The sequence below is a fragment of the Azospirillum sp. A23 genome, from assembly GCF_042938965.1.
Taxonomy (GTDB): Bacteria; Pseudomonadota; Alphaproteobacteria; order Azospirillales; family Azospirillaceae; genus Azospirillum; species Azospirillum melinis.
The window spans coordinates 1,357,102-1,745,000 of record NZ_CP170666.1; the positions used below are offsets into that span (position 1 = coordinate 1,357,102).

The following is a 387,899-nucleotide window of genomic DNA, read 5'->3' on the forward strand; positions in this document are numbered from 1 at the left end:
CCTATGGCGTCGGCCATCACCGCCACATGCCGGAGATCGAGCAGGAGCTGCGGCTGGCCGCCGGCCGTCCGGTCACCGTCTCCTTCACCCCGCATCTGGTGCCGATGAACCGCGGCATGATGGCGACCATCTATGTCCGCATGGCCGACGGCGTCACCGCCGACGACCTGCGGGCGACGCTGGCCGCCCGCTATGCCGACGAGCCCTTCGTCGGCGTGACCCCGGCCGGCGTGGTGCCGGCGACGCGTCATGTCCGTGCCTCCAACCACAATCTGATCGGCGTGGTCGCCGACCGCGCCCCGCGCAGTGCCATCATCGTGTCGGTGATCGACAATCTGGTGAAGGGCGCGTCGGGTCAGGCGATCCAGAACATGAACGTCATGATGGGGCTGGGCGAGACGACCGGCATCGATCAGGCGCCGCTTTTCCCGTAATCGGCTACCGCGAAAGGATAGGTGGGGGGCTGTGACAGCGTTGTGGCCCCCTGTCCGCACTGTTGCACAGAGGCACCAATCGGGATTTGCTTTGGCCTGTCAATGCGAAATCAGGTGGTGCCTTAAGCCTTACGGTGCTTCAATCCGGCCCGTCATGCACGACTTCGGTACGACCTGATGACTGGCCTTGTCCGCGCCTTCAACGGCATCCTGCCCACCGTCGACCCGACCGCGTTCATCGCGGAAACGGCGGCGGTGATCGGCGATGTCGTGATCGGGGCGAACAGCAGCATCTGGTACGGCTGCACCGTGCGTGGAGACGTCAACGAGATCCGAATCGGCGCTCGCACCAACATTCAGGACGGCACCGTGATCCACGTGGCCTCCGAAGGGCAGGGCACCTACATCGGCGACGACATCACCGTCGGCCACATGGCGTTGCTGCACGCCTGCACGCTGGAAGACGGCTGCTTCATCGGCATGAAGGCCTGCATCCTGGATGGGGCCTATGTCGAGTCGCGGGCGATGGTCGCGGCCGGTGCTCTGGTGACGCCCGGAAAGCGGGTTACGTCCGGATTTTTGTGGGCCGGCAGCCCTGCTAGACCGGTTCGCGAGCTTACGGAAAAGGATCTCGCGGTTTTTCCTGTGCTCAGCCACCGTTATACGGATTTGGCAGAATCATACCGGAAAAGCTGCTATGGAAGTGGAGCATAGGTCAAGGTACAGGTACGGTTCGGCCGAACGGCTGAGGTGTCGGAACATCGCCGCACACCACATGTTGGGAAGGTCGCTGCCGCGCTTGCACGTGGGCCGTTGCTTCGATTGATACGTTCATCCCCCGCAGGCACTCTGATGGGGAAGGGTTCTGGAAGGGAGTGAAGACAATGAAGACTATTGTTCGCGCGGGTCTGGCTGCCATCCCGGCCGCCATCGTCGCTTTCGGTCTGTCGGCGGCCGCCAATGCCCAGGACGCGAGCCTGGTCGGCAAGGGCACCCAGTGGTGCAACCCGGTCATCGGCTGGACCGGTCAGGTGTCGGAAGGCGTCGCCGCCCGCACCGCTGACGGCGGTTACGTCATCCATCAGGGCAGCTATCCGTGCCCGCCGGCCGCTGCCGCTCCGGCTCCGGCCGCCGTTGCCGCGGTCCAGAGCGAATATCTGGTGTTCTTCGACTGGGATAAGTCGAACATCACCCCGGCCGCCGATCGCGTGATCGGTGACGCGGTGTCGGCCATCCTGAAGAACGGTGGCGCCAAGATCCACGTCGTCGGCCACACCGACACCTCGGGTTCGCCGGCCTACAACCAGAAGCTGTCGCTGCGTCGCGCCGACGCGGTCAAGAAGGCCCTGGTCGCCAAGGGCGTCCAGGCTGCCAACATCACGACCGAAGGCAAGGGCGAGAGCCAGCTGCTGGTCCAGACCGGTCCGAACGTCCGCGAGCCGTCCAACCGTCGTGCGCAGATCCTGCCGCGCCTGCTGAACGCTCCGTCGTCCTAAGGACGGTTGGCAGGGGGCCGCTCCGGGGGTTTCGGAACGGCCTTCCCGCCTGCGGGAGAAACCGCAGGAAAAAGGCCGCGCCGGGCTTCCCGGTCGCGGCCTTTTTCTTTTCCAACTGTCAGCGTCGTCCGCGCCTCACCCCGCGGTCTGGGCCGGGTCCTGTTCCGGTTCGCCGGCGGTCAGCCGCAGGGGCACCACGCCGGCCCACACCGGGTGGGCCATATCCTCCGGATCGTCGGCGGGCGGACCGGAGCGCCGCTTGGCCGACGCCTCGGCAATCGGGAAGGCCAGAACCGACGTGGCCTTCAGTTCCTGCACGTTGGGCGCCCGCACCTTGGCGCTGCGGCCCGGCTCGATCTTCTCCATCAGCGCATCGAGGGCGGCGCGCTTCTCCGTCTCCTCCGACACCAGCCGCGGCCGGCCGAACAGCATGACCGAGCGGTAGTTGACGGAGTGATGGAAGGCCGAGCGTGCCAGCACCCAGCCATCGATCAGCGACAGCGTGATGCAGGCCTCACCCCCCTCCTGCAACCGGCGGATCATCCGGCTGGACGATGCGCCATGGATCATCAGCTCATCGCCCACCCGCCAGGGGACCGTCGGGATCACCATCGGGGAGGGGGAGCCATGGCCCTTGATCGCATCGTCGACGAAGCCGACGTGGCAGATCGGTGCCTCGTCGATGATGGCGTGGATCTGGGCGACGTCATGGCTGCCGCGGTCGCCCAGCCGCACCGGACGGGTGCGCGGGGTCTGTGCCAAGGCAGCGGAGGAAACGGAGGCGGCGGAATCGCCGAGGGCGGAATCGGCAGAAAGGCTGGTCATTGTCGTGCTCAGGGCCGGACTGTTGCGGTGATCCAGAATGGCCGGCAGAATGGCCCCTTCAAAAGGTCCGGAATGTCGATTCCATAGGGACCAATTTCACCGACCGCTTTGCTTGACCCTCGCGAGGATCGCCATGGCCCGTTCGGCACGTCCGGTTCTGTCCAGCCTGGGGCCGGTGGCGCTCGACCGGGACGGCGCGGAGCCGCTCCACCGCCAGCTCTACCGCGCCCTGCGTCAGGCGGTGCTGGACGGCCGCCTGCGTCCGGGCGAGCGCCTGCCGCCCAGCCGGGCGCTCGCCACCGAATGGGCGCTGTCGCGCAATACGGTGGTCACCGCCTACGACACGCTGCTGGCGGAGGGGTACGTCACCGGACGGGTCGGTGCCGGCACCTTCGTCGCCGCCTCCCTGCCCGATGCGGCGCCCGGCGGCATCGCCGGCCGCGACGAGGCGCGCCGGGGTGTCGGGCTGTCCGCCCGCGGCCGGGCGCTGGCGGAGGCGCCGTCCATCGCCCGCGACCGGGTGGGGCGGCCCTTCGCGCTCGGCACGCCGGACCTGGGGGCCTTTCCCTTCGCCCTGTGGGCGCAATTGATCGGCCGCTGCTGGCGCCATGGCGGGCGGGCCCTGGCGACGGAGCCGGACCCGCTGGGCTACGGCCCCTTGCGGGCGGAGATTGCCGCCTATCTGCGGGCGGTCCGCGCCGTGCGCTGCGAGCCGGAGCAGGTCGTCATCGTCTCCGGCGCACAGCAGGGATTGGCTCTGATGGCGCAGCTGCTGCTCGACCCCGGCGACGAGGCCTGGGTGGAGGAGCCGGGCTGGCCCGGCAACCGCGCCGCCCTGCTGGGGGCCGGGGCGCGGCTGGTACCGGTGCCGGTGGACGGGGAGGGCATCGACGTCGCCGCCGGCATGGCCCGCGGGGCCGACGCCCGGCTGGCGCTGGTCACCCCGTCCCACCAGTTCCCCCTGGGCGTGACGATGAGCCTCGCCCGCCGCCTGCGCCTGCTGGATTGGGCGGCGGCGCGCGACGCCTGGATCGTCGAGGACGATTACGACAGCGAGTTCCGCTATGCCGGCCCGCCGCTGGCCGCGCTCCAGGGGCTGGACGGTGCGGGCCGTGTCATCTATGTCGGCAGCTTCAGCAAGGTGATGTTCCCGGCGCTGCGGCTCGGCTATGTCGTGGTGCCGCCCGATCTGGTGGAGCCGGTGCGCGCCGCGCGCCGCCATTTCGACGGCGGGACCAGCGTGGTGCCGCAGGCGGCTCTGTACCGCTTCCTGGCCGACGGCCATTTCGCCTCGCACCTGCGGGCCATGCGCTCGCTCTATGCCGTCAAGCGCGCCGCCATCCTGTCGTCGGCCGAGGATGCCTTCGCCGGTCTCGCCACGGCCGAGGCGGGCGAGGCCGGCATGCATGTCCTGCTCCGCCTGCCGCCGGACTGTCCCGACCATGCCCTGGCCGAGCGCGCCGCCCGCATCGGCCTGACCACGCCATGCCTGTCCGGTTATTACCGCACCGCCGATGCCACTGGCGGCAACGGGCTGTTGCTGGGCTTCGCCGCCCACGACCCGGCGGCGCTCGACCGCGCGGTGCGCGATCTGGCGCGGCTGGCGGCCGATAGGCCGAAGGGCTAAACCGCCTCCGCCACCTGCTCCACCGCCGGCACTTCCCAGGCCGGGTAGCGCAGGCTCAGCAGGTGGGGGCGGTCCTGCATGTCCAGCACCGGGCGCAGCACCGCCGGGTCGGCGCGCATGGCGTCCTCGCCGGCCATATGGACGATGCCCAGGCGGCGGTTGGGCAGGAAATACTCCACCAGTTCCCGCCGATCCGGGTCGAAGCGCCAGGGGCCGATGTAGTTGCACCATTCCGGCAGAAGCTCGACCGGCAGCCCGTCCAGATAGATGGCGCCGGCCATCGCCAGCTGGTCGGAGGTGAACAGCCGGCCTTTGCGCAGCACCCGCTTCTGCCAGCGCTGGAACGCCTCCCAATGCGGGGCGTCGGCCTTCAGCGCATAGGCGCCGGCATTCAGGGTCGGGCGGGTCGCCAGCGCCCGGCATTCCGCCGTGTCCAGGCCGGCGCGGCTAGAATTCTTGTACAGGATCGACCGCACCCGCGCGAAGCCGCCGAACAGCCAGTTCAGCCGCAGCTCCGTTTCCGAAAAGCGGCCGAACTGGGCGACGATGGCGAAGCGGTTCAGCGCCGCCCCCCGCCGCAGCATCTCCACCGCCTCCCAATCCTGCACCCAGGCGTCGGCGTCGATCCAGATCACCGTGTCGTAGCCGGGGAAGTAGGTCGGCAGGTGCAGCTTGGCGAGATTGGCCTTCAGGTGGATGCGGTTGCGCAGCTTGTGCGCCGGGATGCCGACCGGCCAGGGCGGCGTCACCACCGCGGCACCCTGCGCCCTCAGTTCCGTGATCTGTTCGGAGGTGAGGCCGGCATCGATCACGCCGATGGGGCACTCCGCCGCCGGCTTCAATGCCCGCAACGAGGCGATGAATTCGCGGATCAGCGGGCAGTAGCGGGAGTCGCCACCGGTCACGACGATGAAGGATCCCAGCATGACATACCTCGCACGACATACGCCTAAAGCGGTACGTACGGCCAAGCTGTCCACATAATCCTTCGGTGTCACTCTATGTCCACTCCGGATTGCCGCGCATTCGAACGGCCCCCCCCGGCACCCTCGCTGAAGGTTGTACGCCTGGGTTTCCGCCGACCCGACTATCCGGAAGTCAGGGTTGCCGGACGGCCATCCGGGTGAAACCTTCGACCCTCTGGCTTGTTTCCGTCCCGTGTTCCCGCGACACGTGTTCCGTCAATCGCTTCTCGAAAGTGCTGGACTCATGATCGATCGGCAGGACCGGCTCTGGTACAAGGACGCCGTCATCTATCAACTGCACATCAAGGCGTTCTTCGACGCCGACAATGATGGCATCGGCGATTTCGCCGGCTTGACCCAGAAGCTGGACTACATCCAGGAGCTGGGGGTGACGGCGGTGTGGCTTCTGCCCTTCTATCCATCGCCGCTGCGCGACGACGGCTATGACATCGCTGACTACACCTCGGTCAACCCGACCTACGGGAACCTGGATGACTTCCGGCGCTTCATGGAGGAGTGCCGAAAGCGCGGCCTGCGGGTGATCACCGAGCTGGTCATCAATCACACGTCCGACCAGCATCCCTGGTTCCAGCGCGCGCGGGAGGCGCCTCCGGGCTCCAACCACCGCGACTATTATGTCTGGTCCGACAGTGACCAGAAGTACCAGGGCACGCGGATCATCTTCTGCGACACGGAGAAGTCCAACTGGACCTGGGATCCGGTCGCCAACGCCTATTACTGGCACCGCTTCTATTCGCACCAGCCCGACCTGAACTTCGACAATCCCGAGGTTCTGGAGGAGGTGCTGAAGGTGATGCGCTTCTGGCTGGACATGGGGGTGGACGGGCTGCGGCTCGACGCCATTCCCTACCTGAAGGAGCGCGAGGGCACCAACAACGAGAACCTGCCCGAGACGCACGACGTCCTGAAGGCGATCCGCGCCGCGCTCGACGCCGAATACCCCGACCGCATGCTGCTGGCCGAGGCCAACCAGTGGCCGGAGGACGTGCTGCCCTATTTCGGCGATCCGGAGAAGGGCGGCGACGAATGCCACATGTCCTTCCACTTCCCGCTGATGCCGCGCATCTACATGGCGGTGGCGATGGAGGACCGGCATCCCATCGCCGACATCATGCGCCAGACCCCGGACATCCCGGCCGACTGCCAGTGGGCGATCTTCCTGCGCAACCACGATGAACTGACGCTGGAGATGGTCACCGACACCGAGCGCGACTATCTCTGGAACTTCTACGCCGCCGACCGGCGCATGCGGATCAACCTCGGCATCCGCCGCCGCCTCGCCCCGCTGCTGGAGAACGACCGCCGCAAGATCGAGCTGCTGAACAGCCTGCTGATGTCGATGCCCGGCACGCCGGTGCTCTATTACGGCGACGAGATCGGCATGGGCGACAACATCTATCTCGGCGACCGCGACGGCGTGCGCACGCCGATGCAGTGGTCGATCGACCGCAACGGCGGCTTCTCGCGCGCCGACCCGGCGCGGCTCTACCTGCCGGCGGTGCTCGACCCGATCTACGGCTTCATGGCCGTCAATGTCGAGGCCCAGTCCCGCAACCCCTCCTCGCTGCTGAACTGGATGAAGCGGCTGGTGGCGGTGCGCAAGCAGCGCCAGAGCTTCGGCCGCGGCAGCTTCTCCCTGCTCTATCCCGGCAACCGCAAGGTCCTGGCCTACATCCGCTCCCTGGAGACGGAAAACGGCTCGGAGATCGCGCTGTGCGTCGCCAATCTGTCACGCTCGGCCCAGGCGGTGGAACTCGACCTGAAGGCCTGGAAGGGCCGCATCCCGGTCGAACTGCTGGGCCGCACCGTCTTCCCGCCCATCGGCGACCTTCCCTATCTGCTGACCCTGCCGGCCTACGGCTTCTATTGGTTCGCCCTGACCGCCGAAGCCGAACTGCCGACCTGGCACGAGACGCCGCCGGAACCGGTGCCCGACCTGCTGACGGTCGTCGTCCGCGACGGCTGGCACAGCCTGACCACCGGCAAGGCGGCGGACGAGCTGGGCCGCGATGTCCTCCAGGGCTTCCTGCCGCAGCAGCGCTGGTTCTCCGCCAAGGACCGCCGCATCACCCGCTCGCACGTCACGCTCGCCGCCCAGCTTCCGGGACCGGGCGAGGGCTTCATGCTGGTCCGGACGCAGGTCGGCCTCAGCAGCGTGGGGCTGGACGGCGATGCCGCCGACCAGAGCTATTTCCTGCCGATGGCGATGAGCTGGGAGGACGGGGCCGGCGGCACCGGCTGGCCGCTGCTGCCCTACACGCTGGCCAAGGTGCGGCGCGGACCACGGACCGGCGCCATCTACGACGCCGTGCAGGCCGATGGTTTCGCCCTGGCGCTGATCGAGGCGCTGCGGCGCGGCGACACGCTGAAGGCCACCGCCGGGGAGGGCGGCATCCGCTTCACCGCGACCGAGGCGCTGACCGCCATCGAGCTGTCGCCGGAGCCCGAGGTGCGGCGTCTGGGCGTGGAGCAGAGCAACACCTCCGTCCTGGTCGACAGCCAGATCGTGCTGAAGGTGCTGCGCCGTCTGGTGGAGGGCGAACATCCCGAGGTCGAGATGGGGCGCTTCCTGACCGAGGTCGGCTTCGCCAACACCCCGGCCCTGCTGGGCACGGTGGAGCAGGTCGCCGCCGACGGCACGCCGACCGCGCTGGCGGTGGCCCAGGCCTTCGTCCGCAACCAGGGCGACGGCTGGGCCAGCACGGTGGAGCAGCTGGAGCGCCAGCTGGAGGACATCCGCCTGGGCGTCGCCAGCACCACCGAGGACGCCGCCGAATCGGGCGAGCCGTTCGGCATGCATCTGGTGATGATGACCACGCTGGGGCAGCGCACCGCTGAACTGCACCGGGCGCTGGCGCAGAGCACCGGCAATCCGGCCTTCGATCCGGAGCCGATTGGCGCCGACGATCTGGCGCGCTGGGCCGATGCCGTCCGCATCCAGGCCGATGCCGCCTTCGCCGCCCTGCCGGGGACGCTCGACCGCCTGTCGGCCGAGGTGCGGACAGATGCCGAACAGCTGCTGGCCCGCCGGGGCGAGGCGATGGAGCGCATTTCGGCGCTGGCGTCGATGCCGGCCGGCGGCGTCAAGACCCGCATCCACGGCGACTATCACCTGGGGCAGGTGGTGCGGGCACAGAACGACTGGTACATCCTCGACTTCGAAGGGGAGCCGGCCAAGACGCTGGAGGAGCGCCGCGCCAAGTCCAGCCCGCTGCGCGACGTGGCCGGCATGCTGCGCTCCTTTAACTATGCGGCCTGGGCGGCGCTGTTCCGGCTGGACAGCGCCGGCGAGGGCGCCAACAGCGGCGACAGCCCGGCGCTGGCCGCCGCCCGCGACTGGGAGCGCCGCAGCGCCCGGTCCTTCCTCGACGGCTACCGCACGGCCATCGAGGGCTGCTCGGCCTGGCCGGAGGCGGAAGAGACCGCGCGCGGCATGCTCACCCTGTTCCTGCTGGAGAAAGCCTTCTACGAGATCGGCTACGAGGCGGCGAACCGGCCGAGCTGGATCGGCATCCCGGTGAAGGGCGTGCTGGGCCTTCTCGACGATGCCAGCGAGGCGGGCGCGAAGGAATAACCGGACAAATCCGCGGCGGGCATGGTGTGACGAAACCGCCGCGGGTATGTTCACGTCCGGAGAAGGCGTTCCGGCGTCGGCCGTCATTCCCGCCCTCGCGGGGATGACGGCGTTGGGACAGGTATGGTCCACGAGACGACAGAGCCTCCACGAAGAAGGGCACTTGGCCAATGGCGAGCGACATGACGACGGACACCCGCAAGGACCAGGCGCAAACCGGCGTCTCTGAAAGCCGCACCCCTGAACAGCGCGCTGCCGACCATCGGGCCGAGACCCTGCGCGCGGCGGCGGACGCCATTGTGCGGGCTGACCATGGCGATCCCTTCGCCGTGCTGGGCATGCAGCAGGAAGCCCCCGGCCGCCCGGTGGAGGTCCGCGCCTTCGTGCCCGGCGCGGAAAAGCTGTGGGTGATCGACAGCGCCACCGGCGAACCGGCCGGCGAGGCCGAGCGCATCCACCAGGATGGCTTCTATCTCGCCGTGATGCCCGACCGGACCGAGCGTTTCCGCTACCGCCTGCGCGCCCAATACCCGCTGGCGACCCAGGAGTTCGAGGACGTCTATCGCTTCGGCAACATGCTGGGCGAGCTGGACGTCCATCTGCTGGCCGAAGGCACCCATCTGCGCAATTACGAGAAGCTGGGAGCCCACCCGCGCGAGGTCGATGGCGTGGCCGGCGTGGCTTTCGCCGTCTGGGCGCCGAGCGCCCGCAGCGTCAGCGTCATCGGCGATTTCAACAACTGGGACGGCCGCCGGATGCCGATGCGCCGGCGGGTCGAGGTCGGCGTCTGGGAGATCTTTGTCCCCGGTGCCCATGCCGGCCAGCGCTACAAGTTCGAGATCCGGGGCCCAGGCGGCAACCTGATGCCGGCCAAGGCCGATCCCTACGCCTTCCAGGCGGAGATGCGCCCGGCGACCGCCTCGGTCGTCCACGGCCTGTCGTCCTACGACTGGCGCGATCAGGACTGGCAGAGCCGCAAGCTGGCCGCCTCCGACCGCACCGCGCCGATCTCGATCTACGAGGTCCATCTCGGATCCTGGGCGCGGGTGCCGGAGGAGGACAACCGCTTCCTGACCTATCAGGAGCTGGCGGAGCGGCTGATCCCCTACGCCAAGGACATGGGCTTCACCCACATCGAGCTTCTGCCGATCACCGAGCATCCGTTCGACGGGTCCTGGGGCTACCAGCCCATCGGCCTCTATGCGCCGACCGCCCGCCACGGCTCGCCGGAGGATTTCAAGGACTTCGTCAACGCCTGCCACCGCGCCGGCCTCGGCGTGCTGCTCGACTGGGTGCCGGGCCATTTCCCGACCGATCCGCACGGGCTGGGCGATTTCGACGGCACGCACCTCTACGAGCATGCCGACCCACGACAGGGCTTCCACCAGGACTGGAACACCCTGATCTACAATTTCGGCCGGACGGAGGTGCAGAACTTCCTGCTGGGCAACGCGCTGTTCTGGCTCGACCAGTACAAGCTGGACGGGCTGCGCGTCGATGCCGTCGCCTCCATGCTCTATCTCGACTACAGCCGCAAGGAGGGGGAGTGGGTCCCCAACAAGTTCGGCGGGCGCGAGAACCTCGAATCCATCGCCTTCCTGAAGCGGATGAACGAGCTGGTCTACGGCCAGCAGCCGGGCGCCATGACGGTGGCGGAGGAATCCACCTCCTGGCCGATGGTGTCGAAGCCGACATATCTCGGCGGTCTCGGCTTCGGCTATAAATGGAACATGGGGTGGATGCACGACACGCTGCACTACATGCAGAGCGACCCGATCCACCGCCGCTACCATCACCACCAGATGACCTTCGGGCTGATCTACCAGTTCTCCGAAAACTTCGTGCTGCCGCTCAGCCATGACGAGGTGGTGCACGGCAAGGGGTCGCTGATCAACAAGATGCCGGGCGACGACTGGCAGAAGTTCGCCAACCTGCGCGCCTATTACGGTTTCATGTTCGCCCATCCCGGCAAGAAGCTGCTGTTCATGGGCGGTGAGTTCGCCCAGTGGCAGGAGTGGAGCGAGGCGCGGAGCCTGGACTGGCACCTGCTGGACCAGCCGATGCACCGCGGCATGCGCGACCTCGTGCGCGACCTGAACGGCCTCTACCGCGAGCTGGAGCCGCTGCACAAGACCGACTGCGACCCGTCCGGTTTCGAGTGGATCGAATCGAACGACAACGAGAACTCGGTCTTCACCTTCCTGCGCAAGGCCGACGAGTCCGGCCACATCGTGATCGCGGTGTGCAACTTCACGCCGGTGCCGCGCCAGGGCTACCGCGTCGGCGTGCCGCTTCCCGGCCGCTATGTCGAGCGGATGAACACCGACGCCGCGATATACGGCGGCAGCGGCGTCGGCAACCCCGGCGGCGGCGTCTATGCCGAGGAGATGCCCTGGCATGGCCGCACCCACTCGCTGGACCTGACCATCCCGCCGCTGTCGACGCTGATTTTGGAGCGGAAGGCGGAGTAGACCCTTCCGCCCAACCCGCAGCCACTCTTCCAACCCGACACCCATTCCTTCTCCCCCCTGGGGAGAAGGTCAGGATGAGGGGGTGCCGAAGGCACGGCCCCGACTTGCACGGGGTGCTGCACTGTCATGACCCCGTTCGGTGCGTTCCCGACCTGACCGGTGCGGCGCATTTCACACCCTCTTCCAAGACGGTAGAGGGCGATCATCGCCAAATGCGACCACCCGCCCATTGTTGCCAACCTCCCTTGACGCCGCCGGGGGGAGGCTTTCTTATTGGATCCCTTGTGTCTTTTCGGGGAACCGGTGAGGCGTGCGCTGGCTGATGGTCGACAGGAACCCCGTTCCCTCCCTTGATGACGCGATGCGGACCCGGCGGGAAAACCGCAAGGTGCGGTGCTGCCGAGGGTGTGGAACAATGGAACAGGCCCCGAAAACCGTTTCATCCTGTTCCAAACGTTCCATCCGCCGGCCAGCGACCCGGCGCCCCGCCGCATCGCTGGTCCTGCCGATCACCTCCACGACCTCCACCACACAGGCCGCCCGCTGATGCCCTCCACCCCCGCCCGCACCCCGGTCTGGCCCGGCAAGCCCAATCCGCTCGGCGCCACCTGGGACGGGTTCGGCGTCAATTTCGCGATCTTCTCCGCCCATGCCGAGCGGGTGGAGCTTTGCCTGTTCGACAAGACCGGCCAGCGCGAGGTGGAGCGGGTCACCCTGCCGGAACACACCGACGAGGTCTGGCACGGCTACCTGCCCGACGCCCGGCCCGGCCTGCTCTACGGCTATCGCGTCCACGGACCGTACGAGCCGGAGGAAGGGCACCGCTTCAACCCGAACAAGCTGCTGATCGACCCCTATGCCCGGGCACTGTTCGGCGGCTTCAAATGGTCGGACGCCCATTACGGCTACCGGGTCGGCTCGACGAAGGAGGACTTATCGTTCGACCGGCGCGACAATGCCCGCGGCATGCCGAAATGCCGGGTGGTGGACGGCGCCTTCACCTGGGGCCATGACCGCCACCGCCGGGTGCCCTGGACCGACACGGTTCTCTATGAGACCCATCTGCGCGGCTTCACCATGCGCCATCCGGATGTGCCCGCCCATCTGCGCGGCACCTTCGCCGGCATGTCGACCCAGAATGTCATCGAGTATCTGCGGGCGCTCGGCATCACCTCGGTGGAGTTCCTGCCGGTCCAGGCCATCGCCGACGAACAGCATCTCGTCACCCGCGGTATGACCAACTACTGGGGCTACAACACCATCGGCTTCTTCGCGCCGGAGCCGCGCTACATGAACACCGGCGTCCTGTCGGAGTTCAAGACGATGGTCGCCCGCCTGCACGAGGCGGGGATCGAGGTCATCCTCGACGTCGTCTACAACCACACCGCGGAAGGCAACCATCTGGGGCCGACCCTGTCCTTCAAGGGCATCGACAATCTCAGCTATTACCGGCTGATGCCGGACAGCCCGCGCTACTACATCAACGACACCGGCACCGGGAACACGCTGGATTTCAGCCACCCGCGCGTGGTCCAGCTGGTGATGGACAGCCTCCGCTACTGGGTGACGGAGATGCATGTCGACGGCTTCCGCTTCGACCTCGCCACCGTGCTGGCGCGGGAGCCCTACGGCTACGATCCGGGTTCGGGATTCCTCGACGCGGTTCGCCAGGACCCGGTGCTGGCCGACGTCAAGCTGATCGCCGAGCCGTGGGACGTCGGTCCCGGCGGCTATCAGGTCGGCAATTTCCCGCCGGGCTGGGCCGAATGGAACGACCGCTACCGTGACACCGTGCGGCGCTACTGGCGCGGCGACGACGGCATGCTGCCGGAACTGGCCGGGCGCATCGCCGGCTCCTCCGACCTGTTCGAGAAGCGCGGGCGCCGCCCCTGGGCCAGCGTGAACTTCATCACCGCCCATGACGGCTTCACCCTGCACGACCTCGTCTCCTACAACGACAAGCACAACTGGGCGAACGGCGAGGAGAACCGCGACGGCCATTCCTCCAACTGCTCCTGGAACCATGGGGTGGAGGGGCCGACCGACGACCCCGCGGTGACCGGACTGCGGGCGCGGCAGAAGCGCAACATGCTGGCGACGCTGATGCTGTCGCAGGGCACGCCGATGATGCTGGCCGGCGACGAGCTGGACCACAGCCAGGACGGCAACAACAACGCCTATTGCCAGGATAACGACATCACCTGGCTCGACTGGAGCCGGCGCGACGGGGCGCTGGTGTCCTTCGTCCGCCGGCTGATCGCGCTCCGGCGTGCCCATCCGGTGCTGCGCCGGCCGCTCTTCCTGCATGGGCGGGAGGTGGCGGAGAACGGGCTGAAGGACATCGTCTGGTACAACGCGCAAGGGGTGGAGAAGACGGCGGAGCATTGGCGCAACACCCAGGCACGCTGCATCGTCCTGCTGCTGAACGGCCGCGCCGGCACCCATGTCGGTCCGGACGGTCAGCCGCTGTCCGACGGCGTCCTGCTGATCGTGCTGAACGCCCATGCCGACACCCTGACCGTGACCCTGCCCGACGTGCCGGGCGGCCGGGGCTGGCGCTGCGTGCTCGACACCCGCATCGACGACGGGGCAGGGGACGAGCGCATCCATCTGGCCGGTCGGTCGGCGTTGGTCGACGGGCGCACGGTCCTTGTCTTCACCCTGGTGGAGCAGCCGGGGATGTGACGGGGCGGGCAGGAGAGATGGGCGAAAGACATGGGCAGGAGACAGGCCATGCGGTGCCCTGCGATCCTTTGCCCACTGTCCCTCTCCCGGGTGGAGATGCTACCGCGACGGGCGGAGACAACGTGTGTTACGCTGTGTGGCGCGTTTCCGTCACAGCCGCAGCGGAGCTTCGGGTAGGACGATGCCGGATTACGATTTCTCGCAGGTCGACGCCGCGATCATCGACAGCCAGCTCAACACCGCGCGCGTGTTCCGCGACGTGCTGATCCGGCTGGGCTTCCGGCGGGTCGAGCTGTTCGATTCGGTGAAGGCCGCCGCCGGCCTGCTGGGGTCGGTCATGCCCGATCTGGTGCTGGTCGATGCCGACGGCGAGGACTCCGACGCCTTCCATTTCATCCGGGCCCTGCGCAACGAACCGACGGTGCCCAACCCGTTCGCCTGCGTCATCGTCACCACCTGGGCGCCGACCCCGGCGCTGCTGACCCGCGTCACCAATGCCGGCGGCGACGATTTGCTGATGAAGCCGGTGTCGCCCAAGCAGGTGCGCGACCGCATCGTCAGCCTGATCGAGGCGCGCAAGGGCTTCGTCGTCACCGCCGACTATATCGGGCCCGACCGCCGCAAATCGCCGCGCGAAGGGGCGCAGGTTCCGGTTCTGGACGCTCCCAACACTTTGAGGCTGAAGGCGACCGGCCAATGGACGCAGTCCGGGGCCCGCATGCTGCTGAACGAGGCGGTCGCCACCGTCACCACCCAGAAGCGGTTGCGCGCCAGCATCCAAGTCGCCTTCCTGGTGGAGTTCGCCCTGGTCGGCCTGGCGCGGCAGGCTCCGGACCGCATGTCCATCGACCATGTCGGCCGCATCGGCGGTTTTCTGGACGATCTGCTGCGCCGGCTGGGCGACGATGGCGACCATGCCCCCGTCGAGGCGGTCGCCCGTGCGATCAAGACGCTGGCCGACAAGGTGCGCGCCGCCGCCGAAACCGGTCCGGTTGCCGCCGACGACCGCGACCAGTTGCAGGCGCTGTCCCGCGCCCTGATGCAGGCCGTCGATCCCGACCGCGCGCTGGAGGCGATGACGCACGAAGTGTCGTCGGCCGTTGCCGGCTACCGCAGCCGGCTGGAGCAGATCGCCCAGGCCAAGGCCGCCGCTGCTGCGGCGCTGACGGCCTCCACCGCCGCCGCGGCCGACGAGGGCGCGAACGAGCCCGTCGCCCTGTCTGCCCCGTTGCCGGCTGCCGCCGGCACGGCCCTGTCCGCCGGCTGATGGGAGCCGGCTGATTGGGGAGCGCCGATGGCATAGGCCGCCGTGCGGCATTGACGCCGGCAGTCGCCGCCCCAATCCCTAAGCCCCACCCTTCCTTCCGTACAACCCGCGGGGACCCTGCATGAGTGATCTCGACCGGCTGGCCGATCTGCTTGGACTTGAACCCCACTATCACGACATCTGGGGCAACCGGCGGGAGACGTCCGCCGCCACCAAGCGGGCGCTGATCGCCGCCATGGGGTTGCAGGCCGCCACGGACGAGGAGGTCGCCGACAGCCTGCGTACGGTCGAACGCCGGTCCTGGAGCCGTCCGCTGCCGCCGGTCCTGATCAGCGGGGAAGGGCAGGGGATCGGTCTGGAGGTCGCCCTGCCGGCCGGGCTGGACGAGGCCGCGCTGGTGTGGGAGCTGACGCCGGAGGGGGGAACCGCCCTGGGCGGCCGTGTCGCGGTCCATGACCTGCCCGTCACCGCCCGCACCGCCCTGGACGGTACGGCCTATGAGCGCCGTGCGCTGGGCGCCCTGCTGCCGGTGTCCCTGCCCATCGGCTATCACCGGCTGGATCTGCATGTCGAGGCTGCCGGCGGGGCGGGGCCGTCGGGCTCCACCACCCTGATCGTGGCGCCCGAGCGCTGCGTGACGGTGGAGGAGATGGTGCCGGCCGGCCGCAGCTGGGGCATCGGCTTGCAGGTCTATTCGCTGCGGTCGGAGCATGACTGGGGCATCGGCGATTTCGCCGACCTCGCCAGCTTCGCCGAAGTCGCCGGGCGGCTGGGCGCCGGGCTGGTCGGGCTGAGCCCGCTGCACGCCCTGTTCCCGTCGGACCCCAACCACATCGGCCCCTATTCGCCGTCCAGCCGCCAGTTCCTCAACATCCTTTACATCGACCCGGCCGCCGTTCCCGAATTCGCCGGCGCCGACGATCTGCAGGCCCGGATCGCGGACCCCGCCTTCCAGACGGCGCTGGCGTCGGCCCGGCAGGCGGAACTGGTCGACTACCCCGCCGTCGCTGCGCTGAAGCTGCCGCTGCTGGAGGCTCTGCACGCCCGCTTCCACAGCCTTCCCGACGACCACCCGCGCAAGGTTGCCTATGCCGCCTTCCGGCAGGACATGGGGGCGGCGCTCGACCGCCATGCCCTGTTCGATGCCCTGCACGAGCATTTCTTCCGCCAGGATTCCGCACAGTGGATGTGGCGGAGCTGGCCGGCCGCCTTCCAGGACCCGCAGAGCGCCGAGGTGGCGGATTTCGCTGCAACGCATGCCGACCGCGTCGATTTCTTCGCCTGGGCGCAGTTCGAAGCCGACCGCCAGCTGGGGGAGGCTGCGGCACGCGGGCGGTCCGCCGGCCTCGCCATGGGCTTCTACCGCGACCTTGCCGTTGCCGCCCACCCCGGCGGCGGCTCCGCCTGGGCCGATCCGGCGATGCTGGTGCAGGGCGCCAATGTCGGAGCTCCGCCCGACCAGTTCAACATGAACGGCCAGAACTGGGGCTTGGCGCCTTTGTCGCCGCTGGGCCTGCGCGAGTCCGCCTATCGCCCCTTCATCGAGCTTCTGCGCGCCAACATGCGCCATGCCGCAGCACTGCGCATCGACCATGTGATGGCATTGCAGCACCTGTTCTGGATTCCGGAGGACGGCAGCCCCGGTGCCTATGTCGCCTATCCCTTCCACGACCTGCTGCGCATCGTGGCGCTGGAGAGCCGGCGCAACCGATGCGTCGTGATCGGCGAGGATTTGGGCACCGTACCGGACGGCTTCCGCCCGGCCCTGGAGCAGGCCGGCATCCTCAGCTACCGCGTGCTCTATTTCGAGCGCACCGCCGATGGTGGCTTCAAGTCCCCCGCTGAATATCCGGCCGGTTCGATGGCGACGGTCAGCACCCATGATCTGGCACCCTTCAAGGGCTTCTGGACCGGTCGGGACCTCGATTGGCGCAAACGGTTGGGCCTTTATCCCGACGACGCCAGTCGCGACAAGGACCGCTGGGACCGCGGCGTCGACCGCTGGCGACTGTTGCAGGCCCTGTCGCGGGAGGGGCTGCGCCCGGACAGCTATCCCACGGAGGACGGCGACCAGCCTTTCCGTGTCGAGTTGTCTGCCGCCGTCCACGCCTATCTGTCGCGCACGCCATCCCGCATCGTGATGGTTCAGATCGAAGATGCGCTGGCCGACGACGAGCAACCCAACCTTCCCGGCACGGTGGACCAGCACCCCAACTGGCGCCGCCGTCTTCCCCGCAAGCTGGAGGAACTGGAGGCTGACGAAGACCTTCGCCATATCGTCGCCCCGATGACCGGCATCGTTCCGCGATGACGACAACCGCCGCCGGCCTGGGGAAAACCGGGCCGGCGGCGGCGGTTGGAAAAAAATGCATCCGGAGCGAAAAAAGCTCTTCACAGCCCGGCACATGGTCGCTATAAACCCGCCCACACCACGGGGCACGGCGAACGAGCCGCCCCGGTGACGGTCTGGGGGATCGTCTAGCGGTAGGACAGCGGACTCTGACTCCGCCAGCCTAGGTTCGAATCCTAGTCCCCCAACCAACCTTTCTCAGCAAAATCAACACGTTAGGCCCGCCGCACGGTGGGCCTTTTGCATTTGAGCGTGTCGCAACATTATCCCATTGATCTGCAGCGATTTCCAACCGCTACGAGGCGTTTCGGCGCAGCACGGATGCAACACGGTCAGGGTGGTGTCGTTCTCCGCCTGTTCTGGACATTCCGTCCTTCATGACGGCCCGCCCAAGAGCCGAGCCTGAAGCTGTGCCATCGCCTCTCGGTCGTCGTCCGGGGAGGGGAACATGTGACCGTAGATGTCGTAGGTCACGGTGATGTTGGAGTGATACCGGCGAGCGGAGGCACGCCGCCGCGACAAGGAGGCCATGCGTTCGGGCGCGGTTACGCGCGGCGAGCTGCAATTCGTGAACGGCGGTTACGAGCTCTTTCGGGCCTCGATCCTCGTGCGCCAGCCGCCAAAAAAGGGGGCCCGTCCCAACGGCTGGCATCGACGTCGTGGATCGCTCCGTCAGGACGTGCGGTTGCAGCGCTAAAGATCGGAAAGCTGGGAAGGAATAGTGCTGACGCTCGGATCGACCGAGGACGTCAACCCATCGCGCGCCTTGCGGGCTTCCGCGAGGATCCAGCCGCGGAAAGCCTGCGTCCGGGGATCGTCCAGCCGGCTTTCGTGGATCAGCAGGTAATATTCGCCGGCGCTGCGCACCTCGGATGGCAGCGGCATCGCCAGTTCGGCGCGGCGGTCGTACTGCGCCAGCAGGATGTCGGGCACGATGGCGATCCCGCGGCCCTGGCGGGCGGCGTCCAGCGACATGAAGAAATGGCCGAATTCCAGCTCGCCGCCGGTTCCGGCCACGGCTTGTCCACCGGTCGCCCTCAGCCAGTCAGGCCAGGCGTGCCGGCGGCTGGAGGTGTGGATCAGCGGCAGGCACACCACCGGCCGCCCGTCCTCCAGCACCGCCTGGCCCGCAAGCTCCGGCGCGCAGGCCGGGCGGAGGATGTCGGGGAACAGCTCGTCGGCCTGCACGCCGTCCCAACTCGTCACCATGTCCAGGTCGATGCGCGGCTGTCCGCGCTCATAACGGCGGCCGGGAATGCGGCCGACCCGGATCGCGATGTCGGCCTCGTGCGCCAGCAGGTTCGACGGCTCGATCGACGAGATGATCCGCACCTCGATGCCGGGGTTGGCCTGCGTGAACAGATGCAGGCGCGGCATCAGCCACAGCGACGCGATGGTCGGCAGGATTGAGATGGTCAGCGTGCGCATCGTCCGCGACCGGCCGATCCGCTGCGCCGCCCGCTCCAGTTCGCTCAAGGTGTCTCGGACGGTGCGGGCGAAGTCCTCCCCCTCCGGCGTCAGTTCGATGCGCCGGGTCATGCGGCGGAACAGCTGGCAGTCCAGCGCTAGTTCCAGATCGCGCACCTGCCGGCTGATCGCGCCCTGGGTCAGGTGAAGCTCGTCGGCCGCCAGCGTGAAGGAGAGGTGCCGCGCGGCGGCGTCGAACCCGCGCAGGGTGTTGAGCGGCGGCAGCGGTCGTTTCGGCATCGGCATGGCCTCCCATGGATGAGCCTAGGTCATGCATAGGGGCCGAACAAGTCGTTTGTGAGGTCCGGTGTCCTCCGGCACGCTTCCTGTCACTGAACCGTCAGAGTTCAAAAGAAACAGGGCAAGCGCGAGGGTTATCGTGACACGAACAGCCATGACACGACAGACAAGGGGCGATCCCGGTAAGATTTGGACGCTCGAAGTCAGCGGCATTGCCAAGAATTACGGGGCGACCTGTGCGCTCCGCAACGCTTCGTTGCGGCTGCGGCCGGGAAAGGTCCATGCGCTTCTTGGCGAGAACGGTGCCGGCAAGAGCACGCTGGTGAAGATCGTTGTCGGCGCGATCCAGCCCGACCGTGGGCGGATTGCGCTGAACGGCGTTCCGACCCGTTTCGCCGGGGTGCGGCAGGCGATTGCCGCCGGGGTGATCCCGATCTACCAGCATCTCAGCCTGTTCCCCCATCTGTCGGTGCTGGAGAACCTGTCGGCCTTCGCCATCGCAGGCGCGGCGGGTCTGCGCGCCCGGCCGGCCCTGGTGCCGCGCGCCACGGCGCGGGCCTGGCTGGACGCGGTCGGCCTCGGCTGCGACCTGGATCTGCCGGTCGAGCGGCTGTCGGTCGGCGAACGCCAGCTGGTGGAGATCGCCCGCGGGCTGGGGCAGCGCTGCACGCTGCTGGTGCTGGACGAGCCGACCGCCGCCCTGACCCATGACGAGACCGACCGGCTGTTCGGCGTGGTCCGCCGCCTGTGCGCGGAGGGCACCGCCGTTCTCTTCATCAGCCACAAGTTCGATGAGATCGAGGCGCTGGCCGACGACGTCACCGTCCTGCGCGACGGGGTCGCGGTGATCGACGCCGAGCCGCTGGCCTCGCTGAGCCGCGCCGAGCTGGTCCGCGCCATGCTGGGCGACATGGTGGAGTCCGGCGACCGCGCGTTGCCGCAGCCGGGCGGCCCGGTGCTGACCGCGACCGGATTGCGGCTGGGGCCGGCGGACGCAGCCGCCGACATCACCGTGCGGGCGGGCGAGATCGTCGGGCTGGCCGGGCTGGTCGGTTCGGGCGCCCTGGAGCTGGCGGCGGCGCTGGCGGGGGCCCGGCCGGTCGCCGCCGGCACGCTCGCAGTGCGGGGGGAGGCACTGCCGCCGGGCGACCGCGCGCGGGCCGTCGCCGCCGGGGTCGGCTATGTCCCGGCCGACCGCCACGCCGAGGGGCTGTTCGGCCCGCTGGCGGCGCTCCAGAACGCCTCCTCCTCGACCGTTGCGCTGTTCTCGCGCGGCGGGCTGCTGCGGCCGGGCGGGGAAGCGGCGGCGCTGATGCCCTGGCTGCGCCGGCTGAACCTGCACCCCTTCCAGCCGGAGCGGCCGGCCGCCGGATTCAGCGGCGGCAACCAGCAGAAGCTGCTGCTGTCGCGCAATCTGGCGGTGCCGGACCTGCGGGTCCTGGTGGTGCTGGAGCCGACGCGCGGCGTCGACATCGCCGCACGGGAAACCATCCACGACGCGCTGGTCGAAGCCGCCGGCCGGGGCGTCGCCATCGTCGTCGCCTCCAGCGACCTCGACGAGGTCATGGCCCTGTCGCACCGCATCCTGGTCGTGCGGCACGGCAGCCTCGACGGCGAGCTGCCGCGCGGCACCGGCCGCACCGCCCTGATGGACCGGCTGGCCGGACGGAGGGCGGCATGATGGCCCTGACCGGCGCCTGGCCGCGCCGCTTCTCCGGCCGTCTCAACCCGCCCGCCGCCGTCTGGGTCGTCCTGCTGCTGTTCTGCGTCTTCGCCCTGGCGGTGCCGCGCTTCGCCAGCGCCGGCAATCTGGAGAATCTGCTGCGGGTCGGTTCCATCCTCGGCATCGCCGCCTGCGGCCAGACCATCGTGCTGATTCTCGGCGGGATCGAGTTCTCCTTCGGCGCGTCGGCGGCGCTGGCCAGCGTGGTGACGGTGCTGGCCCTGCCGTCCGCCGGGGTGGCGGGCGGCTTCGCGGCCGGTGTTACGGCGGTGCTGCTGGTCGGTCTCGTCAACGGCACGCTGGTCGCGCGCTTTTCCCTGCCGCCCTTCCTCGTCACGCTCGGCATGCTGATGGTGGCCGGCGGCGGGGCGGCGGTTCTGGCCGGCGGCCTGCCGATCGACGCGCCGCCGAGCGACGCCTTCTCCTGGCCGGCGCGCGGCCGGGTCGCCGGCATCCCGGTGCCGATCCTGGCGGCGGCGGCAAGCTTCGTCCTGCTGCACCTCCTGCTCGCCCACACCCGCGCCGGCCGGCTCTGGTACCTCGTCGGCGCCAACGGCACAGCGGCGCGGCTGTCCGGCATCACGGTGTGGCGGTCGGTGCTGGCGGGCTATCTGCTGGCCGGTGCCTTCTGCGCGCTTGCCGCCGTCATCCTGACCAGCCGGGTCGCCTCCGGCCAGCCCGGCCTTGCGCCCAACCTGCCGTTCGAGACCATCGCGGCCTGCGCCGTCGGCGGCATCCCGCTTGCCGGCGGGCAGGGGAGGGCGGTGCAGACCCTGTGCGGCGTGCTGGTCATCGCCATGCTGAACAACGCGGTGGTGCTGCTGAACCTGCCCGTCGCCTATCAGCAGCTGATGATCGCCGCCGTGATCCTCGGCGCGGTGATGCTCCAGCAGGCGCCCCGGCTGCTCCTGCTGCTGCCGGTCCGGCCCGCCCGCCAGCCGGAGGAGGACCGGTCATGAGCGCCCGTTTCCTGCGCCGCTCCGCCGATGGCCTGCGCGCCGCCGGCTCCGTCCTTCCCATTCCCTTCCGGGTCGCGCCGCTTTGCCTGATCCTGGCGGTCGCGGTGTTCGCGGCCACCGCGCCGCGCTTCCTCAGCCTGGGCAACGCCGCCAACATCGGGGCGCAGGTCTGGGTTCTCGCCCTGCTCGCCATCGGCCAGATGTTCGTGCTGGCGACCCGGGGCTTCGACATCTCGGTCGGCGCCGTCGCCGCCCTGTCCAGCGTCTGCGCGGCGATGGCCTGCAATGCCTGGGGCCTGCCCGGACTGGCCGCCGGGGCCCTGGCGGGTCTGTTCTGCGGGCTGGTCAACGGTGCGCTGGTCGGCACGCTCGGCCTCCAGCCGGTGGTCGCCACGTTGGGCAGCCTGATCGCGGTGCGCGGCCTGTCGCTGCTGATCACCGGCGATGGGCAGGTGGTGCCGCTCGACGCGGCCGGCGCGGTGACCCGCCTCGGCTTCGAGCCGATGCCGATCCTGCCCCCTGCCAGCTGGGCGGCGCTGGTCCTGGCGGTCGGGGCGGCCCTGCTGGTCGGCCGCAGCCTCGCCGGCCGGCGCATCCTGATGGCCGGATCGAACCCCGAGGCGGTGGCGCTGGTCGGCGTCGACACCCGGCGCGTCCAGCTCTGGGCCTATGGCCTGTGCGGTCTGTTCGCCGGCCTCGCCGGGGTGCTGATGACGGTCCGCGCCGGCTCCGGCCTGCCGACCGAAGGGGCGGGGATGGAGCTTCAGGCCATCGCCGCCGCGGTCATCGGCGGGACCGCGCTCAGTGGCGGCATCGCCAGCGTGGCCGCCGTCGTGATCGGGGCAGCCTTCATCCAGGTGCTGCTGACCGGCCTCAACCTCCAGGGCGTCTCGCCCTTCGTCGCCCAGATCGCCGTGGGGGTGGTCATCATCGCCTCCGGCCTTCTCGAAACGCTTCTGCGCTCTCTGCCGTCCTTCCACTCCCAATCAAGGACACGGACATGACCCGCTCCCCGATCCGCTTCGCCGGAAGCCTCGCCGCCCTCCTTCTGCTCTCCACCGCGCCGGCCCTGGCGCAGGACAAGGCCATCGGCTTCGCCATCCCCAACCTCGCCTCATCCTTCTGGATCTCCGCCGTCTACGGGGCGGAGCAGGAGGCCAAGGCCGCCGGCGTCACGCTGGTCAAGCTGAACGCCGGCGGCGACGCCAACAGCAGCCAGCAGATCGCCCAGATCCAGGATCTGGCCCAGCGCGGCGTCGTCGCCATCATCGTCGGCGCGACCAACGGCGACGCGGTGCGGGCGGTGGTGGAGCAGGCGGTCGGCCGCGGCATCCCGGTGGTCGGCATCTCCTCGCCGCCCAACAGCGACCGGCTCAGCGCGACGGTCAGCGCCGACCATTACGACATGGGCCGTCTCCAGGCCCGCTGTCTGGCCCAGGCCATCGGCGGCAAGGGCGAGGTGGCGATGATGGCGGGACCGACCGGGCAGGCCTGGTCCGACCTGCGGGCCAAGGGCTTCCGCGAGACGCTGGCGAAGGAGGCGCCGGGGGTGACGGTCGTCGCCGAGTCCCGGCTGGCCGACAACCGCAACGCCGCCCTGACCACGGCGGAGGACTGGACCCAGCGTTTCCCCGAGCTGAAGGGCGTCTATGCTGCCACCGACGACATGGCGGCCGGCGTGGTCGCCGCGATGAAGGCCGCCGGCCGCATGCCGGCGGTGCGGGTCTCCGCCTCCAACTTCAGCCCGACGGCGCAGCAACTGCTGAAGGACCGCGAGCTGGCCTGCACCTCCATCCAGCAGGTGGTGGCGCAGGGCCGCGCCGCCTTCACCCAGGCGCTGGCCGCCGCCGCGAAGAAGCCGGTCGAGGCCAAGGTCGTGTTGCCGGCGCTGCTCGTCACCTCGGACACGCTGGGCGAGGTCGATCTAAGCTCGGTCGTCGCCCCGGCCGACTACCGGCCCTGAATACATCGAACCGAAGGCAGGATCCGCGATGCTCCCCTCCCACAACCGCTTTCCCTACTCCGCGATCACCGACCGTCCCGACTTCTCCTGGCCGGGCGGCAAGCGGCTGGCCGTCTATGTGGCGCTCTGCGTCGAGCATTTCCCTTACGGCAGCGGCCTCGGGCTGCCCTATTCGCCGGGGCTGAGCCATCCCAACAGCTACAATTGGGCGTGGCGGGAATATGGCAACCGGGTCGGCGGCTGGCGGCTGATCGACCTGTTCGACGCCCACCGCCTGCCGCTGACGGTGCTGCTCAACACCGAATGCTACGAGCATTGCCCGGAACTGGTCGCGGCCCTGCGGCAGCGCGGCGACGAGATCGTCGCCCATGGCCGCACCAACGGCGAACACCAGAACGGCATGGGCCTGGAGGAGGAGCGCCGCCTGATCGCCGAGGCGACAGAGGCCATCCGCCGCCACGAGGGCAAGCCTCCCGCCGGCTGGATGAGCCCCGGCGCGCACCCCAGCGCCAACACCGAGGATCTGCTGGCGGAGGCCGGCTACCGTTACACGATGGACTGGCCGATGGACGACCAGCCGGTGTGGATGCGGACCACCGGCGGGCCGCTGCTGAGCGTGCCCTATCCGCACGAGGTGAACGACGTGCCGATGATTGTGCTGCATGACGGCACGGCACCGGCCTTCGCCGACATGGCCATCGACAATTTCGACGAGATGCTGCGCCAGTCGAAGGACCAGCCGCTCGCCTACGGCATCACCATCCACAGCTTCATCGTCGGCCAGCCCTTCCGCATCAAGCAGTTCCGCCGGGTGCTGGAGCATCTCGACGCCCACCGCGACGAGGTCTGGTTCGCCACCGCCGGTCAGATCGCCGACCACTTCGCTGGGCTGATGCCGCCGCCGGCCGCCACTACCCCCTGAACCGGTCCCTGACCCGTTCCTGACGCCGGCCCCCTCGGGCCGGCTCCCATCCGAAAGGTTCCATCATGACTGAGACGCCCCTTGGGCTGTCCCAAACCCCGGCGCACGCCCGCGCTCTGCCCCCGCTGCGGGTCGCCGTCGCCGGCCTCGGCGCCGTCGGGCTGAAGATCGTCGAGGCGCTCGACGAGGGGCTCGACGGCTGCGTGCTGACCGCCGTCTCGGCCCGCGACAGGGCGGCGGCGATGGACCGCCTGTCCACTCTGACACGCCCGGTGCCGGTGGTGGACATCGCCGAGTTGGAGCCGCTCGCCGACCTCGTCGTCGAATGCGCCCCCGCCGCGCTGCTTCCGGCCATCGTCGAGCCGTTCCTCCACGCCGGCAAGACGGCGGTGGTGCTCAGCTCCGGCGCCCTGCTGGCCAACGAGGGGCTGGTCGCCACCGCCCGCGCCCATGGCGGGCAGATCGTCGTGCCGACCGGGGCGCTGCTCGGGCTCGACGCGGTGACGGCGGCGGCGGAGGGGGAAATCCGCGCCGTGCGCATGGTGACGCGCAAGCCGGTGCGCGGTCTGGTCGGCGCCCCCTATCTGGTCGAGAACGGCATCGCCATCGAGGACATCACCGGCCCGCTGCGCATCTTCCACGGCACCCCGCGCGAGGCGGCGGTTGGCTTCCCTGCCAACCTGAACGTCGCGGTGGCGCTGTCGCTGGCCGGCATCGGCCCCGACCGCACGACGCTGGAGATCTGGGCCGATCCGGCGCTGGAGCGCAACACCCACCGCATCGAGGTCGAGGCGGATTCGGCGACCTTCACCATGGCGATCGAAAACATCCCGACCGACAACCCGAAGACCGGCCGCATCACCGCCCTGTCGGTGCTGGCCTATCTGCGCAAGCTGCGCGCGCCGCTGCGCGTCGGGTCCTGAACGCCGCTTTCAGCAAGAAACGAAAAACAGAAGGGGGATTCGTCATGGATCTCGGACTTTCCGGCCGCACCGCACTGGTGCTGGGCGCCGGGGGCGGGCTCGGCCGCGCCATCGCCCTGGGGCTGGCGCGCGAAGGCGCCAACCTCGTCATCGCCGACCGCGACGCGCCGTTTCTGGCCGCCACCAGCGCCGTCCTCGCCGACATTGGCAGCGCCGAAACCGCCGTGCCCTGCCTCCCCATCGTCTGGGACCTGGGCGACGCGGCCGCCACCGACCGCAACGTCGCCCTGGCCGAGGAACGGTTCGGCGCAATCGACATCCTGGTCAACAACACCGGCGGCCCGCCGCCGTCGCCGGCCAGCGGCGTCGATCCGAAGGTCTGGTCGGCGCAGTTCGAGGCGATGGTGCTGTCGGTCATCCGCATCACCGACCGGGTGCTGCCCGGCATGCGGAAGCGGCGCTGGGGCCGGATCGTCACCAGCGCCTCGTCGGGCGTCGTCGCGCCGATTCCCAACCTCGCCCTGTCCAACGCGCTGCGCCTGTCCCTGGTCGGCTGGTCAAAGTCGCTGGCCCGCGAGGTGGCGGCCGACGGCGTGACCGTCAACGTCGTCCTGCCCGGCCGCATCGCCACCGACCGCATCCGCTTCCTGGACGAGAGCAAGGCGGCACGCGAAGGGCGGCCGGTCGCCGAAATTGTCGCCGAGAGCACCGCCGCCATCCCGATGGCCCGCTACGGCGAGCCCTGCGAGTACGCCGACGCCGTCGCCTTCCTGGCCAGCGAGCGAGCCGCCTACGTCACCGGCTCCACCCTGCGGGTGGACGGCGGCTACATCCCCAGCATCTGACAGTCCGAAGGATCCCCAGCATGAACAGCAGCACCGACACGGTCCTCACCGCCGCGCAGCGCGAGGACATCCGCACCCGCTTCCTGGCCGTCGACACCTCCAACGTCGCCGACGTGCTCGACGTGATGGGCTGGCCCGACCAGGGGCTGGCGGCGGAATTCATGCCCTATCCCGCCACCGCCGGGCGGCTCGCCGGCTGGGCCTACACCATCCGCGGCCAGATGACGCCCTATCCGCTGGGCGGCGACGCCGACAAGATGGCGGCGTGCCAGGGGCTGTCGTCCGGCGAGGTGTCGGTGTGGAGCGGCGACGGCGACGGCATCTGCTATTTCGGCGAGTTGATCGCCATCGGCATGAAGGAGCGCGGCAGCACCGGCGCGCTGGTCGACGGCGGTATCCGCGACGTGCGCTGGCTCGGCCATCACGGCTTCCCGGTCTACGCCCGCTACCGCACGCCGGTGCAGTCTATCGGCCGCTGGAAGGTCAACGCCTGGCAGGTTCCGGTCTTCCTGCGCGGGGCCACGGTCGAGCGGGTGCGGATCGAGCCGGGCGACTTCATCCTGGCCGACGAGGACGGCGCGCTCGCCATCCCGGCGGCCATCGTTCCGAAGGTGCTGGCGGAATCGGAGGCGCTGACCGCGACCGAGATCCGCATCCGCGAGGAGCTGTCGAACGGCCTGACCCTGGCGCAGGCGCTGGAGCGCTACGGCCACGTCTGACACCGGCCGGACGGCTCCGTTTCCGCCTGCCGGAGACGGGGCCGTTCCGGGATTTCCGCAGCTGCCGTTGCCGCCGCCATGCGCGGCACCATGGTTGAAAGGGCCCCAGCATGACCGCCGCGTCTCCCCGCAACCCCGCCCAGGCTGTCGCGGCCGCCCTGGCTGCGGCCCGCGCCAGCGGGCTCAACGCCTTCATCGAGCTGTTCCCCGACGCGGAGGAGCGGGCGCGGGCCCTGCCGGCGGTTTCTGCGGACGGTCCGCGACCGGCGCCCTGGGGTCTGCCCTTCGCGTACAAGGACGTGTTCGTCACCGCCGGGCGGCAGCCGACGGTGGGGGTCGGGCACGGCTACCGCTGGGGTGGGGCGCGGACCAGCGTGGCGCTCGACCGTCTGGCGGCGGCCGGAGCCATCGCCATCGGGGCGCTGAACCTCGACCCGCACTGCTACGCCGCCACCGGGCTGAATCCCTATTTCGGGCGGGTGCTGAACCCGGTGGATGCGCGGTTCGCCGTCGGCGGATCGTCGAGCGGCTCGGCGGCGGCGGTCGCGGCCGGCATCGTGCCCTTCGCGCTCGGCACCGACACCGGTGGGTCGGTGCGCATCCCGGCCGCTTTGTGCGGCGTCCTCGGCTTCAAGCCGACGGCCGGAGCCGTCGGCGATCCCGGCATCGCGCCGCTGTCGCCTACGCAGGACGAGATCGGCCTCATCGCCCGCGATCCCGCCCTGCTGCGCGCGGTGTTCGCCGCGCTGCGCGATCCGGCGTCCAGGGAGCAACACGATAGCCGTCTGCGTATCGGCCCTCTGCGTGTCGGCTTGCCGGCGGAATGGCTCCAGACCGGGGTGGAGCCGGAGGTCGCCGCGGTCATCCAGTCCGTCCTTCGCCGGATGGCTGCGGACGGGGCGCTGGCGGTCGAGGTCGCCCTGCCGCCGCTCGATGCGCTGAACGCCTGCGCCGGGACCATCACTTCGTTCGAGGCGTCGGCCTTGCACCGGACGGCGCTGGCCGAGCGCCCGGACTGGTATCCGGCGGCGGTGGGCCGGCGTCTGGTCGCGGCGGCCGAGGTGGGGCGCGATGCCTGCGAGCAGGCGTTGCGCGACCGGGAGGCCTATCGGGCGGCGGTGATCGAGGGTGCTTTCGCTGCGGCGGACGTCCTGCTCTGTCCGGTGATCGGCGGGCCGGCCCCGCGTCTGGATGGGGTCGACGACGACGACGTGACCATTGCCGGCGCCACCACCCTGGCCTTCCTGCGCTTCAATCGCCCTTTCAGCCTGCTTGGCCTGCCGGCGCTGGCGCTGCCGGCTGGGCGCGACGGCAACGGGATGCCGGTGGGGGTCCAGATCGTCGGACGGCCGGGCGCGGACGATCTGGTTCTGGCCATCGCCGACCGGTTCGGCGGGGCGTCGGACCGTCCCGCCTGACCGTCCCGCCCGACCGTCGCGACGACGGTCACCCCGCCTTGGCGGCCATCGCCTCGATCTCCACCAGCCAGCCCGGCTCCACCAGCCCAGCCACCTGCACACGGGTGCGCACCGGAATGTTCGGGGTTTCGGCGGTGCCGAACACCTCGGCGTAGGCGCGGGAAAAGCCCTGGAAATCGGCCCGTCCGCCCATCCGCGCGTCGCCGACGAGGAAGGCCTGAACCTTGATCACGTCGTTCAGGCCATAGCCGCGCCGCTCCAGCGTGGCTTTCAGCTGCGTCAGGATGTTGCGGGTCTGCATCTCCGTGTCGCCATAGGCTTCGGCTCGTTCGCTCGGAACGGAGCCGTCGATGACCGGCGGCGTCAGCCCGCTCAGCATCAGGAATTCGGTACCATCGACCGGCACCCGCACCGATTCCAGAAACTGGGTCCGGTAGGGCGAGGACTCATTCAGCGGGTAGCGTTCAATTCCGTTTGCCAAGGCCATTCCTCCAAGTGTCGATGCTGAAAACCCTGGGCCAAACCTCCGCATCCGGTCAGTTCCCGACAAACGATTTATCCGGCCTCCATGCATGAGAAGGACTCATGCATCCTGATTCCAGTGGCGGGCCGCCGCAGCATGGTGCGTTTCCACAAGTCTGGTAACGCCCCACGACGGCTCAGCCGGCAGCTTGAATGAAAGAGTTGGCAAAGTTGCGCCAGGTCCGCTCACGGTACATGAAGGTTCGGCCCGCCTCGGCGCGAATCCGTGCGGCCGCGCTGTCGGTATAGATGCTTTCCAGCTGTTCGATCATCTCGTCCACAGCGGATTCGCCCCAGCCGCGGCGTGCGCCGGTGGGGTCGACGACTGGAGTCTGGTTGCGGAGAGCCAGGCAATTGTCCTCACGGATCAGGTCGAGATGCCCGGTGTTGGCCGACAGGATCACCGGCACACCGCAGGCCATCGCCTCCATGGCGACAAGGTTGGTGGCGCCCTCGCAGCGGTTGGGGAAAACGGCGGCGTGACAATCGGCCATGATCGCCGCGATCCGATGCCTTGGGAGGAAGCCCATGTCGACGAAGCCCTCCGGAGGCACGCCATGCGCCATCGCCCATTCCACGATCCGCAGCTTGCCGTTCTCGCCGATCATCGGGGGTACGGGCGTCAACGGGGATTCGGCGATTGTTTTGGAGGTATGCGGCCAGTGATTGTGCCACGCGGTGACCAGCAGCGCTTCGGGGTGGCGCTGGTGGAAATGGCGGAAGGCGGCCAACACGATGTCCTGGCCCTTGCGGAACTCCAGCTTGCCCCCAGAGAAGATGACGAAGCGGTCACCGAACCGGCCGGTGGGAGGCAGCGCAGGACACTCACCCGGATCGATGCCCTGGAAAGCGCAGCCGACCTCCGGGAGCCCTTGCTCCAGAAGCAAATCCCGGTTGTAGGTCGAATGCACCACGAGTTTGTCGTAGCGGCGCGCCCGCTCCAGCGTGGCGGCGTCGAACCGGTTGTCCTCGAAGGCGATCACGCCGACATTGCGGCTGCCGCGGAAGCGCGCGGATGTCGGCCCCTCGGTGAAACCGTTGGCCAGCGCATGCAGCAGCGTCCAGCCTTCGATGACCACCACCCTGTCCCGGACCTGACCGGCGATGGCGCCGATGCGCTCATACCCGGCAAGCAGGGCCGTCACTCTTTCCCTGTTCTCCGGCCGCAGGGTGGCCAGCAGCGGCTGTTCCAGCAACAGCGGCGGGCGGCCCTGGTCCAAAAGGCAAAGCGCCGTATGCACGCCGACCAGACCCCAGCCGTGAATTTCCGAAAGCTGCCAAGTCAAGGCAATGTTCTGTTCCACGCACAGCCTTTCGACGCACGGTGCAAATGCAGGTTGACCTTCCCGGTGGGGGCTGGTGCTATGCAGCAGGAAGTGCCGGCATCCGGCCGGCCCGCTATTTAGCGCCGGCCCATCTCGACCTTCAAGGCATGACCGTCAAGATCGCATTCATAGACCCGACGGGAGGCGATTACACTCCCGAGACGCCGCGTCATCGGCCGCTCGGCGGGTCGCAATCGGCACTCTGCTACCTGACCGAGGCGCTGGCCGCCGCCGGCCATGCGGTTGCGGTGGTCAACGGCACGCGCGCGGCCGTAACCGTGCGCGGGGTGCGCTGCCTGCCCATCGCTTCGATCCGCCTCGAGGATCTGTGCGACTTTCACGTCGTGGTGTTCCTGAACGGGTGCGACCGGGAGTTTCTGCTGCGTCTGCGCGCCAAACTGGGCGACGGGCGCAAACTGATCCTTTGGACGCAGCACGCTATCGACCAGCCGGCCGTGGCCAATCTGGCCGCCGCCGACCTGCGCGACTGCCTGGACGGCATCGCCTTCGTCAGCCGATGGCAGATGGACGGGTATCTGAACGCCTTCCCTTTCGATCCGACCAACTGCCGGGTGATGCGCAACGGGATCGCGCCGGCCTTCGCCAACCTGTTCGGGCCGGACGAGGACATCCTGGCGGCGAAGCCCTGGCCGCCGATTCTGACCTACACCAGCACGCCGTTCCGTGGGCTCGACGTGTTGCTCGACAGCTTCCCGCTGATCCGGGCGGCGATTCCGGGAACCCGGCTGCGCGTGTGTTCGAGCCTGGAGGCCTATCAGGTCTCCGCCGGGCAGGACCCCTTCACCGCCCTGTACCAGCGCTGTCGCGAGACCGAGGGGGTGGAGTATCTCGGCGGCCTCGGCCAGGTGGAATTGGCGGGAGCGATGCGGGAGGCGACCTGCCTGGCCTATCTCAACCGCTTCGCCGAGACCTCCTGCATCGCCGTGCTGGAGGCGCTGGCAGCCGGCTGCCTCGTGGTGTCGAGCCAATTGGGCGCCCTGCCGGAAAGCGGTGCCGGATTCGCGCGCCTCATACCGGTGCCGGAAGATCCGCAGGAGCACGCGCGGCGCTATGCCGAGGCGGCGGTGGCCGCCCTGCGGGACCTGCGGGACGATCCCACCGGCGTCGGCCGGCGGCTCCGTGCCCAGGTCGAACACGCGAACGCCGGGACGATCTGGGAGGTGCGGGCGCGGGGCTGGATGGACTGGTTCAAGGAATTGCTGGCACCGGTCTACCCGGCACCGGTCTCCCCGGCGCCGGCTTCCCTGCCGCCCGTTTCGACAGGGGGCGCCACGGCGGTCACCGCCAGGATCGTCTCTGCCCAACAGCAACTCATGGAGGCTTTGGGCGCCCATCTGAACTCGGGAGGCGACCAGCGGTTGGCCGACCCGGTCTGGCGTGCGGAGGCGTGCCGGATGATCGAGCTGGTGGAGCGTTCGCTGCACCTCGATCACAACGATGAGGAGGCGCGCACCGGCATCTGGTCGGCTCTGCGGGGCTATGACGCCTGGTTGGCCTACCGGACGGTGCTGCCCGAATTGCCGCCACCGTCTCCGCCGCCGCCCAGCGGGCGACGGGTCTTCGACTGCTTCCAGTTCTACAACGAACTGGATCTGCTGGAGGTCCGGCTGGCGGAACTCTACCCGGTGGTGGAGCGCTTCGTCCTGGTCGAGGCGACCTATACCCATGCTGGCGCGGCCAAGCCGCTGTATTACGCCGACAACCGGGCGCGCTTCGCAGCCTATGCGGACAAGATCGTCCACATCGTCGTCGCCGAGGATCCGGGCGGCTTTGCCTGGAACCGCGAGGCATACCAGAGGGATGCGATCCTCCGCGGCCTGGGGGACTGCCGGCCCAGCGACATGATCCTCATTTCCGACGCCGACGAGATCCTGCGCGCGCCGGTCGTCGAGCGGCTGCGTCGGGAGATGGACGAGGGCGCAGTCGGTGGAGCAGGCACGGGCGCCACGTTTTTCGCCCCGCACCTCGACATCTTCCTCTATTTCCTCGACCTCAAGGCATCGGACCCGTGGATTTCGGTGGCGGCCGCCCCCTGGGAGCTGATCCGCCGCATCGGTGCGAACCGCGCCCGCTATCTGGCCAAGCAGGGGATCGGGCGGATCATCCCGGATGCCGGGTGGCATTTCACCTGGATGGGGGGTGCCGGTCGTTTCCGCGCAAAGCTGGAGGCTTTCGCCCATCGTGAGATGATGGCCGGCTTCGACCGCGATCCGCAGGCCAACCAAGCCCGGCTCGACCGTTTCTACGCCACCGGCCGCTTCGACGACGGCGTCTTGCCCGGCATTTGGACGGGCCTTCGCCGCGTGCCCATCGACGGGCGCTATCCGGCGCGCATCCGGGAAACGCTCGCCCGCTTCCGCCATCTCGGCTGGATCGCCCCGCAGGCGGAACCGGCGCCGGAGACCCTGATCGAGAACGGCCGGGCACGGGAGAGGGAGGGGGACGGCACGGCGGCCGAGGCGCTCTGGCGCCGGGCCGCAGCCCTCGATCCAACCCACATCGAAGCCTTCCACGCGCTTGCCGAGCGGCTGCTCGCCCGCAACGCGACAGCCGAGGCGCTCCAACCCCTGCGCTGCTGCACCCGGTTGGACCCCGAGGGGAGCTTCCACCTTTTCAAGCTCGCCCGCAGCCTGCTGCTGCTTCGCCGGTACGAGGCGGGAGCGGCGGTCCTGATGGACCTTGTCCGCCGCGAGCCTGAGGAGTATCGCGCCTACGGCAACCTCGCGGTCGCGTTGAGAAATCTCGGCCTCCACGAACGGGCGGTGGCGGTCGGCCGCCGCGCGCTGGCGCTGATGCCGGCCGATGCCGGCCTGCTGAACAATCTGGGCCTCGCCCTGTCGATGCGGCTCGGAGGGGACGAGGCGGCGTTCGGCGCCCTGTCGCGTGCGATGGTCCTGGAGCCGGACCATGCCGAGACGCTGATGAACCGCGCCCTGGTCCTGCGCAGCCTGCACCGGTTGGACGACGCGGAGGCCGCGTGCCGCCGCCTCGTCGCGCAGCGGCCCGAGGACCCCGGAGCCCACACGCTCCTGGCAACCTGTCTGCTGATGCGGGGCGATCTGGCGCCGGGGTTCCGCGCCTATGAGTGGCGCACCCGGCTGGCCGGTGGCCAGGTGGAGGCGCGCGGCCTGCCGACGCCGCCATGGGACGGCGGCGCTCTCGACGGGCAACGTATCCTTCTGCACGACGAGCAGGGGCTCGGCGACGCGATACAGTTCGCGCGCTACGCGCCGCTGCTTGCGCGGCGCGGCGCCCATGTGATCGTGCAGTGCCGGGACGCGCTGGTACGGCTCCTCGCCACGTTGCCGGGCGTGGCGACGGTGGTCGGGCATTCCGCGCCGACACCGCAGCATGATGGTCACGCGGCCCTGATGAGCCTGCCGCATCTCCTTGGCACGACCCTCGCCACGGTCCCGGCGGAGGTGCCTTACCTTGCCGCCGAACCCGCCCTCGTCGGGATGTGGCGCGACCGGCTGGGGCCGGCGCTGGCGGGACTGCGCGTCGGGCTGGTCTGGGCCGGGAACGCGGACCTTCCCGACGATGCGAAGCGCTCGCCGGGTTTGAAGCCTCTGCTGCCGCTCCTCGACCTTCCCGGCATCGCCTTCGTCTCCCTTCAGAAGGGCGGCGGCCGGGCGGATCTGGAGCAGCTGGGCGGCCGGCTTCCCGCGGGCTTCCACGATGTCGGCGACGGGTTGGACGACCTCGCCGATACCGCGGCCGTGGTGGCGCAACTCGATCTGGTCATCTCCGTGGACAGTGCGGTCGCCCATCTTGCCGGGGCTCTGGGGCGGCCGGTCTGGACCATCGTGCGCGCGGAATCCGAGTGGCGATGGATGCTGGAGCGGACCGACAGTCCCTGGTATCCGACCATGCGGCTGTTCCGGCAGGCGCGCGCGGGTGACTGGAGCGACGTCGTGGCCGCGCTGCGCACCGCGCTGCAGCGGGCTGTCAGGGAACCCTGGCGGTGAAGGCGCCCTGCGCGGTGCGCCGCCCGACCTCGTCGTGAAGAGCCGCGCGGACGCTTGCAAAGACGGGCGCCCAGTCCAGTTCCGGACCCTGGCGGAACAGACGCATCGACGGATACCAGGGCGTGCGCTCGCCAGTGAAGCCATAGATCCAGTAAGGAACGTATTGCACGAGGTTCCAGATGGGGGTGCCGAGCGAGCCGGCCAGATGCGCCACGGCGCTGTCCGTCATGATGACCAGATCCAGCTGCTCGATCATCGCTGCAGTGTCGGCGAAATCCTCCAGATGCGGGCCGAGCGGCACCACCAGCCGGCCCGCCAAGCCGAGCGCGTCCAGCTCGGCCTCCTGAGGTCCCTTCTGAAGGCTGTAGAGCCGGACACCCGGAATTTCGGCGAGGCCCAGAAACGGCGTCAACTTCGTGGCGCGCCACGCATTGTCGGCGAAGCTGGACCGGCCCGCCCAGACGATGCCGACGCGCAGCGTTCCCGGTTCCCGTTCCCCCAGCAGCCGCGCCGCTTTCTCCCGGGCGTCCGCCGGGATGGTGAGCGCCGCCGGAGGCGGCACGGAGGCGAGCGTCGTGCCGAACAGCATCGGCAGGGTCATTTGCGACACCTCGACATCGCAGTCCGGCGCGGGCGCTCCCCACGGCCTCCACTCGTCAGGGTCGAGGCCGGACAACACCCGCCGCAATTCCGGATGGCATTCGTAGATCGGCCGACCGCCGGCCTGCCTGACCATCGGCAGATAGCGGGCCACCAGCAGGGAATCGCCGAAGCCCTGCTCGGCTGTCACGAAGACGCGGCGTCCGTCCAAGGGCTGCCCGTTCCATGACGGCGCCGAAGGGGCGCGCGCGAGATAGGAGGGAATCTGCTTTCGCGCCTCGTAATCGTCGAAGCCGTGCACATAGTCGCCGATCTGCAGCCGCGTCAGCGCCCGTTCCCACCGCAGCAGCGCTGTCGGTCCGCCGTTTTCGGTGACCGCGCGGTCTATTGCAGCCAGGGCTTCGGCATACCGCCCCGCCTTGCGCAGCGCGACCGCGCGGTTGAACAGAACCGTCCGGTCGCGAGGGGTGCGCCGGACGGCCTCCTCCTGCGCCGCGACCCCTTCGGCAAGGCGTCCGGCTTCGGTCAGTGCATTGCCGAGGTTGCTCCAGATGCCGCCCTTCCCGGGCGCGTGTTCCAGGCCGCGGCGGTGGCAGGCGATGGCCTCCGCCAGTTTTCCGGCGCGGCGCAGGGACATGCCCAGGATGCTCCACGCCTCCGCATTGGAAGGATCGGCGTCGAGCGCCGCCTCCGCGGCCTTGCGAAGGCGGTCATCGTCATCGAGCGCCCTATCGGCGTCATCCGTTTCGATCATGGCTTGAAGGCCGAGGGGGGCGGCGTTAAATTCATGTGCGATGCAACCATTGGGGCGGTTAACCCTGCATCATAGCACCCGCCACCACCGGCATGAAGGTCGTAGGCTTTTGCGAAGGGCGACGCGGGCAGGCGAGGATACGGTCATCGTGCAGGCTGTGACCGGCAGATGACAGATGATCCGGGTTCGGTGAAAACGCACAGGCGGACGCTGGCCGGGGATCCGGCGGATGCTCTGCCCTGGCAGCATTTGGCGGTGGACGCCTGCCGGGCCGGGAACAGGCGGCAGGCCCTGTCGCTGTTCGTCCGGGCCGCTTGGCTGCACGGAGACGGTGCGGTTCTGGAACAGCAGATCGACGGGGTGATCACCCCCGCGCTCAACCAGGCCGTGACGCTGATGCAGAGCGGACAGGTCGACGAGGCGGCTGCGCTCATCGAACCCTTGGCCGAAATCATCGCCCCGCGCGGGGATTTCGCGCATGTTCTCGGCGTTCTGCGCTTCGTTCAGGGACGAGACGACGAAGCCGCCCATTTCCATGCGGCGTCCCGGATGGCGGACAATGGCCTTGGCGCCGCACTGGCCGGCATCGCCCGTCACCGTGCCGACTACGACTTCATCGGCACGGTGGTGATTCCCGTTTACCGGATGGAGGACACCATAGAGCGGGCGCTCGACAGCGTCCTGGCGGCGGTCCGCCACCACCGGGCGGCGTCCGGCGACGCAGAAGCGAAGGTCCATGTCTGCGTCGTCGACGACGCCTCACCGGACGACACCGTGTCGCGGGCGTTGCGATGGGCGCGGGCGCATCCGGAGCAGAGCGTCGCGATCATCGCCAACAACCTGAACCGGGGTGCGGGGCGGGCGCGCAATGCGGGGGCCGCCGCCGCGATGGGGCGCTATCTCTGGTTTCTCGATGCCGACGATTATTACCTGGAGCGGCACCTCTTTCTGACGATCCGGGCCCTGGACGAGGCGCCCGAGGCCGGCTTCGTTCGAACCGGCATGCTGTTCGACGGGATCGACGCCGAAGTCACCCAGGATTGGCGGCAGGCGTCGGAAAACTGCTATCCCGGCAATCTCTGTGTCCGGCGCGACTGTCACGACCGGATCGGCGGCTTTCCGGAGGAAGCGCCTTTCTACCCGGCGGTCGCCGACGATGTGGCCTACAGCCGCGCCCTGCATAGCCGGTTCGGCGGCCTGAAGATCTTCGACAAGACCGTTCACTACACGATGCGGCCGGGCAACGCGCTGGAGCGGCAACGGGCCGAGATGACCGGCGGCCCCCCGTCGGCGGAGCGCGGGAAGCCGGACAGCCGCTTCGTGGCGATCGAACTGTTGACCCGGCGCCGCCTTTACGGCTTGGCGGGCAACGCGATGGCCGGGCCGGAGACGCTTCCGGCACCGCAGACGGACGCCGCCGTCTGGCTGGAGACGGGGAAGGAGTTGATCCGCGACCAGAGGCCGGAGCCTGCCGTTGCAGCGCTGGTCCGGGCCGCGGCTCTCGATCCGTCCAATGCGGCGGTCTGGTTCGAGCTTGGGCTGGCGGCCAACACGCTCAAGCGCGATGCCCTGGCGCTCCGCGGGTTCCAGGCGGTGGCGAGCCTCCACCCGGATGCCGGGGCGGCGCGCTTCAACCTCGCTTCGCTGAGGTTCGAGCAGGGGGTTCTCGATCCGGCAGCCCGCCATCTGCGGGAGGCGCTGGCTCTCCGGCCGGAGCATGGCGGTACCCTGTTCCTGTTGGGGCGCACCGAAAGGCGGCGGGGGCAGGCGGGGATCGCGCAAAGGCTTCTCGGATGGGCCGCGCGGGTTGAACAGGACCTGGGAGAGATCCGTGCCGAACGGGCTGAGGTGGCCCTCGGCCTCGGCCGTCCGGAGGACGCAGCGGAGCTTGCGCGGTGTGCGCTGGCACTCGCACCGGGCCTGTTCGACGGCCACACCGCCCTTGCCGGCGCCCTGGAGGCGCTCGGCCGGCCGGATGCGGCGCTTCCAGGCTGGGAGCGCGCGATCCGCTGCAACCCTGGCCGGGGCGGGGCATTCACCGGGCGTGCGGTCAATCGGCTCACCCGGCGCTATGGACCGCCGCCCGCTCCGGCGTCAAGGGCGGGGACGGGACGCCGGCTCGCCTCGACCTCGCTCGGTTGGCATGGGCGGTTCGGCAACCAGCTTCTGCAATACGGGGTCCTGCGCCTGTACGCCGCGCGGCACGGTCTTACCCTGGAAGTGCCGCCCTGGCCGGGCAGGCATCTCTATGGGCTGGACGATCCGATGCCCGGTCCGGCCTTGCTCCGCTTGCCGGAACGGCAGGTCGAGGCCAGCGTCATGGCCTCGCTCAGTGGTGTGGAGGGCGGCGTGGAGGACGAGGTGCTGGCCGACCGGGACGTCACCGCCTATTTCTGCGGCCACACCGGCTTCCTGGCACCGCATCGGGAAACCTTCCGCGGCTTCTTCACGCCGGGTCCGCACATCCGGCCCTGGACGGATGCGCTGACCGCCCGCCTGCGCGGGGCCGGCCATACCGTGGTGGCCGTGCACATCCGGCGCGGCGACTTCGGCTGGGGGCCGTTCTGGATGGCACCTGAAAGCTGGTACCTCCGTTGGCTGGACGCGGTCTGGCCCGGCCTCGACCGGCCGGTCCTCTACGTCGCGACCGACGACCCGCGCTGCCTCTCCGCCTTCGCCACATACCGGCCGCTTTCCGCCCGGGATGTGGCGGAGCCGATCCCCGGCGCGGAGTTCCTCACCGATTTCCATGTGCTGTGCGAGGCCGATCTGGTGGCGGTGTCCAACAGCAGCTTCTCCTTCGTGGCGACCATGCTGAACCGGCGCGCCCGAAGCGTCGTCCGTCCCGACAAGGCCCAGCAGGCGCTGGTTCCCTATTCCCCCTGGTCCAGTCCGGTCCTGCTGTGACGATGGATGACGGTCGCCCCGACGGGCTTCTGCAAGCCGCAATCGCCCATCATGCCGCCGGTCGCGCGGAAGAGGCGGAAATCGCCTACCGGGCGGTGCTGGCCGCCCGGCCCGGCCATCCCGGCGCCCTGCATCTTCTGGGGGTGCTCGCGCTTCATCATGGCCGGCCGGCGGTCGCAGCCCAGCTCATCGGGGAATCCATCCGCCGGGACCCCGGCAACCCCGCCAGCTTTTCCAGCCTTGCCGGCGCCCTGCGTCAGCTGGGTCAACCCGGCAAGGCGCGGGCGGGTGCATGCCTGGCACTCGCGCTCGACCCCTGCCTGCCCGACGGCCTCGGCACTCTTGCCGACATTCTGTCCGAACAGGGCGAGCATGGTGCCGCTGCCGATGTGCTTGGGCGGATGCTGGTGCTCAGCCCGTGGTCGACGGAGCCGAGGCTCAAGCACGCCCATGCGCTCCTCCACGCCGGCCGGAACGAGGAGGCGGTCGAGACGCTGATGACGCTTCTCGGCATGACGCCTTTGTCGGTGGCGGGATACACCAATCTGGGCGTGGCGCTGCGCCGGCTCGGGCGGGTGGAGGAGGCGATGGCCGCCTACCGCAGCGCGCTGGGGTTCTCTTCCGGCGAGCCGGGAACCCTCAACAACCTTGGCATCACGCATCAGGACCTGGGCCGCTACGAAGAAGCCGCCGCCTGCTTCCGCCGCTCCATCGCGGTGCAGCCGGACGGCGCCCACGCCCATCTCAATCTCGGCCTCGTCGCCCGCGACGAGATGCGGGTGGACGAGTCGATCGCCCTGACACGCCGCGCCGCCATCCTGGAACCGGCTCTGGCCGAGGCGCACACCGCGCTGGGCCACGGTCTTCTGATCAAGGGGGAGCTTCGCGAAGGATTTGCGGAGTATGAATGGCGGTCCCGCATGCCGGACTTCCCCTCGCCCCGCCGTGACTTCGCCTCGCCGGTCTGGGACGGATCGCCTCTCGCGGGACGAACCCTGTTGGTTCACGACGAGCAGGGGGTGGGGGACACGATCATGTTCGCGCGCTACGCCGCACTGCTCCAGACGCACGGCGCGCGGGTATTCCTGGACTGCAACGGGCAACTCGTCCGGCTGCTTTCGTCGATGCCGGGGATTGCCGGCGTTGTTCCCCGTTACGACCCGCCGCCGCCGCACGACGTCCATGTTGCCCTGGCGAGCCTGCCTCACATGCTGCGCGCCACCCTCTACACCATTCCGGCACCGTTCGCCTATCTGCGGGCGGAACCCGATCTGGTGGAGAGCTGGCGAGCGCGCCTCGGTCCAAAAATTGGTCTCCGCGTCGGGTTGGTCTGGGCCGGCAATCCGGAGTTCAAGGGCGACGGGCTGCGCTCCCCCGGTCTGGCGGCCTTCCGGCCCCTGCTCGATCTGCCGGGGGTTTCGGTCTTCGGGCTTCAGAAGGGAGCCGGGAGGCGCGATCTGGATCGGTGCGGGCCGTTGCCCGCCGGCTTCGTCGACCTCGGCGCGGACATCGCCGACTTCGCCGACACGGCGGCGATCATGGAGAACCTGGATCTGATCGTCAGCTCCTGCACCGGGCCGGCCCATCTCGCCGGGGCGCTCGGGCGGCCGGTGTGGACTGTGCTGCCCTTCGCTCCGGACTGGCGGTGGCTGGAGCATGGCGTCTGCACCCCCTGGTATCCGACCATGCGTCTGTTCCGGCAGGAGCGGCGCGGCGATTGGAGCGCGGTCATGTCACGACTGTGCGCGGTGCTGGAAGGCCTGGGCGGCTGAGGCTGCGGGGGCCAGGGCCGGGTCGTTGGCCATCGGACTCAGGACGGCTCGACCGTGAAGGCTTCCGGCGGCAGGCCGGCGGCGTGGCGGTCCCACATGGTCTGGAAGGCGCGTTCGAGATGCCGCGTGAAGCGCGGGGTGTCGAACAGGGGGGCCGTGCTGCGGCCGGCCTCCAACCGGTGGCGAAAGCCGGTGAGCGTCGCCGGCTGTCCGGCCAGCTGCACCGCCCGTTCCTCGTACTCCGCGAAGGAGCCGGTGACCGTCTCCGGCAGGCCGGCGGCGTGCAGCAGGCTGGCCGCCACGCTGGAGGCGAAGGTTCCGCCATGCAGGGTGAGGACGGGCGCCCCCATCCATAGGGCGTCGGAGGTGGTGGTGTGCCCGGTGTAGGGAAAGCTGTCGAGCGCCAGATCGGCGAGCCGGTAGCGGGCGAGATGCTCGGCCTGCGGACGGGGAGCGGCGAAGACCAGCCGCGCCGGCTCGACGCCATGGCGCGCCGCCTCCGTCCGCAAATTGGCGGTGGCGTCGCTTCCCGCGTCCAGCAGCCAGAGCGTGCTGGCCGGAACGCGGCGCAGGATGCGCATCCACAGGGCGAACAGGTCGGGGGCGATCTTGAAGGCGGCGTGGAAGGCGCAGAAGACGACGCCTTCGGCTGGCAGACCACAGGACGCGCGCGTCGGCATCGGGGCGTCGGTTGGCCGGCGGCGGTCGTTGACCTGATAGCTGTCGGGCATCCGGACCAGCCGCTCGCGGTAGAAGGGCTGGTGCTCGGGCGGCGTGACGATGCGGTCGCCGATGGCATAGTCCAGCAGTTCCGCGCCCAAGGGTCCCGGATAGCCCAGATAGGCCACCTGGATGGGAGCCAGACGCCGCGCCAGCAGCGTCAGCCGGACGTTCTGGGTATAGCCCTTGAGGTCCACCAGGATGTGGATGCCGTCCTCGGCGCAGAGCGCCGCGACCGTGCCGGGATCGGCCTGCCGCAGGTCGCGGAAGCGGTCGAAGCCGGCTTCCAGCCGCCGCCGCATCGGGCTTCCGTCATCCTCGCCGTAGGAATAGCCGAAGATGGAAAAGCGCGCACGGTCATGCAGCTCGAAAAGCTCCGCTGTCAGGTGGGCAGTGGCGTGGTCGTGGAAGTCGGCGGAGAGATAGGCGATGTTCAGCCGTCCCCCCGGCGGCAGGGTGCGCCGCGGGGCCGCAGCCGGCGAGACCGGCCCGACGGCCTCACGGTGGAAGCGGCGGGCCGCGCGGTCCTGCTGGGCCGGGCTGGTCCCGATGAGCAGGCTCAGCAGCGGCAGCACCACTCCCCGGTCGCGGTCGATGACGTCCAGCAGCCGGCGGCAGGTCTCCTCGTGGGTTCGCCAGTCACAGATGGACAGGCTCGCGAACAGGCGGTCGCACAGCAATTCGGTCCGCTCCGGGGCAAGCCGGTGGGCGTGGTCGTAGCCCTGGGCGGCTTGAGCCAGCCGCTTGGCCGCCCGCATGCTGTGGGCGCTCTCGCGCCATGCCTCCGCCGAGTCCGGCTGGAGCGCCAGCGCCCGCCGATGGGCCTCCAGCGCCTCGCCGCCGCGCCGTTCGTCCCGGAACAGGGTGCCGAGCCGGGTGAAGAGCAGGGCGTCCGGCTGAAGGCGGAGCGCCCGCCGGATCAGGGCCGCGGCGAGGCGGGGGCGGGCATGGCGTTCCAGAAGGGCGAGGTTGCTGAAGGCGTCCGCCAGATCCGGCTGCAAGGCGACGGCGAGGGCGAAATGCCGCCGCGAGTCCTCCTGCCGTCCCAGGGAGAAATCCACCACGCCCAGCAGGAAGGCCGCCGCCGTCTGGTCGGGCGACGCGTTGAGGATCGCGCGGCAGAGCCTGCCGCTGTCCTCCGGCTTTCCCTGCTGGTAGAGGGCGAAAGCCCGGCCCAGGGCCTCCTCCACCCTGGCATGCGGCGTTCCGGGTGGCGGCGCATGACTGAGCGGGCGGGTGACCGTGCCGCCCTCGGGCGTGGAGAGGGTGTGGGGGTCCTGCTTGCGGGGCAGGGGGTAGCCGGCCAGATGCAGGATGCCGAGCGGGGCGTGGGGAAGCTCCGGCTCCAGCAGCAACCGGCCGTCCGCGGAGCTGAAGGGCATGGCCCGGAAGCAGATCCAGTTGCAGCGCGCCGGCAACTGGCTGAACGGCAGCCCGCCGGTGCGCAGGGCGAGGTTCAACGCGACCTGTTCGCTGACGAAGAGCGCGGTCCGGCGGAGGGAGTCCGCCAGCAGGCGCGCCCAGAGCGCCCAGTGCGGCGCGTCGCGGCGCGCGGCAAAGACGCCGCAGTTCAGCAGAGGGTAGGCGAAGAGGCGGCGCGCCGTGTCCTCGTCGAAGCAGGCCTTGTACCAGTCATGGAGGTGATGGGCGTAGGGCGCACCGTCGTAGAAGGGCGTGTAGGCGCGGTCAAGCTCCGGCACGATGGCGAAGCCGGTCGCCGCCGCACCCGTCAGCAGCAGCTCGATGGCCGACCAATCCTGCACCCAGCAGTCGGCGTCCAGCCACAGGATGACGGCGGCGTCCGGAACATGGTTCGGAAGATGGGGGCGCGACACCATCGCCTTGAAATACTCCGGCATCGGCCGGTCGAAGGGATGGTCCCAACCGGGGACCGCCAGCCGCGCCCCTTCGCCGGTCAGCCAGCGCCGATCCTCCGCCCCAAGCCCGAGATCGAGGACGGTGACGGGAACCCCGGCCCCTTGTGGAAAGGCGCGGATCGAGCGGACGAGCCCCTGGAGCAGCGGGAAATAGGCGGCGTCGCCGGCCGTCGCAATCGCGAAGGGATGCACCCGTCAGCTCCCGGCCGGCGTTTCTCTCCCGTGGCGGGGGAGGCGCGGCACAGGAGTGAAATCCCTGAGGCGGGAACCGGCGGTCCGTTCCATTCGTTCCCTCCGTCCATCGATCCGGGGGGCGACCCTGCATCATCGGCCAGGTCTTGGCAATCCTCCGAGCGGCTCGCCACGCCGATGCGTTCCATCCGATGTTCCCTTCTCCCCGGGCTCACGGCCCCGGTTTTATGCCCCTGGTTTTATGCTCGTCCGAGGTCTCGGTCACGCCCTGCCCGAACGCGATGGTGCCCAGCAGGCAGCGGGTCTCCGCCTGCTCCGGCCGGACTTGCAGGATCGAGCGGCAGAGATCGGCCGCCTCCTCGGCGCGGCCGGCCCGATGGAACGCGACCGCCCGGTCCAGGGCCTGGGCGAGCGTGATGGCGCCTTGCGGCGGAGCGGCTTCCATCCGACAATGGTTGGCATTGGCCGCCGGCCCGCCGACGGGGTTTTCCGGATGGCGCTTTTTTGGTGGCGTCCGTGAGAGGGACAGTCGTGGGTGAGGAAGGCTTTCTTCTTGTTTTCAACCGGGGATTGCTGGGCGTAGAGAGATCCGAGTTGCCGGAGGCGGCGACGAGCTTCCGGGCCGCCACCGCCCTGCGGCCGGAGCATCCGGTGGTCTGGTTCCTGCTGGGGGTGACCCTGTGGACGATGGGGCGTGCGGAAGAGGCCGCGGCGGCGCTGCATGTGGCGCTCCGCCTGCGGCCCGGGCATCCCGACACGCTCTTCCATCTCGCCTCCGTCCATCTGGAACGGCGGCGGCCGGGGTGTGCCCTGCCGGCCCTGCGCCGCCTGATCGCCCTGCGGCCAGACCACGAGGGCGCGGCATTCGCGCTGGGCAGCGCGCTGATGGCGCTCGACGACCCTCAGGAGGCGGAGCGCGCCTTCCGGCTGGCTGCGCTGCTGCAACCCGATGGGGCGGCGGTGAACAACAATGTCGGCGCGGCGATCATGGCGCAACGGCGGCCCGGGGCGGCGCTGGGACATTTCCGGCGCGCCGTCAGGATCGATCCGTCCTGGCCCGAGCATCGCAAGAATCTGGGCACCGCCCAGCTCATGCGCGGCGCGCTGGAGGAGGGCTTCCGCGACTATGAATGGCGCACCGGCCAGGCGGTCTGGCAATGGAACCGGAGCTTTCCGGGCAAGCCGGTCTGGGACGGCGGTCCGCTCGCCGGCCGGACCATCCTGGTCCATTACGAACAGGGGCTGGGCGACAGTGTGCAATTCGTCCGCTATTTCCCGCTGCTCAAGGCCAGGGGCGCACAGACCGTCTTCGAGTGCCAGCCGCTGCTGAAACAGCTGCTCGCCACCGCCCCCGGCATCGACATGCTGGTGGCGCGGGGGGAGACGCTGCCGGATTTCGATTGCTGCCTGTCTCTGATGAGCCTGCCGCACCGCTGCGGCACCAGGGCGGATACCATCCCACAGGGCATTCCCTATCTGCGGACCGATCCGGAACGGGCGGCCTTCTGGCGCGAGCGGGTGCGCGGGCACGCACGGCCGGGCGAACTCCGGGTCGGCGTCCAGTGGCGTGCCGACGGCGACGACCGGTCCATCCCGCTGGACTGCTTCGAAGCCCTGTCGCAGGTTCCCGGCACGCGGCTCTTCAGCCTGCAACAGGCTGTCGGGCTGGACGAGCTGGAGCGGCTGGGCGCGCGGTTCGGGATCGTCGACCTGCCGGGCCGGCGGGCCGGGGCGGAGGGGTTCCTCGACACCGCGGCGCTCGCGGAGGCCATGGATCTCGTGGTTGTCTGCGATTCCGTGGTCGGGCATGTCGCCGGGGCGCTGGGCAGGCCGGTGTTCCTGGTGCTGCCCTGGCTGGGCGACTGGCGCTGGATGAAGCATCCCGACTGCACGCCCTGGTATCCGGCGCACCGGCTGTTCCGCATGGCGCGCCCCAACGACTGGCACGGGGGCATGCTGCGGGTGGCCGAAGCCGTAGCGGATGAGGTTCGACGTGCCCGATCTTGAATCTGCCGTCGCGCTCTATGAGGCAGGCCGCCATGCGGAGGCCGCCGTGGCCTGCCTTGCCCTGCTGGAGGCGGGAGTGCGCGACGCCGACATCCTCAACCTGCTGGGAGCGTCGCTGGTCTCGACCGGCAACGGCGATACGGCGGTGGGGCCGCTGGAGGAGGCGGTGCAGATCGCCCCCGCACATGTTGCCGCCCGCTGCAATCTGGCGCTTCTGCGGCAGCAGCGGCGCGACTGGGCAGCGGCGGAAAGGCATTTCGGTGTGCTCGCCTTGCTGGATCCGGCCTTCCGGCTCGGCCAGGAGCGTCTTGGCACCGTGCGGCAGGAACGCGGCGATCTGGATGGGGCGGTCCGTGCCCTGACGCGGGCGGTCCGTCTCGACCCCCGGTCCGGGTTGGCGTGGTTCAACCTCGCCTCGGTGCGGATGCTGGCCGGCCTGTTCGAGGAGGCCATCGCCGGGTTTCGCCACGCCATCGCCGAGGATCCCTCCGGCGCCCTCGCCCATGTCCAGCTCGGCGAGATGCTGTTGCGGCTGGGAGAGGTCGATGCGGCGGCGGAGGCCTTCCGGCGTGGGCTGAGGCTCGATCCGGCCGTTCCGAACGCGGCGGACGGACTGGCCCGTTGCGGGCGCTATCGGATCATGACCGGCACCACCGGAACGCAGGCCGGCGGCGTGGCAATCCGCGGCCCCTTCGAGAGCGCCACGGGTTACGGCTATTTCTGCCAGTGCCTCATCCGGGCGCTGCGGGCGAGGCAGGTGCCGCTGGAGGCGGTCGGGATCAAAGGGCCGGAATCCTGGCCGGGAAGCCGGCTCGACCGGCCCGTGCCGGCGCGGGCGATGGTGAACTGCCTCATTCCGCTGGCGGTGGAGCGGGTGCCGGGCCGTGCGGCCGTGACCTTCTCCATGTTCGAGGGGACGCGGATTCCGCCGGCATGGCGGCGGATGAGCGAGCGCAGCGACCTGATCGTGGTGCCGACCGAATCCTCGCGCCTGGCCTGGGCGGAGCGGGGCTTTCCCGAGGACCGCCTGCGCGTCTGCCCGCTCGGCGTCGATCCGGCGGGGCCGGGGAGCGTCCCTGTCTTGGTCGCCTCCGGCGGGCGGCGGGTGTCGAGCTACCGGCACCGCTTCCTCAACGTCTCGGACTTCAACCCGCGCAAGAACATCGACGGGCTGCTGCGGGTCTGGCTGCGCGCCACCGCGCCCACCGACGAGGCCGTGCTCATCCTGAAGCTCGGCCGGAGCCTCGGTCCGGGCTTGCGGACACAGCTCGGTGAGCTGGTGCGGGCGGCGGAGCAGGCCGTGGGCCGGCGGCTGGCGGAGGCCGCGCCGGTGGTGCTGATCGACCGGCTGCTGTCCGACGAGGAGATGAAGGGGCTTCACCGCGCCGCCACCCATTACTGGAGCCTGTCGCATGGGGAGGGCTGGGACCTGCCCATGGCCACGGCCGGGGCTATGGGGCTGGGGCTGATCGCGCCCGCCCACTCCGCCTATCTCGCCTATCTCGACGCGGGGAACGCGCGGCTGATCCCCTCCTCCGTCGGCCCCGCCCGCGTGCCGGGGGAGGGGGGCTTCTACCCCCCCTTCCACGGGCTGGACTGGTGGGTGCCGGACGAGGAGGCCGCCGCCGCGATCCTGAGGGGCATCATCCGGGGAGGGGATCGCCTGCCGTCCGCCCGCGACCGTCTGGCGCGCTTCACCTGGGAACGCTCGGCCGACCGGCTGCTGGCCATCCTCGACGAGACGGGGCTGCGCTGATGGAAACGGAGGAGACCTTCGCCGCCGCGCTGGCGGAGCACGAGAACGGCCGGTTCGCGGCGGCGCAGGCCGGCTACCGCGCCGTGCTCGCGCGGGAGCCCGGCCATCCGCAGGCCAACAACAACCTGGGCATCCTGCTGCGCCGGGCGCGGCGCTGGGAGGAGGCCGCCGCCTGTCTCCGCAAGGCGGTGGCGGGCTGGCCGGAGGATTCGGGCGTGCGGAGCAACCTCGCCTGCACGCTCGGTGACCAGGGGCGCGTCGCCGAGGCGACGGCCGCCCTGCGCGTCGCGCTCGCGCTCAGCCCTGAGGCTCCCGGTTCCTGGTTCAACGCCGGAAACCTGCTCAAATCGGTGCAGAATCCCAGGGGCGCCAAGATAGCCTATGGACGGGCGATCCGCCTCGATCCCGGTATGGGCGAGGCGCTGAGCAATCTCGGCGACTGCCAGCGCGAGGAAGGGGCGCTGACGCAGGCGGTGGACAGCTACCTGGCGGCGATCCGGGCACGGTCGGATCTGCCGCAGCCCTTCGTCAATCTGGGGGAGGCGCTGAAGGACCAGGGGCGCATCACGGAGGCGATCGGAATTCTCCAGAAGGGGTTGGAGCATCACCCCGACATGGTGCTGATGCGCTCCAACCTGCTGCTGGCCCTCCATTACTCGCCCTGGATTCCGCCCGAGGTCATCGCCCGCGCGCACGCGCACTGGAACGAGCGCCACGCGCGGCCGCTTTTCGACGGGGCGAAGCCCTTCGCCAACGACCGCGATCCCGACCGGCGGCTGCGGGTCGGTTATGTGTCTCCGGATTTCTGCCATCACGCCTGCGCTCATTTCATCGAGCCGCTGCTGCGCGGGCATGATCGCGGCGCGGTGGAGGTCCTCTGCTACGCGACCGAGCGGCGGCGGGACGGCATGACCTTGCGGATGGAGGCGCTGGCCGACGGCTGGCGGTCGCTGGCCGATCTGGACGATGCGGACGCCGCGGCGCTGATCGGGCGGGACCGCATCGACATCCTCGTCGATCTGGCCGGCCACACGGCGGGCGGGCGGCCCCTGCTGTTCGCACGGCGGCCGGCGCCGGTGCAGGTCACGTGGCTCGGCTATCCCGACACGACCGGCATGCCGGCGGTGGACTGCCGGCTGACCGATGCCGTCGCGGACCCGCCGGGCGAGAGCGACGGCTGGCACGCCGAGCGGCTGGTGCGGCTGCCGCGCGGCTTCCTCGCCTTCCAGCCGCCCGCCGACGCCGGCCCGGTCGCGGACCCGCCGGCGCTCGCCAACGGTTTCGTCACCTTCGGCTCCTTCAACAGCCTGGCCAAAATGACCCCGGAGGTGGTGCGGGTGTGGTCCGCCCTTCTGGCGCGGGTGCCATCGGCCCGGCTGCTGCTGAAGAGTCCCGGCTTCGAGGATTCCGCGGTGCGGAACGCCGTACACCGGGATTTCGCCCGCCGGGGCGCGCGTCCCGAACGGATCGAGCTTCTGATGCCGACCGAGTCCGTCGCCGATCATCTGCGGGCCTACGGCCGGCTGGACGTGGCGCTCGATCCCTTTCCCTACAACGGCACGACCACGACCTGCGAGGCGCTGTGGATGGGGGTTCCGGTCATCACGCTCGCCGGCAGCCATCACGTGGCGCGGGTAGGCGCCAGCCTGTTGTCCCACTGTGGGCTGGAGGAGTTGATCCAGCAGGATGAGGCCGGCTATGTCGACGCGGCGGCGTCGTTGGCCGGCGACCTTTCGCAGCTGTCCGGGCTGCGCCGGGGGATGCGGAAGCGGTTGGAAGGCTCGGCGCTTCTCGATCATCGCGGTTTCGCACGGTCAGTGGAGCAGTCTTACCGGGCCATGTGGCGCGATTGGGCACTGGGCGGCCGTCCTTAGCGCATCATTCCGGACTCCGCTGAATCGCATCGCACCGCTCCCCGGTCATTTCCCGTCGGCAGGGGCATTCCGCAGCGGCGTGGGGCGGCGGCGGCCGTTGCGGGAGGCAAGCATCGGCGACCTCCCCACCGGAGCGGACGTCGCCGCCTTCGCTCACTCGCGACGGCAGCGAGCAACATCTCAACATTGCGAATGCACGCTTGTATTTATTCCTTGAAATTATCCAGATCTCGGCTTTCCTGCTGCTGGTCGTTTCAGGAAATTTCTTTCCGAATCACATGTTTTCATGCCGGAGGTTAACGATAATATTAATGGAATCGGAATGAAGTCGATTAAAAATATGAAAGCCATTTTGATTTTCATTATAGATTGTCTGCAAAGTATTGATATTAATTATTCATTAACCATTATTAAAGACTTGTCTACAACTGACTTTGTCACAAATCGACTGATTTTGATTTTGGACTTCTTCAAAAATATCCCCTTAGGTTGCGATTGTCCGCCTTTGTCAAAAGCGGGCATTTTCGGGCTGCGCCAGTGGTTGGCGCGATACCAGCCCTTGGACCGCGATCGTCAAGCTTCCTTCCGGGAAGCCTCTAGATGGGGATTGGTATGGCTGCCGGTGAGACTCTGACCCTGATTGCGGGAGCCACGGACTACATCTTCAGCAGTGGGGATGTCTGGTCCGGCGTCAAGGGGCTCGGCACGCGCGGCGTCGTGCTGAGGTCGTCGGGAAGCACCCTCGCGGTCACCAACCTCGACCACATCACCGGTGGCACGAGCGTCAGCACCAAGGACGTCGTCACGTTGGCGGGTGCGGGCGGCAACACCATCACCGTACGAGCGCTGGAGACGCTGATCGGCAGCGGCGGCTACGACCGGGTCATGGGCGCCTCGACCGGCACGTCCATGGCGGTGGAGTCGATCGAAACCTTCGTCGGCGCCTCGACCGGCACCAACCTGATCGTCCTGACGAGCGCCGCCGGCAACACGATGTCGGTGGCCTATCTGAAATCGATCGTCGGCAGCGCCGGCAAGGACGTCATCAGTTTCGGTGCCGACGGCCAGGTGGGAGGCACCGTCGCCGTAACGGCGGTCGAGACGCTGATCGGTACCTCTGGCAACGACATCGTCGCGACCATCGGCGGCGGCAGCAACACCGCCCAAGTGAAAAACATCGAGGTCTTCCTCGGCAACGGCTCCAAGGCCGGGGACGTCGTCGTGCTCGACAGCGCGGGGGGTACGATCGGCCTCAGCTACGTCGAGACGCTGATCGGCAGCAGCGCCGTCGACGTCTTCACGATGGGCTACAAGAGCGGCACGATCAACATGGCGACGGGTGGTGGCACCACCGCCGTGTCGATGATCGACACCATCGTCGGTGGAACCGGCTCCCGCAACGCCGCCATTCTGCTGGACGTCGGCACCACCGTCACGGTCGCCAGCCTCAATACGCTGATCGGCGGCAGCGGCAACGACGTCGTCAATATGACGTTCCGGGATGGGACGCCGATCATCGGCGATGGCCCCATCGCCTGGAACACCGTCGGCAACACCATGCAGGTGGAGGCGCTCGAGACGGTGATCGGCACCACTGGCGAAGACACGCTCATGGTGCTCGGCAACACCGGCATCACGATGAGCGTCTCGGCGATCGAGGCGATCATCGGAAAGGGAGGCACTGAAACGGTGCTGCTGGGCAACGGCGGCAGCACGGTCAAGGTCTCCTCCCTGGAGACGCTGATCGGCGGCGCCGGCAACGACGTCGTGTCCGTAACCGGGGTCAGCGCCAACAACGGCATGACCATGATGGTGTCGTCGGTCGAGACCTTGATCGGCGGCGCCGGCAACGACGTGGTGTGGCTGACCGAAACCGCCGGCACCGTCTATGTGTCCGGGATCGATACCGTCTTCGTGGGCGGTCAGGCCATGGACATCGGCAACGCCGACCGTTTCCTGGTCTTTCCGGTCGCGGTGACCGCGCCTTCGGCCCCCGGTCTCAGCGTCGGTTCGGACAGCGGCACGCTGGGTGATGCCAGGACGAACGCGACCCTGCCGACCCTGACCGGCACGGCCGCAGCGGGCAGCGTCGTCAATCTCTACGGCAACGGGACCACGCTGCTGGGCAGCGGGACCGCCGACGGCACCGGGCAATGGGCGGTCACGGCGACCACGGCGCTCGCCGACGGCACCTGGACGATCACGGCGAAGACCGTCTCCTCCGGCATGGAGAGCGCGGCGTCGGGCGAGTTTCTGCTGACCATCGACGCGACGGCGCCGACCGCGCCGACCCTTGCCTTCACGCCGGGATCGGACAGCGGCCGCTCCTCCGCCGACGGTGTCACCAACGTCACGACGCCGACCGTGACGGGCACGGCCGAGGCGGGCAGCACGGTCACCCTCTATCTCGACGGGGTGAGCGTCGGAACGACGACCGCCAGCGGCGTCGGCGCCTGGTCGATCGCCACCTCCGCGGTTTCCCAAGGTGGTCACACCCTGACCGCCCGCGCGGTGGACACGGCCGGTAACACGAGCACCGTCTCGGCCGGCCTCACGCTCACGGTGGACACCACGGTGGCGGCCCCGACCGGCTTGGCGCTGGCGACGGCGAGCGATACCGGGATCCTGGGCGACAACCTCACCGCCATCAACACCCCTGTCATCGGCGGCACGGCGGAGGCCAATGCCGTCGTAAGCCTGTACAAGGACTCCACCACCCTTCTCGGCAATGCGACCGCCGACGGAAGCGGCATCTGGCGGATGACGCTGGGCGCGCTGGGCGACGGCGCACACACCCTCGCCGCGCGCGCGGTCGATCTGGCGGGCAACAGCAGCACCGCCTCGAGCCCGTTCGTCGTCACCATCGACACCACGCCTCCGGCCGCTCCCTCCGCCCCGTCGCTGACGGCGGCCTCGGACAGCGGCAGCTCCTCCTCGGACCGGCTGACGAACGTCAGGACGCCGACCTTCACCGGCACGGCCGAGGCGAACAGCGTCATCGATCTGCTGGTCTCCGGCAGCGTGGTGGGAACGGGCACCGCCGACGGGTCCGGCGCCTGGACCGTGACCGCCGGCAGCGCCCTCGCGGACGGCAACTGGTCCTTCTCCACCCGCTCGCGCGATGCCGCCGGCAACACGCGGGACGGCGTGGCGAGCCTGACCGTCACCATCGACACCACGGCGGACGCGCCGGGCGGTCTGAAGCTGACCGCCGCCACCGACACCGGCCGCAGCACGACCGACGGCCTCACCAACCTCGTCTCGCCCACCGTCGCCGGCACGGCGGCTGCCGGCAGCACCGTGACGCTCTACGACGGCGCCGTGGCGCTCGGCGCCGCGACGGCCAACGGCCAGGGCAACTGGGAAATCGCCACCAGCGGCCTCGCCGTCGGCGCCCACACGCTGACGGCCAGGGCCGTCGATGCTGCGGGCAACACCAGCCTCCCCTCCGCCGCCTTCACCGTCACGGTGGACACCAGCGCGTCCGCCCCGACCGGCTTGGCCCTGGCGGCGGCGTCGGACACCGGCGTCACCGGCGATTCGAGGACGAACCTCACGACGCCCTCGGTCATCGGGACGGCAGAGGCGTCCAGCATCGTCTTTCTCTACGAAGGCAACACCCTGCTCGGCCAAGCCACGGCGGGAGCCGACGGCAGCTGGACGGTCGCCTCGTCCGCGCTGACCGGCGACATCCACACCCTGACCGCCCGCGCCGTCGATCCGGCCGGCAACACCTCCGCCGCGAGCGGCGGCCTTGTCGTCAACATCGACCTGACGGCGCCGAACGCTCCGGGCGGACTCCTGCTGAACTCCGACAGCGGCACGCCGAACGACAACCGGACCCGAATCCCTACGCCGGCGATCACGGGCACGGCCGAGGCCGGCAGCACCGTGCGGCTGTATGAGGGCAACGTCCTGCTCGGGACGGGCACGGCGGACCTTGCCACCGGCGCCTGGACGGTCACCTCCGCCAGCCTGGGGGATGGGGCTCACACGCTGACCGCGCGGGCGGTGGACATTGCCGGCAACACCGGCGCCGCCTCCGCCGCCCTCGCCATCACGATCGACCAGACCTCGGCCACGCCGGGCGCCCTGGCGCTGAGCAGCTCCACCAACAGCGGCAGCCAGGCCGACGCCCTGACCAACGCGCTGGCCCCCACCATCACCGGTACGGCCGAAGCCGGCGCCACGGTTACGCTCCATGGCGGCGGTTCGAGCGCCAGCGCGACGGCCGACGGTTCCGGCCACTGGTCCGCCACGATCACCGGCCTCGGCGAGGGCGACCACACCCTGACCGCCAGCGCCGTGGACGTGGCCGGCAACACCAGCCAGCTGTCCGCCGGTCTGGTCATCAGCATCGACCGCACCGGGCCGGGATTGTCGGTGCCGACGGCGGACACCGCCGGGCCTTCGGGCCAGTTCACCCCGATCCTGTCGGGCACGGCCGAGGCCAACAGCGTCGTCACCCTGTATGACGGCTCCGCCGTCGGGGCGGCGGTGCTCGGGGTCGTGACCGTCGGCAACAGCGGCCTGTGGTCGATCACCACGCCGGAACTCGGCGGCGGCACCTACACGATGACCGCGCGCGCGCTGGACGCGGCCGGCAACGAAACCGTCACGACCACGCCGCTTTCGGTGACCGGGCGCATCGGCGTGCCCGGCGGTCTCCAGCTCGCCTCCGATTCCGGTGTGCCCAACGACGGGATCACCAACGTGGTCTCGCCGATCCTGACGGGAACCGCGCTTGCGGGCGCGACGGTCTCCCTCTACAGCGGCCTGACGCTGATCGGCACCGGCACGGCCGATGGCAGCGGCGTGTGGACCGTCGCCTCGACCGGCACGCTGGCGACCGGAAGCGCGCACACGCTTTATGCCAAGATCGATGCCTATGGGACGGTCCTCACCTCCGCGGGCCTGACGGTCACCATCGACACGACGGCGCCCGATCAGCCGGGCGCGGTGGCGCTGCAGGCCGGATCGGACAGCGGCTCGGTCGACACCGACCGCATCACCAACCTCGACGCGGTCACCGTCACCGGCACCGCCGAGGCGCGCAGCGTCGTCACCCTGTATGGCAACGACGGGACCACGGCGCTCGGCACCGCCACCGCCTCCGACGGCGGGATATGGTCGCTCAGCACGGGCTCGCTGGCGGCGGGCGTCCATACGCTCACCGCCCGCGCGGTGGACATCGCCGGCAACACCGGCGCCGCCTCCGGCGGCCTTGTCGTCACCATCGACCGCACCGCCGACGCCCCGACCGGCCTCGCCCTGGCGACGGGATCCGACACGGGCCTGACGGGCGACGCGATCACCAGCGTCCTGGCCCCGACCATCACCGGAACGGCGGAGGCCAACGGCACCGTCTCGCTGTACAACGGCGCCAACCTCGTCGGCACCGCCACCGTGGACGGCAGCGGCAACTGGTCGGTGACCACCTCCGCGCTCGGCAACGGCACGCACAGCCTGACCGCGCGCGTCGTGGACGTCGTCGGCAACACCAGCAATGCCTCCTCGGCCTTCGTGGTCACCGTCGATACGACGGCGCCCGACGCGCCGGGCGGGCTGTCGACCGATCCGGCCGACGACAGCGGCGTCCGCGACAACGTCACCAACATCCGGACGCAGACCGTCACCGGAACGGCGGAGGCCGGCGCCACCGTCGTCCTGTACGACGGCGCCACCGCGCTGGGCACGCAGGTCGCGACGGGCGGGGTTTGGACTATCGGGACGGGCACGCTGGCCGAGGGCGGACACACGCTGACGGCGCGGGCCGTCGACGCGGCCGGCAACACGGGTGCCGCCTCCGCGGCGCTGACCGTCACCATCGACCTGTCCACCCCGGCTCCGAGCGCCATGGCCCTGACCGCGGCGTCGGACACCGGCTACAGCGCCACGGACCGCATCACCAACGCCACGACGCTGTCGCTGACCGGCTCCGCCGAGGCGAACAGCACCGTTACCCTCTACGACGGCTTGGCCGGCAGCCTGACGCCGCTGGCGACGCTGGTCGCCGACGGTAACGGCGCCTGGTCCTACACCGGGACCGCGTTCGCCGAGGGCACGCACACCCTCACCGCCACCGCGGTGGACCCCAGCGGCAACACGTCGAGCGGCGCCGGCACGCTGGTGGTGACGGTCGACCTGACCGTCGACGCGCCCGGCGCGCCGGCCCTGGCCCCCGCGTCGGACACCGGCGTGTCGGGCGACGGGAAGACCCGCCTGCTGGCACCCACCTTCACCGGCACGGTGGAGAGGGGCGCGGTGGTGTCGCTGTACGACGGCGGCAATTTCGTTGGCATGGGCACGGCTGATGGCGCCGGCGTCTATTCCATCGAGACGCCGCTGAGCAACGGGTCGCACACCATCACGGCGCGCGTCGTCGATGCCGCCGGCAACAACACGGCAGCCGCTTCCGCCCCGCTGGTCATCACCATCGATGCCGTCGCGCCCGACGCGCCGTCCGCGCCGGCGCTGGACCCGGCCTCGGACAGCAGCACGCCGGGCGATCTCCTCACATCGGTGGCCACGCCGACCGTGACCGGCACGGCGGAGGCGCTCAGCACCGTCCATCTCTACAGCGGCGGCATCAGCGTCGGAACGGCCACCGCCGACGGAACGGGCGCCTGGACGATCACCGCCGGCAGCCTCGCCGACGGCGTGAACACGCTGACCGTCCGCTCCGTGGACGACGCCGGCAACACCAGCAGCGCCTCGGCTTCGCTTCTGCTGACCATCGACACCACGCCGCCGACCCCGGGCGGCCTGGCTCTGACAGCGGCTACCGACAGCGGCCGCGTCAATAACGATGCCGTCACGTCGGTGACGGCGCCGGTCATCACCGGCACCGCCCAGGCCGGCAGCATCGTCACGCTCTACGACGCCAACGGAAACACCCTGCTGGGCAGCGCGACGGTGGACAGCCTCGGCCAATGGTCGGTCGCCAGCCCGACGCTGGCCGAGGGGCTGCACACGCTGTCGGCCCACGCCGTGGATCCGGCCGGCAACACGGCGGTCGTGGCGGCGGCCCTGATCGTCAACGTCGACCTCACCGTCCTGCCGTCGTCGGCGCCCAGCCTGACCGCCGGGTCCGACAGCGGCATCGCCAACGACCAGCTCACCAACGACACCACGCCCACGGTGAGCGGAAGCGCCGAGGCGTACAGCGTCATCACCCTCTACGCCGGGACCACGCTCGTCGGCACGGGAACCGCCGACGGTTCGGGGAACTGGACGGTGACCACGGGGACGCTCATCAGCGGCAGCCACACGCTGACCGCCCGCGTCACCGATCTGGCCGGCAACAGCACCGCCGCGGCGTCCGCTCCGCTAATCGTCACCATCGACACCGAGAACCTCACGATGTCGAACCTGGCCCTGGCGGCCGGGAACGACACCGGGGTGTCCGACACCGACGGGCTGACCAAGCTCGCCACGCCGACGATTGTCGGCACGGCGGAGAGCTTCAGCGTCGTCACCCTGTATGAAGGCAACGTCAGCGTCGGCTCGGCGACGGCGGACGCGACCGGCGCCTTCTCCCTCACCACGAACTCGCTGTCGCAGGGCAGCCATTCCCTGACGGCGCTCAGCGTCGACCGCGCCGGCAACACCTCCACGGTGTCGAGCAGCCTCCTCCTGTCGGTCGACCTGTCCACCCCGCAGCCCAGCCTGCTCATGGCCGTTGCGTCCGACAGCGGCATTTCGAACAGCGATCATCTCACCAACAACACCGTCCTGCCGCTGAGCGGCACGGCCGAGGCGGGCAGCACCGTCGTCCTGTACGACGGCACGACCGCGTTCGGCACGGTCGTCGCCGACAGCCTCGGCGGCTGGTCGCTGCTGTCCCCCTCGCTGGCGGCGGGCAGCCACAGCCTGACCGCCGAGGCGACCGACCTCGCCGGAAACCGCTCGACCTCCGCGGCTCTCGTCGTCACCATCGACACGGTTGCGGCGGTGCCCTCGCTGGGCCTGTCGGCCGCAAGCGACACCGGGGTCACCGGCGATTGGACGACGAACGACTCCACGCCCGATTTCACGGGCACGACGGAGGCCGGCGGGTTCGTCTCGCTTTACGAAGGCGGCACGCTGCGCGGAACGACGACCGCCGACGGCGCTGGGCTGTGGACCATCACCAGCAGCCAGATGGGCAACGGTCCGCACACGCTGACCGTGCGTGGCATGGACGCCGCCGGCAACACCAGCGTCCTGTCCTCGGCGGTGGTGATCACCATCGATACGGTCGTGCCGACCGCGCCGACCGGCATCACGCTCGCATCCGGTTCCGACAGCGGGACGTCGAACACCGACCGCCTGACCAACGTCGCGACCCCGACGCTGTCCGGCTCGGCCGAGGCCAACAGCACGGTCGTCCTCTACAGCGGCACCACGACCGTCGGCACGGCGACCGCCGGCGGCAGCGGGGGCTGGACCATCACCGCGGCGTCGCTGGCCGACGGCGTGAACACGCTGACGGTGAAGGCGACCGACGCCGCCGGCAACACCAGCGCCGCCAGTTCGCCGCTGAACGTCACCATCGACACCGTTCAGGCGGCGCCCGGCACCCCGGTGCTGGGCGCCGCCTACGACAGCGGAAGCTCCAGCACGGACGGCATCACCAGGATCGTCAACCCGACGATCACCGGCACCGGCGAAGCGGGTAGCGTCGTCACCCTTTACGACGGCAGCGTGAGCTACGGCTCCACCACCGTGAACGGGCTGGGTGTCTGGTCGATTGCCACCGGCACCCTGGTCCCGGGCACCCGCACCCTCACCGCCCGTGCGGTCGACGGCGCCGGCAACAGTTCGGTGGCCTCCGCCGGGCTGGTCATCACCATCGACACCTCCGCGGCGGCGCCGGGGACCCCGTCGCTCGTCGTCGACAGCGGCGCCTCCAACACCGACCGGCTGATCAACACCGGTTCGCCGACCCTCACCGGCACGGCCGAGGCGAACGGCCTCGTCCGACTCTACGATGGCGCCAGCCTCGTCGGATCCGGCACGGCCGACGGGTCGGGCGTCTGGACCATCGCCGCCAGCGGGCTCGGCGCGGGGGCGCACACGCTGTCGGCCCGGATGGTCGACGTCGCCGGCAACACCAGCGATCCGTCCGCGGCGCTGACCATCACCGTGGACACCACGGCTCCCGCCGCGCCGGGAACCCCGTCGCTCAGCGCCGGTTCGAACAGCGGTTCCACGGCGGACCGCATCACCTCGGTCTCCGCCCCGACCATCACCGGCACGGCCGAGGCGAACAGCCTCGTCACGCTGTATGACGGCACGACCAGTCTCGGCACCGTGACGGCCAACGGCAGCGGTGCCTGGTCGATCACCACCCCGTCGCTGACCGACGGGACGCACACGCTGTCCGCGGTCGCGCTCGACCTGGCCGGCAACACCAGTGCCGCCTCCGCGGCGCTGACGGTCACGATCGACACCACGGCGGCGGCCCCGACGGGGCTCGCCCTGGCTGCCGCCTCCGATACTGGACTCGTGGGCGACAACCTGACCTCCGCCACCACCCCGACGATCACCGGCCGGGCGGAGGCGGGGAGCGTCGTCACCCTGCTGGAAGGATCGACGGTGCTCGGCACCGGCACCGCCGACAGCACGGGCGCCTGGTCGATCACCAGTTCCGTCCTGGCGGGCGGCACCGGAACGGCGCATTCGCTGTTCGCCACGATTGTCGATGTGGCGGGCAACACCAGTTCCGCCTCCGCTTCGCTGAACTTCACCATCGACACCGAGCCGGACGCGGTCTCGATTGCGCTTGCCCCGTCGTCGGACACCGGATCCTCCAACAGCGACCGGATCACCTCCGACACCATGCCGACGCTCAGCGGCATCGTGGGAACGGACACGCTCGGCGCCGGCCGGATCGTCACGATCACGAGCGCGTTCAACGGGGGAACCGCCCAGGCCATCGGGACGGTGGTGGCGGACGCCATGACCGGCGCCTGGAGCTTCACTCCGTCGAGTTCTCTGGCCGCGGGTGTCTACAACTTCGGAATCTCCTCGTTCGACAATGCGGGGAACGCGGGCGTCAACGGCCTCACGGTGACCATCGATCTCACCGCCGACACACCCGGCGGGCTGGCCCTCGCCACCGGATCGGACAGCGGCCGCGACACGACCGACAACAAGACGAACGTCACCGCACCGGTCATCACCGGCACCGCCGAAGCCGGCAGCATCGTCACGCTCTACGACAACGCCGTCTCCGTCGGGACGGTCACGGCAAGCGGGCTTGGCACCTGGTCCTTCACCACGCCGACGCTGGCCGACGGCGCCCACACCTTCACGGCCAGGGCCGTGGACGTCACCGACAACACCAGCGGCCTCTCCGCCGCGCTGGTCGTCACCGTCGACACGCAGGCCGCCGCGCCAAGCGGCCTCGTCCTGGCGACCGACTCCGGCAGCAGCGCGACCGACCGCCTGACCAACGTCGCGTCGCCGACGATCCGCGGCACGGCCGAAGCCTCCAACGTCGTCATGCTGTACGACGGCTCGGCCCTGGTCGGCATGTCGACAGCCGGTCTCGACGGGAACTGGACGGTCCAGGCGATTGGCCTGGCGGACGGCGAGCGCACCCTGACGGCGACGACCATCGACCAGTTCGGCAACACCAGCGCCGCCTCGGCCGTCCTGCTCGTCACCATCGACTCCGCGGCACCCCAGCCCTCGTCCATCGCCTTGACGGCGGGCTCCAACAGCGGCTCGACCGCCGACCTCGTGACCAACAGCACGACGCCGGTCCTGACCGGGACGGCGGAGCCGGGCAGCGTGGTCATGCTGTATGACGGCGCCACCCTTCTGAACAGCTCGACCTCCGACGGCGCCGGCACCTGGACGATGAGTTCGGCGTCGCTGAGCGAGGGCACGCACAGCCTGACCGTCATTTCCCGTGATGTGGCGGGCAACACCGGCGCGGCCTCGGCTCCGCTCGTCATCACCATCGATCTCACCTCGGCCACGCCGACGGGGCTGAGCCTCGGCACCGGCTCCGACAGCGGTGCGCTGGCGAGCGACCGCATCACGAAGGTCGCCACGCCCACGGTCCTGGGCGTCGCCGAGGCGAACAGCGTCGTCACGCTGCACGACGACGTCAGCGGCCTGAACATCGGCACCGCCACCGCCGACGGGTCCGGCGTCTGGTCCATCGACGTGGCCTCGACGCTTTCCAGCGGCACGCATTCGCTGACCGCGACCGCCGTCGATGTGGCGGGCAACACCAGCGCCGCCGGTGTGCTCATCGTCACCATCGACACGGCGGCGGATGTTCCGACCACGCCGGTTCTGACGGCGGGCTCCGACCTCGGCAGCTCGAACAGCGACCGGCTGACTTCCGACAGCACGCCGACGGTGAGCGGAAGCGCCGAGGCCAACAGCGTCATCACCCTGTATGACGGCAGCGTCTTCGTCGGGCTGGGAACCGCCGGCGGCGACGGCCGCTGGTCGGTGACGGCCGGCGCTTTGACGGAGGGCGCGCACACGCTCACCGTGCGGGCAACGGATTTGGCCGGGAACACCAGCAACGCCTCCGGCGAACTGGTCGTGACCATCGACCTGACGACGGCCGTCCGCTCGATCATGCGGGTAAGCGGAAGCGCGGGCGCCAACAGCGTCGTTCAGCTCTACGAGGGCGTGAACCCCGCCGGGGAGGGCATCACCTTCTTCGGGTCGGCGACCGCCGACGGCAACGGCCTGTGGACCCTGCTGGCAAGCGACCTGGGCGTGGCCGACTATACCTTGACGGCGGTGGCGCCCGGCGCGAACAGCAACACCGCGGGGCCGTCCGCTCCGCTGGTGACCATCGATGTCGTGACGCCTGTCCGCTCGATGCTGCTGGCCCAGGCGTCCGACACCGGCAGCGGGCGCGACGATCTGCTGACCAACGACACCACGCCGACGCTCATCGGCATGGTCGAGGCGGACAGCGTGGTCACGCTGTACGACGGCAACGTCGCGGTGGGCACCACGACGGCCGACGGCAACGGCGCCTGGACGATCACCTCGACGACTCTGAACTCCGGCCTGCGTCAGCTTTCGGTCACGACGGTCGACCGCGCCGGGAATACGGCCACCTCCGCCTCGGGGCTGGCGGTCACCATCGACACGACCGCGCCATCGGCACCCGCCACTCCGGTGCTGAGTGCCGACAGCAACAGCGGCCGTCTCGACAACCTCGTGACCAACGTCCGGCAACCGGTGCTGACCGGCAATGCCGAGGCGAACGCGCACATCCTGCTGTACGCCAACGGCACGCTGGTGGGCGAGACCGACGCGGATGGGTCCGGGAACTGGTCGGGGGGCACCTCGACGCTGAGCCTCGGCGCCCAGACCATGACCGTCAGGGCCGTGGACGCGGCGGGCAACACCTCGTCGGCAAGCAGTGGCCTGACGCTGACCATCACGCCGGAAAGCACCGCCCCGACGGATCTCGGGTTGGCCCCGGCCTCCGACAGCGGCGTCCAGGCCGACCGGCTGACCAACGTCCGCACCCCGACCATCACGGGATCGGCGGTGGCGAACAGCGTGGTGACGCTGTACGACTACATCACCGTCGTCGGCACGGGAACCGCGGACGGAAGCGGCCGCTGGTCGATCACGGCCGGAAGCCTGAGCGGGTCGAGCTACACCTTCACCGCCACGGCCACGGACCCCGACGGGGTCGAATCGCCGCTGTCGGCGCCCTTCATCTTCAGCATCGACACCACGGCGCCCACGGCGCCGGGCAACCTGGACCTCGCCAACGACGACGACACCCTGACGAACAACGCAACGCCGCCGATCACCGGCACCGCGGAGGCGGGCAGCACGGTGCTGTTGTACGATGGCGCTCTTCTCGTCGGCTCGGCGACGGTGGACGGCAGCGGCCTGTGGACGGTCAGCCCGTCCTCGGCGCTGTCCGATGCCGCCCACAGCCTGACCGTGCGTGCGGTCGATGCCGCCGGCAACACCTCGGCGGCGTCCGGCGTGCTGATCGTGACCGTCGACACTGTCGCGGCGGCTCCCGGCGCCCTCGACCTGACGACGGACAGCGGGGCCAGCAGCACCGACAACCTGACCAACATCGCCACGCCGACCATCGTCGGCACGGCGGAGGCCGGCAACAGGGTCGTGCTGTACGATGGCGGGACCGCCGTCGGGACGGCCACGGCCGGGGGCGGCGGGCTTTGGACAATCGGGGCCTCCTCCCTGTCCGACGCGGTGCACACGCTCACCGCCAGGGCCTTCGATGCGGCCGGCAACACCTCGGCGGCGTCCGGCGGGCTGATCGTAACCATCGACACCGCCGTGGCGGCCCCGACCGGTCTTGGCCTTGCCACCGGCGCCGGCACGTTGACCAACACCGGCACGCCGACGATCACCGGCACCGCCGAGGCGGGCAGCACCGTCACCCTGTACGAGGGGGCCTCCTCCCTCGGGACGGCCACGGCCGACGCGACGACCGGGGTTTGGAGCCTGTCGGCGGCCTCGCTGAGCGAGGGGGGCCACACGCTGAGCGCCATGGCCGTCGATCTGGCCGGCAACAGCTCCTCCGCATCCAGCGGGTTCGCCGTGACCATCGACACGGTGGCGCCGACGCTCCTGGCGGCGCTCTCCGTCAACGGGAGCCTGCTGACCCTGACCTTTGCCGAGGCGGTGAACCTCGCCGCGGCCCCCCATCAGACCACCGGCATGAGCGTGACGGTCGACGGCACGCCCCGCGCCGTCACCGCCGTCTCCGGTACGGGCAGCGACACCCTGACCCTGACGCTCGCGTCCGCCGTGTCTCACGGGCAGACCGTGACCTTCAGCTACGATCCAGCCCTGTCGGGCAGCGCCTTGACCGATCGGGCGGGCAATGAGATGGCCAGCCTCGTCGGGCAGGCCATCGTCAACGCCACTCCTTCGCCCCCGCCGCCCCCGCCGCCCACGACGACGGTCGTGATCGACGGCGTGCCGACGACGACGACGACGGGCACCGACGGCATGGGCCGTCCGACGGAGTCCGTGGTGATCGCCCCGGTCGTGGAAAACCGGACCGATACGGACAGCAAGACCAGCCTGGCGGACGTGCCGCTGGCCGGAACCACGGTCGCCCCGGTGCTGGTGGCCAGCCTGCCGACCGGCGTGGGCATGACCTCGACCGGCACCACCTCCGGACTGACCCTGGGCGAGCTGGCCAGTTCCTTCTCCAGCCAGCTGGGCACCTTGGGCATCGTCGCGCCGACGACCGCGACCGTGCCCAACGCCGGACTCACCCAGTCGCTGCCGTCCATCAGCACGGTGACGCTGCGGCAAGTCACGCCCACCGTCGCGACGGGGCAGGCCCCGGCCACGCCGATCACCATCACCGGTTCGGCTCCGGCCGGTCAGGCCTCGGCAGTGCTGCTGGACGCGCGCCAGCTTCCGGCCGGGACGGTGGTGAACCTCGACAACGTGGACTACGCCGTCATCACCGGCGCGGTCACGGTGGGCGGCGGCGCCGGCTCGAACGTGGCGATCGGCGACAGTGCCAACCAGACCATCATCCTGGGCGCCGAGGACGATACGCTGCGCGGCGGCGGTGGCGACGACGTGATCGGCAGCCGGGAGGGCCGCGATCTGCTCTATGGCGACGACGGAAACGACACGGTGTTCGGCGGGCTCGGCTACGACCGTCTGTCGGGCGGCGCCGGCGACGATCTGCTGCGCGGCGACGAAGGCGTCGACGCCGTGCGGGTGGAGGCGAACTTCGCCGATGTGCTGATCGCCCACGGCGCCTATGGCGCGCTGACGATGGCCAGCGCCACGCTCGGCGTCGACCGGCTGGAAAGCGTGGAGATCCTGCGGTTCAACGACCGTGTGGTCCTGGTCAACGCGCCCACGCGCGTCATCAGCGACACCGGTGCCTCGCAGATCAGCGAGACGCTGTACCTCGCCCGCAATGCCGATGTGGCGCAGGCGGTGGCGCGCGGCGAGTTCGCCAGCGGCATGGACCACTACCGGCAGTACGGCGCGGCCGAAGGACGGCTGCAACCGGTGGCGCTGGACGAGGCCTTCTACCTGTCCCAGAACGAGGATGTCGCCAAGGCGGTCGCCGCCGGGCTGTTCACCAGCGGCCTCCAGCATTACCTGCTCAAGGGCGAAAAGGAAGGACGCGATCCCAACGCGCTGTTCGACACGGCTTGGTATCTGCAACACAACGCCGACGTCGCCGCCGCCCTTCAGGCCGGCACCATCGACAGCGCCTATGACCATTACGAGGCCTTCGGTTGGAAAGAGGGGCGGACGCCGTCGGCCTGGATCGACACCGGTGCCTATCTGGCGGCCAACCCCGATGTCGCGGCGGCGAAGGTGGACCCGATGGCCCATTATCTGAACTTCGGCGTCCGCGAGGGGCGGACGATCACCGCGGCGGACAGCGGCCTGTGGCTGAGCTGAGGCCGGTCGGGACAGGAGGACGGGGCGGGGCGGTGTTCCGCGCCCCGTCCTCCGCGCCACGGGCGGTGCCGACGCGACCGGAAACCGGCGCGGGTGTCACGCAGGCGGGGTGATCATGCAGCCAACTGACGCAGGGCGTCCGCGACGCGCCTGATGACGGTCGTCCAGTCGCCCGGCGCGGTCTGGCGGAAAAGCCGCATCGTCGGGTACCAGGGCGTGTCGTCGCGGCCCTGAAGCCAGCGCCAGCATCCGTCGTAGCGCGACATGACCCAGACGGGCTTCCCCAGCGCGCCGACGAGATGGGCGACCGAGGTGTCGACCGTGATCACGAGATCAAGGCGCATCACCAGGGCCGCCGTGTCCGCGAAATCGGTGATGGCCCCCATCGGATCGTGGATGTCCATCCCCGCCGGCGGTTCGGCGAGCTGCGCCGCCGGCCCGCCCATCTGCAGGTTCACGAAGCGCAGGTCCGGCACCTCGGCCAATGGCGCCAGGTCGTGCAGGCTCATGCTGCGCCGCCGGTCCGTCAGGTTCGCGCGCAGCAGGCCTGGCCGGGGGTCTCCCGACCACACCAACCCGACCCGCAGCCCGGCGCCCGGCAGGGGCTGGCCCAACCATTTGCCGATCGCCTCGGCGGGCGGGTAGAGGTAGGGAATGCCGCCGGGGATCGTGCCCAGCTCGGTGCCGAGCAGCCGCGGCAGGCTCATCAGCGGACAGTGGAACTCCGGCTTCGGGAAGGGGTCCGTCAGCGCATGGACCGCAGCCACGCCGGGCATGCCGGCGACCAGCCGCTTCAGCGACGGCTGGACCGCCAGCACCACGCGTCCGCCCCGCGCCGCGACCAGCGGGGCGTAGCGGACGAAATGAAGGGTGTCGCCGTGTCCCTGCTCGGCATGCAGCAGGATGGTGGCGCCGTTCAGCGGCTCGCCCTGCCAGGCCCGCAACTGCCCGTTCACCGTCGGGAGCTGGCCGGTTTCCCAGCGGGCCTCGTAATGGTCCCAGCCCTCCTTGAGCCGGCCGGCTTTGAGCAGGGCCAGCGACAGGTTGAAGCGGGCGTCGGGGTGCTTCGGTTCGGCGGCCAGCGTCCGGTTGAACAGGCGCTCGGCCTCGTCCAACTGGCCGAGGTCGAGGTTGATGATGCCGAGATTGTTCAGCGCCGAGACATGCGACGGGTTGATCCGCAGGGCTCGCCGGCACAGCGTCGCCGCCTCGGCGAAATCATCGCCGTTCCGGGCCTGGGACCGCTGAACATAGCCGAGGTTGGCGTAGGGATCGGGATGGTCCGGCTTGAGCGCCACGGATCGGCGGCAGAAGCGGACGGCACCCTGGCCGTCGTTCAACTCCCATACGGCGCTGGCGAGGTTGTTCCATGCCCCCGGATGATCGGGGGACAGGCGCAGGGCCCGGCGATAGGCGGCCGCGGCCTGCGCATGGTTCTTCTCCCGCGAGGCGGTGGCGCCGAGGTTGACGTAGGCCTGGACCGTTGCCGGTTCCAGCGCCACTGCCGCCCGATAGGCGGTGCGCGCGTCGGCCAGCCGTCCCGAAAGCAGGCGAGAATCGGCAACGGCCAGGAGTTCGCTCGCCGTGGCCGGGCGCAGGCGGCAGAAGCGCTCGAGCAGGGCCGACGCATTGTCGCCCGGCAGTGGCTGCCTGTGCAGGTTGGCCAGCGATTCCGGGTAGGCCGGATTGAGCGTGAGCGCCAGGCGGTACTGTTCCCGCGCCTTGTCCGGCCGGCCGAGTGCGCGGAAGGCCTCACCCAGGCTGTTGCGGTAGTAGGCCTGCGCCCTGTCGACCACGAGCGCCCGGCGCAGCCAGCGGCTGGCCGCCTCCGCCGCCCCGGCCTGCAACGCTGTCACGCCAAGCAGGTGGAGGACGTCGCCATGCGACGGCTCGGCGGACAGAATGGCCCGGTACAGAGTGCCGGCGGCAGCATCCCCTGCCTTATGCCGGGCAACCGCGGAGGCGAGCATCGACCTCACGTCGGGCAGCGTGGCCGCTGGGCCTTTCCCGACCTCAGGTTTGGCCAGCTGGCCCATGTCCTCACCCTCATCCTCGTGGCGTCAGAAAGTCTTTTGAAATACATAGCGCTTTCCGACGCGAAGGGCAGCATCGTTCAGGTCCTGAATCCGGCTTGGAGCAGGTGGATGGGGCATTTCCGCGCGAATTCAAGCCGCCCACAGCGAACTCGATGCCCGAGGACTGCATCACGCCGCAACAGTCCCGGCTTGGCAATCCGTCTTGACATGCGCCTGCACCGGCTCTTGTTGCCAGCAAGTGAAACCGACCCCAACGGCGGTCGTTCCGGCGAGCCGGTCGAGACAATGTGTCACTCCGGCAGAGGCCTCTGGCATCGGATCGCGTTGCCTTCTCCACGCGGATCGTGGGCGCCGCTCAAGGTGTCGGCATCGGTGAGCCTGATCGCTCCCGCCTGGCCGAAGATCGGCGACATGGCCGGAAGGGGCGCCACCTCATGACCCAGAGCGGTAAGAGCCCCTATCGCGGCCCCGCCCAGGGAGGCTTCGATCTTGAGGCTGTCGCGGCTGTCGGAGAATGTCTTGCCCAGAAGGAAGCGGGGTTGGGCGAGCGCCTCCACGGGCGTCATGCCGTGATCGATCAGGCCGCTGAGCAGCACGGACAGGGTCTGCGGCTGGCCGTCCGCGCCCTGGGTGCCGTAGAGAAGGCGAGGGTTCCCATCCTTGAGGGCGATGCCGGGATTGAGGGTATAGAAGGGGCGCTTGCCCGGCTGGATCCCGTTGCGGTCGCCGGGAACGGTGGAGAATGCCGCGCCACGGTTCTGCCAGAGGATGCCGGTGTCGCCGATCAGGACACCGCTGCCCCAGTCGAAATAGGTGCTTTGCAGGACGCTGGCACAGCGTCCCTGTTCGTCGGTCGCGGCGAAATAGACCGTATCGCCATGCTGGTAGGGATGGGGCCAGGGCAGGGCGCGTGCCGGATCGATGGCGGCGGCCTTGGCGGCCAGACGCTGCGGATCGAGGAAATCCCAGGGAGGCGGTTCGGCACAGTCCGGATCGGCGATCAGCGGCCGGTCCAGGAAAGCCTGCTTCACCGCCTCGACCAGCAGATGGTAACGCAGCGGGCTGGTCGGCGACAGGGCCGCCAGATCGAAGTGGGAGAGGATGCCCAGGATCGCCAGGGTGGAAAGCCCCTGCGTCGGCGCGGGTGGCGCCAGCAGGGTCAGCCCGCGATAGTCTAGGCTTGCCGGAGCCTCGTCCCGTGTCCGGGATGCTGCCAGATCCGCGGCACGGAGAGGGGAGCCGGCGGCGGCCAGCCCCTCTGCCAGTTGCTCGGCCAGTCGCCCATCATAGAAGGACCGGTAACCGTCCTCCGCCAGCAGGGAGAGGCTGCGGGCGAGGCCGGGCTGCTTGAAGAGGGCGCCGGGGGCCGCGTTGAAATGTTCCGCGAAGCCTCCCCACTGCGGGATCTCGTCGCGGCGGAAATCGAACCAGAACTGTTGCGAGCGGCTCGGGACATAGCCGTCCCGGGCCAGGGCGATGGCGGGGGCGAGGAGGTCGGCGAAGGCCTGTGTGCCGCCCCAGCGATCCGCACCATAGGCAAGGGCATGACCCCAGCTGTCGACCGCGCAGGCCGAGGTGACGGTCGAGGCCGGTCCGCGCAGAGGGATGGCAGAGTCGTAGGCGGGCAGGGTCTCCGCCGCCTGTCCGATGCCGAGGAAGCAGCGCTGTCCTCCCTGCCGGTCCGCCACCAGCCAGACGGCGTCGCCGCCGATTCCGCAGAAATGCGGCATGACGACGGACAGGCAGGCGGCGATGGCGACCGCCGCTTCGATGGCGGTGCCGCCGCTGGCCAGAATAGCGGCTCCGGCTTCGGAGGCCAGGGGATGCGGGCTGGTGACCATTCCGGGCCGGGCGGCGTTCATCTCGTTTCCCCTCTGCTGGAACCCGGCCGTCGGTCCGGCCGGGCCTGTTCCCTGCTGTCAGTTGGTCTTGTAGGCGAGCTTGCGGTCGGCCGGCGGCGGCAGGAACCGGCGGGTGAAGACCTGTTCCGGCTTGGGCGTGGCGGTCAGCTGATAGCCTTCGACGACAATGCCGATGGAACGGGCGAGGCGGGCATCGTCCACATCGCCGAGGCCGAGCCTGTCGACTTCCGGCGAAACGATGAGATGCTCGTAGGAGAAGATCATGCGGGCGCGCTCAAGCTCCTCCTTGGCCAGATTGTCGTAGGCCAGGACCGCCTTCAGCCCGGCGGCAGGATCCCCGCCGATCTCGACCGCCGCCTTGTTGACGGCACGGACGAGGCCGGTGACGGCGGCCGGGTTCTCCCGGATCAGCTTCTGGGAAACCATCATGCCGTTGGAATAGAGGTCGAGGCCGAAATCGCCGAACAGCAGCCAGTTGTAGTCCTTGGCCGGATCCTGGCGGTTGTTGATCAGGTTGAACCAGCTGGTGATGTTGAAGACCAGGGCGCCGTCGATGTCGCCCTTGATCAGCATCGGTTCCTGGAGGTTCGGCCCCATGTTCTCGATGGCGACCTTGGTCATGTCGACCTTGTTGAGCGTGCCGAGCACGGTCACGAGGCGGGTGGTCGGGGTGCCCTGCGCGCCGCCCAGCTTCTTGCCGACGAGATCGGCGGGCTTCGCGATGCTGGTCGCCTTCTTCGAGACGATGGCGAAGGGCGGCTTGTTCCAGAGCTGATAGACCATCACCGGCACGTCGCCGGGACGGGTTGCCGCATTCTGGATGATCGCGTTGATGTCGCCGAAGCCGGCGTCATAGGCGCCCGACATGATGCGGGTCACGGTGGCCGCCGACCCTTCGCCCTGGTCGATGGTGACGTTCAGCCCTTCCGCCTTGAAATAGCCCTTCTGCAGCGCCAGCAGGAACGGCGCGTCGGAGCCCTGGGTCTTCCAGCCGAGCGTGAACTTGATGTCGGTGTCGGCCGACGCCGTCCCGCTCAGGCAAAGGCCGAGCGCAAGCGTCGCGAGAAGCTTTTTCAACATGGGGAGGCTCCGTTTCGGAAGGATGGATCAGGCGGAAGCAAAGCCCTGCCGGCGGGTGGCCCAGCCGGTGACGCGCGCCTCGACGAGCGAGAAGGCGACGTAGAGCAGGATGCCGAGGGCGGCGAGCAGGAAGAGGCCGGCGAAGACCAGCGGCACGTCGAAGTTCGAGGAGGCCGTCATCATCACGTTGCCGATGCCCTTGTTGGAGGCGACGGTTTCGGACAGCACGCTGCCGACGAAGGCGAAGGTGACGGCGATCTTCAGCGAGGCGAAGAAGAAGGGCATGGTGCGGGGCAGTCCGACGTTCCACAGGATGTCGAGCCTGCTGGCTCCCAGCGACTTCAGCACGTCCTCCAACTCCGGCTCGGTGGTGGCGAGGCCGGTCGCGATGTTGACGACGATGGGGAAGAAGCACATCGCGAGCGCCGTGAGGATGGCCGGCGTCGCGCCCGATCCGAACCACAGCACGAAGATCGGCACCACGGCGACCTTGGGGATCGAGGAGAAACCGATCAGCAGGGGATAGACCGTGTCGTAGGCGGTGCGCGAGACGCCGATGGCCGCCCCGATGACCACCCCGACGGTGACGCCCAGGACGAAGCCGATCATCGTGGTCCACAGGGTCTGCATCACATGGGGCAGGAGGATGCCGAAGCGCGCGGCCAGCGTCGCGAACACCTGGGTCGGGCGCGGCAGGACCAGATCGGAGACCTGGAGGACGAGGCAGAGGATCTCCCAGGCCGCGAAGAAGCCGAGGATGAGGAGGGCGGCCCAGAGGCGGCGGCGCAGGTCGTAGCTCACGGCTCAGGCTCCCTGGATTGCGGCATCGCTGCGCGCATCGATGATGAGGTCGCGCAGGCGCTGGTTGAGGGCGACGAAATCTGCGTTGAAGGTCATGTCGACCGTGCGCGGCCGGGGGAAATCGACGGCGCTGTCGTCGATGATGCGGCCGGGGCGGGCGCTCATCACGCAGATGCGCGAGGCGAGGAAACCGGCTTCCTTCAGATCGTGGGTGATCAGCAGGACGGTGGGTTTGCGCTTCAGCCACAGGGATTGCATCGTTCCCCACAGCTCCTCGCGGGTGAACTGGTCGAGCGCGCCGAACGGCTCGTCGAGCAGCAGCAGGCTCGGTTCATGGATGAGGGCGCGGCACAGGTTCGCGCGTTGCAGCATCCCGCCCGACAGCTGCCAGGGGTAATGGTTGGCGAATTTGTCGAGCCCGACATCGGCCAGCAGGGCATGCACCCGGTCGCGGAACTCCGTCCTGCGCTTGGCGCGATAGTCGGAACGGAACGGCCGCACGATCTTCAGCGGCAGCATGACGTTCCGCTCGATGGTGAGCCAGGGCAGCATGGTCGGATTCTGGAAGGCCATGCCGACGCGTAGCGCCTTGGCCCCGACCTCGCGCCCGCCGACGATGACGGCGCCCCGGGTCGGGTTCAGCAGGCCGGCCGTCAGTCGCAGGATCGTCGATTTCCCGCAGCCCGACGGCCCCACCAGGGCGACGAATTCACCCGCGGCGATCCGAAGGTTGGTCTCCTGCAAGGCCGCGACCGTCTTGCCCGGCTTGCCGAACGAAACGGCGGCCTGCGAAAGCTCGACGGCGATGGGCGGGGCGATGGGCGGGCGGCCTTGCGGGATGGCTTGGGATCGGGACATGCGGCGTACCTCGTGGCGGATCGCTGAAACTGTATGCAATGGGTGCGCCAGTTTCCCTGAAGGGCCAAGCTCCCCGGAAGAGAAGTCAGGCATTGGGGGAGGAAAAGTGCATACAGTTTTTGCATGCACTTATTTTATGCAAGCGAGCGGCGCCGCTGCATCCAAATGCGGCACTTGGCGAGTTGCATTCCCAACCGGCCTCGCTTATGGAAGGCGGAGCAGGCGGGGGCGGTGATGGCCGAGGAAAAACGCGAGCAAAAGCGTTCAGGGAAAACCGGAGGCGACCGTGTCGCGGCGATCTGCACGGCCTTGCGGCGCGCGATCATCGAGCGGGCGCTGTCGCCAGGAGACCGGCTGCCCGAGGATTCGCTGGGCGAACGCTTCGGCGTCAGCCGGACCATCGCCCGCACCGCGCTCGGGCAGCTGGCGGCGGAGGGGCTTGTCGATCTGCGCCGCAACCGCATCGCCGTGGTCGCCGTGCCGTCCTTCGAGGATGCGCGCGACATCTTCGACATCCGGGTCGATCTGGAGCGTCAGGTTGTCCGCCATCTGGCCGGCAAGCTGACCGAGGCCCAGGTCAAGCAGCTGACGACCATCGTCGAGGCCGAACACCAGGCGCGGCATGGTGCCGAGGGGATTTCGATCCGCCTTGCGACGGAGTTCCATGTCCGGCTGGCGGAAATGACCGGCAAGCCCGTGCTGATCCGCTATGTGACGGAGATTTGTTACCGTGCCGGCCTGTCGCTGGCGGTCTTCAGCCGGCCCCATTCTTCCGAATGCGCAGTGAATGAGCATCTGGAACTGATCGAGGCGATCCGGAGCGGCCCCGCCGACAAGGCCTGCGCCCTGATGGACGACCATCTGGAGGCCGTGGCCTCCCGCGCACTGCTGCAAAGCTCGGGCGCCAGGAGCCGCGACCTCATGGACATCCTGGCGCCCTACACCGAATAAGAACGCCAGGACCGGCGGTTGGCAGGCTAAATCAGCGGGCGCAGGAGGGATCGAGGATCCATTCGGCGCTGTCGTTCCAGACATCGGTTTCGACGATCAGCCCGTCCCGCACCACGAAACGGTCGACATAGCGGTTGTTGTCGAAGGGCGTGCCGTCCGGCCAGGCGCCATACAGGTAGCCCAGGCTGTAGACGATGGTTTCCGTCTCGCCCGGCACCACGTCATAGCGCTCGATCCGCTTCTTCACCCATTTGTAGCGCGCGGCATTGAAGCCGGTCGGCCCGCTGGGGGTGTCGAAAACGCGATGCCCGGTGAAGCGGCAGATGAAACCCGGCGCCACGTATTTGGCCGCGCGCACCGGGTCGGGGGCCATCGACGCCTCCAGATAATCCTTCACCGCCTGCAGATCGCGTTCAGTCGTCTCACTCATCTGGACCTCCGTAAGTGTCGGCATATTGGTATCAAAAGTGCATGCGATTTTCGCATGCAAACGACACGCCGGATTTCGAGATGCCGCAGACCCACAGTTTCGATCTTCTCCTGCGCAACACCCGGCTCAGGGGAGGGCAGGGCCTGCAGGACATCGCGGTCAGGCAGGGACGGATCGCCGCCATCGGCCCCGACCTGACCGGGACCGCCGTCCTGGAAGAGGACGCCAGCGGGCGCCTCGTCCTGCCGGGGCTGGTGGATACCCACATCCATCTCGACAAATCCTGCCTGCTCTGTCGCTGCCGCGATGCCGGCGGCGGGCTGAAGGGGGCGATTGCCGCGGTCTCCGGGTTGAAGCGGGCGTTCACGGTCGAGGATGTCTACCAGCGCGGCGCCCGCACCCTGGAACGCGCGATCATGCAGGGCACCATGCATATGCGGGCGCATGTGGAGCTCGATCCGCTGGTCGGTCTGCGCAGTTTCGAGGCAATGACACGGCTCAAGCGCGACTATGCCTTCGCCATCGACCTGTCGATCTGCGTCTTCCCGCAGGAGGGGATGACCCACGACCCGGCGGTCGAACGGCTGCTGGCCCAGGCCCTGGCGGAGGGGGCCGATCTGCTGGGCGGCTGCCCCTATACCGATGCCGATCCGTCCCTGCAAATGGAGCGGATCTTCGCCCTGGCGGTGGCGCATGACGTCGATCTCGATGTCCATCTGGATTTCGATCTCGATCCCAGCTGGTCGCATCTGGAGGAAATCTGCCGGCGGACGATTGCGGCAGGTTGGCAGGGGCGGGTCGCCGTCGGCCATGCCACCAAGCTCGCCGCCATCGACGATGCGGCCCTGGAACGGATGACCGCGCTCCTGGCCGAAGCCGGCGTGGGGGTGACGGCCTTGCCGGCGACGGACCTCTATCTGAATGGGCGTGATCTGAAGCATCGGGCGCCGCGCGGGGTGGCGCCGGTCCATCTGCTGGCGGACGGCGGCGTCACCGTCTCGGTCGCGACCAACAATGTCCTGAACCCGTTCACGCCCTTCGGCGACGGTTCGCTGATCCGGATGGGCAACCTCTATGCGAACCTCATGCATCTGGGGCCCGAACGATTCGGCGATTGCCTCGACATGGTCTCGACCACGGCTGCCCGGCTGATGCGGATTGCCGATTACGGCATCGCGGTCGGCGGACAGGCGGACCTGATCGTGCTCGACGCCGACGACGAAGCCGACGCCTTCGGCGGAATCGCCACGCCCCTGATGGGGTTCAAGCGCGGTCGCAAGAGCTTCGTCAGACCCGCCGCGACGCTGGTGAGATAACGGCCGGTTTCCCGCGGCGGCGGGCGCTCGCAAGGCCGATGGCCGCACAGAACACGACGCCCGCGGCCAGGCTGGTGTGGCCGCTGAACATGACGAGGCCAAGGCCCCAGCCCTGCCAGTCCAGCAGGACGCCCAGCGCCAGCAGCATGACGCCCGTTCCCGCGATCCGCAGAAGGTGCGTCGCGGCCTGCGGCAGCGGACGCCCGAACAGGTCGTGCTGCTGGCGCTCCGTCGCCAGGGCCAGCGCCGCGAAGGCGGCAAGGCAGAGCGCGAAAGACAGGAGATGCATCATGAGCGCCCCTCCTCCAGCGCGCCGCCGATAACGCCGCCCCGCGCCTTGGCGGGCACCACCCGCGGTTTCGGCCGATGGCGGGCGGTGCGCAGCGCCAGCACGGCGTGGAGCGCCGCCAGTGACAGGCACATCAAATCCATGCCGGCGAACACCCAATCGGCCTCGGCCATGCTGTGCCACAGCGGCCGGTCCGTCGTGACGGCGTTCAGCACCGGCAGAAGCGCCAGCAGCGCCGCCGCCGCCCACAGCTGTTCGATCCAGGCCGTCCTGGCCGGGCGCAGCACGGCATGCGCCAGCGTCAGCGCCCAGACCGCGAAGAACAGGTGGATCTCCCAGGCCCCCCGCTCCGCCATTCCCGCCGGCAGCAGGCGGTTGCCCCAGAGGAAGGCCGTCATGGCGACCGACAGCCCGGCGATGCTGGCGATGTTCAGCCGCTCGACGATGCGGAAGCCGATATGGGGCCGCTTGGGGTCGGTCAGCTTCTGGCGGCGCTTCACCGTCCACATCACCAGACCGGTGCCGACCATCGCCGTGCCCATCAGGCTGACAAGGAAATAGAGCCAGCGCGTCACCGTGTCGCTGAACCGTCCCAGATGCAGGGCATACAGCACGCCGCGCGTCTCCGCCGCCGCACCCACCCCCTCGCGGGTCTCCAGCAGCCGGCCGGTCGGGCCGTCGAACAGCATGTACTGTGGGCTCATCGAGACGCGGCCGGCCTCGCCGCGCGCGACCGCCACACGGGCGGTGCTGTCGCCGGAATTGGTGGCGGTGACGCGGCCGACGGTGTCCTGGCCCCAGCGCTCCTGCGCTTGGCGCACCATGTCGGCGACGGAGGCGAGCGGGGCCGCCTGTCCGCTGGGCTTGCCCGGCTGGATGAAGGCGTTCAGTTCGGCGGTCAGTTGCTGGCGCTCGGCCGGCGTCGTGATCGCCGTCCGCTCGCCCCAGGGCATGTAGAGCGCCATCAGCGTGACCAGCCCGGTGTAGGTGATCATGGCGTGGAAGGGCAGGCCGAACACCGACAGCGCATTGTGCGCGTCGAGCCACGACCGCTGTCCCTTGCCGCCGCGGAAAGTGAAGAAGTCGATGAAGATCTTCTTGTGCGTGATGACGCCGCTGACGATGGCGACCAGCATGAACATCGCCGACGCCCCGGCGATCCACCGTCCCCACAGCACCGGCATGTAGTGGAACTGGAAGTGGAAGCGGTAGAAGAAATCGCCGCCCAGCGTTTCGCGCGCGGTGACCTTGCCGCCGGTGGCGGGATCGAACGCGGCCTCTCCGAAGGCGCGGCGGCCGGGTGCCGCTCCCGCCTCGCCGGGCGCCATGCGCCAGAAGGCGTAGACGCTGTTGGTGCGCCCGTCCGGCAGGCGCATGCTCCATTGCGGGGTGCCCGGCGCGATGGCGCCCAGCTCGTCGGCGACGCGCTGGGCGACCAGGGCCGGATCGGGCAGTTCCGCCTGATGCGCCAGTTCCGGCCGCATCCATTGCGACAGCTCGTCCTTGAAGTAGGACACCGTTCCGGTCAGGAACATGGCGTACAGGATCCAGCCCATCAGCAGGCCGGCCCAGATGTGCAGGCCCGACATGCTCTGGCGAATGCCGCGGCCGGCGGGACGCTGTGCCCTTTCCCGCTTTACGTTGTCCGTCTTCACGGCACCTCTCCCCTCACCAGACCGACCAGGCCGCCAGCAGCAGCGGGGCCGCCGCCGCCAGCAGGCCGGCCCAGGCCCGCAGCGCGCTGCGCGCCGCGAAGACCCAGACCACCGCCGCCGCATAGATCGCGAAGCTCGCCAGCATGCCGGTGAGCACGGCCTGAGGCTTGCTCATCGGCAATGCCAGCGCCGCGACGCTGCCGAGCGCCGCCAGCGCATAACCGCCGAACAGCGCCGCGACGATGCGTGAGGCGACCGGGGCGGCGCGGCGGACAGGGCCGATCAGCGACATCATTGGTGCGGCGCTGCCGCCGTGCCGGCGGGAAGCGGCGCCAGCCCGTCACCATGGACGTAGGTGACCGTGGTGGCGTAGCTCACGGCGTCATAGCGTTCGGGACCCTTGGCGCCCGGACGCTCGCCGGGGCTGCGGTCGGTGACGCTGGCCTCGGCGACATAGGTCCCCTTCCATGGCAGGTCGAAGCTGACGACGCCCTGCTCGTCGGTGTAGGCCTCCTTGGCCCAGCCGGACTGCGTCACCAGCGATACCTTGGTCTTCGCCTTGGGCTGCCCCTTGAAGAACAGCTTGAAACGGCCCGGCTCGCCGGCGGGCACCAGATCCAGGGGCAGCTTCGGCTGCTGTTCCTTGAATCCGGTGATCAGGCGCGCCGACGGGTGGTACCAGTTGGCGGTCTCCTTCCCGTTGTCCTTGCCCGGATAGAGCGGATAGAGCGGGTCGTCGGCGACGATGGCCTCGCCGTCGCCGGCCTTGAAGGGCAGGGTGAAGCCGGTGGCGGTCTTGGCCGCGTCCGCCGCCCGTTCCCCCTTGGCCGAGACCAGGGTGGCGGCCGGCTTGACGAATTTGTCGAGCAGGCCGGGCGACGCCTCGCGCAGATTGTCGCCGAACTCGCCGAAGCGGATCACCGCATTCTGGCCGTCGGCCTGTTCGATCCAGATCTGGTGGGCGTTGGCGGGTGCAGCGAGGCCCAGCAGGGCGACGACGGCGATGGACAGTCTGGTCATGATCACTCCGGCTGGATCGGGGGTGGGGATCAGAAATCGGCAGAGGCGGACAGCAGCACCGTGCGCGGTGCGCCGACGGTCACGTAGGTGCCGGTGGTCAGCCAGTAGTTCTTGTCGAACAGGTTCTCGACATTGGCGCGGAAGGTGACCGGCGTGCCGACGACCTTGGTGGCATAGCGCGCGCCGATGTCGAGGCGGGTCCAGCCGTCGAAGCGCAGGGTGTTGGCGTCGGTCAGGTAGGAGCCCGAGGTGTAGATCACCCGCCCGTTGAGGGCGAAGCCCTGGACCCACGGGGTTTCCCAGTCCAGCCCGGCCGACAGCGTCTTGTCCGGTATACCCGCGGCGTCGTTGCCCTGCACCGCGGCGACGGCGGTGCGCGTCAGCTTCGGATCCATGAAGGCGGCGCTGGCCATGCCGCGCAGGCCGGGCAGGATCTCGCCATAGACCGACAGCTCCAGGCCGCGGTTGCGCTGCTCGCCGTCATAGGCCAGCTCGTTGGCCGCGTTGCGGATCGAATTCGGCTTGGTCAGCTGGAAGACCGCCGCCGTGGTGGTGATCGTCCCCCAGTCGACCTTGACGCCGGCCTCGTACTGCTTCGACTTGAAGGGGGCCAGCACCGCGCCGGTGTTGGCGTAGCCGGCGCCGACCACGGTTCCGCGCGTCAGCCCCTCGGCATAGTTGGCGTAGAGGGAGACGTTGGACAGCGGCTTGACGACGAAGCCGGCCAGCGGCGAGGTCGCGCTGGCATCGTAGGTGCCGGTCTGGGCGCCGGTGGCGGTGCTGAAGCTGTCGACATGGACCTTCTGGCGGCGGGCGCCCAGCGTCAGCATCACCCGGTCGTCCAGCACCGACAGCGTGTCGGCGACCGCGAAGCTGGTCAGCGAGGTTTCCGCCGACTTGCGCGCGGAGGTGCGGGTGGCGGTGACGGCGGGCAGCGCCACCGGGTTGTAGATGTTCGACAGGGCGGAGCCGGCCGACTGGATGTAGGCGTTCCCCTCGTCGCGCTTGAAGCCGGTGTAGCCGACATTCAGCAGATGATGGACCGGGCCGGTCGCGAACCGCCAGCGGGCGCCCGCGGTGCCGCTGACCGTGCGGGAATAGGAATCGTAGTAGGCGTTGCGGACCGTGAAGTTCCCGAGCGCGTTCACCGCGGTGGTCGAGCTGGGGAAGGTCTGGTCGTTCTCGCCCTTGCGGTAGCCGATGCCGGCATAGGCGGTCAGGCTGTCCGTCAGATCGACCTCGATGTTGGAGGCGACGGTGACGTCCTTCTGCACCAGAACCGTGCCGGGATACCAGTTGCTGCGCGCGTCGGGCGGGGAGGGGATTGCGGTGGTGGCGGGCAGAATGCTGATTTGGGGCCGGAAATTGTCGGTGTCGTCGCGCTGGCTGATGGCGTCCATCGACCAGCGCAGCCGCTCGCCGCGGTAATCGACCGCCAGGGCTCCCAGGCCGGAGCGGAGGTTGCCGCCGTCGACCGACGCCTCGCCGTTGCGCATCAGTCCGTTGAAGCGGACGCCCCATTCCTTGTTCTCGCCGAACCGGCGGCCGACATCCAGGTGCACGCCGAGATTGGCGTCGCTCATGTAGGTGGTGGTGACGCGGGTCAGCGGGTCGTCCCCGGCGCGTTTGGCAAGGATGTTGATGCCGCCGCCGATGCTGCCGTTGGGAGAAATGCCGTTGACCAGCGCGCCGGGGCCCTTCAGCAGCTCGATCCGCTCGACGATCTGCGCCGGCACCCGGTTGGACGACACCAGGCCGTACATGCCGTTGAAGCCGACATCGCCGGACCCGACGGCATAGCCGCGGATCTGGAAGGTGTCATCGAAGCCGTTGCTGCCGGTGGTCAGCCGGACGGAGGCGTCATTGATCAGCGTGTCCGCCGCGGTGCGCGCCTGCTGGTTCTCGATCAGGTCGGAGGTGTAGTTGACCGTGCTGAAGGGCGTGTCCATGACGTCGCCGCTGCCGAGCAGGCCGACCGATCCGCCGCGCGCGACCTGCCCACCGGCATAGGGCTGCGCCAGCCCGCCGGTCATCAGTCCGGCGTTGGCCGTCACCTGGAGTGCCGGCAGGGTCGTGCTGTCCGGGGAAGAGGCTGGGGAGGATGCCGGGGCCGCGGCGCTCTGCGCGACGACGGCGTAGCCCGACGCCGTGCGCGCGATCCCATGGCCGCTGCCGGCCAGCAGGCGGCGCAGGCCGTCCTCCACCGTGGTGGCACCCTTCAGGCCGGGCGAGGTTTTGTCCCGGACCATCGCGGGGGCCGCCTGGACCGTCACGCCCGCCTGCGCGGCGAAGCGGCTCAGCGTCTCGCCCAGCGGACCGGCGGGAATGTCGGCGTTGACGGTGGCGGCCGCCGTCTGGGCATGGGCCACGGAGACCGGGAAAGCACCACCCGCCAGGACCGCGGCGGCGAGCCCGGCTGCGACGGCCGCCGGACGCAGGCCGGACCTGCGGGCGTCAGGCTCGGCTGAGCGCACGCCACACGCAATGGTCGTGTAACGGGCATCTGCCGTGCCGCGAACTAGTTTCATAGTATCGGTTCCCCTGCCTGGCGATGGATGCAGCACGATCCCGGCGACCGGCGCTGTTCCCCCCAGGCCGGTCGGACGTGGATGCTATATAAGAGAATGCGTATCACTCGCATCGATAATGCGAATCGTTCGCACTATAATCGTCGACTCTTGGCCATTGCAACAGATGTTTGGCTCGATTGGATTTTTCTGGGAAACCGGGAACGGGCTATCGCAATGCGCGCACCGTCCTGCCGCCACAGGTGGCGGGCGCAGGCGCGCCGCGCCGTCCATCGCGGCTTTACAGCGCCGGCCCAATGCTCTTATCTCCGCAGCATGGATCGTCGCAGGCTCCAGTTCTTTGTCGCGCTCTGCGAGGAGCTGCATTTCCACCGTGCCGCCGCGCGGTGCCACATCACGCAGCCTGCCCTCAGCCAGCAGTTGCGGCAGCTGGAGGACGAGCTTCAGGTCCAGCTGGTCCACCGCAACAAGCGGCGGGTTTCCCTGACCAGGGCCGGCGAGTCCTTCCTGGGCGAGGCCAGGAAGATCCTGAACCAGATGGATCGGGCCGCACAGCTCGCGCGCCAGACCGACCGCGGCGAGATCGGGCAATTGTCGGTCGGCATGACTGCACCGGCGCTCTACATCGTCTTTCCCGAGATCATGCACCGGTTCCGCACGGCACTGCCGAATTTCGGCGTGAACGTGCATGTCATGACGACGTCCGAGCAGGAGGAGGCCCTGAGGGCGGGGGCCATCGATGTCGGCATCTTCCATCCCCCGCTCGACGACCAGTCGCTGTCGTCGCACCTCATCGCGCGCATCCGCTTCAACGTCGTGCTGTCGGACCGCAACCCGCTGGCGGAGCGGCCCCGCCTGCGGCTGGAGGATCTGTCCAGGCAGCGCTTCATCATCTTCCCGCGCGTGATCGGTCCGCGCCTGTACGACGAGATCATCAGCCTGTGCCAGCAGGCGGGGTTCAGCCCGGAACTGATCCTCGAAGCCTCGCCGGCCCAATCGATCATCGCGCTGGCCGCCGCCGACTTCGGCATCGGCCTCATCGCCTCAGACCTTCAGCAGTTCGCGCGGCCGGGGGTCGTCTACCGCCCGCTGGACGGGCCGGCCCCCTATCTGACGCTCGGGGTCGCCTACCAGAGCGACGACACATCCCCGGCTATCCAGACATTCCTCGACGTCGCCGCGACCGTCGGCGAACTGGTCTCCTGAGCGGATTTCCTCCGCCATGGGGATCGGTGGTGCGGGACAGTAAAAACTTTTCCTTATCAATCGATCATTTTTAAAAGTTGGACCTACTCAGTTCGTTGGCCCTATCGTTTGCATAACGGAGGATCAAGCCAATGAAAGTCTTCATGATTGGGGAAGCCGCCAATCACAAGGACAAGCTCGGCGCTTTCCTGACGACACCCTGCGAGATCATTCCCCTTCCCCGCGAGGCCGCCCACTCGCCCGACTTCGATTCCGCGATCACCGCGGACGACGTGGTCGTGTCTTTGCGCTTCTCGCGAAGCGATTGGTCCGTGCCGGATTTTCGACTTTTACATGTGCCGGGGGCCGGACTGGACGGCGTCGACATGGCCTCCCTGCCGTCCGGCGCCAGCCTGTGCAACGTCTTCGAACATGAGATTCCCATCGCCGAGTTCGTCATGGCGGCGATGCTGAACTGGGAAATCCGCCCCGACGCCCTGCGCGGCTCCTTCGCCACCGACACCTGGTCCGACGTCTACCGGGCGCGCGTGCCGCATGGAGAGATTCACGGCCTGACCCTGGGGCTGATCGGCTTCGGCCGCATCGGGCGGACGATTGCCCGGCGGGCGGCAGCCTTCGGCATGCGCATCCTCGCCGTGGATCAATTCGCTGCCGATTCCGACGGTCTGGCCGAGGCGATCCTGCCGCCGGACCGCCTGCCGGAGATGCTGGCGCAGGCGGACTTCGTGGTGATCGCCTGCCCGCTGACCGACGAGACGCGCGGGCTGATCGGTGCGGCCGAACTCGCCGCCATGAAGCCGACCGGCGTGCTGATCAATGTGTCGCGCGCCCCCATCGCCGACGAGGAGGCGCTGTACGGCGCCTTGCAGCGCCGGATCATCGGCGGTGCGGTTCTCGACGTCTGGTACGGCTATCCGGCCGGGGCGGACGACCGGGTGGCGCCCGCGCGCTTCCGCTTCGAGGATCTGCCGAACGCGGTCTGTACCCCGCATTCCTCGGCCTGGACCACCCGGCTGCCCGAACGCCGCTATGCCTTCATCGCCCGGAACATCGACCGGCTGATTGCCGGCGAACCGCTGCTGAACCTTGTGCGGGCGCCTGCTCCGGCAGTGCGGCCCGCCTTCCAGAACACGAGCTTCCCATGATCCGAGACACTGAGGACCTCGCCCGCCGCAGCGCCGGCGTGCCGATCAAGATCACCGGCGTGAAGACCTTCGTCGTCAACGCCGAGATGCGCAACTGGATCTTCGTCAAGGTATTGACCGACCAGCCCGGCCTGTATGGCTGGGGCGAGGCCAGCCTGAACTGGAAGACGCGGGCCGTCACCGGCGCCGTCGAGGATCTGGAGCCGACCGTGCTGGGCCGCGACCCGCGCGACATCGAGCAGTGCGTCCGCGCGATGAACAAGTTCAGCTATTACAAGCTGGGCATGGTCGGCGTGACGGCGATCAGCGGCATCGAACACGCGCTGTGGGACATCTTCGGCAAGAGCGTTGGCCTGCCGGTGTGGCGCCTGCTGGGCGGCAAGGTCCGCGACCGCGTGCGGGTCTACACCCATCTCGGCCTCGGCGAGATGAAGTCGGTGTACGAGACCTTCGACATCGGCTCGCTGAAGGAGCGCGCCGCCGCGGTGACGGAGAAGGGTTACGACGCGCTGAAGGTGGTGTTCATTCCCTACGGTGCCCACAGCGCCCCGGTCCCGGCCCAGCGCCATGTCGGCAAGATGATGCAGGCGCTGCGCGACACGGTGGGCGACGGCGTCGACATCATGATCGACTTCCACGGCCGCCCCGGCTCCATCGCCGCCGCCATGGGCTACATCCGCGAACTGGAGCCCTACCGGCCGATGTTCTGCGAGGAGCCGGTCCAGCCCGGCGACACCGAGGCGCTGCGCCGCATCGCCGAACAGGCCGACTGCCCCATCGCGTCGGGCGAGCGGCTGGTGGGCTTGAGGGAATTCATGCCGGTCTTCGCCCAGAAGGCGGTGCACATCGCCCAGCCCGACCTGAACCACACCGGCGGCCTGCTGGAAGGGAAGCGGATCGCGGCACTGGCGGAGGCGGAGCTGATCGGCATCGCGCCCCACAATCCCAACGGCCCGCTGGCCGGCGTCGCCGCCCTGCATTTCGACATTTCCACCCCGAACTTCGTCATTCAGGAGGAGATGAGCGGTGCGGTGCCCTGGTACGACGACGTCGTGCAGACGCCGATCCGCCGCACCGGCAGCCACTGGGAGGTGCCGGACGTTCCCGGCTTCGGCATCGAGGTGAACGAGGCGGAAGCGGCCAAGCATCCCTTCAAGCCGGAGGTGATGCACACGACCTCCGCCGTGCTGGACGACGGCACCATCGTCGATTGGTAAGCCGCAATCGGTAAGGCGCTGCTTCCCAGCTTCATCGGACGGGTTTCCATCATGAGAGAATTCAACACTCCGGGCGACGTGTTCAACGCGCTGCCGTCGCGGGTCGTTTTCGGGGCGGGCGCGGTCGACCGCATCGACGGGGAAGTGGAGCGACTGGGGGCCGAACGCGCGCTCGTCGTCTCCACGCCCGGCCGCAGCGCCATGGGCGGGCGTGTCGCCGACCGCCTCGGCAGCCGCTGCATCGGCATCCTGCCGGAAGCGGTTTCCCAGGTGCCCATCGAACTGGCGATCCGGGGCCGGGCCAAGGCGCGCGACATGGGCGCCGACTGTCTGGTCAGCGTCGGCGGCGGCGCCTCCATCGGTCTGGGCAAGGCCATCGCGCTGGAACTCGGGCTGCCGATCGTCGCCGTGCCGACGACCTATTCCGGCTCCGAGATGACCGGCTTCTGCGGGATCACCATCGACGGCGTCAAGCGGATGCACCAGAGCCTGCGCATGCTGGCCGGCACCGTCGTCTACGATCCCTCGCTGACGGTCGGGCTGCCGGTGGACGTCAGCATGGCCAGCGCCATGAACGCGCTCGCCCATTGCGTCGACGCCATATACACCCCAACGATCAGCCCGGTGATCGTGCCGGCGGCGATGGAGGGCGCGCGGGCGATCATGGATGCGCTGCCGCGGGTGGCGGCCCGTCCGGACGATGCTGAGGCACGCGCCGACCTGCTCTACGGTGCCCATCTCGCCGGTGCGGCGCTGGCCGGCGGCTTCGCCCTCCAGCATGGCGTCGCCCATGTGCTGGGTGGCACCTACGGCGTGTCGCACGGATTGTCCCATGCGCTGGTGCTGCCCCATGTCGCGGCTTACAATGCGCCTTTCGCCTCCCAGGCGATGGACCGGCTTGCCGCCGCCATGGGGGTGGCGGACGTCGGCGCCGCCATCTTCGACATGATGGAAACGGTCGGCCTGCCGACGCGACTGACGGAGGTCGGCTTCTCCGCCGACCGGATCGCGGAGGCCGCCCGCATCACCGTCGAGACCGACAATCGCTACAACCCCGGACCGGTGACCGAGGAGGCCGTGCGCGGCATCCTCGCCGCGGCGGTGGAGGGGCGTCGCCCAGGGTCGCATCCGGGCCGGTAGGGGCCGAATCGGACGAGAAAACGCAAAAAGGGAGGGAACCACCATGACGATCAAGCGCAGACAGTTTCTGACGGCCACCGCGGCGGGCGCCCTGGCCGTTCCCTTGGCGGCACCCTTCATCTCGAAGGCGCATGCCGCGGAATTCGCCTGGAAGTTCGGCCACGGCTTCCCCGCCAGCCACCCGCTGCACGTCCGCGCCGTCGAGGCCGCCGAGCGGATCCGCAAGGAGACAGGCGGCAAGGTCGACATCGCCGTCTTCCCCAACAGCCAGCTCGGCGGCGACAGCGACCTGCTGGCGCAGGTCCGCTCCGGCGGCATCGAGTTCTTCAGCACCGGCGGCCTGATCCTGTCCACCCTGGTTCCGGTGGCGTCGATCAACGGCATGGGGTTCGCGTTCAAGGATTACGACGCGGTCTGGAAGGCGATGGATGGTCAGCTCGGCGGCGTGATCCGCAAGGGCTTCGACAAGGCTGGGCTCCACGCCTTCGAGCGGATATGGGACAACGGCTTCCGCCAGATCACCACCGCCACCAAGCCGATCACCGGGCCGGCCGACCTCGCCGCCTTCAAGATCCGCGTCCCGGTCAGCCCGGTCTATGTGTCGCTGTTCAAGGGGCTGGGCGCGTCGCCGACCAGCATCAACCTGGGCGAGGTCTATGCCGCACTTCAGACCGGCGTGGTCGATGGGCAGGAGAATCCGCTGGTGGTCGCCGACACCGCCAAATTCTACGAGGTGCAGAAATTCTGCTCGATCACCAACCATGTCTGGGACGGCTCGTGGATCGTCACCAACGGCCGGTCCTGGCGCGGGTTGCCCGAGGATCTGCGTCAGATCGTCAGCCGCAACCTGAATGACGGCGCGCAGCAGCAGCGCCAGGACATCGCCGGCCTGAACGAAGCGCTGCAAAGCTCGCTTTCGCAGAAGGGGCTGACCTTCAACAAGGTCGATCCGGCGCCGTTCCGGGAGGTTCTGCGCAAGTCCGGTTTCTACGGCGAATGGAAGGCCAAATACGGCGAGGAGGCCTGGAACGCCCTGGAAAGCTCGGTGGGGGCCCTGACATGACGGCGGTGGTGGATCACAAGTCCACCGCCGGCCCGTCCACTGCCGGTCCTTCCGATGGCGCCAGCCCGTGGCTGGCGCAGGTCGACCGGCTTCTGGGCTGGCTGTCCGAACTGCCGGTAGCGCTTCTGGTGGCGGCGGAGGTGGTGATCCTCTTCACCGGCATCGTCGCCCGCTACGTGCTGCACGCGCCGATCACCTGGTCGGACGAGCTGGCCTCGATCCTGTTCCTGTGGCTGGCGATGCTGGGGGCCGTCGTCGCCTTCCGTCGCGGCGAGCATATGCGGATGACCGCCTTCGTCAGCTGGGCATCGCCCCGCGCGCGGGCGTTCCTCGACGTCTTCGCGGTGGCGGCGGCGCTCTGCTTCCTGCTTCTGGTCATCCTGCCGGCCGGCGAGTTCGCCTGGGAGGAACTGGAGATCACCACTCCGGCTTTGCAGATCTCGAACATGTGGCGCGCGGCGGCCCTGCCGACCGGCCTCGGGCTGATGATCGCGACCGCCCTGGTCCGGTTGGCACGGGTGGGCGATGTCCGGCTGGTGGCGGGTGCCCTGGCGGCGGTGGCGGCCATCGCCGCACTGTTCACGGTGCTCCAGCCGGTGCTGGCCGATCTCGGCAAGCTCAACCTGCTGGTCTTCTTCGTGGTCGTGGTGGCCGGGTCCGTGTTCGCCGGCGTCCCCATCGCTTTCGCCTTCGGGCTGTCGAGCTTCGGCTATCTCGCCCTGACCACGAGGGTGCCGCTGCTGGTCGTCGTCGGCCGGATGGACGAGGGCATGTCGCACCTGATCCTGCTGTCGGTGCCGCTGTTCGTCTTCCTAGGTCTCCTGATCGAGATGACCGGCATGGCCCGCGCCATGGTGGCGGTGCTGGCCAACCTGCTCGGCCATGTGCGCGGCGGTCTGTCCTATGTGCTGATCGGCGCGATGTATCTGGTGTCCGGCATTTCCGGATCGAAGGCCGCCGACATGGCAGCGGTCGCCCCGGTGCTGTTCCCGGAGATGAAGAACCGCGGTGCCAAGCCGGGCGATCTGGTGGCGCTGCTGGCCGCGACCGGCGCGCAGACCGAGACCATCCCGCCCAGCATCGTGCTGATCACCATCGGGTCGGTCACCGGGGTGTCCATCGCCGCCCTGTTCACCGGCGGCCTGCTGCCCGGCCTGCTGCTGGCGGTGATGCTGTGCCTGGTCGTGCGGCACCGCTACCGCAACGAAGACCTGTCGGGGGTGCGACGGCCGACCGGCGGCGAGCTGGGCAAAAGCCTGGTGGTGGCGTTGCCGGCGCTCGCCCTGCCTTTCGTGATCCGCACCGCGGTGATCGAGGGCGTTGCCACGGCGACCGAGGTGTCGACCATCGGCATCGTCTATGCCGTTGCCGTCGGGCTGCTGGTCTATCGCCGCTTCGACTGGGGGCGGGTGGTCCCCATGCTGGTCGAGACCGCGGCCCTGTCGGGGGCGATCCTGTTCATCATCGGCACCGCGACGGGGATGGCCTGGTGCCTGACGCGCTCCGGCTTCTCGACCGATCTGGCCCATTTCATGGCCAGCCTGCCGGGAGGCTCCTTCACCTTCCTGGCGGTGTCCATCGTCGCCTTCATCATCCTGGGCAGCGTTCTCGAAGGCATCCCGGCCATCGTGCTGTTCGGCCCGCTGCTGTTCCCCATCGCCCGCGAGATGGGCGTGCATGAGGTGCAGTATGCGATGGTGGTGATCCTCGCCATGGGCCTGGGCCTGTTCGCCCCGCCCTTCGGCGTCGGCTTCTACGTCGCCTCGGCCATCGGACGGGTCAATCCGGACGAGGGCATGCGCCCGATCATGGGCTATCTGGCGGCGCTGCTGGCCGGACTGGCGCTGGTCGCGGCCATTCCCTGGATCTCGACCGGCTTCCTGTAAACCGTATCGTCCAGTCTCTCGGCGACTTGAACAAGCCGGCTCCGGTTCACTCCGGGGCCGGCTTCGTCTTTTCAGGGCCGGTCAGCGCTGCGAGACCGATCCGGCCGCCGCCACCACCAGCGGGGCGAAGCGCTCTTCCATCTCCTCCGGCGTGAAGCGCGCGCGCGATACGGCGATGTTCAGCGCACCCACCGGCACGCCGCCCGATCCGGTGATGGCCGCCGCGACCGACAGGTCGCCGTGATAGAATTCCTCGAACGCGGTGGCATAGCCGCTCACCGCCGATTTCGCGATCTTGGCCAGCAGCTCGTCGCGCTTCCAGGTGGTGGTGGGCGTATAGGGCTTCAAATCCATCCGGTCGACCAGCGCCGCCGCCTCCGCCGCCGGCAGGCGCGACAGGATGGCGATCCCCGGCGCGGTGCAATAGGCCGGCATCCGCGTGCCGACGATGACATCGGTGTTCAGCACATGCCGGCTCATGAAACGCGACACGAAGACGATCTCCGTCCCGTCCATCATGGTCAGGTTGATCGTCTCTTCCGTCGTCTTGCTGAGATGCATCAGATAGGGCATCGCGCGCTGCAGCATCGCATTGCTGTGCAGATAGTGATGCGCGATGTCCAGGCTGCGGACGGTCAGCTCGAAGCGCTTGGTGACCGGATCCTTCCGCAGATAGCCCAGCTTTTCCAGCGTGTAGGTGAAGCGCTGCGCAGCACTCTTGTCCATGCCGACGGCAGCGGCGACCTGGGTCAGGCTCATGGACGGCCGCGAGGAATCGAAGGCGTGCAGCACGCGGAACGCCTTGTCCACCGACATCACCATCAGCGGGTCGCCGGCCCGGCCCTCGGAACCGGTGTTTTCGGCGGTGACGGTGCCGGCATCGATGTCCGTGCCGGCGGGAACGCCCGTCTTGGGCGCTGAAGAGGCGGATCGGCGCGGTGCCATGTCGGTCGGTCCTGACTGTGCGCGGTGAGAGATACCGTTGACAGCGTACCGAAAGCAAGCCAAGCTAATCAATACAAAGTATTGCATTTCAATACACCGCTTCGCGATCACCCTTCGATCCCTCATTCCCGCGGGAGGGTTTCGGCGGCCGGCACCACTTGGCCGGACCGACCCCCCGCATCGACAGGAGCGCATCCGTGACCGACTTCATCCTCACCGAGACCCGCGGCCCGGTCGGCATCATCACGCTGAACCGTCCCAACGTGCTGAATGCCTGGAACAAGGCGATGCGCGACGATCTGGTCGTCGCCTTCGACCGCATGGAGGCCGACGAGTCCATCCGGGCGATCATCCTGACCGGTGCCGGCGACCGCGCCTTCGGTGCAGGCCAGGATCTGAACGAAACCAAGAGCTTCGATGCCGACCGCGCCGAGGAGTGGGTGGCGGAGTGGGAGCGGCTCTACGACCGCATGCGCAGCCTGTCGAAGGCGCTGGTGGTTGCGCTGAACGGTGTTGCCGCCGGTTCCGCTTTCCAGGTGGCGCTGCTGGGCGACCTGCGCGTCGGCCATCCCGGCGTGCGCATGGGCCAGCCGGAGATCAATTCCGGCATCGCCAGCACCACCGGCCCCTGGATCATGAAGGAGATGATCGGGCTGGCCCGGACCATGGACCTGACCCTGACCGGCCGCCTGATGGACGCGGCGGAATGCCACGCCATCGGCCTGATCAACCGCATCGTTCCGCAGGACCGCGTGATGGCCGAAGCGCTCGAACTGGCCGGCGAACTGGCCGCTAAGCCGCCGGTTGCCATGCGCCTCGACAAGCAGCGCTTCCGCGAGATGACCGAGGCCGGGTTCCGCGACTGTCTGGCCGCCGGCGTGCGCATCCAGCGGGAAGCCTACGCGTCGGGCGAGCCGGCCCGCATGATGGAGGAATTCCTGGCCAAGCGCGCCGCGCGCAAGACGGCCGCCTGACCAGCCGTTCCGGCACCTCTTTTTAAAAACGGGACGGTTCGCCGCCGTCCCACCCCACCCGACAGCTCCTCCATCAACCGGACGATTGCCAAGATCCGGCCAGCGAACAGGGAATACGACAATGGGACAGAATGACGGTTTCTCCATCGACCGCCGCGGCCTGCTCTCCACCGCGCTGAAAGGTGCTGCGGGCACCGCGGTTGCGGCAGCCCTTCCGCCGGTCCTGGCGGCCGGGATGAGCGGCCCGGCGCTGGCGCAGACCTCTCAGATCACCGTGGCCGATCCGGGCGGCCCCTACAGCCCGGCCTTCCGCAAGGCGTTCTACGACCCGTTCGAGAAGGCCACCGGCATCAAGGTCGTCAATGTCGCCCGCGAGGCCGAACCGACCGCCCAGTTCAAGGCAATCGTCGAAACCAGATCCTACAGCTGGGACGTCTGCACGCTGACGCTGTCGGCGCGTGACATCCTGACCCGCCAGAACCTGCTGGAACCGCTGGATTTTGCTGCCGCCGACGCGCCGGGCCTGATGCCCGATGCGCTGACCGGCCAGTGGATGGGAACGGACGTCTATTCGACCATCCTCGGCTACCGGACCGACAAGTTCGCGTCCAACCCGCCGCAGAGCTGGGCCGATTTCTGGAACGTCGAGAAGTTCCCCGGCCGCCGGTCGCTGCGCAAGAACCCCATCGACACGCTGGAGCAGGCGCTGCTCGCCGACGGCGTGCCGCTGGACAAGCTCTACCCGCTCGACGTCGACCGCGCCTACAAGAGCCTGGACCGCATCCGCCCGCACATCGCCGCCTGGTGGACCGGCGGCGCCCAGTCGACCCAGCTGATCCAGAGCGGTGAGGTCGACATGATCGCCCTGTGGAACGCCCGCGCCCAGGCCGCCATCGACGGCGGCGCGCCGGTGAAGATCTCGTGGAACCAGGGGCTCTATTCCATCGAGGGATGGGGCATCCCGCGCGGCAACCCGCGCGCCGACGCCGCGCGCAAGTTCATCAAATTCTGCGCCGACCCGCAGCGCCAGGCGATCTTCACCGAGGTGCTGGCCTATGGCCCGACCAACCTCAAGGCCTATGACGACATCCCGAAGGAGCGGGCGCAGGCCCTGCCCACCTTCCCCGAGAATCTCAAGACCATGACCATCGCCCGCGAGGATTGGTGGGGCGCCAACCGCTCCAAGATGAGCGAACGCTTCAACGCCTGGATCCTCGGCTGACGACCATCACAGGAGACCCGCCGCCATGCTCCCCTCCCACGGAACGGCCCCTCCCGCCTGCAAGCTCCTGGTCGATGGCCTCACCAAGAGCTACGGGTCCGTCGTCGCCCTCCAGCCGACCCGGCTGGAGGTCCCGGCGGGCGAATTTCTGACCCTGCTGGGCCCGTCCGGTTCGGGCAAGACCACGCTGTTGCAGATGATCTGCGGGCTGGTGGAGCCGAACGGCGGGCGCATCCTGATCGATGGCCGCGACGAAACCCGCACCCCCGTCCACAAGCGCGACATCGGGCTGGTCTTCCAGCATTACGCCCTGTTCCCCCACCTGACGGTGGCGGAGAACATCGGCTTTCCCCTGCGCATGCGCGGGATCGCGGGCGCCGATGTCGACCGCCGGGTCCGGGAGGCGCTGGAGATGGTCCATCTCGGCCATCTCGGCGACCGCTTCCCCAAGGAGCTGTCGGGCGGCCAGCAGCAGCGGGTGGCGCTGGCCCGCTGCTTCGTCTACCAGCCCTCGGTCATCCTGATGGACGAGCCGCTGGGGGCGCTCGACAAGAAACTGCGCGAGCATATGCAGTACGAGATCAAGCGGCTGCACCGCGAGACCGGCGCCACCATCATCTACGTCACCCATGACCAGGAGGAAGCCCTGGCCATGTCCGACCGCATCTGCCTGATGAACCACGCGCGCATCGAGCAGATCGGCACCCCGCACGATATCTATGCCCGGCCGAAGACTGCCTTCGCCGCCGACTTCATCGGCGTGTCGAACATCTTCCGCGGCCGGCTCCAGCGCGACGAGGGTGGGGCGCCGATCCTGGTGACCGGCGGCGGGCGGTTCCGCCTGTCGCCCGCCACCGCCGCCGCCAGTGCCGCCGCGGGCGCCGCGGCCGGCCAGGGCGAGGCGTCGCTGATCGTCCGGCCCGAACAGCTCGACCTCGACGGCGAGGGCGACAACGAGGTGTCGGGCCAGGTGGTCGACACCGTCTATGCCGGCTCCGAGACCCGCGTGCTGGTGGCGCTGGGCGACCAGTCGACCATCACCGTCCGGCTGCGGCGCGGCATGTCGCCGCCGCCGCTGGGCGACCGCGTCGCCGTGCGCTGGCGCAGCGATGCCGGAGTGCTGGTGTCATGAGCGCCGTCCTCCTGCACGGTGCCGACGAGGGCGGTCTGAGGCAGCGGCTGCGCTTCGGACCGCTCTGGCTGGCGGCGCCCGGCATCGCCTTCCTCGCCGTCTTCTTCCTCTATCCGGTCCTGCGGTTGCTCGGCCTCAGCGTTCAGGATGCCGACACCGGCGCCTGGACGGGGGAGCATTACGCCCGCATCGTCGACACCGGCGTCTATTTCCGCGTGCTGATGGGCACCTTCCGCATCGCCGGGCTGACGGCGCTGTTCTCGCTGCTGCTGGGCTATCCGCTGGCCTATTGGCTGGCGCAGCTGCCGGAGCGCAGGCGCGGCGTGATGATCCTGGCGGTGATGGTGCCGTTCTGGACCAGCTATCTGGTGAAGACCTTCGCCTGGATGGTGATCCTGGGCCGCACCGGCGTCATCGGCGGCATCCTGGCGGCCGGCGGCCTGCCGCAGCCGGAGATGCTGCACAACGAGTTCGGCGTGATGATCGGCATGGTGCATGCCATGCTGCCGCTGGCCGTGCTGACCATGCTGCCGGTGATGACCGGCATCGACCGCCGGCTGGTGCAGGCGGCGGAAACGCTGGGGGCTGCACCGGGCCATGCCTTCTGGCTCGTCTATTTCCAGCTGTCGCTGCCGGGCATCGCCGCGGCGGGGCTGCTGACCTTCATCTCCTCCCTGGGCTTCTTCATCGTTCCGGCCCTGCTGGGCGGGCCGCAGCAGACCATGCTGGCCCAGCTGATCATCGCCCAGATCCAGGAGATGCTGAACTGGGCCTTCGCCGGGGCGCTGGCCACCTTCATGCTGGCGGCGGCCCTGGTCACCTGCTGGATCTATGACCGCATCTTCGGCCTGTCCACCCTGTCCGGCGAGGGAGGCCGGCGCAAAAAGGGCGGCGGCTCCATGCGCAGGGCGGGGCAGGGCATCCTGTCGGCGCTGGCGGCGCTGACCGCAGCCGCCGCGCGCGTCACGGCACCCGTGCTGGGCGAGCGCGGCCGCGACCGGCTGCCGACGGTCTACTCGACCCTGGTGCTGGTCTTCCTGGTGGCGCCGGCCATCGTGGTGGTGCCGATCGCCTTCACCAGCTCACCCTTCCTCGATTTCCCGCCGCCGGGCTACAGCCTGAAATGGTTCGAGGTCTATTTCGGATCGGATCTGTGGCTGGGCGCCACGCTGCGCTCCTTCGGCGTCGCCTTCGCCACCGCCATCCTGGCGACCCTGATCGCGGGGCTGGCGGCCCTGGCGCTGGCCCGCTCGACCTCGCGCTGGCGCGGCGCCATCTTCGCGCTGTTCCTGGCGCCGATGATCGTCCCCCGCATCGTCATCGCGGTCGGCCTGTTCTATCTGTTCGCCCAGATCGGGCTGGTCGCCACTGACCTCGGCCTCGTCATCGGCCATACGGTGCTGGCGCTGCCCTTCGCCTTCGTCGCCATCGCCGCGGTGGTCAAGGGGCACGACTGGCGGCTGGACCAGGCGGCGGCGACGCTCGGCGCCAACCTGGTGCAGACGCTGATGCGGGTCACGGTTCCGCTGATCCGCGGTGGTCTGGTCGCCGCCTTCCTGTTCGCCTTCATCACCTCCTTCGACGAGCTGACGGTGGCCATCTTCGTCAGCGGCGGGGTCAAGACCACACTGCCCAAGCAGATGTGGGACGACATGATCCTGCAGCTGAACCCGACCCTGGCCGCGGTTTCGGTCGTCGTCTTCCTCATCGTCATGGCGCTTCTGCTGATCGCCGAGCGGCTGCGCCGGTCCGGCCGCTGAGCGGCAGACCTGAGCGGCAGACCTGAGCGGCAGACCGCGCCACCGTCCGTTCATCCCGAGATTTCCCGAGCCGAGATTCCCGACCATGTCCGATTTCTCCACCGGGTTCGCCGGCCTGCTGACCCAGGCCGCGCGGACCGACGGCGAGCGTCTGTTCGCCCGCTACAACGGCGTCCCGCTGACCGCCGGCACCCTCGACCGCCAGTCCGACAGCATGGCGGCGGAGCTGCGGCGGCTGGGTCTGGTCCCCGGCGACCGCGTGGCGCTGATGCTGCGCAACAGCCCGGCGGTGCTGTCCACCCTGTTCGGCATCGCCAAGGCCGGGCTGGTGTGGATCCCGATCAACGCCCAGCAGCGCGGCGACGGCCTGCGCTACATCCTGGACCATTCCGAACCGGCGGCGGTGCTGGCCGACGCCGACCTCGTGGCGACCATCGCGGAGTGCGGAGCCGACCTGTCGGGCAAGCCGCTGATCGTGGCCGGCGCCGACGAGGCCTCGTCCCTGCCGCGGCTGGAGCCGATGCTGGACAGCGGCGCCCTGTTCGAGGGGACGCTCCCCGGACCGGACGACCTCTTCGCCATCATGTACACGTCGGGCACCACCGGCAGGCCGAAAGGCGCGCTGGTCACCCACCGCATGATGCGTCTGGCGGGCGAGGCGGTGGCCCGCGTCTCGGCCGCCCGCGACGGCGACGTGCTGTTCGTCTGGGAACCGCTCTACCACATCGGCGGCGCGCAGATGATCGTGCTGCCGCTGATCCGTGCGGTGTCGCTGGCGATGGTCGACCGCTTCAGCGCCAGCCGCTTCTGGGGTCAGGTCCGCGACTATGGCGCCACCCACATCCATTATCTCGGCGGCATTCTGCAAATCCTGCTGAAGCAGCCGCCGGACCCGCGCGACCGCGACCATCCGGTGCGCATCGCCTGGGGCGGCGGCTGCCCCAAGGAGACCTGGACGCCGTTCCAGGAGCGCTTCGGCGTCGAGATCCGTGAATGCTACGGCATGACAGAGGCGTCGAGCATCACCACCTGCAACGACGAGGGGACCGTCGGCGCGGTGGGGCGGCCGATGCCCTGGTTCACCGTGGATCTGCTGGACGAGGCCGGCAAGCCGGTCGCCCGCGGCGAGCGCGGCGAGATCGTGGTGCGCACCGACACGCCTGGCGCCCTGTTCGCCGGCTATTTCCGCAATCCGGAGGCGACGGCGAAGGCGCTCCGCGATGGCGCCCTGCACACCGGCGACCTCGGTTCGCTGCTGCCGGACGGCACGCTGCTGTTCCACGGCCGGATGACCGACAGCATGCGCTGCAAGGGCGAGAACGTCTCCGCCTGGGAGATCGAGCACATCGCCGCCACCCATCCCGCGATCGAGGACTGCGCCGTCATCGGCGTGCAGGCGGACATCGGCGAGCAGGACATCAAGCTGTTCGTCAAGCCCAGGCTGGGCGCCACCGTCGACATCCCGGCCCTGTCCGACTGGCTCGGCCGCCAGCTGGCGCCCTACCAGAACCCGCGCTACATCGCCCTGGTGGAGGGGTTCGAGCGCACGCCCAGCCAGCGCATCATGAAGCACCGCCTGTCGCCCGCGGTGAACGACAGCTGGGACCGGCAGGCGGCGCGGTAAGGCGGCCGGGCATCGTCTTCACCTCCGCCTACAATGGACAAAGCCGGCTGTGAGACACAGCCGGCTTTGTCGTTTCGCCAGGATGGGATCGTTTGGTGCGAGGCCCTCGCCCTCAGCGGGTCAGGCGCGGCTCCGGCAGGCCCTGGACACCGGGGTCGAACATCAGGACCCGGCCGCCATGGGGATCCTCGGCCAGATCGGCCGGCCCGCGGCTGAGCGAGGTGACCAGCATCGTGCGAAGCCCGTCGCCGCCGAAGGCGCACATGGTCGGCTTGCGCATCGGCACCTCGATGCGGCGGTCGAGATCGCCGCGCGGGGTGAAGCGCTTGATGCAGCCTTCGTCGAGGCAGCAGATCCAATAGCAGCCGTCGGTGTCGACCGCCGCACCGTCCGGCCGGCCGACCATCGCCCGCATGTCGATGAAGGGACGCCGGTTGCCGGCGGTGCCGGTCTCCGGATCGTAGTCCCAGGCCCAGACCATCCGCACGTCGCGGTGGGTGTCGGACGCGTAGAGCGTCCGGCCGTCCGGGCTGAAGGCGGAGCCGTTGGGGATGACGAAGCCGGTCAGCCCGGTCTCCACCAGCCCCTCGGCGCGGGTGTAGCGGTACCACGCGCCGGACGGGTCGCCCTTGGCGATGTCCATCACCATGGCGGACACCCACAGCCGCCCCTGCCGGTCACAGCGCCCGTCGTTGAAGCGCATGCCCTCCGTCGGGAATGGGCTGTCGGCGAGGCGGCTGAGCACCGCGTCGCCCCCCGCCTCGGGCAGGTCCGCGTCGAAGAGGCCGGTCTGGCAGGCGACGACCGCACCGCCGTCCGGCCGCAGCGCGAGGCTGCCCACCGGCTCCGGCAGCGTCCAGTCGCGCCGCACGCCGCTGGACGGATCCAGCCGGTGGATGCGGCGGCCCGGAATGTCGATCCAGGTCCAGTTGCGGCGGTCGGCGTCCCAGACCGGATTCTCGCCGGTGCCGTTGCGCAGGTCCGGTTCGATGACGGCGTCGAGGCCGATGGTGGTGACGGTCGGGCTCATGCCGCCTGCCTTCCGTCGTTGCTGCTCTTCAGATACTTCAGCAGCGGCAGCAGCAGCGTGATGGCGGCGATCAGCAGCAGGACCAGCGTGATCGGGCGGGTGTAGAGGAAGTCCAGGCTGCCGCCCGACAGCGACAGGGCGCGGCGGAAGCTCGACTCGGCCATCGGGCCCATGATCAGCGCCAGCACGACCGGCGAGGCCGGATAGTCCCAGCGCTGCATGAAGAAGCCGACCACGCCGGTCGCCAGCATGATGCCGACGTCGAACATGCTGTTGTTGATGGCGTAGGCGCCGACGACGCAGAGCGTCAGGATCAGCGGCGTCAGGATGGCGCGCGGCATTTCCAGCACCTTGCCCATCAGGCGCAGCGAGGACAGGCCGACGACCAGCAGCGCCGCGTAGCAGAACAGCATGCCGGCGAACAGGGTGAAGACCAGTCCGGCATGGTCCTTGAACAGCAGCGGACCGGGTTGCAGGCCCTGCATGGTCAAGGCACCCAGCATCACCGCGGTCACCGCGTCGCCGGGAATGCCCAGCGTCATCATCGGCAGCAGATCGCCGCCGGTGCAGGCGTTCGCACCGGATTCGGCGGCGGCGACGCCCTTCAACTCGCCCTTGCCGAAATTCCCCGGATTTCTGGAGAAGCGCTTGGCCTCGTTGTAGGCGACGAAGGAGGCGATGTCGGCGCCGGCACCGGGGATGATGCCGACGATGATGCCGAGGCCCGAGGAGCGCAGGATCGTGAAGATCAGGCCCTTGAAGACGCTCCAGGGCGGGATGATGCGGCCGATGTGGACCTTAACCTCGGCGCGGGCGGCGGGCTGGCCCAGCGACTTGAAGGCCTCCGAGGCGGCGAACAGGCCGATCATCACCGGGATGAAGGGGACGTTCAGCAGTTCGTTGAAACCGCCGGTGAAGCGCGGGAAGCCGCCCATCGGGTCGAGCCCGACGGTGGACAGCAGCAGGCCGAGGAAGCCGGCGATCAGGCCCTTGACCAGCGATTCGCCCGACACGCTGGTGATGATCGACAGGCCGAAGATGGCGAGCGCGAAGGTCTCGGCGGCGGAGAATTCCAGCGCGATGCCGGCCAGCAGCGGGGCGAGGAAGATCAGCATGAAGACGCTGAAGGTGCCGCCGATGCAGGACGAGATGGTGGCCGTGCCGAGCGCGATGCCGGCCTGCCCCTTCTGGCTCAGCGCGTAGCCGTCCATCGCCGTGGCGGCGGCGGCCGGCGTGCCGGGGATCTTGAGCAGGATGGCGGTGATGGAGCCGCCATAGATGCCGCCGAAGAAGACGCCGGAGAGCATCAGGATGGCGGGAGCCGGCGCCATGCCGAAGGTGAAGGGCAGCAGGATGGCGACGCCCATGGTGGCCGTCAGGCCGGGCAGCACGCCGATGACGATGCCGAGCACGACGCCCATGAAGGCGAGCAGCAGGGTCGCGGGATCCGCCGCCAGACTGGCGAATCCTTTGAGGAGCATGTCGATTTCATACATCTTCCAAACTCCTCGCCTACAGCTCTGCGGCTTCGAACAGGCTTCCGACGGGCAGCGGGATTTGCAGGCCGTACAGGAAGATCAGGTAGAGGAAGGCGGTGATGCCGACGGCGAGCAGCGGGACGCGGATCCAGCTGCGCTGGCCCATCAGCCGCATCATGCCGATGAGGAACACCACCGTCGTCGGGATATAGCCGACCAGCGAGATCAGGTAGATGTAGGCGGCCGTGGCCACCACCCCGATGGCCACCGGGGCGAAGCGGAAGCCGGTCGCGGGCTGGGCCCGCTCGGCGGCGGTGCGCTCCTGGTTGCGCCGCGACGGCAGCAGGCGGCCGACCACCAGGATGGCGCTCAGCACGACCAGGATGCCGGCGTAGATCAGCGGGAAGCGGGCCGGCCCGACGTCGCTGTCAAGGCCGGTGGTCGGAAAGTCGCGCGACACGATGATCGCCGCGATGGCGACCACGGCGACGATGATGCCGGCGGCGATGTCCGCGGAACGCGGCGCGCCCGGTCCCGGGGCTCCCTCGGGGGACTGACTCATTCGAGATCTCCTGGGACGGGGCGCGGCGATGGTGCCGGCCGTGCCCCGCCTTTCCGTCTTGCTGCTTACTTGGCCATGCCGAGCTTGGTCATCAGGTCCTTGAAGAAGGCGTTGTCCTTCTGCATGACCTGGCCGAACTCGGGACCGTCGGCGTAGGCCAGGGTCAGGTTCATCTTGTTCAGCGTCTCCTTGAAGGACGCTTCCTCGACGGTCGCCTTGGACGCCTTGCGCAGCGTTTCGACGACGGCCTGCGGGGTCTTCTTCGGAACGACGATGCCGCGCCAGGTGTAGACCGACAGGTCGACGCCCTTCTCCTTGACGGTCGGGACATCCGGGAAGGCCGGGGAGCGTTCGTCGGCCATCACCGCCAGGATGCGCAGCTTGCCGGCGGCGACATGGTTCACCACCTCGGCCGGGCTGACGCTGACCGCCTCGATGTGATTGCCGAGCAATGCCGTGACCGCCGGGTTGGCGCCGTCATAGGGGATGTGGTTGAAGGTGAGGCCGGTCTTCTCCTGCAGCGCGGCGGCGGCGAGGTGCCAGATGGCGCCGGTGCCGGAGTTGCCGATGCGGACCTTGCCGGGGTTCGCCTTGGCGTTGGCGATGAAGTCCTCGTAGGTCTTGAAGGGCGAGTCGGCGTTCACCGTGATGGCGCTCGGCTCGGCGTTCAGGCGGGCGATCGGGGTGAAGTCGTCGGCGGTGAAGCGGGCGATGCCCATGTGCGGCAGCATGGTGATCTCCACCGTGCCCATGCCGATCTTGTAGCCGTCGGCGCGGGCGGCCATGATCTCGGTCAGGCCGACGGCACCGGCGCCGCCGGTCTTGTTGACGACGCCCATCGACTGCGGCAGGTGCTTCTTCGCGGCGTCGGCGTAGGCGCGGGCGACCAGATCGGTGCCGCCGCCGGCCGCGTACGGCACGGTCAGCTCGATCGGCTTGGTCGGGTAGTCGGCGGCCTGCGCGCCGGCAATCAGGCTGGCCGTGGCCAGGACGCCGACGACGGCGCCGGTCAGAAGGCGATAGCCCTTCATAAACGTTCTCCCTCGAATTTTGCTTGGTGGGGTGCGGACAGGAAAAGCGGGCGGCCTTCGTCGCCCGCGTGAAGTCAGCGTGCGTTCAGTGCCTTCCAGGACGTGGCGAAAGCCTCGGCCCGCCCGGCGATCTCAGCTGCGGTCATGCCCGGCTTGTAGAGCGCCGATCCCAGCCCGAAGCCGGCGACGCCGACCTCAAGGAAGGGGGCCATGGTGTCGGGGGTGATGCCGCCCACCGGCAGCAGCCGGGTGCCGGCCGGCAGCACGGTGCGGATCGCCTTGACGATGGTCGGGTTGATCTGCTCGGCCGGGAACAGCTTCAGCGCGTCGGCGCCTGCCGCCAGAGCCGCGAAGGCCTCGGTCGCCGTGGCGACGCCGGGAACGCAGGCCAGCCCGGCGGCCTTGGCGGCGCGGATCACCGCGGTGTCGGCATGCGGCATCACCACCAGATCGGCGCCGATCTCCTTGAGGCGGGCGACCTGCGCCACCTCCAGCACGGTGCCAGCGCCGACCAGCGCGTCCTGCGGCAGGATGCGGCGGATGGCGGCGATGCTGTCGAACGGCTCCGGCGAGTTCAGCGGCACCTCGATCAACCGGAAACCGCGCTCGTAGAGGGCGCGGGCGGCATCCTCGCATTCGACGGGCTTCAGGCCGCGCAGGATGGCGACCAGCGGCAGGGCGGCGAAGGCGGCGTCGAGCCGGGCCTTCAGGCTTTCATCAGACATGAGTGTCCTTTCCGGCCGGCGGCGCGATCAGGCCGGCGGCGATGGCGAACTGGAACAGCCCCTTGGGCGCGGTGTTCTCGAGCCGGGCGGTGGGCTCGATGCCCAGCAGAGCCAGGCCCTGGACGTAGCGGCGGCACAGCATGCCGTCGCCGATCAGCAGCAGCGGCCGGCCGCTGCCCAGCGCCGCCCCCATGCGATTGAGGCCGGACACCATCTCGTGCCCGATCAGCAGGCCGGACAGGAAATCCTTCAGCAGGTCCGGCGCCATGCGGCGGGTGATGCCGAGCGTGCGCGCGGCGAAGATCTGGTGCGACAGGTCGCCCGGCCCGCTGGCCTGCGCCGCCCGCACGCCGTCGGCGAAGGCCGCGTCGCTGGCCTCCGCATCGGCCACCACGTCCGCCGGCATCAGGCGGCCCAAGATCGAGTGCTTGGTCAGCACGGCGAACAGCTCGCCGGTCATGTAGGTGGCGAAACGGGTCATCCGCCCGTCCTGGATCTGCACCCATTTGGAATGGGTGCCGGGCAGCACCATGCAGGCCTCGCGCGCCCAGTCGGGGCGGTCGGCCAGCACACCGGCGATCTGGATCTCCTCGCCGCGCAGGATGTCGGGCGGCGCGTCGGGCGGGGCGTAGGTGACGCCGGGGGCGATGAGGATGCGGACGCCGGCAGCACTGTCCACCGCGATGGCGTGCCCAGCCAGCGTGCTGGTGTCGGCCGGGCAGGCGACATAGGGCGCCTCCACCCAGCCCTGGGCGCTGCCGACCATGCCGCCGGCCACCACCGGGATGCCCGGATTGCCGGCCAGCCAGTCGCCGCACAGCTCGGCGAAGGCCTGCTCGAAGCCGGGCAGGCCGGGCTGCGGCAGATTCTGGATGCCGTGCGCGTTGGCGCGCTGCTCCAGCACCGTGCCGGCGCCGTCCATGAGGAATCCGCGCAGACTGGAGGTGCCCCAGTCCAGCGCGATCAGGGCCGCCCCGTCGCGCTTCCGTCCTGTTTCCATCCCAATTCCTTCGATATCGCGTCGGCGGCCGCGCGGACGACCGGTCCGAGTTCAGCCATCCGTTCGTCCGGCATGTAGGGCACCGCGCTCGCCACGCTGATGGCGGCGACCACCTGATTGCTGATGTCGCGCACCGGCGCGCCGACGCAGCGGACGCCGATCTCGTTCTCCTCCAAGTCGAGCACCCAGTCCCGCCGCAGGAAGCCCGCCATCAGCTTTTCGTATTTCGGCCAGGGCAGCGGTCCGGGACGCCCACCCACCGTGTCCGGCGCCGTCGCCACCGCGTCGTGCAGCTCGCGCCAGCGCGACGGCGGCATCCCCAGCATCAGCGCCTTGCCGATGCCGGTCGAGGCCAGCGGCATGCGCAGGCCGACGCGCGAGCGCATCTCCAGCCCGCGCGTGCTCGGAATCTTGTCGAGATAGAAGACCTCGTCGCCGTCGACCACACCGAGATGGACGGTGTCGCCGGTGCGCTGGGCCAGCGCCTCGATGTGGGGCCGGGCCAGCGCCACCAGCGGCCGCTGCTCCAGCGCCTTCATGCCGAGTTCGATCAGCTTCGGTCCCAGCAGATACCCCTTGTAGGGGACATGGTGCAGGTACCCCTCCGTCACCAGGCTGTTCAGCATGCGGTGGACGGTGCTGCGCGGCGTGTTCAGCCTTGCGGCGATGCCCTTCACCTCGGTCGTGCCGGTCGCCACGCACTCGATCGCCGCCAGCCCGCGGAGCAGGGTCTGCGTTCCGGCGGCCTGACGCCTTTCGGGCGTGGCCGGGTCGATCGCGTCAACGGGCTGGGTCATGGGATCGGTTCTGGTGGGCATTCGTGTCGCCTTGATGACGGGACCTTAGTGGCCGCGTTGTATGTTGTCAAATCCAACATAGATGATGCCATATAGTGAGACATTTATAAAGAAGGCAATATGCCGTGCCGGCACAGCCAACCTTGACCGGACCACTCTTCACCCCTAACATCCTGTCAATATTGAGAATTATCTCTCAATATTTGAGACAGTGGCCGTGCGGTACGCCGGCCGCTCCGCGTTTCGCGGTTTTCGACACAGGGAAGGAAGGGCTCACGCATGTTCGGTGATCTGAAAGGCCGGCGCGTTCTGGTGACGGGGTCGACCCAGGGAATCGGTCTGGCGGCGGTCGAGGCATTCGCCCGCCATGGTGCGCTGGTCGGCATGAACGGCCGCAAGGCGCCGGCCGACCTCGACTCCACGCTGGCCCGGCTGAACGCGCTGGACGGCGAGGTCGCCTTCCTGCCCGGCGACGTGTCCTCCAGCGAGGGTGCAAAGCGTCTGGTCGAGGATTTCGTCGCCCGCTTCGGCGGCATCGACGTGCTGATCAACAATGCGGGCGGTCTGGTCGCGCGCAAGCCGCTGGAGGAGATCGACGACGCATTCTTCGACGCGGTGACCGACCTGAACGCGCGCTCCGCCCTGATGGTCACCAAATACGCGCTGCCGCATCTGAAGGAGTCCGCCAGCCGGAGCGGCACCACCGCATCGGTGATCCTGGTCGGCTCGGTCGCCGGCTACACCGGCGGCGGCCCCGGCGCCGGGCTGTACGGCGCGGCGAAGGCTTGGCTGCACAACATCCAGAAGAACTGGGTGGCCTTCCACACGAAGGACGGCATCCGTTTCAACACGGTGTCGCCCGGCACCTTCGACACCGCCTTCCACGCCGACAAGGACACGGACACCAAGGCCCGCATCGGCGCCGGCTTCCCGATGGGACGCTTCGGCAAGCCGGAGGAATGCGCGCCGACCTTCCTGTTCTTCGCCTCGCACGCCTGCAGCGGTTACATCACCGGACAGATCCTCGACGTTAATGGTGGCCAGTACATGCCCTGAGCCGGCTGGCAGGGAACGGCGGCAGGGGTGAAGCCTCCGCCGCCGGTGCCGGCTATTCCCTCCGGTCCGGGGCGTCGTCGCGCATCACGACGTAGATCGCCGGGATGACCAGCACGGTCAGCAGCGTCGAACTCAGCAGGCCGAACAGCAGCGAGATCGCCAGCCCCTGGAAGATGGGGTCGGTCAGGATGAAGGCGGCGCCGATCATCGCCGCCACCGCCGTCAGCAGGATCGGCTTGAAGCGGATCGCTCCGGCCTCCAGGACGGCCTCCCGCACCGACAGCCCGCGGTCCCGAAGATGGCGGATGAAATCCACCAGCAGGATGGAGTTGCGCACGATGATGCCCGCCAGGGCGATGAAGCCGATCATCGAGGTCGCGGTGAAGGCGGCCCCGAACAGCCAGTGGCCTGCTACGATGCCGATCAGCGTCAGCGGCACCGGCACCAGGATCACCAGCGGCAGCTTGAAGCTGCCGAACTGCGCGACCACCAGCAGGTAGATGCCGAGGATCGCCACCGCGAAGGCGGCACCCATGTCGCGGAAGGTGACGTAGGTGATCTCCCACTCGCCCTCCCACAACAGCGCGGGTTTGCTCTGGTCGTCGGGTTGTCCATGCAGCAGGATGTCCGGCGCTGCTGTGAGTCCGGCGGCTTTCCAGTCGATCCGTTTCAGCCGCTCCTGCACCGCCAGCATGCCGTAGACCGGCGCCTCGTAGCGTCCGGCGAGATCGGCCATCACCATCTCGGCGAAGCGGCCGTTGCGGCGGAACAGCGGATAGGAGGCCGGTTCCCGCGTCATGGTGACGAGGTCGCCCAGCTCGACCGTGCCGCGGGCGCCGGTGACCGGCGTCGCCAGGATGCGCTCCGACAGGAACAGGCCCGACTTCGGCAGCCGCACCGATATCTCGATGGGGGTGCGGCCGGCCCCGCGATGCGAGTAGCCGACCGGCACGCCGCCGATCAGCGCCTGCAACGTGTCATCGACCGCCTGCTCCTCGACGCCGTGGAACTCCAGGCTCTCGCGGTCCAGCGCGAAGCGCAGCCGCTCGCCGGGCGAGCGGACGGTGTCGTCCACATCGACGATGAAGTCGACGCTGCGGAAGGCGTCCCGGACGATGCCCGTCGCCTTGCGCCGCGTCTCCGCATCGGGACCGTAGACCTCGACCAGCAGGGTGGAGAGCACCGGCGGACCGGGCGGCACCTCGACGACCTTGAGCGAGGTGCCGTCGGGAGCGGCCAGATCCCTCAGCCGCGCCCGGATGTCGAGCGCGATGTCGTGGCTGCTGCGGTGGCGCTCGCCCTTTGGGGCGAGGTTGACTTGCAGGTCGCCCTGCTCCGGCTGGTCGCGCAGATAGTAATGGCGCACCAGACCGTTGAAGTTGAAGGGCGAGGCAGTGCCGCCATAGGCCTGGACGCTCGCCAGTTCGGGCAGGTCGGCGATCTTCCGCGCGGCGGCCAGCAGCACGCGCCCGGTATCCTCCTGTGCCGCGCCGCGCGGCAGGTCCACGACGACCTGAAGTTCGGACTTGTTGTCGAAGGGCAGCAGCTTGACCGCCACGTCCTTGGTGTAGAACAGCGCCGTCGAGGCCAGCGTCGCCACGCCGACCACGAGCAGGAAGGTCCAGGCCCGGCGTTTGCTGCGGATGACCGGGCGCGCGACGGAGAGATACAGGCGGCCCAGCAGGCCGCCATGCTTATCGCTCTGGCCATCGCCATGCCCACCGCTGTCTCCATCGCCCGGCCGCAGCTTCACCATCAGCCAGGGCGTCAGCACCATGGCGGCGAAGAAGCTGAAAACCATGGCGGCCGATGCGTTGGCCGGGATCGGGCTCATGTAGGGGCCCATCAGGCCGGACACGAACATCATCGGCAGCAGTGCGGCGATGACGGTCAGGGTGGCGACGATGGTCGGGTTGCCGACCTCCGCGACCGCCTCGACGGCAGCCTGGACCTTGCTGCGGCCGTCGCGCATCGACCAGTGCCGGTCGATATTCTCCACCACGACGATGGCGTCGTCCACCAGGATGCCGATGGAGAAGATCAGCGCGAACAGGCTGACGCGGTTGATGGTGTAGCCCATCAGCCAGGACGCGAACATGGTCAGCAGGATGGTGGTCGGGATGACGATCAGAGTCACCATGCCCTCGCGCCAGCCGATCGCCAGCACGATCAGCGCGACGATGGTCACGGTGGCGAGCGCCAGATGGAACAGCAGTTCGTTGACCTTCTCGTTCGCCGTCTCGCCATAGTTGCGGGTGACGGTCAGCGTCACGTCCCTGGGCAGCGATCCGGCCTGGATGGCCTGCACGCGTTCCAGAACGCGCCCGGCGATGGTCACCGCGTTGGCCCCGGCGCGCTTGGCGATGGCGATGGTGACCGCCGGAGTCTGAGCGAGCCCGCCCTTGCCGTCGGGCAGCAGGTTCCAGGCCGTGCTTTCGTCCGGCCGCGAACCCATCACGATGTCGGCCACATCCTTGACATAAACCGGGCGGCCGTCGCGGGCGGTCACCAGCAGCAGGCCGATGTCGGCGGTCCCCTGGAGCGTCTGGCCGGCCAGCGCCGGCAGGCTGCCGCCCTGCGCGCGCACCGAGCCGACCATGAAGGCACGGTTGGCGCTCTTCACCTTGTCGACAAGCTGGTTGAGCGTGACGCCGAACAGCGCCAGCCGTTCCGGATCGGGTTCCACCCGGATCTGGTCGGGACGGCCGCCGACGATGAAGCTGCGGCCGACATCCTCCACCTGCACCAGCTGCGCGAGCAGCTCGTCCGCCACGCCGTAAAGCGCGGTGTCGGTCCAGCGCGACGCCGCGTCCGGCCTGGGTGCCAGCGTCAGGGTCAGGATCGCCACGTCGTTGATGCCGCGCCCGACGATCAGCGGTTCCGGGATGCCGAGCGGGATGCGGTTCAGGTTGGCCCGCACCTTCTCGTGCACGCGCAGGATCGCGTCGTCCGCCGAGGTGCCGACGAGGAAACGGGCGGTGACGACCACACGGTCGTCCAGGGTCTGGCTGTAGGTGTGCTCGACGCCGTCGATGCCCTTGACGATCTCCTCCAGCGGCTTGGTCACCAGCTCGACCGCGTCGTCCGCCTTCAGCCCGTCGGCGCGAACCAGGATGTCCACCATCGGCACGCTGATCTGCGGCTCCTCCTCCCGCGGCAGCGAGAGCAGGGCGACCGTGCCGACCACCAGCGAGGCCAGCAGCAGAAGCGGAGTCAGGGGCGAGCGGATGAAGGTCCGCGTCAGCACCCCGGAGAGACCGGGCTTCATCGCGCACCGTCCGGGCGGACGATCACGTCGCCGGGTCTCAGGCCGGACAGCACCTCGATCCCGCCGAACTGGTCGCCGACCCTCGGGATCGCACCGCCGACCTGGACCGGCACCTCCGTCCCGTCGGCCAGCCGTACGAAGTCGGTGCCGAAGCGGCGCAGGACATAGTCCGGCGGAACGACGAACGCCTGCCGCGTGCCGGTGGCGACGTAGACGCGCACGCGCTCGCCCACGAAGAAGTCGCCGAGCCCGCTCACCGTGGCGTCTGCCAATACCTGTCCGCCGGACATCTCCGGATAGACCTGACGGACGGTGCCGCGCTTCAGGTCGAGCGGTTTCGCATCCTGCGCCGCCTCGCCGCCGGGAGGCGCGACCGGGGCGAGACCGCGGTCGCCGACCAGCACCGGGTCGCCCTCATGCATGAAGCGGGCATGGCGTTCAGGCAGGCGCAGGCGCAGCACATAGGTTTCCGTCGCGATGCTGGCGACGGTCTCGCCGGGCATCACCACGGCGCCGTCGATGACCTTGACCTGGAGAATGCGGCCGTTGGCGGGCGCCGACACCGCGCCCTCGCGCAGTTGCTGCTCCACCACCGCCCGCTCCGCCGTCATGGCCGCGATCTGGGCGCGGGCCACGTCCACGGCGGACTGCGCGTCGTCGAGCCGCTGCTGCGTTCCCGTTCCGCTCGCCCGCAGTTGCCGGGCGCGGTCCAGCTCCAGGCCGGCCTGATGCTGCTGCGCCTGGAGCGCCTGGATGCGCGCGTCCAGTGCCGCCAGCTGCAGCGGCAGCTTCGGGTCATGCACGGTGGCAACGATCTGACCCATGGTGACCTTGTCCCCTTCCTTCGCCGTCAGATCGGCGACGGTGCCGCCGATGCGGGTGCGCGCCAGCGTCTCGTGGACGCTTTCCACGGTGGCGAAGACGGCCTTCAGATCCTCCACCGCAAGGGCGCGCACGGTGAGCCGGCCGGCGCCCGCATCGGCCTGGGCCAGCGCGTTGGACAGCGGAACGGTGGCGAACAGGAGCGTCGCAGCCAGAACGAGGCCTGCGGGTCGACGGGGCATGACGGGCCACCTTGGATGGGATGGATGAAGCACCTATTGACGGTTAATTAAGAACAATCTAATTTAGTGTCAATGAATGAATTGGATCGCAGCCATGTGAGTTCGGCGGCGCGCCTGCTGAAGGCGCTGGCCAACGAACGGCGCCTGTCCATCCTCTGCCTGCTGGGGCGCGGGGAACTCTGCGTCGGCGACCTCGCGGACGCGGTCGGGCTCAGCCAGTCGGCCTTGTCGCAGCATCTGGCGAGGCTGCGTGCCGAAGGCCTCGTGCGGACCCGCCGCGACGGGCTGACGATCTTCTACAGGCTGGCCAGCGCCGAGGCCGCCGCCGTGATCGAGGTGCTGGCGGGGCTGTATTGCGATCCCTCGCCGCAGAATCCTGCGTCTTCGAACCAATCCTTGCATCGGGAGACATCGACATGAGCATCGACCGCATCGTGATGGCCTTCGCCGGCACCGTTGTGCTGCTGAGCCTGGCCTTGTCGCACCTGCACAGCCCGCAGTGGCTGTGGCTGACCGCCTTCGTCGGCGCCAATTTGTTGCAGGCAGCCTTCACCGGCTTCTGCCCGCTGGCGGTCGTCCTCAAGCGGCTGGGCGCCAGGGCGGGCGCCGCCTTCACCTGAGCGCATTCACCTGAGGTCATGGCGGGGACGATCCGCATAGACCCTGAGGCCGCAGTCTGCCTTCGCCTGAACCGAAGGCAGACTGCGGCAAAGCCACATTGTGACGTTCCGCCGCATCGATCAAGCTTGTCCCAGATACGAAGGACGAGAGGACGGGAGGATGGAGCATGGCCCTGCTGGATCGCGACAGCGCCGAGGCCGATGGCAAAGGCCCGATGGCCGGGGTGGACCGCCGGCTTCTGGTGGTCGCGCTGGCCCTGGCGCTGCTGACCCTGCTGGCGGTTCTGGACCAGTACCGGCCGACGCCGGGATCGGCGCCGCCGGTGGACTGGCAGTTGCCCGGCGTCGAGCTGCCGCGGACGGTGCCGATGGCGAAGGCGCCCGGCCCGCGCCCGGACGAGCTGCTGGGGGCCGACTGACCGGGTTTCCGGTCAGCCGGCCGGCGGGCTGTCGCTCCCGTCGCCGAGCGGCCGTTCCATCAGCACGCCGTCCAGCCAGCGGCCGAACTTGAAGCCCACGGCGGGCAGGATGCCGACAGGACGGAAGCCGCAGGCGCGGTGCAAGCCGATGGAGCCGTGGTTGGCGCTGTCGCCGATTGCCGCGATCATCCGGCGGTAGCCCGCCGCCTCGCACATCTCGATCAGCGGGTCCATCAGCGCCCGGCCGATGCCGCGCCGGCCCATGCCGTCGGCGACATAGACGGAATTCTCCAGCGTGAAGCGGTAGGCGCTGCGGGTGCGGTACAGGCCGGCATAGGCATAGCCGACCAGCCGTCCCTCGCATTCCGCCGCCAGATAGGGCAGCCCGCGCCCCAATATGTCGGCGCGGCGGCGGGCGATCTCGGCCTCGTCCGGCGGAACCTCTTCGAACGAGGCGGTGCCGTGCAGCACATGGCGGGCGTAAAGGGCGGTGATGGCGGGAATGTCGGCGTCGGCGGATGCCCGCACGGTGATGGCAGGCCCGGCAATGGAGACCATGTGAATCAACTCCGGTCAGGACGGTCGGCGGGAAGAAGAAGGGCGCAGACGGTCGCCAACCCGCCGCCGACGCCGAGAAGCGCGAAACCCCAGCCCCAGCCGGCACCGCCTGCGCCGCCGGCCCGATCCAGCACCAGACCGACCGCCAGCGGCGCCGCACCGCCGGCGCCGAAGCCCAGGATGGAGCGGACGGCGAGCGCCGCCCCCAGGCTGCCCGGCTCGACCGATTCGGTCATCGCCGTCGACAGCACGGGGGAGTCGCCCAGCGCGGAGAAGCCGTAGAGCGCCGCCACCGCCAGGACCAGGGCCAGCGGCATCCCGTCCATCCAGCCGATGGCGAAGGAACAGGCGGCGCCCAGCACGCCCATCGCCACCAGCACTGCCCGCCGGCCCAGCCGGTCGGACGCGCGTCCCATCAGCAGCGACGACAGGAAGCCCGAGATATGGATGGCACCGGCGATCCACAGCCCGCGCATGCCCGCCCCGTCGCCGCCGGCTCCGGCCAGACTGGCGGTCAGGAAGGCCGGCAGCCACGCCCACATGCCCAGCAGTTCCCAGCAATGGGCGGTGTAGCCAGCGGTCAGCAGGAAGGACCGGCGGTCGGACAGGAACCGGAAGGCGCCGCGCAGCCGCCGCGCTCCCCCGCCCGCCACCGGATTGGGCCGCCGGAGCAGGCCCGGCGTGGCGAGCAGCGCCGCCAGCAGCGGTCCCAGCCCGCAGGCGATGAAGGCGGCCTCGTAGCCGAACCGCTCGGCCAGCCATGCTGCGAGCGCGATGGAGGCGAAATAGCCGAGCGACCCCGCCGCCAGCAGCCAGCCCACCGCAGCACCGCGGCGGTCCGCCGGCACGCCTTGCGCCACCAGCATGATGGAGGGGGCATAGGTGCCGCCCTGGGTCAGCCCCATCAGCGCGAACAGCAGCAGTCCGCTTTCCGCCGAGCGGGCGAAGAAGGCGAAGGCGACGCCGGTCAGCGCGGTCGCCCAGCTCGCCCACAGGAAGACGCGCTTGGCGCCCAGGCTGTCGGCGAACCAGGAGGAGCCCACCAGCGACAGGGCGTAGCCGACGTTGAAGGCGGTCTGGATCGACCCGGCCTCTCCCGCCGACATGCCCCAGGCCTGCATCGCGGGCACGAGCGCACCGGCATAGACCATGAAGGACAGCGAGGTGGCGAAACGGCTGGCGCAGAGCAGCACGAACCAGATCGGCCGGGGCGCTGGGGCAGGGGCAGGAGTGGCGATGGCGGCGGTCGTCATGCCCACACCGTCGTGGACCGGCGGGGAAAAGGCAAATTTATTGATCTGATCGAAATCATAAGGAAGACTGGGGGTATGCGTGGCCTCAACCTTGACCAGCTCATCACTTTCGCGACCGTCATCGAGCATGGCGGTTTCACCGAAGCCGCCGGGCGGCTCGGTCTGACCCAGCCGGCGGTCAGCATGCAGATCCGCAATCTGGAGGAGCGCTTCGGCGTGCGGCTGGTGGAGCGGGTTGGCAAGCGCGCCTTGCCGACCGCGGCCGGCCGCGACCTGCTGCCCTTCATCCGCCGCCTGCGCGAGGAGATGGAGGCGGCAGCGGCCGCAATGGGCCGACACCGCGCCGGGCAGGTCGGGCGTGTGCGCATCGGCACCGGGGCCACCGCCTGCATCTACCGCCTGCCGCCGATCCTGACAGCCCTGCGCAGCGCCCATCCCGGGCTGGAGATCATCGTCGTCACCGGCAATACGCCGGACATCCTGGATGCGGTCGAGGGCGGAACGCTGGATCTGGCGCTGGTCACTCTGCCGGCCGGCCGCCCCGGACTGTCCATCGAGCCGGTCTGCGCCGAGGAGCTGGTCTGTGTCGGACCCCGCGGCGACGCTCCGCCGCATGAACAGACCGTCGCCCCTGAAATCGCCCCTGCGGCGCTGGCGGATGAAACGCTGATCCTTTACGAGCGCGGCGGGACAATGCGGGCGGTGATCGACGGCTGGTTCATGGCCGGCGGCATCCAGCCGCGCCCATCGATGGAGCTGGGCAATGTGGAGGCGATCAAGAACCTCGTCGCCGCCGGGCTCGGCCGGTCGATCCTGCCGTCGGTCACCGTGGCGGGGCCGCAGGATTGCGACCGGTTCGCAGTACAAGCTCTGACGCCGCCATTGATCCGCACCCTTGGGTTGGTGTTGCGGCGTGACAAAGTGCTCGATGCCGGCGTGCGGGCAATGGTCAAGGCAATCACCGATATGCGGTAACGACATCGATTGCATTTCGGATATCGCAATCGTCCGGAATATTGCTTTTGGAAGGTTTACAGCGGCTTTGGGCATTGCGCACTCTCGACGAATGAGCGTTTCGTTTTTCTTTGGGCGCCTATGACCAAACAGCCGTCCGTCCCGAACGAGCCCGCCGATAACCGAACGGGAGCCGGGCCGGATTTGCCTGCTCGACCGGACGCGGAACTGCTGGCAAGGCTGGAGGAGCTTGAGCGGGAGAACGCCCGGCTCCAGTCGGCGCTGTCCACCGCCTACAGCGGCCGCGACGACCTGCTGACGGTCACGGCGCTGAACGAGGATTTGCGCACCGCCTTCAACGCGCTGGAGCGTAGCCGTACCGCCCATGCCGACAGCGAGAGGCGGCTGCGCGCGATCCTCGACAGCGCCATCGGCCACGCCATCCTGACCCTGGCGCCGGACGGCCGGATAACCAGCTGGAACCCCGGCGCCGTCCGCATCCTGGGCTGGAGCGAGGAGGAGGCGAGGGGACAGCCGGTCGACATCCTGTTTCCGCCGGAAGAGGTCGCCGCCGGCGCGCCGGACGCCCTGCGGGTCCGCGCGCTGGCCGAGGGCCGCATCCAGGAGGAGCGTCCGTTCTGCCACCGGGACGGCTTCGCCGTCTGGGCTGCGCTGACCATCCTGCCGCTCCAGGGCGACGAGGAGGGATTCCTGTGGATCCTGCACGACCGGTCCGACGAGCGGCGGATGGAGGAGGCGATTGCCGACGCGCGCCGGCGCGCGACCGACATCCTTGACAGCATCGACGAGGCGCTGGTGGCGCTGGACGACGATTACCGCGTGATCTACCAGAACCGACGCGCCGAACAGTTCGACCACCAGTCGCTGTCGGCGATGCGCGGCCGCCGCCTGTGGGAGGTGTGGCCGCAGCTTGCCGGGTCGGACCTGGAGGCATTGTGCCGTAAAACGATGACGGAGCGGCAGCCGACCGGCATCGAAAAGCGCTTCGACGGCGAAGACACCACCCTGTGGCTCGAGGTCCGCTTTCTGCCGACACCGGAAGGAGTGGGCTGCTTCTTCCGCGACATCACCATGCGCAAGCGGGCGGAGGAGGAGGCCCGCGCTTCGCACGAGCGCGCGGTGAAGATTCTGGAAAGCATCAGCGACGCCTTCTATGCGGTCGATCACCAGTGGCGCTTCACCTACATCAACCGCAAGGCCGAACAGGTCTGGGGCCGCTCCCGCGATACCCTGCTGGGCCGTCGTGTCTGGGAGGCCTTCCCCAGGGTGCTGGGCAGCGAAGCCTTCGAAGCGCAGAAGCAGGCCGTCCGCGAAGGCCGTGAAATGACCATAGAGGTGCTGTCTCCGACCATGGGCAATTGGCTGGAGGCCAGCATCTATCCCAGCTCCGACGGTCTTTCGGTCTATTTCCGCGACATCACCGCCCGCCGTCAGGCCCAGCAGGCGCTCTTGCAGGCGAAGGAGACGGCGGAGGCGGCCGACCTCGCCAAGGGCAAGTTCCTGGCCGCCGCCAGCCACGACCTGCGGCAGCCCCTGCAGGCGCTGCTGCTGTTCGTCGACGTGCTGAAGCCGCATGTCCAGGGCAGCCAGGGCGCCACCGCACTGATGCATCTGGGTCGCGGGCTGGACGCGCTGAAGGAACTGCTGGACAGCCTGCTCGACATGTCGCGGCTCGATGCCGGCGTGGTCCAGCCGAACATCGAGAACGTGTCCATCGTGCCGCTGTTCGACCACATCGCCGCCTCCTACCGGCCGGTGGCGGCGGCCAAGGGGCTGGAACTGCACGTCCTGTCCTGCAACGCCGCCGCGCGGACCGACCGCACCCTGCTGACCCGCATGGTGCGCAATCTGGTGGAGAACGCCCTGCGCTATACCGAGAACGGGCGGATCGATATCGAATGCCGGCGGGCCGGCGGGCGGCTGCTGATCGAGGTGCGCGACACCGGCATCGGCATCCCGCCCGACCATCTCGAACGCATCTGGGAGGAGTTCCATCAGGTCGGCAACCCGGAGCGCGACCGCAACCGCGGGCTTGGGCTTGGGCTGGCCATCGTGCGGCGGCTATCGCTGCTGCTGAACCATCCGGTGGACGTGACCTCGAAGCCGGGGCAGGGGACCAGCTTCGTCATCGCCCTGCCGCTCGGCCGCACGGTCGAGACGCCGGTCACCGCGGCGGAGGCGGCGACCGCCGGCCGCGGCCGCTTCGCCGTGGTGGTCGACGACGACGCCATCGTGCTGCTGGGGCTGGAGACGATCTTCCGCGAATGGGGCTATCAGGTGCTGGTCGCCGGCTCCGCCCAGAAGGCGGTGGAGGGGTTGAGCCGCACGGGCCGCCGCCCCGACCTGATCGTCGCCGATTACCGGCTGCGCGAAGGGCGCTACGGCACCGAGGCGGTCGCCCGCATCCGCGCGCTGTACGACGATCCCGGCAGCGCGCCGGTCCCCGGCCTGATCCTGACCGGCGAGACCGGTCCCGAATGCGAACGCGACGCCGCCGCCCATGGGCTGGGCATCATCCACAAGCCGGTGACCCCGCGCCAGCTCAGCCACGCGCTGGGCGAACTGCTGGGGACGCCGTAGGAGAGGCGGGACGCCATCCCCGCCAACCTCACCCCCGCCCGTCCAGAAAGGCGCTCAACTGCTCGCCCGCCTGGATGACGTGGCGCACGACGATGCCGCAGGCGGCGTCCGCATCGCCGGCACGGCAGGCCGCCAGCAGGGCGTGATGCTCGTCCTGGGAGCGGGGATGGTAGCCCAGCGCCGAGAACTGGAAGCGCAGATAGCGGTCGGCGGCGGAGAGGTGCTGTTCCACCAGCGCCAGCAGGCGCGGCCGGCCGGCGCGGGAATAGAGCGTCATGTGGAAGCGCCGGTTCAGCTCCCCCATGCGGCCGGGATCGGCCTCCGCATCCATCTCCGCGATCAGCTCCGCCGCCAGGGCAAGGTCGTCCGACGTCAGATGCGGCAGCGACAGCCGCAGGGCCGCCGGCTCCAGCGCCGCCCGGATGGCGCCGATGTCGGCCGAATCCTCCGCCGAGATCTTCGCCACCACCGCGCCCCGGTGGGGATGGAACTCCACCAGCGCGCGGGCCTCCAACTGGCGCAGGGCCTCGCGCACCGGCATGCGGCTGACGCCGAAGGCGGCGGCGAGATCCTCCTGGCGCAGCGGGGCGCCGGCCGGAAGAACCCCCTCCAGGATCGCCTCGCGCATCGCCGCCTCGACGAACTCGGTCGCGGTGCGGAAGCGTGGCCGGTTGCGCGCGATCAATACGGCCAGATCGGCAAGGCGCGCATCGGAGGGTCGGGCGTCGGAAGGGCGGGCGTCGGGAAGCTGGGACATGCGGGGGACCTGGAAGGTGAGAAAAACGCTTGCCTGGATATTGGATCCAATTTACCTGTCGGATCCTCTCCTGTCCATGTATGCGAAAGGACCGGCCATGACCGGCTCGTCATCCGCCGACCAGTCCGTTTCCGACGCGCCCACAGCCCCGGGGGGGCGTGGCCTGTCGCCCTCGGCGCTCGCCACCGGCGGTCTGGTGGCGCTGGTCGGCTATGCCAGTTCGGTCGCGGTGGTGATCCAGGGGCTGGCGGCGGTCGGGGCGGATACGGCGCAGATCACCTCCGGGCTGGTCGCCGTCGGCTTTTCCATGGGACTGTCGGCGATCTGGCTGGCCTGGACGCAGCGCAAGCCGATCAGCGTCGCCTGGACGACGCCGGGCATGGCGCTGCTGGCGGCGACCGGGCCGGTGGCCGGCGGCTTTCCGGCGGCGGTGGGGGCCTTCCTGACGGTCGGCGCGCTCATCATGGTTGCGGGGCTGTGGCGGCCGCTCGGCCGCTGGATCGCGGCGATCCCGAAGCCGCTCGCCAACGGCATGCTGGCCGGGCTTCTGCTGAAACTGTGTCTGGCGCCCTTCATGGCAATCGGGCAGGCGCCGGGGCTGGGCCTGCTGGTGCTGGCGACCTGGGCAATCGTCGGTCGCTTCGCCCGGCTCTATGCGGTGCCGGCGGCGGTCGCGGTGGCGCTTGCGGCGATGGCGATGAACCCGCCGGTGTCGGGCGCGCTGCCGGCCGACCCCTGGCCGACGCTGTCGCTGGTCGCCCCGGCCTTCACCTGGGAGGCATTGGTCGGGCTGGCCCTGCCGCTGTTCGTCGTCACCATGGCGTCGCAGAACATCCCCGGTCTGGCGGTGCTGGCGACCTTCGGCTACACGCCGCGGGTGCCGCCGGCCTTCCTGGCGACCGGCTTCGCCTCGGCCCTGACGGCGCCGCTCGGAGCGCCGACGGTCAATCTGGCGGCGATCACCGCGGCGATGTGCGCCGGCCCCGATGCCGACCCGAGGCCGGAGCGGCGCTGGCAGGCCGCCGTCACCGGCGGTATCGGCTACATCGCGCTGACGGCGCTGGCGGCGATCACGGCCACGCTGGTCACCCGCTCGCCGCCGATCCTGATCGAGGCGGTGGCCGGTCTGGCGCTGATCGGTGCCTTCGGCGGCTCTCTGCTGGCGGCGGTCCAGGCGGAGGAGGAGCGCATCCCCGCCCTGGTCACGCTGCTGGTGACCGCGTCCGGCCTGTCCTTCTTCGGGGTCGGATCGGCCTTCTGGGGCCTGCTGTTCGGCGGGGCGATGCATGTGCTGCACCGGTGGCGCCCCGCCGGAGCGTGAGACCGGGTTTGGGATGTTCCGAATTTCCAAACCCGGTTTCGCCCGCGACTGCGGGCGCGCGCCGACAGGCGCGAAGCCTGCGTGGCGTATGAACGCAGCGGTCGGAATTTTTTCTGACCGCGTATAGAAAACCTCAGCCCTGCTCGATCAGGTCGGCGCAGGCGTTCACCGCGGCGGCGGCGTAGGGGCGGATGCGCGGCGGGATCTGCGACGGGTTGATGCCCGGCCCGAGGATGCCGACGCCGACCGGCTTCATGAACTGGAGCTGCAGGTCGATCAGGCTGCCGATGACCGCATGGCCCATGGCGTTGCCATGTTCGGTCTCGCCCCGCTCGATGATGCCCAGCGCGACCGCGCCGGCGACATCCTCGCGCATCAGCAGGCGCTTGATCGCCAGCGGTTTTTCCATCGAACCGGGAACCCAGACCTCCGCCACGATGCCGAGGCCGCGGCTGGCGGCGACGGTGCGCGCCTCGTCCAGCATCTCTTCCACCTCTTTGCGGTGGAACCGTCCGAGCACGATGCCGATGTTGCTCACCCTCTGCTTCTCCCATGGTCGCGGTGTAACGTCCGTCCAAACTGTCGCGTCGCCGCGCAAAGCGCAAGAGCCGTGGCGTGGCTTCCGGACCGGGCAGCGCCGGTACGGAGATTTCCGTCCGGCTTTATAAAGTTGCCTGGGTAAATCCCACCGCTTTGCACCGATGTCCAAGCGTCCGGCAAGCAGATCGGAGGCAAACCCTATGGATAGGCCCACGCTCGTCGTGCAAGCTGTTGCCAACCGCGACAGGCCGTCGCATGGCGCTACAATTCAGAACAAATTGGTCGCCGCGGCATTTCTTACGACCATGTAATAATGCCGGTACGGCGCAATTGCGGAGTCCGGCCGACGGGCCCGCTGCGTTTCCGACAGAGCAATCAGGCGAATCCGGAACGGCAATCATGTTGAAAGGTGCGATCGAATACGCGCCGTCGACCTTCGAGGAGCGGGGGGCCGCGGTGGCCTTCACCACGCCGCTGCTGTCCCAGACCCGCGTGCGCCGCGGTGAGCGGTCGAAGCTCGAAGTGCTGATCCCTAGCCTGTCGCAGGGCATGGGCATCTATGTCGTCGCCTGGAAGTCGGTGCCGGACATGGTGTCGATGACCATGCACGACCGCTACCTGCACGACCTGATCGTGAGAGAGGAATCCTGCTCCCCCTACGAGATCCGCCGGGCGACGCTGAAGGCGGCGCGGCGTGGGCTTGCCGGGCCGAAGGCGGCGCAGGCCGCCCGCCGCGCGCTGGACGAGGATGAGGAGCAAAGCACCCTCACCCATTACCTGCTGATCCTGTCGATCCTGAAGGCGGTCGGGCTGGAATCGCCGGAGATGCTGAAGGCCGGCATCGACACCGACGAGGGCCAGCGCCTGACCCGGCAGCTGATGACCCGCGCGGCGGAAAGCCTGCGCATGGACGCGACGCTGCTCTATGCCCGGCTGGCCGACATTGCCACGGTCACCGCGCCGGTGGGGCTGGCGCACTCGCCCCGGCCGGGCCGGCTGACGCGCGGGCTGAACGACCTGAAGGGCTTCCGCGACGGCATGATCGACTGGGCGCGCGACGTGCCGGGCGATGCCGCCCCGGTCGCGGAGTTCTGTGCGGAGGTGGCGCAGCACACCATCGCCATCGGCGAAAAGGTGCTGGGCGATTTCCACCGCCGCATCGATGCCATCGGGCCGCTGATGCGCGACTGGGACGACGCCTTCATCCGCGTCCGCACCCAGGCCGCCCGCATCGCCTGGCTGCTCGACGGCTGGAGCCACATCGCCGGGGCGTGGGAGGTGGCGCAGGCCGAGGACCGCCAACAGCAGGCCGCCACCGTCAACGATTTGTTCCGCATCCTGCCGCTGCTGCCGCGCCGGGAATCCAGCCGCGATTTCGTCGAGGATGCCAAGCAGGTCAAGACGGCCCACCGCCGCTCCGTCCGCATGCTGGAGGATTGGCGCACCGGCCAGATGGACATCGACGCCATCCGCCGGATCGAGGCGGTGAAAGCCCGCGCCCCATGAGCGGACCGGCGGACGGACAGGGCGGGGGCGACCGCCTGCCGGGGCTGGAGAGCCGGCTGTTCGACATTCCCGAGGACAAGTTCATCGAGGTGGTCCGCCTGCTGGAGCGGGTGCGCGACCATCCCGACGTGCGCCAGACCTTCGCCGCCCTCCGCCCGCGGCTGGTCCAGGTGCGCCCGAACCGCCGGCCGACGCTGAAACGCGTGCTGTGCATGCCGTTCGAGGATGTGCTGGAAAGCTTCAACGGCGTCGACGTGCCGGTGGGCCGCATCGAACGGCGGGTGATCGATCCGGTGTGGCGGCTGGTGACGGAATGCGGCGACCGTGCCCTGATCGACCAGCTCGACCGGCAGGTGCAGGAGACGGCCCCCGGCAATCTCAACGCCCTGCGCAACATCGGGCGCCGGCTTTGGCCGATGGCCGCCCAAGCTATTCAGGGGGCCATACGGGGTGCTGCCGGAGGGGCAGGGGAGCAGGAGGCCGGCGGCCAGCCGCAGTGGCGCGCCCTTCAGGGCGACGAGGAGATGCGGCGGCAGCTGCTGGACGTCGCCGCCTTCCTCGAAATCGGGCTGACAATCGAATCGCTGAAGGACGCGCTGGCCCCGAGGCCGCTGGCGGCGCTGGACGACCTGCATGTGGACGCCATCGAGCAGGCGGCCCAGGCGGTGGCGCGGCAATCGGCCGGGCTGGTCTATTACCTGCTGCTGGTCGCCGCCTCGCGCATGGCGAACCCGGCCGACCTGCTGACGGTGCTGAACGATCTGGATTTCGGCAAGGCGCGGCGCGAGCAGCCGGTGATCTTCGCCCAGCTGAGCGGTCTGGTCGTCACCAATCTGGAGGAGCGCTCGGCCCGCCTCGAAAGCAAAGGCTGCGGCACCGGCCACAGCGCCGGGCCGGGCGGGGCTGTGGCCATCGCTCCGGAGGAGGCCATCGCCATTGCCGAGCGGCTGGTCGCCAGCATCGACACCACCGCCGCCGCCATGGATGTCCTGGCCGATCCGGCCTATCGCGAGCGGCTGGACGCGGTGAAGGTGGCGGTGCGGACCATGGTGGCCGGCACCGTCCTGGACACTGCACCGGCCGGCATCCTGACCGCCGTTCCGGCCCCCGCCGGGAATGGCCGCCCCGCCCCGGTGGACGAGGACGCCCAGGCCGCCGCCGAGGACCACGCCCGCGCGCTGCGCCGCTGCGAGGGGCTGGCCGGCGCGCTCGGCCTGCACGAGCCGTTGAAGGCCGCGATGGCGTCGATGGAAAAGGGGCTGATGGCGCGGGCGCAGGCCCTGCTGGTGGACTATCCCAAGGCGGCCGGCGACCCGGACGATGCCGAGACGGCGGAGATGAACCTGTTCTACGCCCTGCGCCTGCTGGAGCTGGTCGCCGGCCCCGCCAAGGCCGACCGGCTCCGCACCGCCATCATGGCCGCGACGGGAGAATTCGCGGAGGAGTAGGGCGCGCCCCGCTCCCTCACAAGGTTGCCCTCACGAGGTCGCCGGCAGGGCGTCCCGCGCCTCGCCCTCCTCGGCATAGCGGCGGGCCAGGACGGCGCAGACCATCAGCTGGATCTGGTGGAACAGCATGACCGGCAGCAGCACCAGCCCGGCGGTGGCGGGGGCGAACAGCACGCCGGCCATCGGCACGCCGCTGACCAGCGACTTCTTCGACCCGCAGAAGACGATCACCGCCTCGTCGGCGCGGGAGAACCCCAGGCGGCGGCTCAGCAGCGTCGTGCCGACCAGGAAGACCGCCAGGATGGCGCAGTCGATCACCACCACCATGCCCAGTGCGGCCGGCGGCACCTGATGCCACAGCCCGTTCACCACCGCCTCGCTGAAGGCGAGATAGACGACCAGCAGGATCGAGCCGCGGTCGGTGAAGCGCAGCATCGTCTTGTGCCGGGCCGCCCAGGCGCCGATCCAGCGCCGCAGCAGCTGGCCGGCGACGAAGGGCAGCAGCAACTGCGCCGCGATGGTCTGCAAGGTGTCGAGCGACAGCGCCGAGCCCTGCACCTTCAGGAACAGCGCCACCAGCAGCGGCGTCATCAGGATGCCGGAGATGTTGGACAGGGTGGAACTGCACACCGCCGCCGCCACGTTGCCCCGCGCCATCGAGGTGAAGGCGATGGAGGACTGCACGGTGGAGGGCAGCAGGCAGAGGAACTGCACGCCGATGGCGACGGCCGGCGGCAGCAGGCTGTGCGGCAGCGTTTCCACCACCGCCCAGCCGATCAGCGGGAAGGCGACGAAGGTCAGGCTGAAGATCAGCAGATGCAGGCGCCAATGCGCCATGCCCGCCACCACCTCTTCCCGCGGCAGGCGGGCGCCGTGCAGGAAGAACAGCAGCGCGATGGCCGCCTCCGCCAGCCAGTGCACCCCCTGGGCGAACTGCCCCTGCACCGGAAGCACGGTCGCCAGCCCGACGGTCGCCACCAGGGCCATGGTGAAGCCGTCCATGTTGGGCCGAGGCACGCGGATCATTCGTTGGTCCCCCAAATCGATATCACTGGCCGGATATAACGCGTCGGCACCCGTTATAATCGCCTTCGCCGCTCTGGAATACAGTATCCAACATGCATGGCAGCCTTGAATCGATTGGGGAAATCGGGCTGTCCCCTTGTGGGTTCCACGATGTGGAAACGCCGCCGCACCCTCTTGACTGGCCAAACTCCTGACGTTGAACGGCTTTTCGATCCGCTCGGCAACCCCCTTGCCAGCCGCCTTGCCATACGGTAACGTATGGTCAAAGAACGGATGATTTCCCAGGGGAGCGATACTTCCATGCTGTCCAACCAGTACCCGAGCCTGAATTTCGACCTCGGTGAGTCGGCCGACATGCTGCGCGATTCGGTGCGGAGCTTCGCCGCCAACGAGATCGCCCCCCGCGCCGCCGAGATCGACCGCAGCAACGAGTTCCCCAACGAGCTGTGGCGCAAGATGGGCGACCTCGGCATCCTCGGCGTGACCGTGGAGGAGGAGTATGGCGGCGCCGGCATGGGCTATCTGGAACATGTCGTGGCGATGGAGGAGGTGTCCCGAGCCTCGGCCTCCGTGGGCCTCAGCTACGGCGCCCACTCCAACCTCTGCGTCAACCAGATCCGCAAGAACGGCACCGAGGACCAGAAGCGCCGCTACCTGCCCAAGCTGATCTCCGGCGAGCATATCGGTGCCTTGGCGATGTCGGAGCCGAATGCCGGGTCGGACGTGGTGTCGATGAAACTGCGGGCCGAGAAGAAGGGCGACCGTTACGTCCTGAACGGCACCAAGATGTGGATCACCAACGGCCCCGACGCCGACACGCTGGTAATCTACGCCAAGACCGACATCAACGCCGGCCCGCGCGGGATGACCGCCTTCCTGGTGGAGAAGGGCTTCAAGGGCTTCTCGGTGGCGCAGAAGCTGGACAAGCTGGGCATGCGCGGCTCCAACACCGGCGAGCTGGTGTTCGAGGACTGCGAGGTGCCGGAGGAGAACATCCTGGGCGGCGTCGGCCGCGGCGTGAACGTGCTGATGTCCGGCCTGGATTACGAGCGCGCGGTGCTGTCCGGCGGCCCGCTCGGCATCATGCAGGCCTGCATGGACGTGGTGATCCCCTATGTCCACGACCGCAAGCAGTTCGGCCAGCCCATCGGCGAGTTCCAGCTGATGCAGGGCAAGATCGCCGACATGTACACGATCATGAACGCCGCCAAGGCCTATGTGTACGCCGTTGCCAAGGCCTGCGACCGTGGCGAGACCACCCGCAAGGATGCCGCCGCCGCCATCCTGTTCTCCGCCGAAAAGGCGACCTGGATGGCGCTGGAGGCCATTCAAACGCTGGGGGGCAACGGCTACATCAATGAGTACCCGACCGGCCGCCTGCTGCGCGACGCCAAGCTCTACGAGATCGGCGCCGGCACCAGCGAGATCCGCCGCATGCTGATCGGTCGCGAACTGTTCAAAGAAACGGCCTGAGGGAAACGGCCTGAAGGCTGAGAAACCGCGTAAAGCGGTTCGGCAAAGCACAGAGAGCATCGAGGGAAAGGGACCGACCACCATGACCGACAGCATCGTCATCGCCGCCGCCGTCCGCACGCCGATGGGCGGCTTCCAGGGCGACCTCATGGGCCTGACCGGCCCGCAGCTGGGCGCCGTCGCCATCCAGGCGGCGCTGGAGCGCTCGGGCCTCGTCGCGGATGCGGTGGACGAGGTGTTCATGGGCAACGTGCTGTCGGCCGGTCTGGGCCAGGCCCCGGCGCGCCAGGCGGCACTGGGCGCCGGGCTGCCGAAGGGCGTCGGCTGCACCACCATCTCCAAGGTCTGCGGTTCCGGCATGCGGGCGGTGATGTTCGCCCATGACGTGATCAAGGCCGGCTCGGCCAAGGTGGTGGTGGCCGGCGGCATGGAGAGCATGTCGAACGCCCCCTACCTGCTGGACCGTGCCCGTGCCGGCTACCGCATGGGTCACGGCAAGGTGCTGGACCACATGTTCTTCGACGGTCTGGAGGACGCCTACGAGAAGGGCCGCCTGATGGGCACCTTCGCCGAGGAATGCGCCAGCAGCTACAGCTTCACCCGCGAGGCGCAGGACGATTTCGCCATCGAAAGCCTGAACCGCGCCCGCAAGGCGGTGGAGGACGGCTCCTTCAAGGCGGAGATCGCGCCGGTCCTGGTCAAGGGCCGCCCAGGAAAAAGCAAGGGTGGCGACACGCTGGTGGATACCGACGAGCAACCGGGCAAGGGCGATCCCAAGAAGATCCCGACGCTGAAGCCGGCCTTCGCCAAGGACGGCACGGTGACGGCGGCGAACGCCTCGTCGATCTCCGACGGTGGTGCTGCGTTGATCGTCACCACCCGTAGCGAAGCCGACCGCCGCGGCCTGCGCGTGATCGCCGAGATCAAGGGCCATTCCAACCACGCCCAGCAGCCGGCGCTGTTCACCACTGCACCGGTGGGCGCGATGCAGAAGCTGTTCGAGAAGGTGGGCTGGTCGGCCCGCGACGTCGATCTGTTCGAGATCAACGAGGCGTTCGCGGTCGTCACCATGGCGGCGATGCGGGATCTGGACCTGCCGCACGACAAGGTGAACGTCCATGGCGGCGCCTGCGCGCTCGGCCATCCCATCGGCGCGTCGGGCGCGCGCATCCTCGTCACGCTGCTGGCGGCGCTGGAGAAGTACGACCTGAAGCGCGGCGTGGCCAGCTTGTGCATCGGCGGCGGCGAGGCGACGGCCATCGCGGTGGAGCGGGTGTAAGCCCCCCTCTCCCGCCCGTATTCCCCCTCTCCCCCCCGGGGAGAGGGTCGGGGTGAGGGGGAAGCACCGCGTGACTATTCCGAGAATCCTCGACACGCATCCCCCTCACCCTAACCCTCTCCCCGGGGGGGAGAGGGGACTATAAAAATGTGAGGAAACGCCCGATGCACCTGACCGAAGAACAGACCATGGTCCGCGACATGGCCCGCGCCTTCGCGCAGGACCGGCTCGCGCCGACCGCCGCCGAGCGCGACCGCAGCGGCGCTTTCCCCAAGGCCGAACTCGCCGAGATGGGTGAACTCGGCCTGATGGGCATGCTGGTGCCGGAGGAGTTCGGCGGCGCCGCCACCGACCATGTCGCCTACGCGCTCGCCATCGAGGAAATCGCTGCCGGCGACGGCGCCGTCTCCACCATCATGAGCGTGCACAACTCGGTCGGCTGCATGCCGATCCTGAAGTTCGGCACCGATGCCCAGAAGGACCGCTTCCTGAAGCCGATGGCGCGCGGCGAGATGCTGGGCGCCTTCTGCCTGACCGAACCGCAGGCGGGCTCCGACGCGTCGGCGATCAAGACCCGCGCCCGGCGCGACGGCGATCACTGGGTTCTGAACGGCACCAAGCAGTTCATAACCTCGGGCTCGCAGGCCGACGTCGCCATCGTCTTCGCGGTGACCGATCCGGCCGCCGGCAAGAAGGGGCTCAGCGCCTTCATCGTGCCGACGGACACGCCGGGCTATCAGGTGGCGCGGACCGAGGAGAAGCTGGGCCAGCATTGCTCCGACACCTGCCAGATCGTCTTCGAGGACTGCCGGGTTCCCGCCGACCTGATGCTCGGGGCCGAAGGCGCCGGCTACAAGGTGGCTCTGGCCAATCTGGAAGGCGGGCGCATCGGCATCGCCTCGCAGTCGGTCGGCATGGCCCGTTCGGCGCTCGACCACGCCATCCGCTATGCCCAGGAGCGCCAGAGCATGGGCGTGCCGATCATCCAGCATCAGGCCATCGCCTTCCGCCTCGCCGACATGGCGACCCGCGTGGAGGCTGCGCGCCAGATGGTGCTGCATGCGGCATCCTTGCGCGATGCCGGGGTGCCCTGCATGAAGGAGGCGGCAATGGCCAAGCTGTTCGCCTCAGAGATTGCCGAGAAGGTCTGCTCCGACGCCATCCAGATTCATGGCGGCTACGGCTACCTCAACGATTTCCCGGTCGAGCGCATCTATCGCGACGTCCGGGTCTGCCAGATCTACGAGGGCACCAGCGACATCCAGCGGCTGATCATCAGCCGTGCCCTCGTTCAGTAACACAGTCTGTAATCAAGACCGCCAAACCGGGAGGAAGACGGCATGACCGTCCTGAAGAGCGCCCTGAACGCGCGCTCCGCCGAGTTCCAGGCCAACGCCGACGCCATGCAGGCCCTGGTCGACGATCTGCGCCGGAAGGTCGCCGCCATCCAGCAGGGCGGCGGCTCACGAGCGCGCGACAAGCACCTCGCCCGCGGCAAGCTGCTGCCGCGCGAGCGCATCCGCCAGCTGCTCGACGTCGGCTCGCCCTTCCTTGAGCTGTCGCAGCTGGCCGCCGACGGCGTCTATGCCGAGGACATCCCGTCCGCCGGCATCATCGCCGGCATCGGCAGCGTCGCCGGGCAGGAATGCATGATCGTCGCCAACGACGCGACGGTGAAGGGCGGCACCTATTACCCGCTGACGGTCAAGAAGCATTTGCGGGCGCAGGAGATCGCCCAGCAGAACAACCTGCCCTGCATCTATCTGGTCGACAGCGGCGGTGCCAACCTGCCGAACCAGGACGAGGTCTTCCCCGACCGCGACCATTTCGGCCGCATCTTCTACAACCAGGCCAACATGTCGGCCGAGGGCATCCCGCAGATCGCCGTGGTGATGGGAAGCTGCACCGCCGGCGGCGCTTATGTCCCGGCGATGTCGGACGAGGCGATCATCGTCCGCAACCAGGGCACCATCTTCCTGGGCGGTCCGCCGCTGGTGAAGGCGGCGACCGGCGAGGTGGTGTCGGCCGAGGATCTCGGCGGCGCCGACGTGCATTCCCGCACCTCGGGCGTCACCGACCATTACGCGATGAACGACGCCCATGCGCTGGCGATGGCGCGCCGCGTGGTGTCGAACCTGAATCGCGCCAAGCACATCGACCTCGACCTGCGCGAGCCGGAGGAACCGGCCTTCGACCCGCGCGAACTCTACGGCGTCATCCCCAGCGACGCCCGCAAGCCCTTCGACGTGCGCGAGGTGATCGCGCGGGTGGTCGACGGCTCCCGCTTCGACGAGTTCAAGCCGCTCTATGGCACGACGCTGGTGACGGGCTTCGCCCACATCTTCGGCTATCCCGTCGGCATCATCGCCAACAACGGCATCCTGTTCAGCGAATCCGCGCTGAAGGGCGCCCATTTCGTCGAGCTTTGCTGCCAGCGCCGCATCCCGCTGGTGTTCCTGCAGAACATCACCGGCTTCATGGTCGGCCGCAAATACGAGGCCGGCGGCATCGCCAAGGACGGCGCCAAGCTGGTCACCGCGGTCGCCTGCGCCAAGGTGCCGAAATTCACCGTCATCATCGGCGGCAGCTATGGCGCCGGCAATTACGGCATGTGCGGCCGCGCCTACAGCCCGCGCTTCATGTGGATGTGGCCGAACGCCCGCATCTCTGTCATGGGCGGCGAGCAGGCGGCCGGCGTGCTGGCCCAGGTCAAGCGCGACGCCATGGAAGCACAGGGCAAGCCGTGGTCGACCGAGGACGAGGAGGCGCTGAAGGCGCCGATCCGCGCCCAGTTCGAGCGTGAGAGCCACGCCTACTATGCCAGCGCCCGGCTGTGGGACGACGGCATCATCGACCCGGCCGACACCCGCATGGTGCTGGGCCTCGGCCTGTCGGCCTCGCTGAACGCCCCGGTGCCGAAGACGCCCTTCGGCGTCTTCCGGATGTGAGGGGGCGACCATGAGCGACATTTTGCCAAACGATATTCTGGTCGAGGTTGCCGACACCGGCGTCGCCACCGTCACCATGAACCGCGGCGACGTTCACAACGCCTTCAACGAACAGGTCATCGCCGACCTGACCGCGGCCTTCCGCCAGGTGGGCGAGGATCCGGCGGTGCGCGTCGTCCTGCTGCGCGGGGTGGGCAGGAGCTTCTCGGCCGGGGCTGACCTGTCCTGGATGAAGAAGATGGCCGGCTACTCCCGCGAGGAGAATCTGGCCGACGCCATGGGCCTCGCCACCATGCTGCGCACGCTGGACGAATGCCCGAAGCCGACGGTCGCCGTGGTGCAGGGACCGGCCTTCGGCGGCGGCGTCGGGCTGGTTTCGGCCTGCGACATCGCCATCGGCGTCGAGACCGCGACCTTCGCTTTGTCGGAGGTGCGGTTGGGCATCATCCCCGCCGCCATCAGCCCCTATGTCATCGCCGCCATCGGCGAGCGCGCCTGCCGGCGCTATTTCCTGACCGGCGAGCGCTTCAGCGCGGCGGAGGCCCACCGCATCGGCCTGCTGCATGAGCTGACCAATGCCGACGGGCTGGAGGAGGCGGTGGCGAAGACGGTGAAGAACCTGATGGACAGCGCCCCCACGGCGGTCACCGCCGCCAAGGAGCTGATCCGCGCCGTCGCCCGCCGGCCGCTGACCGACGACGTGGTGCGCGACACGGCGGAGCGCATCGCCCGCCAGCGCGCCAGCGCCGAAGGCAAGGAGGGCGTCGGCGCCTTCCTCGACAAACGCACCCCGTCCTGGCGGAGCTGATCCACATGTTCGACAAGATCCTGATCGCCAACCGCGGCGAAATCGCCTGCCGGGTCATCCGCACCGCCCGCCGCCTGGGCATCAAGACGGTCGCCGTCCATTCGGAGGCCGATGCCAAGGCGATGCATGTCCAGATGGCCGACGAGGCCGTTTGCATCGGCCCGGCCCCGGTCGGCGAAAGCTATCTGCGCGGTGACGTCATCCTCGACGTGGCGAAGCGCACGGGCGCCCAGGCCATCCATCCCGGCTACGGCTTCCTGTCGGAGAATGCCGGCTTCGCCGCGGCCTGTGCGGAGGCTGGTGTCGTCTTCATCGGCCCGCCGATCGAGGCGATCCGCGTCATGGGCTCCAAGGCGGAATCCAAGCGGCTGATGGCGAACGCCGACGTGCCGCTGGTGCCGGGCTATCACGGCACCGACCAGGACTTCGCCACCCTGTCGGCGGAGGCCGAACGGATCGGCTATCCGGTGCTGGTCAAGGCGTCGGCCGGTGGCGGCGGCAAGGGCATGCGCGTGGTGCGCGCCGCCAGCGAGCTGGCCGATGCGGTGGCCGGCGCCCAGCGCGAGGCGAAGGCGGCGTTCGGCGACGACAGTTTGCTGCTGGAGAAGTATCTCGGCAGGCCGCGCCATGTCGAAATACAGGTCTTCTGCGACACCCACGGCAACGGCGTCTATCTGTTCGAGCGCGACTGCTCGGTCCAGCGCCGCCACCAGAAGGTGATCGAGGAGGCGCCGGCCCCCAACCTGCCCGACGACCTCCGCCGCCGCATGGGCGAGGCTGCGGTCGCTGCCGCCAAGGCGGTGAACTATGTCGGCGCCGGCACCGTCGAGTTCCTCTATGAGGATGGCGGCTTCTACTTCATCGAGATGAACACCCGCCTGCAGGTGGAGCATCCGGTGACGGAGAAGATCACCGGCCTCGATCTGGTCGAGTGGCAGCTGCGCGTCGCCGCTGGCGCCGAACTGCCGCTGCGCCAGGAGCAGCTGACCCGCAGGGGGCATGCCTTCGAGGCGCGGTTGTACGCCGAGGATCCGCAGCGCGATTTCCTGCCCGCTATCGGCAAGCTGGTCCGCCTGCGCCCGCCGGCCGAGAACGACCATGTCCGCGTCGATACCGGTGTCCGCGAGGGCGATTCGGTGACGATGTATTACGACCCGATGATCGCCAAGCTGATCGTCTGGGACGAGGACCGCGACAGCGCGCTGCGCCGCCTGCGCGTGGCGCTGGCCGAATACGAGGTGGTCGGCGTCACCACCAATGTCGCTTTCCTCGGCGCCATCGCCGGCCATCCGGCCTTCATGGCGGTGGAGATCGACACCGGCTTCATCGAGCGCCACCGCGCCGACCTTCTGCCGCCGCCGGCCCCGGTGGCCGACAAGGCGCTGGCCGCAGCATCCCTGTCGGTGCTGCTGACGCGCCGGGAGGAGGCGCAGGCCGCCCTGCGCGCCCGCTCAGACCGCTATTCTCCGTGGCTGCTCGCCAATGGCTGGCGGCTGAACGAGGAGAACCATTACGACCTGCGCCTGATGGACGGCGACACCGCCCGCGAGGTGACGCTGCATTTCCGCAGTGATGGCTATGAGGTTGCGGTGGATGGCGGCAAGCCGATGCCGGTGACCGGCGTCAGCCTCGCCGACGGGCTGCTGACGGCGACGCTGGACGGCATGCGCACCCGCGCCACCGTGGTGCGGCAGGGGCTCGACATCACCGTCCTGATCGACGGTGCCGTGTCCCGCCTGACGCTGGACGATCCCAGCGCCCGCGCGGCGGAGCAGGAGGGCGGCTCCGGCCGTCTGACCGCGCCGATGCCCGGCACCGTGGTCCGCGTGCTGGTCGAGCCGGGCCAGAGCGTCGAGGCCGGCACGCCGCTGATGCTGCTGGAGGCCATGAAGATGGAGCACACCATCAAGGCCCCGGCGGCGGGCACCGTCAGCGCCGTCAATTTCGCGGCGGGCGATCAGGTGTCGGAAGGCGTCGACCTGCTGGTTCTCGACATCGCGGAGGCCTGACGATGCAGCTGCCGAAATTCGTCCGCATGGTGGAGGTCGGCCCGCGCGACGGCCTCCAGAATGAAAAGACCATGGTGCCGACCGCGGTGAAGGTGGAACTGGTCAACCGCCTGTCCGACGCCGGTCTGGGCGTGGTCGAGGCGGCCAGCTTCGTCTCGCCCAAATGGGTGCCGCAGATGGGCGACAGCGCCGAGGTGCTGGCCGGCATCGCCCGCAAGCCCGGCGTTCGCTATGCCGCCCTCACCCCCAACCTGAAGGGGCTGGAGGGAGCGCTGGCGGCCAGGGCCGACGAGGTGGCGGTGTTCGGCGCCGCGTCGGAGAGCTTCAGCCAAAAGAACATCAACTGTTCCATCGCCGAGAGCCTGGACCGCTTCGCGCCCGTGATGGAGCAGGCCAAGGCGGCGGGCTTGCCGGTGCGCGGTTACGTCTCCTGCGTGCTCGGCTGCCCCTATGAGGGGGAGATCGCGCCCAAGGCGGTGGCCGAGGTGGCGGAGCGCCTGTTCGCCATGGGCTGCTACGAGATCTCGCTGGGCGACACCATCGGCACCGGCACCCCGACGAAGGCGCAAGCGATGATCGCCGCGGTGGCGGAGCGGGTGCCGGTGGAGAAGATCGCCGTCCACTTCCACGACACCTATGGGCAGGCGCTGGCGAACATCCTGGCGGCGCTCCAGATGGGCGTGGCGGTGGTTGACAGCTCCATCGCGGGCCTGGGCGGCTGCCCCTATGCCAAGGGGGCCAGTGGCAACGTGGCGAGCGAGGATGTGCTCTACATGCTGAACGGCCTCGGCATCGAGACCGGGGTCGATCTGGACAGGCTGATCGCGGCCGGTGCGTTCATCAGTGACGCCATCGGCCGCCCCACCGCATCGAAGGTGGCCCGCGCTCGTGGTTGTGCGTGAGGGAATCTTCGGCAACGAAGGGCCGCGCTTCCGGCAGGGGGCGCGGCCCTTTCGTATTGGGCAGCCTGCAATCCGCCTGAAATGGTTCTCTCCCCATCGTCCGGATATGCAGCATCCTAAATTGTACGTGATGCGAACTTGACGCTCCCGGCCGGTCGGCGCATCATGATCGCCGTGATGAATGGTGCCGAAAACGCAGCGTTCCCACGACGCCGACCGGCCTGACGGCCGGCCGGAACCACGGCTGGAGTTCTAGTGGCAACGACCCACGGCCGCTTCACGCGCGCCGCTCCATGACCTGTTGCCCGTCCGGCTGAACGGCGGCGGAGCCATACCCGGGTGGCTTCGCCGCCGATTGTTTTTGTGCCGATTGTTTTTTGGGCAATCGCCACGATACCGACCCGCTCCGGTCATCCTCCCGCCTCATTTCTGTCACGTCCTGTCGCCCCGCACATCTTCAACAAAGCGGCTGGCGAGCAATGGATTTGACCGGTTTTCATACCACTTTTGAGCAAAGAGCCTCGAGATCCCCTATGGATTCGCTCGAAAATCAAACGAAACTTGGAAAAATATTGATGCGCTTTCGCAAAATGGGGGTAAGGGCTGTGGCTTTAACGCGCCATTAACCAGACTGGATTGAGTTTAGGGACATCAGACGCGGCCAACTCCAACCAGCACGCGAAGTTGACTTCCAGGCTAGATGGAAATGGTTCGTCCCGTGTTAATGCCGTTATGTCCGTTCCTCCTGGATTTGAAAGGCCCGCCCCCATGACCGTGCCGGCAGTCCTCCGCGATGTGGCGCAGTTTGGCGCCTACGCCGCCGGCCGGGGCCGACATGCGGGCCTGCTGGTCGCGGTCCTGCTGCTGGCCGGTTGTCCGGCCAACACGGCCGGGCCGGGATGGGGCGGGGCGGACGTGACGTCGGCCAACCCGAACGCCCGTGCGGCAACCCCGCCGGTGCCCAGGCAGAAGCCGGCCCGCAAGGTTCCCGACGCCGCCGCGCTGGCGCCGGCCCTGCCGATGCCGCAGCCCGGCCCGCCGGTCACCACCGGCGATCTGGCAATGGCCCAGGCTTCCGCCCAGTCATCCACCCAGGCCTCCACCCAGCTGGCGGCCATCGCACCCGATACCGCTCCCCAGGCGGCGAACGCCGCTGCGGTGCCGACGATGGCGCCGGCCATGGGGGGCATGTCCACCCCACCCGCAACTCCCAACGCCGACCCCGACAGCCTTGTCGGGCTGGACGAAGTCCAGACTCTCAAACTCCTGGGGTCCCCCGTTGCACGGGAAGAGGCGCCTCCCGCCAAAATCTGGCGGTATGCCAAGGGCGATTGTACCCTCAAGGTCTTTTTCTTCATGGATATGACCTCGTCCCAGGACTTCCGCGCCCTCTCCTACGACATGAAGAGCAGCCAAAATGTCCCTGACGCCGACCACCGATGCTTCGCCCAACTCCTCGCTCAAGCTGACGCAGGGCGCCCTGTCCGCCCCGGGTTTCAGTAAGCCGGAGTCGAACAAGGGAATGTCCGCGATGACCGATCCGACCATTGCCCGCATCGCTCTGGTGGACGACGACGATCTGTTCCGTGAGTCGCTCAGCCTCAACCTCGGCGACGAGGGCTACGAGGTCATCACCTTCGACCGCGGCGAACCGGCGCTCGATTTCTTCGCCGAGGGCGGGGCGGTCGACATCGTCCTCCTGGACTGGCGCATGCCCAAGCTGGACGGCATCGACGTCCTGCGCCAGATGCGCGCCCGCGGCATCGCCACGCCGGTCATCTTCCTGACCGTGCTGTCCGACCAGATTTATGAAGAGGCGGCGCTGGCCGGCGGTGCGCTGGACTTCGTGGAGAAGTCGCGCAGCCTGTCGATCCTGCTGAAGCGCATGCGCCTGATCCTGGACGGCATCAAGGGCGACGGCGCCAAGGGTTCGGAGGACGGGGAAGCCGGCGGCAACGCCACCAGCCACCGCCTGGGCGAGCTGGAGCTGCGCCTGGACAACAGCCGCGCCTTCTGGAAGGGCAAGCGCATCGACCTGACGCTGACCGAGTTCAACATCGTCAAGCTGATGTCGACCCGCCCGGAAGAGGACGTCTCCTACCGCGAGATCTACGACCTCGTCCACGGCAAGGGCTTCGTCGCCGGCTATGGCCCGTCGGGCTACCGCGCCAACGTCCGTGCCTTCATCAAGCGCATCCGTCAGAAGTTCCGCTCGGTCGACGCCAGCTTCGCCTGCATCGAGAACTATCCGGGCTTCGGCTACCGCTGGGGCAAGGGTGAGAACGCGGCCAACCAGGGCCGTGACGAGGATGGTATGGGCGAGGATATGCTGATCGATGGCGCTGCTGCCGATTGACCTTGCGATGCGGGCGCCCCGACGGGCGTCCGCCCGCCTGCTCTGGCTCTGGCGCTCGATGGCGAGCCGCCTGCTGCTGCTCACCCTCGTCTTCGTCGCCGTGCCGGTCCTGCTCTACGACCAGTTCCAGCGGGCCGACGAGGCGTCGCAGCAGCTTCTGCTGAAAAGCGCTCAGCGCCAGGGCGAACTGATCGCCCGTGCGTTGGAGCCCGAACTGCTGGGCGTCGACCGCACGGCCCTTCCCAGCCTGAGCATCGCCCTTGCCCGCTACGGCGACGACCGCACGCGGCTGAAGCTGCTGGTGCGCCCGCGGGTGGCGGCCAGCGCGTCCGGCGCCAAGGCCGGGCCGGAGCCCTTCTTCTACGTCGCCGCGGCGCCCAGCCTGTCGACCGCCGACATCGACGCCGAACGGCGCCTTCTGCTCGAACAGGGCGTGCTGGACCGTCTGGGATCGAGCTGCGCCGGCAACGCGACGCTGGCGATGCGCGTTCCCCATGCCGAAGGCGGGGAGGAGGTGCTGTCCTCCATCACCCCGATCAAGACCAGCTTCGGCTGCTGGGCGCTGGTGACCAGCCACGCGACCGAAGCCTACATCTCCTCTTCCATCGGCCGCCCCTATTGGAGCACGCCGGCGGTGCAGGCCGCCGCGGCGATCTATCTGGCGATGGCCGCCCTGGTGCTGGCCGTGCTGGCCGGCATCTGGCGCAACCTGAACCGCTTCGGCGATCTGGCCCGCCGCATCGTCGGCGGCGAGGACGTGCCCGACCAGGAGAGCGGCAACGCCTCCTTTGCCGCCCGCAACACTGTGCCGGAACTGGCCGGTGTGGCGGAGGATTTCGACCGGCTGGTCTCCACTTTGCGCGACAGCGCCCAGTCGCTTCGCCGTGCGGCGGAGGACAACGCCCACGCCTTCAAGACGCCCATCGCCGTGATCCGCCAGTCGGTGGAACCGCTGCGCCGCGCCCTGCCGGCGGAGAACGCCCGCAGCCAGCGCGCCCTGACGATGATCGAGAAGTCCCTGGACAAGCTGGACGGCCTCGTCTCCTTCGCCCGCCGGATGGACGAGGCGGCGGCCGACCTGCTGGCCCCGGCACGGCGCCGCGTCGACCTGTCGTCGCTGGTGGAACGGATGGCCGGAGGCTACACCGGGTTGCTGGCCGAACGCCGCCTGCACATGCGCTCGCGCATCGACGCCGGGCTGGTGGTGCGGGCCAGCGAGGAGACGCTGGAGACCATCGTCGAGAATCTGGTGGAGAACGCCGTCAGCTTCTCGCCCGCCGACGGGACGGTCAGCGTCCGCCTGACCCGTGTCGGGGCCTGCGCCGAGCTTGTCGTGGACGACGAGGGGCCGGGGGTCGATCCCGCCAATCTGGAGCGCATCTTCGAGCGCTATTTCTCCCACCGCGAGCCCGGCCGCGGCATGCCGGAGGACGAGGCGGCGGCGCATCAGGCCGGGGCGGCGCATTTCGGCATCGGCCTGTGGATCGTCCGGCGCAACATCGAAGCCTTCGGCGGCCGTGTCCGCGCCGAAAACCGTCCGACCGGCGGACTGCGCATGACGGTGACCCTGCCGCTGGCGGCCTGAAAGAATCCGCTGGCGGCAAACAGGCTTCGGAGCCGCATCGTTCCAACCGCTGCGGCTATGGTCCGGCATGGCTTGGCGCCAATTTTTCCGCTAGGATCGGGGCCGCCAGCCGAACAGCATTCCGAGCCGCCGATGGACCGCAGCCTCGATTCCACCGACATCAAGATCCTGCGCGAGTTGCAGGACGACGGACGCCTCAGCAATGTGGAACTGGCCCGCCGCATCAACCTCAGCCCGGCCGCCTGCCTGGAGCGGGTGAAGCGCCTGCAATCCGAGGGCATCATCCAGCGCTACGTCGCGCTTCTCGACCCGCATCGGCTGGAGGCGGGGATGCTGGTCTTCGTCGAGGTGGTGCTGGACCGCACGACGCCGGACAATTTCGACGACTTCAAGGCCACCGTCCTGCGTATGCCGCAGATCATGGAATGCCACATGGTGGCCGGCGGCTTCGATTATCTGGTCAAGGCCCGCGTGCGCGATATGAACGAATACCGCCTGTTCCTGGGCGAGCTGCTGTCCACCGCCCGGGGCGTGCGGGAAACCCACACCTACGCCGTGATGGAGGAGGTGAAGAGCGTCACCGCCATCCCGCTGGACGGGCTGTCCAACGGGCCTTTGCGCGGCTGAACGGTGAGACAATATAGCTTTTTCCAAATTGCATAATACTTTGGGGCCGGTCCGCTTTTCCGGAGGCATTTTGCGACGGGCTATGACCGCCGATTTCGCGTTGCCGTTGTGCCCAAACGCAGAGTTTGTTCGCTTACCGACAAAATGATGCGGCATGCCGCTTGCAGCGCAAGCTCCGGTCCTGGGGGCCAACCGATGCTTTCATGCTGCTGCTATCGGTTCGCCACCATGCCCGACCGACTTGTTCGAGGCTATGGCTGGAGCGGAACCGCGACATGCGCGTCAACACACCGATCACCGACCGAGAAGTTCATCTGACCGACGGGGTTCCTCTGGTGTCGCGCACCGACACCGGTGGGCGCATCACCTTTGTGAACCAGGCTTTCGTCGAGATCAGCGGCTTTGACGAGCATGAGCTGATCGGCGCTCCGCACAACCTCGTCCGCCACCCCGACATGCCGAAGGAGGCCTTCGCCGATCTGTGGGCGACGGCGAAGACGGGGCGGCCCTGGGAAGGGCTGGTGAAGAACCGCACCAAAAGCGGCGACTTCTATTGGGTGCGCGCCAACGTCACGCCGGTGATGGAGGACGGCGCCATCACCGGCTTCATCTCCATCCGCTCCAAGCCGTCCCGGGACGAGATCGCGGCGGCCGACAGGCTGTATGCGGAGATGCGCGACAATCGCGCCGCCGTGGCGCTGTCGGAGGGCATGCTGGTGCGCCGCAGCCGCGCCGGGCGGGCTTCCGCCTTCGCCTGGGCGAGCCTGTCAGGGCGCATGGCCGCGGTGTTCTCGCTGCTGGCCGTCGCCATTCTGCTGGCAGGCTGGCTCGGCCTGGACGGCATGGCGGATTCCAACCAGTCGCTGCGCACGGTGTATGAGGACCGCACCGTTCCCGCCTATCAGATCGGCGAGATCCAGAACCTCGCCCGTGACAGCCGGCAGCGCCTGACCGACCTCGCCGCCGATCTGCGGGCCGGCGGCGGTGCCGGCGACCTCGCCGCGGTCGAGAAGGAGGTGTCGGACAATGCGGTGGCGATGCAGCGGCTGCTGGCCGACTATCTGGCGACCTACCTGACGCCGGAGGAGGAGATTCTCGCCGCCAAGTTCAAGCCGCTGGTCGGGTCCTATCTCCAGGGCGGGATCGGCCCGGCGCTGGCGCTGGCGCGGGATAAGAATGCGGTCGGGCTGGACGCCCACCTGCGCAGCGCCGTCCGCCCCGCCTTCGCCGATCTGCGCAAGGTGGCCGACGCCCTGCTGGAGCTTCAGATCCGGGTGGCGCGCGAAGAGTTCGAGAAAGCCGAAAAGGACTACAAGAGCCGTTTCTTCGAAGTGGTGGCGGCAATACTGCTGAGCGGCCTGCTCGCCCTCCTGTTCGGCTGGGCGATCCTGCGCAACCTGCGCCGGCCGCTGACGGTCCTGGAGCGCACCTTCGAGCGCATCTCCAGCGGCGCCCTGACCGAGCCGATGCCCGCCATCGGCGTGCCGGAATTCCGGCGCGTGGCGTCGGAGCTGAACGCGATGAAGGCGAAGCTGGCCTATGGCATCCACGAGAAGCACGAGACCGAGCTGCGCCAGAAGGCGGTGACGCGCCAAGCCCTGCTGGAAACCTGCAAATCCATCGAAAGCGACCTGGATTCCACCTGGATGGGCGTGGAACTGGCGAGCCGGCGGGCTGGCGACGGCATCGAGCACTTGATGGGGGCTCTGGGCGTGGTGCGCGAGAACACCGTCGTGGTGTCGGCCGCGTCGGAGCAGGCCAGTTCCAACGCCCAGTCGGTCGCCGCCGCGACGGAGGAGTTGAATTCCTCCGGGCGTGAGATTGCCCGGCAGGCGGCGCGCTCCAGCGAGGTGGCGCGGCGCGCGGTGGACAGCGCCCGCGGCTCCGCTTCCGCCATCGGCCGGATGGAGCTCGCGACGGAGGAGATCGCCAAGGTCGCCACCCTCATCAACGAGATCGCCGGCCAGACCAACCTGTTGGCATTGAACGCCACCATCGAAGCCGCCAGGGCGGGGGAAGCCGGCAAGGGCTTCGCCGTCGTCGCCAGCGAGGTCAAGACTCTGGCCAACCAGACCGCCAGGGCGACGGAGGACATCGCCCGCCAGATCGAACAGCTGAAGCATGCGGTCGGCGGCAGCGTTTCGGCCATCCAGACCGTCATTTCGGTGATCGAGGAGATCGACGAGGCGGCCACCGCGACCGCTGCCGCGGTGGAGGAGCAGTCCGCCGCCAATGCGGAGATCGGGCGCAGCGCCACCAATTCCGCCGGCGGCGCCTCACAGGTGTCGGGCAGCGTGCTGCGGATCCGCGACCAGACCGATGAGATCACCGGCATCGCCACCGACGTCAGCCGCCGCATGACCGATACCCAGGGCGCGGTGGCCGACCTGAAGCGCCGGCTGGTCATCGCGTTGCGCCAGTCGGTGGCGGGCGACCGCCGCGTCTCCAACCGCATTCCTTGCGAGGAGCCGATCGCCATGACGGTGGCGGGGGACCGCCGCACCGTCACCATGCTGGATCTGTCGCTGGACGGGCTGCTGATCGACAGCAAGGGACTGCCGGAGCTGCCCGAGCAGACGAAACTGACGGTGACCCTGCGCGAGGTCGGCGATTTGCCGGCCATCGTCGCCGGAACCAGCGATCTCGGCCTGCATCTGGCGTTGGACGAGCTGTCGGACGCTCAGGCCAACCGTCTGGAAAGCGCCTACAACGCGATGGTCGAGGCCGATTCCGCCATCATCGCCACCGCACAGGACGCTGCGGCGGCCCTGGGCAAGGCATTGGAGGGTGCGCTCGCCAGCGGCAGCATCGGCGAGGAGGCCCTGTTCTCGACCGAGCTGTCCACCATTCCCGGCACGGAGCCGGAGCAGTGCCTCGCTCCCTTCACCGACCTGACCGACCGCCTGTTCCCGGCGATCCAGGAGCCGATCCTGGCCTCCAACCCGCGCTTCCAGTTCTGTGCGGCGGTCAACGCCGTCGGCTACCTGCCGACCCACAACAGCCGCTATTCCGACCCGCAGCGGCCGGGCGATGCCGCGTGGAACGCCGCCCACTGCCGCAACCGCCGTGTCTTCGCCGACCGCTCCGGCCTTGCCGCGGCGCGCAACACCCGGTCGTTCCTGTTGCAGGCCTACCGCCGCGACATGGGCGGCGGCCAGATGGTCCGTCTGAAGGAGGTCGATGCGCCGATCATGGTGCGCGACCGCCACTGGGGCAATCTGCGGCTGGCCTACATGCCGTGACCGCTCAGGATTGCGGCTGCGCCGACGGCACCAGCACGTCGGCGCAGATCGCCCGCACCATTTCGCCCCGGTCGGCCGCGGCGCCGGGGGCGAGCAGGCCCTGGCCGAAGGCGAAGGCGTAGAACAGGTAGGCGCGGGCAAAGGCCTGGTCGGCGGGCAGCCCGAGCGCCACGAACAGGCCGGCGACGCTGTGCAGGCGTTCGCGGTCGACCTCGGCGATGACGCTTTCCGCCTCCGGCGCGCGCCGGGCCCAGTCGCGCACCGCCAGCTCGATGGCCATGCCGCGCGGCTTGCTGCCGCCATAGAGCGCCAGCAGGTCGCGCAGCTGCTGCGCCGGTTCGCGCCCGTCCAGCCGGGTCTGTTCCTTGATCGCGGCGATGCGGCCCAGCTTCCAGCTGTCCAGCAGGGCGCTCATCAGCTCGGTGCGGTCGCGGAAATGCCAGTAGAAGCTGCCCTTGGTGACCTTTAAGGCCTTCGCCAGCACCTCCACCCGCACCTTGTCGACGCCGCCTTCGGCCAGCGCCGCGAAGGCGGCGGCCAGCCAGGATTCGCGGTTCTTCGTCTTGGATTCCATACCCGTCCTTCGCGCTCTTCCCATTGCCGCAGCCGCAGTCCCGAACGCGTTCTATACCCGAAAAGGGTGGCCCGTGACTATTCGCCCTGCTGCATCTGGATCGCGTCGGACGCCCGGCCGCGGTAATGGATGTTGCCGTCGCCGTCCAGGAAGGCCCGGTCGCCGGTCAGGTAATAGCGCCGGCCGTGGCGGAAGCGCTGGGCGGTGCGGTCCGGGTTGTTGGCGTAGGATTCGAACCAGAACAGCGGGGAGTGGTCGACGTCGATGGCGATCTCGCCGGCACCACCCACCGGCGCCTCCCGCCCGTCGGGGTCGAGGATGACGACGCGGAAGCCCGGCATCGGCCGTCCGAGCGAGCCGCTTGCCGGCTGGACCGCATCCGCGCCGTCCGGTCCTTCGGACTCGTGGCGGCCGATGCCGTCGGGATCGTAGCGGTTCACGATGAAGATGCCGGTCTCGCGCTGGCCATACTGGTCGAGCAGGGGGACCTTCACCGTCCGGTTGGCCCAGGCGATCAGATCGGGCGGCAGCGGTTCGCCAACCACCGACAGGATGCGGAGCGCGAACTGGTGCGACACGCCGGGATCGGCGCCGTGCCAGGCACGGATCTGCGACGGGGCGGCGGTCAGGTTGGTGACGCCGAACTTGGTCAGCATGCGGTAGCCCTGCCGCACGTCGTAGGGTCCGTCGCAGAAGATCGTCGTCCGTCCCAGCAGCAGCGGCCCGACCAGCCCGTAATAGGCGCCATAGGCCCAGCCGGGATCGGCCATGTTCCAGTAGATGTCGTCGTCGCGCAGGTCGAGGCCGATGCGCATGTACTGTTCGATCCCCGACAGCGCCTTGACCGGCAGCGAGACGCCGAGCGGCGTCGGTTCCGATTCCGAGGTGTAGATCAGGGCGAAGGCGTCGCCCTCGCGGTAGCGCGCCACCTCGGCCAGCGGCGCGGCCTCGTGCAGCGACGACCAGAAGGGCACGGCGTCGGGACCGAAGGCCTCGTCGCCCTCCACCGTCACCACCGGGCGGGTGTTGTCGCGCGGCACCTTGCGGCGCAAGAAGCCGTTGGTGACGATGGCTCGCGCGTCGCTGTCGGCCAGCCGGTAGGCGACGGCCGAGGCGGTGTAGGTGGTGAACAGCGGCATGTAGACGCCGCCCAGGCGCCAGATCGCCAGCGCGGTGATCAGCAGTTCCGGCCCCTTCGGCAGCAGCACCGCCACCCGGTCGCCCGGTCCCACCCCCATGCCGGCCAGCACGGCGGCGAAGCGCGCCGAATCGCGGGCCAGCCGGGCGAAGCTCAGCTCCGTCGTCTGGCCGGCCACGCTTTCATGCAGCAGCGCCGCCCGCGCGCCGTCGGCGGCGCGGACATGGCGGTCGCACAGCAGCGCCGCCAGCGCGATGGACTCGCCGCGGTATTCCGGCCGCAGGAAGGCCGACGGTCTCACCATCAGAACGGGCGGCGAGGGCGGCACGGCCACCGGTGCCGCGGCCTCCGGCGGCTGCGGCGGGGCAGGGGGAGGCGGCGGGCGGTGCCGCAGGGCCGCCAGATCGCCCAGCGCCACCAGATCGGGCCCCAGGTGATAGCGCTTGCTGCGGCCGTCCTGCTCCACCAGCCCGTCGCGCGCCAGCGCCATCAGCAGCCGGTGCGCGGTGGCCTTCGACAGCCCGACCCCGGTCATCAAATCGGCCAGCCGTGCGCCGTCGGTTTCGGCGTCGGCGACCGCGCGCAGCAGCGCGATGGCGCGTTCCAGGCTCTGGGTGCCTCCCGCCGCGCCCGGAGTGGAGGGGGAAGCGGCCGGGGTGGGGACGATGTCGGCGTGACTGCTCATGAGGTCCATCATATGGACCGTGTGGCCGTCCATCGCAACAAAAAACATGCACTGGCGGAATGTCAGTGTTGAAAACAGACCGCATCCCGGTATATAGTGCGGAAGTTGCTCATGAAACGGTCCACAATATGGACCCCGCCGGCCGCCAAAGAGCCGGATCGTGACCCGAAGAAGCGGTACCAACAGCAACGGAGGAGGAAATGTCAGGCGCGCCCGTCGCACCGAACCCCGGCCCTGGCCAAAATTCCCTTGGCCAAAAGTCGCCCACCATCCAGGCGGAGACCATCTTCGAGGCTCGGGGCGTCAATCTGCGCTTCGGGGGCGTCCATGCGCTGACCGACGTCAGTTTCGGCATCCGTAAGGGCGAGTTGTTCTCGATCATCGGTCCCAACGGGGCCGGCAAGACCTCGATGGTCAACTGCATCTCCGGCCGCTACCGTCCGACCGACGGCAAGGTCTATTTCAAGGGACGCGACGTGACGGGGATGACCCCGAACCACCGTGCCGCGCTCGGCATCGGCCGCACCTTCCAGAATCTGGCGCTGTTCGGGCACATGACCGTGCTCGACAACATCATGGTCGGCCGCCACCACCTGCTGAAGAACAACTTCCTGACCGGGTCGCTCTACTGGCTGACCGGCGCCAGGAAGGAGGAGCTGTCCCACCGCCGCGAGGTGGAGGAGATCATCGACTTCCTCGAAATCCAGCATGTGCGCAAGGCGACCGCCGGCACGCTGTCCTACGGCCTGCGCAAGCGGGTGGAACTGGCCCGCGCCATCGCGCTGAAGCCGGACCTGATCCTGCTGGACGAGCCTATGGCCGGCATGAACCTCGAAGAGAAGGAGGACATGGCCCGCTACATCGTCGACCTCAACGAGGAATTCGGCATGACCGTGGTCATGATCGAACACGACATGGGCGTTGTCATGGACATCTCGCACCGGGTGATGGTGCTGGAATTCGGCAAGAAGATTGCCGAAGGCAAGCCGGAGGAGGTCCTCGCCGATCCCCGCGTCCGCCGCGCCTATCTGGGCGAGGACGACGAGGAAGACGCGCCGGCCGCCGCGGTCCAACCGCGCAAGGAGGTTGCGTGATGACGACCAACACGCTTCCCGATCTGGCCGTCAACGACACCTTGCCGAAGCTGCTGGCCCTGCATGCCCGCGAGCATGGCGGCGACATCGCCATGCGCGAGAAGGATTTCGGCATCTGGCGCACCTTCACCTGGAGCCAGGTCCATGCCCGCGTCCGCGCCTTCGCGCTGGGCATGACCAAGCTCGGCGTCGTGCCGGGCGAGGTCGTCGGGCTTCTCGGCGACAACCGTCCCGACTGGGTGATGGGCGAGATCGCCACCCATGCGGTGCGTGGCTACAGCCTGGGCATCTACCGCGACGCGCTGGACGAGGAGGTCGCCTACCTCATCACCTATGCCGACGTGAAGGTGGTGTTCGCCGAGGACGAGGAGCAGGTCGACAAGCTGCTGAACCTCGCCGAGCGGCTGCCGACGCTGCAGCACATCATCTATTCCGACCCGCGCGGCATGCGCAAATACCACGACCCCCGCCTGATGCCGGTCACCGATCTGGTGGCGATGGGCGAGGAATTGCATGCGCAGCAGCCGGACCTCTATGACCGCATGGTCGCCGCGACCCAGGGTGAGGAGGTCGCCATCCTCTGCACCACCTCGGGCACCACGTCGAACCCGAAGATGGCGATGCTGCCGGCCGGCCGGCTGATCCGCCATGTCGCCAGCTACCTGTCCGCCGATCCCAAGGGGCCGGAGGACGATTACGTCTCCGTCCTGCCGCTGTCCTGGATCATGGAACAGGTCTATGCGGTCGGCATGGGCATGGTGTCGCGGATGCGCGTGAACTTCGTCGAGGAAGCCGAGACGATGATGCACGACTTCCGCGAGATCGGGCCGAGCTTCGTGCTGTTCGCCCCGCGCCTGTGGGAGCAGATCGCCGCCGACGTGCGCGCCCGCATGATGGACGCCTCGCCCTTCAAGCAGAAGATGTTCGAGCTTGGCATGAAGCTGGGGCTGGAGGCCCTGGCGAAGGGGCAGCGCTCGGCGATGGCCGACGCGATCCTGTTCAAGGCGCTGCGCGACCGGCTGGGCTTCACCAACTTGAAATCGGCGGCGACCGGCGGCGCGGCGCTCGGCCCCGACACCTTCAAGTTCTTCCAGGCGCTGGGCGTGCCGCTGCGCCAGATCTACGGTCAGACCGAGACGATGGGCGCCTACACCGTCCATCGCGGCACCGACGTGGATTTCGACACGGTCGGCGTGCCGTTCGATGGCGGAATCGAGGTGAAGGTGATCGAGCCCGACCACAACGGCGTCGGCGAGATCGTCACCCGCCACCCCAACATGTTCGCCGGCTATTACCGGAACGAGAAGGCGACCGTCGCCGACATGCGCGATGGCTGGATGCACACGGGGGACGCCGGCTTCTTCGACAAGAAAGGCCATCTGGTCATCATCGACCGCATCAAGGACATCGCCACCACCGCCCAGGGCGACCGCTTCAGCCCGCAATACATCGAGAACAAGCTGAAATTCTCGCCCTATGTCGCCGAGGCGGTGATCCTGGGCGACAAGCGCGACTATCTGTCGGCGATCATCTGCATCCGCTTCCCCATCGTGTCGAAGTGGGCGGAAAAGAACCGCATCGCCTTCACCACATATTCCGACCTGTCGTCGAAGCAGGAGGTCTACGACCTGCTGCGGGCGGAGGTGGAGCGGGTGAACCAGACGCTGCCGGAATACCAGCGCATCTCGAAGTTCCTGCTGCTCTACAAGGAGCTGGACGCCGACGACGGCGAGCTGACCCGCACCCGCAAGGTGCGCCGCGGCGTCATCGGCGAGAAGTACGGCACCATCATCGACAGCATCTATGCCGGCCAGCCGAAGATCGACGTGGACACCACGATTGCCTTCCAGGACGGCACCAAGCAGCGCATCCGCACCACCCTGACCGTCATCGACCTGGCTCCGGCCGCCGCCAAGGCGCCGCGGCAGCCGGTTGCGGCGTGATCGGCCCATGCAGACAAAAATAGCCCCTCTCCCCCCCGGGGAGAGGATGGGTGAGGGGGATCCGTCTGCCGGACGCTCCTCGCCACGCCGCCCCCTCACCCCGACCCTCTCCCCGGGGGGGAGAGGGGGATTTGGATCCCATCTCGGCGAGGCCACGCCATGACCCTTCTGTTTCAGCTTCTCGTCAACGGCCTGATCGTCGGCGCGCTGTATGGCGTGGTCGCCATGTCCTTCGTGCTGATCTACAAGGCCAGCCGCATCGTCAACTTCGCGCAGGGCGAATTCCTGCTGATCGGCGCCTGGACCTGCTGGTGGCTGCTGACCCACTGGCAGCTGCCCTTCTGGATCGGCTTCCCGATCACGCTGGCCTTCATGCTGGCCTTCGGCGTCATCCTGCAGATCGTCGTGCTGCGGCCGATGATCGGCGAGCCGATCATCTCCGTCATCATGGTGACGATCGGCCTGTCCATCGTCTTCCAGGCGGCGATGAAGTGGATGTTCGGCGTCTTCGCCAAGCCCTTCCCGCAGATCTTCGCCAGCCCCACCGTCAACCTGTTCGGGCTGGAGGTGCAGACCGTCTACGTCATGTCGCTGCTCATCTCGATCCTGATCATGGCGGGCTTCGGCTGGTTCTTCAAATACTCGCGGACCGGTCTCGCCATGCGGGCCACCGCCTTCGATCAGCAGGTGGCGCAGTCGCTGGGCATCTCGGTCCGCCACATGTTCGCGATGAGCTGGGCGATCTCCGCCATGGTGTCGGCGGTGGCCGGCGTCACGGTGGGCGTGGTCAACGGCGTGTCGTCCGCACTGTCCTTCTTCGGCATCAAGGTGTTCCCGGCGGTGATCCTCGGCGGGCTGGACAGCGTCATCGGCGCCGTGGTCGGCGGGCTGATCGTCGGCGTGCTGGAGAACATGGCGCACTACCTGGACAGCCAGTGGCTGAACTGGGGCAACATGTACGAGATCGCACCCTTCTACGTCCTGATCGCCATCCTGATGATCAAGCCCTACGGCCTGTTCGGCACCAAAGACATCGAGCGCGTGTGAGGCCCCCATGGCATCCGTCAGCATCATCCCGAGCGGCGATTACAAGACGTCCTACGGGTCCGACACCACCATCTTCCCGACCAAAACCAGCCGCAACTTCGCGATCCTGGGCGTGGTCCTGCTGCTGGCCTGCCCGGCCTTCATGGACCGCTACTGGCTCAGCCTGCTGATCCAGATCAGCTATCTCGGCATCGCGGCGCTCGGCCTGAACATCCTGGTCGGCTTCACCGGCCAGATCTCCATCGGCCATTCCGCCTTCTTCGGCTTCGGCGCCTTCGCCTCGGCCTGGCTCAGCAACAGCGTCGGCGTCCCGGTGGCGCTGGCCATTCCGCTGGCGGGCGTGATCACCACGCTGGTCGGGCTCCTGTTCGGCATGCCGGCGGCGCGGCTGAAGGGGCTGTATCTCGCCATCGCCACGCTGGCGGCGCAGTACATCCTTCAGGACTTCTTCGCGCGGGCCGACTGGTTCACCGGCGGCACCGCCGGCACCATCGCCGAGCCGCTGACCATCTTCGGCTTCGCCTTCGACACCGACGAGCGCTTCTTCTACGTCGCGCTGGTGGCTCTGGTGGTGATGTACATCCTCGCCACCAACCTGATGCGGACCCGCGACGGCCGCGCCCTGGTGGCGGTGCGCGACCATTATCTCTCCGCCGAGATCATGGGCATCAACCTGACGAAGTACCGGACGATGTCCTTCGGCATCTCCGCCTTCTATGCCGGTATCGGCGGCGCCCTCTACGCCCATTACCTCCAGTTCGTGTCGGTCGAGGGCTTCACGATCCTCTTCTCGATCCAGTTCCTGGGCATGATCATCATCGGCGGGCTGGGCTCGATCATGGGCACGCTGATGGGCACCGCCTTCATGGTCTTCCTGCCCGAAGCGATGCAGGCGCTGACCAAGCTGGTGAGCGGCACCGCGCTCGATACCGCGCTGAACCTGAAGGACAACATCGCTTTCCTGCGCGAGATGTCCATCGGCCTCGTCATCATCCTGTTCCTGGTGTTCGAGCCCGACGGGCTGGCCCACCGCTGGAAGCAGATCAAGGCCTACTGGAAGCTCTATCCCTTCTCGCACTGATGCGTACGCTTTTGCCGATCAACAAACAGAACAGACTGGGGAGTCAACGCACCATGTCGATCAAGACCGCGCTCTTCGCCACTTCGGCGCTCCTGCTGGCGACCTCGGCCACTGGCGTCACCTCCGCTTGGGCCGACATCCCGGTCGGCCATCTGGCGGACCAGTCCGGCGCCACGTCGGACGTCGGCGTGCCCTATGCGCAGGGCGTCGCGGACGCGCTGGCCTACATCAACGCCAAGGGCGGCATCAACGGCACCAAGCTGGCGGTCGACACCGTCGATTACGGCTATCAGGCGCCGCGCGCCATCAGCCAGTACAAGAAGTGGTCGTCGGGCAGCGACAAGATCGCGGCACTCCAGGGCTGGGGCACCGCCGACACCGAGGCGCTGACCGGCTTCGTAGGCAAGGACGAGATCCCGGCCTATTCCGGTTCCTACTCCGGCCACCTGACCGATCCCACCGGCAAGGGTCCGCACGGCTCCAAGCCGGCGCCCTACAACTTCTTCTATGGCCCCTCCTATTCCGACGCGCTGCGCGGCATGCTGACCTGGGCGGCGGAGGACTGGAAGAAGCAGGGCGGCCAGGGCAAGCCGAAATACGTCCACATGGGCGCCAACCACCCCTATCCCAACGCGCCCAAGGATGCCGGCGAACAGCTGGCGAAGGAGTTGGGCTTCGACGTGCTGCCGGCCGTGCAGTTCGCGTTGACCCCCGGCGACTACACCGCCCAGTGCCTGACGCTGAAGCAGTCCGGCGTCAACTACGCCTATCTCGGCAACACCGCCGGCTCCAACATCTCGGTGCTGAAGGCCTGCCAGACCGTCGGCGCCAAGGTGCAGTTCATGGGCAACGTCTGGGGCATGGACGAGAATGCCGCCAAGGCTGCCGGCTCGGCTGCCGACGGCGTTGTGTTCCCGATGCGCACCGCGGTGACCTGGAACGCCGAGGTACCGGGCATGAAGACGCTGAAGGACATCTCCAAGATCTCCGACGCGGCCGGTACCGCCTATCGTCCGGTGCACTATATGGCCGGCGTCTGCACCGCCTTCTACATGAAGGAAGCGATGGACTGGGCCTCGGCCAACGGCGGCGTGACCGGTCCGAACATCCGCAAGGCGATGTACCAGAAGAAGGACTGGGTTCCGGCCGGGCTGGAGGGCGTCTGCGTTCCCTCCACCTGGACCGATACCGACCACCGCGGCATGACGGCGGTCAACATCTACCGCGCCAAGGTGTCGGGTGACACCGGCGCCGGCGTGGACGATCTGGTCAAGGCCGGCACCATCAAGCTGGAGAAGCTGACCACCGTCGACGTTCCGCGCAAGCCGGAATGGCTGGGCTGGTAAGCCGATAAGCACGCGGCGCCTCCGCCTCTCTTCGGGCGGGGGCGCTCCCGATCTTTACGAACAGTTCAGGTGCCGCATGCTGAACACCGCCACGGCCGCTTCGACCAACGCTCCAGTCGCACCGCCGGTCACGGCCGCGAAGAAGCTGATGCTGTCCGTCAACAACATCGAGGTCGTCTACAACGACGTGATCCTCGTGCTCCGCGGCCTCAGCCTGGAGGTGCCGGAGGGTGAGATCGTGGCCCTGCTCGGCGCCAACGGCGCCGGCAAATCGACGACGCTGAAGGCGATCTCCGGCCTGTTGAAGACCGAGGACGGCGAGGTCACCCGCGGCGACATCACCTTCAATGGCGAGCGCATCAACGGCATCGATCCCGACCGGATCGTCCGCAAGGGCATATTCCAGGTGATGGAGGGCCGGCGCATCATCGCCGACATGACCTGCCTGGAGAATCTGCGCCTGGGCGCCTACACCCGCCGCGACAACGGGGTGAAGGACGACCTGGACATGGTCTTCAGCTATTTTCCCCGGTTGAAGGAGCGCACCGGCCTTGCCGGCTACCTGTCCGGCGGCGAGCAGCAGATGCTGGCCATCGGCCGCGCGATGATGGCCCGGCCGAAGCTGATCCTGATGGACGAGCCGAGCATGGGCCTGTCGCCGCTGATGGTGAAGGAGGTGTTCAGCATCGTCCAGCAGATCAACAAGGATCTTGGCGTCACCATCCTGCTGGTGGAGCAGAATGCCCGCATGGCCCTCCAGGCCGCGACCCGCGGCTACATCATGGAGAACGGCAAGGTCGTGCTGGACGGCACCGCCGAAGAGCTGCGCAACAACGAGGACGTGAAGGAATTCTACCTCGGCGGCGGCGGCAATGAAGAGCGCAAGAGCTTCAAGAACCTGAAGAGCTTCAAGCGCCGCAAGCGCTGGATTTGAGGGGAGTGGCGGGGCGTCGGCGTGCCGATGCCCCACCGCCGATGCCCGCCACCTGATCGGCCGACCCCTGAACGGACGAACGACCATGACCGATTTCTACGACGACCTCGAAACCCGTTCCTCCGACCGGCGCGAGGCCGAGCAGTTCGCGGCGCTGCCTGCCCATCTGCACCACGCCAAGGACGCGGCCCCCTATTTCCGCCAGCTGCTGGCCGGGATCGACCCGGCGTCGATTCATGACCGCAACGCGCTGGCCACCCTGCCGGTGACGCGGAAATCCGACCTGATCGCCTTGCAGCAGGCGAACCCGCCCTTCGGTGGATTGGCGGCGGTGGAGATCGGCCGGCTGGCCCGCGTCTTCGCCTCTCCCGGCCCGATCCACGATGCCGAACCGCATGGCGTCGACCCGTGGCGCAGCGCCCGCGCGCTGTTCGCCGCCGGCTTCCGCGCCGGCGACCTCGCCCATAACTGCTTCGCCTACCACCTGACCCCCGCCGGCTCGATGTTCGAGACGGGGGCGCACGCCCTCGGCTGCGCCGTCATCCCCGCCGGCACCGGCAACACCGAGATGCAGGCCCAGGTGGTGGCCAGCCTGAAGCCGCGGGGCTATATCGGCACGCCCGACTTCCTCAAGATCATCCTGGAGAAGGGCGATGCGCTGGGGCTGGACGTCTCCTCCATCCGCATCGCCGCCGTGTCGGGTGGCCCCTATCTGCCCGATGCCCGCGCCTTCTACGAGGCGCGCGGGCTGGATGTCTACCAGAGCTACGGCACCGCCGACCTCGGCATCGTCGCCTACGAGACCCAGGCGCGCTCCGGTCTGGTGGTGAACGAGGGCAGCATCGTCGAGATCGTCCGTCCCGGCACCGGCGACCCGGTTCCCGACGGCGAGGTCGGCGAGGTGGTGGTGACCATCTTCAACCCGGCCTATCCGCTGATCCGCTTCGCCACCGGCGACCTGTCGGCGGTGCTGCCGGGCACCAGCCCCTGCGGCCGGACCAACATGCGGCTGAAGGGCTGGATGGGCCGCGCCGACCAGACCACCAAGGTCAAGGGCATGTTCGTCCACCCGAGCCAGGTCGCCGAGGTGCTGCGCCGCCATCCCCAGGTCGCCCGCGCCCGTCTGGTCGTCGGCCGCCAGGACGCCAGCGACACCATGACGCTCCGCTGCGAGGCGGAGGAGAGCGGAGAGGGTCTCGCCGCCGCCATCCGCGAGACTTTGGCGTCGGTGACGAAGCTGAAGGGCGCGGTGGAGTTCGTGGCGCCGGCAAGCCTGCCCAACGACGGCAAGGTGATCGACGACACGCGGGGGTGACTGTGCGGGGGTGAACGGTCGCGGCGGGGGACCGCCGCAACCGTCTGTCTTCCTACCTCAGCACTCCGCGTCGGCCTGCGGCATCAGCTCATATTGCGGCCTGTAGCCCGGCTGCGCGCGGACGCGGTCGGCCCAGGCCTTGACGTTCGGATAGTCCTTCTCCTCGATCCCGGATTCGCTCAGCAGGTCGATCCAGGGGAAGGCGAAGATGTCGGCGATGGTCAGGCGTTCGCTCTGGATGTAGCTGTGGCCGGCGAGATGCTGGTCGAACAGCTTCAACCCGCTGGCCGCCGCGCCATCGAGCCAGGGCAGGGCGTTGGCATCGCCGTTGAACTTGCGCACGGCGCGGGCGCGCTGGACCGGCAGCAGCACGTCGGCCAGCCAGCTCAGCCATTCGGCGAGGCGCAGTTTCTCAGCCTCGTCGCGGCCGCCGAACTGGCCGGTCTGCTCGGCCAGATAGGTCAGGATCACGCTGGATTCCGAGATCGAATGGTCGCCATGCACCAGCGTCGGCACCCGGCCGAAGCGGTTGATCGCCTGATACTCCGGCGACTTCTGCTGACCGGCGCGCAGATCGAGATGACGGTACTGGAAGGGAACCCCGGCCAGCCGGAAGAACAGCGCGATGCGGGTCGCGGGCTGGGAATTCACGTTGCCGTAGAGGATGAAGGGCGCGGTCACGATCTCTGTCTCCCTGATTTGCGGACCCGAACGGGTCGGGACCGGTGTTGCCGGGAGGATGGCCTCAACCGCCCCGGCCACGCCAGCGGAAAGCGCGGGCGGACTCACCCAAGGGTGCACTCAGGCCATCCGCCGGATCGCCAGCCCCGACGCAGCGATGCGGAACCCGCCGTCCGCCGCCTGCTCCACCGCGTCGCCGCTGTCCAGGCGATAGCTCTTGCCCTCCGGCACCCAGCCGGCGGGGCCGCGGAAGGTCACCATCTGGATGTAGCTGGTCGTCTCGACCACCGCATGGACGCTGCCATCCTCAGCCGTCGCCTCGAAACGGTCCGTCTCCATGTCCTGACGCATAGGCATCGGCCTGCTTCCTCCCGCTGTCCACGCCCTGTCCGCCTCTTGCCGCGGCGCCCCATAGCCTGCCATGGCGATGTCCCGGAAAGGCATAAGTTTAATTTGGGTCTTCCGCGAGGAAAGCTCGTTTGCCGGCCCGCGCCGGGATTTCTATCGTCCGGCCATCGCAACGATGCAAAGGGAGGTTGGAATGATCGGAAGGCGGGGGTTCCTGGCGGCGACGGGCGGGGTTCTGCTGCTGTCGGCGGCCGGGGCGCGGGCTGCGGAAACCGGCAAGAACAAAGGCGGGAAAGCCACGGGAAGCGATGCGTTCGCGGCGCGCATGACCGAGCTGGAGGGGCGCACCGGCGGCCGTCTGGGCGTCGCGGTGCTCGACAGCGCAAACGGCCGGCTGCATGGCTGGCGCGGGGACGAGCGGTTCCCGATGTGCAGCACCTTCAAATTTCTTTTGGCTGCCGCCGTCCTGAAGACGGTGGACCAGGGCAAGGACCGGTTGGACCGGCGGATTCCGGTGACCAAGGCCGATCTGGTCCCCTACGCGCCCTTCTCGGAGACGCGGCTGAACGGCACGCCGCCGACGGTGGCCGAACTGTGCGAGGCGGCGATGACGCTCAGCGACAATGTCGCGGCGAACCTGCTGCTGCCCGGCGTCGGCAACCCGGCCGGCCTCACCGCCTTCCTGCGCGGCATCGGCGACAAGGTCACGCGGCTGGACCGCAACGAGCCTGCGCTGAACACCGCCATCCCCGGCGACCCGCGCGACACCACCACGCCGGCCGCCATGGTGCGCAGCATGGAGCGCCTGCTGGTCGGCGACGTGTTGCGGCCGGAGTCCCGCAAGCAGCTGACCGACTGGATGGTCGCCAACAAGACCGGCGACAAGCGTCTGCGCGCCGGGCTGCCGGCCGGCTGGCGGGTCGGCGACAAGACGGGGACCGGCACCAACGGCACCGCCAACGACATCGCCATCCTGTGGCCGGAGGGCCGCGCGCCGCTGTTGGTCGCCAGCTACCTGACCCACACCGCGAAGGACTTCAAGCAGCAGGACGCCATCCATGCCGATGTGGCGCGGGCGGTGGCCGGCCTGATCGGCTGAGGCAGAGCTAGAGCTAGAGCTAGAGAGGGGGCTCAGAGAGGGGAGGTGGGCTGCGGATGCGGCGGCGCCGCCCCCGCCCATCTGACGATGGAGCGGACGGCGTTCAGGGCGTTCACATTGTCCTGAATGTGGAAATGCCGCCGCAGCTCGACGACGGCCGCCCATTCGCCGCTTTCGTGAAACGCCCTTTGGATCGCGGCGGCTTCATTCTCGCTGACGCTGAACATTCCAACCTCATGGCCGACCCGGCGGCCCTCGGCATGGATCATGCCCTGACGGAGAGTCCGGTTGCAAGTCCGGCAGTGGGGTCGTCGCCCGATCAGGCATTTTCCATTTCGGCGTCCGGCTCCATGCCGCCGGACTCGTCGAAGTAATCGCCGGCCACGTCCGGTCCCCATTCCTGGACCAGCGCCACCTTTTTCTGCTTCAGCACCTCGACCCGCTTTTCGGCTCGGCTGACTTCCATCCCGGCGACCAGCGGCGGGATGCCGTAATAAATGCCCCAGCCGACGGCGGCGGCGCTGTACATCACCAGCCAGGCCAGCGGGTCGGCGAAGATCTTCGCGGCGGCGCCGATGGTGTGCTGGTGCTTCCACAAATCGATGGCGAAGGGCATGCAGCCGCAGAAATTCAGCCCGCCGACGGTGATCGGCGCCGATTTGTCGGGATCGCGGTCGACGACATAGGCGACGATGGTCGGGATCATGCCGATGCCGAACAGGATGGTGGTCGGCAGCACGATCAGCGCCGCCGGCACGATCAGCAGGATCAGCGTGAGGGCGCCACCCTTTTTCTTCTTCTTGCGCGCCATGGCGATCCCCCCGTCGATTCAGATTTTATGAGATCCGGTCAGAAGGCGAAGAACAGGATGATGCCGGCGACCAGCAGGGTCGACAGCAGGCTGGACACGATTGCGGCGACCTGCCGGCCCGACGTCTCGATGATGGAATTGCGGTCGGCGATGGTGTGGCGGATCTTGTCCATCTCGGCGTCGGCCTCGCGGTAGGCGATCTGCGCCGCTTCGAACTCCAGCCGGTCGCGGCGCAGCGCGTCCGGATCGTCGACCACCTTCAGCAGTTCGGTCAGCCGGCCGTTGTGCGCGGCGGCATCCGCCATCTTGCGCACCTCCTGCTGCTGCGGCCGGTTGTGGAAGCGGCGGAAGGCGGGGTCGAGCATCGCCACCACCCAGCTGGCCAGATGGGTCAGCCCATCGACGCCGGTGCGGGCCTGGATGTCCGACAGGATGGTCAGCATGGCGATGATGCGCCGCATCGGCTCCACCCCGCTGCCGAGCTGGGTGAACAGCAGCTCGTCCCCGCGCTTGTGACGGGCGCCGAGGAAGGCGGCGATTTGCCGGTCGATGGGGTCCTTGTGCCGTTCGCCCCCCGCGGCGATCCAGTCCAGCGCCCGCAGCAGCTCGGCCGGGGTGGTCGGCAACTGCTTGACCACCAGACCGCTCATGCAGGGCATGGTCGGGTTCATCTCGTACAGCACGCGCTCCACCCCCAGCCCGTGGCTGGAGCGGTCGAGAAAGCCGCGCAGCTGGTCGAAACTCTGCACCAGCGGCACGAATTCCGGCTTGAAGTCGGTCTGGACGTTGACCCAGAACATCGGCAGCTGGTTGGCGAGCACCTCCGCCACCGCCTGGGGGGATTCGCCGCGCATGAAGGCGTCGGCCAGCATGGTGGCGATGCCGTCCGGCATCATGGCCCGGCCGCGGTAGCGGATGGGGGCGGCGGGGTCGAGCGCGATGCAGACGCGGGCCACCAGCCGGTCGCCCTGGGTGCCGCCCTTGCCGCTGGAGGCGGTCTGGATGGCGTGGCCCACCGCCTCCGCCCGCACATCGTCGCCCATCGACCGGCGCAGCCACTTGTCCAGCTCCCCGCTTTCGATGACGGAGGCGGCGGCGGGGGCATGGCGGGCGAAGGCGCGGGCCAGCGTGCGGCAATGCCAGTATTCCGACCCCTGGAATTCCAGCGGACGGGCGGCGCGGCGGGAAATCTGCGGCTGCTTCGGGCTGAGCCGGCGGCCGGCCACCCACAGATCGAGGTCGTTCAGGGTCCAGCGCTGCTTGGGGTCGTCGACCAGCAGGCCGCGCACCACCTCGTTGATCGCCAGCGGCAGCCGTTGCTGCTGGACCAGCGCCGGGTAGGAGCCGCGCTCCATCTTCGCCTGCAGCACCGCCTCGTCGTCCAGCCCGGCCAGCGGGTTGCGGCCGAGCGCCAGGATCAGCAGGGTGACGCCCAGCGAATAGAGGTCGTCGGCCATGGTGCCGGTGCCGCGCCCGGCCGGGTTGGCCATGCCGCGCTCGATCGTTTCCAGCAGCACCGGCTGGCCGTAGCCGGGCTGGGTCGACACGCAGTCGCCCAGCATCAGCGCGCCGGACGCGAGATCGCGGTAGAACAGGTTGGTCGGGCGGATCGCGCCATGGACGACGCCACGGCTCGACAGCTCCTTCAGCGCCGACACCAGCGGGTGGACGATCTGCCGGGTCAGCTGGTCTTCCGGCATCGGATCCAGCGTGTCGGTCAGCGATCCCATCAGCCGCTTGCCGCCCGGCCGTTCGAACACCAGACAGAAGCGCCGCCCGCGGTCCTGCGGCCAGTCCACCAGCCCCCAGTCGAGCAGCCGCATGTGGGTGGCGTTGTCGAGGCTGCCGACGGTGGAGCAGATGTCCATCCGCGGCAGCACCGCCGCATGGCAGATGATGGCGAAGGGCTCGATCCGCTTTTCGCGCAGCGCCTTGGCGGTGAAGGCATTGCCGCCGACGGCGTTCAGCAGCGGGATCGGCGCGCCCGGTTGGATCTCGTAGCGTTCGGCGAGCTTGACCGGTTCGGCGTTCGCCATCGCTGCCGTGGCGGCTCCCATCATACCTGTCTGGGCGTCGGATGGCATGAACGGCGGATCCCCGGGGCGTGCGAATGTGCGCAGGCCTTAGGTGGCGTAAAAAGGGCAAACAAACCCTTAACGTGCGCGTGCGTAACACTATCGGATTGGACGGAAAAGGAAAACCCCCGCCGGGACGGGCGGGGGTTTTCCGTGCGGATAAGCGTGGGTGAGGCCGCTCGGCTTCGCCTTACCCGTTCTTGACTGCGACGTAGGAGCCGGGCGCGTCTTCCAGGGCGGGCAGGGCGCCGTCGCCGGGCTGGCGGGCGGGAACCTTGCCGTTGGCGTACTGGCCGACCCACTTGTTCCATTCCGGCCACCAGGAGCCGGGGGTCTGGGTCGCCTTCTCCAGCCACTCGTCGGAGGTCTTGGCCAGCTTGTCGCTGGTCCAGTAGCAGTACTTGTTGGCCGCCGGCGGGTTGACGACGCCGGCGATGTGGCCGGACGCACCCAGCACGAATTTGACCGGGCCGCTGAACAGCTGGGCGCCGCTGTAGGTGCTCTTCCACGGCGCGATGTGGTCTTCACGGGCCGACAGGAACAGCGCCGGCACCTTGACCTTGCCGAGGTCGACCGGAACGCCCTTCAGCGTCACGGCCCCCGGCTGCGCCAACATGTTCTTCTGGTACATGTTGCGCAGGTAGAAGCTGTGCATCGCCGCCGGCATGCGGGTGCTGTCGCTGTTCCAGTACAGCAGGTCGAAGGGGAAGGGATCCTTGCCCAGCAGGTAGTTGTTGACGACGAACGACCAGATCAGGTCGTTGGCGCGCAGCATGTTGAAGGTGGTCGCCATCTTGGCGCCGTCGAGATAGCCCTGTTCGGCCATCTGCCCTTCGATGAAGGTCAGCTGTTCCTCGTCGATGAAGATCGACAGCTCGCCGGCCTCGGCGAAGTCCAGCATGGTGGTGAAGAAGGTTGCCGACTTGATGCGGTCGTCCTTCTTGACAGCCATGTAGGCGAGCGTGGAGGCCAGCAGCGTTCCGCCCAGGCAATAGCCGATGGCGTTGACATCCCGTTCGCCGGTCGCCTTCTCGATGGCGTCGAGGGCGGCCAGCGGACCTTCGACCATGTAGTCCTCGAAGCCCTTGGCCGCCAGCGTCTCGTCCGGGTTGACCCAGGACAGGACGAAGACGGTGTGGCCCTGGTCGACCGCCCACTTGATGAAGCTGTTCTTCTCGCGCAGGTCGAGGATGTAGAACTTGTTGATCCAGGGCGGCACGATCATCAGCGGACGCTTGTTCACGTCCGGCGTGGTCGGGGTGTACTGGATCAGCTGCATCAGGCTGGTCTGGAAGACGACCTTGCCCGGCGTGACCGCGATGTTCTTGCCCAGCTGGAAGGCATCGTAGTCGGTCATGGAGATGCGCAGCTCGCCCTTGCCGCGCTCCAGATCCTTCAGCAGATGCTCCAGGCCCTTGACCAGATTCTCGCCGCCGCTCTCGATGGTCGCGCGCAGCACCTCCGGGTTCGTCATGACGAAGTTGGAGGGCGCCATCGCGTCGACGAACTGTCGGGTGTAGAAATCGACCTTCTTGGCGGTGTGGTCGTCCAGCCCTTCGACCTGATTGACGGTCGACTGCATCCACCGGGCGCTCAGCAGGTAGGACTGCTTGATGAAGTCGAACAGCGTGTTCTCGTCCCAGGCGGCGTCCTTGAAGCGGCGGTCGTCCTTGGCGGGCGCGATGACCGGCTGGGTTTCCTGCCCGAAGAAGCGCTGGGTGGTGCGCTGCCACAGGGTCAGGTAGTCCTGCCACAGCGACATCTGCGCCTGCATCAGCTTGGCCGGGTCGGCCATCATGCGGGTGGTCATCTCAAGGAAGGCATGGCCGACTCCCATCGGATCCGGGCTCTTCGGGCCGGCGCCGTCGGCGGCCTGACGGGCGAGGAACTCGGAGACCAGCCGCTGGCTCTGCTCGGCGATGCGGGTCATCGCCCGCGACATTTCGACCGGATCGGGCAGCTTGACGTCGGGCACCTGGGGGGAAGCCGGGTTGGAAGCCTGAGGGGGGGCCTTGGTCTCGGCCATGAGCACGGTCCTTCTTCTTTGGGCGGGTGTCGCGTCGTCTCGGTCACGTCGCCTGTGTCACCTTAGGTCCGCGGGATCGGGCTTGCGCCAGATTGGGCTTTGGGCCTTGCGGACGGACGGCTATACAGGCTTGCAGGCGATGGTCTTCAGGAAGCGGTGTCTGGGGGCGGTCTCTGGGAGTGGTCTGCACCATGTCGCTGTGGTTGGCGTCGCTGTGGGTTGCGTGCGGCGGTCCGGCTTTATGGTGCGGTGCAGGAGAAATCCGAAACCTCTCATACACCGCAGATGTGAACATTTCATTTCAAGGATCGTCGCACAAGTGTGGCGTATCGGCCAGACACGGGGAAGGATGATGGTGACGGGCAGTCAGGGTAACGGTCGGGGCATCGCGGCGGCCGGGCCGGCGTTCAGCCTGCTAATCGTAGCGATACCAATGGTTTTCGGGCTGTCGGCCTGCAGCGACCGCATGCTCGACACCGGCCCGCTGGGGGCCATCACCGGCGAGCCTTCGCCGGTCAGCGACAATTCGTCGCCCATCCGCAGTATGACCGGGGAGCGGAGCGAGTACCCCAACCTGGGCACCGTCCCGCCGCGCCCGACCGACCTGACCACCGAGGCGCAGCGCCAGCAGGCGATGGACCGTCTGGCCCAGGACCGCGCGGCATCCCGCCGCACCCGTGAGCAGACGGAGGCGATCCAGGTGCCGGAGCCGCTGCCCACCCCGATGGCGGTTCCGCCGAAGCCGGACTTGCGGCCCGGCAAGAGCTGAGTTTTCCGGACAAGAAAAAAGCCCCCGGCCGGACGGCCGGGGGCTTTTGTCTGTATTCAAGGGCTCTGGGGTGAGGGGCTGTCCCACCCCACGCTCGTCATTCCTGGATGAAGGCCTTCACGTAGGACTGGCGCAGCGGCTGGACCAAGTAGTCCAGCGGGGTGCGGGCGGACAGCACGATGCGGGCCTCCACCGGCATGCCGGCCTTGATCTTCATGTGGCGGACTTCGTGGCTGTCGGCATCCTTCAGGCGGATGCGGGCCAGGTAATATTCCTGGCGGGTCGCGTTGTCGGTCAGGCGGTCGGCCGACACGTAGGACACGGTGCCGTCGATGGTGCCGACGACGCGGCTGTCATAGGCGGTCAGCTGCACCTTCACCGGCAGGTCGACGGCCATCGACTTGATGTCCTTCGGCTGGATGCGGACCTCGGCCAGCAGGGCCTTGTCGTCGGGGACGATGTCCAGCACCGGCTCGTTGGCGGTGATGCTGCCGCCGACTGCCGGATGGCCGTACATCACGACATTGCCGGCGTCCGGCGCCTTGACGGTGCGGTTGTCCAGGCGGTTCTTGGCGTCGCGGATCTGCTCGGCCAGCTTCTGGGCGTCGCCGCGGGCCTTGTCCAGCTCGACCAGCACCTTCTCGCGGAAGTCGCTGCGGCGGCGGACCAGATCGCCCTGGGCATCGACGGCCTGCTGACGCGACTGCGACATGCGGGCTTCCAGCTCATGGTCCTGGGCGTGGAGCTGCGCGTTCTCCTTCTGTGCTGCCACCAGCTTGGTGCGGGTGGAGTTGCCGCGGTCCAGCAGGCCCTGGGTGATCTGGATGTCCTCGTCCGACAGCTTGATCTCGCGGGCCAGGAAGGCGCGCTGCTTCTCCAGGCTCTGCACCTCGTCGCCCAGCGTGGCGATGCGGTCCTTGGTCAGCTTGGCTTCGGTGTCGAGCTGGGTGCGGCGGACCTGGAACAGCTTCTCCTGGTTCAGCATGGCGTTCTCGACCGCCGGCTCCTTGGCGCGGCGGGCGGCGAGAGCGTCGGGCCATTCGATGGCCGGCTTCTCGAACAGCTCGGCCGACAGGCGCGCTTCGGAGGCGAGCGTGTCGAACAGGGCGGCGTTCAGCATCTCCAGCCGGGTCTGCGCCTCGGTGCTGTCCAGCCGCATCAGGACCTGGCCGGCCTCGACCCGGTCGCCCTCATTGACCATGATGGCGCTGATCACGCCGCCTTCGGTGTTCTTCACCACCTTGCGGCCGGTCTCCGGCGCCAGCGAGCCCGAAGCACTGATCGCGCTGTGCAGGGGGGCCACCGCCGCCCAGCCGGTCATGCCGCCGAAGCCGACCGCCAGGACCAGGAAGCCGCCCAGCAGCAGGCCGCGGGCATTGGTTTCCGGCATCGCCGCCCGCAGCGCATGGATCGAGGTGATGGTAGCGGTCTTGCGCGACGGCTTGCCGGCGGGGGTCTCGGGGCCGTTGTCGCTGGAGAGCGGGGCGGGGAAGGTCGTGGTCATCGTGGTCATGGGACTTCCTTGGCTCTGTCGGGTCGTGCCGGGTGCTCAGGACTGGAGGGCGGTGCCGGCGGTCAGCCGGCGGCCCCTGCCGTGGCGGCGGACGGACCCTGAGGGCCGAGATTGCGGAGGCGGGCGAGGTTGACGGCGCCGGGCTGGGCCTGCTGCTGCTCCGGACGCGGCAGCTCCATCGCCATGCCGTTCTTCAGGACGTAGGTGTGGTCGGACATATCGACGAAGATCGGGGCGTGGGTCATGACGATGGTGGTCGCCCCGCGCTCCTTGCTGGCCGCGACGAAGGCGCGGACCGCCTTGATGCCCAGCTCGTCCAGGCCGGCGGTCGGCTCGTCCAGCACCAGCAGCGGCGGCTGGCCGAAGGCGGCGCGGGCAAGGCCGATCAGGCGGGCGCTGGCACCGGTGATCGGGGACAGCGGGTCGTTGACCTCGGTCTCGTAGCCCATGGGGAGGCTTTCGATCCACTCGTGGAGGCTGACGGCCTTGGCAGCCTCTTCCACCTGTTCGCGGGTTGCGGTGGTGAAGCGGGCGATGTTGTCGGCGATGCTGCCGGGCAGGAGGTCGACCTGCTGCGGCAGGTAGCCGATGCCCTGGTCGGGGCTGTCGGGGGTCAGGGTGGCGACGGACAGGCCGCCCAGCCGCACCGTGCCGGCCGAGGGAAGGGCGACACCGGCCAGCAGGCGGGCCAGCACCGACTTGCCCGACCGGTTGGGGCCGGCGATGCAGACGGTCTCGCCGGGCTCGACCGACAGGGTGACGCTGCGCAGGATCGGCTTCTGGTCGCGGGGGGAGACGAACAGCAGGTTCTCGACGGTCAGGCGCTCGCTCTCGACGGGCACGGAGGGACGCTCCGGCTCACGCGACAGGCGCTTCAGCAGCGGCAGCAGGCGGCGGACGGCCTGGGCGGAGCGGACCAGCCCGCCCCAGGCGCCGGCGGTCTGCTCGATCGGGGCGAGGCCGCGGCCGACCAGCATCGAGGTGGCGATCATGCCGCCGAAGGACAGGTGCTGCTCGATCACCAGCCAGGCGCCGATGCCCGTCACGGCGATCTGCAGGACCATGCGGACCCACTTGGTGGCGGCGCCGATGGCGGCGCTGCGCTCATAGCCCTGGCCCTGCATGGCGCTGGCGGTCAGGAAGTCGCGGTTGACGGCGTCCAGCGAGGCGTTGCCCATGCGCAGGCCGCGCACGGTGTCGGAACGCGACGCCAGCGCTTCGAACAGCTTCTGGGCGCGGCCGGCCGGCAGCTTGCTCTCGTCGTTGATGTCCTTGACGGCCACATAGCCGATCCAGCCCATCACCGCCATGATCAGCATCGACACGACCAGCACCAGCGCCAGCATCGGGTGGATGACGTAGATGCCGATGACGTAGAGCGGGGCCCAGGGCAGGTCCATCAGCGCCGGCAGCGACGGACGCGAGAAGGCGCCCTTCAGCTCGATCAGGTCGGCGAGCGGGCCGTTGTCCGGTCGGCCGCGGCCGGCAGCATCCAGCGCGTCGGCGGTCAGCCGGCGGCGCCACCGCACCTCCAGCGCGTTGCCGGCACGGGCCAGCAGACGCGAGCGCACCATCTCCAGAAGACCGCTCAGCGTCAGCGCCATCACCACGATGACGGTCAGCATGGCCAGGGTATCGTAATTGCCCGACGGGATGGCGCGGCTGAACACCTGAAGCGAATAAAGCGGCATGGCCAGCATCAGTGCATTGATGGTGGCGCTGAAGATAAATGTACTAACAAGTATCCTGGTGAAATAACCGCGATTGAATGAGGCTTCCGGCTTATCATTGCCGGGCTGTCGCATAGAGTTGGACTTGGTCGAAACAGGCATAAAACAGCCCTCCAATTGTCACCGGTCGGCGCAGTGCCCACTGGATGCAGGCGAGACCAGAGAACGCGATCTTGGTAAATGGGACCTTAACATTCGGGGACGTCACAGGATTGCCACCGGATGCCACCACTTTTGCGCAGAATTACCTCGGTATTGTTTGTTCCTTCGGGTCTGCTGGTCCCGTCACTTGGCGGAGGGGGCATGCCCTATGGCCGGTTGGAGGGGCAGGGCATTACCGCTATCGTGCCGGCGGGTGGCGGTTTTGCCGGTCCACCCCAACCACAGCCGGAGATGACGATGGAAGGGCGCAAGGTCCCCTCGGTGGTGTTCAAGACCCGCGTGCGCGACGAGAGCGTCGGCGGACCCAACCCGTTCCGTTGGCAGGACGTGCAAAGCGACGAGCTGTTCAAGGGCAAGCGGGTGGTGGTGTTCTCGCTGCCCGGTGCCTTCACGCCGACCTGCTCCAACGAGCAGTGCCCGGCCTTCGAGCGTCTCCATGGCGACTTCAAGGCTCTGGGCATCGACGAGGTCTATTGCATCAGCGTCAACGACGCCTTCGTCATGTACCAGTGGGGCAAGAGCCTGAACCTGCAAAAGGTGAAGCTGATCCCCGACGGGTCGGGCCATTTCACCCGCCGCATGGGCATGCTGATCGACAAAGACAGTCTTGGCTTCGGCTTCCGTTCCTGGCGCTATGCCATGGTCGTGAAGGACGGCGTCATCGAGAAGTGGTTCGAGGAGCCGGGCATCAACGACGAGGGCGAGAACGGCGATCCCTACGGCGAATCCTCGCCGGAGAATGTGCTCGCTTTCCTGCGGAGCTGAGCAGCCCGATTCGGTGCCCGGCCCGCCCGACCGGCGGAGTGATTTCGGACTGACGGCACAAGGCCGGCGGAGCGGCGGCTCCGCCGGCCTTTTCCATGGCTGCCCGAAGCCCCGCCGGCACCCGCCGCCGGGGCTGGGTTGCGCATGGTCGTGCATGTGCGTGCATCAGAAATACCTTGAGGCTTTTTGTTAGACATTCCCTGTTCTCTTGCTACCTTCCGCAGAGATTCTGGTGGATGGGGTGCAGCAGGTGGCAGAAAATCGGCCGCTCCGGTGTTTTCTGGTTGTATTTTTCATGGCGGTGCTGGCGCTGGTGTCGCCGTTCGGCGCCGCTCCGGCCAGGGCCGATGCAACCGCGCCGCCGCTCGCTCCGCACAACGTGGTGCTTGCCAAGAGTTCGGTATCGGGGCTGGCGGCCGGCGCCTTCATGGCGCTCCAGTTCCACGTCGCCCATTCGGGCGAGATGGCCGGCGTCGGTTTGGTGGCCGGCGGTCCCTATCTCTGCGCAGCCGAAAATCCACTCCTGGCGGCGGCCTGCATGCAGGGCAATCCGCTCTGGCCGCGCGGCCAGCCGCTTTACGAGGCGGCCCAGCCGCTGGCGGCGGCCGGTGCCATCGACCCGCTCGACCGGCTGGCGCAGGCACAGGTCTACCTGTTCAGCGGCCGCGCCGACATGGTGGTGAACCGCAAGGCGGTGGATGAGGCGGAGGCCTTCTATCGTGCCGCCCATGTGCCGGCGAACCAGATCCGGGTAGAAACCGGGCTAGATGCCGGCAACGGCTTCATTGCGCCGGGCGGGGCCAATGACTGCAACGCCAACCGCAGCCCTTATGTCAACGCCTGCGGCGATTATGACCAGGCCGGCCGGATCCTGTCGCACATCTATGGCGGGTTGAACCCGCCGGCTCCCGACATGCCGGCAGCCATTCCTTTCGACCAGACGCCGTTCGGCGATCCGGACCGCACGGGGCTGGCCTCCGCCGGCTATGTCTATGTGCCGCCCGCCTGCGGGCGCGGAGCGGCCTGTGCCGTGCACATCGTCTTTCACGGATGCCGCCAGTCCGTGGCCGAGGTCGGCGATGCCGTGACCACCGGCGCCGGCTTCAACCGCTGGGCGGCCAACAACAATCTGATCGTGCTCTACCCGCAGCTGTCGCCGCGCAATTCCGCGGACCCGATTGCGTGCTGGGACTGGGTCGGCAGGACCGGGACGGAATTCGCGACGAAGGGCGGGGCGCAGATCGCCGCTGTCCACGCCATGTTGACAACCCTCGCAGGGCAAAGGTGACCCTATTCATGACCATTTCAAACAAAGCGATTCTCAAGACCGTATTTGCGGTGCTCCTCGTCCTGGCCCCGCTTCCCGTGGCTGCCCAAAGCGGCGCCCAGATCAGGCTGTCCGATCTGAAGCTGAAGATCGACCCGGCACAGACCACGGTGTCGGGCATTTCGTCGGGCGCCTACATGGCCGGGCAGTTCCAGGTCGCCTATTCGGGGCTGGTCAAGGCGGCCGGGCTCGTCGCCGGCGGTCCTTACGACTGCGCCGAGGTGTCGACAGGTGGCGTCGCCACGGCAATCGTGGCGCTGAAGCGCTGCATGGATGTGGCGATGGGCGCACCCGATGTCGATGCCCTGGTCGCCAACGCCAAGGCGCGCGAGAAGGCGAAGGAGATCGACCCGCTGTCCAACATGGCGCAGTCGAAGATCTACCTGTTCAACGGCGACGGCGACGTGACGGTGAAGCGGCCGGTCGCCGACGCCACCGACCGATTCTACCGGGCGCTGGGGGTGGCGGAGGCCAACCTCTCCTATGTGAAGCTGCCGAAGGCGGCCCATGCCTACATCACCGACGGCTATGGCGCCGCCTGCGACTTCATCCCGAAGGAGGGTGAGAAGAGCGAATACATCAACAACTGCCAGTACGATCAGGCAGGTGCCATCGTCCGCTTCTTCTATTCCGACGCCAGGACCCCGAACGCTCCCGCCGCGGCCCGCCAACCGCAGCTGTTCAACCAGGCGCCCTTCGTCGGCGACACCAGCCGCAGCGGCATGTCCAAGACCGGCTACATCTATGTTCCGGAAGCCTGCGAGGGTGGCACGCAGACCTGCCGCATCCATGTCGCCTTCCATGGCTGCCAGATGGCATCCAACCTGATCGGCGACCATTTCGCCGTGAATGCCGGCTACAACCGCTGGGCCGACGTCAACAACATCGTCGTGCTGTATCCGCAGATCGACGGCGCCGCCAAGCCGACCTCCAACCCGAAGGCCTGTTGGGACTGGTTCGGTTACACCGGCTACGATTTCGCCCGCAAGAGCGGTTTCCAGATGACCGCGGTGCGCAAGATGATCGGCGCGCTCGCCGGGGAGTGAACGCCCCCTCTGCATAAAAAAGCCCCTCTCCGGCGGACCGGAGAGGGGCTTTTCCTTACCCTGGGGCGATCAGGCCTTCAGGATGCCGCGGCCGGCGAAGCGGGCGGCGACGCCGAGCTGCTCCTCGATGCGGATCAGCTGGTTGTACTTGGCGAGGCGGTCCGAACGGCTCAGCGAGCCGGTCTTGATCTGGCCGCAGTTGGTGGCGACCGCCAGATCGGCGATGGTGCTGTCCTCGGTCTCGCCCGAGCGGTGCGACAGAACGGCGGTGTAGCCGGCCTTGTGCGCCATGTCGACCGCTTCCAGCGTCTCCGACAGCGTGCCGATCTGGTTGACCTTCACCAGGATCGAGTTGGCGACGCCCTGCTTAATGCCCTGGGCCAGACGCTTGGGGTTGGTGACGAACAGGTCGTCGCCGACCAGCTGAACCTTGTTGCCGATGGCGTCGGTCAGCGCCTTCCAGCCTTCCCAGTCGTCTTCCGCCATGCCGTCCTCGATCGAGATGATCGGGTAGCGGCCGGCCAGATCGGCCCAGTAGGCGACCATCTGTTCCGGCGACAGCGACTTGCCTTCGCCGGCCAACTCGTACTTGCCGTTCTTGAAGAACTCGGTCGAGGCGGCGTCGAGCGCCAGCATGACGTCGTCGCCCGGCTTGTAGCCGGCGGCCTCGATGGCCTTCATGACGAAGCCGAGCGCCTCGTCGGTCGACCCGATGTTGGGGGCGAAGCCGCCCTCGTCGCCGACGTTGGTGTTGTGGCCGGCGTCCTTCAGCTTCTTCTTCAGCGACTGGAAGATCTCGGAGCCCATGCGGATGGCGTCGGCGCCGGTCTCGGCGCCCACCGGCATGATCATGAATTCCTGGATGTCGATGGGGTTGTCGGCATGGGCGCCGCCGTTGATGATGTTCATCATCGGCACCGGCAGCAGCGAGGCGAAGGCGCCGCCGACATAGCGGTAGAGCGGCAGGCCGGCATCCTCGGCGGCGGCGCGGGCGACCGCCAGCGACACGCCCAGGATGGCGTTGGCGCCGAGACGGCTCTTGTTCTCGGTGCCGTCCAGGTCGATCATCGCAAGGTCGATGCCGCGCTGGTCGTCGGCGTCCAGGCCGGCGAGCGCGTCATAGATCTCACCGTTGACGGATTCGACCGCCTTCAGCACGCCCTTGCCGCCGAAGCGGGACTTGTCGCCGTCGCGCAGCTCGACCGCCTCATGGGCGCCGGTGGAGGCGCCCGACGGCACCGCGGCGCGGCCGAAGGCGCCGCTGTCCAGCGCAACGTCGACTTCCACGGTCGGGTTGCCGCGGCTGTCCAGGATTTCGCGGGCGTGAATCTCGGTGATGACGCTCATGATCGGTCGATCCTTCGAGGAATGGCAGCCGCGTTGTCTCGCAGGCCGCGTTTTAAGGCGCGCAGGCTTGATAGCCCCGACGTCCGGGCGATGCAATATCTGCTTCGGCTTACAACCCCGCGCAGACGCGCGGATTCGAGCCGTAAATCAGAGAAATCCTTCCACCATCGCGGCGAATTCGGCCGGGCGTTCGGCGTGAAGCCAATGCCCGACACCGTCGATCATGCGGATTTCCGCCTTGGGGAAGTGGCGGCGGATGGCGTCGTGATGCTCCGGCCGGATATAGTCCGACGCGCCGCCGCCGATGAACAGCGCCGGTCCGTCATAGCGGGCGCCGCCGAAATCGGGGAAGCCGATCAGCCCGGTCATGTTCGCGCCGATGGAGTCGAGGTTGATCCGCCAGGAGAAGGCGCCGTTCTCCAGCACCAGATTCTGCATCAGGAAGGAGCGCAGCGGCGCCTCCGGCACGGCATCGGCCAGCTGCGCCTCCACCTCCGGCCGGCGGGTGACGCCCTCCAGCTTCGCGGCCTTCATCGCGGCGACGTAAGGGGCGTGGGTGTGGGTGTAGGCGACCGGGGCGATGTCGGCGACCACCAGCCGTTCCACCCGGTCGGGATGGGCCAGCGCCAGCGCCATGGCGGTCTTGCCGCCCATCGAATGGCCGACGATTGTGGCGCGGGCGAAGCCGCGGTCGTCGAGGAAACGCAGCACGTCGGCCGCCATCTCCGGATAGCTCATGCCCTCGGACCAGGGCGCACCGCCATGGTTGCGCAGGTCGAGCGCATAGACCCGGCGGGATTCGCCGAAGCGGCGGGCCAGGGTCTGCCAGTTGCGGGCCGAGCCGAACAGGCCGTGCAGGACCAGCATCGGCGTTCCGCCATTGGCTTCGCCGGCTTCCAGATAGGTCAGGGGGAGGGCTTGCTGCGGCATGTCGGGGCCTTCGACCGTGGGGGAATGAGATGCGTTCTGGACGAATGCGGGCCGCGATCCTATGACGAACGCGGCCGCATCGCTAGGATGCCGCCGGGCATCATCCGCATCACAGAAGCGACCCTGCCATCGTGTTCCGTCATATCCTGTCCGTCGGCGGCCTGACCCTGGCCAGCCGGGTGCTCGGTTTCCTGCGCGACGTGCTGACCGCGGCGCTGCTTGGCGCCGGGCCGGTCGCCGACGCCTTCTTCGTCGCCTTCCGGCTGCCGAACCATTTCCGCGCCCTGTTCGCCGAGGGCGCCTTCAACTCCGCCTTCGTGCCGCTGTTCTCGGGCAAGCTGGTGCAGGACGGGGCAGCATCCGCCCGCCGCTTCGCCGACGAGGTGATGACCCTGCTGGTCATCGTGCAGCTGGTGCTGCTGCTGGCGGTGCTGGCCTTCATGCCGCAATTCATGACGGTCTTCGCCCCCGGCTTCGCCGACGAACCGGAGAAGTTCCGGCTGGCCGTTCTGTTCACCAGCATCACCTTCCCCTATCTGCTGCTGATCTCGCTGGTGTCGCTCTATGGCGGCGTGCTGAACAGCATGAGCCGCTTCGGCTCGGCCGCCGCCGCACCGATCCTGATGAATCTGTGCCTGATCGCGGCGCTGGTGATCGGCACGCCGCTGATGCCGACGGCCGGGCATGCGCTGTCCTGGGGTGTGCTGGCGTCCGGTGTCGCGCAATTTCTCTATCTGGCCTGGGACGCAAGGCGCGCCGACATGGCCCTGCGGCCGGTGATGCCGCGCCTGTCGCCCGACGTGAAGCGCTTCCTGGCGGTTCTGGGGCCGGCGGCGCTGGGGTCCGGCCTGACGCAGATCAGCCTGTTCGCCGACACGCTGATCGCCTCGGCCCTGCCGACCGGGGCAGTGTCCTACCTTTATTATGCGGACCGGCTGAACCAGCTGCCGCTGGGGGTGATCGGCATCGCCGTCGGGACCGTTCTGCTTCCGGAAATGTCCAAGCGGATCAAGAGCGGCGATGAGGCCGGCGCGGTCGACAGCCAGAACCGCGCCATCGAGCTGTCGCTGGTGCTGACCCTTCCGGCCGCCATCGCCTTTCTGGTGGCGGGCACGCCGATCCTGTCGGTGCTGTTCCAGCGCGGTGCTTTCGGCCCGTCGGACGCCGCGGCCTCCGCCCTCACATTGCAGGCCTATGCGCTGGGCCTGCCGGCCTTCGTGGTGATCCGCAGCCTCGTCAACGGCTTCTACGCCCGCCACGACACGGCAACGCCGGTGCGGGTGGCGCTGGCGGCGGTCGGCATCAATGTGGCGCTGAAGCTGGCCTTGATGGGTCCGCTGGCCCAGGTCGGACTGGCGGTCGCCACCTCCGTCGGCGCCTGGGTCAATGCCGGGCTGCTGGCGCTGCTGCTGCATCGCCGCGGCCTGTTCCGGGCGGATGCGCGGCTGACCCGAAACCTGCCGCGCATGGCCATCGCCGCCGTCGCCATGGCGGGCGCCCTGTGGCTGGCGACCGAGCGGCTCGCCCCCTGGCTGGGTGCTGCCGGCGTGGTGGAGCGGCTGGGCGGCCTGCTGGTGCTGGCGGCGGTCGGGCTGGCGGTCTATGCCGTGGCCGCCGTGCTGCTGGGGCTGGTGCGGCGCAGCGACCTCAGCCGCCTGCGCCGCCGCCGGGCGAAGGCTTAATCAGCCTTCGGTCTGCAAAGGCCGCTGCGGATCGGCGCTCCATTCCGACATCGAGCCGTCATAGAGCCGCACGCCGGGCACGCCTGCGATCTCGCTGAGTGCGAACCAGGACACCGAGGCGAGGTGGCCGGTGTTGCAGAAGGTGATGGGCTGGTCGCGCAAGGGCAGGCCGGCCCGGTCTGCCATCGCCTTCACCGCGTCGGGCGTGGCGAAGCGGTGTTCGGCCGCCGAGAAGAGCGGGGCGATGTCCAGGTTGACCGCACCCGGGATGGTGCCGGGAGCGCGGGCCTGCGGGCTCTTGGCCTTGCCGGCGAACTGCTCGGCCGACCGCGCGTCGTGCAGCGGCGTGCCACCGGCCTTCACGGCCGCCTCGACATCCTCCACGGTGGCGCGCAGGCTGGCGCGCGGATGGGTGGCGAAGCTGGTCGGCTTGCGCACCGCCGGCTCGGGCGTCACCGGTCCGCCGGCGGCGACCCAGGCGGCGAAGCCGCCGTCCAGCACCGACACCGCATCGTGGCCCAGCATCTTGAAGGTCCAGTAGACGCGGGTGGCGTTGCCCATGTCCGAAGCGTTGGCGCCGGCTGCGACCAGCACCACATGGTCGCCGTTGCCGATCCCCAGCCCGCCGATCAGCCCCGCCAGAACTCCCGGTTCCGGCAGCATACCGGCCCCGCCGCCGACCACAGTCCGCCAGCCGGCCGTTGCGTAGTCGGAATGAACCGCTCCCGGAACGAAGCCGCCGGCGGGCGGGGTTCGCACGTCGAGGACGACGATGCCGGGGCTGTCGAGCCTGCTTGTCAGCCAGGAAGCGTCCACAAGCGGGAAAATGCTGCTGTCGGTCATCAGGGTGAACCCGGTTCCGGTTGGTCGGTTGCCTTGCCCTACCGTGATCGTTGCTCAGTCGCAACGGATTACCCGGCAGGCCGGCGGATGCCCGCCGCGGCGGGCGGGCTGCCAGTATGGGCGAAGCAGTGTGGGCGAAGCGCCGGTGCGGGAAAAGCCCAATCTTGTCGCAATCCCGGCCGGTCGGTGACGTTGCCGGCCAACCCGTCCGGGGTGTAGGATGTCCCGTTCGTATAGGAAGGCGCCCCTTTCCGGCGCGGGAGCTTGGACATCCATGGCCAACATCGACGACCTGCTCGGCGCGCCCGATCCCAACGACGGCGACGCCTCGTCCTTCGCCATCGGCGACGCGCCGGTGGAGATCAAGGTCGTCATCGGCACCGCCATGCTCCGCGTCCGCGACCTCTTGAAGCTGGGCCGTGGCGCCGTCGTGGAACTCGACCGCCATCTGAAGGACCCGACCGACGTCTATGTCGAAGGCGTGCTGGTCGCCCGCGGCGAGGTTGCGATCATTGACGACAAGATCGGCGTCACCCTGACCGACTTCATCAAGTCCAGCCGCGAATGGAAGCGCTGACCGCAGCTTTTTCCTGTTGCGGCGCCTTCCCTTTATCGATGCTTCATTCGGTAGCAGCCCCGCTTGCGCTGGCGTCTTGACGGCGGGCGATGGCTTCTGGTGTCGTTGTCTCCGGTCGTGGGAAGTGCCGTCGCCGACGGCGTCGCCGGCCCGGAGAGCGAAGCCATGCCCCACACCGCCGTCTCCCCCTGCCTGCCGCGCCACTTTTCAAATCCCTATGCCGACCATGAGCGGGTCTACGGCCCGTCGGAACGCGCGATCCTCAGCCGTGCCGCCTTCGAGGGGGCGATGGCGGAGATCGGTGCCTGGCCCGGCTACACGCCCACCCCGCTGCGTTCCCTTCCCGGGCTGGCGCGGGAGGCCGGGATCGACCGCCTCTGGTACAAGGACGAAGGCGCCCGCTTCGCGCTCGGCAGCTTCAAGGCTCTGGGCGGGGCGTACGCCGTGCTGCGGCTGCTGGCGCGGGAGGTGACGGCGCGGGTGCCCGGCGTGCCGGTGACAGCGCTTGACCTCGTCGTCGGCCGCTATGCCAAGGTGACGCGGACGCTGACCGTCACCACCGCCACCGACGGCAACCATGGCCGCTCGGTCGCCTGGGGCGCGCAGGTGTTCGGCTGCAATTGCGTGGTGTATGTGCCCGCCGCCTGTACGCCCGGCCGCCGCGCCGCCATTGAGGCGTACGGGGCGCGGGTGGTGGTGGTGGACGGGCCGTACGACGAGGCGGTGCGCCGTGCCGCCACCGACGCTGCGGAACAGGGCTGGTTCGTCGTCTCCGACACCTCCTACACCGGCTATATGGATGTGCCGCGCGACGTGATGCAGGGCTACACCGTGATGGTGGAGGAGGCGATCTCGCAGCTTCCCGCCAGCGAACGGCCCACCCACGTCTTCGTGCAGGGCGGCGTCGGCGCGCTGCCCGCCGCGGTCTGCGGCCATCTGTGGGAAAGCTGGGGACGCCAGCGCCCGCGCTTCGTGGTGGTGGAGCCGCACAGCGCCGACTGCCTGTACCAGAGCGCCGTCGCCGGCCGGCCGACGCGGGCTCAGGGCGACCTCGATACGGTGATGGCGGGGCTTGCCTGCGGCGAGGTCTCGCTGCTGGCCTGGGCGATTCTGGAGCGCGGCGCCGACGATTTTCTGACCATCCCCGACGAGGGGGCGATCACCGCCATGCGCAAGCTGGCGGACGGCGGGCATGGCAGCCGTCCGGTGGTGGGCGGTGAATCGGGCGTCGCCGGGCTGGCCGGGCTGCTCTGCGCCGCTGCGCACGAGGAGGTGAGGCTGGCGCTGGGCCTCGTTCCCGATGCACGGGTGCTGGTGTTCGGGACCGAGGGGGCGACCGACCCGGAGGTCTATGAGAGGATCGTCGGCCGCTCGCCGGAGGCGGTCGCCGACGGGCTGCTCAGCGCAGCAGGTCGGTGACGATGTTGGCGCCGTCGGCGGTCAGCCGGTCGGCGGTTTCGCGATGGTCGCGGGCGCCGGAAAAGCCGCCCTCGGCCTTCACCCGCTCGATCCAGCTCTGCGAGGCGCCGAGCGACACCAGCCGTTCGACCATCATCTGGGTAGAGCGCAGGGTCATCCGGCCATTCTCCGCCATGCGCGGGGCATGCACCATGAACTCCGCCCGCGGGGCGGCGTAGCGCGGATAGCCGGCCAGATAGAGGCCGACGCACATGCTTTCGCAGGACTCGCCGTCGCGCACCCGGGTGGCGACCGGCCGTCCGCCCTTGCGTTCGGCCAGGACGGCATCGATCATCCGATATCCCGCGGCGGTGAAGCCGCCGGGGCTGGACAGCTCGATCACCAGCGGGCGGCGGGCCGGCAGGGCGTGCAGGGCGTCGAGGAAGCTGCGTTCCGCTCCCGGCGTGATGATGCCGTCCAGCCGCAGGACGGTGATGTCGCCCTGGTCGTTGCGGGACATCGCCGCGTCGGGGAATTCCGAAGACGGGGCCGCAGGCACCGGATTGACGGTGACGGGACCGATGACAGCAGGGGCCGAGCCGGCCGGGTTGAGCGACAGGCCGTCCGGCTGGGTTGCGGCATGGCCGAATGCGGCGCCTGCGATCAGCAGGGCACCGAGACCGGCACCGAACCCGACCTTCCGCAGCAGCTTCCGCACCGACATCGCACCCTCCCGCGCTCGACCCACCCAGCGTGGCGGTCAAAGCTTGCCCGAGTGTTAACGGCATGTCTGTGGCGGGCCACACAATGGAGGTAGGGATGGGGGTAGGAATGGGGGCGGAGCGGATGCGGCGCGATAAAGCGTGCGCGCGAACGCAAAGGGCGTTAGAAGAAACAGGATTCCAAGGGTATGGCCGGGGCGTCCTCATCAGGGCGATGCCCGTCCCGTCCCGTGCCGTGAACGTCGAAGAGCGGAACGATGTCGTACATCCAGGGTGAAACGGGCGATTGGGAAGTCGTGATCGGGCTTGAGGTCCATGCCCAGGTGATTTCGAACGCGAAGCTGTTTTCCGGCTCCGCCACCGAATTCGGGTCCGCGCCGAACAGCCAGGTCAGCTTCGTCGACGCCGCGTTCCCCGGCATGCTGCCCGTCATCAACGAATATGCCGTCGAACAGGCAGTGCGCACCGGTCTGGGCCTGAAGGCCGAGATCAACCTGCACTCGGTCTTCGACCGCAAGAACTACTTCTATGCCGACCTGCCGCAGGGCTATCAGATCAGCCAGTTCCTGCAGCCCATCGTCGGCAAGGGCGAGATCGTGCTCGACCTGCCGGACGGCACCAGCCGCACCGTCGGCGTCACGCGCCTGCATCTGGAACAGGACGCCGGCAAGTCGCTGCACGACCAGCACCCGTCCAAGACCTACATCGACCTGAACCGGTCGGGTGTGGCGCTGATGGAGATCGTGTCGGAACCCGACATGCGTTCCTCGGAGGAGGCGGGCGCCTATGTGCGCAAGCTGCGCTCCATCCTGCGCTATCTCGGCACCTGCGACGGCAACATGGAGGAAGGCTCCATGCGCTGCGACGTCAACGTGTCGGTGCGCAAGCCGGGCGACGCCTTCGGCACCCGCTGCGAGATCAAGAACGTCAACTCGATCCGCTTCGTCATGCAGGCCATCGAGTATGAGGCGCGCCGCCAGATCGAGATCATCGAGGACGGCGGCAAGATCGACCAGGAGACCCGGCTGTGGGACACGACCAAGTTCGTGACCCGCTCCATGCGGTCGAAGGAAGAGGCGCACGATTACCGCTATTTCCCCGACCCCGACCTGCTGCCGCTCGAACTCGAGGCGGTGTGGGTGGAGGACATCAAGAAGACGCTGCCCGAGCTGCCGGACGACAAGAAGACCCGTTTCATCGAAGACTACAAGCTGTCGGTCTATGACGCCGGCGTGCTAGTTTCGGAGAAGCCGAAGGCCGACTATTTCGAGGCGGTCGCCAAGGGCCGCGATCCGAAGCTGGCCTCCAACTGGGTCACCGGCGAGCTGTTCGGCTATCTGAACAAGGCCGGCAAGGAGATCGAGGAAAGCCCGGTGTCCGCCGAAAACCTCGGCGGCCTGATCGACCTGATCGCCGACAACACCATTTCTGGTCGCATCGCCAAGGAAGTGTTCGAGACGATGTTCGAAACCGGCGAGAAGGCCGCCGACATCGTCGAGAAGAAGGGGCTGCGTCAGGTCACCGACACCAGTGCCATCGAAGGCTCCATCGACGCCGTGCTGGCCGCCAACCCCGACAAGGTGGCGGAGTTCCGCAGCGGCAAGGACAAGCTGTTCGGCTTCTTCGTCGGTCAGGTGATGAAGGCGACCCAGGGCAAGGCCAACCCGGCGATGGTCAACGAAATCCTGATGAAGAAACTGAAAGGCTAATCTGCCTGTCCCTGTCGGCGGACGGAAATCGCCGTCTTGCCCGAAAGAAAGCCTCTCCGTTCGGCGGAGGGGCTTTTTTCTTGGGTGCCACCCGCCGTTACGGTAAAGCCGCAGTTGAATTTTCCCGGTTTCCGCCGTCACAGTGCTGGAAACGGTGGAGGAACCATGGCGGCGGAGCCGGTGATGATGGCGCTGGCGGCTGGTGCTGTCGGCGGTCTGCTCGGGGTGCTGCTGGGCCGGTATGCCGGTCGCCGGGCGGCCCGCCATCCGTCGTCGCCACACCCCGCCAATCCTGCCGGCACCCGGCCGGCGCATGCCCTCCACGAACCGGACATCGGCGAGCGGCTGGAGATGGCGCTGGAGGCCACCGGGGCCGCGGTCTGGGATGCCGATCTGGTGGCCGGCACCTGCTGGTGGTCGGACACCTTCCCGCGCATGCTGGGCTATCGCACGCGCCCGGCGATGCCGCCCGATTTCTGGGAAAGGCGGCTGCACGCGGAAGACCGCGAACGGGTTCTGGCCCACATCGCCTCGCATCTGGCCGGCGAGACCTCGGCCTACGCCTACAGTTACCGTCTGCGGCACGAGGGGGGCGGCTGGGTGTGGATCGCCGCCAAGGGCCGCGCCTTTCGCGACGACACCGGGCGGGCGGTGCGTTATGCCGGCATCATGACCGACATCACCGAGGCCCGCCGGCAGGAGGAGCGGCTGCGGGCCAGTGAGGAACGGCTGCTGAAGATCATGGAGGCGGCTCCCATCGCGGTGAACGTCACCACGCGCGACGGCCGCTGGCTGTTCTGCAATGCCCAGTCCGTGCGGCTGATGGGCCGTGACCGTTCGGACCTGATGCGCACCCCGGTGGCCGATCTCTATGCCGAACCCGCCGACCGCGAGGCGCTGATCGCCCGATTCGACCGGGAGGGCGCCTTCCGCAATGCCGAGATCCGGTTCCGCAGACCGGACGGCAGCGTCGTCTGGGTCCTGTCCTCGTGGAACAGCATCGAACTCGACGGTGAAGCGGCGCTGCTGACCTGGCTCTACGACATCACCGACCGCAAGGCCGCCGAGTCGGCGATGATCCAGGCCAGGGAAGAGGCCGAACAGGCTCTGGCCGACCTGCGGGAGGCGCAGGAGAGCCTGATCCAGGCCGAGACCATGGCCTCGCTCGGCCAGCTGGTGGCGGGGGTGGCGCACGAGATCAACACGCCCATCGGCATCGGCCTGACCGCCGCCAGCCACATCGGCGAACAGGCGCAGGTCCTGCGGGACCGCTTCACCGGCAACGCGCTGCGCCGGTCGGAATTCCTGGAGTTCCTGGATGGGCTGAGCGAGAGCAGCCGCCTGCTGATGGCCAACATCGACCGCGCCGCGTCACTGGTGCAGAGCTTCAAGCAGGTGGCGGTCGACCAGTCCTCCGGCGACCGGCGGGTGTTCGAACTGGGCGGCTATATCCAGGAGCTGCTGTTCTCGCTGCGTCCGCGGCTGAAGCGCACCAATCTGCGGGTGGCGGTGGAGTGCGACGACGAACTGACGATGGACAGCTTTCCCGGCGCGCTGGGGCAGGTGCTGACCAATCTGGTCATCAACGCCGTCGTGCATGCCTATGGCGATGGGGATCGAGGCGGCGATCGGGGCGGCGACCGCCTGGTCGAGAGGCCGGCCGGCACGATCAGGATCACGGCGCAGGCGGATGGGGCGGAGCGGGTCCGGATCGATTTCATCGACGACGGCGCCGGCATCGCGCCGGAGCATCTGTCGAAAGTCTTCGACCCCTTCTTCACCACCAAGCGCGGACAGGGCGGCTCCGGCCTGGGGCTGCACATCGTCTTCAACACCGTCACCGGCCCGCTGGGCGGCAGCGTGTCCGTCCAGTCCTGGCCGGGGCAGGGAACCCGCTTCACCATCCAGCTGCCCCGCGAAGCCCCGGCGATGCTGCCGGCCGTGGCAGCGGAGCCGGCCCTGGGCTGAACCCGTGGCGCAGCCCCGCGGCAGGATGGCCGATCGGGCGCAGGTTCGGTCAGGCAACGTGAAGTTCGTGGAATTGCAGATGCTTGGGCCGCCGGCCGCGACGCTTCGGCGCCGCGAAGTTGGCGAGCGCGCCGTTCTCGCCGCGCAGCTCGGCGGTCAGCTCCTGCACGCAGCGCTGGAGCAGTTCCTTCTCGCGCTGGTCTTCGCGGTCGGTGATTTCCAGGCAGCTCAGCTTGATCTCGACGAGGTCGATCAGTGTTTCGGCGCAACGGCGTGACAGGGTCATGGCATCCTCCACGGCGACGGGGTGCGGCGTCACTGATCGGCGGGGCTTTGTCGGGATCAGCCCCCACACGACCGAGTCGTTCGGCGCCCGGGCTTTTTATTGCTCATGGTGGCATCATAAGCGCCTTCCGTTAAAAAGTACCTAAAATTTTATACAGATTTGTCCCTTTCCAAAGATTTTCAGGAAAAGCGGATTTGCGGCTTTGTAAGCGTTGACAAGGGTACGGCCGGCCGTTAGAACCCTCCCCACGCCAGCGGTGACCCACGGGAAACCGCACTGGCTGGAGGGGTGGCCGAGTGGCTGAAGGCAACGGTTTGCTAAACCGTCATAGGGTTTAAAGCCCTATCGTGGGTTCGAATCCCATCCCCTCCGCCACCGCATTTGGGTGCGGCCTAAAGCATTGGTCTTCCTAGCTTTTTAACGCCCTCCGACCAACGCGATTACACACGTTTGTGGTACACGTTGGTGGCGCACGGTATCACACACGATACATGGCCGCTAGACTACCCTAAATCCGATTGAGGATGATGGCCTGTTGCCTCCATTCCCATCCTGTAGAAGCTTGATGCTTTGTACGGCAGGGAATTGACGATGCAAGGCACCCCAGAGTTTCCCACTTGGACCACAGAGGATCTGAAGGCTTGGCGTGGCCGCATGGGTTGGATCCAAGCTGAAGTCGCCGACGTTCTTGGTATCTCCCGCCGCGCCTATGGCACCCGTGAGCAACCGGGAACACCCATCAGCCGTGAGACCGTTCTGTGAACCGCTCCGGGTTTCTCGGAGGCCATTTGTGTTGAGTCACGCCGCCATAGCGACGTCCTCGGTTTTGGTATAGTAACGCGTGATCTTGCCCCGGGTTCGGTGGACACCACAGCTAAGCTCCGAGTGGAGCGGGAAGGTGTCTGATGACGAAGACGAGGCGTTCCTTCACGGATGAGTTCAAGCGTGAGGCCGTTGCCCTGCTGGAAGGGAGCGGCCGGCCGCTGGAGCATGTGGCGCGGGAGTTAGGCCTGCAGGCCTCGGTGCTGCGGAACTGGCGGCGGGTGGCCCAAGGCCACCCGCCGCGCTCACGATCCGGTGCCCCTGCCGTATCCGGCACCGCCATACCGGCCAAGCCGGACGAGCAGACGGCGGAGATCGCGCGGCTGCGACGCGAGTTGGAGCGCGCCCGGCAGGAACGCGACATTTTAAAAAAGGCAATCAGCATCTTCTCGGAAGCGCCGAGATGAGGTTCCGCTTCATCGAGGACCACCGGGACGAGTTCGCAGTCCGTCTCATGTGCACGGTGCTCGGGGTGTCGGCCAGCGGTTACTACGCGTGGCGTGGGCGGCCGGAAAGCCAGCGGGCCGCCGCCAACCGACAGCTTCTGGTCGAGGTCCGACGCGTCCATGGTCGCCACCATGGACGCTATAGCAGCCCGCGCGTGCATGCAGCCCTCCGCGCGGAGGGCGTCGCCGCCAGCCGGGGCCGGGTGGCGCGTCTGATGCGCCGGCACGGCATCCGGGGCGCAGCCGCACGCCGGTTCCGGCCCGTCACGACCGACAGCCGCCATGGCCTGCCGGTCGCTCCCGATCTGCTGGGCCAAGCCTTCCAGGTGGCCGAGCCCAACCGGGTCTGGCTTGCCGACATTACCTACCTGCCCACCGCTGAAGGCTGGCTGTATCTGGCGGCTGTCCTCGACTTGGCGACCCGGAAGATCGTTGGCTGGGCGATGCGCGACCATATGCGCGCCGAACTCACCACTTCGGCCCTGGTCATGGCCATCCAGCGCCAACGGCCGCCGGTGGGTCTCATCCAGCATTCCGATCGCGGCAGTCAGTATGCCTCCCGGGACGACCGCGACCTGTTGCAGGCGGCCGGCATGCGGCAGTCCATGTCGCGCAAGGGCTGCTGCTATGACAATGCTCCCATGGAGAGCTTCTTCCACACCCTCAAGGTCGAGTTGGTGCACCGCACTCGGTTCGAAACCCGCGACCAGGCCCGCCGGGAGGTGTTCGCCTACATCGAAACCTACTACAATCGCCAACGCGCCCACTCGGCCATCGGATACATCACCCCCGAACAGGCCGAGCTAAGATCTGCGTGAACCCGTGTCCACCCAACCGGCTCTTGCGCACTTTGCGTGGATCACGCCGCCAGGAGGGTTCGTCTCCGGAGCAGATCCAGGCTGGCTCTGCCGTACATCTGACGCTTGAGCAGTTTGAGGCGGTTGATCTGCCCCTCAGCCTGCCCGCTGCTCCATGGCAATGTGAGTGCCGCTCGAACTGCAGCGCCATCCTGCTCCAAACCGGCAGCAAACGTCTGAACCGCGGTGACGCCGCAGGAACCTGCCTCGGTGAGCCAAGCCTCCAGTCCGGCGGCGGCATGGTCGCTTTCCGCGGTTCGGCCGGCCGCACGCACGAGTGCCGTAAAGCGGCGCGCGAGGCCGGCCACTGTTTCTGTTTCGGCATCTTGCTCGGCCTGGGCAACGGCCGCGGCCTCCTCGTCGTTGCGCGCTTCGGCCGGCTTTACCAGAGCCCAGGCCAAACGCTTGGGCGACAAGAGGGCTGGTGGGCCGCCTGATGGGGTTGGCGTCTCCTTGCGCCAACGGTGGGGCGTCGTCTTCGCCGGGACGCTTCGGTGTTGTTGCAGCCAAAGATGCACCGCTTTTGCCCGGCCGGCGTAGCCCAGCGTACGAACCTCACGCCACAGTTCCATTCCATTCTCGCAGCCGGCGGCCACACGCGCCGCCAAATGCGGGATGAAGGGATCCAACGCGCTCGGCCCCGGAGCCCTCAATGCACGTTCCGGAAAGCTCTGCGCTTGCACGTACTTACGGACCGTTCCCCGCGCCAAGCCCATCGACCGGGCAATGCCCAGCAGCGTCTCGCCGGCGGCATGGCGGCACCGGACCTCTTTGTAGACGGCCAGCCACCGCTCGTGGCTTGCAACGCTCGCCACTCTCTCGGCACGCGGGCGCGAGAAGGCTCGGGTGCGTCGGGGTGCGATGGCCGACGCGTCGGTGTGAACCGGCGGCAACCGGCGAAGGCGACCATGGACGGCGAAGAGCCAGCGTTCAAGCATCTGGCGGGTATTGGCGAGCAGGTGCCATCGGTCGGCAACCTGGGTCGCTTGACCAGCGCCGTTGGTGGCGGCACGAGAGTATTCGGTGGAGCGATCCCGCGCCACCACGGCGATGCCGGGGTGGTCGCGCAACCAGCCCGCAACGGTGTTGGCGGATCGATCAGCCAGAAGGTCGAGGACACGACGACGTTCCAGATCGACCAGGATGGTGCCATAGGTCCGCCCTTTGCGCAGCGCCCAATCATCCACGCCGACGACGCGTGGCGGTTCAACGGCCGGCAAGGGCAATGCCCGGATAACGCGTAGCAGGGTGTCCCTGCTGACTGGCATCCCAAGCCCGCGGGCGAGCCGCGCCCCCGCAGCGCCACCGAGAGCGATCCCGACCCGGCCCAGTGCCTTGGCCAGCCGACGGGTGCGTCGGGCGTAAGGGGCCACAGCGCCTGCAAAGCGCTCGGCGAACGTGCGTTTGGGGCAGGTCGCTTGCCGGCAATAGAACCGCCGGACCAGCAAGGCAACACGGAGTTCATGCCCGAAGGCCGGGAGGTCGGCAGGAGATCGCCGGTACCGGCTGTGAACCACGCGGCTGACGGCGCCACAGTGCGGGCAACGGGCACTGCCTCGGCGACTATCTACGAGAATGACAAGGGAGCCGCGGCTGCCGCGCTCGATCTGAAGCACGCGGCAGCCCGGAAGGAAAGAGAACTTTTGCATGCTCCTTCCATGTGGGCAATCCCCGGTCTGCTCGCCACCGCAACCCGGACCATCCACGCAAAGTGCGCAAGAGCCACCCAACCGGGGCAAGATCAGGATCTCGCTTGTGGGCGAAGGTGGACGGGGGCCACCACCTGCGTTAGGAAATCGCAATGTGCGGGCTCATGCTCGCATCTTTCTACGAGAAACGGCGGGCAGTCTGATGGAAAAAGTGGCGCTGATAACCGGATCTGACAGGAAGTATTTCGATCTTCTGTGGAGTTTGGTTCGCTCGATCAAGCACTTCGATGAAACGCGCAAATATGATGTTGTGGCACTTGATGCTGGGTTGAGCGAGTCTCAGAAGAAGATGCTACGAGATGCTGGTGTAACCGTTTCTGACGTTGGCTGGGGATTTCCCTTTATAACTGAAGATGTTGGCGCCAAACTTCCGCAACACATGAAATGCTTGGTTGTGCGCCCATTCCTGCCGGTGGTTCTCCCCGGTTACGACTATTATATGTGGTTGGATGCGGATACATGGCTTCAAGGCGATGACGTGATTTCCACTTATATTGCCGCCGCCAGATCAGCCGACATTTCAATCACTCCCGAAGTACATCACCTGTACGATTATTTGTACGATCTAGGAAATGCAACCCGCAGCAGTCATTACACAATCTATGAAAGGGCCTATGGAACGGAGAGGGCGCAGGTTTTGGGCGTGCTGCCGATCCTCAACGCTGGCGTTTTTTCCGCTCGCGCAAACAGCCCTCTGTGGGAGTTGTGGCGGCAGGAAATGAGCGACGTAATGCTGCGCGCAAATGCACTTAATTGTGATCAAGTAACTCTTAATCGGCTTTTGCATCGCAAGCAGTTGCAGGCCGCCCGGCTTCCCCCGGAGCTCAACTGGATATGCACCGCGCAGACGCCGATCTGGGATAAGGACCGTGGTATTTTCGTTACGCCCGGTCCCCGGCCGCGTCGCATTGAGGTGATGCATGTCACTGGCGCGGCGCTCGGTCAGGACAGAGGTGAGGTCCCCTGCCTACAAGGCGGTACTGTCCCGCAAAGTCTTCTCTGCCCTTACCCGCTACGGGGTAGGTGAAAGCCAGCCTTCCGCCTAAGCTCTACCCGTCATCTTCTGCGCCATCCGGCCGCCCCGCATGCGTTGGGCGGCCTTTTTCATGCCTGGAGTTTGAACCATGACCACCACGCCCATCGGCGCGGCGACCCTGCGCGACCCCACCGAGACCATCATCGACAACATCCTCTGCCGGGAAGGCTGGCCCCGCTACACCGGCCGGTCCAGCGACCGAGGCGGGCCGACGAAGGGCGGTAGCACCTTACGACGCTGGTGAGCTGGCGGAAGCGCCCAGTCATAGCGGCCGACGTCGCCGCCCTGGACGAGGCCGAGGTGCGTGCGATCTACCGCGCCCGGTACATGAGGAGCCGGGTTTCGCCGGCATCGCCGACGCTGCCCTGCGCGCCCTGGTGATCGACTCGGGCGTCAACCACGGCCCGGCCCGCGCCGGGACATGGTTGCAAGATGCGGTCAACGGTGCTGACGCGGCCGGGCTGTGGCGCTCGGTCTTTGCCCAGCGGATGCGCTTCTATGGGCAGATCATCACCGGGGATGCTCGGAAGCGCGGGCGGAAGGAAGGCGACGCGCTGAACGCCGCCGGGTGGCTGAACCGGTTGGCCGAGTTCATGGAGGTGTGAGGCGGGTTTGACCGGTCCTGCGCCGTCAGCTACGCTTCGTCGATCACTGGTGGGGACAATTCCGTGGCCGATTTGATGGAAGCCCTCTGGGACATCCTGCTTGAGAACCGCCTCCTCCGGTGGTTCTTCATCGGCCTTCTGATTGGATTGGTTCTGATCGGCTATATGATCTGCTCCGGTTCCGATATGGAGGCTGCAGATGCCCTAATGGGGATCGTCGTCAGCGGCATTCTCGTGTTTGGACTGCGTCTTCTCATTTGGTTCTTTAGCCATTAACGTTCTACGGACAGATCATCACCGGTCGCGCCAGGAGGCGTGTTCGGACTGAGGACGACGCGCTGAATACCGCCGGCTGGTTCAACCGGTTGGCCGAGTTCATACAGGCTTGATCCTTCGGCCGTTTTGGCTCTTACGCCGCGTCGTATCCCGGCTCCCGCATCTGCCCTTCGCGGTCACTCGGCTTATCTGAGATGGTCGGTTTTGAGTCGTTCCCAGTCGATGGCGTCTCCGGCGCCTGCTTGTTGGCCTCGCCCTGCACGGGCTGGTCTTCGGTGGGTTTGTCGCTCATGACGCTCTCCAGTGTCGGTTGTCCGAGTCCAACAACCACCATCCGAATTCTTCCCCGCTAGCGCGCCATCCCGCTCATTACCGCTCTGACCCCCGTCATCGCCGACCTGATCGACAAGATTCCGGACCCCGACGCCAAGGCGAAAGCCACCGCGGCGGCCAATGCGCAGATGGTCGCCATGCTCCAGACCGGCGACACCTCGCAGCTCCAGGTGAACGCCGCGGAGGCCGCCAACCCGTCGCTGTTCGTCAGCGGCTGGCGACCGGCCGTCGGCTAGGTCTGCGTGCTCGGCCTGCTGGTCAAGACTGTCGGCTATCCGCTCATGGGATGGGCGCTGTCGATCTGGTCGCCCAGCATGCCCATGTTGCAGGGCGATACCGACACGCTGATGAGCCTGTTGGTGCCGGTGCTGGGGCTGGGAGGCCTATCGAACCTTTGAGAAGGTCAAAGGAGTGGCGCGGTGATCCCACCGCTGTGATCAGGTGGCACCTTCTTCGGCCGGTCGATGGCGCCTTTCCTTGAGATCGTGGATGTCGTCAAGGAGCGAGGCCGGAGGCGGCCGACATCCGCAAGCCTGGGAGTGTTCCAAGTGCCATTCGACGCGCTGCTGTCGGGTCGCCTTCGCGGGCATGGGATGGACTTCGTGCCAGTTTCTGTTCATGGATGCCCCATTGGATGCAAAGCAATTATGCCCATCGATAGGGGCAGCCTCCATTGGCTTCGGGGATACCGCATATCATGTCGCAGGCCAATTCCACCCTCAGCATCATTTCAGAATGTGAAGTGAATATGTGATGAGTTGTTCTGCGCCGACACGCGTGCCTTTGTGGACCGCTTTCGGTCTGGCGCGCCACTTGCGTTGCGTTGTCCGATGCCATTGAAAACTACGCCTGGATGTCCCAACCATTCTGCAAGGCTCTTGCTCTGACGTTCACCCATGTTGATGACAGTGACCGTTCCGGCCTTGATGCTGCGGCATCACAGACTCTGTGAGTCCGGCGGGGCGCTGGCCTTGAAATGGGGGAGGGAAAGCGACTCGCGCCTTTCGCCACTTTTATTACCGATTTCGAGCGGGCACACTGCAACCCGCAATGGGTGGGGTGGCCGGCTCATCCTGGGAGAGGCCTGCCGGGTCGCAGATCCAGCGGGAAGCCCTTTGGTGAATGCACGGCGGAGGCGATTCGATGCAGAACGTTCGCACAGCAGTCTCGACATGGATGGCAGCGCTTGTGGTGGTTTCGGGGACGGGGATGCTGTCGGGCTGTGCGGTCGATCCGGTCGGGCTGGCGATAGGTGCCGCGGGCGCGGCTGGCGCGCCGTTGCAGGCGTCCCAGGTGGCGGAGACGGCGTCATACTATCGCGGAACGAGCTGTCAGGCGCTGGCGATGCTGCTGCAAACGAACACCGAAAGCCTGTCATCGACGCCGCCGGAGTACCGCCAATCGATGTCGGTCAACATCCAGGCCTTGCGCCAGGTCATGACGGAACAGCGCTGTCCAACTTCCGGTTCGGGTGCGGCGGCGGGAGCGAGGTCCGATTTGGCTCCGGGCACCACCGCCGGGTCAATGGGCTTGGGCGGAACGGCGGTCGGCACGCCGCCCGGATCGGCGACGGTATCGGCGAACGAACCGCAGGGCAGGGTGGGAATGTCAGTGGCCCCGGTGACGGCCCAACTGGCGCAGGCCGTGGGGCTGGAGGCTCCGCGCGGCTTGTTGGTGGTGGAACTGATGCCGGGCCAAGCGGCCGATGTATCGGGCATCCGGCCGGGCGACGTGATTCTCGAGGTCCGTGGCGTGGCGATGGGCGATCCGATGCAGATACGCCGGGTGTTGGGCCTGGTACCGGATGGGCAGAGCGTGCTTGTGAAACTGTGGCGTGGCCGCGAATTGCACGAGCTGGCCGTGGGGCCGGTTTCCAGCAACACCCAGGCGCTGCCGGCGGGCGCCGTCCATGCCGATGCGCCGGCCCCAACAATGGCCGCCCCGCTCCGCGAGCGCTTCTGCATGGCGCAGCTGATGACCTCGGGCACCCCTGCCGGCGGCGTGCGCTCGCCGCTGTTCACGGTGCGCAACACTGGCAGCGAGGCGGAGAGCGCCAAGGTCATGGCGGCCTTCCTGCTGGCGGCACAGAAGGCTCAACCCGGCAGGTGGCTGGCCCCGCAGATGCGGCCGACCTGCAATCGGGATTCGACCGCATGCAGCTCGGTCAACGCTGACTCGGAGGTTCTGATGCTGCTGTGCCGGACGGAACGCGAGGAGGGTGCGCAGCTGTACGGATCCCTCAGCCAGAGCAGGCCGCTGACGGAACTGGCTTGGTCGCCGCCGACGCCGTGAGACGGAACGGAGGAGAGCGCCGCCGGCCTGAACGCTCCGCCGGATGGCTTTCGGGAAACCCGGCTTGGGTCATTCCCGTTTCATCCTTATGCTTCGTCGTATCCCGGTTCCCGCGTTTGCCCTTCGCGGTCGCTCGCCGTCTCTGAGTCGGGACGCTTCATACCGTTCCCATTCGGTGCCTTCTCCGGGCCGGTCGACGGGGTCTTTGGCGCCTGCTTGTTGACCTCGCCCTCGACGGGCTGGTTCTGGGTTGGCTTGTCGCTCATCAGGGTCTCCGGTGTTCGGTTGCCTGACTCCAACAGCCGCCGTCCCGGATCGTCTCCGACCTGACCAATGCCGAGTTGCGATTCGTCGGTACCGCCGCAGGGTCTCTCAAGAGGGGTGACAAGGAAAACGCTGGACGGAGGCGGGTTCCCCCTCCCCGCACTGGAGGGGGAGCCCGCCGTCGGTCCAACCGCCGGTCAGGCCACCCGCTTGTCGCGGAAGGCCTCGATGGTGCGCATCACGCCGCGCAGTTCGGCCAGACCCTTCAGCCGCCCGACGAAGGAATAGCCGGGATTCATCGTCTGGCCGATGTCGTCGCCCAGCAGATGGCCGTGGTCGGGACGCATCGGGATTTGGGCGTCGGCGCGGCCGGCCTGCCGGCGGCGGGCCTCCTCGTCGATGATCGCCGCGGCCACGCCGATCAGGTCGGTGTCGCCGCCGAGGTGATCGGCCTCATAGAATGAGCCGTCCGGCTCGTGCGTGGTGTTGCGCAGATGGACGAAGTGAATGCGCGGGGCGAACTCCTTCGCCATCGCCACCAGATCGTTCTTCGGGTTGGAGCCGAATGACCCCGTGCACAGGGTCAGCCCGCAGGCCTCCTGCGGCACGGCGTCGAACAGCGCCCGCACATCCTCCGCGGTCGACATCACCCGCGGCAGGCCGAAGATGGGGAAGGACGGGTCGTCGGGGTGGATGCACAGCCGCACCCCCTCTTCCTCGGCGACCGGCGTGATCTCGCGCAGGAACGCGATCAGGTTGGCGCGCAGATCCTCGACGCCGATCTCCTGGTACAGCTCCAGCATGCCGCGGAAGCTGTCGCGGTCATAGGCGAAGTCGCGGGCCGGCAGCCAGTCGATCAGGTTGCGCTCCAACTCCGCCACCTGTTCCGCCGTCATCGCCTCGAACCGCGCCTTGGCGGCGGCGACATGGGCGGGGTCGTAGCTGGCCTCCGCATTGCGGCGCTTCAGCACGAACAGGTCGTAGGCGGCGAAATCGACGCTGTCGTAGCGCAGGGCATAGCCGCCGTTCGGCAGCCGGTGCATCAGGTTGGTGCGGCTCCAGTCGGTGATGACCATGAAATTGTAGCAGATCACCGGGATACCGGCCCGCGCCACATTGCGGATCGATTGCTTGTAATTGTCGATCTTGGTCTGGAAGTCGCCGGTGCGGGTCTTGATCTCCTCGCCGACGCCGATGCTTTCCACCACGTCCCAGGTCAGGCCGGCGGCCTCGATCATGGCGCGGCGCTTCTGGATTTCCTCGGGCGTCCAGACGCTGCCCTGGTTCATGTGATGCAGCGCGGTGACGATGCCGGTGGCACCGGCCTGACGGGCCTTCTCCAGGGTGACGGGATCGTCCGGGCCGAACCAGCGCCAGGTTTCCTGCATGATGATGTCCTTTCGAAGAGGGGTACAGTGGGCGGAAGCCGCCGTTTTGGTCAGGGGGTCGCGAGGAAGCCGGTCAGCGTCTTGGTGACGCCGACGCGCATCAGGCTGTCGAGATGACGGACGACCGCGCTGCGGAAGGCGTCCTCCGCGACCAGTTCGGGGTCGAAGATGTCCTCCACGGCGAACAGTGCCGCCGCCAGGGCGCCGGCATCGGTGCCATGGGCGCCGGCGATGCCGGTCAGCAGTGCCGCCATCGGATCGGCGACTGCATAGGCGGTGCCGGCCTCGTCCTTTTGCAGCAGGAAGCGCATCCAGGCGGCGACGGCCAGCGGGATCACCCTCGGCGCCTTGCCGGCGGCGAACAGCTCGCGTGCCGGTTCCAGCAGACGCGGCGGCAGCTTCTGCGAACCGTCGGAGGAGATCTGGATCGTGCGATGGCGGATGCCGGGGTTGCGGAAGCGTGCCTCCAGCGCCGCGGTGTAGGCGGGGATATCGGTGCCCGGCACCGGGGGCAGGGTGGGGATCAGATCCTCCGCCCACAGGCGCCGCACGACGGCCGGCAGCTGCGGATCGGCCATCGCACCGGCGATGGTCTCGAGGCCGGCGATCACCGACAGGTAGGCCAGCAGCGAATGGGCGCCGTTCAGGCAGCGCAGCTTCATCAGTTCGAACGGGTGGACGTCGTCGACCATGATGGCGCCGGCCTTTTCCCAGGCCGGGCGGCCGAGCGGGAAGCGGTCCTCGATCACCCATTGCTTGAAGGGTTCGCTCACCACCGGCCACGCATCGACGCAGCCGGTCGCCTCCTCCACTGTGGCGCGGTCGGCGTCCTGGGTGGCGGGGGTGATGCGGTCGACCATGGTGCAGGGGAAGCCGACCTGTTCCGCGATGTAGGCGGCGAGGTCCGGATCGCACAGTTCGGCGTAGCGGACGACGATGCCGCGCACCTTGATGCCGTTCTGGGCGAGGTTGTCGCAGACCAGCACGGTAAAGGGCGCCACCCCGGCGGCGCGGCGGCGGCGGATCGCCTCCGCCAGCAGACCCGGCACGCTGCGCGGTTTCGCGGGATCGGCGAGGTCGGCGAGGATCAGCGGATGCGTCTCGTCCAGCGCGCCGGTGGCGGCGTCCTGGCAATAGCCCTTCTCGGTCACCGTCAGGGTGACGATGCGGATCTCCGGCTTCGCCATCAGCGCCAGAACCTCGTCCAGCTGGTCGGCGGTGGCCATGGCGTCGAGGAAGGATCCCATGACGCGCAGCCGGTCGCGGTTCTCCTCGCGCACCAGCAGGGTGTAGAGGCAGTCCTGCGGTTTCAGCGCGTCGCGGATCGCCGGCGACAGCGGATCGACGCCGACGATGCCCCAGCTCTTCTCACCGGCCGCCAGAACATCGTCGGTGTAGGTGGCGAGATGGGCGCGGCAGAAGGCGCCGAGGCCGATATGGACGATGCCCGGCGTCACCGCGGCACGGTCGTAGGCCGGGCGCTCGACGCCCGGGGCCAGGCGGTCGAGGGTGGCGGTGGAAAGGCGGGTTTGTGAAGGACGGGCCGCCAGCAGGGCGGTGTTCGCGTCGGGCATGATGGGCTCCGGGTCGCGGCGGTCGCTGCGGTCTCCCTGTCTGCTGCCGCCCCGGAGGGGGGTGTGCGGCAGTGCGGGTGGGCCGGTGCACCGTCATTCTGGTGAAGTGGTGGTGGTCGATTGTGGACTCCGGGGCGGGGCGCCCCGGAGTGTCGGGACGGAGTGGGCGCGGAGATCAGACCTCGATCCCGGCCGGGGTCATGCCCGACCCGGTCTTCGGCAGGATGAAGTGCATGATCGCCAGACCGACGAGGTAGAGGACCGAGGCGATGCCGAACAGCACCTGATAGTTGCCGTTGGTCGCATCCAGCAGGCGGCCGACGCCCATCGAGACGAACATGCCGACGAAATAGGCGCAGAAGCCGCCGATGCCGACCACCGAACCCACCGCGTTGCGCGGCATGGTGTCGGAAACGATGGTGTAGACATTGGCCGAATAGCCCTGGTGGGCGGAGGCGGCGATGCCGATCAGCAGAACGGCGACCCACATGCTGGACACGGTGGAGGCGAAGAACACCGGCAGGACGCACAGGCCGCAGACCAGGAAGGTCAGCTTGCGGGCGCGCAGGGGCTTCACGCCGCGCTTGATCAGGTGCGAGGAGAACCAGCCGCCGCCGACGCTGCCGAAATCGGCCATGGTATAGATGATGATCAGCGGCAGCATCGCCCCGAACAGGTTCACGCCATACTGCTTGTTCAGGAAGCCGGGGACCCAGTTCAGGTAGAACCACCACACCGGAGCCGAGAAGCAGGTGCCGACGATGTTCGCCCAGGTGCCGCGGTAGCTCAGCAGCTTGATCCAGGGAATGTTCTCCTGCGGCAGCACCGGGTCGCTGCGGATATAGGCCAGCTCCTCCGCCGTCAGCTTCGGATGGTCTTCCGGCTTGCGGTAGATCAGCAGCCAGGCGATGACCCAGAAGAAGCCGATGCCGCCGGTGACCAGGAAGGCGGCCTGCCAGCCATAGGCGACCAGCAGGATCGGCACCAGGACCGGTGCGACGACGGCGCCGACGTTGGAGCCTGCGTTGAAGATGCCGGTGGCGAGCGCCCGTTCCTTGGCCGGGAACCACTCCGACACCGCCTTGATCGAGGCCGGGAAGTTGCCCCCCTCGGTCAGGCCGAGGCCGGCGCGGGCCATCTTGAAGCCGAAGACGCTGCCCATGAAGGCATGGACGCAGGCGAAGAAGCTCCAGCCGGCGACCGCCGCCGGCAGGCCGATGCGGATGCCGATCTTGTCCATCAGCCGGCCGCAGCCGATGTAGCCGAAGGCATAGGCCAGCGAGAAGGCGGCGACGATGTCGCCGAAGTCGGACTCGGTCCAGCCCATGTCGCCCATCAGCGTGGACTTCAGCAGGCCCAGGACCTGACGGTCCATATAGTTGATGGTGGTCGAGAAGAAGAGCAGGCCGCAGATGGTCCAGCGGTAGCGGCCGATGGCCTTGCTCACCGTGACCGCCGCTTTGCCTGCCGCTTGGCCGATGCCGCCGGCCCTATGGGCCGGTTCCGCCGACTGGCCGGGGCCGGCGTCGGCAATGATCTGTTCGCTCATGATAGGCGTCTCCAGCCAGGACGCACGCCGCCGCCCGGTGTTCGCACACCGGCCCCCATAAGGCATCGAGCCTTCATCGCCTGGGCGCGCCGGATGGCTTCGCGCGGGAGCCGGTCATTCGGCAGCCCCACAGCGTCGTCCGGCGGCGGTCGCACGTTTCAGAACTGTTTCCTGGATCAGTCAGGCCATCGTCGGGAGCGGTGCCGCTTGGGAACCGTTCATGGCGTCGCATACTACCATTCCAGTTGCTGGTATGGTAGTTGCGCCGACCCTCGTTGGTCAACCTCACCATCTGCGGCATATCGTCAGGCGAGGGCCGACCGAATCCAGTCCTACCTTGGTATATTCGATTGGGCTGGACGGCATTTGGGACAAACGCCAATGTACTGTCTCAGGAGCTTCGTAAAAGGATGATCGGCGGAATTTCAATGGCCGCATAGACCACAACCGCAGACTACAGGGAAGGGCCGCAGGTGGAGGAACCCAGCGCCACGGGAACGATTGTGACCGCACTTGCCGGTGGCGTCGGGCTGCTGGCGCTGATGACCCTGATCTACGGGACAGTCTTGTACCGCCTGGGAGATCGGCCCCGGCTGCGCCAGCTTTGCCTGGGCTTGATGTTCGGTGCCGGCGGCGTGGCGGCCATGCTGCAAGCGGTCCCCATCCTTCCGGGGGTCTATCTGGACGTCAAGGCGGTGCCGGTGGCGCTCGCTGCCCTCTTCGGCGGTCCTTTGGCTGCTGTCCTGGCCGCCGGACTGGTGACGGCCGGCCGCATGACGGTCGGTGGCGCCGGCATGATGCCGGGCGTGGTCGGGATTCTCGGGGTCGGCGCCGCGGGGCTGCTGGTGCGCTGGTTGGTTCCCGTGCCGGGCTGGCGGACCGCGAGGCCGCTGTTCATCCTGGCTCCGGTCGCCGCACTCCACCCGCTCAGCATCTTCGTGCTGCCCTGGGAGGTGGCGCTGCCGGCCTTTGTCGATGGCGGGCTCCCCATGGCGCTGTTCACGGTGGGAGGCATCCTGATGCTGGGCACGATGCTGGGGCGCGAACGCCGCCGCGTCGATACGGAAAAGATGCTGCGCGACGCGGCGCTGAGCGACCCGCTGACCGGTCTGGCGAACCGACGGGCCTTTTTCGCCGCCATCGACCGCATCGTTGCCGGCGCGCTGCGCCACGAGACGCCGGTGTCGCTGCTGATGCTGGACATCGACCATTTCAAGGCGGTGAACGACAGCCGCGGGCATGATGCCGGCGACGCGGTGCTGGTGGCGCTCAGCCGCCTGCTCCAGCGCAGCGTGCGGCAGAGCGATCTCGTCGCGCGCTTCGGTGGCGAGGAATTCGCCATCCTGCTTCCCAACGCGCCGATCGACGGGGCGTCCCTGCTTGCCGAACGCCTGCGCTGCGCCGTCCGCGATCTCGCCATTGCGCAGGACGGCGCGGTCCTGCATGTGACGGCGAGCATCGGCGTATCGACCCTCTCCGCCGGCACCGACCGTGCCGATGCCATGATCAAGGCGGCCGACATGGCGCTCTACCGGGCCAAGCAGGATGGCCGGGACCGGGTCTGCCGCCAGCACGAGGCCGTCGTCAAGGAACCGGTGCCGGCTGCGGAGTGAGGCAGTTGCGCGTTCGCTCGGATAGTTCGGGGATGTTCCGGACCGGACCGGGGTAGCGACACGGCGCGATGGATCACTGGCTGCCTGCACGTGCCGGGAAACACACCAGCGATAAGGTAGAATTATCTCTCCCTGCCGATGCCGGGCGTGTCGGCACCCAAGGGAGGGAGCGATCATGGGATGGGATCAAGCGCAGGCGCACGGCGCGTCCGGCCGACGGATCACGGGCAGCGCGCATCGAGACCTTCTGTTCGGCGGGAGCGGCAACGACACCATCGTCGGCCATCGTGGCAACGACTATATGGAAGGCGGCGCAGGCAGCGACCGCTTTGTCCTCGATCCCGGAGATGGCTGGGATTGCATCGGCGACTTCCAGGGCGGTCCGGGCGGCGATCTGCTGGATCTGCGCGGCTGGGGCGGGATCGGCAGCCTGGAGGATGTGCTGGCCCATTCCCATCAGGACAGCGACGGGCTGGTCCTCGATTTCGGACCGCGCGACGGGGTCAAGCTGATGGGGCTGTCACGGGACGATCTGACGGCCGACAATCTGCGGCTGAAGGCCAGCCGTTCGAAGGCGGACGCCGTGTTCGCGGCCTCCGACAGCGGTCATGGCGACGAGCTGTGGGGAACGGACGGGCGCCGGGCCTTCCTTCTGCGGGACATCGCCCCGGGGACCGCCTCATCGGATCCGCAGGGCTTGGTCGAGGCGGACGGGCATGCCTATTTCAGCGCCGACGACGGCGTGCATGGCCGCGAGCTGTGGATGACGGACGGTACGCCGGGCGGCACCCGCATGGTGGCCGACATCCATCCGGGTGCAGCGGGCTCCGGGCCGATGGCGTTGACCGTCTTGGACGGCAAGCTGTACTTCCAGGCCGACGACGGACAGCATGCGACGGAGCTGTGGGTCAGCGACGGCACCGCCGCCGGGACCCATATGGTGAAGGACATCGCCGACAAGCCGGCTGGTTCCTATCCCTACGATCTGACGGCGGTCGGGGACGAGCTGTTCTTCTCCGCCACCGACAGCGAGCATGGACGAGCCCTGTGGCGGTCTGATGGAACGGCGGCCGGAACGGTGCTGGTGAAGGACTTCTTTCCAGGAGGGTTCGATCCGCCGGTGCCGCTGCCCATCTTCCCCGGTCATCTGACGGCGGGCGGGGAAGAGGGTCAGCAGCACCGGCTGTTCCTGACGGGCTGGGACGGCACCGGTTCCTACAGCCAGCTGTGGGTGTCCGACGGAACCCTGGCGGGGACAGTCAAGCTACTGGAGGGGCTTGGAGAGGATCCGAAGAGCGGGCACACCCTGTCTCTCGCCATGGCGGGAGATACGCTGTTCTTCAATCGGGGCGATGATCTGTGGAAGAGCGACGGCACTCCGGCGGGCACGGTCCTGGTCAAGGATTTCCCGTCCCTGGGCTTTTCCCGCTCCAAGCAGTTCTTCGCCTTCGACGATCAGGTCGCTTTCGTTGCCGGGAGCGAGCAGAACGGCTACGAACTCTGGACGTCGGACGGGACGGAACTGGGAACGCGGATGGTCAAGGACATCGCGCCCGGCCGCGCCGACGCCAACATCGCGAACATCACCGTTGTGGACGACACGCTGTTCTTCACCGCCGATGACGGCGTGCATGGCGACACCCTGTGGCGAAGCGACGGCACCGCGGCGGGCACACGGATGGTCGCCGACAAGGCCCACCACACGAGTTGGACGCAGCCCACCAGTCTGGATGCCACGGGCGGCAACCTGTATTTCAGCGCGACCGATTCCACCCAGGCAGCGGCCCTGTTCCGCCTGGATGTGGACAGGGGGGTGGTGACGGAACTCGCTGGTGCGCAGCCCTTCAGCCTGCCCAACGGCAGTGTGCAGGTCGTCGGGGTCTGACTTTTCCGGCAGCCGTCTTCACAGCAGGGGCAGGTCGCTGCCGCCATTGACGATGTCGACGGTGCCGGAGATCAGATTCTCCCCATAAAGCGCCTCCAGATCGATGCCGCCGGCCGGGCGCACCGGGCGGATGGCGCGGATCCAGCCGGCGATGGCCTGTTCCTGACGACGGCGGATCGCCTCGGCGTCCTCGACCGTCACAGGTTTGAAGGACAGGCTGTCACCGGGACGCAGGCGGCCGGCACGGGCCAAGTCGGCGGAGATCACCGTGGCGATCTTGGCATAGCCGCCGGCCGTCTGGTGGTCGTTCAGCAGCAGGATCGGCTGCCCGTTGCCCGGCACCTGGATGGAGCCGGTGACCAGCCCGTCCGACGGAATGTCGGCGGAGCCGCGATGCTCCAGCGCCGGTCCCTCCAGCCGCAGCCCCATGCGGTCGGCCTGCTTGCCGACGCGGTAGGTCGCTGACAGGAAGGTCTCCAGCGCCGCCGCGGTGAAGCGGTCCTCCTGCGGTCCCGGAACGACGCGCAGCGGCCCGGCGCCGTAATCGGGCGGCTGCGGCAGTTCCACGTCCGGGCCGTCCGGGGCGGCGTCCAGCGTGAGCGGCAGCCGGTCCCCCTCGGCCAGCGGCCGTCCGCCCAGCGGGCCGATGCCGGCGCGCACATAGGTGGACAGGCTGCCCATCACCGGTGCCAGCGCGAAGCTGCCGGCCACCGCCAGACAGGCGACCGACGCCCCGTCCACCGCCCCCAGCCGCAGCACGTCGTCCGCAAGCAGGGTGTGGCTGCGGTGGGGCTCCAGCGGTTGCGCCGCGGCGCCGTCGCGCTCCAGCGTCAGCGCCAGCGGACCGACCGCGGCGATGCGGACCGACGGCGCATCCACCCGCAGGGCAGGGCCGAGCAGGGCGATCTCCAGCCCGGCCGCCCCTTGCGGATTGCCGACCAGCGCATTGGCCAGCCGCAGCGCCACCGGGTCGAGCGCGCCGGCCACCGGCATGCCGAGTTCCTGGAAGCCGAATCGTCCCAAATCCTGGACCGTCGCGAACAGGCCCGGCCGGACCACCGTCAGGAAGGCGGCCATCACGCCGCCCTCAGGCTGGCGGGGTCGAAGCGCCCGGCGGATGCCGCCTCGGCGATGCCGTCGAAGGTCGCGCGGTCCACCGCCTCGAAGCGCACCCGGTCGCCGGCCGCCAGCAGCACCGGATCGGGCCGGCCGCCGTCATAGAGCGGCACCGGGCAGCGGCCGATCAGGTGCCAGCCGCCGGGGCTCTCCCACGGATAGACGGTGGTCAGCCGCCCGGCGACGGCGACGGAGCCGGCCGGAACCCGCACCCGCGGCTCGGTCCGGCGCGGCCGGTCCAGTTCGGCCGGCAGGTCGCCCATATAGCCGAAACCCGGCATGAAGCCGAGCATGTAGACGAAATACTCCACCGACCCATGCAACGCCGCCACCCGCTCCGCGGTCAGGCCCAGCTGGTCCGCCAGTTCGGCCAGATCGGGGCTGAGGTCGGGATCGTAGCAGACCGGCAGCCGCCACAGCCGCCCCTCCGCCGGCGTCGCGCCGCTGCCGGCCAGTGCCGCCTCGACCGCCGCCTGCATCTCCCGCCGCCCGGTCGATACCGGGTCGTAGACCACCAGCAGCGAGCGGAAGGTCGGCACCGTCTCCACCAGTCCCGGCGGCGGAGCCGCTTTCAGCCGGGCGTGCAAATCCATGACGCGCGCGTTGGTCGCGCGGTCGATGGTCTCGCCGAACTCGACATTGAAGGCGGTGTCGCCGGCACTGGTGAAACGGACTTGCACGTTTCCCTCGTTAACCAATCATCATCGACGGCAGCCACGACACCATGCCGGGGAACACCCACAGCAGCGCCACCATCACCACCATCAGCAGGAAGAAAGGCAGGCTGGCCTTGCCGATGGTGAAGATGTCCTTGCCCGTCATCGATTGCAGGACGAACAGGTTGAAGCCGACCGGCGGGGTGATCTGCGCCATCTCCACCACGATGATGATGTAGATGCCGAACCACAGCAGGTCGATGCCCGCCCGCTGCACCATCGGCAGGATGACCGAGGTGGTCAGCACGACCATCGAGATGCCGTCGAGGAAGCAGCCCATCACCACGAAGAAGGCGGTCAGCGCCACCAGCAGGGCCGCCGGCGACAGCTGCATGGTGGTGATCCATTCCGCCAGCAGGCGCGGGATGCCGGTATAGCCCATCGCCACCGTCAGGAAGGCGGCACCCGCCAGGATGAAGCCGATCATGCAGGAGGTGTGGGCGGCACCGAACAGGCTGTCGCGGAAGGTCGTCCAGTTCAGCGTGCCGGTCACCAGCGCCAGCACCAGCGAGCCCAGCACGCCGATGCCGGCGGCCTCCGTCGGGGTGGCGATGCCGACATAGATCGAGCCCAGCACCGCGGCGATCAGCAGCATGACCGGGATCAGCGCGCCGGTGTCGCGGATCTTCTCCCCGAAGCTCTGCGACGGTTCGGGCGGCGGCACCCGGCCGGGATTCAGCAGCGACCACCCGCCGACATACAGCATGAACAGGCCGGTCAGCACGATGCCGGGAATGACGCCGGCGATGAACAGCCGGGCGATCGACACGTCGGCCGCCACGCCATAGACGATCATGATGATCGACGGCGGGATCAGCAGCCCCAGCGTGCCGGCCCCGGCCAGCGAGCCCAGCGTCATCATCGGGTCGTAGCCGCGGCGGTTCAGTTCCGGAATGGTCATGCGGCCGATGGTGGCGGCGGTGGCGGCGGACGAGCCGGACACCGCGGCGAAGATCGAGCAGCCGATAATGTTCACATGCATCAGCCGGCCGGGCAGCCAGCCGGTCCAGGGTGCCAGTCCCTTGAACATGTCGGACGAGATGCGGGTGCGGAACAGGATCTCGCCCATCCAGATGAACAGCGGCAAGGCGGTCAGCGTCCAGGAGGTGCTGGCCCCCCAGATGTTGGTCGCCATCACCATGCCCACCGGCCTTGCGGTGAACAGCGCCATGGCGACGAAGCCGACGCCGGCCAGCGCCAGCGCCACCCACACGCCGGCCCCCAGCATCAGGAACATCGTCACCACGACGACGATGGATGCGGTCGTCTGATCCATCGCTCAGCCCTCGCTCTGCATGCCGGCATGCTGGTAGGAGGCGTCGCGCCCCTGCAACACGGCCAGCAGATCGTCGATCAAGGCGATGACCAGCACCACCAGACCCACCGCCATCAGCGCCTGCGGCATCCACAGCGGGACCGGCAGCACGCCCTGGCTGAGATCGCCGAAATCGTAGGAATCGTAGGTCATGCGCACCCAGTACCAAGCGAAATAGCCGCTAAGCGCGGTGGCGAAGCCCAGGCAGAGCAGTTCCATCACGCGGCGGGCGGCGCCGTTCAGCCGTTCCACCAGCACGCCGACGCGGATGTGCGCGCCGCGGCGCAGCGCCGGCCCCAGCATCAGGAAGAAGGACGCCGCCATGCAGTAGCCGGCAAGCTCGTCGGCCCCCGGCACCATGACGTTGAGCAGCCGGGAGACCACCTGCGTCACGATCAGGACGGCGATGGCGGCAAGAAGGACCGCGCCCAGGATCTCGGCGGCGCGGTAAAGGATGGACAGTGCGGTGCGCATGGCGCAACCACCTCCTGCGGTCGGGACGGAGCGAAGGGGCTTGGAGGGAGCCCGGCCGGCCGCCATTTCTGGGGCGGTGCCGGCCGGAGGCATCCGGACCGGTTACTTGCCGAAGGCGGAAATGATCGCCTCGCCGTCGGCGCCGGCCGCCTTGGTCCATTCCGCGGTCATGGTCTTGCCGATGGCGGACAGGCCTTCCTTCAGCTTGTCGGACGGCGGCAGGACCTTCATGCCGTTGTCGGACATGGTCTTGTTCAGATCGGCCGTCTTCTTCTCCCACTCGGCCCATCCGGTGGCCTCGGCCTTCGCCGCGGCGTCCTGGATCGCCTTCTGGGTGCCGGCGTCCAGCCCCTTCCAGACCTCGGAATTGACGAACACCATGTTGCGCGGCAGCCAGGCCTGCACGTCGTAATAGACCTTCACGAAATCCCAGGCCTTGGTGTCGACGCCGGTGGCGGCCGAGGTGATCATCGCGGTGACGATGCCGGTGCCGAAGGCCTGCGCCACTTCGGCCGCCTCGATCTTCACCGGGATGGCACCGCTCAGTTCGGCGATGCGGGTGGTGGCCGGGTTGTAGGCGCGGAACTTCTGGCTCTTCAGCCCTTCGACCGACTGGATCTCGTCCTTCACATACAGGCCCTGCGGCGGCCACGGGATCGAGTAGAGCAGCTTCAGGCGCTGGCGCTCCAGCTTCTTCTCCAGATAGGGCTTGGAGACCTCGTACAGCTTGTGGGCGGACTTGAAGTCGGTGGCGAGGAAGGGCACCGAATCGAGGCCGTAGAGCGGATCCTCGTTCGCCCAGGAGCTGATCAGCACTTCGCCCAGCTGGGCCTGTCCGGACTGGACCGCGCGCTTGATCTCCGGATGGCGGATCAACGAGCCGTTGGAATGGACGGTGATCTGGATCTTGCCGGCGGTGGCCGCCTTCACGTCGTCGGCGAACTGCTTCACCACGATGGTGTGCAGGTTCGTGTCCGGATACGGGGTCGGCATGTCCCAGGTCTCGGCCGCGGCCGCCATCGGCCCGGCGGCGACGCCCAGCCCCAGCAGGCCGGCGACAATGGGACCGGCCATCCGGGCAGTGGCCGAACCGGCCATCCGGCCAATGAGTCGGGAGTGCAGCGTGTGAGCGGTCATGATGTTCGAAAAGCCCCCTGTTGTTGCCCGATGCGGCATCCGCCGGCCTTCTGGCCGGTCGGAGGAGGGCGCGTGCCGCCCCCCTGATCCCGCCCTTATTCGGACTCCAAAGGTTCACCGTTCCGAACCGTCCGTCAAACCCCGTGTGAGGCCCGGCGGGAAAAAAGTCAGCGCTGCCCGCCGCTTATCGGTTGCACCGCACCCGCCGGTCAGTAGATCAGCTCGTTCTCGCCGCTGCCCTCGGCCAGGACCAGCTCGCCGCGGGCGGCCAGATCCTTCGCCAGCTGCACCATGTACATCTGCGCCTCGTCCACGTCGCGGACGCGGACCGGACCCATCGCCGCCATGTCTTCGCGCAGGATCTTGGCGGCGCGCTCGGACATGTTGGAGAAGAACAGATCCTTCAGCGACTCCGACGCGCCCTTCAGCGCGGTGCCCAGCTTCTGCTTGTCCACTGTCCGCAGCATCGTCTGGACGCCGCTGGGGTCGAGCTTCGACAGATCCTCGAAGGTGAACATCAGCGACTTGATGCGCTCGGCGCTGTCGCGGTTGCGCTCCTCCAGCGCCGCCATGAAGCGGTGCTCGGTGGTGCGGTCCAGCCCGTTGAAGATCTCCGCCAGCATCTCGTGGCTGTCGCGCCGGCTGGTGCGGGCGAGGTTGGTCATGAACTCGGTGCGCAGCGTGCGCTCCACGTCGTCCAGAACCTCCTTCTGCACCGCCTCCATGCGCAGCATGCGCATGATCACTTCCATGGCGAAGCTTTCCGGCAGCTGCGCCAGGACGCGGCCGGCATGGTCGGAGCGGATCTTGGACAGGACGACGGCGACGGTCTGCGGATATTCGTTCTTCAGATAGTTGGACAGCACCGACTCGTTCACGTTGGTCAGCTTGTCCCACATGGTGCGGCCGGCCGGACCACGGATGTCCTCCATGATCTGGTCGACCTTGTCCTTCGGCAGGGTCTTCAGCAGCAGCCGCTCGGTCGAATCGAAGGAGCCGACGACGGTGCCGCTCGACGACATCTGCTCGGCGAACTCGACGAACAGGCGCTCGATCAGGTTGGCCGACACGGTGCCCAGGTTGGCCATCACCTGGGACAGCTCCTTGATCTCCTCGTCGTCCATCAGGGAGAACAGCTTGGACGAATGCTCCTCGCCCAGCGCCAGCATCATGATGGCGGCCTTTTCCGGGCCGGTGAGGGTCCGGTAGTCCTCACGAACCTTCTGAGCCATTGCTACCCTTCACGATGCGCTGATCCATTGATGCGCGATCATTGCGGCAAACATCGTTAACAAACGATAAGGAAGACGCCGGGGGCATACGAAAACAGGCATTTCGGAACCGAATCCGGACAGGGACGGTTGGAGGTTGCATCCCCATCCCCCCGCGAAAGGTGGCCTTCATGTCCGCCCGTGCCGCCCTTCTGCTGCCCTGTCTGCTCACCTTCCTGCCGGCTTCCGCCCTGGCGGAACGGGCGGTGACCGTCGAGGGCTCCGACTGCCGGGTGTGGGACCAGTATCCCGACCGGCGCAAGACCGTCCGCTGGTCCGGCGCCTGTCCGGACGGCTGGGCCGGCGGACCCGGCGTGCTCAGCTGGTTCTATGACGGCCGCTATGACGGGCAGGTGGAGGGCACGCTGGTCGACGGGCGGATGGAAGGGCAGGGGCGCGTCACCTGGCGCGACGGCCGCCGCCTCGATGGGAATTTCAGCAATGGGCTGGTCTCGGGTCAGGCGACCCATGTCTGGGCCGATGGCCGCGTCTATGAGGGGGAGTGGCAGGACGACCGCCGGACCGGCTTCGGCACGCTCACCTTCCCCAGCGGCAACAAATATGTCGGCCGCTTCCAGCGCAACCGCCCGACCGGAGAGGGGGAGTTCGTCACTGCCGACGGCCGCCGTTATCGTCCGCGGATCGACGCCCGGGGCACCGTCGGCGCCGGTGCCGCGCTTGACCGCCCGCCCCAATCGGCCTCCATCCCGGCGGCCGCGGACGCCGACCCCAGTCGGCCAACGCCGCCGGCCCGCGCCGGCCGGCCGCAGAAGCTGGAAGACTGGCTGAACCAGTCCGACCGACTCCTTCGCGACCGTTCCCGCTGACGGCTTGGCCCCCGCACAGACGGCATACGGCCATATGTGAAAATGGATTTACAGAAATATGCCATTCCTGTAATTCTGTACTCACAAGGGCCGTGCTGACGCTGTTGAGGGGGATCGGGGGATGGAGCCGCCCATTCAGACGGGATCGCTGCTGATCCGCATGCAGAACTGCCAGCAGCAGCTTCCGGCCGCCCTCGCCAAGGTGGGGGAGTGGGCGCTGGCCTATCCCTTCCGCACCGCGACCCTGAAGATCGGCGAACTGGCGGCGGCGGCCGAAGTGTCGGTGGCGTCGGTCAACCGTTACGCCCGCTTCCTCGGCTATGACGGCTTTCCGGAGTTCCGCGAAGACCTGCTGCGCGCCTTCGAATCGACCTTCGCGCCGGTGGAAAAGCTGCGCGTCGCCGTCCAGCGCGACACCTCCAACGCCGAGATCATGCGGGAATCGCTGGCCAGCGACGCCGGCAACATCGCCCGCACCATGGAGCTGCTCCAACCCGAGCAGTGCGAGGCCGCGATCCGGCTGATCCGCGAGGCCGGCCGCGTCGTGGCGCTCGGCCTCGGCGACAGCGCCTATCTCGCCCTGTTCCTGGCCGACGTGCTGGAGCCCTATGTCGACAACGTCCGCGAAGCCATCGAGTTCGCCGGCACCGAGCGCACCATCCGCCGGCTGATGACGGTCAGGCCCGGCGATCTGGTGATCGCCATCACCTCGCCGCGCTATTCGCGCCGGACCATCGAGCATCTGCAGCTGTGCCGGGAGCGTGGGGCCAAGGCCATCGCGCTGACCGATGCGCCGGACAGCCCCATCGTGCCGCTGGCCGACGTCACCCTGCTGGCCGGGGCCGACCATGGCGTGCGCCACAGCTCGCCCACTGGGTTGATGGCGCTGATCGTGGCGCTGGGTACCGCGCTGTCCCGCTCCGGCCCGGACAGCGTCGGACAGGCCGCCGACGTCGCCGAACGCATCCTGCCCTACCTCCACGTCGTGCCGAAATCGAACCGCCCGACGGAGTGATCCGGGCCGATCAACCGGGGCCTTCCCCTCCACGCGCCGAAGAAGTTGGAAAGCGATGACGATCTCCTATTGGAACGGGCGTTACCTGCCGCTGGACGAGGTCCATGTGTCGCCGCTGGACCGCGGTTTCCTGTTCGCCGACGGCCTCTATGAGGTGACCGCGGCCTACCAGGGCCGCCTGTTCGAGCCGGAGGCCCACATCGCCCGCCTGCAACGCGGCATGTCGGAGCTGCGCATCGACTGCGCGCTGTCGGCCGGCGACTGGCTGGGCATCATGGAGCGGCTGGCTGCGGAGTCCGGCATCGACGGCGACCTGACGGTCTATCTCCAGGTCACCCGCGGTGCCGCATCCAGCCGCGGCCACGCCTTCCCGGCCGGCGTCACCCCGTCGGTGTTCGGCATGGCCAGCCCGCTGAAGCGCCCGCCCGCGGCGTGGCGCGACCAGGGCGTCGCCGCCATCACCATCCCCGACATCCGCTGGGGCCGCTGCGACCTGAAGACGGTGGCGCTGCTGGGCAGCGTGCTGGCGCAGCAGGCGGCGACCGATGCCGGCGTGGTCGATGCGCTGCAACTGCGCGACGGTCTGGTGACCGAGGGAGCCGCCACCAACATCTTCGTGGTGAAGGATGGCGTCATCGCCACCCCGATCAACGACAACCGCATCCTCCAGGGCATCACCCGCATCGTCATCCTGCGGCTGGCGGCGGAGGCCGGCCTGCGGCTGGAGGAGCGCGACATCCCGGCGGCGGAACTGGAAACGGCCGACGAGATCTGGATCGCCAGCACCACCAAGGAAATCACCCCCGTCACCAGCCTGAACGGCAAGCCGGTCGGCAGCGGCGCGCCGGGCATGGTCTGGCGCCGCCTGTTCGCGCTGTTCGCCGAAAGGCTGTCCCGATGAGCGGTGCCGCTGCCGTGAAAGCGGTCGACACTGCACCGGCTCTGCTGTCGGTGGAGGGGCTGAGCGTCGCCTTCGACGGCGACCACGGGCCCCTGCGCGTCGTCGACGATGTCAGCTTCACCGTGGCGCCCGGCGAGACGGTCGCCATCGTCGGCGAATCCGGCTCGGGCAAATCGGTGACCTCGCTGTCGCTGATGCGGCTGGTCGATTATGCCGGCGGCCGCATCGTCGGCGGGCGCATCCGTTTCAAGGGGCGCGACGGGCGCGAGCGCGACCTCGCCACGCCGCCGGCCGAAGCGCTGACCGACATGCGCGGCAACGACATCGCCATGGTCTTCCAGGAGCCGATGACGTCGCTGAACCCGGTCTTCACCATCGGCGACCAGATCGCCGAGGCGGTGATGCTGCACCAGGGTCTCGACCGCAAGGCGGCGCGGGCGGAGGCGCTGCGCATGCTGGAGAAGGTTCGCATTCCCGAACCGGCCCGGCTGCTCGACCGCCATCCGCACCAGCTGTCGGGCGGCATGCGCCAGCGCGTGATGATCGCCATGGCGCTGTCCTGCAAGCCGTCGCTGCTGATCGCCGACGAGCCGACCACCGCGCTCGATGTCACCATCCAGTCGCAGATCCTGCGGCTGATCCGCCTGTTGCAGGACGAGATGGGGATGGGCGTCATCTTCATCACCCACGACATGGGCGTGGTGGCGGAGGTGGCCGACCGTGTCGTCGTGATGTGGCGCGGCCGCAAGGTGGAGGAGGGGCCCGTCGAGCGCATCTTCCAGGCGCCGCAGCACCCCTACACCAAGGCGCTGCTGTCCGCCGTGCCGAAGCTGGGCGCCTTGCGCGGCCAGGATCTGCCGGTGCGCTTCCCGCTGCTGGTGGTGGACGAGGCCAAGGTGGACGCCGGGGGGGCAGAGGCCGCTCCTCCGGCTCCACCGCCGGTGCAGGACACCGTGCGTGCCGCCGACGCCCCGCTTCTGGAGGTGCGCGACCTCACCACCCGTTTCGACGTGCGCAAGGGCATCTTCGGCTCGCTCAAGGCCCGCGTCCATGCGGTGGAGAAGGTCAGCTTCGCCGTCCGTCCGGGCGAGACGCTGGCGCTGGTCGGCGAGTCCGGCTGCGGCAAGTCGACCACCGGCCGCACCATCATGGGGCTCCAGTCCGCCACCTCCGGAACCATCCGCTTCGACGGCCTCGACACCGCGACGCTCGATTCCAACGGTCAGGCGAAGCTGAAGGAGAAGATCCAGTACATCTTCCAGGATCCCTTCGCCTCGCTGAACCCGCGCATGACCGTCGGCTTCAGCGTCGCCGAGCCGATGCTGGTCCATGACTATGCGCCCGCATCCAGGCCGGGCCTGTCGCGCCGCCGCGCCATCGAGGAGCGGGTGGCGGAACTGCTGACCCAGGTGGGCCTCAAGCCGGAACATGCGCGCCGCTATCCGCACGAATTCTCCGGCGGCCAGCGCCAGCGCATCTGCATCGCCCGCGCCATCGCCTGCGACCCCAAGCTGATCATCGCCGACGAGGCGGTGGCTGCGCTCGACGTGTCGATCCAGGCGCAGATCGTCAACCTGCTGATGGAGCTTCAGGCCAGGCGCGGCCTGTCCTACCTGTTCATCAGCCACGACATGGCGGTGGTGGAGCGGGTCAGCCACCGCGTCGCGGTGATGTATCTCGGCCAGATCGTCGAACTCGGCCCCCGCCGCGCCGTGTTCGAGAATCCCCAGCATCCCTACACCCGCCGCCTGATGGCGGCGGTGCCGATCGCCGATCCCAGCCGCCGCACCCGCGACCTGCGGCTGCTGACAGGCGAAATCCCGAGCCCCATCCGCTCCATCGGCGACGAGCCGACGGTGCAGCCGCTGGTACCGGTCGGCGAGGACCATTTCGTCGCGCGCCACGCCGTCGGCGGCGATTTCTGAGTTTGCCGACGGCGATTTCTGAACCAAAAAAGCAGGGAGCCTACACGTGAACCGCTTCGCCCTTCCGCTTCTCGCCGGCCTGCTCGCCGGCACCGCGCTGGCCGGTCCGGCCTTCGCCGCAAAGGACCTCGTTGTCGGCCTGCCCGACAACATCACCACGCTGGACCCGGCCGACATCAACGACACGCTGTCGCAGTCGGCCAGCCGCACCATGCTCCAGGGACTGTTCGGCTTCGACAAGGACATGAAGCTGGTGCCGCTGCTGGCCGAGAGCTTCACCGTCAACGACACCGCCACCGAATACACCTACCGCCTGCGCAAGAACGTCACCTTCCATGACGGCACGCCCTTCAACGCCCAGGCGGTGAAGACCAACTTCGACCGCCTCGCCAACCCGGCCAACCGGCTGAAGCGCCAGAGCCTGCTGGCGATGCTGGCCGAGACGGTGGTGGTCGACGACTACACCATCACGCTGAAGCTGTCGCAGCCCTTCGGCGCGCTGAACAACAACCTCGCCCATCCTGGCGCCATGATCCACAGCCCGAAGGCGCTGGAGACCTTTGGCAAGGAGATCGGCCGCCATCCGGTCGGCACCGGCCCCTACAAGTTCGTCAGCTGGGAAGCGGACACGCTGAAGGTCGAGAAGAACGACAAGTACTGGAAGCCGGGCCTGCCGAAGATCGACCACGTCACGCTGAAGAGCGTGCCGGAGAACGGCAGCCGCATCGCCATGCTCCAGACCAACGAGGCGCAGTTCATCTATCCGCTGCCGCCCGAGATGGTGAAGATGGTGGAGGCCAACACCCAGCTTGAGCTGATCGACGCCCCGTCGATCATCGCCCGCTATGTGGCGATGAACACCATGAAGAAGCCGTTCAACGACCCGCGGGTCCGTCAGGCGCTGAACTACGCCATCGACAAGAACGCCTACGCGAAGGTGGTCTATCGCGGCTATGCCGGCCCGCTGGATTCGGCGATCCCGTCCAAGCTGGGCTTCCACGTCACCCAGCCGAACCAGTACACCTACGACCTTGCCAAGGCGAAGGCGCTGCTGGCCGAAGCCGGCTATCCGAACGGCTTCGAGGCCGAGATGTTCGGCCGCAACAGCACCAACTTCATCCGCGGCATGCAGTTCGTCCAGCAGCAGTTGTCGCAGATCGGCGTCAAGCTGACCGTCACCCCGCTCGAATCCGGTGTCGAGACCGCCCGCGTCTGGGGTGTCGAAAAGCCGGAGGATGCCACGGTGCAGATGCAGTATGGCGGCTGGTCGGCCTCGACCGGCGACGCCGACTGGGGCCTGCGCCCGCTGCTGTGGGGCAAGGGCTTCCCGCCGAAGTTCTTCAACGTCGCCTACTACAAGAACGACACGGTCGACGCCGCCATCGAGACCGGCATCGGCACCGCCGACACCGCCAAGCGCGCCGAGGCCTACCGCGTCGCCCAGGAGCAGATCTGGAAGGATGCGCCCTGGATCTTCCTCGGCGTCGAGAACCTGCTGGCCGGCAAGTCGAAGAAGCTGACCGGCTTCTACTACGTCGCCGACGGCGGCCTGCAGATGGAAGAGGCCGATCTGCAGTGATGTGAAAAATCGCCCTCTCTCCCCCGCTCTCGCGCAAACGAAGTTTGCGCTGACGCGACAGGCGGACCTTCGGTCCGCCGATAGCGGCGAGAGGGAGGGGACCCGCCGCGTAGCGGTGGGGAGGGTGAGGGGGCCGGCGCGCTTGCGCGCCGCGAAGGGGCATACTGCCCCTTCGCCATCCCCTGGCACGGGCTGAGGCCCGTGCTGCCCCCTCACCCTAACCCTCTCCCCAGGGGGGAGAGGGAATTTCTTCGCCGCCTCCACCAGGACCTCTGCCCCATGCTGAAATATCTCGTCGGCCGTCTTGCCGGCATCCTGCCGGTTCTGCTGGTGATCTCCGTCTTCGTCTTCGGCTTCGTCCATCTGCTGCCGGGCGATCCGGCGCGGCTGGTCGCCGGGCCGGATGCGACCCAGCAGGACGTCGAACTGGTGCGCCAGGATCTCGGTCTCGACCAGCCGCTGTGGGTGCAGTATGGCCGCTTCCTCGGCAATGCGGTGCAGGGCGAGTTCGGGCGGTCGATGAAATCCAAGCGGCCGGTGTCGCAGGAGATCGGCGAACGCTTCCTGCCCACGCTCTACCTCACCATCGTCGCCATGGTGTGGGCGACGCTGGCGGGCCTGCTGATCGGCGTCGCGTCGGCCACCAGGCGCGGGCGCTGGCAGGACCATGTCGGTATGGTGGTGGCGGTGTCGGGCATCGCCTTCCCGTCCTTCTGGCTCGGGCTGCTGATGATCGACCTGTTCTCGGTCAAGCTCGGCTGGCTGCCGACCAGCGGCTACGGCACGTGGCAGCATTACGTCATGCCGTCGCTGACGCTCGGCCTCGGCGTCGCCGCGGTGATGGCGCGCTTCACCCGCTCCGCCTTCATCGAGATCGCGCGCGAGGATTACGTCCGCACCGCGCGGGCCAAGGGCGTGCCGGCCCGGCTGGTGGTGTGGAAGCACACGCTGCGCAACGCGCTGATCCCGATCATCACCATGGTCGGTTTGCAGTTCGGCTTCCTGCTCGGCGGGTCCATCGTGGTGGAGACGGTGTTCTCCTGGCCGGGGCTGGGCCGGCTGCTGGTGGATAGCGTCAATTACCGCGACTACACCGTCATCCAGGCGGAGATCCTGCTGTTCTCGCTGGAGTTTATCATCATCAACCTGCTGGTCGATGTGCTGTACGCCTTCGCCAACCCCGAGATTCGCTACTCATGACCACGACAGACGCAACCGCCGTGGCTGTGAGCCACGAAGCCGTCCGCTCGCCGCTGCGCGAGTTCTGGCGTAAGTTCCGGCGCAACCGCACCGCCATGGCGGCAGGAGTCTGTCTGCTGGCGCTGGTGCTGGCCGCGGCGGCGGCGCCGTGGATCGCCCCCTTCGACCCGGCGGCCTTCGATTACGACCGCATTTTGGAAGGCCCCTCGGCCGACCATTGGGCCGGCACCGACGCTTACGGTCGCGACATCCTGAGCCGCATCCTGTGGGGGGCCCGCATCTCGTTGGCGGTCGGCCTGCTGTCGGTGCTGCTCGGCGGGGTGGCCGGCGTGGCGCTGGGCCTGATCGCCGGCTTCCGCGGCGGCTGGATCGACAGCCTCATCATGCGCGTCTGCGACGTGCTGCTGGCCTTCCCCGGCATCCTGCTCGCCATCGGCATCGTCGCCATCCTGGGGCCGGGGATCGAGAACGTCATCTATGCGGTGGCGATCTTCAGCGTCCCCGTCTTCGCCCGTCTGGTGCGCGGCAGCACGCTGTCGCTGAAGCGCGCGGTCTATGTCGACGCCGCCCGTGCCATCGGCGTGCGCGACCGGCTGCTGATGGTCCGCCACATCCTGCCCGGCACGCTGCCCAGCGTGATCGTCTATGTCTCGATGCGCATCGGCACCTCGATCCTGACGGCGGCCAGCCTCAGCTTCATCGGTCTCGGTGCCCAGCCGCCCAGCCCGGAATGGGGCGCCATGCTGGCCGATGGGCGCAGCTACATCGGCGTCGCCAGCCACGTCACCTTCTATCCCGGTCTCGCCATCTTCCTGACGGTGCTGGCCTTCAACCTGCTCGGCGACGGACTGCGCGATGCCCTCGACCCGAAACTCCGCTGAGCCGGGCTCCGCTGACGGCGGCAGACGCGCGCGGGCCTTCGGGCTCGCCTGCGGCCGGCTGACGCCGGGGCCGCGCAACGCCATCACCGACGTTCCGGGCGTGCGCGTCGGCCATGTCACGCTGGATGACGGTTCGATCCAGACCGGCGTCACCGCCATCCTGCCCCATGCCGGCAACCTCTACCGCGACAAGCCCGTCGCTGCGGCCGAGGTGCTGAACGGCTTCGGCAAGAGCGTCGGGCTGATGCAGGTGGAGGAACTCGGCGCGCTGGAAACCCCGATCCTGCTGACCAACACCCTGTCGGTTGGCACCGCGTCGACCGCCCTGGTCCGCCACGCCGTCGCCGCCAACCCCGACATCGGCCGCACCACCGCCACCGTCAATCCGCTGGTGATGGAGTGCAACGACGGCCCGCTGAACGACATCCAGGCTCTGGCGGTGACGGAGGCCCACGCCGCCGCCGCCCTCGCCGCCGCGCTGTCCGACGCGGACGGTGCGGAGGTCACGGTCGGCTCGGTCGGCGCCGGTCGCGGCATGTCCTGCTTCGGCTTCAAGGGCGGCATCGGCACCGCCTCGCGCCGCCTCAAGCTGGACGGCAAGCGCCATCACCTCGGCGTGCTGGTGCTGGCGAATTTCGGCCGGCCGGGCGAACTACGCTTGCCCGATGGTCGCCGCGTCGCGTTGCCGGCCAGGGACGATGCGCCGGAGAAGGGCTCCGTCATCGTCATCGCCGCCACCGACGTGCCGCTCGACCACCGCCAGCTGCGCCGGGTGATCCGCCGCGCCGGAGTCGGGCTGGCGCGGGTGGGATCCTTCTGGGGCCATGGCAGCGGCGACATCGCGCTGGGCTTCACCACCGCCAACCGCATCGACCATGACGAGCGGGCCGACATCATCCCCCTGCGCATGCTGAACGAGCGCCGCATCGACGCGCTGTTCGAGGCGATGGCCGACGCGACGCAGGAAGCCGTCCTCGACGCGCTGGCCGCCGCCACGCCGGTGGTGGGCCGCGACGGCGCCACCCGGCCCTGCCTGTCAGACCTACTGATTTCCGGGAGCATTCCGTGAAGATCTACATCTCCGCCGACATCGAAGGGGTGGCCGGCGTGGTCTCCCAGCAGCAGGTGACGCCGGGCAATGCCGAGTACGAGCGCGCCCGCCGCCTGATGACCGCCGAAGTCAACGCCGCCATCGAAGGCGCGCTGGAGGCCGGAGCCAGCGAAATCCTGGTCAACGACAGCCACGGCCCGATGGTCAATCTGCTGCCGGACGAACTGCACCCGGCCGCCGAACTGATCCTCGGCCGGCCCAAGCCCATCGGCATGTTCGCCGGGCTGGAGCCGGACGCCGCCGGGGTGATGTGCGTCGGCTTCCACACCTCCGCCCGCCAGTACGGCATCCTCGCCCACACCACCAACAGCTTCGCCTTCGGCCGCGTCCGGGTGAACGGGCTGGAACTGGGGGAGGCCGGCAATTACGGCGCCTATGCCGGCGAGATCGGCGTGCCGGTGATCCTGCTGAGCGGCGACGACCGCTTCGCCGCCGAGATGGCGTCGCTGTTCCCGGACGCCGAACAGGTGGTGGTCAAGCAGGCGCTCGGCCAGAGGGCCGCCCGCTCCGTGGCCCCGTCGGTCGCCCGCGACCGCATCCGCGAGGCCGCAAGCCGCGCCGTCCGCCGCGCGGCGAGCATCCCGCCCTTCCGCGTGCCGCCGCAGGCCGACGGCGCGCCTTACCGGCTGGAGATCGAGATGAACAGCCCGGCGCTGGCCGATCTGGCGTCGCTGATCCCGGTGTCGGAGCGCCTGGATCCCGTCACCATCCGGTTGCCGGCCGCCAGCATGGCCGCCGCGCTCGGCTGGATCAACACCCTGTCCGCCATGTCGGCCACCCTGCGCTGAGACCTACCCCCATGACCATTTCCCACCCGCAGCCTTTCGCCCTTGCCATCCATGGCGGCGCCGGCACCATCAAGCGCAGCGCCCTGACCCCGGCGCTGACCGAGGGCTACCACGCCGGCCTGCGCCGGGCGCTGGCCGCCGGGCACGAGGTGCTGGCCGACGGCGGCAGTGCGCTCGACGCCGTGACAGCCGCCGTGATGGCGCTGGAGGACGAGCCGCTGTTCAACGCCGGCCGCGGCGCTGTCTTCACCGCCGAGGGCGTGCAGGAGATGGACGCCGCCATCATGGACGGCCGCGACCGCGGCGCCGGTGCGGTGGCCGGCCTGTTCGGTCCGCGCAACCCCATCCTGGCCGCCCGCGCGGTGATGGAGCACACGGAACACGTCCTGCTGATCGGCGAGGGCGCGCTGGATCTCTGCCGCCGCCAGGGTCTGGCGATGGAGGAGGCCCCCTATTTCTTCACCCAGCCGCGCTGGGACGCCCTCCAGGCCGAGCTTGAGCGCCGCCGCTCCGGCACCCCCGACGATGGAGACGAGCAGCGCCGCCACGGCACGGTGGGCGCCGTCGCCCGCGACCGCGACGGCAATCTCGCCGCCGCCACCTCGACCGGCGGCATGACCGCCAAGGCCAAGGGCCGCGTCGGCGACAGCCCGGTGATCGGGGCCGGCACCTTCGCCGACAACATCACCTGCGCGGTCTCCGCCACCGGCCACGGCGAGCATTTCATCCGCCGCTGCGCCGCCCACGAGATCGACGCCCGCATGCGCTGGGCCGGCCAGACCCTGGAGCGCGCCGCCGGCGACGTGGTGGACGAGCTGGGCGTGATCGGCGGCTCCGGCGGCCTGATCGCCATCGACCGCGACGGCCGGGTGGCGCTGCCCTTCAACTGCTCCGGCATGTATCGCGGCGCCATCGGCCCGGAAGGGCTGCCGATGACGGCGATCCACCGCGAGGAGTTCCGCATCGGCTGACCCTCCGGCAAGAGAGTCCCCCTTGTCCCCGCTGGACAGGCGGAGGGCGGCGTCCCACGTTGCTGCTTCATCAGTGCAACAGCCGGAACGGAGGATGGCGTCATGCGGGCGATGGTGATTTCGCGGTTCGGCGGTCCCGACGTGTTCGAACTTCAGGACCGGCCGCGCCCGGTCGCGGGGCCGGGCGAACTGCTGGTGCGGGTGGTGGCGTCGGGCACCAACCCGGTGGACGCCAAGATTCGTCAGGCCGGAAGCTGGGCCGGCATCCCCTTCCCGGCGGTGCTGGGCTATGACGTGTCGGGCGTGGTGGAGGAGGCCGGCCCCGGCGTGACCGGCTTCAAGCCCGGCGACGAGGTGTTCTACACCCCGGAGATCTTCGGCAATCCCAACGGCAGCTATGCCGAATACACCGTCGCCGCCGCGTCCATCGTCGCCCACAAGCCGGCCGGCCTCTCCCATGTCGAGGCGGCGGGCATCCCGCTGGCCGGCGGCACGGCGTGGGAGGCCATCGTGCGGCGTCTGGCGGTGCGGCCGGGCGAGACGGTGCTGATCCATGGCGGGGCCGGCGGCGTCGGCAGCTTCGCCATCCAGTTCGCCAAGGCGGCCGGCGCCCGCGTGCTCGCCACCGCCAGCAAGGCCAACCACGAGGCGATGCGCGATCTCGGCGCCGACGTGACGCTCGACTACCGCGACGCCGACGTGGTGGACCAAATCCTGCGCGAGGCGGGCGGGGCAGGGGTGGACGCGTCCTTCGACACCGCCGGCGGCAATGTGCCGCTGAGCACCCAGGTCACGCGCCCCTTCGGCCGCATCGCCACCATCCTGCCGCCGACCGGCGACCTGAACGCGCTCTATGTGAAGAACCAGACCCTCTACGGCACCTTCCTGACCCGCGAGGGCGCGCGGCTGCGCGAGATGGCGCCGCTGTTCGTGCGCGGGCAGGCCAAAGTGATCGTCGATGCCGTCCTGCCGTTGGAAGAGGTCGGCAAGGCGCACGAGCGGCTCGATTCCGGCCACGGCCGCGGTAAGATCATCCTGCAAGTGGGCGCCTGACGCGAGGTCGGGCCGGGCTTTCGAAGGACGGTCGTGGTGTATATCTGGCTTATCGGGCTGCACGTCACGGCGGTGACGCTCTGGATCCTGGGGATGTCCGCCGCCGCCATCCTGATCAGCGCCCTGGACGCCACGACCGCCGCCGAGGAAGGACCGGCCCGCCTGCTGCGCGCCGCCGCCCGCTGGGAGCGCCGCGTGACCTCCCCGGCGATGGGGCTGGCGTGGCTGCTGGGCATCACGCTGGTGGTGGTCGGCGGCTGGGGCTTCGAGCCGTGGTTGGTGGCGAAAGTGATCATTGTCACCGCCCTCTCCGCCCTGCACGGCAAGCTCGCCGCCGGGCTGCGCCGGCTGGGCGACGCGGCGTCCGGGCCGGATGCGCGGCCGGTCTCCGGTCTGCTGCGCTTCTCCCCGCTGGCGGTGATCGCCGGGGCCATCGCCATCGTGACGCTGGTGGTGGTGAAGCCCTACTGAACACGGTATGGTGTCGGACCGGGAGGGGCCGGCCCGTTCGACCCTGTGCCCGGCCGGTTCGGTTTCAGTGCGAAAGGACCCCCCATGGCCGTCGCCAAGACCACGATCTGCCTCTGGTTCGACAAGGACGCCGAGGCCGCCGCCCGCTTCTATGCCGAGACCTTCCCCGACAGCGCGGTGACCGCCGTCCACCGCGCCCCCGCCGACTACCCGTCCGGCAAGGCGGGCGACGTTCTGACGGTCGAGTTCACCGTCGCCGGCCTCCCCTGCCTCGGCCTGAACGGCGGCCCGGCCTTCACGCATAGCGAAGCCTTCTCGTTCCAGATCGCCACCGACGACCAGGAGGAGACCGACCGCTATTGGACCGCCATCACCGGCAACGGCGGCCAGGAGAGCGCCTGCGGCTGGTGCAAGGACCGCTGGGGCATCTCCTGGCAGATCACGCCGCGCGTGCTGACCGATGCGCTGGCGGCGGGCGGAGAGGAAGCCAAGCGGGCGTTCGAGGCGATGATGGGGATGAGGAAGATCGATGTGGCGGCGATTGAGGCGGCGAGGAGGGGGTGAGGCACTACTCCGGTGCCGGATTCGCGCCTGAAACAGCGATTTCCATGGGAATTCATCCAGTAACCCAGCGCTATCACCGCTGATACGATGCCGATAAATTTTTGAGGCAATCTCAACGTATAGCATGAGTCCTCTGAACAAAAACTGTCTAGACATATGGCGGCGATTCGTTCTACTAAACCCTAGGGACGTATGCATCAATGTTGCATCGTGCTAAAGGTTGGCGCATTTGCTACTTTTTACTGCTTACTTGCTGGGATTAGGAGATTCGTCGTGGATACAGCGGGCTATAAAGGCATTTGGGTTGAACAGCATAGCAAGCAGTTCCTCCAACTCACCTTGCCAGCGTCGCTGATTGCGAAGATTAGTTATGCTGCTGTGAGAGGTCGTGACAATGAGCCTGGAGCTATTCAGCGAGTGCTCAGTACACGGAGAATTAGTTCAATTAAGGATTTCATGCTGAGTGGCGGTGATTTTCCTTCGAACATTATTTTAAACTGGGCTGTTCCTGATCATCCCATTCTTGCGAATGGTGAGATGTTCCAGATTCCGGAAGTGGAACGGGCTGCACAGATTATTGACGGCCAACACCGAGTGGCAGGAATGCGAGCGGCGATTGAAGAAAAGCCAGAAATGGGGAGCTTCCAAGTTCCGGTAAGTATCTATGATGGTCTTTCGCCGCAGCAATGCGCGAATATTTTCTTGGCAATCAATACTGAGCAGAAGCCAGTTCCTAAGAGTTTGGTTTACGATCTCTATGAACTTGCGGGCGAAGCTCTGGTTGATGATGCAGCTCTAAGAGCAAGGGATATAGTTGATGCTCTCAATTCGGAAGATGGTTCTCCTTACTTTGGAATGTTTAAATACCCGGGCGAACCACGCCGTAAAGGAGGCATCGCGCTTTCCACAGCCGTGACGGAACTTAAGCCTCTTTTTGAAAAAAAGGGTGATTTCGAACAGATTGGGCTCGATTCTCTTGAGACTCAGAAGTTAGCCCTTATGAACTTCTGGGGTGTCATTGCCTCAAAATGCGGAGATCGTTGGGGAGATCCAAAAAACGCGTTTCAATATGCGTCTGGATTCTCAGGTGGCATTGAGTTCTTCAAGCGTCGACTAATACCATATTGTGCTCAAAGGCGATCGTTCCGTAGAGATTTACTCGAGAGAGTTATAAGGCTTGAGCCGAGTACTGTAGTCCTGCAAGAGGAAGTAAAGGGGGTTGGGGGTAAGGATGCCCCCAGGGTTGTGTTCGATAGACTGGTTTCATTGTTCGAGCCACAAGATGCTGTAGGCGAGTTTGACGTCTAATGCTACACACTGCTGGTATATGGTGCGCTCACCGATATGGAGCGTCTCAGATAAGTCCTCTAACTCATTTAGAGGCCCAGACGCTTTCAAATTCGTTGAAAGTCGATGCTGAGAGCTACTGCTATTCTGCGTTGATTTGCATTGCCGACGCTTGTCGAGCAATTGATGGTGGATTTTTCTCTTGGGCAACAGCTAAGCTATACTACTCTTGTTTTTATTCTCTGAGATCCTTGCTAGCCCTAAGAGGATTTGGGGTGTTTTATGTTGATGAAAAGCCGAAGATTATTGAGTCTGTTGCCGGTCAATATTTTCGGAAGCCAAGTAATTCAGAGGCTAAAGGTGGGACGCATGGCCTTGTAATCAATCTTTTTACTAATAAGATACCTCACCATTTGCTTCTTAGCCAGCCTATTTCTGGTTTGGAGCCTCCTAGATGGATGAAGGCCCGTCGAGAGGAAGTCAACTATGGAAAAGCGAAATATTTTGAGCCCAATGTCCCTAAATGGATGGAAAGTATAACGGAGCAGGGGCTTCGAAGGAGCCTCAATTCATATATTGGAGACACTCGCTTTCTATATCCCTTTGATCCTGACCACGCCGCATTAGCCTTTCCAATCTTGGCGATAAAGCTTCTGATTGGAGAAATGAATACTTATGGAAGGCGGTTGAGCGATGAAGATATTAAGTTTCTAGTGAAGAAAGTGACTGATGATACGGGGCAGATTGCTGAATGGGCGCGTTTGGTAAGTCAAAACTAAATATTATATCATCAATATTAGAGATTATCAGGATATTATCTCGCATTCTGGCGCTCAGTAGCAAGTTATGACAAATTATTTTCTTATCGCTCATTCGTAATCTCTGTTTGTTATCACCCCGTCCCCACATCATCCCGAATGCACGCCACCGAATGCCCCGGCGCCACCTCTCGCAACTGCCTTGCCTCCGGCTCGGCACAGGCCGGCAGCGCGAACGGGCACCGCGTCCGGAAGACGCAGCCGGACGGCGGGTTCATCGGGCTCGGCACGTCGCCGTCCAGCAGCATGCGGGACTTCGGCGCGTCGGGGTCCGGGTCGGGGGCGGCCGACAGCAGCGCCATGGTGTAGGGGTGACGCGGGCGCTCGTAGAGGCTGTCGCTCGGCGCGATTTCCATCAGGCGGCCGAGATACATCACCGCCACCCGGTCGCTGATGTAGCGCACCACCGCCAGATCATGGGCGATGAACAGCACCGCCAGCCCCAGCTCGCGCTGCAAATCGCCCAGCAAATTAACCACCTGCGCCTGCACCGAGACGTCGAGCGCCGACACCGGCTCGTCCGCGACGATGAAGTCGGGTTCCACCGCGAGCGCACGCGCGATGCCGATGCGCTGGCGCTGGCCGCCGGAGAATTCGTGCGGGAAACGGTCCATGGCGTCGGCGCTCAGGCCCACCTTCTCCAGCAGGGCCGCCACGCGGTCGCGGCGGTCGGCGCGGGTGCCGATGCCGTGGATCGTCAGGGCCTCGCCGATCACGTCGCGCACGCGCTGGCGCGGGTCGAGGCTGGCATAGGGGTCCTGGAAGACGATCTGCATGCGGCGGCGCTGCGCCCGCATCTCCGCCGTGCCCAAGCCGGTGATCTCCTGCCCGTTGAAGCGGATGGAGCCGCCGGTCGGCTCGATCAGCCGCAGGATGCTGCGCCCGGCGGTGGTCTTGCCCGATCCGGACTCACCGACCAGACCCAGCACCTCGCCGCGGTTCAGGTCGAAGGACAGATCGTCCACCGCCTTCACCCAGCCGACCGGCCGTTGCAGCAGCCCGCCGCGCACCGGAAAGCGCTTCTCCAGATTGCGGACGCTCAGCAGGGGCTGTTCGGTCATGACGTCAGTGCTCATTGCACGTCTCTCCAGCGGCGGCAGCGGGCGGAATGGTCGGGGCCGACCGGCTCCAGAACGGGTTCGGCGGCGATGCAGGCGGGTTCGGCCAGCGCGCAGCGTGGGGCGAAGGTGCAGCCCGCCGGGCGGTTCACCGGGCTCGGCACGCTGCCGGGGATGGCGTACAGCCGGCCGCCGTCGCCGCGGCGCTGGCCCAGATGCGGCATGCAGGCCAGCAGCCCGCGGGTGTAGGGGTGCCTGGGCGATTTCAACAGGGAGCGCACATCGCCTTCCTCGACGATGCGGCCGGAATACATCACCACCACCCGGTGCGCCACTTCGGCCACCACGCCCAGATTGTGGGTGATGAACAGGATCGAGGTGCCGGTCTCCTCCTGAAGCCGCCGCATCAGGTCGAGGATCTGCGCCTGGATGGTCACGTCCAGCGCCGTGGTCGGCTCGTCGGCGATCAGCAGGGTGGGGCGGCAGGCCAGCGCCATGGCGATCATCACGCGCTGGCGCATGCCGCCCGACATCTGGTGGGGATACTCGTCCAGCCGCCGCTCCGCCGCCGGGATGCCGACCTTCTTCAGCATGGCCAGCGCCTCGGCCCGCGCCGCCCGGCGGTCGAGGCCCTGGTGGTAGCGCAGCGCCTCGCCGATCTGGTCGCCGACGGTGTAGACCGGGTTCAGCGAGGTCATCGGCTCCTGGAAGATCATGCCGATCTCGTTGCCGCGGACGCTGCGCATCGCCCGCTCGCTGAGGCGGGCGAGGTCGCGCACCTGCCCGTCGCGGCCGCGGAACAGGATCTCGCCGCCTGCGATGATGCCCGGCGGCGACGGGATCAGCCGCATCGCCGACAGGCTGGTCACCGACTTGCCGCTGCCGGATTCGCCGACGACGGCCAGCGTCTCGTTGCGGCGTACGGCGAAGGACACGCCGTCCACCGCCTTCGACACGCCGGGATCGGCGGTGAAGTGGGTTTGCAGGTTGCGGATGTCGAGCGTGAGGTCAGCGTCCATGACGGGATCCCGGAGTTGGGTTCAGCGGGTGCAGCCGCGCGCCGGCACCGGCCAGTCGCCGACGACCTCGCCGTTGCGGGTGATCGCCATGCGGTCGTGCAGGTTGGTCACCACGCAGACATGGTTGGGCAGGATGCGCACGCGGTCGCCGATCTCCGGCTTCGCCGTGCTCCGGCTGAGGTCGACCACCGCATGCTCCTCGTTGACGCGGACGATCACCGCGTCGGGATAGTCGAGGATCAGGCCGTAGCCTTCGCCCACCGACGGGGCGACGCGGTCGCTCGACAGCGTCTTGCTGCCGCAATCCAGAACGGCGCGGTCGGGGGTGGGGCGGCTGACCACGGTGGCATGCACTTGCACGGCGCACTCCTCCAGCGTCGCCACACCGACGCCGACGGTGGCGCGGTCGTGGTAGATGTAGGTGCCGACGCGCAGCTCGGTCACGCCGGGAAGCTCATGGGTGTCCCAGCAGCCGGGGGTGCCGCCGACCGACACCGTCTCCACCGCGATGCCGGCGCCGTCGAGCAGGGCGCGCGTCTCAGTGACGAAGGGCACGGTGCGGGGGCCGCGCGGGTAGGTCATCAGGCCGCGGAAGCGGGTCAAGCCATTGCCGGCGGCGCGGCGGGCCAGCGTCAGCACCTCGTCCGGGGTCTGCACGCCGCAACGGCCGTCGCCGCTGTCGAACTCCACGAGGATGCCGATCTCGACGCCGGCCTCGGCAGCAGCGGCTGCCACGGTGTCGAGCGCCACGGCGTTGTCCAGCGCCACCGTCAGCTTCGTCTTGCCGGCCAGCTCGGCCAGCGGCGACACCTTGGCGGCGCCGACGATGGGGTAGGTCAGCAGGATGTCGGTGCAGCCGGCCTCGGCCATCACCATCGCCTCGCTGATCTTCTGGCAGGTGATGCCGACGGCGCCCAGCTCGATCTGGCGCAGGGCGAATTGGGGAAGCTTGTGGGTCTTGATGTGCGGGCGCAGCGCCAACCCGTGCCGGTCGCAATAGGCCTGCATCTTGGTCAGGTTATGCTCGACCCGGTCGAGGTCGATGACGGGGACGGGGGTGTCGAGTTCGTCGACGCGCATGGGACCGCTCCAAAGGCGACAAAAGGAAAGGGGCCGACCCCGGCAGGATCGGCCGCTCGGAATGTTACGCCGTCGGCAGCACGGCGATGCAGTCGATTTCGACCTGGATGTTGTTCAGCTGGCAGCCGATGGTGGTGCGGGCCGGCGGCTCGGTCGGGAAGAACTCCGAATAGAGCGCGTTGTATTCCTGGAAGCGGCCGAGGTCGCTGAGGTAGCTGTTGACCTTCACCACATGGGCGAGGTCGGTGCCGGCGGCCTTCAGGATGATCTCCAGATTGCGCAGGGTCTGGCGCACCTCGCCGGCGAAATCCTCGGGCAGCGCGCCGGTCTCCGGATGGTGCGGCCCCTGGCCCGACACATAGACGAAGCCGTTCGCGACGATGGCGTGGCTGTACTGGCCGGCGGGCTTCGCACCCTTTTCGGCGAAGATCGGCTTGCGGTTGCTCATCGGGTCCTCACTGGTTTTGAAACTGTGTTCTTGACGGATCAGGCGCGGGCCAGGGCCTTGCCCGGACGCGCGCCGGTGTGCCCGCCGTCGCGCAGGACGAACTGTCCGGCGACGAGCACGTCGGTGATGCCGTGGGGCGGGCGTGTCGGATCCTGGAAGGTCGCGCAGTCCGCCACGTCGGCGGTGAACAGGGTCAGGTCGGCCACCATGCCCGGCCGGATCAGCCCGCGGTCGGACAGGCCGAAGCGCTGCGCCGGAACCGCGGTCATGTGGCGCACGGCATCCTCCAGCCCCAGCCCGCCCTCGCCCCTGATGGCGCGGGCGAGATAGCGCGGGAAGCTGCCGAAGGCGCGCGGGTGCGGCTTGCCGGTCTCGCGCGGCAGCCCGTCCGATCCCAGCATGTGCAGCGGGTGCGACAGCGCGGTCTCCAGATCGGCCTCGGCCAGCTGGAACATGACGATGTTGGTGCGGCCGCGGTCGGCGCGGATCAGGCGGACCAGCGTGTCGAACGGAGCCTCCTTCGCCATCCCGGCGATCTCGGTCAGCGACATCCCTTCCAGCGGGCGCAGGTCATCCGCCGAAACGCCGCCGATGCGGACATTCTCCCAGCCGATCAGGCGGATCTTGGATTCCCAGCCGGCGTCGTTGGGGGCCTCGCCACCTTCCACCGCGCGGCGCAGCGCCGCCAGCCCGTCGGCGTCGGCCATCCGCGCCAGCAGCGCCTCCACCCCGCCCGCCAGCGCCGAGGGCGGCAGCAGTTGCAGGATGGTGCTGGAGCCGGCGGGGTAGGGGTACATGTCGAAGCTGACGTCGGTGCCGCCCTTACGGGCGATCTCCAGCCGCTCCACCGCGCGCGGCAGGCTGCCCCAATAGGGCTTCCCGGCGGCTTGCAGATGGGAGAGCAGGCCGCTCGCCCCGCCGGCCTTCAGCAGATCGAGGAACTCATCCACCGAGGCGATCAGCCCGCCTTCATAGGAGCGGACATGGGCGGTCAGCAGTGCACCATGCTCCGCCACCACCTCCGCCAGCCGCACCAGCTCGGCGCGGTCGGCCCAGGCGCTGGGCGGATAGACGAGGCCGAGCGACAGGCCATGCGCGCCCTGGCGCAGCTGCTCGGCCAGCAATGCTGCCATCGCCTCGCGCTCTTCGGCGGTGGCGGCGCGGTTCTGCCAGCCCATGACGGCGAGGCGCAGGGCCGCGTGCCCGACCAGCGAGACGAGGTTGATGGCGGTGCCGCGCCCGTCGAGCGCTGCGCGGTAGCCGGCGAAATCGGCGAAGGTTTCCTGATCCGACACCGTGCCCAGCAGGTTGCCGAAATGCTCGCGCAAGGGGCCGCCGCTGTCCGGGCTCTGCGGGTAGAGCCCGAAGGAGCAGTTGCCGACCACCACGGTGGTGACACCCTGCGCCACCTTCTCCGGCCGGCCGGGCTGACGCAGCTGGATCAGATCGTCGTGGCAATGGGCGTCGATGAAGCCGGGGGCGAGGAAACGGCCCTGTGCCTCCAGCGGTTCGGCATCGGCTGCGTCCAGCATCGGGCCGACGGCGGCGATGCGTCCGCGCTCCACCAGCACGTCGGCCGGGAACCAGGGGGCGCCGGTGCCGTCGATGACGCGGGCGCCCTTGATGAGGAAAGTGGCACTCATCTTACTTCGCCTTCTGGAGCCGGGGGTCGAGCGCGTCGCGCAGCCCGTCGCCGACGATCTGGAGCGACAGAACGGTCAGGACGATGGCGCAGCCGGGGAACAGGATCAGCCAGTCGGCCTGCTGGAAATACTGTTGGGCGCTGGCGATCATGTTGCCCCAGGTGGGCGTGGTCGGCGGCACGCCGACGCCGAGGAAGGACAGCGCCGCCTCCGTCAGGATGGCATAGGCGAAGATGAAGGTGGCCTGCACCAGGATCGGCGACATCAGGTTGGGCAGGATGTGCAGGAAGACGATGCGCGGGGTGGAGGCGCCGAGCGCCGTCGCCGCCTCGATGAAGGGCATCTCGCGCACCACAAGGCAGGCGGCGCGCACCACGCGGGCGACGCGCGGCGTGTAGACGATGCCGAGCGCCAGCACGACGTTGTAGAGCGACGGCCCCAGCGCCGCCATGAAGGCGATGGCGAGCAGGATGTCCGGGAAGGCCATCAGCGCGTCGGTCAGCCGCATCAGCAGGCCGTCCAGCGGCCGGATATAGCCGGCGGCCAGCCCCAGCAACGTGCCGAGCACCGTCGCCACCACCACCACCAGCAGTCCGACCAGCAGCGACAGCCGGGCGCCCAGCATCACGCGGGACAGCACGTCACGGCCATACTCGTCGGTGCCGAACCAGTGGGCGGCGGTCGGCGGCTTCAGCCGGCCGAGGATGTCCATCTTCGCCGGATTGAAGGGGGTGATCCAGGGCGCCAGCAGCGCCACCGCCAGGATCGCCAGCATGACCAGGAAGGACAGCACCACCAGCCGGCGGCGGAACAGCTGGCGCAGCAGCAGGGCGGCCGGCGAGCGGCTGTTCTGCGGCTTGGCCGAGGAGGGAAGGGGGACGTTGCCGTGACCGGCGGGGACGCTTGCCATGGAAACCCTCCCTCTCAATAACGGACCCGCGGATCGACCACGGCATAGAGCAGGTCGACCGTCAGGTTGATCAGCACATAGATGGCGGACACCACCAGCAGGGCGCCCTGGATCACCGGATAGTCGCGGCGCAGCACGGCCGAGACGATCAGGTTGCCGACGCCGGGCAGGCCGAACACGGTTTCCGTCACGATGGCGCCGGCGATCATCACCGCGGTGGTCAGGCCGATCACCGTCAGGATCGGGATCATCGCGTTGCGCAGCGCATGCTTCAGCACGACGACCAGCGGCGGCAGGCCCTTTGCCCGCGCGGTGCGGACGTAATCGTGGCTCATCACGTCCAGCATGCTGGTGCGGGTGAAGCGCAGGATCAGCGCCGAATTGGGAATCCCGAGTGCGATGGCCGGCAGAACCAGATGGCGCATGCGCTCCAGCAGGTCGGCGTCGGGCGGGCCGTAGCCGGCGACCGGGAACCAGGCATGGTCGACCGCCAGATACTTGATCAGCGTCAGCCCGATCCAGAAGCTGGGGATGCTGGCCGCCAGCATGGCGAGCCCGACCGCGGTCTGGTCGACCAGACCGCCGCGCTTGGCCGCCGACAGGATGCCGACCGGCACGCCGATCAGCATGGCGATGCCCACCGACATCATGGTCAAGAGCCCGGTCAGCTCCGACCGCTCGGCCAGCGCCTGCGCCACAGGGCGGTTCAGGAAGATGGAGTCGCCGAGGTCGAAGCGGACGATCTGCCCGAGATAGAGCAGGAACTGCGTCAGCAGCGGTTCGTCGAGCCCGAGCCGGCTGCGCAGCGCCGCGATGTCCTCCGGCGTGGCGGAGGACCCCAGCATGACGGCGGCGGGATCGCCCGGCACGACGCGGGCGATCAGGAAGACCACCATGGCGACGAGCAGCATGACGACCATCATGCCGGCGAACCGGCGGACGATGTAAACGAGCATGGTTGCGGTCCCGGACCGTAGCAGGAAGTATCGCCTGAGCGGAGTCCCCTCTCCCCCCCGGGGAGAGGGTTAGGGTGAGGGGGACGCGCGTCGTGAATTTGCAAGAATTGCGACGCTCTGATCGTTCCCCGATCCACGCTGTGCATCCCCCTCCCCCCGACCCTCTCCCCGGGGGGGGAGAGGGGGGTGGCTGGGAAAGTGGTTTATCCCGACCCTCAGCCCTTCAGGTCGGTGTTCCAGAAGAACGGCCAGGGCGTCGGGGTGTAGCCGGTCAGCTTGTCGCTGCTGGCGGCGAGGTTGTAGAACTCGCCGACCTTGATGCTCGGCACCTCGCTGTAAAACAGCGATTGCAGGGTCACCCACTTCGCCTTGCGCGCCGCCGGATCCATCTCGCGGTTGAAGGCGGCCAGCGCCTCCTTCTTGGCCGGGCTGTCCCACCAGCCGGGATAGCTCGGGTTCAGCACGGTGATCAGCGACGGCTCCGGCACGAAGGTGTGGTAGGTGAAGAAGGCATCCCACCCCTTGTCGTCGCCGCGGCGCTGCAGCAGCGTCGCCCAGTCCAGCACCTGCAAATCGACCTTGAAGCCGGCGAGTTCGAGCTGGGCCTGGGCCACCATGCTCATCTTGTACAGGAACTCGTACTGCACCGAGGTCATGATGCGGATCGGCTCGCCCTTGTAGCCGGCGGCCTTCAGCAGCTCCGCCGCCTTGCCGGCCGCATGGTCGGCATAGGGCTTGGCGCTGGCCGCATCGTAATAGGGCGTGCCCTGGGCATAGATCGACCCCTCCGCCTGGACGAATTCGGGGTCGCCGAAGCCGGCCAGCAGCATGTCGTTCGGCTCCAGCGCCGCCAGGACCGCCTGGCGCATCTTCGGGTTCGCCATCACGCCGGTCTTGGTGTTCATGATCATCAGCGGGAAGCCGAAGGGCTTGACGATCACGGGCTTGACGCCGGCCGCGCCCTTGATGCGCGGCAGGGTTTCCGCCGGCAGGCTGTCGGCGAACTGGTACTGGCCGGCCAGGACGCCCGACACGCGGGTGGCGGCGTTCGGCACCGGGACGAAGCGGACCTCGCCGATGTTGGCCTTGCGGCTGCCGGCATAGCCGCTGGGCGCGCCGGCGGGCGAGGCGTAGGCGTCGTGGCGCACCAGCCGGATATACTGGTCGGGCTTGTGCTCCAGCAGCTTGTAGGGGCCGGTGCCGATCAGCGATTTCAGGGCGCCCGGCCCGTCGATGACCGATTTCGGCACGATGGCGGCGGCACCGTTGTTCATCGCCAGCAGCGCGGTCAGCGGTGCGAAGGGCTCCTTCAGCGCGATGACGACGGCGTCCGCACCCTTGGCGGCGATGCTCTCCACCAGCGGGGCGACGGTCTTGCCGCGCGGCGAGGCCTTGGTCCAGTGGTCCAGCGAGGCGACCACGTCGTCGGCCGTGACGGTGCTGCCGTCATGGAAGGTGACGCCGCTGCGCAGCGGGATGGTGTAGGTCTTGCCGTCCGCCGACACCTGCGGCAGGGCCGAGGCCACCAGCGGGGCCAGCTTCCAGTCGCCGTCGAAGGTGAACAGCGTCTCGAACATGTGCTGGGTGATGATGCTGACGAGGTCGGACGTGGTGCCGACCGGGTCCAGCGTCGGCGGCTCGCCGATGGTGGCGACCGTGACGACCGATGCGCCGCCCTGCTGGGCCTGCGCAGAGGTGGTCCAGCTTCCGAGAATTCCAGTGGAAAGTCCGCCTGCGGCCAGCGTCGTGCCGAGGGCGGTGTTGAACAGACGTCGCGTGATCCCTGTCATTTCCGTCTCCCGAACCGTTTGTCCGAAATATCGGACGTCGGTCTTGTATTCCAGACAAACGAACGGTATATCGGACAAAGACCGCTGGCAAGCCGAAAATCCGCGTGCTAATCGGTTGTGCGACGACCAGGGAGCATGGATCAGATGACGGGCGATGGCGTGGCGGAGAAGCAGGTTGCGGAGAAGTCGCCGACGGAAAAACCGACTGGCCGGGCCCGCGGCATCGACCGTGTCATCGCGCTGATGGAGCATCTGCACGACCGGCGCGCTCCCACCCGCATCGCCGACATCGCCCGCGACACCGGCACCCCGCGCTCGACCATGTACGAGTTGGTCAACACGCTGGTGGAGGCGCGCTGGCTGGAACTGCGTGACGGCGACGGCACGGTCTATTTCGGGCCGGCGATGCATTACTACGGCAGCGATTACCTCGACAGCGTCGACCTGATCCGCAAGGCGCGGGTCGAGGTTGCCCACATCGCCGAGACGGTGGGGGAGACCGCGCAGTTCTGCACGCTGGACGGCGACAAGTATCTGGTCGTGCTGAACGAGCCGGGCCGGCGCATGTTCCGCATCAGCTCCGAGATCGGCATCAAGGTGCCGATCCCCTGGACGGCGTCCGGCCGGCTGCTGGTCGATCACCTGGATGCCGAGGAAATCCGGCGCTTCATCCCGCCCGACGATTTCACCCTGCCCGACGGCCGCCGCATCGCCGAGGACGAGTTCCTGGAGGACATGCACCGCGCCCGTACCCAGGGCTATGTCCGGACCACGGCGCTGGTCGACCGCTTCACCACCTGCCTTGCCGCCCCGGTCCGCGATCCGTCCGGCCGCTGCATCGCCACCATCTGCTTCGTCGTCCCCGCCGACACGACGGAGGAGGCGCAGCAGATGATGATCGACACGCTGAAGGCCAGCGCGGAGCGTCTGTCGCCCGGCCGCTGATGTCGGCGCGGATTGGCGCGCCGGGAGGTTGTCATTTGACGACGGCACACCACATGTTTTAAATGGAGCCAGGAAACGCGCAGTAATAGCGCTGCGAAAGCCCCATAATCCCCGATAGAGCGCTGCGAAACATAAAGCCGTATTAAGAACTGACCACATCGCCGTCTTTCGCAGCGCTATGCTGCAATGCGAAAGAGCCAGTACAGCAATGTGATGTCTCCTCTTTTGCGCATGCGGGATCGTGTCAATATCTTCCTCAACAGGCCGCGACACCGGCCGCCGGAATTCAAACCCGAAATTGAAGGAAGACCGCCATGACCTCCTATGATGTCGAATCCGCCAAGTTCGCCGCCAAGTTCGCCATTGCCCGCATCGTTGTCGGCGCCATCCTGTTCGCCGCCGTCGCTGCGGTCGCCAACATGAACCCGTACGCCATCCTGGCCGCCGACGAAGCCACCGCCGCCGTCGCCCTGGAAATGGTCAAGACCATGCCGGTGACCGTCGCCGACGCCGCCCGCTGAGCGCGTCGCGGTCCGCAGGCCGGGCCGGTGGCGCAACCCGTGGCGCAACATTGACGGCTTGCCCCTGTTTGCTGGAACTGATCCCAGGCTGACAAGGAGGCGCCGATGCCCCGCACCACCGACCCCGCAGATGGCCGAATTACCGACGGCCAAACGACGGGCGACCGCCGGTCAGGTCAGGCCCAGGTGTCGAAGCCGCCCTCCCGCGCGGAAGTCGAAGAGATCAGCCGCTCGCAGGAGTATCTGACCGACGACTGGACCGGCGACGGCGGCACCAAGCCGCCGGGCGATGAGCGGGGCGGCCGCAAGGACGGCTGAGGCCGCCGTCCTATTCACAGCAGTCCCACTCCACCGAACGGGCAGGAAGCCGGAGGGATCCGACGGCTTCCTGCCCGTTCGGCTGTCCGGAGGGCTCCATCGGACCCCGAACGGCGTACATCCTCCGCCCTCAGGCTTAAGCTCTCTGAGAGATGGACGAATCCGGGAACTTGCAGTCCGCGCTCCTGTCGAAGGAAGTCCCCCTTCCTGAACCGGAGAGACTGGGATGCGCAACCTCCTCACCACTCTGCTGCTTGCAGCCGCCCTGCTTCCCGCCGCAGCGGCTGCGCAGGCCGTCGGTGCAGATGCCGGTGCAGATGAAGGCGACGCCGTTTGCCGGCCGGGTGACAAGGGCTGCGCGCGGTTCGTCGGCGACGGGAGGGGCGGCGTGCCGAAACGGGGCGGTGCCAAGCAGCCAGTGATGATCGGCACGTCGGTCTTCATGCTGACCCCGTGGCAGGCCGAACGGGAGCGCCGCTGCCTCGCGCTGGCCGGTTGGGCCGAGGCGCGGGGAGAGGGGGCCGACGCCATGGCGGCCGTCATGTGGGTGGTGGCCAACCGCGCCGCTTCGGCCGATCAGCCGTCGCTGCCCTGCCGGGTCGTGGTCGCGACCGGCCAGTTCGAACCTTTCGCGGTGGCGCCCGTCGAGCCCGCCGAGCGGAAGAAGGCCAAGGCGGTCAAGGCAAAGGGCAGGCAGGCGGAGAAGGCGGCCCGGCAGGCGAAGGCCGAAGAGGCGAAGCTCGCCGCCGATCCCCGTGTCGAGAACCGGCGCATCCTGGCGGAGATCCGCCGTCAGGCCGCGGCGATCCGGGCGGGCGGCATGCCGTCCTGGCCGAAGCCGCGCCTCGCCCCCGACCAGGAGGCGCTGCGCACCGCGCGCGGGCTGGCCTGGAACCTGAACGACGACGACATGCCCGATCCGACCGCGCGGGCCTCGATGTTCTACAGCCCGCCGACACAGGCCGCGCTGCGCCGCCAGAAGCCGGAATGGGCGGAGGCTCGGCTGAAGACCGCCTCCATCGGCGGCCATTCCTTCTACCGCGCGCCGACGCCGCCCGAAGAGCGCACCATCGCCACCCTGGTGGCGGAGATTGCGGAGTAAAGTGCCGGGATGGGTGGCCTCCGGCGGAAATGGTCGGGAGGATTTTCGGGAAGGTCCGGTTAAGTCGATGTTTTCTGTCAAGTACCCGACCCGCCGGACCAGACCGGAATTGCAGAGGTCCGGCCTGTATTTTTCATGATGCGGAAAGGCCGGCGCCGAATTGCTGTAGATCAATCGCTCTCGTCTGTCGACCTCCTAGGCTGTCTCCGTTCCACGACATCAAAGGGAGAGAAACGATGAAAGCAATCGATCTGATGACGCCGCGGGTCATCACCATCGGTCCGGACGCGACCGTCGCCGATGCCGCCCGGACGATGCTGGAGAACCACATCAGCGGCCTGCCGGTGGTCGATGGCTCCGGCAAGGTGGTGGGGATCATCAGCGAAGGCGACCTGCTGCGCCGGGTGGAGCTGGGGACGGAACGTCACCGCTCCTGGTGGCTCGGCCTGATGTCCGGCGGCACCCTGCCGGCGGAGGATTTCATCAAGTCCCATGCCCGCAAGGTCGCCGACGTGATGACCGCCCATGTCACCACGGTGGACGAGACCGCCTCGCCCGAAGAGGTCGTGCGGGTGATGGAGACGCGGCGGATCAAGCGCGTGCCGGTGGTGAGCCGGGGCGCCCTGGTCGGCATCATCAGCCGAGCCAACCTGCTGCGCGCGCTGGCCAGCGTCTCGCCGGAAACGCCGGCCGCCGCGGCGGACGACCGTGACCTGAAGGACCGGGTGACCGCCGCCGTCAAGGAACTGTCGTGGGAGTCGCGCTCGCACGACGCCATCGTCGTCCGCAACGGCGTCGTCCAGCTCTGGGGCTTCGTCAGCAGCGGATCGCAGCGGGATGCGCTGCGCGTCGCGGCGGAGCGTGTCCCCGGCGTGAAGGCGGTGGAGAACAACATCCAGGTCGTCGACCCCGCCGAAAGCGGTGCCTGGGGCCTCTGATTTAGAGGGCGGGAACCCGAAGGGCGGGCCGGGGAGGGCGCGGTCAGATCTTCCCCGGCAGCCGCGCTCCGACCAGATGGGTCGCCTGCGCGCCATACTCATAGACGGCCTCCTGCACCGCCCGGGCCGACAGGGTGTCGGGTGCGGTGCTGGGAAGCGGCATCTCCGCCTCTGGCAGCTTGCCGGTGATGTGCTCGGCCAGACAGCGGCCGAGCACCGTGCCGGGGGCGATGCCGCGGCCGTTGTAGCCGCTGAAGCCGATGATGTTGCGGTCCAGCCGGTGGAAGCGCGGCAGGTTGTCCTTGGTCATGCCGATCTGACCGTACCATTCGGATTCGAACCGCACCGGACCCAGCTGCGGGAACAGCGCCGCCAGCGAGCGCTGCGCCCAGGCGCGGTGGACCGCGGTGCCGGTCCCGCGCAGCGCGCCGACGCTGCCGAACACCAGCCGGCCCTGGCGGTCGAAGCGGTAGGAACTCAGCACCGACCTGGTGTCCCACACCCCCTGGCGTTCCGGCAGGATGGCCTTCTGCATCGCGTCGGACAGCGGCTCCGTCGCCAGATTGAAATAAGGCAGGTGGACCTGCTCGGTGCGCAGCCGCACCCAGGGGCCGATGCTGTAGGCGTCGGTGGCGACAACCACCCAGTCGGCGGTGACCGATCCGTTCGGCGTCTTCACCTCCCACTTGTCCCCGCTCTGGCTCGCCGACTGCACCGGGCTGCCGGTGAAGATGCGGGCCCCCGCCGCGATGGCCGCCGTCGCCAGCCCGCGGGCATAAGCCAGCGGCTGGATGGTGCCGGCGCGCAGATCCAGCAGCGAGCCGGTGTAGGCCGTGGTGCCGACCTTCTCCGCCGTTTCCTTCGCGTCCAGCAGGCGCACGGGCGCGCCGCGCTTCTGCCAGATGGCGGCGCGCTGTTCCAACTCGCGCAGGCCCGCCGGGCCGACGCCGCAATGGAGCGTGCCGCTGCGCTCGTCCTCGCAGGCGATGCCGTGCCTGGCGATCAGGTCGAAGACGGCGCGCGGCGCGTTGCCCAGCAGCTCGATCAGCCGCTCTCCGTAAACCGGTCCCAGCGTGTTGACCAGCTGGTCGGGCATCACCCACATGCCGGCATTGACCAGCCCGACATTGCGCCCGGCGCCGCCGAAGCCGATCTCCACCGCTTCCACCACCACGGCGCTGATGCCGCTTTCGGCGAGATGCAGCGCCGCCGAAAGGCCGGTGTAGCCGGCGCCGACGATCACCACGTCGGCCCGGACGCTGCCGGTCAACGGCGCGGTCGGCGGCGCCGCCGGTGCGGTGCGTTCCCAAAGCCCATGCGACCGCGGATCGTTCAGCATCCCCTGAGGTCCTTTTCGCGTCTGTTCTGTGCGTCAGTCATTCCTGGTGCGAAAGATTGACTTGCCTACCCCCTTCGGCCAAATGATGTTTGTTCAACCAGTCATTCCATCCCGGAATGAAATCCGCCGAGACCCCAATGCAGAGCCCATGATACAGAGCCCGCGCCGCTTCCTTCCCTCCCTGGCCCTGCTGTCCGCCTTCGAGGCGGCGGCGCGCACCGGCAGCATCACCGCGGCGGCGAAGGAGCTTTCCCTGACCCAGAGCGCGGTCAGCCGCCAGATCAAGGCGTTGGAGGATCTGCTGGAGGTCGAGCTGTTCCACCGCGAACGGCAGACCATCCGCCTGACCGCCGGCGGCGAGTATTACGTGCGTGAGGTGCGCGACGCCCTGCGCCGCATCAGCACCGCGTCCTTGAACCTGCGCGCCAACCCCTATGGCGGCACGCTCAGCATCGCCATCCTGCCGACCTTCGGCACGCGCTGGCTGGCGCCGCGCCTGCCGAAATTCCTGGCCGGCAATCCCGGCATCACCATCAATCTGGTGACGCGGATGGCGCCCTTCGATTTTCGCCTCGACCCGGTGGATGCCGCGATCCATTTCGGCCGGCCGGACTGGCCGGGCGGGGAGATGGCGCTGCTGCGCCGGGAGACGGTGATTCCCGCCTGCAGCCGGAGCCTGCGCGACCGCTTCGATTTCCGCCGGCCCGCCGACCTGCGGCTTGCCCCGCTGCTGCACCTGACCAGCCGTCCCGACGCCTGGGAGCGCTGGCTGACCCTGCACGGCACGCCGGCCGACGGCGTGCACGGCATGCTGTTCGACCAGTTCGCCACCGCCTCGCAGGCCGCCATCGCCGGGCTTGGCGTGGCGCTTCTTCCGCTATTCCTGATCGAGGAGGAATTGCGGTCGGGCCAGCTGGTGCCGGCGCTCGACCTGCCGATGGAAAGCGAGAACGCCTATTACGTCGTCTGGCCGTCGGAGCGCGCGGGCTACCCGCCGCTGGCCGCCTTCCGCGACTGGATCCTGGCGGAGACGGCGGAGTGCCGCACCCCGGCAGGTCATGAGCTTTCCTCATGAAGTCGGGAAAAACAATCGCAATCCATCCCGCCGCTTCGTTGCTATAGCTGGACCATGTGAAGGACCGCGCAGGTCCGGCCAGCCAATGCGAGCGAGATTTGGAATGAGTGTCCAGACGATCACCAGAGTCGATGCCACCAGCCCCGATGCGATCCGCACCCTGTTCTCGACCGCCATGTCGGAGATGTATCGGACCGAGGTGCCGGCCTATCAGACGCTCGTCGAGCTGGTGGAGGAGGTGAACGCGGCGCTGCTGGCCGCCGACCCGGCGGAGCGTCATCGTCTGGAGTCCGCCGGTGGCCTTGCCCGCATCACGGAGGAGCGCCACGGCGCCATCCGCCTCGGCACCGCGGATGAGCTGTCAACCATGCGCCGGCTATTCGCGGTGATGGGCATGCAGCCGGTCGGCTATTACGATTTGTCGGAAGCCGGCGTCCCGGTCCACTCCACCGCCTTCCGCCCGGTTGACGGGGAGGCGCTGAGTCGCAACCCGTTCCGCGTCTTCACCTCCCTGCTGCGGCTCGACCTGATCGCCGACGCCGCCTTGCGGCAGGAGGCGGAGAGGGTGCTGGCCGCGCGCAGCATCTTCACCCCCGGCTGCCTTGCCCTGATCGAAAGGGCCGAGGCCGACGGCGGGCTGGATGAGGAGGATGCCGGGCGCTTCGTCGCGGAGGCGCTGGAGACCTTCCGCTGGCACAGCCGGGCCAATGTGCCGCTCGACCTGTACAACCGCCTGCACGACGCCCACCGGCTGATCGCCGACGTGGTGTCCTTCAAGGGGCCGCACATCAACCACCTGACGCCGCGCACGCTCGACATCGATGCGGTCCAACGTCTGATGCCGGTAAAGGGCATTGCGCCGAAGGCGGTGGTCGAAGGCCCGCCGACCCGCCGCTGCCCGGTCCTGCTGCGCCAGACCTCCTTCAAGGCGCTGAGCGAGCCGGTCGATTTTCAGGATGGCGACAGCGATGGGGGCGGCTGGCGGTCCGGCGTCCACACCGCCCGCTTCGGCGAGATCGAGCAGCGCGGCATCGCCCTGACTCCGAAGGGCCGGGCGCTCTACGACACGCTGCTTCAGGACTCCCGCCGCCTCGTCGCCCCGGCGGCCGACGGCTCCAACGCCGCGCAGTACATGGCGGCCCTCCAGGAGGTGTTCGCCCCCTTCCCCGACAGCTGGGACGGGATTCGCCGTGAGGGGCTCGGCTATTTCAGCTATTCCCTGACCGACGCCGGCCGCCGCAACCCGCCGGCACCGGGCGCCGATCTGGAAACGCTGATCGAGAGCGGCGCCGTCCGCTTCGATCCCGTTGTCTACGAGGATTTCCTGCCGGTCAGCGCCGCCGGCATCTTCCAGTCCAACCTGGGCGACGAGGCGCAGCAGGACTTCGCCGCCAGCCCGAACCAGCAGCGCTTCGAAGCCGATCTCGGTGCCGCGGTGCTGAACCCGTTCGACCTCTATGCCGAGATCGAATGCGCCTCCATCGCGGCCTGTTTCGCGGCGAAGTAAGTCACACAGGAAGGGCGGCGGGACGGAAGGCGCCCGCCGCCAGCCAGTCTTCGAAGGCCGCCGGTGCCAGCGGCCGGGAAATCAGGTAGCCCTGGCCGAAGTCGCAGCCGTGCAGGCGCAGCCAGTCATAGGCCTCATCCGTCTCCACCCCTTCGGCGATGACCAGATATCCCAGGTCATGGGCAAGGTCGATGGTCGAGCGGACCATGATCTGGTCGCTGCGCTCATCGGCGATGGAACGGATGAAGCGCTGGTCGATCTTCACCGCCGTCGCCGGGATGTCCTTCAGATAGGACAGCGCGCTCTGGCCGGTGCCGAAATCGTCGATCTCGACCTCGATGCCCAGGTGGCGCAGGCGCAGAAGCTGGCGGTCGACCTCGGCCCGGTCGGTCATCAGGGCGCTTTCCGTCACCTCGAAGTCGATCCAGTCCGCCTGCACGTCATGGCGCTCCAGCAGGGCTTCGACCCGGTCGGTGAAGTCGCCGCTGCCGAGATCCAGCATCGAGATGTTGATCGACACCGGTAGGGCGATGCCGATTCGGCGCCAGTGCGCCACCTGGGTCAGGACGGCGCCGATCACCCATTCCGTCAGCGGGCGCACCAGCGCCGTGCGTTCGGCCAGCGGCACGAATTCGGCGGGCGAGATCGGTCCCAGTTCCGGATGGGTCCAGCGGAGCAGCGCCTCCGCCCCGATGCAGCGGTCGGTGCGCAGATCGACCTTGGGCTGATAGGCCATGTGCAGTTGGCCTTGCCCGCCCATCGCCTCGGTCAGGCTGCGCAGCAGCAGGAAGGCGCGGTGGGCGGCGCGGTCCTGCTCCTCGTCATAGGCGCACCAGGGCTTCTGCGTCTCCAGCGACTGGTGGGCGGCGCTGGTGGCGGCCCGCAGCAACTCCACGCTTTCCGCCGCGACGTCCGAGCGGTGCACGAAACCGATGCCGGTGGAGGTGGCGATCGGCACGCCCTGATACTGGAAGGGGCGGCGCAACGTAGCGCTGACTCGGTCCAGCGTGGCGGCATGCGTGCCGTCCCCAACCATGCCGCCGGGCAGCATGAAGGCGAAGCGGGCCGGCGACAGATGGTAGAGCCGCGTGCGGTCCGGCAGGCAGGCGGCGATGCGGTGGGCGCAGTCGATCTCGAACGCGTCGGCGCAGACCTGCCCCAGCACCCGGGTCAGTTCGGCATATTGCTGCGACGCCGCCGCATCGATCACCACCGCCGTTCCCGGCACCGTGGCGGGGTCGTCCGCCAGGGCGTCGGCGTCGGCCAGGAAGCGGAAGCGGTTCGACAGCGAGGTGACCGGATGCAGATAGCCGACGGCGCGCCGCGCCTCGATATGCGCCATCGTCATCGCCGACAGGTCGCGCAGCGCCTCCTCCTCCTCCGGGGTCAGCGCCGGGCGCGGCTGGTTGTCGATCACGCAGATGGTGCCGAGCGCCAGCCCGTCCGCCGTGCGCAGCGGGGCGCCGGCATAGAAGCGGATGTTGGGATCGCCGGTCACCAGCGGATTGTCGGCGAAGCGCTCGTCCTGCCGGGCATCGCCGACCACGAGCAGGGCGTCGGAGTCGAGCGCATGGGCGCAGAAGGCATGTTCGCGCGGCGTCTCCTGCACCGGCAACCCGACCCGCGACTTGAACCATTGGCGGTCACGGTCGACCAGCGAGATCAGCGCCACCGGCACCTTCAGCAGTTTGGCGGCCAGACGCGTGATCTGGTCGAAGGCGGCCTCCGCCGGCGTGTCGAGCAGCTCGTACCGCTGGAGCGTCGCCAGCCGGTCCTCTTCTCGGGCCGGGACCGGCGGCAGGCGCTTCGCCGTCGCGGGCGTCATCTCGGTTTTCATCCTGCTCCCGGCACTCTCGTCTTCAAGCAATTCCGGCACCGATCCTGCCGACAAGTCCATCAAAGAGCCAATGACAATGGTGCAATGCGGCATGGAAACAATCGTCGGTCTCCAGGCCACCCGCCGTCCGTCCTATCGCTGTTCAATCGCCGCCAACGCCGTCACGGTCAGTTGTGCCAGAACCATGCGGTCGACCGGGCCGAAACTGCGGGGCGCCGTGTCGATCAGGCAGACGGAGCCGAGCGCCAACCCCTGCCGGTTGATGATCGGGGCGCCGGCATAGAAGCGGATGTACGGTTCGCCCAGCACCAGCGGATTGTCGCGGAAACGCGGATCGCGGGCGGCATCCTCCACCACCATCGGCAGACTCTGGCGGATGGTGAAGTCACAGAAGGCGACGTCGCGCGGTGTTTCCTGCACGGCCAAGCCGCGGCGCGCCTTGAACCATTGCCGGTCGGCGTCCAGCAGCGACACCAGCGCGATGGGCACGCGGAAATGGTCGCAGGTCCAGGACACCAGATCGTCGAAGGCGGGTTCCGGCTCGCTGTCCAGCAGCCCGGTGCGGCGCAGCGCCTCCAGCCTCGCCGCCTCGTCATCGACCGGGACGGCGCCGCGGCCGACGGTCTGCGGGACGGCCCCGCTCGCGATGGTCTCCTTCAGAAGCGTCATGGGCTCGGCTCCGCGGTCGTGTTGGAAGGGCTGGCGGCCCGGCGATGGCGCAATTCCGTCAAGAAACAAATAATTCGTCGGGCCATTAAATATGATCGTTGCCGTGACTTGAGTGTGGACTCCTTCCTTTTACGCATGGGACGGAACTTGGATCTGTTGGCTTCCATATTATTTCGGAAGGCATAGTCATAGCTGGCATTGCGATTGCTTGATGGACCGCCGCTTGTCCGTCTTCATGGCAGCCCGCGCCGTCCGACCCCAGCCATCGACCCCCGACCATCGACCTGTGGCATGGCTGTTCTGCGGCGGCATCGGCCGGCTTTCTGCCGGTCTCGCGCAACGAACGGGGTGTTCCGGTGTTTCGCGCTGGGGAGCGGGGACGCTCCCACGGCACAACGACCGGGCCCTTGCTGATCGCCCGGCATTTCGGTCAGGAGCGTCATACCATGCCGGACGACCAGCATCGCAGGGACGTCGTCGATCTCACCGGACAGGAGGCGGACAGCCAGGCCGGGCGCAGCGAGCGCGGGCAGCCGGCCGCGGGCGAAGACCGCAAGACGCCGGGCTTCATCCGCCGTCACCCGATTGCGATCCTCGCCGGGCTGGTGGTGATCGCCCTGCTGGCGGTGGCCGGCTACATCTACTGGCAGCGCAACATCCACCCCTACGAGTCGACCGACGACGCCTTCGTCGACACCCGGCAGTTCCCGGTGGCGACGAAGGTGGCCGGCTATGTGACGGAGGTGGCGGTCGGCGACAACCAGCATGTCAATGCCGGCGACCTGCTGTTCCGTATCGACACGCGCGACTATCAGACCGCGCTGGATCAGGCGCAGGCGCAGATCGACTCCGCCCAGGCGGCGATCACCGGCTACGATGCCCAGATCGACGCCCAGCGCGCCCAGATCGAGCAGGCCAGGGCGGAGGTCTCGCAGGCCGAGGCCGCCGTCGGCTTCGCCAAGGAGGATGCGGCGCGCTACCGCGACCTGCAATCCCGCGGTGCCGGAACGGTGCAGCAGGCGCAGCAATCCACCGCCACCCTGCAGGAACAGCAGGGCAAGCTGACCAGCGCCAACGCCGCGGTGATCGCCGCCGAACGGCAGGTCGGGGCGCTCCAGGCGCAGCGGACCAGCGCCGTGGCCGATCTGGCGCGGGCGAAGGCGCAGATGGCGCAGGCCCAGCTGAACCTGTCCTATACCACCGTCACGGCGGCGCAGCCCGGCCGGGTGGTGCAGCTGAGCGGGGCGGTCGGCCAGTTCGCCCAGGCCGGCCAGAGCCTCGCCATCTTCGTTCCCGACGACATCTGGGTCACCGCCAACTTCAAGGAGACCCAGATCACGGACATGCGGCCGGGCCAGCCGGTGGACATCCACATCGACGCCTATCCCGGCCGCAAGGTCACCGGCCATGTCGACAGCGTGCAGCCGGGCTCCGGCACCGCCTTTTCCCTGCTGCCGGCCGAAAACGCCACCGGCAACTATGTGAAGGTGGTGCAGCGCATTCCCGTGAAGATCGTCGTCGACCAATGGCCGGACGGCGTCTCCATCGGCCCCGGCATGTCGGTGGTGCCGCGGGTGACGGTGCGATGAGCGCCGCTGCCGAAGGCGCAGGTTCCGGCGGCTTCGATGCGTCGCAGAGTGCCGCCGGCGGCCGCAATCCGTGGCTGATCGCCGTGGTGGTCTCCATCGCCACCTTCATGGAGGTGCTGGACACCACCATCGCCAACGTCGCCTTGCGCTACATCTCCGGCACGCTGGCGGTCAGTGCCGACGAGGCGTCGTGGGTCGTCACCTCCTACCTCGTGGCGAACGCCATCGTGCTGACGGCCAGCAGCTTCATCGCCAAGCGCTATGGCCGCAAGCGCTTCTATCTGGCCTGCCTGGGGCTGTTCACCGTCAGCTCGCTGGCCTGTGGCTTCGCCTGGAATCTGGAATCGCTTCTGCTGTTCCGGGTGCTTCAGGGCTTCGCCGGCGGCGGCATGGTGCCGATTTCGCAATCGATCCTGGCCGACAGCTTTCCGCCGGCCAAGCGCGGGCAGGCCTTCGCCATCTTCGGCATCGCCGTGGTGGTGGCGCCGGTGGTCGGGCCGACGCTGGGCGGCTGGCTGTCCGACAATCTGTCCTGGCACTGGTGCTTCCTGATCAACGGGCCGGTCGGGGTGATGGCCTTCGCGCTGGTCAGCTTCCTGGTGCAGGAGCCGAAATCCGCCATTGAGGAACGCCAACGGCTGAAACGCCAGGGCATCCGCATGGATTTGATCGGCTTCCTGCTGGTGGCGACTTTCCTGGGCTCGCTGGAGGTGGTGCTCGACCGCGGCCAGACCGACGACTGGTTCGCGTCGGGCTTCATCATCGCCTTCGCCATCGTCTGCGTGGCGTCCTTCTGCCTGATGATCCCGTGGGAGATGACGCGGGAGAACCCGATCCTCGATCTGCGGATGGTGGCGACGCGGCAGTTCGGTTCCTGCTTCCTGGTGATGATGGCGACCGGCGCCATCCTGATCGCGACGACGCAGTTCCTGCCGGAGCTTCTCCAACAATATTTCGGCTTCACCGCCACCTGGGCCGGCCTTGCCCTGTCGCCGGGCGGCATGGTGACGATGGTGATGATGCTGGTCGTCGGCAGGCTGGCCGGGCGGATCCAGCCGAAATACCTGATCGCCACCGGCGCCACCATCGTGGCGCTGGCGATGTGGGACCTGACGCGGCTGAACCCGGACTCCACCTTCTGGTTCTTCGCATGGTCGCGCATCTATATCGGCATCGGCCTGCCGCTGATCTTCATCCCGATCACCACGGCGTCCTATGACGGCATCCCGCGCGACAAGACCGATCAGGCGTCGGCCCTCATCAACGTCGCGCGCAATGTCGGCGGCTCCATCGGCGTGTCGATCGCCCAGAATGTGCTGGCCTTCCGCGAGCAGTTCCACCACAGCCGGCTGGCCGAGCATATCGTGCCGTCCAACCCGGCCTATCAGCGGACCGTGGAGCAGGCGACGAGTTATTTCTCCATGGCCGGCGGCGAGGCGGGCGCGCGGGAGCGGGCGATGGCCTACATCGGCCAGCAGGTGCAGATGCAGACCGCCTACTGGTCCTACATCGACGTGTTCTTCGCGCTGATGCTGATCTCCGCCTCGGCGGTGCCGCTGGCCTTGATCCTGCGCAACGTGAAACGCTGACCGGCAGGCGCCGTGCAAGGGTCTCTCATTCCCTCATGCTTCGTGATAGACACCGCCGGTTCCCTCCCGTGACCGGATGAGCTGTCCGCCCATGAAGCGCCCGACGATTTCCGACCTCGCCAAGGCGGCGGGCGTCAGCGTCGCCACCATCGACCGGCTGCTGAACGGCCGGCACCCCGTGCGGGAGGAGACCGCCCGCCGCATCTTCGAGGCGGCGACCGAGATCGGCTTCCACGGCGCCAACGCCATCCGCCAGCGCACCCTGGCGCAGCAGCCGGATTATCACCTTGGCTTCATCCTGCAGAAGGAACGCCATGCCTTCTATCAGGAGTTCGCGGCGCGGATCGAGGAGGTGGCGCGCAGCCATCCCGACCGCCGGCTGCGCGCCACCATCCGCTTCGTCCAGTCGACATCCCCGGCCGAACTCGCCGAGCTGATCCGCGGCATGAAGGGGAAGGTGAGGGCGGTCGCGGTGACCGGCATCGACCATCATGACGCCACCGCCGCAGTCGCCGAACTGAAGGCCGCCGGCATCCCGACCTTCTCGCTGCTGTCCGACTTCGCCCAGGGCGTGCGGGAAGGCTATATCGGCACCAACAACCTGAAGGCCGGCCGCACCGCGGCGTGGCTGATGTCGAAGATCGCACGGGGGCCTGGGCGCATCGCCGTCTTCATCGGCGCCTTCCGCTATCACGGCCATGCCCTGCGCGAGACCGGATTCCGCAGCTATTTCCGCGAGTTCGCGCCCAAGTTCACCCTGATGGACAGCATTGTCAACGTCGAGACGCGCCAGTTGACCTACGAGGCGACGCTCGGCCTGCTGGACCGGCACGACGATGTCGTCGGCATCTATGTGGCGGGCGGCGGCATGGAGGGCGCCATCGCCGCATTGCGCGAGCTCCGCCGGCCGGACGAGGTGACCTGCATCGTCCACGAGCTGACGCCGGAGTCGAGGCAGGGGCTGCTCGACCGCCATGTCTCGGTGGTGATGGCGACGCCGCTGCCGGCGCTCTGCACCGACCTGATCGAGATGATGGTCCACAGCATCGAACACGGCATGGCGGAAAATCCCGGCCAGCGTTTCCTTCCCGCCCAGCTGTGGACGCCGGAAAGCCTGTAGAGAGAAGCGTACCGGGCGCATGATGGAAAACCATCATGGCGTGCTGCAAATTCTCTCATGTTTGACGGCGAACCGGCCGGCAGGCGCGTTGACCGGACGGTGCGCGATGGTGAATGCTTCCCCTGCCAATCAAGAGCAGAAACGGCCGGGAGGAAGCGCGATGACGGATTCGGACCCCTAGCCAGTCCGGCAGCCCGGCAACGGGCGGCCCCCCAACAACCGAAAACCGCAATCGACCCCGGTGACCCGCCCGGGCGCGGCGCGCATGGCTGCGCGCGTGGCCCCGCTCGCCCACCGAACGACATGAGGCTTTGGAAAAATGACCGTCAGAATTGGCATCATCGGCACCGGCGCCATCGGTCGCGACCATGCCCGGCGCATCGAGCAGGTGCTGGCCGGCGGCAAGGTTGTCGCCATGACCGACGTCAACCGCGAGTCCGCCGAGGCGGTGCGGGCCGACATCGCCCCTGATGCCGAAATCTTCCAGACCGGCGAGGAACTGATCGCCTCGCCGCTGGTCGATGCGGTTCTGGTCACCTCCTGGGGCGCCAGCCACGAGCAGTATGTGCTGGCCGCCATCGCCGCCGGGAAGCCCTGCTTCTGCGAAAAACCGCTCGCCACCACCGCCGACGGCGCCAAGCGCATCGTCGATGCCGAGGTGGCGCACGGCAAGCGTCTGGTCCAGGTCGGCTTCATGCGCCGCTACGATGCCGGCTACATCGCGCTGAAGGAGGCGGTGACCAGCCGCACCGGCGCGCCGATCATGGTCCATGCCGCCCACCGCAACCCGACGGTGCCCCAGCATTACGTCACGCCGATGGCGATCCACGACACGCTGATCCACGAGATCGACGTGTTCCGCTGGCTGCTGGACGACGATTACGTTTCCGCCCGCGTGATCTTCCCGCGCCGCGCCGCCCGCAGCCACGGCAAGCTGCGCGATCCGCAGGTCGTGGTGCTGGAAACGGCGAAGGGCGTCGTCATCGACGTCGAGATCTTCGTGAACTGCCACTATGGCTACGACATCCAGTGCGAGGTGGTGGGCGAGGACGGCATCGCCCGCCTGCCGGAACCGATGGCGGTGCAGATGCGCCTGAACGCCAGCCTGCAGAATCCGATCCTGACCGACTGGAAGGATCGTTTCATCGCCTCCTACGATGTGGAGCTTCAGGACTTCCTGAAGGCCGCCGCCCAGGGCACCGCCACCGGCCCGACCTGCTGGGACGGCTATGTCGCCGCCATCACCTCGGATGCCTGCGTCACCGCGCAGGAACGCGAGGGCGAGGCCGTCGCCATCGCGCTGCCCAGCCGTCCGGCGCTCTACAGCTGAAGGCCGCCTGTCCGGCGACACGGGTCCGCCGGTCCGTATCCATTGCCATCGCCAATCCGACGACCGGATTACAGCGGAGCTGACCCATGCCAACTCAACGCGGTCAAACTGAGCGCGAACTCGACGTCATTTCCATCGGCCGCTCCTCCGTCGACCTCTATGGCGAACAGGTCGGCGGCCGGCTGGAGGACATGCAGAGCTTCGCCAAATATGTCGGCGGCTGCCCCACCAACATCGCGGTTGGGACATCGCGCCTCGGCCTGCGCTCCGCCCTGCTGACCCGCGTCGGCGACGAGCATATGGGGCGTTTCATCCGGGAACAGCTGATCCGCGAAGGCGTCGACACCAGCTGCGTCATCACCGACCCGGAACGCCTGACGGCACTCGTCATCCTGGGCATCCGCGACAAGAAGACCTTCCCGCTGATCTTCTACCGCGAGAACTGCGCCGACATGGCGATCTGCGAGGAGGATGTCCGGGAAGACTTCATCGCCTCGGCCAGGGCCGTGGTGGTCAGCGGCACCCATTTCTCTACCCCCACCACTGAAGCCGCCATGCGCAAGGCGATGCGGCTGGCGCACCAGAACGGCACCAAAGTGGTGTTCGACATCGATTACCGCCCGGTGCTGTGGAAGCTGACCGGTCACGGGCTGGGGGAGGAGCGCTTCGTCGCCGACGGCGGCGTCACCGCCCTGTTGCAGACTATCCTTCCCGGCTGCGACCTGATCGTCGGCACGGAGGAGGAGTTCCACATCGCCGGTGGCAGCACCGACACGCTGGAGGGGCTGCGCCGGGTCCGCGAGTTGACCGGCGCGACGCTGGTGTGCAAGCGCGGCCCGATGGGCTGCGTCGTCTTCCCCGGTGCCATTCCCGACAGCCTGGAACAGGGCATCCGCGGCCCGGGCTTCCCGGTCGAGGTCTACAATGTGCTGGGGGCGGGCGACGCCTTCATGTCGGGCTTCCTGCGCGGCTGGCTGCGCGACCATCCGCTGGAGGAGTGCTGCGCCTTCGCCAACGCCTGCGGCGCCTTCGCGGTGTCGCGCCACGGCTGCGCACCCGCCATCCCGACCTGGACGGAGCTGTCCTATTTCCTCAAAAACGGCAGCCCGACGCCGCGGCTGCGCGAGGATGCCCGCCTTTCGCACATCCACTGGGCGACCACCCGCCGCCGCGACTGGCCGGAGGTGATGGCCTTCGCCATTGACCACCGCGCCCAGCTGGAGGCGATGGCGGCGCGGCTGGGCGCCGATCCGGCGCGAATTTCCGGCTTCAAGCTGCTGGCCCTGCAGGCGGCGCAGCAGGCGGCACGGCAGGCCTGCGACGGCCGCGACGGCTTCGGCATGCTGCTGGACGGCATCCATGGCCAGGACGCGCTGGACGCGCTGACCGGCACCGGCGCCTGGATCGGCCGCCCGGTGGAACTGCCCGGGTCGCGCCCACTGCGTTTCGAGGGCGGCCCCGACATCGCAGTGACCATCCGCGAATGGCCGGCCGAGCATGTGGTGAAGTGCCTCGCCTTCTACCACCCGGACGACGAGGAGGCGTTGCGCACCGAGCAGGAGCACCGGATCCAGACCCTGTTCGCCGCCTGCCGCGCCACCGGCCACGAGCTTCTGCTGGAGATCATTCCGCCGCGCGGCATGCCAACCGCCGACGACACCATCTCCCGCGCGCTGGAGCGCTTCTACGGGCTTGGCGTCCTTCCCGACTGGTGGAAGCTGCCCTCGCCGGCCAGCCAGGGGGCCTGGGACCGCATCGCCGGCGTCATCGACCGGCATGACCCGCTGTGCCGCGGCGTGCTGATCCTCGGCCTCGACGCGCCGGAGGAGGAGCTGAAGGCCGGGCTGGCGCTGGCCGCCCGCCAGCCGGTCTGCAAGGGCTTCGCCGTCGGCCGCACCCTGTTCGGCAGCGCTGCGGAGGCATGGCTGGCCGGCAGCATCGACGATGCGGCGGCGGTCGCGGCGATGGAGGCCGCCTATGGCCGCCTGATCGCCTTCTGGCGGGAACAGCGAACCCGCCACGGCCGCAGCGCCGCCTGATCCTCGAACCATCGCCAAAAACAACAGGGGCCGGACCGCCCCGGTAGGGAGAAGCCATCATGGACAGCGTGCGCCTCACCGTCGCCCAGGCCGTCGTCCGCTACCTCAGCGCCCAGTATGTCGAGATCGACGGCCAGGAGCTGCCGCTGTTCGCCGGTGTCTGGGCGATCTTCGGCCACGGCAATGTGGCGGGCATGGGCGAGGCGCTGCATGCCGCCCGCGACCAGCTGCCGACCTACCGTGCCCACAACGAGCAGGGGATGGCGCACGCCGCCATCGCCTATGCCAAGGCGCAAGGACGGCGCCGCATGATGGCCTGCACCACCTCCATCGGGCCGGGTGCAGTCAACATGGTGACGGCGGCGGCGCTGGCGCACGTCAACCGCCTGCCGGTGCTGCTGCTGCCGGGCGACGTCTTCGCCACCCGCGCCCCCGACCCGGTGTTGCAGCAGGTCGAGCGCTTCGAGGACGCCACCGTCAGCGCCAACGACTGCTTCCGCCCGGTGTCGCGCTTCTGGGACCGCATCACCCGCCCCGAACAGCTGATGCCCAGCCTGCGCCGCGCCATCCAGGTGCTGACCGACCCGGTGGAGTGCGGGCCGGTGACGCTCTGCCTGCCGCAGGACGTGCAGGCCGAAGCCCATGACTTCCCGGTTTCCGTCTTCGAGCGCACCGTCCGCCGCACCCGCCGGCCGGAGCCCGACCGCGACGAGCTGGCCGCGGTGACGGAGGCCCTGCGCGGCGCGAAGAAGCCGCTGATCGTCGCCGGGGGCGGCGTGTTCTACAGCGGCGCCTGCGACGCGCTGGCCGGCTTCGCCGAGCGCCGCGGCATCCCGGTTGCGGAAACCCAGGCCGGCAAGGGCGCCCTGGTCTGGGACCATCCCTGCAACGTCGGCGCCATCGGCGTCACCGGCTCCAGCGCCGCCAACGAACTGGCGGCGGAGGCCGATCTGGTGCTGGCCGTCGGCACCCGGCTCGCCGACTTCACCACCGCCTCCTGGACGGTCTTCGCCAACCGCGGCGCCCGTCTCGCCGGGCTGAACGTCGCCGCCTTCGATGCGGTGAAGGGCGACGCCCTGCCGCTGGTCGCCGACGCGGCGCGCGGACTGGCCGCCCTCGACGCCGGGCTCGGCGACTGGTCGGCGCCGATGTCCTGGCAGGCTTTGGCGCAGGAGCGCACCGCGGTGTGGACCCGCGTCGTCGACCGGGCGACCGCCGATGCCGGGCTCGACCTGCCGACCGACGCCCAGGTGCTGGGGGCGGTCAACCGCGCCGCCGGCAGCGACGGCACCGTAGTCTGCGCCGCCGGCGGCCTGCCGGGCGAACTGCACAAGCTGTGGCGCAGCGGCCGGCCCGGCGGCTACCATCTGGAATACGGCTTTTCCTGCATGGGCTACGAGATCGCCGGGGGGCTCGGCGTCAAGATGGCCTGCCCGGACCGCGAGACCTTCGTCATGGTCGGCGACGGCAGCTACATGATGCTGAATTCCGAACTGGCCGTGTCGGTGGCGATGAAGCGCAAGCTGATCGTCGTCCTGCTCGACAACCGCGGCTACGGCTGCATCAACCGGCTGCAGAACGCCTGCGGCGGCGCCCCCTTCAACAATTTGCTGCGCGACACCCATTACGAGACGGAGACGCTGCCCGACATCGACTTCGCCGGCCATCTGCGCGCGCTGGGCGCGGTGACTGAGAAAGTAACGGGCGTCGCCCAATTGGAACAGGCGCTGGAGCGCGCCAAGGCCTCCCCCGTCACCTATGCAATCGTCATCGACACCGACCCGCTGTCCTCCACCCGGGACGGCGGGGCGTGGTGGGACGTGCCGGTGCCGGAACTCTCGACCCGTCCCGAGGTCGCGGCGGCCCGTGAAAGCTACCTCGCCAACAAGGCCCGCCAGCGCCGCTGACCGCGCCCCTCTTCCCCAATTCCCACCATCTTCTTCCGTCTTGGGAGCATCCGATCATGACCGTTCGTCTCGGCGTCAACCCGATCGCCTGGAGCAACGACGATATGCTTGAACTGGGCGGGGCGACACCGCTGGAGCAGTGCCTTGCCGAAGGGCGCGAGGCCGGTTTCCAGGGCTTCGAGCTTGGCAACAAATTCCCGCGCGATGCCGCCGTGCTGCGCCCGATCCTCGACGGCTACGGCCTGTCGCTGGTGTCCGGCTGGTACAGCGCCGGCCTGCTGGAGCGCAGCGTCGCCGAGGAGATCGAGGCGGTGCAGCCGCACCTGCAACTGCTGAAGGCGATGGGCTGCCCGGTGATGGTGGTGGCCGAGACCACCGGCTGCGTCCATGGGTCCCGCGGCACGCCGCTGTCGCAGCGTCCGACGCTGGAGTCCGGCCGGTGGACGGAGTTCGGCCGCCGCATGGCGGAGTTCGGCGACTACCTGCGCGACCAGGGCACGCCGCTCGCCTACCACTACCACATGGGCACGGTGGTGGAGACGCCCGACGAGATCGACCGCTTTGCCGAGGTCACCGGCGACAGCGTCGGCATCCTGCTCGACACCGGCCACCTGACCTTCGCCGGCGGCAACCCGCTGGACCTGATTGCCAAATGGGGCCGCCGCATCAACCACGTCCATTGCAAGGACGTGCGCGCCGACGTGTTGAAGCGGGCCAGGGCGACCGACAGCAGCTTCCTCGACGCCGTCATCGACGGGGTCTTCACCGTGCCGGGCGACGGCTGTGTCGATTTCCCCGCCGTGCTGAAGGCACTGAAGGACGCGGACTATCGCGGCCAGTGGCTGGTGATCGAGGCGGAGCAGGACCCCGCCAAGGCCCATCCCCTGACCTACGTCACCAAGGGCCGCCAGCATCTGGGCGCGCTCGTCGCAGAATACGGCCTGTGAGCATCCAAATGACCAACATCGTTCCGCATTTCATCGATGGCGTGCCGGTTGGCGGCACCAGCGGCCGCCTCGGCGACGTCTACAACCCGGCGACCGGCCGCAACAGCGCCAAGGTGCCGCTGGCGACCGCGGCGGAAATCGACCGCGCCGTCGCCGCCGCCCGTGCCGCCTTCCCGTCCTGGTCGGCCGCCACCCCGCTGCGCCGCGCCCGGGTAATGTTCGCCTTCAAGCAGCTGCTGGAGCAGAACGCCGACCGGCTCGCCAGCCTGATCACCGCCGAACATGGCAAGGTCCATTCCGACGCGCTGGGCGAGGTGGCGCGCGGGCTGGAGGTGGTGGAGTTCGCCTGCGGCGGACCGCATCTGCTGAAGGGCGAGGTGGCGGAGAATGTCGGCACCCGCATCGACAGCCATTCGCTGCGCCAGCCGCTGGGCGTCGTCGCCGGCATCACGCCGTTCAACTTCCCGGCCATGGTGCCGATGTGGATGTTCCCGGTGGCCCTGGCCTGCGGCAACTGCTTCATCCTGAAGCCGTCGGAACGGGTGCCGAGCGCGGCCCTGTTCCTGGCGGAGCTGTTGACGCAGGCCGGCCTGCCCGACGGCGTCTTCAACGTCGTCCATGGCGACAAGGTGGCGGTCGATGCGCTGCTGAGCCATCCCGACGTGAAGGCGGTCAGCTTCGTCGGCTCGACCCCCATCGCCCAGTACATCTATGCCACCGGTGCCGCGAACGGCAAGCGGGTGCAGGCGCTGGGCGGCGCCAAGAACCACATGGTCGTCATGCCCGACGCCGACCTCGATCAGGCGGTGGACGCGCTGATGGGGGCGGCCTACGGCTCGGCCGGCGAGCGCTGCATGGCGATCTCGGTCGCCGTGCCGGTGACGGAGGCGGTGGCCGACGCGCTGGTCGAACGGCTGGCCGAGCGGGTGCGCGCCCTGAAAATCGGTCCCGGCACCGACCCGTCGGCGGAGATGGGGCCGCTGGTCACCCGCCAGCACCGCGACAAGGTGCGCGGCTACATCGACCTCGGCATCGAGGAGGGGGCGAAACTGGTGGTGGATGGCCGTCATGTGGAGATCGCCGATCCGGAGTGCGGCGACGGCTATTTCCTCGGCGGCACGCTGTTCGACCACGTCATGCCGGAGATGCGGATCTACAGGGAGGAGATCTTCGGCCCGGTGCTGGCGGTGGTCCGCGTTCCCGACTACCGCACGGCGGTCGACCTGATCAACGCGCACGAGTTCGGCAACGGCACCGCCATCTTCACCCGCGACGGCGACACCGCGCGCGCCTTCGGGGCGGAGATCGAGGTCGGCATGGTCGGCGTCAATGTGCCGATCCCGGTGCCGATGGCCTTCCACAGCTTCGGTGGCTGGAAGCGCTCGCTGTTCGGCGACCATCATATGCATGGGCCGGAGGGCGTGCGCTTCTACACCCGGCTGAAGACCATCACCAGCCGCTGGCCGACCGGCATCAGGTCCGGCGCCGACTTCGTGATGCCGACGATGACGTGAGCGGGAACGTATGATCCTTCAGTGTCCACGCCTGAGCCCAACACGGCTTCGCCAGGGGGCGGAGACGCATCGCGAGACCATCCGGCACCACAGAGGGCGACCATGAGCAAGCTGCTGCTGCGCAACCACGCACCGGATCCGGACGGCCGGGTGCACCATGTCACGCCCGAATCGGCGGGCTGGTCGTGCATCGGGTTCGACCTCTACCGCCTAGAGGAGGGGATGACCGTTTCCGGCGAGGATGCGGACCGCGAGACCTGTCTGGTCTTCGTCGCCGGGCGCGGTGCGGCGATGGCCGGCGACCGGGAATGGGCGGAGCTTGGCGACCGCATGTCGCCCTTCGAGGACAAGCGGCCCTACGCGATCTATCTGCCGCAGGGCACGCCGTGGCGGGTGCGGGCCACCACCGCGCTGGAACTGGCGGTCTGTACCGCGCCCGGCCTGAATGGCGGGCTGCCGGTGCGGCTGATCGGTCCGGAGGATGTCGGCGCCTCGGTCCGCGGGCGCGGCAGCAACACCCGCCATGTCTTCGACATCCTGCCCGACTCGCAGCCGGCCGACAGTCTTCTGGTGGTGGAGGTCGTCACCCCGGCCGGCAACTGGTCCAGCTACCCGCCGCACAAGCACGACAGCGACGACGGCACGGCGGAAACCCAGCTGGAGGAGACCTATTACCACCGCATCGACCCGCCGCAGGGCTTCGCCTTCCAGCGCGTCTACACCGACGACCGCTCGCTGGACGAGGCGATGGCGGTGGAGAATGGCGACCTCGTCATGGTCCCGCGCGGCTACCACCCGGTCGGCGCCGCCCACGGCTACACCGGCTATTACCTGAACGTGATGGCCGGCCCGCGCCGCGCCTGGCATTTCAACACCGCCCCGGAACACCGCTGGCTGCTGGCCCCGGTCTGACCGGCGGAGCGCGGTCAAGGTCCCGGCAAAGGAAAGGCCCCCGTCCGGCAATTCGGACGGGGGCCTTTCCATGGGAGACAACTTGCCACCGGACCTTGCGGACCTTGCCATCCGGCGGCGGCGTGTTTCGCCTCAGAGGTCGCCGAGCGACCGGTCGATCTCCCACACCAGCCGGTCGGCCAGCTTGATCGAGCGGGCGAGGTCGGCGGGGCACATCCCCAGGCCGGGATCCTCGACCACCGGGAAGCTCTCCGCCTTGTCGATTCCCAGGCCCTTGGCGGTGACCAGCACCTCGTAGCTGCGGTTGTCCTCGTTGAACATGCATTCGGTCTCGAAGCCGCGGGCATCGCTTTCGGCCCACATGATCGCTTTGCTCATGGTCTCGTATCCTGATGTAAAGGGTTCATTATCTGGCGAGTTTACTTGGCGAGCGCCGCGTCCTTGCGGGCGGCGGACTTGCCGGCGGGCTTGACCTCGACCGGTGCGGCGTCCTGGGCCGATGGCTCGACATAGGCGCGCCCATAGTAGCTGTCGATCAGCAGCTGCCGGATCTCGGCGACCAGCGGATAGCGCGGGTTGGCGCCGGTGCACTGGTCGTCGAAGGCGGCTTCGGCAATCGCATCGACCCGCGCCAGGAAGGCCGCCTCCGGCACCCCCGCCGCCTGGATCGAGGCCGGGATCTCCAGCGCCCGCTTCAACTCCTCCACCCAGCCGATCAGCTTCTCGACCCGCTCATGGTCGCGGCTGCCGCCCAGCTCCAGATGACGGGCAATCTGCGCATAGCGCGCCACGCCCTTCGGACGGTCATACTGGCTGAACGCCGTCTGCTTGGTCGGGATGTCCGCCGCGTTGTAGCGGATCACGTTGGCGATCAGCAGCGCGTTGGCGATGCCGTGCGGGATGTGGAACTCCGCACCCAGCTTGTGCGCCATCGAATGGCACACCCCCAGGAAGGCGTTGGCAAACGCGATGCCGGCCAGCGTCGCCGCATTGTGCACCAGCTCCCGCGCCTTCGGATCCTGCGCCCCGTTGCGGTAGGCCGAGGGCAGATGCTCCTTCAAGAGCTTCAGCGCCTGCAACGCCTGCCCATCGGAATACTCGTTCGCCACCACCGAGACATAGGCCTCCAGCGCATGGGTCACCGCGTCGATGCCGCCCGCCGCCGTCAGGCTTTTGGGCATGTCCATCACGAGGTTGGCGTCGACGATCGCCATGCTCGGCGTCAGCTCATAGTCGGCGATCGGATATTTGGTCCCGGTGCGCTCGTCGGTCACCACGGCAAACGGCGTCACTTCCGAGCCGGTGCCGGACGTGGTCGGCACCGCCACCAGCTGCGCCTTCACGCCGAGCTTGGGAAAGGTGTAGATGCGCTTGCGGATGTCCATGAAGCGCAGCGCCAGATCCTCGAACGCCACCTCGGGCGCCTCGTACATCACCCAGATGATCTTGGCCGCGTCCATCGGCGAGCCGCCGCCCAGCGCCAGGATCACGTCGGGCTGGAAGGCATTCGCCAGCGCCACGCCCTTGCGCACCACCGCCAGCGTCGGGTCGGCCGAAACCTCGAAGAAGGTCTCGACCTCCAGCCCCAGCGATTTCAGCACGCGGACGCTGTCGTTGACATGGCCGTTCTCGAACAGGAAGCGGTCGGTGACGATCAGGCAGCGCTTCCTGCCGCGCAGCTCCTCCAGCGCGAAGGGCAGGCAGCCGCGGCGGAAATAGATCGACTTGGGCAGCTTGTGCCACAGCATGTTCTCGGCCCGCTTGGCCACCGTCTTCTTGTTGATCAGGTGCTGCGGCCCGACATTCTCCGAGATCGAGTTGCCGCCCCACGAGCCGCAGCCCAGCGTCAGCGAGGGTGCGAGGCGGAAGTTGTAAAGGTCGCCGATGCCGCCATGGGACGACGGCGTGTTGATCAGGATGCGGGCGGTCTTCATCTTGTCGCCGAAATGGCGGATGCGGTCGGCCTGCCGGTCCTGGTCGGTGTAGAGCGCCGAGGTGTGGCCGATGCCGCCAAGCGCCACCAGGGCTGCGGCCTTGTCGCAGGCCTCGGCGAAGTCCTTGGCGCGGTAGAGCGCCAGGGTCGGCGACAGCTTCTCATGGGCGAAGGGTTCGCTGTCGTCCACGTCGGTGACTTCGGCGATCAGCACCTTGGTGGCGAGCGGCACATTCAGCCCGGCCATGGCGGCGATGGCGTGGGCGGGCTGGCCGACGATGTCGGCATTGAGATGGCCGTCGGTCAGCAGGACCTTGCGCACGGCGTCGGCCTCGCGCGGCGACAGGATGTAGCCGCCATGATGGGCGAAGCGGTCGCGCACGGCGTCATAGACGGCCTCGACCACCACCGCCGACTGTTCGGACGCGCAGACCACGCCATTGTCGAAGGTCTTGGACATCAGGATGGAGGCCACCGCGCGCTTGATGTCGGCGAACTCGTCGATGACGGCCGGCGTGTTGCCGGCGCCGACGCCGATGGCGGGCTTGCCCGACGAATAGGCGGCCTTGACCATGCCCGGCCCGCCGGTGGCGAGGATCAGGGCGATGTCGGGGTGGTGCATGACGGCGTTGGAGAGTTCGAGCGAGGGCTCGTCGATCCAGCCGATGATGTCGTCGGGCGCGCCGGCCTCCACCGCGGCGGCGAGCACGAGGCGGGCGGCCTCGCAGGTCGATTTGCGGGCGCGGGGATGGGGGGAGAGGACCAGCCCGTTGCGGGTCTTCAGCGCGATCAGCGCCTTGAAGATGGCGGTGGAGGTCGGGTTTGTGGTGGGGACGATGCCGCAGATCAGGCCGACCGGCTCGGCGATGGTGAGGATGCCGGCGTCGTTGTCCTCGGACAGGACGCCGCAGGTCTTGTCGTCCTTGTACTTGTTGTAGATGTATTCGGCGGCGAAGTGGTTCTTGATGACCTTGTCTTCCATGACGCCCATGCCGGTCTCCGCCACCGCCATCTTGGCGAGCGGGATGCGGGCGTTGGCGGCGGCCAGAGCCGCGCTGCGGAAGATCAGGTCGACCTTCTCCTGCGAATAGTCGGCGAAGCGCGCCTGCGCCGCCTTAACCCGCGCAATCAGGGCGTTCAGGTCGGAAAGGGTTTTAACGGTCGTGACCATGATCGGGCGTCTCCCGTCGGGTGTCGCCAAAGGGCCGGTTTCCCGGCCCGGAACCCCCGAATCTCTCGGTTCCATGCGATATGTAGGAAACCTACATCCTGCCCGGCGACGGCGCAAGAGTGGTCCTACCACTTGCCGTGAGATTTGATCTGGATCATGTCATTCCAAGCGGATAGGGGAGCGTCCTGGCAGGAGGGACGCCATTTCCCCACATATTCTGGTATAAAACTGCCTTAATAGAAATGTAGTTTCACTACATGATAGCGTTGCGCCGGAGCCGTCTCAATCATGCGCAGAAAAAGCCCATGAAATGGCGGAGGTCACGCCCCCGCCTGTTCTTCGTACCAGGGCTTGGTTGCCTTGACGATGCGCACCACCGACAGCATCACCGGGACCTCGACCAGCACCCCGACCACGGTGGCGAGCGCCGCTCCGGAGCCGAGCCCGAACAGGCTGATGGCCGCCGCCACTGCCAGTTCGAAGAAGTTGGAGGCGCCGATCAGCGCGGCCGGCGCCGCCACGCACCACGCCACCCCGAATCGGCGCGACAGCCAATAGGCGAGGCCGGCATTGAAATAGACCTGGATCAGGATCGGCACCGCCAGCAGCAGGATCACCAGCGGCTGCGCCAGGATCTGCTCGCCCTGGAAGCCGAACAGCAACACCAGCGTGGTCAGCAGCGCCAGTAGCGACATCGGCTGGATGCGGCCGAGCACGCGCGCCAGCGCCGGCTCGCTGCCGGTCGCCAGCAGGCTGCGCCGCCAGAGCTGGGCGGCCACCACCGGGATGACGATGTAGAGCAGCACCGACACCAGCAGCGTCCCCCACGGAACGGTGATCGACGCCACCCCCAGCAGCAGACCGACCAGCGGCGCAAAGGCGAACACCATGATCAGGTCGTTCAGCGCCACCTGACTCAGTGTGTAGTGCGGTTCGCCGTCGCACAGGTTGGACCAGACGAACACCATGGCGGTGCAGGGGGCGGCGGCCAGCAGGATCAGCCCGGCGATGTAGGAGGAGATCTGCTCCTGCGGCAGCAGCGGGGCGAACAGATGGCCGATGAAAAGCGTGCCGAGCAACGTCATCGAGAAGGGCTTGACCGCCCAGTTGATGAACAGCGTCACGCCGATGCCGCGCCAATGTTCCTTGACCTGCCCCAGCGCGCCGAGGTCGATCTTCAACAGCATCGGCACGATCATCAGCCAGATCAGCAGGGCGACCGGCAGATTGACCTGGGCGATCTCGGCCGCGGCAATCGCCTTGAACAGGCCGGGCACCAGATGGCCGAGCGCGATGCCGGCGACGATGCACAGCGCCACCCAAAGGCTGAGATAGCGCTCGAAGGTCCCCATGGCGGGACGCGCTGCCGGGGCGGATTGGATGTCAGCGGTCATGGACTTGCCCCCCGTCAGGATTTCGCCTGAGCCAAGTCGTCCATCCGGCGCTTCAGCGCCATGCGGTCCAGCGACGCGATGGGCAGGCTGGCGAAGGACCGGATACGGCGTTCGATCTGCCCGAACACCGTGGCGGTGAAGGCGGCCTTCTCGGCGTCGGTTCCTTCGGCGCCGGACGGGTCGGGAAAGCCCCAATGGGCGCTGATCGGCTGCCCCGGCCACACCGGGCAGACCTCCCCCGCGGCGTTGTCGCAGACGGTGACGATGAAATCCATGTGGGGGGCGCCGGGCAGGGCGAACTCGTCCCAGCTCTTCGACCGAAGGTCAGCCGTCGGAAAGACCAGCCGCTCCAGCAGGTCGCGGACGGTGGGGTTGATGCGCCCGGACGGCTGGCTGCCGGCGCTGAAGCCGCGGAAGCGGCCCTTGCCCTCCCGGTTCAGCAGGCATTCCGCCATGACGCTGCGGGCGCTGTTGTGCGTGCAGAGGAACAGTACGTTGTAGACGCGGTTCTCGGCCATTCTTCGCTCCGTTTTCGGATGTCAGCAGCCGCAGCGAGGGCTTGCGGTCTTTTCGGTATTGGCCGCTTCCGGCGTCGGCGCGCAGACCGGGATGCAGGTGCCGGCATTGGCCGACCGGCCGCAGCAGTTCTCCGACAGGAAGCCGACGATCCCGGTCATCCGCTCGAAATCGGCCGAATAGATCAGCGACCGGCTCTCCCGCCGCTGCAGGATCAGCCCGGCATTGGTCAGCGCCGACAGGTGGAAGGACAGGGTGGCCGGCGCGACCGCCAGCGCCTCCGCAATCGATCCGGCGGCGCGGCCTTCCGGTCCGGCCTCCACCAGCAGGCGGAAGATGTCCAACCGCGTTTCCTGTGCCAGCGCCGCCAGCCCGGCCAGGACATCCTTCTTTTCCATGCCGACACCCATAGATTCGATGATTCGACAATTATCGAAATGACAGCTGGAGCGCAGGGTGTCAACGATATTTCCATGAGTGTCGAAATGACCTGCTGTTGCCCACCGCCCGATGCAGGGCGCCGGAAAAACCAAAGGCCTCCGCAGCGATGCCGGCGGAGGCCTTGGTGGAACGAACTCGTTCAATCGGAAGGTCAGAAGCCGATGATGCCCGTCATCCAGAGCAGGATCACGATAATTCCGGGAACGCCCAGAAGCCAGAGCAGGATAGGCATGCGTTTCCTCCATATTCAGATGGTCAGGCTGCAAGAGCACTGCTCTTCGATGCTGCTGAATTAACGGAGTGACTTGCCGATCTGTTCCCTCGTTTCTCCCGCCGAGGCCACGGTTCGCGTAAAAATTTTTCGGTACCGCCGATGGCATCGACCGTGATTGCATCGCAGCAACGACGATAAAGTCATCAATCCTCCAGCAGCGACCGCTCGGCGGCGATGATCGACACCAGGGCGTCCATCACCGCGCGCACCCGTGCCGACCGCCGGAGATCGTTGTGCACCAGCAGCCACAGCTCGCGCGGCTGCGGCGGCGGAAGGCCCGCGGCCGGTACCGCCTGGACCAGGACTGCATCCATCCGACCCAGGAAATGCGGAATCGCGGCGATGCCGATGCCGGCCGCAGCGGCGGCGCGCAGACTCATCAGATCGTTGGCGCGAAAGACGAAGGGGCGGCGGCCGGCCACCTGCCGTAGCCAGCGCTGCTGCGGCACATGGTCCATGCTGTCGTCATAGCCGATGAATTCCCAATCGGCCTCGTCGCGGCCGGCGAGATAATCCCGCGTCGCATAGAGCCCGTAGCCCATGGCGCCAATCCGGCGGGCGACCAGCCCATCGTCCTCCGGCCGTTGCAGGCGCAGCGCGAGGTCGGCCTCCCGCCGGGTCAGGCTGACCGCACGGACGTCGCCGACCAGCTCCACCACCAGCTTGGGCAGCGTCCGCCGCAGGCCGGCCAGCCGCGGGGCGAGGAAACTGCTGGAGAAGGCCGGCGGTGCCGACAGGCGCACCACACCGGCCGGCTCGCCCGGCTGGCCGCGGGCATGGCGCTCCACCGCCAGCACCCCGTCCTCCACCCGGCGGGCCAGGACCGCGAACTCCTCCGCTTCCGCGGTCGGGGCATAGCCGCGCGGCAGCCGGTCGAACAGGCGCACGCCGAGGTCGGCTTCCAGCGCCGCCACCCGGCGGGCGACGGTGGAATGGTCCACCCCCAGCCTCCGTGCCGTCGCCGACAGGCTGCCGCTGTCCGCCAGCGCGAGGAAGACGCGCAGGTCATCCCAATTCATCGGCTCGTTCCATCGGTCACCGCATCTCTGCGCAAAAACACCCAGGAGTTGGGCGACTTTGCCGAATTTCGGCGCGCTGCGCCACAGATTAGCCTCCGCTCCATCGCAACGATCAACGGAGACAGCCGATATGATCCGCTCAATCCAGATGGCCGGGCCGGGCGGCGCCGAGGTGATGCAGCCCACCCTCATCGACCTGCCGGCCCCGCGCGAGGGCGAGATCCGCCTGCGCCATGCCGCCGCCGGGGTCAATTTCGTCGACATCTACCACCGCACCGGCCTCTATCCGCTGCCGGCCTATCCCGCGACGCTCGGGGTCGAGGGGGCCGGCATGGTGGAGGCGGTCGGACCGGGGGTGGAGGGGCTTGCCGTCGGCGACCGCGTCGCCTGGGCCGGGCTGCCCGCCGGCGGTTATGCCGAGGCGCGCCTGCTGGCCGCCGACCGTGCGGTGCGCCTGCCCGATGGCGTCGAGCCGGTGGCCGCCGCGTCGCTGCTGCTGCGCGGCGTCACCGTTCACATGCTGCTCAACCGGGTCTGCCCGGTCGGGCCGGGGAGCACGATCCTGGTGCATGCCGCCGCCGGCGGTCTTGGCCTTCTGCTGACCCAATGGGCGAAGAGCCTGGGCGCCACCGTCATCGGCACGGTCGGCAGCGCCGCCAAGGCGGAAACCGCCCGCGTCCATGGGCTCGACCATGCGATCCTGTATCGGGACGAGGATTTCGTCGCCGCCGTCCGCGACCTGACCGGCGGGCGCGGCGCCGATGTCGCGGTGGACGGCATCGGCGGCGACACGCTGCGCCGGACCTTCGACGCGGTGCGGCTGTTCGGCACCGTGGCCAGCGTCGGTCAGGCCGGCGGGCCGGTCGCCCCGGTCGAATTGTCCGAACTGGGACCGCGCCGCTCGCTCTGCCTCGCCCGGCCCAGCGTGTTCGCCTACATGGCCGATCCAGCCACCTACCGCGCCGCCGCCGGGGAGGTGCTGGCCCGTGTCGCCGCCGGCCTCAGCGCCGGTCCGGTGACCTGCCTGCCGCTCGATGCCGCGGCGGAGGCCCATCGCGCGCTGGAGGGGCGGGGCACCACCGGCGCCCTGGTCCTCACGCCCGGTTGAGGCGCGCCGCCGGGACCAGCCATTTCTCCATGGCGTAATTGTGGATCGGCACATCGCCGATTTTGAGGTCCCGGCGTTCCAGCAGGGTGAAGCCGCGGCGCAGCAGGAAGGGGCGGGCGGCCTCGCTCGCCTCCACATGCAGGCGGGGGTGGCCGAGCGCCAGGGCACGCGCCTCCAGCACGTCGACCAGCGCCGACATCACGCCGCGGCCGGCCGCCTCCGGCGCGCAATAGAGGAAGTTGATGTGGCCGTCGGTCTCGACGTCGCTGAAGGCCACCGGCCGGTCGTCCCCGTCCACCGCGACCAGGGCGACGCGGCCGTCGCCATAGGCTTCCCGCACCCGCTCCACCGTCGGCGCCCGGGCGGCCCAGGCCTCCACCTGCTCGGCGCTGTAGAAGCGCGGGCCGATGCCGCGGACGGAGCGGGCGTAAAGCTGCGCCAGGATGGGCGCGTCCGACGGCCGGTAATCCCTGATCCTCATCTGTCCTATTCCCTGGCCCATTTCCTGGCCCATCTTTCGGCCCGTCCTTCAGGCGGTCATTTCCAGGCGGTCATTTCACTGGCGCCAGCCGCAAGACCGCGCCGTCCGCGGCATCGGTGATGACATAGAGGGCGTCGTCGGGACCCTGTGCCACATCGCGGATGCGCGCGTCGAGCGGAATGCGCTCGACCTCCCTCGCCCCTGTGCCATCGATGGCGACGCGCACCAGCCCCTTGGCGCTGAGGCCGCCGATCAGGGCACTGCCCTGCCAGTCGCGGAACAGTCCGCCGGTGTAGAAGGCCATGCCCGACGGCGAGATCACCGGCGTCCAGTGGATCACCGCGTCGGTGAACTCCTTGCGGGTCGGCGGGTCGGGGATGTCGCGGCCGTCGTAATGTTTGCCCCAGCTGACCAGCGGCCAGCCGTAATTCCTGCCGGCTTCCGGCCGGTTCAGCTCGTCGCCGCCCATCGGACCCATCTCGGCGATCCACAGCGCTCCGCTGCGCGGGTCGATGGCCGCCGCCTCGATGTTGCGGTGGCCGTAGGACCAGACGGCGCCCGCCGTCGTCCCCTCACCGGCGAACGGATTGTCCTTCGGAGCCGAGCCGTCGCGGTTCAGCCGGACCACCTTGCCCAGCGTGTTGTCGCGGGTCTGCGCCGGATCGAACTTGTAGCGCTCGCCCAGCGTCAGGAAGATGTGGCCGTCGGGCGCGAAGGCGATGCGGGTGCCGAAATGGTTGCCGCCGTCCACCTTGGGCGACTGGCGGAAGATGATCTTGAAATCCTCGATGCCGCGCTCGCCCAGCGTGCCGCGCCCCAGCGCCGTGCCTGCGGTGCCGCCGTCCCCCGGCTCGGCATAGGCGAGGTAGATGACACGGTTGCGGGCGAAGTCGGGATCGACGGCCACGTCCATCAACCCGCCCTGGCCCTGGTTGAAGACCTTGGGCGTGCCGGCCAGCGGGGAGGACAGCGAGCCGTCGCGCGCCATGATGCGCAGCCGCCCCGGCTTTTCCGTCACCAGCGCCCGGCCGTCGGGGAGGAAATCGATGCCCCAGGGCCGCTCCAGCCCGTCGGCGACGCGGCTGACCGCCACCGGTCCGGCGCTGGTGCGGACGGTCTTCACCGTCTGGGCATTGCCCGCCTGCGCCTGTCCTTGCCCCTGTTGTGCCTGCGCCGGCGCGAGCGGAATGGCGAGGGCGGCAATGAGAGCGGCGATTGGAGCGGTGTCCGACAGGGTCAGGGTGCTGCGCATCACGATCCTCCGGTTTTTCGGGATTGGCCTTGCAGATGGGGGTGCGGGTCCGGCGGCCAAGGCCGGCTCCCCCGAAAGACTCCCCCGCCGAGATGGCCGACCACAGCCTGGACGCAATTCGTCACATGATTGTGTGCATACCCGGGTCATCCGATTTCACATGCCGGCTGTTACCGTTCCGTTGCGGCGTTCGGAGCAGGGCACGGGGCATGGAAGAATTTTATCGCCGGCTGTCGTCCAGCCTCCCACGCGCCGCTTGGGCACAGTACGGGATCACGCTGCTGCTGGTCGGGCTGACGGCGCTGGTGCGCCATGCGCTCGATCCGCTGCTGTTCAAATACCCGTTCCTGCTCTTCATCCCGACCATCTTTGTCGTCGCCCTGCTGTTCGACCGCGGGTCGGGCTATCTGGCGGCGGCGCTGTCGGGTCTGTGTGCGGCTTGGCTCTTCATGAAGCCGGAGGGAATGCTGTGGGTCGCCGAGCCGGGCGACCGCTTGGCCTTCCTCATTTATTTGGGTGTGGGTTTCGGCATCGCCGGCGGTGCCCATGCCCTGCGCCGGGCGAACGAGCGGCTGCGCGAATATTCGGACCGGCTTGCCGCCGCCAATGAGGAAAAGGATCTCATGCTGCACGAGATTCATCATCGGATCCGCAACGACCTGCAACAGATCTGCGCCCAGCTGACGCTCGCCGCCCACAAGGCGGGGGCGGGGGCGGGGGCGGAACAGGACATCGTCAGCGGCACCATCGAGCGGATCGGCGTGCTGGCCCGCGTCTATGTCCGGCTGCGCCGGGTGGAGGGCGTCAACATCGTCAGTTCGAAGGATTTCCTGGAAAGCCTGGTGGAGGATATCCAGCTCGGCGTCGTCGGGGTCAGGCCGGTGGCGGTCATCGCCGAGGTGGACGATGCCGATCTCGACATGAGCGTCGCGGTGGCGGTCGGCACCATCGCCAACGAACTGATCACCAACGCGCTGAAATACGCCTTTCCCGATGGCCGTGCCGGCCGCATCGAGCTGAGCTTCTGCAAGGAGGCAAGCGGGTGCGTGCTGCGCGTCTGCGACGACGGCGTGGGCATGCTGTCCGAGCGGCCGCAGGGGACCGGGCTGGGCGGCCGGATCATGCGGCTGCTTGCCCTGCAACTGCGCGGCAGCCTCGATATCGAGCCGAGGCCGGAGCGCGGGGTGAAGGCGACCCTGCGCTTTCCCTGCTGCCAGGCGGCGTCGCCCGCGGGCGACGGTCCCGCCGTCTGCTGAAAAACAGGCCGCGCCGGCACAGGGGAGGGCGATTTCCCGCGACCGGCCAATCTGCGTCAATGCGAAGGTCCTCCCTGCCGCGTAGACTGGCCGGCGTGAAGCACAGCGCCGGCCGCGGGCCGTTTGCGAAGTCACGCCAAACAGCCCCCCGACCGGCGGCCACCATACTGGGAGGACGCCATGGTCATGATGAAAGCGGCGGTGTTCGTCGAACCGGGCCGCAAGGGGAGGGCGATTTCCCGCGACCGGCCAATCTGCGTCAATGCGAAGGTCCTCCCTGCCGCGTAGACTGGCCGGCGTGAAGCACAGCGCCGGCCGCGGGCCGTTTGCGAAGTCACGCCAAACAGCCCCCCGACCGGCGGCCACCATACTGGGAGGACGCCATGGTCATGATGAAAGCGGCGGTGTTCGTCGAACCGGGCCGCATCGTGCTGGACGACAAGCCGATCCCCGACGTCGGGCCGCTCGACGCGCTGATCCGCATCACCACGACGACGATCTGCGGCACCGACATCCACATCCTGAAGGGCGAATATCCGGTCGCCCGTGGTCTGACCATCGGCCATGAGCCGGTCGGCGTCATCGAGAAGCTGGGCTCCGCCGTCACCGGCTACCGGGAGGGGCAGCGGGTGATCGCCGGGGCCATCACCCCCAGCGGCCACAGCAACGCCTGCCTGTGCGGCTGCCATTCCCAGGACGGCGCCGGCACCCGGCATGGCTGGAAGCCGCTCGGCGGCTGGCGCTTCGGCAACAGCATCGACGGCTCCCAGGCCGAATACCTGCTGGTCCCGGACGCGATGGTCAACCTCGCCCCGGTTCCCGACGGGCTGATCGACGAGGAGGTGCTGATGTGCCCCGACATCATGTCCACCGGCTTCGCCGGGGCGGAGCGCGGCAACATCCGCATCGGCGACACGGTCGCGGTCTTCGCGCAAGGCCCCATCGGCCTGTGCGCCACCGCAGGCGCCAGGTTGAAAGGCGCCACCACCATCATCGCCGTCGACACCGTGCCGGTGCGGCTGGAGATGGCGCGGCGGATGGGGGCCGACCATGCGGTGGATTTCCGCCAAGCCGATCCTGTCGAGGAAATCATGCGGCTGACCGACGGCCGCGGCGTCGATGTCGCCATCGAGGCGCTGGGCACCCAGGCGACCTTCGAGGCGGCGCTGCGCGTGTTGCGGCCGGGCGGCACGCTGTCCAGCCTCGGCGTCTATTCCGGCGATTTGCGCCTGCCGCTGGGGCCGTTCGCCGCCGGTCTCGGCGACCTTACCATCGTCACCTCGCTCTGCCCCGGCGGCAAGGAACGGATGCGCCGGCTGATGGGCGTCGTCGCCTCCGGCCGCGTCGACCTCAAGCCGCTGGTCACCCACCGCTTCCCGCTGGAGCGGATCGAGGAGGCCTACGAGTTGTTCGGCCACCAGCGCGACGGCGTGCTGAAGGTGGCGATCACGCCGAACTGAGGTGCATTGCGACGCTGGCGTCTTCCCCTCCCCTCCCCCTATTCACGCTTCTTGACCATCAGGAAGGCCACGGTGCAGAGGAAGGGCAGCCCAGCGTCGCGCATGTCCTTGTCGATGTGGAGTATGGCGGCGTAGAGCGCGATGCCGACCAGCGCGATCGTCGGAAGCAGTGCTTCGGCGATGCCGAGGACGCCGCGCCCCTCCAGCCATGCACCCACTGCCAAGGTCGCATGGACCAGCGCGATCAGGATAAGGAGGGCGATGCCGGCCATCGCGACATATTCCAGGGTGACTGCCGCCGGCAGATAGGCGGCGGGAACCGATCCCGACAGGACCGGCGACAGCGTGTCATGCGCCGTGTTCACCGTGGCGACGGCGATGTAATGCAGTGCCGTCGCCAGCAGCAGATTGCCCGACAGCAAATCCACGATCCGCCAGGGCAGGAAAGCCGGCCAACGGATCCGGTCGAGAACGAGGATCGCCAGGGCGGTCGCGCTGGCGAACAGCAGCGCATAGTCGGGCGACAACGGCCATTTCGACAGCTTGTGCCCGAGGATCAGGCTGTCGAACAGCGCCATCGACAGCCCCGGCAGGGCGATGGCGGCAGTGCGGAGGGAGTCCCGGTGGCGAGCGAACATCCGCCCGGCCGCGACGAAAAGGATCCAGGGAAACACGGGGAACCAGCCTGGGAAGGGCGACACGAACAGGTCGTAGACGTAGGGAAGAGGGAGGACGACCCAGGCGCCGCACAACGCGCAAAGGAAGAGGGCGATGAACGCCCGGTTGGCGGCGCCGATCCTGGCGTGGATGTCGAACAGTAGCCGTGCGGCGAAGAGGAACATGAAAAAGTCGCAGGTGAACGGATTCCCCGCCGTGTAGAGGCCGTGGATTGCCGCCAGGATGAACAGCTTCAGGTGACCTTCGATCCGTTTGCCCAGCGGCTTTCTCAGGAAGTTGTCGAGAGTCATTCCGAAAGCAAAGAAGAACATCACCGGCGCCAACTCGAAGACGAATTGCAGAATGTTGACGAGATGGTAGCTATCCGGAATGTTGCGGCCCCAATGGGCCGCCACCATGAAGACGAGGGCGGTGACGCGGATGACGTCCAGGCTTCTGTCCCGGGCCGGCTGAGGAGCCGGCGGAGGAGGTGGCGTGGGCATTTGATCGCTCCCCAGGATGGGCGGAGCCGTGATCCGGTTTGCCGTGGAGAAGGTTTCGGCCGGGCTGGGTGGCATCTGGCGCTCCCTCACGACCGGCGCGGATGGAGGATCCGCAGGCGTTTCGGCAGCGATGCCGCCCAGACGGCGACCGCGGCCCGTTCCTTGCGGTCGAGCATCCAGACCATGAGGAGCGTTGCTCCCAGATAGAGGGGCAGGGCTGGCAGCGTCTTGGTGTAGAAGGGATCGAACCCTTTTTCGTAGCGCCAGAAGGGGGCGAGGGAAAAGGGGGCCAGCGCCGCGACGCAGAAAATCCAGCGCGAGAACCACCAGGACGGCACAAGGGCGGCCAACGCCAGGATCCACAGCATGAACCAGGGCCACAGGTGGGTCGCTACGCTGAACACCACTGCGGCCATTACCGCGGTGGCCGCCCTCCAGGTATTTTCCGTGGTCGGCCGCCGGTACAGCATGGACAGGGTCCACAGGGCGAAACCGGCGAAGGCGCTGCGCACCAGCCAGCGCAGGGGGGCGAGGTCCATGCCCAGCAGCCGCTCCGCCACCCGGACCACGTCCACCGGCTGCAGCCACTGCCAGCCGGACATGCCGCGGACCCCGTCGAAGAAGGTCGGCGAGCGGTAGAAGAGGAAAAGGACGGCCAGGAAGAAGGCTGCGGCCGGCATTCCGCGCAGGATGTAGTCGAGGATCCGGCTTTTGAGGGGCGTGCGTCCGGATTTCCGGAAGCGGTAGAGCAGATCGACCGAGACCAGGACGGCGCTGGTGTATTTGCAGGCAGCCGATGCGGCCAGCGCCAGCGGGCCGGCACGGTCGCCGGAGGGCAGGCGCATCAGCCACAGCATCATGAAGACGACCATGGCCATGTCGTTGTGTCCTTCGCCGGCCGTGTAGATGTGGCCGACAGGCAGCCAGCCGAAGGCGACGATACCGGCGGCGGCGGTTGCCTCGTCATGGGTCCGGCCGATCTGTCGGACGATGGTCAATCCGCCGATCCAGGCGACGGCCAGGACCAGCTTGAACAGAAGTCCGGTCAACCAGACATTTCCGCCGCTGAGAGCCATGACGCCGGCCGAAATGACCGCCCAGAGCGGGCCGTAGGTCATCATCGCCGGCACCTCGTCGAAAGGAAAGGCGGCGGCCTGCGCCAGCGTGAAGGGAACATAGTAGGGATTGAGGCGCTGGAGAATCTCCCCGCCCCACAGCGCGGAGAACCAGATGTCCTGCGTCATCACCGGAAAGGACGGAAGGCACGCGATGGTGAAGACGACCGGCCAGATGAAGAGGCGGTCCGTGACTGCCTTCGGGATCGGTCCGTTGAAATCGGACAGCCGGCGAAACAACCATGCGGCCAGGAAAACCGGCAAGGCAATCGGCAGGCAATAGGACAGAAAATAAAAGCCGTCATGGGTGAAGACGTTGCCTTCGGAGAGCGCGTATCCCAGTGGGATCGGTAAGTCGGTGACGGCGGCTGCCAGACGGTCGAAGAAGGCGGCTTGGTTGGGCAGGTCGATTTCGCTATGGCGCGCATCAGACGATGCAAGAAAGTAGCTTAGGATGGTGTAGATTGATAAGGATAGAGTCGTTACTAATCCATATATGTCGACTGTTCCAATTATTTCCGTAACGTATAATTCAGATCCTAAGGAAATATTGTGATTTATGTGCTTCCTGATCCGCATGATTTTTATCCCTCTTATATTTCTCCGGGACAGCTATGGTCTAAATTTTAAGTGATGTTTGCGGACCGAATGAGTTTTCGGAAGAGTGTCCAGCGAAAATGCTTTGGTGCTAATACGGGAGCTTCCCGTATGGTTGCAGCCCTGCGCACAGTTCCGCGAATCGCCCTCGTTCGATACTGCGCGTTCGGAGAAGACGAAACCGTTTCGACGGCAAAGGTCCGACATCCCGGGGCCATTCAATTCGACGAAGGGCGCCCGGATGCTCTGTTCGGCCGCAGCGGCAAACATAAGAGTGCGCGTCGCCCCGCAATTTTGGCGCCGGGTCCACGGGCCTCCCGTATTTTGCCGGCCCTGAAAAAGAAAGCCCCTCTCCCATGGCGGGAAAGGGGCCTTTCAAGGTCACGCGCAACACCAGAGGAGAGAGGTCGAACGAGGAAAAGCAGTGGCTTACTTCGCCAGATCGACGGCTTCGGCCAGACGCTTCACCGCCTCCTGCGAAGTCATGGTGGAGTTGAAGTGGGCGGTCACCACGTCCAGGAAGGCGCCGCGGACCGCGCCGGGGACCGCCATTTCATGGGCCATCGAGGGCACGGCGCTGTTGGTGTCGATGGCGGTCTTCAGATCGTCCATCGACTTGACGGCGCATTCGTCGAAGCTGTCGCGCGCCATGTCCTGGCGGGCGGGGATCGAGCCCTTCAGCACGTTGAAGGTCTCCTGGAACTTCTTGCCCAGGATCAGCTTGGCCAGCAGCTTCTGGCCGGCGGCGCGGTCGGCTTTGGCCGAGCTGAACATGACGAAGCTGTCGGAATTGACGATGTAGCCGAACTGCCCCGGCACATGGGCGCAGACGAAGTCCTTGCCCGGCACCTTGCCGGCGGCGGTCAGCTCGCCTTTTTCCCAGTCGCCCATGATCTGCATGGCGGCCTGGCCGTTCATCAGCAGCCCGGCTGCGAGGTTCCATTCGCGGCCGGGGAAGCCGTCGTCGACATAGCCGCGCAGCTTGCGCATCTGGTCGAACACCTTGACCATCGTGTCGCTGGTCAGCGCCTTGGCGTCCAGCTCCACCAGCGCCTTGCGGTAGAAGTCGGGACCGCCAAGGCCGAGGGTGACGTCCTCGAACAGCGCGCCTTCCTGCCAGGGCTGGCCGCCATGGGCCAGCGGGATGATGCCGGCGGCCTTCAGCTTGTCGGCGGCGGCGTTGAACTCGTCCCAGGTCTTCGGGATGGCGACGCCGGCCTTCTCCATGACCTTCGGGTTCACCCACATCCAGTTGACGCGATGGATGTTCACCGGCACGGCGTAGTAATGGCCCTTGTAGGTCACCACGTCGCGGATCTGCGGCGGCAGGATGGCGTCCCAGTTCTCCGCCTTGGCGACCTCGTCCAGCGTCGCCAGCTTGCCCTGCGCCGCCCAGTCCTTGATGTTCGGACCCTTCAGCTGCACGGCGTTCGGCGGATCGCCGGCCAGCACGCGGGAGCGCAGCACGGTGCTGGCCGCGTCGCCGCCGCCGCCGGCGACCGGGGCGTCGATCCACTTGCCGCCCGCCGCCTCGAAATCCTGGCGCAGCGCGCCCGCAGCCTTCGATTCGCCGCCGGAGGTCCAGTAATGCAGAACCTCCACCGCCGGTTCGGCGTTGGCGGGTGCGGCCATGAGGGCACCGGCCATGATGGTGGCCAAGGCAATCATGCTGGTCGCGGTCATGCCGAGGATGGATTTGCTGAGAGACGGCATTTTGGACATTTCCCCCTGTTCCCTGTCTTCGTTCGGTTTCCCTGCCGGCCCCGGCTGTCCACCGTCCGGCCGCTGGAGGAACTCTATCCCGCGTGCAATTCGGCGCCCGGATTATTTGGTAACAACGCCTTATCACGGCCGCGCCGCTGTTACGCAACCGTTACAAAGCGGCCCGCGCGGCGCGCTGTACCCGGACCGGCGGGGGAGGCTACACTCGGCCCCAACGAAGAAGAAAGCCCCCGCGGGGCAGCGTACGGAAAAGGGAAGGGACGCCATGGAGCGCGCGCGCCATCTCCTGGTCGTGGACGACGATCCCGAGATCCGGGACATGCTGCATGATTTCCTGGTGAAGAGCGGCTTCCGCGTCTCCACCGCCGGCGACGGGCGCGAGATGGCGCGGGTGCTGGCGCAATGGCCGGTCGATCTCATCGTGCTCGACGTCATGCTGCCGGGGGAGGACGGGACCAGCCTGTGCCGTGGCCTGCGTGCCAAGTCGGAGACCCCCGTCATCATGCTGACCGCCATGGGCAGCGAGGTCGACCGCATCGTCGGGCTGGAGGTCGGCGCCGACGATTATCTGGTCAAGCCCTTCAGCGCTCGCGAACTGCTGGCCCGCATCCGCGCCATCCTGCGCCGCTGCGGCGGGCCGGAGCCGGTGCGCGAACGGCCGCGCGTGCTGGGCTTCGCCGGCTGGTCGCTCGACCAGGGGCGGCGGGAGCTGCGCACACCGGACCGGGTGGTGGTCCATCTCAGCCAGGGCGAATATGCCCTGCTCGGCACGCTGCTGGAGCGCGCGCCCCAGGTGGTGGAGCGCACCGAGCTGCTGGAGAAGCACCGTGGCGACACCTCGATCCCGTTCGACCGCAGCATCGACATCCAGATCAGCCGCCTGCGCCGCAAGCTGGAGGAAGGGCCGGGCGGCTCCGGGTTGATCAAGACGGTGCGCGGCATCGGCTATCAGTTCACCGCGGCGGTGGTGGACCAGGGCGAAGCCGCCTCTTCCGGACTGAGCCGTGGCGCTTGAACGGCTGCTGCCGGCCCGGCTGTCTCCTTCCCGTCTGGGCGCCGCCCGGCTGCGCCACCGCATCCTGGCGGCGATGGTGGCGCTGCTGGTGCTGACCCATGGCGGGGCGCTGGTCGGCATGCAACTGGTCGACGACCGCGCGCGGGAGCTGCTGACCGCCCACCGGCTGGGACCGTCGATGGCGGCGGCGGTGGAGGCGGCCGACCGCGCGCTGCTGGACGGGATCGCCGCCGGGCCGGCACTGGCACTGAGCGGGCTGCCCGACCTGTCGGTGTCCTGGCAGGGGCCCGGCACCCCGGCCGTGCCGTCCGGTTGGATGATGGAGGGGGTGGTCGACGCGCCGCGCCCGGTGTTCGTCGCCGTCCAGCGCGCCCTGCTGTCCGTCCATTCCGCCCGCGCCCAGACGCTGGCTGAATCCCTCTCCCTGGTGGCGGAGGACACAGCGGCCCAGCTGCGCGATGCCCGCGTCTATGTCCAGCTTGCCGGCGGCGGCTGGCTGGAGTTCGCCAGCCCGCGCTTCTGGCGGCCGCGGACCACGCCGTTCGAGATGGTGCTGGCCGGTCTGGCGGCCTTCGGTCTGGCGCTGGGGCTGCTGCTCTGGCTGCCCGGCCGGCTGGTCCGCCCGCTGGAGTCGCTGGCCGAGCAGGCGACCCGCCCGCACGACCGCCTGCATCCCCGTCCGCTGCCGGAAGATGGGCCGGAGGAGGTCGCCTCGCTCGCCCGCGCCTTCAACCAGGCGCGCAACGCGCTGCGCGACCTGATGGAGGGGCGCACCCATCTGCTGGCGGCGATCAGCCACGATCTGCGCACCCCGGCGACGCGGCTCCGGCTGCGTGCCGAATATGTCGATGACGATGCGCTGCGCGCCAAGATGATGGCCGACATCGACGAGATGGCGGCGATGGTCACCGCGACGCTGGAGTTCCTCGGCGACGACGTGCTGCGCGAGGAGGTCGAGGTGGTGGCCTTCGCCAGCCTGTTGCAGAGCCTGTGCGACGACTATGCCGACACCGGCTCGCCGGTGACCTACCACGAGCCGCCGCCGCTCCAGTTCGCCGCCGTCCGCACCATCTTCGGCGGCGGGGTGGAGCGCAGCGACCGTTTCGAGCAGGCCCGCCAGCTCCGCCTCGCCGGCCGCCCGTCCAGCCTGCGCCGCGCCTTCGCCAACCTGATCGACAACGCCATCAAGTACGGCGAGCGCGCCACCGTCTCCGTCGATGCCGACGCTGTCGAGATCGTCGTCGATGTCTGCGACGAGGGACCGGGCATCCCGGAGGCGGAGATCGCCAACGTCTTCAAGCCTTTCGTCCGGCTGGAGGGCTCCCGCAACCGCAAGACCGGCGGCAGCGGTCTCGGCCTGTCCATCGTGAAGTCGATCGTTGAGGCCCATCAGGGACGGATCGAACTGAGCAACCGCGCCAGCGGCGGCTTGCGGGTGCGGGTGACGCTGCCGCGGATGTTGTGAGGGGACGAGGATAAACGCCCTCTCCCGCCCCGGGAGAGGGAGGGGACCCACGAAGTGGGGAGGGTGAGGGGGAACCCAAGAGGCCCCAACCTGCCTGATCCTTGTACTACCCCTCACCCTTCCCACCGCTTCGCGGCGGGCCCCTTCCCTCTCCCGGGGCGGGAGAGGGAACGCACTTCGAGGAAGAGTTCGCTCACTTGTCCCAAGCCGGCGCCAGCCCCGCCGGACTGACTATCCGCCCGTTCGGTTGCGCCAGCTTCGCAATCGCCGCCATGTCGCCGTCATCCAGCACGAAGTCGAACAGCGCGAAATTCTCCGGCACCCGTTCCGGCTTGGCGGTCTTCGACAGCACGATGTGGCCCAGCTGGATCAGCCAGCGCAGCGTCACCTGCGCCGCCGTCTTGCCATGCTTGGCGCCGATCCGCTGCAACTCCGGATCGCGCGGCACCTTGCCGTCGGCCATGGCGTAATAGGCGGTGATCGCCACGCCCAGTTCGCTCGCCGCCGCCGCCATCGCGCTCTGGTCGAGATAGGGGTGGACCTCAATCTGGTTGGTGACGATGGGGGCCTGGCTGCGCTCGACCGACTCCCGCAGCTGGGCGATGTTCTGGTTGCTGACGCCGATGAAGCGGGTCTTGCCGGCCGCCTGCGCCGCGTTCAGCATCTCGATCTGCTCGGCGATGGCGACCTGATCGGCCGGCCAGTGCAGCAGCAGCAGATCGACCCGGTCGACCTTCAGCTTCTCCAGGCTCTCATCCACCGACGCGGCGAACAGGTCAGGGCTGTATTTGTCGACCCAGACCTTGGTGGTCAGGAACAGCTCGTCGCGCCGCGCGCCGGCCGCTTGCAGGGCGCGGCCGAGGGCGGCTTCGTTGCGGTAGATCTGCGCGGTGTCGAAATGGCGGAAACCGGCTTCGAGCGCCGCCGGAACCACCCGCTCGACCTCCTCGTCCGACATGCGGAAAACGCCGAAGCCCAATGCTGGGATTTCGGCGCCATTCGCTTTCACGGTCTGCATCCTGCTCTCTCTCCTAACCGGCGCCGTAGCGCGTCACTTCGCTTGGGAACGAGACATAGGGCGGGAGGGGCCGTCCGCAAACCGCTTCTCCCGCCCAATCACCTGTGAACCGAATTCCCAAATCGAAGGCTTCGAAGCATCACATCAGCTTGTCGAGCGTGATCGGCAGGTCGCGGATGCGCTTGCCGGTGGCGTTGTAGACGGCGTTGGCGACCGCGGCGCCGACGCCGGTGATGCCGATCTCGCCGATGCCGCGGGCACCCATCGGCGCCTGCGGGTCGGGGATGTCGGTGTAGAGGATCTCGATGGCGGGAACGTCCATCTGCACCGGCACGTGATAGTCGGCGAGCGAGGCGTTGACGATGCGGCCGGTGCGCGGATCGAAGTTGGTCTCCTCGGTCAGCGCCAGCCCGATCCCCATGATGATGCCGCCCTTGAACTGGCTGGTCGCCGTCTTGGCGTTCAGGATGCGGCCGGCGTCGAAGGAGCCGAGGAAGCGCGAGACACGGACCTCGCCGGTGATCTCGCTGACCCGGACCTCGCAGAACTGCGCGCCGTAGGAATGCATCGAGAAGGCTTCCATCTCCGCCGGCGGCGGGGCTTCGGCCTCGCAGACCAGCTCGCCGCGTCCCGACCGGCGCAGGATCGACTCATAGCTTTCGAAGCGCGCGGCATCGTCGCGGTGGCCGATGCCGCTGTCCCGCGTCTCGACCTCGGCCAGCGACAGGCCGGCCAGCGGCGAATCGTTGCCGGCGAGCTTCAGCAGCTCCTCGACGAAGACCTCCGTCGCGGCGATGACGGCGCCGCCGATGGAGGCGGTCTGCGTCGAGCCGCCGGCGATCACCCCGCGCGGCAGGGTCGTGTCGCCATACTCGAAGTCGACCTGCTCCAGCGGCACGCCGAGCCGGGCGGCGATGTGCTGGACCTGCACCGTCGCCGTGCCCATGCCCATGTCGTGCACCGCGGTCGAGACGGTCACCTGCCCGGCGGCCGTCAGCCTGATCCGCGCCGCACCGCCGGGGAAGCGGTGGTAGGGGTAGGTCGCCGTGGCGCATCCCATGCCGATCAGCCACTCGCCGTCCCGCTGCTGGCGTGGTGTCGGATTGCGGCGCTCCCAGCCGAACCGTTCCGCGCCCTTGTCGTAGGCGTCGATCAGGTGGCGGGAGGAGAAGGGCTTGCCGCTGGTCGGGTCCTTCTCCGGCTCGATGCGCCGCCGCAGCTCGATGGGGTCGAGGCCCAGCGTTGAAGCCAGTTCGTCGATGGCGCATTCAAGCGCGAAGGTGCCGACGGATTCGCCGGGCGCCCGCATGAAGGTGTTCGCCAGCATGTCCATGTCGGCGACCTCCTGGGCCAGCCGGACCGACTTGGCGGCATAGAGGTGGCGGGTCGGGAAGGTGAACTGCTCGGGGCAGGAGTTGTGCGCGGTCATTGCCGCGATGCCGGTGTGGATGAGCGCGTCGAGCCTGCCGTCGGCGCCAGCGCCCAGCGCCACCCGCTGCTCCGTCAGCGTCCGGCCGCCGACGACGCGGAACACACCCTCGCGCGACAGCATGATGCGCACCGGCCGGCCGGCGAGTTTCGCGGCGGCGCAGGCGAGGATCTGGTGGTCCCACAGGCATTTGCCGCCGAAGCCGCCGCCGACATAGGGGGAGGAGACGCGGACCTTGTCCGCTTCCAGCCCGAAGATGTCGGCCAGTTGCCCGGCGGTCAGGTCGAGAAGCTGGCTGGCGTCATGCACGCGCAGCTCGTCGCCGGTCCAGGCGACGGTCGCCGCATGCAGTTCGATGGCGTTGTGGTTGTGCCGCGGCGTCCGGTAGATTTGATCGACCTGCACCGCCGCACCCTTCAGCGCCGCCTCGGCATCGCCGATCTCGACCACCGGCGGCTGGCCCAGGATGTTGTCGAGCTGGCGCGGCGTCTTCCTGGCCTCGTCGAAGGAGGTCACCGCCGGCAGCGGCGCATAGTCGGCCGTCACCAGCGAGGCGGCATGGTCCGCCTGCTCCTGCGTCTCGGCGAGGACGACGGCGATGGGCTGGCCGTTCCAGTGGATTTCGTCATTTTGCATGACCGGCAGGTCGCTCGCCCCGGCGGCGGTTGGCGACGACATCATCAACGACGGCGCCTTCATCCGCGGCGCGTTGCGGTGGGTCATCACCAGCACGACGCCGGGAGCCGCCTCGGCCGCCGCGGTGTCGAGCGCCGTGATCCGCCCGCGCGCGATGGTGCTGAAGGCGAGCGCTGCGTAGCAGAGGCCCTCATAGGGAAACTCGGCGGCGAACCGCGCCTTGCCCTGGACCTTCAACGGCCCTTCGATGCGCGAAACCGGCTGGCCTAGCGTGCCCTGTCCCTGCGCGCCATGTTTTCGCAGCATCGGATCCTGCGTGACCGCCGGCTGCCAGCGGCCGGGCCGGGAAGCGGCGGCGTCGGATTGCGCGCTCATGCCTCGTCTCCTGTCAGGTCGCCGAGGACGGCGACGATGGTCCGTTTCGCCAGCTCGATCTTGAAGGCGTTGTCGCGAAGCCCGGTCGCGGCGGCCAGTTCCGCCTCCGCGGCGGCGCGGAAGCTCTCCGGCGTGGCCGGCCGGCCCTTCAGCGCCGCTTCGGCCGCCGAGGCACGCCACGGCTTGTGGGCGACGCCGCCGAGCGCCAGCCGCACGTCGCGCACCGTCCCGTCCTCGGCAAGATCGAGGGCGGCGGCGACCGACACCAGCGCGAAGGCATAGCTGGCACGGTCTCGCACCTTGCGGTAGGTCGAGCGGCGGGCGAAGGGCAGGGGCGGGAGTTCGACCGCGGCGATCAGTTCGCCCGGCGTCAGCTCCGTCTCGATGTCCGGCCGGTCGCCGGGCAGCCGGTGCAGGTCGGCAAGCGCGATGCTGCGCGGTCCCGTGGGGCCGTCCAGATGCACCGTCGCGTCGAGTGCGGCGAGCGCCACGCACATGTCGGACGGATGGGTGGCGACGCAGGCCGGCGAGGCGCCGAGGATGGCATGGTAACGGTTGAAGCCGTCGCGGGCGTCGCAGCCGGCCCCCGGCTGGCGTTTGTTGCAGGCCGCAGCAGTGTCGTAGAAATAACGGCAGCGCGTGCGTTGCAGAATGTTGCCGCCGACCGTCGCCATGTTGCGGATCTGGGCGCTGGCCCCGGCGAGGATCGCGCGGGCCAGCAGTGGATAATGCGTGCGGACATGGCCGTCGGCGGCGAGCGCGGTGTTGGTCGCCGCCGCCCCGATCAGCAGGCCGCCGTCGGCGCGCGGCTCGATGCCGTTCGGCAGGCCGGTGACGTCGACCAGCATCTCCGGCCGTTCGACCGTCTCGCGCATCAGGTCGACCAGATTGGTGCCGCCGCCGAGATAGCGCGCCGCGGCATTGCCTTTCGCCAATCCAATGGCGGCCGCCGCGTCGGCGGCCCGTTCATAGCTGAAGGGGTTCATGCCCGTGCCCCTTCCTGCGTCTTGACCAGCGTTTCGGAGATTGCCTCGATGATGCCGTTGTAGGCGCCGCAGCGGCAGAGGTTGCCGCTCATGCGTTCGCGCAGCTCGGTTTCATCGATGGAGATGCTGTCCGCCGACAGGTCGGCGGTGACGACGCTCGGGATGTTGCGCTCGATCTCGCGCGCCATGCCGACGGCGGAACAGAGCTGGCCGGGCGTGCAGTAACCGCACTGGAATCCGTCATGCTCGACGAAGGCCTGCTGCAACGGATGCAGGGCGCCGTCGCTGCCCAGCCCTTCGACGGTGGTGATGCTGCGGCCCTGATACTGGACCGCCAGCGCCAGACAGGAATTGATGCGTTCGCCGTCGACCAGCACGGTGCAGGCGCCGCAGGCGCCCTGATCGCACCCCTTCTTGGTGCCTGTGAAGCCCAGACTGTTGCGGAGGAGGTCGAGCAGCGAGCTGCGGATGTCCGCCTCGACCTCGACGCTTTGCCCATTGATGGTGAAGTTCATCAGCGCATTCCCCATGTCGGAACGGGTCCTGCCCGACGGCAGACCACGGCCGGCTCCCCACCTCGCGGGCGGATTGAGCCGGCCTGATAACCGTCAACGACGCTGGAAATCACGCTGGTCGGGGAAAAATCTCCCTCTCCCCGGGGGAGGAGAGGGAGATTATCGACGCTCAGATCCGCTGTTCGGTCTTCGGGTCGAACAGGTTCGCCCGCGCCATGTCGATCATGAAGTCGGCGGTCTCACCCTCCGCCACCCGGTCGCTCGGCTTGATGCGGGCGACCACCTCATGGCCGTTCAGCTCGACATAGGTGATGGTGTCGGCCCCGGTCGGCTCCAGCACATTGACGCCGCAGGCGACCTTCACCAGCGCCGGGTTGCCGGCGGCGATCGCCGGGTCGTAACAGGTGATGGCCTCCGGACGGATGCCCAGGATCACCTCCTGGCCCAGCCAGTGGCCGGCCTGCTCCGGTGCCTGGAACAGCGGCAGGAAGCCGCTGCGCTCGCGCCCGATGCTGACGCCCAGCCGGTCGCCCTCGGCCGACAGCGTGCCGCGCACGAAATTCATGGTGGGGGAGCCGATGAAGCTCGCCACATACATGTTGGCCGGCCGCTCATAGACCTCCTGCGGCGGGGCGAACTGCTGGACGACGCCCTCCTTCATGATGGCGATCCGGCTGGCCAGCGTCATCGCCTCGATCTGGTCGTGGGTGACGTAGACCACGGTGGTGCCGAGCCGCTGGTGCAGCTTCTTGATCTCGGTGCGCATGTCGACGCGCAGCTTGGCGTCCAGGTTGGACAGCGGCTCGTCGAACAGGAACACCTTGGGATCGCGGACCAGAGCGCGGCCCATGGCGACGCGCTGGCGCTGGCCGCCCGACAGCTGCGCCGGCTTGCGGTCGAGCAGATGCTCGATCTGCAGCAGCTTGGCGACGCGGCGGACGGCGCCTTCGCGCTCCGGCTTGGCCTGCCCGCGCATCTCCAGCGAGAAGCCGATGTTCCGTGCCACCGTCATGTTGGGGTAGAGCGCGTAGGACTGGAACACCATGGCGATGTCGCGGTCCTTTGGGTGGACCTCGTTGACCACGCGCTGATCGATGCGGATCTCGCCGGCGCTGATCGTCTCCAGGCCGGCGATCATGTTGAGCAGGGTGGATTTCCCGCAGCCCGACGGACCGAGCAGGACGAGGAATTCGCCGTCCGTCAGGTCCAGGTCGATGCCCTTCAGGACCTCGACGCTGCCATACTGCTTGCGGACGTTGTTGATGCTGAGAGTCGCCATCGGAAGATCACCCCTTGACGGAGCCGGCGGTCAGACCGCGGATGAAGTATTTGCCGGCGAGCACATAGACGACGAGGGTGGGCAGGCCGGCGATCATCGCCGCCGCCATGTCGACGTTGTACTGCTTCACGCCGGTGGTGGTGTTGACAAGGTTGTTCAGCGCGACCGTCACCGGCTGTGCGCCGCCCGCCGCGAAGGACGCCCCGAACAGGAAATCGTTCCAGATCTGGGTGAACTGCCAGATGATCGTCACCACCAGGATCGGCAGCGACAGCGGCAGCATGATCTTGGTGAAGATCTGGAAGAAACCGGCGCCGTCGATGGTCGCGGCCTTCACCAGATCGTCGGGGATGCTGACATAGTAGTTGCGGAAGAACAGGGTGGTGAAGGCGAGGCCATACACCACATGCACCAGGATCAGCCCGCCGGCACTGCCGGCCAGCCCGAGGAAGCCCAGCGTCTGCGCCATCGGCAGCAGGATCACCTGCGACGGCAGGAAGCTGCCGAACAGGATCATGCCGAAGACGATGTTGGCGCCGCGGAACCGCCACTTGGTCAGGGCATAGCCGTTCAGCGCCCCGAACAGGGTCGAGATGACCACCGCCGGCCCGACGATGACGAGGGAGTTGAGGAAATAGGGCGCCATGCCGCGGCAGTCGGCGCCGATGCAGGCGCGGTTCCAGGCATAGCTCCAGGCATCCAGGCTGAAGTCGCGCGGCAGCGACAGCAGCGACCCGGTGCGGATTTCCTCCGGGCTCTTGAAGGAGGTGGCGATCATCAGCAGCAGCGGCAGCAGGTAATAGGCCGCGAACAGCAGGAGGATCAGGTACAGGCCCCAGCGGGCGATGCGGGCGCCGGTGCCCTGCGCCGGCGGCAGGGCGGAGGTCAGGCTAGACACGCTTGCCTCCCTTCAGTTCGGAATAGAGGTAGGGCACAATGATCGCCACCACGGTCGCCAGCATCATCAGCGCGCTGGCCGACCCGATGGCGATCTGGTTGCGGCGGAAGGTCATCTCGTACATGAAGGTCGCCGGCAGGTCGGAGGCATAGCCCGGACCGCCGCCGGTCAACGCCACCACGAGGTCGTAGCTCTTGACCGCGAGGTGGGCGAGGATGACGAAGGCGCTCATGAACACCGGCCGGACCGACGGCAGGACGATGCCCCAATAGATGCGCGGCAGGCTGGCGCCGTCGAGATATGCGGCTTTGATGATCTCCTGATCGACGCCCCGCAGCGCCGCCAGGAACAGCGCCATGACGAAGCCGGAGCTTTGCCAGACCGCGGCGATCACCAGCGTGTAGACGGCGGTGTCCTGCTGGACGATCCAGTCGAAGGTGAAGCCGGGAAAGCCCAGGTCGCGGACGAACTGCTGGATGCCGATGCCGGGGTTGAGGATCCATTTCCAGGCGGTGCCGGTGACGATGAAGCTGAGCGCCATCGGGTAGAGATAGATGGTGCGCAACGCCCCTTCGCCGCGGATGCGCTGGTCGAGCAGCACCGCCAGCAGGATGCCGACGATCAGGCTGATGCCGATGAACAGCCCGCCGAAGATCAGCAGGTTTTCGATGGCGACGTACCAGCGCTCGATCCGCCACAGCTTGGAGAAGGCATCGGCGCCGACCAGCTCGTAGGACGGCAGCATCTTCGAATTGGTGAAGCTGATATAGACCGTCCAGACGATGAAGCCGTAGACGAACAGCAGGATCGCCGCGAAGGACGGGGCGACCACCAGCTTCGACAGATGCCGCTGCGCCAGCGCGCGCAGCGCGCCCGACTTTGGCGGGGTGGCGCTGCCGGGGGCGGCCTCTTCTCCGGCTGCCGGCCGGTAGGATGGGGTCTGCAAGGTCATGGTGCGAGCCTCATCGGCTTTTGGGCCGGCTTTCGGGCCGGCCTCGCACACGGATGCAGGTCGCGCATGTCGGTTCCCTCCCGTGACGCGGTGCTGTTGGACCGCTGCAAGACGGTCGTTCGCTTGGCGGTCACTGTACGCTGCCGATGATGGGCGAGGCGGACAATTTGGTAACGCGGCGCTTTCCCGGCGCCCGTGTTGTTACGTGGCTGTTACACAGAGGCCCGCCCGCCCGGCCGGGAGGATGGTATGCCGATGCGGGCGCTGTTGCGCCGGGGCCGGGCGGACGCCATGGTCTGTCGGGCAAGCCTTTTGCGAAGAGGACACGAGACGATGAACAGCCTGTCGGTCGGTCTGCTGGGATTCGGCCTTGCCGGGTCGGTGTTCCACGCGCCGCTGATCCGCAGCGAACCGCGCCTGCGTCTGACGGCGGTCGCCAGCTCGCGCATCGACGACATCCGCCGCAGCGCACCGGGGGCCGTGGCGACGACGGCCGAGGCGGTGATCGCCGACCCAAGCATCGACCTCGTGGTGATCGCCACCCCCAACACCAGCCACGCCCCCCTGGCCCGCGAGGCTCTGCTGGCTGGCAAGCATGTGGTGATCGACAAGCCGATGGCGACCAACGCGGCGGAGGCCGGCGAGCTGATCGACCTCGCCAAGCGGCAGGGGCGGCTGCTGACCGTCTTCCACAACCGGCGCTGGGACAACGACTTCCTGACCCTGCGCGCCTGCCTGGAGGCGGGCGAGATCGGCCGCCCCTATCACTACGAGGCGCATTACGACCGCTTCCGCCCGCAGATCAAGCAGGGCTGGCGCGAACGGACGCTGCCCGGCTCGGGCGTGCTGTTCGACCTCGGCGCCCACCTGATCGATCAGGCGGTGACCCTGTTCGGCCTGCCCGACCGCATCCTCGCCGATGTCGGCGCCCAGCGGCCGGACGCTGAGGTCGACGACTGGTTCCACATCGTGCTGGGCTATGGGCCGATGCGGGCGATCCTGCATTGCGGAACGGTGGTCTGCCGGCCGGGTCCGCGCTTCCAGCTGCATGGCGACGGCGGCAGCTTCCTCAAGCACGGCATCGACGGGCAGGAGGCGGCGCTCCGCGACGGCCGCCTGCCGACCGAAGCCGGCTGGGGCCTGGACGATCCCGAGAATCACGCCCTGCTGGTCCGGGCCGACGGGACGGAACGCCGGGTGGAGACGTTGCGCGGCGACTATCCCGCCTTCTACCGCGGCGTGGCCGCTGCCATCCTCGACGGCGCTCCGCCGCCGGTGACCGCCGGGCAGGCGCGCGACGTGCTGAGCGTGCTGGAGGCGGTGCGCAAGGCGGCGGGCTTGCCGGCCTGATGGATCTCCAACTCCGCTCCTAACTCTGCCCCCTTAACTCCGCCAGGGCACCACGCCCGGCGGCAGGCGGCGGCCGAACCTGCCGGCGGCGAGCATCGCGGCCAGCACCACCAGGATGGCGATGACGCCCAGCGCGGCGCCCAGCGTCGGGCTGCCGCCCTCCTCCAGCGCATAGACGACGACGCCCAGCGTCTCGTGCCCCTGCGACCACAGCAGGATGGAGACGGTCAGCTCGTTGAAGGCGGTCAGGAAGACCAGCAGCCCGCCGGCCGCCGCCGCCGGGGCGACCATCGGCGCGACCACCGTCACCAGCCGCCGCAGCGGCCCGGCCCCCAGCGCGCGCGCCGCCTCCTCCACTGTCGGGTCGAGCGCGGCGCAGGCCGCCTGCACCGGCCGCAGCGCCAGCGGCAGGAAGCGGACCAGATAGGCCGCCAGGATGATCCACAGCGTGCCGTACAGGCTGACGCCCAGCCCCGGCAGCGGTTTCAGGAACAGCAGGATGCAGCCGATGCCCAGCACCACCCCCGGCACGGCGTGCGGCAGCTCCACCAGCACGCCGACCGCCCGCGCGATCCGCCCGCTGCCGCCGGACAGCGCCATCGCATGGGCCAGCGGCACCGCCAGCAGGGCGAGCAGCGCCGCGGCCGATCCCGACAGCAGCAGCGAATTGGCGAAGGCCCGCCCGACCTGATCGAGCGCCAGCACCTCGCGGTAATGGGCCAGCGTCAGCGTGCCGAAACCGATGGGCAGGCCATAGACGCTGACGAGGCTGGTCGCCAGCAGCGCCGTCAGCGGTGCGGCGACGAGCAGCGCCAGCACGCCCCAGGCGAGCCACTCCACCGGCGCGCGGGTGGCCCCGAGCGGCAGCTCGGCCAGCGGCCGGGCACCGCCGGGCAGGCGGCTGGCGATGCGTGCTTGCAGGATGGTCTGGAGGGCGATGCCCAGGCAGGCGACGAGGCCGATCAGCGCCGCCAGCACCGCCACCTCCGGCAATGCCGACGGCCCGAAGCCGGCCAGCCGCCGGTAGATCAGCGTCGGCAGCATCGGAATGCCGGCCGGTACGCCGAGCAGTGCCGGCACCCCGAAATTCCCCAGCGCCGCGACGAAGGCCATGGCGAGCCCGGCGACCAGCCCCGGCAGGCAGAGCGGCAGCACCACGCCGCGCACCGCCCGCCACGGCCCGGCCCCGGATGCCCGCGCCGCCTCCAGCATGTCGCCGGGAATGGCGCGCAGCGCCGCGCGCAGGGCGAGGAAGACCAGCGGCGCGTGTTCGATTCCCATCACCAGCATCATGCCGGCGGACGACTGCACCGGGTTTGCCGTGCCGACCGGGGGAGCCAGCCCCAGCGGCTTCAGGATCGGGCTGCCCGACCCGGCGAGATGGGTCCAGGCCATCGCCACGATCTGCGGCGGGATCATCAGCGGCAGGATCAGGGCGAAGCTCATCGCCGTTCGGGCGCGCAGGTTCGTCAGTCCGATCAGCAGCGCGAAGGGACCGCCGATCATCGCCGCCGCCAGCGTGGCACCGGCGGCGATGGCGATGCTGTTGGTCGTGGCCCGCCACGTCGCGGGGGAGTTCAGCACACGGGCCAGCACCGCGGCGTCGCCGGCCTCCCACAGCAGGCGCAGCACAGGCAGCAGCACCAGCAAGCCGACGAGCAGCGGCCAGCCGGGCAAAATGTGGAAAGCGCTTTTTCCCGTCCTCTGCTCCCCCGGGGCGATCTCCCTCTCCCCCCCGGGGAGAGGGTCGGGGTGAGGGGGATGCACAGCATGGATTTTCACGGGGGTAACGGGGTACGCGGTTCTTGTAGATCCTCGCAACGCGTCCCCCTCACCCTAACCCTCTCCCCAGGGGGGAGAGGGGAGTACCCGTTTTCACAGCCACACCCTCACCCGCCGAACAGATCGGCGAAGGCGCGCTTGTTGGCGTCGTCCTCGGCCAGCGCCTTGGCGGGGTCGTAGGGCAGCAGCGTGATGCCGGCCGGATCGGGGAAGCCCGGCGGCGGGTTCACCCCCGGCAGCGCCGGCAGGAAGCCCTGGGCCGAGGCAAGCTCCTGCCCCTCGCGGCTCAGCAGGAAGTCGATGAAGGCCTTCGCCGCCGCCGGATTCTTCGCGGTGCTGAGGATCGCCACCGGCTCGCTGACCGCGCTGACGCCCTCCTTGGGGAAGACGAAGGCGACGGGCGCGCCCTTCAGATGCTCGCGGATCGGCAGGTAATCGACGATCATGCCGTAGAGCTTCGCCCCGCCGGCCACGTCTTTCAGGATGCCGCCGTTGCCCTTGGCCGCGGTGACGGCATTGCGCTGCAACGCCTCGTAATAGGCCATGCCCAGCGCCGGCTGCGCCTTGATCGACGCCATATGGATGGCGGCGGCGCCGGAATAGAGCGGGCTCGGCATCACCGTCGTGCCCTTGGCCTCCGGCTTCAGCAGATCCTGCCAGGAGGTCGGCTTCATCGCTGCGGCGGTGTTGTAGACGATGCCGGTGGTGATCAGCTTGGTGCCGAACCAATAGCCCTGCGCATCGTGCGTGCCGGGGCGGAAGCCGGCGACCGGAGCGCCCTCATAGGGTTGCAGCCGCTTTTCCGCCTTCAGCGATTCCATCGTCACCGCGTCGGCGATCAGCAGCAGGTCCGGCTGCGGCGCCCCGGCGGTGAACTCGGCGCGCAGTTTGTTCATCAACTCGGTGGTGCCGTTGCGGATCCACTCCACCTCGACACCGGGGTTCTTCGCCTTGAAGGCCTCCACCGTCTGGCGGGCGTCCGGCTCCAGCTGCGAGGTGTAGAGCACCAGCTTGCCGGTGACGCCGTCGGCCAGCGCCGCCTGGGAAATGGCGCCATGACCGAGCGCCAGCGTCAGGACCGCGGCGAAGGTGGCGAGAAACGCCTTCATCTCTGTCGTCTCCGTTGGATCGGGAGCCTTGTCTTACGCGATACCGATGACAGGCGCGTGACAATGGACGGAAAGGCCCAAATCAATCAATAGGGGCTGGCAATAGGGGCTAGTCGATCAGCTTTCCGTCCTTGAAGAAGGGATAGGGGCCGTCATAGGCGCCGATCGCAGCGGTGTGGCTGACCACCCCGGTGTCGGCGCGCCACATGTGGATCTGATAGCCCGGCGGCTCCATCACGAAGGCCGACGGCGCGTCGTCGCGCAGGTCGAGCGCCACCTGATGCGCGGTGGACGGTGCCGTCGAGGCGATGGTGCCGGCCCAGCGCACCTGGATCGGCCGGTGCAGATGGCCGCACAGCACCCGCTCCACTTGGCTATGGCGGCGGACCACCGCGGCCATGTCCGCCGCCCCGCTCAGCCCCAGCCGGTCCATATGGCCGATACCGGTGTCGAAGGGCGGGTGGTGCTGGAAGACGATGGTCGGCCGGTCCGGCTGTTCGGCCAGCCGCGCGTCGAGCCAGCCGAGCCGCTCGGCGCAGACCTCGCCCGCGCCGGATCCCGGCAGGACGGTGTCCATGGCGATCAGGCGCACCGGCCACTCCTCCACCGTGTAGTGGAAGAACGGGCTGCCGCCCACCCGCGCCGCCAGATCGGGGAAGGCTTTGGCGAGACCAGCACGCTCGTCATGGTTGCCGGGCACCGCGAACAGCGGGATGTCGAGCGGCCGCAGCAGGTCGAGCAGCCGCTCATACTCCTCGGCATCGCCCGCATCGACGAGGTCGCCGGTGGCGAGGATGACGTCGGGGCGCGGGGTGAGCGCCAGGACGGCGGCGACGGCCCGCTCCAGGAAGGGGGCGGTGTCGACTCGCCGGTAGGCGAGGCGGCCGGGCGGCTTGATGTGGGTGTCGGTGATCTGGACGATGATCATGGGATGGGCTCTCGGTGGGCTTTTCGGGGTCTTGAGTGTTCGTTCGCGAGCGTTACGGGACCGCCAGCACCCGCGCCGGATCGACCCGCAGCCACACCCGGTCGCCGCGCCCCAGTCCGCTGCGCCCGGCGGCATCCACCGTCAGCGCCGGCCCGTCCGCCGGCTCCACCACCAGCCGGGTGCGGTCGCCCAGGAACACCGCGGCGGCGACGGTGCCGCCCAGATGCCCGTCGGCCTCGGCGGCAAGCGTCAGATCCTCCGGCCGGACCAGCAGCTCCACGGCACCCTCCGGCCCGGTCCAGGGCAGCGTCGCCGACCCGATGGACAGCGTGCCGCCGCGTGACATGCCGCCCAGTCGGTTCATCGTGCCGATGAAGTCGGCGACGAAGCCGTCCGCCGGCTGGTAATAGATCTCGCGCGGCGTCCCCACCTGCGCCACCCGGCCCTTGGCCATCACGACGATGCGGTCGCCCAGCGCCATCGCCTCGCCCTGGTCGTGGGTGACATAGACGGCGGTGATGCCCAGCCCGCGCAGCAGCCGGTCGATCTCCAGCCGCAGACTGTCGCGCAGCTTGGCGTCCAGCGCCGTCAGCGGCTCGTCCAGCAGCAGCACGCGCGGCCGCACCACCAGGGCGCGGGCCAGCGCCACCCGCTGCCGCTGCCCGCCCGACAGCTGGTCGATCCGCCGCCCGGCGAACTCGCCGAGATGCATCAGGTCCAGCATCTCCTCCACCCGGCGCCCGCGGTCTGCGCGGGCAACTTTGCGCACCTTCAGCCCGTAGGCGACGTTCTCCGCCACCGTCATGTTGGGGAACAGGGCGTAGCTCTGGAACACCATGCCGACATTGCGCCGCTCGATGGGAAGGGCGGTGACGTCCTCCTCGCCGAACAGCACGCGGCCGCCTGGATCGGGGCTTTCCAGCCCGGCGATGATGCGCAGCGTCGTGGTCTTGCCGCAGCCGGAGGGGCCGAGGAAGACGACGGTCTCGCCGCCGCGGATGGTCAGGTCCAGCGGCTCCAGCGCGCGGGCGCCGCCGGCGAAGGTCTTGCCGCAGCGCTCCAGGCGGATCGGCACGGCGTCGAGGTGGAAGCTGTTCTGCATCGCGCTGTCTGGCATCACGCTGTCTGGCATTGTGAAGAAAACCTCAAACGGACGGACGGCCGCGCCTGGACAGACCCTGCATCAGGATCAGGCTCGGCACAATCATCAGGAAGAAGACGAGGGTGTAGGCGCTGCCGATCTCGATCCGCAGCGAGGCATAGCTGTCGGCCAGCCCGACCGGCAAGGTCTTGGTCAGCGGCGTGTGCAGCAACCAGGTCAGGTTGAACTCGCCGACCGACAGGGTCAGCACCATCAGCGACCCGGCCAGGATGCCGGAGCGGCAGTTTGGCAGCACCACCGTGGCGAAGCGGCGCAGGAAGCCGGCGCCCAGGCTGGCCGCCCCCTCCTCCAGCGTCGTCAAATCGATGGAACCCATCACCGCCAGCACGGCGCGCACCATGAAGGGCAGGGTGAACAGCACATGGCCGATCAGGATGAACAGCCAGCTGCTGCGCAGATCGCCGACGCCGCCATAGGTGACGATCAGCGCCAGCGCGGTGGCGAGGCCGGGGATGGCGACCGGCATCATCAGCATCTCCTCCACCAGCCGGGCGATCCGGCCGGGGCGCCGTGCCAGCGCATAAGCCGCCGGAACGCCCAGGACCAGCGTGCAGGCCAGGCAGGCGAAGGCGATCTGCAAGGACAGCAGGATCGTGCCGGAATAGACCCGCAAAACCTCGTCCACCCAGCGCAGGGTCAGGCCGCTCTTCAGGCCGACGAAGTAGTTGGCGGTCAGCCCGGCCAGCATCGACATCGCCATCGGCACGGTCAGCAGGGCGCAGACCAGCAGGGTGAAGCCCAGTTGCAGCCAGAACCCCCAGCCGCGGCGGTTCGAAAGACTGTGCATCGCCGTCACCCCGCCGCCGCAACCGACGTGCCGGCGACGCTTCGCGCCACCGCGAGCGCCGCCCAGGTGATGAGGCCGAGCAGGACGCTGAGCGCCGCCGCCGCGGCGATGTTCGCCTGGAGCGTGAATTCGGTATAGATCGTCATCGGCAGCACATTGATCCGGGTGGCAAGCGTGAAGGCGGTGCCGAACGCGCCCATCGAGGTGGCGAAGCACAGCGCGCCGGCCGAGATCAGCGCCGGTTTCAGCGCCGGCAGGATCACGTCGGCCACCACCCGCCAGGAGGATGCGCCCAGCGAGCGCGCCGCTTCCTCCAGCCGCGGGTCCAGCTTCTCCGCCGCCGCCATCACCGTCAGGATGACGCGCGGGATCGAGAAATAGACGTAGCCGAGGAACAGCCCGGCCATCGAATAGGCGAAGACCAGCTTCCCGGCGCCCAGCGCCTGGGTGATGGTGCCGATCAGCCCCTGCCGCCCGGCCAGCATGATGACCATGAAGCCGATGACCACGCCGGGAAAGGCCAGCGGGAAGGTCATCAGCGCCACCAGCAGGGCATGGCCGGGAAAGCGGTTGCGCACCAGGAACAGCCCGGCGACGGTTGACACCGCCAGCGTCACCAAAGTCACCCCGGCCGACAGTGCCAGCGTCGAGATCAGGCTGTCGAGATGGCCGGGATCGGCCAGCGTGGTCAGATAGGCCGACCATCCCTCCGTCCCGCCGGCGCCGATCAGGATCAGGCGGACCAGCGGCAGCAGGAAGAAGGCGGCGAACACCGCCGCCGCCGGCGCCAACAGGGCCGCCAGCCGCAGCGGTTCGCCCGCCCATCCCGACCGGACCGGCGGACGCGCCGACGGCCGGTGGGGAAGGGGGGCATCCTGCACGCAGGCGCTCACTTCACCTCCGCCTGATAGCGGTCCATGAAGCCCTTCTGCGCCTCGGCCATGCGAACCAGATCCACCGGCTTGGCGCGGGCATAGTCGGCGGCCGGCAGGAATTTGGCCGCGGTCTCCGGCGACATGGCTTTCGCGCGCACCGGGCGCATGAAGGCGTTGGCCCACAGCGTCTGGCCCTTGTCGGACAGCACATAGTCCAGCACCTTCTTCCCGTTTTCCGGGTTCGGGCCGTTCTTGACCAGAGCCATCACATAGGGGACCGACACCGTGCCTTCCGTCGGGATGACGAAGGCGACCGGCGCCTTGTCGGTGTATTTGGCGCGGTAGGCGTTGAAATCATAGTCGATCAGGATCGGAATCTCGCCCGACAGCACGCGGGCGTAGGAGGTCTGCTTCGGCACGATGGGCTGGTTCTTCTGCAAGTCCCTGAACCAGCCGACCGCCTTGTCGAAGCTGCCGTAATCGCCGCCCAGCGCCAGATTGACCGCCACCGCGCCGACATAGCCGACGGCGGCGCTGGTCGGGTCGAGATAGCCGACCATGCCCGAATAATCGGGCTTCAGCAGGTCGGCCCAGCTCTGCGGCACCGGCTTGCCACCCAGCGCCTCGGTGTTGACGAAGAAGCCCAGCGTGCCGCTGTGGATGGCGAACCAGTTGCCGTCGGCATCCTTCATCCCGTCGGGGATGTCGGCCCACGCCGCCGGCTTGTAGGGGGTGACGATGCCGGCATCCTTGGCCTGGATGCCGACCGGCCCGCCGAGATAGGCGACGTCGGCCACCGGCTTGTCCTTTTCCGCCAGCATGGCGGCCATCGCCTGGCCCGAGTTCTTGTTGTCGAACGGCACGGCGATGCCGAGATCGGCCTTGATCGCCTTCAACTGCGACGCCCAGTCGGCCCATTCCGGCGGGCAGTTGTAGCAGATAGCAGTCGGCTCCGCGGCTGCGGCGGGCGTCACCACGGTGGTCAGGGCGGCGGCCAGCGCGGCAGCGCCGAAAAGGAGCGGCTTCATCATGATTGCGTGTGTCTCCGTTCGGAAAGTGCTTAGGAGGATGTCGATGGTGCCGGTCCGAGCGATTCGCCCGGCCGCAGGGTGAAGGGCAGCATCACGGCGCGGCCCTGCAACTCGCCGGAAAAGCCGGTGCGCAGGCATTCGAAGGCGGTGGCGCCCATGGCGCGGGCCGGCTGCACCAGGGTGGCGAGGCTGGGGGCCATCAGCCGCCCGACCTCGATGCCGTCGAAGCCGCAGACCGACACGTCGTCCGGCACCGACAGGCCGAGGTCGCGCAGTGCCCGGATGGTGGCGAGCGCCAGCATGTCGTTGGAGGCGAAGAAGGCCGTCGGCCGCTCCGGCCCCTCCAGATGGGGGGCCAGCCGGTAGGCCAGCCGCAGCTCGTTGAAATCTACCTCAACCACCGGTCCCGGCGGCAGCCCGGCATCGTCGAGTGCCGCCAGCCAGCCGGCATGGCGCCGGCGCGAGCGGTCGGACTGGCGGAAGCGCCCGGCGATCATGCCGATGCGCCGGTGGCCGAGTGCCGTCATCCGTTCCACCACCGCGCGGGCGGCGGCGACATTGTCGACGGACACATGGGCGCGCGGCACCCGTTCCGGCTGGTTGTAGGCCAGCACATAGGGCAGCCGCACCTCGTCCAGCGTGTCGAGCGACCCGCTGCGGTCGGCATCGGCGACGGTCAGCACCAGCCCTTCCACCCGGTTGGACAGCAGCCCCTCGATGGCGCGCACCTCCCGCCCCGGATCGTAGTCGGTGGAGGCGATCAGCACGCTGTAGCCGGCTTCCGCCGCCGCGTCCTGGATGCCCGCGACGCTTTCGGCGAAGACGGGATTGGTCAGCGACGGCACCAGAACGCCGACGGTGCGGGTGCGCGCCGCCTTCAGGTTGCGCCCGATGGTGCTGGGGCGGAAGGACAGGTCGGAGGCGGCCGCGCGGACCTTCTCCATGGTTTCCGGCGTGGCGTTGCCGCTGCCGTTGAGGACGCGCGACACGGTGGCGATGGACACCCCGGCGCGCGCCGCCACGTCGCGGATCGTCGCCACGCGGTCCATCGCGCGTCCATCCGCCAGCCGTCCATCGCCCGCCCGCATTCCGTCCCGCACCATCCGCCACCCGTGTTCCCGGCTGTTGTTTCCGGCGCCGGCCGATCCGGCGCGGGTGCAGAGTGGCGGCGCTGTGTTGCAATCGCATGACGCCGTGAAAACGGTTTCGTGAAGAATGGAAACGTTTCCATCGCTCCGGATCGGCAGGAGCGCCGCGCTGCGAAGGCAGAGGTCGAAAGGCGGACAGGGGTGTCTGCAAGCTGTCGAAAAAACTGTGATTTTTGTGTTTGCGTCCCCGAATGGCTTGGGCTATGTTGCGCCTCCACCAGCGATGGACCCGTAGCTCAGCTGGATAGAGCGCTGCCCTCCGAAGGCAGAGGTCATGAGTTCGAATCTCGTCGGGTCCGCCATCGATTTGCGCTAGAGCGTTGATTTAACAGTTAAATCCGCTCTAGCGCGTTTCTCTCCCCCCTCAGATTTTGCATAGTCCTGATGGTCTGCGGCCAATGGCGCATTGCGCTCGTTCGGCAAGCGCCGTGAGAAGGCCCTGGAGCCGATCAGGGCTTCGGGTTTGGAACGCGCATGGTTCCGTGTCTACGGTCTGCGACAAAAGATCCTGCGCCTGCATGCGAAATTTTTCGCTTTAGGATCGACAGAACCTTACCCCTTTCGCACAATATCTTTAGGTTGCATGACCGCAACATAGCTATTTCGCAACAGCAAATTGATGTCCGTGCTGCGTGTATCGGGCAATGGAGATATGGGAATGGGCAGGAGCCCCTACTGGACAGAAACAAGTGCCAGAATTTTGAGCTCCGGCTGGGGATGGAAGTTTCCAGTGGGGGCAGTTACCTTTGCGCCCAATTCATCAGGCGCATATGAGGCAATCGGCACTGTATCTGGGATGCAGACTCCGTCAGGTGCTCTGACAGACAATAGGCTGGTCACCATTAGAATGAGATCTGATGCCGTATACAACATAACATTCAATATACCAGGATATAAAACAATGCCTCTTTTTGACTCTTCAGGATACTTAATGGATGTAAATAAAAACTCGCTTGGAGTTTATACGAATTCGCAGGCTCCTACAGAAATAAAATCCTTTAAGCCGGATAGAAACGGTCTTTATTACATTAATATCATTGTCCCATTTAACACACCAAGAACCGATACTGATTTTATGGCTCTGACCGTTACCGAAGACATCGGGGGCGATTCGAAAAATACGCCGGGATTGATCGTTGACTCGGGGCGTCCGATCTACCGGTTCTTCAACAAGTCGACAGGAACCCATTTCTTCACCTCCTCCGAGGGTGAGCGGGACAATATTCGCAAGAATTTCCTTAACTTCTCTTATGAGGGGACGGCATTCAATGCGGCGACGGCCACGACGTCTACCCCGATCACGGTGTACAGATTCTTCAACAAGCGTACCGGGACTCATTTCTTCACGTCGAGTGAAGGTGAACGCGACAATGTGATCGCCAATTCTTCAGACACCTACTCGTTCGAAGGGGAGGCTTACAAGGCGCTGTCCTCCGACACCACCAACCCGAATGCCAAGTCCCTTTACCGGTTCTTCAACAAAACCAACGGAACCCATTTTTATACAGCCAGTGAGATTGAACGCGACAGCATCATCAAGACCTCTGCGGCCACATACAATTTCGAAGGGGTCGCCTACAAAGTCCTGGATTCCGCCGTTACCGCGGCAGCGGCGCCGGTGGCCCAGGCCGCTGCCATGCCGCCGCAGGGCGAAGTCGCAATGCAGTCCGGCGTCGTCGATGTCGTCCCCGACGATCTGAAGGCGGCCATCGGTGGGGCGCAAGCTGCCGAGCCGCAGATGGTGACCTTCGGCTCCGGCGCAGTCACCAGCGAAGCGAGCGGCGGCTATGCCGGCCTGTTCCCGCAGCAGCGGAGCGACTGGGCCGCGATCTTCGCCGCCTGATGCTATTGTGCCCCTGCTCCGACCGGGGCGGGGGCGCGAGCGCCATATCAATGCCTTCTACGGGTCTTCCTCACCGGTCCTCCCGCACCTGGGCGTGGTTGATCAGCGCCACCATTCCGACGCCGCCCAGCACATTGCCGATCAGCGACGGCAGCAGGAAGCCGAAGGCATAGCGGCCCCAGCCGATCTCGCCGGACATGGCGGCGAAGGACACCTCCACCGATCCCGCGACGACATGGGCGAATTTGCCGAGAGCGATCAGCCAGGTCAGCGCGACGATGACGAAGAAGCGCGCCTGTCCGACCGACGGCGTGATCCAGACCAGCAGGGCGATCAGCCAGCCGGCCAGCACCCCGTGCAGGGTCGTCGTCATGAAATCCGACCGCGCGGCGGTCGTCCCCAGCTCGACGAAGACGGCGCGCAGCGGCGGGGAGAACGCCTCCGTCCCCACGGCGAAGGCGGAGAACAGCAGGGTGCCGACGATGTTGGCGGCGAAGACCAGCGCCCACAGCCGCATCACCGCCACCAGGGTGCCGGACGACCAGCGGTGCAGCAGCGGCAGGATCACCGTCAGCGTGTTCTCGGTGAACAGTTGCTGGCGGCCGAGGATGACGATCAGGAAGCCGAAGCAATAGCCGAAGCTGGCGATCAGCGGCCGCCAGGGCTGGTCCGGCAGGTGGGTGGTCAGCAACGCCTCGCCCACCATGGAAAAACCCATCGACAGCCCGGCCGCCAGACCGGACCACAGAAGGGAGGAGGTGGACCGCTTCAGCTCCTCCTGACCCTCCAGCCGGATCGCTTCGTGCAGGATCAGGGCCGGCGGGTTGGACCGCTCCTTGATCTCCTCCCGGTCATCCTGGTTCAGGCCGGTGTCGCTGGTGTCGGGCAAGGGCGGTGTCCTGGCAGGGGTGTTCCCGCACCAGAACAGCCCTCACCACAAGGCGTTGCGGAAGGCAATGCGATCCGGGGCCCTATTCGGCTGCGTTCGATTCCGCCAGCAGCCGCGGATCGTGCTCCTCGTCGACGAAGCGCCCGCGGATCGCCACCATGACGTCGAGCCTGTCGAGGAACACCGTCACCAGTTCGGGATCGAAATGGAGGCCGGCCTGCTCCCGCATGAAGCTGACGACTTTCTCCAGCGGCCAGGGCTCCTTGTAGGGGCGCGCGGACAGCAGGGCGTCGAACACGTCGGCGATGGCGACGATGCGGCCGGACAACGGGATTTGGGTGCCGCGCAGGCCGGCGGGATAGCCGGTGCCGTCCCATTTCTCGTGATGAGTCCCGGCGATCTCGGCGGCGAGGTCGAGCAATGGCAACCCGCTGCCGGCCAGCAGCCGCTGTCCGATGCTGGCGTGCCGGCGCATGATCACCCATTCCTCAGGCTCGAGCCGTCCGGCCTTCAGCAGCACCTGGTCGGGGACGCCGATCTTGCCGATGTCGTGCAGGGGGGCCGCCTCCAGCACCTGCGCGGCGTAGTTGGCGGTGCAGCCGGCGGCGAGCGCCAGTTGATGGGAGATCTGCGCCATGCGCGCGACATGCTGGCCGGTCTCGTTGTCGCGGAATTCGCCGGCGCTGCACAGGCGGCGGATGATCTCGCGCTGGTTCGCCTCCAACTGCAGGCGGGCTGCCTCCAGCTCCAGGTTGGCGATGCGCAGGGCGGCGGCCTCGCGCGCCGACGCGGCGGAAACCCGGCGGTCGGCCATGGCCGAGACCAGCGCCAGCAGCAGCAGGCCGAAGGCCGCCACCGCCACCACCGCGGCCAGGGGGCCGCTGGACACGCCGTCGCCGAGGCTGCCGTCCGCCGCCATCAGCGTGGGATCGACCTGCACCACCAGGGCCGCCATGCCAGTGTAATGCATGCCGCAGACGGCCACCGCCATCACCAGTGCGGCCAGCGTGCGTTCCAGCAGGCGGTGGATGCGGGTGGCCAGCCACAGCCCTGCGGCGGCAGCAGCGGCCGCGATGGCGACCGACAGGCTCCACAGGGCGGGGTCGTAGGCGATGCGGGCCGGCAGCACCATCGCCGCCATGCCGAGATAATGCATCGTCGCCACGCCGAGCCCGACGATGACACCGGCCGCGGCGATGGTGGCGGGGGAGCGGCGGCGCTGGATGATGCGGAAGCCGACGGCGACGAAGGCGACCGAGGTCACCAGCGACAGCAGGGTCTTCACCGGATCGTAGGCGATCGGCGTGTCGATGGTCAGCGCCAGCATGCCGATAAAATGCATGGCCCAGATGCCGCCGCCCAGCGCCGCCGCGGCGCAGCCCTGCCACATCATGCGGGCGGCGCCGTCCGTCCGGTGCATCCGTTCCGCCATGTCCAGCGCGGAGTAGGAGGCGAAGGCGGCGACGGCATAGGACAGCGCCACCAGCCAATGATCGTGGGAGAACGGCAGGCCGGACGCCGTCGTGAAGCACAGTCCGGCCAGTTGGATCGACATCCACCACACTCCTGAAAACACCCGACCGCCGCCGACCTTCATGCCGCCGATCTTCGATTTAACCCGTCCCACCGGCCGGGCTTCAAGAAGCTGGAAACCCCGACTCCGACAGTCGGGCATCGAGCGGCACCGGTCAACGTCCGGTAGTTAGCTAAAAAGCTATCTTTATTTGACCGGTGTCAAGAGCATAGGAGTCGATAGAACGCCAGGCCGAAGCCCTGTGCATTTGGTACTCTGCCAAGCCTCCGTTTATACAAAACGGAAGCTTGGCGGTCGGCGGAAGGTAGGATGCGGTCAGGCGTCGGCGAAGACCATCGGCTGGCGGGCGCGGGCCTCGCGTTCGCGCTCCAGACGGCTCGGCGCCTCGACCCAGGCGATTCGTAGGATATTGGTCGATCCCGGCATGCCGAACGGCACGCCGGCGGTGATGACCAGCCGCTGCCCCTCCTCGGCCAGCCCATGCACAAAGGCCAGCCGCGCCGCCTTGTGCACCATGTCGGAGAAGCTCTGGACATCCTCCGTCAGCACGGCGTGGACGCCATAGGCCAGCACCATCCGGCGGGCGATGGCGGCGCTCTCGGTCAGGCAGAGGATCGGCACCTCCGGCCGCTCGCGCGCCGCCCGCAGGGTGGTGGAGCCGCTGGTGGTGTAGGTGGCGATGGCCGCCGCCTTCACCGTATGGGCAACCTGACGGGCGGCGGCGGTGATGGCGTCCGCTTCCGTCTGTTCCGGGTCGGCATGCTGCGCATCCATCAGGCCGCGATAGAGCGGGTCGCCCTCCACCCGGCGGGCGATGCGGTCCATGATCGACACGGCTTCGACCGGATAGTCGCCGGATGCGGTCTCGGCCGACAGCATGACGGCATCGGCGCCGTCGAACACCGCGGTGGCGACGTCGGACGCCTCGGCGCGGGTCGGGGCGGGGGCGGAGATCATCGATTCCAGCATCTGGGTGGCGACGATCACCGGCTTGCCGGCCGAACGGGCGGCGCGGATGATGCGCTTCTGGATCGACGGCACGTCTTCCGGCGGCATCTCGACGCCCAGGTCGCCGCGCGCCACCATGACGCCGTCCGACATCTCGACGATGCGGTCGAGATGCTGGATCGCCTGCGGCTTCTCCAGCTTCGACAGCAGCGCGGCCCGGCCGGCGATCAGCTTGCGCGCCTCCGCCACGTCCTCCGGCCGCTGCACGAAGCTCAGCGCCACCCAGTCCACCCCCTGGTCGAGGGCGAAGTCCAGGTCGGCGCGGTCCTTGGGCGTCAGCGGCGACAGCGGCAGCACCACGCCCGGCACGTTGACGCCCTTGCGGTCCGACAGCTTCGTGCCCGACACCACCACCGTCTCGGCGAAATCGGCGCCGCAGGCGGTCACCCGCAGCCGCACCTTGCCGTCGTCGAGCAGCAGTTCGGCATCCGGCACCAGGGCGGCGAAGATCTCCGGATGGGGCATGCCGACGCGGCGGGCGTCACCCGGCTCGCCCAGCAGGTCGAGGCAGAAGGGCTGGCCGGCGGTCAGCGTCACCGGCCCGTCGGCGAAGCGGCCCAGCCGCAGCTTCGGCCCCTGGAGGTCGGCCATGATGGCGATGGGACGGCCGGTCTCCTCCTCCAGCGCGCGGATGGCGCGGACGCGCTCGCCATGGTCCTGGTGGCTGCCATGGCTGAAATTCAGGCGGAAGACATCGACGCCGGCCTCGAACAGGCGGCGGATCATCTCGGGCGAGGAGGAGGACGGACCCAGCGTGGCGACGACTTTCGTCTGCCGGTAACGGCGGATCGGTTTGGCGGTGCTCATGACGTAACGGACTCCGAGGGAGAAAAGGGGCGGCCGTGCGGGGCGCTAGCTGTGAAGGGCTTTGGGGGCGGGCGGCGCGGCGCCGCCTCAGGCGACCCCGAACCGGTAGACGATGGACCCCGCGGTCCATTGGCCGGGACGCAGCACGGTCGAGGGGAAGGAAGGCCAAAGGGAGGGGAGGTTGACGGCGTTGGGGAATTTCGACGGTTCGGCGCAGAAGGCGCTGTGTTTGGTGTAGAGCGTGCCGCCCTTGCCGACGTCCCGCGGGGTTTTGCCCTCCAGGAAATTGCCGGTGTAGAGTTGCAGGCCGGGTTCGGTGGACAGCACCTCCAGCGTCCGGCCGCTGGCCGGGTGGAGGAAGCGGGCGAGAAGGACAGGCGCCGCGCCGTTCGCCGGCCTGTCGATCACGTAATGCAGGTCGTAGCCCTTGCCGAGGGCCAGCATGCGGTCGTCGGCCTCGATGCGGGCGCCCAGCGCCGCCGGGGTGCGGAAATCGTGCGGCGTGCCGGTGACCTCCACCATCTCGCCGGTCGGCACCCCGGTATCGCCGAGCGCCAGATAGCGGCCAGCATGGATGGTGGCGACATGGTCGAGGATCGACGACCCCGGATCGCCCGACAGGTTGAAAAAGGTGTGGTCGGTGAAGTTGGCGATGGTGGTCTTGTCGGCCGCCACCGCGGTCCAGGCGATGGTCAGGGCGTTGTCGTCGCCGACCGTATAGACCAGCCGCAGCGGCAGGGTGCCGGGAAATCCCTCCTCGCCATCCTCGAAGACATAGCTCAGCTCCAGACTGGCCTCGTCGAGCTGCCGGGCGTCGAAGACCCGGAAGCGCGAGCCGCGCTGGCCGCCATGCAGGGTGTTGGGCGGGCTGTTGACCGCGGCCCGATGGGCGACGCCGTCCAGGGTGAAGCGCCCGTCGGGGATGCGTCCGCAATAACGCCCGATGAAGGAGCCCATGGACGCCTGCCCGCCCATCGCGCCCTCGATCCCGTCATAGCCCTGGACCACGTCGCCCGGCACGCCGTCGCGGTCGGGGACCAGGATCTGCTCGATCTTGGCGCCGTAATTGGTGATGCGCACCACCATGCCGCGCCCGTTGCGCAGGGTGAACAGGTCCACCGGCTTGCCGTCGATGGTGGCGGAGTAATTCTCTCGCTTGAGGTCGGTCGCCATGGTCAGGCATCCCTGTGGAAGAGGTTAGCAGAAACCGAGAAGCAGCAGCCCCAGGATCACCACCACGCGCAGGAGCAGCGCCGTCTCCAAGGGATCCGCGGTCATGGCTCGGCCTCACCGGATAACTCATGGGATTATTATACTAATATATTAGCGTTGGAAGCAAACCTGATCCGGTGCCGGACGCTGATGTGGACAGTATGCCGCAGTATTCCGGTTAAGGCCGTGGCCGTGGCCGTGGCTGTGACGGGGCGGCCAATCGGTTGTGCGGCATCAGGCGTGCCGCATCGTCACCACCAGCACGTCCCGGAAAGCCGGGCGCGCCGGATCGGTCGGCTCGACCGGCGTCACGCCGTGGAACACCCGGGCGTCGTCCACCACCGCCGATTCCAGCGGATGGCGCAGGGTGAAGCTGCCGAGCGGCCGGCCGGCAAGGTCATGGATGCTGGTCGTGCCGCTGGAGACGTTCTCGCGCCGGACCAGCATCACCAGCACCCAGTCCACGCCGTCGCGGTGCATGCCTTCCGGGGTGGGCCGCCCGGCTTCGCCGGCACGGGCTTCGATGCGGAACTGGTGAACCTCGGTGTGCCAGACCTCCGGCCTGGTGCCGGCGGGGGTGAGCGGGTCGAACAGCGTGAAGCAGGTCTTCAGGATCGCGTCCAGGGCGGGGTGGGTTGCGACCGCCTCGGTGATCGGCTCGAACCAGCGTTCCAGGCCGCCATTCAGGGGATTGTAGTCGCGGCTCTGGTAATGGGGCTGGTGCGGCTTGCGCCGGATGTCCCCGGCCGACACCGCGAAGGCGGCGTGGCGCCGGCGCCGGTAGCGCCCGCCGTCCGCCATGTAGGTGTCGAGCCCAAGGTCGTTCCAGCTGGCGCCGAACCCCTCCCAGTCCCGCAGCCCGGCGGCGTCGAGCAATCCCTGCATGGCGTCCGCCGCGACGAAGGAGAAGCCGTCCGCCGCCACAGCGTCACGAACCGCGCGAAGATCATCGGTCATCTGGCCTGTCCGCTTTCAAAAGCGCCTTTGTGCCCGCACCCTATCACAACAGCCGCAGCCCCTTCTCATCCCGCCGCCGCCGGCAAACGCAACACTGCCCTCAGCCCGCCCAGCGGCGAGGCATCCAGCCGGACGTCGCCGCCATAGAGCCGGGCCACATCCCGCACCACCGCAAGGCCGAGCCCCGTTCCCGGCATGCTTTCGTCCAGCCGCACCCCCGGCTCCAGCGCCGCCTCGCGGCTGTCGCCGGGCAGGCCGGGGCCGTCGTCGTCGAGCGTGACGCTCAGCATGCCGCCGGCCTCCCTCCGGCAGGTCACCCCGATCCGGCCGCGCGCCCATTTGCAGGCATTGTCCAGCAGGTTGCCCAGCATCTCGTCCAGATCCTCGCGCTCGCCGGCGAACAGCAGGCCGGCGGGGACATCGACGGCGATGTCCACCCCCGCCGCCGCATGCAGCTTGCGCATCACCCGCGCCAGCGCCGCGACGCAGTCCGCCACCGGCGTGCCGACGCCCGGCACGCCGCGGGCGGCGGCGGCGCGGGCGCGGGCCATATGGTGGTCGAGGTGCCGGCGCATCAGCTCCACCTGCCGGACCATCGCCGGCCCCACCGCGCGCGCGTTGCGCTCGTCCAGCGCGCCGGCCTCGTTCGCCAGCACGGCGAGGTTGGTCTTCAGCGCATGGGCCAGATTGCCGGCCTGCAGGCGCCCGCGGCCGACGACCTCCTCGGCATGGGCCAGCAGCGCGTTCAGATCCTCCACCAGCGGCCGGATTTCCGTCGGCATCGCCCCGTCGAAGCGCTTCTTGCCGCCGACCCGCACCTCGGTCAGTTCGTCGCGCAGGCGGGAGAGCGGGCGCAGCCCGATCTGCACCTGGATCAGCGCCGCGACGATCAGGGCGGCGGCCAGCACCGCAAGCGACAGGGCCAGCGTGGCGTTGAAGGCGCGGGTGACGCCGGCAAGCTCGGCCCGGTCGGCGGCGACGGCGATGCGGATCGGCTCCGTCCGCTCGGGCAGCAGGACGAAGCGCTCCAGCACGATCAGCGACTGGTTGGCCGGCCCGGCGGCGTCGTGCCGGTGCAGCCCGCCACCCTCCCCCCCGTCACCCTCAACCCCACTATCGGACATCCGGTCGGCAGGCAACTCCAGCACGCTGTCCCACAGCGAGCGCGAGCGCAGCGGTGCCGCTTCACTCTCCCCAACCTGCCAGTAGAGCCCCGACAGCGGCCGGCGGAAGCGCGGATCGCTGAGCGGCTGGCGCAGCGCCGGCTTGCCGTCGGCATCGGTCTCCAGCACCGCGGCCAGCTGTTCCAGATGGTTCGCCAGTTCGGCATCGAAGCGCTGGCGGACATGGGTCTGGAACAGGTCGGCGATGATCCATCCCGCCAGCATCAGCGCCAGCGCCACCCACACGGCGGCACCGGCCAGCAGGCGGAAGCGCAGCGACTCCGTCCATCCCATGACCTGCTCCCCAACCTTTCCCTCAGGGCTCGTCCGCGCGATAGCCCAGCCCGCGCACGGTCCGGATCACGTCCACCCCCAGCTTGCGGCGCAGGCGGCCGACGAAGACCTCGATGGTGTTGGAATCGCGGTCGAAATCCTGGGCATAGACATGCTCGGTCAGCTCGGTGCGCGACACCACCTGCCCCTTGTGGTGCATCAGGTAGGACAGCACCCGGTATTCGAAGGCGGTCAGCTCGACCGGCTGGCCATCCACCGTGACCCGCCCGGTCCGGGTGTCGAGCACCACGGGGCCGCAGGCGATCTCGGCGCTGGCATGGCCCTTGGCGCGGCGGATCAGCGCGCGGATGCGGGCCAGCAGCTCCTCCATGCTGAAGGGCTTCGCCAAGTAATCGTCGGCGCCGGCATCGATGCCCTGCACCTTCTCGTTCCAGGCGTCGCGCGCGGTCAGGATCAGCACCGGCACGGCCATCCCCGCCCGACGCCACGAGCGCAGCACCGTCAGCCCGTCGATCTTCGGCAGGCCGAGATCGAGGATCGCCGCGTCATAGGGCTCGGTCTCGCCCAGGAAGCGGCCCTCCTCGCCATCGGCGGCGGTGTCCACCGCATAGCCTTCGCCTTCCAGCCGCTGTTTCAGCTGCCGGGCCAGTTCGGCGGTGTCCTCGACGACCAGCACGCGCATGCTGTCACCTCCCCCCGCCGTGGGACTGGTGGCGGCCCCTGCTTCGCAGCAGCTCCCCGGTGGCGGCGTCATAGTCCAGCTTCATGATCCGGCCGTCCGCCGCGATCAGCTTCAGCTCGTACTGGAAGCCGTTCTCCTCGTCCTCAAGATCGACGTCGAGCACCTCGCCGCCGAACCGCTGTTTGGCGCTTTCGACAATGCGCTCCAGCGGCAGGATGCGGCCCTCGCGCAGGGCGGCGCGGGCGCGCTCATGGTCGTCGCCGGCCTGCGCCGCCGGTCCTGCCGCAAGGAGCAGGGCAACAAGGAGCAATGCGGGACCGGTCCTCATGATCGACCTCTCTGCCGGGGACAGCATCGCGCATCAGGGACGCGCGTTCGAACCAGCATATCGTCGCATCCCTGAACCGGCGCTGAATGCGCATGTCCTGCTGTCTCCAGCCTGAACGGCGGATGAACGGCCTGTTCAGGCTCGGCTCAGGCCGGGTGGCGCAGGGTGCGGTCCATCGGGCGCTTCGCGGCGCTCTCCCCACACCGCAGGTGATGCCATGCTGAAAGCCGCCACCCTCGCCACCCTCCTCGCCGTCACGCTCGCGGCCGGCGCCGCCGGTGCCGCCCGCGCCGATGATGACGACGACCACCGCCGCGCCGCCACGGCCCAGCCCGCCAGCCCGCAATCCATCGCCGAGGCGGTGAAGGCCGGCGGCGGCACCGTCGCCGGCACGGTCGAGACGGTGGCGGCGAACTGGTTCGTCCTGACCGACGGCCGCGACCGCATCGACGTCGCCAGCCGCGGCTTCCTTCCCGACGGCATCCAGTCCGGCGACCAGATCACCGTGGTCGGCGGCGTCCGTCAGGGCGCGATCCAGGCCGGCCAGATCATCCGTCAGGACGGCACCGCCTTCGGCCGCGACGCCCTGCGGATGCAGGAAGGCCGCCGCCATGGCCATGAGAAGGGCCACGAGAAGGGCCGGCACGACGACCGCGACGACGACTGAGCCGGGGGTCGCCATGCTGAAGAGGATGATCCTCCACACCCTGCTGGCCGCCCTGGTCATCGGCGCTCTCGCCGCCGCTTATCAGGCCAGGGCGGACGGCGCCGCGGGCATCGTCGCCCTGCTGACCACCGGCAACGGCGACTGACCTCATACGAGAACGGAGACCGCCATGTCCGCCCGCAAGCCAAGCGCCGCCGAGATGACCGCGCTGCTGGCCTTCCACGCCACCGTCTCGGGCGCCTTCATCGTCGCCTATCTGACCGGCGACGAGGACAGCTACGGCATGCATGTCTTCGCCGGCTATGCCGCCCTCGCCGCCATCCTCCTGCGCGTCGCGGCCGGCCTGCTGGCCCCGGCGGGAAGCCCGCTGCGCCTCCCCCGGCCCTCCGCCGGGGCGGTCGCGGCATGGCTCCGGCGGCTGCTCGCCGGCGATGCGCAGGCCCGGACGGAACGCAGCCCGCTGACCGCCTGGATGGCCGCCGCCCTTCTGGCCGGCGTCGGGCTGGCGGCGGCGAGCGGTGCCGCCGCCGATTTCTTCGTCACGGTCGAGCATCTGCACAAGGAGATCGGCGAGGCCGCTCTCCCGCTGATCCTGGCGCATGTCGCCCTGGTCTTCGCGCTGCATGGCCTGAAGCGGCTGCCGCCCGGCCTTGCATCGCGCTGGACGGCGTGGCGCTCAACCCCGACCAACCGGATGATCCCATGAAAATGATCCTCCTTCTCGCCGCCACTGTGGCGTTCGGCACCGGCGTCGCGCTGGCGGCGTCGGGCGATCCGGCCCAAAATCCGGCCCAAAATCCGGAACGTGCCCGCATCCTCGACGGCTACGCCGCCCAGGCCAAGGCGCCCGATTTCACCGGCTTCTCGGCGGAGCGCGGGCAGGCGCTGTATCTCGGCCCGCATGCCGGCGGCACGGTGGCCGACACCCCCGCCTGCGCCAGCTGCCACACCCGTGACCCCGCCGGGACCGGCCGCCATTACAAGACCGGCCGCGACATCCTGCCGATGGCGGTGTCCGCCAATCCCAAGCGCTTCACCGACCCCGCCGAGGTCGAAAAGCGGTTCGGGCGCGACTGCGTTAACGTCCTCGGCCGCGCCTGCACCGCGCGGGAGAAGGGCGACTTCATCACCTTTCTGTCGAACCGATAGGGAGCAACCGATGCGTTCCGACCCAAAATCCCGCAGGCTCGCCGCCTTCGCCGCCCTCACCCTGCTGGCTCTGACCGCCGGACCGGCAACCGCCGGCGAGTTCGAGCGGGTACGCCCCGTCACCGATGCCGCCACCCGGAAGGAGTGCGGCGAGTGCCACATGGCCTTTCAGCCCGGCCTGCTGCCGGCGGCGTCCTGGAACCGCATCATGGACGGCCTTCAAAACCATTTCGGCGAGAATGCCAGCTTGCCGGCCGACACCGCCGCAGCCATCCGCACGTATCTGACGCAGACTGCCGGAAGCGGCGACGGCCGCCTGATCCGCATCAACGAACAGCGCTGGTGGCTGCGCAAGCACGATTTCGACCCGTCGATCTGGAGCCGCAGGACGGTCGCCGCCAAAAGCAACTGCGAGGCCTGCCACCGCACCGCGGCCCAGGGTCTCTACGAGGACGACTGAGCCGCCCTTGTCAGAGCCGGCGCAGCCGCCCCAGCAGCGACGGGTTGTCCCAGGTTGGCTGCCGGTCCTCGATCACCACGCGGTGGGGCAGGGGGGAATCGCCTTCCACCGTCACCTCGACCCAGCGCGGCACCAGCTCGTTGTTGATGTCGTCCAGAATGGCGACGGCCAGCGCCTCCAACCCGTCCGGGAAACTGGCGAACTCCGCCAGATAGGCCACGACCGACGCCGGATCGGGCACCAGAAGGTCGGGCACCAGCCGCAGGGTCAGCCGCACCCCCGGCAGCGGTTCGCCGCGCAGCTCCACCAGGAAATCGTGGCGGGCGTCGGGGGACGGGCAGGTGGACAGGCGCTCCCGCCTCATGCCGACACCCCCAGCCCGGCCTGACCGGCGCGGGTCAGCTTCACCCAGCTGCGCGCGCCCGACTGGAAGGACAGGCCGCCGGTGTAGCCGACGGCCCGCACGCTGTCGGCGAAAACCTGGATCAGCTCCACCCGCAGCTCCGGCGGCAGGGCGGCATGGCTGCGCAGGATCAGGTCGAAATGGTTGGGCCGCACCAGACCGTCGAGCTGCATCGGCCCGAACCGGCTGAGGTCGAGGTCGATGATGAAGCGGCTGCCGGGATTCGACCGCTCAGCTCCGCCGCTTTCCTCATCCTCCTGCAACGGGTGGACATGCAGCCTGATCGGCTTCGGCCCGTTCGCGTCCATCAGCGGGATGGTGTAGCTGCGCCAGTCGCCCGGCAGCGGTTCCGCCGCCTCGCGGCGCAGCCCGTCGAAATCCTTCTCCAGCCGCTCCAGCAGGTCGCGCCGCCCCGCCTTGTCGAGGGCGGAGGCGGCATCGTCGCCCAGCCAGCCCTGCGCATCGCCGCCGCGCATCGCCGACAGGAAGAAGCCCAGCGCCGCGGTCAGCTTGCGGTTCGGCTGTGGCATCGTCGCCAGCATCGCCTTGGCCGCCGCCGGATCGGCCGCCGCCAGCGTCGCCATCAGCTGCCGCATCGCCGGCCAGTCGCGCCCGTCCAGCGGTCCCGGCGGGCCGGGCAAGGCGGGGGCCGCCGCCTGGGTGGCGCGGGCGAGGTCGGCCAGCGCCGCCGTCACCTTGGTTCCCTGAGGCAGGCTGGCCGGGACGTTCAGCGCCAGCATGCCCTGTTTGGTCGCCAGGATCGGCTGGCCCTGCGGCGTGCTGCCGGCCACCGTGCCGCGCAGGATGGGGGTGTCGGGCGGCAGGGCCGGCTCGTCGGCTTGCGGCATCGGCAGAGCGGCGGCCTGTCCGCCCGCTTGCTGGCCGGATTGGCTCCCCGCCTGCTGATTGCGCCCGTTGGCCTCCGGGTTGCCCGTCCCCGGATTGCCGGGCGGCTGGGGCTGTTGCGGCGGCGGCGTGACCGTCAGGATCTTCAGCGCCACCGTGGCGCCGCGCGGCAGGTCCGGCGGTTCGGGATTGCCGGCGGCTTCCCCCGGCGGGGGCGAACCCGATGCGTTGGAGCCGGGCGGAGTGGGTGCCGTCGGCGTCTCGGCGCCGGGATGGGCCGCGTTGCCGCCCAGCTGGACCGGCGTGCCGAAGGTGGCGCTGCCGCCGCCCATGGTCGGGGCGGGCGTGGAGGGTCCGCCCGTCGCCGCGGCAGGCGTCCCGGCGGCCGGAGCTTCCGGCTTCGCGGTCCCGGCCGGTGCGGCGGGGGCCGGTGCCGTGGGCGTCGGCTGCGCCGGGGGCGCGGCGGCGGTCGGCAGCTTGGCGCCCGACCCGCCGGCCAGCACCAGTGCCGGCACGACGGTGCCCGGCAGCAGCGGCGGCAGGGTGGTCGGGACGGTGGTTTGCGTCGGGGTGGGCAGCAGCACGGCGGGCGTGGCGCCGCTGCCGGCCGGCGGAGCGGGTGCCGCTCCACCAGCCTGCCCGGCGTTTTGCGGCGTGGCCGGGCTCGCCAGCGATTGCAGCAGGATCAGCGCCGTCGGCTTGCCCGGCAGCGCCGTGGCCGGCGCGCCCGTCGGTGCCGTGCCGCCGGGGGTCAGCTGCACGGTGACCGGCTTGTCCGGCGGCAGCTCCACCGCGCTGTCGAGCAGCAGCTCGCCCGCCGCGGTGCGCACGCGGGTCAGCCCCTCCGGCGTCTGGCCGGCGACGGTGCCGGTCAGCACCACCGGGCGGGTGACCTCCGGCAGCCGTTCGGGAAGCTGGACGACCGTCGCCTCGGCGGTCACGGGTGCGGGCGCGGCGGGGGCTGCCGCGGCGGTGGCGGCGGCCGGCGTGACCGACGGTGGGATTGCCCCGCCCATGCCCGCCCGTCCCGGCCGGTTACCGGGCGCTGGCGAGCAGCCGCTGCACGATGGCCTCGACGTCGCGGGCCGCATCGCTGGCGGGCGAGCGGGTCAGCAGCGGGGTCTGGTTGCGGATGGCGTCGCGCACCTTCAGGTCGCGGCGGATGATGCCCGCCAGCGCCGGCTTGTATTTCAGGAAGTTCTGGCAGGCCTTCAGGATGGTGCCGTAGGTCCGCTCGCCGTCCTTCACGCTCTGCGCCATGTTCACCACGATCCGCAGGTCGGCCGACGGGTTGGTGGCATGGGTCAGCTTGATGAAGGCATAGGCGTCGGTCAGCGAGGTCGGCTCGTCCGTCGTCACCACCAGCGTGATGCCGGCCGGACCCGACAGGGTGCGCACCGTGCGGTCGACGCCGGCGCCCATGTCCATCACCACCCGGTCATAGCTCTTCGCCAGCTCCAGCAGGTCGTTGCGCAAGGACGACAGGCGCTGGCTCGGCAACTGCGCCAGCGTGCCCGAGCCCGAACGGCCGGCGATGATGTCGAAGCCGGTGTCGGTGAAGCGCTGCGCCGCCTTGGCCAGCGTCACCTCGCCGTTGATGACGGCGCCCAGATCGTTCTTGGGCGAGAATCCCAGCTGGATGTCGACGTTGGCGAGCCCGAGATCGCCGTCGAACAGCAGGGTGTTCATGCCCGCCTTGGTCAGGGCGTGGCTGAGCGTGATCGAGAACCACGTCTTGCCGACGCCGCCCTTTCCACTGGCCACGGCGATGACGTTGGCGCCGCGCAGCGGGCGAACGTTCTTGAGGGCGGCCGGGAACACCGGATCGGTCATGGCAGGGTCCTCGACGAGGGGGAACTGGCGGCTTTAGCCTTGGTTGCGGGTTTTGCGGTTGCGGGTTTCGTCGGCTTGGCCGCCGCGGCGGCCCTGCGCGGTGGTGGTGGCGGCGGTGCCGGCTCGATCTCCGGTTCCCCATCCTCCGGCTCATCGTCCTCGGCCTCATACCCCCGCCCGAAGCTCGGCTTGCGCTCGGGGGTGCGCTCCGGCTCGTGGTCCTGATGGCCCTCGTCGTCGTCCCAGCCGGCGCTGCGGGCGGAACGTCGCGGCGCCGATTCCTTGACGGCGGGCGCCTTCTCCTCGGCCGGGATCATCATGCGGGCGAGCGCCAGCGGGTTCAGCGCGGTCAGCCCCTCCGCCACCTTGGACGAGATGCTGGCGTCGCAGAAGGACAGCCGGGCGCGCGCGGCGATGGCAAGCACGCTGCCCAGCCGGCGCGCCATGTCCAGCCGGGTGACCAGCATGCGCCGCACACCCACCGCCTTGAAGGCCAGCGCCATGTCGGCAGCCTCCAGCGCGTCGAGCCCGGCGGGCAGGACCAGGATTGGCTCCACCTCGCCGGCGGACAGCAAGGCGCGCAGGTCCTGCATGTCCTCGGCGTCGAACGGGTTGCGCCCGGCGGTGTCGACCAGAACCAGATCGGTCCGGCGATGCACCTCGAAGGCGCCGGCCAGCGCGTCGGGATCCTCCACCGTCGCCAGCTTCAGTTTCATCAGCCGGGTGAAGGCGGCCAGCTGGTCGACGCCGCCGGCCCGCACCGTGTCGGTGGTGATGACGCCGACCGAGCATTTCCGGAAGACGGCGCGCGCCGCCAGCTTGGCCGCGACCAGCGTCTTGCCGGACCCCGGCGGGCCGACCAGCGCCAGCGGCTTCACCGGCGACCGGCCGTCGGGCAGCGGGTTGAAGGTGAAATAGGAATCGAGTGCGGAGCCCAGGGCCAGCCGCGGGTCCTCGGTGTCCAGCCCGGAGGCCGCGTCGATCAGCTGTTCGGCCAGCGACGCCGGCACGCCGTGGCGTTGCAGGGCGTCGGCCACCACCTCGCCGACGTCGATCTCGGGTTCGACCGGCCTGGCCGGTGCCTTGGCCCGGCCGCCGCGCCCGGAACCGGATGCCGGGGCCGGCGGCAGGTCGTCCTCTTCCACCGCCGCCGTCACGCGCACGCCGCCGCCTTCCTCCTCGCGCGTGGCGACGATGATGGCGTCGTCGCCCAGCGACTGGCGCACCATCCGCATGGCGTCGGACATGGTCTTGGCGTGGAAGGACTTCAGCCGCATCGGCAGCGCCTTCCGTCAGCTAAGGGGATGGGAACGCCGCGCGCCATCAGATCTGCCCCAGCGTCTTGATGCGGGCCTTCGGGTGGATCTCGTTCTGCGACATGACCACGGTCGCCGGCCGGAACCGCTCGACGATCGAGCGGACGAACGGACGGATCAGCGGGCTGGTCAACAGAACGGGGCTCTCGCCCATCATGGCATGTCGCTCGAAGGTTTGACGGACGGAGGTGATGAACTGCTGCAGGCGGGACGGGGCCATCGTCAGCTGCCGGTCGTCGCCGTCGCCCACCAGCGATTCCGCGAAGCCCTGCTCCCATTCGGGCGACAGGGTGACGAGCGGGATGAAGCCCATCTCGTTCGTGTTCGCGTCGCAGATCTGCCGGGCGAGGCGGGAGCGCACATGCTCGGTGATCTGGGTGATGCTGCGGGTCTGGCTGGTCGCTTCGGATACCCCTTCCAATATCGTGGGAAGATCCCGGATCGAAACCCGTTCGGCAAGGAGATTCTGCAACACCCGTTGCAGGCCGCCCACAGTGATCTGTCCGGGCACCACGTCGGCGATCAGCTTCTGGTGTTCCTTGTCGGTCTCGTCCAGCAGCTTCTGCGTCTCGGTGAAGGACAGCAGCTCCGGCATGTTGTCCTTGATCAGCTCGGTCAGGTGGGTGGTCACCACGGTCGACGGATCGACCACGGTGTAGCCCTTGAACAGCGCCTCTTCGCGGTATCCCGGCTCGATCCAGATGGCGGGCAGTCCGAAGGTCGGCTCCACCGTCTGCTCGCCGGGCAGGCTCATGGCGTCGCCGCGCGGGTCCATCACCAGCAGCATGTTGGGCCGGATGTCGCCGCGCCCGGCCTCGATCTCCTTGACGCGGATGATGTAGGTGTTGGGCGGAAGCTGGAGATTGTCCTGGATGCGCACCGCCGGCATGACGAAGCCGACCTCGCCGGCGATCTGCCGGCGCAGCCCCTTGATCTGGTCGGTCAGTCGGTGGCTGCCCGCCTGCGGCTGGTTGATCAGCGACAACAGGCCGTAGCCCAGCTCCAGCCGGATCAGGTCGATGGCGAGCGCGGTGGCGATCGGTTCGTCCGGCGCCGGTCCGGCACCAGGCCCGCCGCCCGGTCCGGCGCCGGCCGCAGCCGCTTCCTCCGCCGCCGCGGCCTCTTCCGCCTCCTTCTTCGCGCGCAGGCGCGGCATGTACCAGGCGGCGAAGCCCACGGCGCCGATGACCGGGGCCAGCGTCAGGATCGGCATGCCCGGCAGCAGGGCCAGCACGCCGATGGCGCCGGCCGACAGGGCCAGCGCCTGGCTGTGCCCGGTCAGCTGCCCCACCACCGCCTTGTCGGTGGAGCCGCCCATGCCGGCCTTCGACACCAGGAAGCCGGCGGAGATCGAGATCACCAGCGCCGGGATCTGCGACACCAGGCCGTCGCCGATGGTCAGCTTGGTGAAGGTGTCCAGCGCCGTCATCACCGGCATGTCGTGGCGCAGGACCGCGATGGTCACGCCGCCGATGATGTTGATGAACATGATCATCAGGCCGGCGACCGCGTCGCCCTTCACGAACTTCGACGCACCGTCCATCGAGCCGAAGAAGGCGCTTTCGTCCTCCAGCTCCTTGCGGCGGGCGCGCGCCGTGCTCTCCTCGATCATGCCGGCCGACAGGTCGGCGTCGATGGCCATCTGCTTGCCGGGCATGGCGTCGAGGGTGAAGCGCGCCGCCACTTCGGCGATGCGGCCCGAACCGGCGGTGATGACCTTGAAGTTCACGATGGTCAGGATGGCGTAGATGATCACGCCGATGACGAAATCGCCGCCCATGACGAGGCTGGCGAAGGCCTCGATCACATGGCCGGCGGCAGACGTCCCCTCATGCCCCTGCGTCAGGATCAGGCGCGTCGAGGCCATGTTCAGCGACAGGCGCAGCAGCGTGGTGATCAGCAGGATCGTCGGGTACGAGGACAGCTGGAGCGGCTTCTCGATGAACAGCACCACCATCAGGATCAGGATGGAGACGGTGATGTTCAGTCCCAGCATCATGTCGAGCATGACGCTGGGCAGCGGCATGATCAGGCCGACCACGACAATCAGGATGCCGATGGCCATCGCCACGTCGCCGCGCTTCAGCGACGCCTTGGTGACCGCCCACATCTCGCCGAAGGCGGCCATGTTGCCGGGACCGCCGCCCCCGCCGCCGCCATTATGCTCCGTCAGCGCCATGGATGCTCCCGCCGCTCAAGGTCCCGGTCCCGGACGGGGGCTCAGGCCGTCGCCCGTTCGTCGTTGCCCGGGGTCGGCACGCTGCGGCCTTCGTCGCCATACTGCTTCAGCTTGTTGCGCAGCGTGCGGATCGAGATGCCCAGGATGTTGGCGGCGTGGGTGCGGTTGCCCAGGCAGTGGGTCAGCGTCTCCAGGATCAGGTCACGCTCGACGTCGGCCACCGTGCGGCCGATCAGCGCCGCCAGACCGGCGCCGCTGGTGCCCGCATTGGCGGCAGCCGCGGCGCTGCTGTTGGCGGCCATGCCGTAGGGACCGGGCTTGCCGCCCTTGGGCGGACCGTAGCTGGTCGGTAGGGCAGGAACGGCGGGCTGTGCCGGCTGGCTCGGTTGGCTGGCGGCGGCGGCCGGAACCGTGCCGCCGGGACCGGCGAACGGGTTGGCGACCGGCGAGTCGGCGGGGATGGAGGCCTGGGCGCTGCCTTCCGGGGCCAGCATCTTGCTGGTCAGCATGATCGCTTCCGGCCCGACTTCTTCGCCGCGCGACAGCAGGACGGCGCGGTGCATGGTGTTTTCCAGCTCGCGCACGTTGCCGCGCCAGTGATGCGTCTTCAGCATCAGCATGGCGTCCTCGGTCAGGCGCTTGTCGCCCAGACCGTTGGCCTCCGCGTATTTCTTCAGGAAATGCTCGGCGATCATCGGGATGTCGGCCGGGCGTTCGCGCAAGGACGGGATCGCCACGCTGAAGACGTTCAGGCGGAAATACAGATCCTCGCGGAAGTTGCCGGAGCGGACCTCCGCCTCCAGATTGCGGTTGGAGGTGGCGATCAGGCGGACATTGACCTTCACCGGCTGGCTGGAGCCGATGCGGTCGATCTCCTTCTCCTGGATGGCGCGCAGCAGCTTGGCCTGGAGCCTGGGGTGCATCTCCGACAGCTCGTCCAGCAGCAGGGTGCCGTTGTTCGCTTCCTCGAACTTGCCGAGCCGCCGGGCGACGGCGCCGGTGAAGGCGCCCTTCTCGTGGCCGAACAGCTCCGATTCCAGCAGGTTCTCCGGAATGGCGGCGCAGTTCACCGCGACGAACGGCTCGCCCGAGCGCCGGCTCTTGCGGTGGATGAAGCGGGCCATCAGCTCCTTGCCGGTGCCGCTCTCGCCGGTGATCATCACCGAGGCGTCGCTGGGCGCCACCTGTTCGGCAAGGCGCAGCGTCGCCAGCATCGCCGGGTCGCTGCACACGATGGAGTGGCTTTCCTCGGCCACCGCCTCCAGCACCGCGGCGATCAGCTCGGCGTTGGGCGGCAGCGGCAGATACTCCTTGGCGCCGGCGCGGATGGCGCGCACGGCGGCGGCCGCATCGGTGCCGATGCCGCAGGCGACCACCGGGATGGTGATCCGCTCCGACTTCAGGCTGTCGATGAAGGTCGCGATGTCCAGCTTGACATCGATCATCACCAGATCGGCACCGGCGGCGGCACGCAAGGCGGTCAGCGCCCCTTCGATGCTGTCGGTGTGCGACACCTTGGCCCCCCGCTTCATGGCGATCTTGCCGGCGGCGGTGATGTAGCCTTCCAACGTTCCAACGATCAGCAGACGCATAGCCTTACGCTCCCACTCTCGGGGCTTCCCGGTCGAAATACTGGATCCGCTTTCCAGGCGGCAGGACGGCGTTCAGGAGCATCTCCAGACGCCGCGGATTCTCCTGGCGCGCGATGGACACGGCGCCGATTGTATAGAGGGTCTTGACCAGCGCGTCCTCCTCCGCCGCCCGCTCCACCTTGGCGGCGAGCGGGGACAGGACGACGTTGCCGAGCACGGCCCCGTAGAAGGTCGTCAGCAGAGCCAAAGCCATCGCCGGCCCGATGGCCGACGGGTCGCTCAGGCTGCCCAGCATCTGCACCAGCCCGACCAGCGTGCCGATCAGCCCCATGGCCGGCGCCACTTCCGAGGCGCGGCGCAGGACGCCGGCGCTCTTGCCGTGGCCGCCGGCGGTCGCCTCGACCTCGCCGGTCAGCATTCGCTCGATGGCGTCGGGCGGCAGCCCTTCGGTGATCAGGGTGACGCTGCGGTGCAGGAAAGGCTCGGCGCGCAGTTCCGGCAGGACGTTGCGCAGGGTTTCCGGCCCGGCCCGGCGGGCGGCCTCGGCCAGCAGCAGGACCTGCCGCGCCACGCCCTTGGGGTCGAGCGTCTGGTGGACCAGCACCGCCGCGGCGTTCTTCCAGGCCACCGCCACGTCGCCCAGCGAGAAGGAGGCGGTGGTGACCGCCAGCGTTCCGCCCAGCACGATCAGCAGCGACGGCGGATCGAGAAAGGCACGCGCCGACCCGCCGGTGGTGATGGCGATCAGGATCACCCCGGCCGCCGCCGCCAGCCCGACCAGCGTCGCCACGTCCAGCCCGCCGCGCAGCCGCACGCTCCGCCCCGGCGCGGTGGCGCCGGTGGGATTGCCTGCCGCCGCCGGCTCGCCCTGCGCCGCGGCACGGGTGCCGCCGCCTTGGGCTGCCTTGGCTCGGGCGCCGCCGGTGTCGGACGACACCGCCATCAGCCGCGGTCCGACTTGATGATTTCCGTCATGGTCACGCCCAGCCGGTCTTCCACCACCACCACCTCGCCGCGGGCGACCAGGCGGTTGTTGACGTAGATGTCGATGGCCTCGCCGACCTTGCGGTCCAGTTCCACCACGGCGCCGCGGCCCAGCTTCAGCAGCTGCGCCACCTGCATGGTCGATTTGCCCAGCACCGCGGAGATCTGGACGGGGATGTCGTACACCGCCTCCAGATCCTTGGTGATTCCGGGGCTGGCATAGTCGTCGCCATCGCCGCCGTGCAGATCGTTCAGCGAGAAATTGTCGCTCGGCATGTCGGTCTCGGACCTCCTTCATTCCGGTCACCCCTTAGACGGGGGCCGGAGCCTCCAGCATGTGCGCCGCGCGGCGTTCGATTTCGTCCAGCAGCTGGGCGGTGTCCCGCTCCACGCCGCCTTCGGCCCATTCGATGCGGCAGCCGCCGGGAGCGATCGACGGATCGCCGATCACCATCAGCTTGGCCCCGAAGCCGCGCGATCCCACCGTCTCGTCGAGATGGTCGCGCACCAGCCCCATCGTGTCCTCCGCCACCCGGATGACCAGCCGCGGCTCGTCGATCAGGTCGGTCAGGCAGGCGCGGACCATTCCCTCCACCTCGACCATGCCGCCGCGCCGCGCCCATTCGGGCATCAGCTTGCGGACGATGGCGAGCGCCAGATGGACCGGCTGTTCGCTGCGCGCGGCGTTGCCCGCCTCGTGCGCCGCCAGCAGATGGGCCACCCCGTCGGCGATCTGGGAGAGCGCGTTGGCGATGCGGGCGTTCACCGTCGCCTCGATCTCGGTCTTGCCGCGCTCGTACCCGGTGTTCTGGCCGGCGGCCATGCCGTCGGTGAATCCCTTGCCGTAGCCCGCCGCGGTCCCTTCGGACTTGCCGGCGGCCATGCCCTCGTCATAGCCCTGGGCGCGGGCGGCGGCCAGCTCCGCCTCGCCGAAGGTCGGGGCCGGCGGCAGTTCCGGCTCCGGCTCGGGCTCCGGCATGGCCGACAGCTCGTCCTCGGGCAGCAGGTCGTCATCCTCCACATGGGTCATGCGGGGGACGGCGTCCACGTCGAAGGACTCGTCGAAGAGGAATTTGCGCACGCTCATCGCCGCGATCCCCCTGCGGACAAGGTGGCCTCAAGCGGTGTGGGTTCGGAGGCCGGCATCGCTCAGCTCTCCTGATACAGCCAGTTGCGCAGGATGGAGACCGCCTCTTCCGGATGCTTGTCGACGATCTCGCCGACCTTGCGCAGGGAGGACGCGCGGACGCGGCCTTCCACCCGGTTGATGTCGATCATCTGCTCCAGTTCCTCGTCGGCCTGCGCCGCTTCCAGCGCCAGATCCTGGGCCAGCGCGCCGGTGGGGGCGGCGAGTGCGGCCGGCATGCCGGCCTGATCGGTCAGCAGGCGGTCCATCTCGTCCTCCTCCTGCATCTCCGCCTTCTCGAAGGCGCGGGAGATCAGCGGGCGGATGACCAGCAGGATGATGAGGACGGCGACGATGCCCAGGACCACCATCTCCGCGATGCGGAACAGGTCGTCCTTGGTCATGCCCATGAACAGCTCTTCCGGCTTCTGGATGTCGTCCTCGGGCGACCAGAAACGCATGTTGATCACCTCCAGCGAGTCGCCGCGCACGGCGTCCAGCCCGACGGCGGACCGCACCAGCGCCTTGATGCTCTCGATCTCCTGCTCGCTGCGCGGCTGGTAGGCCGGCGGTGCGTCCTTGGAGAGCTGGTAGGTGCCGTCCACCAGCACGGCGACCGACAGGCGGCGGACCTGACCTGCCTCGCGGACATGCGACTTGGTGGTCTTGGTGATCTCGTAGTTGATCGTCTCTTCGTTGCGGTTCGACTTGTTCGAGGACAGCGGGCTGGCGCTGCTGCTCGCCTGCGCCGTCGGCAGGTTCTGGTCCACCGTCACCGGGGCCAGCGGGTCGCGGTCGCTGCTCTCGCTCGACTCGGCCACCGTCTGGGTGGAGCGAACGACCTGGCTTTCCGGATCGAAGATTTCCGACTGGGTGGTGATGCGGTCGAAGTCGAGGTCGGCGGACACCTCCGCCCGGACCTTGCCGTAGCCCAGCGTGCGGCCCAGCAAATCCTCGACGGTGCGGGCCAGCCGGCCCTCATAGGCCTGCTTCTTCTCTTCCGCGTTGGCCGCCATCGCCTCGGCGCTGTCGTTGCCGGTGCCGCGGGCCAGCAGCTTGCCCTTGTCGTCGACGATGGAGATGCGGCCGGGGTCGAGGTTCGGCACCGAGGCGGCGATCAGCTGCTGGATCGCCTGGATGTTCTCGCGGCTCAGCTGGGTGCCGGGGCGCAGCTTCAGGAAGACGCTGGCGGTCGCCGGGTTCTGCTGGCGGGCGAACAGCTCGCGCTTGGGCAGCACCAGATGGACGCGGGCCTGCTGCACGCCGTTCAGCGTCTGCACCGTGCGCGCCATCTCGCCTTCCAGCGCGCGCAGGTGGTTGATGTTCTGCATGAAGCTGGTGGCGCCGAAGCCTTCGCCCTTGTCGAACAGCTCGTAGCCGACCGAACCGCCGGACGGCAGGCCCTGGGCCGCCATGCGCATGCGCATCGGCCCGACCTGATCGGCCGGGACCATGATCTTGGTGCCGGACTTGTCGACGGTGTAGGGGACCTTCGCCTCGTCCAGCTTCTTGGCGATGGCCGCCGCTTCCGTCTGCTGGAGTTCGGAATAGAGAAGTTCCATCTCCGGTGTGGACAGCCGGGTGGTCAGATAGACGAAGAATCCGATCAGCAAGAGCCCGACGCCGCCGATCGCCGCGAGGCGGGCGGGCCCGAGATTGCGCAAGGTCTGCAGCAGGTTGTTCACGCGCGGTCCCCGATCGGAAGTCTTTCCGGCATGGTCTCCACACAGTCTCCGTTCGCGATTGCGAGACGGTTTGTGCAAGTTCCGCGCCGGGCTTGCCTACGTTGGGGCATGCTGCGGCGTCTTGATGAAGAGAGGGTTAATCGGCGGCAGTTTTTGCCGGGCGCCCGGCAAAATATGCCTAGTGCCCCGCAAATGTTGCAGCCCTGCGACCGCGGCGCCACAGCGTCTTCTGCAACTTTGGGTCACAATGCCGCAGCCGAACCGCGGCATGGGCGGCATGACACCGATTGCGCGACTTTCGGTAAAATCATACCGCGCAATGCGCGAGAAGAGTGCGGTCCTATGACCAACAGGGCGATTCTCGCGAACAGGCGCCTGCCCAAAAGAGGTATCTGGTCCAGCCAAGGTTGACATCGGCAGAACCCGATCATAGCTGAGTTGCATTCCATGCCCGAAATCGGCCGATTCGTCTTCCCGGCGAGGTGTTTCCAGGCGCGGCCGCCGGAGGCGGTGCTTTACGGCGGGTGCCGACCGGCCTATCGGCACGGCGGGCGCTGACCGGCCTATCGGCCGGCAGCGGGAAGAATCGGCTGCCGGGACCAGTACAGGATCGAAGGGGAAGAGCTATGAAACGGCGTGGCCGCGAAAAGAAGGAAGGCCTGAACGAGGTCGATGTGTTCGTCGGCCAGCGCCTGCGGGAACTGCGCATGCTCGCAGGACTGAGCCAGAGCGACGTCGCCTCGGCGCTGGGGCTGACCTTCCAGCAATTGCAGAAGTACGAGCGCGGCTTCAACCGCGTCTCCTCCAGCCGCCTGTTCAAGCTGGGCCAGTTCTTCCGTGTCCCCGTCTCCGTCTTCTTCGAGGGGCTGGAGAACCGGCAGGCGGCGGCGGAGGGCGGCGAGATGCCGGCGGCCGGCGTCGGCGAGGAGCAGGAGAACACCCTGCAATCGCGCGAGGCGCTGATGCTGGCCCGCTATTTCCAGAGCATCCGCGATCCGCAGATCCGGGCCGCCATCCGCGAATTGGCCGAGCGCTGCGCCGAGCAGCAGACCGACGGCGGTGCGGCTGCCGGCGATGCGTCTGCCGGCGGCACGGCGTCCAGCGGGGCATCGGCATCCAGGCGCGGCCGTGGCCGCCGGGCAGAGCAGGGCGGCCACGCCTGAGGCCTTTTGCCGGAAACCGCCCGGACGCTTTCAGGCCGGCTTCAGCCGCCGGTAATGGTCCAGGAAGTCGGCCAGCGCCTCTTCCGGGCCGAGCGGCAGGATGGCGGCCTCGTCGGGGTCCGGCAGGTCGCGCCAGTTGACGCGGTGCGGTGCGCAGAGGTCGCGCAGCTCGGTCGCCAGCGCCCGCTGGTCGGCCAGCTTGACCGCTTTCGGCTCCGGATGGCGGAAGCCGAAGCGCAGGGCGAGTGCGCTCTTGATCGGCTCCACCGCCTGCCGGATGGCGTCGCGGCCGATCCGCACCTTCCATGGCGTCGGCCAGTCGCCGGTGAAGGCCTCCTCGCAGTCATGCATCAGCGCGTCGTAGGCATAGCCCTCCGGCGCCAGCCGGCTGGCCAGCACGCAATGCTGGGCCACGCTGAAGAAGCGCTGGGTGTTGCCGACGAACCGGCACTGGTAGGCCAGCGGGCGGGCGATGTCCTCGATGTCGAAGGGACCGAAGTCCGGGTTCTCCAGATCGACGGTGCGCCCCGAATAGGTGATCATGACCGCCGTCGGCTCGGGCACGTCGAGCAGATCGAACTGGTCGGGATGGGTGATGCGCGGCGACCTGCCGCGCCGCTTCGGCGCTGCTTTCTTCATGGTCCTTGAGACTCTAGCAGATCGGCCGAAGCGCGCTCAACAGCGCGTCGGGCCAACTGCGCGTCCGGCCGAGCCCTTGAGGCACCGTTTTCCTCAATCTCCGCTTCCCGCCGGATCGCGCACCAGACTGCTGGTGGCAGCGACGGTGGTTTCCAGCAGGGGCAGCAAGGCCGCGACCTTGTCGGTGTCGGCCGGGCTGTCGTTGATGGCGCGGGCGATGGCGGCCATGCGCGGCACGCCGAAATTGGCGGCCAGCCCGGCCAGCGTGTGGGCCGCCTGCTTCAGCTCCTTTGGCCTGCCGGCCTGGAGGGCGGAGCGGATCGCCGTCAGCTCGCGCAGCGCCGTCTCTGGCAGCAGCTGAAGCATGCCGTCCAGCGCCTCGCCGCCCAGCGCCAGCCGCAGTTCGGCCAGCTTCACCCGGTCGACCAGCGGCAGGGCCGAGAAATGGCCGCCCTCGGCCGCCGGGCGGCTGGGCACCGGCACCACGCGTCCCTCCTGCGGCCGGGTCGCCAGATCGACCAGCACGGCGTTCAGCTGGTCCCAGTCGATCGGCTTGGTCAGATAGGCGTCGAGCCCGGCGGCCAGATGGCCGTCGCGATGTTCCGGCAGGGCGTCGGCCGACAGCCCGACGATGGGGATGCGCGCGACCGGCCCGTCCATCCGCCGGATCGCCCGCGCGGTCGACCGCCCGTCCAGCACCGGCATCTCCATGTCGAGGATCAGCGCGTCGTAATCGGCCGCCACGAGCGCGTCCAGCGCCGCCCGCCCGTCGGCCACCGCGTCGATCCGGTGGCCGATGCGGGACATCATGGCGATGACCAGCATGCGGTTGATGTCGTTGTCCTCGGCCAGCAGCAGCCGCAGCGGCACCTGTGTCGGCTCCGGCGTCTCGGCCGCCCCGGGGAGCGCCGGGCGGGCTCCCAGCTCGCCGACCGGCGGCGCCTCCGCCAGCCGGCTGAGGATCGAGAAGCGGAAGGTGGAGCCGCGGCCGGGCGTGCTGGCGACGGTGATCTCGCCGCCCATCGCCTCGACCAGCCGCTTGCAGATCGCCAGCCCCAGGCCGGTGCCGCCATATTTGCGGCTGGTCGACACGTCGGCCTGGACGAAGGCGTCGAACAGGCGGGCGCGCTGTTCGGGCGTCATGCCGATGCCGTTGTCCTCCACCTCGAACCGCAGGGTGACCGGCGCATCGGCCGGCGCCGCGCCGGCGGGCGGGTCGGCAGGCGGATCGGCGGGGGGATCCGGCGACCAGACGGCGATCTCGATGGTGCCGCGGTCGGTGAACTTGATGGCGTTCGACACCAGGTTGAACAGCACCTGCCGCAGCCGGGTCGGGTCGCCGCGGATGTGGCGCGGCGTGTCGTCGGCGATGGAGGCCGACAGGCTCAGGCCCTTGGCCGCCGCCCGCACCAGGAACAGCTGGACCACGTCGTCCACCAGCCGGGGCAGGGAGAAGTCGATCTCCTCCAGCGTCAGCTGCCCGGCCTCGATCTTCGAGAAATCCAGCACGTCGTTCAGGATGGTCATCAGCGTGTCGGCCGACGACCGCAGCGTCTTGACGAAGGCCTTCTGCTGGTCGTTCAGCCCGGTGCCCATCAGCAGGTCGCCCATGCCGATCACCGCGGTCATCGGCGTGCGCAGCTCGTGGCTCATCATCGCCAGGAAGCGCGACTTGGCGCTGCTGGCATTCTCCGCCGCGATGCGGGCGGCCTCCGCGTCCTCGCGGGCGCCGTCCAGCTTCTCGGCCAGGGCGAAGGTCTCGGCCGCCAGCCGGGTCAGCTGGTCCTCGGCGGCGCGCAGCTCCTCCTGCGACCGGCGGCTCTGGGTCACGTCGGCGCAGGAGCCGGCGATCCAGCGCGCCCGGCCATCGGATGGCCCCCCTGCTTCCGGCACCGGCCGCAGGGTCAGCGCATTCCAGAAAACGCTGCCGTCCTTGCGGTAGTTCAGCACCTCCACCGACAGCGGCCGCGCCTCCGCCAGGGCGGCGTGGATCGCCGCCGCGGTGTCCGGATCGGTGTCCGGCCCTTGCAGGAAATCGCCGTTCCGCCCGATCACCTCGCCGGCCTCATAGCCGATCATGTCCAGGAAGGCGCGGTTGCAATAGACGACGGGATGGCCGGGCCGGGTGGCGTCGGCCACGACGAGGCCGGCCCCGCTGGTCTCGACCACGGCGGCCAGCATCGCTGCATCGGAAATCGCTGCATCGGACATCGCGGCGTCGGGCGAAGCGGCGAAGGGCGGCGTGGCGGAGGGGGGCGGCGCGGTCACGGGCGGGTCCTGATCGGTTCGGAAAGAGCGCGCGAGGGTTCAGGATAAGCGGTCGTCGGGCCGATTGCCATTGCCCGGCTGGAGGACCCGGCCAGCAGACCCGGTCATCCACGCCGATTGGCCGGGCCGATTTGCTGGACACTGCGTGCGAACGATAGTCATCGTTGCGTCATAGCGATTCCGTTAACGACTGTGCAATGGTGTAGTCAGAAAACTGTGCGTGCCGGCCATGCCGATAGCGGCCGGAGAACTTTGGCGGAGCGGAGAGCGTCATGGTGGTGGAGGCAGGCAACCGGACCCGCCAGGTCCGGACGATACACGATCTCGGTGTGCTTCTGGTCGAGGATGACGATTTCACCCGCAAGCTGATCTATCGGCTTCTGCACGACATCGGGCTCCGCACGGTGTTCGAGGCGGCGGACGGCATAAAGGCGCTCGAAATCCTGCGCGTGAACAGCGAGGACATCGACCTGGTGATCTGCGACCTGGAAATGCCGCGCATGGGCGGACTGGACCTGCTGCATGCCCTGCGCACCGCCACGGGCAACCCGCTGGCCGACCTGCCGGTGCTGGTGCTGACCGGCCACCGCGAGGCCGACGTGGTAAAGCGCGCCATCGCCTACGGCATCTCCGGCTATCTGGTGAAGCCGGTGTCGAAGGCCGACCTGATGAAGCGCCTGACCTTCGCCATGCAGAAGCGCTGACGGCCCGGATCGGCAGTCAGCGGCTTCGCTACGCACCACAACCCGCTCTGGCGCTTTCGCCTTCCTTGCTGTAGTAAGGAAGGCTACTGCCGCCGTGACGCGAAAGGTCCATGGGTTCCTTCCATCCTTCGCCCGGCCCGCTCCGATCCCGTTTCCGGCCTCGGGGAGAGCCGTGAGCAAAGATCGACCTCCCGGGTCGTCCCCCAGGTCGTACGACGCACGCCCTTCCGGCGCGGACCGGTCCTGCGCGCGCGTTTCCGATCTGCTGGACGACTTCCTGACGCGCGGCGACGCCGCCGAGTCCGGCGGTTCCGATCCGGACGATCCGTCCCCAGCAAGCAGCCCGCCCGGCGGGGATCGCTCCAAGATCTCGCTCGGTGAGATCATGGACGCGCTGGGCGACCGCGCCTTCGGTGCGCTGCTGCTGATCCTGTCGATTCCCAACGTGCTGCCGGTCCCCGGCCTGTCGACCGCCACCGGCGTGCCGATGATCCTGCTCGGCGCCCAGATGGCGGCGGGCCGGCACAGCCCCTGGCTGCCCCGCCGCATGCTGGCGGCCAGCTTCGACCGCAAGGCCTTCCTGGGCGTCATCCGCCGGGCCAGGCCGTGGGCGGAGCGGGTGGAGCGCCATCTGCGCCCACGCCTGCCGGCGATGGCCGGCCCGACCGCCGAACGGCTGCTCGGGCTGGCGGTGGTGGTCCTGGCCGTCATCCTGTCCCTTCCCATCGTCTTCGGAAACCAGCCTCCCGCCCTCGCCATCGCTCTGATCGCGCTGGGGCTGATGGAATCCGACGGAGTCTTCGTCTCGGCCGGCCTCGTCGCCGGCCTTCTTGCCATCGCCATCGTCGCCGCCGTCCTGCTCGGTCTCGGGCAGGCGGCGGTCGCGGTGGCGCAACAATTGATCGGTTGAGGGAGCGCCCCCAAAGGGCACAAAGCCATGATTTGGGAACTGTTGGTCATCGTCCTGCTGATCCTGCTCAACGCCTTCTTCGCGATGTCGGAGATGGCGCTGGTGTCGGCGCGCCGCACCCGGCTTCAGCAGATGGCCGAGGAGAAGGGCGGCGCCGGTGCCCGCGTGGCGCTGGAGCTGTCGGAAGACCCGAGCCGCTTCCTGTCCACCGTGCAGGTCGGCATCAGCCTGACCGGCATCATCGCCGGCGCCTATGGCGGCTCCACCCTGGCCGAACGGCTCGGCGGCGTGCTGGACGAACAGGTCGCCTGGATCGCCCCCTACGGCCACACCGTGGCATTCGCCCTGGTGGTCGCCGCCATCACCTATTTCTCGCTGATCATCGGCGAACTGGTACCCAAGCGGGTGGCGCTGATCTCGTCGGAGCGGATAGCCTCGCTGGTCGCCTCCCCGATGCGGACGGTGTCGCGCCTGTCGGCCCCGGTGGTCTGGCTGCTCGGCGTGTCGAGCGACGCGGTGCTGAAGCTCTTGCGCCTGCCGACCTCGCGCGAGCAGACGGTGACGGAGGAGGAGGTCAAGACCCTGATCGCCGAAGGCACCCAGAGCGGCGTCTTCGAGCCGGCCGAACGCCAGATGATCGAGGGGGTGATGCACCTGTCCGACCGCACGGTGCGGTCGATCATGACCCCGCGCCCCGACCTGATGTGGCTCGACATCGACGACAGCCCCGAAACCTTGGCCCGCGAGATCTGCGAGAGCGGCTATTCCCGCTTCCCGGTCTGCCGCGGCGACGTCGACGAGGTGCAGGGCATCGTCGCGACCAAGGCGCTGCTCGACCAGTCCTTGAAGGGGATTTCCTTCGACCTGCGGACGGCGATGGTCCAGCCGCTGGTCGTCCATGACGGCACGCCGGTCTTCCGCCTGCTCGACCTGTTCAAGCAGGCCAGCGTCCATATGGCGGTGGTGGTCGACGAATATGGCAGCGTCGAGGGTCTGGTCACCATGACCGACATCCTGGAAGCCATCGCCGGCGAACTGCCGGACAGCACCCAGGAAGGCGAGGCCGGCGCTGTCCAGCGCGAGGACGGCAGCTGGCTGGTCGACGGCATGACCCCGGTCGAGGAGGTCGAGGCGCTGGTCGGAGTCAAGAACATGAAGGGGGAGGGCGATTTCCACACCATCGCCGGCTTCCTGCTCGACCGGTTCGGCCATGTCCCGACCGCGGCGGAGCATTTCCACTGGAACGGCATCCGCTTCGAGGTCGTCGACATGGACGGCCGCCGCATCGACAAGGTGCTGATCCAGCTGAACCCGGAGGTTTCCGAGGGCTGAGGGCGGGGGAGGGGCAGGGCGGGGAAGACAAGCGGCCCCTCAATGCAGTGCCGTCTCCCCGCCGCGGAAGCGCACCCCCTCGTCACCCTTGGTCATCCGCACCGCTTCGACCAGATCGCGGACTTCCTCCGACAGATCGTTCGCGTTCCAGCCATGGCCGTCGGCCCCGGCCACCACCAGCAGGCGCAGCGTGGTGCGCAGAAGGTCGCCGGCCTCCCAGCCGTTGGACCGCTCCGCCTCGCGCGCCATGTGCAGCAGGCCGGTGGCAAAGGTCAGAACCTCGGGGTCGACCTTCATCGGGCGCTTCTCCCCGCCCGCAAAGGGCGAATTCAGTTGGTCTGACCAACAATTATTGGAACGCCACCTTGGTCTGTCAAACCCATCCTTCAGCAGCAGAGGGAGGGCTTAGGTACCGTGCGTCGGTTCGATCCGGATGCGAGTCGTCAATCCCGTTGCCGCTGTTGACAGGCTCCCTACTAGTTGGTAGGTTGGGTGTATGAACACGCAATCGACCAGGGCCGCCGACATTCTCGACTGTGCGCGCTCGCTCATCATCAGGGGCGGCTACAACGGTTTCAGCTATGCCGACATTTCCAAGGTCGTCGGCATCCGTACGGCGAGCATACACCATCATTTTCCCAGCAAATCGGATCTGGTGCGTGTGCTCGTCGCACAATACCGCAAGGAGGCTTCGGACGGACTGGCCCAGTTGGAGCAGTTCGTCCCCGATCCGCTGGACCAGCTCCGTGCCTATCTCGGCTATTGGGAGCGGTGTTTCGCCGATACGGCCGCCCCCTTCTGCGTCTGCGCGCTGCTCGCGGGCGAAATCCCGGTTCTGCCCGAGGAGGTCGCCATTGAAGTGCGGGCACATTTCCGCCGGCTCGCCGACTGGTTGACCGGCGTCTTCGAACGCGGCGCCGCGCAAGGCCGCCTCCGCCTGTCCGGAACCGCCAGGGCCGACGCCGAAATGTTCATGGCGACCACGCATGGCGCGATGCTGTCGGCCCGTGCCTACGGCGACGCCACGGCCTTCGGCGCCATAACCCGTCCCCTGCTGGAGCGGATCGCCGCCTGAAAACGGGGCCTTGCCCGCTGGGTAAACACTCGGACCCAATGCCTACCAACCAGTAGGTAGCTTTAACCTCCCGTGAGGCGGGGCCTGTCCTGCGGGCCCTTCCGCTCCCGCTGCTCTCGACTTGAAAGGCAATCGTCGATGTTCGGAATTTCTCCGATTGGCTGGGTTCATACGCTCGGCAGCCTGCCGGCCATCCCGGTGGCCGCCTACATGTTCGCCCGCCATGGCCGGATCGTGCCGCGTTCCGTGCCCGGTGCGGTCTATTTCGCATCCATGCTGATCGGGGCCTCGACGGTCTTCCTCGTCGCCCATCAGCCGGTCAGCGTCGGCATCGGCGCCGTGACCATCCTGCTGCTGCTTGCGGGTTATGGGATCGGGTGGGCACCGGCGGCGGGGCGCACGGCCCGCTACGTCGAGACCGTCTGCCTCAGCGTCAGCGCCTTCCTGCTGATGGTGCCGACGGTCAGTGAAGTCCTGCGCCGGGTCCCGGACGGCCATCCTCTGGTGACCGACCTGAAATCGCCGCTGTTGCTGGGCGCCCAGGGCGCGCTGGCGGTCATCCTCGTCGTCGGCCTGACCGCCCAGATCGTCCATCTGGCGCGGCGCCGGCAATAGGCCGTCTCCCCCGCCGTATGCAGCGGTTCACTCCTCCAGCGGCGGCAGCCGTGAAACGAAACGACCCTTGACGCCCTGGGGCCATTGCTTGAACGGAACGATGCCGTCCTCGGTGGCGGCATAGGCGCGCAGGTAGGCGGTCAGCGTCTCCACCGTCATCTCGTCCGGGGCGAAGTCGCCCAGCACATAGCTCATCCGCACGGCGGAGCGCACAGCGACGGCGCAGGGGCGGCGGCAGCTCATCAGGCAGCGCATCGGGCGCAGACGCACCGCGGCGGCCAGATCGGGCTGATCGGCCAGCGCCCGCTCCATCAGCGCCACCAGCTCCGCCCCCGGCCGTACGGCGTCGGGCGGGTCTTCCGGACGGCGGCAGGTCTCACAGACGACAAGCTCGACGGTCATGCTCTGGCTTTCAAAACTGTTCGGGGGAGCCGTGAGGTCTGACAGCTAGAGCCCGGTCCGGTGACTGTCAACGCGCTTGCAGCTTGCCAACGACCCCGAAACTCCCGACCATGCGGGCCATCGGGGGCGATGGGCGGGAACGGCGGACGGGCATGAGCGCGAGGCAACGGATCGTCCGTGAACGCCGGCAATACAACCAGCTCGCCGCCGACCAGACGCTGGAGGACTACGCGCTCCGCTATACCGCGGAACGGGCGCGGCGGTGGAGCGCCTGGCGTGTCGCCAACACCGCGCTGGGCGCCATTTCCTTCCTCGCCTGCGAGGCGCTCGGCGCCGCCGTCACCCTGACCTACGGCTTCGAGAACGCCATGGCCGCCATCCTGGCGGTGGCGGTTCTCAGCATCCTGGTCGGGCTGCCGATCACCTACCATGCGGCCAAGGCCGGGGTGGACATCGACCTGCTGGCCCGCGGGGCCGGCTTCGGCTATCTCGGCTCGACCATCACCTCGCTGGTCTACGCCTCCTTCACCTTCATCCTGTTTTCCATCGAGGCCAGCATCATGTCGGCCGGGCTGACCATGGTGCTGGGCATCCCGGCCTCGGTCGCCCATGTCATCAGCTCGCTGGCGGTGATCCCCATCGCCGTCTACGGCATCCGCTTCATCAGCCGCATGCAATGGGCGACGCAGCCGGTGTGGATCCTGCTGCAATGCGTGCCGCTGGCCTATTTCTTCCTGCTCGACCGCGAGACGCTGGCGCAATGGACCTCGCTGCCGGGCGTCTACGCCCCCGACGGCGGGCTGTCGCTGCTGCCCTTCGGCATGGCGGCGTCGGTCCTGCTGTCGCTGCTGCCGCAGATCGGTGAGCAGGTCGATTATCTGCGCTTCCTGCCCTCCCAGGCCCGCATCGGGCGGCTGCGCTGGTGGGCGGCGATGCTGGCCGGCGGGCCGGGCTGGGTGCTGATCGGCAGCCTGAAGCTGGCGGCGGGGTCGCTGCTGGCCTTCCTCGCCATCAAGCACGGGCTGCCGCTGGAGGACGCGGTGCAGCCCAACAGCCTGTACCACATGGCCTTCCTCGACGTGTTCGGCTCCCCCGCCGCGGCGCTGGCGCTGACCGGCATCTTCGTCGTCGTCTGCCAGATGAAGATCAACGTCACCAACGCCTATGCCGGCTCCATCGCCTGGTCGAACTTCTTCTCCCGCCTGACCCGCAGCCACCCCGGCCGCGTCGTCTGGCTGGTGTTCAACGTGCTGCTGGCCCTGCTGCTGATGGAGATCGGCATCCTCGGCGTGATCGAGAGCATCCTCGGCCTCTACGCCAACGTCGCGGTGGGCTGGCTGGGGGCGGTCGCCGCCGACCTGGCCGTCAACAAGCCCTTGGGATTCAGCCCGCCGGGGATCGAGTTCAAGCGCGCCCACCTCTACGACATCAATCCCGTCGGCACCGGCGCCATGGGCCTGTCGGTGCTGTGCTCCACCACCGCCTTCTTCGGCCTTCTCGGTCCGGTGGCCCAGGCGCTGGCCCCCTTCATCGGGCTGGTGGTCGCCTTCGCCGCCGCCCCGCTGATCGCCTGGAGGACCGGGGGCCGCTATTACATCGCCCGCAGGTCCGACCGGCTGCCGGGCGACGCCGCGACCATCCGCTGCTCGATCTGCGAGAATCCGTTCGAACGGCCGGACATGGCCTTCTGCCCGGCCTACGACGCGCCGATCTGCTCGCTCTGCTGCACGCTGGAGGCGCGCTGCCACGATCTGTGCAAGACCGACAGCCGCTTCGCCGACCAGATCGCCCGCAGCCTGCAACGGGTGCTGCCGAAGCGGATGGCGGCGGGCGTCCACACCCGCACCGGCCATTTCATCGGGGTGATGACGCTGTTCTCGCTGGTGCTGGGCGGGGTGCTGGTGGTCATCGACTTCCAGTATGCCAATGCCGAGGCGGCGGAGCGGGCGGCGATCCACACCGCGCTGGTCTCCGTCTTCGTCTGCCTGTTCATCCTGTCCGGCGTCGCCGCCTGGCTGCTGGTGCTGGCCCATGAGAGCCGCCGCAAGGCGGAGGAGGAGACCGGCCGGCAGACCGCCATGCTGATGGACGAGATCGCCGCCCACGAACGCACCGACGCCGCCCTCCAGAAGGCCAAGGAGGTGGCGGAGGCCGCCAACGCCGCCAAGAGCCGCTACATCATCGGCGTCAGCCACGAAATCCGGGCGCCGCTGAACGCCATCTCCGGCTATGCCCAGCTTCTGGAGAGCAACAGCACCCAGCGCCCGCAGGACGCCGTCCGCGTCATCCGCCGCAGTGCCGAGCATCTGTCGAACCTGATCGACGGTCTGCTCGACATCTCCAAGATCGAATCGGGCCTGCGCCGGCTCAGCCGCGACAAGGTGCAACTGATCGACTTCCTCGACCAGCTGGCCGACATGTTCCGCATCCAGGCCACCGCCAAGGGTCTGGACTTCCGCTATGCCCGCGTGCCGCACCTGCCGGCCTGGGTCCACACCGACAGCAAGATCCTGCGCCAGATCCTGATCAACCTGCTGTCCAACGCGGTGAAATACACCGAGAGCGGCCATGTCGCCCTGACCGTGCGCTACCGCAGCCAGATCGCCGAGTTCGAGATCGCCGACAGCGGCATCGGCATCCGCGAGGAGGATCTCGACCGCGTCTTCGAACCGTTCGAGCGCGGGCGCGGGGCGGCGGTGCGGGCGGTGGCCGGCACCGGGCTCGGCCTGACCATCACGCGGGTGCTGACCCGGATCATGGGCGGCGACATCGCGCTGCGCAGCAAGGCGGGGGAGGGCAGCGTCTTCACCGTCCGCCTGCTGTTGTCGGAGGCGATGCACCGGCCGGGCGAGCAGGTGGAGCGCCGCGCCATCACCGGCTATGCCGGGCCGCAGATCACCATCCTGCTGGCCGACGACGACCGCGACCATCTGGCGCTGATGACCGATATCCTGCGCCCGCTGGGCTTCGTGCTGTTCACCGCGTCCGACGCCGCCACCTGCCTGGAACTGGCGGCGCAGTGCAAGCCCGACGTCGCCATGCTCGACATCTCGATGCCGGGCGAAAGCGGCTGGGACGTGGCGGAGGGCTTGCGCCGGCAGTTCGCCGACCGCATCCGCATCGTCATGGTCTCCGCCAACGCCTACGAGGCGCAGGGGCCGGGCGATGGCCGGGCGCCGCACGACGCCTTCGTCGCCAAGCCCATCGAAATCCACGCCCTGCTCGACCGGCTCCAGGCGCTGACCGGGCTGGAATGGATCCATGCGGTGGAAAAACCGGCGGAACCGCTTGCCCCGCCCGCGGCGCCGGTCGATCAAGCATCCCCGCCGGTCCTGCCGTCCGCCCCTCAACCGGCAGCCGGCCCGCCGGAGTCGGCGCTGCGTCATCTCGACGACCTGCGCCAGCTCGGCCGGATCGGCTATATTCGCGGGATCGAGGCCAAGCTGCGCGAGATCGAGGCGGAGGACGCCGCCGCAGCGTCCTTCGTCGAACGGCTGCGAACGCTGGTGCGCGCCTTCGACCTGAAAGGGTATATGCGTGCGGTGGAAGAGGCGGCGGCGCAGCGCGAGGCCGCACAGGGCGACGCCGCACAGGGCGAAAAAGATCGGGCCGAAGATGATCTGGCAGAAGACGGGGCCGTGACCGGATGAAGCGCCGCGACATGATCCTGGTGGTGGACGACACCCCCGACACGCTGGGATTCCTGACGGAGGCCATCGAACAGGCCGACCTGACCGTGCTGGTCGCCGTCGATGGCGAGGGCGCGCTGGATCTGGTCGGCCAGATCACGCCGGACCTGATCCTGATGGACGCGGTGATGCCCGGCCTCGACGGTTTCGAGACCTGCCGACGGCTGAAGCAGATCCCCCACCTGTCGCACATCCCCGTCATCTTCATGACCGGCCTCAGCGAGACCGAGCATGTGGTGAAGGGGCTGGAGGCCGGCGGCGTCGATTACGTCACCAAGCCCATTGTGGTGGACGAGCTGATCGCCCGCATCCGCGTCCATCTGACCAACGCCCGCGTCGCCTACGCCGCCCGCGCCGCACTCGACGCCACCGGCCGCTTCCTGCTGGCGACGGACGGGGAGGGCAGGCTGCTGTGGTGCACCCCGCAGGCGGAGCGGCTGCTGGCCGGCCTGCCGCCGGACGCGGCCTCCGGGCTGGCCGCTGGTCTGGCTGGCCTGCGCCGGACGGCCTCCCCCGGCGGATCGGCGGAGACCTTCACGGCAGAGCTGCCGGACGGCGAGGGGGTGCGGCGGCTGGAGTTCACCTATCTCAGCCCGGCCAACCCCGACGAGTATCTGTTCCGCCTCAGCGAGCCGACCGCCGGCCGGCAGGAGGCGGTGCTGCGCGACGCTCTCGGCCTCACCGCGCGGGAGGCGGAGGTGCTGCTGTGGATCGCCAACGGCAAGCCCAACCGCGACATCGGCGAGATCCTGGGCATCAGCCCGCGCACGGTGAACAAGCACCTGGAACAGGTCTTCACCAAGCTGGGCGTGGAAAACCGCGCCTCCGCCGCGGCGCTGGCGATCCGCACCCTGGCCGCGCGGGCGTGACGGTCCCGTCGTCGGAACCGCCCGCCCGCCGAGCGGCGGTCAGACCTCGACCGTCTGCTCCGCACCGCTGCGTCCGGCGATGATGTGGTTCATGATGCAGGTCATCACCGGCTCGCCGCGCTGGTTCAGCGTGGTGTAGGCCAACCGCACCGTGCCGCGGCCGCCGCGGCGCGACGGGATCGTCTCCACCACCTCCACCCGGACGCGGATGGTGTCGCCGGGCCGCACCGGCCGCAACCAGCGCAGCTCGTCCATCCCCGATCCGCCCAGGCTGGTGCCGGTGATCAGCCCGATGTCGCGGAACAGCCGGAAGGTCAGCGACAGCGTGTGGAAGCCGCTGGCGATCAGCCCCTGGAACGGCCCGTCCGCCGCCGCGACATTGTCGATGTGGAAGGGCTGCGGGTCGAAGCGCAGGGCGAAATCCATGATCTGGCTCTCGGTCAGGGTCGCCCCTTCCGAGTCGAACACCTCGCCGATGCGGAAATCCTCGAAATGGCGGCCGGGCATCGTCTCGTTTCTCCCCTTGGTCATGTCTTGCCGATCAGGTTTTGCCGTTGGCGCCGGAGAGTAGCCCGCCCGACGCATCCGGCAAAGGGCAGGGACGTCACGGCCAAGGCATAGGCCCTACGGCGTAAACCTTTGGCGTAATTCGCATTCCTGTTGTGATCGGGCATGTTCCCGGTCGGATTCCAGACCATCGACGGACGGATGTCACCACTCTCTGCGCACAGTACCTCCCAAGGCACGTCGATGCCGCCGCCATTCCGTTGCGTCGTGTTTTCGGTTGCCGGGCAAGCCCTGGCGCTGCCGGTGGAAGCCGTGCGGCGCTTTTTGCCGTTGCCGCGGCTGGACCGGCTGCCGACCGCGCCGCTGCCGGTGGAGGGCGTCTTCCGCTATCAGGGCGAGGTGGTGCCGGTCCTGCGCCTGGATGTCCTGCTCGATCTCGTGCCGTTCGACTCCGTGGCGGGGGCAGCGGCGCCCGGCCTCTATTCGCCGCTTCTCCTGATCACCTGGCAGGGGCGGCCGGCAGCGCTGCTGGCCGATCAGGTCCATGGCGACACGCTGGTGGAGCCGGCGGAGCGCACGCAATCCGACCCGGCCCTGAGCTTCAACGGCTGCGCCGCCGCCGCCTTTCCGGACCGGGTGACCGGCCGTGGCGGCAGCGTGACCCTGCTCGACCCCAGCCGGCTGCTGAGCGAGGCGGAGGGCCGGCTGCTCGACGCCTTCCGTGCGTCGGCGGAACGCCGGCTGGCGCAGTGGCAGGTCCCTGCCGAGGCAAACGACGAGGCATCCGTCGGAAACGGTGCCGCATGATGGCCAACCCTGCCGCAACCATCGAGGCGATCCGCCGCGACCCGCATTTCCCGCGCCTGAAGGCGATGGTGATCGATGCCACCGGCCTTGCCTATTACGCCGACAAGGACGCCGCCTTCGCCGAGCGGATCAACCGCCGGCTGCCCTTCGGCACCGTCACCACCGTCGCCGGCTATCTGGCCGCACTGGAGGCGGAGGGGCCGGGCGGCGCGGAATATCAGGGACTGATCAACGAGCTGGCGGTGGGGGAGACCTTCTTCTTCCGCTACATCGAGCAGTTCGACGCGCTCCGCGCCGTCGCCATCCCCGAATGCATCCGCCGCAACCAGTCGAGCCGCCTGCTGCGGATCTGGAGCGCCGGCTGCTCCATCGGGCCGGAAGCCTACACCATCGAAATCCTGCTGAAGCAGCATTTCGCCAGCCAGCTGGAGGGTTGGCAGGTCCACATCGTCGGCACCGACATCAACAACGCCTTCCTGGAGCAGGCGCGGCGCGGCGCCTATGGCGACTGGGCGGTGCGCGGCCTGTCGCCGGACACGCTGGAGGCCTGCTTCGACCGCCAGGACAGGCTGTGGTCGGTGAAGCCGAAATACCGGCAATGGACGACCTTCATGCCCTTCAACCTCGTGGATGGGGCGATTCCCTCCTATCCGCACGGGATCGGGCATTTCGACATCATCCTGTGCCGCAACGTCATGATCTATTTCGACGAGGCGACGCGGCACCGGCTGCTGGGCAACCTGCACAAGGCGCTGGCCGACGGCGGCTGGTTGGTGGTCGGTCATGCCGAGGCCGGGCCGCAGATGAACGAGCTGTTCATCCCGGTGTCGGTCCCCGGCGCCACCCTCTACCGCAAGCAGGCCGAACCGCCGGCCACCGCCGCGGTCAGCCGCAAGGCCACCCCGAGCCCGGCAGCGGCCGCGCTGACCCTGGCCGCCGCGCCGCGCCGCGCCGCGAGAGCCCCGGCGAAGCCTGCGCCGCGATCCGCAGCCGATGCCGCCCCGCAATCCCGCTCTTCCGCCTCTCACCAGTCCGTTTCCACCCCGTCCGCCTCTCCCTCGTCCGGTGTGCCCGCTCCGCCGGATGCGGCCGAGACCGGCGAGCGCTCCTCGCAGCTGGAAGCCTGTCTGGCACGGGTCGAGGCGCAGCGGCTCGACCCCGCCGCCCACTACCAGCTGGGTCTGGTGGAGGAGGAGCTGGGCGTCGGCGACCCGGTGGCAGCCTTCAAGCGGGCGCTCTATCTCGATCCGCGCTTCGTCCTGGCCGACTATCATCTGGCCTTGGCCTATTGGCGGCGCGGCCGGCTGGTCCCGGCCCAGCGCCATTTCCGCAATGCGCGCGAGGCGCTGGAGAACCGCGCCGACGGCGAGGCGGTGACGGAAGGCGGCGGCCTGACCGTGCAGGAACTGCGCGGCATGCTGGACCTCTGGCTGACCGGTGAGGAGGGCTGATGGACGAGACGCTTGCCGGTACCGGGGCCGCACCGCTCATCGCGGCCCTCGACAGCGCATCGCCCGACCGTGCCGCCAACCGGGGCTCGGTCCGGGCCTCCATCGACTGGGACGCGGTGCGCGACAAGGTGGCGCACCGCAGCGCCGACCTGGAGGAGACCTTCGCCGGCCGCGGTCCCTGGGCCGACGCCGTGCTGGCCCGCCGGGCGCAGGAGCTGGCCGAAGTCCCGCAGCGCGACGACGAGGCGGGCACCGGCACGCCGATGCTGGTCGCCCGCGGCGCCGAGACCCTCTATGGGCTGGAACTGCGCCATCTCGGCCATATCGTGCCGATGCCGCGGCTGGCCCGCGTGCCGGGCGCGCCGCCCGCCGTCCTCGGCGTGATCGCCGTCGCCGGCAAGGTGATGCGCCTGTTCGATCTCGACGGCCTGTGCAGCGGGACGCATGCCGCCGCCGGGATCGACCGGCCCGGCCATGCCCCCGGCTACGCCATCGTCCTGCGCACCGGCACCGGCCGTCCGGCCGCCCTGCGCCTGCACGAGGTCGAGCGGGTGGCCGACATCGCATTGCCGCGGACCTCCGTCCCGGCGGAGGCCGGGCCACTGGTCCGGGCGATCACCGCCGACCGCATGGCGATCCTCGACATGGCCGCCTTGCTCGACCTCGTGAAGACCTGAAAAACGCCCGATCCGTCTGAAGAGCCGATCCACCTTAAAAAAACCGCCTGGGGCCGGAGTGGAAGAATGAACATGAAAGTCGCACACAAGCTGGTCCTGGGATTCGGCGTCGTCTGTGTCCTGACCGCATTGCTGGCGCTCTACCAGATGTCGCGATTCTCCGACGCGCTGTCGGTGATCATGGCGGTGTCCAGCTACGACACCGAGGCCGCCGACATGGTGGTGTCGGTCGGCAACTATCAGGCGGAACTGCGCAGCACCCGCGAATCGGCGCTGAACGCGGTGTCCGTCGCCAATGCCGAAGGGCGGGCCGCCGACATCCCGGCCATCATGGCGCCGCTGCGCAGCCAATATGAACAGACCGGGCTCAAGCTGCGCGAAACGCTGGGCAAGCTGCGCTCGATGGTCGCCGAACGCTCGCAGAACAGCGTCACCGACAGCCGCCGCAAGGGCTGGGTGGAGCTGGACACTTCGGTGACCGAGATGAACCGCGCCATCGGCGCGGTGGGCGACGAGGCGCGGACCATCTACACCCTGCTGGAGCGCAACCAGGTCACCGAGGCGCTGCAGCGCCGCCAGCGGGTGGACGAGCTGCGCAAGGTGATGGAGCAGCGCATCGACGCCGCCCAGACCGCCATCGACCATCTGACCGCCGCCGGCCGCGACGACATCCGGGCGATCTACAACTCCGCCATCCAGTCCTCGGTCATCGCGCTGGTGGCCGTCTTCCTGATCGCGGTAGCGGTGGCCTACACCATCGGCAGCTCCATCACCCGGCGGCTCGGCCGCGCCATCGACTTCGTCACCAAGGTCGGCCACGGCGACCTGACGCAGGAGATCGTGATCGCCGGCAAGGACGAACTCGCCGTCCTCGGCCAGCATCTGAACGAAATGGCCGGCCGGCTGAAGTCGATGGCCCGCACCACCCGCGAGACGGCCGAGAGCGTCCACGCCGCCACCGCTCAGATCCGCGCCTCGACCCAGCAGCAGTCGGCCAGCGTCGCCGAACAGCTGGCGGCGGTCGAGCAGACCACGGCGACCCTGTCGGAGATCACCGAGTCCGGCGCCCAGATCAACCGCCGCGCCCAGGACGTTTCCCACGGCGCCCAGACGGTGGCGGCCTCCAGCCATTCCGGCATGAAGGCGGTGGACGACACCATCCAGGCGATGGACGCCATCCGCGAACAGGCCGAGGCGGTGGCCGAGAACATCGTCATGCTGTCCGAACGCACCCAGGCCATCGGCGAGATCATCGTGACGGTGAACGACATCGCCGAGCGCTGCCACCTGCTGGCGCTGAACGCCGCCATCGAAGCGGCGGCGGCCGGCGAGCATGGCCGCACCTTCTCCATCGTCGCCGGCGAGATCAAGAGCTTGGCCGACCAGTCGAAGGAGGCGACCGCCCAGGTCCGTTCCAACCTGTCGGAGATCCAGCACGGCATCAACGCGTCGGTGATGCTGACGGAGGAGGCGGTCAAGCGCGTCGCCGCCGGCAAGCGCCAGACCGACGCCACCCAGTCGACCATCCGCACCATGGCGGAGAACATCCAGGAAAGTGTGCTGGCCTTCCAGCAGATCGTCGCCGGCACCAACCAGCAGCAGATCGGTCTGGAGCAGGTGATCCAGGCGCTCCAGAACATCCGCGAGGCGAGCAGCCAGACGGCGGCCGGCACCCGCCAGCTGGAGGGCGCCGCCGCCAACCTGAACAACCTCGGCCAGGGTCTGGTCGAGGCGGTGCGGAACTACCGGGTGTGACGTTGCACCGCCGAGGCCTCTGATGGACATCCGCCAGCGCCTGCTCGCCGCCTTCGACCTGGAGCACAAGGACCACCTTGCCGCGATCCGCAACGCGCTCCGCGATGCGGAGGCGACGGGCGATGCGCCGGATCTCGTCGACATCCACCGGCGCGCCCACAGCCTGAAGGGCGCTGCCCGTGCCGTCGACCTGCCGGAGGTGGAGGCGATCTCCCACCGGCTGGAGGCCGCCTTCATCGCCGTGCAGAAGGGCGAGATTGCGCTCGACCCCGCCAGCGTCGGCGTGGTCCGCCGCTCGCTCGACGCCATCGAGGATCTGGTCGCCTGGTCGCTCCAGGGCGGCGACCCGGTGGAGACCGCCGGGGTGCTGGCCGATCTCGACACGCTGGCCGCCGGCCGCAGCGGCGGGCCGGTTCCGCCTCCGTCTCCCGCCGCGGCCCGCGCCGCCGCCCGCCGGGCGCCGGCCCAGCGCGACCGAGCCGCCGACGCCGACACTGCCGCCCTGGTCCGCATCGCGGCACAGGGGCTGGAGCGCCTGTCGGAAACCGCGTCCGCCCTTCTGCCGGAGGTGGAGGCCCAGGCCGGCCTCGGCGAACAGCTTCGCACGATGCGCCGGGAATGGCGGGCGCTCGACCGTGCATGGCGGCATCTGCGCCTCCAGATCGGCCGCGGCGTCCGGGCCGATGCGGGGGCCGGGGCCGACACGCTGGCCGACGCGCTGCCCAGCGCGTTGGACGGGCGCGGCGCGCTGCCGGCATTGATGGCTTTCGAACGCCGCTTCCGCGCGCTCGGCGGCGCGCTCGACAGCGCGCACCGCAGCCACGACCGGCTGTTGTGGTCGATGCGGCGCTGGGGCGGCGGTCTCCAGCAGGACATGCGGCGGCTGCGCATGCTGCCGGCGGAGAACCAGCTGAGCGGCCTCGGCCGCATGGTCCGCGACATCAGCCGGGCCGAAGGCAAGGAGGTCGAGGTCGATGTCCGCGGGCTGGAGGTCGAGGCCGACCGCACCGTCCTGCAACGGCTGAAGGACCCGATCCTGCACATCGCCCGCAACGCCATCAGCCACGGCATCGAGACGCCGGCGGAGCGGCTGGCGCTGGGCAAGAGGCCGGCGGCGCGCGTCACCATCGCCGCCTCGGTGGAGGGCGCGCGCCTGCGCCTGCGCATCGAGGATGACGGCCGCGGGCTGGACCGCGCGGCGATCCTGCGCAAGGCGGCAGAGCGCGGCCTGATCGACGCCGCCGACCTGTCGGCCGGCGCGGAGATGCCGCAGGAGCGGCTGACCGAGTTCCTGTTCCATCCCGGCTTCTCCACCGCCGCCCAGACCACCGAGCTGGCCGGGCGCGGCATGGGGCTCGCCATCGCGCGGCGGGAGGTGGAGCGGCTGCAGGGCAATTTGACCATCGCCGACCGCGCGGACGGCGGCACCGCGGTCACCATCGAGGTGCCGCTCAGCCTGCTGAGCCAGCGTCTCGTCTTCGTCCTGGTGCAGGACCAGACCCTGGCGATCCCGTCCGCCGACGTCGTCCGCCTGCGCACCGCCAGCGCCCAGTCGCTGTTCTCCGGCACCGGCACGCCGATGACCCGCATCGGCGAGGAGGAAATCCCCGTCACCTCGCTGGCCGCCCTCTTGGGCATGGAGGCGCCGGTGGTGCCGTCCGCCGATCGTGGGCTGTCGCTGGTCGTGGTGCGGGCGGGGGACCGGCGGCTGGCGCTGGCGGTCGACCGCTTCGTCGCCACGCGCGAGACGGTGGTGACGGCGGCGGAGGAGACCGGGCTGGACAGCGGCCGCTATCTCGGCACCGTGCTGATGGACGATGGCGGACCGGCGCTGGTGCTGAACATTCCGGGCCTGATGCCGCTGCCCGGCAGCACCCTGCCGGCCCCGGCCCGCCCTGCCGAAGAGGCGACCCCTGACCGGGCGCATATCCTGGTCGTCGATGACAGCATCACCACCCGCACGCTGGAAAAGAGCATCCTCGAAGCCCATGGTTATCGGGTGACGCTGTGCGTGGACGGGCGTGAGGCCCTGGAGCGCCTGTCGGAAGGGATGGAGGTTGGCCTGATCATCAGCGACGTCGAGATGCCCCGGATGGACGGCTTCGCCCTGTTGCAGGCGGTGAAGGCGGACAAGCGGCTGGAAGAGATCCCGGTGATCCTCGTCACCTCGCGCGCCAGCGACGAGGACCGCGAGCGCGGCCTGCGGCTCGGTGCCGACGCCTATATCGTCAAGACGCGATTCGACCAGAACGAGCTTCTGGCCGGCATCCGGCGGCTGCTGTGAGCGGCCAGACGAACGGCGGACCCCTCACCACCGGACCCCGTCGCATCCGCGTGCTGGTGGTCGAGGACAGCCCGGTCATCCAGCAGCTGCTGAGCCACGTCATCAGCGCCGACCCGCGGCTGGAGGTGGCGGGCATCGCGTCCAGCGGCGAGCAGGCGCTGCGCATGATCGAACGGACGGCGCCCGACGTGGTGTCGCTCGACATCCGCCTGCCGGGCATCGACGGGTTCGAGGTGACCAGCCGCATCATGCGGCAGACCCCGCTGCCGATCGTGGTGGTGGCGTCGGACGTGCGCGACCTCGACATTCCGATGCGGGCGCTCCAGGCCGGCGCGCTGGCGGTGGTGGAGAAGCCGGGCAGCATGGCGCGCGCCGACTACCAGACGGTGGCGCACCATCTCTGCACCCAGCTGGTCATCATGAGCCAGGTGAAGGTGATCCGTCACCGCATCACCGCCCGCGGCGCGCGCCCCGGCTCCGGACTGTCCGCAGGAGTTTCCCCCGAAGCGCCGTCTCAGGACAGCAGGCTGCCGGACAACAGGCTGCCGGATGAGGCGGTGGCGGCCGACGGCCGGCTCCGGCGCTTCCGCGCGGTGGGGCTCGTTGCCTCCACCGGCGGGCCGGCGGCGCTGGCGAAGATCCTCCGCGATCTGCCGGCCGACTTCCCGTTGCCGGTCTTCGTGGTCCAGCATATGGGCGCGCCCTTCATGGCCGGCTTCGCCAACTGGCTCGGCACCGTCTCCGCCCTGCCGGTGCGGCTGGGGGAGGCCGGGCTGACCCCGCGGCCCGGCACGGTCTATGTCGCGCCGGGCGACCGGCATCTGCTGGTGGACGGCGCCACGCTGCGCCTGACGGCCGACCCGATGGTCTGCGGCCAGCGCCCGTCCGGCGAGGTGCTGTTCCAGTCGATGGCGCGCGCCTATGGCGCGTCGGGCATCGGCGTGCTGCTGACCGGAATGGGCGAGGACGGCGCAAGAGGGCTGGTGGACATGCACACGGCCGGCGCCTACACCATAGCCGAACATGCCTCTACGGCGGTGATCCACAGCATGCCCGGCACCGCGGTGCGGCTGGGCGGTGCGGTGGAGGAGCTGCCCCTCGACCGGGTGGCCGGACGGCTGCTGCAATTGACCTCAGACAATATGATGGCGTCATGAACGGACCCCGCACCTTGGTTGTCATGGGTTCCCAGACGCAGGGGCTTCTGCTGAAGCTGCTGCTGGAGGAACGCGGCGTGGAGACCGTCTGCGTCGAAAGCGTCGAGCCTGCCCTGGCGGAGATCGCCGGCACCCCGCAGGATCTGCTGATCGTCGAGGGCGAGCTTGCCGGCCCGACCGGCCTGGCCGAACTGCGCGCCCGCACCGACGCCGCCGTCATCGTGCTCGGCCGCGGGCAGGGGGAGAGCGACCCCTCCGACCCCAAGGCGGTGGTGGAGACCGCCTGCGCGCTGATCGAGCGGCGCAGCGCCCCGCCGACGGCGCCGGAGATCTTCGGCCGCGCCCGCATCCTGATCGTCGACGACAGCGCGACCTACCGCGAATTCCTGCGCGCCGAGCTGGAGCAGGAGGGCTGCACCGTCACCGCCGCCCGCAACGCCGACGAGGCGGTGGCGGCGCTGGCCGGCGGCGCGCTGGACTGCGTCATCCTGGATCTCGTGATGCCGGGCACCAGCGGCACCCAGCTCTGCGAAAGATTCGACAGGTTCCGCCGCCAGCGCGGCCTGTTCTTCCAAATCGTCATCCTGACCAGCCAGGACGATGAGGAACAGCTGATGATCAGCCTGAACGCCGGAGCCGACGATTTCGTTGGAAAGGGACAGACGATGGATGTCCTCAAGATCAGGCTGATGGCGCTTCTTCGGCGCAAATACTTCGTCGAGGACCATCTTATCCGTTTGCCGCGTCCTGCACCTTCCGCATAGGAAGGGAGTAGGGCCATCGTTTGATTTCGAAAGCCGGCTTGACCGTTTATTCTCTGCGGGCTTTACGAAACTGTCCGACGGTCCGACAGGTGCCCATGGCGATCAGCCTCCAGCCTATCCACGAGCCCCCGATCTCCAGAGACACCGACGCAAGAGACACCGACGCGATGCACCGAACTTCGGCCACACCCATGTCCCCGACCGATCTTCGGTATCGCGAGTGCCTCGAGAATGCCCGGCGCGTCTGCGCGGCCGGGACGGTTCCGACCATGCTGGTGGTCGGCGGGCCGGAGATGGCTGCCGTACGCTGCAACGAGTCGCTGGCGACCCTGCTGAACCGCCCGCGCGCCGCCGCCCGTGACGAAAGCGGGCCGAGCCTGCTGCCGGGCGGCTGGACCGCGGTGGCCGAGGCGTTGCGCCCGCTCTACCGCGAGGGAACCGTCGACAGTCCGGCCTCGCCCCCCGACAGCGTCCGGCTGACCCTGCCCAGCGAACCGCCGATCGGCCTGCGCGCGACGCCGCTGCTGGTCGATGGCCGGGTGGTCGGCGTGCTGGCGACGGCGACCTTGGATGGTGCCATCGCCCAGATGGCCGAGACCATGCGGGCGGAGGTGGCGCGCACCACCGCGGCGCGCTCCCGCTTCCTGGCCTCGGCCAGCCACGACCTGCGCCAGCCCTTCCAGGCGATGCGCCTGTTCCTCGACGCCCTGACCAATCAGGTGGAGGGCAACGCCCGGGCGTCGCGCACCGCCGGCATGCTGGCCAACGCGATGACGGCCGGCGAGCAGCTGCTGAACGCCCTGCTCGACATCTCCACGCTGGATGCCGGCACGGTCGAGGCCGACCTGCAGGCGGTGCCGCTCGACGCGCTGCTGCAATCGTTGGCCGACGAATTCCGCCCGCAGGCCGAGGAGAAGGGGCTGCGCCTGCGCGTCCATCTGCCCTGCCGGGCGGTGACCCGCAGCGACCCGGTCCTGCTCGGCCGCATCGTCCGCAACCTGCTGGCCAACGCCATCCGCTACACCCAGCGCGGCGGCATCCTGCTCGGCCTGCGCAAGCGCGACGGCCGCTGGCGCATCGAGGTGTGGGACACCGGCTTCGGGATTCCCCAGGACAAGCTGGACGTCATCTTCGACGAGTTCCACCAGCTGACCAACCCGGCGCGCGACCCCACCCGCGGCCTCGGCCTCGGCCTCGCCATCGTCCGGCGCCTGTCGGTCCTGCTGAGCGCCCCCATCGACGTTCAGTCGCGCTCCGGCCGCGGCTCGGTCTTCGCCGTCACCGTCGAGCGGCTGGAGGGGGAGGAGGTGCCTGCCGACGCCCCGGCCGCGGTGGCTGAGGCCGGCCAGGGTGCCGCCGCCGTGCCGCTGGACGGCATGCGCATCCTGGTGGTGGACGACGACAGCATGGTGCTGTCCGGCCTGCTGCTGACCCTGGAAAGCTGGGGCTGCGCCTTCGTCTCGGCGTCCAACATGCGCGAGGTGTTCGCCGCGGTCGACGGGCTGGAGGGCCCGCCCGACGCCATCCTGACCGACCTGCGCCTGCCCGGAAAGGTGTCCGGCTTCGACGTGATCGACCGCGTCCGCAAGCTGTTCAAGACCGACATCCCGGCGGTGGTGCTGACCGGCGAGACCGCGCCCGAATCCCTGCTGGAAGGCCAGCGCCGCGGCTGCGCCTTCCTGCACAAGCCGCTGCACCCCGGCGACCTGCGCCGCGTGCTGGAAGAGGTGCGGCGGGACGGTGGGGCGGGATTGGCTCATTAGTCCCCTCTCCCCCCGGGAGCTACCGGATGCACAGATCTGATGGGCCTTTAAGCCACTGGAAGCAGAACCTTTAATCGGCCGTCATTCCCGCGAAGGCGGGAATCCAGCGGTTCCAGCCGCCGCATCGCGGTGTTTCCTGGATCCCCGCCTTCGCGGGGATGACGAAAAGTTTATTGTATTCCAAAAACTTAATGCCGTTCCGAGTTGGACGAAGCAGTTCATCCGGCACTTCCGGTGCGCGAAGATGGTTTTGTCCCTCGGCGCCCGCCATATCGTCCTCTCTGGAGAGAGTTCAGTCTAACAGGCCGATACCGCCCCCTCAATCCCGCCCTCAATCCCGGGGCGGGCTTTGCAGGTACAGCACCAGCAGCCGCACCAGGCTTTCCAGCGCGTCGGCGTGGATGCGCTCGTAGCCGTGCGAGGCGTCGATGCCGAAGCAGACCAGCGCCGTGCGGATGTCGTTGCCGGCCTCGATGGCCGACGCGCTGTCGCAGCGGTAATAGCGGAAGACGTCGCGCTGGTGCGGGATGTTCTGCGCCTGGCACAGCGCGATCAGCGAATGGGTCAGCGCCATGTCGAAGGGGCCGGTGCTGTCGGCCATGGCGATGGTGACGCCGTACTCGCTGCTGTTCTGGCCGGGGGCGGTGGTGCCGTTGTCGATGGTCACCATCTCCGCCACGTCCTGATGCAGGATGGACGAGGCGCCGGACCCGACCTCCTCGGAGATCGTGAACAGCAGGTGGCAATCGACTGGCAGGGCGGCCCCGGCATCGACCACCGCCTTCGCCGCGCCCAGCATCACCGCCACTCCTGCCTTGTCGTCGAGATGGCGCGAGACGATGTAGCCGTTCTCAAGGAATTCCGGCTGCGGGTCGATCGACACGATGTCGCCGATGTTGAAGCCGCGCTCCTCCAGATCGCGCCGGTTGGCGACCGGGGCGTCGACGCGCAGTTCCACCTGCTGCCAGGTGACCGGCTGGCTGTCGACCTCCTTGTTGAAGGTGTGGCCCGACGCCTTCAGCGGCAGGATGGTGCCGCGCCAGGGGCCGCGGTCGGTCAGCACGGTGCAGCGCGCCCCCTCGGCGAAGCGCGACGACCAGTGGCCGATGGGCACCAGCTCCATCCGGCCATTGTCCTTCAGCATCTTCACCTGGGCGCCCAGCGTGTCGACATGGGCGACCAGCGCCCGGTCGGGCGTTGAGCGCACCCCCTTCAGGTCGGCCCGGATGGCGCCGCGCCGCGTCAGCTCATAGGGGATGCCCATCCGCTCCAGCTCGGCGCAGCACAGCCGCACCACGTCAGCCGTGTAGCCGGTCGGGCTCGGCGTCGTCAGCAGCCGGTAGAGAACGTCGGTGACATAGCCCATGTCGATGGGCAGCGGCACGGCCATGGTCTGATGGTCCTCCTCAGGATGGTGGCGCGGCGGGTGCCGGCCTCACAGCACCCCCCGCGTCTGCGGGAACAGCAGATCGACGAAGCGTTCCGCCGTCGGCTGCGGTTCGTGGTTGGCGAGGCCCGGACGCTCGTTCGCCTCGATGAAGACATGGCCCGGCCGGTCCGGCGCCTCGACCAGCAGATCGAAGCCCACCACCGGGATGTCCAGCGCGCGGGCGGCGACCGTCGCCACCTCCACCAGTTCCGGGTGCAGGCTGTCGGTCACGTCGTGGATGGTGCCGCCGGTGTGCAGGTTCGCCGTCTTGCGCACCGGCAGCACCTCGCCCGCCGCCAGCACGTCGTCCAAACTCTTCCCGGCGGCGGCGAGGCAGCGGTCGGTCTCGGCGTCCATCGGGATGTGGCTTTCGCCGCCGGTGGCGGCGGCGCGGCGGCGGCTCTGCGCCTCGATCAGTTCGCGCACCGTGTGGCTGCCGTCGCCGGTCACCTCGGCCGGGCGGCGCACCGCGGCGGCCACCACCTTCTTGTCGATGACGATGATCCGCAGATCCTGCCCCTCATAAAACTGCTCCAGCAGCACGGTGTCGCAATGCTGGCGGGCGGACGCGACGGCGCGCTCCATCGTCTCGGCATCGCGCACGTCCACCGTGATGCCGCGGCCCTGCTCGCCGCGCGCCGGCTTGACCACGATGCGGCTATGCGTCGCCACGAAGGCGGCATTCTCGTCCGGCTCCCCCGCCACCGCCTGGGCCGGCACCTTCAGGCTGGCCCGCTCCAGAACGCGCCGCGTCACCGCCTTGTCGTCGCAGCGGCTCATGGCAACGGCGCTGGTCAGTTCGCTCAGCGATTCCCGGCACACCACGCTGCGCCCGCCCCAGGTCAGGCAGAAATAGCCGGCCTCGGCATCCAGCACATCGACGCCGATGCCGCGCCGCCGCGCCTCGTTGACGATGATGGTGGCATAGGGGTTCAGCTGCTCGCCCGGCTGCGGGCCGGTGAACAGCCGCTCGTTGATCGGGTTCTTGGTCTTCAGCGCGAAGGCCGGAATCCGGCGGAAGTTCAGCTTCTCGTAGAGTGCGATGGCGTTCTCGTTGTCGTGCAGGACTGACAAATCGAGGAAGGCACGGCCGCGCGCCTGCACATGCTCCGCCACCGTGCGGACCAGCGTCTCGCCGATCCCCGGAAAGGAGGCCTGCGGATCGACCGCCAGACACCACAGCGAGCTGCCATTCTCCGGATCGCCATAGGCATGGGCATGGTCCACCGCCGTCACCGAGCCGATGATCTCGCCGGTGGAATCGTCGCAGGCGACGAAATGGGTCAGCACCCGGCTGTTGCGCGACGCCACCAGGAAGGAGGGGGAGACCGGCACCATCCGCCGCCGGGCATAGATGCGCTGCACCCCCTCGGCATCCTCGCGCGTGCGCAGCCGGCGGACGCTGTAGCCCTTCGGCCGGCGCCGCGACGGCCGGTAGTCGGTCAGCCACAGGCGGAAGGTGTGGGAGGGGTCGAGGAACAGCTCCTGCGGTGCGCGCGACAGGGCGACATGCGGGTCCTGCAGATAGAAGACGATGTCGCGGGTGCCCGGCGCCTCCTGCCGCAGAGTCTCGATCATGCGGTCGAGATCGTCGAAGGTGTGGGCGAAGATCAGCCGCCCCCAGCCGCAATCGACCACCACATCGGCACGCGGCGCGTCGGCCCCGGTCTCCCCCGCCGGCGGCCGGCCGGTGTAGCGGCGGGTGTGGCGCAGGGTGGCGCTGGCGGCGCGTTCCAGCCGGTGCGGTTTCACGCGGGCGTAGCTCATGGGATCCCCCTGGTCGTCGGATGCGGCTCCACGCATTGGCAACATCCGGGGATGCGGATCGGTCCCCGATCCAGGGTCCCGCATCCGGATATGCCGGCGGAGCGTCGGTCGTTTTGAGTCGCCTGCTTACAGGCCCTGTTCCTGGAACCAGAATTCCAGCAGGGCCACCTGCCACAGCTTCGATCCCCTGAGCGGCGTGATGTGGCGTTCCGGATCGGCCAGCAGCCGGTCGAGATAATCGCGGCGGAACAGCCCGCGCTCGCGCGCCGCCGGGGCGTTCAGCACGTCGCGCACCCGCTCCAGGAACGGACCCCGCAGGTATTTCAGCGCCGGCACCGGGAAATAGCCCTTCGGCCGGTCGATCACCGCCGCCGGCACCACCCGCCGCGCCGCTTCCTTCAGCACATACTTGCCGCCGTCGGGCAGCTTCATCTCCGCCGGGATGCGGGCGGCCAGCTCCACCAGCTCATGGTCGAGGAAGGGCACGCGCGCTTCCAGCCCGGCGGCCATCGTCATGTTGTCGACGCGCTTCACCGGATCGTCGACCAGCATCACCGTGGTGTCGAGCCGCAGCGCCTTGTCCACCGGCCGCTCGGCGCCCGGCATGGCGAAGCGCTGCTCCAGCCAGCGGCGGGAATGATCCTCGCCGATGAATCTGGGGTCGAGCGCCTCTGCCATCTCAGCATGGTCGCGGTCGAAGAAGACGCGGGCGTAATCGCCGACGGCGTCTCGGCTCTCCAGCAGCGGCGGGTACCAGTGATAGCCGCCGAACACCTCGTCGGCGCCCTGGCCCGACTGCACCACCTTCACCTGCTTCGCCACCTCCTGCGACAGCAGGAAGAAGCCGATGTTGTCGTGGCTGACCATCGGCTCCGACATGGCGCGGACGCAGTCGGTCAGCTCCGGCAGGGCGCGGGCGCTGTCGACGAAGATGCGGTGGTGGTCGGTGCCGAAATGCCTGGCGACGATGTCGGAATACTGGAACTCGTCGCCGCGCTCGTCGCCCACCGTCTCGAAGCCGATGGAGAAGGTCTTCAGCCCGCTCTGCCCGTTCTCGGCCAGCAGGGCGGTGATCAGCGAGCTGTCCAGCCCGCCCGACAGCAGCACGCCGACGGGCACGTCGGCGACCAGCCGGCGGCGCACCGCGCGGGTCAGCGTCTCCAGCACCAGCTCGCGCCACTCGGCGAAGTCGCGGCCCTCGTCGCCGGCCTGCGGTCCGAAGGTCAGCGACCAGTAGGTGTGCTCACGCCGCGTGCCGTCCGGCTCCACCACCAGAACGGTGGCGGGCGGCAGCTTCCGCACACCCTTCAGGATGGTGTAGGGCGCCGGGACGACGGCGTGGAAGCTCATGTAATGGTGCAGCGCCACCGGATCGACGTCGGTGTCGATGCCGCCGGAAGCGACGAGCGCCGGCAGGGAGGAAGCGAAGCGCAGGCCGCCGGGAATGTCGGCCAGATAGAGCGGCTTGATGCCCAGCCGGTCGCGGCCCAGCACCACCCGGCCGCTGTCGCGCTCGTGGATGGCGAAGGCGAACATGCCGTTCATGCGCTTGACGAAATCCGGCCCCCAGGCGTGATAGGCCTTGATCAAGACCTCGGTATCGCCGTCGGAGAAGAAGCTGTAGCCGAGCCCGGCCAGCTCCTCGCGCAGCTCCCGGTGGTTGTAGATGCAGCCGTTGAAGACGATGGCGAGGCCGAGCGCGGAATCGACCATCGGCTGCTGCGATGCCTCGCTGAGGTCGATGATCTTCAGCCGGCGATGGCCGAAGGCGACGCACCCATGGGCGAACAGGCCATGGCCGTCCGGCCCGCGCGGCGCCAGACGGTCGCACATGGCCTGGACGGCGGCCGTGCTCGCCGCCTCGCCGGTTTTGAAACGAATCTCGCCACTCACTCCGCACATCGGCTGTCGAGCCTCCTCGTTGGTTCAGGACGAAGGGGCGCCAGACCCGTGAAAAAGGGCCGAACTGCACCACCGCTACCCGCGTGGAACAACGGCTGGCAGGGCTCAAGGTTCCGTGCGGTGAGCGATCTACAGCCCGAAGAAGCCGCGCAGCCGGGTCAGCAGCGCCTGCGATTCCACCGCCGGCGGCGGTGCGGCGCCCTGCTGGCGGTTGGTTTCGGCGGCGTTCCGGCTCTGGCGCTCGGCCATCAGCTCGGCCAGCCGTTCGGCCAGTTCCGGCCGGCGGCGCAGCACCGGATCGAGGTGGCTCCGCGCCAGTTCGAACACCACGGAATCGGTGCAGGCGACCACCGAGGCGCTACGCGGCTGCCCGGTCAGCAGCGACATCTCGCCGAACAGGTCTCCCGGCCGCAGCCGCGTCAGATGCAGCACCCCCGCCCGCTGCCCGTCCATCGCGTCGGTGGAGACAGCGGGAGCGGCGAAAGCCGGGGCAGGGGCGGCGACCTGCACGTCGAACACGCCTTCGGCGATGACGAACAGCGATTCTCCGGCATCGCCCTGGCGGACGGCCGGCGACCCGGCCGGGACATGGATCTGCCGCATCGCCAGGGCCAGCGCGTCGACCTCGTCGTCGTCGAAAGCGTCGAACAGCTCCGTCTGGCGCAGCAGGCCGCGGCGCAGGGTGTCGGTGTCGGGCAATGCCGGCTGGCGGCGGCGGATTTCCTGCTTGGGCCGGGCCGGCTCGATCCCGGCGCGGGCGAGGTTGCCCACCACCGCCGCCAGCACGGAATCGCGCACCAGCGCCACCCGCCCGAAATCGTCCAGCCAGTAGCGCGCCAGATAGGAGATGCCGTTGGGCGTCACCGCCTCCACCACCACGTCGGGGCGCGGGGTGGTCAGCACGCCGTCGGCGCAGAGCATGGCCGACAGCAGGATGCGCTTGGCGCGCTCCACCGGCACCTCCTGGTCCAGCAGGATGGGGACGGTGGTGCGGAAGGCCGGGCTGGGGCGGCTGTAATTGACGAAGCGGCTGCCGGCGACGATGCCGTTCGGCACGACGATGGCGGTGCCGTCGCCGGCGATCAGTCGGGTGGCGCGCCAGTTGATCTCGTCCACCCGCCCCGACACGCCGGGCGACAGTTCCAGCCAGTCGCCGATGCGGTAGGGATGTTCGATGTTCAGCGCGATGCCGGCGAAGATGTCGGCGATCATGTTGCGGAGCGCGAAGCCCAGCACGGCGATGGCGACGCCGGAGGTCGCCAGCAGGCCGGTCACCGGCTGTTCCAGCACGAAGGCCAGGATTGCCACCACCGCGACGCCATAGACGCAGAAGCGCATCAAATCGGCGAGCAGCCGCGGGATGCGCGGCGGACGCGGCGCGCCGTCGGGGCCGAGCCCGCCGTTGCCGGCCGCCAGCAGATCGATCAGGCGCGCCCCGCCCCAGGCGGCGACCAGCCAGGCGGCAGACGCGACGACGATGTCGAACCCGCTGCTGAGATCCGGACCGACAAACGGCTCCAGATGGCGGTGCATCCATGGCTTCGCGGCGACCAGAGCCGTCAGAAGGGCCAGGACCAGGGCAGGGGCGGACAGACGCCGCAGGGCGGTCATCGACGGGGTTCTCCTCGGCGGCGGGCCTTCGGGGGCCGGGCGAGGGCGACGATGGCACGAGCAGGCGGCGTCCCGTCAAGGGATCAATTCAAACCATCCAGCCCGATCAGGGGCTTGATCTTTCACACCTTCACCAGTTGCCTCGTTGCCGGCGGATAGCCCATGACGAAGCCGCGGATCACCGGGTCGGTGCCCGCCACCGTGCCGGCGAAGACATAGGCGCGGCACAGCACGGCCAGCGCGGTTTCGGCGTCGCCGCTCCTGCGCCGGAAGGCTGCGCCGTCGCGCAGTTCGGCGAATTCGCCCTGCCAGAAGGTCGGGTCGTCCAGCGGGCCGAAATTCATCGCCCAGAAGCCGAAGGCGCGTCCCGGCCGCTCCCACCGGCCCAGCACCGCCATGTTGCAGTGCCGCTCGTCATGCGTAATGCGGCCGAACAATCCGTTCACGGCATCCGGCTCGCCTTCCAGGACTTGAAGGAAGGTTCCCTCATGCTCAACAAGGAAACCGGTCACACCCAGATGACGATTCTTTGTGGAGCTTCGCACACAAATGTCCGCCAATGCCGAAAAAGGCAGCAGGGGCACCGCATCGCTTCGATAAAGCAAAGTCAACATCGGCCTCCTCCCATTTTTATTCTGCCAATTTTTATTATGATGGTGGAGCGAAAGCCGGCTTGCAGTAACCCTTTCTTTCGTAGAATCGTTGCCGCACCCAGCAGATATAGTCCGAACCGGATGGACGTCAGCGGCAGGTGCGGAAGGCGCCCATATCCAAGTGGAAATGGTTGCGGTGCGCCTCGTTGTAATCGGGCCCCAGCACCACGTCGAAGAAGCGGCAGGCGCCGTCGCGCAGGTCGCGCAGGAAGGCCGCCTTGCGCCCCTCCGCCCCGTTGCCTGCCTTCGCCTCCCAGTCGGTCAAGACGCTGATCCGCGTCCCGTCGGCCAGCACGAAGGCGGCGAGGTCGATGGCGTTGGCGGTCGCATGCTCGCTGCGCCGCCCGTCCGCCCGGCCATAGACGTTGCGGCAGGCATAGGTGCCGAGATGCTCGACCCGCGCCACCCTCTGCCCGAAATGCCGCTGCGCCGCCGACTGGAGGGCGTTCGCCTCGAACAGGGTCCAGGCGGCGGCCAGCCCGCAGGTGGCGATGAAGCCGCTGCTGAAGGCCACCCCCGGCGCGGAGATGTCCGAGCGCGACACCCGCACCACGCCGCTGAGCGCGCAATTTTCGTCCGACGGGCGGTCGGGCAGGGGGGTGAAGCGCAGCCCCGTTTCGCCCAGCGCCGCCCGGCACTGCTCCGGCTCGCCGGTCAGCCGTGCCAGCTTGAAGCCGGTCAGCCAGTCCGGCTCCGCCCGCAGATCGAGCCGCGCCCACGGGTCGTAGCGGGACGGCACTGCGATCAGCCCGGCCCACACCCCGGCCGCCGCCCCGCCCAGCGCAAGCAGGACCAGCAGCGCCAGCCACCCCAGCAACCGTGCCATCGCGCGGTGTCTACCGGTCGAGCAGCCCGTGCCGCCGGTGCCAGTCCTCCAGCGATTCCTCCGGATAGCGGGCGAACTGCACGTCATTGGGGCCGTCCGGCACCTCCACCCACGGCGCCTTGAAGTCCAGCATGATGTGGACCCGCTCCGGCGGGGTCGGCAGCGGCGTGTCGATGGCCGACGCGAAGGGATGGACCAATTCCGGCCAAGCCGGATCCTCCGCCCACAGCGCCGTGCCGCAGTGCTTGCAGAAATGCCGGTGGGACGGACCAAGGTGGGTCTGGCCGGGATGGTCGGGGTCCTCGATCGGCGCCCGCCACGTCGCCACCGCCTCGCGGCCCTCGACCTCCAGCGTGTCGGCATCGCCGCCGAGATTGATGGCGTATCCCCCGCCGCCGGCACTCTTGCGGCAGATGGTGCAGTAGCAGCGCATGTAGGGGACCGGCGTCGGCGAGTTCAGCGTAAAACGAACGGCGCCGCAGCGGCAGGAACCGGACAGTTTCATGACAGGGGACTCCGCGATTCGAATGCGTTCCTCCGCACCAGATGGGGCGGCCACCGCTCTTTGACAGCGCCCCTTCTGACGGAACGTCCCGGCGGAACGCGGCGGACGGGGTGCTGTTGACCCCCCTGAATCCCTTTCGCGGAACCACCTGCCAGCAGTCGGAGCGGTTATGTCCCAGCCAACAGGTCCAGCCTCCCGGGGCCACGCCCAAAAACAGCCGGCGCCGCCGCCGGACGCCATGGAGGTCAGTCTGACCGTCAACGGCAGCCGCAAGACCCTGCGCGTCGCCCCCTGGACCAGCCTGCTCGACGCCCTACGCCTGCATCTCGACCTGACCGGCACCAAGAAGGGCTGCGACCATGGCCAGTGCGGCGCCTGCACCGTGCTGGTGGACGGCCGCCGCATCAACTCCTGCCTGACCCTGGCGGTGATGGCGGAGGGGCGGACGGTGACGACCATCGAGGGCCTTGCCAGCGGCGACGCACTCCACCCGCTGCAGGAGGCCTTCGTCGAGCAGGACGCCTTCCAGTGCGGCTACTGCACGCCCGGCCAGATCTGCTCGGCCGCCGGCCTGCTGGAGGAGGGGCACGCCAGGTCCGACGACGACATCCGCGAGCTGATGAGCGGCAACCTCTGCCGCTGCGGCGCCTATCCCAACATCGTCGCCGCCATCCGGCAGGTGATGGACGCGCAGCCGGCATCCAAGGACGGAGGCGCGTCATGAGGGCCTTCTCCTACGACCGCCCCGGCAGCGTCGATGCGGCCTTGCGCGGTGTCGCCGGCCAGCCCGGCACGACGACCGAGGCGGCGGTGAAGTTCGTCGCCGGCGGCACCAACCTGCTCGACCTGATGAAGGCCGACGTGATGCGGCCGGAGCGTCTGCTCGACATCTCCCGCCTCGCCCTCGACCGCATCGAGGAGTTGGATGGCGGCGGCCTGCGCCTCGGCGCGCTCGCCCGCAATGCCGACACCGCCTATGACGCGCGGGTGCAGGCGCGTTATCCGATGCTGTCGAAGGCGATTCTGGCCGGCGCCTCGGCCCAGCTGCGCAACATGGCGACCAACGGCGGCAACCTGCTGCAACGCACGCGCTGCTATTACTTCTACGACACCGGCACCCCCTGCAACAAACGGGAGCCGGGGACCGGCTGCGGCGCGCTGACCGGGGTCAACCGCATCCACGCCATCCTGGGCGCCAGCGACCGCTGCATCGCCGTCCACCCGTCCGACATGTGCGTGGCGCTGGCGGCGCTGGACGCCGTCGTCCGCGTCAGCGGCCCCACGGGCGAGCGCACCATCCCCTTCGCCGATTTCCACCGCCTGCCCGGCGACACCCCGCACATCGACAGCAGCCTCGCCGCCGATGAGCTGATCACCGCCATCGACCTGCCGGCGGAAGGCTTTGCCCCGCATTCGACCTACCTGAAGGTCCGCGACCGCGCCTCCTACGCCTTCGCCCTGGTGTCGGTGGCCGCCGCCCTCGAGATGGACGGGCAAACCATTGGCACCGCCCGCTTGGCGCTGGGCGGCGTCGCCCACAAGCCCTGGCGCGACCCGGCGGCCGAAGCCGAACTGGCCGGCAAGCCCGCCTCGCTGGAAAATTTCCGCGAGGCCGCGCGCATCCTGCTGCGCGACGCCAAGGGCCAGTCCCACAACGCCTTCAAGATCGGACTTGCCGAGCGCGCCATCGTCCGGGCGCTGGCCGAAGCCGCCGGAGTGGAACACTCATGATCGCCAAACCGACCATCCCCGATCTTTTGGACCGCTCCGAATCTCGCCCCGGCGCCCAGATCGGCAAGCCCGTCAGCCGCGTCGACGGCCGGCTGAAGGTGACCGGCGGCGCCAAATACGCCGCGGAGTTCAACACGCCCGGCCTCGCCCACGGCTACATCGTCTCCAGCGCCATCGCCCGCGGCCGCATCCTCGCCATCGACACCGCGAAGGCGCTGGCGCTTCCCGGCGTGTTCCAGGTCTTTACCCACGAGAACCGGCCGAGCCTGCCCTGGTTCGACCGCAAGTGGAAGGACGACGACGCGCCCAAGGGCTCGCCCTTCCGCCCGCTCTACGATGCGACGATCCACCATGCGCTCCAGCCCATCGCCCTGGTGGTGGCGGAGAGCTTCGAGCTGGCGCGCTACGCCGCCCGCCTGATCCATGTGACCTACGAGGCGGACGAACACCAGACCGACCTGCGTGCGGCCAAGGCCGACGCCTTCACCCCCGGCAAGGACAAGGGCGGCTTCCAGCCCCCGCCCAAGCCGCGCGGCGACGCCGACAAGGCGCTGGCCGAGGCGGAGGTCAGCGTCGACCTGAACTTCTCCCAGGCGGTCGAGCATCACAACCCGATGGAGATGCACGCCTCCACCGTCATCCACCACAATGACGGCAGCCTGACAATCCATGACAAGACGCAGGGTCCGATCAACACCCAGACCTATGTCTGTAACGTCTTCAACCTCGCCACCGACGCGGTGCGGGTGATCTCCCCCTTCGTCGGCGGCGCCTTCGGCTCGGGCCTGCGTCCGCAGCACCAGCTGTTCATGGCGGTGCTGGCGGCGACCGCGCTGAAGCGCTCGGTCCGGGTCGAGCTGACCCGCCCGCAGATGTTCAGCTTCGGCCACCGCCCGGAAACGCTCCAGCGTGTGGCGCTGGGGGCGAAGAAGGACGGCACCCTCACCGCCGTCATCCATGAGGCGGTGCAGGAAACCTCGCAGAACGAGAATTACGTCGAGGTCGTCGTCAACTGGTCGGGCCAGCAGTACAAGTGCGACAATGTCCGGCTCGACTACAAGCTGGCGCGGATGGACACCCACACCCCGCTTGACCAGCGCGCCCCCGGTGCGGCCATCGGCGTCCCGGCGCTGGAGATCGCGATGGACGAGCTGGCGGCAAAGCTCGGCATGGACCCGCTGGAGCTGCGGCTGAAGAACTACACCGAGGTCGATCCCAACACCGGCAAGCCCTTCTCCAGCAAGGAGCTGCGCGCCTGCTTCCAACAGGGCGCCGAACGCTTCGGCTGGCACGGGCGCAGCCATGCCCCCCGCTCGATGCGCGAGGGACGGCAGCTGATCGGCTGGGGCATGGCGACCGGCGTGTGGGACGCCATGCAGGGGCAGGCGGTGGCGTCGGCTAGGCTCGGCATCGACGGCACGCTGACGGTCGGCAGCGCCACCGCCGACATCGGACCCGGCACTTACACGGCGATGACGCAGATCGCCGCCGACATCCTGGGCCTGCCGATTGAGAAGGTGTCCTTCCAGCTCGGCGACACCAACCTGCCGATGGCGCCGCTGCAGGGCGGCTCCTGGACGGTGTCGTCGGTCGGCTCCGCGGTGAAGGCGGTCTGCGACCGGCTGCGCGACAAGCTGGCCGGCCTGGCGGCCGGGCTGAACGACGGCCCGCTGAAGGGGCTGAAGGCCGACGACCTCATCTTCGCCGACGGCTTCCTGATCGCCAAGGCCGACCCGTCCTGGCGCCTGTCGATCACCGAGGTGATGCGGGCCAACGACTTGGCTGTGCTGGAGGATGAGGCGCGCTCGATCCCCTACTACAAGTCGCAGATGCAGCATGCGCTTGGCACCCACTCCGCCATCTTCGCCGAGGTGCGGGTGGACGAGGATCTCGGCACCGTGCAGGTGACCCGCGTGGTCAGCGCGGTGGCCGCCGGCCGCATCATCAACCCCAAGACGGCGCGCAGCCAGATCCTGGGCGCGGTGGTGTGGGGCATCGGCATGGCGCTGGAGGAGGAATCGATGACCGACCAGCGCCTGGGCCGCTTCATGAACCACGATTTCGGAGAGTATCACATCCCGGTGAACGCCGACGTCCACGACATCGACGTCATCTTCGTCGAGGAGCATGACGACATCGTCAACCCGCTCGGCGCCAAGGGGGTTGGCGAAATTGGCATCGTCGGCGTCCCCGCCGCCATCGCCAACGCGATTTATCACGCAACGGGAAAACGTCTCTGCGACCTGCCCATCACGCTGGATAAGATTCTCGGTGAATAGAACTCTTGCGAGCGACACCTGAACCCCTTCTCCCCCCTGGGGAGAAGGTTGGGATGAGGGGGTTCGGCGCAGCCGAAGAGATCCTCGAAGCGGATTCCCCTCACCCCGTCCCTCTCCCCATGCAGGAGAGGGCACTACCCATCACCTTCGTGACTGCCGGAAAGCCCGGCGGTCACAGTAAAGAACCCACATCACCCCATGATGTTCTCGTCCGCCATGCGGCGAGGCATGTCGGTTTCGTGCTGGCGGTCCTGCTTCGGCGCCTTGGTGACGCTGAAGCCGATACCCGACAGCAAAAGAACGCCCAACGAGGCGACAGTGACGATGTTGCAAAGCATAGCGACAGACCCTTTCCCTAACCTCTTTGGGCCGCCCGGTTCGATGGGCGGCCAGACCCTTATTGTGCGGTCTCCTGGGCAATAGACGCCGGGAGCCGTTTCTTTCTTCCGTGAGCCGGGCCGGGATGAGGAAAAAATATTCGTCCGCGGTCCGGACTGTATTTACTTCCAACACGTTGCCAGCACAGGCTGTGCGGAGCGGTCAGATAGTCCCGCAGTTGCGAACTGGCAATGGAAGCCGGCGACATATCCGCGCAGCTCTGGTTAACAAAATTGTCATGGCAGCGGCCGGGGTGGGGACAGGGAGGCGACGAGCGCTTCAGCCCCGGTCGCCACCCGCTGTCAAAGCCTCTGAAACGGCAGCGTTTTCCGCCGCCCGCAGGGTCACCGTCACCTTCAGCCCCTTGCCGCCGGCCCCGGCATCCAGCCGGACCGACGCCCCCAGCCGGTCGGCCAGCGCGCGGACGATGGCCAGCCCCAGCCCGCTGCCGGTGCGCGGCGGCTCGCCCGGACGGTCCAGGCGGTAGAAGCGTTCGAACACCCGCCCGCGCTCCGCCTCCGGGATACCGGGGCCGTCGTCCTCGACCTCCATCACCGGCCCGGTTCCTTGGGGGCGCCCCACCCGCACCGTCACCGTGCCGCCCGGCCGGTTGTAGCGGATGGCGTTGTCCAGCAGGTTGCCCAGCAGCTCCCCCACCAGCACGGCATTCCCGGCGACCCGCAGGGCGCTGCCGTCCTCGGGGCCCTCGAAGCGCACCTCGACATCCTGGGCCAGCGCCGCCGGCACCTGCTCGGCGGCGACCTCCATCGCCACCTGCATCAGGTCGGCGACCTCGGGGGCCGCGGGAACCACTGGCGAATCCTCGTCGGCGCGGGCCAGCGCCAGCAGCTGGACCAGCAGCCGCTCCAGCCGCTTCACCGCTCCTTCCACGTCGTCCAGCGCCGCGCGCCCTTCTGCGCTGTCGGTGCCGTAGCGGCGCAGCAGGGCCAGATGGGTGCGCAGCACCGCCAGCGGCGTGCGCAGCTGGTGCGAGGCGTCGGCGGTGAAGCGCCGCATCGTGCCGATGGACTGGTCCAGCCGGGCCAGCAGCCCGTTGATGGCGACCACCAGCGGCAGCACCTCCGCCGGCACCACCGCCAGCGGCAGCGGCACCAATGCCAGCCCGCCCCCGGTCACGCCGCGCGCCGACCGGGCGTCGATCACCCGGCGCAGCCGCTTCAGCGGCTCCAGCCCGCGCCCGACCGCCCCCCACACCAGCATCCCGCTGCCGCCGACCAGCGCCACCTCCAGCAGGGTCAGCCATAGCAGCAGATCGACCTCCAGCGCGCGCCGTCCCGCGGTCGTCTCCGCCACCTGGACCAGCACCGGCTGCGGCACGCCGTAGAGCCGCCGGACCTGGGCGGCCACCCGCACCGGATGGCCGTGATAGGAGGCGTCGCGGAACACCGTGACGTTGGCCGGCATCGCCGCGATGTCCGGCAGCGGCAGGTCGAGATAGCCGGTGATCACCCCGCCCTCATGGGCGACGTTGTAATAGATGTTGTCGCGGGCCTGGCTCTCCAGCATGCCGAAGGCGACGGCCGGCAGGTCGACCGTCACCTCGCCGTCGTCGTCCCCCACCGCCAGCCTCTCGGCGATGGCGAGCGTCGAGCCGGCGAGCAGCCGGTCATGGGTCGATTGCACGAAACCGTGGATAAGCGCCGACCCGCCGACGCCCAGCCCGACCGCCAGAGCCCCCAGCGGCACCAGCAGCCGGGTCAGCAGCCGGCGGCGCAGAGATGGCACCCGCTCCGGCCGGCCCACCCGAATGGCCGCCATCAGGCATTTTCCATCAGATAACCCAACCCGCGGATGGTGCGAATCTGCGGCCCGTCGGGCTCCAGCTTCTTGCGCAGCCGGGCGACATACAGCTCGATGGCGTTCGGCGCCACCGGCTCGTCGAAGCCGAACACCTCGCCGGCCAGCCGGTCCTTCGGCACCACCTTGCCGGCCCTGGTGATCAGCCCCTCCAGCACCGCCAGCTCGCGCTTGCGCAAATCCAGCACCCGGCCGTTCAGCGTCACCGTCGCGGTGGAGCGGTCGTAGCGCAGGGCGCCGCAGGCCAGTTCCGGCACCGGCGTGCCCTGGCCGCGGCGCACCAGGGCGCGCACCCGCGCCTCGAACTCCGCCGGGTCGAAGGGCTTCAGCAGGTAGTCGTCGGCGCCCAGGTCCAGCCCCTTCACCCGGTCGGCCACCGCTTCCCGCGCGGTCAGGATCATCACCGGCACGGTGGAGCCGCGGCGGCGGATGCGGGTCAGCACCTCGAACCCCGACAGGTCGGGCAGTCCCAGATCCAGCACCACCAGCCCATAGGGCTCCGCCCGCTCCAGCCGCACCGCCTCCTCGCCCGACGCGACATGGTCGACGGCATAGCCGGCCAACTTCAGCCCGCCCGTCACCCCGCGCGCCAGCGCCGCGTCGTCCTCCACAATCAGGATGCGCAAGGGAGCCGCCTATCGTCAGACTGGGCCATCATCCGACCGCACCTGTTCCGTTCCACCAACAATTTTAATCCGCGACAGATTGGCGACAGGTTGATTGCCTATAGTCACGGCAAATCCGCTTGTAAGCCCAACCAACCCGGCCCGCAACGATGCCGTGGAAACCAACCGCAGGAGAGGAAGAGATGCGCACCAAACTGGCCCTTCTGGTCGCGACCGCCCTGACCGTCACAGTGTCCGTCGCCGTGCCCGCCTTCACCGCCGGCACCGCCCAGGCGCAGTCGGTTCCCGCCGGCTACGATCCCGCCTATGCCAAGATCATCGAGGCGGCGAACCAGGAGGGCGCGCTCAGCATCTATTCCGCCACCGACGCGGCCGCCGTGTCGGAACTCCTGAAGGGGTTCGAGGCGCTCTATCCCAAGGTCAAGCTGGAATACGCCGACCAGAACTCGACCGAGATGTACAACCGTTTCATCAGCGAGGCGGCGGCCAACACCGGCACCACCGACCTGATGTGGTCGTCGGCGATGGACCTGCAGATGAAGCTGGTCAACGACGGCTACGCCCAGTCCTATACGTCGCCCGAATCGAAGAGCATCCCCGACTGGGCCAATTATAAGAACGAGGCCTTCGGCACCACCGCCGAGCCCATCGTCTTCGCCTACAACAAGCGCGTGGTGCCCGCCGCCGACGTGCCGAAGACCCACGCCGACCTCGCCAAGCTGCTTGCCGAGAAGCCGGACGCCTACAAGGGCAAGGTCACCTCCTACGATCCGGAGCGCAGCGGCGTCGGCTTCCTCTACATCACCCAGGACGTGCAGGCGAACAAGAACACCTGGGATCTGGTCAAGGCGATGGGCCAGACCGGGGTGAAGCTCTACACCTCCTCGGGCGCGATGATCGAGCGCCTGACCTCGGGCGAGCACACCATCGGCTACAACATGATCGGCTCCTACGTCTACGAGCGCCAGCACAAGGACCCGGAGTCGCTCGGCATCGTGCTGCCGTCCGACTACACCATCGTGATGTCGCGCATCGCCTTCATCCCGAAGGGCGCCAAGCACCCGAACGCCGCCAAGCTGTTCCTCGACTATCTGCTGTCGAAGCAGGGCCAGCAGGCGATGCAGGCCCGCTACATGGGCTCGATCCGCACCGATCTGGCGAGCGCCAACCCGACCGCCGGCATTCCGGAAAGCACGCTGCGCCCGATCCATGTCGGCCCGGAACTGCTGACCTACCTCGACCAGGTGAAGCGCCTGAAGTTCCTGAAGGATTGGCAGAAGGCCCTCCAGGGGAAGTAACCGCCGTCGACCCCGCGCTTAGTCCCCTCTCCCCCCAACGCGAGCAAAGCTCGCGTTGCCGACAGGCGAAGCGAAGCTTCGCTGAAAGGCGGGGAGAGGGTTAGGGTGAGGGGGATGCACGGCGTGGCTTAGTTCGCCAGAAAACGCCACGCATCCCCCGAAATCCACCCCACGCCTCCCCCTCACCCCGACCCTCTCCCCGGGGGGGAGAGGGGGAATCCCCCCTGGGGAGGGCGCCAAAGCCGCCGAATTCAAGGAAATCCCCCCATGAACCGCGCGACGCGCATCGCGGTGATCGTCGCCATGGCGATTGCCGTGCTGGCCCCGATCGGCCTGGTCGTCTACCAGAGCTTCCTCGACGGCCCGTTCTTCCAGCCCAAGACCGCCTTCACGTTCAGCGCCTACGAGTTCGTTCTGGACGACGAGGATTTCTTCGACGCCCTCTACAACTCGTGCGTCATCGCCTTCGGCATGACCGCCATCGCGGTGCCGGTCGGCGCCATGCTCGCCTTCCTGATGGCCCGCACCGACCTGCCGGGCCGCCGCTGGATCGAGCCGGTGATCCTCGTGCCGATGTTCGTGTCGTCGGTGGTTCTGGCTTTCGGCTTCGTGGTCAGCCTCGGCCCGGCCGGCTTCGTCACCCTGTGGTTCAAGGGCGTCTTCGGCTTCGTGCCTTGGTACCTCTATTCCAAGACGACGCTGATCGTCATCGCCGGCCTGACCCACGTCCCGCACGTCTTCCTCTACACCTCGTCGGCGCTCCGCAGCCTCGGCTCCGACGTCGAGGAGGCGGCGCGGATGACCGGCGCCGGCCCGCTGCGCACGGCGCTGACCGTCAGCCTGCCGATGGTGATGCCGAACATCCTCTACGCCGCCGTGCTGGTCTTCTTCCTGGGATTCGAGCTGTTCGGCCTGCCGCTGGTGCTGGGCGACCCCGAGGGCATCCTCGTGCTGGCGACCTACCTCTACAAGCTGACCAACAAGCTGGGCACGCCGTCCTACCAGCTGATGGCGGTGGTCGTGGTGGCGATCATCTGCATCGCCCTGCCGCTGGTGGCGCTCCAGCGCTTCCTGCTGCGCGCCGCCAACCGCTACGTCTCGGTGAAGGGCAAGGCCGCGGCGCAGAAGCCGGTGTCCATCGGCGTCTGGCGCTGGCCGGCGGCGGCGATGATCACCGCGTGGCTGCTGTTCACCGTGGTGATCCCGATCAGCGGTCTGGTGCTGCGCGCCTTCGTGTCGAGCTGGGGCGAGGGCGTCAACCTGCTGGACGTGCTGACGCTGGCGCATTTCCGCGAGCTGATGGAGTTCCCCAACCTCACCCGCGGCATCGTCAACACGCTGCTGATCGCGTCCGTCGGCGGAGCGCTGTCGGTCGGCGTCTACACCATGCTGAACCTCGCCGCCCACCGCTGGCAGTCGGGCTGGACCAGGCTGATGGACTATCTGGTCCTGCTGCCCCGCGCCATGCCGGGTCTGGTGGCCGGTCTGGCGATCTTCTGGGTCTTCCTGTTCACGCCCTTCCTGTCGCCGCTGCGCCAGACCATGATCGCCATCTGGGTCGCCTACACGCTGGTCTGGCTCGCCTACGGCATGCGTCTGGTCAGCGGTGCGCTGCTCCAGATCGGCCCCGAGCTGGAGGAGGCCGGCCGCATCGTCGGCGCCAGCCCCGGCCGGGTGTCGCGCGACCTGACGATCCCGCTGGTCAAGGTCGGGCTGTTCTCCAGCTGGCTGCTGATCTTCGTCACCTTCATGCGCGAATACTCCACGGGCGTCTATCTGCTGGCCCCCGGCACCGAAGTGATCGGCTCGCTGCTGGTCTCGCTGTGGGGCACCGGAGCCGTCGACCTCGTGACCGCGCTCTCCACCGTCAACATCGCGATGATCGGCGGCGGCCTGCTGCTGATGTCGCTCTTTGGGAAACGCTCCCATGGCTAAGCTCATCATCGACGACCTGCATCTGTCCTACGGCAGCACCGAGATCCTGAAGGGCATCACCGCCACCTTCGCCCAGGGCGAGATCGTCGCCCTGCTCGGCCGGTCGGGCAGCGGCAAGACCACGCTGCTGCGCTCCATCGCCGGGCTGGAGGAGCCGAAGAAGGGCGTCATCTCCATCGGCGACCAGCCGGTGTTCGACGCCGCCGCCGGCCTCAACGTGCCGTCGGAAAAGCGCGGCCTCGGTCTGGTCTTCCAGTCCTACGCGCTGTGGCCGCACAAGACGGTGTTCGAGAACGTCGCCTACGGCCTGCGCCTGCGCAACGTGCCGAAGGCCGAACTCCAGCAGCGCGTCGCCGCGGTGCTGGACGGCGTCGGGCTCGGCCATCTCGGCGACCGCTATCCGCACCAGATGTCGGGCGGCCAGCAGCAGCGCGTGGCGCTGGCCCGCGCGCTGGTCTACAACCCGCCGGTCATCCTGCTCGACGAGCCGCTGTCGAACCTCGACGCCAAGCTGCGCGAGGAGGCCCGCATCTGGATCCGCACGCTGATCAAGCGGATGAACCTGACCGCCGTCTTCGTCACCCACGATCAGGTCGAGGCGATGGCGATCGCCGACCGCATCGTCCTGCTCGACGGCGGCCGCATCGTCCAGGCCGGCACGCCCGAACAGCTCTACACCGAGCCGGTCAGCCTGTTTGCGTCCGAGTTCATGGGCGTCAACAACCAGATCAAAAGCCGGGTGCAGGACAAGCGCGGCGGCTACGCCCGCATCGAGCTGTCCGGCCACCCGCTGTGGGGCAAGGACCGCGCCGGCAAGGGCGTGTCGGAGGAGGCCACCGGCGTCATCCGCCTGGAACAGGTCGAGATGGTGGACGGCCCAGGGGGAGGGGATGGCGAGAACCGCATTCCGGCCGAGCTGGAGACCTCGGTCTATCTCGGCAGCCACTGGGAGCATGTCTTCCGCTGCGGCGACCAGACGCTCCGCGCCTTCGGCCGCCCGCTGGCCGCCGGCACCCACTGGCTGCACCTGCCGCCGGAACAGCTCTGGGTATTCTGAGCGGGACCTCTCCCACCCCGCAGGATCCCCTCTCCCCCCCGGGGAGAGGGTTAGGGTGAGGGGGACGCACATGCCGGACGTCTTCGGCTGCGCCGAACCCCCTCATCCCAACCTTTTCCCTCAAACCTCGATCAGCGCATAGGGCCGCCCGGTCTCCTTGGGGATGGTCTGCGCCACATTGTACACCGGCGTCCCCCGCAGCGTTTTCCCGCTGTAGCTCCCGTGATGCGCATGCCCGTGCGCCACCGCCCGCACAGTGTCGAAGCGGTCGATGGTCTCCGCCAGCCGCGACGATCCCAGGAAGGGGAAGATCTCCGTCGGCTCCCCCTCCACCGTCGCGGCGATGGGGGCGTAGTGCAGCACGACGAACACCCGCTCAGTGTCCAACTGCCGCAACGCGCTCTCCAGCCGCATCGCCTCGTTCACCGCCTCATGGACGAACTGCTTGATCGCCGGCTCGCCGAAGCTGTCGAGCATGCGGTTGCCGAACCCGCCGCCAAAGCCCTTCACCCCGGCGAAGCCGACGCCGCCGATCTCCTGCGGCGCCCCGTCGAGGAACCGCACCCCGGCCTGGGCCAGGATGTGCTGGACCTCTTCCAGATGGCCGCATTCGTAGTCGTGGTTGCCGAACACCGCGACCACCGGAATGCCGATGGAGCGCAGGGCGTCGGCCAGGATCTCCGCCTCGCGCGGCTTGCCGTGGTTGGTCAGGTCGCCGCACAGCGCCAGCACGTCGGCCTTGCCGGCGATCTCCTGGAACAGCTCGCGATAGGGATATTGCGTGGTCTCGCCGACATGGATGTCGCCGATGGCGGCGACGGTCAGCCTGCGCTCATCCATTCCCGTTCTCCTTCAGGCTCTGCTTGGTTCCCTCCTCCCCGACCACGTCGGCGAAGCCCCATTCGGTGACGTCGATCAGGTAATCCTCGCGCGAGAACAGCCGGCCCCGGCAGATGCGGGTCTGGGCGACCGGCAGCTTGGCGCGCTCCTGCATCCGCTCCAGCAGCTCCGCCACCAGCCAGTCGGGCACGCGGTCGCGCTCGGTCGGGTAGATGAACCGGAAGTTCAGCAGGTGGATCAGCAGCACTTCCCAATGCTGCTCCATGTGGGCGAGCAGCCGTTTCCAGTCGATCCTGTCATGCTGCTTCAGGATCATGTGGGCCACGTCCGGCCCGTCGTACTTGTGGCGCATCTGGACGAAGGATTTGGAGAAGATCATCTCGGTCGGCGCCACCAGCGGCACGTCGCTGCCGCAGATCACCGCGCGATGCTCCTCCTTGAACCAGCGGTCGTTGACCGGGTTGATGGCGACCGCCGAATTGAAGATGACGTCGAAGAACAGCTCGCCATGCTTGACCTTGCCGATCCAGCGTTCGTCCTCGATCTCCGTCTCGAAGCCATGATCCTGGAAATGCGACAGGATGCGCGGGAAGTCGCCGCCGCGGCAGAAGATGTCGATGTCCTTGGTTGGCCGCGTGATCCCGGTATAGGCGCTGATCGCGTAGGTCCCGCCCAGCAGGAACGGGATGTCCGACTGGATCAACAGCTTGAGGCTTTCGGTATAGAAGGCCTCGGCCTCCGCGGTGACGGTGGCGCTGCCCTCACGGAGTTCGCTCATGGACCACTCCCCATTGCACCGGCCTTGCGCGGCGGTGCGGCACGTTGACCCGGTACAACAGGGCAGGGCGGGGAGTGTTGCGGGACAGGCGTCTGCCGTGCCCTGCGTTTCCGGCTGTGCTTGCCGCGCACCGGGAAATTTGATCTGGTGCGGCAGGGTGGCCTTACCGGGGGTTGAACCATGGAGCTGTCGGCGGAAAATTCCGCGGATGCCGTCGCCGCGCTCTGCCGCGCCATGCTGCGGCCGGTCGAAAGCACGTCCGCCTTGCGGGAGATCGAGGCATTGCTGGAGCGTCTCCGCCATGCCCCGCCCGACGAGCGTGCCGCCTGCGCCATGCAGGTGGGCCGCCTGACCGGCGATGCCGATCCGGTCCTGCGCCTGTCCGCGATGGCTGTGATCACCGGCGATCTGCGCCGCTATGACGAGCTGCTCGACCTGATCGAACCCGAGTTCGGGTGCCCGGATCTCGACCGCTTGCTTCACATCTATTGCTGCATGGGCCGCCAGCTTTTCCTGATGCGCATGGACGGGGCGAGCCGGCCCGGCTTCTTCGAGGACAGGCTGTTTCCCTACTACACCCGCCTGATCGGCGCGATCCGCGACCGGCTCGGCGTCGCGCCGCGGCCCCGCCCGGCGGGCAACCCGGCCACCGGGCGGGTCGTGCTGGTGACGAACCAGTTTCTGTCGCTGCGCCACCAGCCGTCGCGCGACCTGCTGTCCTATGCCGCGGTTCTGGAGGAACGCTGCGGCCGGGAGGTGGTGATTCTCAACACCAACATCATGCCCGCCGACATCCACAGCCTGTTCGTGCCGTCCTTCGCGTCCTCCGTGGAGCCGGCTTTCGACGGCAAGCAGGTGATCGAGGCGGACGGCCGCTCCTTCCGGATGCTGTCCTCGACCGGCCGCGGGCTGAGCCGGGAAAAGATCGACTGGTTCCTGCGCGCGGTCGACTGGCACGACCCGGACGTGGTGGTGTCGCTGGGCGGATCGGTCATCGTCGCCGACCTGCTGGCGGCGGCGCGCCCCGCCCTGTGCATCCCCACCACCAGCGGAGCCACCCCCTCCCTGGCCACCATCGTGCTGGATTTCGGCGGTGGCAGCCGGCCGGCGAGCGGTCCGCTCGCTGCGTCATGGCGGCCCTTCCGTTTTCTGCATTCGCTGATCGGCGCACCGGAACCGGACAGGACGGCACCCTCCAGGGGAGCAGTCCGGGCCGGCTACGGCCTGCCGGACGATGCCTTCCTGTGTCTGGTGATCGGCAACCGCCTGGACGAGGAGGCCGACGGCGCCTTCCTCGCGATGCTGGAGTCCCTCATCGACCGTGCGCCCCGGGTGGCGGTGGCCTTCGCCGGCGAAGCGGGGGCGCTGCCCGGGCGTCTGCAAGGGTCGCGGCATGCAGGGCGCCTGTTCCACCTGGGCTATGTGACCGACATGGCCGATCTGATGCAAACGGCCGACGCCTATGTGAATCCGCAGCGCACCGGCGGTGGTGCGAGCGCCGCCGAGGCGCTGGCTGCCGGCGTTGTTCCGGTTTCGCTGCCGGTCGGCGACGTATCAGCCGTCATCGGCGCCCGGTTCGTCGTGCCCGATTATGCCGCCGCCGTGGAGCGGCTCGCCCTGCTGGCCGCCGATCCGGCCATTTTCGCCGAGGCCGCCGCCGATGCCCGGTCCCGGAGCACGGAACGCAGCAACCCAGCCGATGCCGCCGTGGCGCTGTCTCGCTATCTGGACGAGGCGGTCGAAGTGCATGGGCACGGCGGGATGGGCGAGCGGATTTGCAAATAATCCTATTAATTGGATATCATGCCTATAACCTCCGTTGGAATCCATCATTCCGCGGAGCTATGCCATGCCCCTCGACAGCCGCAGCTTCACCAACGACCAGTTCCCCCGCTGGGCCGAAGAGCCGCCGACGCCTGCCGAAGGCTCGTTGGTTCCCGGATCGCAGTTCCATGAGGAACAATGGATCATGGCCGCCGGCATGCTGGCCCGCGGCAGCAGCTTCCTCTATGTCGCCCGCGCCATGGGATGCAGCCGGACGACGCTGTGGCGCGCTTACTACGGCTCCAAGGATTTCCGTCATAGGGTCTGGTGGGAGCGGCAGGCGCTGAACCGCGAGGCCGACCTGCGCCTGTCGTCGCTGCGCAGTCTGGTGGTCGAGCAGATCGAACGGCTGGTCTCCTCCGGCGATCCCTCGACCGTGCGCTGGCTGGCCGACCGGCTCGGCATCCTCGACGGGCTCGCCGCCCCTGCCTCCAAGCGACAAACCACGCAACCGGCTCGTCAGCCCGTCCCCGAACTCGACGGCGACATCCCCGGCGCCTCGCGCGAACGCGTAGAAGATTGCCCTCTCTCCCCCGGGGAGAGGGAGGGGACCCGCGCCGAAGGCGTGGGGAGGGTGAGGGGGCCGGCGCGCGATCCGCGCGCCGCCAAGGGGCATGCTGCCCCTTGGCAATCCCCTGGCGCGGTCGTTCCGTCCGCGCTGCCCCCCTCACCCAACCCTCTCCCCAGGGGGGAGAGGGCTTACAAGCGGTCGCCCTCGCCTGACTTCGTTGCCCGGCTCCGATAGGCGGGCGATGGAACATCACCCGAAAACCGTTCCACGCCGTTCCATCCCGCCGCCGCCAAAGTCGGAGACAAGACCCCGCTCAAACCCCGAAGTTCGGCTTGCCCGCCAGGATGTTGGATGTCACGTGCCTGATGTCGCGCAGGCCGCACATCGCCATGGTCACGTCCATCTCCTTCCGGATGATCTCCAGGCACTGGGACACGCCGGCCTCGCCGCCGGCCCCCAGCCCATAGAGGAAGGCGCGGCCGATGAAGGTGCCCTTGGCGCCCAGCGCCAGCGCCTTGACCACGTCCTGGCCGGAGCGGATGCCGCCGTCCATCAGCACCTCGATGCGGTCGCCGACCGCCTCGACGATGGCCGGCAATGCGGCGATGGAGGAGATGGCGCCGTCCAGCTGCCGCCCGCCATGGTTGGAGACGATCAGCGCGTCGGCGCCGGTGTCCGCCGCCATCACGGCGTCTTCCGGGTCGAGGATGCCCTTCAGGATCAGCTTGCCGCCCCAGCGGTCGCGGATGCGGCGCACGTCGTCCCAGTTCAATGTCGGGTCGAACTGTTCCGCCGTCCAGGAGGACAGCGACGACAGGTTGCTGACCCCGGTGGCGTGGCCGACGATGTTGCGGAAGGTGCGGCGGTGGGTCCGCAGCATGTTGATCGACCAGCGCGGCTTGGTCGCCATGTCCAGGATGTTGCCGACGGTCAGCTTCGGCGGGGTGGACAGCCCGTTCCTGATGTCCTTGTGGCGCTGGCCGAGGATCTGGAGGTCGAGCGTCAGCACCAGCGCCGAACAGCCCGCCGCCTTGGCGCGGTCGATCAGCTTGTCGATGAAGGCGCGGTCGCGCATGACATAGAGCTGAAACCAGAAGGGCTTGTCGGTGTTCTCCGCCACGTCCTCGATGGAGCAGATGCTCATCGTCGACAGGGTGAAGGGCACGCCGGCCTTGGCTGCTGCGCGGGCAGCCAGGATCTCGCCGTCGGCATGCTGCATGCCGGTCAGGCCGGTCGGGGCCAGCGCCACCGGCATCGCCACCGGCTGGCCGACCATGGTGCTGGCCAGCGTCCGGTTGGTCATGTCCACTGCCACGCGCTGGCGCAGCTTGATCCGGCCGAAGTCGGACTCGTTGGCGCGGTAGGTCGACTCCGTGTAGGAGCCGGAATCCGCGTAATCGTAGAACATCCGCGGCACGCGCCATTCCGCCAGCTGCCGCAGATCCTCGATGCAGGTGACGGGCCGGTCGGTGAACAGGTTCGCCCAGCGCGACGGCGGCCGCGAGGAGGGCATGCGAACGGAGGTCATGGGGCGTGTCTCAACGGTTGCGCGCGAAACGGAAGGGCGTCGATTTGGCCACTCCCTCCGCGCACCGTCAAGCCATGGCTGCGGCAACTCCGCCCTTTTGCCGTGGTGTTCCCGGTGCTCAGCGCGCCGGTTTCGACCTGGGCTTCGGTTTCGATGGCTTGGCCTTCGGCGGCGTCATCATGGCCTTGAAGATCGCCGCCTGGGCCGCCGACTGGTTGCGCCGGGCGGCCGACATCGCCGCGGTGGTCCACATGCCGCTGGCGCGGTTGGCCCAGGACAGCCAAGCGCTCATGAAGGGATTTTTGGTCATCATGGAGGCGACTCCGGAACGGGGGGATACCGACGACAACAGCGCCGGGCCGCCCGATGTTGCACTGCACAGTGTTGCGGCACCCATCCGCCCAAATTTTCGGCGAACCTGCCGATTCTTGGGCAGATTCGTGAAGGCCGGGCAGCCCAGTTCCGCGGAAGACGCCCTTATCCCTGCAAGGGGAGAGGGGCTTTTTCGCTGGCATATCCATTGCTTGTGCAGGCAAAGGGGCCGGGCGACGTCGGGGGAACAGGCTGGATGGGTACGGAGCGCGATGCCATGAAGAGTGGAACCAGCGCCGCCGCGGCGCGCTTCCTGCGCACCGCCAAGCTGTGCCGCATCCGCGATGTCGAACAGCTTCTGGCGGTCAGCGCCCTGGTGCGCGATCTCAGCGCCCTGATCCACGCCTTGCAGAAGGAACGCGGCGCCTCCTCCATCTATCTCGGGTCCGGCGGCACCCGCTTCGCCGAGGACCGCGCCCGCTGGCAGGCCGACGCTCGCACGCTGGAGTCGGTGCTGCGCGACCGGCTGGACCTCGTGGACGAGCAGCTCGACCGCCTCAGCTGCGGCGCGCAGTTCTACAGCCGGGCCGCCATCGCGCTCTATGCGCTGGACGGGCTGCCGGCCCTGCGCGATCAGGTGTCGTCGCTGGCGCTGGTGCCGCAGGATTCGGTGAAGGCCTTCACCGACATCGTCGGCCATCTGCTGTCCGTGCTGTTCGAGGCGGCCGACATCGCCGCCGATCCGGCGATCTCCCGCGCGCTGGTCGCCCTGTTCAACGTCGTGCAGGGCAAGGAATTCGCCGGGCAGGAGCGGGCGACCGCCAGTGCCGGCTTCTCGCGCGGGCGCTTCGACGGGGTGGAGCACGGCCGGCTCGCCCATCTGATCGACGCGCAGAACCGCGCCTTCCGCATCTTCGCCGAGTTCGCCGACACCGCCCATGCCGCCGCCTTCCGCACCGCCCTGGCCGACCCGGCGGTGGCGGAGGTGGAGCGGATGCGGGCGGTGGCGCTCAGCGACGATGCCCGCCATGGCGAGCTGTCGGGCATCACGCCGGAGATCTGGTTCGACCGGGCGACCCGGCGGATGGAGCTGCTGAAGACGGTGGAGGACCGTCTGACCGACGATCTCCGCCGCCTGTGCGAGGCCAAGCTGGCCCAGGCCCGCGCCGATCTCGGACAGGCGGACGCCGGCGGGCCCGACGCGGTGCTGCCGGTCGCCATGGTGCTTGTCGATGCCCTTCCCGCGCAGTCGGGAATGAATGGGGCGGTGTTGGCCGGGCCGGGGCAGGACGGCGCCGGGCTCTATGCCCCCGACGGGCTGCCGCCGAAGCTGATGCGCTCGGTCCTCGACGTCATGCAGGCGCAGTCCCAGCGCCTGCGCGACGTCAGCCTGGAGCTGGAGACGGCCAAGGCGGCGCTGAACGAGCGCAAGGTGATCGACCGCGCCAAGGGCCTGCTGATGTCCACCCGCAACCTGTCGGAGGAGGAGGCCTACAAGCTGATCCGCAAGACGGCGATGAACCAGAACAAGCGGATCGTCGAGGTGGCGGAAGCGATCCTCAGCATGTCGGACATTCTCCGCGGCGTCACGGCGGCAGGGGGAATGGGGGGAGGAGGGGCGGCGGGAGGATAATCCGGCTACTGCACCGTGCGCACCGGCGAGAAGGGCAGCCCCGCCTGATCGAGCGCCCGGTCGATCACCTCCTCGGACTTCTGGTCGAACAGCTGCAGCAGCAAATCGTCGACCATCCAGTCATTGGTGGGCGTGCAGGCGGTGAACAGCTCGCCGATGACCTCCGCCTGGAAATCCTCGCGACGGTCATCGCCGCCCTCATACTCCATCCGCTTGGCGACGCCGACCGCGACCTGGAACGGCTGGGTCAGGCCGGGGGCGACGGCCGCCTTCTTCATCAGCGCCGCCATGCCCAGCTCGCCGTCGTCCCAGGCCAGCCGGCGGGCATTCTCCGCCGGGATGCCGGCGCGGACGGCCATGCCGGCGACGAACAGCGACAGGTCGCCGGCGCACAGCGCGCGGAACAGCAGGACCGGCGTCAGGCGGCGGTTGGTGTGCAGCCACTGGATCACCGCGTCGATGTCCTCGGCGCCGCGCAGCACCGGGCGCAGCATGCGCATGGTCGCCGCCTCCCGGCCGCGCTCCACCAGCCGTTCGACCAGCTCGCGCGACAGGCCGTGCGCCTGCATCAGCGTGGTGCGCATGCTGTCGGACACGAAGGCGACCACCCGCTCGACCATCGCCAGCGACAGGCCGGGGCGGGTCGCCGCCGCCTCGCTGACCATGCGGACGCGGCCGAAACGGTCGAGCGCGCGGCTCATCGCGCTGTCCGGCACCTCGGCGCCGTCGTTGCGCAGCAGCGCGGTCACCGCGATGACGTTGCCGCGCTCGGCAATCGCGCCGGACACGCGGGCGGAGACGGTGGAGCGGCTGGCGACCGCCACATGCTTTCCGGAATCGGGATCGGACAGCACGTCCAGCAGCAGATCGTCGGTCAGGCCGGCGGCGTCGCGCAGGATGGGGAAGGCCACCCGCCCGACGTCGCGGACCAGCCGCTCCGCCAGATCCCCGGTCAGCAGCGGGCTGTTGCGCAGCTGCCAGGCCACCGCCTCGCGCACCGCCACCTGGGCGTCGCCGGCAAAGCAATGGACCACCTCGATGGCCAGCGACCGTTCGGCCGGGCTCAGCGCGCCCGCCTCGAGATCGTGGAACAGCTTGTTCATCGTCTCGATCCGCGTTTCCGCGTTGGGCGAGACGAGCAGCCGCTCCACATCCTTCGACGACAGGCCGTTGGGGTGGGGGGCGTCTGGTTGGGCGGCGGCGTGTGGCATCATGGCACCCGGCAGCGGCATCGGAGGAACACCCTCAATCGAAATCAAGGCCTCAATCGAAATCGAGGCAGGAGTAGCGGACCATGTCGCCCCACAGCCGGTCGAGCCGGCGGAGCGTGCGGTAGCTGGCCTTCAGGTCGCGGACCTCGGTCTCGTTGCGCACCAGCGCCTCGGCCTGCGCCTGCTCCATCCGCCGCAGCCCCTCCCACAGCTCCCGGCCCTTTTCGGTCAGCTGGAGGCGGGCGGTGCGGCGGTCGCGCTGGTTGGCGGCGCGGTTGATGTAACCGGCATCGACCAGGATCTTCAGGCTGTAGGACGCGTTGGAGCCCAGGTAATAGCCGCGCTCCATCAGGTCGCGGACCGACAGCTCGTCCTCGCCGATCAGCATGACCATCAGCGCCTGCACCGGGCCGATGTCCTCGATGCCCTGCTTGGACAGGCCGACGCGGACAACGTCGAGATACCGGCGGTGCATCCGCTCGATCAGCCGCGCCATGCCGTGGAAGTCGGCGAGGTCGAGATCCTCGCCGGGCTTGCCGCCTGCCCGGTCCGCTCCCGGTTCGCCCGCTCCCGGTTCGGGTGCGTCGTCATCGTCCCAGTTCAGGTTGCTCATCGCGTCCATGATCCTGCCGGCTCGATCATTGCCGTATCCTTCCTGCTCGACTCACTCCGCCGCGGCGGCAAGGCCGCGGAAGCCATGCGGGTGCGCGCTGCGCCATGCCCAGGCGCTGCCGATGATGCTGTCCAGTTCCGGGAAGCGCGGCTGCCAGCCGAGATCGCGGCGGATGCGCTCGGACGAGGCGATCAGCACCGGCAGGTCGCCGGGGCGGCGCGGGCCGACCTTCACCGGCACGGCTCGGCCGGTGATGCGCTCCACCGACGCGATCACCTCGCGCACGCTGTAGCCGGTGCCGTTGCCCAGATTGTAGCGGACCGACCGCCCGTCCAAGGCGTCCAGCACCCGCAGGTGGGCGTCGGCCAGATCGCAGACATGGATGTAGTCGCGGATGCAGGTGCCATCGCGCGTGTCGTAGTCGTCGCCGAAGATCTCGATGTGCGGGCGCTTGCCGGTGGCGGCGTCCATCACCAGCGGGATCAGGTGCGTTTCCGGGCTGTGGTCCTCGCCGAGCCGGCCGTTGGGATGGGCGCCGGCTGCATTGAAGTAGCGCAGGCAGGCGGACCGCAGGCCATGGCAGCGGTCGGCCCAATGCAGGGCGCGCTCGATCATGAACTTCGATTCGCCGTACGGGCTGCCTGGGTCGATCGCCTCGTCCTCGTCGATGGGGATGCGCTTGGGCGAGCCGAACAGGTTGGCGGTGGAGGAAAAGACCAGCTTCATCACCCCCGCCTTCACCGCGGCGCGGATCAGGTTCAGCGAGGTGACGGTGTTGCCGTGCAGGTAGGCGTGCGGGTCGCGCATCGATTCGCCGACCACCGACAGGGCCGCGAAATGGAACACCGCGTCGAAGCGCCATTGCCCGAACATGCGGGCCAGCGCCGCCTCGTCGGCCAGATCGGCCTGGACGAAGGTCGCCTCGGGCGGCACGGCGGCGGCATGGCCCTGGCGCAGGTTGTCGAACACCACGACCCGGTGGCCGCGGTCGAGAAGCTCGGTCACGCAGTGGCTGCCGACATAGCCGGCGCCGCCGGTGACGAGAATGGTTTGGGACGTCGTCATGGAGTGTGGGTTTCCTTGAACCGGTTTTCGGGCCGCAACCGGAATCGGGCGGCCGGCATGGTGGAAGGAAAACGGGGGGCGGGTTTGGGGCGGTGCAGGGGGCCGGATGGGGGGATCACGGCGCCTCGCGAAAAACTCATGCAGCGCAGCATGCACGATGTCGGCCGCGTCTGACCAGATGGCTGGAAACCCTCCCCCGAAGGACCTAAGACCTTAGGTGAAGTCTGGTTTCTTCCTTTTTAGTCAGTGACTTAGCTGCCGTTTCCTACCCCTTTTTCGGACGCTGGAAAGGGGTGATGCCCAAAACTTGTCACACGTCTCTAAAATGTCTCCGGTGTAAAGCTTAAGCGTGCCAAATCCGCCGACGCTTCCCCCCGCGTCAGGATCTGTCCCAGCATAGGCGGTCCCCGGTCACCGGGCCGGCCGCATCCGGCATCCCCCCAGCCGGCTTCCTGTCCCGCGTCCGTCGCCGCCGGCAGCTTTTCCTGTTTTCCCCGATTTCCAGCGCCGCATCAGGTGGCGAATCCTCCTTCAGGAAGGATCGAAGATGAGTTCCGTGGATCGGCCCCTGCTGACCCAAGCCTACCGGAAGATCGGACAGGGCCTGCTGCTGGCCGGTGTCCTCAGCCTGTTCGTGAATGTCCTGATGCTGGTGCTGCCGCTCTTCACCATGCAGGTCTACGACCGGGTGATGAGCAGCCGCAGCCTGGAAACGCTGACGATGCTGGCGATCATCGCGGTGGGGGCTCTGGCGCTGTACGGCGTGCTGGACTTCATCCGCGCCCGCGCCTTCCTGGTGACCAGCGCCGTGATCGCCCACCGCTTCAACGTCCCGGCGCTGGAAGCCTCCATCGTCGACGCTCTGTCGGGCGGCCCGCGCAATGCGGCGCAGACCATGCGCGACCTGAACGACCTGCGCAGCTTCATGACCAGCAGTGCCGTGACCGCCCCGCTGGAACTGGCCTGGGCGCCGATCTTCCTGGCGATCCTGTTCCTGCTGCATCCGGTCTATGGCGTGCTCGCCATCGTCTCCGCCCTGGTGCTGCTGGTGATGGGCGTGCTGACCGACATGCTGACCCGTCGGCCGATGGCCCAGGCGAACGAGGCCTCGGCCCGCGTTTTCGCCGACATCGCCGGCACCGTCCGCCATGCCGAAGCCATCGAGGCGATGGGCATGCTGCCGGCACTGGCCCGGCGCTGGCAGTCGGCGCAGAGCGGATCGGCCGGAATGATCGACCGCGGCGCCACCCTGTCGCGCGGTCTGGCTGCCGCGTCGCGCTCGCTGCGGATGATCCTGCAGGTCGGGGTGATCGCCGCCGGTGCCACGCTGGTGATCGACAATCTGGTGACGCCCGGCAGCATGATGGCCGCCGGCCTGATCACCGGCCGCCTGCTGCACCCGTTCGAACAGTTGGTGGACGGCTGGCGCCAGTGGGTGAAGGCGCTGGAGGCGCACCGCCGAATCCGCGACCTTCTGAACAACGGCGCCTCGGCCCGCTCCACCATGCCGCTCCCCCAGCCGCAGGGCGCGCTGACCGTCGACCGCGTCACCCATGTGCCCTCCGGACTGAACCGCCCGATTCTGCGCAACGTCACCTTCGCGGTCCAGGCCGGAGAGGTGCTGGGCGTCATCGGCCCGTCGGGGGCGGGAAAATCGACGCTCGCCCGCCTGCTGGTCGGTGTCTGGCAACCCACGGCCGGCGGCATCTATCTGGACGGCACCAGCACCTATCTGTGGGAGCGCGAGAGCTTCGGCAAATATGTCGGCTACGTGCCGCAGTCGGTGGCTCTGCTGGACGGCACCATCGGCGAGAACATCTCGCGCATGGCCAGCGCCGACCCGGCGGAGATCGTCCGCGCCGCCCGGCTGGCCGGCGTGCACGAGATGATCGGCCGCTTGCCCTTCGGCTACGACACGCCGGTCGGCGACAGCGCCTTTTCCCTGTCCGGCGGCCAGCGGCAGCGCATCGCGCTGGCCCGCGCCCTGTTCGGCCGCCCGCGCCTGCTGGTGCTGGACGAGCCCAACTCCAACCTCGACCATGACGGCGAGCAGGCCCTGCTGAGTGCCGTTCAAAAGGTGAAGGCGGACGGCACGACGGTGGTGATGATCGCCCACCGCCCCTCCATCGTCGCCATCGCCGACAAGCTCGTGGTGATGAAGGACGGCGCGGTCGAGCATTTCGGCGCCCGCAACGATGTCCTGAAACTGGTGCAGCCGGGCGGCGCTCCCGCCGGCCCCAACACCACCATTGCCCGCCTCGTCCGCAGCGGAGAACAGCGATGAGCAGCGATACTCCCCTCCTGTCGTCCCAACCGGTCTGGACTGCGACCATCGACATGGCTCCGGTCGAGCCGTCTCTGCGCGGCACGGCGCTGGCCGGCGCGCTCGCGGTGCTGGTGGGTTTCGGCGGCTTCCTGACCTGGGGCTTCACCGCCAGCCTGGACAGCGCTGCACTCGCCGCCGGCACGGTGATGGTGGAGAGCCATCGCAAGACCGTCTCCCATCTGGAAGGCGGCATCCTGCGCGATTTGCTGGTCAAGGACGGCGACCCCGTGCGTGCCGGTCAGGTGTTGCTGCGGATGGATTCCACGCAAAGCCAGGCGGTGGTGGCCCAGTTGCAGGGGCAATATTGGACCGCCCTGGCCCGGCTGGGCCGGCTGCGGGCCGAGCAATCGGACGCACCCAAGCCGCTGTTCACCGACGAGCTGGTGAAGGCGGTGCGCGACAATCCGGTGGCGGCGGAGGCGATGGCGGTCGAGGAACGGCTGTTCCGGTCCCGCCATGACAGCTACGAGGCGCAGCTGGGTATCCAGCGCAAGCAGATCTCCCAGCTGCGCGACGAAATCGCGGCGCTGGAATCCCAGCGGATCGCCACCGCCGACCGGCTGCGCTACACCCAGGAGGAAACTCGCGTGGTGCAGGGCCTGCTGGCGAAGGGGTATGAGCGCAAGCCGCGCCTGCTGGAGCTTCAGCGAAACGTCGCCGATTCCGAAGGGCGGCTGGGGGAGCTGATGGCGAACAAATCCAAGGCGGAGCAGGCCATCGCCGCCGCCGAACTGACCATGATCAACATCGGCAACACCCGGCGGTCGGAGGTGTCGACCGACCTTCAGGCCGCCCAGGCCAGCGTCGCCGACCTGTCGGAACGGCTGCGCAGCGCTGACGATGTGCTGTTGCGTCAGGCGGTCACCGCACCGCAGGCGGGGCGGGTGACGGGGCTGAAATTCTTCACCACTGGCGGTGTGATCCCGGCCGGTGCCGGCATCCTCGACATCGTGCCGCAGGACGACGCGATGATCGTCGAGGCCCGCGTCTCTCCCCACGACGTCCAGAATGTTGAGGTCGGCAGCAAGGCGATGGTGAAGCTGACCGGCTACCGCCAGCGCGCCGTGCCACCTGTGGCGGGGCAGGTGGTGTCGCTATCGGCCGACCAGCTGGAGGACGAGCGCACCGGCGCCTACTACTTCGCTGCACGGATCAGCATGGATGCGGCAGAGCTGAAGGCCCTGCCCAATGTCGAACTGCATCCCGGCATGCCGGCCGAGGTGATGATCCACGGCCATGCCCGCCGCGCCATCGACTATTTCCTGACGCCGTTGACCGACGGTCTTCAAAGAGCCTTCCGCGAGAAGTAAGCGGAGCCGCCATCCCACCCGGCCCTCCCCCGTTCGGGCCGGTGCGGGTGGGGGCCCTTGCCTGGGTTCCATCCACTGGCAAGCGGTCCCGTTGAAGGGCCGGCGTCCCCCACGCTGGCCCTTTTGCACGTCCGAGACAGAAGCGATGCAGTTTTATTGCAGTCAGTCCCGCCGATCCTTGCATAAGATAGTACTCAGGCATTGTTTTGGTCGTTGAGTGATAAGATGGTTTTCTTTTCTCTTCGCCGATGACTGTCTCGCCATGGCCGACATGAGCGATCCTGCCGTCGTCGGAAAATCCGCTGTGGCTTTGGGTGGACCATCCGATTTTAAAAACCTTCTTTTAACGATTTCGACTTTTTCCTGGAAATCCAGCCAGTCTGCGGCGTTTCTGCGGCGAAAATGCGGGTCTGACCATCATTTTTTAAAGCGGAAACTGCTTAGAAATTCGAAGCAAATCAAAGTAACTGTCTTTTTGAAAATATCGATAATGCGTTCTACTGCAAGAATCCGCTGTCTAGACTCAACTTTCTCTTCCATGTGCCCGAGTTTTATCACACTATCCGCCCGATAGATTTGGTTACACCGAAAGGCGAGCTCAGCCTTTCGAGCGAGGCCTAAAGAAGGCCCAAAAATCCCAATCACATCGCAAGGAGACACCTACGATGGCTACGGTTCCTGGGGGCAGCTACGACGTGCATATCGGCACGAATCACGACGATCTGCTGGTCGGCGGCGAGGGTAACGATCTGGTGCTGGGGGGCAACGGAAGCGATACTCTGCTTGGCGGCAATGGACATGACGCTCTGTTCGGGGGGAACGGGGCGGATGTGATCCATGGCGGCGCGTCGGCGGATGTGCTGCTGGGGGGTAACGGCGACGACATCATCGACGGCGGTTCGGGCGACGACATCATCCTGGGGGGGAATGGTGACGACGTGCTGATCGGCGGTGCCGGGCGCGATCTGCTGGATGGCGGCAAGGGCGACGACGTGCTGTCGGGGGGCGACGGTGACGACGTGCTGAACGGCGGCGCCGGCGACGACACGCTGTACGGCGGCGGCCACAACGACATCCTCAATGGCGGCAAGGGCGACGACCTGCTGCGCGGCGGCACCGGCGACGACGTGCTGAATGGCGGTGACGGCGACGACACCCTGTTCGGCGACGACGGCAACGACCGCCTGGAAGGCGGCAAGGGCGACGACCTGCTGATCGGCGGTGCCGGTCACGACGTCTTCATCTTCTCCGGCGGCGGCGGCCAGGACGTGGTCCTGGACTTCAAGGCCGGCGAGGACGTTTTGCAGATCTCCCGCAACATCAACGGTCTGAAGGTGACCGACGCTGCCGATCTGGCTGCCCGCGTTACCGACCAGCATGGCGACGCCGTGATCGACCTCGGCCATGGCGACAGCATCACGCTGAAGGGCGTCTCGGCTGCGGACATCCACAACCACCCTAACGACTTCTTCGTCATCCACTGACCGGGCACTGCCCAGGCACTGATCGTCCACTGCTTCTTGAGCAGTGAATGAGAAGGACGGACCGGTGGTGTCAGCCGCCGCCGGTCCCCCTTTGCCCGCAGTCAGCCAATTTCGACCTTCAAACCCATCGACGCTGCCGGAATCCCATCCATGACCGTCATCGCCGTTCTGCCGAATTCGGTGTCGATCGCCCCCGCCCAATGTCTGGCGCTGGGTCCCCGCTTCCTTCTCGTCTCCTGGACGATGGATGGAAAAGCGGACGGCGCGGCCGATGCCGTCGGCCCGATCACGCCGAGCGTCGACGGGCAGCCGGTGCGTCCGCCCTTCACCACGCTGACCATCGACACCGGCTGGGGCGGACGGCGCGTCCTGTCGATCCTGCCGGCACCGCACGATCCGCGGATGCCCATCCATTTCATCGCCAGAAACCGCGTGATCGCCGAGCTTCGCACCGAGTCCGGTGCCGCCGATCTCGATCCCGCCGGTTTGCTGGGCAGCCTGGACGGTGCCGCCCGGCTGCGGGTGCTGCGCTTCCTGTTCGATTTTGCCTGCTCAACCCCGGCGCTTCGCCGCGATGCCGCCTTTGCCGGGCTGTGCCGCCGGCTGGTTCTGGACCGTGCGGCGGAGCCGGCGATGCTGGCGGTCCGCGCCACGGCGGGCGGTGACCTTCTTCTCTGTGCCGGGGCGCTGTCCGGTCGCTTCGGCGTCATCAGCGGTCTGGTGGTGCTGTCGCCGAACGCGGTGGCGCGGGCACCCTTCGATGCTTGCATCGGACCCGATCCGGCTGGCAAGGGACGCATCGCCTTCGACCTGCTGATCGACCGCGGTCTGTGCGTGCCGGGCAATCTGCTGGTGGTGCTGGGCGCCAACGGCGTCGCCTGCCGCCGCTTTCCCGCGGAATCCACCGGCCTGCCGACCCTGACCGACCGGCTGAACGCCCGTCCCGACACGCCGGCCGCGCTGCGCCACTATCTGCTGACCTGCCTCGCCCAACGCGGCCGCCGCGATGCGTCCGCCGCCTCGGCGGTCAGCGAGTTGCAGGCGCTGGCCCCACTGCCGCGCCGGCAGGCCGCCGATGCCAAGCGGCCCATCGGCGCCTCGCTCGACCTCGCGGTTCCCACGGCCGATGGCGGACTGTTCCTCGCCGGCTGGCTGCACGACCCGCATGGGCTGGCGGCGGAGCTGGTGGTGCGCACGCCCTTCGGCGGCGAACGCCGGGTCGAGCGCTTTGCCCACCGTTTCCCGCGCGAGGATGTGGCGAAGCTCTACGGCACCGGCGGCATCGACCGCAGCGGCTTCGTCCTGCATCTTCCCGGCAATCCCGAACCGGCGGAAGCGCTTCAGGTGACGGCCGAGCTTCGGCTGGCCTCGGGTGGGGCCCTGCGTCTGGTTCCGCCGCCGCGTCCGCGTGCCCATGCCGATGCCCGCGCCGCCGTGCTGGGCAGCCTGCCGCCGCGCTTCGCCACGCCCGAGCTGCTGGAAACCGTCATCGGACCGGCCGTCGCCCCGCTGCATGCCGCCCATCTCGCCACCCGCGGCGAGCCGGAACTGGTCGTCTATGGCGAGCGCAAGGCCAAGCCCGCGGTGTCGGTCATCATCCCGCTTTACCGCACGCTGGAGTTCCTGCGCTTCCAGATCGCCTGTTTCGCCACCGACCCGACGATGGCCGATGCCGAACTGGTCTTCGTGCTCGACAGCCCGGAGCAGCGGGACGAGGTGGTGCATCTGCTGCGCGGCTTCCACGGTCTCTACGGCCTGCCGATGCTGCTGCTGGTGCAGAGCGCCAATTACGGCTATTCCGCCGCCAACAATGCCGGCGTCGCCGTTGCCCGAGCCAACCGCCTGCTGCTCCTCAATTCCGACGTGGTGCCCGACCGCGCCGGCTGGCTGCCGCAGCTGGTCGCGGCGCTGGAGGAGCGCCCCGGCATCGGTGCCGTGGGGCCGAAGCTGCTGTTCGACGACGACAGCCTCCAGCATGCCGGGCTCTATTTCGACCGCGACCTGCAAGGCGCCTGGTACAACCATCATTACTTCAAGGGCCTGCCGCGCGACTTCGCCGCCGCCTGCCGGCCGCGGTCGGTGCCTGGCGTCACCGGTGCCTGCCTGCTGACCACGCGCGCCGCCTACAGCGCCGCCGGCGGCTTCTGCGAAGACTACATCATCGGCGACTTCGAGGATTCGGACCTCTGCCTGCGCATCCGCGACCAGGGGCTCGACATCCGCTATGCCCCGTCGGTGGAGCTGTACCATCTGGAGCGCCGCTCCATCGGCCGGCACCAGGGCTACACCCGCGGGGTCGCCTCCGAATACAACCGCTGGCTCCATGGCCGCCGCTGGGCCGACCGCATGGCCGGACTGATGGCGCGCGACTGGTGTGCCGATGACGAGGCGCAGCCGTCCCGGAGCAGCAGGATCCGCAAGACAGCACAGGTGACCCGATGAATGCGATCGTGCCGACCCCGCAGCTTGCCGTGCTGCGCCGCCAGACCGATCCGCGGCTGGAATGGCTTTGCGCCCAGATCGCGCGCAACCGCTTCCTGCCGGTGCCGCCGCCTGAGCTGCATTTCATCGGCGACGGCGACTTCCGCGCCATCGGGGCGGAATTCCTGCGCCATTTCGTCCGTCTCGGCGGCCTGCGTCCCGACCACAAGGTTCTGGAGATCGGCTGCGGTGTCGGCCGCATGGCGCTGCCGCTGACCCAGTACCTGGACTCGTCCTACGACGGCATCGACATCGTGCTGGACGGCATCCGCTGGTGCGCCTCGACAATCACGCCGGCCTATCCGGAGTTCCGCTTCCACCATCTCGACGTCGCCAACGGCCTCTACAATCCCGATGGCCGGATCGAGGGGGAAACGGCGACGCTGCCCTTCAAGGCCGGCACTTACGACTTCGTCATCCTGACCTCCGTCATCACCCACCTGCGCACCGCCGATACCGAGCGCTATGCGGCGGAGATCGCGCGGGTGCTGAAGCCGGGCGGGCGCTGCTTCCTCAGCCTGTTCCTGGCCGACGCCACGGCACGGACGGGCATCGCCAAGGGTACCGCCCGTCCGCCGTTCCGCGATGCACCCGGCGTGGAACTGCTGGCCGATCCAGAGCATCCCAACGCCGCCGTCGCCTATGACGAGGAGTTCCTGCTCGGCCGCTTCGCCGCCCATGGCCTGCGTCCCGCCCGCGTCGTCATGCGTGGCCACTGGAGCGGCCAGCGCGAGGCCGAGAATTTCCAGGATCTGCTGGTTCTGGAGAAGGGGACCGCGCCATGAGCCGGCGCCGCCTTCCGCTGATTCCCGCCAATCAGGCTGCGCGTCCCGCTCCACGCCAGCCGGCGCGGCCGCTGGTGGCTGCCCGGCCGCCGCGGGTGCTGCTGATCGCGCACAACCACCCGAGCCTGCATCCCGGCGGCACCGAGATCTTCGCGCATGAACTGTTCGGCGGACTGAAGGCGGCCGGTGCAGAGTGCCTGTTCCTGGCCTGCACCAACGACATCCACCGCGCCCCGCGCCCCGGCACCGGTTTCCAGACGCTGGGCCGCAGCGCCGACGAGGTGCTGCTGTGGGCCGGCCATTTCGACCATTTCCATCAGAGCCAGATCGACCTGCACGGGCTGGTTCCCGACCTGTCCAACCTGCTGCGCGCCTTCCGGCCGGACATCGTGCATGTGCACCACACGCTGCTGCTGGGCGTGGAGATGCTGTTCCTGATCCGCCGCGTCTGCCCGGACGCGAAGATCGTCTACACGCTGCACGACTACTACCCAATCTGCGCCAATGACGGGCAGATGGTGACCCCGCCGCGTGGCGAAGGCGGAACGCGCACACTCTGCACCCAGGCGTCGCCGGACGCCTGCCACCGCTGCTTCCCCGACCGTCCGGCCGACCAGTTCCTGCTGCGCGAGAAGCACATCAAGGCGATGTTCGGGCTGGTCGACCGCTTCCTGGCGCCCAGCCGCTTCCTGCGCGACCGTTATATCGCCTGGGGTCTCGACCCGGCGCGGATCGAGGTGATGGCGAACAGCCGTCCGTCCGTCGAGCCGGCCCCGGCGCGCGACCTGGGTCCCGGCGCGGCGCGCGACGCCTTCGCCTATTTCGGCAACCTCAACCCGTTCAAGGGCGTTACCGTGGCGCTCGACGCCGTCGCCCGCATGGCGCGCCAGGGCCTTTCCCCGTCGCTGGCCGTGCATGGCGGCAGCCTGTACCAGACGCCGGAATTCCGTCAGCGAGTGGCCGACGGCTTCGACGCTGCGCGCGGTCTCGCCACCGCCCATGGTCCCTATCGGCCGCAGGAGATGCCGGCGCTGATGGCCGCCGCCGACTGGGTGGTGATGCCGTCGATCTGGTGGGAGAACGCCCCCCTGGTCATCCAGGAGGCCTTCCAGCACCGCCGCCCGGTCATCGTCAGCGGCATCGGCGGTATGGCGGAAGCGGTGCGCGACGGCGTCGATGGCCTGCATGTCCGCCCCAACGACCCAGCCGACCTCGCCCGTGTCATGACCCGCGCCCTGACCGAAGCCGGTCTGTGGGAGCGGTTGTCGGCCAACATCCCCGCCGTCCGCCCGACGGAGGAGGCCGCGTCGCTCCACCTCGCGCTTTACGGCGAACTTCTGTCGCCGGCGCTTGCCGCTCTTATCCAGGGGAATCGCACCCGATGAAGGACCGCAGCACCAAGGCCGACATCACCGCCGCCGTCCTGCTGGACGAGGACACGTTGATGCTGTTCGGCGCCATCGACCAGCCCCTGCCGGCCGACAGCGTGGTGATGCTGGACGGCATGATCGACGGGCGCTTCCGCGGTGGCTGCTGGACCGACGGAGCGGGGGAACGCTGGTTCCTGGGCGCCATCCGCGTCGCCGGGCTGGCTCACATGCGTCCGTCCCGCATCGAGATCGAGGATGCCCAGGGCAAGCACCTGCTGCTGCCCCGCCTGTCGAACGTCCGCACCAACCCCGCCCATCTGGTCGCGGCATTGCGCGAGGTGCAGCCGCAGTCGCTCGACACTGCATTGGACGTCGCCGTGACCCTGCTGTCCGGCCCGGCGATGGGGGAGGGTGAAGCCGGGGAGGGCCACCGCCGCACCCGCCTGCTGTCCGGCTTGGCGCAGGAGGCCTCCCGTCCGGACGGCTTTGCCGAGGTGCTGGGCCGTTTCCGTGACGGCGCGCTGATGGTGCAGGGCTGGTCGCACGGCTTCCCGGCCGGTGCCTCCCATGTGCTGCCCCATGTGCTGGTCGAGGCGGAGGAGGTACGGCCCCACGCCATCGCCGCCGCCCCCTTCCACCGTCCGGACCTGCCCGACGATGCCGCCGGCCTGCTGACGGTTCTGGAAGGCCCGGTCGCCGCCCCCGACACCATCCGCCGCATCCATTTCCGCGCCGCCGACGGCTGGCGCCATCTCGCCATTTTTGAACACCGGCAGCTTCTGGCCGACGGCGTCGCCTCCGCCCATGCCCGCGACATGCTGGGCCAGTTGCAGGGCGATGCCGCCCGCCGCGGTGTCGCCGCCGCCATCGCCGCCCGCTACAACGGTGTGGAGACGGTGTCGCAGATCCAGGCCCCCGTGCGCATGGGGCTGGACATGGCGGTGCGCGTGCCGGGCGCCGGGCTGTTCGTCTGCGGCTGGCTGCTCGACCCCACCCAGGCGGTCCGCGCGGTGACGGTGAAGGGCGGCGGCATGACGGCGCGGCTGGACGCCGACTGGTCACGGCTGGCCCGCAAGGACGTGTCCGATGCCTTTTCCCATGATCCGCTGTTCGCCGGGCGGCTGCTGCCGGGCAACGACGGCCATGGCTTCACCGCCTTCGCCCGCGAGCCCGCCGGCATCGCCGCCGATGCCGAGTTCCATCTGGAGCTGACGCTGGCCGACGGCATCGCCTTCCTGCCGCTGCCCTGCCAGCCGCCGACCGGCGATTCGCTGCGCCGCATGCTGGGCGCGGTCAATCCCGACAGCCCATCCATCGATCGCGTCGTCTCTACCCATCTCGGGCCGATGCTGCGCACCGCGGCCTCCGCGAAGGCAGCGCCGTCCTCCGTCCTGCATCCGATGGGCCGCGCGCTGAAGACGCCGCGGGTGTCGGTGATCCTGCCGGTCTGCGACGGACGCGAGGATGTCGACCTGAACATCGCCCGGATGGCGAACGATCCCGACTTTGCCGAGGCGGAGATCCTGGTCGTCGCCGGTGCCGGCACCCATGAGCGGCTGGCCGGCATGGTCCGGCAGGCCGCCGGCTTCTACCGGCTGGCGGTCGGCTTCGTGGCCGCTCCCACCGCCGCCGACCCGTTCGAAGCGATGGCGGCATCCCTGCCGCATGCGAGAGCCGACCGTGTCCTGCTGCTGTCGCCATCGGTGCTGCCGACCGAACGCGGCTGGCTCTCTGCACTGGAACGCGCGATCCGCAAGCCGAATGCCGTGGGGTCCGCCGCACTGGCCCCGGTGATGGTCAGCCCGACTCTGCTGTACGAGGACCACTCCGTCCGCTTCGCCGGCATCGTCGCGGTGGAAGGTTTGGGCGGTGCCGTCACCTACGAGCGCCGCTTCGCCGGTTACCCGCGCGACTGGCTGAAGGATCAGGAGGCGTCCGCGGTCGATGCCGCCTCCGCCGACTGCGCGCTGCTGCCGCGCGAGCTTCTGATGCGTGCGATGGCCGACGGCGGCCGCTATCTCGGGCTGGAGCCGAAGGGGCTGGACCTGTGCCTGCGGGTGCGGGCGGCCGGCGGCTCCTGCCTGTGGCTGCCCAGGGTGCGGCTGGTGGCGGTCGACGAACAGTCCCGCAATGCCCGCGACCCCAGGCTGGAGCGCATGAGCGCCCTGGTCGACGACTGGAGTTTCGCCGAGCGCTGGAAGGCGTCGATTGCCGCCTAGTGCCTTGCCTCCACCCGGTTCACACCCCCTTCGACTTGGACAGACGGTCACCCGATGAGCAAGACCAAGCGCGCGCTGATCATCAGCCATGGCCACCCCTCCTTCTCGCTGGGCGGGGGTGAGGTCGCCTCCTACAACCTGCACAACGGCTTGCACGACCTGCCGGGCTGGGAAAGCCACTATCTGGCCCGCGTGGCCCCGCCCATCGCCCAGCACCGCGGCTCCGCCCTGATGGCGCTTCGCCAGAAGGAACGGGAGGTTCTGTACTACGCCAACGACTACGATCATTTCCGCCTGTCCAACCGCAACCTGCCGGGGTTGGAGAAGGACTTCGTCCGCTATGTCCGCGACCTGCAGCCGGACGTGGTGAACTTCCACCATTTCCTGGGGCTGGGGATCGAGACGATCCAGGCGGTGCGCCAGGCCCTGCCGCGCGTTCCCATCGTGGTGACGCTGCACGAATACCTGTCGATCTGCCATCACCACGGCCAGATGGTGAAGACCAGCCGCAACACGCTCTGCTACCGCTCCAGCCCGGCCGACTGCGCCGGCTGCTTCCCGCACATCGGCGAGGCGGAGTTCTTCAAGCGCGAGCTGTTCCTGAAGACCTTCCTGGAGCAGGCCGACTTCTACATCAGCCCGTCGAACTTCCTGATCGACCGCTATGTCGACTGGGGGCTGCCGCGCGAGAAGTTCCGCATGATCGAGAACGGCCTGACCATCGAGGGCATCGCCCCGCCGCGCCCGGTCACCCGCGGCGGCAAGCGCAACCGCTTCGCCTTCTTCGGCCAGCTGACCGAGTTCAAGGGCGCGCACCTGCTGGTGGAGGCGGTGTCGCGCCTCTCCGACAAGGTCTGGGGCGAGGATGGCGCGCTGATGATCTTCGGCGGCAATCTGGAACGCCAGCCGGAGGCCTATCAGAAACGCTTCAACGACGCGGTGGAGAAGGCCGGCGACCGGGTGCGCTTCTACGGCAGCTACCGCTCGGCCGAACTGCCGGGCCTGATGAAGGACGTCGACTGGATGATCATCCCGTCGATCTGGTGGGAGAATTCCCCCGTCGTCATTCAGGAGGCCTTCCTGCATGGCCGCCCGATCATCGCCAGCAACATCGGCGGCATGGCGGAGAAAGTGACCCACGGCGTCGACGGCCTGCATTTCCGCAACGGCAGTGTCGAGGATCTGGTGGACCGCATGACGGAGGCGCTGACCACGCCCGACCTGTGGGACCGCCTGCGCCTGCGCATTCGCCGCCCGATCGACCGCGCCGAGTGCGCCCGTCAGCATTCGGAGGTGTTCGACGCCCTGCTCGCCGCCAGCGGTGCCGCACCCTCCATACCGGAACGGGCAGTGGCTCAGCGGTCTTGAAAACAAAGACAAGATAGCCTGTGATATTTTCGGAGGTATGGAATATTATGCTCCGACATCATCTGAATATCTTGCTAGTATTGGAATGAAAGTCACGAGGCCTTCCAGACAAGGTCTGTGCGCCAATTCGAATTGTTCCGGCAATGGTCCGGATATCATCCATCCCTATTGACGCCAAACCCAGGGAGCTCCGCTGTGGCCAACATTCTCGTCATGATTCCGTCGGGAGAAGTCTATGATCACGACTGCGTGCGTTGGTACAGCTACCAGGACATCCAGCGCAGCATCGACCACTACCACAACATCGGCGACGCTTTCGTCTTCGACTCTTCGTTGAAGCTGCTGACCTACGACAAGCTGGATGTGCTGGAGATCCGCGAGTTCCGCCAGGAGGTGGTCGACCGGATCAACGCCGAATACGACTATGTTTTCCTGCGCGGCAGCAATTACATCCACGATTCGATGGATTGGCCGGCGGCGACCATTCAGGTGCTGGCCAAGCTGCGCATCCCCGTCATCGCCTTCGGCGTCGGGGCCCAGGCGCCGGCCACCGGCAAGCTGACGCTGACCGAGGAAAGCAAGCGCATCTGGCGGATGATCGCCGATAAATCGACGACGCTCGGCGTGCGCGGCACCTACACCGCGGAAGTGCTGTGGGATCTCGGCATCAAGAACACTCGGATCGTCGGCTGCCCGACCGCCTTCCGCAACCGCGATCCGGAGCTGCGCATCGACCTGCCGGCTCTCGACAGCGTGCGCAAGGTCGGCATCACCATGCGCCGCGAGGTCTCCAAGCATTATTCGCCGGATGTGCGCAAGTATCTGGAGCGCCACCGCGACTTCGTAAAGGACATCTCCCGCCGTTTCGACACGGTGCTGATGATGCAGGGCGAGGTCGAGGAGAAGAAGCTGCTTTGGGGCACCGAGGAGCAGAAGGCGGAAGCCTGGGCCCACCTGCATGACAGCGCCTGGCTGAAGCAGTGGTATTTCGACGACGAGATGGATGCGCTGTACCGCGAGCGGCTGTGGTATTCGGACGTCGTCGCCGATTATGAGAACCTCGTGCGGTCGAAGGATCTCGTGCTGGGCTACCGCCTGCACGGCAACCTGATGGCCCTGTCGAACGCCACGCCGTCGGTTTACTTCAGCTATGACAGCCGCACGGCGGAGTTCGCGGAGACCTTCGCGATCCCCTGCTACAACGTCTATTCGGACAAGCCCTTCGTCCTTGAGGAGTACTGGGACCAGAGCCTGTTCGAGAAGTTCAACCGCACCTACTACCAGCGCTATCGCGACATGCGGGAGTTCCTGGACGAGAACTACGTCCCCCACCGCATGCCCAGCCACACCCTGCGCCGCACCACGGAACGCAAGGCAGCGTAAGCGCAGAGGCGCCGTTTCCAACCCGACAATCGTCCAGAACAACCGGAAAGCGGTCCCATGTCCGCCACTGCCAAGATTGTCGAGCTTCGCGACACCACCCCCGTGGCCGATCCCCTCGACGCACCGCAAGCGGCGGCCATCGTCGGTCATATCGACGCCTTGCAGGGGGGGCGCGTCTTCGGCTGGGCCTGGGACGGCAACCATCCGGCCGACCGGCTGGAGGTCGAGTTGCGGCTGGAGCGGGACGGTGGTCCGCCGGAAACGCTGGCACGGGTGGCGGCCGACCGTCCGCGGCCCGATCTGGCCGGTGGCGGCATCGGCGATGGCGCCCATGCCTTCGAAGCGGAGGTGATCCTGCCGGAGGGGGCGGACCCGTCGCGGGTGGTGGCGGTGGTTAGGTCGCCCTCCACCGGCGAGACGGCGACCTTCGCCCAGCCGAACCCGGAGGACCAGCGGCTCGACCGGCTGCTGGGGCCGCATCTGCACCGCATCGGCGAGCGGATCGACGCTCTGCGCCGCGACCAGCGCCAGCTTGCCGCCGCCCAGCAGACCATCGGCCGGCTGCTGCGCGATGCGGGCGAGGGGGTGACGGCGCTGCGGGCCGATGCCGCCCGTCTGGAAACATCCGATGGCGAGCGTTCCGACGCCCTGGCCGAGTCCGTGCGCGAACTGTCCGAGCGTGTCGGCGGCCTGGAGGTTTTCCTGATGCGGATGGACCAGAGCCTGCGCGGACTGGACAGCGCGTCGGCGGAAAAGACCGGCGGGGCAGGGTGGTCGCCGCTGCTGACCGTACTGGGGTCGACGGCCGGCGCCTTCCTGGCGGTTCTGGTCGGCTGGCTGGTGCTGCACTGATCGGGAAGGTTCCGCTAGACTGTGAAGGATAGGCAACCGCGGGAGACCCGGCGGTGTTTAACCTTCGCGGCCCTGACGTCCCTCCCATCGGGGGCCGTGCGGTGCGATAAAGCGGAGCCTGCCCATATGCTTGACGGATTCCCCGTCGCCGAACCCGCCCCCGAAGCGCCGTTTCCGGTCCCGGCATCGTCCCCCACGAGCTTATCCGTCGGCAGCGAGGGCGAGCTGGCTGTCCGGCTCGCGGCACTCGCCCGGCGTCCCGGCGGCGTCCTGCTGCTTGCCCGCAGCGATGCGCGTGCCACCCGGCTGGCACGGCTGGTGGGCGACCTTTTCCCCGATCTCGACACCATTCTGCTGCCCGTCGACGAGACGGCGGCCGGCGACCGTGCCGCCCCATCGCGGGCCGTGCTGGGCCGCCGGGCCGCCGGATTGATGCGGCTTGCCGAAGGGGGAGAGCCGGCCGGCGGGCGGCTGGTGGTGACCTCCGCCGATCTGGCCTTGCAGAGGTTGCCGCCGCCGCAGGCCTGGGCGGGCGGGCATTTCCGCCTGACCCGCGGCATGGCCTATGACGAAGCCGCCTGGCGCGGCTGGTTCGCCCGCAGTGGCTATGTGATGGACGACCGGGTCGACGAGCCCGGCGAGGTGGCGATCCGCGGAGCGGTGGTCGAGGTCTTCCCCGGCCACTGCGACCGCCCGGTCCGCTGCGACATCACCGACGGGGTGGTGCGCGACCTGCGCCTCTACGATCCGGTGTCCCAGCGCTCGGTCGAGTCGATCGACGAGCTTGCGCTGGGGCCGGTCACCGACCTGATCGTCGGGCCGGAGATGCTCGACCGGCTGGCTGCCAGCCTTGCCGGATTGGGATCCGTGCTACCGGAAGGGCTACGGCGGGAATTGGAGGAAGGCCGCCGGCCCTATGCCTTCGACCTCCAGCTTCCCAATGTTTTCGACGACTGCCCGTTGCTGCTGGACCTGCTGCCGGACGCTCTGGTCGTACTCGATGCCGGTGCGCGCGACCGCATCGAGGCACGGGCCGACGATCTGGCCGAGGCGGGGATCGACAGGCGGATCCGGCGCGACGATCCCTGTCTGCTGCCGGTCCCGCCGCTGGAACGCCGGCTGATCGACGCCGACGCGCTGGAGGCAAAACTGGTCGCCCGGACCTTGCTGCCGGTGGAGGTCACGACCGGCTCTGTCATGGAGGCAGTGCGGACAGAGCGCACGCTGCTGCGCCGGGCGGCGGGTCTGGTCGGGGAGGGCCGGCCCGTGCTGCTCGCCGCCCGATCCGGTGCAGGCGAGGCCGACCGGCTGGCCGAGCGGATGTCTTCGGCATTGGGGCGTCCGGTGCCCCGGCTGGACCGCTGGCCCGATCCGCCACTGGCGGCGGGAGACTGCGCCGTGCTGGCTTTGCGGAGCGTCGACGGCTTCACCTGCGACGGCATGACTGTGCTGGTCGCTCCCCGCCATGCCGAGGAGCGCGGCGGCGAGGGGCAGGTCCGGCCACCGCTGGCCCCGTCCGAACTGTCGACCGGCGACTTCGTCGTGCACCTCGACTATGGTATCGGCCGGCTGATCGGTCTGGAGACCATCGCCTCCGGCGACGGCGAGGAGTCCACCGCCGATTTCCTGGTGCTGGACTATGCCCATGACGACCGGCTGCTGGTGCCGACCGCCGATTTCGACCGGCTGTGGCGCCATGGCTCGGCCGATACCGGTGCGAGGCTCGACAGCCTGAAGAACGCCCATTGGCTGGAACGCCGCGCCGTGCTGGAGTCGGAGATCGGCGAGACCGCCAAGGGTATCCTGCGCGAAGCCCGCCGCCGCGCGCGGGAGACGGCGCCGGTCATCGACCCGCCGGCCGACCGCATGCGCCGGTTCGGCGCCCGGTTCGGCTTCGACCCGACCGAGGGGCAGCGCCGCGCCGTCCAGGCCGTGCTCGACGCCATGCGCCAGGGCCAGCCGATGGACCATCTGGTCTGCGCCGATGTCGGTTATGGCAAAACCGAAGTGGCGTTGCGCGCCGCCGCCGCGGTTGCCTTCGCCGGCCATCAGGTTGCGGTGATGGCGCCGACCTCCGTCCTCGCCCGCCAGCATCTGGAGGTGTTCCGCCGCCGCTTCGCCGGCTTCGGCGTCAGGCTGGAGCCGCTGACCGGCGCCATGACCAAGGCCGAGGGCGACCGCGTGCGCGCCGGGCTGGCCGACGGGTCGGTCGACATCGTCATCGGCACCCATGCCCTGCTGTCCAAGGATGTCCGCTTCCAGCGCCTCGGCCTGATGGTGGTTGATGAGGAGCAGCGCTTCGGCGCGACGCAGAAGCAGGCGTTGAAGCGGCGCATCAAGGGCGTCCACAGCCTTGCGCTCAGCGCCACCCCGATTCCGCGCACCTTGCAGGGTGCCCTGGCGGGTCTGCGCGACCTCAGCATCATCGATACGCCGCCGGCCCGCCGCCGGCCGGTGCGCACTGCCGTAACGCCCTGCGACCCGACCACGGCCCGTGCCGCCCTGTTGCGTGAGTTGGGACGCGGCGGGCAGGTCTTCTGCGTCACTCCGCGCATCGCCGACCTCGGCGAACTGGAGGCGTGGATCCGCGGGCTTGTCCCGTCGGCCCGCATCGCCGTGGCGCATGGCCGGCTGGGGGCGGCGGCGTTGGACGATGCGGTGATGGGCTTCGTCGACGGCGAGAGCGACATCCTGCTGGCGACGCCGATCATCGAATCCGGCATCGACATCCCGCGTGCCAACACGCTGCTGCTGTTCCGCCCCGACCTGTTCGGGCTGGGCCAGCTGCACCAGCTGCGCGGCCGGGTCGGGCGCGGGGCGGTGCAGGGCTATGCCTACCTGCTGACCGATCCCGACCACCCGTTGGAGGAGCGGGCAGCGCGCCGGCTCGGCTCGCTGGAGGTGATCGAAAGCCTGGGCGGCGGCTTCGTACTGAGCATGCTCGACCTCGACCAGCGCGGAGCGGGCGACCTGCTGGGCGAGGACCAGAGCGGCCATCTGCGTGCGGTTGGCACCGAACTCTACCAGCGCATTCTGGCCGACGCCCTGCGGGCGCTGCGCCGCCAGCCCGATGCACGCTGGGATCCGGAGGTGACGGTCGCGGTGCCACACTGCATCCCGTCGGCCTACATTCCGGAGGAGGAGCTGCGCATCGGCCTGCACCGCCGCATCGCCCGCACCCGTGAGGCGGGCGAACTGGACGCCCTGCGCGAGGAGATGGAGGACCGCTTCGGCCCGCTGCCGGCCCCGGTGGAGCGGTTGCTGGCCATCGCCGGGCTGCGCTGCCGCTGCCGGGCATTGGGCATCGCCTCGCTCGGCTGCGGTCCGGCGGGCGTGGCGGTCACCCTGCGGGGCGAGCGCGCCGCGGCCAGGGCGGCGACGCTGGCGAAGCGCTCGAAAGGCGTCCTGCGAGCGCAGGACGACCGCCTGTCGGCAGCGCTGGAGGCGCCGGATGCCGAAAGCCGGCTGGCGAATGCGTCCCGCGTGCTCGACTGCATCGAGACGATCGTCCGCAAGGCGCAGCGGCGAAAGCGGGAATAGCCCCTTTCAGCGACAGGCGCGACCGATGACCCGCGGCAGGATGGCGGTGAGCGCCAGGGCGTCGAAGCAATGCTCCAGATGCGCCGACCGCAGCCTCGCGCGGCGGTCGGCGTCCCCGGACAAAGCGGAGAGAAGGCTGACGGCGTCGTCCTCTCCCGCGAAGGTCAACCGGTCCTCAGTCTGCCCGAACAGCCGGCCGGTGTCGGCATGGCGCCAGCTGACCAGCAGCGCGTTGCGTTTGACGATCTCCAGCGTTCTGGGAAAAATCGCCGTGTCGAAAGCGAGGCTGCCGAAATCCAGGCAGGCCGCCGCGCCGGGGTAGGCGTTGCGCGGTGCCGGCGAGACCGGACCGGCCTTGAGGCCGAAGCGTTCCCATCCATTGCCCCACAGCGAGAATCCCTCGCCCAGACCGCGGCGGAGCGCGGTGGCGAAGCGGCGGCGGTTCTCCACCGCGAAGGCGATGGTGAAGGCGCGGTTGAAGTCCAGCGTCCAGGCCGGGTCCGCCGAGCGGTCGGCCAGCCCGCAACGGTCCATGGCCTGCACCCTGTGCAGTGCCGGCCGCTCCGTCATCGCCGCCGCCACCGCTTGCGCATCGCGTTGGATCGAGGGAGCCACCGGCTCACGCCCGGCTTCCAGATGCTCGGGCCAGCCCTGTCCCAGATAGAGGACACGGTCCCGCACCGACGATTCCGCATCGGCATCGAACTGTCCCTTCATTGCGGCATAGGGGTGGCGGCACAGTCCAGGCGTGTCCGGTGTCATCCAGCGCTTGTACAGATCGACCGTTCCGTCCGCCGCGGGGGCGGTGCAGATCCAGCGATGGACGCCCAGCGGCTCGTGGAAGACCCGGCTCAGCCCCAGCCGGACGGCCTGCTCGGCCGATCCCTGGCACATGCACCACATGGAAACGTCGTTCTCGGCCATCCAGCGGTCGGCATCGCGGATCTGTTCGGCGTTGACGGCGCCGATCTCCTCCAGCGGGTGCTTCAGGCACACATGCACGATGGCCGGCGGAGAGCCGAACTGCGCGATATAGTCACGCAGCATCTCCACGGTCGGCCTGGGGATCTCGAACAAATTCAGCACGAACAGGGCGTCGATGTGGCGGTCGATCACATCCTGTGAGATGTCGGGCAGCGCCAGCACCGACTCATGGCCCAGATCGACCAAAGCGGCTTGGATCGACCACAGGATTTCCGAGGTGCCCTGTCCGCAAAGCAGGAAGCGCATGCCGCTATCTCCGCTTGTCGAACAGGCTGACCGCCTCGGCCATATAGGCGGAAAGCTGGCCGTTGTCGGCGCCCTCCCGCTCGACCACCTCAATGCGGGTACGGGCTTCCTGCCGTGCCCCGGCCAACAGCGCCGGATCGCCCGCCAGGGCGACGGCGCGGGCGACGAAGGCGTCGTCGTCGGCCACCACGAAGGACGGTCCGGCTACGCTGGCGACGTCGCCGCCGTCGAAGGACAGCACCGGCACGCCGCCGGCCATCGCCTGGGCCGCTCCCGCCCCTCCACCGGCACGGCGCGGGTTCACGAACAGGTCGCAGACCGACATCAGCGCTTCCACGCGGTCGACATGGCCCAGGCTGCGCAGCCGTCCGGCGTGGCGGTCGGCGGCAAGCCGTCCGGGCAGGCTTTCCACCCCGCCGGCGAACAGCACCAGCGCCCGCGGGATTGCATCCAGGATCCGGCCCAGCAGATCGAGGAACCCGCCGCCGGTCTCCGCATCGAGGCGGTTTCCGACGACGACGCAGACGAAATCGCCCTCCTGCAAGGCGAACTCCGCCCGTGCCGCCGTCTCCCCGGTGTGGCGCAGCGACAGGCCGAAGCGTGCCGGACGCCAGGATTGTGCCAGCCGTCCGCTTCCCGGCGGTCGCACATGGCCGCCGAAATCCAGCACGATATCGGCGAGCGACACGGTCTGTCCGCTGGTGGTCGGGACGCACATGACCGGATACGCGCTTCCCAACAGGTCGGCGACGATCACCGAACCGCCGAAGCCGATCACCAGATCGGGGTCGAAGCGTTCCACCGCAGACAGGAAGCCGGCCAGCTTATCGGCGGTGAGGCCGGGAACGGTGGAGGACAGCATGCGGATCCGCTCGCCGCCGCAGCGGATCGTCTGCTCTCCCGACAGCCTGTCTTCCACCGCGGCGGCGAAAGGCGGGACGAAGGCACTGTAATAGCGGTCCGGCATCATGTTGGTGTTCAGCACCAGCACCGTCCGGCCCAGGTCGCGCTGCAACCGCACCGCCAGCAGCAGCAGGTCGCGCGACGGCTGGTGTTCGGCGGACAGGAACTGGTTGGTCACGATGACCACCCGTCCCGCATCGGGCATGCCTGCCTGCCGTCCGGCGGGAACCAGCTCCAGCCGCACCGCAACCTGCCACAGGAACCGTTCGTAGAAGGGAAAGAGGTGTCCGACGACGAAATCGGGCACCGAGCCCAAGTCCATCCGCATCAGGAACAGCTGACGCTGCATCGACCAGAAGATCTGGTTGATGCCGTCCAGCGATGCCAGATCCAGCACAGTGTCCAGCATCTCCAGGATATGCAGGTAACGGTGCAGATCGCCGGAAACATAGGCCAGCGCCGATTCGCGCAGGATGGGGTCCAGGCCGGCGGTCGCGCCGTCCAGCCTTTCCATCGCAGCCGCATCCTGTCCCAACCCCGCTGCCCTGGCGGACTCGCAGCTGCCGGAGATTGCCTTCAACGCCTCGCCGGTTCCGGCCGGGCCGCAAAGATGGGCAATCAGGTCGGTCAGTTCCGTAGCATGTGAAGCGGAGGCTTGCATCGTTGGAAAAATCCCGGCTGGCGCAGCGGCCACCGGCGGCGCCTCGACGGGGCGGGATTGTGCCGGCATCCGTTTCCACCGATAGGTGCGATGCCGACAGCTGTCAATGCACTCGCTCCGCGACACCGTCGCCACGTGCCGCCCCGGATCGGGAACGGCACGTGGCTGCCGGCTGTCTTTACCAGGTCGGGAAGAACAGCAGCAGCAGGGAAAGCGCCGCGAGGATGCCAAGAATGGTCCACATGGCGGGGCGCCCCAGGCCCCGCGAGGTGCCGGCCTTGGGGAGTTCGGTGCCCAAATTCCGGGAAGGGCCAGCCATTGCGTTTGCTCCTGACAGTGTCGATCTGTCGGTAATCAACAAGGCAAGACCGGTAAAGTTGCCGCTTCCGGTCATTCTTCCCCATCTGCCCCCATACGGCGCGGGCTTGGCGATGAGGGGCGGCACGGATTTTCTGGAAGCGTTTTTTGCTTTACCGCCAATGGGTTGATTGTGTCTCGCGGATTTCCCGTGGGAATCGTCGAAAAAACCACTTTCCAAGCGCGCCAGCCATCGGCAAACTCTACACAAGAAATAGAAAAGTTGCCGCGGGTACCACGAAAAATTCCCGTGCAATTCAGGAGCCACCGAAGGAGACCCCCTGTCATGTCGCTTCGCCGCCTGACTCTTCTCGCCGCCGGTCTGACCATGGCCTGGCTGGGTGTGGCCGCCGCCGATTCCAAGGACTCGCTGCTGAACGTGTCCTACGATCCCACCCGGGAATTCTATGTTGAGTTCAACAAGGCGTTTGCCAAGAAGTGGGAAGCCGAAACCGGCCGCGCCCTGACCGTGCGCCAGTCGCACGGCGGCTCCGGCAAGCAGGCGCGCTCGGTGATCGACGGGCTGGATGCCGACATCGTGACCCTGGCGCTGGGCTACGACATCGACGCCATCGCCGATACCGGGCTGCTGCCGAAGGACTGGCAGAGCCGCCTGCCGAACAACAGCTCCCCCTACACCTCGACCATCGTGTTCCTGGTGAAGAAGGGCAATCCGAAGGGGATCAAGGACTGGAACGATCTGGTGAAGCCGGGTGTCCAGGTCATCACCCCGAACCCGAAGACGTCGGGCGGCGCTCGCTGGAACTATCTGGCCGCCTGGGCCTATGCTCTCCAGGCCAATGGCGGTGACGAGGGCAAGGCCAAGGAATTCGTGGCGCAGCTGTTGAAGAACGTTCCCGTGCTGGACAGCGGCGCCCGCGGCGCCACCGTGACCTTCACCCAGCGCGAGATCGGCGACGTGCTGCTGGCCTGGGAGAACGAGGCCTACCTGTCTCTGCAGGAATTCGGCGCCGACAAGTTCGAGATCGTGGTCCCCAGCCTGTCGATCCTGGCCGAGCCGCCGGTCGCCGTCGTCGACAAGGTCGTCGACCGCAAGGGAACCCGCAAGGTGGCCGAGGCTTATCTCCAGTTCCTCTATACCCGTGAAGGACAGGAGATCGCCGCCAAGAACTTCTACCGTCCGCGTCTCCCGGAACTGGCGAGCCAGTATGCGGGACGCTTCGCCGATGTTAAGCTGGTCACCATCGACCAATTCGGGGGCTGGCGTGCCGCACAGGAGAAGCATTTCTCGGACGGTGGTGTCTTCGACCAGATCTTCCAGAAGGGGCGTTGACCTATGGTCGCCGCTGCCGACAGCGACGGCGCTCTGGCAGGAAAGGGGGGTGCGGTGACGGTCCGCGCCCCCGTTCCTCTCTTCCGGAAGCCCAGCGTTCTCCCCGGATTCGGGCTGACGCTGGGCTTCACGCTCAGCTATCTCGGCTTCATCGTGCTGGTCCCGCTGGCCGCCCTGATCGTCAGGTCCAGCGGTCTTGGCTGGAGCGGGTTCTGGTCGGCGGTGACGACACCCCGCGTTCTCGCCGCCTTCGAGGTCAGCTTCGGGCTGTCCTTCGCCGCGGCGCTGACCAACGCGATCTTCGGTTTCCTCGTTGCGTGGGTGCTGGTCCGCTACGACTTCCCCGGCAAGCGGCTGGTGGATGCGCTGGTCGATCTGCCCTTCGCCCTGCCGACGGCGGTGGCCGGCATCGCGCTGAGTGCGCTCTATGCCCCGAACGGCTGGCTGGGCAAGCCGCTGAACGAGCTGTTCGGCATGAAGGTCGCCTTCACGCCGCTCGGCATCGCCATCGCGCTGACCTTCATCGGCCTTCCCTTCGTCGTCCGCACGGTGCAGCCGATCCTGCAGGACCTGCCGGCGGAGGAGGAGGAGGCAGCGGCCTCGCTGGGCGCCTCGCGTTTCCAGACCTTCCTCAGTGTCATCCTGCCGGCCATCCTGCCGGCGCTGGTCACCGGCTTCGCCCTGTCTTTCGCCCGCGGTGTCGGTGAATACGGCTCGGTCATCTTCATCGCCGGCAATATGCCGGGCCTGACGGAGATCCTGCCGCTGCTGATCGTCATCAAGCTGGAGCAGTACGACTATGCCGGCGCCGCCGCGGTCGGTACGGCGATGCTGGGGGTGTCCTTCGTCATGCTCCTGATCCTCAACCTCCTTCAGCAGTGGATGAGGTCGCGCCATGCCCGCTGACACCAGCATCACCGCCCCGGCCTCCATCCCGGTGCCGCCGGGGCGATCTGCGCTGACCGAGCCCACCTGGGTCCGGGCGCTCCTGATCGGCGGAGCCCTGCTGTTCCTGGCGCTGTTCCTGCTGCTTCCCTTGGTGGCGGTGTTCGCCGAGGCGCTGCGCCGCGGCTTTGGCGCCTATTGGCTGGCACTGACCGAGCCGGACGCGGTCGCCGCGATCGAGCTGACGCTGATCGTCGCCGCCATTTCGGTGCCGGCCAACCTGCTGTTCGGCGTCGCCGCCTCCTGGTGCGTCGCCAAGTTCGACTTCCGCGGCAAGAATCTGCTGATCACGCTGATCGACCTGCCTTTCTCGGTGTCGCCGGTGATCTCCGGCCTGATCTACGTCCTGCTGTTCGGCATGAACGGGCTGTTCGGCTCCTACCTGCGCGACATGGGCGTTCAGATCATCTTCGCCGTCCCTGGATTGGTGCTCGCCACCATCTTCGTCACCTTCCCCTTCGTGGCGCGCGAACTGATCCCGCTGATGCAGGAACAGGGCTCCGACGAGGAGGAAGCTGCACTGGTGTTGGGCGCGTCCGGCTGGCAGACCTTCTGGCGGGTGACGATCCCCAACATCAAATGGGGCCTGCTCTACGGCGTGCTGCTGTGCAACGCCCGCGCGATGGGCGAGTTCGGCGCCGTGTCGGTCGTCTCCGGCCATATCCGCGGCGAGACCAACACGATGCCGCTGCATGTCGAGATTCTCTACAACGAATATAATTTCGTCGCCGCCTTCGCGGTCGCCTCGCTCCTGGCCATGCTGGCCCTGGTCACGCTGGTCGTGAAGACCGCGCTGGAGTGGCGCTTCGGGGATGAGCTGGCGGCGTCCCGGCACTGATCGCCGGGCTCTGGAGAGGAAAACGGGACCAATGGCGATCCAGGTTTCAGGCATCACCAAGCGCTTCAACGATTTCACCGCCCTCGATTCCGTCGATTTGGAGGTGAAGTCGGGGGAGCTTCTGGCCCTGCTCGGCCCCTCCGGCTCGGGCAAGACCACGCTGCTGCGCATCATGGCTGGGCTGGAAAGCCCCGACGGTGGCGGCCTGCTGCTGAATGGCGAGGAAGCTCTGGGGCTGAAGCCGCGCGACCGGCAGGTCGGCTTCGTCTTCCAGCATTACGCCCTGTTCCGGCACATGACGGTGTTCGACAACGTCGCCTTCGGCCTCAAGGTGCGGCCGCGCGGCGAGCGCCCCGGCTCCGCCGAAATCAAGCGGCGGGTGACCGAGCTGCTGGAACTGGTGCAGTTGTCGCCCTTCGCCGGGCGTTATCCGGCGCAGCTGTCAGGCGGCCAGCGCCAGCGCGTGGCGCTGGCCCGCGCTCTGGCCATCGAGCCGAAGGTGCTGCTGCTCGACGAACCCTTCGGCGCCCTCGACGCCAAGGTCCGCAAAGAGCTGCGGCGCTGGCTGCGCAAGCTGCATGACGACATCCACATCACCTCCGTCTTCGTCACCCACGACCAGGAGGAGGCGCTGGAACTGGCCGACCGGGTCGTCGTGATGAACCAGGGCCGGATCGAGCAGATCGGCACGCCGGCGGAGGTCTACGATCACCCGGCCTCCGCCTTCGTCTATGAATTCCTCGGTCAGGTGAACCGTTTCGACTGCACGGTGGAGGGCGGCATCGCCCACGTCGGTGACGGTGCCCTGGCCATCCCGACCCAGGGAGGTGTGCAGGGGCCGGCGGTCGCCTATGTCCGCCCTCATGACCTTGGGGTC

Annotated in this window: 312 protein-coding genes and 3 tRNA genes (2 of these 315 only partly in view); 173 read left to right on the forward strand and 142 right to left on the reverse strand. The window is 68.5% G+C overall.

Annotated features, from left to right (window positions below; genetic code table 11):
• From argC to ABNQ40_RS15055, 3 genes are all read left to right on the forward strand, one after another.
• Positions 1–434, forward strand: the end of a protein-coding gene (argC, locus tag ABNQ40_RS15045; RefSeq protein WP_109048900.1) for an N-acetyl-gamma-glutamyl-phosphate reductase. 631 nt of this gene lie to the left of the window's left edge; 434 of the gene's 1,065 nt are visible here — the last part of the coding sequence; the start codon falls outside the window, past its left edge; it ends in the stop codon at positions 432–434.
• A gap of 177 nt (positions 435–611) precedes the next feature.
• Entirely contained in the window at positions 612–1,148 is a 537-nt protein-coding gene (locus ABNQ40_RS15050; RefSeq protein ID WP_098737137.1) for a gamma carbonic anhydrase family protein, read from the forward strand.
• Between the two features lie 170 nt (positions 1,149–1,318).
• Positions 1,319–1,930 (forward strand): OmpA family protein, encoded by a 612-nt coding sequence (locus ABNQ40_RS15055; protein WP_109048901.1) that lies wholly within the window; start codon positions 1,319–1,321, stop codon positions 1,928–1,930.
• A gap of 135 nt (positions 1,931–2,065) precedes the next feature.
• Here the strand turns inward: ABNQ40_RS15055 and ABNQ40_RS15060 are convergent, their stop codons facing one another.
• Positions 2,066–2,755: a pyridoxamine 5'-phosphate oxidase family protein gene (locus ABNQ40_RS15060; protein WP_109048902.1), complete on the reverse strand. Its 690-nt coding sequence runs from the start codon at positions 2,753–2,755 to the stop codon at positions 2,066–2,068.
• 133 nt (positions 2,756–2,888) lie between these two features.
• On the opposite strand from ABNQ40_RS15060, the gene ABNQ40_RS15065 reads away from it, so the two are divergent.
• Entirely contained in the window at positions 2,889–4,382 is a 1,494-nt protein-coding gene (locus tag ABNQ40_RS15065; RefSeq protein WP_109048903.1) for a PLP-dependent aminotransferase family protein, read from the forward strand.
• Here the strand turns inward: ABNQ40_RS15065 and ABNQ40_RS15070 are convergent.
• On the reverse strand, positions 4,379–5,308 hold the full coding sequence (locus ABNQ40_RS15070) for a glycosyltransferase (RefSeq protein ID WP_109048904.1): 930 nt from the start codon (positions 5,306–5,308) through the stop codon (positions 4,379–4,381). The genes ABNQ40_RS15065 and ABNQ40_RS15070 overlap by 4 nt on opposite strands.
• Before the next feature lie 283 nt (positions 5,309–5,591).
• Here ABNQ40_RS15070 and treS point away from each other — a divergent pair, with 283 nt between their 5' ends.
• From treS to ABNQ40_RS15100, 6 genes are all read left to right on the forward strand, one after another.
• A complete protein-coding gene (treS, locus tag ABNQ40_RS15075) occupies positions 5,592–8,942 on the forward strand; it encodes a maltose alpha-D-glucosyltransferase (RefSeq protein ID WP_109048905.1) in 3,351 nt (1,116 codons plus the stop codon).
• A 182-nt stretch (positions 8,943–9,124) separates the two neighbouring features.
• Positions 9,125–11,413 carry a 1,4-alpha-glucan branching protein GlgB gene (gene glgB / locus ABNQ40_RS15080; RefSeq protein ID WP_247879681.1) on the forward strand — a complete coding sequence of 763 codons (2,289 nt, stop codon included), beginning with the start codon at positions 9,125–9,127 and terminating at the stop codon, positions 11,411–11,413.
• A gap of 546 nt (positions 11,414–11,959) precedes the next feature.
• A complete protein-coding gene (gene glgX / locus ABNQ40_RS15085; protein WP_109490830.1) occupies positions 11,960–14,098 on the forward strand; it encodes a glycogen debranching protein GlgX in 2,139 nt (712 codons plus the stop codon).
• Between the two features lie 181 nt (positions 14,099–14,279).
• Positions 14,280–15,365, forward strand: coding sequence for a two-component system response regulator (locus ABNQ40_RS15090; RefSeq protein WP_391347078.1), 1,086 nt, complete (start codon positions 14,280–14,282; stop codon positions 15,363–15,365).
• Between the two features lie 121 nt (positions 15,366–15,486).
• Positions 15,487–17,676: a 4-alpha-glucanotransferase gene (gene malQ / locus ABNQ40_RS15095; RefSeq protein ID WP_391347081.1), complete on the forward strand. Its 2,190-nt coding sequence runs from the start codon at positions 15,487–15,489 to the stop codon at positions 17,674–17,676.
• A 156-nt stretch (positions 17,677–17,832) separates the two neighbouring features.
• Positions 17,833–17,906: transfer RNA gene (locus ABNQ40_RS15100), tRNA-Gln, on the forward strand.
• Positions 17,907–18,408: 502 nt separating this feature from the next.
• Here the strand turns inward: ABNQ40_RS15100 and ABNQ40_RS15105 are convergent.
• Positions 18,409–19,422 (reverse strand): LysR substrate-binding domain-containing protein, encoded by a 1,014-nt coding sequence (locus ABNQ40_RS15105; RefSeq protein ID WP_391347084.1) that lies wholly within the window; start codon positions 19,420–19,422, stop codon positions 18,409–18,411.
• A gap of 154 nt (positions 19,423–19,576) precedes the next feature.
• Here ABNQ40_RS15105 and ABNQ40_RS15110 point away from each other — a divergent pair, with 154 nt between their 5' ends.
• The 9 genes from ABNQ40_RS15110 (at position 19,577) to ABNQ40_RS15150 (ending at position 28,894) form a co-directional block, all read left to right on the forward strand.
• A complete protein-coding gene (locus ABNQ40_RS15110) occupies positions 19,577–21,103 on the forward strand; it encodes a sugar ABC transporter ATP-binding protein (RefSeq protein WP_391347086.1) in 1,527 nt (508 codons plus the stop codon).
• Positions 21,100–22,104 carry an ABC transporter permease gene (locus ABNQ40_RS15115; RefSeq protein WP_391347089.1) on the forward strand — a complete coding sequence of 335 codons (1,005 nt, stop codon included), beginning with the start codon at positions 21,100–21,102 and terminating at the stop codon, positions 22,102–22,104. Before ABNQ40_RS15110 ends, ABNQ40_RS15115 begins: the two co-directional genes overlap by 4 nt.
• Positions 22,101–23,108 carry an ABC transporter permease gene (locus ABNQ40_RS15120; protein ID WP_391347090.1) on the forward strand — a complete coding sequence of 336 codons (1,008 nt, stop codon included), beginning with the start codon at positions 22,101–22,103 and terminating at the stop codon, positions 23,106–23,108. Before ABNQ40_RS15115 ends, ABNQ40_RS15120 begins: the two co-directional genes overlap by 4 nt.
• On the forward strand, positions 23,105–24,067 hold the full coding sequence (locus tag ABNQ40_RS15125) for a substrate-binding domain-containing protein (protein ID WP_109048912.1): 963 nt from the start codon (positions 23,105–23,107) through the stop codon (positions 24,065–24,067). Before ABNQ40_RS15120 ends, ABNQ40_RS15125 begins: the two co-directional genes overlap by 4 nt.
• Before the next feature lie 28 nt (positions 24,068–24,095).
• Positions 24,096–24,989, forward strand: coding sequence for a polysaccharide deacetylase family protein (locus tag ABNQ40_RS15130; RefSeq protein WP_109048913.1), 894 nt, complete (start codon positions 24,096–24,098; stop codon positions 24,987–24,989).
• A gap of 65 nt (positions 24,990–25,054) precedes the next feature.
• The gene (locus ABNQ40_RS15135) at positions 25,055–25,912 is read left to right on the forward strand and encodes an aspartate dehydrogenase (protein WP_109048914.1); all 858 of its coding nucleotides are present in this window, start codon (positions 25,055–25,057) and stop codon (positions 25,910–25,912) included.
• Positions 25,913–25,956: 44 nt separating this feature from the next.
• On the forward strand, positions 25,957–26,757 hold the full coding sequence (locus tag ABNQ40_RS15140) for an SDR family oxidoreductase (protein WP_109048915.1): 801 nt from the start codon (positions 25,957–25,959) through the stop codon (positions 26,755–26,757).
• A 20-nt stretch (positions 26,758–26,777) separates the two neighbouring features.
• Positions 26,778–27,476: an RraA family protein gene (locus ABNQ40_RS15145; RefSeq protein ID WP_109048916.1), complete on the forward strand. Its 699-nt coding sequence runs from the start codon at positions 26,778–26,780 to the stop codon at positions 27,474–27,476.
• 110 nt (positions 27,477–27,586) lie between these two features.
• Positions 27,587–28,894, forward strand: a complete 1,308-nt coding sequence (locus tag ABNQ40_RS15150; protein ID WP_109048917.1) for an amidase — start codon at positions 27,587–27,589, stop codon at positions 28,892–28,894.
• A gap of 28 nt (positions 28,895–28,922) precedes the next feature.
• Here ABNQ40_RS15150 and ABNQ40_RS15155 read toward each other — a convergent pair whose 3' ends face one another.
• Both ABNQ40_RS15155 and ABNQ40_RS15160 read right to left on the reverse strand, forming a co-directional pair.
• Positions 28,923–29,381: a RidA family protein gene (locus ABNQ40_RS15155; protein ID WP_391347095.1), complete on the reverse strand. Its 459-nt coding sequence runs from the start codon at positions 29,379–29,381 to the stop codon at positions 28,923–28,925.
• A 172-nt stretch (positions 29,382–29,553) separates the two neighbouring features.
• Entirely contained in the window at positions 29,554–30,720 is a 1,167-nt protein-coding gene (locus ABNQ40_RS15160) for a glycosyltransferase family 4 protein (RefSeq protein WP_391347096.1), read from the reverse strand.
• Between the two features lie 128 nt (positions 30,721–30,848).
• On the opposite strand from ABNQ40_RS15160, the gene ABNQ40_RS15165 reads away from it, so the two are divergent.
• Positions 30,849–34,730: a tetratricopeptide repeat protein gene (locus tag ABNQ40_RS15165; protein WP_391347099.1), complete on the forward strand. Its 3,882-nt coding sequence runs from the start codon at positions 30,849–30,851 to the stop codon at positions 34,728–34,730.
• On the opposite strand, the gene ABNQ40_RS15170 is transcribed toward ABNQ40_RS15165, so the two are convergent.
• Positions 34,711–36,084: a tetratricopeptide repeat protein gene (locus tag ABNQ40_RS15170; protein ID WP_391347101.1), complete on the reverse strand. Its 1,374-nt coding sequence runs from the start codon at positions 36,082–36,084 to the stop codon at positions 34,711–34,713. The genes ABNQ40_RS15165 and ABNQ40_RS15170 overlap by 20 nt on opposite strands.
• Before the next feature lie 189 nt (positions 36,085–36,273).
• Here ABNQ40_RS15170 and ABNQ40_RS15175 point away from each other — a divergent pair, with 189 nt between their 5' ends.
• Complete coding sequence (locus tag ABNQ40_RS15175) at positions 36,274–38,991, forward strand: glycosyltransferase (protein WP_391347103.1); 2,718 nt, start codon at positions 36,274–36,276, stop codon at positions 38,989–38,991.
• Between the two features lie 2 nt (positions 38,992–38,993).
• On the forward strand, positions 38,994–40,763 hold the full coding sequence (locus ABNQ40_RS15180) for a tetratricopeptide repeat protein (protein WP_391347105.1): 1,770 nt from the start codon (positions 38,994–38,996) through the stop codon (positions 40,761–40,763).
• A 38-nt stretch (positions 40,764–40,801) separates the two neighbouring features.
• Here ABNQ40_RS15180 and ABNQ40_RS15185 read toward each other — a convergent pair whose 3' ends face one another.
• Together ABNQ40_RS15185 and ABNQ40_RS15190 are read right to left on the reverse strand one after the other, a co-directional pair.
• Positions 40,802–43,552 carry a hypothetical protein gene (locus tag ABNQ40_RS15185; protein WP_247879973.1) on the reverse strand — a complete coding sequence of 917 codons (2,751 nt, stop codon included), beginning with the start codon at positions 43,550–43,552 and terminating at the stop codon, positions 40,802–40,804.
• A gap of 211 nt (positions 43,553–43,763) precedes the next feature.
• A complete protein-coding gene (locus tag ABNQ40_RS15190; protein WP_109051384.1) occupies positions 43,764–43,997 on the reverse strand; it encodes a tetratricopeptide repeat protein in 234 nt (77 codons plus the stop codon).
• An 86-nt stretch (positions 43,998–44,083) separates the two neighbouring features.
• Between ABNQ40_RS15190 and ABNQ40_RS15195 the strand changes: the two genes are divergently transcribed.
• The 5 genes from ABNQ40_RS15195 (at position 44,084) to ABNQ40_RS15215 (ending at position 64,594) form a co-directional block, all read left to right on the forward strand.
• Entirely contained in the window at positions 44,084–45,559 is a 1,476-nt protein-coding gene (locus ABNQ40_RS15195) for a tetratricopeptide repeat-containing glycosyltransferase family protein (RefSeq protein ID WP_282187218.1), read from the forward strand.
• Positions 45,546–47,315, forward strand: coding sequence for a tetratricopeptide repeat protein (locus ABNQ40_RS15200; RefSeq protein WP_158285614.1), 1,770 nt, complete (start codon positions 45,546–45,548; stop codon positions 47,313–47,315). Before ABNQ40_RS15195 ends, ABNQ40_RS15200 begins: the two co-directional genes overlap by 14 nt.
• Positions 47,315–49,189, forward strand: a complete 1,875-nt coding sequence (locus ABNQ40_RS15205) for a glycosyltransferase family 41 protein (RefSeq protein ID WP_109051387.1) — start codon at positions 47,315–47,317, stop codon at positions 49,187–49,189. The genes ABNQ40_RS15200 and ABNQ40_RS15205 overlap by 1 nt, the downstream gene beginning before the upstream one ends.
• A gap of 322 nt (positions 49,190–49,511) precedes the next feature.
• Entirely contained in the window at positions 49,512–49,823 is a 312-nt protein-coding gene (locus ABNQ40_RS15210) for a hypothetical protein (protein ID WP_146255517.1), read from the forward strand.
• The gene (locus tag ABNQ40_RS15215; RefSeq protein ID WP_109051388.1) at positions 49,802–64,594 is read left to right on the forward strand and encodes an Ig-like domain-containing protein; all 14,793 of its coding nucleotides are present in this window, start codon (positions 49,802–49,804) and stop codon (positions 64,592–64,594) included. The genes ABNQ40_RS15210 and ABNQ40_RS15215 overlap by 22 nt, the downstream gene beginning before the upstream one ends.
• A gap of 113 nt (positions 64,595–64,707) precedes the next feature.
• On the opposite strand, the gene ABNQ40_RS15220 is transcribed toward ABNQ40_RS15215, so the two are convergent.
• The 5 genes from ABNQ40_RS15220 to ABNQ40_RS15240 all read right to left on the reverse strand — a co-directional run bounded on the left by ABNQ40_RS15220 (position 64,708) and on the right by ABNQ40_RS15240 (position 71,231).
• Complete coding sequence (locus ABNQ40_RS15220) at positions 64,708–66,630, reverse strand: tetratricopeptide repeat protein (protein ID WP_109051389.1); 1,923 nt, start codon at positions 66,628–66,630, stop codon at positions 64,708–64,710.
• Between the two features lie 290 nt (positions 66,631–66,920).
• Positions 66,921–68,492, reverse strand: a complete 1,572-nt coding sequence (locus ABNQ40_RS15225; RefSeq protein ID WP_391347111.1) for a gamma-glutamyltransferase family protein — start codon at positions 68,490–68,492, stop codon at positions 66,921–66,923.
• A gap of 57 nt (positions 68,493–68,549) precedes the next feature.
• Positions 68,550–69,572 carry an ABC transporter substrate-binding protein gene (locus ABNQ40_RS15230; protein ID WP_391347113.1) on the reverse strand — a complete coding sequence of 341 codons (1,023 nt, stop codon included), beginning with the start codon at positions 69,570–69,572 and terminating at the stop codon, positions 68,550–68,552.
• Between the two features lie 27 nt (positions 69,573–69,599).
• A complete protein-coding gene (locus ABNQ40_RS15235; protein WP_174470358.1) occupies positions 69,600–70,373 on the reverse strand; it encodes an ABC transporter permease in 774 nt (257 codons plus the stop codon).
• A 3-nt stretch (positions 70,374–70,376) separates the two neighbouring features.
• Complete coding sequence (locus ABNQ40_RS15240; RefSeq protein ID WP_391347115.1) at positions 70,377–71,231, reverse strand: ABC transporter ATP-binding protein; 855 nt, start codon at positions 71,229–71,231, stop codon at positions 70,377–70,379.
• Between the two features lie 234 nt (positions 71,232–71,465).
• Between ABNQ40_RS15240 and ABNQ40_RS15245 the strand changes: the two genes are divergently transcribed.
• Positions 71,466–72,182 (forward strand): GntR family transcriptional regulator, encoded by a 717-nt coding sequence (locus tag ABNQ40_RS15245; protein WP_391347117.1) that lies wholly within the window; start codon positions 71,466–71,468, stop codon positions 72,180–72,182.
• A gap of 31 nt (positions 72,183–72,213) precedes the next feature.
• On the opposite strand, the gene ABNQ40_RS15250 is transcribed toward ABNQ40_RS15245, so the two are convergent.
• Positions 72,214–72,612 (reverse strand): hypothetical protein, encoded by a 399-nt coding sequence (locus ABNQ40_RS15250; RefSeq protein WP_109051395.1) that lies wholly within the window; start codon positions 72,610–72,612, stop codon positions 72,214–72,216.
• Between the two features lie 80 nt (positions 72,613–72,692).
• Here ABNQ40_RS15250 and ABNQ40_RS15255 point away from each other — a divergent pair, with 80 nt between their 5' ends.
• Positions 72,693–73,928, forward strand: coding sequence for an amidohydrolase family protein (locus tag ABNQ40_RS15255; RefSeq protein ID WP_391347120.1), 1,236 nt, complete (start codon positions 72,693–72,695; stop codon positions 73,926–73,928).
• Here the strand turns inward: ABNQ40_RS15255 and ABNQ40_RS15260 are convergent.
• From ABNQ40_RS15260 to ABNQ40_RS15280, 5 genes are all read right to left on the reverse strand, one after another.
• A complete protein-coding gene (locus ABNQ40_RS15260) occupies positions 73,900–74,220 on the reverse strand; it encodes a DUF3325 domain-containing protein (RefSeq protein WP_109051396.1) in 321 nt (106 codons plus the stop codon). The genes ABNQ40_RS15255 and ABNQ40_RS15260 overlap by 29 nt on opposite strands.
• Positions 74,217–75,806, reverse strand: coding sequence for a PepSY domain-containing protein (locus tag ABNQ40_RS15265; RefSeq protein ID WP_109491129.1), 1,590 nt, complete (start codon positions 75,804–75,806; stop codon positions 74,217–74,219). Before ABNQ40_RS15265 ends, ABNQ40_RS15260 begins: the two co-directional genes overlap by 4 nt.
• Before the next feature lie 79 nt (positions 75,807–75,885).
• Positions 75,886–76,167 (reverse strand): DUF3649 domain-containing protein, encoded by a 282-nt coding sequence (locus ABNQ40_RS15270; RefSeq protein WP_109051397.1) that lies wholly within the window; start codon positions 76,165–76,167, stop codon positions 75,886–75,888.
• The gene (locus ABNQ40_RS15275; protein WP_109051398.1) at positions 76,164–76,892 is read right to left on the reverse strand and encodes a DUF4198 domain-containing protein; all 729 of its coding nucleotides are present in this window, start codon (positions 76,890–76,892) and stop codon (positions 76,164–76,166) included. The genes ABNQ40_RS15270 and ABNQ40_RS15275 overlap by 4 nt, the downstream gene beginning before the upstream one ends.
• 29 nt (positions 76,893–76,921) lie before the next feature.
• The gene (locus tag ABNQ40_RS15280) at positions 76,922–79,420 is read right to left on the reverse strand and encodes a TonB-dependent receptor (RefSeq protein ID WP_109051399.1); all 2,499 of its coding nucleotides are present in this window, start codon (positions 79,418–79,420) and stop codon (positions 76,922–76,924) included.
• Between the two features lie 315 nt (positions 79,421–79,735).
• On the opposite strand from ABNQ40_RS15280, the gene ABNQ40_RS15285 reads away from it, so the two are divergent.
• From ABNQ40_RS15285 to ABNQ40_RS15310, 6 genes are all read left to right on the forward strand, one after another.
• Positions 79,736–80,626 (forward strand): LysR family transcriptional regulator, encoded by an 891-nt coding sequence (locus tag ABNQ40_RS15285; protein WP_098737104.1) that lies wholly within the window; start codon positions 79,736–79,738, stop codon positions 80,624–80,626.
• A gap of 143 nt (positions 80,627–80,769) precedes the next feature.
• A complete protein-coding gene (locus ABNQ40_RS15290) occupies positions 80,770–81,771 on the forward strand; it encodes a 2-hydroxyacid dehydrogenase (protein WP_199235408.1) in 1,002 nt (333 codons plus the stop codon).
• A gap of 44 nt (positions 81,772–81,815) precedes the next feature.
• Complete coding sequence (locus ABNQ40_RS15295) at positions 81,816–82,988, forward strand: enolase C-terminal domain-like protein (protein ID WP_109491130.1); 1,173 nt, start codon at positions 81,816–81,818, stop codon at positions 82,986–82,988.
• Positions 82,989–83,039: 51 nt separating this feature from the next.
• Positions 83,040–84,128, forward strand: coding sequence for a maleylacetate reductase (locus tag ABNQ40_RS15300; RefSeq protein WP_109051402.1), 1,089 nt, complete (start codon positions 83,040–83,042; stop codon positions 84,126–84,128).
• 43 nt (positions 84,129–84,171) lie between these two features.
• Positions 84,172–85,191: a TRAP transporter substrate-binding protein gene (locus ABNQ40_RS15305; RefSeq protein ID WP_109051403.1), complete on the forward strand. Its 1,020-nt coding sequence runs from the start codon at positions 84,172–84,174 to the stop codon at positions 85,189–85,191.
• On the forward strand, positions 85,188–87,077 hold the full coding sequence (locus ABNQ40_RS15310) for a TRAP transporter large permease subunit (RefSeq protein ID WP_109051404.1): 1,890 nt from the start codon (positions 85,188–85,190) through the stop codon (positions 87,075–87,077). The genes ABNQ40_RS15305 and ABNQ40_RS15310 overlap by 4 nt, the downstream gene beginning before the upstream one ends.
• An 81-nt stretch (positions 87,078–87,158) precedes the next feature.
• On the opposite strand, the gene ABNQ40_RS15315 is transcribed toward ABNQ40_RS15310, so the two are convergent.
• Entirely contained in the window at positions 87,159–88,022 is an 864-nt protein-coding gene (locus ABNQ40_RS15315) for an IclR family transcriptional regulator (RefSeq protein WP_199235410.1), read from the reverse strand.
• Positions 88,023–88,219: 197 nt separating this feature from the next.
• Between ABNQ40_RS15315 and ABNQ40_RS15320 the strand changes: the two genes are divergently transcribed.
• The 5 genes from ABNQ40_RS15320 (at position 88,220) to ABNQ40_RS15340 (ending at position 94,734) form a co-directional block, all read left to right on the forward strand.
• Complete coding sequence (locus tag ABNQ40_RS15320) at positions 88,220–88,996, forward strand: enoyl-CoA hydratase/isomerase family protein (protein ID WP_109051405.1); 777 nt, start codon at positions 88,220–88,222, stop codon at positions 88,994–88,996.
• Positions 88,997–89,117: 121 nt separating this feature from the next.
• On the forward strand, positions 89,118–90,218 hold the full coding sequence (locus ABNQ40_RS15325; protein WP_109051406.1) for an ABC transporter substrate-binding protein: 1,101 nt from the start codon (positions 89,118–89,120) through the stop codon (positions 90,216–90,218).
• Between the two features lie 25 nt (positions 90,219–90,243).
• A complete protein-coding gene (locus ABNQ40_RS15330; protein WP_109051407.1) occupies positions 90,244–91,350 on the forward strand; it encodes an ABC transporter ATP-binding protein in 1,107 nt (368 codons plus the stop codon).
• A complete protein-coding gene (locus ABNQ40_RS15335) occupies positions 91,347–93,110 on the forward strand; it encodes an ABC transporter permease subunit (protein ID WP_109051408.1) in 1,764 nt (587 codons plus the stop codon). Before ABNQ40_RS15330 ends, ABNQ40_RS15335 begins: the two co-directional genes overlap by 4 nt.
• 85 nt (positions 93,111–93,195) lie before the next feature.
• The gene (locus tag ABNQ40_RS15340; protein ID WP_109051409.1) at positions 93,196–94,734 is read left to right on the forward strand and encodes an AMP-binding protein; all 1,539 of its coding nucleotides are present in this window, start codon (positions 93,196–93,198) and stop codon (positions 94,732–94,734) included.
• Positions 94,735–94,846: 112 nt separating this feature from the next.
• Here the strand turns inward: ABNQ40_RS15340 and ABNQ40_RS15345 are convergent, their stop codons facing one another.
• The 7 genes from ABNQ40_RS15345 to ABNQ40_RS15375 all read right to left on the reverse strand — a co-directional run bounded on the left by ABNQ40_RS15345 (position 94,847) and on the right by ABNQ40_RS15375 (position 101,357).
• A complete protein-coding gene (locus ABNQ40_RS15345; protein ID WP_109051410.1) occupies positions 94,847–95,764 on the reverse strand; it encodes an SMP-30/gluconolactonase/LRE family protein in 918 nt (305 codons plus the stop codon).
• A complete protein-coding gene (locus ABNQ40_RS15350) occupies positions 95,761–97,260 on the reverse strand; it encodes a tripartite tricarboxylate transporter permease (RefSeq protein WP_109051411.1) in 1,500 nt (499 codons plus the stop codon). The genes ABNQ40_RS15345 and ABNQ40_RS15350 overlap by 4 nt, the downstream gene beginning before the upstream one ends.
• Before the next feature lie 16 nt (positions 97,261–97,276).
• A complete protein-coding gene (locus ABNQ40_RS15355) occupies positions 97,277–97,804 on the reverse strand; it encodes a tripartite tricarboxylate transporter TctB family protein (RefSeq protein ID WP_109051412.1) in 528 nt (175 codons plus the stop codon).
• A 65-nt stretch (positions 97,805–97,869) separates the two neighbouring features.
• On the reverse strand, positions 97,870–98,835 hold the full coding sequence (locus ABNQ40_RS15360) for a tripartite tricarboxylate transporter substrate binding protein (RefSeq protein WP_109051413.1): 966 nt from the start codon (positions 98,833–98,835) through the stop codon (positions 97,870–97,872).
• Between the two features lie 74 nt (positions 98,836–98,909).
• Positions 98,910–99,560, reverse strand: coding sequence for a 2-dehydro-3-deoxy-6-phosphogalactonate aldolase (locus ABNQ40_RS15365; RefSeq protein ID WP_109051414.1), 651 nt, complete (start codon positions 99,558–99,560; stop codon positions 98,910–98,912).
• Complete coding sequence (locus tag ABNQ40_RS15370; protein WP_109051415.1) at positions 99,553–100,560, reverse strand: 2-dehydro-3-deoxygalactonokinase; 1,008 nt, start codon at positions 100,558–100,560, stop codon at positions 99,553–99,555. Before ABNQ40_RS15370 ends, ABNQ40_RS15365 begins: the two co-directional genes overlap by 8 nt.
• Complete coding sequence (locus ABNQ40_RS15375; protein ID WP_109051416.1) at positions 100,524–101,357, reverse strand: IclR family transcriptional regulator; 834 nt, start codon at positions 101,355–101,357, stop codon at positions 100,524–100,526. Before ABNQ40_RS15375 ends, ABNQ40_RS15370 begins: the two co-directional genes overlap by 37 nt.
• A 279-nt stretch (positions 101,358–101,636) precedes the next feature.
• On the opposite strand from ABNQ40_RS15375, the gene ABNQ40_RS15380 reads away from it, so the two are divergent.
• Positions 101,637–102,413, forward strand: coding sequence for an SDR family NAD(P)-dependent oxidoreductase (locus ABNQ40_RS15380; protein WP_109051417.1), 777 nt, complete (start codon positions 101,637–101,639; stop codon positions 102,411–102,413).
• Positions 102,414–102,465: 52 nt separating this feature from the next.
• Here ABNQ40_RS15380 and ABNQ40_RS15385 read toward each other — a convergent pair whose 3' ends face one another.
• Positions 102,466–105,681, reverse strand: a complete 3,216-nt coding sequence (locus tag ABNQ40_RS15385; RefSeq protein WP_109051418.1) for an efflux RND transporter permease subunit — start codon at positions 105,679–105,681, stop codon at positions 102,466–102,468.
• Positions 105,678–106,745, reverse strand: a complete 1,068-nt coding sequence (locus ABNQ40_RS15390; RefSeq protein WP_109051419.1) for an efflux RND transporter periplasmic adaptor subunit — start codon at positions 106,743–106,745, stop codon at positions 105,678–105,680. The genes ABNQ40_RS15385 and ABNQ40_RS15390 overlap by 4 nt, the downstream gene beginning before the upstream one ends.
• 72 nt (positions 106,746–106,817) lie before the next feature.
• Between ABNQ40_RS15390 and ABNQ40_RS15395 the strand changes: the two genes are divergently transcribed.
• From ABNQ40_RS15395 to ABNQ40_RS15405, 3 genes are all read left to right on the forward strand, one after another.
• Positions 106,818–107,165 carry a helix-turn-helix transcriptional regulator gene (locus tag ABNQ40_RS15395; RefSeq protein WP_109051420.1) on the forward strand — a complete coding sequence of 116 codons (348 nt, stop codon included), beginning with the start codon at positions 106,818–106,820 and terminating at the stop codon, positions 107,163–107,165.
• Complete coding sequence (locus ABNQ40_RS15400; RefSeq protein ID WP_098737084.1) at positions 107,162–107,365, forward strand: DUF2892 domain-containing protein; 204 nt, start codon at positions 107,162–107,164, stop codon at positions 107,363–107,365. The genes ABNQ40_RS15395 and ABNQ40_RS15400 overlap by 4 nt, the downstream gene beginning before the upstream one ends.
• 167 nt (positions 107,366–107,532) lie before the next feature.
• A complete protein-coding gene (locus tag ABNQ40_RS15405; protein WP_109051421.1) occupies positions 107,533–107,784 on the forward strand; it encodes a hypothetical protein in 252 nt (83 codons plus the stop codon).
• Between the two features lie 12 nt (positions 107,785–107,796).
• Here the strand turns inward: ABNQ40_RS15405 and ABNQ40_RS15410 are convergent, their stop codons facing one another.
• Together ABNQ40_RS15410 and ABNQ40_RS15415 are read right to left on the reverse strand one after the other, a co-directional pair.
• A complete protein-coding gene (locus ABNQ40_RS15410; protein ID WP_109051422.1) occupies positions 107,797–108,342 on the reverse strand; it encodes a GNAT family N-acetyltransferase in 546 nt (181 codons plus the stop codon).
• A 5-nt stretch (positions 108,343–108,347) separates the two neighbouring features.
• On the reverse strand, positions 108,348–109,595 hold the full coding sequence (locus tag ABNQ40_RS15415) for an MFS transporter (RefSeq protein WP_109051423.1): 1,248 nt from the start codon (positions 109,593–109,595) through the stop codon (positions 108,348–108,350).
• A 75-nt stretch (positions 109,596–109,670) separates the two neighbouring features.
• Between ABNQ40_RS15415 and ABNQ40_RS15420 the strand changes: the two genes are divergently transcribed.
• Together ABNQ40_RS15420 and ABNQ40_RS15425 are read left to right on the forward strand one after the other, a co-directional pair.
• Positions 109,671–110,570 (forward strand): LysR family transcriptional regulator, encoded by a 900-nt coding sequence (locus ABNQ40_RS15420; RefSeq protein WP_109051424.1) that lies wholly within the window; start codon positions 109,671–109,673, stop codon positions 110,568–110,570.
• A 183-nt stretch (positions 110,571–110,753) separates the two neighbouring features.
• Positions 110,754–113,150: a PAS domain-containing protein gene (locus ABNQ40_RS15425; RefSeq protein WP_247879976.1), complete on the forward strand. Its 2,397-nt coding sequence runs from the start codon at positions 110,754–110,756 to the stop codon at positions 113,148–113,150.
• Positions 113,151–113,178: 28 nt separating this feature from the next.
• Here the strand turns inward: ABNQ40_RS15425 and ABNQ40_RS15430 are convergent, their stop codons facing one another.
• Entirely contained in the window at positions 113,179–113,907 is a 729-nt protein-coding gene (locus ABNQ40_RS15430) for a GntR family transcriptional regulator (protein ID WP_109051426.1), read from the reverse strand.
• A gap of 97 nt (positions 113,908–114,004) precedes the next feature.
• On the opposite strand from ABNQ40_RS15430, the gene ABNQ40_RS15435 reads away from it, so the two are divergent.
• A complete protein-coding gene (locus ABNQ40_RS15435; RefSeq protein ID WP_109051427.1) occupies positions 114,005–115,228 on the forward strand; it encodes a benzoate/H(+) symporter BenE family transporter in 1,224 nt (407 codons plus the stop codon).
• 133 nt (positions 115,229–115,361) lie between these two features.
• Here the strand turns inward: ABNQ40_RS15435 and ABNQ40_RS15440 are convergent, their stop codons facing one another.
• Positions 115,362–115,766, reverse strand: coding sequence for a 6,7-dimethyl-8-ribityllumazine synthase (locus ABNQ40_RS15440; protein ID WP_109051428.1), 405 nt, complete (start codon positions 115,764–115,766; stop codon positions 115,362–115,364).
• A gap of 401 nt (positions 115,767–116,167) precedes the next feature.
• Between ABNQ40_RS15440 and ABNQ40_RS15445 the strand changes: the two genes are divergently transcribed.
• Positions 116,168–117,274, forward strand: coding sequence for a hypothetical protein (locus ABNQ40_RS15445; protein WP_391347134.1), 1,107 nt, complete (start codon positions 116,168–116,170; stop codon positions 117,272–117,274).
• The gene (locus ABNQ40_RS15450) at positions 117,271–118,722 is read left to right on the forward strand and encodes a hypothetical protein (RefSeq protein ID WP_109051430.1); all 1,452 of its coding nucleotides are present in this window, start codon (positions 117,271–117,273) and stop codon (positions 118,720–118,722) included. Before ABNQ40_RS15445 ends, ABNQ40_RS15450 begins: the two co-directional genes overlap by 4 nt.
• A 30-nt stretch (positions 118,723–118,752) precedes the next feature.
• On the opposite strand, the gene ABNQ40_RS15455 is transcribed toward ABNQ40_RS15450, so the two are convergent.
• Positions 118,753–119,745 (reverse strand): bile acid:sodium symporter family protein, encoded by a 993-nt coding sequence (locus ABNQ40_RS15455; RefSeq protein ID WP_391347440.1) that lies wholly within the window; start codon positions 119,743–119,745, stop codon positions 118,753–118,755.
• 303 nt (positions 119,746–120,048) lie between these two features.
• On the opposite strand from ABNQ40_RS15455, the gene ABNQ40_RS15460 reads away from it, so the two are divergent.
• The 12 genes from ABNQ40_RS15460 to ABNQ40_RS15515 all read left to right on the forward strand — a co-directional run bounded on the left by ABNQ40_RS15460 (position 120,049) and on the right by ABNQ40_RS15515 (position 136,977).
• Positions 120,049–121,221, forward strand: coding sequence for an isovaleryl-CoA dehydrogenase (locus ABNQ40_RS15460; protein WP_109051432.1), 1,173 nt, complete (start codon positions 120,049–120,051; stop codon positions 121,219–121,221).
• An 82-nt stretch (positions 121,222–121,303) separates the two neighbouring features.
• Positions 121,304–122,500 (forward strand): acetyl-CoA C-acyltransferase, encoded by a 1,197-nt coding sequence (locus ABNQ40_RS15465; RefSeq protein ID WP_109051433.1) that lies wholly within the window; start codon positions 121,304–121,306, stop codon positions 122,498–122,500.
• A 164-nt stretch (positions 122,501–122,664) separates the two neighbouring features.
• Complete coding sequence (locus tag ABNQ40_RS15470; protein WP_109051434.1) at positions 122,665–123,798, forward strand: acyl-CoA dehydrogenase; 1,134 nt, start codon at positions 122,665–122,667, stop codon at positions 123,796–123,798.
• 42 nt (positions 123,799–123,840) lie between these two features.
• Positions 123,841–125,448, forward strand: coding sequence for a carboxyl transferase domain-containing protein (locus ABNQ40_RS15475; RefSeq protein ID WP_109051435.1), 1,608 nt, complete (start codon positions 123,841–123,843; stop codon positions 125,446–125,448).
• A 10-nt stretch (positions 125,449–125,458) separates the two neighbouring features.
• Positions 125,459–126,256 carry an enoyl-CoA hydratase/isomerase family protein gene (locus ABNQ40_RS15480; protein ID WP_109051436.1) on the forward strand — a complete coding sequence of 266 codons (798 nt, stop codon included), beginning with the start codon at positions 125,459–125,461 and terminating at the stop codon, positions 126,254–126,256.
• Between the two features lie 5 nt (positions 126,257–126,261).
• Positions 126,262–128,265 carry an acetyl/propionyl/methylcrotonyl-CoA carboxylase subunit alpha gene (locus tag ABNQ40_RS15485; protein WP_109051437.1) on the forward strand — a complete coding sequence of 668 codons (2,004 nt, stop codon included), beginning with the start codon at positions 126,262–126,264 and terminating at the stop codon, positions 128,263–128,265.
• Positions 128,266–128,267: 2 nt separating this feature from the next.
• The gene (locus ABNQ40_RS15490; RefSeq protein WP_109051438.1) at positions 128,268–129,167 is read left to right on the forward strand and encodes a hydroxymethylglutaryl-CoA lyase; all 900 of its coding nucleotides are present in this window, start codon (positions 128,268–128,270) and stop codon (positions 129,165–129,167) included.
• Between the two features lie 768 nt (positions 129,168–129,935).
• Complete coding sequence (locus tag ABNQ40_RS15495; RefSeq protein WP_247879977.1) at positions 129,936–130,670, forward strand: hypothetical protein; 735 nt, start codon at positions 129,936–129,938, stop codon at positions 130,668–130,670.
• Between the two features lie 28 nt (positions 130,671–130,698).
• A complete protein-coding gene (locus ABNQ40_RS15500; protein ID WP_109491132.1) occupies positions 130,699–131,523 on the forward strand; it encodes a response regulator transcription factor in 825 nt (274 codons plus the stop codon).
• Entirely contained in the window at positions 131,504–133,108 is a 1,605-nt protein-coding gene (locus ABNQ40_RS15505) for a HAMP domain-containing sensor histidine kinase (RefSeq protein ID WP_109051440.1), read from the forward strand. Before ABNQ40_RS15500 ends, ABNQ40_RS15505 begins: the two co-directional genes overlap by 20 nt.
• Before the next feature lie 132 nt (positions 133,109–133,240).
• Complete coding sequence (locus ABNQ40_RS15510; RefSeq protein WP_098737064.1) at positions 133,241–133,735, forward strand: Lrp/AsnC ligand binding domain-containing protein; 495 nt, start codon at positions 133,241–133,243, stop codon at positions 133,733–133,735.
• 275 nt (positions 133,736–134,010) lie between these two features.
• Positions 134,011–136,977, forward strand: coding sequence for a methyl-accepting chemotaxis protein (locus ABNQ40_RS15515; protein WP_109051441.1), 2,967 nt, complete (start codon positions 134,011–134,013; stop codon positions 136,975–136,977).
• A 4-nt stretch (positions 136,978–136,981) separates the two neighbouring features.
• Here the strand turns inward: ABNQ40_RS15515 and ABNQ40_RS15520 are convergent, their stop codons facing one another.
• Together ABNQ40_RS15520 and ABNQ40_RS15525 are read right to left on the reverse strand one after the other, a co-directional pair.
• Positions 136,982–137,551 (reverse strand): TetR/AcrR family transcriptional regulator, encoded by a 570-nt coding sequence (locus tag ABNQ40_RS15520; protein ID WP_109051442.1) that lies wholly within the window; start codon positions 137,549–137,551, stop codon positions 136,982–136,984.
• A 77-nt stretch (positions 137,552–137,628) separates the two neighbouring features.
• Entirely contained in the window at positions 137,629–139,374 is a 1,746-nt protein-coding gene (locus tag ABNQ40_RS15525; protein ID WP_247879978.1) for an AMP-binding protein, read from the reverse strand.
• A 200-nt stretch (positions 139,375–139,574) separates the two neighbouring features.
• On the opposite strand from ABNQ40_RS15525, the gene ABNQ40_RS15530 reads away from it, so the two are divergent.
• From ABNQ40_RS15530 to ABNQ40_RS15560, 7 genes are all read left to right on the forward strand, one after another.
• Entirely contained in the window at positions 139,575–140,468 is an 894-nt protein-coding gene (locus ABNQ40_RS15530) for an ABC transporter ATP-binding protein (protein WP_199235411.1), read from the forward strand.
• Positions 140,468–142,411, forward strand: a complete 1,944-nt coding sequence (locus tag ABNQ40_RS15535; RefSeq protein ID WP_109051443.1) for a long-chain fatty acid--CoA ligase — start codon at positions 140,468–140,470, stop codon at positions 142,409–142,411. Before ABNQ40_RS15530 ends, ABNQ40_RS15535 begins: the two co-directional genes overlap by 1 nt.
• Positions 142,412–142,570: 159 nt before the next feature.
• Entirely contained in the window at positions 142,571–143,458 is an 888-nt protein-coding gene (locus ABNQ40_RS15540) for a branched-chain amino acid ABC transporter permease (protein WP_109051444.1), read from the forward strand.
• A 7-nt stretch (positions 143,459–143,465) separates the two neighbouring features.
• The gene (locus tag ABNQ40_RS15545; protein ID WP_109051445.1) at positions 143,466–144,539 is read left to right on the forward strand and encodes a branched-chain amino acid ABC transporter permease; all 1,074 of its coding nucleotides are present in this window, start codon (positions 143,466–143,468) and stop codon (positions 144,537–144,539) included.
• Between the two features lie 53 nt (positions 144,540–144,592).
• Positions 144,593–145,885: an ABC transporter substrate-binding protein gene (locus tag ABNQ40_RS15550; protein ID WP_109051446.1), complete on the forward strand. Its 1,293-nt coding sequence runs from the start codon at positions 144,593–144,595 to the stop codon at positions 145,883–145,885.
• Between the two features lie 76 nt (positions 145,886–145,961).
• The gene (locus ABNQ40_RS15555) at positions 145,962–146,819 is read left to right on the forward strand and encodes an ABC transporter ATP-binding protein (RefSeq protein ID WP_109051447.1); all 858 of its coding nucleotides are present in this window, start codon (positions 145,962–145,964) and stop codon (positions 146,817–146,819) included.
• Between the two features lie 85 nt (positions 146,820–146,904).
• Positions 146,905–148,134 carry a phenylacetate--CoA ligase family protein gene (locus ABNQ40_RS15560; RefSeq protein WP_109051448.1) on the forward strand — a complete coding sequence of 410 codons (1,230 nt, stop codon included), beginning with the start codon at positions 146,905–146,907 and terminating at the stop codon, positions 148,132–148,134.
• Positions 148,135–148,191: 57 nt separating this feature from the next.
• On the opposite strand, the gene ABNQ40_RS15565 is transcribed toward ABNQ40_RS15560, so the two are convergent.
• Entirely contained in the window at positions 148,192–148,815 is a 624-nt protein-coding gene (locus ABNQ40_RS15565) for a glutathione S-transferase family protein (RefSeq protein ID WP_109051449.1), read from the reverse strand.
• Positions 148,816–148,935: 120 nt separating this feature from the next.
• The gene (locus tag ABNQ40_RS15570; protein ID WP_109051450.1) at positions 148,936–149,172 is read right to left on the reverse strand and encodes a hypothetical protein; all 237 of its coding nucleotides are present in this window, start codon (positions 149,170–149,172) and stop codon (positions 148,936–148,938) included.
• A gap of 184 nt (positions 149,173–149,356) precedes the next feature.
• Here ABNQ40_RS15570 and bla point away from each other — a divergent pair, with 184 nt between their 5' ends.
• Positions 149,357–150,262 (forward strand): class A beta-lactamase, encoded by a 906-nt coding sequence (bla, locus tag ABNQ40_RS15575; RefSeq protein ID WP_109051451.1) that lies wholly within the window; start codon positions 149,357–149,359, stop codon positions 150,260–150,262.
• A 32-nt stretch (positions 150,263–150,294) separates the two neighbouring features.
• On the opposite strand, the gene ABNQ40_RS15580 is transcribed toward bla, so the two are convergent.
• From ABNQ40_RS15580 to ABNQ40_RS15595, 4 genes are all read right to left on the reverse strand, one after another.
• On the reverse strand, positions 150,295–150,531 hold the full coding sequence (locus ABNQ40_RS15580; protein WP_109051452.1) for a hypothetical protein: 237 nt from the start codon (positions 150,529–150,531) through the stop codon (positions 150,295–150,297).
• Positions 150,532–150,581: 50 nt separating this feature from the next.
• Positions 150,582–151,073 carry a hypothetical protein gene (locus tag ABNQ40_RS15585; protein WP_109051453.1) on the reverse strand — a complete coding sequence of 164 codons (492 nt, stop codon included), beginning with the start codon at positions 151,071–151,073 and terminating at the stop codon, positions 150,582–150,584.
• Between the two features lie 38 nt (positions 151,074–151,111).
• Positions 151,112–153,157, reverse strand: a complete 2,046-nt coding sequence (locus tag ABNQ40_RS15590) for a serine/threonine protein kinase (protein WP_247879979.1) — start codon at positions 153,155–153,157, stop codon at positions 151,112–151,114.
• 181 nt (positions 153,158–153,338) lie between these two features.
• Entirely contained in the window at positions 153,339–155,174 is a 1,836-nt protein-coding gene (locus ABNQ40_RS15595; protein WP_109051454.1) for an alpha/beta hydrolase, read from the reverse strand.
• Between the two features lie 466 nt (positions 155,175–155,640).
• Between ABNQ40_RS15595 and ABNQ40_RS15600 the strand changes: the two genes are divergently transcribed.
• Positions 155,641–155,943, forward strand: coding sequence for a hypothetical protein (locus ABNQ40_RS15600; protein ID WP_247879980.1), 303 nt, complete (start codon positions 155,641–155,643; stop codon positions 155,941–155,943).
• 97 nt (positions 155,944–156,040) lie between these two features.
• Here ABNQ40_RS15600 and ABNQ40_RS15605 read toward each other — a convergent pair whose 3' ends face one another.
• Both ABNQ40_RS15605 and ABNQ40_RS15610 read right to left on the reverse strand, forming a co-directional pair.
• Entirely contained in the window at positions 156,041–157,456 is a 1,416-nt protein-coding gene (locus ABNQ40_RS15605) for an HlyD family type I secretion periplasmic adaptor subunit (protein WP_109051455.1), read from the reverse strand.
• Between the two features lie 62 nt (positions 157,457–157,518).
• The gene (locus ABNQ40_RS15610; protein WP_247879981.1) at positions 157,519–159,147 is read right to left on the reverse strand and encodes a type I secretion system permease/ATPase; all 1,629 of its coding nucleotides are present in this window, start codon (positions 159,145–159,147) and stop codon (positions 157,519–157,521) included.
• Positions 159,148–159,585: 438 nt separating this feature from the next.
• On the opposite strand from ABNQ40_RS15610, the gene ABNQ40_RS15615 reads away from it, so the two are divergent.
• The 3 genes from ABNQ40_RS15615 to ABNQ40_RS15625 all read left to right on the forward strand — a co-directional run bounded on the left by ABNQ40_RS15615 (position 159,586) and on the right by ABNQ40_RS15625 (position 162,486).
• Positions 159,586–160,113: a peroxiredoxin gene (locus ABNQ40_RS15615; protein WP_109051457.1), complete on the forward strand. Its 528-nt coding sequence runs from the start codon at positions 159,586–159,588 to the stop codon at positions 160,111–160,113.
• Between the two features lie 295 nt (positions 160,114–160,408).
• Positions 160,409–161,401 carry a PHB depolymerase family esterase gene (locus ABNQ40_RS15620; RefSeq protein WP_247879982.1) on the forward strand — a complete coding sequence of 331 codons (993 nt, stop codon included), beginning with the start codon at positions 160,409–160,411 and terminating at the stop codon, positions 161,399–161,401.
• An 8-nt stretch (positions 161,402–161,409) separates the two neighbouring features.
• Positions 161,410–162,486, forward strand: a complete 1,077-nt coding sequence (locus ABNQ40_RS15625; protein WP_109051459.1) for a PHB depolymerase family esterase — start codon at positions 161,410–161,412, stop codon at positions 162,484–162,486.
• Between the two features lie 69 nt (positions 162,487–162,555).
• Here the strand turns inward: ABNQ40_RS15625 and eno are convergent, their stop codons facing one another.
• Together eno and ABNQ40_RS15635 are read right to left on the reverse strand one after the other, a co-directional pair.
• A complete protein-coding gene (gene eno, locus ABNQ40_RS15630) occupies positions 162,556–163,833 on the reverse strand; it encodes a phosphopyruvate hydratase (protein ID WP_391347154.1) in 1,278 nt (425 codons plus the stop codon).
• A 147-nt stretch (positions 163,834–163,980) separates the two neighbouring features.
• On the reverse strand, positions 163,981–164,763 hold the full coding sequence (locus tag ABNQ40_RS15635) for an alpha/beta fold hydrolase (RefSeq protein WP_109049882.1): 783 nt from the start codon (positions 164,761–164,763) through the stop codon (positions 163,981–163,983).
• 131 nt (positions 164,764–164,894) lie between these two features.
• On the opposite strand from ABNQ40_RS15635, the gene murJ reads away from it, so the two are divergent.
• Positions 164,895–166,445 carry a murein biosynthesis integral membrane protein MurJ gene (murJ, locus tag ABNQ40_RS15640; protein ID WP_109049883.1) on the forward strand — a complete coding sequence of 517 codons (1,551 nt, stop codon included), beginning with the start codon at positions 164,895–164,897 and terminating at the stop codon, positions 166,443–166,445.
• On the opposite strand, the gene ABNQ40_RS15645 is transcribed toward murJ, so the two are convergent.
• Complete coding sequence (locus ABNQ40_RS15645; RefSeq protein WP_109049884.1) at positions 166,446–167,288, reverse strand: sulfurtransferase; 843 nt, start codon at positions 167,286–167,288, stop codon at positions 166,446–166,448. It lies immediately after the preceding gene.
• Between the two features lie 274 nt (positions 167,289–167,562).
• Between ABNQ40_RS15645 and fliN (ABNQ40_RS15650) the strand changes: the two genes are divergently transcribed.
• Together fliN (ABNQ40_RS15650) and ABNQ40_RS15655 are read left to right on the forward strand one after the other, a co-directional pair.
• On the forward strand, positions 167,563–167,865 hold the full coding sequence (gene fliN, locus ABNQ40_RS15650) for a flagellar motor switch protein FliN (RefSeq protein ID WP_014188019.1): 303 nt from the start codon (positions 167,563–167,565) through the stop codon (positions 167,863–167,865).
• A 165-nt stretch (positions 167,866–168,030) separates the two neighbouring features.
• A complete protein-coding gene (locus tag ABNQ40_RS15655; protein ID WP_109490933.1) occupies positions 168,031–169,284 on the forward strand; it encodes a diaminopropionate ammonia-lyase in 1,254 nt (417 codons plus the stop codon).
• Here ABNQ40_RS15655 and ABNQ40_RS15660 read toward each other — a convergent pair.
• Positions 169,265–169,987 (reverse strand): hypothetical protein, encoded by a 723-nt coding sequence (locus ABNQ40_RS15660; RefSeq protein ID WP_109049885.1) that lies wholly within the window; start codon positions 169,985–169,987, stop codon positions 169,265–169,267. The genes ABNQ40_RS15655 and ABNQ40_RS15660 overlap by 20 nt on opposite strands.
• A 255-nt stretch (positions 169,988–170,242) precedes the next feature.
• Between ABNQ40_RS15660 and gatB the strand changes: the two genes are divergently transcribed.
• Entirely contained in the window at positions 170,243–171,694 is a 1,452-nt protein-coding gene (gatB, locus tag ABNQ40_RS15665; RefSeq protein ID WP_109049886.1) for an Asp-tRNA(Asn)/Glu-tRNA(Gln) amidotransferase subunit GatB, read from the forward strand.
• Positions 171,695–171,859: 165 nt separating this feature from the next.
• On the forward strand, positions 171,860–173,662 hold the full coding sequence (locus ABNQ40_RS15670; RefSeq protein ID WP_109049887.1) for a PAS domain-containing sensor histidine kinase: 1,803 nt from the start codon (positions 171,860–171,862) through the stop codon (positions 173,660–173,662).
• 49 nt (positions 173,663–173,711) lie between these two features.
• Here the strand turns inward: ABNQ40_RS15670 and ABNQ40_RS15675 are convergent, their stop codons facing one another.
• Positions 173,712–173,948 (reverse strand): hypothetical protein, encoded by a 237-nt coding sequence (locus ABNQ40_RS15675; RefSeq protein ID WP_098737227.1) that lies wholly within the window; start codon positions 173,946–173,948, stop codon positions 173,712–173,714.
• Positions 173,949–174,230: 282 nt separating this feature from the next.
• Between ABNQ40_RS15675 and ABNQ40_RS15680 the strand changes: the two genes are divergently transcribed.
• Together ABNQ40_RS15680 and ABNQ40_RS15685 are read left to right on the forward strand one after the other, a co-directional pair.
• A tRNA-Ser gene (locus ABNQ40_RS15680) sits at positions 174,231–174,323 on the forward strand.
• Between the two features lie 530 nt (positions 174,324–174,853).
• Positions 174,854–176,034 (forward strand): IS3 family transposase gene (locus ABNQ40_RS15685; protein ID WP_391347160.1). Its coding sequence is split into 2 segments (ribosomal slippage): positions 174,854–175,145 and positions 175,145–176,034, totalling 1,182 coding nucleotides; the frame shifts between segments, so codons are not numbered across the junction.
• Positions 176,035–176,075: 41 nt separating this feature from the next.
• On the opposite strand, the gene ABNQ40_RS15690 is transcribed toward ABNQ40_RS15685, so the two are convergent.
• Positions 176,076–177,722, reverse strand: coding sequence for an ISL3 family transposase (locus ABNQ40_RS15690; protein ID WP_109049782.1), 1,647 nt, complete (start codon positions 177,720–177,722; stop codon positions 176,076–176,078).
• Positions 177,723–177,924: 202 nt separating this feature from the next.
• On the opposite strand from ABNQ40_RS15690, the gene ABNQ40_RS15695 reads away from it, so the two are divergent.
• The 4 genes from ABNQ40_RS15695 (at position 177,925) to ABNQ40_RS15710 (ending at position 179,699) form a co-directional block, all read left to right on the forward strand.
• Positions 177,925–178,809, forward strand: coding sequence for a hypothetical protein (locus tag ABNQ40_RS15695; protein WP_146255486.1), 885 nt, complete (start codon positions 177,925–177,927; stop codon positions 178,807–178,809).
• Positions 178,810–178,906: 97 nt separating this feature from the next.
• Positions 178,907–179,062 (forward strand): hypothetical protein, encoded by a 156-nt coding sequence (locus ABNQ40_RS15700; RefSeq protein ID WP_158285579.1) that lies wholly within the window; start codon positions 178,907–178,909, stop codon positions 179,060–179,062.
• Positions 179,063–179,195: 133 nt separating this feature from the next.
• Positions 179,196–179,423, forward strand: coding sequence for a hypothetical protein (locus ABNQ40_RS15705; protein WP_109049783.1), 228 nt, complete (start codon positions 179,196–179,198; stop codon positions 179,421–179,423).
• A 63-nt stretch (positions 179,424–179,486) separates the two neighbouring features.
• Positions 179,487–179,699 (forward strand): hypothetical protein, encoded by a 213-nt coding sequence (locus tag ABNQ40_RS15710; RefSeq protein ID WP_109049784.1) that lies wholly within the window; start codon positions 179,487–179,489, stop codon positions 179,697–179,699.
• 133 nt (positions 179,700–179,832) lie between these two features.
• On the opposite strand, the gene ABNQ40_RS15715 is transcribed toward ABNQ40_RS15710, so the two are convergent.
• Positions 179,833–179,991 carry a hypothetical protein gene (locus ABNQ40_RS15715; RefSeq protein ID WP_158285580.1) on the reverse strand — a complete coding sequence of 53 codons (159 nt, stop codon included), beginning with the start codon at positions 179,989–179,991 and terminating at the stop codon, positions 179,833–179,835.
• Positions 179,992–180,109: 118 nt separating this feature from the next.
• Between ABNQ40_RS15715 and ABNQ40_RS15720 the strand changes: the two genes are divergently transcribed.
• From ABNQ40_RS15720 to ABNQ40_RS15730, 3 genes are all read left to right on the forward strand, one after another.
• Positions 180,110–180,268, forward strand: a complete 159-nt coding sequence (locus tag ABNQ40_RS15720) for a 3TM-type holin (protein ID WP_247880185.1) — start codon at positions 180,110–180,112, stop codon at positions 180,266–180,268.
• 6 nt (positions 180,269–180,274) lie between these two features.
• Positions 180,275–180,430: a hypothetical protein gene (locus ABNQ40_RS15725; RefSeq protein ID WP_247879770.1), complete on the forward strand. Its 156-nt coding sequence runs from the start codon at positions 180,275–180,277 to the stop codon at positions 180,428–180,430.
• 778 nt (positions 180,431–181,208) lie between these two features.
• Positions 181,209–182,324, forward strand: a complete 1,116-nt coding sequence (locus tag ABNQ40_RS15730) for a PDZ domain-containing protein (RefSeq protein WP_158285581.1) — start codon at positions 181,209–181,211, stop codon at positions 182,322–182,324.
• 86 nt (positions 182,325–182,410) lie between these two features.
• On the opposite strand, the gene ABNQ40_RS15735 is transcribed toward ABNQ40_RS15730, so the two are convergent.
• From ABNQ40_RS15735 to ABNQ40_RS15750, 4 genes are all read right to left on the reverse strand, one after another.
• On the reverse strand, positions 182,411–182,590 hold the full coding sequence (locus tag ABNQ40_RS15735; RefSeq protein WP_109049788.1) for a hypothetical protein: 180 nt from the start codon (positions 182,588–182,590) through the stop codon (positions 182,411–182,413).
• 195 nt (positions 182,591–182,785) lie between these two features.
• On the reverse strand, positions 182,786–183,976 hold the full coding sequence (gene uxuA, locus ABNQ40_RS15740) for a mannonate dehydratase (RefSeq protein ID WP_109049789.1): 1,191 nt from the start codon (positions 183,974–183,976) through the stop codon (positions 182,786–182,788).
• A gap of 50 nt (positions 183,977–184,026) precedes the next feature.
• Positions 184,027–185,550 carry a mannitol dehydrogenase family protein gene (locus ABNQ40_RS15745; protein ID WP_109049790.1) on the reverse strand — a complete coding sequence of 508 codons (1,524 nt, stop codon included), beginning with the start codon at positions 185,548–185,550 and terminating at the stop codon, positions 184,027–184,029.
• A 175-nt stretch (positions 185,551–185,725) separates the two neighbouring features.
• Positions 185,726–187,099, reverse strand: a complete 1,374-nt coding sequence (locus tag ABNQ40_RS15750; RefSeq protein WP_109049791.1) for an MFS transporter — start codon at positions 187,097–187,099, stop codon at positions 185,726–185,728.
• Between the two features lie 503 nt (positions 187,100–187,602).
• Here ABNQ40_RS15750 and ABNQ40_RS15755 point away from each other — a divergent pair.
• Both ABNQ40_RS15755 and ABNQ40_RS15760 read left to right on the forward strand, forming a co-directional pair.
• Positions 187,603–188,712, forward strand: a complete 1,110-nt coding sequence (locus ABNQ40_RS15755) for a diguanylate cyclase (RefSeq protein ID WP_391347166.1) — start codon at positions 187,603–187,605, stop codon at positions 188,710–188,712.
• Between the two features lie 175 nt (positions 188,713–188,887).
• Positions 188,888–190,597 (forward strand): ELWxxDGT repeat protein, encoded by a 1,710-nt coding sequence (locus ABNQ40_RS15760; protein ID WP_158285582.1) that lies wholly within the window; start codon positions 188,888–188,890, stop codon positions 190,595–190,597.
• An 18-nt stretch (positions 190,598–190,615) separates the two neighbouring features.
• On the opposite strand, the gene ABNQ40_RS15765 is transcribed toward ABNQ40_RS15760, so the two are convergent.
• The 6 genes from ABNQ40_RS15765 to fliG all read right to left on the reverse strand — a co-directional run bounded on the left by ABNQ40_RS15765 (position 190,616) and on the right by fliG (position 196,587).
• Complete coding sequence (locus ABNQ40_RS15765) at positions 190,616–191,674, reverse strand: biotin-dependent carboxyltransferase family protein (RefSeq protein ID WP_109049792.1); 1,059 nt, start codon at positions 191,672–191,674, stop codon at positions 190,616–190,618.
• Positions 191,674–192,393, reverse strand: a complete 720-nt coding sequence (pxpB, locus tag ABNQ40_RS15770; RefSeq protein ID WP_109049793.1) for a 5-oxoprolinase subunit PxpB — start codon at positions 192,391–192,393, stop codon at positions 191,674–191,676. Before pxpB ends, ABNQ40_RS15765 begins: the two co-directional genes overlap by 1 nt.
• A 10-nt stretch (positions 192,394–192,403) precedes the next feature.
• Positions 192,404–193,705 carry a TRAP transporter large permease gene (locus ABNQ40_RS15775; protein WP_109049794.1) on the reverse strand — a complete coding sequence of 434 codons (1,302 nt, stop codon included), beginning with the start codon at positions 193,703–193,705 and terminating at the stop codon, positions 192,404–192,406.
• Positions 193,706–193,708: 3 nt separating this feature from the next.
• A complete protein-coding gene (locus tag ABNQ40_RS15780) occupies positions 193,709–194,218 on the reverse strand; it encodes a TRAP transporter small permease (RefSeq protein ID WP_109049795.1) in 510 nt (169 codons plus the stop codon).
• A gap of 102 nt (positions 194,219–194,320) precedes the next feature.
• Positions 194,321–195,292 (reverse strand): TRAP transporter substrate-binding protein, encoded by a 972-nt coding sequence (locus ABNQ40_RS15785; protein WP_109049796.1) that lies wholly within the window; start codon positions 195,290–195,292, stop codon positions 194,321–194,323.
• A gap of 272 nt (positions 195,293–195,564) precedes the next feature.
• Positions 195,565–196,587, reverse strand: a complete 1,023-nt coding sequence (gene fliG, locus ABNQ40_RS15790; protein WP_098737244.1) for a flagellar motor switch protein FliG — start codon at positions 196,585–196,587, stop codon at positions 195,565–195,567.
• A gap of 170 nt (positions 196,588–196,757) precedes the next feature.
• Here fliG and ABNQ40_RS15795 point away from each other — a divergent pair, with 170 nt between their 5' ends.
• The 15 genes from ABNQ40_RS15795 (at position 196,758) to ABNQ40_RS15865 (ending at position 211,978) form a co-directional block, all read left to right on the forward strand.
• Positions 196,758–197,453, forward strand: coding sequence for an MORN repeat-containing protein (locus ABNQ40_RS15795; protein WP_109049797.1), 696 nt, complete (start codon positions 196,758–196,760; stop codon positions 197,451–197,453).
• 121 nt (positions 197,454–197,574) lie between these two features.
• A complete protein-coding gene (locus ABNQ40_RS15800; protein WP_109049798.1) occupies positions 197,575–198,468 on the forward strand; it encodes a MurR/RpiR family transcriptional regulator in 894 nt (297 codons plus the stop codon).
• A 55-nt stretch (positions 198,469–198,523) separates the two neighbouring features.
• Positions 198,524–199,369, forward strand: a complete 846-nt coding sequence (locus ABNQ40_RS15805; RefSeq protein ID WP_109049799.1) for a D-amino acid aminotransferase — start codon at positions 198,524–198,526, stop codon at positions 199,367–199,369.
• On the forward strand, positions 199,366–201,294 hold the full coding sequence (locus ABNQ40_RS15810) for a dipeptide ABC transporter ATP-binding protein (protein WP_109049800.1): 1,929 nt from the start codon (positions 199,366–199,368) through the stop codon (positions 201,292–201,294). The genes ABNQ40_RS15805 and ABNQ40_RS15810 overlap by 4 nt, the downstream gene beginning before the upstream one ends.
• 46 nt (positions 201,295–201,340) lie before the next feature.
• Positions 201,341–202,873 carry a glutathione ABC transporter substrate-binding protein gene (locus tag ABNQ40_RS15815; RefSeq protein WP_109049801.1) on the forward strand — a complete coding sequence of 511 codons (1,533 nt, stop codon included), beginning with the start codon at positions 201,341–201,343 and terminating at the stop codon, positions 202,871–202,873.
• A gap of 279 nt (positions 202,874–203,152) precedes the next feature.
• Entirely contained in the window at positions 203,153–204,073 is a 921-nt protein-coding gene (gene gsiC / locus ABNQ40_RS15820) for a glutathione ABC transporter permease GsiC (RefSeq protein ID WP_109490589.1), read from the forward strand.
• Positions 204,070–204,954 carry an ABC transporter permease subunit gene (locus ABNQ40_RS15825; RefSeq protein ID WP_109490588.1) on the forward strand — a complete coding sequence of 295 codons (885 nt, stop codon included), beginning with the start codon at positions 204,070–204,072 and terminating at the stop codon, positions 204,952–204,954. Before gsiC ends, ABNQ40_RS15825 begins: the two co-directional genes overlap by 4 nt.
• Entirely contained in the window at positions 204,929–206,023 is a 1,095-nt protein-coding gene (locus tag ABNQ40_RS15830; protein ID WP_109490587.1) for a P1 family peptidase, read from the forward strand. Before ABNQ40_RS15825 ends, ABNQ40_RS15830 begins: the two co-directional genes overlap by 26 nt.
• Positions 206,020–206,853, forward strand: coding sequence for a M55 family metallopeptidase (locus ABNQ40_RS15835; protein WP_109490586.1), 834 nt, complete (start codon positions 206,020–206,022; stop codon positions 206,851–206,853). Before ABNQ40_RS15830 ends, ABNQ40_RS15835 begins: the two co-directional genes overlap by 4 nt.
• Before the next feature lie 11 nt (positions 206,854–206,864).
• A complete protein-coding gene (locus ABNQ40_RS15840) occupies positions 206,865–207,824 on the forward strand; it encodes an isoaspartyl peptidase/L-asparaginase family protein (RefSeq protein WP_109490585.1) in 960 nt (319 codons plus the stop codon).
• A gap of 102 nt (positions 207,825–207,926) precedes the next feature.
• Entirely contained in the window at positions 207,927–208,877 is a 951-nt protein-coding gene (locus ABNQ40_RS15845) for a zinc-dependent alcohol dehydrogenase family protein (RefSeq protein ID WP_109490584.1), read from the forward strand.
• A 36-nt stretch (positions 208,878–208,913) separates the two neighbouring features.
• Entirely contained in the window at positions 208,914–209,348 is a 435-nt protein-coding gene (locus tag ABNQ40_RS15850; RefSeq protein ID WP_247880138.1) for a CopD family protein, read from the forward strand.
• Between the two features lie 84 nt (positions 209,349–209,432).
• On the forward strand, positions 209,433–209,912 hold the full coding sequence (locus tag ABNQ40_RS15855; RefSeq protein WP_109490582.1) for a VOC family protein: 480 nt from the start codon (positions 209,433–209,435) through the stop codon (positions 209,910–209,912).
• 273 nt (positions 209,913–210,185) lie between these two features.
• Positions 210,186–211,220: a DGQHR domain-containing protein gene (locus ABNQ40_RS15860; protein WP_199235446.1), complete on the forward strand. Its 1,035-nt coding sequence runs from the start codon at positions 210,186–210,188 to the stop codon at positions 211,218–211,220.
• Positions 211,221–211,315: 95 nt separating this feature from the next.
• Complete coding sequence (locus tag ABNQ40_RS15865) at positions 211,316–211,978, forward strand: hypothetical protein (RefSeq protein ID WP_146255542.1); 663 nt, start codon at positions 211,316–211,318, stop codon at positions 211,976–211,978.
• 113 nt (positions 211,979–212,091) lie between these two features.
• On the opposite strand, the gene ABNQ40_RS15870 is transcribed toward ABNQ40_RS15865, so the two are convergent.
• From ABNQ40_RS15870 to ABNQ40_RS15905, 8 genes are all read right to left on the reverse strand, one after another.
• A complete protein-coding gene (locus ABNQ40_RS15870) occupies positions 212,092–213,093 on the reverse strand; it encodes an ABC transporter ATP-binding protein (RefSeq protein WP_109490580.1) in 1,002 nt (333 codons plus the stop codon).
• The gene (locus ABNQ40_RS15875) at positions 213,090–214,094 is read right to left on the reverse strand and encodes an ABC transporter ATP-binding protein (RefSeq protein ID WP_109490579.1); all 1,005 of its coding nucleotides are present in this window, start codon (positions 214,092–214,094) and stop codon (positions 213,090–213,092) included. The genes ABNQ40_RS15870 and ABNQ40_RS15875 overlap by 4 nt, the downstream gene beginning before the upstream one ends.
• Before the next feature lie 21 nt (positions 214,095–214,115).
• Positions 214,116–215,174: an alanine racemase gene (locus ABNQ40_RS15880; RefSeq protein ID WP_109490578.1), complete on the reverse strand. Its 1,059-nt coding sequence runs from the start codon at positions 215,172–215,174 to the stop codon at positions 214,116–214,118.
• A gap of 64 nt (positions 215,175–215,238) precedes the next feature.
• Positions 215,239–215,622 carry a RidA family protein gene (locus tag ABNQ40_RS15885; RefSeq protein ID WP_109490577.1) on the reverse strand — a complete coding sequence of 128 codons (384 nt, stop codon included), beginning with the start codon at positions 215,620–215,622 and terminating at the stop codon, positions 215,239–215,241.
• 38 nt (positions 215,623–215,660) lie between these two features.
• Positions 215,661–217,265, reverse strand: a complete 1,605-nt coding sequence (locus ABNQ40_RS15890; protein WP_109490576.1) for an amidohydrolase family protein — start codon at positions 217,263–217,265, stop codon at positions 215,661–215,663.
• Position 217,266: 1 nt separating this feature from the next.
• A complete protein-coding gene (locus tag ABNQ40_RS15895) occupies positions 217,267–218,175 on the reverse strand; it encodes an ABC transporter permease (protein WP_109490575.1) in 909 nt (302 codons plus the stop codon).
• A gap of 14 nt (positions 218,176–218,189) precedes the next feature.
• Complete coding sequence (locus ABNQ40_RS15900; protein ID WP_109490574.1) at positions 218,190–219,131, reverse strand: ABC transporter permease; 942 nt, start codon at positions 219,129–219,131, stop codon at positions 218,190–218,192.
• Positions 219,132–219,346: 215 nt separating this feature from the next.
• Positions 219,347–220,921 (reverse strand): ABC transporter substrate-binding protein, encoded by a 1,575-nt coding sequence (locus tag ABNQ40_RS15905; protein WP_109490573.1) that lies wholly within the window; start codon positions 220,919–220,921, stop codon positions 219,347–219,349.
• 135 nt (positions 220,922–221,056) lie between these two features.
• On the opposite strand from ABNQ40_RS15905, the gene ABNQ40_RS15910 reads away from it, so the two are divergent.
• The 5 genes from ABNQ40_RS15910 to ABNQ40_RS15930 all read left to right on the forward strand — a co-directional run bounded on the left by ABNQ40_RS15910 (position 221,057) and on the right by ABNQ40_RS15930 (position 224,745).
• Positions 221,057–221,866 carry an IclR family transcriptional regulator gene (locus ABNQ40_RS15910; RefSeq protein WP_247880136.1) on the forward strand — a complete coding sequence of 270 codons (810 nt, stop codon included), beginning with the start codon at positions 221,057–221,059 and terminating at the stop codon, positions 221,864–221,866.
• A gap of 314 nt (positions 221,867–222,180) precedes the next feature.
• Positions 222,181–222,387, forward strand: coding sequence for a hypothetical protein (locus ABNQ40_RS15915; protein ID WP_109490572.1), 207 nt, complete (start codon positions 222,181–222,183; stop codon positions 222,385–222,387).
• Positions 222,388–222,492: 105 nt separating this feature from the next.
• On the forward strand, positions 222,493–222,705 hold the full coding sequence (locus tag ABNQ40_RS15920) for a hypothetical protein (protein WP_109490571.1): 213 nt from the start codon (positions 222,493–222,495) through the stop codon (positions 222,703–222,705).
• A 226-nt stretch (positions 222,706–222,931) separates the two neighbouring features.
• Positions 222,932–223,807, forward strand: a complete 876-nt coding sequence (locus ABNQ40_RS15925) for a cell wall hydrolase (RefSeq protein ID WP_109490570.1) — start codon at positions 222,932–222,934, stop codon at positions 223,805–223,807.
• Between the two features lie 236 nt (positions 223,808–224,043).
• On the forward strand, positions 224,044–224,745 hold the full coding sequence (locus tag ABNQ40_RS15930; RefSeq protein ID WP_109490569.1) for a CBS domain-containing protein: 702 nt from the start codon (positions 224,044–224,046) through the stop codon (positions 224,743–224,745).
• Positions 224,746–224,788: 43 nt separating this feature from the next.
• Here ABNQ40_RS15930 and ABNQ40_RS15935 read toward each other — a convergent pair whose 3' ends face one another.
• Entirely contained in the window at positions 224,789–226,084 is a 1,296-nt protein-coding gene (locus ABNQ40_RS15935) for an FAD-binding oxidoreductase (protein ID WP_109490568.1), read from the reverse strand.
• Between the two features lie 151 nt (positions 226,085–226,235).
• Here ABNQ40_RS15935 and ABNQ40_RS15940 point away from each other — a divergent pair, with 151 nt between their 5' ends.
• Both ABNQ40_RS15940 and ABNQ40_RS15945 read left to right on the forward strand, forming a co-directional pair.
• Entirely contained in the window at positions 226,236–227,159 is a 924-nt protein-coding gene (locus tag ABNQ40_RS15940) for a LysR family transcriptional regulator (protein ID WP_199235623.1), read from the forward strand.
• A gap of 103 nt (positions 227,160–227,262) precedes the next feature.
• On the forward strand, positions 227,263–228,666 hold the full coding sequence (locus ABNQ40_RS15945; protein WP_109490566.1) for a VOC family protein: 1,404 nt from the start codon (positions 227,263–227,265) through the stop codon (positions 228,664–228,666).
• Position 228,667: 1 nt separating this feature from the next.
• Here the strand turns inward: ABNQ40_RS15945 and ABNQ40_RS15950 are convergent, their stop codons facing one another.
• Both ABNQ40_RS15950 and ABNQ40_RS15955 read right to left on the reverse strand, forming a co-directional pair.
• Positions 228,668–230,491 (reverse strand): sensor domain-containing phosphodiesterase, encoded by a 1,824-nt coding sequence (locus ABNQ40_RS15950; RefSeq protein WP_109491230.1) that lies wholly within the window; start codon positions 230,489–230,491, stop codon positions 228,668–228,670.
• A gap of 144 nt (positions 230,492–230,635) precedes the next feature.
• On the reverse strand, positions 230,636–231,172 hold the full coding sequence (locus tag ABNQ40_RS15955; RefSeq protein WP_109490565.1) for a GAF domain-containing protein: 537 nt from the start codon (positions 231,170–231,172) through the stop codon (positions 230,636–230,638).
• 446 nt (positions 231,173–231,618) lie between these two features.
• On the opposite strand from ABNQ40_RS15955, the gene ABNQ40_RS15960 reads away from it, so the two are divergent.
• The 9 genes from ABNQ40_RS15960 (at position 231,619) to iolB (ending at position 244,119) form a co-directional block, all read left to right on the forward strand.
• Complete coding sequence (locus tag ABNQ40_RS15960; protein WP_109491229.1) at positions 231,619–232,761, forward strand: HlyD family secretion protein; 1,143 nt, start codon at positions 231,619–231,621, stop codon at positions 232,759–232,761.
• A complete protein-coding gene (locus ABNQ40_RS15965; protein ID WP_109490564.1) occupies positions 232,758–234,350 on the forward strand; it encodes a DHA2 family efflux MFS transporter permease subunit in 1,593 nt (530 codons plus the stop codon). The genes ABNQ40_RS15960 and ABNQ40_RS15965 overlap by 4 nt, the downstream gene beginning before the upstream one ends.
• Positions 234,351–234,441: 91 nt before the next feature.
• The gene (locus ABNQ40_RS15970; protein WP_109490563.1) at positions 234,442–235,470 is read left to right on the forward strand and encodes a LacI family DNA-binding transcriptional regulator; all 1,029 of its coding nucleotides are present in this window, start codon (positions 234,442–234,444) and stop codon (positions 235,468–235,470) included.
• Positions 235,471–235,789: 319 nt separating this feature from the next.
• The gene (locus ABNQ40_RS15975; protein ID WP_109490562.1) at positions 235,790–236,800 is read left to right on the forward strand and encodes a Gfo/Idh/MocA family protein; all 1,011 of its coding nucleotides are present in this window, start codon (positions 235,790–235,792) and stop codon (positions 236,798–236,800) included.
• Between the two features lie 86 nt (positions 236,801–236,886).
• Entirely contained in the window at positions 236,887–238,839 is a 1,953-nt protein-coding gene (gene iolC / locus ABNQ40_RS15980) for a 5-dehydro-2-deoxygluconokinase (RefSeq protein WP_109490561.1), read from the forward strand.
• Positions 238,840–238,898: 59 nt separating this feature from the next.
• A complete protein-coding gene (iolD, locus tag ABNQ40_RS15985) occupies positions 238,899–240,746 on the forward strand; it encodes a 3D-(3,5/4)-trihydroxycyclohexane-1,2-dione acylhydrolase (decyclizing) (RefSeq protein ID WP_109490560.1) in 1,848 nt (615 codons plus the stop codon).
• A 56-nt stretch (positions 240,747–240,802) separates the two neighbouring features.
• Positions 240,803–241,693 (forward strand): myo-inosose-2 dehydratase, encoded by an 891-nt coding sequence (gene iolE / locus ABNQ40_RS15990; protein WP_109490559.1) that lies wholly within the window; start codon positions 240,803–240,805, stop codon positions 241,691–241,693.
• 8 nt (positions 241,694–241,701) lie between these two features.
• Entirely contained in the window at positions 241,702–243,207 is a 1,506-nt protein-coding gene (locus tag ABNQ40_RS15995) for a CoA-acylating methylmalonate-semialdehyde dehydrogenase (RefSeq protein WP_109491228.1), read from the forward strand.
• 102 nt (positions 243,208–243,309) lie between these two features.
• Positions 243,310–244,119 carry a 5-deoxy-glucuronate isomerase gene (gene iolB, locus ABNQ40_RS16000; protein ID WP_109490558.1) on the forward strand — a complete coding sequence of 270 codons (810 nt, stop codon included), beginning with the start codon at positions 243,310–243,312 and terminating at the stop codon, positions 244,117–244,119.
• A gap of 132 nt (positions 244,120–244,251) precedes the next feature.
• Here the strand turns inward: iolB and ABNQ40_RS16005 are convergent, their stop codons facing one another.
• From ABNQ40_RS16005 to ABNQ40_RS16030, 6 genes are all read right to left on the reverse strand, one after another.
• Positions 244,252–244,497, reverse strand: coding sequence for a hypothetical protein (locus tag ABNQ40_RS16005; RefSeq protein ID WP_109490557.1), 246 nt, complete (start codon positions 244,495–244,497; stop codon positions 244,252–244,254).
• Positions 244,498–244,538: 41 nt separating this feature from the next.
• On the reverse strand, positions 244,539–247,223 hold the full coding sequence (adhE, locus tag ABNQ40_RS16010; protein WP_391347194.1) for a bifunctional acetaldehyde-CoA/alcohol dehydrogenase: 2,685 nt from the start codon (positions 247,221–247,223) through the stop codon (positions 244,539–244,541).
• Between the two features lie 320 nt (positions 247,224–247,543).
• Complete coding sequence (arsB, locus tag ABNQ40_RS16015) at positions 247,544–248,617, reverse strand: ACR3 family arsenite efflux transporter (protein ID WP_247879996.1); 1,074 nt, start codon at positions 248,615–248,617, stop codon at positions 247,544–247,546.
• Positions 248,618–248,631: 14 nt separating this feature from the next.
• Positions 248,632–249,135, reverse strand: coding sequence for an arsenate reductase ArsC (locus ABNQ40_RS16020; protein WP_109051535.1), 504 nt, complete (start codon positions 249,133–249,135; stop codon positions 248,632–248,634).
• Positions 249,136–249,156: 21 nt separating this feature from the next.
• On the reverse strand, positions 249,157–249,531 hold the full coding sequence (locus ABNQ40_RS16025; protein WP_109491148.1) for a helix-turn-helix transcriptional regulator: 375 nt from the start codon (positions 249,529–249,531) through the stop codon (positions 249,157–249,159).
• A 460-nt stretch (positions 249,532–249,991) separates the two neighbouring features.
• A complete protein-coding gene (locus tag ABNQ40_RS16030; protein ID WP_109051534.1) occupies positions 249,992–250,867 on the reverse strand; it encodes a LysR family transcriptional regulator in 876 nt (291 codons plus the stop codon).
• Positions 250,868–250,997: 130 nt separating this feature from the next.
• Here ABNQ40_RS16030 and ABNQ40_RS16035 point away from each other — a divergent pair, with 130 nt between their 5' ends.
• Positions 250,998–251,975 carry a quinone oxidoreductase gene (locus ABNQ40_RS16035; protein WP_109051533.1) on the forward strand — a complete coding sequence of 326 codons (978 nt, stop codon included), beginning with the start codon at positions 250,998–251,000 and terminating at the stop codon, positions 251,973–251,975.
• Here ABNQ40_RS16035 and ABNQ40_RS16040 read toward each other — a convergent pair.
• Both ABNQ40_RS16040 and ABNQ40_RS16045 read right to left on the reverse strand, forming a co-directional pair.
• Positions 251,962–252,456, reverse strand: a complete 495-nt coding sequence (locus ABNQ40_RS16040; RefSeq protein WP_109051532.1) for a GNAT family N-acetyltransferase — start codon at positions 252,454–252,456, stop codon at positions 251,962–251,964. The two genes, ABNQ40_RS16035 and ABNQ40_RS16040, sit on opposite strands and share 14 nt — an antisense overlap.
• A 70-nt stretch (positions 252,457–252,526) precedes the next feature.
• A complete protein-coding gene (locus ABNQ40_RS16045; protein ID WP_391347200.1) occupies positions 252,527–253,708 on the reverse strand; it encodes a PQQ-dependent sugar dehydrogenase in 1,182 nt (393 codons plus the stop codon).
• Positions 253,709–253,917: 209 nt separating this feature from the next.
• Here ABNQ40_RS16045 and ABNQ40_RS16050 point away from each other — a divergent pair, with 209 nt between their 5' ends.
• Both ABNQ40_RS16050 and ABNQ40_RS16055 read left to right on the forward strand, forming a co-directional pair.
• Positions 253,918–254,964 (forward strand): sensor histidine kinase, encoded by a 1,047-nt coding sequence (locus ABNQ40_RS16050; RefSeq protein ID WP_391347202.1) that lies wholly within the window; start codon positions 253,918–253,920, stop codon positions 254,962–254,964.
• Between the two features lie 383 nt (positions 254,965–255,347).
• Positions 255,348–256,424 (forward strand): NAD(P)-dependent alcohol dehydrogenase, encoded by a 1,077-nt coding sequence (locus ABNQ40_RS16055; RefSeq protein WP_391347205.1) that lies wholly within the window; start codon positions 255,348–255,350, stop codon positions 256,422–256,424.
• A gap of 38 nt (positions 256,425–256,462) precedes the next feature.
• Here ABNQ40_RS16055 and ABNQ40_RS16060 read toward each other — a convergent pair whose 3' ends face one another.
• The 3 genes from ABNQ40_RS16060 to ABNQ40_RS16070 form a co-directional block, all read right to left on the reverse strand.
• A complete protein-coding gene (locus ABNQ40_RS16060; protein ID WP_391347207.1) occupies positions 256,463–257,584 on the reverse strand; it encodes a hypothetical protein in 1,122 nt (373 codons plus the stop codon).
• An 86-nt stretch (positions 257,585–257,670) separates the two neighbouring features.
• Positions 257,671–259,278 (reverse strand): hypothetical protein, encoded by a 1,608-nt coding sequence (locus ABNQ40_RS16065; protein WP_391347210.1) that lies wholly within the window; start codon positions 259,276–259,278, stop codon positions 257,671–257,673.
• A gap of 447 nt (positions 259,279–259,725) precedes the next feature.
• Positions 259,726–261,009, reverse strand: coding sequence for an ABC transporter substrate-binding protein (locus ABNQ40_RS16070; RefSeq protein WP_391347213.1), 1,284 nt, complete (start codon positions 261,007–261,009; stop codon positions 259,726–259,728).
• Positions 261,010–261,283: 274 nt separating this feature from the next.
• On the opposite strand from ABNQ40_RS16070, the gene ABNQ40_RS16075 reads away from it, so the two are divergent.
• Both ABNQ40_RS16075 and ABNQ40_RS16080 read left to right on the forward strand, forming a co-directional pair.
• On the forward strand, positions 261,284–262,033 hold the full coding sequence (locus ABNQ40_RS16075; RefSeq protein ID WP_391347215.1) for a response regulator: 750 nt from the start codon (positions 261,284–261,286) through the stop codon (positions 262,031–262,033).
• Entirely contained in the window at positions 262,023–263,498 is a 1,476-nt protein-coding gene (locus tag ABNQ40_RS16080) for an ATP-binding protein (RefSeq protein WP_391347217.1), read from the forward strand. The genes ABNQ40_RS16075 and ABNQ40_RS16080 overlap by 11 nt, the downstream gene beginning before the upstream one ends.
• Before the next feature lie 193 nt (positions 263,499–263,691).
• On the opposite strand, the gene ABNQ40_RS16085 is transcribed toward ABNQ40_RS16080, so the two are convergent.
• The 7 genes from ABNQ40_RS16085 to ABNQ40_RS16115 form a co-directional block, all read right to left on the reverse strand.
• Positions 263,692–264,516 (reverse strand): aldo/keto reductase, encoded by an 825-nt coding sequence (locus tag ABNQ40_RS16085; protein ID WP_391347219.1) that lies wholly within the window; start codon positions 264,514–264,516, stop codon positions 263,692–263,694.
• 139 nt (positions 264,517–264,655) lie between these two features.
• Positions 264,656–266,956, reverse strand: a complete 2,301-nt coding sequence (locus ABNQ40_RS16090) for a xanthine dehydrogenase family protein molybdopterin-binding subunit (protein WP_391347222.1) — start codon at positions 266,954–266,956, stop codon at positions 264,656–264,658.
• Entirely contained in the window at positions 266,953–267,942 is a 990-nt protein-coding gene (locus ABNQ40_RS16095) for a xanthine dehydrogenase family protein subunit M (protein WP_109051524.1), read from the reverse strand. Before ABNQ40_RS16095 ends, ABNQ40_RS16090 begins: the two co-directional genes overlap by 4 nt.
• Positions 267,939–268,457: a 2Fe-2S iron-sulfur cluster-binding protein gene (locus ABNQ40_RS16100; protein ID WP_109491146.1), complete on the reverse strand. Its 519-nt coding sequence runs from the start codon at positions 268,455–268,457 to the stop codon at positions 267,939–267,941. Before ABNQ40_RS16100 ends, ABNQ40_RS16095 begins: the two co-directional genes overlap by 4 nt.
• A gap of 169 nt (positions 268,458–268,626) precedes the next feature.
• Positions 268,627–269,736, reverse strand: a complete 1,110-nt coding sequence (locus ABNQ40_RS16105; RefSeq protein WP_109051523.1) for an ABC transporter ATP-binding protein — start codon at positions 269,734–269,736, stop codon at positions 268,627–268,629.
• A 7-nt stretch (positions 269,737–269,743) separates the two neighbouring features.
• Positions 269,744–270,634 (reverse strand): carbohydrate ABC transporter permease, encoded by an 891-nt coding sequence (locus ABNQ40_RS16110; RefSeq protein ID WP_098737831.1) that lies wholly within the window; start codon positions 270,632–270,634, stop codon positions 269,744–269,746.
• On the reverse strand, positions 270,627–271,586 hold the full coding sequence (locus ABNQ40_RS16115; RefSeq protein ID WP_109051522.1) for a carbohydrate ABC transporter permease: 960 nt from the start codon (positions 271,584–271,586) through the stop codon (positions 270,627–270,629). Before ABNQ40_RS16115 ends, ABNQ40_RS16110 begins: the two co-directional genes overlap by 8 nt.
• 333 nt (positions 271,587–271,919) lie before the next feature.
• Between ABNQ40_RS16115 and ABNQ40_RS16120 the strand changes: the two genes are divergently transcribed.
• Positions 271,920–272,936 (forward strand): oxidoreductase, encoded by a 1,017-nt coding sequence (locus ABNQ40_RS16120; protein WP_109051521.1) that lies wholly within the window; start codon positions 271,920–271,922, stop codon positions 272,934–272,936.
• Positions 272,937–272,969: 33 nt separating this feature from the next.
• Here the strand turns inward: ABNQ40_RS16120 and ABNQ40_RS16125 are convergent, their stop codons facing one another.
• From ABNQ40_RS16125 to ABNQ40_RS16160, 8 genes are all read right to left on the reverse strand, one after another.
• Positions 272,970–274,613: an iron ABC transporter permease gene (locus ABNQ40_RS16125; RefSeq protein WP_247879994.1), complete on the reverse strand. Its 1,644-nt coding sequence runs from the start codon at positions 274,611–274,613 to the stop codon at positions 272,970–272,972.
• Between the two features lie 212 nt (positions 274,614–274,825).
• Positions 274,826–275,827 (reverse strand): ABC transporter substrate-binding protein, encoded by a 1,002-nt coding sequence (locus ABNQ40_RS16130; protein ID WP_109051519.1) that lies wholly within the window; start codon positions 275,825–275,827, stop codon positions 274,826–274,828.
• Positions 275,828–275,936: 109 nt separating this feature from the next.
• The gene (locus ABNQ40_RS16135) at positions 275,937–276,755 is read right to left on the reverse strand and encodes a phosphodiesterase (RefSeq protein ID WP_109051518.1); all 819 of its coding nucleotides are present in this window, start codon (positions 276,753–276,755) and stop codon (positions 275,937–275,939) included.
• A gap of 52 nt (positions 276,756–276,807) precedes the next feature.
• Entirely contained in the window at positions 276,808–277,857 is a 1,050-nt protein-coding gene (locus ABNQ40_RS16140) for an ABC transporter ATP-binding protein (RefSeq protein WP_109051517.1), read from the reverse strand.
• A gap of 43 nt (positions 277,858–277,900) precedes the next feature.
• The gene (locus tag ABNQ40_RS16145; RefSeq protein ID WP_109491145.1) at positions 277,901–278,704 is read right to left on the reverse strand and encodes an ABC transporter permease; all 804 of its coding nucleotides are present in this window, start codon (positions 278,702–278,704) and stop codon (positions 277,901–277,903) included.
• A gap of 5 nt (positions 278,705–278,709) precedes the next feature.
• On the reverse strand, positions 278,710–279,513 hold the full coding sequence (locus tag ABNQ40_RS16150; RefSeq protein WP_109491144.1) for an ABC transporter permease: 804 nt from the start codon (positions 279,511–279,513) through the stop codon (positions 278,710–278,712).
• An 80-nt stretch (positions 279,514–279,593) separates the two neighbouring features.
• Positions 279,594–280,610, reverse strand: a complete 1,017-nt coding sequence (locus tag ABNQ40_RS16155; protein WP_109051516.1) for an ABC transporter substrate-binding protein — start codon at positions 280,608–280,610, stop codon at positions 279,594–279,596.
• Positions 280,611–280,639: 29 nt separating this feature from the next.
• Positions 280,640–281,713, reverse strand: a complete 1,074-nt coding sequence (locus ABNQ40_RS16160; protein ID WP_109051515.1) for a LacI family DNA-binding transcriptional regulator — start codon at positions 281,711–281,713, stop codon at positions 280,640–280,642.
• A gap of 270 nt (positions 281,714–281,983) precedes the next feature.
• Between ABNQ40_RS16160 and ABNQ40_RS16165 the strand changes: the two genes are divergently transcribed.
• Both ABNQ40_RS16165 and ABNQ40_RS16170 read left to right on the forward strand, forming a co-directional pair.
• Positions 281,984–282,060, forward strand: a tRNA-Arg gene (locus ABNQ40_RS16165).
• A gap of 599 nt (positions 282,061–282,659) precedes the next feature.
• A complete protein-coding gene (locus ABNQ40_RS16170; protein WP_146255519.1) occupies positions 282,660–283,601 on the forward strand; it encodes a hypothetical protein in 942 nt (313 codons plus the stop codon).
• A 70-nt stretch (positions 283,602–283,671) separates the two neighbouring features.
• On the opposite strand, the gene ABNQ40_RS16175 is transcribed toward ABNQ40_RS16170, so the two are convergent.
• The 8 genes from ABNQ40_RS16175 to ABNQ40_RS16210 all read right to left on the reverse strand — a co-directional run bounded on the left by ABNQ40_RS16175 (position 283,672) and on the right by ABNQ40_RS16210 (position 292,475).
• Positions 283,672–284,490, reverse strand: coding sequence for a formate/nitrite transporter family protein (locus tag ABNQ40_RS16175; RefSeq protein ID WP_109051513.1), 819 nt, complete (start codon positions 284,488–284,490; stop codon positions 283,672–283,674).
• 82 nt (positions 284,491–284,572) lie between these two features.
• A complete protein-coding gene (locus ABNQ40_RS16180; RefSeq protein ID WP_158285615.1) occupies positions 284,573–286,045 on the reverse strand; it encodes an MHYT domain-containing protein in 1,473 nt (490 codons plus the stop codon).
• A gap of 294 nt (positions 286,046–286,339) precedes the next feature.
• Positions 286,340–287,839, reverse strand: coding sequence for a pyruvate kinase (pyk, locus tag ABNQ40_RS16185; protein WP_109051511.1), 1,500 nt, complete (start codon positions 287,837–287,839; stop codon positions 286,340–286,342).
• Between the two features lie 87 nt (positions 287,840–287,926).
• Positions 287,927–289,012, reverse strand: a complete 1,086-nt coding sequence (locus tag ABNQ40_RS16190; RefSeq protein WP_247879992.1) for an aldose epimerase family protein — start codon at positions 289,010–289,012, stop codon at positions 287,927–287,929.
• A 273-nt stretch (positions 289,013–289,285) separates the two neighbouring features.
• On the reverse strand, positions 289,286–290,008 hold the full coding sequence (locus ABNQ40_RS16195; protein ID WP_109051509.1) for a 2OG-Fe dioxygenase family protein: 723 nt from the start codon (positions 290,006–290,008) through the stop codon (positions 289,286–289,288).
• 65 nt (positions 290,009–290,073) lie between these two features.
• Complete coding sequence (locus ABNQ40_RS16200; protein WP_109051508.1) at positions 290,074–291,465, reverse strand: ATP-binding protein; 1,392 nt, start codon at positions 291,463–291,465, stop codon at positions 290,074–290,076.
• A gap of 22 nt (positions 291,466–291,487) precedes the next feature.
• A complete protein-coding gene (locus ABNQ40_RS16205) occupies positions 291,488–292,147 on the reverse strand; it encodes a response regulator transcription factor (protein ID WP_109051507.1) in 660 nt (219 codons plus the stop codon).
• Between the two features lie 4 nt (positions 292,148–292,151).
• A complete protein-coding gene (locus ABNQ40_RS16210) occupies positions 292,152–292,475 on the reverse strand; it encodes a PepSY domain-containing protein (RefSeq protein WP_247879990.1) in 324 nt (107 codons plus the stop codon).
• Between the two features lie 217 nt (positions 292,476–292,692).
• On the opposite strand from ABNQ40_RS16210, the gene ABNQ40_RS16215 reads away from it, so the two are divergent.
• Genes ABNQ40_RS16215 through ABNQ40_RS16235 form a run of 5 tightly spaced genes read left to right on the forward strand, consistent with a single transcriptional unit; the run spans position 292,693 to position 294,751 of the window.
• Positions 292,693–293,142: a cytochrome c maturation protein CcmE gene (locus tag ABNQ40_RS16215; protein WP_109051506.1), complete on the forward strand. Its 450-nt coding sequence runs from the start codon at positions 292,693–292,695 to the stop codon at positions 293,140–293,142.
• Between the two features lie 13 nt (positions 293,143–293,155).
• Positions 293,156–293,287 carry a hypothetical protein gene (locus tag ABNQ40_RS16220; RefSeq protein WP_282187219.1) on the forward strand — a complete coding sequence of 44 codons (132 nt, stop codon included), beginning with the start codon at positions 293,156–293,158 and terminating at the stop codon, positions 293,285–293,287.
• Between the two features lie 24 nt (positions 293,288–293,311).
• Positions 293,312–293,848, forward strand: a complete 537-nt coding sequence (locus ABNQ40_RS16225) for a hypothetical protein (RefSeq protein WP_109051505.1) — start codon at positions 293,312–293,314, stop codon at positions 293,846–293,848.
• Complete coding sequence (locus ABNQ40_RS16230; RefSeq protein WP_109051504.1) at positions 293,845–294,291, forward strand: DUF1924 domain-containing protein; 447 nt, start codon at positions 293,845–293,847, stop codon at positions 294,289–294,291. The genes ABNQ40_RS16225 and ABNQ40_RS16230 overlap by 4 nt, the downstream gene beginning before the upstream one ends.
• A 10-nt stretch (positions 294,292–294,301) precedes the next feature.
• A complete protein-coding gene (locus ABNQ40_RS16235; protein WP_109051503.1) occupies positions 294,302–294,751 on the forward strand; it encodes a diheme cytochrome c in 450 nt (149 codons plus the stop codon).
• A 10-nt stretch (positions 294,752–294,761) separates the two neighbouring features.
• On the opposite strand, the gene ABNQ40_RS16240 is transcribed toward ABNQ40_RS16235, so the two are convergent.
• The 10 genes from ABNQ40_RS16240 to fliF form a co-directional block, all read right to left on the reverse strand.
• A complete protein-coding gene (locus ABNQ40_RS16240) occupies positions 294,762–295,115 on the reverse strand; it encodes a hypothetical protein (protein ID WP_109051502.1) in 354 nt (117 codons plus the stop codon).
• The gene (locus ABNQ40_RS16245; protein ID WP_109051501.1) at positions 295,112–297,016 is read right to left on the reverse strand and encodes a hypothetical protein; all 1,905 of its coding nucleotides are present in this window, start codon (positions 297,014–297,016) and stop codon (positions 295,112–295,114) included. The genes ABNQ40_RS16240 and ABNQ40_RS16245 overlap by 4 nt, the downstream gene beginning before the upstream one ends.
• A gap of 19 nt (positions 297,017–297,035) precedes the next feature.
• Complete coding sequence (locus tag ABNQ40_RS16250; protein ID WP_109051500.1) at positions 297,036–297,833, reverse strand: MinD/ParA family protein; 798 nt, start codon at positions 297,831–297,833, stop codon at positions 297,036–297,038.
• On the reverse strand, positions 297,830–299,110 hold the full coding sequence (locus ABNQ40_RS16255) for a GTPase (RefSeq protein ID WP_109051499.1): 1,281 nt from the start codon (positions 299,108–299,110) through the stop codon (positions 297,830–297,832). Before ABNQ40_RS16255 ends, ABNQ40_RS16250 begins: the two co-directional genes overlap by 4 nt.
• 46 nt (positions 299,111–299,156) lie before the next feature.
• Complete coding sequence (flhA, locus tag ABNQ40_RS16260) at positions 299,157–301,328, reverse strand: flagellar biosynthesis protein FlhA (protein WP_109051498.1); 2,172 nt, start codon at positions 301,326–301,328, stop codon at positions 299,157–299,159.
• Positions 301,329–301,369: 41 nt separating this feature from the next.
• Entirely contained in the window at positions 301,370–302,920 is a 1,551-nt protein-coding gene (locus ABNQ40_RS16265) for a sigma-54-dependent transcriptional regulator (protein ID WP_391347235.1), read from the reverse strand.
• Between the two features lie 4 nt (positions 302,921–302,924).
• Positions 302,925–303,863, reverse strand: coding sequence for a motility protein A (locus ABNQ40_RS16270; protein WP_109051496.1), 939 nt, complete (start codon positions 303,861–303,863; stop codon positions 302,925–302,927).
• A complete protein-coding gene (gene fliN / locus ABNQ40_RS16275) occupies positions 303,863–304,180 on the reverse strand; it encodes a flagellar motor switch protein FliN (RefSeq protein WP_098737805.1) in 318 nt (105 codons plus the stop codon). The genes ABNQ40_RS16270 and fliN (ABNQ40_RS16275) overlap by 1 nt, the downstream gene beginning before the upstream one ends.
• A gap of 34 nt (positions 304,181–304,214) precedes the next feature.
• Positions 304,215–304,991: a FliH/SctL family protein gene (locus ABNQ40_RS16280; RefSeq protein WP_109051495.1), complete on the reverse strand. Its 777-nt coding sequence runs from the start codon at positions 304,989–304,991 to the stop codon at positions 304,215–304,217.
• A 62-nt stretch (positions 304,992–305,053) separates the two neighbouring features.
• A complete protein-coding gene (fliF, locus tag ABNQ40_RS16285; protein WP_109051494.1) occupies positions 305,054–306,715 on the reverse strand; it encodes a flagellar basal-body MS-ring/collar protein FliF in 1,662 nt (553 codons plus the stop codon).
• Between the two features lie 626 nt (positions 306,716–307,341).
• Here fliF and ABNQ40_RS16290 point away from each other — a divergent pair.
• Positions 307,342–307,878 (forward strand): helix-turn-helix domain-containing protein, encoded by a 537-nt coding sequence (locus ABNQ40_RS16290; protein ID WP_109051493.1) that lies wholly within the window; start codon positions 307,342–307,344, stop codon positions 307,876–307,878.
• 30 nt (positions 307,879–307,908) lie between these two features.
• Here ABNQ40_RS16290 and ABNQ40_RS16295 read toward each other — a convergent pair whose 3' ends face one another.
• Positions 307,909–308,517, reverse strand: coding sequence for a transcriptional regulator (locus tag ABNQ40_RS16295; RefSeq protein WP_391347242.1), 609 nt, complete (start codon positions 308,515–308,517; stop codon positions 307,909–307,911).
• A 93-nt stretch (positions 308,518–308,610) separates the two neighbouring features.
• On the reverse strand, positions 308,611–310,785 hold the full coding sequence (locus ABNQ40_RS16300) for an ATP-binding protein (RefSeq protein ID WP_391347245.1): 2,175 nt from the start codon (positions 310,783–310,785) through the stop codon (positions 308,611–308,613).
• A 272-nt stretch (positions 310,786–311,057) separates the two neighbouring features.
• Here ABNQ40_RS16300 and ABNQ40_RS16305 point away from each other — a divergent pair, with 272 nt between their 5' ends.
• The 3 genes from ABNQ40_RS16305 (at position 311,058) to ABNQ40_RS16315 (ending at position 313,731) form a co-directional block, all read left to right on the forward strand.
• Entirely contained in the window at positions 311,058–311,489 is a 432-nt protein-coding gene (locus ABNQ40_RS16305) for a response regulator (protein WP_109051490.1), read from the forward strand.
• A gap of 172 nt (positions 311,490–311,661) precedes the next feature.
• A complete protein-coding gene (locus ABNQ40_RS16310; RefSeq protein WP_391347249.1) occupies positions 311,662–312,399 on the forward strand; it encodes an exopolysaccharide biosynthesis protein in 738 nt (245 codons plus the stop codon).
• A gap of 27 nt (positions 312,400–312,426) precedes the next feature.
• Positions 312,427–313,731, forward strand: coding sequence for a hemolysin family protein (locus ABNQ40_RS16315; protein WP_109051488.1), 1,305 nt, complete (start codon positions 312,427–312,429; stop codon positions 313,729–313,731).
• Between the two features lie 39 nt (positions 313,732–313,770).
• Here the strand turns inward: ABNQ40_RS16315 and ABNQ40_RS16320 are convergent, their stop codons facing one another.
• Positions 313,771–314,028: a hypothetical protein gene (locus ABNQ40_RS16320; RefSeq protein WP_109051487.1), complete on the reverse strand. Its 258-nt coding sequence runs from the start codon at positions 314,026–314,028 to the stop codon at positions 313,771–313,773.
• A gap of 199 nt (positions 314,029–314,227) precedes the next feature.
• Between ABNQ40_RS16320 and ABNQ40_RS16325 the strand changes: the two genes are divergently transcribed.
• Positions 314,228–314,806, forward strand: coding sequence for a TetR/AcrR family transcriptional regulator (locus tag ABNQ40_RS16325; protein WP_109051486.1), 579 nt, complete (start codon positions 314,228–314,230; stop codon positions 314,804–314,806).
• A 138-nt stretch (positions 314,807–314,944) separates the two neighbouring features.
• Positions 314,945–315,421 carry a hypothetical protein gene (locus ABNQ40_RS16330; RefSeq protein WP_109051485.1) on the forward strand — a complete coding sequence of 159 codons (477 nt, stop codon included), beginning with the start codon at positions 314,945–314,947 and terminating at the stop codon, positions 315,419–315,421.
• Between the two features lie 27 nt (positions 315,422–315,448).
• On the opposite strand, the gene ABNQ40_RS16335 is transcribed toward ABNQ40_RS16330, so the two are convergent.
• Positions 315,449–315,823, reverse strand: a complete 375-nt coding sequence (locus ABNQ40_RS16335; RefSeq protein ID WP_109051484.1) for a DUF1636 domain-containing protein — start codon at positions 315,821–315,823, stop codon at positions 315,449–315,451.
• Positions 315,824–315,975: 152 nt separating this feature from the next.
• On the opposite strand from ABNQ40_RS16335, the gene ABNQ40_RS16340 reads away from it, so the two are divergent.
• Entirely contained in the window at positions 315,976–319,473 is a 3,498-nt protein-coding gene (locus ABNQ40_RS16340; protein WP_109491142.1) for an ATP-binding protein, read from the forward strand.
• The gene (locus tag ABNQ40_RS16345; RefSeq protein WP_109051483.1) at positions 319,470–320,381 is read left to right on the forward strand and encodes a response regulator transcription factor; all 912 of its coding nucleotides are present in this window, start codon (positions 319,470–319,472) and stop codon (positions 320,379–320,381) included. Before ABNQ40_RS16340 ends, ABNQ40_RS16345 begins: the two co-directional genes overlap by 4 nt.
• A 39-nt stretch (positions 320,382–320,420) precedes the next feature.
• Here ABNQ40_RS16345 and ABNQ40_RS16350 read toward each other — a convergent pair whose 3' ends face one another.
• Positions 320,421–320,888 carry a MaoC family dehydratase gene (locus ABNQ40_RS16350; RefSeq protein ID WP_109051482.1) on the reverse strand — a complete coding sequence of 156 codons (468 nt, stop codon included), beginning with the start codon at positions 320,886–320,888 and terminating at the stop codon, positions 320,421–320,423.
• 243 nt (positions 320,889–321,131) lie between these two features.
• Between ABNQ40_RS16350 and ABNQ40_RS16355 the strand changes: the two genes are divergently transcribed.
• The 8 genes from ABNQ40_RS16355 (at position 321,132) to ABNQ40_RS16390 (ending at position 331,546) form a co-directional block, all read left to right on the forward strand.
• Entirely contained in the window at positions 321,132–321,695 is a 564-nt protein-coding gene (locus ABNQ40_RS16355) for a chemotaxis protein CheW (RefSeq protein ID WP_247879987.1), read from the forward strand.
• A complete protein-coding gene (locus ABNQ40_RS16360; RefSeq protein WP_109051480.1) occupies positions 321,692–323,146 on the forward strand; it encodes a protein-glutamate O-methyltransferase CheR in 1,455 nt (484 codons plus the stop codon). The genes ABNQ40_RS16355 and ABNQ40_RS16360 overlap by 4 nt, the downstream gene beginning before the upstream one ends.
• On the forward strand, positions 323,146–323,823 hold the full coding sequence (locus tag ABNQ40_RS16365; RefSeq protein WP_109051479.1) for a chemotaxis protein CheW: 678 nt from the start codon (positions 323,146–323,148) through the stop codon (positions 323,821–323,823). Before ABNQ40_RS16360 ends, ABNQ40_RS16365 begins: the two co-directional genes overlap by 1 nt.
• A gap of 72 nt (positions 323,824–323,895) precedes the next feature.
• Complete coding sequence (locus ABNQ40_RS16370) at positions 323,896–325,578, forward strand: methyl-accepting chemotaxis protein (protein WP_247879986.1); 1,683 nt, start codon at positions 323,896–323,898, stop codon at positions 325,576–325,578.
• Positions 325,579–325,600: 22 nt separating this feature from the next.
• A complete protein-coding gene (locus ABNQ40_RS16375) occupies positions 325,601–327,862 on the forward strand; it encodes a response regulator (protein ID WP_109051477.1) in 2,262 nt (753 codons plus the stop codon).
• Entirely contained in the window at positions 327,859–329,019 is a 1,161-nt protein-coding gene (gene cheB / locus ABNQ40_RS16380) for a chemotaxis-specific protein-glutamate methyltransferase CheB (protein ID WP_247879985.1), read from the forward strand. The genes ABNQ40_RS16375 and cheB overlap by 4 nt, the downstream gene beginning before the upstream one ends.
• Positions 329,020–329,042: 23 nt before the next feature.
• On the forward strand, positions 329,043–329,783 hold the full coding sequence (locus ABNQ40_RS16385; protein WP_247879984.1) for a response regulator: 741 nt from the start codon (positions 329,043–329,045) through the stop codon (positions 329,781–329,783).
• Between the two features lie 191 nt (positions 329,784–329,974).
• Positions 329,975–331,546, forward strand: a complete 1,572-nt coding sequence (locus ABNQ40_RS16390) for a hybrid sensor histidine kinase/response regulator (protein ID WP_247879983.1) — start codon at positions 329,975–329,977, stop codon at positions 331,544–331,546.
• A 70-nt stretch (positions 331,547–331,616) separates the two neighbouring features.
• On the opposite strand, the gene ABNQ40_RS16395 is transcribed toward ABNQ40_RS16390, so the two are convergent.
• The 8 genes from ABNQ40_RS16395 to ABNQ40_RS16430 all read right to left on the reverse strand — a co-directional run bounded on the left by ABNQ40_RS16395 (position 331,617) and on the right by ABNQ40_RS16430 (position 340,239).
• Positions 331,617–331,817, reverse strand: a complete 201-nt coding sequence (locus ABNQ40_RS16395) for a hypothetical protein (RefSeq protein ID WP_146255518.1) — start codon at positions 331,815–331,817, stop codon at positions 331,617–331,619.
• Positions 331,818–331,877: 60 nt separating this feature from the next.
• On the reverse strand, positions 331,878–332,936 hold the full coding sequence (locus ABNQ40_RS16400; RefSeq protein ID WP_199235415.1) for an osmoprotectant NAGGN system M42 family peptidase: 1,059 nt from the start codon (positions 332,934–332,936) through the stop codon (positions 331,878–331,880).
• Positions 332,937–332,981: 45 nt separating this feature from the next.
• Positions 332,982–334,742, reverse strand: a complete 1,761-nt coding sequence (ngg, locus tag ABNQ40_RS16405; protein ID WP_391347261.1) for an N-acetylglutaminylglutamine synthetase — start codon at positions 334,740–334,742, stop codon at positions 332,982–332,984.
• A 126-nt stretch (positions 334,743–334,868) separates the two neighbouring features.
• Entirely contained in the window at positions 334,869–336,644 is a 1,776-nt protein-coding gene (locus ABNQ40_RS16410) for an N-acetylglutaminylglutamine amidotransferase (protein ID WP_109051474.1), read from the reverse strand.
• A gap of 129 nt (positions 336,645–336,773) precedes the next feature.
• Positions 336,774–338,255 (reverse strand): mechanosensitive ion channel family protein, encoded by a 1,482-nt coding sequence (locus tag ABNQ40_RS16415; RefSeq protein ID WP_109051473.1) that lies wholly within the window; start codon positions 338,253–338,255, stop codon positions 336,774–336,776.
• A gap of 122 nt (positions 338,256–338,377) precedes the next feature.
• Positions 338,378–338,869: a BLUF domain-containing protein gene (locus ABNQ40_RS16420; RefSeq protein WP_109051472.1), complete on the reverse strand. Its 492-nt coding sequence runs from the start codon at positions 338,867–338,869 to the stop codon at positions 338,378–338,380.
• Between the two features lie 127 nt (positions 338,870–338,996).
• Positions 338,997–339,734 (reverse strand): extensin family protein, encoded by a 738-nt coding sequence (locus tag ABNQ40_RS16425; protein WP_199235414.1) that lies wholly within the window; start codon positions 339,732–339,734, stop codon positions 338,997–338,999.
• Between the two features lie 10 nt (positions 339,735–339,744).
• Complete coding sequence (locus tag ABNQ40_RS16430; RefSeq protein WP_109051471.1) at positions 339,745–340,239, reverse strand: GFA family protein; 495 nt, start codon at positions 340,237–340,239, stop codon at positions 339,745–339,747.
• Positions 340,240–340,477: 238 nt separating this feature from the next.
• On the opposite strand from ABNQ40_RS16430, the gene ABNQ40_RS16435 reads away from it, so the two are divergent.
• The 3 genes from ABNQ40_RS16435 to ABNQ40_RS16445 are packed head-to-tail and all read left to right on the forward strand — an operon-like array spanning position 340,478 to position 344,249.
• Positions 340,478–340,963 carry a (2Fe-2S)-binding protein gene (locus ABNQ40_RS16435; protein ID WP_199235413.1) on the forward strand — a complete coding sequence of 162 codons (486 nt, stop codon included), beginning with the start codon at positions 340,478–340,480 and terminating at the stop codon, positions 340,961–340,963.
• Positions 340,960–341,970 carry a xanthine dehydrogenase family protein subunit M gene (locus ABNQ40_RS16440; RefSeq protein ID WP_109051469.1) on the forward strand — a complete coding sequence of 337 codons (1,011 nt, stop codon included), beginning with the start codon at positions 340,960–340,962 and terminating at the stop codon, positions 341,968–341,970. Before ABNQ40_RS16435 ends, ABNQ40_RS16440 begins: the two co-directional genes overlap by 4 nt.
• Complete coding sequence (locus tag ABNQ40_RS16445) at positions 341,967–344,249, forward strand: xanthine dehydrogenase family protein molybdopterin-binding subunit (protein WP_199235412.1); 2,283 nt, start codon at positions 341,967–341,969, stop codon at positions 344,247–344,249. The genes ABNQ40_RS16440 and ABNQ40_RS16445 overlap by 4 nt, the downstream gene beginning before the upstream one ends.
• Positions 344,250–344,440: 191 nt before the next feature.
• On the opposite strand, the gene ABNQ40_RS16450 is transcribed toward ABNQ40_RS16445, so the two are convergent.
• The 3 genes from ABNQ40_RS16450 to ABNQ40_RS16460 all read right to left on the reverse strand — a co-directional run bounded on the left by ABNQ40_RS16450 (position 344,441) and on the right by ABNQ40_RS16460 (position 347,071).
• Complete coding sequence (locus ABNQ40_RS16450; RefSeq protein ID WP_167421730.1) at positions 344,441–344,587, reverse strand: hypothetical protein; 147 nt, start codon at positions 344,585–344,587, stop codon at positions 344,441–344,443.
• A 319-nt stretch (positions 344,588–344,906) separates the two neighbouring features.
• Positions 344,907–346,406 (reverse strand): sensor histidine kinase, encoded by a 1,500-nt coding sequence (locus ABNQ40_RS16455; protein WP_109051468.1) that lies wholly within the window; start codon positions 346,404–346,406, stop codon positions 344,907–344,909.
• Entirely contained in the window at positions 346,406–347,071 is a 666-nt protein-coding gene (locus ABNQ40_RS16460) for a response regulator transcription factor (RefSeq protein WP_109051467.1), read from the reverse strand. Before ABNQ40_RS16460 ends, ABNQ40_RS16455 begins: the two co-directional genes overlap by 1 nt.
• A 182-nt stretch (positions 347,072–347,253) precedes the next feature.
• On the opposite strand from ABNQ40_RS16460, the gene ABNQ40_RS16465 reads away from it, so the two are divergent.
• The 3 genes from ABNQ40_RS16465 to ABNQ40_RS16475 all read left to right on the forward strand — a co-directional run bounded on the left by ABNQ40_RS16465 (position 347,254) and on the right by ABNQ40_RS16475 (position 351,361).
• A complete protein-coding gene (locus ABNQ40_RS16465) occupies positions 347,254–348,369 on the forward strand; it encodes an ABC transporter substrate-binding protein (protein ID WP_109051466.1) in 1,116 nt (371 codons plus the stop codon).
• 267 nt (positions 348,370–348,636) lie between these two features.
• On the forward strand, positions 348,637–350,304 hold the full coding sequence (locus ABNQ40_RS16470) for an iron ABC transporter permease (RefSeq protein ID WP_109051465.1): 1,668 nt from the start codon (positions 348,637–348,639) through the stop codon (positions 350,302–350,304).
• The gene (locus ABNQ40_RS16475; RefSeq protein ID WP_109051464.1) at positions 350,297–351,361 is read left to right on the forward strand and encodes an ABC transporter ATP-binding protein; all 1,065 of its coding nucleotides are present in this window, start codon (positions 350,297–350,299) and stop codon (positions 351,359–351,361) included. Before ABNQ40_RS16470 ends, ABNQ40_RS16475 begins: the two co-directional genes overlap by 8 nt.
• A gap of 120 nt (positions 351,362–351,481) precedes the next feature.
• Here ABNQ40_RS16475 and ABNQ40_RS16480 read toward each other — a convergent pair whose 3' ends face one another.
• Complete coding sequence (locus ABNQ40_RS16480; RefSeq protein ID WP_109051462.1) at positions 351,482–352,201, reverse strand: metallophosphoesterase; 720 nt, start codon at positions 352,199–352,201, stop codon at positions 351,482–351,484.
• Positions 352,194–352,979: a nucleotidyltransferase domain-containing protein gene (locus tag ABNQ40_RS16485; protein ID WP_109051461.1), complete on the reverse strand. Its 786-nt coding sequence runs from the start codon at positions 352,977–352,979 to the stop codon at positions 352,194–352,196. The genes ABNQ40_RS16480 and ABNQ40_RS16485 overlap by 8 nt, the downstream gene beginning before the upstream one ends.
• 180 nt (positions 352,980–353,159) lie before the next feature.
• Here ABNQ40_RS16485 and ABNQ40_RS16490 point away from each other — a divergent pair, with 180 nt between their 5' ends.
• Together ABNQ40_RS16490 and ABNQ40_RS16495 are read left to right on the forward strand one after the other, a co-directional pair.
• Positions 353,160–354,764, forward strand: a complete 1,605-nt coding sequence (locus ABNQ40_RS16490; RefSeq protein ID WP_109051460.1) for a glycosyltransferase — start codon at positions 353,160–353,162, stop codon at positions 354,762–354,764.
• 64 nt (positions 354,765–354,828) lie between these two features.
• A complete protein-coding gene (locus tag ABNQ40_RS16495; protein ID WP_391347275.1) occupies positions 354,829–355,548 on the forward strand; it encodes a hypothetical protein in 720 nt (239 codons plus the stop codon).
• Between the two features lie 79 nt (positions 355,549–355,627).
• Here ABNQ40_RS16495 and ABNQ40_RS16500 read toward each other — a convergent pair whose 3' ends face one another.
• Together ABNQ40_RS16500 and ABNQ40_RS16505 are read right to left on the reverse strand one after the other, a co-directional pair.
• Complete coding sequence (locus tag ABNQ40_RS16500) at positions 355,628–356,827, reverse strand: alpha-hydroxy acid oxidase (protein ID WP_109490954.1); 1,200 nt, start codon at positions 356,825–356,827, stop codon at positions 355,628–355,630.
• 133 nt (positions 356,828–356,960) lie between these two features.
• Positions 356,961–357,155 (reverse strand): hypothetical protein, encoded by a 195-nt coding sequence (locus tag ABNQ40_RS16505; RefSeq protein ID WP_109050097.1) that lies wholly within the window; start codon positions 357,153–357,155, stop codon positions 356,961–356,963.
• A 276-nt stretch (positions 357,156–357,431) separates the two neighbouring features.
• Between ABNQ40_RS16505 and ABNQ40_RS16510 the strand changes: the two genes are divergently transcribed.
• Entirely contained in the window at positions 357,432–358,787 is a 1,356-nt protein-coding gene (locus tag ABNQ40_RS16510; protein WP_247879813.1) for a nitrate regulatory protein, read from the forward strand.
• Positions 358,788–358,792: 5 nt separating this feature from the next.
• On the opposite strand, the gene ABNQ40_RS16515 is transcribed toward ABNQ40_RS16510, so the two are convergent.
• The 3 genes from ABNQ40_RS16515 to galE are packed head-to-tail and all read right to left on the reverse strand — an operon-like array spanning position 358,793 to position 361,676.
• Positions 358,793–360,019: a DUF2336 domain-containing protein gene (locus ABNQ40_RS16515; protein ID WP_109050095.1), complete on the reverse strand. Its 1,227-nt coding sequence runs from the start codon at positions 360,017–360,019 to the stop codon at positions 358,793–358,795.
• A 31-nt stretch (positions 360,020–360,050) separates the two neighbouring features.
• Positions 360,051–360,611, reverse strand: coding sequence for a winged helix DNA-binding protein (locus tag ABNQ40_RS16520; RefSeq protein WP_247879812.1), 561 nt, complete (start codon positions 360,609–360,611; stop codon positions 360,051–360,053).
• 51 nt (positions 360,612–360,662) lie between these two features.
• Positions 360,663–361,676 carry a UDP-glucose 4-epimerase GalE gene (gene galE / locus ABNQ40_RS16525; protein ID WP_109050093.1) on the reverse strand — a complete coding sequence of 338 codons (1,014 nt, stop codon included), beginning with the start codon at positions 361,674–361,676 and terminating at the stop codon, positions 360,663–360,665.
• Positions 361,677–362,223: 547 nt separating this feature from the next.
• On the opposite strand from galE, the gene ABNQ40_RS16530 reads away from it, so the two are divergent.
• The 11 genes from ABNQ40_RS16530 to ABNQ40_RS16580 all read left to right on the forward strand — a co-directional run bounded on the left by ABNQ40_RS16530 (position 362,224) and on the right by ABNQ40_RS16580 (position 380,794).
• Positions 362,224–363,960 carry a type I secretion system permease/ATPase gene (locus ABNQ40_RS16530; protein WP_109050092.1) on the forward strand — a complete coding sequence of 579 codons (1,737 nt, stop codon included), beginning with the start codon at positions 362,224–362,226 and terminating at the stop codon, positions 363,958–363,960.
• Entirely contained in the window at positions 363,957–365,312 is a 1,356-nt protein-coding gene (locus tag ABNQ40_RS16535) for an HlyD family type I secretion periplasmic adaptor subunit (RefSeq protein ID WP_391347280.1), read from the forward strand. The genes ABNQ40_RS16530 and ABNQ40_RS16535 overlap by 4 nt, the downstream gene beginning before the upstream one ends.
• A gap of 665 nt (positions 365,313–365,977) precedes the next feature.
• Positions 365,978–366,796 (forward strand): calcium-binding protein, encoded by an 819-nt coding sequence (locus ABNQ40_RS16540; protein WP_098737762.1) that lies wholly within the window; start codon positions 365,978–365,980, stop codon positions 366,794–366,796.
• Between the two features lie 150 nt (positions 366,797–366,946).
• Entirely contained in the window at positions 366,947–369,238 is a 2,292-nt protein-coding gene (locus ABNQ40_RS16545; RefSeq protein ID WP_109050706.1) for a glycosyltransferase, read from the forward strand.
• Positions 369,235–370,062: a class I SAM-dependent methyltransferase gene (locus tag ABNQ40_RS16550; protein WP_109050705.1), complete on the forward strand. Its 828-nt coding sequence runs from the start codon at positions 369,235–369,237 to the stop codon at positions 370,060–370,062. Before ABNQ40_RS16545 ends, ABNQ40_RS16550 begins: the two co-directional genes overlap by 4 nt.
• Positions 370,059–371,447: a glycosyltransferase family 4 protein gene (locus ABNQ40_RS16555; protein WP_247879889.1), complete on the forward strand. Its 1,389-nt coding sequence runs from the start codon at positions 370,059–370,061 to the stop codon at positions 371,445–371,447. The genes ABNQ40_RS16550 and ABNQ40_RS16555 overlap by 4 nt, the downstream gene beginning before the upstream one ends.
• Positions 371,444–373,651 (forward strand): hypothetical protein, encoded by a 2,208-nt coding sequence (locus tag ABNQ40_RS16560; RefSeq protein ID WP_109050704.1) that lies wholly within the window; start codon positions 371,444–371,446, stop codon positions 373,649–373,651. The genes ABNQ40_RS16555 and ABNQ40_RS16560 overlap by 4 nt, the downstream gene beginning before the upstream one ends.
• A 54-nt stretch (positions 373,652–373,705) precedes the next feature.
• Positions 373,706–375,019, forward strand: coding sequence for a glycosyltransferase family 4 protein (locus ABNQ40_RS16565; protein WP_109050703.1), 1,314 nt, complete (start codon positions 373,706–373,708; stop codon positions 375,017–375,019).
• Positions 375,020–375,214: 195 nt separating this feature from the next.
• Positions 375,215–376,402, forward strand: a complete 1,188-nt coding sequence (locus tag ABNQ40_RS16570) for a polysaccharide pyruvyl transferase family protein (RefSeq protein WP_109050702.1) — start codon at positions 375,215–375,217, stop codon at positions 376,400–376,402.
• 57 nt (positions 376,403–376,459) lie between these two features.
• A complete protein-coding gene (locus tag ABNQ40_RS16575; RefSeq protein ID WP_391347286.1) occupies positions 376,460–377,254 on the forward strand; it encodes a hypothetical protein in 795 nt (264 codons plus the stop codon).
• 126 nt (positions 377,255–377,380) lie between these two features.
• Positions 377,381–380,794: a DEAD/DEAH box helicase gene (locus ABNQ40_RS16580; protein ID WP_391347288.1), complete on the forward strand. Its 3,414-nt coding sequence runs from the start codon at positions 377,381–377,383 to the stop codon at positions 380,792–380,794.
• A 6-nt stretch (positions 380,795–380,800) separates the two neighbouring features.
• On the opposite strand, the gene ABNQ40_RS16585 is transcribed toward ABNQ40_RS16580, so the two are convergent.
• From ABNQ40_RS16585 to ABNQ40_RS16595, 3 genes are all read right to left on the reverse strand, one after another.
• Positions 380,801–382,024: a hypothetical protein gene (locus tag ABNQ40_RS16585; RefSeq protein ID WP_109050699.1), complete on the reverse strand. Its 1,224-nt coding sequence runs from the start codon at positions 382,022–382,024 to the stop codon at positions 380,801–380,803.
• Positions 382,025–382,028: 4 nt separating this feature from the next.
• A complete protein-coding gene (locus tag ABNQ40_RS16590) occupies positions 382,029–383,588 on the reverse strand; it encodes a glycosyltransferase (protein WP_109050698.1) in 1,560 nt (519 codons plus the stop codon).
• Between the two features lie 178 nt (positions 383,589–383,766).
• Positions 383,767–383,982 (reverse strand): hypothetical protein, encoded by a 216-nt coding sequence (locus tag ABNQ40_RS16595; protein WP_146255504.1) that lies wholly within the window; start codon positions 383,980–383,982, stop codon positions 383,767–383,769.
• A 249-nt stretch (positions 383,983–384,231) separates the two neighbouring features.
• Between ABNQ40_RS16595 and ABNQ40_RS16600 the strand changes: the two genes are divergently transcribed.
• The 4 genes in view from ABNQ40_RS16600 to ABNQ40_RS16615 are tightly spaced (at most 31 nt apart) and all read left to right on the forward strand, a layout consistent with a single transcriptional unit that may run on beyond the window.
• The gene (locus ABNQ40_RS16600; protein ID WP_098737752.1) at positions 384,232–385,239 is read left to right on the forward strand and encodes a sulfate ABC transporter substrate-binding protein; all 1,008 of its coding nucleotides are present in this window, start codon (positions 384,232–384,234) and stop codon (positions 385,237–385,239) included.
• A gap of 3 nt (positions 385,240–385,242) precedes the next feature.
• Complete coding sequence (gene cysT / locus ABNQ40_RS16605; protein WP_109050697.1) at positions 385,243–386,145, forward strand: sulfate ABC transporter permease subunit CysT; 903 nt, start codon at positions 385,243–385,245, stop codon at positions 386,143–386,145.
• Complete coding sequence (gene cysW, locus ABNQ40_RS16610; RefSeq protein WP_109050696.1) at positions 386,135–387,022, forward strand: sulfate ABC transporter permease subunit CysW; 888 nt, start codon at positions 386,135–386,137, stop codon at positions 387,020–387,022. The genes cysT and cysW overlap by 11 nt, the downstream gene beginning before the upstream one ends.
• 31 nt (positions 387,023–387,053) lie before the next feature.
• Positions 387,054–387,899, forward strand: partial view of a sulfate/molybdate ABC transporter ATP-binding protein gene (locus ABNQ40_RS16615; protein WP_109050695.1) — the 5' portion only. Its footprint extends 192 nt past the window's final position; the window shows 846 of its 1,038 coding nt (coding positions 1–846); the start codon lies at positions 387,054–387,056; its stop codon lies beyond the right edge, outside the window.

Bases quoted from the DNA above. Each gene is read 5' to 3' on its own strand.
- ABNQ40_RS15050 (WP_098737137.1), top strand. From the start codon at position 612: ATGACTGGCCTTGTCCGCGCCTTCAACGGCATCCTGCCCACCGTCGAC.
- ABNQ40_RS15055 (WP_109048901.1), top strand. From the start codon at position 1,319: ATGAAGACTATTGTTCGCGCGGGTCTGGCTGCCATCCCGGCCGCCATC.
- ABNQ40_RS15060 (WP_109048902.1), bottom strand. From the start codon at position 2,755: ATGACCAGCCTTTCTGCCGATTCCGCCCTCGGCGATTCCGCCGCCTCC.
- ABNQ40_RS15065 (WP_109048903.1), top strand. From the start codon at position 2,889: ATGGCCCGTTCGGCACGTCCGGTTCTGTCCAGCCTGGGGCCGGTGGCG.
- ABNQ40_RS15070 (WP_109048904.1), bottom strand. From the start codon at position 5,308: ATGCTGGGATCCTTCATCGTCGTGACCGGTGGCGACTCCCGCTACTGC.
- treS (WP_109048905.1), top strand. From the start codon at position 5,592: ATGATCGATCGGCAGGACCGGCTCTGGTACAAGGACGCCGTCATCTAT.
- glgB (WP_247879681.1), top strand. From the start codon at position 9,125: ATGACGACGGACACCCGCAAGGACCAGGCGCAAACCGGCGTCTCTGAA.
- glgX (WP_109490830.1), top strand. From the start codon at position 11,960: ATGCCCTCCACCCCCGCCCGCACCCCGGTCTGGCCCGGCAAGCCCAAT.
- ABNQ40_RS15090 (WP_391347078.1), top strand. From the start codon at position 14,280: ATGCCGGATTACGATTTCTCGCAGGTCGACGCCGCGATCATCGACAGC.
- malQ (WP_391347081.1), top strand. From the start codon at position 15,487: ATGAGTGATCTCGACCGGCTGGCCGATCTGCTTGGACTTGAACCCCAC.
- ABNQ40_RS15105 (WP_391347084.1), bottom strand. From the start codon at position 19,422: ATGCCGAAACGACCGCTGCCGCCGCTCAACACCCTGCGCGGGTTCGAC.
- ABNQ40_RS15110 (WP_391347086.1), top strand. From the start codon at position 19,577: ATGACACGACAGACAAGGGGCGATCCCGGTAAGATTTGGACGCTCGAA.
- ABNQ40_RS15115 (WP_391347089.1), top strand. From the start codon at position 21,100: ATGATGGCCCTGACCGGCGCCTGGCCGCGCCGCTTCTCCGGCCGTCTC.
- ABNQ40_RS15120 (WP_391347090.1), top strand. From the start codon at position 22,101: ATGAGCGCCCGTTTCCTGCGCCGCTCCGCCGATGGCCTGCGCGCCGCC.
- ABNQ40_RS15125 (WP_109048912.1), top strand. From the start codon at position 23,105: ATGACCCGCTCCCCGATCCGCTTCGCCGGAAGCCTCGCCGCCCTCCTT.
- ABNQ40_RS15130 (WP_109048913.1), top strand. From the start codon at position 24,096: ATGCTCCCCTCCCACAACCGCTTTCCCTACTCCGCGATCACCGACCGT.
- ABNQ40_RS15135 (WP_109048914.1), top strand. From the start codon at position 25,055: ATGACTGAGACGCCCCTTGGGCTGTCCCAAACCCCGGCGCACGCCCGC.
- ABNQ40_RS15140 (WP_109048915.1), top strand. From the start codon at position 25,957: ATGGATCTCGGACTTTCCGGCCGCACCGCACTGGTGCTGGGCGCCGGG.
- ABNQ40_RS15145 (WP_109048916.1), top strand. From the start codon at position 26,778: ATGAACAGCAGCACCGACACGGTCCTCACCGCCGCGCAGCGCGAGGAC.
- ABNQ40_RS15150 (WP_109048917.1), top strand. From the start codon at position 27,587: ATGACCGCCGCGTCTCCCCGCAACCCCGCCCAGGCTGTCGCGGCCGCC.
- ABNQ40_RS15155 (WP_391347095.1), bottom strand. From the start codon at position 29,381: ATGGCCTTGGCAAACGGAATTGAACGCTACCCGCTGAATGAGTCCTCG.
- ABNQ40_RS15165 (WP_391347099.1), top strand. From the start codon at position 30,849: ATGACCGTCAAGATCGCATTCATAGACCCGACGGGAGGCGATTACACT.
- ABNQ40_RS15170 (WP_391347101.1), bottom strand. From the start codon at position 36,084: ATGATCGAAACGGATGACGCCGATAGGGCGCTCGATGACGATGACCGC.
- ABNQ40_RS15180 (WP_391347105.1), top strand. From the start codon at position 38,994: ATGGATGACGGTCGCCCCGACGGGCTTCTGCAAGCCGCAATCGCCCAT.
- ABNQ40_RS15190 (WP_109051384.1), bottom strand. From the start codon at position 43,997: ATGGAAGCCGCTCCGCCGCAAGGCGCCATCACGCTCGCCCAGGCCCTG.
- ABNQ40_RS15205 (WP_109051387.1), top strand. From the start codon at position 47,315: ATGGAAACGGAGGAGACCTTCGCCGCCGCGCTGGCGGAGCACGAGAAC.
- ABNQ40_RS15210 (WP_146255517.1), top strand. From the start codon at position 49,512: ATGAAGTCGATTAAAAATATGAAAGCCATTTTGATTTTCATTATAGAT.
- ABNQ40_RS15215 (WP_109051388.1), top strand. From the start codon at position 49,802: ATGGCTGCCGGTGAGACTCTGACCCTGATTGCGGGAGCCACGGACTAC.
- ABNQ40_RS15220 (WP_109051389.1), bottom strand. From the start codon at position 66,630: ATGGGCCAGCTGGCCAAACCTGAGGTCGGGAAAGGCCCAGCGGCCACG.
- ABNQ40_RS15225 (WP_391347111.1), bottom strand. From the start codon at position 68,492: ATGAACGCCGCCCGGCCCGGAATGGTCACCAGCCCGCATCCCCTGGCC.
- ABNQ40_RS15230 (WP_391347113.1), bottom strand. From the start codon at position 69,572: ATGTTGAAAAAGCTTCTCGCGACGCTTGCGCTCGGCCTTTGCCTGAGC.
- ABNQ40_RS15240 (WP_391347115.1), bottom strand. From the start codon at position 71,231: ATGTCCCGATCCCAAGCCATCCCGCAAGGCCGCCCGCCCATCGCCCCG.
- ABNQ40_RS15245 (WP_391347117.1), top strand. From the start codon at position 71,466: ATGGCCGAGGAAAAACGCGAGCAAAAGCGTTCAGGGAAAACCGGAGGC.
- ABNQ40_RS15250 (WP_109051395.1), bottom strand. From the start codon at position 72,612: ATGAGTGAGACGACTGAACGCGATCTGCAGGCGGTGAAGGATTATCTG.
- ABNQ40_RS15255 (WP_391347120.1), top strand. From the start codon at position 72,693: ATGCCGCAGACCCACAGTTTCGATCTTCTCCTGCGCAACACCCGGCTC.
- ABNQ40_RS15260 (WP_109051396.1), bottom strand. From the start codon at position 74,220: ATGATGCATCTCCTGTCTTTCGCGCTCTGCCTTGCCGCCTTCGCGGCG.
- ABNQ40_RS15265 (WP_109491129.1), bottom strand. From the start codon at position 75,806: ATGTCGGGCCTGCACATCTGGGCCGGCCTGCTGATGGGCTGGATCCTG.
- ABNQ40_RS15270 (WP_109051397.1), bottom strand. From the start codon at position 76,167: ATGATGTCGCTGATCGGCCCTGTCCGCCGCGCCGCCCCGGTCGCCTCA.
- ABNQ40_RS15275 (WP_109051398.1), bottom strand. From the start codon at position 76,892: ATGACCAGACTGTCCATCGCCGTCGTCGCCCTGCTGGGCCTCGCTGCA.
- ABNQ40_RS15280 (WP_109051399.1), bottom strand. From the start codon at position 79,420: ATGAAACTAGTTCGCGGCACGGCAGATGCCCGTTACACGACCATTGCG.
- ABNQ40_RS15285 (WP_098737104.1), top strand. From the start codon at position 79,736: ATGGATCGTCGCAGGCTCCAGTTCTTTGTCGCGCTCTGCGAGGAGCTG.
- ABNQ40_RS15290 (WP_199235408.1), top strand. From the start codon at position 80,770: ATGATTGGGGAAGCCGCCAATCACAAGGACAAGCTCGGCGCTTTCCTG.
- ABNQ40_RS15300 (WP_109051402.1), top strand. From the start codon at position 83,040: ATGAGAGAATTCAACACTCCGGGCGACGTGTTCAACGCGCTGCCGTCG.
- ABNQ40_RS15305 (WP_109051403.1), top strand. From the start codon at position 84,172: ATGACGATCAAGCGCAGACAGTTTCTGACGGCCACCGCGGCGGGCGCC.
- ABNQ40_RS15310 (WP_109051404.1), top strand. From the start codon at position 85,188: ATGACGGCGGTGGTGGATCACAAGTCCACCGCCGGCCCGTCCACTGCC.
- ABNQ40_RS15315 (WP_199235410.1), bottom strand. From the start codon at position 88,022: ATGGCACCGCGCCGATCCGCCTCTTCAGCGCCCAAGACGGGCGTTCCC.
- ABNQ40_RS15325 (WP_109051406.1), top strand. From the start codon at position 89,118: ATGGGACAGAATGACGGTTTCTCCATCGACCGCCGCGGCCTGCTCTCC.
- ABNQ40_RS15330 (WP_109051407.1), top strand. From the start codon at position 90,244: ATGCTCCCCTCCCACGGAACGGCCCCTCCCGCCTGCAAGCTCCTGGTC.
- ABNQ40_RS15335 (WP_109051408.1), top strand. From the start codon at position 91,347: ATGAGCGCCGTCCTCCTGCACGGTGCCGACGAGGGCGGTCTGAGGCAG.
- ABNQ40_RS15340 (WP_109051409.1), top strand. From the start codon at position 93,196: ATGTCCGATTTCTCCACCGGGTTCGCCGGCCTGCTGACCCAGGCCGCG.
- ABNQ40_RS15345 (WP_109051410.1), bottom strand. From the start codon at position 95,764: ATGAGCCCGACCGTCACCACCATCGGCCTCGACGCCGTCATCGAACCG.
- ABNQ40_RS15350 (WP_109051411.1), bottom strand. From the start codon at position 97,260: ATGTATGAAATCGACATGCTCCTCAAAGGATTCGCCAGTCTGGCGGCG.
- ABNQ40_RS15355 (WP_109051412.1), bottom strand. From the start codon at position 97,804: ATGAGTCAGTCCCCCGAGGGAGCCCCGGGACCGGGCGCGCCGCGTTCC.
- ABNQ40_RS15360 (WP_109051413.1), bottom strand. From the start codon at position 98,835: ATGAAGGGCTATCGCCTTCTGACCGGCGCCGTCGTCGGCGTCCTGGCC.
- ABNQ40_RS15365 (WP_109051414.1), bottom strand. From the start codon at position 99,560: ATGTCTGATGAAAGCCTGAAGGCCCGGCTCGACGCCGCCTTCGCCGCC.
- ABNQ40_RS15370 (WP_109051415.1), bottom strand. From the start codon at position 100,560: ATGGAAACAGGACGGAAGCGCGACGGGGCGGCCCTGATCGCGCTGGAC.
- ABNQ40_RS15375 (WP_109051416.1), bottom strand. From the start codon at position 101,357: ATGACCCAGCCCGTTGACGCGATCGACCCGGCCACGCCCGAAAGGCGT.
- ABNQ40_RS15380 (WP_109051417.1), top strand. From the start codon at position 101,637: ATGTTCGGTGATCTGAAAGGCCGGCGCGTTCTGGTGACGGGGTCGACC.
- ABNQ40_RS15385 (WP_109051418.1), bottom strand. From the start codon at position 105,681: ATGAAGCCCGGTCTCTCCGGGGTGCTGACGCGGACCTTCATCCGCTCG.
- ABNQ40_RS15390 (WP_109051419.1), bottom strand. From the start codon at position 106,745: ATGCCCCGTCGACCCGCAGGCCTCGTTCTGGCTGCGACGCTCCTGTTC.
- ABNQ40_RS15395 (WP_109051420.1), top strand. From the start codon at position 106,818: ATGAATGAATTGGATCGCAGCCATGTGAGTTCGGCGGCGCGCCTGCTG.
- ABNQ40_RS15400 (WP_098737084.1), top strand. From the start codon at position 107,162: ATGAGCATCGACCGCATCGTGATGGCCTTCGCCGGCACCGTTGTGCTG.
- ABNQ40_RS15405 (WP_109051421.1), top strand. From the start codon at position 107,533: ATGGCCCTGCTGGATCGCGACAGCGCCGAGGCCGATGGCAAAGGCCCG.
- ABNQ40_RS15410 (WP_109051422.1), bottom strand. From the start codon at position 108,342: ATGGTCTCCATTGCCGGGCCTGCCATCACCGTGCGGGCATCCGCCGAC.
- ABNQ40_RS15415 (WP_109051423.1), bottom strand. From the start codon at position 109,595: ATGACGACCGCCGCCATCGCCACTCCTGCCCCTGCCCCAGCGCCCCGG.
- ABNQ40_RS15420 (WP_109051424.1), top strand. From the start codon at position 109,671: ATGCGTGGCCTCAACCTTGACCAGCTCATCACTTTCGCGACCGTCATC.
- ABNQ40_RS15430 (WP_109051426.1), bottom strand. From the start codon at position 113,907: ATGTCCCAGCTTCCCGACGCCCGCCCTTCCGACGCCCGACCCTCCGAT.
- ABNQ40_RS15435 (WP_109051427.1), top strand. From the start codon at position 114,005: ATGACCGGCTCGTCATCCGCCGACCAGTCCGTTTCCGACGCGCCCACA.
- ABNQ40_RS15445 (WP_391347134.1), top strand. From the start codon at position 116,168: ATGTTGAAAGGTGCGATCGAATACGCGCCGTCGACCTTCGAGGAGCGG.
- ABNQ40_RS15450 (WP_109051430.1), top strand. From the start codon at position 117,271: ATGAGCGGACCGGCGGACGGACAGGGCGGGGGCGACCGCCTGCCGGGG.
- ABNQ40_RS15460 (WP_109051432.1), top strand. From the start codon at position 120,049: ATGCTGTCCAACCAGTACCCGAGCCTGAATTTCGACCTCGGTGAGTCG.
- ABNQ40_RS15465 (WP_109051433.1), top strand. From the start codon at position 121,304: ATGACCGACAGCATCGTCATCGCCGCCGCCGTCCGCACGCCGATGGGC.
- ABNQ40_RS15470 (WP_109051434.1), top strand. From the start codon at position 122,665: ATGCACCTGACCGAAGAACAGACCATGGTCCGCGACATGGCCCGCGCC.
- ABNQ40_RS15475 (WP_109051435.1), top strand. From the start codon at position 123,841: ATGACCGTCCTGAAGAGCGCCCTGAACGCGCGCTCCGCCGAGTTCCAG.
- ABNQ40_RS15480 (WP_109051436.1), top strand. From the start codon at position 125,459: ATGAGCGACATTTTGCCAAACGATATTCTGGTCGAGGTTGCCGACACC.
- ABNQ40_RS15485 (WP_109051437.1), top strand. From the start codon at position 126,262: ATGTTCGACAAGATCCTGATCGCCAACCGCGGCGAAATCGCCTGCCGG.
- ABNQ40_RS15490 (WP_109051438.1), top strand. From the start codon at position 128,268: ATGCAGCTGCCGAAATTCGTCCGCATGGTGGAGGTCGGCCCGCGCGAC.
- ABNQ40_RS15495 (WP_247879977.1), top strand. From the start codon at position 129,936: ATGACCGTGCCGGCAGTCCTCCGCGATGTGGCGCAGTTTGGCGCCTAC.
- ABNQ40_RS15500 (WP_109491132.1), top strand. From the start codon at position 130,699: ATGACCGATCCGACCATTGCCCGCATCGCTCTGGTGGACGACGACGAT.
- ABNQ40_RS15505 (WP_109051440.1), top strand. From the start codon at position 131,504: ATGGCGCTGCTGCCGATTGACCTTGCGATGCGGGCGCCCCGACGGGCG.
- ABNQ40_RS15510 (WP_098737064.1), top strand. From the start codon at position 133,241: ATGGACCGCAGCCTCGATTCCACCGACATCAAGATCCTGCGCGAGTTG.
- ABNQ40_RS15515 (WP_109051441.1), top strand. From the start codon at position 134,011: ATGCGCGTCAACACACCGATCACCGACCGAGAAGTTCATCTGACCGAC.
- ABNQ40_RS15520 (WP_109051442.1), bottom strand. From the start codon at position 137,551: ATGGAATCCAAGACGAAGAACCGCGAATCCTGGCTGGCCGCCGCCTTC.
- ABNQ40_RS15525 (WP_247879978.1), bottom strand. From the start codon at position 139,374: ATGAGCAGTCACGCCGACATCGTCCCCACCCCGGCCGCTTCCCCCTCC.
- ABNQ40_RS15530 (WP_199235411.1), top strand. From the start codon at position 139,575: ATGTCAGGCGCGCCCGTCGCACCGAACCCCGGCCCTGGCCAAAATTCC.
- ABNQ40_RS15535 (WP_109051443.1), top strand. From the start codon at position 140,468: ATGACGACCAACACGCTTCCCGATCTGGCCGTCAACGACACCTTGCCG.
- ABNQ40_RS15540 (WP_109051444.1), top strand. From the start codon at position 142,571: ATGACCCTTCTGTTTCAGCTTCTCGTCAACGGCCTGATCGTCGGCGCG.
- ABNQ40_RS15545 (WP_109051445.1), top strand. From the start codon at position 143,466: ATGGCATCCGTCAGCATCATCCCGAGCGGCGATTACAAGACGTCCTAC.
- ABNQ40_RS15550 (WP_109051446.1), top strand. From the start codon at position 144,593: ATGTCGATCAAGACCGCGCTCTTCGCCACTTCGGCGCTCCTGCTGGCG.
- ABNQ40_RS15555 (WP_109051447.1), top strand. From the start codon at position 145,962: ATGCTGAACACCGCCACGGCCGCTTCGACCAACGCTCCAGTCGCACCG.
- ABNQ40_RS15560 (WP_109051448.1), top strand. From the start codon at position 146,905: ATGACCGATTTCTACGACGACCTCGAAACCCGTTCCTCCGACCGGCGC.
- ABNQ40_RS15570 (WP_109051450.1), bottom strand. From the start codon at position 149,172: ATGCCTATGCGTCAGGACATGGAGACGGACCGTTTCGAGGCGACGGCT.
- bla (WP_109051451.1), top strand. From the start codon at position 149,357: ATGATCGGAAGGCGGGGGTTCCTGGCGGCGACGGGCGGGGTTCTGCTG.
- ABNQ40_RS15580 (WP_109051452.1), bottom strand. From the start codon at position 150,531: ATGATCCATGCCGAGGGCCGCCGGGTCGGCCATGAGGTTGGAATGTTC.
- ABNQ40_RS15585 (WP_109051453.1), bottom strand. From the start codon at position 151,073: ATGGCGCGCAAGAAGAAGAAAAAGGGTGGCGCCCTCACGCTGATCCTG.
- ABNQ40_RS15590 (WP_247879979.1), bottom strand. From the start codon at position 153,157: ATGCCATCCGACGCCCAGACAGGTATGATGGGAGCCGCCACGGCAGCG.
- ABNQ40_RS15595 (WP_109051454.1), bottom strand. From the start codon at position 155,174: ATGGCCGAGACCAAGGCCCCCCCTCAGGCTTCCAACCCGGCTTCCCCC.
- ABNQ40_RS15600 (WP_247879980.1), top strand. From the start codon at position 155,641: ATGCTCGACACCGGCCCGCTGGGGGCCATCACCGGCGAGCCTTCGCCG.
- ABNQ40_RS15605 (WP_109051455.1), bottom strand. From the start codon at position 157,456: ATGACCACGATGACCACGACCTTCCCCGCCCCGCTCTCCAGCGACAAC.
- ABNQ40_RS15610 (WP_247879981.1), bottom strand. From the start codon at position 159,147: ATGCCGCTTTATTCGCTTCAGGTGTTCAGCCGCGCCATCCCGTCGGGC.
- ABNQ40_RS15615 (WP_109051457.1), top strand. From the start codon at position 159,586: ATGGAAGGGCGCAAGGTCCCCTCGGTGGTGTTCAAGACCCGCGTGCGC.
- ABNQ40_RS15620 (WP_247879982.1), top strand. From the start codon at position 160,409: ATGGCGGTGCTGGCGCTGGTGTCGCCGTTCGGCGCCGCTCCGGCCAGG.
- ABNQ40_RS15625 (WP_109051459.1), top strand. From the start codon at position 161,410: ATGACCATTTCAAACAAAGCGATTCTCAAGACCGTATTTGCGGTGCTC.
- eno (WP_391347154.1), bottom strand. From the start codon at position 163,833: ATGAGCGTCATCACCGAGATTCACGCCCGCGAAATCCTGGACAGCCGC.
- ABNQ40_RS15635 (WP_109049882.1), bottom strand. From the start codon at position 164,763: ATGCCGCAGCAAGCCCTCCCCCTGACCTATCTGGAAGCCGGCGAAGCC.
- ABNQ40_RS15645 (WP_109049884.1), bottom strand. From the start codon at position 167,288: ATGACCGACAGCAGCATTTTCCCGCTTGTGGACGCTTCCTGGCTGACA.
- fliN (WP_014188019.1), top strand. From the start codon at position 167,563: ATGGCCAACATCGACGACCTGCTCGGCGCGCCCGATCCCAACGACGGC.
- ABNQ40_RS15655 (WP_109490933.1), top strand. From the start codon at position 168,031: ATGCCCCACACCGCCGTCTCCCCCTGCCTGCCGCGCCACTTTTCAAAT.
- ABNQ40_RS15660 (WP_109049885.1), bottom strand. From the start codon at position 169,987: ATGTCGGTGCGGAAGCTGCTGCGGAAGGTCGGGTTCGGTGCCGGTCTC.
- gatB (WP_109049886.1), top strand. From the start codon at position 170,243: ATGTCGTACATCCAGGGTGAAACGGGCGATTGGGAAGTCGTGATCGGG.
- ABNQ40_RS15670 (WP_109049887.1), top strand. From the start codon at position 171,860: ATGGCGGCGGAGCCGGTGATGATGGCGCTGGCGGCTGGTGCTGTCGGC.
- ABNQ40_RS15675 (WP_098737227.1), bottom strand. From the start codon at position 173,948: ATGACCCTGTCACGCCGTTGCGCCGAAACACTGATCGACCTCGTCGAG.
- ABNQ40_RS15690 (WP_109049782.1), bottom strand. From the start codon at position 177,722: ATGCAAAAGTTCTCTTTCCTTCCGGGCTGCCGCGTGCTTCAGATCGAG.
- ABNQ40_RS15695 (WP_146255486.1), top strand. From the start codon at position 177,925: ATGGAAAAAGTGGCGCTGATAACCGGATCTGACAGGAAGTATTTCGAT.
- ABNQ40_RS15700 (WP_158285579.1), top strand. From the start codon at position 178,907: ATGACCACCACGCCCATCGGCGCGGCGACCCTGCGCGACCCCACCGAG.
- ABNQ40_RS15715 (WP_158285580.1), bottom strand. From the start codon at position 179,991: ATGAGCGACAAACCCACCGAAGACCAGCCCGTGCAGGGCGAGGCCAAC.
- ABNQ40_RS15730 (WP_158285581.1), top strand. From the start codon at position 181,209: ATGGCAGCGCTTGTGGTGGTTTCGGGGACGGGGATGCTGTCGGGCTGT.
- ABNQ40_RS15735 (WP_109049788.1), bottom strand. From the start codon at position 182,590: ATGAGCGACAAGCCAACCCAGAACCAGCCCGTCGAGGGCGAGGTCAAC.
- uxuA (WP_109049789.1), bottom strand. From the start codon at position 183,976: ATGCAGGAAACCTGGCGCTGGTTCGGCCCGGACGATCCCGTCACCCTG.
- ABNQ40_RS15745 (WP_109049790.1), bottom strand. From the start codon at position 185,550: ATGCCCGACGCGAACACCGCCCTGCTGGCGGCCCGTCCTTCACAAACC.
- ABNQ40_RS15750 (WP_109049791.1), bottom strand. From the start codon at position 187,099: ATGAGCGAACAGATCATTGCCGACGCCGGCCCCGGCCAGTCGGCGGAA.
- ABNQ40_RS15760 (WP_158285582.1), top strand. From the start codon at position 188,888: ATGGGATGGGATCAAGCGCAGGCGCACGGCGCGTCCGGCCGACGGATC.
- ABNQ40_RS15765 (WP_109049792.1), bottom strand. From the start codon at position 191,674: ATGGCCGCCTTCCTGACGGTGGTCCGGCCGGGCCTGTTCGCGACGGTC.
- ABNQ40_RS15775 (WP_109049794.1), bottom strand. From the start codon at position 193,705: ATGGATCAGACGACCGCATCCATCGTCGTCGTGGTGACGATGTTCCTG.
- ABNQ40_RS15780 (WP_109049795.1), bottom strand. From the start codon at position 194,218: ATGCGCACCGCACTGTCCATCCTTTACCGCGCCGCCGAGATCCTGGGC.
- ABNQ40_RS15785 (WP_109049796.1), bottom strand. From the start codon at position 195,292: ATGGCCGGTCCCATTGTCGCCGGCCTGCTGGGGCTGGGCGTCGCCGCC.
- fliG (WP_098737244.1), bottom strand. From the start codon at position 196,587: ATGGCTCAGAAGGTTCGTGAGGACTACCGGACCCTCACCGGCCCGGAA.
- ABNQ40_RS15795 (WP_109049797.1), top strand. From the start codon at position 196,758: ATGTCCGCCCGTGCCGCCCTTCTGCTGCCCTGTCTGCTCACCTTCCTG.
- ABNQ40_RS15800 (WP_109049798.1), top strand. From the start codon at position 197,575: ATGGAGCCGCCCATTCAGACGGGATCGCTGCTGATCCGCATGCAGAAC.
- ABNQ40_RS15805 (WP_109049799.1), top strand. From the start codon at position 198,524: ATGACGATCTCCTATTGGAACGGGCGTTACCTGCCGCTGGACGAGGTC.
- ABNQ40_RS15810 (WP_109049800.1), top strand. From the start codon at position 199,366: ATGAGCGGTGCCGCTGCCGTGAAAGCGGTCGACACTGCACCGGCTCTG.
- gsiC (WP_109490589.1), top strand. From the start codon at position 203,153: ATGCTGAAATATCTCGTCGGCCGTCTTGCCGGCATCCTGCCGGTTCTG.
- ABNQ40_RS15825 (WP_109490588.1), top strand. From the start codon at position 204,070: ATGACCACGACAGACGCAACCGCCGTGGCTGTGAGCCACGAAGCCGTC.
- ABNQ40_RS15830 (WP_109490587.1), top strand. From the start codon at position 204,929: ATGCCCTCGACCCGAAACTCCGCTGAGCCGGGCTCCGCTGACGGCGGC.
- ABNQ40_RS15840 (WP_109490585.1), top strand. From the start codon at position 206,865: ATGACCATTTCCCACCCGCAGCCTTTCGCCCTTGCCATCCATGGCGGC.
- ABNQ40_RS15845 (WP_109490584.1), top strand. From the start codon at position 207,927: ATGCGGGCGATGGTGATTTCGCGGTTCGGCGGTCCCGACGTGTTCGAA.
- ABNQ40_RS15855 (WP_109490582.1), top strand. From the start codon at position 209,433: ATGGCCGTCGCCAAGACCACGATCTGCCTCTGGTTCGACAAGGACGCC.
- ABNQ40_RS15870 (WP_109490580.1), bottom strand. From the start codon at position 213,093: ATGAGCACTGACGTCATGACCGAACAGCCCCTGCTGAGCGTCCGCAAT.
- ABNQ40_RS15875 (WP_109490579.1), bottom strand. From the start codon at position 214,094: ATGGACGCTGACCTCACGCTCGACATCCGCAACCTGCAAACCCACTTC.
- ABNQ40_RS15880 (WP_109490578.1), bottom strand. From the start codon at position 215,174: ATGCGCGTCGACGAACTCGACACCCCCGTCCCCGTCATCGACCTCGAC.
- ABNQ40_RS15885 (WP_109490577.1), bottom strand. From the start codon at position 215,622: ATGAGCAACCGCAAGCCGATCTTCGCCGAAAAGGGTGCGAAGCCCGCC.
- ABNQ40_RS15890 (WP_109490576.1), bottom strand. From the start codon at position 217,265: ATGAGTGCCACTTTCCTCATCAAGGGCGCCCGCGTCATCGACGGCACC.
- ABNQ40_RS15895 (WP_109490575.1), bottom strand. From the start codon at position 218,175: ATGGCAAGCGTCCCCGCCGGTCACGGCAACGTCCCCCTTCCCTCCTCG.
- ABNQ40_RS15900 (WP_109490574.1), bottom strand. From the start codon at position 219,131: ATGCTCGTTTACATCGTCCGCCGGTTCGCCGGCATGATGGTCGTCATG.
- ABNQ40_RS15905 (WP_109490573.1), bottom strand. From the start codon at position 220,921: ATGACAGGGATCACGCGACGTCTGTTCAACACCGCCCTCGGCACGACG.
- ABNQ40_RS15910 (WP_247880136.1), top strand. From the start codon at position 221,057: ATGGATCAGATGACGGGCGATGGCGTGGCGGAGAAGCAGGTTGCGGAG.
- ABNQ40_RS15915 (WP_109490572.1), top strand. From the start codon at position 222,181: ATGACCTCCTATGATGTCGAATCCGCCAAGTTCGCCGCCAAGTTCGCC.
- ABNQ40_RS15920 (WP_109490571.1), top strand. From the start codon at position 222,493: ATGCCCCGCACCACCGACCCCGCAGATGGCCGAATTACCGACGGCCAA.
- ABNQ40_RS15925 (WP_109490570.1), top strand. From the start codon at position 222,932: ATGCGCAACCTCCTCACCACTCTGCTGCTTGCAGCCGCCCTGCTTCCC.
- ABNQ40_RS15930 (WP_109490569.1), top strand. From the start codon at position 224,044: ATGAAAGCAATCGATCTGATGACGCCGCGGGTCATCACCATCGGTCCG.
- ABNQ40_RS15935 (WP_109490568.1), bottom strand. From the start codon at position 226,084: ATGCTGAACGATCCGCGGTCGCATGGGCTTTGGGAACGCACCGCACCG.
- ABNQ40_RS15945 (WP_109490566.1), top strand. From the start codon at position 227,263: ATGAGTGTCCAGACGATCACCAGAGTCGATGCCACCAGCCCCGATGCG.
- ABNQ40_RS15950 (WP_109491230.1), bottom strand. From the start codon at position 230,491: ATGACGCCCGCGACGGCGAAGCGCCTGCCGCCGGTCCCGGCCCGAGAA.
- ABNQ40_RS15955 (WP_109490565.1), bottom strand. From the start codon at position 231,172: ATGACGCTTCTGAAGGAGACCATCGCGAGCGGGGCCGTCCCGCAGACC.
- ABNQ40_RS15960 (WP_109491229.1), top strand. From the start codon at position 231,619: ATGCCGGACGACCAGCATCGCAGGGACGTCGTCGATCTCACCGGACAG.
- ABNQ40_RS15965 (WP_109490564.1), top strand. From the start codon at position 232,758: ATGAGCGCCGCTGCCGAAGGCGCAGGTTCCGGCGGCTTCGATGCGTCG.
- ABNQ40_RS15970 (WP_109490563.1), top strand. From the start codon at position 234,442: ATGAAGCGCCCGACGATTTCCGACCTCGCCAAGGCGGCGGGCGTCAGC.
- ABNQ40_RS15975 (WP_109490562.1), top strand. From the start codon at position 235,790: ATGACCGTCAGAATTGGCATCATCGGCACCGGCGCCATCGGTCGCGAC.
- iolC (WP_109490561.1), top strand. From the start codon at position 236,887: ATGCCAACTCAACGCGGTCAAACTGAGCGCGAACTCGACGTCATTTCC.
- iolD (WP_109490560.1), top strand. From the start codon at position 238,899: ATGGACAGCGTGCGCCTCACCGTCGCCCAGGCCGTCGTCCGCTACCTC.
- iolE (WP_109490559.1), top strand. From the start codon at position 240,803: ATGACCGTTCGTCTCGGCGTCAACCCGATCGCCTGGAGCAACGACGAT.
- ABNQ40_RS15995 (WP_109491228.1), top strand. From the start codon at position 241,702: ATGACCAACATCGTTCCGCATTTCATCGATGGCGTGCCGGTTGGCGGC.
- iolB (WP_109490558.1), top strand. From the start codon at position 243,310: ATGAGCAAGCTGCTGCTGCGCAACCACGCACCGGATCCGGACGGCCGG.
- ABNQ40_RS16005 (WP_109490557.1), bottom strand. From the start codon at position 244,497: ATGAGCAAAGCGATCATGTGGGCCGAAAGCGATGCCCGCGGCTTCGAG.
- adhE (WP_391347194.1), bottom strand. From the start codon at position 247,223: ATGGTCACGACCGTTAAAACCCTTTCCGACCTGAACGCCCTGATTGCG.
- arsB (WP_247879996.1), bottom strand. From the start codon at position 248,617: ATGACCGCTGACATCCAATCCGCCCCGGCAGCGCGTCCCGCCATGGGG.
- ABNQ40_RS16020 (WP_109051535.1), bottom strand. From the start codon at position 249,135: ATGGCCGAGAACCGCGTCTACAACGTACTGTTCCTCTGCACGCACAAC.
- ABNQ40_RS16025 (WP_109491148.1), bottom strand. From the start codon at position 249,531: ATGGAAAAGAAGGATGTCCTGGCCGGGCTGGCGGCGCTGGCACAGGAA.
- ABNQ40_RS16030 (WP_109051534.1), bottom strand. From the start codon at position 250,867: ATGAATTGGGATGACCTGCGCGTCTTCCTCGCGCTGGCGGACAGCGGC.
- ABNQ40_RS16035 (WP_109051533.1), top strand. From the start codon at position 250,998: ATGATCCGCTCAATCCAGATGGCCGGGCCGGGCGGCGCCGAGGTGATG.
- ABNQ40_RS16040 (WP_109051532.1), bottom strand. From the start codon at position 252,456: ATGAGGATCAGGGATTACCGGCCGTCGGACGCGCCCATCCTGGCGCAG.
- ABNQ40_RS16045 (WP_391347200.1), bottom strand. From the start codon at position 253,708: ATGCGCAGCACCCTGACCCTGTCGGACACCGCTCCAATCGCCGCTCTC.
- ABNQ40_RS16050 (WP_391347202.1), top strand. From the start codon at position 253,918: ATGGAAGAATTTTATCGCCGGCTGTCGTCCAGCCTCCCACGCGCCGCT.
- ABNQ40_RS16055 (WP_391347205.1), top strand. From the start codon at position 255,348: ATGGTCATGATGAAAGCGGCGGTGTTCGTCGAACCGGGCCGCATCGTG.
- ABNQ40_RS16060 (WP_391347207.1), bottom strand. From the start codon at position 257,584: ATGCCCACGCCACCTCCTCCGCCGGCTCCTCAGCCGGCCCGGGACAGA.
- ABNQ40_RS16065 (WP_391347210.1), bottom strand. From the start codon at position 259,278: ATGCGGATCAGGAAGCACATAAATCACAATATTTCCTTAGGATCTGAA.
- ABNQ40_RS16070 (WP_391347213.1), bottom strand. From the start codon at position 261,009: ATGCCGTCTCTCAGCAAATCCATCCTCGGCATGACCGCGACCAGCATG.
- ABNQ40_RS16075 (WP_391347215.1), top strand. From the start codon at position 261,284: ATGGAGCGCGCGCGCCATCTCCTGGTCGTGGACGACGATCCCGAGATC.
- ABNQ40_RS16085 (WP_391347219.1), bottom strand. From the start codon at position 264,516: ATGCAGACCGTGAAAGCGAATGGCGCCGAAATCCCAGCATTGGGCTTC.
- ABNQ40_RS16090 (WP_391347222.1), bottom strand. From the start codon at position 266,956: ATGAGCGCGCAATCCGACGCCGCCGCTTCCCGGCCCGGCCGCTGGCAG.
- ABNQ40_RS16095 (WP_109051524.1), bottom strand. From the start codon at position 267,942: ATGAACCCCTTCAGCTATGAACGGGCCGCCGACGCGGCGGCCGCCATT.
- ABNQ40_RS16100 (WP_109491146.1), bottom strand. From the start codon at position 268,457: ATGAACTTCACCATCAATGGGCAAAGCGTCGAGGTCGAGGCGGACATC.
- ABNQ40_RS16105 (WP_109051523.1), bottom strand. From the start codon at position 269,736: ATGGCGACTCTCAGCATCAACAACGTCCGCAAGCAGTATGGCAGCGTC.
- ABNQ40_RS16115 (WP_109051522.1), bottom strand. From the start codon at position 271,586: ATGACCTTGCAGACCCCATCCTACCGGCCGGCAGCCGGAGAAGAGGCC.
- ABNQ40_RS16120 (WP_109051521.1), top strand. From the start codon at position 271,920: ATGAACAGCCTGTCGGTCGGTCTGCTGGGATTCGGCCTTGCCGGGTCG.
- ABNQ40_RS16130 (WP_109051519.1), bottom strand. From the start codon at position 275,827: ATGAAGGCGTTTCTCGCCACCTTCGCCGCGGTCCTGACGCTGGCGCTC.
- ABNQ40_RS16135 (WP_109051518.1), bottom strand. From the start codon at position 276,755: ATGATCATCGTCCAGATCACCGACACCCACATCAAGCCGCCCGGCCGC.
- ABNQ40_RS16140 (WP_109051517.1), bottom strand. From the start codon at position 277,857: ATGCAGAACAGCTTCCACCTCGACGCCGTGCCGATCCGCCTGGAGCGC.
- ABNQ40_RS16145 (WP_109491145.1), bottom strand. From the start codon at position 278,704: ATGCACAGTCTTTCGAACCGCCGCGGCTGGGGGTTCTGGCTGCAACTG.
- ABNQ40_RS16155 (WP_109051516.1), bottom strand. From the start codon at position 280,610: ATGATGAAGCCGCTCCTTTTCGGCGCTGCCGCGCTGGCCGCCGCCCTG.
- ABNQ40_RS16160 (WP_109051515.1), bottom strand. From the start codon at position 281,713: ATGGTGCGGGACGGAATGCGGGCGGGCGATGGACGGCTGGCGGATGGA.
- ABNQ40_RS16170 (WP_146255519.1), top strand. From the start codon at position 282,660: ATGCCTCTTTTTGACTCTTCAGGATACTTAATGGATGTAAATAAAAAC.
- ABNQ40_RS16180 (WP_158285615.1), bottom strand. From the start codon at position 286,045: ATGTCGATCCAACTGGCCGGACTGTGCTTCACGACGGCGTCCGGCCTG.
- pyk (WP_109051511.1), bottom strand. From the start codon at position 287,839: ATGAGCACCGCCAAACCGATCCGCCGTTACCGGCAGACGAAAGTCGTC.
- ABNQ40_RS16190 (WP_247879992.1), bottom strand. From the start codon at position 289,012: ATGGCGACCGACCTCAAGCGAGAGAATTACTCCGCCACCATCGACGGC.
- ABNQ40_RS16195 (WP_109051509.1), bottom strand. From the start codon at position 290,008: ATGACCGATGATCTTCGCGCGGTTCGTGACGCTGTGGCGGCGGACGGC.
- ABNQ40_RS16200 (WP_109051508.1), bottom strand. From the start codon at position 291,465: ATGGGATGGACGGAGTCGCTGCGCTTCCGCCTGCTGGCCGGTGCCGCC.
- ABNQ40_RS16205 (WP_109051507.1), bottom strand. From the start codon at position 292,147: ATGCGCGTGCTGGTCGTCGAGGACACCGCCGAACTGGCCCGGCAGCTG.
- ABNQ40_RS16210 (WP_247879990.1), bottom strand. From the start codon at position 292,475: ATGAGGACCGGTCCCGCATTGCTCCTTGTTGCCCTGCTCCTTGCGGCA.
- ABNQ40_RS16215 (WP_109051506.1), top strand. From the start codon at position 292,693: ATGCTGAAAGCCGCCACCCTCGCCACCCTCCTCGCCGTCACGCTCGCG.
- ABNQ40_RS16220 (WP_282187219.1), top strand. From the start codon at position 293,156: ATGCTGAAGAGGATGATCCTCCACACCCTGCTGGCCGCCCTGGTCATC.
- ABNQ40_RS16225 (WP_109051505.1), top strand. From the start codon at position 293,312: ATGTCCGCCCGCAAGCCAAGCGCCGCCGAGATGACCGCGCTGCTGGCC.
- ABNQ40_RS16230 (WP_109051504.1), top strand. From the start codon at position 293,845: ATGAAAATGATCCTCCTTCTCGCCGCCACTGTGGCGTTCGGCACCGGC.
- ABNQ40_RS16235 (WP_109051503.1), top strand. From the start codon at position 294,302: ATGCGTTCCGACCCAAAATCCCGCAGGCTCGCCGCCTTCGCCGCCCTC.
- ABNQ40_RS16240 (WP_109051502.1), bottom strand. From the start codon at position 295,115: ATGAGGCGGGAGCGCCTGTCCACCTGCCCGTCCCCCGACGCCCGCCAC.
- ABNQ40_RS16245 (WP_109051501.1), bottom strand. From the start codon at position 297,016: ATGGGCGGGGCAATCCCACCGTCGGTCACGCCGGCCGCCGCCACCGCC.
- ABNQ40_RS16250 (WP_109051500.1), bottom strand. From the start codon at position 297,833: ATGACCGATCCGGTGTTCCCGGCCGCCCTCAAGAACGTTCGCCCGCTG.
- ABNQ40_RS16255 (WP_109051499.1), bottom strand. From the start codon at position 299,110: ATGCGGCTGAAGTCCTTCCACGCCAAGACCATGTCCGACGCCATGCGG.
- flhA (WP_109051498.1), bottom strand. From the start codon at position 301,328: ATGGCGCTGACGGAGCATAATGGCGGCGGCGGGGGCGGCGGTCCCGGC.
- ABNQ40_RS16265 (WP_391347235.1), bottom strand. From the start codon at position 302,920: ATGCGTCTGCTGATCGTTGGAACGTTGGAAGGCTACATCACCGCCGCC.
- ABNQ40_RS16270 (WP_109051496.1), bottom strand. From the start codon at position 303,863: ATGGCGGTGTCGTCCGACACCGGCGGCGCCCGAGCCAAGGCAGCCCAA.
- fliN (WP_098737805.1), bottom strand. From the start codon at position 304,180: ATGCCGAGCGACAATTTCTCGCTGAACGATCTGCACGGCGGCGATGGC.
- ABNQ40_RS16280 (WP_109051495.1), bottom strand. From the start codon at position 304,991: ATGAGCGTGCGCAAATTCCTCTTCGACGAGTCCTTCGACGTGGACGCC.
- ABNQ40_RS16290 (WP_109051493.1), top strand. From the start codon at position 307,342: ATGAAACGGCGTGGCCGCGAAAAGAAGGAAGGCCTGAACGAGGTCGAT.
- ABNQ40_RS16295 (WP_391347242.1), bottom strand. From the start codon at position 308,517: ATGAAGAAAGCAGCGCCGAAGCGGCGCGGCAGGTCGCCGCGCATCACC.
- ABNQ40_RS16305 (WP_109051490.1), top strand. From the start codon at position 311,058: ATGGTGGTGGAGGCAGGCAACCGGACCCGCCAGGTCCGGACGATACAC.
- ABNQ40_RS16315 (WP_109051488.1), top strand. From the start codon at position 312,427: ATGATTTGGGAACTGTTGGTCATCGTCCTGCTGATCCTGCTCAACGCC.
- ABNQ40_RS16320 (WP_109051487.1), bottom strand. From the start codon at position 314,028: ATGAAGGTCGACCCCGAGGTTCTGACCTTTGCCACCGGCCTGCTGCAC.
- ABNQ40_RS16325 (WP_109051486.1), top strand. From the start codon at position 314,228: ATGAACACGCAATCGACCAGGGCCGCCGACATTCTCGACTGTGCGCGC.
- ABNQ40_RS16330 (WP_109051485.1), top strand. From the start codon at position 314,945: ATGTTCGGAATTTCTCCGATTGGCTGGGTTCATACGCTCGGCAGCCTG.
- ABNQ40_RS16335 (WP_109051484.1), bottom strand. From the start codon at position 315,823: ATGACCGTCGAGCTTGTCGTCTGTGAGACCTGCCGCCGTCCGGAAGAC.
- ABNQ40_RS16340 (WP_109491142.1), top strand. From the start codon at position 315,976: ATGAGCGCGAGGCAACGGATCGTCCGTGAACGCCGGCAATACAACCAG.
- ABNQ40_RS16345 (WP_109051483.1), top strand. From the start codon at position 319,470: ATGAAGCGCCGCGACATGATCCTGGTGGTGGACGACACCCCCGACACG.
- ABNQ40_RS16350 (WP_109051482.1), bottom strand. From the start codon at position 320,888: ATGCCCGGCCGCCATTTCGAGGATTTCCGCATCGGCGAGGTGTTCGAC.
- ABNQ40_RS16355 (WP_247879987.1), top strand. From the start codon at position 321,132: ATGCCGCCGCCATTCCGTTGCGTCGTGTTTTCGGTTGCCGGGCAAGCC.
- ABNQ40_RS16360 (WP_109051480.1), top strand. From the start codon at position 321,692: ATGATGGCCAACCCTGCCGCAACCATCGAGGCGATCCGCCGCGACCCG.
- ABNQ40_RS16365 (WP_109051479.1), top strand. From the start codon at position 323,146: ATGGACGAGACGCTTGCCGGTACCGGGGCCGCACCGCTCATCGCGGCC.
- ABNQ40_RS16370 (WP_247879986.1), top strand. From the start codon at position 323,896: ATGAAAGTCGCACACAAGCTGGTCCTGGGATTCGGCGTCGTCTGTGTC.
- ABNQ40_RS16375 (WP_109051477.1), top strand. From the start codon at position 325,601: ATGGACATCCGCCAGCGCCTGCTCGCCGCCTTCGACCTGGAGCACAAG.
- ABNQ40_RS16385 (WP_247879984.1), top strand. From the start codon at position 329,043: ATGGGTTCCCAGACGCAGGGGCTTCTGCTGAAGCTGCTGCTGGAGGAA.
- ABNQ40_RS16390 (WP_247879983.1), top strand. From the start codon at position 329,975: ATGTCCCCGACCGATCTTCGGTATCGCGAGTGCCTCGAGAATGCCCGG.
- ABNQ40_RS16395 (WP_146255518.1), bottom strand. From the start codon at position 331,817: ATGGCGGGCGCCGAGGGACAAAACCATCTTCGCGCACCGGAAGTGCCG.
- ABNQ40_RS16400 (WP_199235415.1), bottom strand. From the start codon at position 332,936: ATGGCCGTGCCGCTGCCCATCGACATGGGCTATGTCACCGACGTTCTC.
- ngg (WP_391347261.1), bottom strand. From the start codon at position 334,742: ATGAGCTACGCCCGCGTGAAACCGCACCGGCTGGAACGCGCCGCCAGC.
- ABNQ40_RS16410 (WP_109051474.1), bottom strand. From the start codon at position 336,644: ATGTGCGGAGTGAGTGGCGAGATTCGTTTCAAAACCGGCGAGGCGGCG.
- ABNQ40_RS16415 (WP_109051473.1), bottom strand. From the start codon at position 338,255: ATGACCGCCCTGCGGCGTCTGTCCGCCCCTGCCCTGGTCCTGGCCCTT.
- ABNQ40_RS16420 (WP_109051472.1), bottom strand. From the start codon at position 338,869: ATGTTGACTTTGCTTTATCGAAGCGATGCGGTGCCCCTGCTGCCTTTT.
- ABNQ40_RS16425 (WP_199235414.1), bottom strand. From the start codon at position 339,734: ATGGCACGGTTGCTGGGGTGGCTGGCGCTGCTGGTCCTGCTTGCGCTG.
- ABNQ40_RS16430 (WP_109051471.1), bottom strand. From the start codon at position 340,239: ATGAAACTGTCCGGTTCCTGCCGCTGCGGCGCCGTTCGTTTTACGCTG.
- ABNQ40_RS16435 (WP_199235413.1), top strand. From the start codon at position 340,478: ATGGAGGTCAGTCTGACCGTCAACGGCAGCCGCAAGACCCTGCGCGTC.
- ABNQ40_RS16440 (WP_109051469.1), top strand. From the start codon at position 340,960: ATGAGGGCCTTCTCCTACGACCGCCCCGGCAGCGTCGATGCGGCCTTG.
- ABNQ40_RS16445 (WP_199235412.1), top strand. From the start codon at position 341,967: ATGATCGCCAAACCGACCATCCCCGATCTTTTGGACCGCTCCGAATCT.
- ABNQ40_RS16450 (WP_167421730.1), bottom strand. From the start codon at position 344,587: ATGCTTTGCAACATCGTCACTGTCGCCTCGTTGGGCGTTCTTTTGCTG.
- ABNQ40_RS16455 (WP_109051468.1), bottom strand. From the start codon at position 346,406: ATGGCGGCCATTCGGGTGGGCCGGCCGGAGCGGGTGCCATCTCTGCGC.
- ABNQ40_RS16465 (WP_109051466.1), top strand. From the start codon at position 347,254: ATGCGCACCAAACTGGCCCTTCTGGTCGCGACCGCCCTGACCGTCACA.
- ABNQ40_RS16470 (WP_109051465.1), top strand. From the start codon at position 348,637: ATGAACCGCGCGACGCGCATCGCGGTGATCGTCGCCATGGCGATTGCC.
- ABNQ40_RS16475 (WP_109051464.1), top strand. From the start codon at position 350,297: ATGGCTAAGCTCATCATCGACGACCTGCATCTGTCCTACGGCAGCACC.
- ABNQ40_RS16480 (WP_109051462.1), bottom strand. From the start codon at position 352,201: ATGGATGAGCGCAGGCTGACCGTCGCCGCCATCGGCGACATCCATGTC.
- ABNQ40_RS16485 (WP_109051461.1), bottom strand. From the start codon at position 352,979: ATGAGCGAACTCCGTGAGGGCAGCGCCACCGTCACCGCGGAGGCCGAG.
- ABNQ40_RS16490 (WP_109051460.1), top strand. From the start codon at position 353,160: ATGGAGCTGTCGGCGGAAAATTCCGCGGATGCCGTCGCCGCGCTCTGC.
- ABNQ40_RS16495 (WP_391347275.1), top strand. From the start codon at position 354,829: ATGCCCCTCGACAGCCGCAGCTTCACCAACGACCAGTTCCCCCGCTGG.
- ABNQ40_RS16500 (WP_109490954.1), bottom strand. From the start codon at position 356,827: ATGCCCTCCTCGCGGCCGCCGTCGCGCTGGGCGAACCTGTTCACCGAC.
- ABNQ40_RS16505 (WP_109050097.1), bottom strand. From the start codon at position 357,155: ATGATGACCAAAAATCCCTTCATGAGCGCTTGGCTGTCCTGGGCCAAC.
- ABNQ40_RS16510 (WP_247879813.1), top strand. From the start codon at position 357,432: ATGAAGAGTGGAACCAGCGCCGCCGCGGCGCGCTTCCTGCGCACCGCC.
- ABNQ40_RS16515 (WP_109050095.1), bottom strand. From the start codon at position 360,019: ATGCCGCTGCCGGGTGCCATGATGCCACACGCCGCCGCCCAACCAGAC.
- ABNQ40_RS16520 (WP_247879812.1), bottom strand. From the start codon at position 360,611: ATGAGCAACCTGAACTGGGACGATGACGACGCACCCGAACCGGGAGCG.
- galE (WP_109050093.1), bottom strand. From the start codon at position 361,676: ATGACGACGTCCCAAACCATTCTCGTCACCGGCGGCGCCGGCTATGTC.
- ABNQ40_RS16530 (WP_109050092.1), top strand. From the start codon at position 362,224: ATGAGTTCCGTGGATCGGCCCCTGCTGACCCAAGCCTACCGGAAGATC.
- ABNQ40_RS16535 (WP_391347280.1), top strand. From the start codon at position 363,957: ATGAGCAGCGATACTCCCCTCCTGTCGTCCCAACCGGTCTGGACTGCG.
- ABNQ40_RS16540 (WP_098737762.1), top strand. From the start codon at position 365,978: ATGGCTACGGTTCCTGGGGGCAGCTACGACGTGCATATCGGCACGAAT.
- ABNQ40_RS16545 (WP_109050706.1), top strand. From the start codon at position 366,947: ATGACCGTCATCGCCGTTCTGCCGAATTCGGTGTCGATCGCCCCCGCC.
- ABNQ40_RS16550 (WP_109050705.1), top strand. From the start codon at position 369,235: ATGAATGCGATCGTGCCGACCCCGCAGCTTGCCGTGCTGCGCCGCCAG.
- ABNQ40_RS16555 (WP_247879889.1), top strand. From the start codon at position 370,059: ATGAGCCGGCGCCGCCTTCCGCTGATTCCCGCCAATCAGGCTGCGCGT.
- ABNQ40_RS16560 (WP_109050704.1), top strand. From the start codon at position 371,444: ATGAAGGACCGCAGCACCAAGGCCGACATCACCGCCGCCGTCCTGCTG.
- ABNQ40_RS16565 (WP_109050703.1), top strand. From the start codon at position 373,706: ATGAGCAAGACCAAGCGCGCGCTGATCATCAGCCATGGCCACCCCTCC.
- ABNQ40_RS16575 (WP_391347286.1), top strand. From the start codon at position 376,460: ATGTCCGCCACTGCCAAGATTGTCGAGCTTCGCGACACCACCCCCGTG.
- ABNQ40_RS16580 (WP_391347288.1), top strand. From the start codon at position 377,381: ATGCTTGACGGATTCCCCGTCGCCGAACCCGCCCCCGAAGCGCCGTTT.
- ABNQ40_RS16585 (WP_109050699.1), bottom strand. From the start codon at position 382,024: ATGCGCTTCCTGCTTTGCGGACAGGGCACCTCGGAAATCCTGTGGTCG.
- ABNQ40_RS16590 (WP_109050698.1), bottom strand. From the start codon at position 383,588: ATGCAAGCCTCCGCTTCACATGCTACGGAACTGACCGACCTGATTGCC.
- ABNQ40_RS16595 (WP_146255504.1), bottom strand. From the start codon at position 383,982: ATGACCGGAAGCGGCAACTTTACCGGTCTTGCCTTGTTGATTACCGAC.
- ABNQ40_RS16600 (WP_098737752.1), top strand. From the start codon at position 384,232: ATGTCGCTTCGCCGCCTGACTCTTCTCGCCGCCGGTCTGACCATGGCC.
- cysT (WP_109050697.1), top strand. From the start codon at position 385,243: ATGGTCGCCGCTGCCGACAGCGACGGCGCTCTGGCAGGAAAGGGGGGT.
- cysW (WP_109050696.1), top strand. From the start codon at position 386,135: ATGCCCGCTGACACCAGCATCACCGCCCCGGCCTCCATCCCGGTGCCG.